Annotated in this window: 398 protein-coding genes, 11 tRNA genes, 1 other RNA gene, 4 pseudogenes and 1 riboswitch (2 of these 415 only partly in view); of the genes and pseudogenes, 194 read left to right on the top strand and 220 right to left on the bottom strand. The window is 72.8% G+C overall.

What is annotated here, in order from left to right; all coding sequences use genetic code 11:
• Positions 1-541 carry the final stretch of a pyruvate kinase gene (pyk, locus tag C1N80_RS11410; protein ID WP_137770872.1) on the top strand. 929 nt of this gene lie to the left of the window's left edge, so only the last 541 of its 1,470 coding nucleotides appear in the window; its start codon lies beyond the left edge, outside the window; it ends in the stop codon at positions 539-541.
• An 87-nt stretch (positions 542-628) separates the two neighbouring features.
• On the opposite strand, the gene C1N80_RS11405 is transcribed toward pyk, so the two are convergent.
• A tRNA-Leu gene (locus C1N80_RS11405) sits at positions 629-711 on the bottom strand.
• 150 nt (positions 712-861) lie between these two features.
• Between C1N80_RS11405 and C1N80_RS11400 the strand changes: the two genes are divergently transcribed.
• Both C1N80_RS11400 and C1N80_RS11395 read left to right on the top strand, forming a co-directional pair.
• On the top strand, positions 862-1,512 hold the full coding sequence (locus C1N80_RS11400) for an ANTAR domain-containing response regulator (protein ID WP_137770871.1): 651 nt from the start codon (positions 862-864) through the stop codon (positions 1,510-1,512).
• 85 nt (positions 1,513-1,597) lie between these two features.
• Positions 1,598-2,959 (top strand): ABC transporter substrate-binding protein, encoded by a 1,362-nt coding sequence (locus C1N80_RS11395; protein ID WP_137770870.1) that lies wholly within the window; start codon positions 1,598-1,600, stop codon positions 2,957-2,959.
• Between the two features lie 48 nt (positions 2,960-3,007).
• Here the strand turns inward: C1N80_RS11395 and C1N80_RS11390 are convergent, their stop codons facing one another.
• Entirely contained in the window at positions 3,008-3,487 is a 480-nt protein-coding gene (locus tag C1N80_RS11390) for a hotdog fold thioesterase (protein ID WP_137770869.1), read from the bottom strand.
• Between the two features lie 92 nt (positions 3,488-3,579).
• Here C1N80_RS11390 and polA point away from each other — a divergent pair, with 92 nt between their 5' ends.
• The 7 genes from polA to aroD all read left to right on the top strand — a co-directional run bounded on the left by polA (position 3,580) and on the right by aroD (position 12,804).
• Positions 3,580-6,315, top strand: a complete 2,736-nt coding sequence (gene polA / locus C1N80_RS11385) for a DNA polymerase I (RefSeq protein WP_137770868.1) — start codon at positions 3,580-3,582, stop codon at positions 6,313-6,315.
• A 247-nt stretch (positions 6,316-6,562) separates the two neighbouring features.
• Complete coding sequence (gene rpsA / locus C1N80_RS11380) at positions 6,563-8,053, top strand: 30S ribosomal protein S1 (protein WP_137770867.1); 1,491 nt, start codon at positions 6,563-6,565, stop codon at positions 8,051-8,053.
• A 131-nt stretch (positions 8,054-8,184) separates the two neighbouring features.
• On the top strand, positions 8,185-9,015 hold the full coding sequence (locus C1N80_RS11375; RefSeq protein WP_137770866.1) for an HAD-IIA family hydrolase: 831 nt from the start codon (positions 8,185-8,187) through the stop codon (positions 9,013-9,015).
• Between the two features lie 123 nt (positions 9,016-9,138).
• Positions 9,139-10,377 carry a chorismate synthase gene (aroC, locus tag C1N80_RS11370; RefSeq protein WP_137770865.1) on the top strand — a complete coding sequence of 413 codons (1,239 nt, stop codon included), beginning with the start codon at positions 9,139-9,141 and terminating at the stop codon, positions 10,375-10,377.
• Positions 10,374-10,928 (top strand): shikimate kinase, encoded by a 555-nt coding sequence (locus C1N80_RS11365; protein WP_240811111.1) that lies wholly within the window; start codon positions 10,374-10,376, stop codon positions 10,926-10,928. The genes aroC and C1N80_RS11365 overlap by 4 nt, the downstream gene beginning before the upstream one ends.
• Positions 10,925-12,007 (top strand): 3-dehydroquinate synthase, encoded by a 1,083-nt coding sequence (gene aroB / locus C1N80_RS11360; protein ID WP_137770864.1) that lies wholly within the window; start codon positions 10,925-10,927, stop codon positions 12,005-12,007. The genes C1N80_RS11365 and aroB overlap by 4 nt, the downstream gene beginning before the upstream one ends.
• A gap of 5 nt (positions 12,008-12,012) precedes the next feature.
• Positions 12,013-12,804, top strand: coding sequence for a type I 3-dehydroquinate dehydratase (gene aroD, locus C1N80_RS11355; RefSeq protein WP_137770863.1), 792 nt, complete (start codon positions 12,013-12,015; stop codon positions 12,802-12,804).
• A 33-nt stretch (positions 12,805-12,837) separates the two neighbouring features.
• Here the strand turns inward: aroD and C1N80_RS11350 are convergent, their stop codons facing one another.
• Entirely contained in the window at positions 12,838-13,716 is an 879-nt protein-coding gene (locus tag C1N80_RS11350; RefSeq protein ID WP_137770862.1) for a trimeric intracellular cation channel family protein, read from the bottom strand.
• A gap of 113 nt (positions 13,717-13,829) precedes the next feature.
• Here C1N80_RS11350 and coaE point away from each other — a divergent pair, with 113 nt between their 5' ends.
• The 3 genes from coaE to C1N80_RS11335 all read left to right on the top strand — a co-directional run bounded on the left by coaE (position 13,830) and on the right by C1N80_RS11335 (position 17,353).
• On the top strand, positions 13,830-14,483 hold the full coding sequence (coaE, locus tag C1N80_RS11345; protein WP_137770861.1) for a dephospho-CoA kinase: 654 nt from the start codon (positions 13,830-13,832) through the stop codon (positions 14,481-14,483).
• A gap of 96 nt (positions 14,484-14,579) precedes the next feature.
• Positions 14,580-16,685: an excinuclease ABC subunit UvrB gene (gene uvrB / locus C1N80_RS11340; RefSeq protein WP_137770860.1), complete on the top strand. Its 2,106-nt coding sequence runs from the start codon at positions 14,580-14,582 to the stop codon at positions 16,683-16,685.
• Positions 16,686-16,828: 143 nt separating this feature from the next.
• Positions 16,829-17,353, top strand: coding sequence for a hypothetical protein (locus C1N80_RS11335; RefSeq protein WP_137770859.1), 525 nt, complete (start codon positions 16,829-16,831; stop codon positions 17,351-17,353).
• An 18-nt stretch (positions 17,354-17,371) separates the two neighbouring features.
• On the opposite strand, the gene C1N80_RS11330 is transcribed toward C1N80_RS11335, so the two are convergent.
• Positions 17,372-18,100 (bottom strand): MBL fold metallo-hydrolase, encoded by a 729-nt coding sequence (locus C1N80_RS11330; protein WP_137770858.1) that lies wholly within the window; start codon positions 18,098-18,100, stop codon positions 17,372-17,374.
• 85 nt (positions 18,101-18,185) lie between these two features.
• Here C1N80_RS11330 and uvrA point away from each other — a divergent pair, with 85 nt between their 5' ends.
• From uvrA to secG, 9 genes are all read left to right on the top strand, one after another.
• Positions 18,186-21,044, top strand: a complete 2,859-nt coding sequence (gene uvrA / locus C1N80_RS11325) for an excinuclease ABC subunit UvrA (protein WP_137770857.1) — start codon at positions 18,186-18,188, stop codon at positions 21,042-21,044.
• 5 nt (positions 21,045-21,049) lie between these two features.
• On the top strand, positions 21,050-23,056 hold the full coding sequence (gene uvrC, locus C1N80_RS11320) for an excinuclease ABC subunit UvrC (RefSeq protein WP_137770856.1): 2,007 nt from the start codon (positions 21,050-21,052) through the stop codon (positions 23,054-23,056).
• 85 nt (positions 23,057-23,141) lie between these two features.
• The gene (rapZ, locus tag C1N80_RS11315; RefSeq protein ID WP_240811307.1) at positions 23,142-23,984 is read left to right on the top strand and encodes an RNase adapter RapZ; all 843 of its coding nucleotides are present in this window, start codon (positions 23,142-23,144) and stop codon (positions 23,982-23,984) included.
• A complete protein-coding gene (yvcK, locus tag C1N80_RS11310; RefSeq protein WP_137770854.1) occupies positions 23,981-25,078 on the top strand; it encodes a gluconeogenesis factor YvcK family protein in 1,098 nt (365 codons plus the stop codon). The genes rapZ and yvcK overlap by 4 nt, the downstream gene beginning before the upstream one ends.
• On the top strand, positions 25,062-26,060 hold the full coding sequence (gene whiA / locus C1N80_RS11305; protein ID WP_137770853.1) for a DNA-binding protein WhiA: 999 nt from the start codon (positions 25,062-25,064) through the stop codon (positions 26,058-26,060). The genes yvcK and whiA overlap by 17 nt, the downstream gene beginning before the upstream one ends.
• Before the next feature lie 260 nt (positions 26,061-26,320).
• Positions 26,321-27,325, top strand: a complete 1,005-nt coding sequence (gene gap / locus C1N80_RS11300) for a type I glyceraldehyde-3-phosphate dehydrogenase (protein WP_137770852.1) — start codon at positions 26,321-26,323, stop codon at positions 27,323-27,325.
• Positions 27,326-27,430: 105 nt separating this feature from the next.
• The gene (pgk, locus tag C1N80_RS11295) at positions 27,431-28,633 is read left to right on the top strand and encodes a phosphoglycerate kinase (RefSeq protein ID WP_137770851.1); all 1,203 of its coding nucleotides are present in this window, start codon (positions 27,431-27,433) and stop codon (positions 28,631-28,633) included.
• On the top strand, positions 28,630-29,406 hold the full coding sequence (tpiA, locus tag C1N80_RS11290; protein ID WP_137770850.1) for a triose-phosphate isomerase: 777 nt from the start codon (positions 28,630-28,632) through the stop codon (positions 29,404-29,406). The genes pgk and tpiA overlap by 4 nt, the downstream gene beginning before the upstream one ends.
• Positions 29,407-29,544: 138 nt before the next feature.
• Positions 29,545-29,793, top strand: coding sequence for a preprotein translocase subunit SecG (secG, locus tag C1N80_RS11285; RefSeq protein WP_137770849.1), 249 nt, complete (start codon positions 29,545-29,547; stop codon positions 29,791-29,793).
• A gap of 109 nt (positions 29,794-29,902) precedes the next feature.
• Here secG and pgl read toward each other — a convergent pair whose 3' ends face one another.
• From pgl to tkt, 4 genes are all read right to left on the bottom strand, one after another.
• A complete protein-coding gene (gene pgl, locus C1N80_RS11280; protein ID WP_137770848.1) occupies positions 29,903-31,612 on the bottom strand; it encodes a 6-phosphogluconolactonase in 1,710 nt (569 codons plus the stop codon).
• Entirely contained in the window at positions 31,609-33,171 is a 1,563-nt protein-coding gene (gene zwf / locus C1N80_RS11275; protein ID WP_137770847.1) for a glucose-6-phosphate dehydrogenase, read from the bottom strand. Before zwf ends, pgl begins: the two co-directional genes overlap by 4 nt.
• Before the next feature lie 91 nt (positions 33,172-33,262).
• The gene (gene tal, locus C1N80_RS11270) at positions 33,263-34,375 is read right to left on the bottom strand and encodes a transaldolase (RefSeq protein ID WP_137770846.1); all 1,113 of its coding nucleotides are present in this window, start codon (positions 34,373-34,375) and stop codon (positions 33,263-33,265) included.
• A 100-nt stretch (positions 34,376-34,475) separates the two neighbouring features.
• On the bottom strand, positions 34,476-36,575 hold the full coding sequence (tkt, locus tag C1N80_RS11265; protein ID WP_137770845.1) for a transketolase: 2,100 nt from the start codon (positions 36,573-36,575) through the stop codon (positions 34,476-34,478).
• Between the two features lie 379 nt (positions 36,576-36,954).
• Between tkt and C1N80_RS11260 the strand changes: the two genes are divergently transcribed.
• From C1N80_RS11260 to C1N80_RS11200, 13 genes are all read left to right on the top strand, one after another.
• Complete coding sequence (locus C1N80_RS11260; RefSeq protein WP_240811110.1) at positions 36,955-37,995, top strand: heme o synthase; 1,041 nt, start codon at positions 36,955-36,957, stop codon at positions 37,993-37,995.
• 11 nt (positions 37,996-38,006) lie between these two features.
• The gene (locus C1N80_RS11255) at positions 38,007-38,975 is read left to right on the top strand and encodes a site-specific tyrosine recombinase XerD (RefSeq protein ID WP_240811109.1); all 969 of its coding nucleotides are present in this window, start codon (positions 38,007-38,009) and stop codon (positions 38,973-38,975) included.
• A gap of 218 nt (positions 38,976-39,193) precedes the next feature.
• The gene (locus C1N80_RS11250; RefSeq protein WP_137771738.1) at positions 39,194-40,009 is read left to right on the top strand and encodes a ParA family protein; all 816 of its coding nucleotides are present in this window, start codon (positions 39,194-39,196) and stop codon (positions 40,007-40,009) included.
• Entirely contained in the window at positions 40,009-40,965 is a 957-nt protein-coding gene (locus tag C1N80_RS11245; protein ID WP_137770844.1) for a pseudouridine synthase, read from the top strand. Before C1N80_RS11250 ends, C1N80_RS11245 begins: the two co-directional genes overlap by 1 nt.
• Positions 40,962-42,077: a prephenate dehydrogenase gene (locus C1N80_RS11240; protein WP_137770843.1), complete on the top strand. Its 1,116-nt coding sequence runs from the start codon at positions 40,962-40,964 to the stop codon at positions 42,075-42,077. Before C1N80_RS11245 ends, C1N80_RS11240 begins: the two co-directional genes overlap by 4 nt.
• A 20-nt stretch (positions 42,078-42,097) precedes the next feature.
• Positions 42,098-44,308 carry a bifunctional cytidylate kinase/GTPase Der gene (gene der / locus C1N80_RS11235; RefSeq protein ID WP_137770842.1) on the top strand — a complete coding sequence of 737 codons (2,211 nt, stop codon included), beginning with the start codon at positions 42,098-42,100 and terminating at the stop codon, positions 44,306-44,308.
• Between the two features lie 355 nt (positions 44,309-44,663).
• Positions 44,664-44,921, top strand: a complete 258-nt coding sequence (locus tag C1N80_RS15665) for a TM2 domain-containing protein (protein WP_205750645.1) — start codon at positions 44,664-44,666, stop codon at positions 44,919-44,921.
• 28 nt (positions 44,922-44,949) lie between these two features.
• Positions 44,950-45,423 carry an NUDIX domain-containing protein gene (locus tag C1N80_RS11225; RefSeq protein ID WP_137770840.1) on the top strand — a complete coding sequence of 158 codons (474 nt, stop codon included), beginning with the start codon at positions 44,950-44,952 and terminating at the stop codon, positions 45,421-45,423.
• Complete coding sequence (locus C1N80_RS11220) at positions 45,420-46,028, top strand: hypothetical protein (RefSeq protein ID WP_137770839.1); 609 nt, start codon at positions 45,420-45,422, stop codon at positions 46,026-46,028. Before C1N80_RS11225 ends, C1N80_RS11220 begins: the two co-directional genes overlap by 4 nt.
• Positions 46,029-46,169: 141 nt before the next feature.
• A complete protein-coding gene (locus C1N80_RS11215) occupies positions 46,170-47,564 on the top strand; it encodes an extracellular solute-binding protein (protein ID WP_137770838.1) in 1,395 nt (464 codons plus the stop codon).
• Entirely contained in the window at positions 47,561-48,502 is a 942-nt protein-coding gene (locus C1N80_RS11210) for a carbohydrate ABC transporter permease (RefSeq protein WP_137770837.1), read from the top strand. Before C1N80_RS11215 ends, C1N80_RS11210 begins: the two co-directional genes overlap by 4 nt.
• On the top strand, positions 48,499-49,428 hold the full coding sequence (locus tag C1N80_RS11205) for a carbohydrate ABC transporter permease (protein WP_137770836.1): 930 nt from the start codon (positions 48,499-48,501) through the stop codon (positions 49,426-49,428). The genes C1N80_RS11210 and C1N80_RS11205 overlap by 4 nt, the downstream gene beginning before the upstream one ends.
• Before the next feature lie 199 nt (positions 49,429-49,627).
• Positions 49,628-50,557 (top strand): SDR family oxidoreductase, encoded by a 930-nt coding sequence (locus C1N80_RS11200; protein ID WP_137770835.1) that lies wholly within the window; start codon positions 49,628-49,630, stop codon positions 50,555-50,557.
• Positions 50,558-50,585: 28 nt separating this feature from the next.
• Here C1N80_RS11200 and C1N80_RS11195 read toward each other — a convergent pair whose 3' ends face one another.
• Positions 50,586-51,455 (bottom strand): formyltetrahydrofolate deformylase, encoded by an 870-nt coding sequence (locus C1N80_RS11195; RefSeq protein ID WP_137770834.1) that lies wholly within the window; start codon positions 51,453-51,455, stop codon positions 50,586-50,588.
• A gap of 402 nt (positions 51,456-51,857) precedes the next feature.
• A tRNA-Pro gene (locus C1N80_RS11185) sits at positions 51,858-51,931 on the bottom strand.
• Positions 51,932-52,135: 204 nt separating this feature from the next.
• On the opposite strand from C1N80_RS11185, the gene C1N80_RS11180 reads away from it, so the two are divergent.
• The 7 genes from C1N80_RS11180 to C1N80_RS11150 all read left to right on the top strand — a co-directional run bounded on the left by C1N80_RS11180 (position 52,136) and on the right by C1N80_RS11150 (position 57,379).
• Positions 52,136-53,206: an intradiol ring-cleavage dioxygenase gene (locus C1N80_RS11180; protein ID WP_137770832.1), complete on the top strand. Its 1,071-nt coding sequence runs from the start codon at positions 52,136-52,138 to the stop codon at positions 53,204-53,206.
• A gap of 120 nt (positions 53,207-53,326) precedes the next feature.
• A complete protein-coding gene (locus C1N80_RS11175) occupies positions 53,327-54,259 on the top strand; it encodes a DUF881 domain-containing protein (RefSeq protein WP_240811108.1) in 933 nt (310 codons plus the stop codon).
• Positions 54,256-54,588 carry a small basic family protein gene (locus C1N80_RS11170; protein WP_137770831.1) on the top strand — a complete coding sequence of 111 codons (333 nt, stop codon included), beginning with the start codon at positions 54,256-54,258 and terminating at the stop codon, positions 54,586-54,588. Before C1N80_RS11175 ends, C1N80_RS11170 begins: the two co-directional genes overlap by 4 nt.
• The gene (locus C1N80_RS11165) at positions 54,585-55,340 is read left to right on the top strand and encodes a DUF881 domain-containing protein (protein ID WP_137770830.1); all 756 of its coding nucleotides are present in this window, start codon (positions 54,585-54,587) and stop codon (positions 55,338-55,340) included. The genes C1N80_RS11170 and C1N80_RS11165 overlap by 4 nt, the downstream gene beginning before the upstream one ends.
• 137 nt (positions 55,341-55,477) lie before the next feature.
• A complete protein-coding gene (locus C1N80_RS11160; protein ID WP_205750644.1) occupies positions 55,478-55,924 on the top strand; it encodes an FHA domain-containing protein in 447 nt (148 codons plus the stop codon).
• 66 nt (positions 55,925-55,990) lie between these two features.
• Positions 55,991-56,626: a MerR family transcriptional regulator gene (locus C1N80_RS11155; RefSeq protein ID WP_240811107.1), complete on the top strand. Its 636-nt coding sequence runs from the start codon at positions 55,991-55,993 to the stop codon at positions 56,624-56,626.
• Between the two features lie 168 nt (positions 56,627-56,794).
• The gene (locus tag C1N80_RS11150) at positions 56,795-57,379 is read left to right on the top strand and encodes a MerR family transcriptional regulator (protein WP_137770827.1); all 585 of its coding nucleotides are present in this window, start codon (positions 56,795-56,797) and stop codon (positions 57,377-57,379) included.
• A 127-nt stretch (positions 57,380-57,506) separates the two neighbouring features.
• On the opposite strand, the gene C1N80_RS11145 is transcribed toward C1N80_RS11150, so the two are convergent.
• A complete protein-coding gene (locus C1N80_RS11145) occupies positions 57,507-58,298 on the bottom strand; it encodes a ParA family protein (protein WP_137770826.1) in 792 nt (263 codons plus the stop codon).
• 105 nt (positions 58,299-58,403) lie between these two features.
• Here C1N80_RS11145 and C1N80_RS11140 point away from each other — a divergent pair, with 105 nt between their 5' ends.
• On the top strand, positions 58,404-59,429 hold the full coding sequence (locus tag C1N80_RS11140) for a methyltransferase (RefSeq protein ID WP_137770825.1): 1,026 nt from the start codon (positions 58,404-58,406) through the stop codon (positions 59,427-59,429).
• 12 nt (positions 59,430-59,441) lie between these two features.
• On the opposite strand, the gene C1N80_RS11135 is transcribed toward C1N80_RS11140, so the two are convergent.
• From C1N80_RS11135 to C1N80_RS11125, 3 genes are all read right to left on the bottom strand, one after another.
• On the bottom strand, positions 59,442-60,110 hold the full coding sequence (locus C1N80_RS11135; RefSeq protein WP_137770824.1) for a TIGR03085 family metal-binding protein: 669 nt from the start codon (positions 60,108-60,110) through the stop codon (positions 59,442-59,444).
• Positions 60,111-60,219: 109 nt separating this feature from the next.
• Positions 60,220-61,221 (bottom strand): sugar phosphate isomerase/epimerase, encoded by a 1,002-nt coding sequence (locus tag C1N80_RS11130; protein WP_137770823.1) that lies wholly within the window; start codon positions 61,219-61,221, stop codon positions 60,220-60,222.
• Positions 61,222-61,308: 87 nt separating this feature from the next.
• On the bottom strand, positions 61,309-62,448 hold the full coding sequence (locus C1N80_RS11125; RefSeq protein ID WP_137770822.1) for a Gfo/Idh/MocA family protein: 1,140 nt from the start codon (positions 62,446-62,448) through the stop codon (positions 61,309-61,311).
• Positions 62,449-62,595: 147 nt separating this feature from the next.
• On the opposite strand from C1N80_RS11125, the gene C1N80_RS11120 reads away from it, so the two are divergent.
• Positions 62,596-63,393, top strand: a complete 798-nt coding sequence (locus C1N80_RS11120) for a transglutaminase-like domain-containing protein (RefSeq protein WP_343904908.1) — start codon at positions 62,596-62,598, stop codon at positions 63,391-63,393.
• An 18-nt stretch (positions 63,394-63,411) separates the two neighbouring features.
• On the opposite strand, the gene C1N80_RS11115 is transcribed toward C1N80_RS11120, so the two are convergent.
• Together C1N80_RS11115 and C1N80_RS11110 are read right to left on the bottom strand one after the other, a co-directional pair.
• Entirely contained in the window at positions 63,412-64,473 is a 1,062-nt protein-coding gene (locus C1N80_RS11115) for a PAC2 family protein (RefSeq protein ID WP_137770821.1), read from the bottom strand.
• An 83-nt stretch (positions 64,474-64,556) separates the two neighbouring features.
• The gene (locus C1N80_RS11110) at positions 64,557-65,360 is read right to left on the bottom strand and encodes a TSUP family transporter (RefSeq protein ID WP_137770820.1); all 804 of its coding nucleotides are present in this window, start codon (positions 65,358-65,360) and stop codon (positions 64,557-64,559) included.
• A 222-nt stretch (positions 65,361-65,582) separates the two neighbouring features.
• On the opposite strand from C1N80_RS11110, the gene C1N80_RS11105 reads away from it, so the two are divergent.
• The 8 genes from C1N80_RS11105 to C1N80_RS15570 all read left to right on the top strand — a co-directional run bounded on the left by C1N80_RS11105 (position 65,583) and on the right by C1N80_RS15570 (position 74,062).
• A complete protein-coding gene (locus tag C1N80_RS11105) occupies positions 65,583-66,605 on the top strand; it encodes a LacI family DNA-binding transcriptional regulator (protein WP_137770819.1) in 1,023 nt (340 codons plus the stop codon).
• 152 nt (positions 66,606-66,757) lie between these two features.
• Entirely contained in the window at positions 66,758-68,611 is a 1,854-nt protein-coding gene (locus C1N80_RS11100; protein ID WP_137770818.1) for an ABC transporter substrate-binding protein, read from the top strand.
• A gap of 62 nt (positions 68,612-68,673) precedes the next feature.
• A complete protein-coding gene (locus C1N80_RS11095; RefSeq protein WP_240811106.1) occupies positions 68,674-69,630 on the top strand; it encodes an ABC transporter permease in 957 nt (318 codons plus the stop codon).
• A 1-nt stretch (position 69,631) separates the two neighbouring features.
• A complete protein-coding gene (locus C1N80_RS11090) occupies positions 69,632-70,642 on the top strand; it encodes an ABC transporter permease (RefSeq protein WP_137770816.1) in 1,011 nt (336 codons plus the stop codon).
• A complete protein-coding gene (locus C1N80_RS11085; protein WP_137770815.1) occupies positions 70,639-71,574 on the top strand; it encodes an ABC transporter ATP-binding protein in 936 nt (311 codons plus the stop codon). Before C1N80_RS11090 ends, C1N80_RS11085 begins: the two co-directional genes overlap by 4 nt.
• Entirely contained in the window at positions 71,571-72,434 is an 864-nt protein-coding gene (locus C1N80_RS11080) for an ABC transporter ATP-binding protein (RefSeq protein WP_240811105.1), read from the top strand. The genes C1N80_RS11085 and C1N80_RS11080 overlap by 4 nt, the downstream gene beginning before the upstream one ends.
• Before the next feature lie 91 nt (positions 72,435-72,525).
• The gene (locus C1N80_RS15960; RefSeq protein ID WP_137770814.1) at positions 72,526-73,452 is read left to right on the top strand and encodes a transglutaminase-like domain-containing protein; all 927 of its coding nucleotides are present in this window, start codon (positions 72,526-72,528) and stop codon (positions 73,450-73,452) included.
• 31 nt (positions 73,453-73,483) lie between these two features.
• Complete coding sequence (locus C1N80_RS15570) at positions 73,484-74,062, top strand: hypothetical protein (protein ID WP_168198091.1); 579 nt, start codon at positions 73,484-73,486, stop codon at positions 74,060-74,062.
• Here C1N80_RS15570 and C1N80_RS15565 read toward each other — a convergent pair.
• Positions 74,032-74,595: pseudogene (locus tag C1N80_RS15565) on the bottom strand (DinB family protein); the annotation flags it as partial. The gene C1N80_RS15570 and the pseudogene C1N80_RS15565 overlap by 31 nt on opposite strands.
• Positions 74,596-74,970: 375 nt before the next feature.
• Between C1N80_RS15565 and C1N80_RS11065 the strand changes: the two are divergent.
• The 4 genes from C1N80_RS11065 (at position 74,971) to C1N80_RS11050 (ending at position 79,431) form a co-directional block, all read left to right on the top strand.
• Positions 74,971-75,897 (top strand): endonuclease/exonuclease/phosphatase family protein, encoded by a 927-nt coding sequence (locus C1N80_RS11065; protein ID WP_240811104.1) that lies wholly within the window; start codon positions 74,971-74,973, stop codon positions 75,895-75,897.
• Between the two features lie 236 nt (positions 75,898-76,133).
• Positions 76,134-77,060, top strand: a complete 927-nt coding sequence (locus C1N80_RS11060) for a carbohydrate ABC transporter permease (RefSeq protein WP_137770812.1) — start codon at positions 76,134-76,136, stop codon at positions 77,058-77,060.
• Positions 77,057-77,986, top strand: coding sequence for a carbohydrate ABC transporter permease (locus C1N80_RS11055; RefSeq protein WP_137770811.1), 930 nt, complete (start codon positions 77,057-77,059; stop codon positions 77,984-77,986). Before C1N80_RS11060 ends, C1N80_RS11055 begins: the two co-directional genes overlap by 4 nt.
• An 83-nt stretch (positions 77,987-78,069) precedes the next feature.
• Complete coding sequence (locus C1N80_RS11050; RefSeq protein WP_137770810.1) at positions 78,070-79,431, top strand: ABC transporter substrate-binding protein; 1,362 nt, start codon at positions 78,070-78,072, stop codon at positions 79,429-79,431.
• A 91-nt stretch (positions 79,432-79,522) separates the two neighbouring features.
• Here the strand turns inward: C1N80_RS11050 and C1N80_RS11045 are convergent, their stop codons facing one another.
• From C1N80_RS11045 to C1N80_RS11035, 3 genes are all read right to left on the bottom strand, one after another.
• On the bottom strand, positions 79,523-80,272 hold the full coding sequence (locus tag C1N80_RS11045; protein ID WP_137770809.1) for a queuosine precursor transporter: 750 nt from the start codon (positions 80,270-80,272) through the stop codon (positions 79,523-79,525).
• A gap of 34 nt (positions 80,273-80,306) precedes the next feature.
• On the bottom strand, positions 80,307-81,113 hold the full coding sequence (locus tag C1N80_RS11040) for a GH25 family lysozyme (protein ID WP_137770808.1): 807 nt from the start codon (positions 81,111-81,113) through the stop codon (positions 80,307-80,309).
• A gap of 217 nt (positions 81,114-81,330) precedes the next feature.
• A complete protein-coding gene (locus C1N80_RS11035; RefSeq protein WP_137770807.1) occupies positions 81,331-81,987 on the bottom strand; it encodes a TetR/AcrR family transcriptional regulator in 657 nt (218 codons plus the stop codon).
• Between the two features lie 184 nt (positions 81,988-82,171).
• On the opposite strand from C1N80_RS11035, the gene C1N80_RS11030 reads away from it, so the two are divergent.
• Both C1N80_RS11030 and C1N80_RS11025 read left to right on the top strand, forming a co-directional pair.
• Complete coding sequence (locus C1N80_RS11030; protein WP_137770806.1) at positions 82,172-84,991, top strand: MMPL family transporter; 2,820 nt, start codon at positions 82,172-82,174, stop codon at positions 84,989-84,991.
• Positions 84,988-88,188: a YhgE/Pip family protein gene (locus C1N80_RS11025; protein ID WP_137770805.1), complete on the top strand. Its 3,201-nt coding sequence runs from the start codon at positions 84,988-84,990 to the stop codon at positions 88,186-88,188. The genes C1N80_RS11030 and C1N80_RS11025 overlap by 4 nt, the downstream gene beginning before the upstream one ends.
• A gap of 13 nt (positions 88,189-88,201) precedes the next feature.
• Here the strand turns inward: C1N80_RS11025 and C1N80_RS11020 are convergent, their stop codons facing one another.
• From C1N80_RS11020 to C1N80_RS11010, 3 genes are read right to left on the bottom strand one after another with little or no spacing between them, the layout of a single operon-like run.
• Positions 88,202-91,648, bottom strand: a complete 3,447-nt coding sequence (locus tag C1N80_RS11020) for an error-prone DNA polymerase (protein ID WP_137770804.1) — start codon at positions 91,646-91,648, stop codon at positions 88,202-88,204.
• A 29-nt stretch (positions 91,649-91,677) separates the two neighbouring features.
• On the bottom strand, positions 91,678-93,384 hold the full coding sequence (locus C1N80_RS11015) for a DNA polymerase Y family protein (RefSeq protein ID WP_137770803.1): 1,707 nt from the start codon (positions 93,382-93,384) through the stop codon (positions 91,678-91,680).
• Complete coding sequence (locus C1N80_RS11010) at positions 93,384-94,460, bottom strand: hypothetical protein (RefSeq protein ID WP_240811103.1); 1,077 nt, start codon at positions 94,458-94,460, stop codon at positions 93,384-93,386. Before C1N80_RS11010 ends, C1N80_RS11015 begins: the two co-directional genes overlap by 1 nt.
• Positions 94,461-94,873: 413 nt before the next feature.
• Between C1N80_RS11010 and C1N80_RS11005 the strand changes: the two genes are divergently transcribed.
• Together C1N80_RS11005 and C1N80_RS11000 are read left to right on the top strand one after the other, a co-directional pair.
• Positions 94,874-95,617 (top strand): methyltransferase domain-containing protein, encoded by a 744-nt coding sequence (locus C1N80_RS11005; protein WP_137770802.1) that lies wholly within the window; start codon positions 94,874-94,876, stop codon positions 95,615-95,617.
• A gap of 1 nt (position 95,618) precedes the next feature.
• Positions 95,619-96,272 carry an HAD family hydrolase gene (locus tag C1N80_RS11000; RefSeq protein ID WP_168198090.1) on the top strand — a complete coding sequence of 218 codons (654 nt, stop codon included), beginning with the start codon at positions 95,619-95,621 and terminating at the stop codon, positions 96,270-96,272.
• A 110-nt stretch (positions 96,273-96,382) separates the two neighbouring features.
• On the opposite strand, the gene C1N80_RS10995 is transcribed toward C1N80_RS11000, so the two are convergent.
• Complete coding sequence (locus C1N80_RS10995; protein WP_137771733.1) at positions 96,383-97,180, bottom strand: RNA methyltransferase; 798 nt, start codon at positions 97,178-97,180, stop codon at positions 96,383-96,385.
• Positions 97,181-97,262: 82 nt separating this feature from the next.
• Positions 97,263-98,084 carry an ABC transporter ATP-binding protein gene (locus C1N80_RS10990; RefSeq protein ID WP_137770800.1) on the bottom strand — a complete coding sequence of 274 codons (822 nt, stop codon included), beginning with the start codon at positions 98,082-98,084 and terminating at the stop codon, positions 97,263-97,265.
• A 131-nt stretch (positions 98,085-98,215) separates the two neighbouring features.
• On the opposite strand from C1N80_RS10990, the gene C1N80_RS10985 reads away from it, so the two are divergent.
• Positions 98,216-99,700 (top strand): RNB domain-containing ribonuclease, encoded by a 1,485-nt coding sequence (locus tag C1N80_RS10985; RefSeq protein ID WP_137770799.1) that lies wholly within the window; start codon positions 98,216-98,218, stop codon positions 99,698-99,700.
• Positions 99,697-100,485, top strand: a complete 789-nt coding sequence (locus C1N80_RS10980) for a hypothetical protein (protein WP_137770798.1) — start codon at positions 99,697-99,699, stop codon at positions 100,483-100,485. The genes C1N80_RS10985 and C1N80_RS10980 overlap by 4 nt, the downstream gene beginning before the upstream one ends.
• A 14-nt stretch (positions 100,486-100,499) precedes the next feature.
• Here the strand turns inward: C1N80_RS10980 and glgA are convergent, their stop codons facing one another.
• Complete coding sequence (glgA, locus tag C1N80_RS10975; RefSeq protein WP_137770797.1) at positions 100,500-101,687, bottom strand: glycogen synthase; 1,188 nt, start codon at positions 101,685-101,687, stop codon at positions 100,500-100,502.
• Positions 101,688-101,782: 95 nt separating this feature from the next.
• Here glgA and glgC point away from each other — a divergent pair, with 95 nt between their 5' ends.
• Both glgC and serB read left to right on the top strand, forming a co-directional pair.
• Entirely contained in the window at positions 101,783-103,021 is a 1,239-nt protein-coding gene (glgC, locus tag C1N80_RS10970; RefSeq protein WP_137770796.1) for a glucose-1-phosphate adenylyltransferase, read from the top strand.
• On the top strand, positions 103,018-103,686 hold the full coding sequence (serB, locus tag C1N80_RS10965; RefSeq protein WP_137770795.1) for a phosphoserine phosphatase SerB: 669 nt from the start codon (positions 103,018-103,020) through the stop codon (positions 103,684-103,686). Before glgC ends, serB begins: the two co-directional genes overlap by 4 nt.
• A 77-nt stretch (positions 103,687-103,763) precedes the next feature.
• Here serB and C1N80_RS10960 read toward each other — a convergent pair whose 3' ends face one another.
• Together C1N80_RS10960 and fabG are read right to left on the bottom strand one after the other, a co-directional pair.
• Positions 103,764-104,291: a histidine phosphatase family protein gene (locus tag C1N80_RS10960; protein ID WP_137770794.1), complete on the bottom strand. Its 528-nt coding sequence runs from the start codon at positions 104,289-104,291 to the stop codon at positions 103,764-103,766.
• A 66-nt stretch (positions 104,292-104,357) separates the two neighbouring features.
• Positions 104,358-105,080, bottom strand: a complete 723-nt coding sequence (gene fabG / locus C1N80_RS10955) for a 3-oxoacyl-ACP reductase FabG (protein ID WP_137770793.1) — start codon at positions 105,078-105,080, stop codon at positions 104,358-104,360.
• A 146-nt stretch (positions 105,081-105,226) separates the two neighbouring features.
• Between fabG and C1N80_RS15660 the strand changes: the two genes are divergently transcribed.
• The 5 genes from C1N80_RS15660 to C1N80_RS10930 all read left to right on the top strand — a co-directional run bounded on the left by C1N80_RS15660 (position 105,227) and on the right by C1N80_RS10930 (position 109,890).
• Positions 105,227-107,002, top strand: a complete 1,776-nt coding sequence (locus tag C1N80_RS15660; protein WP_205750643.1) for a hypothetical protein — start codon at positions 105,227-105,229, stop codon at positions 107,000-107,002.
• The gene (locus C1N80_RS10945; RefSeq protein ID WP_137770792.1) at positions 106,999-107,490 is read left to right on the top strand and encodes a hypothetical protein; all 492 of its coding nucleotides are present in this window, start codon (positions 106,999-107,001) and stop codon (positions 107,488-107,490) included. Before C1N80_RS15660 ends, C1N80_RS10945 begins: the two co-directional genes overlap by 4 nt.
• Positions 107,487-108,521 carry an SURF1 family protein gene (locus C1N80_RS10940; RefSeq protein WP_137770791.1) on the top strand — a complete coding sequence of 345 codons (1,035 nt, stop codon included), beginning with the start codon at positions 107,487-107,489 and terminating at the stop codon, positions 108,519-108,521. The genes C1N80_RS10945 and C1N80_RS10940 overlap by 4 nt, the downstream gene beginning before the upstream one ends.
• A complete protein-coding gene (locus C1N80_RS10935) occupies positions 108,496-109,302 on the top strand; it encodes a glycerophosphodiester phosphodiesterase family protein (protein WP_137770790.1) in 807 nt (268 codons plus the stop codon). Before C1N80_RS10940 ends, C1N80_RS10935 begins: the two co-directional genes overlap by 26 nt.
• Before the next feature lie 237 nt (positions 109,303-109,539).
• Complete coding sequence (locus C1N80_RS10930; RefSeq protein ID WP_137770789.1) at positions 109,540-109,890, top strand: RNA polymerase-binding protein RbpA; 351 nt, start codon at positions 109,540-109,542, stop codon at positions 109,888-109,890.
• Between the two features lie 112 nt (positions 109,891-110,002).
• On the opposite strand, the gene C1N80_RS10925 is transcribed toward C1N80_RS10930, so the two are convergent.
• The 9 genes from C1N80_RS10925 to C1N80_RS10885 form a co-directional block, all read right to left on the bottom strand.
• Positions 110,003-110,575 (bottom strand): FxsA family protein, encoded by a 573-nt coding sequence (locus tag C1N80_RS10925; RefSeq protein ID WP_137770788.1) that lies wholly within the window; start codon positions 110,573-110,575, stop codon positions 110,003-110,005.
• Positions 110,576-110,614: 39 nt separating this feature from the next.
• The gene (locus C1N80_RS10920) at positions 110,615-111,370 is read right to left on the bottom strand and encodes a polyprenol monophosphomannose synthase (protein ID WP_137770787.1); all 756 of its coding nucleotides are present in this window, start codon (positions 111,368-111,370) and stop codon (positions 110,615-110,617) included.
• Position 111,371: 1 nt separating this feature from the next.
• The gene (gene lnt, locus C1N80_RS10915; protein WP_137770786.1) at positions 111,372-113,048 is read right to left on the bottom strand and encodes an apolipoprotein N-acyltransferase; all 1,677 of its coding nucleotides are present in this window, start codon (positions 113,046-113,048) and stop codon (positions 111,372-111,374) included.
• Positions 113,045-113,836, bottom strand: a complete 792-nt coding sequence (locus tag C1N80_RS10910) for a hypothetical protein (protein WP_240811102.1) — start codon at positions 113,834-113,836, stop codon at positions 113,045-113,047. Before C1N80_RS10910 ends, lnt begins: the two co-directional genes overlap by 4 nt.
• Positions 113,837-113,871: 35 nt before the next feature.
• Positions 113,872-116,814, bottom strand: a complete 2,943-nt coding sequence (locus C1N80_RS10905; RefSeq protein ID WP_137770785.1) for an RNA helicase — start codon at positions 116,812-116,814, stop codon at positions 113,872-113,874.
• A complete protein-coding gene (locus C1N80_RS10900; RefSeq protein WP_137770784.1) occupies positions 116,811-117,794 on the bottom strand; it encodes a diacylglycerol kinase family protein in 984 nt (327 codons plus the stop codon). The genes C1N80_RS10905 and C1N80_RS10900 overlap by 4 nt, the downstream gene beginning before the upstream one ends.
• Positions 117,791-118,663, bottom strand: a complete 873-nt coding sequence (gene tatC / locus C1N80_RS10895; protein ID WP_240811101.1) for a twin-arginine translocase subunit TatC — start codon at positions 118,661-118,663, stop codon at positions 117,791-117,793. Before tatC ends, C1N80_RS10900 begins: the two co-directional genes overlap by 4 nt.
• A gap of 77 nt (positions 118,664-118,740) precedes the next feature.
• Positions 118,741-119,052, bottom strand: coding sequence for a Sec-independent protein translocase subunit TatA (tatA, locus tag C1N80_RS10890; RefSeq protein WP_137770783.1), 312 nt, complete (start codon positions 119,050-119,052; stop codon positions 118,741-118,743).
• Positions 119,053-119,186: 134 nt separating this feature from the next.
• A complete protein-coding gene (locus C1N80_RS10885; protein ID WP_240811100.1) occupies positions 119,187-121,211 on the bottom strand; it encodes a WYL domain-containing protein in 2,025 nt (674 codons plus the stop codon).
• Positions 121,212-121,307: 96 nt separating this feature from the next.
• Here C1N80_RS10885 and C1N80_RS10880 point away from each other — a divergent pair, with 96 nt between their 5' ends.
• Complete coding sequence (locus C1N80_RS10880; RefSeq protein ID WP_137770781.1) at positions 121,308-122,438, top strand: DUF3866 family protein; 1,131 nt, start codon at positions 121,308-121,310, stop codon at positions 122,436-122,438.
• Between the two features lie 53 nt (positions 122,439-122,491).
• On the opposite strand, the gene C1N80_RS10875 is transcribed toward C1N80_RS10880, so the two are convergent.
• The 16 genes from C1N80_RS10875 to C1N80_RS10800 form a co-directional block, all read right to left on the bottom strand.
• On the bottom strand, positions 122,492-122,941 hold the full coding sequence (locus tag C1N80_RS10875) for a PH domain-containing protein (RefSeq protein WP_168198088.1): 450 nt from the start codon (positions 122,939-122,941) through the stop codon (positions 122,492-122,494).
• An 18-nt stretch (positions 122,942-122,959) separates the two neighbouring features.
• Positions 122,960-123,817, bottom strand: a complete 858-nt coding sequence (hisG, locus tag C1N80_RS10870) for an ATP phosphoribosyltransferase (RefSeq protein WP_137770780.1) — start codon at positions 123,815-123,817, stop codon at positions 122,960-122,962.
• Positions 123,818-123,913: 96 nt separating this feature from the next.
• Entirely contained in the window at positions 123,914-124,177 is a 264-nt protein-coding gene (locus C1N80_RS10865) for a phosphoribosyl-ATP diphosphatase (RefSeq protein WP_137770779.1), read from the bottom strand.
• A 99-nt stretch (positions 124,178-124,276) separates the two neighbouring features.
• Entirely contained in the window at positions 124,277-125,008 is a 732-nt protein-coding gene (gene pnuC / locus C1N80_RS10860) for a nicotinamide riboside transporter PnuC (protein ID WP_137770778.1), read from the bottom strand.
• Positions 125,009-125,103: 95 nt separating this feature from the next.
• Positions 125,104-125,221: riboswitch (FMN riboswitch) on the bottom strand.
• Between the two features lie 99 nt (positions 125,222-125,320).
• Positions 125,321-125,998, bottom strand: a complete 678-nt coding sequence (gene rpe, locus C1N80_RS10855; protein WP_137770777.1) for a ribulose-phosphate 3-epimerase — start codon at positions 125,996-125,998, stop codon at positions 125,321-125,323.
• On the bottom strand, positions 125,995-127,644 hold the full coding sequence (locus C1N80_RS10850) for an RsmB/NOP family class I SAM-dependent RNA methyltransferase (RefSeq protein ID WP_137770776.1): 1,650 nt from the start codon (positions 127,642-127,644) through the stop codon (positions 125,995-125,997). The genes rpe and C1N80_RS10850 overlap by 4 nt, the downstream gene beginning before the upstream one ends.
• The gene (fmt, locus tag C1N80_RS10845) at positions 127,641-128,591 is read right to left on the bottom strand and encodes a methionyl-tRNA formyltransferase (protein WP_137770775.1); all 951 of its coding nucleotides are present in this window, start codon (positions 128,589-128,591) and stop codon (positions 127,641-127,643) included. The genes C1N80_RS10850 and fmt overlap by 4 nt, the downstream gene beginning before the upstream one ends.
• Positions 128,592-128,620: 29 nt before the next feature.
• Positions 128,621-130,858, bottom strand: a complete 2,238-nt coding sequence (locus C1N80_RS10840; RefSeq protein ID WP_168198087.1) for a primosomal protein N' — start codon at positions 130,856-130,858, stop codon at positions 128,621-128,623.
• Positions 130,828-131,208, bottom strand: a complete 381-nt coding sequence (locus C1N80_RS10835; RefSeq protein ID WP_137770774.1) for an FKBP-type peptidyl-prolyl cis-trans isomerase — start codon at positions 131,206-131,208, stop codon at positions 130,828-130,830. The genes C1N80_RS10840 and C1N80_RS10835 overlap by 31 nt, the downstream gene beginning before the upstream one ends.
• 23 nt (positions 131,209-131,231) lie before the next feature.
• A complete protein-coding gene (locus C1N80_RS10830; RefSeq protein WP_137770773.1) occupies positions 131,232-132,179 on the bottom strand; it encodes an FKBP-type peptidyl-prolyl cis-trans isomerase in 948 nt (315 codons plus the stop codon).
• A gap of 106 nt (positions 132,180-132,285) precedes the next feature.
• A complete protein-coding gene (gene pafA, locus C1N80_RS10825) occupies positions 132,286-133,689 on the bottom strand; it encodes a Pup--protein ligase (RefSeq protein WP_137770772.1) in 1,404 nt (467 codons plus the stop codon).
• Positions 133,690-133,693: 4 nt separating this feature from the next.
• Complete coding sequence (locus C1N80_RS10820) at positions 133,694-133,882, bottom strand: ubiquitin-like protein Pup (RefSeq protein ID WP_137770771.1); 189 nt, start codon at positions 133,880-133,882, stop codon at positions 133,694-133,696.
• A gap of 46 nt (positions 133,883-133,928) precedes the next feature.
• The gene (gene dop / locus C1N80_RS10815; protein ID WP_137770770.1) at positions 133,929-135,599 is read right to left on the bottom strand and encodes a depupylase/deamidase Dop; all 1,671 of its coding nucleotides are present in this window, start codon (positions 135,597-135,599) and stop codon (positions 133,929-133,931) included.
• Positions 135,596-137,182, bottom strand: coding sequence for a proteasome ATPase (arc, locus tag C1N80_RS10810; protein ID WP_137770769.1), 1,587 nt, complete (start codon positions 137,180-137,182; stop codon positions 135,596-135,598). Before arc ends, dop begins: the two co-directional genes overlap by 4 nt.
• A gap of 37 nt (positions 137,183-137,219) precedes the next feature.
• A complete protein-coding gene (locus C1N80_RS10805) occupies positions 137,220-138,305 on the bottom strand; it encodes a tRNA (adenine-N1)-methyltransferase (protein ID WP_168198086.1) in 1,086 nt (361 codons plus the stop codon).
• Positions 138,306-138,348: 43 nt separating this feature from the next.
• The gene (locus C1N80_RS10800) at positions 138,349-139,473 is read right to left on the bottom strand and encodes a site-2 protease family protein (protein WP_137770767.1); all 1,125 of its coding nucleotides are present in this window, start codon (positions 139,471-139,473) and stop codon (positions 138,349-138,351) included.
• Between the two features lie 159 nt (positions 139,474-139,632).
• Between C1N80_RS10800 and C1N80_RS10795 the strand changes: the two genes are divergently transcribed.
• Complete coding sequence (locus C1N80_RS10795) at positions 139,633-140,439, top strand: PAC2 family protein (protein WP_137770766.1); 807 nt, start codon at positions 139,633-139,635, stop codon at positions 140,437-140,439.
• 58 nt (positions 140,440-140,497) lie between these two features.
• On the opposite strand, the gene mshC is transcribed toward C1N80_RS10795, so the two are convergent.
• From mshC to C1N80_RS10780, 3 genes are all read right to left on the bottom strand, one after another.
• The gene (gene mshC, locus C1N80_RS10790) at positions 140,498-141,760 is read right to left on the bottom strand and encodes a cysteine--1-D-myo-inosityl 2-amino-2-deoxy-alpha-D-glucopyranoside ligase (RefSeq protein ID WP_137770765.1); all 1,263 of its coding nucleotides are present in this window, start codon (positions 141,758-141,760) and stop codon (positions 140,498-140,500) included.
• Positions 141,761-141,794: 34 nt separating this feature from the next.
• Complete coding sequence (locus C1N80_RS10785; protein WP_137770764.1) at positions 141,795-142,667, bottom strand: undecaprenyl-diphosphate phosphatase; 873 nt, start codon at positions 142,665-142,667, stop codon at positions 141,795-141,797.
• A 201-nt stretch (positions 142,668-142,868) separates the two neighbouring features.
• The gene (locus C1N80_RS10780; protein WP_137770763.1) at positions 142,869-143,189 is read right to left on the bottom strand and encodes a DNA primase; all 321 of its coding nucleotides are present in this window, start codon (positions 143,187-143,189) and stop codon (positions 142,869-142,871) included.
• Positions 143,190-143,314: 125 nt separating this feature from the next.
• Between C1N80_RS10780 and C1N80_RS10775 the strand changes: the two genes are divergently transcribed.
• The gene (locus C1N80_RS10775; protein ID WP_137770762.1) at positions 143,315-143,611 is read left to right on the top strand and encodes a DUF5703 family protein; all 297 of its coding nucleotides are present in this window, start codon (positions 143,315-143,317) and stop codon (positions 143,609-143,611) included.
• 84 nt (positions 143,612-143,695) lie between these two features.
• Entirely contained in the window at positions 143,696-144,205 is a 510-nt protein-coding gene (locus C1N80_RS10770) for a hypothetical protein (protein WP_137770761.1), read from the top strand.
• Positions 144,206-144,239: 34 nt separating this feature from the next.
• On the opposite strand, the gene C1N80_RS10765 is transcribed toward C1N80_RS10770, so the two are convergent.
• From C1N80_RS10765 to C1N80_RS10705, 13 genes are all read right to left on the bottom strand, one after another.
• Positions 144,240-145,094 carry an RNA methyltransferase gene (locus tag C1N80_RS10765; RefSeq protein ID WP_137770760.1) on the bottom strand — a complete coding sequence of 285 codons (855 nt, stop codon included), beginning with the start codon at positions 145,092-145,094 and terminating at the stop codon, positions 144,240-144,242.
• Complete coding sequence (locus C1N80_RS10760) at positions 145,091-145,558, bottom strand: tRNA (cytidine(34)-2'-O)-methyltransferase (RefSeq protein WP_137771728.1); 468 nt, start codon at positions 145,556-145,558, stop codon at positions 145,091-145,093. The genes C1N80_RS10765 and C1N80_RS10760 overlap by 4 nt, the downstream gene beginning before the upstream one ends.
• Before the next feature lie 157 nt (positions 145,559-145,715).
• Positions 145,716-145,801: transfer RNA gene (locus C1N80_RS10755), tRNA-Leu, on the bottom strand.
• Between the two features lie 92 nt (positions 145,802-145,893).
• The gene (locus tag C1N80_RS10750; protein WP_137770759.1) at positions 145,894-146,214 is read right to left on the bottom strand and encodes a hypothetical protein; all 321 of its coding nucleotides are present in this window, start codon (positions 146,212-146,214) and stop codon (positions 145,894-145,896) included.
• Between the two features lie 120 nt (positions 146,215-146,334).
• The gene (locus C1N80_RS10745) at positions 146,335-147,165 is read right to left on the bottom strand and encodes a shikimate dehydrogenase (protein WP_137770758.1); all 831 of its coding nucleotides are present in this window, start codon (positions 147,163-147,165) and stop codon (positions 146,335-146,337) included.
• Between the two features lie 4 nt (positions 147,166-147,169).
• The gene (gene mltG, locus C1N80_RS10740) at positions 147,170-148,375 is read right to left on the bottom strand and encodes an endolytic transglycosylase MltG (protein ID WP_137770757.1); all 1,206 of its coding nucleotides are present in this window, start codon (positions 148,373-148,375) and stop codon (positions 147,170-147,172) included.
• On the bottom strand, positions 148,375-148,893 hold the full coding sequence (gene ruvX / locus C1N80_RS10735) for a Holliday junction resolvase RuvX (protein ID WP_137770756.1): 519 nt from the start codon (positions 148,891-148,893) through the stop codon (positions 148,375-148,377). The genes mltG and ruvX overlap by 1 nt, the downstream gene beginning before the upstream one ends.
• Entirely contained in the window at positions 148,890-151,598 is a 2,709-nt protein-coding gene (gene alaS, locus C1N80_RS10730) for an alanine--tRNA ligase (RefSeq protein WP_137770755.1), read from the bottom strand. The genes ruvX and alaS overlap by 4 nt, the downstream gene beginning before the upstream one ends.
• 160 nt (positions 151,599-151,758) lie before the next feature.
• Positions 151,759-152,385: a 30S ribosomal protein S4 gene (gene rpsD, locus C1N80_RS10725; protein WP_137770754.1), complete on the bottom strand. Its 627-nt coding sequence runs from the start codon at positions 152,383-152,385 to the stop codon at positions 151,759-151,761.
• 135 nt (positions 152,386-152,520) lie between these two features.
• Positions 152,521-153,930, bottom strand: a complete 1,410-nt coding sequence (locus C1N80_RS10720) for a replication-associated recombination protein A (RefSeq protein WP_137770753.1) — start codon at positions 153,928-153,930, stop codon at positions 152,521-152,523.
• A gap of 22 nt (positions 153,931-153,952) precedes the next feature.
• On the bottom strand, positions 153,953-155,086 hold the full coding sequence (locus C1N80_RS10715) for a quinone-dependent dihydroorotate dehydrogenase (protein ID WP_137770752.1): 1,134 nt from the start codon (positions 155,084-155,086) through the stop codon (positions 153,953-153,955).
• On the bottom strand, positions 155,083-155,517 hold the full coding sequence (locus C1N80_RS10710) for a hypothetical protein (RefSeq protein WP_205750642.1): 435 nt from the start codon (positions 155,515-155,517) through the stop codon (positions 155,083-155,085). The genes C1N80_RS10715 and C1N80_RS10710 overlap by 4 nt, the downstream gene beginning before the upstream one ends.
• Entirely contained in the window at positions 155,514-155,876 is a 363-nt protein-coding gene (locus tag C1N80_RS10705) for a hypothetical protein (protein ID WP_137770751.1), read from the bottom strand. The genes C1N80_RS10710 and C1N80_RS10705 overlap by 4 nt, the downstream gene beginning before the upstream one ends.
• 118 nt (positions 155,877-155,994) lie before the next feature.
• Here C1N80_RS10705 and C1N80_RS10700 point away from each other — a divergent pair, with 118 nt between their 5' ends.
• The 3 genes from C1N80_RS10700 to sucB all read left to right on the top strand — a co-directional run bounded on the left by C1N80_RS10700 (position 155,995) and on the right by sucB (position 160,901).
• Complete coding sequence (locus tag C1N80_RS10700; protein ID WP_137770750.1) at positions 155,995-157,452, top strand: leucyl aminopeptidase; 1,458 nt, start codon at positions 155,995-155,997, stop codon at positions 157,450-157,452.
• Positions 157,453-157,660: 208 nt separating this feature from the next.
• On the top strand, positions 157,661-159,064 hold the full coding sequence (lpdA, locus tag C1N80_RS10695) for a dihydrolipoyl dehydrogenase (RefSeq protein WP_137770749.1): 1,404 nt from the start codon (positions 157,661-157,663) through the stop codon (positions 159,062-159,064).
• A 28-nt stretch (positions 159,065-159,092) separates the two neighbouring features.
• Positions 159,093-160,901 (top strand): 2-oxoglutarate dehydrogenase, E2 component, dihydrolipoamide succinyltransferase, encoded by a 1,809-nt coding sequence (gene sucB / locus C1N80_RS10690; protein WP_137770748.1) that lies wholly within the window; start codon positions 159,093-159,095, stop codon positions 160,899-160,901.
• A gap of 90 nt (positions 160,902-160,991) precedes the next feature.
• Here the strand turns inward: sucB and C1N80_RS10685 are convergent, their stop codons facing one another.
• Positions 160,992-162,404: a hypothetical protein gene (locus C1N80_RS10685; RefSeq protein ID WP_137770747.1), complete on the bottom strand. Its 1,413-nt coding sequence runs from the start codon at positions 162,402-162,404 to the stop codon at positions 160,992-160,994.
• A gap of 81 nt (positions 162,405-162,485) precedes the next feature.
• Between C1N80_RS10685 and lipB the strand changes: the two genes are divergently transcribed.
• From lipB to C1N80_RS10670, 3 genes are all read left to right on the top strand, one after another.
• On the top strand, positions 162,486-163,184 hold the full coding sequence (gene lipB / locus C1N80_RS10680) for a lipoyl(octanoyl) transferase LipB (RefSeq protein ID WP_137770746.1): 699 nt from the start codon (positions 162,486-162,488) through the stop codon (positions 163,182-163,184).
• 63 nt (positions 163,185-163,247) lie between these two features.
• On the top strand, positions 163,248-164,270 hold the full coding sequence (lipA, locus tag C1N80_RS10675) for a lipoyl synthase (RefSeq protein WP_137770745.1): 1,023 nt from the start codon (positions 163,248-163,250) through the stop codon (positions 164,268-164,270).
• Between the two features lie 31 nt (positions 164,271-164,301).
• Positions 164,302-165,042, top strand: a complete 741-nt coding sequence (locus C1N80_RS10670; RefSeq protein WP_137770744.1) for a DUF4191 domain-containing protein — start codon at positions 164,302-164,304, stop codon at positions 165,040-165,042.
• 357 nt (positions 165,043-165,399) lie between these two features.
• On the opposite strand, the gene C1N80_RS10665 is transcribed toward C1N80_RS10670, so the two are convergent.
• Positions 165,400-165,834 (bottom strand): RDD family protein, encoded by a 435-nt coding sequence (locus tag C1N80_RS10665; protein ID WP_137770743.1) that lies wholly within the window; start codon positions 165,832-165,834, stop codon positions 165,400-165,402.
• A 239-nt stretch (positions 165,835-166,073) separates the two neighbouring features.
• Between C1N80_RS10665 and glnA the strand changes: the two genes are divergently transcribed.
• The 3 genes from glnA to C1N80_RS10650 all read left to right on the top strand — a co-directional run bounded on the left by glnA (position 166,074) and on the right by C1N80_RS10650 (position 169,624).
• The gene (gene glnA, locus C1N80_RS10660; RefSeq protein ID WP_137770742.1) at positions 166,074-167,504 is read left to right on the top strand and encodes a type I glutamate--ammonia ligase; all 1,431 of its coding nucleotides are present in this window, start codon (positions 166,074-166,076) and stop codon (positions 167,502-167,504) included.
• A gap of 138 nt (positions 167,505-167,642) precedes the next feature.
• Positions 167,643-168,962, top strand: a complete 1,320-nt coding sequence (locus C1N80_RS10655) for a sensor histidine kinase (RefSeq protein ID WP_137770741.1) — start codon at positions 167,643-167,645, stop codon at positions 168,960-168,962.
• The gene (locus C1N80_RS10650; protein ID WP_137770740.1) at positions 168,959-169,624 is read left to right on the top strand and encodes a response regulator transcription factor; all 666 of its coding nucleotides are present in this window, start codon (positions 168,959-168,961) and stop codon (positions 169,622-169,624) included. The genes C1N80_RS10655 and C1N80_RS10650 overlap by 4 nt, the downstream gene beginning before the upstream one ends.
• A 10-nt stretch (positions 169,625-169,634) precedes the next feature.
• Here C1N80_RS10650 and C1N80_RS10645 read toward each other — a convergent pair whose 3' ends face one another.
• From C1N80_RS10645 to C1N80_RS15560, 4 genes are all read right to left on the bottom strand, one after another.
• Positions 169,635-170,552, bottom strand: a complete 918-nt coding sequence (locus C1N80_RS10645; RefSeq protein ID WP_137770739.1) for a hypothetical protein — start codon at positions 170,550-170,552, stop codon at positions 169,635-169,637.
• A gap of 152 nt (positions 170,553-170,704) precedes the next feature.
• On the bottom strand, positions 170,705-173,821 hold the full coding sequence (locus tag C1N80_RS10640) for a bifunctional [glutamine synthetase] adenylyltransferase/[glutamine synthetase]-adenylyl-L-tyrosine phosphorylase (RefSeq protein ID WP_137770738.1): 3,117 nt from the start codon (positions 173,819-173,821) through the stop codon (positions 170,705-170,707).
• Between the two features lie 13 nt (positions 173,822-173,834).
• Entirely contained in the window at positions 173,835-175,172 is a 1,338-nt protein-coding gene (locus tag C1N80_RS10635; protein ID WP_137770737.1) for a glutamine synthetase family protein, read from the bottom strand.
• Between the two features lie 83 nt (positions 175,173-175,255).
• Positions 175,256-175,852: a hypothetical protein gene (locus C1N80_RS15560; protein WP_168198085.1), complete on the bottom strand. Its 597-nt coding sequence runs from the start codon at positions 175,850-175,852 to the stop codon at positions 175,256-175,258.
• A 161-nt stretch (positions 175,853-176,013) separates the two neighbouring features.
• Here C1N80_RS15560 and panB point away from each other — a divergent pair, with 161 nt between their 5' ends.
• On the top strand, positions 176,014-176,841 hold the full coding sequence (gene panB / locus C1N80_RS10625; RefSeq protein WP_137770736.1) for a 3-methyl-2-oxobutanoate hydroxymethyltransferase: 828 nt from the start codon (positions 176,014-176,016) through the stop codon (positions 176,839-176,841).
• A 30-nt stretch (positions 176,842-176,871) separates the two neighbouring features.
• On the opposite strand, the gene C1N80_RS10620 is transcribed toward panB, so the two are convergent.
• The gene (locus C1N80_RS10620) at positions 176,872-177,060 is read right to left on the bottom strand and encodes an SPOR domain-containing protein (RefSeq protein ID WP_137770735.1); all 189 of its coding nucleotides are present in this window, start codon (positions 177,058-177,060) and stop codon (positions 176,872-176,874) included.
• Positions 177,061-177,096: 36 nt separating this feature from the next.
• Here C1N80_RS10620 and map point away from each other — a divergent pair, with 36 nt between their 5' ends.
• Positions 177,097-177,984, top strand: a complete 888-nt coding sequence (gene map, locus C1N80_RS10615) for a type I methionyl aminopeptidase (protein ID WP_137770734.1) — start codon at positions 177,097-177,099, stop codon at positions 177,982-177,984.
• A gap of 113 nt (positions 177,985-178,097) precedes the next feature.
• Entirely contained in the window at positions 178,098-178,889 is a 792-nt protein-coding gene (gene ppgK / locus C1N80_RS10610; RefSeq protein WP_137770733.1) for a polyphosphate--glucose phosphotransferase, read from the top strand.
• A 64-nt stretch (positions 178,890-178,953) separates the two neighbouring features.
• Here the strand turns inward: ppgK and rnpB are convergent.
• Positions 178,954-179,310: RNase P RNA component class A (gene rnpB, locus C1N80_RS10605), an RNA gene on the bottom strand.
• Between the two features lie 56 nt (positions 179,311-179,366).
• Between rnpB and C1N80_RS10600 the strand changes: the two genes are divergently transcribed.
• On the top strand, positions 179,367-180,224 hold the full coding sequence (locus tag C1N80_RS10600; RefSeq protein WP_137770732.1) for a YaaA family protein: 858 nt from the start codon (positions 179,367-179,369) through the stop codon (positions 180,222-180,224).
• Here C1N80_RS10600 and C1N80_RS10595 read toward each other — a convergent pair.
• Genes C1N80_RS10595 through C1N80_RS10580 form a run of 4 tightly spaced genes read right to left on the bottom strand, consistent with a single transcriptional unit; the run spans position 180,194 to position 183,434 of the window.
• A complete protein-coding gene (locus C1N80_RS10595) occupies positions 180,194-180,808 on the bottom strand; it encodes an AAA family ATPase (protein ID WP_137770731.1) in 615 nt (204 codons plus the stop codon). The two genes, C1N80_RS10600 and C1N80_RS10595, sit on opposite strands and share 31 nt — an antisense overlap.
• A gap of 3 nt (positions 180,809-180,811) precedes the next feature.
• A complete protein-coding gene (locus C1N80_RS10590; protein ID WP_137770730.1) occupies positions 180,812-181,672 on the bottom strand; it encodes a Nif3-like dinuclear metal center hexameric protein in 861 nt (286 codons plus the stop codon).
• Positions 181,672-182,130 carry a Fe-S cluster assembly sulfur transfer protein SufU gene (gene sufU, locus C1N80_RS10585; RefSeq protein WP_137770729.1) on the bottom strand — a complete coding sequence of 153 codons (459 nt, stop codon included), beginning with the start codon at positions 182,128-182,130 and terminating at the stop codon, positions 181,672-181,674. Before sufU ends, C1N80_RS10590 begins: the two co-directional genes overlap by 1 nt.
• A gap of 11 nt (positions 182,131-182,141) precedes the next feature.
• Positions 182,142-183,434 carry an aminotransferase class V-fold PLP-dependent enzyme gene (locus C1N80_RS10580; protein WP_137770728.1) on the bottom strand — a complete coding sequence of 431 codons (1,293 nt, stop codon included), beginning with the start codon at positions 183,432-183,434 and terminating at the stop codon, positions 182,142-182,144.
• Positions 183,435-183,594: 160 nt separating this feature from the next.
• Between C1N80_RS10580 and C1N80_RS10575 the strand changes: the two genes are divergently transcribed.
• Both C1N80_RS10575 and C1N80_RS10570 read left to right on the top strand, forming a co-directional pair.
• Positions 183,595-183,813 carry a hypothetical protein gene (locus C1N80_RS10575; protein WP_137770727.1) on the top strand — a complete coding sequence of 73 codons (219 nt, stop codon included), beginning with the start codon at positions 183,595-183,597 and terminating at the stop codon, positions 183,811-183,813.
• On the top strand, positions 183,780-184,595 hold the full coding sequence (locus C1N80_RS10570) for a hypothetical protein (protein WP_137770726.1): 816 nt from the start codon (positions 183,780-183,782) through the stop codon (positions 184,593-184,595). Before C1N80_RS10575 ends, C1N80_RS10570 begins: the two co-directional genes overlap by 34 nt.
• Before the next feature lie 5 nt (positions 184,596-184,600).
• On the opposite strand, the gene C1N80_RS10565 is transcribed toward C1N80_RS10570, so the two are convergent.
• A tRNA-Val gene (locus C1N80_RS10565) sits at positions 184,601-184,673 on the bottom strand.
• A 51-nt stretch (positions 184,674-184,724) separates the two neighbouring features.
• A complete protein-coding gene (locus tag C1N80_RS10560) occupies positions 184,725-185,093 on the bottom strand; it encodes a DUF3052 domain-containing protein (protein WP_137771727.1) in 369 nt (122 codons plus the stop codon).
• Positions 185,094-185,477: 384 nt separating this feature from the next.
• Between C1N80_RS10560 and aceE the strand changes: the two genes are divergently transcribed.
• From aceE to C1N80_RS10535, 5 genes are all read left to right on the top strand, one after another.
• Positions 185,478-188,222, top strand: a complete 2,745-nt coding sequence (gene aceE, locus C1N80_RS10555; RefSeq protein ID WP_137770725.1) for a pyruvate dehydrogenase (acetyl-transferring), homodimeric type — start codon at positions 185,478-185,480, stop codon at positions 188,220-188,222.
• 114 nt (positions 188,223-188,336) lie between these two features.
• On the top strand, positions 188,337-189,320 hold the full coding sequence (locus C1N80_RS10550) for an ACP S-malonyltransferase (RefSeq protein WP_137770724.1): 984 nt from the start codon (positions 188,337-188,339) through the stop codon (positions 189,318-189,320).
• A gap of 2 nt (positions 189,321-189,322) precedes the next feature.
• Positions 189,323-190,324, top strand: a complete 1,002-nt coding sequence (locus C1N80_RS10545) for a beta-ketoacyl-ACP synthase III (RefSeq protein WP_137770723.1) — start codon at positions 189,323-189,325, stop codon at positions 190,322-190,324.
• 131 nt (positions 190,325-190,455) lie between these two features.
• Positions 190,456-190,704: an acyl carrier protein gene (locus C1N80_RS10540; protein ID WP_137770722.1), complete on the top strand. Its 249-nt coding sequence runs from the start codon at positions 190,456-190,458 to the stop codon at positions 190,702-190,704.
• A gap of 82 nt (positions 190,705-190,786) precedes the next feature.
• The gene (locus C1N80_RS10535) at positions 190,787-192,028 is read left to right on the top strand and encodes a beta-ketoacyl synthase (RefSeq protein ID WP_137770721.1); all 1,242 of its coding nucleotides are present in this window, start codon (positions 190,787-190,789) and stop codon (positions 192,026-192,028) included.
• Between the two features lie 139 nt (positions 192,029-192,167).
• Here C1N80_RS10535 and C1N80_RS10530 read toward each other — a convergent pair whose 3' ends face one another.
• From C1N80_RS10530 to C1N80_RS10515, 4 genes are all read right to left on the bottom strand, one after another.
• Positions 192,168-192,659 (bottom strand): DUF3145 domain-containing protein, encoded by a 492-nt coding sequence (locus C1N80_RS10530; protein WP_137770720.1) that lies wholly within the window; start codon positions 192,657-192,659, stop codon positions 192,168-192,170.
• Between the two features lie 99 nt (positions 192,660-192,758).
• Positions 192,759-193,253, bottom strand: a complete 495-nt coding sequence (locus C1N80_RS10525) for a peptide deformylase (RefSeq protein ID WP_137770719.1) — start codon at positions 193,251-193,253, stop codon at positions 192,759-192,761.
• A complete protein-coding gene (locus C1N80_RS10520) occupies positions 193,250-193,729 on the bottom strand; it encodes an OsmC family protein (protein ID WP_137770718.1) in 480 nt (159 codons plus the stop codon). Before C1N80_RS10520 ends, C1N80_RS10525 begins: the two co-directional genes overlap by 4 nt.
• Before the next feature lie 85 nt (positions 193,730-193,814).
• Positions 193,815-193,887 (bottom strand) — tRNA-Asn (locus tag C1N80_RS10515).
• Between the two features lie 264 nt (positions 193,888-194,151).
• Here C1N80_RS10515 and C1N80_RS10510 point away from each other — a divergent pair.
• Positions 194,152-194,225, top strand: a tRNA-Ile gene (locus C1N80_RS10510).
• Between the two features lie 198 nt (positions 194,226-194,423).
• On the opposite strand, the gene dnaG is transcribed toward C1N80_RS10510, so the two are convergent.
• The 3 genes from dnaG to dusB are packed head-to-tail and all read right to left on the bottom strand — an operon-like array spanning position 194,424 to position 199,029.
• Positions 194,424-196,391: a DNA primase gene (gene dnaG, locus C1N80_RS10505; protein WP_137770717.1), complete on the bottom strand. Its 1,968-nt coding sequence runs from the start codon at positions 196,389-196,391 to the stop codon at positions 194,424-194,426.
• 4 nt (positions 196,392-196,395) lie between these two features.
• The gene (locus C1N80_RS10500; protein ID WP_137770716.1) at positions 196,396-197,745 is read right to left on the bottom strand and encodes a deoxyguanosinetriphosphate triphosphohydrolase; all 1,350 of its coding nucleotides are present in this window, start codon (positions 197,743-197,745) and stop codon (positions 196,396-196,398) included.
• 3 nt (positions 197,746-197,748) lie between these two features.
• Complete coding sequence (gene dusB, locus C1N80_RS10495) at positions 197,749-199,029, bottom strand: tRNA dihydrouridine synthase DusB (protein ID WP_137770715.1); 1,281 nt, start codon at positions 199,027-199,029, stop codon at positions 197,749-197,751.
• 223 nt (positions 199,030-199,252) lie between these two features.
• Between dusB and C1N80_RS10490 the strand changes: the two genes are divergently transcribed.
• Positions 199,253-200,326: an LLM class flavin-dependent oxidoreductase gene (locus tag C1N80_RS10490; protein WP_137770714.1), complete on the top strand. Its 1,074-nt coding sequence runs from the start codon at positions 199,253-199,255 to the stop codon at positions 200,324-200,326.
• An 89-nt stretch (positions 200,327-200,415) separates the two neighbouring features.
• On the opposite strand, the gene C1N80_RS10485 is transcribed toward C1N80_RS10490, so the two are convergent.
• Positions 200,416-201,807 (bottom strand): glycine--tRNA ligase, encoded by a 1,392-nt coding sequence (locus C1N80_RS10485; protein WP_137770713.1) that lies wholly within the window; start codon positions 201,805-201,807, stop codon positions 200,416-200,418.
• 137 nt (positions 201,808-201,944) lie between these two features.
• Here C1N80_RS10485 and C1N80_RS10480 point away from each other — a divergent pair, with 137 nt between their 5' ends.
• The 5 genes from C1N80_RS10480 to C1N80_RS10460 are packed head-to-tail and all read left to right on the top strand — an operon-like array spanning position 201,945 to position 205,555.
• A complete protein-coding gene (locus C1N80_RS10480) occupies positions 201,945-202,901 on the top strand; it encodes a metal ABC transporter substrate-binding protein (RefSeq protein ID WP_168198084.1) in 957 nt (318 codons plus the stop codon).
• Positions 202,898-203,674, top strand: a complete 777-nt coding sequence (locus tag C1N80_RS10475) for a metal ABC transporter ATP-binding protein (RefSeq protein ID WP_137770711.1) — start codon at positions 202,898-202,900, stop codon at positions 203,672-203,674. Before C1N80_RS10480 ends, C1N80_RS10475 begins: the two co-directional genes overlap by 4 nt.
• On the top strand, positions 203,671-204,555 hold the full coding sequence (locus C1N80_RS10470) for a metal ABC transporter permease (protein WP_137770710.1): 885 nt from the start codon (positions 203,671-203,673) through the stop codon (positions 204,553-204,555). Before C1N80_RS10475 ends, C1N80_RS10470 begins: the two co-directional genes overlap by 4 nt.
• A gap of 56 nt (positions 204,556-204,611) precedes the next feature.
• A complete protein-coding gene (locus C1N80_RS10465) occupies positions 204,612-205,019 on the top strand; it encodes a Fur family transcriptional regulator (protein ID WP_137770709.1) in 408 nt (135 codons plus the stop codon).
• The gene (locus C1N80_RS10460) at positions 205,019-205,555 is read left to right on the top strand and encodes a DedA family protein (protein WP_240811304.1); all 537 of its coding nucleotides are present in this window, start codon (positions 205,019-205,021) and stop codon (positions 205,553-205,555) included. Before C1N80_RS10465 ends, C1N80_RS10460 begins: the two co-directional genes overlap by 1 nt.
• Here C1N80_RS10460 and C1N80_RS10455 read toward each other — a convergent pair.
• Positions 205,458-206,282, bottom strand: a complete 825-nt coding sequence (locus tag C1N80_RS10455; protein WP_137770707.1) for an isoprenyl transferase — start codon at positions 206,280-206,282, stop codon at positions 205,458-205,460. The genes C1N80_RS10460 and C1N80_RS10455 overlap by 98 nt on opposite strands.
• A gap of 198 nt (positions 206,283-206,480) precedes the next feature.
• Between C1N80_RS10455 and C1N80_RS10450 the strand changes: the two genes are divergently transcribed.
• The 3 genes from C1N80_RS10450 to C1N80_RS10440 all read left to right on the top strand — a co-directional run bounded on the left by C1N80_RS10450 (position 206,481) and on the right by C1N80_RS10440 (position 210,552).
• Positions 206,481-207,791 carry an acyl-CoA dehydrogenase family protein gene (locus C1N80_RS10450; protein WP_137770706.1) on the top strand — a complete coding sequence of 437 codons (1,311 nt, stop codon included), beginning with the start codon at positions 206,481-206,483 and terminating at the stop codon, positions 207,789-207,791.
• A complete protein-coding gene (locus C1N80_RS10445) occupies positions 207,788-209,116 on the top strand; it encodes an MFS transporter (RefSeq protein WP_137770705.1) in 1,329 nt (442 codons plus the stop codon). Before C1N80_RS10450 ends, C1N80_RS10445 begins: the two co-directional genes overlap by 4 nt.
• Before the next feature lie 62 nt (positions 209,117-209,178).
• On the top strand, positions 209,179-210,552 hold the full coding sequence (locus tag C1N80_RS10440) for an LLM class flavin-dependent oxidoreductase (protein WP_137770704.1): 1,374 nt from the start codon (positions 209,179-209,181) through the stop codon (positions 210,550-210,552).
• A gap of 60 nt (positions 210,553-210,612) precedes the next feature.
• Here C1N80_RS10440 and recO read toward each other — a convergent pair whose 3' ends face one another.
• On the bottom strand, positions 210,613-211,344 hold the full coding sequence (recO, locus tag C1N80_RS10435) for a DNA repair protein RecO (protein WP_137770703.1): 732 nt from the start codon (positions 211,342-211,344) through the stop codon (positions 210,613-210,615).
• 53 nt (positions 211,345-211,397) lie between these two features.
• Positions 211,398-212,162 (bottom strand): trans-aconitate 2-methyltransferase, encoded by a 765-nt coding sequence (locus tag C1N80_RS10430; protein WP_137770702.1) that lies wholly within the window; start codon positions 212,160-212,162, stop codon positions 211,398-211,400.
• A gap of 176 nt (positions 212,163-212,338) precedes the next feature.
• On the opposite strand from C1N80_RS10430, the gene C1N80_RS10425 reads away from it, so the two are divergent.
• Complete coding sequence (locus C1N80_RS10425) at positions 212,339-213,076, top strand: EcsC family protein (RefSeq protein WP_137770701.1); 738 nt, start codon at positions 212,339-212,341, stop codon at positions 213,074-213,076.
• A gap of 88 nt (positions 213,077-213,164) precedes the next feature.
• Here C1N80_RS10425 and C1N80_RS10420 read toward each other — a convergent pair whose 3' ends face one another.
• The gene (locus C1N80_RS10420; protein ID WP_137770700.1) at positions 213,165-214,091 is read right to left on the bottom strand and encodes a LysR family transcriptional regulator; all 927 of its coding nucleotides are present in this window, start codon (positions 214,089-214,091) and stop codon (positions 213,165-213,167) included.
• Positions 214,092-214,183: 92 nt separating this feature from the next.
• On the opposite strand from C1N80_RS10420, the gene C1N80_RS10415 reads away from it, so the two are divergent.
• The gene (locus C1N80_RS10415) at positions 214,184-215,218 is read left to right on the top strand and encodes a DMT family transporter (protein WP_240811097.1); all 1,035 of its coding nucleotides are present in this window, start codon (positions 214,184-214,186) and stop codon (positions 215,216-215,218) included.
• Positions 215,219-215,290: 72 nt separating this feature from the next.
• Here the strand turns inward: C1N80_RS10415 and leuA are convergent, their stop codons facing one another.
• From leuA to C1N80_RS10385, 6 genes are all read right to left on the bottom strand, one after another.
• A complete protein-coding gene (gene leuA, locus C1N80_RS10410; RefSeq protein WP_240811303.1) occupies positions 215,291-217,000 on the bottom strand; it encodes a 2-isopropylmalate synthase in 1,710 nt (569 codons plus the stop codon).
• A gap of 331 nt (positions 217,001-217,331) precedes the next feature.
• Positions 217,332-218,291, bottom strand: a complete 960-nt coding sequence (era, locus tag C1N80_RS10405; RefSeq protein ID WP_137770697.1) for a GTPase Era — start codon at positions 218,289-218,291, stop codon at positions 217,332-217,334.
• Positions 218,281-219,603 carry a hemolysin family protein gene (locus tag C1N80_RS10400; RefSeq protein ID WP_137770696.1) on the bottom strand — a complete coding sequence of 441 codons (1,323 nt, stop codon included), beginning with the start codon at positions 219,601-219,603 and terminating at the stop codon, positions 218,281-218,283. Before C1N80_RS10400 ends, era begins: the two co-directional genes overlap by 11 nt.
• A gap of 16 nt (positions 219,604-219,619) precedes the next feature.
• Entirely contained in the window at positions 219,620-220,081 is a 462-nt protein-coding gene (gene ybeY, locus C1N80_RS10395) for an rRNA maturation RNase YbeY (protein ID WP_137770695.1), read from the bottom strand.
• On the bottom strand, positions 220,078-221,139 hold the full coding sequence (locus tag C1N80_RS10390; RefSeq protein ID WP_137770694.1) for a PhoH family protein: 1,062 nt from the start codon (positions 221,137-221,139) through the stop codon (positions 220,078-220,080). The genes ybeY and C1N80_RS10390 overlap by 4 nt, the downstream gene beginning before the upstream one ends.
• Positions 221,136-221,510, bottom strand: coding sequence for a histidine triad nucleotide-binding protein (locus C1N80_RS10385; RefSeq protein WP_137770693.1), 375 nt, complete (start codon positions 221,508-221,510; stop codon positions 221,136-221,138). Before C1N80_RS10385 ends, C1N80_RS10390 begins: the two co-directional genes overlap by 4 nt.
• A 74-nt stretch (positions 221,511-221,584) precedes the next feature.
• On the opposite strand from C1N80_RS10385, the gene C1N80_RS10380 reads away from it, so the two are divergent.
• Complete coding sequence (locus C1N80_RS10380) at positions 221,585-222,130, top strand: NADPH-dependent FMN reductase (RefSeq protein WP_137770692.1); 546 nt, start codon at positions 221,585-221,587, stop codon at positions 222,128-222,130.
• Positions 222,131-222,335: 205 nt separating this feature from the next.
• Here the strand turns inward: C1N80_RS10380 and C1N80_RS10375 are convergent, their stop codons facing one another.
• From C1N80_RS10375 to hrcA, 3 genes are read right to left on the bottom strand one after another with little or no spacing between them, the layout of a single operon-like run.
• Positions 222,336-223,121 (bottom strand): 16S rRNA (uracil(1498)-N(3))-methyltransferase, encoded by a 786-nt coding sequence (locus C1N80_RS10375; RefSeq protein WP_137770691.1) that lies wholly within the window; start codon positions 223,119-223,121, stop codon positions 222,336-222,338.
• 44 nt (positions 223,122-223,165) lie between these two features.
• Positions 223,166-224,308 carry a molecular chaperone DnaJ gene (gene dnaJ, locus C1N80_RS10370; RefSeq protein WP_137770690.1) on the bottom strand — a complete coding sequence of 381 codons (1,143 nt, stop codon included), beginning with the start codon at positions 224,306-224,308 and terminating at the stop codon, positions 223,166-223,168.
• Between the two features lie 46 nt (positions 224,309-224,354).
• Positions 224,355-225,365 carry a heat-inducible transcriptional repressor HrcA gene (gene hrcA / locus C1N80_RS10365; protein ID WP_137770689.1) on the bottom strand — a complete coding sequence of 337 codons (1,011 nt, stop codon included), beginning with the start codon at positions 225,363-225,365 and terminating at the stop codon, positions 224,355-224,357.
• Between the two features lie 231 nt (positions 225,366-225,596).
• Here hrcA and C1N80_RS10360 point away from each other — a divergent pair, with 231 nt between their 5' ends.
• The 4 genes from C1N80_RS10360 (at position 225,597) to C1N80_RS10345 (ending at position 228,934) form a co-directional block, all read left to right on the top strand.
• Positions 225,597-226,109 (top strand): methylated-DNA--[protein]-cysteine S-methyltransferase, encoded by a 513-nt coding sequence (locus C1N80_RS10360; protein WP_137770688.1) that lies wholly within the window; start codon positions 225,597-225,599, stop codon positions 226,107-226,109.
• Positions 226,106-226,963: a DNA-3-methyladenine glycosylase 2 family protein gene (locus tag C1N80_RS10355; RefSeq protein ID WP_205750724.1), complete on the top strand. Its 858-nt coding sequence runs from the start codon at positions 226,106-226,108 to the stop codon at positions 226,961-226,963. The genes C1N80_RS10360 and C1N80_RS10355 overlap by 4 nt, the downstream gene beginning before the upstream one ends.
• Before the next feature lie 74 nt (positions 226,964-227,037).
• Entirely contained in the window at positions 227,038-227,931 is an 894-nt protein-coding gene (locus tag C1N80_RS10350; RefSeq protein WP_168198083.1) for a DUF3097 domain-containing protein, read from the top strand.
• 142 nt (positions 227,932-228,073) lie between these two features.
• Positions 228,074-228,934, top strand: a complete 861-nt coding sequence (locus C1N80_RS10345; RefSeq protein WP_137770685.1) for a DUF4870 domain-containing protein — start codon at positions 228,074-228,076, stop codon at positions 228,932-228,934.
• 96 nt (positions 228,935-229,030) lie between these two features.
• On the opposite strand, the gene hemW is transcribed toward C1N80_RS10345, so the two are convergent.
• The 5 genes from hemW to C1N80_RS10320 all read right to left on the bottom strand — a co-directional run bounded on the left by hemW (position 229,031) and on the right by C1N80_RS10320 (position 235,593).
• Positions 229,031-230,197: a radical SAM family heme chaperone HemW gene (gene hemW / locus C1N80_RS10340; RefSeq protein WP_137770684.1), complete on the bottom strand. Its 1,167-nt coding sequence runs from the start codon at positions 230,195-230,197 to the stop codon at positions 229,031-229,033.
• Positions 230,194-230,862, bottom strand: coding sequence for an MOSC domain-containing protein (locus tag C1N80_RS10335; protein WP_137770683.1), 669 nt, complete (start codon positions 230,860-230,862; stop codon positions 230,194-230,196). Before C1N80_RS10335 ends, hemW begins: the two co-directional genes overlap by 4 nt.
• Complete coding sequence (gene lepA / locus C1N80_RS10330) at positions 230,859-232,730, bottom strand: translation elongation factor 4 (RefSeq protein ID WP_137770682.1); 1,872 nt, start codon at positions 232,728-232,730, stop codon at positions 230,859-230,861. The genes C1N80_RS10335 and lepA overlap by 4 nt, the downstream gene beginning before the upstream one ends.
• A gap of 261 nt (positions 232,731-232,991) precedes the next feature.
• Positions 232,992-233,906 carry an alpha-E domain-containing protein gene (locus tag C1N80_RS10325; protein WP_137770681.1) on the bottom strand — a complete coding sequence of 305 codons (915 nt, stop codon included), beginning with the start codon at positions 233,904-233,906 and terminating at the stop codon, positions 232,992-232,994.
• A complete protein-coding gene (locus C1N80_RS10320) occupies positions 233,896-235,593 on the bottom strand; it encodes a circularly permuted type 2 ATP-grasp protein (protein ID WP_168198082.1) in 1,698 nt (565 codons plus the stop codon). Before C1N80_RS10320 ends, C1N80_RS10325 begins: the two co-directional genes overlap by 11 nt.
• A gap of 101 nt (positions 235,594-235,694) precedes the next feature.
• On the opposite strand from C1N80_RS10320, the gene C1N80_RS10315 reads away from it, so the two are divergent.
• A complete protein-coding gene (locus tag C1N80_RS10315) occupies positions 235,695-236,378 on the top strand; it encodes a type II toxin-antitoxin system PemK/MazF family toxin (RefSeq protein ID WP_137770679.1) in 684 nt (227 codons plus the stop codon).
• A gap of 326 nt (positions 236,379-236,704) precedes the next feature.
• Entirely contained in the window at positions 236,705-236,971 is a 267-nt protein-coding gene (gene rpsT / locus C1N80_RS10310; protein WP_137770678.1) for a 30S ribosomal protein S20, read from the top strand.
• Positions 236,972-237,132: 161 nt separating this feature from the next.
• Here rpsT and holA read toward each other — a convergent pair whose 3' ends face one another.
• The 8 genes from holA to C1N80_RS10270 form a co-directional block, all read right to left on the bottom strand.
• Positions 237,133-238,119, bottom strand: a complete 987-nt coding sequence (gene holA, locus C1N80_RS10305) for a DNA polymerase III subunit delta (protein ID WP_137770677.1) — start codon at positions 238,117-238,119, stop codon at positions 237,133-237,135.
• 35 nt (positions 238,120-238,154) lie between these two features.
• Entirely contained in the window at positions 238,155-240,530 is a 2,376-nt protein-coding gene (locus C1N80_RS10300; RefSeq protein ID WP_137770676.1) for a ComEC/Rec2 family competence protein, read from the bottom strand.
• A complete protein-coding gene (locus C1N80_RS10295; protein ID WP_137770675.1) occupies positions 240,530-241,480 on the bottom strand; it encodes a ComEA family DNA-binding protein in 951 nt (316 codons plus the stop codon). Before C1N80_RS10295 ends, C1N80_RS10300 begins: the two co-directional genes overlap by 1 nt.
• 81 nt (positions 241,481-241,561) lie before the next feature.
• Positions 241,562-242,269, bottom strand: a complete 708-nt coding sequence (locus C1N80_RS10290; RefSeq protein ID WP_137770674.1) for a vitamin K epoxide reductase family protein — start codon at positions 242,267-242,269, stop codon at positions 241,562-241,564.
• A 53-nt stretch (positions 242,270-242,322) separates the two neighbouring features.
• Positions 242,323-243,318 (bottom strand): NAD(P)-dependent oxidoreductase, encoded by a 996-nt coding sequence (locus tag C1N80_RS10285; protein WP_137770673.1) that lies wholly within the window; start codon positions 243,316-243,318, stop codon positions 242,323-242,325.
• Positions 243,315-245,981, bottom strand: coding sequence for an alpha/beta fold hydrolase (locus C1N80_RS10280; RefSeq protein WP_240811096.1), 2,667 nt, complete (start codon positions 245,979-245,981; stop codon positions 243,315-243,317). The genes C1N80_RS10285 and C1N80_RS10280 overlap by 4 nt, the downstream gene beginning before the upstream one ends.
• On the bottom strand, positions 245,978-247,009 hold the full coding sequence (locus C1N80_RS10275) for a 3-oxoacyl-ACP synthase III (protein ID WP_137770671.1): 1,032 nt from the start codon (positions 247,007-247,009) through the stop codon (positions 245,978-245,980). Before C1N80_RS10275 ends, C1N80_RS10280 begins: the two co-directional genes overlap by 4 nt.
• Positions 247,010-247,144: 135 nt before the next feature.
• The gene (locus C1N80_RS10270) at positions 247,145-248,101 is read right to left on the bottom strand and encodes a sugar phosphate isomerase/epimerase (protein ID WP_137770670.1); all 957 of its coding nucleotides are present in this window, start codon (positions 248,099-248,101) and stop codon (positions 247,145-247,147) included.
• A 90-nt stretch (positions 248,102-248,191) separates the two neighbouring features.
• Between C1N80_RS10270 and eis the strand changes: the two genes are divergently transcribed.
• Together eis and C1N80_RS10260 are read left to right on the top strand one after the other, a co-directional pair.
• Positions 248,192-249,424, top strand: coding sequence for an enhanced intracellular survival protein Eis (eis, locus tag C1N80_RS10265; protein ID WP_137770669.1), 1,233 nt, complete (start codon positions 248,192-248,194; stop codon positions 249,422-249,424).
• Positions 249,425-249,482: 58 nt separating this feature from the next.
• Positions 249,483-250,109 carry a thymidine kinase gene (locus C1N80_RS10260; RefSeq protein WP_137770668.1) on the top strand — a complete coding sequence of 209 codons (627 nt, stop codon included), beginning with the start codon at positions 249,483-249,485 and terminating at the stop codon, positions 250,107-250,109.
• Positions 250,110-250,236: 127 nt separating this feature from the next.
• On the opposite strand, the gene C1N80_RS10255 is transcribed toward C1N80_RS10260, so the two are convergent.
• On the bottom strand, positions 250,237-250,608 hold the full coding sequence (locus C1N80_RS10255) for a hypothetical protein (protein WP_137770667.1): 372 nt from the start codon (positions 250,606-250,608) through the stop codon (positions 250,237-250,239).
• Between the two features lie 241 nt (positions 250,609-250,849).
• On the opposite strand from C1N80_RS10255, the gene C1N80_RS10250 reads away from it, so the two are divergent.
• The 3 genes from C1N80_RS10250 (at position 250,850) to C1N80_RS10240 (ending at position 256,744) form a co-directional block, all read left to right on the top strand.
• Positions 250,850-254,311, top strand: coding sequence for a bifunctional proline dehydrogenase/L-glutamate gamma-semialdehyde dehydrogenase (locus C1N80_RS10250; protein WP_240811095.1), 3,462 nt, complete (start codon positions 250,850-250,852; stop codon positions 254,309-254,311).
• Positions 254,312-254,695: 384 nt separating this feature from the next.
• A complete protein-coding gene (locus C1N80_RS10245; protein WP_168198081.1) occupies positions 254,696-255,739 on the top strand; it encodes a glycoside hydrolase family 76 protein in 1,044 nt (347 codons plus the stop codon).
• A gap of 87 nt (positions 255,740-255,826) precedes the next feature.
• Positions 255,827-256,744, top strand: coding sequence for a helix-turn-helix transcriptional regulator (locus C1N80_RS10240; protein ID WP_137770664.1), 918 nt, complete (start codon positions 255,827-255,829; stop codon positions 256,742-256,744).
• Here the strand turns inward: C1N80_RS10240 and C1N80_RS10235 are convergent.
• Positions 256,705-257,610, bottom strand: coding sequence for an aldo/keto reductase (locus C1N80_RS10235; RefSeq protein ID WP_137770663.1), 906 nt, complete (start codon positions 257,608-257,610; stop codon positions 256,705-256,707). The two genes, C1N80_RS10240 and C1N80_RS10235, sit on opposite strands and share 40 nt — an antisense overlap.
• A gap of 176 nt (positions 257,611-257,786) precedes the next feature.
• Entirely contained in the window at positions 257,787-259,169 is a 1,383-nt protein-coding gene (locus tag C1N80_RS10230; RefSeq protein ID WP_137770662.1) for a UTP--glucose-1-phosphate uridylyltransferase, read from the bottom strand.
• A 361-nt stretch (positions 259,170-259,530) separates the two neighbouring features.
• Between C1N80_RS10230 and metG the strand changes: the two genes are divergently transcribed.
• The 3 genes from metG to C1N80_RS10215 all read left to right on the top strand — a co-directional run bounded on the left by metG (position 259,531) and on the right by C1N80_RS10215 (position 262,880).
• On the top strand, positions 259,531-261,321 hold the full coding sequence (gene metG, locus C1N80_RS10225) for a methionine--tRNA ligase (RefSeq protein ID WP_137770661.1): 1,791 nt from the start codon (positions 259,531-259,533) through the stop codon (positions 261,319-261,321).
• 487 nt (positions 261,322-261,808) lie between these two features.
• On the top strand, positions 261,809-262,621 hold the full coding sequence (locus C1N80_RS10220; protein WP_240811094.1) for a Fic family protein: 813 nt from the start codon (positions 261,809-261,811) through the stop codon (positions 262,619-262,621).
• A gap of 49 nt (positions 262,622-262,670) precedes the next feature.
• Entirely contained in the window at positions 262,671-262,880 is a 210-nt protein-coding gene (locus tag C1N80_RS10215) for a hypothetical protein (RefSeq protein ID WP_137770660.1), read from the top strand.
• 42 nt (positions 262,881-262,922) lie between these two features.
• Here the strand turns inward: C1N80_RS10215 and C1N80_RS10210 are convergent, their stop codons facing one another.
• The 7 genes from C1N80_RS10210 to C1N80_RS10180 all read right to left on the bottom strand — a co-directional run bounded on the left by C1N80_RS10210 (position 262,923) and on the right by C1N80_RS10180 (position 271,666).
• Entirely contained in the window at positions 262,923-263,837 is a 915-nt protein-coding gene (locus tag C1N80_RS10210) for a carbohydrate ABC transporter permease (RefSeq protein WP_137770659.1), read from the bottom strand.
• Positions 263,834-264,814, bottom strand: a complete 981-nt coding sequence (locus tag C1N80_RS10205) for a carbohydrate ABC transporter permease (RefSeq protein ID WP_137770658.1) — start codon at positions 264,812-264,814, stop codon at positions 263,834-263,836. The genes C1N80_RS10210 and C1N80_RS10205 overlap by 4 nt, the downstream gene beginning before the upstream one ends.
• Before the next feature lie 2 nt (positions 264,815-264,816).
• A complete protein-coding gene (locus C1N80_RS10200) occupies positions 264,817-266,136 on the bottom strand; it encodes an ABC transporter substrate-binding protein (protein WP_137770657.1) in 1,320 nt (439 codons plus the stop codon).
• Between the two features lie 204 nt (positions 266,137-266,340).
• Positions 266,341-267,843, bottom strand: coding sequence for an MDR family MFS transporter (locus C1N80_RS10195; protein ID WP_137770656.1), 1,503 nt, complete (start codon positions 267,841-267,843; stop codon positions 266,341-266,343).
• 168 nt (positions 267,844-268,011) lie between these two features.
• On the bottom strand, positions 268,012-269,244 hold the full coding sequence (locus C1N80_RS10190) for a SidA/IucD/PvdA family monooxygenase (RefSeq protein ID WP_137770655.1): 1,233 nt from the start codon (positions 269,242-269,244) through the stop codon (positions 268,012-268,014).
• A gap of 88 nt (positions 269,245-269,332) precedes the next feature.
• Positions 269,333-270,661: an O-acetylhomoserine aminocarboxypropyltransferase/cysteine synthase family protein gene (locus C1N80_RS10185; RefSeq protein ID WP_137770654.1), complete on the bottom strand. Its 1,329-nt coding sequence runs from the start codon at positions 270,659-270,661 to the stop codon at positions 269,333-269,335.
• A gap of 138 nt (positions 270,662-270,799) precedes the next feature.
• A complete protein-coding gene (locus tag C1N80_RS10180; RefSeq protein WP_137770653.1) occupies positions 270,800-271,666 on the bottom strand; it encodes a siderophore-interacting protein in 867 nt (288 codons plus the stop codon).
• Positions 271,667-271,774: 108 nt separating this feature from the next.
• Here C1N80_RS10180 and C1N80_RS10175 point away from each other — a divergent pair, with 108 nt between their 5' ends.
• The 7 genes from C1N80_RS10175 to C1N80_RS10140 all read left to right on the top strand — a co-directional run bounded on the left by C1N80_RS10175 (position 271,775) and on the right by C1N80_RS10140 (position 279,617).
• Positions 271,775-273,274, top strand: coding sequence for an NAD(P)/FAD-dependent oxidoreductase (locus C1N80_RS10175; RefSeq protein WP_137770652.1), 1,500 nt, complete (start codon positions 271,775-271,777; stop codon positions 273,272-273,274).
• Positions 273,275-273,427: 153 nt separating this feature from the next.
• Complete coding sequence (locus tag C1N80_RS10170) at positions 273,428-274,978, top strand: peptide MFS transporter (RefSeq protein ID WP_137770651.1); 1,551 nt, start codon at positions 273,428-273,430, stop codon at positions 274,976-274,978.
• A gap of 114 nt (positions 274,979-275,092) precedes the next feature.
• Positions 275,093-275,581, top strand: a complete 489-nt coding sequence (locus tag C1N80_RS10165) for a hypothetical protein (protein ID WP_137770650.1) — start codon at positions 275,093-275,095, stop codon at positions 275,579-275,581.
• Between the two features lie 232 nt (positions 275,582-275,813).
• Entirely contained in the window at positions 275,814-276,857 is a 1,044-nt protein-coding gene (locus tag C1N80_RS10155) for a LacI family DNA-binding transcriptional regulator (RefSeq protein WP_137770648.1), read from the top strand.
• An 83-nt stretch (positions 276,858-276,940) separates the two neighbouring features.
• Entirely contained in the window at positions 276,941-277,675 is a 735-nt protein-coding gene (locus C1N80_RS10150; protein ID WP_137770647.1) for a sugar phosphate isomerase/epimerase, read from the top strand.
• 23 nt (positions 277,676-277,698) lie between these two features.
• Entirely contained in the window at positions 277,699-278,811 is a 1,113-nt protein-coding gene (locus C1N80_RS10145; RefSeq protein WP_137770646.1) for a Gfo/Idh/MocA family protein, read from the top strand.
• Between the two features lie 227 nt (positions 278,812-279,038).
• Positions 279,039-279,617, top strand: coding sequence for an NADPH-dependent F420 reductase (locus C1N80_RS10140; RefSeq protein ID WP_137770645.1), 579 nt, complete (start codon positions 279,039-279,041; stop codon positions 279,615-279,617).
• Positions 279,618-279,730: 113 nt separating this feature from the next.
• On the opposite strand, the gene C1N80_RS16015 is transcribed toward C1N80_RS10140, so the two are convergent.
• Together C1N80_RS16015 and C1N80_RS16010 are read right to left on the bottom strand one after the other, a co-directional pair.
• Positions 279,731-280,198, bottom strand: coding sequence for a hypothetical protein (locus C1N80_RS16015; protein WP_370296970.1), 468 nt, complete (start codon positions 280,196-280,198; stop codon positions 279,731-279,733).
• 223 nt (positions 280,199-280,421) lie between these two features.
• Positions 280,422-280,676 (bottom strand): annotated as a pseudogene (locus C1N80_RS16010) (Gfo/Idh/MocA family oxidoreductase); the annotation flags it as partial.
• 238 nt (positions 280,677-280,914) lie between these two features.
• On the opposite strand from C1N80_RS16010, the gene C1N80_RS10130 reads away from it, so the two are divergent.
• On the top strand, positions 280,915-282,252 hold the full coding sequence (locus C1N80_RS10130) for a glycoside hydrolase family 125 protein (RefSeq protein ID WP_137770644.1): 1,338 nt from the start codon (positions 280,915-280,917) through the stop codon (positions 282,250-282,252).
• A gap of 36 nt (positions 282,253-282,288) precedes the next feature.
• Here C1N80_RS10130 and C1N80_RS10125 read toward each other — a convergent pair whose 3' ends face one another.
• On the bottom strand, positions 282,289-283,485 hold the full coding sequence (locus C1N80_RS10125; RefSeq protein WP_137770643.1) for an ROK family transcriptional regulator: 1,197 nt from the start codon (positions 283,483-283,485) through the stop codon (positions 282,289-282,291).
• Between the two features lie 120 nt (positions 283,486-283,605).
• Here C1N80_RS10125 and C1N80_RS10120 point away from each other — a divergent pair, with 120 nt between their 5' ends.
• From C1N80_RS10120 to C1N80_RS10095, 6 genes are all read left to right on the top strand, one after another.
• On the top strand, positions 283,606-284,886 hold the full coding sequence (locus C1N80_RS10120; RefSeq protein ID WP_137770642.1) for an ABC transporter substrate-binding protein: 1,281 nt from the start codon (positions 283,606-283,608) through the stop codon (positions 284,884-284,886).
• A 35-nt stretch (positions 284,887-284,921) separates the two neighbouring features.
• Positions 284,922-285,836, top strand: a complete 915-nt coding sequence (locus tag C1N80_RS10115) for a carbohydrate ABC transporter permease (protein ID WP_137770641.1) — start codon at positions 284,922-284,924, stop codon at positions 285,834-285,836.
• Positions 285,833-286,726 (top strand): carbohydrate ABC transporter permease, encoded by an 894-nt coding sequence (locus C1N80_RS10110; RefSeq protein WP_137770640.1) that lies wholly within the window; start codon positions 285,833-285,835, stop codon positions 286,724-286,726. Before C1N80_RS10115 ends, C1N80_RS10110 begins: the two co-directional genes overlap by 4 nt.
• A gap of 63 nt (positions 286,727-286,789) precedes the next feature.
• Entirely contained in the window at positions 286,790-288,484 is a 1,695-nt protein-coding gene (locus tag C1N80_RS10105) for a glycoside hydrolase family 13 protein (RefSeq protein WP_137770639.1), read from the top strand.
• 62 nt (positions 288,485-288,546) lie between these two features.
• Positions 288,547-289,341, top strand: coding sequence for a ThuA domain-containing protein (locus tag C1N80_RS10100; protein WP_137770638.1), 795 nt, complete (start codon positions 288,547-288,549; stop codon positions 289,339-289,341).
• Positions 289,338-290,381 (top strand): Gfo/Idh/MocA family protein, encoded by a 1,044-nt coding sequence (locus C1N80_RS10095; RefSeq protein ID WP_137770637.1) that lies wholly within the window; start codon positions 289,338-289,340, stop codon positions 290,379-290,381. The genes C1N80_RS10100 and C1N80_RS10095 overlap by 4 nt, the downstream gene beginning before the upstream one ends.
• 36 nt (positions 290,382-290,417) lie before the next feature.
• Here C1N80_RS10095 and C1N80_RS10090 read toward each other — a convergent pair whose 3' ends face one another.
• On the bottom strand, positions 290,418-290,588 hold the full coding sequence (locus C1N80_RS10090) for an HAD hydrolase family protein (RefSeq protein WP_137770636.1): 171 nt from the start codon (positions 290,586-290,588) through the stop codon (positions 290,418-290,420).
• A 243-nt stretch (positions 290,589-290,831) separates the two neighbouring features.
• Between C1N80_RS10090 and C1N80_RS15955 the strand changes: the two genes are divergently transcribed.
• Positions 290,832-291,071, top strand: a complete 240-nt coding sequence (locus C1N80_RS15955) for a hypothetical protein (protein ID WP_305038366.1) — start codon at positions 290,832-290,834, stop codon at positions 291,069-291,071.
• Here the strand turns inward: C1N80_RS15955 and C1N80_RS15950 are convergent.
• The gene (locus C1N80_RS15950; protein WP_305038360.1) at positions 291,068-291,436 is read right to left on the bottom strand and encodes a metallophosphoesterase; all 369 of its coding nucleotides are present in this window, start codon (positions 291,434-291,436) and stop codon (positions 291,068-291,070) included. The two genes, C1N80_RS15955 and C1N80_RS15950, sit on opposite strands and share 4 nt — an antisense overlap.
• 117 nt (positions 291,437-291,553) lie before the next feature.
• Between C1N80_RS15950 and C1N80_RS10080 the strand changes: the two genes are divergently transcribed.
• The 4 genes from C1N80_RS10080 (at position 291,554) to C1N80_RS10070 (ending at position 295,155) form a co-directional block, all read left to right on the top strand.
• A complete protein-coding gene (locus tag C1N80_RS10080) occupies positions 291,554-293,089 on the top strand; it encodes a UDP-N-acetylglucosamine 1-carboxyvinyltransferase (protein WP_137770635.1) in 1,536 nt (511 codons plus the stop codon).
• Between the two features lie 315 nt (positions 293,090-293,404).
• Positions 293,405-293,488: transfer RNA gene (locus tag C1N80_RS15555), tRNA-OTHER, on the top strand.
• Positions 293,489-293,624: 136 nt separating this feature from the next.
• A complete protein-coding gene (locus C1N80_RS10075; RefSeq protein ID WP_137770634.1) occupies positions 293,625-294,164 on the top strand; it encodes an HNH endonuclease in 540 nt (179 codons plus the stop codon).
• A 91-nt stretch (positions 294,165-294,255) separates the two neighbouring features.
• Positions 294,256-295,155, top strand: coding sequence for a hypothetical protein (locus C1N80_RS10070; RefSeq protein WP_137770633.1), 900 nt, complete (start codon positions 294,256-294,258; stop codon positions 295,153-295,155).
• 24 nt (positions 295,156-295,179) lie between these two features.
• Here the strand turns inward: C1N80_RS10070 and C1N80_RS10065 are convergent, their stop codons facing one another.
• The 8 genes from C1N80_RS10065 to C1N80_RS10035 all read right to left on the bottom strand — a co-directional run bounded on the left by C1N80_RS10065 (position 295,180) and on the right by C1N80_RS10035 (position 302,677).
• On the bottom strand, positions 295,180-295,941 hold the full coding sequence (locus C1N80_RS10065) for a sirohydrochlorin chelatase (protein WP_137770632.1): 762 nt from the start codon (positions 295,939-295,941) through the stop codon (positions 295,180-295,182).
• On the bottom strand, positions 295,938-296,825 hold the full coding sequence (locus C1N80_RS10060; RefSeq protein ID WP_240811093.1) for a uroporphyrinogen-III synthase: 888 nt from the start codon (positions 296,823-296,825) through the stop codon (positions 295,938-295,940). The genes C1N80_RS10065 and C1N80_RS10060 overlap by 4 nt, the downstream gene beginning before the upstream one ends.
• The gene (gene cobA, locus C1N80_RS10055; protein ID WP_137770631.1) at positions 296,822-298,111 is read right to left on the bottom strand and encodes a uroporphyrinogen-III C-methyltransferase; all 1,290 of its coding nucleotides are present in this window, start codon (positions 298,109-298,111) and stop codon (positions 296,822-296,824) included. The genes C1N80_RS10060 and cobA (C1N80_RS10055) overlap by 4 nt, the downstream gene beginning before the upstream one ends.
• Entirely contained in the window at positions 298,108-298,488 is a 381-nt protein-coding gene (gene nirD, locus C1N80_RS10050) for a nitrite reductase small subunit NirD (protein ID WP_137770630.1), read from the bottom strand. The genes cobA (C1N80_RS10055) and nirD overlap by 4 nt, the downstream gene beginning before the upstream one ends.
• A complete protein-coding gene (nirB, locus tag C1N80_RS10045; protein ID WP_137770629.1) occupies positions 298,485-301,043 on the bottom strand; it encodes a nitrite reductase large subunit NirB in 2,559 nt (852 codons plus the stop codon). The genes nirD and nirB (C1N80_RS10045) overlap by 4 nt, the downstream gene beginning before the upstream one ends.
• Positions 301,040-301,909: a formate/nitrite transporter family protein gene (locus tag C1N80_RS10040; RefSeq protein ID WP_137770628.1), complete on the bottom strand. Its 870-nt coding sequence runs from the start codon at positions 301,907-301,909 to the stop codon at positions 301,040-301,042. The genes nirB (C1N80_RS10045) and C1N80_RS10040 overlap by 4 nt, the downstream gene beginning before the upstream one ends.
• Before the next feature lie 160 nt (positions 301,910-302,069).
• Positions 302,070-302,234 carry a hypothetical protein gene (locus tag C1N80_RS15550; RefSeq protein WP_168198080.1) on the bottom strand — a complete coding sequence of 55 codons (165 nt, stop codon included), beginning with the start codon at positions 302,232-302,234 and terminating at the stop codon, positions 302,070-302,072.
• 128 nt (positions 302,235-302,362) lie between these two features.
• Complete coding sequence (locus C1N80_RS10035) at positions 302,363-302,677, bottom strand: 4a-hydroxytetrahydrobiopterin dehydratase (protein WP_137770627.1); 315 nt, start codon at positions 302,675-302,677, stop codon at positions 302,363-302,365.
• Between the two features lie 226 nt (positions 302,678-302,903).
• Between C1N80_RS10035 and C1N80_RS10030 the strand changes: the two genes are divergently transcribed.
• Complete coding sequence (locus C1N80_RS10030) at positions 302,904-303,563, top strand: (deoxy)nucleoside triphosphate pyrophosphohydrolase (RefSeq protein ID WP_240811092.1); 660 nt, start codon at positions 302,904-302,906, stop codon at positions 303,561-303,563.
• A gap of 51 nt (positions 303,564-303,614) precedes the next feature.
• On the opposite strand, the gene C1N80_RS10025 is transcribed toward C1N80_RS10030, so the two are convergent.
• The gene (locus tag C1N80_RS10025; protein WP_240811091.1) at positions 303,615-304,136 is read right to left on the bottom strand and encodes a DNA starvation/stationary phase protection protein; all 522 of its coding nucleotides are present in this window, start codon (positions 304,134-304,136) and stop codon (positions 303,615-303,617) included.
• A 160-nt stretch (positions 304,137-304,296) separates the two neighbouring features.
• Here C1N80_RS10025 and C1N80_RS10020 point away from each other — a divergent pair, with 160 nt between their 5' ends.
• The gene (locus C1N80_RS10020) at positions 304,297-305,466 is read left to right on the top strand and encodes a benzoate/H(+) symporter BenE family transporter (RefSeq protein WP_137770625.1); all 1,170 of its coding nucleotides are present in this window, start codon (positions 304,297-304,299) and stop codon (positions 305,464-305,466) included.
• Here the strand turns inward: C1N80_RS10020 and C1N80_RS10015 are convergent.
• Positions 305,393-306,589, bottom strand: coding sequence for an AI-2E family transporter (locus C1N80_RS10015; protein WP_137770624.1), 1,197 nt, complete (start codon positions 306,587-306,589; stop codon positions 305,393-305,395). The two genes, C1N80_RS10020 and C1N80_RS10015, sit on opposite strands and share 74 nt — an antisense overlap.
• Positions 306,586-307,728: a sulfatase/phosphatase domain-containing protein gene (locus tag C1N80_RS15905; protein ID WP_370296967.1), complete on the bottom strand. Its 1,143-nt coding sequence runs from the start codon at positions 307,726-307,728 to the stop codon at positions 306,586-306,588. Before C1N80_RS15905 ends, C1N80_RS10015 begins: the two co-directional genes overlap by 4 nt.
• Positions 307,729-307,870: 142 nt before the next feature.
• Here C1N80_RS15905 and C1N80_RS15545 point away from each other — a divergent pair, with 142 nt between their 5' ends.
• Positions 307,871-308,029: a hypothetical protein gene (locus C1N80_RS15545; RefSeq protein ID WP_168198079.1), complete on the top strand. Its 159-nt coding sequence runs from the start codon at positions 307,871-307,873 to the stop codon at positions 308,027-308,029.
• Between the two features lie 28 nt (positions 308,030-308,057).
• On the opposite strand, the gene C1N80_RS10005 is transcribed toward C1N80_RS15545, so the two are convergent.
• The 4 genes from C1N80_RS10005 to C1N80_RS09990 all read right to left on the bottom strand — a co-directional run bounded on the left by C1N80_RS10005 (position 308,058) and on the right by C1N80_RS09990 (position 313,333).
• The gene (locus tag C1N80_RS10005) at positions 308,058-309,581 is read right to left on the bottom strand and encodes a DUF4832 domain-containing protein (protein ID WP_137770623.1); all 1,524 of its coding nucleotides are present in this window, start codon (positions 309,579-309,581) and stop codon (positions 308,058-308,060) included.
• A 119-nt stretch (positions 309,582-309,700) separates the two neighbouring features.
• The gene (locus C1N80_RS10000) at positions 309,701-311,368 is read right to left on the bottom strand and encodes an extracellular solute-binding protein (protein WP_137770622.1); all 1,668 of its coding nucleotides are present in this window, start codon (positions 311,366-311,368) and stop codon (positions 309,701-309,703) included.
• 79 nt (positions 311,369-311,447) lie between these two features.
• The gene (locus C1N80_RS09995; RefSeq protein WP_137770621.1) at positions 311,448-312,332 is read right to left on the bottom strand and encodes a carbohydrate ABC transporter permease; all 885 of its coding nucleotides are present in this window, start codon (positions 312,330-312,332) and stop codon (positions 311,448-311,450) included.
• On the bottom strand, positions 312,329-313,333 hold the full coding sequence (locus C1N80_RS09990) for a sugar ABC transporter permease (RefSeq protein WP_137770620.1): 1,005 nt from the start codon (positions 313,331-313,333) through the stop codon (positions 312,329-312,331). Before C1N80_RS09990 ends, C1N80_RS09995 begins: the two co-directional genes overlap by 4 nt.
• A 172-nt stretch (positions 313,334-313,505) precedes the next feature.
• Here C1N80_RS09990 and C1N80_RS09985 point away from each other — a divergent pair, with 172 nt between their 5' ends.
• From C1N80_RS09985 to C1N80_RS09975, 3 genes are all read left to right on the top strand, one after another.
• Positions 313,506-314,603: a substrate-binding domain-containing protein gene (locus C1N80_RS09985; protein ID WP_137770619.1), complete on the top strand. Its 1,098-nt coding sequence runs from the start codon at positions 313,506-313,508 to the stop codon at positions 314,601-314,603.
• A 90-nt stretch (positions 314,604-314,693) separates the two neighbouring features.
• Positions 314,694-315,719: a hydroxyacid dehydrogenase gene (locus C1N80_RS09980; RefSeq protein ID WP_168198078.1), complete on the top strand. Its 1,026-nt coding sequence runs from the start codon at positions 314,694-314,696 to the stop codon at positions 315,717-315,719.
• An 11-nt stretch (positions 315,720-315,730) separates the two neighbouring features.
• Positions 315,731-317,626, top strand: coding sequence for a heparinase II/III family protein (locus tag C1N80_RS09975; protein ID WP_137770617.1), 1,896 nt, complete (start codon positions 315,731-315,733; stop codon positions 317,624-317,626).
• 64 nt (positions 317,627-317,690) lie between these two features.
• Here the strand turns inward: C1N80_RS09975 and C1N80_RS09970 are convergent, their stop codons facing one another.
• The 6 genes from C1N80_RS09970 to C1N80_RS09945 form a co-directional block, all read right to left on the bottom strand.
• On the bottom strand, positions 317,691-318,701 hold the full coding sequence (locus C1N80_RS09970) for a Gfo/Idh/MocA family protein (protein WP_137770616.1): 1,011 nt from the start codon (positions 318,699-318,701) through the stop codon (positions 317,691-317,693).
• Positions 318,702-318,719: 18 nt separating this feature from the next.
• The gene (locus tag C1N80_RS09965) at positions 318,720-319,673 is read right to left on the bottom strand and encodes a Gfo/Idh/MocA family protein (protein ID WP_137770615.1); all 954 of its coding nucleotides are present in this window, start codon (positions 319,671-319,673) and stop codon (positions 318,720-318,722) included.
• Positions 319,674-319,750: 77 nt separating this feature from the next.
• Complete coding sequence (locus C1N80_RS09960; protein ID WP_137770614.1) at positions 319,751-320,875, bottom strand: extracellular solute-binding protein; 1,125 nt, start codon at positions 320,873-320,875, stop codon at positions 319,751-319,753.
• Between the two features lie 61 nt (positions 320,876-320,936).
• A complete protein-coding gene (locus C1N80_RS09955; RefSeq protein ID WP_137770613.1) occupies positions 320,937-322,313 on the bottom strand; it encodes an extracellular solute-binding protein in 1,377 nt (458 codons plus the stop codon).
• Complete coding sequence (locus tag C1N80_RS09950) at positions 322,310-323,227, bottom strand: carbohydrate ABC transporter permease (RefSeq protein ID WP_137770612.1); 918 nt, start codon at positions 323,225-323,227, stop codon at positions 322,310-322,312. The genes C1N80_RS09955 and C1N80_RS09950 overlap by 4 nt, the downstream gene beginning before the upstream one ends.
• A complete protein-coding gene (locus tag C1N80_RS09945; RefSeq protein ID WP_240811090.1) occupies positions 323,227-324,225 on the bottom strand; it encodes a carbohydrate ABC transporter permease in 999 nt (332 codons plus the stop codon). Before C1N80_RS09945 ends, C1N80_RS09950 begins: the two co-directional genes overlap by 1 nt.
• A 209-nt stretch (positions 324,226-324,434) precedes the next feature.
• Between C1N80_RS09945 and C1N80_RS09940 the strand changes: the two genes are divergently transcribed.
• Complete coding sequence (locus C1N80_RS09940) at positions 324,435-325,652, top strand: ROK family transcriptional regulator (protein WP_137770611.1); 1,218 nt, start codon at positions 324,435-324,437, stop codon at positions 325,650-325,652.
• Positions 325,649-326,596: an SMP-30/gluconolactonase/LRE family protein gene (locus C1N80_RS09935; RefSeq protein WP_137770610.1), complete on the top strand. Its 948-nt coding sequence runs from the start codon at positions 325,649-325,651 to the stop codon at positions 326,594-326,596. The genes C1N80_RS09940 and C1N80_RS09935 overlap by 4 nt, the downstream gene beginning before the upstream one ends.
• A 7-nt stretch (positions 326,597-326,603) precedes the next feature.
• On the opposite strand, the gene C1N80_RS09930 is transcribed toward C1N80_RS09935, so the two are convergent.
• Both C1N80_RS09930 and C1N80_RS09925 read right to left on the bottom strand, forming a co-directional pair.
• Positions 326,604-327,611 (bottom strand): squalene cyclase, encoded by a 1,008-nt coding sequence (locus tag C1N80_RS09930; protein WP_137770609.1) that lies wholly within the window; start codon positions 327,609-327,611, stop codon positions 326,604-326,606.
• 56 nt (positions 327,612-327,667) lie between these two features.
• Positions 327,668-328,252 (bottom strand): DUF664 domain-containing protein, encoded by a 585-nt coding sequence (locus C1N80_RS09925; RefSeq protein WP_137770608.1) that lies wholly within the window; start codon positions 328,250-328,252, stop codon positions 327,668-327,670.
• Positions 328,253-328,496: 244 nt separating this feature from the next.
• On the opposite strand from C1N80_RS09925, the gene C1N80_RS09920 reads away from it, so the two are divergent.
• Positions 328,497-329,189 (top strand): hypothetical protein, encoded by a 693-nt coding sequence (locus C1N80_RS09920; protein WP_137770607.1) that lies wholly within the window; start codon positions 328,497-328,499, stop codon positions 329,187-329,189.
• A 9-nt stretch (positions 329,190-329,198) separates the two neighbouring features.
• Here C1N80_RS09920 and C1N80_RS09915 read toward each other — a convergent pair whose 3' ends face one another.
• Together C1N80_RS09915 and C1N80_RS09910 are read right to left on the bottom strand one after the other, a co-directional pair.
• On the bottom strand, positions 329,199-329,573 hold the full coding sequence (locus C1N80_RS09915; protein ID WP_137770606.1) for a DoxX family protein: 375 nt from the start codon (positions 329,571-329,573) through the stop codon (positions 329,199-329,201).
• A gap of 66 nt (positions 329,574-329,639) precedes the next feature.
• Positions 329,640-330,545 (bottom strand): LysR family transcriptional regulator, encoded by a 906-nt coding sequence (locus C1N80_RS09910; protein ID WP_137770605.1) that lies wholly within the window; start codon positions 330,543-330,545, stop codon positions 329,640-329,642.
• Positions 330,546-330,615: 70 nt separating this feature from the next.
• On the opposite strand from C1N80_RS09910, the gene C1N80_RS09905 reads away from it, so the two are divergent.
• The 7 genes from C1N80_RS09905 (at position 330,616) to C1N80_RS09875 (ending at position 336,615) form a co-directional block, all read left to right on the top strand.
• Positions 330,616-331,707: a YeiH family protein gene (locus tag C1N80_RS09905; protein WP_137770604.1), complete on the top strand. Its 1,092-nt coding sequence runs from the start codon at positions 330,616-330,618 to the stop codon at positions 331,705-331,707.
• 78 nt (positions 331,708-331,785) lie between these two features.
• Complete coding sequence (locus tag C1N80_RS09900) at positions 331,786-332,193, top strand: molybdopterin-binding protein (protein ID WP_240811089.1); 408 nt, start codon at positions 331,786-331,788, stop codon at positions 332,191-332,193.
• The gene (gene modA / locus C1N80_RS09895) at positions 332,190-332,975 is read left to right on the top strand and encodes a molybdate ABC transporter substrate-binding protein (protein ID WP_137770602.1); all 786 of its coding nucleotides are present in this window, start codon (positions 332,190-332,192) and stop codon (positions 332,973-332,975) included. Before C1N80_RS09900 ends, modA begins: the two co-directional genes overlap by 4 nt.
• Positions 332,972-333,751 carry an ABC transporter permease gene (locus C1N80_RS09890; protein ID WP_137770601.1) on the top strand — a complete coding sequence of 260 codons (780 nt, stop codon included), beginning with the start codon at positions 332,972-332,974 and terminating at the stop codon, positions 333,749-333,751. The genes modA and C1N80_RS09890 overlap by 4 nt, the downstream gene beginning before the upstream one ends.
• Complete coding sequence (locus C1N80_RS09885) at positions 333,748-334,878, top strand: sulfate/molybdate ABC transporter ATP-binding protein (RefSeq protein ID WP_137770600.1); 1,131 nt, start codon at positions 333,748-333,750, stop codon at positions 334,876-334,878. The genes C1N80_RS09890 and C1N80_RS09885 overlap by 4 nt, the downstream gene beginning before the upstream one ends.
• A 19-nt stretch (positions 334,879-334,897) precedes the next feature.
• Positions 334,898-335,926, top strand: coding sequence for a cation diffusion facilitator family transporter (locus C1N80_RS09880; RefSeq protein WP_137770599.1), 1,029 nt, complete (start codon positions 334,898-334,900; stop codon positions 335,924-335,926).
• A complete protein-coding gene (locus C1N80_RS09875) occupies positions 335,923-336,615 on the top strand; it encodes an endonuclease III (protein WP_137770598.1) in 693 nt (230 codons plus the stop codon). The genes C1N80_RS09880 and C1N80_RS09875 overlap by 4 nt, the downstream gene beginning before the upstream one ends.
• Here the strand turns inward: C1N80_RS09875 and C1N80_RS09870 are convergent.
• Positions 336,557-337,558 carry a LacI family DNA-binding transcriptional regulator gene (locus tag C1N80_RS09870; protein ID WP_137770597.1) on the bottom strand — a complete coding sequence of 334 codons (1,002 nt, stop codon included), beginning with the start codon at positions 337,556-337,558 and terminating at the stop codon, positions 336,557-336,559. The genes C1N80_RS09875 and C1N80_RS09870 overlap by 59 nt on opposite strands.
• Before the next feature lie 172 nt (positions 337,559-337,730).
• On the opposite strand from C1N80_RS09870, the gene C1N80_RS09865 reads away from it, so the two are divergent.
• The 6 genes from C1N80_RS09865 to C1N80_RS09840 all read left to right on the top strand — a co-directional run bounded on the left by C1N80_RS09865 (position 337,731) and on the right by C1N80_RS09840 (position 345,969).
• A complete protein-coding gene (locus C1N80_RS09865) occupies positions 337,731-339,623 on the top strand; it encodes a glycoside hydrolase family 127 protein (protein WP_137770596.1) in 1,893 nt (630 codons plus the stop codon).
• A 22-nt stretch (positions 339,624-339,645) separates the two neighbouring features.
• Positions 339,646-340,536, top strand: a complete 891-nt coding sequence (locus C1N80_RS09860; protein ID WP_137770595.1) for a RimK family alpha-L-glutamate ligase — start codon at positions 339,646-339,648, stop codon at positions 340,534-340,536.
• Between the two features lie 125 nt (positions 340,537-340,661).
• Positions 340,662-342,188 (top strand): APC family permease, encoded by a 1,527-nt coding sequence (locus tag C1N80_RS09855; protein ID WP_137770594.1) that lies wholly within the window; start codon positions 340,662-340,664, stop codon positions 342,186-342,188.
• Between the two features lie 82 nt (positions 342,189-342,270).
• The gene (locus C1N80_RS09850; protein ID WP_137770593.1) at positions 342,271-343,395 is read left to right on the top strand and encodes a nucleotidyl transferase AbiEii/AbiGii toxin family protein; all 1,125 of its coding nucleotides are present in this window, start codon (positions 342,271-342,273) and stop codon (positions 343,393-343,395) included.
• Positions 343,396-343,500: 105 nt separating this feature from the next.
• Positions 343,501-344,055 carry a DUF1990 family protein gene (locus C1N80_RS09845; RefSeq protein ID WP_137770592.1) on the top strand — a complete coding sequence of 185 codons (555 nt, stop codon included), beginning with the start codon at positions 343,501-343,503 and terminating at the stop codon, positions 344,053-344,055.
• Positions 344,056-344,064: 9 nt separating this feature from the next.
• A complete protein-coding gene (locus C1N80_RS09840; protein WP_137770591.1) occupies positions 344,065-345,969 on the top strand; it encodes a GMC oxidoreductase in 1,905 nt (634 codons plus the stop codon).
• Positions 345,970-346,485: 516 nt separating this feature from the next.
• Here C1N80_RS09840 and C1N80_RS15655 read toward each other — a convergent pair.
• The 3 genes and pseudogenes from C1N80_RS15655 to C1N80_RS15830 all read right to left on the bottom strand — a co-directional run bounded on the left by C1N80_RS15655 (position 346,486) and on the right by C1N80_RS15830 (position 348,452).
• Positions 346,486-346,962 (bottom strand): type IIL restriction-modification enzyme MmeI, encoded by a 477-nt coding sequence (locus C1N80_RS15655; protein ID WP_205750641.1) that lies wholly within the window; start codon positions 346,960-346,962, stop codon positions 346,486-346,488.
• Between the two features lie 922 nt (positions 346,963-347,884).
• Positions 347,885-347,983 carry a helix-turn-helix domain-containing protein gene (locus C1N80_RS16005; RefSeq protein ID WP_370297285.1) on the bottom strand — a complete coding sequence of 33 codons (99 nt, stop codon included), beginning with the start codon at positions 347,981-347,983 and terminating at the stop codon, positions 347,885-347,887.
• Between the two features lie 100 nt (positions 347,984-348,083).
• Positions 348,084-348,452, bottom strand: a pseudogene (locus tag C1N80_RS15830) (recombinase family protein).
• 411 nt (positions 348,453-348,863) lie between these two features.
• Between C1N80_RS15830 and C1N80_RS09825 the strand changes: the two are divergent.
• On the top strand, positions 348,864-349,274 hold the full coding sequence (locus C1N80_RS09825) for a hypothetical protein (protein WP_137770590.1): 411 nt from the start codon (positions 348,864-348,866) through the stop codon (positions 349,272-349,274).
• A gap of 2,138 nt (positions 349,275-351,412) precedes the next feature.
• On the opposite strand, the gene C1N80_RS09815 is transcribed toward C1N80_RS09825, so the two are convergent.
• Positions 351,413-358,087: a DNRLRE domain-containing protein gene (locus C1N80_RS09815; protein WP_137770588.1), complete on the bottom strand. Its 6,675-nt coding sequence runs from the start codon at positions 358,085-358,087 to the stop codon at positions 351,413-351,415.
• A gap of 495 nt (positions 358,088-358,582) precedes the next feature.
• On the opposite strand from C1N80_RS09815, the gene C1N80_RS09810 reads away from it, so the two are divergent.
• Together C1N80_RS09810 and C1N80_RS15825 are read left to right on the top strand one after the other, a co-directional pair.
• The gene (locus C1N80_RS09810) at positions 358,583-359,365 is read left to right on the top strand and encodes a hypothetical protein (RefSeq protein ID WP_137770587.1); all 783 of its coding nucleotides are present in this window, start codon (positions 358,583-358,585) and stop codon (positions 359,363-359,365) included.
• Positions 359,366-359,902: 537 nt separating this feature from the next.
• Positions 359,903-360,181: pseudogene (locus tag C1N80_RS15825) on the top strand (ISL3 family transposase); the annotation flags it as partial.
• Positions 360,182-360,202: 21 nt separating this feature from the next.
• On the opposite strand, the gene C1N80_RS09800 reads toward C1N80_RS15825, so the two are convergent.
• Together C1N80_RS09800 and C1N80_RS15635 are read right to left on the bottom strand one after the other, a co-directional pair.
• The gene (locus tag C1N80_RS09800; protein WP_137770586.1) at positions 360,203-360,658 is read right to left on the bottom strand and encodes a DUF4265 domain-containing protein; all 456 of its coding nucleotides are present in this window, start codon (positions 360,656-360,658) and stop codon (positions 360,203-360,205) included.
• A 69-nt stretch (positions 360,659-360,727) separates the two neighbouring features.
• Positions 360,728-362,329, bottom strand: a complete 1,602-nt coding sequence (locus tag C1N80_RS15635) for an HNH endonuclease (protein ID WP_137770585.1) — start codon at positions 362,327-362,329, stop codon at positions 360,728-360,730.
• 182 nt (positions 362,330-362,511) lie between these two features.
• Here C1N80_RS15635 and C1N80_RS09790 point away from each other — a divergent pair.
• Positions 362,512-363,737, top strand: a protein-coding gene (locus C1N80_RS09790; RefSeq protein WP_240811088.1) for an IS3 family transposase whose coding sequence is annotated in 2 segments (ribosomal slippage) — positions 362,512-362,797 and positions 362,797-363,737 — 1,227 coding nt in all. Because the reading frame shifts where the segments join, the coding sequence is not laid out codon by codon here.
• A 218-nt stretch (positions 363,738-363,955) separates the two neighbouring features.
• Positions 363,956-365,863 (top strand): DNA helicase RecQ, encoded by a 1,908-nt coding sequence (gene recQ, locus C1N80_RS09785; protein ID WP_137770584.1) that lies wholly within the window; start codon positions 363,956-363,958, stop codon positions 365,861-365,863.
• Positions 365,864-366,196: 333 nt separating this feature from the next.
• Here recQ and C1N80_RS09780 read toward each other — a convergent pair.
• From C1N80_RS09780 to C1N80_RS09755, 7 genes are all read right to left on the bottom strand, one after another.
• Positions 366,197-366,269, bottom strand: a tRNA-Ala gene (locus C1N80_RS09780).
• 79 nt (positions 366,270-366,348) lie between these two features.
• Positions 366,349-367,014, bottom strand: coding sequence for a histidine phosphatase family protein (locus tag C1N80_RS09775; protein ID WP_137770583.1), 666 nt, complete (start codon positions 367,012-367,014; stop codon positions 366,349-366,351).
• On the bottom strand, positions 367,011-367,394 hold the full coding sequence (rsfS, locus tag C1N80_RS09770; RefSeq protein WP_137770582.1) for a ribosome silencing factor: 384 nt from the start codon (positions 367,392-367,394) through the stop codon (positions 367,011-367,013). The genes C1N80_RS09775 and rsfS overlap by 4 nt, the downstream gene beginning before the upstream one ends.
• The gene (locus C1N80_RS15820; protein ID WP_240811087.1) at positions 367,391-368,338 is read right to left on the bottom strand and encodes a hypothetical protein; all 948 of its coding nucleotides are present in this window, start codon (positions 368,336-368,338) and stop codon (positions 367,391-367,393) included. The genes rsfS and C1N80_RS15820 overlap by 4 nt, the downstream gene beginning before the upstream one ends.
• Positions 368,331-368,909 (bottom strand): nicotinate-nucleotide adenylyltransferase, encoded by a 579-nt coding sequence (gene nadD, locus C1N80_RS09760; RefSeq protein WP_240811300.1) that lies wholly within the window; start codon positions 368,907-368,909, stop codon positions 368,331-368,333. Before nadD ends, C1N80_RS15820 begins: the two co-directional genes overlap by 8 nt.
• Positions 368,910-368,944: 35 nt before the next feature.
• Positions 368,945-369,121: a hypothetical protein gene (locus C1N80_RS15535; protein ID WP_168198077.1), complete on the bottom strand. Its 177-nt coding sequence runs from the start codon at positions 369,119-369,121 to the stop codon at positions 368,945-368,947.
• Between the two features lie 53 nt (positions 369,122-369,174).
• A complete protein-coding gene (locus tag C1N80_RS09755) occupies positions 369,175-370,464 on the bottom strand; it encodes a glutamate-5-semialdehyde dehydrogenase (protein ID WP_137770580.1) in 1,290 nt (429 codons plus the stop codon).
• Between the two features lie 43 nt (positions 370,465-370,507).
• Here C1N80_RS09755 and C1N80_RS09750 point away from each other — a divergent pair, with 43 nt between their 5' ends.
• Positions 370,508-371,455 (top strand): ribokinase, encoded by a 948-nt coding sequence (locus C1N80_RS09750; protein WP_137770579.1) that lies wholly within the window; start codon positions 370,508-370,510, stop codon positions 371,453-371,455.
• 56 nt (positions 371,456-371,511) lie between these two features.
• Here the strand turns inward: C1N80_RS09750 and proB are convergent, their stop codons facing one another.
• The 5 genes from proB to C1N80_RS09725 form a co-directional block, all read right to left on the bottom strand.
• Positions 371,512-372,666: a glutamate 5-kinase gene (gene proB, locus C1N80_RS09745; protein WP_137770578.1), complete on the bottom strand. Its 1,155-nt coding sequence runs from the start codon at positions 372,664-372,666 to the stop codon at positions 371,512-371,514.
• 2 nt (positions 372,667-372,668) lie between these two features.
• Entirely contained in the window at positions 372,669-374,204 is a 1,536-nt protein-coding gene (gene obgE, locus C1N80_RS09740; RefSeq protein ID WP_137770577.1) for a GTPase ObgE, read from the bottom strand.
• A gap of 100 nt (positions 374,205-374,304) precedes the next feature.
• Positions 374,305-374,559: a 50S ribosomal protein L27 gene (gene rpmA, locus C1N80_RS09735; protein ID WP_137770576.1), complete on the bottom strand. Its 255-nt coding sequence runs from the start codon at positions 374,557-374,559 to the stop codon at positions 374,305-374,307.
• A 42-nt stretch (positions 374,560-374,601) separates the two neighbouring features.
• Positions 374,602-374,910 (bottom strand): 50S ribosomal protein L21, encoded by a 309-nt coding sequence (rplU, locus tag C1N80_RS09730; RefSeq protein ID WP_137770575.1) that lies wholly within the window; start codon positions 374,908-374,910, stop codon positions 374,602-374,604.
• Positions 374,911-375,145: 235 nt separating this feature from the next.
• Positions 375,146-378,148, bottom strand: coding sequence for an Rne/Rng family ribonuclease (locus tag C1N80_RS09725; RefSeq protein ID WP_137770574.1), 3,003 nt, complete (start codon positions 378,146-378,148; stop codon positions 375,146-375,148).
• Positions 378,149-378,503: 355 nt separating this feature from the next.
• On the opposite strand from C1N80_RS09725, the gene C1N80_RS09720 reads away from it, so the two are divergent.
• The 5 genes from C1N80_RS09720 to C1N80_RS09700 are packed head-to-tail and all read left to right on the top strand — an operon-like array spanning position 378,504 to position 385,608.
• Positions 378,504-380,036, top strand: coding sequence for a cytochrome ubiquinol oxidase subunit I (locus C1N80_RS09720; RefSeq protein ID WP_137770573.1), 1,533 nt, complete (start codon positions 378,504-378,506; stop codon positions 380,034-380,036).
• Positions 380,037-380,055: 19 nt separating this feature from the next.
• Positions 380,056-381,138, top strand: coding sequence for a cytochrome d ubiquinol oxidase subunit II (gene cydB, locus C1N80_RS09715; RefSeq protein ID WP_137770572.1), 1,083 nt, complete (start codon positions 380,056-380,058; stop codon positions 381,136-381,138).
• A complete protein-coding gene (cydD, locus tag C1N80_RS09710; RefSeq protein WP_205750638.1) occupies positions 381,135-382,856 on the top strand; it encodes a thiol reductant ABC exporter subunit CydD in 1,722 nt (573 codons plus the stop codon). Before cydB ends, cydD begins: the two co-directional genes overlap by 4 nt.
• Positions 382,853-384,493 (top strand): thiol reductant ABC exporter subunit CydC, encoded by a 1,641-nt coding sequence (gene cydC / locus C1N80_RS09705; protein WP_137770571.1) that lies wholly within the window; start codon positions 382,853-382,855, stop codon positions 384,491-384,493. Before cydD ends, cydC begins: the two co-directional genes overlap by 4 nt.
• Positions 384,490-385,608, top strand: coding sequence for a sensor histidine kinase (locus tag C1N80_RS09700; RefSeq protein ID WP_137770570.1), 1,119 nt, complete (start codon positions 384,490-384,492; stop codon positions 385,606-385,608). The genes cydC and C1N80_RS09700 overlap by 4 nt, the downstream gene beginning before the upstream one ends.
• Before the next feature lie 26 nt (positions 385,609-385,634).
• Here the strand turns inward: C1N80_RS09700 and C1N80_RS09695 are convergent, their stop codons facing one another.
• From C1N80_RS09695 to C1N80_RS15815, 8 genes are read right to left on the bottom strand one after another with little or no spacing between them, the layout of a single operon-like run.
• Positions 385,635-386,255 carry a response regulator transcription factor gene (locus C1N80_RS09695; protein WP_137770569.1) on the bottom strand — a complete coding sequence of 207 codons (621 nt, stop codon included), beginning with the start codon at positions 386,253-386,255 and terminating at the stop codon, positions 385,635-385,637.
• Positions 386,252-387,265, bottom strand: coding sequence for a bifunctional DNA-formamidopyrimidine glycosylase/DNA-(apurinic or apyrimidinic site) lyase (gene mutM / locus C1N80_RS09690; protein WP_137770568.1), 1,014 nt, complete (start codon positions 387,263-387,265; stop codon positions 386,252-386,254). Before mutM ends, C1N80_RS09695 begins: the two co-directional genes overlap by 4 nt.
• Before the next feature lie 13 nt (positions 387,266-387,278).
• Positions 387,279-388,031, bottom strand: a complete 753-nt coding sequence (gene rnc, locus C1N80_RS09685; RefSeq protein ID WP_137770567.1) for a ribonuclease III — start codon at positions 388,029-388,031, stop codon at positions 387,279-387,281.
• A complete protein-coding gene (locus C1N80_RS09680; protein ID WP_137770566.1) occupies positions 388,028-388,603 on the bottom strand; it encodes a DUF177 domain-containing protein in 576 nt (191 codons plus the stop codon). Before C1N80_RS09680 ends, rnc begins: the two co-directional genes overlap by 4 nt.
• Before the next feature lie 5 nt (positions 388,604-388,608).
• Entirely contained in the window at positions 388,609-389,100 is a 492-nt protein-coding gene (gene coaD, locus C1N80_RS09675; RefSeq protein WP_137770565.1) for a pantetheine-phosphate adenylyltransferase, read from the bottom strand.
• 40 nt (positions 389,101-389,140) lie between these two features.
• Positions 389,141-389,551, bottom strand: a complete 411-nt coding sequence (locus C1N80_RS09670; protein ID WP_137770564.1) for a DUF3224 domain-containing protein — start codon at positions 389,549-389,551, stop codon at positions 389,141-389,143.
• Positions 389,548-390,186, bottom strand: a complete 639-nt coding sequence (locus tag C1N80_RS09665) for a GNAT family N-acetyltransferase (RefSeq protein WP_137770563.1) — start codon at positions 390,184-390,186, stop codon at positions 389,548-389,550. The genes C1N80_RS09670 and C1N80_RS09665 overlap by 4 nt, the downstream gene beginning before the upstream one ends.
• Positions 390,183-390,653 carry a class I SAM-dependent methyltransferase gene (locus C1N80_RS15815; protein WP_240811086.1) on the bottom strand — a complete coding sequence of 157 codons (471 nt, stop codon included), beginning with the start codon at positions 390,651-390,653 and terminating at the stop codon, positions 390,183-390,185. Before C1N80_RS15815 ends, C1N80_RS09665 begins: the two co-directional genes overlap by 4 nt.
• A gap of 224 nt (positions 390,654-390,877) precedes the next feature.
• Here C1N80_RS15815 and C1N80_RS15810 point away from each other — a divergent pair, with 224 nt between their 5' ends.
• On the top strand, positions 390,878-391,102 hold the full coding sequence (locus C1N80_RS15810; RefSeq protein WP_240811085.1) for a hypothetical protein: 225 nt from the start codon (positions 390,878-390,880) through the stop codon (positions 391,100-391,102).
• Positions 391,103-391,357: 255 nt separating this feature from the next.
• Here C1N80_RS15810 and C1N80_RS09655 read toward each other — a convergent pair whose 3' ends face one another.
• The gene (locus C1N80_RS09655; protein WP_137770561.1) at positions 391,358-392,038 is read right to left on the bottom strand and encodes an RsmD family RNA methyltransferase; all 681 of its coding nucleotides are present in this window, start codon (positions 392,036-392,038) and stop codon (positions 391,358-391,360) included.
• 1 nt (position 392,039) lies between these two features.
• On the bottom strand, positions 392,040-394,229 hold the full coding sequence (locus C1N80_RS09650) for an ATP-dependent DNA helicase RecG (protein WP_137770560.1): 2,190 nt from the start codon (positions 394,227-394,229) through the stop codon (positions 392,040-392,042).
• 274 nt (positions 394,230-394,503) lie between these two features.
• On the opposite strand from C1N80_RS09650, the gene rpmB reads away from it, so the two are divergent.
• Together rpmB and C1N80_RS09640 are read left to right on the top strand one after the other, a co-directional pair.
• Entirely contained in the window at positions 394,504-394,698 is a 195-nt protein-coding gene (gene rpmB, locus C1N80_RS09645) for a 50S ribosomal protein L28 (protein ID WP_137770559.1), read from the top strand.
• 182 nt (positions 394,699-394,880) lie between these two features.
• The gene (locus C1N80_RS09640) at positions 394,881-395,600 is read left to right on the top strand and encodes a peptidase E (RefSeq protein WP_137770558.1); all 720 of its coding nucleotides are present in this window, start codon (positions 394,881-394,883) and stop codon (positions 395,598-395,600) included.
• 84 nt (positions 395,601-395,684) lie between these two features.
• Here the strand turns inward: C1N80_RS09640 and C1N80_RS09635 are convergent, their stop codons facing one another.
• Both C1N80_RS09635 and thiL read right to left on the bottom strand, forming a co-directional pair.
• Complete coding sequence (locus C1N80_RS09635) at positions 395,685-396,767, bottom strand: NAD(P)-dependent alcohol dehydrogenase (RefSeq protein ID WP_137770557.1); 1,083 nt, start codon at positions 396,765-396,767, stop codon at positions 395,685-395,687.
• Between the two features lie 81 nt (positions 396,768-396,848).
• A complete protein-coding gene (thiL, locus tag C1N80_RS09630; protein ID WP_137770556.1) occupies positions 396,849-397,862 on the bottom strand; it encodes a thiamine-phosphate kinase in 1,014 nt (337 codons plus the stop codon).
• A 40-nt stretch (positions 397,863-397,902) separates the two neighbouring features.
• Between thiL and C1N80_RS09625 the strand changes: the two genes are divergently transcribed.
• The gene (locus C1N80_RS09625) at positions 397,903-398,391 is read left to right on the top strand and encodes a DUF3515 domain-containing protein (RefSeq protein WP_240811084.1); all 489 of its coding nucleotides are present in this window, start codon (positions 397,903-397,905) and stop codon (positions 398,389-398,391) included.
• A gap of 35 nt (positions 398,392-398,426) precedes the next feature.
• Here C1N80_RS09625 and C1N80_RS09620 read toward each other — a convergent pair whose 3' ends face one another.
• The 7 genes from C1N80_RS09620 to leuC all read right to left on the bottom strand — a co-directional run bounded on the left by C1N80_RS09620 (position 398,427) and on the right by leuC (position 405,529).
• Positions 398,427-399,545, bottom strand: a complete 1,119-nt coding sequence (locus C1N80_RS09620; RefSeq protein ID WP_137770554.1) for a D-alanine--D-alanine ligase family protein — start codon at positions 399,543-399,545, stop codon at positions 398,427-398,429.
• A gap of 14 nt (positions 399,546-399,559) precedes the next feature.
• Positions 399,560-400,552 carry an NAD(P)H-dependent glycerol-3-phosphate dehydrogenase gene (locus C1N80_RS09615; RefSeq protein ID WP_137770553.1) on the bottom strand — a complete coding sequence of 331 codons (993 nt, stop codon included), beginning with the start codon at positions 400,550-400,552 and terminating at the stop codon, positions 399,560-399,562.
• Positions 400,549-401,475, bottom strand: coding sequence for a 1-acyl-sn-glycerol-3-phosphate acyltransferase (locus C1N80_RS09610; protein WP_137770552.1), 927 nt, complete (start codon positions 401,473-401,475; stop codon positions 400,549-400,551). The genes C1N80_RS09615 and C1N80_RS09610 overlap by 4 nt, the downstream gene beginning before the upstream one ends.
• Before the next feature lies 1 nt (position 401,476).
• A complete protein-coding gene (locus C1N80_RS09605) occupies positions 401,477-402,037 on the bottom strand; it encodes a DUF2867 domain-containing protein (RefSeq protein ID WP_137770551.1) in 561 nt (186 codons plus the stop codon).
• Positions 402,038-402,041: 4 nt separating this feature from the next.
• Positions 402,042-403,358 (bottom strand): UDP-N-acetylglucosamine 1-carboxyvinyltransferase, encoded by a 1,317-nt coding sequence (gene murA / locus C1N80_RS09600; RefSeq protein ID WP_137770550.1) that lies wholly within the window; start codon positions 403,356-403,358, stop codon positions 402,042-402,044.
• A gap of 126 nt (positions 403,359-403,484) precedes the next feature.
• The gene (leuD, locus tag C1N80_RS09595) at positions 403,485-404,105 is read right to left on the bottom strand and encodes a 3-isopropylmalate dehydratase small subunit (RefSeq protein ID WP_137770549.1); all 621 of its coding nucleotides are present in this window, start codon (positions 404,103-404,105) and stop codon (positions 403,485-403,487) included.
• Positions 404,106-404,116: 11 nt separating this feature from the next.
• Positions 404,117-405,529, bottom strand: coding sequence for a 3-isopropylmalate dehydratase large subunit (gene leuC / locus C1N80_RS09590; RefSeq protein ID WP_137770548.1), 1,413 nt, complete (start codon positions 405,527-405,529; stop codon positions 404,117-404,119).
• A gap of 154 nt (positions 405,530-405,683) precedes the next feature.
• Between leuC and C1N80_RS09585 the strand changes: the two genes are divergently transcribed.
• Positions 405,684-406,421: an IclR family transcriptional regulator gene (locus tag C1N80_RS09585; protein WP_137770547.1), complete on the top strand. Its 738-nt coding sequence runs from the start codon at positions 405,684-405,686 to the stop codon at positions 406,419-406,421.
• Positions 406,422-406,531: 110 nt separating this feature from the next.
• Here C1N80_RS09585 and C1N80_RS09580 read toward each other — a convergent pair whose 3' ends face one another.
• The 6 genes from C1N80_RS09580 to C1N80_RS09555 form a co-directional block, all read right to left on the bottom strand.
• On the bottom strand, positions 406,532-407,350 hold the full coding sequence (locus C1N80_RS09580) for a universal stress protein (protein WP_137770546.1): 819 nt from the start codon (positions 407,348-407,350) through the stop codon (positions 406,532-406,534).
• Positions 407,351-407,440: 90 nt separating this feature from the next.
• Positions 407,441-407,513, bottom strand: a tRNA-Glu gene (locus tag C1N80_RS09575).
• Positions 407,514-407,560: 47 nt separating this feature from the next.
• A tRNA-Glu gene (locus C1N80_RS09570) sits at positions 407,561-407,633 on the bottom strand.
• Between the two features lie 29 nt (positions 407,634-407,662).
• Positions 407,663-407,734, bottom strand: a tRNA-Gln gene (locus C1N80_RS09565).
• 235 nt (positions 407,735-407,969) lie between these two features.
• The gene (gene gltX, locus C1N80_RS09560; protein WP_240811299.1) at positions 407,970-409,412 is read right to left on the bottom strand and encodes a glutamate--tRNA ligase; all 1,443 of its coding nucleotides are present in this window, start codon (positions 409,410-409,412) and stop codon (positions 407,970-407,972) included.
• A 92-nt stretch (positions 409,413-409,504) separates the two neighbouring features.
• Positions 409,505-410,290, bottom strand: coding sequence for a fumarylacetoacetate hydrolase family protein (locus tag C1N80_RS09555; protein ID WP_137770544.1), 786 nt, complete (start codon positions 410,288-410,290; stop codon positions 409,505-409,507).
• 131 nt (positions 410,291-410,421) lie between these two features.
• Here C1N80_RS09555 and C1N80_RS09550 point away from each other — a divergent pair, with 131 nt between their 5' ends.
• From C1N80_RS09550 to C1N80_RS09540, 3 genes are all read left to right on the top strand, one after another.
• Entirely contained in the window at positions 410,422-411,519 is a 1,098-nt protein-coding gene (locus tag C1N80_RS09550) for an LLM class flavin-dependent oxidoreductase (protein WP_137770543.1), read from the top strand.
• 121 nt (positions 411,520-411,640) lie between these two features.
• Positions 411,641-412,159: a PH domain-containing protein gene (locus C1N80_RS09545; RefSeq protein ID WP_137770542.1), complete on the top strand. Its 519-nt coding sequence runs from the start codon at positions 411,641-411,643 to the stop codon at positions 412,157-412,159.
• Positions 412,160-412,215: 56 nt separating this feature from the next.
• Positions 412,216-413,157 carry a 3-methyladenine DNA glycosylase gene (locus tag C1N80_RS09540; protein WP_137770541.1) on the top strand — a complete coding sequence of 314 codons (942 nt, stop codon included), beginning with the start codon at positions 412,216-412,218 and terminating at the stop codon, positions 413,155-413,157.
• Between the two features lie 59 nt (positions 413,158-413,216).
• Here the strand turns inward: C1N80_RS09540 and C1N80_RS09535 are convergent, their stop codons facing one another.
• Positions 413,217-414,158 carry a serine protease gene (locus C1N80_RS09535; RefSeq protein WP_137770540.1) on the bottom strand — a complete coding sequence of 314 codons (942 nt, stop codon included), beginning with the start codon at positions 414,156-414,158 and terminating at the stop codon, positions 413,217-413,219.
• A 487-nt stretch (positions 414,159-414,645) separates the two neighbouring features.
• Here C1N80_RS09535 and C1N80_RS09530 point away from each other — a divergent pair, with 487 nt between their 5' ends.
• Positions 414,646-417,201, top strand: coding sequence for an RNA helicase (locus tag C1N80_RS09530; RefSeq protein ID WP_137770539.1), 2,556 nt, complete (start codon positions 414,646-414,648; stop codon positions 417,199-417,201).
• A 1-nt stretch (position 417,202) separates the two neighbouring features.
• Here the strand turns inward: C1N80_RS09530 and C1N80_RS09525 are convergent, their stop codons facing one another.
• The 9 genes from C1N80_RS09525 to C1N80_RS09485 all read right to left on the bottom strand — a co-directional run bounded on the left by C1N80_RS09525 (position 417,203) and on the right by C1N80_RS09485 (position 428,437).
• Positions 417,203-418,492: a nitrate/nitrite transporter gene (locus C1N80_RS09525; protein WP_205750637.1), complete on the bottom strand. Its 1,290-nt coding sequence runs from the start codon at positions 418,490-418,492 to the stop codon at positions 417,203-417,205.
• 146 nt (positions 418,493-418,638) lie between these two features.
• The gene (locus tag C1N80_RS09520) at positions 418,639-419,172 is read right to left on the bottom strand and encodes a glycine cleavage system protein R (RefSeq protein WP_103384939.1); all 534 of its coding nucleotides are present in this window, start codon (positions 419,170-419,172) and stop codon (positions 418,639-418,641) included.
• A 95-nt stretch (positions 419,173-419,267) separates the two neighbouring features.
• Positions 419,268-420,920, bottom strand: coding sequence for a citramalate synthase (cimA, locus tag C1N80_RS09515; RefSeq protein ID WP_137770538.1), 1,653 nt, complete (start codon positions 420,918-420,920; stop codon positions 419,268-419,270).
• 7 nt (positions 420,921-420,927) lie between these two features.
• Complete coding sequence (locus tag C1N80_RS09510; protein WP_137770537.1) at positions 420,928-422,019, bottom strand: branched-chain amino acid aminotransferase; 1,092 nt, start codon at positions 422,017-422,019, stop codon at positions 420,928-420,930.
• A 40-nt stretch (positions 422,020-422,059) separates the two neighbouring features.
• Positions 422,060-423,109, bottom strand: coding sequence for a 3-isopropylmalate dehydrogenase (locus tag C1N80_RS09505; protein ID WP_137770536.1), 1,050 nt, complete (start codon positions 423,107-423,109; stop codon positions 422,060-422,062).
• 43 nt (positions 423,110-423,152) lie between these two features.
• Positions 423,153-424,760 (bottom strand): phosphoglycerate dehydrogenase, encoded by a 1,608-nt coding sequence (gene serA, locus C1N80_RS09500; protein ID WP_137770535.1) that lies wholly within the window; start codon positions 424,758-424,760, stop codon positions 423,153-423,155.
• Positions 424,761-424,971: 211 nt separating this feature from the next.
• Positions 424,972-426,003, bottom strand: a complete 1,032-nt coding sequence (gene ilvC / locus C1N80_RS09495; protein ID WP_137770534.1) for a ketol-acid reductoisomerase — start codon at positions 426,001-426,003, stop codon at positions 424,972-424,974.
• A 131-nt stretch (positions 426,004-426,134) separates the two neighbouring features.
• Positions 426,135-426,671, bottom strand: a complete 537-nt coding sequence (gene ilvN, locus C1N80_RS09490; protein WP_240811083.1) for an acetolactate synthase small subunit — start codon at positions 426,669-426,671, stop codon at positions 426,135-426,137.
• A 2-nt stretch (positions 426,672-426,673) separates the two neighbouring features.
• Positions 426,674-428,437, bottom strand: coding sequence for an acetolactate synthase large subunit (locus tag C1N80_RS09485; RefSeq protein WP_240811082.1), 1,764 nt, complete (start codon positions 428,435-428,437; stop codon positions 426,674-426,676).
• Positions 428,438-428,798: 361 nt separating this feature from the next.
• Here C1N80_RS09485 and C1N80_RS09480 point away from each other — a divergent pair, with 361 nt between their 5' ends.
• From C1N80_RS09480 to C1N80_RS09440, 9 genes are all read left to right on the top strand, one after another.
• The gene (locus C1N80_RS09480) at positions 428,799-430,544 is read left to right on the top strand and encodes a nitrite/sulfite reductase (protein ID WP_137770532.1); all 1,746 of its coding nucleotides are present in this window, start codon (positions 428,799-428,801) and stop codon (positions 430,542-430,544) included.
• Entirely contained in the window at positions 430,541-431,407 is an 867-nt protein-coding gene (locus tag C1N80_RS09475) for a phosphoadenylyl-sulfate reductase (protein WP_137770531.1), read from the top strand. Before C1N80_RS09480 ends, C1N80_RS09475 begins: the two co-directional genes overlap by 4 nt.
• Positions 431,404-432,333 (top strand): sulfate adenylyltransferase subunit CysD, encoded by a 930-nt coding sequence (gene cysD, locus C1N80_RS09470; RefSeq protein ID WP_137770530.1) that lies wholly within the window; start codon positions 431,404-431,406, stop codon positions 432,331-432,333. Before C1N80_RS09475 ends, cysD begins: the two co-directional genes overlap by 4 nt.
• Positions 432,333-433,658, top strand: a complete 1,326-nt coding sequence (locus C1N80_RS09465; protein WP_137770529.1) for a sulfate adenylyltransferase subunit 1 — start codon at positions 432,333-432,335, stop codon at positions 433,656-433,658. The genes cysD and C1N80_RS09465 overlap by 1 nt, the downstream gene beginning before the upstream one ends.
• 135 nt (positions 433,659-433,793) lie before the next feature.
• Positions 433,794-436,469 (top strand): nitrite reductase large subunit NirB, encoded by a 2,676-nt coding sequence (nirB, locus tag C1N80_RS09460; RefSeq protein WP_137770528.1) that lies wholly within the window; start codon positions 433,794-433,796, stop codon positions 436,467-436,469.
• The gene (locus C1N80_RS09455; protein WP_137770527.1) at positions 436,469-436,885 is read left to right on the top strand and encodes a nitrite reductase (NAD(P)H) small subunit; all 417 of its coding nucleotides are present in this window, start codon (positions 436,469-436,471) and stop codon (positions 436,883-436,885) included. The genes nirB (C1N80_RS09460) and C1N80_RS09455 overlap by 1 nt, the downstream gene beginning before the upstream one ends.
• Entirely contained in the window at positions 436,882-438,507 is a 1,626-nt protein-coding gene (gene cobA, locus C1N80_RS09450) for a uroporphyrinogen-III C-methyltransferase (protein WP_240811081.1), read from the top strand. The genes C1N80_RS09455 and cobA (C1N80_RS09450) overlap by 4 nt, the downstream gene beginning before the upstream one ends.
• A 336-nt stretch (positions 438,508-438,843) precedes the next feature.
• Entirely contained in the window at positions 438,844-439,032 is a 189-nt protein-coding gene (locus C1N80_RS09445) for a hypothetical protein (protein WP_137770526.1), read from the top strand.
• Positions 439,033-439,040: 8 nt separating this feature from the next.
• Complete coding sequence (locus C1N80_RS09440) at positions 439,041-439,412, top strand: hypothetical protein (RefSeq protein ID WP_137770525.1); 372 nt, start codon at positions 439,041-439,043, stop codon at positions 439,410-439,412.
• A gap of 68 nt (positions 439,413-439,480) precedes the next feature.
• On the opposite strand, the gene ilvD is transcribed toward C1N80_RS09440, so the two are convergent.
• On the bottom strand, positions 439,481-441,316 hold the full coding sequence (gene ilvD / locus C1N80_RS09435) for a dihydroxy-acid dehydratase (protein ID WP_137770524.1): 1,836 nt from the start codon (positions 441,314-441,316) through the stop codon (positions 439,481-439,483).
• A 162-nt stretch (positions 441,317-441,478) separates the two neighbouring features.
• Here ilvD and C1N80_RS09430 point away from each other — a divergent pair, with 162 nt between their 5' ends.
• On the top strand, positions 441,479-442,573 hold the full coding sequence (locus tag C1N80_RS09430; protein WP_137770523.1) for a hypothetical protein: 1,095 nt from the start codon (positions 441,479-441,481) through the stop codon (positions 442,571-442,573).
• A gap of 119 nt (positions 442,574-442,692) precedes the next feature.
• Positions 442,693-443,061, top strand: a complete 369-nt coding sequence (locus C1N80_RS09425; protein ID WP_137770522.1) for a hypothetical protein — start codon at positions 442,693-442,695, stop codon at positions 443,059-443,061.
• Positions 443,062-443,100: 39 nt separating this feature from the next.
• On the opposite strand, the gene C1N80_RS09420 is transcribed toward C1N80_RS09425, so the two are convergent.
• From C1N80_RS09420 to C1N80_RS09385, 8 genes are all read right to left on the bottom strand, one after another.
• On the bottom strand, positions 443,101-445,455 hold the full coding sequence (locus C1N80_RS09420) for a GNAT family N-acetyltransferase (RefSeq protein WP_137770521.1): 2,355 nt from the start codon (positions 445,453-445,455) through the stop codon (positions 443,101-443,103).
• Positions 445,456-445,499: 44 nt separating this feature from the next.
• Complete coding sequence (locus C1N80_RS09415) at positions 445,500-446,831, bottom strand: lysine N(6)-hydroxylase/L-ornithine N(5)-oxygenase family protein (RefSeq protein ID WP_137770520.1); 1,332 nt, start codon at positions 446,829-446,831, stop codon at positions 445,500-445,502.
• On the bottom strand, positions 446,828-448,381 hold the full coding sequence (locus tag C1N80_RS09410; protein ID WP_137770519.1) for a pyridoxal-dependent decarboxylase: 1,554 nt from the start codon (positions 448,379-448,381) through the stop codon (positions 446,828-446,830). Before C1N80_RS09410 ends, C1N80_RS09415 begins: the two co-directional genes overlap by 4 nt.
• 182 nt (positions 448,382-448,563) lie before the next feature.
• Positions 448,564-448,752 (bottom strand): DUF664 domain-containing protein, encoded by a 189-nt coding sequence (locus tag C1N80_RS09405; RefSeq protein WP_137770518.1) that lies wholly within the window; start codon positions 448,750-448,752, stop codon positions 448,564-448,566.
• A gap of 33 nt (positions 448,753-448,785) precedes the next feature.
• Positions 448,786-450,300: an Asp-tRNA(Asn)/Glu-tRNA(Gln) amidotransferase subunit GatB gene (gene gatB, locus C1N80_RS09400; protein ID WP_137770517.1), complete on the bottom strand. Its 1,515-nt coding sequence runs from the start codon at positions 450,298-450,300 to the stop codon at positions 448,786-448,788.
• A complete protein-coding gene (gatA, locus tag C1N80_RS09395) occupies positions 450,297-451,811 on the bottom strand; it encodes an Asp-tRNA(Asn)/Glu-tRNA(Gln) amidotransferase subunit GatA (RefSeq protein ID WP_137770516.1) in 1,515 nt (504 codons plus the stop codon). Before gatA ends, gatB begins: the two co-directional genes overlap by 4 nt.
• A gap of 2 nt (positions 451,812-451,813) precedes the next feature.
• Positions 451,814-452,110 carry an Asp-tRNA(Asn)/Glu-tRNA(Gln) amidotransferase subunit GatC gene (gene gatC / locus C1N80_RS09390; protein WP_137770515.1) on the bottom strand — a complete coding sequence of 99 codons (297 nt, stop codon included), beginning with the start codon at positions 452,108-452,110 and terminating at the stop codon, positions 451,814-451,816.
• A 46-nt stretch (positions 452,111-452,156) separates the two neighbouring features.
• Positions 452,157-452,984 (bottom strand): N-acetyltransferase, encoded by an 828-nt coding sequence (locus C1N80_RS09385; RefSeq protein WP_168198076.1) that lies wholly within the window; start codon positions 452,982-452,984, stop codon positions 452,157-452,159.
• 91 nt (positions 452,985-453,075) lie between these two features.
• Here C1N80_RS09385 and C1N80_RS09380 point away from each other — a divergent pair, with 91 nt between their 5' ends.
• Positions 453,076-453,330 (top strand): hypothetical protein, encoded by a 255-nt coding sequence (locus tag C1N80_RS09380; RefSeq protein WP_137770513.1) that lies wholly within the window; start codon positions 453,076-453,078, stop codon positions 453,328-453,330.
• 125 nt (positions 453,331-453,455) lie between these two features.
• Positions 453,456-453,511: the beginning of a RecQ family ATP-dependent DNA helicase gene (locus C1N80_RS09375; protein WP_137770512.1), read on the top strand. Its footprint extends 2,161 nt past the window's final position; only the first 56 of its 2,217 coding nucleotides appear in the window; the start codon lies at positions 453,456-453,458; its stop codon lies off the right edge, out of view.

The following is a 453,511-nucleotide window of genomic DNA, read 5'->3' as shown; positions in this document are numbered from 1 at the left end:
CGAGACCAGCGTCGGCAAGTACCCCTTCGAGGCGGTGCGGACCATGGCCCGCATCATCACGAACACCGAGGAGAACGGTGCGGACCGCATCCTCCCGCTCGGCACGATCCCGCACACCCGCGGCGGCGCCATCACCCGTGCGGCGGCGGAGATCGGCGACCAGCTCTCCGCGCAGTACCTGGTGACCTTCACGGAGTCCGGTGACACGGCCCGTCGTCTCGCGCGCCTGCGCCCGACGATCCCCCTCATCGCGCTGACCCCGTACCCCGAGGTCGCGCGTCAGCTCGAGCTGTCCTGGGGCACCGAGACGCACCTCGTCCCGATGCAGAAGGACACCGACGCGATGGTCTCCGTCGTGGACGAGCTGCTGCGCGAGCAGAAGGGCCTGCAGAAGAACGATCTCGTCATCGTCGCCGCCGGCTCGCCCCCCGGGGTCCACGGCTCGACGAACACGCTGCGCGTGCACCGCATCGGTGACCTCGACGGCACCGAGTCCGCCCGCATCGAGGCGGACCGCATCGCCTCCGGTCTGGACAACTGACACGGACGACGCCCCCGGAGGGCCCGCGAGGGCCCTCCGGGGGCGTCGTCGTGGCGTCCTCGGCGGGGCAGGCGCCCCTCGCCGCGGTACCGGATGCGGGACTCGAACCCGCACGCCCTCACGGACAGCGCATTTTGAGTGCGCCGCGTCTACCATTCCGCCAATCCGGCTCGTCCACCCCGGAAACGGGGCTGGACTAGGATAGCGCCGATGACCATCCGTCCCGTGCACCGCCGAGCGCGGCCGCGCGCTGCCGACGTGCAGCGCGGAGCACCGCTCCCGCGGCAGGTGCGGGACCCTTTCCCGAGACACAGGGTGACATGAACGACGACACCACCACGCTTCCCGACGACGCCCCGGAGCAGACCGGCACCGAGGACGCGGCCGCCCGCCGCACGGCGGTGGTCGCGGAGGACGAGAGCCTCATCCGCATGGACATCGTCGAGACCCTGACCGAGGCGGGCTTCGAGGTGCTGGCCGCCGTGGGCGACGGCGAGAGCGCCGTGGAGAAGACCCGCGAGCTGCGACCCGACGTCGTCGTCATGGACGTGAAGATGCCGCAGACCGACGGCGTCACCGCCGCGGCGAGGATCGGCGAGGAGAACCTCGCGCCGGTCGTCATGCTGACGGCCTTCTCCCAGACCGAGCTCGTCGAGCGGGCCCGTGACGCCGGCGCCATGGCCTACGTGGTCAAGCCCTTCACCCCGGCGGACCTGCTCCCGGCCGTGGAGATCGCGATCTCCCGCCACCAGCAGATCGTGCAGCTCGAGTCCGAGATCGCGGACCTCGGCGAGCGGTTCGAGACCCGCAAGCGCGTGGACCGCGCGAAGGGCCTGCTGCAGACCAACATGGGCCTCTCGGAGCCCGAGGCCTTCCGCTGGATCCAGAAGACGTCCATGGACCGTCGTCTCACGATGCGCGAGGTCGCCGACGCGGTCGTCGACCAGCTCGGCGGGCAGTCCAAGGAGTGACGCGAGGGCCGTCCGCGCCCTGAGGGCGGGACGGCCCTCCCGTCGTGCCGCGGGGGAGCGGCGCACCACGAGGAGCGGGGGGACCATGGCCATCTCACGTCGCCGCCTCATGCGCGGGCTCGGGATCGGGGCGCTCGGGGTCGGGGCGCTCTCCGCCTGCGACCAGCTGCCCTCCCGCGGTCGCGGTCGCCGGCAGGCGACCACCCCGCCGCCCACCGGTGTCGCCCTCGGCGAGCCGGAGACCCCGCTCGTGATCGCCTCGATCGGCGCCTCCCACGGACGCACCGCGCAGTGGGAGCGTCCGATCTCCCTCGCGGTGCAGGAGGCGCTCACGGACGTCGACGCCCGCTGGGACGGGCTCTTCGGCCAGGAGGTCACCGGTCCGGAGCGCCACGTCCAGGAGACGGCCGGCGAGGACCTCGCCGGGCTGGTCGCCGACTGGCAGGAGCAGGGTGTCACCGCCGTCGTCAGCTCGCTGGACGAGGACGCGCTCGTCGCCGCGATGCCCCTGTTCGCCGAGGCCGGGATGGTGGTCATCGACGTCGCGACGGCGGGGATGAGCGTGCGGGACGACGCGGTGCAGGACGCGGGCCTGCTGTTCCGCCTCGCACCGAGCACGCGGGCGATCGCCGCGCTCTACGCCGAGGAGGCGTGGTCCGGGTCGAGCGACCGCGGGGGCCGCCCCGGGACCGTCGCGATCGTCTCCGAGGACACCGCGCAGGGCCACAGCCTCCGCGACGAGATGAAGCTGATCCTCGACCCGATGTCCGGCTCGATCGTCCTGGAGTCCTTCCACGAGCCGGGGAAGCTCGGCGACGTGGGGAAGCTCGCGGGGCAGATCATCAAGAAGAAGCCCGCCCTGCTCGTGGTCCACGGCGGCCCGGAGTCCGGGGCGCTGCTCTCCGCCCTCCAGGACGCCACGACGGACGAGAACGGCCGCTCGGACCTCCAGCTGCCCGTGCGCCTCTCCCCGGGCGGCACCGTGGACCAGTCCGAGGCGGGGCTGGTCGCCGAGGCGATGACCCGCGCCACCGGCTACGAGCCCGGCGGCGATCTCACCGAGGTCCACGTGAACATGATGCTCAATGCGGACTCGACCCTCCAGAAGAGCGGCTACGCCTACTCCCAGCAGGCCTACGACGCGGTCGTGATCCTCTGCCTCGCCGCGTACCAGGCGCTGTCCGTGGAGGGCACGGCGATCGCCGCCCAGGTGCCCGTGGTGCTCACGGGCGCCGAGGAGTGCGAGGACTACGGGACGTGCCGCTCGGCGCTGCGCGACGCGCTGATCGCGGGCGGCACGACCACCGTCTCCTACCAGGGGCGGTCCGGCGCGATCGAGCTCGGGGCGGATCGTGACGCCCGCACGGGGCAGCTGCGCACGTACTCCTTCACCGGGACCGGGGCGCTCGAGGCGCCTTCCACGACGGGCTTCGAGATCCCTGCCTGAGCAGCGGTGACCATTGCCGGTGCCGGCGCCGGTGCCGGGGCCGTCGACTCAGCGGGGCGGCAGGAGCATGGTCTGCACGGTGATCGTGCTCAGGAGCGCACCGGCCTCGTCGTGCACGTCCACGAGGTAGCTGGCCGTCTGCCGGCCGGCGTGGCGCACGGTGCACACGGCACGCACCTCGCCCGACCTCCCCGAGCGGTGGTGGAGCGCGGAGACGGAGGTCCCCACGGCCTGCGCCCCCTCGCCGTGCACCTCGCGGGCCCGCAGGATCGCCGCGAACGACGCGACGGACTCCGCGAGCGCGATCGTCGCCCCGCCGTGGAGCAGGCCCGCGGGCTGGGTGTTCCCCGCGACCGGCATCGTCATGACGCCGCCGTCGGCGCCGAGCGAGACCAGGCGCATGCCCAGGCGTTCCACGAGCGTGCCTCGCGTGGACTCCTCGAGCTGGGTGCGGAGGGCCTCGGGGATCGCGGCGAGCGGGGTGCCGGGATCACGTTCGGCCACAGGGCGGGGGAGCTGTTCGTCCATGTCCCGAGCGTGCCACAACCGACCCGCCCGCGCGGGCGGAGCCTGCCGCGGCGGACGGGCGGATGTCGCCCGGGCGTGGGAGGATGCTCGCCATGAGCGCGAGCGACATCACCGACGTCCCCGGGACCACCGACCCCGAGGAGCGGCGCATCCTCCTCATCGACGGCCATGCGATGGCCTTCCGCGCCTTCTTCGCGCTGCCGGCGGACGGCTTCAGCGACGGCCGCGGGCAGGCGACGAACGCCGTCTACGGGTTCACGCGCATGATCTTCAACGTCGTCCAGTCGGAGCGGCCCACCCACGTGGTCGTGGCCTTCGACCTGCCCGGCGGCACCTTCCGCGACCGGATCTACGACCAGTACAAGGCCGGCCGCGACGAGACCCCACAGGAGTTCAAGGGGCAGATCGGCCTCATCCAGCAGGTGCTCGATGCGCTCGGCGTCGCCTGGCACACCGTGCCGGACTACGAGGCGGACGACATCATCGCCACCCTCGCCACGCGCAACGCCGCGGAGGGCATCGAGGTCTCGATCGTCTCGAGCGACCGCGACGCGATCCAGCTCGTGGGGGAGCGGGTCACCCTGCTCCAGCCCGTCAAGGGCGTGACCGAGATGAAGCGCATGACCCCGGCGGCGGTCGAGGAGAAGTACGGCATCCCGCCGGAGCGCTACCCGGACCTCGCCGCCCTCGTCGGCGAGCAGGCGGACAACCTCCCCGGGGTGCCGGGCGTGGGCCCCAAGACCGCGGCGAAGTGGATCGTGCAGTACGGCGACCTCCCGGGAATCCTCGCCCACGCCGAGGAGATCAAGGGCAAGGCGGGCCAGTCCCTGCGCGACCACGTCGAGGACGTCGAGCGCAACCGCCGGATGAACGCCGCCGTCACCGATCTCGACCTCCCCCCGCTCGAGGGCTGCGTGCTGGGCCGCGGCGACGCCGCGGCCGTGAGCGCCGTCTTCGACGAGCTCGCGTTCGGTCCGACCATCCGCAAGGACCTCCCGGCGGTGCTGCTCGACGCGAGCACCGCGGAGGACGCGGCCGCCGAGGCCGCGCGCGAGCTGCCGCCGATCTCCCGCCCCGGCTCCGAGGAGCTGCCCGCCCTGCTCGAGGGCGAGCTCGCCGGCGGCGCCGCGCTCGTCGTGGAGGGACGCTGGGAGCTCGGGGAGGGCGACGCGCACCAGCTGGCGCTCGCCACCGAGGAGTCGATCGCCGTGATCGACCTCGCCGGGCTGGACGACACCGCCGAGCGGGCACTCGCCGCTTGGCTCGCGGACGCCGGGATCCCGAAGTCCGCGCACGACACGAAGCTCGCGAACCATCAGCTGGCAGGGCGCGGGCTCGAGGTCGCCGGATGGGCGACGGACCTCGCGATCGCCGAGTTCCTGTGCCGTCCCGACCAGCGCCCCGTGGATGTGGCCGCGCTCGCGCTGCGCCACCTCCAGGAGGACCTCCAGGTCACGACCGCTGCAGCGCAGCAGGAGCTCGACCTCGGGGCGGGCGACGAGGACGCCGCCGCCCGCGGCGCCGAGCAGCTCGGCCGCACGGCGGACGCCGTGCGGCGGCTCGCGGAGCTGCTGCGGGCCGAGCTCGAGGAGCGCGGGGCGACCTCCCTGCACGACGACCTCGAGCTGCCGCTGTCCCAGGTGATCCGGGTCATGGAGGCCACCGGGATCGCGACCGAGGACGCGGTGCTCGCGGAGCTCGACGCCGAGCACGAGACCCGGCAGGCGGAGGTCGCCGAGTCGGCCTTCTCCCACCTCGACGGCGATCGCATCAACCTCGGCTCGCCCAAGCAGCTCCAGGAGGTGCTCTACGAGCGCCTGGGCCTGCCCAAGGGGCGGCGCACGAAGACGGGCTACAGCACGAACGCGGAGACCCTCGCGGACCTCCTCGACAAGACGCAGCACCCCTTCCTCGTGGACCTGCTCGCGCACCGTGACGTGACGAAGATGCGGCAGATCATCGACACCCTGCGGCGGTTCATCGCCGCGGACTCGCGCATCCACACGACCTTCCACCAGAACATCGCGGCGACCGGCCGGCTCTCCTCGAACAATCCGAACCTCCAGAACATCCCGGCCCGCACCGAGGAGGGACGCCGGATCCGCTCGGCCTTCCGCCGCTCCGACGGCTACGTCTCGCTCATGACGGCGGACTACTCGCAGATCGAGATGCGGATCATGGCGCACCTCTCCGAGGACGAGGGGCTCATCGAGGCCTTCAACTCGGGGGAGGATCTCCACCGCTTCGTCGCCTCGCGCGTGTTCTCCGTCGAGCCGGAGGAGGTCGACGGCGCCATGCGCTCGAAGACCAAGGCCGTGAGCTACGGCCTCGCCTACGGGCTCTCCGCCTTCGGGCTCTCCCGGCAGCTGCGCATCTCCCAGGGCGAGGCGACGGCGCTGCGCGACGGCTACTTCGAGCGCTTCGGCGGGGTGCGGGACTACCTCCGCGAGAGCGTCGAGAAGGCCCGCGCGACCGGCTACACCGAGACGATCCTCGGCCGCCGCCGCTACCTCCCGGACCTCACGAGCGACAACCGCCAGCGCCGCGAGAACGCCGAGCGGGTCGCGCTGAACTCCCCGATCCAGGGCAGCGCGGCGGACATCATCAAGCTCGCCATGCTGCGGGTGGACGCGCTGCTGCGCGAGCACGGCCTCACCTCACGGGTGCTGCTCCAGGTGCACGACGAGCTCGTGCTCGACGTCGCCGAGGGCGAGGAGCAGCGGCTGCGCGAGCTCGTCGCCGAGGGGATGGGCTCCGCGTACACGCTTTCGGTGCCGCTCGAGGTGGGCATCGGCGTGGGCGAGGACTGGCTCGCCGCCGCCCACTGATCCCGTGGGCGGCCCGGACCGAGTGCAGGAGGTCACAGTCCGCATCCTCGCAGGGGAGGGCTGCGTCCTCGCACGGAGCGGGCGCGGCTGGTAGGGTGACGGGGGTCTGTGCGCCTACGCGCATCGATCCGCCCCACGGATCACCCCCGAGCACGGCTCAGCCCGAGCACGGATCAGGGTGGTCCCGACCGGGCACTGCACGTCCACCGTACCTACTCATTCCTGTCCCGACGGAGTTCCTGACTACATGACCGAGACCACGACCCCCCAGATCGCCATCAACGACATCGGCGGCGCCGACGAGCTCATGGCCGCCATCGATGCCACCATCAAGTACTTCAACGATGGCGACATCGTCGAGGGCACCGTGGTGAAGGTCGATCACGACGAGGTCCTCCTGGACATCGGCTACAAGACCGAGGGCGTCATCCCCTCGCGCGAGCTGTCCATCAAGCACGACGTCGACCCCGGCGAGGTCGTCGGCGTCGGCGACGAGATCGAGGCCCTCGTCCTCCAGAAGGAGGACAAGGAAGGCCGGCTGATCCTGTCCAAGAAGCGCGCCCAGTACGAGCGCGCCTGGGGCACGATCGAGCAGATCAAGGAAGACGAGGGCGTCGTCACCGGTCGCGTCATCGAGGTCGTCAAGGGCGGCCTCATCGTCGACATCGGTCTGCGCGGCTTCCTCCCCGCCTCCCTCGTCGAGATGCGCCGCGTCCGCGACCTGCAGCCGTACGTCGGCCAGGAGATCGAGGCGAAGATCATCGAGCTCGACAAGAACCGCAACAACGTGGTCCTGTCGCGCCGCGCCTACCTGGAGGAGACCCAGTCCGCGGTCCGCTCCGACTTCCTGCAGACCCTCCAGAAGGGCCAGGTCCGCGAGGGCGCCGTGTCCTCGATCGTCAACTTCGGCGCGTTCGTCGACCTGGGCGGCGTGGACGGCCTCGTGCACGTCTCCGAGCTGTCCTGGAAGCACATCGACCACCCGTCCGAGGTCGTCGAGGTCGGTCAGAAGGTCAAGGTCGAGGTCCTGGACGTCGACATGGACCGCGAGCGCGTCTCCCTGTCGCTGAAGGCGACCCAGGAGGACCCCTGGCAGCTCTTCGCCCGCACCCACGCCATCGGCGAGGTCGTGCCCGGCAAGGTCACCAAGCTGGTCCCCTTCGGCGCGTTCGTCCGCGTCGAGGACGGCATCGAGGGCCTCGTGCACATCTCCGAGCTGGCCCAGCGCCACGTGGATCTGCCCGAGCAGGTCGTCACCGTCGACCAGGACGTCTTCGTCAAGGTCATCGACATCGACCTCGAGCGTCGCCGGATCTCGCTGTCCCTCAAGCAGGCCAACGAGGGTGTGGACCCGGAGGGCGACGACTCGACCTTCGATCCCGCGCTCTACGGCATGGCCGCCGAGTACGACGCCAACGGGGAGTACAAGTACCCCGACGGCTTCGACCCGGAGACCAACGAGTGGCTCGAGGGCTACGACGCCCAGCGCGAGGAGTGGGAGGCCCAGTACGCGGCCGCCTACGAGCGCTGGACCGCGCACAAGACCCAGGTCGCCGAGGCCATCAAGGCTGACGAGGAGTCCGCGAACGCCCCGGCGGCGAGCGCCTCGAGCTCCTCGTCCTCCTCGGCCCCCGCGGCCCCGGCGCAGGCGTCCTACCAGTCGGCGTCGTCGGACGAGGGCACCCTCGCCTCCGACGAGGCGCTGGCGGCGCTCCGCGCGAAGCTCACCGGCAACTGATCCCCTGATCAGCGCCCGCTCCGGCGGGTACGCCTGAGGAACGGCCCGATCCCCGGAGGGGGTCGGGCCGTTCCGCGTCCCGGGGGAGGGGCGGGTCGCCGCGAGTCCTCGCGGACGTGCACACTAGGGGCATGAACACCGGTTTCGACGAGTCCCCGATCCACAGCTGGCTCACCGACATGGACGGCGTGCTCGTCCACGAGCAGTCCGCCCTCCCCGGCGCGGCAGAGTTCATCGCCGAGCTCCAGCGATGCGGTCGGCCCTTCCTCGTGCTGACGAACAACTCGATCTTCACCCCGCGCGATCTCGCGGCGCGCCTCTCCCGCGCCGGCATCGAGCTGCCCGAGGAGTCGATCTGGACGAGCGCGCTGGCGACCGCCCGCTTCCTCGCGGAGCAGGAGCCCGGGGCGAGCGCCTACGTGATCGGCGAGGCCGGGCTCACGAGCGCCATGCACCAGGAGGGCTTCATCCTCTCCGACACCGACGTCGACTTCGTGGTGCTCGGCGAGACCCGCACCTACTCCTTCGAGGCGATCACCCGGGCGATCCGCCTCGTGGGCCAGGGCGCGAAGTTCATCGCCACGAACCCCGACGTGACCGGGCCGAGCGCCGAGGGCCCGCTGCCGGCCACCGGCTCCGTCGCCGCGATGATCACCGCCGCGACGGGGATCTCCCCGTACTACGTGGGCAAGCCGAACCCGCTCATGATGCGCACCGCGCTGAACCGGATCGGGGCGCACTCGGAGACCTCGGTGATGATCGGCGACAGGATGGACACCGATGTGAAGTCCGGCCTCGAGGCTGGCATGCGCTCGATCCTCGTGATGACGGGCTCGACGCGCGCGGACCAGATCGCGCAGTACCCCTACCGGCCCACCGTCGTGCTGGACGGCATCGCCGACGTCGTCCCGCTCGTCGAGCAGCTCACCCCCGGGATCTCCGAGGAGCTGGGGGAGGACTGACCCGGTCCGGGCCCGGCGCCGGGGAGACGGGCGCTCCCGGCGCTCCGGGGTCCGGCCGCCGGGCCGCCCCCGCGCTCTGGACGAGGGGGCCGGGGCCTGCGGCGACGTGAGAGAATCGGGGCCATGCTGCGCTGGCTCACGGCCGGGGAATCCCACGGCCCCTCCCTCATCTCCCTGCTCGACGGCGTCCCCGCCGGGATCGAGCTGACCGGCGACGACCTGCGGGCGGCGCTCGCACGGCGTCGCCTCGGCCACGGCCGCGGGAGCCGTCAGAAGTTCGAGCAGGACGTGCTCACGATCCACGGCGGTCTCCGCCACGGGCTCACGATCGGCTCCCCGCTCGCGATCGAGATCGCGAACTCCGAGTGGCCCAAGTGGGAGAAGGTCATGAGCGCGGACCCGGTGCCGCGCGAGGATCTCGTGGTGGACGCCGGCACCGGCGACGAGCGGGAGATCGCCCGGAACCGGCCGCTCACGCGCCCCCGCCCCGGTCACGCCGACCTCTCCGGCATGCTCAAGTACGGCTTCGAGGACGCCCGTCCCGTGCTCGAGCGCGCGAGCGCCCGCGAGACCGCCGCGCGCGTGGTCGCCGGCCGGGTCGCCGCCGCCCTCCTCGAGCAGGCCGCGGGCATCCGCCTCGTCTCCCACACGCTCTCCGTGGGCGCCGTGCGCGTCCCCGAGGACGCCCCGCTCCCCGCCCCCGAGGACGTCTCTCGCCTGGACGAGGACCCGCTGCGCTGCTTCCACGCGGAGACCTCCGCGGCGATGGTCGCGGAGGTCGACTCCGCGAAGGAGGACGGCGACACCCTGGGCGGCGTCGTCGAGGTCCTCGCCTACGGCGTGCCCGTCGGCCTCGGCTCGCACACGCAGTGGGACCGCAAGCTCGACGGCCGCCTCGCCCAGGCCGTCATGTCGATCCAGGCGATGAAGGGCGTGGAGATCGGCGACGGCTTCGCGACCGCCGCCCGCCGTGGCTCCGCCGCGCACGACGAGATCCTCGTCCCGCAGGAGGACGGCTTCGGCCGCGTCACGAACCGCGCCGGCGGTCTCGAGGGCGGCATGAGCAACGGCCAGGTGATCCGCGTGCGCGGCGCCCTCAAGCCGATCTCGACCGTCCCGCGCGCGCTGCGCACCGTCGACGTCGCCACCGGCGGCGAGGCCACCGCGAACCACCAGCGCTCGGACGTGTGCGCCGTCGCCCCCGCCGCCGTGATCGCCGAGGCCGTCGTCGCGCTGACCCTCGCCGACGCCCTCCTCGAGAAGGCCGGCGGTGACAGCGTCCAGGAGATCCGCGCGCACCTCGCGGGCACCGCGGAGCTGCAGGAGCACCTGAGCGCACGGCGCCCGGATCCGGCCTCGTGAGCGACGGGCCCGTGACCGGGCCGCTCGTCATCCTCATGGGGCCGATGGCGGCGGGGAAGACGAGCGTGGGGCGCTCCCTCGCCGCACGGCTCGGCGTCCCCTTCGCCGATCTCGACGAGCTGATCGTCGCCGCCGCCGGCCGCGGCATCCCGGAGATCTTCGAGGATCGTGGGGAGGAGGGGTTCCGCGCGCTCGAAGCGGAGGTCCTCGCCCGCGCCCTCGAGGAGCGGCCCGGGGTGCTCGCCCTGGGCGGCGGTGCTCCGCTCCGCCCGGAGTCCGGGGAGCGGCTCCGCGGCCGGCCCGTGGTGCTGCTCGAGATCGACGAGCAGGCGGCGGCGCGACGCCTGGGCCGCGGCGCGGGCCGGCCGATGCTCGCGGGGGACGACCCGCTCGAGCGCTGGCGGCGCCTCATGCAGGAGCGCGGCCCCGTGTACCGCGACCTCGCCGCGCACCGGGTCGACGCCGGCCGCGGCAGCCCCGGGCACGTGGCCCGCACGATCATCAGCACGCTGGGGCTGTCGGCTCCCGGCGCCGAGGAGGAGAACGCATGAGCACCACCACGATCCCCGTGACCACACCGACCGGCGGCTACGACGTGCTCGTGGGCCGCGGTCTCCTCGCCGAGATCCCGGCGCTCGTGCCCGAGGCGACCCGTCGCGTGCTCATCGTGCACCAGCCGCCGCTGCGGGAGGTCGCCGAGCAGATCCGCGAGAGCCTCGTCGGCTCCGGCCGGGAGGCCTTCGCCGCGGAGGTCCCCGACGGCGAGGAGGCGAAGACCGCCCAGGTCGCCGGGTTCCTGTGGGGCGTGTGCGGGCAGGCCGAGATCGGCCGCCAGGATCTCGTGATCGGTCTCGGCGGCGGCGCCGCGACGGACCTCGCGGGCTTCGTCGCCGCGTCCTGGCTGCGGGGCATCGCGGTGCTCCAGGTGCCCACCACGGTCGCCGCGATGGTCGACGCCGCCGTCGGCGGGAAGACCGGGATCAACACCTCCGAGGGCAAGAACCTCGTGGGCGCCTTCCACCCGCCGATCGCCGTCGTCGAGGACCTCGACGTGCTCGCGGGCCTCGGCGCGAACGACGTCGCCGCGGGGCTCGCTGAGGTGGTCAAGGGCGGCTTCATCGCCGACGAGCGGATCCTCGAGATCATCGAGGAGGACCCGCAGGCCGTCCTCGACGTCACCTCCGACGCCTTCCGGGAGGTCGTCGAGCGCAAGATCCGGATCAAGGCCCGCGTGGTCTCCGAGGACCTCACCGAGCAGGGGAACCGCGAGATCCTCAACTACGGCCACACCCTCGGCCATGCGATCGAGCGCAACGAGCGCTACCAGTGGCGCCACGGCGCCGCCGTCGCGGTCGGCATGATGTTCGCCGCGGAGCTCTCGCACCTCGCGGGGAAGCTCTCCGAGGCGGACGTGGACCGCCACCGCGCCGTGCTCACCTCCCTCGGACTGCCGACGACCTACCGCGACCGCCAGTGGCCGAAGCTCGAGGACGCCATGAAGCGGGACAAGAAGACCCGCGCGGGCGTGCTGCGCTTCGTGGTCCTGGACCGCATCGGGACCGTCAGCCGCCTCGAGGGACCGGACCCGGCCCTCCTGCTCGCCGCCTACGCGGCCGTCACCGCGGACTGACCGCCGTGGCCTCCCCGACCCTCACCGTCCGCGGCGTCGAGCTCGGCGCCGGTCGGCCCGAGATCATCGTGCCCGTCGCCGGGGACGACGAGGCCGCGCTGCACGGCCACCTCGCGGCCGCCCGGCGGGCGCCGGCGCGGATCGTCGAATGGCGCACCGACCGCTTCGCCCGTGGGGCCGGCACCGCCGAGCACCGGGCGGCCGTGCTCGCGGCGCTGCCCGGGGTGCGGGAGGCGCTGGGACAGGAGCGCGCGCTCCTGCTCACGCTGCGCACGAGCGCCGAGGGCGGGGACCGGGAGATCGCCGACGAGGATCTCGCGGCCCTGCTCATCGGCGCGATCCGTGCCTCCGCCCCGGACGGCGCGCCGCTCGTGGACCTCGTCGACGTGGAGACCGCGCGGGACGCGGGCGCCGTGCGCGCCGTGGCCGAGGCGGCCCGTGCGCGCGTGGTGGCCGTCGTCGGCTCCTTCCACGACTTCGCCGGCACCCCGGAGGAGGCGCGGATCGTCGAGATCCTGCGCGGTCAGCGGGCGCTCGGAGCGGACCTCCCCAAGGTCGCCGTGACCCCGCGCGATCCGCGGGACGTGCTCGCGCTGCTCGGGGCGAGCCTCACGGTCGCGGCCGACGCGGCGGGGCCGCACCTCGCGATCTCCATGGGGTCGCTCGGCGCGGTGAGCCGGGTCGCCGCGGAGACCTTCGGCAGCGCGGCGACCTTCGCGAGCGCGGGCGAGGCCTCGGCCCCCGGTCAGCTGGATGCCGAGGACGTCTCCCGTCTCCTGGACCTGCTGCGTCCCTGAGCCCCGGGTCCCGACGGGGGAGCGGGGACGGGATCAGCGCCGCTCGGGATCGGTGGAGTCCCGGAACGGGTTGATGCCGTCGAGGGCGACGTCCTGGCCGAGCACCCGGTCCTCGTACGCGGCGGCGTCGTCGTCGTCGATCGTGACGTCGTCCGCGAGGTCGTCGTGGCCGACGCCGACCACGGGGATCGTGCCGGTCTCCGCGGCGACGCGGGACCGCTCGCTGCGCCGCACCCGTCGCACGAACGCCTTCATCTGCGCCGCGGACATCGTCACCTGCCAGCCGCCGTGCGCGGGGAGCGTCCAGCGCCGCCAGGCGGCGAGCCCGGCGAGCAGGGCCCCTGCGGCGACCGCGACGAGCACCCACGCGGCCGGCACGTGCAGCGCCACGACGCCCCACGTGCCCACGGCGGTGAGCAGGGCGCCCGTCGCGTAGAGCGGGCCGCCGCCGAAGATCGCCGGGATCCGCCCCACGAGCACGTCCCGGATCACCCCGCCGCCCACCGCGCTCGTCACGCCGAGCAGGATCGCCGGCAGCGGGTCCAGGCCGTAGCCGATGGCCTTCGCGGTGCCGGTCGCGGCCCAGAGCGCCATCGCCATGATGTCCAGCACCGTCACGAGGTGCCGCCACCAGGCGCCCTCGGGGGAGAGCAGGAAGGTGACCGCGGAGCCCGCGAGAGCGCACGTGAGGTAGCCGGCACCGGAGAACGCCGCGGGCGTGCCGTAGTCCAGCACGAGGTCGCGCACGATCCCGCCGCCCAGGGCCGCGACGATCCCGATGATCGCGAAGCCCACGGCGTCGAAGTTCAGGCGCGCGGCGAGGGCGCCCGCCGCGACGCCCATGATGAACACGCCGAGCAGGTCCAGGGCGCGCAGGAGGTCGTTGGAGACCAGGAGCTGCAGAGGATCCACGGGCCCGACGGTAGTCGCCCGGGGGGCGGGCGCGCCCGTGGTCGTCGGTGAGAGGTGCCGGGCACCACTCCGCCGGTGGGACGGCGGGGGACGCGCCCCGTAGCATCGGGGCCATGGAGCGCACCGCCACCCGCGAGGGGTCCCCCGTCCGTCTCGGGCTCACGGGCGGCATCGGCGCCGGGAAGTCCACCGTCGCCGCGATCTGGCGGGAGCGGGGCCTGCGCGTGATCGACCTCGACGCGCACTCCCGGGCGGTGCTCGACGTGCCCGGCGCCGGGGTCGAGGAGGCGATCGCCCGCTTCGGCGAGGAGTACCGGCAGGACTCCGGGACCGTGGACCGTGCGGCGCTCGCCCGCCTCGTCTTCGCCGACCCCGACGCCCGCGCGGACCTCGAGGCGATCGTGCTGGGCCGCGTCGACGAGGCCGTCGCCGCGGAGGAGGAGCAGGCGCGCGAGGCGGGGGAGGGGGTCGTCGTGCACGACAGCCCGCTGCTGCTCGAGAAGCGTCACGACGCGGGGGACCGCTATGCCGCGGTGGTAGCCGTGCTCGCCCGCCGTGACGACCGCATCGACCGGGTGGTCAGGGACCGTGGTCGGGACCGCGCCTACGCCGAGTCGGTCATGGCGGCGCAGGTGAGCGACCTCGAGCGGATCCGCCGGGCGGACCGTCTGGTGCTGAACACGGGGGACGAGCAGGTGCTGCGAGGGCGGGCGCTGCACGCCCTCGCGACGGTGCTCGCGGAGCTCGGCCTGCAGCTCCCGAGCTGAGCCGCGCCCGCACCGGGCGCGGGACGGGCGTCCGCCGGCGGCGGAACACCGGCCTGCGGCCTGCCGTGCGTCGGCCCCGCGACGTAGGCTCGACCCATGCGTCCCGTCACCGATCTCGTCCGTTCCGAGCATCCCTTCGAGGTCGTCTCCGAGTACACGCCCTCCGGCGACCAGCCGGCCGCGATCGACGAGCTCGCGCGCCGCATCGAGAGCGGCGAGCAGGACGTCGTGCTGCTCGGCGCGACCGGCACCGGCAAGTCAGCGACGACCGCCTGGCTGATCGAGAAGCTCCAGCGGCCCACCCTGGTGATGGCGCACAACAAGACCCTCGCCGCGCAGCTCGCGAGCGAGTTCCGCGACCTGCTGCCGAACAACGCGGTCGAGTACTTCGTCTCGTACTACGACTACTACCAGCCGGAGGCGTACGTCCCGCAGTCGGACACCTACATCGAGAAGGACTCCTCGGTGAACGCGGAGGTCGAGCGGCTCCGGCACAGCGCGACCAACTCGCTGCTCACGCGCCGCGACGTGGTCGTGGTCTCCTCCGTCTCCTGCATCTACGGCCTGGGCACGCCGCAGGAGTACGTGGACCGGATGGTGCAGCTGAGCCGCGGTGACCAGGTGGACCGCGACGAGCTGCTGCGCCGCTTCGTGGACATGCAGTACGACCGCAACGACGTCGCCTTCGAGCGCGGCACCTTCCGCGTGCGCGGCGACACCGTCGAGATCATCCCGATGTACGAGGAGCTCGCGATCCGCATCGAGTTCTTCGGGGACGAGATCGACGCGCTCTACACGCTGCACCCGATGACCGGGGAGGTCATCCGCGAGGAGGACCACATCCACATCTTCCCCGCCTCCCACTACGTCGCCGGCCCGGAGCGCCTCGCCCGCGCGATCGGCACGATCGAGACCGAGCTCGAGGAGCGGCTCGAGGAGCTCGAGGGGCAGAACAAGCTGCTCGAGGCCCAGCGGCTGCGCATGCGCACGAGCCACGACCTCGAGATGCTGCGACAGACGGGCTCCACCAACGGCGTGGAGAACTACTCCCGGCACCTCGACGGGCGCGGTCCCGGCACCCCGCCGAACACCCTCATGGACTACTTCCCGGAGGACTTCCTGCTCGTCATCGACGAGTCGCACGTGACGGTCCCGCAGATCGGCGCGATGTACGAGGGAGACCGCTCCCGCAAGCGCACCCTGGTGGACTTCGGGTTCCGTCTGCCCTCCGCGCTCGACAACCGGCCGCTCACCTTCGGGGAGTTCACCGAGCGCACCGGGCAGACGGTCTACCTCTCGGCGACGCCCGCCCAGTACGAGCTCGACCGGTCCGACGGCGTCGTCGAGCAGATCATCCGCCCCACGGGCCTCGTGGACCCCGAGGTGATCGTCAAGCCGGTCAAGGGGCAGATCGACGACCTCCTCGAGCAGATCCACGAGCGGGTCGAGAAGGACGAGCGGGTGCTCGTCACGACCCTCACCAAGCGGATGGCGGAGGACCTCACCGACTACCTGCTCGAGAACGGCGTGAAGGTCCAGTACCTGCACTCCGACGTCGACACCCTGCGCCGCGTGGAGCTGCTGCGCTCGCTGCGCACGGGCGAGTTCGACGTGCTCGTGGGCATCAACCTGCTCCGCGAGGGACTGGACCTGCCGGAGGTCTCGCTCGTCGCGATCCTCGACGCGGACAAGGAGGGCTTCCTCCGCTCGCGCACCTCGCTCATCCAGACGATCGGCCGTGCGGCCCGCAACGTCTCCGGCCAGGTGCACATGTACGCGGACAGGATCACCGACTCCATGGAGGAGGCGATCGACGAGACCAACCGCCGCCGGGCGAAGCAGATCGCCTACAACGAGGAGCACGGGATCGACCCGACCCCGCTGCGCAAGCGGATCGCCGACGTCACCGACATGCTCGCCCGCGAGGACATCGACACCGAGACCCTGCTCGCGACCGACTACCGCTCCGGCAAGGAGCGCGTGCAGCGCGACCGCGCGAGGTCGCAGGCGGTCGATGCGGTCACGGCTCGCACGGTCGACCTCGGTGACGATCCCGTCGGCGCGCTGACGGCGATGATCGACGAGCTCACCGCCCAGATGCACCAGGCGGCGGAGTCGCTGCAGTTCGAGGTGGCGGCGAAGCTCCGCGACGAGGTGCAGGGGATGAAGAAGGAGCTCAAGGCGATCCAGCGCTCCTCCTGAGCCCCGGCGGACGCCGACGACCTGGGGCGCCCGGACGCCGACCATGGTCGGGGGCCGTGGGGGAGGGGCCCCGCCTAGCGTCGTGGGGGACCGGCCCGGTCCGCGCTCCGACCGTCCGGGCCCCTGACCCGGAAGGACCACTCATGACCCGGAACCGCCGCTCCCGACCCCGTGATCTCGCGGTCCAGGCCGTGGCCTCGGCCGCCCTCGGTACCCTTCCCCTGCATCGCGCGCCGCGCCCCCTCCGCGCGGCGATGGTCTGGGGTCCGGCCGTGCTGACGGCCGGGGTGATGGCGCGGGCGCTGCTGCGGGGCCCCGCGGAGACCGGCCCGGCCGACACCGATGTGGTCGCCGACGGCCGACCGGTCGAGGCGGAGGCAGACCCCGCGACGGGGGCTGCCGAGGAGCTCGAGGCGTGGACCCGCCCGCCGCTGGCGATGGTGGTGCTCATGCCGCTCGCGTTCGGCGGGCTCGTCGGCGCGGCGAGCGCCGCGGGGATCCGCGCGGACCGCTGGGTCGAGGAGACGCTGCGGCGCCGCGGGGCCCCCGCTCCCCGGCTGATCATCGGCGTGCTCTCGGGCGTCCTCATGACAGGGCTGACCCTGCTCGAGGACCGGTTCGAGGACGCCGACGGAGCCGACGAGCCGGGCCGCGCCGGGGGCGCCTGAGCGCCGCCGGGGGTCAGCTCACCAGCCGCGCTCGCGCCACTGCGGCAGCGAGGGACGCTCCACGCCCAGCGTGGTGCCGTCCCCGTGCCCGGGGTGCACCCGCGTGGCGTCGGGGAGCACGGCGAAGACCCGCTGCTCGACGTCGTCGATGAGCTGCCCGAAGCGCACCGGGTCGTGATCGGTGTTGCCGACGCCGCCCGGGAACAGGGAATCGCCCGTGAACAGGTGGTCGCCGTGCACGCCGCCGCGCCAGAGCAGCGCGATCGAGCCCGGGGTGTGCCCGCGCAGCGCGATCACCTCGAGCTCCGCCTCCCCGACCCGCACGCGGTCGCCGTGCGCGAGCTGCACGTCGATCGTTGTGCCCGTCTGCTCCCGGATCGCGTCGGCGTCCTCCGCCCCGGCGGCCGTGCGGGCGCCGGTCGCGCCGACGACCTCCGCGAGCGCCCCGATGTGATCGTGATGACGGTGCGTGGTGACCACCTGGTCGAGCCGTGGCCACGCGCCGCCCGCCGCGTCGCCGTCGGCCGCGCCGGCGCCCTCGGCGATCAGCGCCCGCAGCCGCTCCGGCTCGGCCGCGGCGTCGATCAGGAGCTGCTCCCCGGTCGCCGTGCAGGTGAGCAGGTAGGCGTTGTTGTCCATCGGGCCCACGGAGGCGGTGCGCAGGGTGAGCGTGCCCAGCCCATGGACCGCATCGGCGCCGCGGGGGAGAGGGGTCGAGGGGTCGTTGTTCTCGCTGCGGGTGGTCATGGGACCAGTGTCGCGCATGTCGACGCTGGTGATCCTCTCGACGAACAGTTGTTCGAAGTCGGGGGTGCGCTCGTAGGATGGGCGGGTGACTGATTCCCTCGTCGTCCGCGGTGCACGCGAGCACAACCTCAAGAACATCGACATCGAGATCCCCCGCGACAAGCTCGTGGTGTTCTCCGGCCTGTCCGGCTCCGGCAAGAGCTCCCTGGCCTTCGACACCATCTTCGCCGAGGGCCAGCGCCGCTACGTGGAGTCGCTCTCCGCCTACGCGCGCCAGTTCCTGGGCCAGATGGACAAGCCGAGCGTGGACCTCATCGAGGGCCTCTCCCCGGCGGTGTCGATCGACCAGAAGTCCACGAACCGCAACCCCCGCTCGACCGTCGGCACGATCACCGAGATCTACGACTACCTGCGCCTGCTGTTCTCCCGCACCGGCGTGCAGCACTGCCCGAAGTGCGGGGAGCGGGTCTCCTCGACCTCCGCCGAACAGATCGTGGACATCCTGCTCGAGCTCGAGCCCGGCACCCGTTTCCAGCTCATGGCGCCCGTCGTCCAGGGCCGCAAGGGGGAGCACGCGGATCTCCTCAGCTCGCTCCGCTCGCAGGGCTACGCCCGCGCCCGGATCGACGGCGAGGTGCGCCGTCTCGACGATGACCTCAGCCTCGACAAGAAGTACAAGCACACGATCGAGGTGATCGTGGACCGTCTCTCGGCGAAGCCCGACGCCCGGCGCCGGCTCACCGACTCCGTGGAGACCGCGCTGCGCCTCGCGGAGGGGCTGCTGCTCGCCGACTTCGTGGACCGCGACGAGGACGATCCCCAGCGCACCCGCAAGTTCTCCGAGAAGCGCGCGTGCCCCAACGGGCACCCGATCGAGATCGACGACATCGAGCCGCGCACCTTCTCCTTCAACGCCCCCTACGGCGCCTGCCCCGAGTGCACGGGCCTGGGCTCCCGTCTCGAGGTGGACCCCGAGCTCGTCATCCCCGACGAGGACCTCACCCTCGCCGAGGGCGCGATCGCCCCCTGGGCCATGGGCAGCAGCGACCACCACCAGGAGATGATGGCGGCGCTCGGCAAGGAGCTCTCCTTCTCCCTGGACACGCCCTGGCGCGCGCTCCCCGAGCGGGCCCGCGAGGCGCTCCTGCACGGCAAGGACTTCGAGGTCCACGTGCGCTACCGCAACCGCTTCGGCCGCGAGCGCACCTACTCCACCGGCTTCGAGGGCGTCATGCACTTCCTCGAGCGCCGCCACTCCGACACCGAGTCGGACTGGGCCAAGGACCGCTACGAGCAGTTCATGCGCGAGGTGCCCTGCCCCGCCTGCCACGGCACCCGCCTGCGCCCCGAGGTGCTCGCGGTCACCGTGGGCGGCCGCTCGATCGCCGAGGTCTGCGACCTGTCGATCCGCGAGGCCCTCGACTACGCGACGGGCCTCGAGCTGGGCGTGCGCGAGGCCGCCATCGCCGACGAGGTCCTCCGCGAGGTGCGCTCGCGGCTCGGCTTCCTGCTCGACGTGGGCCTGGACTACCTCTCGCTCTCCCGCGCGGCCGGCACCCTCTCGGGCGGCGAGGCCCAGCGCATCCGCCTCGCCACGCAGATCGGCTCGGGCCTCGTGGGCGTGCTCTACGTGCTCGACGAGCCCTCGATCGGCCTGCACCAGCGCGACAACGAGCGCCTCATCGGCACCCTGACGCGGCTGCGCGACCTCGGCAACACCCTCATCGTCGTCGAGCACGACGAGGACACCCTCAACGCGGCCGACTGGGTCGTCGACATCGGCCCGCTCGCGGGCGAGCACGGCGGCGAGGTCGTCCACTCCGGCACCGTCGAGGACCTGCGCAGCAACGCGCGCAGCCTCACCGGGCGCTACCTCTCCGGGGATCTCGAGATCCCGCTCCCGGAGAGCCGACGCCGGGTGGACAAGGGACGCATGCTGAAGGTCGTCGCCCCCGCGGCGAACAACCTGCGCGGCGAGGACGTCTCCTTCCCGCTCGGCGTGCTCACGGCCGTCACGGGCGTCTCCGGCTCGGGGAAGTCCTCCCTCGTCAACGACATCCTCTACTCGGTGCTCGCCAAGGAGCTCAACCGCGCCCGCGTGGTGCCCGGCAAGCACAAGCGCGTCACGGGCCTCGAGCACCTCGACAAGGTCGTGCACGTGGACCAGTCGCCGATCGGCCGCACGCCCCGCTCGAACCCCGCGACCTACACGGGCGTCTGGGACCGGGTGCGCACCCTCTTCGCGCAGACCGCCGAGGCGAAGGTGCGCGGCTACACGGCCGGGCGCTTCTCCTTCAACGTCAAGGGCGGCCGCTGCGAGGCCTGCTCGGGCGACGGCACGCTGAAGATCGAGATGAACTTCCTGCCGGATGTCTACGTCCAGTGCGAGGTCTGCCACGGCAAGCGCTACAACCGCGAGACCCTCGAGGTGCACTTCAAGGACAAGAACGTCGCCGAGGTGCTCGAGATGTCGATCGCCGAGGCGCTCGAGTTCTTCGACGCGGTGCCCGCGATCCGCCGCCAGATGCAGACCCTCGTGGACGTGGGCCTCGGCTACGTGCGTCTCGGCCAGAGCGCGACGACCCTCTCCGGCGGCGAGGCGCAGCGCGTGAAGCTGTCCTCGGAGCTGCACAAGCGCTCCAACGGCCGCTCGATCTACGTGCTCGACGAGCCCACGACGGGCCTCCACTTCGAGGACGTGCGCAAGCTGCTCGAGGTGCTGAACGGGCTCGTGGACAAGGGCAACACCGTCATCGTCATCGAGCACAACCTCGACGTCATCAAGAGCGCCGACCACATCATCGACCTGGGTCCCGAGGGCGGATCGGGCGGCGGCCGGATCGTCGCGACCGGCACTCCCGAGCAGGTCGCGAAGGTCGAGGGCTCCTGGACCGGGCACTTCCTCGCCCCGATGCTCGGGGCGGGCCGCGCGGGACGGGGCTGATCCGCGTGGCGGACCCCTCGACCTACCGTCCCCCGGCGGGGACCATCCCCACCTCGCCGGGGGTCTACCGCTTCCGCGACGCGGACGAGCGCGTGATCTACGTGGGCAAGGCGAAGAACCTCCGCCAGCGCCTGTCCAACTACTTCCAGGACCTCTCGGTGCTCCACGAGCGCACCCGGCGGATGGTCACGACGGCCGCGCGGGTCGAGTGGACCGTCGTCGGCACGGAGGTCGAGGCGCTCACCCTCGAGTACACCTGGATCAAGGAGTACGACCCGCGGTTCAACGTCAAGTTCCGCGACGACAAGTCCTACCCCTTCCTCGCCGTGACGATGGGGGAGAAGGTCCCCCGGGTGCACATCACGCGGCGCCCGCGCGCGAAGGGCGACCGGACCTTCGGGCCCTACCCGCAGGTGGGGGCGATCCGCGAGACGCTCGACCTCATGCTGCGGGTGTTCCCCGTGCGCTCCTGCAGCGCCGGCGTCTACCGCCGCGCCGAGCGCTCTGGCCGGCCCTGCCTGCTCGGATTCATCGGCAAGTGCTCGGCGCCCTGCGTGGGTGACATCTCGGAGGAGGACCATCGCCGGCTCGCCGCGCGCTTCTGCGACTTCATGGCCGGCAACACCGCCGCCTACACGAAGGACATCGAGCGGCGCATGCGGGAGGCCGCCGCCGCGATGGACTACGAGACCGCCGCGTCCCTGCGCGACGACCTGCAGGCGCTGAACAAGGTCATGGAGAAGAACTCCGTGGTCCTCTCCGACGCGACCGACGCGGACCTCCTGGGTCTCGTCCAGGACGAGCTCGAGGCCTCCGTCCAGGTGTTCCACGTGCGCGGGGGGCGGATCCGCGGCCAGCGCGGATGGACCGCGGAGATCCTCGACGAGTCCGAACCCGAGGACCTCATCGAGCGCGCGCTCACGACGCTCTACGCGGAGGGCTCCGCGCCCCGCGAGGTGCTCGTCCCCGTGCTCCCGCGGGACGTGGAGCAGGTGCGCGGCATGCTCGGCCCCGGCGTGGACCTGCGGGTCCCGCGCCGCGGGGAGAAGAAGGACCTGCTCGCGACGGTCACGAAGAACGCCGAGGAGGCGCTGCGCCTGCACCGGATGCGCCGCACCGGGGACCTCACCTCCCGCACCAAGGCGCTCGAGGACCTCGGCGAGGCGCTCGACCTCGCCGAGCCGCCGCTGCGCATCGAGTGCTACGACATCTCCCACTCGCAGGGCACCAACGTGGTGGGCTCGCAGGTCGTCTTCGAGGACGGCCTGCCCCGCAAGAGCGAGTACCGCCGCTACTCCGTCCACGGCGCCGCCGCCCGGGACGACACCGCGTCGATGTACGACGTCATCCTGCGCCGCATGAAGCACCATCTCGACCCGCCCGAGCCGGCGGTGGACGAGCAGGGCGCTCCCCGGCGCTTCGCCTACCCGCCCTCGCTGCTGCTCGTGGACGGCGGGCCGCCCCAGGTCGCCGCCGCGCAGCGCGCCCTCGACGATCTCGGCATCACGGACGTCGCCCTCGCCGGCATCGCGAAGCGCCTCGAGGAGATCTGGCTGCCGGGGGAGGAATACCCCGTGATCCTCCCGCGCACGAGCGAGGCGCTGTTCCTCGTGCAGCGGCTCCGCGACGAGGCGCACCGCTTCGCGATCACGTACCACCGCTCCAAGCGCGGCCGGGCCATGCAGGCGAGCGCCCTCGACGGGATCGCCGGGCTCGGCGCCGCACGCCGGCGGGCTCTGCTGGACCGCTTCGTCACCGTCTCCGCGATCCGCGAGGCGGAGCCCGAGCAGCTCGAGGAGGTCGACGGCATCGGGCCCGCGCTCGCCGCCAGGATCAGCGCCGCGCTACGATCCGATCAGGGGAGCGCGCCGGCGGAGGCCGACGGCGCCGCTGAACCCGAGGCCATCGGCCTCAGCATCGACATGGCCACCGGCGAGATCCTGGACCCCGGCCCCGGCGGGAACGAGCAGGATCCCCGCCCCGACCCCGAAGGAGCCCCCGGTGACCGCTGATCGTGCCGATCGCGCCGATGACGCCACCGCCGAGCCCGGCGCCCTCGACGAGCCCGCGGGACCCGCGTCCCGCGGCGACGTCGTCATCATCACCGGCCTCGCCGGATCCGGTCGCGAGACGGCCGCCCACGCCCTCGAGGACATGGGCTGGTACGTCGTCTACAACATCGTCCCGCAGCTGATCCCGCGCCTCGTGGAGCTGCATGCCTCGGCGGAGGGCCGCGACTACCGCGTGGCCGTGGTCGTCGACCCCCGCTCGGGCCCCTTCTTCGCGGAGCTCTCCGACGTCGTCGCCGAGCTGCGCCGGTCCCAGCACAGGCTGCGCCTGGTGTTCCTCACGGCGGACGAGGCCACCCTCGTGCGCCGCTTCGACTCGGTGCGCCGACCCCACCCCCTGCAGGGGGAGGAAGGTGTGCTCGAGGGCATCCGCCGGGAGCGGGAGATGCTCGCCGCCTATCGGCGCATGGCGGACCTGGTCATCGACACGTCGCCGCTGAACGTCCATCAGCTGACGATGAAGATGCGCTCCGCCTTCGGCACGAGCGCGGAGACGCGGCTCACGGTGACGATGCTGTCCTTCGGCTTCAAGTACGGCATCCCGCTCGAGGCGGACCATGTGAGCGACGTGCGCTTCATCCCCAACCCGTACTGGGTGCCCGAGCTGCGCGCCCTGCGCGGCACCGACCAGCCGGTCTCCGACTTCGTGCTGCGTGACGCCAACGCGGGCGAGTTCGTCGAGAAGTACCTCGAGATGATCACCCCGGCGCTGCGGGGGTACGTCTCGGAGAACAAGCACTTCACGACCCTCGCGATCGGCTGCACGGGCGGCAAGCACCGCTCCGTGGCCGTCGCCGAGCGGATCGGCGAGGAGCTGCGCCGTGCCGGCCACGCGGTGCGGATCCGGCACCGGGACCTGGGGCGCGAATGAGCATCGCGCACCGCTCCGGGGGCCGGCGCCCCACCGTCTCCTCGCGTGCCGCCTCCGCGCGCGCGGCCCGGCGCCGTCGCGGGGAGGGCGAGCCGCTGCGTGTGGTCGCCCTCGGCGGCGGGCACGGCCTCGCGGCGAACCTGCGGGCCCTGCGCCTGCTCGCCGACGACATCACCGCGATCGTCACCGTCGCGGACAACGGCGGCTCCTCGGGTCGTCTGCGCACGGAGATGCCCGTGCTGCCGCCCGGCGACCTCCGCATGGCCCTCGCGGCGCTGTGCGAGGACTCCGAGTGGGGATCGATCTGGGGCGAGGTCATCCAGCACCGCTTCTCGACGAGCGGCGACCTCGACGGCCATGCGCTCGGCAACCTGCTGATCGTCGCCCTGTGGCAGATCCTCGAGGACCCCATCGAGGGGCTCGACCAGATGGGGGAGCTCCTCGGCGCGCGCGGCCGGGTGCTCCCGATGGCCCTGGACCCGCTCCACATCGAGGCGGACGTCCGTGAGGCGGGCGGCGAGCTGCGCACGATCCGCGGGCAGTGGCAGGTCGCGACCGCGGAGGGGCGCGTGGAGCAGGTGCGGCTGGACCCGCCGCGCCCCCGCGTCCCCGCGGACGTCGTCGAGGCCATCGAGCGGGCCCACTGGGTGATCGTGGGGCCCGGCTCCTGGTACACCTCGGTGCTGCCGCACCTCATGATCCCCGAGATCGCCGAGGCGCTGCGCTCCACCTCCGCCCGGCTCTGCGTGACCACCAACCTCTCCGTGGGGCAGCAGGAATCGGAGGGCATGTCGAGCCTCGACATGCTCGACGTCCTGCTCCATCATGCGCCGGGCCTCCGGTTCGACGCCCTCGTCGCGGACCCGACCGCGCTCGAGGACGCCCTCGAGCTGGCCTCCGTCGCCGAGTCCCGGGGCATCCGCACGCTGCTGCGGCAGGTCTCCACCGGCGACGGCACCCCGCAGCACGATCCCGTCCGGCTCGCCGCTGCGTACCGTGACGTCTTCGCCGACGTCTACGGCGACGTCGACGGACCGTCCGATCACACCGGTCCCACCGATCCCGAGGAGCACGCCCATGGCGCTGACCGCTGACGCCAAGGAGGAGCTGAGCCACCTGGAGGTGACCCGGCCCTCGGCCCGCAAGGCGGAGGCCGCCGCGATGCTGCGCTTCGCGGGGGGACTGCACCTCGTCGGAGGTCAGGTGGTGGTCGAGGCGGAGCTGGACTCCGCAGCGGTCGCCCGCCGGCTGCACCGCACGATCGCGGAGATGTACGGCCACCGCGCCGAGCTGGGCGTGCTGCAGCCCTCGGGCATCCGACGCTCGATGCGCTACATCGTCCGCGTCGAGCGGGAGGGCGGTCAGCTGGCCCGCCAGACGGGTCTCATCGACGCCGGCGGTCGTCCCGTGCGGGGCATGCCGCCGACCGTCGTGGGCGGGGCCGCGGTGGACGCCGAGGCCGCCTGGCGCGGCGCCTTCCTCGCCCGCGGCACGCTCACCGAGCCGGGGCGGTCCTCCGCGCTCGAGCTGTCCTGCCCGGGCCCGGAGGTGGCGCTCGCGATGGTCGGCGCGGCCCGTCGCCTCGGCGTGGCCTCGAAGGCGCGGGAGGCGCGGGGCGCTGATCGGGTGGTGCTGCGCGACGGCGACGCGATCTCCGCGCTGCTCGCCCGGATGGGCGCCCAGCAGACGGTCGTCGTCTGGGAGGAGCGGCGCACCCGCCGCGAGGTGAAGGCGACGGCGCATCGGCTCGCGAACTTCGACGACGCGAACCTGCGGCGCTCCGCCCGGGCGGCAGTCGCCGCGGGGCAGCGGGTCCAGCGCGCGCTCGAGATCCTCGGCGACGACGTCCCCGAGCACCTGCGCACGGCGGGGGACCTGCGCCTGGAGCACCGGCAGGCGAGCCTCGAGGAGCTGGGACGGCTCGCGGAACCGCCGATGACGAAGGACGCCGTCGCCGGTCGCATCCGCCGTCTGCTCGCGATGGCGGACAAGCGCGCCGAGGACCTGGGGATCCCGGGCACCGAGGACGGCGTGGACGAGGAGCATCTGCCGCCCTCGCCCGACCAGGAGCGCTGAGCGTCCCGAGCCCGTCGCCCCGCGGCGCCGCCGCGGGCCGGGCGGCCCGGGACCGAGGTCCCGCGCCGGGTGCCCGGGCGCCGGTCCGTCCCACAGAGTGTGCACGCCGTCCCGCTCCTCGGACGGACAGTGATGTGGATGACCCTCCTCATTGATAGGATCACCGCGGTCGTCGGCCCAACCGGCGTCCTCTCGAGCGTACGACGGGGTGCGCGCCATCAGTCCACACCCGCAGACACCCTGCGGAACGAGGAGGAACCGTGACCATTAAGGTCGGAATCAACGGATTCGGTCGCATCGGGCGCAACTTCCTGCGCGCTGCTCTCAAGCAGGAGGCCGACATCCAGATCGTCGGCGTCAACGACCTCACCGACAACGCGACCCTCGCGAACCTCATCAAGTACGACTCCATCGGCGGCGTCCTGCCGTTCGACGTCTCGCACGACGAGGACTCCATCACCGTCGGTGACCTGACGTTCAAGGCGTACGCCGAGCGCGACCCGAAGAACATCCCCTGGGGCGAGATCGGCGCGGACGTCGTCATCGAGTCCACCGGCATCTTCACCGACGCCGAGAAGGCCAAGGCCCATCTCGAGGCCGGCGCCAAGAAGGTCATCATCTCCGCCCCGGCGAAGAACGAGGACGCGACCTTCGTCATCGGTGTGAACGAGGGCGACTACGACCCCGCCGCGCACACCATCGTCTCGAACGCCTCCTGCACCACCAACAGCCTCGCGCCGGTGGCGAAGGTGCTCAACGACGAGTTCGGCATCGTCAAGGGCCTCATGACGACCATCCACGCGTACACCTCGGACCAGGTCCTCCAGGACGGTCCCCACAAGGACCCGCGCCGTGCACGCGCCGCCGCCCTGAACATCGTCCCCACCACCACCGGTGCGGCCAAGGCCGTCGCCCTGGTGCTGCCGGAGCTCAAGGGCAAGCTGGACGGCTACTCCCTGCGCGTCCCGGTCCCCACCGGCTCGATCACCGACCTGACCTTCGAGGCGAGCCGCGAGGTCACCGCCGAGGAGATCAACGCCGCGATCAAGAAGGCCGCCGAGGGTCCCCTCAAGGGCATCCTGCGCTACACCGAGGACCCGATCGTCTCGAAGGACATCGAGGGCGACCCGCACTCGTCGATCTTCGACGCGCAGCTGACCAAGGTCAACGGCAACCTCGTCAAGGTCTTCACCTGGTACGACAACGAGTGGGGCTTCTCCAACCGCCTCGTCGAGCTCTCGCAGCTCGTCGGCAAGTCCCTCTGATCCTCCCCGGATCATCGACGGAGCCCGTCCGGAGCTGAGTCGCCCCCGGCGACCCGGCGTCCGGGCGGGCTCCGCCCTGTCCACCCCACCCTGCGAGGAGCTCTCGTGCTGAAGACCATCGATTCCCTCGGTGACCTGCGCGGCCAGCGCGTCATCGTGCGCGCCGACCTCAACGTGCCGCTGGACGGCACCACCATCACCGACGACGGCCGCATCCGTGCGGCGCTGCCGACCCTCACGCGCCTCGTCGAGGCCGGCGCGAAGGTCGTCGTCGTCTCCCACCTCGGCCGCCCCAAGGGCGCGCCGGAGGAGAAGTACTCCCTGCGACCGGTCGTCTCCCGCCTGGGCGAGCTGCTCGGCCAGGAGGTCGCCTTCGCCGAGGACACCGTGGGCGACGCGGCCACCGCGACCGTCGGCGCGCTCGAGGAGGGCCGCGTGGCCGTCCTCGAGAACCTGCGCTTCAACGCGGGCGAGACCGCGAAGGACGACGCCGAGCGCCTCGCCTTCGCGGAGAAGCTCGCGGCCCTCGGCGACGCCTTCGTCTCCGACGGGTTCGGCGTGGTCCACCGCAAGCAGGCCTCCGTCTACGAGCTCGCGACGCTGCTCCCGGCCGCGGCCGGCGAGCTCGTGCTCCGCGAGGTCGAGGCGCTGCGGAAGGTGACCGACGAGCCCGAGCGACCCTTCGTGGTCGTCCTCGGCGGCGCGAAGATCGCCGACAAGCTCGGCGTGATCGACAACCTGCTGGGCAAGGCCGACCGCATCCTCATCGGCGGCGGCATGGCCTACACCTTCCAGAAGGCCCAGGGCCTCGAGGTCGGCAAGTCGCTGCTGGACGAGTCGAAGGTCGAGGTGGTCAAGGAGTACCTCGATCGCGCGGCCGCGAACGGCGTCGAGCTGGTCCTCCCGGTGGACACCGTCGTGGCCCCCGAGTTCTCCGCGGACGCCACGCCGACGGTCGTCGCCGCGGACTCGATCCCCGCGGACGAGGAGGGCATGGACATCGGCCCGGAGACCGCGAAGCTGTTCGGGGACAAGATGGCGGACGCCGCCACCGTGTTCTGGAACGGCCCCATGGGCGTCTTCGAGTTCCCGTCCTTCGCGAAGGGCACCGCGGCGGTCGCGGAGTCCCTCGCCTCGGCCCCGGGGTACACCGTGGTCGGCGGCGGCGACTCCGCCGCGGCCGTGCGCACCCTCGGCGTGGCCGAGGACCGTTTCTCGCACATCTCCACCGGCGGCGGTGCGAGCCTCGAGCTCATCGAGGGCAAGGAGCTGCCGGGCATCGCGATCCTCGAGGAGGGCAAGGCATGACCACCCGCACCCCGCTCATGGCGGGCAACTGGAAGATGAACCTCGACTGGAAGCAGGGCCTCGCCCTCGTCGAGGACCTGGGCGACGCGCTCAAGGGCCTGGACACCTCGGCCGTCGAGGCCGTCGTGCTGCCGCCCGCGGTGGACCTGCGCACCGTGCAGACCGCCGTGGACGCCGGGAAGCTCCCGATCGGCTACGGCGCCCAGGACATCTCCGAGCACGAGTCCGGCGCCTACACCGGCGAGATCTCCGGTGCGATGCTGACCGCCCTCGGCGCGACCTACGTCGCCGTCGGCCACTCGGAGCGCCGCCAGTACCACGGCGAGACCGAGCAGGTCACGAACGCCAAGGTGAAGGCCGCCTTCGCGGCGGGCCTCACGCCGATCCTGTGCGTGGGCGAGGCGCTCGACGAGCGCAAGGCCGGCAAGCAGGTCGAGTTCTCCCTCGCACAGGTCGAGGGCGGCCTCGAGGGCCTCGACGCCGAGCAGGTCGCGAGGACCGTCATCGCCTACGAGCCCGTGTGGGCCATCGGCACCGGCGAGGTCGCCACCCCGGACGACGCGCAGGAGGTCTGCGCCGCGATCCGCGAGTGGGTCCGCACCGTCCACGGCGACACCGCGGCGGACGCCGTGCGCGTCCTCTACGGCGGCTCGGTGAAGTCCTCGAACGTCGCCGAGCTCATGCAGCGCCCGGATGTGGACGGCGCCCTCGTGGGCGGCGCCTCGCTCAAGGCGGACGAGTTCGCGAAGATCGTCCGGTTCCAGGACGCCTGAGCGATCGTTCCTTCGGTCGCCGGCGCCCCGGCGACCTCGACGCTGTGACGGGCCGGACCCCGCGGGGTCCGGCCCGTCCGCGCACCGTGCCGTATCCTTGACCGGTACGTCCGACCCCTGTGGAAGGTGCACTCCCTCGTGGATCTCAGCCTCATCAAGACCATCCTCCTGGTGCTGCTCGCCGTGACGAGCCTGCTCCTGGTGCTGCTCGTCCTCCTGCACAAGGGGCGCGGCGGCGGTCTCTCCGACATGTTCGGCGGCGGCGTCTCCTCCTCCGCGAGCGCCTCGGGCGTCGCGGAGCGCAACCTCAACCGCCTCACGGTGACCGTGGCGATCCTCTGGGGCGCGTGCTGCGTGGGCCTCGGCATCCTCGAGCGCATGCTCTGACCCGGCTGCCGGCGCCCGGCACCACCCGCCGCATGCGTCGCCGTACCGCAGACGAAGAGCCCGTCCCCCTGCTCGGCAGGAGGACGGGCTCTCTCGTGTCAGGAAGCGGTCAGAGCTTCCCGGCGGCCGCCTCGTCGAGGAACCAGGTCGTCGACTCGAGCCCGCGCACCGAGGACGCCGGCACCTGCAGCGGGTCGATGTCGCCATGGGCCTTCGCGACGGCCTCCGCCTTCTCCGCGCCGGCCACGAGCAGCGCCACATGGCGCGCCGAGTTCAGCACGGGCCAGGAGAGCGACACCCGCAGCGGCGGGGGCTTGGGGGAGTCCTCCACCGGGATCGCGCTCGCGCTCGTGACCCGCTGCGCCGGGTGGCCCGGGAACAGCGAGGCCACATGGGCGTCCGGACCGACCCCGAGCCACAGCACGTCGAAGAACGCGCGGCCGCGGGTGCGGAACGGCTCGTCGCCGCCCGCGGAGTCGAGCTGCTGGCCGTACCAGGCGGCGGCCTCCGCGAGGGACATGCCGTCCTGCGTGGAGGGCACGAGGTGCACGTTGCGCTCGGGCAGCCCCGCCGCCTCGAGCGGCTCGAGCAGGCCCTCGCGGACCTGCACCGCGTTGCGGTCGTCGTCGTCCGGGCCGACGAAGCGCTCGTCGCCCCACCACAGGTGGAGGGTCGAGAGGTCCACGCCCGCGGCCTCGAGCGCCGCGGGCAGGGCACCGGCGGCGCGCACGCCGACGGTCCCGCCCGTGACGACGAGATGCGCGACCCCGCGCTCGGTCTGCGCCTCGGCCAGACGCGCCGCGGCGGCGGTGGCAGCCTCGGTCGCGACGCCGGCGGCGTCCGCCGAGACGACGTCCGTGGGCGCGGGCTTGCCGGAGGCGAAGGTCGCCGCGTCGTCGACGCCCGTGAAGGCATGGGCGAGGACCTCGCCGTAGACCTCGTCGGGATCCAGGCGACGCAGCTCTTCCGCGAGCAGCTCGTACAGCGAGCGCTGCGGCATCGTCACGTGCTGGTCGGAGTCGTCGCCCGGGAGCGACAGCACCACGGTGTCCTCGCCGGTGCGACGCAGGGCGATCGTGCCGTCGGGACGCTCGAGGCTGAGCCCCTGCACGCCCTGGCCCGCGGCGTCCTGCTCCGGGGCGCGGAGGGTGACCTCCACGCCGAGCGCGTTCTCGAGCCATGCCTTCATGAGGACGACCGAGGGATCGTCCTCCTGGCCCGTGACCTCGACGGCCGAGGGGACGGCGACGGGCGTGATCTCGTACAGGCTCGCCACGAGACCGCGCCAGGTGGTCAGTCGCGACCAGGCGAGGTCCGAGTCGCCGCTCGTGTACCCGCGGCGGAGCCGCTTGAGCGTGCCCACCGGGTTCGAGCAGGCGGCCGCGTCGGTGATGCGACGCTGCGACATGGAGCCGAGGACGTCGTTCACCGGGGCGGACGGAGCCGCCTCCGGCCACCAGGTGACGATCGGGGCGTCCGGCAGCAGCAGCGGCATGACGAGCGTGTCCGGGGCGATCATCGTGTTCCCGCGGGCCCGCAGGATGATGATCTCGCCGGCGCCGGCGTCGCGGCCCACGCGGATCTCCGCGTCGAGGCCGGAGGTCTCCGCCTCCTGGTCCACGTCGACCACGATGACCCGCGCGGGGTGCTCGTGCGAGGCGTGGACGGCGGCCTCGAGGGGCTCGTCGATCGTCTCACCGGTCGCGACGATGATCAGCGTGAGGACCCGGCCGATGGTGTTCGCGCCGAAGGTCTCGCGCATCTCGGTCATCGTCTTCGCGACGGCCGAGGCGGTGGTGTCTTGCAGGGTGGTGATCACGGTCGCCTCCAGGTACGTCCGTCACGGGCGAGCATCTCGTGCGCGGTGTCCGGTCCCCAGGAGCCGGGGCGGTAGGGAGCGGGCCTCAGGTGCTCGGCCCAGTACGCGGTGATGGGGTCGAGGACCTTCCAGGACAGCTCGACCTCCTTCTGGCGCGGGAACAGCGGCGGATCGCCGAGCAGCGCGTCGAGGATGAGCCGCTCGTAGGCCTCGGGGGACTCCTCGGTGAAGTTCATGCCGTAGGCGAAGTCCATCGAGACGTCCCGCACCTCCATCTGGGTGCCGGGGACCTTGGAGCCGAAGCGCAGGGTCACGCCCTCGTCCGGCTGGACGCGGATGACGATCGCGTTCTGGCCGAGGTCCGCGGTGTCCGTGGAGCGGAAGGGCAGGAACGGCGCGCGCTTGAAGACGACGGCGATCTCGGTGACGCGGCGTCCCAGGCGCTTGCCGGCGCGCAGGTAGAACGGCACGCCCGCCCAGCGGCGGGTCGCGATGTCCAGGCGCATGGCGGCGAAGGTCTCGGTCGCGGAGTCGGCGGGGATGCCGTCCTCCTCGAGGTATGCCTTGACCTCCTCGCCGCCCTGCCAACCGCTCACGTACTGGCCGCGGGCGGTGTGCGCGGCGAGGTCCTCGGGCAGCTCGATGGCCGCGAGCACCTTCTCCTTCTCCGCGCGGAGGTCCTCGGCGCGGAAGGAGACGGGCTCCTCCATCGCGGTGAGGGCGAGCAGCTGGAGCAGGTGGTTCTGGATGACGTCGCGGGCGGTGCCGATGCCGTCGTAGTAGCCCGCGCGCGAGCCGATGCCGATGTCCTCGGCCATCGTGATCTGCACGTGGTCCACGTAGCTGGCGTTCCAGACCGGCTCGAAGAGCTGGTTGGCGAAGCGCAGCGCGAGGATGTTCTGCACCGTCTCCTTGCCGAGGTAGTGGTCGATGCGGAAGACGTCCTCGGGACGGAAGACCTTCTCGACCACGGCGTTGAGCTCGCGGGCGGACTCGAGATCGTGCCCGAAGGGCTTCTCGATGACGACGCGCCGCCAGGAGCCGTCGCGCGGCGTGTTCAGCCCGGAGTTCGCGAGCTGCTCGCACACCTGCGGGAAGGCGTCCGGCGGGATCGAGAGGTAGAAGGCGTGGTTGCCGCCGGTGCCGCGGGTGCGGTCCAGCTCGCCGACGACCTCGGTGAGGCGCTCGAAGGCGGCTGGGTCGTCGAAGGTGCCGGTCACGAAGCGCAGACCGCCGCGGAGCTGCTCGAAGACGCTCTCCGAGAAGCCCGTGCGGGAGTGCTCGGAGACGGACTTCTTCACGTACTCGGCGAAGTCGTCGTCGGACCAGTCGCGGCGGCCGTAGCCGACGAGCCCGAAGCTCGGGGGCAGCAGGCCGCGGTGGGTGAGGTCGTAGATGGCGGGCAGCAGCTTCTTGCGGGCGAGGTCGCCGGTGACGCCGAACATCACCATCGAGCTGGGCCCGGCGATGAGCGGGAGCCGCCGGTCACGCGTATCGCGCAGGGGGTTGAGGGCGTCCTGCGCGTCGCGCCCTGACGTGGGCGCACTGGAGTCGGTCACTGTGGTCCCTTCCTGGACACTGGACACGGAACCGTGCGCACGGCCCCTCCCCGGGCCGGGGTCGGGGGAGGGGCCGTGCGCACGGGCGGGATCAGGCGCGGGCGGCGTCGATCGAGGCGGAGACGGTCTCGAGCAGCTGGCCCCAGGCCTGCTCGAACTTCTCGACGCCCTCGGACTCGAGGACGGCGAAGACGTCGGCGAGGTCGACGCCGGCGGCGGCGACCTGGTCGAGGACGGCCTGGCCGGCCTGCGCGGCGGCCGCGTCGAGCGCGGGGGCCGGCGCGGAGTGGTCGGCCGCGGCGTCGAGGGTCTTCTCCGGCATGGTGTTCACGACGGGGGAGGCCACGAGCTGGTCGACGTACATGGTGTCGGAGTACTCGGGGTTCTTCACCCCGGTGGACGCCCACAGCGCGCGCTGCACGTTGGCGCCCTTGGCCTCGAGCGCGGCGAAGCGCTCGGAGCCGAAGGCGGCGAGGTAGATGCCGAAGGCGGCCTGCGCGTTGGCGACGCCGGCCTTGCCCTTGAGGGCCGCCGCGTCGCCGCCGATCTTCTCGAGGCGGGCGTCGATCTCGGTGTCGACGCGGGAGACGAAGAAGGACGCCACCGAGTGGATGGTGGAGAGGTCCTTGCCGGCCTCCGCGGCCTTCTCGAGGCCCGCGAGGTAGGCGTCGATGACCTGCTGGTAGCGGTCGCCCGAGAAGATCAGGGTCACGTTGACGCTGATGCCCTCGGCGATGACCGCGGTGATCGCCGGGAGGCCCTCGAGGGTCGCGGGGATCTTGATCATGACGTTCTCGCGGCCGACGATCTCGAAGAGGCGCTTGGCCTGCTCGATGGTCTTCTCGGTCTCGTGGGCGAGGCGGGGGTCCACCTCGATGGAGACGCGGCCGTCGAAGCCCTTGCTCGAGGCGTAGACGCCGGAGAAGAGGTCCGCCGCGGAGCGGACGTCGTCCGTCGTGAGCTTCTCGATGACGGCCTCGACGTCCTTGCCGTCCTTCGCGAGGGCGGCGATGTCCGCGTCGTAGTCCTCGGCGCCGGAGATGGCGGCCTGGAAGATCGAGGGGTTGGTGGTCACGCCGACGATGTTCTTCGTGTCGACGAGCTCCTGCAGGTTGCCGGAGCTGAGGCGGCCGCGGGAGAGGTCGTCGAGCCAGATGGAGACGCCGGCGTCGCTGAGGGCCTGGGTCTGGGGGTTCTGTGCCATGGGTGGCGATGTCCTTCCGGGCGCTCGTGGCGCCCCGTGCGAACGATGGGGATGGCGGGGTGAGGGGCGGGACCCCAGGGGTCCCCCCCCCTCGTGCGGATCAGGCGCCGGCGGCGGCCAGGGACTCCTTGGCGGCGGCGACGACGGCCTCCGCCGTGAAGCCGAACTCCGTGAACAGCGTCTTGGCGTCGGCCGAGGCGCCGTAGTGCTCGAGGGAGACCGCGCGGCCGGCGGTGCCCAGGAAGCGGTACCACGGCATCGCGATGCCGGCCTCGACGGTCACGCGGGCGGTGACCGAGGAGGGGAGCACGGACTCCTTGTACTCGTCGGACTGCTCGTCGAACCACTCGACGGACGGCATGGAGACCAGGCGGGTGGGCGTGCCCTCCGCCTCGAGCTGCTTCTGCGCCTCGACGGCGTACTGCACCTCGGAGCCGGTGGCGATGAGGATGACCTCGGGGGCGCCGTTCGAGGCGTCCTTGAGGACGTAGCCGCCCTGGGCGAGGCCCTCGGCGCCCGCGTACTCGCTGCGGTCCAGCGTGGGCAGCGCCTGGCGGGAGAGGATCAGGCCGACGGGGCCGTTGTCGCGCTCGAGCAGGGCCTTCCAGGCCTGGGCGGTCTCGTTGGCGTCCGCCGGGCGCACGATCGAGAGGTTCGGGATCGCGCGATAGGCGGCCAGGTGCTCGACCGGCTGGTGGGTCGGGCCGTCCTCGCCGAGGCCGATCGAGTCGTGGGTCCACACGTAGGTCGCGGGGACCTTCATGAGGGACGCGAGGCGCACGGCGCCGCGCATGTAGTCCGCGAACTGGAAGAACGTGCCGCCGTAGGGACGCGTCAGGCCGTGCAGCGAGATGCCGGAGAGGATCGCGCCCATCGCGTGCTCGCGGATGCCGAAGTGCAGCGTGCGGCCGTACTCGTCACCGGCGAACTCGGAGGAGGAGTACTCCGCGGGGATGAAGGACGGCTCACCCTTCATCGTGGTGTTGTTCGAACCGGCGAGGTCGGCGGAGCCGCCCCACAGCTCGGGGAGCACCGGGGCGAGCTTCTCGAGGACCGTGCCGGAGGCGGCGCGGGTCGCGACGCCCTTGGCGTCGGCCTCGAAGGTCGGGAACGCCTCGGCGAAGCCCTCGGGGAGCTCGCGCGCCTGGAGGCGGTCCAGGAGGGCCGCCTTCTCCGCGTTCGCGGAGCGCCACGCCTGGTAGCCCTTGTCCCACTCGGCCTTCTGCTCGGCCGCGCGGTCCGCGAGGGCGCGGGTGTGGGCGATGACCTCGTCAGAGACCTCGAAGGTCTTCTCGGGGTCGAAGCCGAGCTCCTTCTTCAGGCCGGCGACGGCCTCGTCGCCCAGGGCGGAGCCGTGGACGGAGTGGCTGCCGGCCTTGCCCGGGGTGGGCCAGCCGATGACGGTGCGCAGACGGATGAAGGTCGGCTTGTCGGTGACGCCCTGCGCCTCGACGATGGCCTGCTTGAGCGCCGCGACGTCCTCGACGTACTCGGTGCCGCCGTTGGTCCAGTCGACGGTGCGCACGTCCCAGCCGTAGGCCTCGTAGCGCGCGGCGGTGTCCTCGGTGAACGCGATCGAGGTGTCGCCCTCGATGGAGATCTCGTTGTCGTCCCACAGGACGATGAGGTTGCCGAGCTTCTGGGTGCCCGCCAGGGAGCTGGCCTCGCTCGAGACGCCCTCCTCGAGGTCGCCGTCGGAGGCGATGACGTAGGTGAAGTGGTCGAAGGGGCTCTCGCCCGCGGCCGCCTCGGGATCGAGCAGGCCGCGCTCGCGGCGCTGCGCCATCGCCATGCCCACGGCGGAGGAGATGCCCTGGCCGAGGGGGCCGGTGGTGATCTCCACGCCCTTCGTGTGGAAATTCTCGGGGTGGCCAGGGGTCTTGGAGCCCCAGGTGCGCAGCGCCTCGATGTCCTCGAGCTCGAGCCCGAAGCCGCCGAGGTACAGCTGGATGTACTGGGTCAGGCTCGAGTGGCCCGCGGAGAGGACGAAGCGGTCGCGGCCCAGCCACGACGGGTCCTTCGGGTCGTGACGCATGACGTCCTGGTAGAGCAGGTACGCGGCGGGGGCGAGGCTCACGGCGGTGCCGGGGTGGCCGTTGCCCACCTTCTGCACGGCGTCCGCGGCGAGCACGCGCACGGTGTCCACGGCGCGCTTGTCGAGCTCGGTCCAGCCCTCGGGGGCCTTGAAGGTGTCGGTCACGGGGAGTGCTTCCTTTCGCCGGGTGACGGCCTGTGCCGTCGGGATCACAGGCTCTGCGTCCCGCAGGAAGCGACGTCGGCGCTCGGTGCGGGACGCGGAGCGACGGGGTCCACCTTAGTGCGCACGAGGGGTGGTGAGGCGAGCCGTCCCGTCCCACGGGCCCCTGGTTCGCCGAGGGCGGAGCGTCTGCGGGCGTGGGGGACGGCGCCGCCGGGGCCCGGGAGTGAGCTGACAGACACCTGGATGTCGGCGCGCCGTCCGTGCCCGGACTCACCCGACTCACCCCTCGTGCACCGCCCACCTGGGCCTCGTCGGCACCTACACTGGGACCCGTCTGCATGCGGCGGGACCGTCGCGACCTCAGGAAGGACGGTGGGCGGTGACCGCCACCCCGGGAATGCCCTCGCAGGGCACCGACCAGCACGAGCAGCGCGTCCAGCGGCAGGATCATGAGGGTGCGGGGGCGGAGAGCTCCGCGGCCGCGCCGTCGGATCCCGCGTCGACGCCGGCCCTTGCGGCGAGCCCCTGGCGCCGTGTGCTCGCCGTGCTCAAGCCCTACGTGGCGCTGACGAAGCCGCGGATCATCGAGCTCCTGCTCATCACGACGATCCCCACCATGTTCCTCGCCGCGGGCGGCTTCCCGAACCCATGGCTGATCGCCTGGACGCTCATCGGCGGCTACCTCGCCGCAGGCGGCGCGAACACCCTGAACATGTACCTCGACCGCGACATCGACGCGAAGATGAAGCGGACGAAGAACCGTCCGATCGTCACCGGCGAGGTCTCCCCGCGGGCCGCGCTCGTCTTCGGCATCGCGCTCTCCGTGGTCTCCGCGCTGTGGCTCGGGGCCCTGGTCAACGTGATGTCCGCCGTGCTCGCGGTCGCCGCGATCCTGCTGTACGTCGTCTTCTACACGATGATCCTCAAGCGACGCACGAGCCAGAACATCGTCTGGGGCGGCGTCGCCGGCTGCATGCCCGTGCTCATCGGATGGTCGGCCGTGACCGGCACCGTGTCCTGGACCGCGGTGCTGCTCTTCCTCGTCATCTTCTTCTGGACGCCGCCGCACTACTGGCCGCTCGCCGAGAAGTTCTCCCGCGACTACGAGACCGCGGGCGTGCCGATGCTGCCCGTCGTCGCCTCCCGCTCCTCCGTGGCGCGGCAGATGATCCTGCACACCACGCTCATGATCGCCTCGAGCCTCGCGATCATCCCGCTGGGCCACACCGGGATCGTCTACACCGTCGCCGCCCTCGGCTCCGGCGCCTGGTTCGGCTTCCTCGTGGGCCGCTACGCGCTGCGCACCCGGAAGGGCCTCACCGGGAAGAAGCTCGACCCGATGGTCGTCTTCCACGGCTCGATCACGTACCTCACCGTGCTCTTCGTGGCCCTCGCGGTCGATCCCTTCGTGCACCTGTGAGCGGGCCGGCGGTGATACCGGACGCGGACGACCTGCGCCCGGCCCACCGCCGCCTGCTCGAGCAGTACCTGAGCCACCTGCGCATCGAGCGCGGACTCTCCGAGAACACCCTCGCCGCCTACCGGCGGGACCTGCTGCGCTACCTCGGTCACCTGGACCGCACCGGCACCGAGGCCGCCGCGGTCAGCACGGAGGACGCCGCCGCCTGGGTGCGCGCGCTGCGCACCGGGGAGGACGGCGGCGCCCCCCTCGCCGCCGCCTCCGCCGCCCGCGCCCTCGCCGCCGTCCGCGGTCTCCACGCCTTCCTCGACGCCGAGCGCGCATCGGAGACCGGGGACCCGACCCGGCTCGTGCCCGGCCCTGCGCTGCCCTCGCGGCTGCCGCACCCGCTGCCCGTGGACCAGGTGCTCGAGCTCATCGAGGCCGCGGGCCGGCCCGGCACCGGCGCGCTCCCCGCAGAGCGCGCGCTGCGCGACCGGGCCCTGCTCGAGGTGCTCTACGGCCTCGGCGCCCGGATCTCTGAGGCGATCGGACTGGACGTGGACGACGTGGACCGTGAGCAGCGGGCGGCACTGCTGCACGGCAAGGGCGACAAGCAGCGCACGGTGCCCGTCGGCTCCTTCGCCCTCGACGCCCTCGACGCCTACCTGACCCGTGCCCGGCCCGCCCTCGCCGCTCGCGGCCCCGGCACCCCGGCGATCTTCCTGGGCTCGCGGGGGACGCGGCTCACGCGGCAGGCCGCCTGGCAGGTGGTGCGGCGCGCCGCGGAGGACGCCGGTCTCGCCGAGGCGGTGAGCCCGCACACGCTGCGCCATTCGTACGCGACGCACCTGCTCCAGGGCGGGGCGGACGTCCGCAGCGTGCAGGAGCTGCTCGGGCACGCCTCGGTCACCACGACCCAGCTCTACACGCAGGTGACCGTGGACTCGCTGCGCGAGATCCACGCGAGCGCCCATCCGCGGTCCGGAGCGGGGGCTTAGACTTGGGCGGCCGGATCGCCCCCGGGCAGGGGAGCGAGGGCACACCACTGCCGGGCGGCTGTCCTCAGCCGTCCCTCCCGGGGCTGGGGCCGCTCGTCGGCCCCCTCGGCGCCTCCGCCACGGCGGCGCGCCCCGCACGACCACGACGCCGACGACAGGACTCCTCCGTGAACGCGAACCAGCAGCTGGACATCGACCTCGGCCCCACGGGACGGCCGATGCCCGAGCTGCCGGAGCCCGCGCCCCTCGACGGGCACGGACCGGCGCGGATCATCTCGATGGTCAACCAGAAGGGCGGGGTCGGGAAGACGACCTCCGTCATCAACCTCGGCGCGGCCCTCGCGGAGATCGGCCGCAAGGTGCTGCTCGTGGACCTCGACCCGCAGGGCGCGCTGAGCGCCGGCACCGGGGTGAACCCCTACGAGCTCGACGTCACGGTCTACAACCTGCTCATGGACCGCAAGCACGACGTGCGCGACGTGATCCAGGAGACCGGCACCGAGAACCTCGACGTGCTGCCCGCGAACATCGACCTCTCCGCGGCGGAGGTCCAGCTCGTCAACGAGGTCGCCCGTGAGATGGCGCTCGCCCGCGTGCTGCGGCCCGTCGCGGACGACTACGACGTCATCATCATCGACTGCCAGCCGTCGCTGGGCCTGCTCACCGTCAACGCCCTCGCAGCGAGCCACGGCGTGGTGATCCCGCTCGAGGCGGAGTACTTCGCCCTGCGCGGCGTGGCCCTGCTCGTCGAGACGATCGAGAAGGTGCAGGACCGCATCAACCCGCGCCTCGAGATCGACGGGATCCTCATCACGATGTTCGACCCGCGCACGCTGCACGCCCGCGAGGTGTGCCAGCGCGTCGTGCAGGCCTTCCCGGACAAGGTCTTCCACACGACGATCAACCGCACGGTGAAGTTCCCCGACGCCTCCGTCGCGGCGGAGCCGATCATCTCCTTCGCCTCGTCGAACAAGGGCGCGGACGCCTACCGCCAGCTGGCCCGCGAGCTGATCTCGCGCGGCGGCGCGGCCTGATGGCCGGCCCGCGGGGCCAGGGCGCCGGCGGCGACGGCCGGAAGGACGCCTCCGGCGAGGGACGGGGACGCCGGGGCGGTCACCGCGGGGCGCGCACCGGGACGTCGCGGCAGCGCCGACGCAGCGCGTTCACCCCGCCGCGCACGGTCACGCTGCGTGACGACGAGGGCCGGAAGGGGACGACGCCCGCCGCCGCGGGATCCGAGCCGGGAGACCATCACCAGGAGGGTGGCGAGCGCCTCCAGAAGGTGCTCGCCCGCGCCGGCTTCGGCTCGCGCCGCGCCTGCGAGGCGCTCATCGCCCAGGGGCGCGTGAGCGTGGACGGCGAGATCGTCACCGAGCAGGGCCTGCGGATCGATGCCGCCACGCAGGCGGTGCACGTGGACGGGCGCCGGCTGCAGCTGGACGAGAAGAAGCTCACCGTGGTCCTCAACAAGCCGCGGCACGTGGTCTCCGCGATGCACGATCCTGAGGGTCGCCGCGATCTCACGGAGTTCACCGAGCGCTACGACCAGCGGCTCTACCACGTGGGTCGCCTCGACTACGAGACCGAGGGCCTGCTGCTGCTCACGAACGACGGTGAGCTCGCGCACCGCCTGACCCATCCCTCCTTCGCTGTGGAGAAGACGTACGTGTGCCGCTTCGACGCGCCCGGCGGCCCGCCCCGCGGTCTCGTCAAGGCCCTGCGCGACGGCGTCGAGCTCGAGGACGGCCCCGCGCGCGCCGACCGCGCCCGGGTGCTCGCCCAGGACGGCCGCGAGGCCGTCGTCGAGGTGAGCCTGCACGAGGGCCGCAACCGGATCGTCCGCCGCATGTTCGCCTCCCAGGGCTTCGAGCTGACCGGCCTCATGCGCACGCGGATCGGGCCGGTCCTGCTGGGCGACCTCGCCCCCGGCGCGACCCGCGAGCTGACGGGCCGCGAGCTCGGCACGCTCATGGCGGAGCTGGGGCTGTGAGCGCCGACGCGCTCGTGCCCTCCCCGGTGCGGATCATCGGGACCGGGCTGATCGGCGGCTCCCTGGGCCTCGCGCTGGGCCGCGCGGGCGCCCGGGTCCAGGTCGAGGACGTCTCCCCGGGGACCACGGCCCTGGCCGTCGAGCTCGGCGTGGGGGAGCGGCCCGTCGAGGGCGGTCCCGAACCGCGGCTCGTCGTCGTCGCCGCGCCGCCCGACGTCGCCGCGACGCTCGTCGCCGACGCCCTCGCCCGCTTCCCCGAGGCGCTCGTGACCGACGTCGCGAGCGTCAAGGGCACCGTGCTCGAGGGCGTGCGCGCCCTCGCCGCCCCCGCCGACCTCCCGCGCTACATCGGCGCCCACCCGATGGCGGGCCGCGAGGTCTCCGGCGTCATCTCCTCGCGCAGCGACCTCTTCCAGGGCCGGCCCTTCGTCGTGGTCCCGCACCCCGCGACCCGCGATGGCGCCGCGAGCGTGCTCCGGGGCCTCGCGACGGAGATCGGCGCCGTGCCGGTGGTCATGGACGCCGCGGCGCACGACGACGCGGTCGCCCACGTCTCCCACGTGCCGCAGGTGCTCTCGAGCCTGCTCGCGACGAGCCTGCTCGAGCCGACGGAGCAGGCCCTCGGCCTCGCCGGCCAGGGACTGCGGGACACGACCCGCATCGCGGACTCCGACGCCCGGCTCTGGGTCGAGATCCTCGGCGCGAACGCGGCCGCCGTGGGCGGTGTGCTGCAGGGGCTGCGCGAGCGGCTCGACGACGTCATCGCGGCGCTCGGCACCCTCGAGGGCGATCCGCGCCCGGAGCTCGGGTCCCGGCGCGCGATCGCGGACCTCGTCGCCGACGGCAACCGCGGGGTGCGGCGCATCCCCGGCAAGCACGGCGGGGCCACCGACTCCTTCGCGACGGTCGTCGTGCTCGTCCCGGACAGCCCGGGCGAGCTGGGCCGCCTGCTGACCGAGATGGGCGAGATCGGCGTGAACCTCGAGGACCTCCGTCTCGAGCACACGCTCGGGCAGCCGGTGGGCCTCGCGCACATCGCCGTGGACGTCCGCGCCGAGAACCTGCTCACGAGATCGCTCACCGAGCGCGGCTGGACGGTGGCCGACGCCTGAGCGCCCCGTATCCTTGACGGATGCACACCAGCGCTCCCTCGACCGCCCCCGGCGGCGTGACCATCGCGATCGACGGCCCCGCCGGCTCCGGCAAGTCCACCGTCTCCCGCCTCGTCGCGGAGGCGCTGGACGGCGGCATGCTCGACACCGGCGCCATGTACCGGGCGGTGACCTGGTGGTGCCTCGAGAACGACGTGGCCCTCACCGACCAGGAGACCGTGGCGCGCGTCGCCGAGGCCCTCGACCTCGAGCTGGGGACCGACCCGGCCGGGGCGAGCGTCGTCGTCGACGGCGAGGACGTGACCGGGGAGATCCGCAGCGAGCGTATCTCCCAGCAGGTCAGCGCCGTCGCCACCAACACCCTGGTGCGGCCCGTGCTCCAGCGCCGGCAGCGGGAGCTGCTGTTCGCGACCGCCGCCGAGCGCGGCAGCTGCGTCGCCGAGGGCCGTGACATCACGACCGTCGTCGCCCCCGACGCCGCCGTGCGGGTGCTGCTCACCGCGAGCCCCGAGGAGCGCATGCGCCGCCGCGCGCAGGAGCTGGGGCTCCCCGACTCGGAGGAGTCCCGCGAGCGCATGGAGGACCAGGTGCTGCGCCGCGACCGCGACGACGCGACCGTCTCCGAGTTCGCGACCGCGGCCGACGGCGTCCACGAGGTCGACACGACGGGCCGCGGCGTGACCGAGGTCGTCGCCGCCGTGCTCGAGCTCGTCGAGCAGGCCCGCACCGCCTCCGCCACCGCCCCCGCCGCCGGCGGCACTGCCCCTGCCGCCGCCGGCGCGGGACTCGACACGAGCGACGACGACGCGGTCGAGGCCGCCCTGCGCGCCGGCCTCGAGGACTTCGACCTCGACGCCGACGACCTCGCCCTCCTGGACGCGGACGACCTCGAGGACCTCGGCTACGGGGACCCGGCGCCGAACCTGCCGGTCGTCGCCGTCGTCGGCCGCCCCAACGTCGGCAAGTCGACCCTGGTCAACCGCATCCTCGGCCGCCGCGAGGCCGTCGTCGAGGACGTCCCCGGCGTGACCCGCGACCGCGTGTTCTACGAAGCCGAGTGGGCCGGGAAGGACTTCTGGCTCGTCGACACCGGCGGCTGGGAGGAGAAGGTCGACGGCATCGCCTACCGCGTCGCCGAGCAGGCGGAGGTCGCGGTCGAGCTCGCGGACGTCGTCATGTTCGTGGTCGACGCGAACGTCGGCATCACGACCACCGACGAGCAGCTGCTGAAGGTGCTGCGCCGCTCGCAGCGCCCGATCGTGCTCGTCGCCAACAAGGTCGACGACCAGCGCGGCGAGCTCGAGGCCGCCGCCCTGTGGAACCTGGGGCTGGGGGAGCCGTTCCCGGTCTCCGCGCTCCATGGCCGCGGCTCCGGCGACCTGCTCGACGCCGTGCTCGCCGTGCTCCCCGAGGAGGGCCGCGGCGACGCCGTGGACCACGGGCCGCGGCGCATCGCCCTCGTGGGCCGGCCGAACGTCGGCAAGTCCTCGCTGCTGAACCGGCTCGCGGGGGAGCGGCGCGTCGTCGTCGACGACCTCGCGGGCACCACGCGTGACCCGGTCGACGAGAAGATCACCCTCGGCGGCAAGGAGTGGACCTTCGTGGACACGGCCGGCATCCGCCGCCGCGTGCTGCAGTCCTCCGGCGCGGACTACTACGCCTCGCTGCGCACCCGCTCCGCCCTGGACCGGGCCGAGGTCGCCGTCGTCCTCATCGAGGCGAACGAGCCGATCTCCACCCAGGACCTCAAGATCATCGACATGGTCCTGGAATCCGGGCGCGCGCTCGTGCTCGCCTTCAACAAGTGGGACCTCCTGGACGAGGAGCGCCGCCACCAGCTCGAGTTCGAGATTGAGAAGGACCTCGGCCACGTCTCCTGGGCGCCGCGCGTGAACCTCTCCGCCAAGACGGGACGTCACGCGGAGAAGCTCGTGCCGGCGCTCGAGCAGGCCCTCGAGTCCTGGGACCAGCGCATCCCGACCGGGCGCCTCAACGCCTTCCTCGGCACGCTCGTCGCGGCGCACCCGCATCCGCTGCGCGGCGGCAAGCAGTCGCGGATCCTCTTCGCGACCCAGGCCCGCACGCGCCCGCCGCGCTTCGTCATCTTCGCGACCGGCTTCCTCGAGCACGGCTACCGCCGCTTCATCGAGCGCCGCCTCCGCGAGGATTTCGAGTTCACCGGCTCACCCGTCGTGATCGGCGTCCGGATCCGCGAGAAGCGCAAGCGCTGAGCGGCGCCGGGTCGCCGGTACTGTGGTGCCCATGAGCTCCACGGACCCGCAGCGACCCGGTGACCACCCCGTCGACCCCTACGGAGCGCCCCAGCCCGGGGGCCGGGACCCGTACGGCGCGGGGTCGGGTGACCTGTCCTCCGGAGGACCCCAGGACCCGTGGGCCGCGCCCCCGCAGTCCGTCGGGTCGGCCGCACCGGCCGACCATGACCCGTGGGCGGCACCGCGCGCGGAGCCCTCCTGGCACCCGGCCCCGGCGGATCCCTACGGCGACGGTATCCCCTCGGCGGGCGCACCCTCGGCAGGGGCCCCGTACGGCGGATCGCCCTACGGCGCCGCACCGCAGGGAGGGGCCGTGCCCGCGCCCCTCCACGGGGCACCCGGCCAGATCGGCACGAGCAGGCTTCTCGCGGGGCTGATGGGGATCTTCCTCGGCGGCTTCGGCGTGCACCGCTTCCTGCTGGGGTACACCGCGATCGGCGTCGTCCAGATCATCGTCACGATCCTCACCTGCGGCGCCGGCCACCTGTGGGGCCTCATCGAGGGCATCATGATCCTCGCCAAGGCGGAGCCCTTCACCCGCGATGCGCAGGGCCGCCCGCTGACCGACTGACCACCCCCGGCACTTCCCGAGGAGCACCATGGCCACGCCCGAGTTCGTGCTCGCCCTGCGCGAGCGGATCGGCCACGCCCCGCTGTGGATGAGCGGTGTCACCGCGATCGTGCTCGACGCGGATCGCCGCCGGATGCTCGCCGTGCGCCGCGCCGACAACGGCGCCTGGACCCCCGTCACCGGCATCATCGACCCGGGGGAGGAGCCGGCCGTCGCCGCCGAGCGCGAGGTGCTCGAGGAGGCCGGCGTGCGCTGCCGGGCGCTGCGCCTGATCGACGTGAGGACCGTCGGCCCCGTCACCTACCCCAACGGCGACGTCGCCGAGTACCTCGACCTGTGCTTCCTGTGCGAGCACGAGGACGGGGACCCCCATCCCGCGGACGGCGAGAACACCGAGGCCCGGTGGTTCCCGATCGACGCCCCGCCCCCGATGAACGAGAGGTTCACCGAGATGCTGACCATCGCCCTCGCAGGCCGCCCCGAGGCGAGGTTCCGCCGATGAGGGACCCGCTGCCCGGCACCCAGGTGGCGATCGCCCTGACCGAGGACCCGCGGGACACGGCCGAGGTGCGCGTGCTGGCCGCGCCGCGCCGCGACCTCGCGCGCGACGGTGTGCTCTCCGCCCCGCTCGGCCCCTTCGCGGACGCCCTGCTCGTGGACGTCCACCGGGAGGGCCGCCTCGTGCTGCCCGGCGCCTGGGTGCAGCCCGAGGTGCTCGAGCGGGGGACCCCGCTCGCCCCGCGGCCCGTGCGCGCGAGCGACCTGCGCCTGCCCGCTGTGATCCGCGGCAAGGGCGCCGGCGCGGAGCTGCACTGGGGCGAGACGATCTGGCCCCTCGCCCTGGACGGCCACCTCGCGGTGCCGCCCGCCTCCCGGCCCTCGCCGCACCCCTACTCGCGGCTGCGCCGGCTCCTGCTCGTCGCGACCGGCCGCCGGGAGGAGGTCGCCCTGACGCTCTGGCAGAGCCCCTCATTCGAGGTGCCCTGGCACGACGTGCGGCTGCTCCCGCGCGCCGAGCGCTGGTTCGAGCTCGCCCAGGTCCCCGCCGGCATGCGCTACGCGGACGCTGAGCAGGCCCAGGGCGTCGGGCGGGCCGCGCGCCGCTGAGCCCTGCGCGCGGCGGCGCCTCCCCGCGGGCGGCGCCGCCACGCCGTCTCCTCCCTGATCATGTGATCCGCGCCATGGTCTGTGTAAGGTCGACGCGCGGTCCCGGACCCGGGCCGCCGTCACCGTCGACGAGGAGGACCCGTGCCCGCCGGTACCCCGATCCGCCCCCGCCCCGCGCGGCGCAGCTTCCTGCGCTGGACCGCGGGCGTGGCCACGGTGCTGCCGCTGGGGGCCCTGGCCGGCTGCTCCGGCAGCAGCCGCGACCCCAGCACCCTGCGCATCGCCTACCAGCAGTTCGGTTCGAACACGATCAAGGAGAAGTGGATCCAGGGGGCCGCGAAGGAGTTCTCCGCGCAGAACCCCGACCTCGTCGTGGACCTCGTGCCGATCGTGGCCGCGGAGAACGACTACTTCACGAAGAACGAGCTGCTCATGAGCTCGCCCCGCACGAGCCCCGACCTCGTCTACGAGGACTCCTTCATCCTCCTGTCCGACGTCGGCGCCGGGTACCTGCAGCCGATCACGGACCTCGTCGAGGGCTGGGACCACTGGAAGGACATCGCCGACGCCTCCAAGCTCGCCGTCACCGGTGAGGACGGCGAGGTCTACGGCGTCCCGATCACGACGGACACCCGTGCCATCTGGTTCCACCGTGGCGTGTTCGAGGAGGCAGGGCTCCCCGCGCACTGGCAGCCCACCAGCTGGGAGGACATCCTCGAGGCGGCCCGCGCGATCAAGGAGTCCGACTCCGAGGCGACCCCGTTCTTCCTGTTCGCCGGCACGCCGCAGGGCGAGAAGGCCTCGATGCAGGGCTTCGAGATGCTGCTCTACGGCACCGGCGACGGCACTGGCCTCTACGACGACGAGACCAAGAAGTGGGTGCTCGGCTCGGCGGGCTTCGTGGACGCGCTGACCTTCCTGCAGACGATCGTCCAGGAGGAGCTCACGCTCCCGCTCGGCCAGCTGCTGGACCCCAACATCTCCGAGCAGATCTACACGCAGCTGCTGCCGGACGGGAAGCTCGGCATGCTCGTGGACGGCTCCTGGATCTCCCAGAACTGGACAGAGTCCGCCGGCCGTCCGTGGCCCGAGTGGCCCGACGAGGTGGGCCTCGCGGACATGCCCACCCAGGACGGCGGCGGCACCGGCACGGTGACCCTCGCCGGCGGCTGGGGCCTGTCGATCCCGGGCCACGTCACCGACCGCGAGACCGCCTTCGCGTTCCTCGAGGTGCTCGTCTCCACCGAGACGCTCGTGCAGTACGCGATCGCGGACAACCACATCACCGTGCGCTCCGACGTCGCCGAGGTGAAGGAGTACCTCGAGTACTCCCCGGCCGTCGAGTACTACACGAACCTGCTCGAGACCGCGTACTACCGGCCCGCCCTGCCCGCCTACCCGGAGGTGTCCTCCGCGATCCAGGAGGCGATGGAGGCGGTGCTGACCGGCAGCGACCCGGCCTCCGCGGCCGCCGCGTACGACTCCACGGTGACGGACATCGTCGGTCCCGAGAACGTCCAGGAGGCGAACGGATGACCACCGCGACACCCACCACCACTGCGGGCGCGCAGGTCCCCACGCCGCGTCGCCGCTCCCGGCTCGGGGACCGGCTGACGGCCGTCCGCGCCGTGCCCATGCTCCCGGCAGGGATCCTCCTGGTCGTGTTCATGCTCGGCCCGATCCTCTACTCGCTGTACCTCGCCTTCACCGACAGCGCGATCCGCGGCGAGGGCGCCTCGGACACGAGCTTCGTGGGCTTCACGAACTTCACCGACGCCTTCACCGACGCGGACTTCTGGAACTCCGTCGTGCTGACGCTGGTGTTCACGCTGATCTCCGCGGTGATCGGCCAGAACGTGCTCGGCATGCTCCTGGCCCTGCTCATGGAGCGCGCGAACCGGCTCATGACCTTCACGGTCACCTCGATCGTCATCGCCGCCTGGATCCTGCCCGAAGTGGTCGCCGGGTACCTGCTCTACACCTTCTTCGCCGACGGCGGCAGCCTGAACACGCTGCTCACCTCCGTCGGCCTGCCCGGCCAGGACCTCCTGTTCAGCGCGCCGATCATCGCGGTGTCCTTCGCGAACATCTGGCGCGGCGCGGCCTTCTCGATGCTCGTCTACTCCGCGGCGCTGAGCTCGGTGCCCGGCGACGTGTACGAGTCCGCGGCGCTCGACGGCGCCGGCCCGGTGCGGCGCTTCGTGTCCGTGACGATCCCGCTGCTGCGGCCCGCGATCGCCACCAACCTCATGCTCACCACCCTGCAGACCCTCTCCGTCTTCGGCCTGATCTTCATCATGACCGGCGGCGGTCCCGCCCGGCAGAGCCAGACCCTGCCCCTGTACATGTACGAGCAGGCGTTCTCGTACGGGCAGCTCGGCTACGGCACCGCCGTGGCCCTGCTGCTCCTGCTGATCGGGGCGCTTGCCTCCGTCGCCTACCTGCGCCTGCTGCCGGAGGAGGACAAGCGATGACCGCCGCCGACCCGACCGCCACCGCCCCCGCCGCGGGCCTCCGGGACGCAGCGCCCACCACCACGACCGCGCGCCGGGATCCCGGACCCCGCCGCCGGAAGGCCACCCGCGCCGCCGGCACCTCCCTCGCGAGCACCATCGCGATGGTCGTCATCGGCATCGTGTTCCTGGTGCCGCTGCTGTGGGTGGTGCTCGCCTCCTTCGACACGGAGGCCTCGCTCTCCGTGGGCTGGCCGAAGCGTTGGAGCCTAGGCAACTACGCCGCCATCTGGAACACGGAGACGACGTTCCGCCCGCTCGCGAACTCGCTCGTGCTGTGCGGCGGGGCCACGATCCTCACGATGGTGACCGCGGTGCTGTGCGCCTACCCGCTCTCCCGCTACCGCTTCCGGGCCAAGCGCCCGCTGCTGCTGACGATCATCTTCTCCACGGGCCTGCCGATCACGGCGATCATGATCCCCGTGTACTCGATGTTCGTGCAGGTGAACCTCATCGACTCGATGGGCGGGGCGATCCTGTTCCTCGGGGCGAGCTCGCTCCCGTACGCCATCTTCCTCACGAAGGGGTTCATGGACGGGGTGCCGCTCGAGATCGAGGAGTCCGCCTGGACGGAGGGCGCCGGTGTCTACCGCACCCTGTGGTCCGTGGTGCTGCCGCTCATGCGCTCAGGTCTCTCGGTCGCGACGATCTTCACCTTCGTCTCCATGTGGGGCAACTTCTTCGTGCCGTTCATGCTGCTGCTGAGCCCGGACAAGCTGCCCGCCGCGGTCACCCTGTACACCTTCTCCTCGCAGTACGGGCAGGTCGCCTACGGCCAGCTCGCGGCCTTCTCGATCTTCTACTCGCTGCCCGTCGTGGTGCTGTACCTGTTCCTGGGCCGCAACCTGGGCCAGGGCTTCGCCGCCGCCGGCGGCGTGAAGGGCTGACGGGACCTCCGACCGCATCCGTCGAGGTGCGCTGGGGCGGCGTCCGCGCAACGAGAGCGGTCCTCGCGCGCTCCCGGATGGTCTCGCTCCCCGGGGCACCCACCGACCGGTCGACCGGGGCGCGGGACGCGGAGGGGGTGCACGGCATAGCGTGGCGGCGCACGCCCTGGATGCACCCGCCCTCGATGAAGGAGCCGTGATGACCGAGAAGAACAGCACCCTGGAACCGCAGGTGGCCCGCCGCGCGCAGGAGCTCTCCACCCGCGACGGCGAGCCGTCGTTCCCCGCGCAGGACCAGCAGCCGCCCGGACTCACCGCGCCCATGACCCCGGTCCCCGACCACGGCGAGGAGAGCTACGTGGGCCACGGCCGCCTCGCGGGGCTCTCCGCGCTCATCACCGGCGGCGACTCCGGGATCGGCCGCGCCGTCGCGATCGCCTATGCCCGCGAGGGCGCCGACGTCGCGATCTCCTACCTCCCCGAGGAGCAGGAGGACGCCGAGGAGACGGCCCGCTGGATCCGCGACGCCGGCCGCCGCGCACTCCTGCTGCCCGGCGACATCCGCGAGGAGGAGATGGCGCGGTCGCTCGTGACCCGCACGGTGCAGGAGCACGGCGGCCTCGACGTGCTCGTGAACAACGCCGCGTTCCAGTGGGGCCGCGCGGAGCCCCGCGGCCTCGCGGGCATCGATTCCGCGCGCCTGCACCGGACCCTGACCACGAACCTCGAGGCGCTGTTCTGGATCACGCAGGAGGCCGCGCCGCACCTGCGCGCGGGGTCCTCGGTGATCAACTGCTCCTCGATCCAGTCCTACGATCCCTCGGTGCCGCTCATGGACTACGCGGCGACGAAGGCCGCGATCAATAACGTCACCGTGAACCTCGCCGCGGACCTCGGCCCGCAGGGGATCCGCGTGAACGCGGTCGCCCCAGGACCGATCTGGACCCCGCTCAACGTCGCCACGCGCGTCAGCGACGACTACGTCGCCTTCGGCGGGAACACGCCGCTGGGGCGCGCGGGCCAGCCCGCGGAGGTCGCGGGGGCCTTCGTGTTCCTCGCGAGCCCGACGGAGGCGAGCTACGTCTCCGGCACCGTGCTCGGCGTGACCGGCGGGCGACCGGTGTTCTGAGACCTCTCGGCCGCCCTCGGCATATCGATCAGCGGAAGATGACCGTCCGCGTGCCGTCGAGGAGGACGCGCGACTGCGAGAACCAGGTGACCGCCTGGCGCAGCGTGCGCACCTCGGCGTCCTGGCCGATCGCCATGAGCTCCTGCGGCGAGCGCGTGTGGTCCACCCGGATGACGTCCTGCTCGATGATCGGGCCCTCGTCGAGGTCGCTCGTGACGAAGTGCGCCGTCGCACCGATCTGCTTGACCCCGCGGGCGTGCGCCTGGCGGTAGGGGTTCGCGCCCTTGAATCCCGGCAGGAACGAGTGGTGGATGTTGATGCAGCGCCCCTCGAGCTCCTCGCACAGCTCGGGGGAGAGGATCTGCATGTAGCGCGCGAGGACCACGAGCTCCACGTCGTGCTCGACCACGGCCTCCCGCACCCGGTCCTCGAAGGCGGCCTTGGCACCCTCACCCTTGGTGGGCAGGTGCTCGAAGGGCACCCCGTAGAACGTCGCGAGCGGCTCGAGCGTGGGGTGGTTGGCGAGGATGAGCGGCACCTCGATCGGCAGGTGGCCCGCGTCGATCTGGAACAGCAGGTCGTTCACGCAGTGCTTCGCGGTGGAGCCGAGGATCAGCGTGCGCACCGGGCGGGCGACCTCGTCGAGCCGGTGCTCGATCCCGAAGCGCTCCACGACGGGTGCGAGCGCCGCGGCGATCTCCGCAGGGGATGCCGAGGTGGCCAGCTGGAGCCGCATGTAGAAGCGCTGGGTGGCGCCGCTCTCGAACTGGCGGCTCTCCGTGATGTTGCCGCCCACCTCGACGATCGCACCGGTGACGGCGTGGACGATGCCGGGCCTGTCCTCGCACACGACGGTGAGGACGTACTCGACGGTGGGGGAGGCGGTGGGGCTGCTCATGCCCGGAAGTCTAGAAGGGTGGCCGCCTCGCGAGGACGGACGCCGCGGGGTGGACGTCGTGAGTGGGGTCGAGGTCACGACGGGCGGGGGCCTGCCGGACGTTCCGATCGCCGATGGGGCGCGGGGGATCCGGCGAACCCCGGGATGACCGTCGGGGCGAAGGGGGCCGTGGACCAAGGTCGCCGTGAACGGGATCGTGACGTCGGATCCGCGCCTGCCCTGCGGCGGGATCACGTGCTCCGGCCACGGCCACGGCTACGAGCCGGGCCCGCTCGGCATCTGCGCCCTCGCCGACGCCCAGCAGGTGCGGATGGGCGCCGTGCGCACCCGAGGTGGACGGCCCCGGAATGAGAACAGGCAGGTCCGGGCTTCCGGACCTGCCTGTTCCTGCAATCTTCTCGGTCGGGCTGACAGGATTTGAACCTGCGACCCCTTGACCCCCAGTCAAGTGCGCTACCAAGCTGCGCCACAGCCCGAGAGGGCGAGCCCCGAAGGGCCGAGAGAAACGATACCCCGCCGGGGGCCGTGCCCGCGAATCGGGAGGCACGTGACCTGCGGCACCCTCCGTTCGGGCGTCCACGACGCGTCGCACAGCAGGGGCACAGGAGCGCCGAAGCCGCGGCATAAACGGGCTCCGTAGCGTCGCTGTCATCATCACCGAGACGAAGGACGTGACCCGCATGACCGACCAGGACCCCCGCCTCCAGCGCGACGCCGACGGCACTTTGCATTACGAGGGCCGACGCCTCGCCCACCAGGACGAGCCGCTCGCGGACCAGGGCCTCGGCTTCGACATCACCACGATGGTCACCCGTCGCCGGGCCCTCGGCGCCCTGGGAGCCGGTGCCGCGGTCGCCGGTCTCGCCGCGTGCAGCACGTCGAGCTCCTCGGACTCGAGCACCTCGGCCGCCTCCGACGGCGGCTCCGACTCGACCACCTCCGACGGCGAGATCCCCGAGGAGACCAACGGCCCCTACCCGGCGGACGGCACCAACGGTGTCAACGTCCTCACCGAGTCCGGGATCGTCCGCTCCGACATCACCGCGAGCTTCGGCGACTCCACGACGGCCGTCTCCGGCGTCCCGATGACGCTCACCCTCACCCTCACGAACATGGAGGAGGACAACGCCCCCTACGCCGGGGTCGCGGTCTACGTCTGGCACTGCACGGGCGACGGTCTCTACTCCCTGTACTCCGAGGGGCTCGAGAACGAGAACTTCCTGCGCGGCGTGCAGGTCGCCGATGAGAACGGCCAGGTCACCTTCACCAGCATCATGCCGGGCTGCTATGCAGGCCGCTGGCCGCACATCCACTTCGAGGTCTACCCGGACGAGGCCTCGATCACGAGCACCGACAACCTGCTCGCGACCTCCCAGGTCGCGATCCCGCAGGACGTGGCGGAGACCGTCTACGCGGAGGACGGCTACGACGGCTCCACCGAGAACCTCGCGAACATCACGCTGGACTCCGACAACGTCTTCGGGGACGACGGCGGCGAGCTGCAGCTCGCGACCGTCGACGGCGACGTCACCTCCGGCTTCACGGTGACGCTCCCGGTCGCGATCGATCCGTCCACGGAGCCGGGCGTGAGCGGCGGCGACATGGGCGGGACCCCGCCCTCGGGCGGCGGTCCGTCCGACGGCGGCGGCATGGGCGGCACCCCGCCCGAGGGGGGCACCCCGCCGTCCGGCGCCTCCGACGGCGGCGGCGAGAGCAGCCTCGTGGGAAACAACCTCGTCGGCTCCCGCTGATCCTCCGGGGCCCGCCCGTCACGGGCGGGCCCCGTCCCGCGCCCGCCCGGTGCGCCGCCGCCCGGCGCGCCGGGCGGTCATGCGTCCGCCCCGCCTTCGCCTCCCGATATCGTGGCGGCCATGCCGGAGCCGTCCCGCGAGACACCTCATGGCGAGACCCCGTACTCGCCGATGTCGCTGCTGCGCGCCCTGACCTCGAGCCCGCTCGACGTCGACGAGCTGCGCGGCACCGAGGAGGACTCCGAGGCGGACTCCCACCCCGACACGCCCGCGAGCCGCGTCGTCACCCTCGCCATCGCGATCCTGCTGGGGCTCGCCGTCGCCGTCGCCGTGACGAACCTCCGCGCGGACGCCGTCTCCGAGGACTCCCCGCGCGCCGCCCTCGAGCAGGAGGTGCGGGACTCCCGCGAGCACGCCGTCGGCCTCGAGCAGCGCCAGGAGGAGCTCCAGTCGGAGATCAGCGCGCTCCAGGAGGACGTGCTGCAGTCCTCCGACTCCGCCGCGGCGGCCCGCCTGTCCACCTACGAGACCGCGACGGCCTCGACCGCCCTGAGCGGGCCGGGCGTCGTGCTGCAGGTCGAGGACTCCGCCCCGCTGCCGGCCTCGCCGGGTGTCGCCGAAGGCACCGTGAACCGCGCGACCGACGAGGACCTCCAGATCGCCGTCAACGGCCTCTGGGCCGCGGGCGCCGAGGCGATCGCCGTCAACGGGCAGCGGATCTCCGCCTCGAGCGCCATCCGCACCGCGGGATCGGCCGTGCTCGTGGACCTCCGCCCGATATCGCCGCCCTACCGCATCGTCGCGCTCGGCGACGGGGCCGCGATCGAGCAGGCCGTCCAGGGCGAGGCGACCGGGGAGTACCTCTCCGAGATCTCCTCCCGGTTCGGGATCGTCCTGTCGTGGGAGACCTCCGAGGACCTCTCCGTCCCGGCCCGCGCTCCCGCCGCCCTCCGCGAGGCCTCCTCGACGCCGCCGGGGGAGGCCGGCGCCGACGCCTCGCCCACCGACCCCGACACCGACCCCGGTGCCACCGACAAGGAGACCACCCCATGATCGCGATCCTCGGCCTGCTGATCGGCATCGCCGTGGGGCTGTTCCTCCAGCCGGACGTCCCCGCGGTGCTGCAGCCCTACCTGCCCATCGCCGTGGTCGCGGCGCTGGACACCCTCGCGGGCGGCCTCCGCGCCGTCCTCGACGGCGTCTTCAACGCCCACGTCTTCATCACCTCCTTCCTCTTCAACGTCCTGATCGCGGCGCTGCTGGTGTTCCTCGGCGACCAGCTCGGCGTGGGAGCCCAGCTCTCCACCGCCGTGATCGTCGTGCTGGGCATCCGGATCTTCTCCAACGCGGCCGCGATCCGTCGCCGCCTCTTCCGCTCATGAGCGACGGCTCCCGGATCCCCGAGTCCCGCCAGGAGCAGCGGGAGGTGCTGCGGCGCCTGCGCGAGACGCTGCGCCCCCATGCGAGCGCGCAGCAGGTCATCGTCGGCGTGCTCTGCTTCCTGCTCGGCATCACGATCGTCGTGCAGGTGCGCGCCCAGGACGAGGACGCCCTGCAGGGCGCGACCCAGGAGGACCTCGTGCGGCTGCTCGACGAGTCCGACCGCCACGTGAGCGACCTCGAGCAGGAGAACGAGGACCTCGACGGATCCCTCGCGACCCTGCAGGCCGGCCACGAGGACGACGTCGCCGCGCAGAACGCCGCGCAGCAGCGGCTCGAGGACCTCGAGATCGTCGCCGGGACCGCGCCCGCCTATGGTCGCGGGATCTCCGCCCGGGTCACGGAGAGCACCGGCACCGTCCGAGCGCGCACCGTCCTCGGCGTCGTGCAGGAGCTGCGCAACGCCGGCGCCGAGGTGATCCAGGTGGGCGACGTCCGGGTCGTCGCCTCGACGTCGTTCACGACCGCGGAGGACGGCACGCTGCTCGTGGACGGGACGCGCGTGCCCGCCCCGTTCGACGTCCTCGCGATCGGCGACCCGACCGTCATGGAGCCGGCGCTGAGCATCCCCGGCGGCGCGGTGGACTCCGTCACCGCGGACGGCGGGAGCCTCGAGGTGAGCGCGGAGGAGCAGGTCGCGATCGAGGCGCTCGCGACGGTCCGCGAGCCCGAGTACTCGCGGGTGGTCAAGTGAAGGTCAAATCCTGACAGGACCTGGGGCCGATGGTCCCCAGCGGGCTCTCGGCGGGCTCTCGACGTGCGAGGATGTCTCCGCCGTATCCTGTCGGACCAGAAGACAGGACGCGCCGCAGGTCCGGGAAGGGGTGCACGGTGTCCACGACGAACCACCAGTGGAACGACGACAATCTCGATCACACGTCGAAGCTGAGCGCGATCTCGCCCAGCGACCCGGTCGAGGAGGCCGAGCCCGGCCTCACCGCCCAGGACCGCCGGGCGATCGAGAACCTGCCGCGCGGCAGCGCGCTGCTGGTCGTGCGCAAGGGGCCGAACCTCGGCGCCCGCTTCCTGCTGGACGCCGACACCACGGTCGCCGGTCGCCACCCCGGCTGCGAGATCTTCCTCGACGACGTCACCGTCTCCCGCCGCCACGCCGCCTTCGTGCGGGACGGGGACTCCTTCCTCGTGCGTGACCTCGGGTCGCTCAACGGCACCTACCTCGGCAAGGAGCGGGTCGACGAGGCCGTCCTCCAGGCCGGGCAGGACGTCCAGATCGGCAAGTACCGCCTCACCTTCCATCCCTTCGTCGGGACGGACTGAGGCATGCCGGCCTCCGCATCGCGCAGGCCGGGGAGCTCGCCGTCCGCGCGGATGAGCATCGGGCAGGTGCTCGAGCTGCTCCGGGACGAGTTCCCCGATCTCGCGCACTCCAAGCTCCACTACCTCGAGGCGGAGGGGCTCATCACCCCCGAGCGCACGGCGGCCGGGTACCGCAAGTACTCCCGCTCCGACGTGGATCGGCTCCGCTTCGTGCTGCGCGCGCAGCGGGACCGGTTCTGGCCGCTCAAGGTCATCAAGGAGCACCTCCTCGAGCACGGGGTCGAGGGCGACGGGGAGATCACCTCGATCGCCTCCCGGCCCGGTCCCTCGGCGACGATGCACGCCGTGCGGCTGGACCGCAGCGGCCTCTGCTCCCGCGCCGCGGTGGACGACGCCTTCCTCGTCGAGCTCGAGCAGTACGGGATGCTCCCCGAGGGTCAGCTCTTCTACGGCGCGACGGAGCTCGAGATCACGACCGCCGCCCGCGACCTCGCGGCGGAGGGTCTGCACCCGCGGCACCTCGTCATGCTGCGCACCTCCGCCGAGCGCGAGGCGCACATGATCCGCTCGGTCGCCTCGCCGCGCTCGCGGCCCGCGGATCCCGCCTCGCGGGGTGAGGCCGAGGACTACGCGCGGGATCTCGGCGAGTCCATGATCACCCTGCACAGCTCCCTCCTCCGGTTGCGGCTGCGGGGCAGCTGACCAGCGGATCCTCGGTTCGACGCCCCTTCGTCGGGGCGTTGGCGGGGCGGGACCGTGACCGGTCCGTGACCCGATCGCGGCGCGTTGCTTCCGGCGCGCCGCCCCTTCGCGCTACGCTGAGCCGGAGCTCCCATCTTCCCCGTCGGGAGCCGGAACCCGGAGGCAGCTGTGAACGCCACTCGCGGCGATGATCGACAGGCGCAGTCCACTGTGCCCGCGGAACCCCAGCAGGGAGTGCTCTTCGACGAGGTCGTCGACACTCCCGGAGAGCTCGGGTACCGCGGTCCTGCCGCGTGCAAGGCCGCCGGCATCACCTACCGCCAGCTGGACTACTGGGCCCGCACCGGCCTGGTCGAGCCCGGCGTGCGCGCCGCCTCGGGCTCCGGCAGCCAGCGCCTCTACGGCTTCCGCGACATCCTCGTGCTGAAGGTCGTCAAGCGCCTCCTCGACACGGGCGTCTCCCTGCAGCAGATCCGGGTCGCCGTCGGCGCCCTGCGCGAGCGCGGTATCGACGACCTCGCCGAGATCACCCTCATGAGCGACGGCGCCTCCGTCTACGAGTGCACCTCCGCCCAGGACGTCTTCGACCTCGTCCAGGGCGGCCAGGGCGTCTTCGGCATCGCCGTGGGCCGCGTGTGGCGCGAGGTCGAGAGCGAGCTCTCGGTCCTGCCCGGCGTCAATCCGGCCGACGACGCCGAGCTCGCCCTGCACGACGAGCTCGCCGCCCGTCGCCGCAGCCGCGCCGCCGGCTGAGACCGCATCGCCGGCCGCGGCCGGCACCTGCAGGCCGCACACGAACGGCGGGCCCCCGGGGGAGGGGGCCCGCCGTTCGTGCGCGGGAGCCGCATGCCCGGCGCCGCGGGTGCGCGGGGCGGCGGGCTCAGGAGTGCTGTCGGGAGTCGAGCACGCGGCGCAGCAGCGCGTCGAAGTCCTCGGTGAGGCGCTTGCCGGAGGCGCCCTCGTAGCGGTGCAGCGGCACGGCACCGCCCTGCGCCTGCTGCAGTCCCACGCGCTCCTCGATGACCGGCTCGAGCACGAGGTCGCCGAAGAGGTCGCGCAGCTCCGCGAGACGGTACTGGTGCTCGACCGAGCGGGGCCGGTAGCGGTTCACGGCGAGGCCCAGCGGCATGAGCCGGGGCGCGATGCCGTCCTCACGCATCTCCGAGGCGAGCTTGAGCGCGCGATCGGCGGCGGTGACGGCGAAGAAGCCCGGCTCGGAGACCACGAGGGCGCGGTCCGAGGCGGCGAGGGCCGTCTGCGTGAGGCCGTTGAGCGACGGCGGGCAGTCCACGAGCACGAGGTCGTACTGGTGGGTGCGCTTGTCCAGCGCCTCCCGCAGCCGGCGCACGTCCTTCGCGGCAGGGGCCGGGGAGTCCAGGAGCGCGGAGCGCCCCGTGCCCGGGATCAGGTCGAGATGGGAGGACTCACCCTCCGACCACGGCACCGGCACGATGGAGCGGTCCACCGTCTCCGTGCGCGGGGAGGAGAGCACCTCCGCGATGTCGAGACCCGTCGCGGGCTCGCCCAGCAGCCCGAGGGTCGAGTCGCCCTGCGGGTCCAGGTCGATCACCAGGGTGTTGATCCCCTGGTGGAGAGCGGCCGAGGCCAGCCCGAGGGTCACGGACGTCTTGCCGACGCCGCCCTTCAGCGAACACACACTCACGATGAACACCCGGGCAGTCTACCGATCCGCGGCCCGCGAGCCCGGTAGCCTTCCCGAGGGCCGCACCACAGATCGCAGATCAGGCGGCCGTCGGACCCCGCAGGACGGAGCAGGATGTCGCAGATCACGCACGAGCTGGTGCTCGAGGTGCTCGAGGGCTGTGCTCCCTCCGCCCTCGCGGAGGCGCGGCGGCTGGGCCCGGCGGCGGTGCGCACCCCCACCGAGCTCACCCTGCGCACCGCCGACCTCGACGCCGTGCGCGACCTCCGCCGCGTGGTCGCGGCCTCGACGACGCTCACCGCCGCGGCGCGCCGTCCCCGGGAGCTGCTCGAGACCTCGCTCCAGCAGCGGATCGCGGCCCTCCTCGAGGACATGGCCCGCCAGCGCCCCCGGCAGGTGTTCCACGGGCTCCGGCTCGAGGCCGCCGGTGCGGACTCGACGGACATGCGCCGGCTCGCCGAGGCCCTCGCCGACGCCGCCGGACTCCCCGTGGACGACGCCGACGGCGATCTCGTGGCCCGGGTGCGGCGCACCCCGAGCGGCGAGGCCGGCTGGCAGGTGCTCCTGCGCACCACACCCCGGCCGCTCGCGACGCGCGCCTGGCGGACCGTGAACTACCCCGGAGCCGTCAACGGGACGATCGCGGCGACCGTGCTCGACCTCCTCGGCGTGCGCGCCGAGGACTCCCTGCTGGACATGACCTGCGGCTCCGGCACCTTCCTCGTCGAGCAGCTGCACGTGGCCGCCCCCGCGCGGGCCGTGGGCGTCGACCTCGACCCCGCCGCGATCGCCGCGGCCACCGCCCATCAGCGCGCAGCACGGCGCCGCGGCCGGATCGAGTGGATCACGGGGGACGTGCGGGACGCGCCGATCGAGGGCGGCTTCACCCGCATCCTCACCAACCCGCCCTGGGGCACCCTCCACGGGGAGCACGAGAGCAACGAGCAGCTGCTCGCCGACCTCCTGGACCGCGCGGCGGCACTCGCGGCACCCGGGGCACGGCTCGGCGTGCTCACCCACGAGATCCGGCGTATGCACGCCGTCCTCGAGCGGCCCGGCACCGCCTGGGCGCTGCGGGACGAGCACCGCTTCTTCCAGAAGGGGCATCACCCGCGGCTGTTCCTGCTCACGTCACGCTGAGGGGCGCGCGGGTCAGATGCCGCGGCGACCCTCGCGGAGCGCCGCGAGCCCGGCCTCGTCCCCCTGGATCTGGACGCGGGCGACCTCGTCGCGTCCTGTCACCCACAGGAGCAGCTCGAGCACCTCGCCGTGCACGCGCAGGCTGCCCTCCGCGCGGCGCGGTCCCACCTGCTTGCCGCCGCGCGGCGAGACCAGCGTGACCCGGGCGTCGACCCGCAGGGAGAGCCGCGCGAAGACGCCGATGCCGCGCCAGGCCGCACGCTCGACCTCCGGGGTGATCCGGCGCGGGCGCCAGCCGTCCTGCGCGCGGCGCAGGTCCTCGTGGTGGATGAGCTGCTCGAGGTCGCCGGTGAGCGCATCGGCGCGGCCGGCGGGGGAGAGACGCCCGGGGCCCTCGCGCAGGAGCGCGACCTTCTGCTCCCAGGGGAGGTCGAGCGCCGCCTCCTTGCGCTGCGTGAGCGCCGTCCCTGCGGGGCCCGGGAGCGCGCCGCCGAGCTGCAGCGTCCAGAAGCGCTCGCGCAGCAGCAGGTGGTCGAGCAGCTCGCGCGCGTCCCATCCCGGCAGGATCGTGGGCGCGGCCGGGCCCAGCTGCGCGAAGGCATCGGCGATCTGGGCGCGCTCGGACCGGGGATCCGGGCCGGCGGCGCCGTCGGCGGGGCGGGGGTCGCTGGAGGGCGTCATGCCTGCATCCTAGGAGCGGGTCGCCGGGACGGTCACGGGGAGCGCACAGGGTGCGCGGGCGCGCACGGCGCCGAGGCGGCCGGCCGTGGCAGGCCGCCCCGGCGGGCCGTCAGGCGGGTGAGCTGAAGGCCGCGTCGAAGGAGGTCTCCGAGGTCGGGTAGTCGAAGCGGCGCAGCACCTCGATGGCCTCCGCGGCGCCGTGCAGACGGTCCATGCCCGCGTCCTCCCACTCGATGGAGATCGGGCCCTCGTAGCCGATCGAGCGCAGGGCGCGGAAGGCCGCGTCCCACGGCACGTCCCCGCGGCCGAAGGAGACGAAGTCCCAGCCGCGGCGCGGATCTCCCCAGGGCAGGTGCGAGCTCAGGCGCGTGTTGCGCCCCGTGATGCGCACCCGGATGTCCTTGCAGTCCACGTGGTAGATGCGGTCCGCGAAGTCCGTGATGAAGGAGACTGGGTCGATCTCCTGCCACAGGAAGTGCGAGGGGTCCCAGTTCAGACCGAAGGACTCCCGGTGCCCGATCGCCTCGAGGGTGCGCTGCGTGGTCCAGTAGTCGTAGGCGATCTCCGAGGGGTGGACCTCGTGGGCGAAGCGCACCCCGCACTCCTCGAAGACGTCGAGGATCGGGTTCCAGCGGTCCGCGAAGTCCTGGTAGCCCTGGTCGATGACGTCCTGCGGGACTGGCGGGAACATCGCCACGTACTTCCAGATGCTCGAGCCCGTGAACCCGACGACGGTGTCCACCCCGAGCTTCTGGGCGAGCCGGGCGGTGTTCTTCATGTCCTCCGCGGCCCGCTGCCGGACGCCCTCGGGGTCGCCGTCGCCCCAGACGGCGGGGCCGACGATCGCCTCGTGGCGGAAGTCGATCGGGTCGTCGCAGATCGCCTGGCCCTTGAGGTGGTTGGAGATCGTCCAGACCTTCAGCCCGTGCTTCTCGAGGATCCCGAGGCGGTCGGCGACGTACTCCTCGTCGTCCCAGCGGCTCGCGTCCAGGTGCTCGCCGGAGACGGCGATCTCGAGGCCGTCGTAGCCCCAGCCGGCCGCGAGCTCCGCGACCTCGTCGAGGGTGAGATCGGCCCACTGGCCGGTGAAGAGGGTGTGGGGGTGCGCCATACTGCAGTGCTCCTTCGCAGGGTGGTCGATGGCAGGACAGGGGGAGGACGAGCGAGGGGCCCGCCCCGGGGGAGCCGGGCTCCCGGGTCAGAGGGTGACGGTGCGGCCGCCGTCGGCGTCGGAGGCGATGACCGCGTCGAGCACGCGCTGGAGGGCGAGGCCGTCGGCGAAGTCAGGGGCGTAGGCCTCGCCGCCGGCGATCGCGGCGAGCAGGTCGTGGGCCTGGTTCGTGAAGGCGTTCTCCCAGCCCAGGATGTGGCCCTGAGGCCACCAGCCCTCGAGATAGGGGTGCTCGGGCTCGGTCACGAGGATCCGGGAGAACCCCTGCTCGGTCACGGGCACCGTGGTGTCCAGGAACCACAGCTCGTCGAGGGACTCGAGGTCGAAGCGCAGCGCCCCGCGGGTCCCGTACAGCTCGAGGGTGAGCGCGTTCTTGCGGCCCGTGGCCATACGGCTCGCCTCGACGGAGGCGATCGCCCCGCCGTCGAGCTCGAGGGTCGCCCAGGCCGCGTCGTCGACCGTGACCTGCTCCGGCCCGTCCGCGCCGGGCCGCTCGGGGACCATCGTCGCGAGGCGGCCGCGCACGGCGCTCACGCGCTGCCCGGTGAGGAACTGGACCTGGTCGATCGCGTGGGATCCGATGTCGCCCAGGGCGCCCGAGCCCGCGGTCTCCGCGCGCAGGCGCCAGCTCATCGGCGCCTGCTCGTCGACGAGCCAGTCCTGGAGGTAGGAGGCGCGCACCTGGCGGATCTCGCCGAGGCGCCCCTGCGCCACGAGGTCACGGGCGTGGGCGAGGGCCGGGACGCGCCGGTAGGTGTGGCCGAGCGCCGCGACCTGCCCGCGGGCCCGGGCGGCCTCCGCGGCGGCGACCATGCGCTCGGCCGAGGCGGTGTCGTTGGCGAGCGGCTTCTCGCACAGCACGTGCTTTCCCGCCTCGAGCGCGGCGATCGCGATCTCGGCGTGCAGGTGGCCGGGCGTGCAGACGTCGACGACGTCCACGTCCTCCCGCTCGAGCACGGCGCGCCAGTCCGTCGCGTGCTCCTCCCAGCCGAGCCGCGTGGCCGCCTCGCCGACGGCCTCCTCGTCCCGGCCCACCAGGACCTTGCGCGCCACGGGCGGGCCGTCGAAGGCGGCGCCGACGGTGCGCCAGGCCTGGGAGTGGGCTCGGCCCATGAAGGCGTAGCCGACGAGGGCGACGCCGAGGGGACGATCGGCGGGGAGGGGCATGGAGCTGCTCCTTGCGACGGTGGAGGGGGCGGCGCGACGGGACATCGCGGCAGGGCCTCCACACTATGCCGCGGATCACTCCTGACCAAGGGCGGCCCGCGCCCCGGCGCGTTCCCTCCCGCGGCGCCCGTGCCGCACACTGGGACGGTGAAGCGGAACGTGCGGGCATGGATGAGGGCCGAGGTCGTCGAGGGGACCGAGGTGGCGCTGCTGGTCGCCGTCTCCCGGGCGCCGATCGCCGAGGAGGAGCTCACGGTGACCGCGGGCGGCAAGCCGGCGAGCGTCGTCGAGAGCCGCGACCCGGCCGGGAACCGGCTGCACGTGCTGGGCCCGCTGCCCGCGGGGACGCTCGAGATCACCTACACGGCGACGGGAGTGGGGCCGGCGCCCGTGCCGGAGCCCGAGCCCGTCGACGCGGTGGTGCACCTGCGGCCGTCGCGCTACTGCGAGGTGGACGAGTTCGGTCGCATCGCCCCGGAGGTGGTGGGGGAGCGGACCGGCCTCGGCGCCGCCCGCGCCGTCGTGGACTGGGTCCACGGCCACCTCGACTACGTGCCCGGCTCCAGCACGATCTCCGACTCCGCGCGCAGCACCTACATGTCCCGGAAGGGGGTGTGCCGCGACTACGCCCATCTCACCGCGACGCTGCTGCGGGCGAGCGGGATCCCGGCGCGCTGCACCTCCGTCTACGCGCCGGGGCTCTCGCCGATGGACTTCCACCTCGTGGTCGAGGCGCTCGTCGAGGGCTCGTGGCGCGTGCTCGACGCGACGCATCTCGCGCCGCGCGCCTCGATGGTGGCGATCGCGAGCGGCCAGGACGCCGCGGAGACCGCCTTCATGACGACGCTCACCGGGGACGTGCAGCTCACCGCGATGCAGGTATCCGCGGTCGTGGACCCGGAGCTCCCCGTCGAGCGCTGGGACGAGCCGGTCGTCCTGCGCTGACGGACCCCGCGGCCGGGATCAGGCGGGGGAGTGCCCCTCGTCGTCCTCGGGAGCCCGGTGCTCCTCGGCGGCCGTGCCCTCGTCGGTCTCCGGCAGCTCCTCCGTGGTCGGGCGCGGCTCGGTGGCCGGACCCTCCGCGGAGCCGAAGGGCCCCTGGGGGCCGTCGGTCGCGTCGGCGCCGTCTGCCGGGACGTCCGATGCGTCCTCGTCGAGCCCCGCGAGGTACTGCTCGACCTCCGCGGCGATGTCCTCCGCCGAGGGGACCTCCGCGGTGACGCCGGCGGTGATCATCCGGTCGTACCGCTGCTCGAGGCCGTGCACCATCTCCTGGAGCTGCTCCTGCTCCTCGACCTGGGAGGCGATCGCCTCGCGCACGGGGATCGCCTGGGACTCGAGCGCGCCGACCGGCAGCTCCGGGCCCTTCTCCTCGCGCACCGCGCGCAGCAGCGCGATCGCGGCATCGGGGTAGGTCGCGTCGTGGAGGTACTGCGGCACGTGCGCGACCAGGCCCACCACGTCGTGACCGGACTCCGCGAGGCGCAGCGTCAGCAGCGCCGTGAACGGCGCGCGCAGGCGGAAGGTGCCCGGCATCGTGCGCCGCACGGAGATCGAGTCCGGCCTGCCGGCGAAACGGGTCACCGGGAGCTCGCGGGTATGGGGGACCGGCGCGGGGAAGCCCTGCAGCAGGAGCGTGCGCTCGATGCCGAGCTGATCGACCACGATCCGCAGCGCGCTCGCGACGCGCTCCCACTGGAAGGACGGCTCGGGCCCGGTGAGCAGGAAGAAGGGCTCGCCATCGGGGTCGATGACCTCGTGCAGCAGGATCTCCGGGCGCTCGTAGTCCGCGAAGTGGTCGAGCTCGAGGGTCACCTCGGGGCGGCGCCCCGCGTAGTCGTGCACCTGGTCCATGTCCAGGCGGCCCACGACCCGGCTCGAGAGCGAGTTCAGGAGGTGGTCGTCGACGAGGTCCTGCACGGAACCGGCGTCGGAGAACGCCCCGAGCGTCACGAGCAGCGTGCGCCCGCGCAGGGACCGGGAGTCGACATGGCTCTCGTAGCTGAACAGGGTCGTGGCATCCATGATGACCTCCTCGAGGACAGGTGAAGACGTCTCCTGCAACGAGACCTCACTGCGGCGTATTCCCCCTGTGACGCCCTCGGTGCTCAGGTGAGCAGGGCCACGGTGTCCGCTCCGAGACGGATCGCGAGCGCGCCGGTCACGCCGAGGAACACGATCCGCACGAAGCGCGATCCGAAGCGCAGCGCGAGCCGCGCGCCGAGGTAGCCGCCCGTGAGGTTCGCGACCGCGAGCACGGCCCCCAGCAGCCACCACACCTGACCCTGCAGCCCGAAGACGAGCAGCGCGCCGATGTTCGTGGTGAGGTTCGCGATCTTCGCGTGCACGCTCGCCTCGAGGAACCCGTAGCCGAGCCACGCGACCATCGCGATGATGAAGAACGAGCCGGTGCCGGGTCCCAGCACCCCGTCGTACAGACCCACGCCGCCGCCGATCGCCCCGGCCCGCAGCACGTGCCCGCGCCCCTCGTGCCGCGGGCGGTGCACGAGCCCCATCGTCGGGCGCAGGAGGGTGTAGGCGCCCACCGCGAGGATCGCGACGAGCACGATCGGCGTCATCCAGGCCCGGGGGATGAACGAGGCGAGACCGGCGCCCGCGGCGCTCCCGGCGAGCGCGAACACCACGAGCGGCAGCACGGTCGCGAGCACCGGCGTCACCCGGCGCACATAGGTGAGCGCCGAGGTCGCCGTGCCCGCCGCGCTCGCGACTTTGTTCGTGCCGAGCACCGTCGCGGTCGAGGTGTCCGCCGGGAGGCCGGTCAGCAGCGCCGGCAGCTGGACGAGGCCGCCTCCGCCCACGACCGCGTCCACCCACCCCGCGACGAAGGCCGCCGCGATCAGCAGGACGAGGGTCAGGGTGCCGAGGTCGGCGAGCTGGTCGAGGAGGGGCACCCGTGCACAGTAAGGGATCCTCGGCAGGGGAGCGGCCATGATCCAGGTACCGCTGTCCCCTGGCAGGACCGGCGCCCACCTGGTGCGATGATCAGCAGACCCGGCATGCGGCGGGGCCCGCGGCGCCGGGAGCGTCCGGGAACACCGCGCGCCGCATGCCCCGGTCGCCTACCGTGACCCCACCATCGGAGATCCGACGTCACCTCGGAGAGGAGCGCCACCGTGCCCAGCCCCACGCTCGCCGACGTCGCCCGCGAGGCCGGCGTGTCCAAGGGGACCGCCTCGAAGGCGCTCAACGGCGTCACCGGGGTCTCGGCGGGGACCCGCGAGCGGGTGGCGGCGGCCGCCGCGGCGCTGGGATGGACGCCCTCCTATGCGGCGCGGGCGCTGTCGCGGGCGTCGACCGGGGTGTTCGGCCTCGCGCTCGCGCGCAGCTCGGAGACCGTGGGCACGGAGAGCTTCTTCATGGCCATGGTCGCGGGGCTCGAGGAGGAGCTCGCGCTCACGGACCGCGCCCTGCTGATCCAGCTCGTGCCGGACGTCGAGGCGGAGTCGGAGCTGCTCGCGCGCTGGGCGGCGGAGCGGCGGGTGGACGGGGTGGTCCTGCTCGACGCCCGCTCCGAGGACCCCCGGGCCGCGGTGATCGAGCACACCGGTCTCGCCGCGGCGGCGATGGCGAGCTCCCCGCTCTCGCCGATGATCTCGCGCCTCGCCGTGGACGAGGACGAGCGGATGGACCTCGTGCTGGATCGGCTGATGACGGTGGTCGACGACAAGCCCGCCGGTGCCGGTCGGCACCTGCTGTACCTCGGCGGGCTGCCCCAGTTCCAGCACGTCATGGCGCGGGAGCGCCGGTTCCGTGAGCGCTGCGGCGCAGCGGGGATGGGCGCCTCGGTGCTGCACTCGGACTACCAGCAGCACGACGTGTCCCGGTGGACGCGGGAGCTGCTCGCGCTGCACCGTGAGGCGGGGTGCCGCGGAGTGGTCGTCGACAACGACCTGCTCGCCGCGCAGCTGCTGGTGGAGCTCGGGAGGGACGGGGTGCGGGTGCCCGAGGATCTCGCGATCGTGGCGCTCGAGGACTCGATCCTCTGCACGGTGACGAGTCCGGCGATCACGGCGCTGCACCGCGACACGCGGGAGGCGGGCCGGCTGCTCGCGCGGCTGCTCGTGCGCCACATCGAGGAGGGAACGCTCACGGAGGACATCGGCCCCGGTGGGATGGTGGTGCGGGGGAGCGGGTGACCGAGCGGTCACCGAAACCGGTTGCGATCGTGACCCGTTCGTGACCCGTGTCACGGGCGTTTATTCGTCGCCAAGGCCTATTTTCTCTGCAACGGATCAAGGTCGATCCGCGGCTCCAACGGCGGAGCCCACCCAGAGAGGCAGTGGCCATCATGACCCATCGCGGCACGCTCGGCAGTTCCCCTTCTTCTTCCCGTCTCCTCCCGCAGCTGCCCTCCACGCGGCGCGGATTCCTCGCGGTCACCGGCGCCGTGGGCGGCGCGGCCGCCCTCGCGGCCTGCGGCGGCGCGACCGGCGGCGGTGCCGGCGGCGGCTCCGACGACGGCGGCGACCTCCAGGGCGTCGGCAACAACGGCCAGGCCGGCAGCGGCCGCAAGGGCGACGCGGCGGACCAGCTCTACATCGCCGGCTTCCAGTGGAGCCCGCCCACCAACTTCAACACCTTCGCCGGCGCCCCCGCCTGGCCCGCCTCGAGCAACGTCGCCCAGTACGTCTACGAGACCCTGCTGCGCTTCGACATCGTCACCGGCGAGCTGCTCCCGGGCCTCGCGAAGGAGTACAAGACCGAGGGAACCGACTCCGTCTCCCTCACCCTCCAGGACGGCATCACCTGGAGCGACGGCACCGAGTTCACCGCGGACGACGTCCTCTACACCTTCGAGCTCGGCAAGATCGACCCGAGCCTCGGCATCGCCTCCTTCTGGATCGAGGCGGACGAGATCACGGCGGACGGCTCCACGATCAACATCGCGATCAACCAGGACCGCAAGAACGTGGGCAGCGTCCTCACCCAGCTCGCCCAGCAGTTCATCGTCCCCAAGGCCGTGTTCGAGAAGGCCGCCGAGGAGACCGGCAACAAGCTCGCCACCTGGGAGACCACCGAGCTGCTCGGCACCGGCCCCTTCACCCTCGAGCTCGCCGACCAGACCCAGATCATCCTCGCCCGCAACGACAACTACTGGGGCAAGGACTTCTACGGCGGCCTCCCGCCGATGACGAAGATCATCCACCCGATCTTCAAGTCCAACGAGGACGGCAACCTCAAGTTCCAGAACGGTGAGCTCGACGTCATGCAGCAGTTCGTCCCGCAGCTGTGGAAGATGTGGGAGGGCGGCAAGCCCGTGGGCACCTACCTCCAGGACAAGCCCTACTTCACGCCCGGCTCGATGCCGATGCTGCTCATCAACACCACCAAGCCCGGGCTCGACGACCCCGCCGTGCGCAAGGCCCTCGCGCACGCCGTGGACTACGGCTCGATCGCCGAGACCGCCATGTCCGGCTACTCCGCGGAGGTCCAGGCCTCGCTCGTCATCCCGGGCGGCGCGGAGGACGCCTTCCTCGACGCCGAGAAGGCGAAGGCGGACGGCTGGAGCTTCGACGCGGCGAAGGCCGAGCAGCTGCTCCAGGACGCCGGCTACGCGAAGGGCTCAGACGGCTTCTACGCCAAGGACGGCGTGAAGCTCGGGCCCTGGAAGCTCATCACCCCGCAGGGCTGGACCGACTGGAACGCGGCGCTCGAGATCGTCGCGAAGAACCTCCAGACGATCGGCGTGGACGCGGCGACGAACTTCCCGCAGCAGGCCCAGGTCACGACCTCCATCCAGAACGGCGACTTCGATCTCGCCTGCTGGTACGTGGCCGGCACCAACCCCTCCACGCCCTGGCAGCGCTTCAGCGACGTCATGAGCAACGTCGACATGGTCGAGCTCGGCCAGACCGCCTACCGCAACTACGGTCGCTGGGAGAACGGCGAGGTCAACGACCTGCTGCAGGCCGCGGCCGCCGCGGCCGACGACGCCGCCAAGAAGGAGGCCATCGGCGCGCTCGATGACCTGTACCGCAAGGAGGTCCCGGCCTTCCCGCTCATGTACCGGCCGGACGAGTTCTTCGAGTTCAACGCCACCAACTGGTCGAACTTCCCGACCGAGGAGAACGACTACGCGCCGCCGATGTTCCGCGGCGCCGGCAACGGCTGGATCTTCAAGCTCAAGAAGATCGGCGGCTGAGGGCACCCGTGAACCTCGGCCGTTACATCCTTCAGAAGACGGGGTGGTACCTGGTCGCGCTGGTGGCAGCAGTGGGTCTGAACTTCCTGCTGCCCCGGCTCGTCCCGGGCAACCCCGTGGACGTCATCGTCTCGAACCTGACCCGCGGCGGCTCCATCACCGGCGAGCAGCAGCAGCAGATCTACGAGACCTACGTGGCGGAGTTCGGGCTCGACAAGCCGCTCTGGGAGCAGTTCTTCACGTACCTCGGGAAGGTGTTCACGGGCGACCTCGGCACCTCCTTCGCGAACTACCCCGCCTCCGTCAACGACCTCGTCGGCCAGGCCCTGCCCTGGTCCGTCGCGGTCCAGCTGCCCGCGATCCTCATCGGCTGGGTGCTGGGCAACCTCGTCGGCGCGATCGCGGCGTTCCGCGGCGGGAACTGGGACCGGAGCGTGTTCACCAGCTCGCTGTTCCTGTCCTCCATGCCGTACTACTGCCTCTCGATCCTGCTGCTGTACGTGCTCGCCGTGGTCGCCGGGGTGTTCCCGGTGGGCGGGGCGTATTCGCTGGGCCTCACCCCGGAGCTGAGCGCGGAGTTCCTCTGGGACGCCGTGAGCTACTACTGGCTGCCGTTCCTGTCCCTCGTGATCGTCTTCATCGGCGGTCAGGCCGTGGGCATGCGCTCCATGGCGATCTACGAGCTGGGCGGCGACTACGTGAACTACGCCCGGGCCATGGGCATCCGCGACAACACGATCACGAAGTACATCTTCCGCAACGCGATGCTCCCGCAGATCACGGGGCTCGCGCTGTCGATCGGCACCCTCGTGGGCGGCGCGCTCATCACCGAGCTCGTCTTCAACTACCCCGGGGTGGGCACGCTGCTGTTCAACGCGATCTCGCAGAACGACTACCCGGTGATCCAGGCCATCACGCTGATCATCACGGTGGCGGTGCTGCTGGCCAACTTCGTCGTGGAGATCGTCTACGGCTTCGTCGACCCGCGGATCCGCGCGGCCAAGTCCGGGGAGAAGTGACATGTCGACTCCGAACGCACCGGTGACCGACGAGAAGTCGGCACCTCGCAGCAACCCGTTCCGCAGCTTCAACTTCTCCACCCGGTTCTGGGTCTCGCTGGTGATCGTCGTCGCCGTCGTCGTGCTCGGCCTGGCCGGCCTCCTCTACCCCACGGGGTCGGGGGAGAAGGTCGGCTCGCTGTACGACGCCCCCGGCGGCGGGCTCCCGCTCGGCACGGACAACTTCGGGCACGACGTGCTCGCCGTGCTCATGGCGGGCACCCGCACCTCGCTGATCATCGGCCTCGTCGCCGGGACCATCGCGACCGCGATCGGCGTCGCCGTCGGCCTGGTCGCCGGCTTCGTCGGCGGCTGGCTCGAGGAGGTCCTCATGGGCATCACCAACGTGGTGCTCGCGATCCCCTCGATCATCGTGCTGATCCTCATCTCGATCTCGCTGCCGCAGAGCAGCATCTGGTCGCTCGCGGTCGTCATCGGGATCACCGCCTGGCCCTGGACGGCACGCGCCGTGCGCGCCCAGGCCTCCTCGGTCGCCACCCGCGAGCACATCGACGTGGCCCGGCTCTCCGGCGCGCGGCTGCCCAGCATCCTGCTGGTGGACGTGCTGCCCTACATCCTGTCCTACGCGGTGATGGCCTTCGTGCTGCAGGTCTCCGGCGCGATCCTCGCCGAGTCGGCGCTGTCGATGCTGGGCCTCGGCCCCTCGGGGACGGACTCGCTGGGCACCCAGCTGCACTGGGCGCTCGCCTTCCAGGCGGTCGCCACGGGCGCATGGTGGGCCTTCCTGCCGCCCACGATCGTGCTCACCCTCGTCTCCTTCGGCTTCCTGCTGCTGCAGGCGAGCCTCGACGAGGTCTTCAACCCCCGCCTGCGGCGCGGCAAGAAGAAGCAGATGAAACAGGCCGCGGCCCGCCGTGCGAAGGAGGCCGCCGCGCTCGCCGCCGGCGAGCAGGCCCCCGCCGCCGGCGCCGATCCCCGGCCCGTCCCCACCAGCGCAGGAGGAGCGGCATGAGCCACGCCACCACCCCGCCCGCCCCCGCATCGGCAGGGACCAAGGACCGGTCGGGCCTGCTCGCCCGGGTCACCGACGTCCGCTCCGTGTACGGCGGCGGCGAGCAGGACTTCACCGCCGTCGACGGGGTCTCCCTCGAGCTCGGCGAGGGGGAGATCCTGGGCCTCGCCGGCGAGTCCGGCTGCGGCAAGACGACGCTGGGCAACACTCTCGCGATGATCGCGACCCCGCCGCTGTACGTGCTCTCCGGCACGCTCGAGATCGACGACGAGGTCATCGACCTCTCGACGCTCTCCCCGGCGGACGTCAAGCGCCACCGCCCCTACCGCGGCAGCACCGTCTCGATGCTGCCGCAGGGCGCGATGAACGCGATCAGCCCGACGGTGCGGATCCGCAGCCTCGTCCACGACGTCATGAGGGCCCACCGCACGGGCGTCTCGAAGGACGAGGCGCTGGACCGGGCCCGGGACCGGCTGAAGATGCTCGAGATGCCGGTGCGCGTGCTCGACTCCTACGCCCACCAGCTCTCCGGCGGCATGAAGCAGCGCGTCATCACCGTGATCTCGACGCTGCTGGACCCCCGGCTGCTGATCGCGGACGAACCCACCTCAGCCCTCGACGTCTCCAGCCAGCGCATGCTCGTGGAGATGCTGCTGGCGATGGTGGAGCAGCGGATCATGTCCGGCGTCGTCTTCGTGACGCACGACCTCCCCGTCCTCTCGCAGGTCTCGGACAAGCTCGCGATCATGAACGCCGGCTCCATCGTCGAGATGGGGCCTACGCGCCAGCTCGTCGAGGACCCGCAGCACCCGTACACCAAGAAGCTGCTCTCCTCGGTGCTGGACCCGACTGCGGAGACCCGGGAGCGCGGTCGCGACCGCGCCCAGGGCGGGGCGCCCGCCCCGGCACCGAGCACGGAGGAGGCACGATGACCGAGAGCGCCACCGGACCCGCCGCGGCCCCGGTCGACGACGGCGGCGGGATGATCACCCGCTCCGAGGCGGGGACCCCGCTGCTGTCCTGCCGCGACCTGACGAAGACGTTCAGCGTCGCGGGCGGCAGCATCACGGCGGTGGACTCCGTGAGCCTCGACTTCCCCGCCTCGAGCGTGCTCGCGGTGGTGGGGGAGTCCGGCTCCGGCAAATCGACCCTCGCGCGGATGCTGCTGCGGCTCATGCCCGCGACCTCCGGCACGATCACCTTCCGCGACCAGGACGTCACGAGGATCAAGGGCCAGGAGCTGCGCTCCTACTGGTCCGAGGTCCAGGCCGTCTTCCAGGACCCCTTCGCCTCCTTCAACCAGTTCTTCACCGTGGGCTCGCTGCTGCGCCGCAGCCTCAAGCTCGCGGGCGTGGAGAAGGAGGAGGGCGACCACCTCATCGAGGAGTGCCTGGGGTACGTGGGCCTCACGCCCAAGGAGGCGCTGCACAAGTTCCCGCACCAGATGTCCGGCGGGCAGCGGCAGCGCGTCATGGTCGCCCGCGCGCTCATGATGCGGCCGACGGTCCTCCTCGCGGACGAGGCGACGAGCATGCTCGACGCGTCGCTGCGCGTGAACGTCCTCAACGTGCTCCACGACCTGCGTCACGAGCTGGGCCTGACGGTCCTGTTCATCACCCACGACATCGGCCAGGCCTGCTACCTCGCGGACCGCGTCGCGGTGATGGAGCACGGCGTCGTCGTCGAGCGCGGCAGCACCGAGGAGGTCATCTTCGCGCCGCAGGCGGAGTACACCAAGCGCCTGCTCGCGGACGTCCCGGACCTCCGGGGCAGCCTCAAGCACCACGCCTGAGCGACAGGCACGACCGGCCCGGTGGCCGTGGGGGAGACCCCGCGCCCACCGGGCTCTGTCGTGCCCGCGGGACGGGGCGCATACTGCCCCCATGGCGATGACGCTGAGCGATCCTCCCGTCCCTGCGGACTGGGCGCGGCACACCCCCACCTCCGACCCGGGGCCCTGGGCGAGGCTGCTCGACGCGGTACCGCCGCGACCCGCCGAGATCGGGCAGGTCGTGCGGAACCTCGGCGCCCACTACCGGGGTCAGGAGGCCGACCTGCCACCCGCGACCCGCGGCGACGTCGACCTGCGCTGGGTCACCGACATGCTCGCCACCGACCAGCGCCGCCACGACGGCCTCCCGCTGCGCGCGGAGCGGCCGGTGGGGGAGCGGCTCCAGGGCTGCTGCCGTGACCACTCCCTGCTCGCCGTCGCGATCCTGCGCCACCACGGCGTCCCGGCGCGCTGCCGGGTGGGCTTCGCCGACTACTTCGTGTCTGGGTGGCACGCGGACCACGTCGTCGCCGAGTGGCACGACGGCACCCGCTGGCGACGCTTCGACCCCGAGGTCGACCCGGCCTGGGGGCTGCTGCCGGACCCCCTGGACCTCGACACGGAGGTCGTCCTGCACGGGGGCCCGGGCTTCGTGACCGCGCGGGAGACCTTCCGCCTGGTGCGGGAGGGCCGCCTGGACCCGTCGGCCCACGGGGTCGCGCCGGGGATCCCGGAGCTGGCAGGCCAGGGCTTCGTGCTCGCGGAGCTCCTCTGGGAGCTCACGCGCCGCTACGGGGACGAGCTGCTGCTGTGGGACTCCTGGGGCGGTGTGCCCGGGCCGGGCGAGGCGATGGACCCGGCGCTGCTCGACGTGCTCGACCGCGCCGCCGCGCTGCTCGCCGCCGCCGACGCCGGGAGCGAGCAGGCGGAGGCGGAGCTCCATGCCCTCTACGTCTCCGACGCCCGGCTCCACCCGGGGCACGAGGTGGTCCGCCACTCTCCCGTCACCGACGACGCCGTGACGGTGCGCCTGCGGTGACGACCCGCCGCGCGCCCCGTACCGTGGGGGCATGGCGATCATCCATCGGGCCGATCTGAGCCCCACCAAGCCCGAGATCCTGCACGCCTTCCTCTCCGACCGCAGCTGGGGCGACGGCGGCGAGATCACCGTGCTGGGCGCCTACCGCTTCGACGACCCGGCCGGCGAGGTGGGCGTCGAGTGCCACCTCGTGCAGGCCGGGGACTCGGTGTTCCACCTGCCGCTCACCTACCGCGCCGCGCCCCTGGAGGACGGGGAGGACGCCTTCGTGGGCACCATGAAGCATTCGGTGCTGGGGGAGCGGTTCGTCTACGACGGCCTCGGCGACGAGATCGCGATCGACTGCTTCGCCCGCGCGCTCGCCGGGGAGCAGGAGCAGGCCGAGCTCGACGTGTACGACGGCGAGACCCTCGTCGAGCGCCGGCCCCAGTCCGTGCTGCTGCACCTCGAGACCGACGAGGGCGAGGAGGCACCGAGCCTCGCCGCGCTCATGGAGGACGGCGAGCCCTTCACCGTGGCGCGCACGGTGGGCGGCCTCGACGGCGCGGTCCGGCTGGTCGCCACCTGGGGCGGCGAGCACGCCGGCAGCGGCGTCGTCGCCTCCTGCTGAGACCGGGCATTCCCGGCCCGTGCAGCCGGCGGAGCGAGGTCAGGCCAGGAGCGCGAGGGCGCGCCGCCCGTGAAGAGCAGGCCGATCGTGTGGAACGGCTGCTCCTCGCCGTGGATCCCGCCGCCCAGCCAGACGTCGGTGGCGAGGATCAGATGCCGCAGGTTCTGGGCGAGGGACCATTCGTCCGGGACGTGCGCGTCCACGAGCTCCGGGGGAGTGGCCTCGAGCGTCGCCTGCCAGGCGTCCTTCACCGCGGCCCAGCCCTCGCGCAGCCCGTCCGGCGTGCGGGAGCGGGACAGGTCGCGACCGGGGAACAGCCGGTCCAGCTCCGCCTCGACGAAGGGCACGACGTCGACGCCGTTGACGAGCAGCGTGCCGAAGGCGAGGTCGTGGCTGTCGAGGTCGAGCCCGTTCAGCTCGCTGCCGCGCACGGTGATCTCGCTGATGTCGCACTGGCGGAGCGTCGCCCCGCGGAAGCTCGTGCGGAGGAATCGCGCGCCCGCGAACTCACGGCTGTTCTCGATGGTGCTCATGGGGCCGCCTCGGGTCGTGCCGCTCAGGATCCTGCGCGGTCGCGCCCAGCCTCGTCACGTGCCACGGGACGGTCAAGGGACGGAGCATGATCTGTCGAGCTGCCATCGGCCGAGCGACGAGGGGCCCCCCCTTCCCTCAACTTTACATAACGTACATTATCGGCGTTGTGTACGGAGGTAAGGAAGGGGCGAGCGGGCTGCGACGGCGCGCGGGTCGCCCCGGCTCCTTACGCCGGATCCTGCGGAACCCGCCGTCCCGTCGTCCCACGTGGGACATGAACGGTGCACGCCCCGTTCACCCCGGTTCGCCACGGTCGTGGGGTTCGCCGTCCCGACCCGACGGAACCCCTGACCTCACGACATCGGAGACCAAGGATGACCACCCTCATGCGCCGCACCCTTCTCACCACCGCGACCGCCGCCGGCCTCGCCGCCGTCGCCGTCCCCGCCGAGGCCGCGCCGTCGGCCTCCGGCAAGGCGCTGATCGGCAAGGCCCGCAAGGATCAGCTCCACGTGATGACCTTCAACATCCGCATGGACAACTCCACGAACACCCAGCCGGGCGACGCCGACCACTGGCCCGAGCGCCGGCCGCTGCTCGTGGAGCTCCTCGAGCGCGAGCAGCCCACCCTGCTCGGCGTCCAGGAGGCGAAGTACTCCCAGCTCGGCGCGCTCGAGGAGGCGCTGCCGAAGCACCGGATGATCGGCTACGGCCGCCAGGGCGGCAGCCGCGACGAGTACTCCGCGATCCTCTACGACGCCACGCGTCTCGAGGTGCTCGCCTGGGACCAGTTCTGGCTCTCGGACACGCCGGACGTCATCGGCTCCGCCACCTGGGGCAACACCGTGACCCGCATCGTCACCTGGGCGCACCTGCGCGATCTGCGCAGCGGCACCGAGCTCGTCCACGTCAACACCCACTTCGACCACCGCTCCGAGGAGGCCCGGATCCGCAGCGGCGAGGCGATCGCGGCGCTGCTGGAGGACGAGGAGCTCGCCGGGCTCCCGCTGATCCTCACGGGCGACTTCAACTCCCCCGCCCCGAACTCCGGCGCGTACACAACCCTCGTGACCGACGGCCCGCTGCTGGACACCTGGGACAGCGCCGAGGAGCGGCTCACCCCGGCCTGGGGCACGTTCCCCGGCTACGAGGACCCGGTCGAGGGCAACGACCGCATCGACTGGATCTGCACGAGCGAGGGCGTACGCGCCCTGCGCACGGCGATCAACGTGTGGCGGGACGCCGACGGCCGCTACCCCTCCGACCACGCGCCCGTGCAGACGCTGATCGCCCTCCCCTGATCCTCGGCCGCCTCTCCCCCTGTCCGCCGTGACCTGTCCGTGACCTGCAATTTCTCAGACACCCGCCCTCGAAGCGGGGCATGGTGTCAGACTCCTCACAGGTGGACGGCGCGGTTCATCGGACGTTCCCGTCCCGGTCTCTTCCCGGTCGGCGGGCCGTCCCGATCCGGTCATTCCCGTCACCTGTGATGGCGAACGGCCGCCGATCGGGCGGCCCCGGACGGAACGAGGAGCGGATGTCGAGCACGACCACCGGGCAGGGGGCGCCCCCGCGGCGCCGCCGGCTCTCGGGCAGAGGGCGCCGCGACGCGATCTGGTTCCTCGCCCTCGCCCTGCCCAACATCGTCCTCATCGCGCTGTTCACGTACCGGCCGCTGCTGACCAACGTGTACTACTCGACGCTGGACTGGACGCTCGGATCGGCGAGCGCGACCTTCATCGGGCTGGGCAACTACGTCGAGTTCTTCACCTCGACGGCGGGCCACGAGAGCATCCGCATCACCGTGGTCTTCACGCTCGTCACCGTGGGCGGGTCGATGGTGCTCGGCCTGCTGCTGGCCCTCGCGCTGAACGCACGGATCCCCGGCACCGCGATCGCCCGCTCCGCGGCCTTCGCGCCCTACGTGCTCTCCGGGGTGGGCGTGGGCCTGGTGTGGCTGTTCATCTTCGATCCCGACTTCGGCGTGCTCGCGTGGTTCCTCCGCCAGCTCGGCCTCAGCAGCCCCGAATGGATGAACGATCCGACGATGGCCCTGGTCATGGTCATGGTCGTGTACATCTGGAAGAACCTCGGCTACTGCGCGATCGTCTACCTCGGCGGTCTGCAGTCGCTCCCGCAGGACGTCCTCCAGGCCGCCGCGCTCGACGGTGCCGGCCCGCTGCGACGGTTCTGGTCGATCAGCCTGCCGCTGCTCTCCCCCACGACCTTCTTCCTGCTCATCACGACGATGCTCAGCAGCCTCCAGGCCTTCGACATCCTCCGGATCATGACGCCTACGGGACGCGGCACCAACGCCCTCATCTTCGAGAGCTACCTGCAGGCCTTCGGCGGCTACTCGCGCGCCGGGTACTCCGCGGCGATCTCGGTGGTCCTGTTCCTCATGCTCATCGTCATCACGGTGGTGCAGGTCCGGTTCGTCGAGAAGAAGGTGCACTACGCATGAGCGCCCCCGCCGCCACCTCCCTCGGCCCCGTGACCCCGCCCGTCGGCGAGACGCCGCCCCCGCCGATCCGCCGGCGCGGCGGCCCGTTCTCCCGCGAGAACCTCGCCGCGACGATCCTCACCGGCTACGTCCCGCTGATCATCGCGACCGCCGTGGTGGTGCTGCCGCTGCTGTGGATGATGATCAGCTCGTTCAAATCGCCGTCGGAGATCCTCACGACGGACCTCGTGGTGCTCCCCTCGGATCCGACGCTGCACAACTACCGGGTCGCGATGACCTCCGTGCCGATCCCGCGGTTCTTCCTGAACTCCGTGATCGTCACCGTGATCGGCGCGACCCTCAAGGTCACCCTCGCGATCATGACCGCCTATGCGCTCGTGTTCGTGCGCTTTCCCGCCAAGCGCATCATCTTCGTGGGCATCCTCGTGGCGCTCATGGTGCCGCCGCAGGTCGCGATCCTGCCCAACTATGTGCTCATCGCCGGCTGGGGCGGCGTCAACACCTACTGGGGCATCATCCTCCCGGGCCTCGGCACCGCCTTCGGCACCTTCCTGCTGCGCCAGCACTTCCTCACGATCCCGCCCTCGATCCTCGAGGCCGCAAGCCTGGACGGCGCCGGCCACTGGGGCAGCATCTGGCGGATCGTCGTGCCGATCTCCCTGCCCTCGATCGCGACGGTCGCCCTCGTGACCGTCGTCAGCGAGTGGAACGACTACATCTGGCCGCTGATCATCACCACCGACTCCTCGATGATGACGCTCCCCGTGGGCCTCACGGCCCTGCAGAACTCCGAGGGGAACACGGGATCCGGCTGGGGGATCCTCATGGCCGGCACCGTCGTCGTCATCATCCCCGTGCTGCTCGTCTTCGCCGCGCTCCAGCGCTACATCGTCTCGGGGCTCACCCAGGGCAGCGTCACCGGCTGACCGCCGCTACGCCCCCTCTCGCACGTCTCCCTCCGCCGTCACCCCTGCAGGTCACCACCTCCCGTCCCGAAAGGACACCCGCCATGACCGGACTCCCCCGCCCCCTCACCGCCTCCACGACCCGGCGCTCCCTGATCGGGCTCGGCGCCGCCGGCGCCGGCGCCCTCGCCCTCGCCGCCTGCGGCGGGCCCTCCGTGGGCGGCGGCTCCGGGGGCAGCGACGGCGGCTCGGCCGCCGAGGAGACCGACTTCTCCTCCGTCGAGCCCGCGACGGAGATCGCCTTCTGGACCAGCCACCCCGGCGGCTCCAAGGACGTCGAGGCCGAGCTCATCACGAAGTTCACCGAGGAGACGGGTATCACCGTCAAGCACGTGACGGCCGGCTCGAACTACGAGGAGATCGCGCAGCGCTTCCAGACGGCCCAGGCCGCCAAGGACGATCTCCCCGCCGTCGTCGTGCTCTCCGACGTGTGGTGGTTCCGCTACTTCCTCGAGGGCAACATCGCCGCCCTGGACCCGATGATCGAGAAGCTCGGCATCGACATCGCGGACTACCGCGACTCCCTCGTCGCCGACTACCAGTACGAGGACAAGCAGTGGGCGCTCCCCTACGGCCGCTCCACGCCGCTCTTCTACTACAACAAGGACCACTTCGCCGCCGCGGGCCTGCCCGACCGCGCCCCGAAGACCTGGCAGGAGTTCGAGGAGTGGGCCCCGAAGCTCACCCAGGGCGACGTCGCCTACATGTACCCCGACCTCGCGGGCTACGCCGGCTGGACCCTCCAGAACGTGCTCTGGGGCAAGGGCACCGCGTGGTCCGACGACTGGACCCTGAAGGTCTCCGACCCCAAGACGATCGAGGCCATGACCTGGGTGCAGGACACGGTCCACTCCGCGGGCTGGGCGCAGGTCGCCTCGAGCGACTCGGCGGACACCTTCGCCGCGGGCGTCTGCTCGACGACGATCGCCTCGACGGGCTCGCTCGTGGGCGTGCTCGAGGCCGCGAGCTTCGACGTGGGCGTCGGCTTCCTCCCCGCCGGCCCGGTCGACGGGCCCGTGTGCCCGACGGGCGGTGCGGGTCTCGGCGTCCCCTCCGCGATCACGCCCGAGCAGCAGCTCGCCGGTGCGATGCTCATCGAGTTCATGGGCCGCCCGGAGTCCACCGTCGCGTTCTCCGGCGCGACCGGCTACATGCCGATCCGCAAGAGCGCCGACGTCTCCGCCCTGCTCGAGAAGACCCCGCAGATCCAGACCGCGATCGACCAGCTCGAGGTCACCCGCACCCAGGACTACGCCCGCGTGTTCCTCCCCGGTGCGGATCAGGAGATGGCGACCGCGGTGGGCTCGATCCTCACCGAGGAGGGCGACGTCGAGAAGGCCATGACGGACCTCCAGACGAAGCTCCAGGACATCTACACCAAGCAGGTCGAGCCGAAGCTCTCCTGACCTCCCGCCCGCCGCGAGCGGCGGCACCGCGCGAGCAGGGACGGCGTCCCCGGCCACGGCCGGGGGCGCCGTCGAGTCATGTGTGGGGCACTCAGGCCGCGGCGGCCTCGCGCAGGCGCGCCTGGTAGGTGGGGTCGGTGCGCTTGAGCCAGCGGATCACCGCGGAGGTCACCGGGATCATCGCGTACTGGACGAGCACCTTGTAGAGGAAGCCGAGCACCGTGTACTGGGCCCACTGCTCGATGGTCGTGATGCCGATCGCCGCGGAGGCGATCGTGCAGAAGATGATCGTGTCCACGAGCTCGCCGAGCCCGGAGGAGGTGAAGAGCCGGCCGATCAGCCCGCGCTCGCCGAGGCGCTGCTTCATGCGGCCCACCACGAAGGAGTTCAGGCTCTGCCCGCAGGCGAAGCCGGCCAGACCGGCGAGGACGACGATCCACACCGGGCCGAGCGCGAGCTCGAGGGCCTCCTGCTTCGCCAGGCCGTAGTCGTCGGGGAACGGCGGCAGGGCGATGATCGCCCAGTAGCTGAGGGAGGCGAGGATGCTCGCGGCGAAGGAGACGATGATCGCGCGGCGCGCGGTGCGGGGGCCGTACAGCTCGGTGACGATGTCGCCGAGCACGTAGGCGAGGGGGAAGAGGATGAACCCGCCGTCGGTGATGATCTCGAGCCCGGTCCCCGGGACCGTGCCGAAGCTGACCCCCTTGGCGGCGCCGATGCCGGAGAGGATCACCACCGCCACCATGGCGGCGAGGAGGATGTCGAAGTGGGAGGACCCCCGGTCGGCGTAGACGGCGCCGGCCGGGCGTCCAGTGGTCGTTGATGCGTCTGTCGTGGTCACCGGGGAAGGCTACACAGCCCTCTCCCCCGCGACGTCAGATGCCGCGCGCCGTGTAGTCGACGTCGCTCACGAACGACTCGAAGGAGCTCTCTCCCCCGTGCCACTTCACGGAGTCGCCCGCGAAGGGGCCGGACTCGGAGTACTGCCACAGCTCCCACGCCCACCAGTTGCCGGGCAGGTTCGTCGGCTCGGAGGACTGGTAGGCGGCGAGGAAGAGCGGCGTGTTCGACGGGGTCCAGGTGCCCACGTTGTCGTCCCACCAGTGGGCGTTGGTGTAGATGACGGGGCGGCGGCCGACGGCGTCCTTGTAGGCGCTGAGGAAGCCGATGATCCACTGCCGCAGCTCCTGCTGGCCGAGCCCGTAGTCCGAGGGGAGCCCGGCGTAGCCCTCGAAGTCGACCATGCCGGGCAGAGTGATGCCGTCGTCGGTCCAGCCGCCGCCGGCGCCGAGGAAGTTCTCGACCTGCTTCTCCGGACCGCTGCGGTCCGGTCGGGCGAAGTGGTACCCGCCGCGCACGAGCCCGGCGCGGCCGGCGCCGGTGTACTGCTCGTTGAAGGTCGAGCTGCGGTAGGTGACGCCCTCGGAGGCCTTGACATAGGCGAAGCGGGAGCCGGCGGAGGCCTGCGCCTCCCAGTCCACGGAGGACTGCCAGCCGGAGACGTCCTGTCCGTAGATGCCGGCGGCCTGGGCGGCGGGGGCGGTGAGGGCGGTCGCGCCGACACCGAGGGCGGCGGCGCCGACGACGCCCCCTCGGAGGAGCGACCGTCGTCCGGCATCGGCGCCGGAGGAGGCGGCGGGCGGTGCGGGGGCGGCGAGGTGCTTGGGGCGGTAGGGAGCCATCGGTGTCTCCTGGGGAAGCGGGGACGCGGGGGAAGGGAGGATGCGACATGCGTCGCACCTGGGGCCGACCCTAGGGGCCGCTCGCTCGCCGCGCGTGCCTCTGGGACCCGTCACGGCGTGTCGGTACCGGATCTCCGGGACGTTCGGGGCGAACCGGGCGGGCTCGTCCCTTCGCTCCCGGCCCGCCTCCGGGACCGCCTCGCTGTGCGCTCCGGCCTCAGGAGGGCTCGAGGAAGGCGTGCAGCGTGCCGAGGATCGTCGTCGCGGCGAGCTCGGTGACGTCCTCCCGGCCGTCGAGCAGCTCCCGCAGCATGAGGTCCAGGAAGATGCCCACGAGGAGCTGCGCGAGATCCGGCAGCGGGAGCCGGCTGCGCTCGCCGTTCTGCTCCATCCCGAGCGAGAGCAGGCGCGCCACGGCGTCGCGCAGCCGGCCCAGCTCCGAGGACAGCGCGGCGCGCATCTCCGCCTCACGGAGGGAATGCGTCACCGCGTCGGTGTAGAGGAGGTACCACTGGCGCGAGTACGGGCGCAGCGCCTCGAAGGCGGCGATGAGGACGGTCGCGTCGGGGTCCTCGCAGGGGCTCAGGTCGGGGGCGGTGACGGGGAGCGCCCCCTCGACCTCGGTGCGCAGGATCGTGAGGAGCTCGTCCGTGACCGAGGAGAACAGGGCGAGGAAGACCTCCTCCTTGTTGGAGAAGTTCGAGTAGAACGCCCCACGGGTGAAGCCGGCCGCCTTGACGATGTCGTCGACCGTGACGCCGTCCACGCCCTTGTCGACGAAGACGTCGAGGGAGGCCTGGACCAGGCGCTGACGGGTGTTCTCCTTCCGGCGCGTGCCCGCGGAGCTGGGCAGCGGCTCGAAGAGGTCGGTCATGGGGGCGGGGGCTCCTCGCGGGGAAGGCCCCTCGACGTCGAGGAGGCCGGTGATCGTGTTCCTCCGCAGTCTAGACCACCGATACACGTCTGTATCGAATGTGCGTACACTCGTGCATCGAGTGTGCCGTCGGCCTCGCCGGGAGGTGCCCGCGCCCATCGCCCTGCCCCGCCCCGGAGGTCCCGTGTCCTCGTCGCTCTACCGCCTCGGCCGCGCCATGGCCACCGCCCGCTGGAAGGTCGCGGCCGTCTGGGCCGTCCTCCTCATCGCCGTGGGCGGGCTCGCCGTCGGCCTCGGCGGCGCCTTCTCCACCGAGTTCCAGATCCCCGGCACCGACGCCCAGCGCGGCATCGACCAGCTCTCCACCCGGTTCCCCGAGATGAGCGGCACCGCCGGGGAGGTCGTCTTCGTCACCGAGGACGGCACCACGGTCGACGACCATGAGGCCCGCATCCAGCGCGTCATGGAGCAGATCGGCGACGTCGAGGGGGTCGAGGTCTCCTCCGATCCCTTCGACGAGGACGCCCCCGGCACCCGCAACGACGACGACACCGCGCTCATGGCCCAGTTCCAGATGGAGGGCCAGGTCGGTGAGTACCCCGAGTCCTCCGTCGAGCAGATCACCGACATCGTCGCGGACGGCGGCGATACCGGGCTCGAGGCGCATGTGGGCGGGCAGTTCCTCCAGAGCTCGGAGATCCCCTTCGGCGCCGGAGAGATCATCGGGCTCGTCATCGCGCTGATCATCCTTGCGGTCGTGTTCCGCTCCCTCGTGCCCGCCGTCATCCCCATCGTCACCGCGATCACCGGGGTCGGCATCTCGATGATGGCCGTCATGGCGCTCGCCGCGGGCATCGACATCCCCTCGGTCACGACCTCCCTCGGCGCGATGCTCGGCCTCGCCGTCGGCATCGACTACGCCCTGTTCATCCTCTCCCGCCATCGCGACCAGCTCTCCCGCGGCGACGACGTGCGCGAGTCCGTGGGCGCCGCGATCGCGACCTCCGGCAGCGCCGTGATCTTCGCGGGGCTCACCGTCATCGTCGCCCTCGTGGGGCTCTTCGTCACCGGGATCCCCTTCCTCACCGTCATGGGCATCGCCGCCGCCGGCACCGTCGCCCTGAGCGTCGTCGTCGCCCTGACCCTGCTGCCCGCGATCATGGGCATCCTCGGAGAGCGGCTCCGGCCGCGCCGCGTGCGCCGCCTCATGGCGGAGAACGGCGGCGTGCTGCCCGAGGAGGAGATCGCCCGGCACGACGCGCCCAAGCGCGGGATCGGACTCGCCTGGGTGCGCCTGGTGACCCGCGTCCCCGCCCTCACGATCATCGTCGTCGTGCTCGGGATCGGCGCCGTCGCCATCCCCGCGAAGGATCTCGCGCTCGCCCTGCCGGACCTCGGCACCGAGCAGCCCGGCACCGACGCCCGCGACACCTACGACCTCGTCTCGGAGACCTTCGGCCCCGGCTACAACGGCCCGCTGCTCGTCACCGCCGACATCATCAACACCTCCGACCCGCTCGCCGCCGTGGACTCCCTCGAGAAGGACATCCAGGCCCTCCCCCACGTCGAGGCGATCCAGATCGCGACCCCCAACCGCGGCGCCGATCTCGCCGTCGTCGCGGTCATCCCCGAGGGCGGGCCGACGGACGACAGCACCAAGGAGCTCGTCGCGGACCTGCGCGACCACGCCGCCGGCTGGGAGGACGAGCTCGGCGTCTCCGACGTCATCGTCACCGGCGCGACCGCCGTCGGCATCGACATCACCGCGAAGCTCTCCGGGGCCCTGATCCCCTTCGCGATCTTCGTCGTCGGCTTCTCGCTGATCCTGCTCGCGCTCGTGTTCCGCTCCGTGTGGGTGCCGATCAAGGCGTCGCTGGGCTACCTGCTCTCCGTGGGCGCGGCCTTCGGCGTGACCGCGATGGTCTTCGAGTACGGCTGGTTCAACGGGCCGCTGAACGTCTCCGTCAACGGCCCCGTCGTCGCCTTCATGCCGATCATGGTGATGGGCGTGCTGTTCGGCCTCGCCATGGACTACGAGATGTTCCTCGTGACCCGGATGCGCGAGGAGTTCGTGCACTCCGGCGACGCCCGCCGCTCGATCGAGCGGGGCTTCACCGGCAGCGCCCCCGTCGTCGTCGCGGCCGCGCTCATCATGACCGCCGTGTTCGCGGGCTTCGTGACCGCGGGCTGGTTCATGCTGCAGCCCATCGCGATCGGCCTCGCCGTGGGCGTTCTCGTGGACGCCTTCGTGGTGCGCATGACCCTCGTCCCCGCCGTGCTCGCCCTGCTGGGCCGCCACGCCTGGTGGCTGCCGCGCTGGCTGGACCGGATCCTGCCCACGGTCGACGTCGAGGGCGAGGGCCTCGCGTCCGTCCTCGAGCACCGCCGCTGGACCGCGGAGCACGGCGAGGCCGCCCTCCGCCTCCAGGACGCCGTCGCCCCGCTCCTCGGTGCGCGCGGCGAGCTGGGCCCGCTCACCGGCTCCGTGCTCCCCGGCCGGGTGCTCGTGGTGCGCTCCGCCGGCGCCCCCGCCCGCGACACCTTCCTCGCGCTCGCCGCCGGTCGCGCCGTGCCGAGCACCGGCGTCCTCGCCGTGCACGACCGCCTCGCCCCGGACGACCTCGGCGCGATCCAGTCCCGCGTCCACCACCTCGCCGCAGGCGCCGATGTCGTCTCCCGCCTCGGAGAGGTCTCCGGCCGCCACCTCGACCAGCGGCTCGTGGTCCTCGAGGACGCGACCGACCTCGAGCGGGCCCTCGACCGTGACCCCGATGCCGTCGCGGCCCGGATCGACGCGCTGCTCGACGCGGGCGTGACGATCCTCGTGGGCGCCGAGGGCGAGGACGCGGTGCCGATCGAGCACCACCTCCACGACATGCTCCGCGACCCCGGCCGGCTGCTCGCCCTCACCGTCCGCCCCGCCGACGCCTCGGCACCGACCACCGACACCGGCACCCACCGACCCGACGCCTCCGCCCCCGCCGCCGAAGGAGCCCTCGCATGAACCGGCTGCGCCACCCCCGCACCCTCATCGTGATCCTGCTGCTGCCCGTGCTCGTCGCGGGCGTGGGCCTGTGGGCCCTCAGCGGTCGCGTGGACCGCATCGACACCGTCCCCGCCGCCGTCGTCAACCTCGACGAGGGCGCCGAGATGACCGTCGACGGGAAGACACAGACCGTGCCGCTCGGGCGCTCCCTCGCCGGGGCGCTCACCCAGCCCGACACCGCGCAGAGCGACGATGACGCGGCCTCCTCCGGGCTCGGCACCACCGGCTTCGACTGGCAGCTCACCGACGCCGACGACGCCGAGGCCGGCCTGCGCTCGGGCGAGTACGCGGCCGTGATCACCCTCCCGAAGGACTTCTCGAAGAAGCTCACCTCGATCGGCACCACCGACGCGGTCCCCGCGATCGTCGAGGTCACCACCAACGATGCGAACACCGCGCTGAACTCGCTCATCGCGACCGCCGTCTCCTCCGCCGCCGCGAGCTCCCTGGGCGGCGAGATGACGAGCCAGTACCTCGACGGCCTCTATGTGGGCTTCGGCGACCTCAAGAGCGGCTTCCAGGACTCCGCAGACGGCGCCTCCGAGCTCTCCGACGGCGCCTCCCAGCTCGACGACGGCGTGCAGCAGACCGCCGACGGCACCCGGCAGCTCGCCGACGGCGCGCAGCAGGCGGCGGACGGCTCCCAGCAGTTCGCGGGCGGCGTGTGGAGCCTCGCCGACGGCGCCCGGCAGGCCGCCGACGGCAACGCGCAGCTCGCGACCGGCCTCGACCAGCTCGCCACCGGCGCGGACGGCGCCGCCCAGGGCGGCTCCGAGCTCGCGGTGGGCCTGGACCAGCTCGCGACCGGCAGCGCCGGCGTCGCCGACGGCAGCTCGGACCTCGCGACCGGCCTCGGCAGCCTGGCCGACGGCAGCGACGGCGTCGCGACCGGCACCTCGGACCTCGCGACCGGGCTGGATCAGCTCGCCGACGGCAGCGATGGCGTCGCCGACGGCACCTCCGACCTCGCCACGGGCCTCGACCAGCTCGCCACCGGCAGCAGCGACCTCTCCGACGGCGCCGCCGCGCTCAAGGCCGGCATGCACGGCACGGACGAGACCCCCGGCCTGCTCGACGGCGCCGACCAGCTCGCCGCCGGCGTCACGGGCGACGGCACCGCCGAGAACCCCGGCCTCGCCGCCGGCGCGGACCAGCTCGCGACCGGCCTCGAGGACTACGCGGACGGCGTGAAGAAGGCCGAGGGCGCCCTCACGGGTGACGGCAGCGACGCGAACCCGGGCCTGTCCACCACCGCGCAGGGCGTCGCCGACGGCGCCCAGGAGCTCGGCCAGGGCGCCCAGGACCTCGCCGACGGCGTCACCGGCTCCGGCGACGAGCCCGGGCTCGTCGACGGCTCCGACCAGGTCGCGGACGGCGCCGAGCAGGTCGCCGACGGCGCCTCGCAGCTCTCCGCCTCGATCGGCGGCGGCGACGGCACCCCCGGCATGGTCGAGAACGCCCAGGCGCTCCGCGACGCGGTGTGCGAGGGCGATCAGGTCGACCAGACGCTGTGCGCGCAGGCCGAGGGGAACCTCGCCTATGCGCAGGGCGTGGACCAGGGCCTGAACGGCGGCGACGGGGAGGACGGCATCGTCGACGGCACCGCCCAGGTCGCCGAGGGCGCCCGCGGCGTCTCCGACGGCACCACCGGCCTCGCCGACGGTGCGCAGCAGCTCGCCGACGGCCTCACCGGCACCGACGAGCAGCCCGGCCTCGTGCAGGGCGCCGAGGGCGTCCAGCAGTACGCCGACGGCCTCGCCACCGCCTTCGACGGCGACGGGACGCAGGAGAACCCGGGCCTCGTCGCCGGCGCCGACTCCCTCGCCGAGGGTGCTCGCGCGAGCGCGGACGGCGCCACCCAGCTCGAGGACGGCGTCACCTCCCTCGCCTCCGGCCTGCACGACTACGCGGACGGCGTGGACCAGCTCGCCGGCGGCGCCTCCGATCTCGCCGACGGCACCCGGCAGTCCGCCGACGGCGCCTCCGACCTCGCCGACGGCGCCTCCCAGGTGGCCGACGGCACCCGCTCGAGCGCCGACGGCGCGACCCAGCTCGCCGACGGCTCCTCGCAGCTCGCCGACGGCGCCCGCTCGAGCGCGGACGGCGCGACCCAGCTCGCCGACGGCACCACCCAGCTGGCCGACGGCACCCGGCAGTCCGCCGACGGCGCCGGCCAGCTCTCCGGCGGCCTCACCCAGCTCGCCGACGGCACCCGGTCCAGCGCGGACGGCGCGACCCAGCTCGCCGACGGCTCCTCGCAGCTGGCCGACGGCGCGACCGAGCTCGGGACCGGCGCGGACCAGCTCGCCGACGGCTCCTCCCAGCTGGCCGACGGCACGGGGGACCTCGCCGAGGGCACCGATCAGCTCGCCGACGGCTCCTCCCAGCTCGCGGACGGCACCTCGCAGCTCGCCGACGGCCTCCAGGAGGGCGCCGACAACGTGCCCTCCTACACCCAGGCGGAGCGGGACCGGATGAGCGCCCAGGGCGCGGAGCCGGTCACCACGGACGTGACCCGCTGGAACGAGGCGGACGGCGCGGAGACCGCGATCTTCCCCTTCGTCGTGGCGCTCGCGCTGTGGCTCGGCGCCTTCGCGGCCTTCCTGCTCCTGCCCGCGCTGCAGAAGCGCCTGCTGGACCGGGCGATGCCCATGTGGCGGGTGGCCCTGCGCTCCCTCGCCCCGGCCGTCGCCCTCGGCGTCGCCCAGGCGGTCGCCGTGCTCGCGGTGCTCACCGCGATCGGCATCGCCCCGGTCTCCCCGCTCGCCGTGGGGCTCGTGGCGCTCGGCGCGGCGGTCATGTTCGCCGCCCTGCACCAGGCGCTGCTGACGCTGCTCGGGGACCGCATGGGGCGCATCGTCTCGGTGCTGCTGCTCGTGCTGCAGGTCGTCGCGCTCGTGGGGATCCTGCCGCTGCAGACCGCTCCCCCGCTGCTGCAGGCCGTCAGCGGCGGCATGCCGATGACGATCGTCGCGCAGGGCCTCGTGCACGCGGCGCTCGGCGGGTCGCTCGTCTCGACCACGGGCACCCTGGGCCTGATCCTCGTGGTGACCGCGGCGAGCTTCGTGGTGACCCTGCTCGCCTCGCGCGGCGCCCGCCGTGCGGACGGCCGCCACCCGCGCGAGGTGGTGGGCGCCGAGCCGCTCCCCGCCTGAGCGGCCGGCCCGCTCAGCGGAAGTCGCGGGAGGCGGTCGCCGCGGCGACCTCCAGCGGCGCGGCGTCGTCGGCCACGAGGTTGACGGCGCCGCTCGCGTTCTCGACGATGCCGCGCAGCACGACCGCGCGGGAGCTGCGCAGCAGCGCCCGGTGGCGGGTCCAGAACCCCACCGAGCAGACGACGTTGAGGATCCCGGTCTCGTCCTCGAGGCTGAGGAAGGTGACGCCGCTCGCGGTCATCGGGCGCTGCTTGTGGGTGATGACGCCGCCCACCCGGATGCGGCTGGCGTCGGCCGCGTCCCGGGTCCCGCGGATCGTGAGCACCCCCGCCTCCTCGAGGCCCGCGCGCACGAGCGCCATCGGATGCTCCCCCGGCGTGATGCCGGTGGCCCAGGCGTCCGCCGCGGCGAGCTCCGCGTCGCTCATCCCCGGCAGCATCGGCGCCTCCGCGCCCACCGCGAGGTGCGGCAGCGTGCCCGGCGTCTCCTGGGCGGCGGCGCCCGCCGCCCACAGCGCCTGCCGGCGGGACGGGGCGAGGCCGTCGAGCGCCCCGGCCGTCGCGAGCGCCTCGAGCTGCCGGGCCGTGAGCCGCACCCGCCGGGCGAGGTCCGGGACGGAGGTGAAGCGCCCGCCCTGCTCCCGCGCCTCGACGATCCGCTGGGCCGTCGTGGTGGAGATCGTGCGCACCTGGTCCAGGCCCAGGCGGATCGCCGGACCCTGCGCCGCGGCCTCCCCCTGCACCTGCGGGCGGGCCGCCCCGGCGGCGACCTCCTCGTCCGAGGGGACGCGGTAGCCATGATGCCCCTCCCCCGTCTCCAGGTCGGTGAGGGCGCCGGAGACCTGCACGTCCGGGCCGAGCGTGAGCACGCCGTGGCGGCGGGCGTCGGCGACGAGCGACTGCGGGGAGTAGAAGCCCATCGGCTGGGAGCGCAGCAGCGCCGCCGTGAACGCCGCCGGGTAGTGGCACTTGAGGTAGCAGCTCGCGTAGACGAGGTACGCGAAGGAGTAGGCGTGTGACTCCGGGAAGCCGTAGTTCGCGAAGGCGAGCAGCTTGCGCTGCACGGCGTCCGCGTCCTCCCCCGTGATGCCGTGGCGGGCCATGCCGGCGTACAGGGCGTCGGAGAGCTCCATCATCCTCTGCGTGGAGCGCTTGGAGCCCATGGCGCGGCGCAGCTGGTCCGCCTGGGCGGGGGTGAAGTCCGCGACGTCGACGACCATCTGCATCAGCTGCTCCTGGAACAGGGGGATGCCGAGGGTGCGCCCGAGCGACTTCTCCAGCAGCGGGTGCAGGAAGGTGACCTCCTCCTCCCCGGTGCGGCGGCGCAGGTAGGGGTGGACGCTGCCGCCCTGGATGGGGCCGGGCCGGATCAGCGCGACCTCGACGACGAGGTCGTAGAACTCGCGCGGCCGTAGCCGCGGCAGGGTCGAGATCTGGGCGCGGGACTCGACCTGGAAGACGCCCACGCTGTCCCCCGCGCACAGCATGTCGTAGACGGCCGGATCCTCCTGCGGCAGGGTGCGCAGCTCGAAGTGCTGGTCGTGGTGCTCGGCGACGATCCTCAGGGCGTGGTCGATCGCGGTGAGCATGCCGAGGCCCAGCAGGTCGAACTTCACGAGCCCGGCGTCGGCGCAGTCGTCCTTGTCCCACTGCAGCACCGAGCGGTCCGCCATCGCCGCCCACTGCACGGGGCACACCTCGATCACCGGCCGGTCGCACAGGACCATGCCGCCGGAGTGGATGCCGAGGTGGCGGGGCGCGTCCCGCAGCTGCTGGGCGAGGGAGACGACGTCCTCGGGGATCTCCGCCTCCGCGAGGGAGGAGAAGGAGCGCTCGATGCGGCGCGCGAAGGCGTCCTGCGCGCCGGGATCGTGGCCGAGCGCCCGCGCCGCGTCCCGCACCGCGAGCTTCGCCCGGTAGGTGATGACGTTGGCGACCTGGGCGGCGTTCTCCCGGCCGTAGCGGCCGTAGACGTACTGGATGACCTCCTCGCGGCGGTCCGAGGCGATGTCGATGTCGATGTCCGGCGGGCCGTCCCGCTCGGGCGCGAGGAACCGCTCGAACAGCAGGTGGTGGCCGACGGGCTCGACCGCCGTGATCCCGAGCGCGTAGCAGACGGCGCTGTTCGCGGCGGAGCCGCGGCCCTGGCAGAGGATCCCCTCGCGCCGGCAGAAGGCGACGAGGTCGTGGACGATGAGGAAGTAGCCGGGGAAGGCGAGGTCGGTGATGACCTTCAGCTCGTGGTCGATCTGCGCCCACGCGCCGGGCACCCGCTCGGGGCGGCCCTCGGCGGGGCGCGGTCCGTACCGCTCGCGGCCCTCCTGCTCCACGAGCTCCACGAGCCAGCTCGCCTCGTCGTGCCCCGCGGGCACCGGGAACGGCGGCAGCGAGGGGGCGATCAGCCGCAGGTCCAGCGCCTGGTCCCGGCCGATCCGTGCGGCCGCCTCGATCGCGCTGGGGTAGCGGGGCAGCAGCTGCGCCATCTCCTCGCCGCTGCGCAGGTGGCGCAGGTGCCCGGGGAGGTGCGGATCCGCGCGGGACAGCGGCACCGCGGCGCGCAGGGCGGCGTGGGCGTCGGCGAGACGCTTGCCCGACGGGGTCGCGTAGTGCGCGTTCGAGGTCGCCACGAGCGGCAGGCTCACCGTGTCCAGGCCGTGGGACTCGCGGACCATCCTCGCGCCCTGGGCGAGCGCGTCGTGCAGCTCGTCCGCCTCTCCCCCGCCGCCCGCCACGAGCTCGACGGCGACGTTCCCCGCGCCGAAGAGGTCCACGAGCCGGCCGATCCCGTCCGCGGCGGCGTGCGCGGCCGCCTCGAGGTCCCCGGCCGCGAGGTGCGGGGCGACGGCGCGCGTCACGGCGCCCTTGCGGCAGCCGGTGAGGATCAGCCAGTGCCCCTCCCGGCCGGTGCGGGAGAGGTCATCGAGGCGGTAGCGGGGCACGCCCTTCTCCCCCGAGTCGAGGTGGGCGCGGGCGATCGCCGCGGAGAGCTGTGCGTAGCCCTCCGCGTCCCGCACGAGCACGAGCAGGTGCTCGCCGTCCGGGTCCTGCACCCCGGTGCGCGGCGCCGAGCGCACAGGGGTGGCCGTGGCGACCTCCGCCCCGGGCTCGAGGCCGAGGGTCAGCTCCGCGCCGATCACGGTCGCCACGCCCTCCTCCGCGGCGGCCTTCGCGAACCGGACCACCCCGTAGAGGCCGTCGTGGTCCACGAGCCCGATCGCCTCGAGGCCGAGCGCCGCGGCGTGGCGCGCCATGTCCTCCGGCGCGGAGGCGCCGTCGAGGAAGCTGAAGTGCGAGTGGGCGTGCAGCTCCGCGTAGGGGACGATCGTCGCCGGCCGTTGCGGCGTGCTGCGCCTGCCCGTGTGCTCCACGGTGATCGGTGGGGACACCACCGACGCGGGGCGGTCCGAGAGGATCGCCTCGAGGTCCTTCCATGCGGGAGGTCCCAGGAACCATCGCGCCATCGGAGCCCTCCTCCCTGATCGTTCTGCTGCTAGTCGTAGATGCCCTCGACGCCCCACTCCCCCGTGCGGGACAGGGTGAGCAGGGCCGTCTCCTCGTCCTCCGCGCCGCGCACCACGAGCGGCAGGCGGGCGGCGCGGTCGCCGTCGGCCGCCCACCAGCGCTCGTCGAGCACCGTCGGTGCGCCGTGGGCGAGCACCGTGAGCGCCGTCCCCGCCCGCAGCCCCATCCGGTCCAGGGCGGGCACGCCGGGCGCGACCACCCGCAGCTGCGCGGGGGCGCCGCTGAGCAGTCCGCGCGCGGTGACGACGACGGGCGCGCCGTCGGCGTCCAGCAGCGCCACCGGCGGCGGGTGGCGGAACACGGTCGCCGGCACCGGGCGCGGCAGGGCCCCGGGCCACGGACCGGGCTGCGGGTCGGGGCGCTCGCTGCGCCAGGGCACCGCGGTCAGCTCGCGGGCCAGCAGGCGCCCGCCCGCGGGGGCCGGCACGAGCACCGCGTCCTCCCCCGCGAGGCCCTGGGCGCGGGCCAGCGCCCGGGCCGCCCGCTGCGCGGACTCCCCTGCGCCGCCCCACAGCGCCGGGGCGCTCTCCCCCGCCGGGGCGAGCTGCGCGGGGTGCAGGCCGATCCTCACGATCGCGCCGGTCGCGGGGCCGCCCAGGCGGGCCCGGGTGATCCAGCCGTCGCACTGCCAGCGGATGCGGTCCACGACGTCCGCGACGCTGAGCGCGCCGTCGTGCCGCCAGGTGCGCTCCATCTCCTCGCCGCCCTCGGTGCGGGCCACGATCCGCAGGCGCGTGCACACCAGCCCGCGGCTCACGAGCTGCTCGTGCAGCTGCTCGGCGAGCGGGCGGGCGACGAAGGCCGCCTGGTCGGTGCGCACCAGCGGCGGGTCCAGCACCGTCTCGGCGAGCACCGGCTGGGTGGGATGGTGCGCCGCCGGGGGTGCGGGCTCCTCGCCGCGGGCCAGCAGGTGCAGCTCCGCGACGTCGGGGCCGAACCTGTCCGCCACGGAGGCGGAGGGCAGCGCGGCGAGGTCGCCGAGGGTCGCGATGCCCAGGCGCTGGAGCAGGTCCACCGTCTCGGCGAGGTCGAGCTTCTTCTCGGGGCGGGTCGCGGAGGGCTGACCGCGGTGCCCCCAGCCGGGGCCGACGGGGGCGTGGCGGAGCGCGGCGACCGGGTGCGGGGCGAGGTAGTCGGCGCTGCGTCCGGGGCGCACGATCCGTCCGGCCCCGGCGGCGAGCAGGGCCGCGAAGGGGCCGTCGGCCACGCCCACGGCGGCCTCCCAGCCGGTGTGGTCCGCGACCGCGTCGAGGATCCGCTCGGCGAGCTGCTCCTCCCCGCCGTGGTGGCGGGCCGGGCCGCGGGCGGCCATGAGCAGCGTGCCCGGGCGCAGCACGTCCACGCCCGCGGCGACCGTGTCCACGGCGGCGGCGACGAGCTCGAACAGGCCGGACTCGCTCTCGCGGTCGGCCTCGAGCACGAGCGCCTCGGGGCAGGCGGCGCGGGCCGCGCGGCGGGTCTGGCCGGGCCGGGCCCCTGCCTGCAGGGCGGCGGCGGTGACCTCGACGACGCGGTGGTTCTCCAGCAGCAGCACCGGGTCCTGCAGCGGGTCCACGGGGGCGGGGGGCTCCTCGCCCCGGGCGTCGGCCTCCGCGCGCCGCTGGTGGCGGTCCAGTGCGGCCATGAGCGGCCACTGCGGGACGCGGACGGCGACGGTGCGGGTGGGCGCACCCATCAGCCGGCCCTCCGCGCGGCGTGCAGCGGCCGGGGCGCGGGCGCCTCCGTCGGGGGCGCTGCCGTCGCGGGCACAGCCGCCGTGGGCGCCGCGGTGGCGGCGACCTCCGCGGGGACGGTGACCGTCCTGGGGGCGGCCTGCTCCCGGCGGGCCGGCGGGGCCACGCCGATCATCCCGCCCACCTCCGGCAGCAGCACCTCGACGCGATGCTCCCCCGCGAGCCCCCGTCCGGCGGAGGTCACCGTGAGGCGCCGCCGGCGCAGGCGCCCGGTGCCGGCGCCGAGGCCCTGCCAGCCGAGCGTCGTGGCGGTGAGGGCGAGATCGGCGCGGCCCGGTGGGCGGCCCGCGAGCACGAGCGTGTCCGCCGCCCGGGCGCGGCCCAGGAGGCTCCGCCAGAGGGCCGGGGCGAGGGCGAGGTCGGGGCCCAGCACGAGCACCCCGACCCCGTCGGCCAGGGCGGAGAGCACCTGCGGGGCCTGCTCGCCGGGAGCCGGGGCGAGGGCGAGGCGGGCGGGGTCCAGGCCGGCGTCGATCGCGGCGCGCAGGCCGAGGTCCGGCATGCCGGCGATCGCGCACCAGGCGTCCTGGCCGGCCGCGGCGACCGCGAGGGAGAGCAGGAGCGAGGTCGTCGCCGCGCCGTCCACCGCGACCGCGCTGCCGGCGCGCAGGCCGGTGCGGGGGAACAGGCCCGCGAGCGGGGCCGGGACCGGGAGGCGGGTGCCGTCGGCGAGCGGCTCGAGGGCCGGCTCCGTGGCGAGGGCGGAGGTGGGGGCGGTCCGGTCCGGATCCGCGGTGCGCTCCGGGCCGGCGGGCACGGCTCGCATGCGCGGGGCGCCGGCGGGGTCGCCGCCGATGCTGCGCAGGGCCGTGCGGTCCAGCCGGCCGCCCCAGCGGGCGGCGCTGCGCTCGGCCGCGCCGAGGGCCGCGCGGGCCCGGGCCAGCCGGTCCTCGTGCGGGGTGCCGGCATCGCGCTCGGCCTCCGCCGCGCGCTCCGTGCCGAGCTCCGCGCCGGACGCCGATCCGGAGACTGCGCCGGACACCGTGCCGGACGCCGAGCGCCGGACCACCAGGGACATGACCACCTCCGTCTCCTGCCTTCCTCTCGGCGCCGACCACGACGCGACTCGAACTGATGTTCGAACGATACGCGCGTCGGGTGGGGGTCTCAAGGTGTGCAGGGTGATGCTTCGAACAACCGTGCGAAGCCTCGCAGGAGGGTGCGACGGACGGAGCGAGGAGGTGCGGAGCCCACGGGCAGGTGGGCAGAGCCGACGGACGGGCAACCGGGCAGCCGGGCAGTCGGGCACTGATGCTGTTCAGAAAACGGCGCACATCATGTACATGATGTCCCGAGAAATTCGCACAGGCCCTTCGCCTCGAGCGGTCTCAGCCCTCGCGGTGAGCGCGCGGAGGGCGGCCGTATCCCGCCCCCACCCCGTGACGCGGAAACCCGCTCGCGCCGGCTCGCGGCATGGACGAGGATCAGGGCATGAGCACGTACGAGGACACCCGCCGCGCCTGGGAGCAGGCCTCGCAGAAGCATGTGCGGGAGTACGAGGAGCTCCTCGACGAGGCCCGCACCGCGCGCCTGCTGCCGCTCGAGGAGGGGCTGCTCGCGCCCCTCGTGGACGGTGCCCGCGTGCTGCACCCGCAGAGCGGCCACGGCATCGACGACCACGGCCTCGTCGCGCTCGGCGCGCAGGAGGTGCTGGGCCTGGACTACAGCCCCACGGCGGTCTCCGCGGCGCGCCGACGGGCGGAGGAGCTGGGCCGGCCCTGCCGCTACGAGGAGGTCGAGCTGCCGGCCACCGAGCTCGCGGAGGGCACGCAGGACCTCGTCTACACCGGCAAGGGCGCGCTCATCTGGATCGAGGACCTCGCCGCCTGGGCCTCCGAGATGCACCGGGTGCTGCGGCCCGGCGGGCACCTCTTCGTCTACGAGGCGCACCCGCTGGTGCCGCTGTGGGAGTGGGATGCCCACGATGCCCGCGTGCGACGCGACCGCGGCTACTTCGCCCGCAGCCACGTCAACGACAGCTTCCCCGCCCTCGGCGCGACCGAGCACCAGCGCACCCTCGCCGAGCTCGTCATGACGATCACCGGGGCCGGCTTCGAGCTGCTGCACCTCGCCGAGCATCCCGAGCCGTTCTGGACGCCGCAGGACGAGGAGCCCGCCGCCGCCTGGGACGGTCGCCTGCCCAACGCGATCAGCCTGCTCGCCCGGCGCCGCTGACGTGCACCTGCTGCTCGACCTCGACAACACCCTCGTGGACCGCGAGCGGGCCTTCGCCCGCTGGGCGGAGGGGCTGGTCGCCCAGGTCGGCGGCGGCCCCGCGGACCTCGCCTGGCTGCTCAGCGCCGACGCCGACGGCCTCACCCCGCGCCGCGAGCTCGCCACGCGGATCGCGGAGCGCCTGCTCCCCCGCGCCGCACCGGACCACCTCGAGCAGCGCCTCCTCATGGAGCACGTCGAGCACGTGACCTGCGACCCCACGGTGCTCGCCCACCTACGACGACTGCGGGGACAGGGAGCGCGGCTGACCGTGCTCACCAACGGGACCGGACCGCAGCAGCGGGCGAAGCTCGAACGCACCGGGCTCGCGGTGCTGCTCGACGCGGTCGTGATCTCCGAGGAGGTCGGAGCGTCGAAACCGGACCCGGCGATCTTCGCCGCCGCGCTCGCGCAGGCGCCGTCGGACCCCGACACCTGGATGATCGGCGACCACCCCGAGGCCGACATCCGCGGGGGCGCCGCGGCGGGGCTGCGCACCGGATGGGTGAGCCGCGGCCGCCCCTGGCCGTACGCGGAGCCGCCCACCCTCCAGGCGCCGACCCTCGGCGCGCTGCTCGACCTGCTACCGCCGTCGGGTCACTCCCCGGCTCGATGAGCAACGCCCGGCATCGGCGTGACGTCGCGGAGGAGCACCGCGAGCAGGACCGCCGCGTCGAGCTCGAGCGGGGCTCCGAGGTGCTGCACCTGCCCGAGAGGAACAGACGCTCAGCCCGCGCCGAGCATCGCCCGTCGCTGCCAGAGCACCACGGCGCTCGCCGCGGCGACGTTCAGGGAGTCCACTCCCCCGGCCATCGGGATGATGACGTGCTCATCGACGGCGGCGAGGGTCGAGGGCTGCAGGCCGTGCCCCTCGGTGCCGAACACGAAGGCGACCTTGCGGTCCGGGCCGAGATCCACCTCGTCCAGCGGCACCGCCTGATCGGTCAGCGCGAGGGCGAGCACCTCGAAGCCGGCCTCGTGCAGCAGGTCCACGCCGGCCACGGGGGCGGGCTCGCCCGGCGGGTGCGGGGCGTGCGGCCAGGCCTCGAGCCGGGTCCACGGGACCTGGAAGACGGTGCCCATGGAGACGCGGATCGAGCGGCGGTACAGGGGGTCCGCGCAGCGCGGGGTCACGAGCACGGCGTCGACGCCGAGCGCGGCCGCGGAGCGGAACATGGCACCCACGTTCGTGTGGTCCACGATGTCCTCGAGCACCGCGACTGTGCGCGCGCCCTCCAGCAGCTCCGCCGCGGCGGGCAGCACGGGCCGCTGCATGGCGGCGAGGGCCCCGCGGTGCAGATGGAAGCCGGTGAGCTGCTCGATCAGCGGCTCCTCCCCCACGAACACCGGGACGTCGGGGAAGCGCGCGTACAGCGGGGCGAAGCGCTCGATCCACTTCTCGCTCATGAGGAAGGAGCGGGGCACGGCGCCGGCGTCGAGCGCCCGGGAGATGACCTCGAAGCTCTCGGCCATGAACAGGCCGCGCTCGACCTCGACGCGGGAGCGCAGGCGCACGTCCGTCATCCGCACGTAGTCCTCGAGGGCGGGGTCCTCGAGATCGGTGATCGTGACGAGCTGCGCGGCGGCGCCGTCGGGCGTCACGCGCTCAGCCCAGGGCCAGGGAGCGCGCGAAGTAGCGCTCGCCCACCCGGTCCACGACGAGCGGCAGGCCGAAGGTCGCGGTGAGGTTCTGGGAGGTGAGGGTCTGCTCGATGGGCCCGGCGGCGACGACGCCGCCCTTGCGCAGCAGCAGCACGTGCGTGTAGCCCGGCGGGATCTCCTCGACGTGGTGGGTGACGAGCACGGTCACCGGGGTCGCGGGGTCCTTCGCGAGCCGGCCCAGGGTGCGCACGAGCGCCTCGCGGCCGCCGAGGTCCAGGCCCGCGGCGGGCTCGTCGAGCAGGAGCAGCTCGGGGTCCGTCATGAGGGCGCGGGCGGCGAGCACGCGCTTGCGCTCGCCGGTCGACAGGGTGCCGAAGTGCGCCTTCTGGAGATGGCCCACGCCGAAGGCGGCGAGCAGCGTCGAGGCGCGCTCGAGGTCGAGGTCGTCGTACTCCTCGCGCCAGCGGCCCACCACGGAGTAGCCGGCGGTCACGACGACGTCCAGGGCGGTCTCGTCGGCGGGGATCGTGTCCGCGAGCTCCTGGGAGGCGAGGCCGATCAGGGTGCGCAGCTCGAACACGTCGACCCGGCCCAGGCGCTCGCCGAGGATGTCGACGGTGCCGGAGGTGGGGTGCAGGCGCGTCGAGAGCAGGCGGATCATCGTGGACTTGCCGGCGCCGTTGGGCCCGAGTACCGCCCAGCGGTCCCCCTCGGAGATCTGCAGGGACACGTCGTCGAGGATGTTGCGCCCCGCCCGGCGGACGACGACGTCCGTGAACGCGGCGGCGGTGGCGGTGTCGGCTGTGTCAGCGGAGGGGAAAGCCATGGCCGCAAGCCTATCGCCCGGTGGTGCACCGTCGGCCCACGACCCGCCCGCGCCGGGCGCCCGCCTCACCCTGCTCCCCGCCCGCCCCGCCATAGACTGGCGCGGCCCGGAACCGACCCCGAGGAGTCCCCGTGCCGCACCGACCGCTCACCCTTCGCGCCCCGCGCGGCTCCGTCGCCGCCGAGGAGATCCGCGCGGGCCTCGACGCCCTGCTCGCCGACGCCGCCGACGACCTCCCCCTCGCGTTCCCGCCCGAGGTCCTCGCCGCCGCGGAGGCCGCCGCTGCCCGGGCCGACGGCGGCGACCGCGCGGACCGTACCGACGTGCCCTTCGTGACGCTCGACCCCGCGTCCTCCACGGACCTGGACCAGGCGATGCACCTCAGCCGCGAGGGCGAGGGCTTCCGCGTGCTCTACGCGATCGCCGACGTCCCCTGGTTCGTCGAGCTCGACGGCCCGATCGACCACGAGGCCCGCCGGCGCGGGGCGACCGTCTACCTCCCGGACCGTCGGATCCCCCTGCACCCCGAGGTGCTCTCCGAGGGGGCGGCGTCCCTGCTGCCCGGGCAGACGACCCCGGCGTTCGTGTGGACCCTCGACCTCGACGCGAGCGGCGCCGTCACCGGCGTGGACCTCGAGCGGGCGCTCGTGCGCTCCACCGAGAAGCTCGACTACGCGGGCGTGCAGGAGCAGCTCGACGCCGGCACGGGCCACCCGCAGATGCTGCTGCTCCAGGAGATCGGAGCGCTGCGCGCCCGCCAGGAGCTCGAGCGCGGCGGCGCGAGCCTGAATGTGCCCGAGCAGGAGATCGTCGAGGACGGCGACCAGGTGCGGCTCGTGTGGCGACGCCCCGCCCCGATCGAGGATGCCAACGCCCAGATCTCGCTGATGACCGGCATGGCCGCCGCCGATCTCATGCTGCGCGGCGGATCCGGGATCCTGCGCACGATGCCGCCCGCGGAGCCGGCCGCGGTGGAGCGCTTCCGGCGTCAGGCGGCGGCGCTCGGCGTGCCCTGGGAGGAGGGCGTGACCTACGGGGCCTTCCTGCGCACGCTGGACTGGCAGGAGGGTCGGCACCTGGCCCTGCTGAACCAGGCGACGGCCCTGTTCCGCGGCGCCTCCTACGCGGCCTTCACGAGCGCCGCGGAGGTCCCCGAGGACCCGGCGCAGGCCGCGATCGCCGCCCCCTACGCCCACACCACCGCGCCCCTGCGCCGCCTGGTGGACCGCTTCGTGCTGCTCGTGTGCCACGCCCACGCCCGCGGCGAGGCGCCCGCCCCGGAGCTGCTCGCCGCTCTCGGCGAGATCCCCGAGGCGATGCGCAGCGCCGGCGGCCGCGCCGGGGACCTCGAGCGGCGCGGCATCGCGCTCGTCGAGAGCGCCGCCCTGCGCGCCTGGGTCGGTGAGGAGCTCGAGGCGACCGTGATCGACAGCCGCGGGGCCTCCCCCGCGAAGGACGGCAACGAGGGCACGCCCGCCCGGGTCGAGGTCCAGCTCCTCGACCCGCCGGTCACCGCCTGGGTCCCGGCCCAGGCCGAGGTCGGCTCCAGCCTGCGCGTGCGGATCGTCTCCGCGGATGCGGCCGACGGCCCGGTGCTCGAGGCGGTGCAGGGATGACCGACTCCCCGCTCGCGGGCAGGGACCTGCTCGCCCTCCCCCGCGGCGCCGTGCTCATGCTCTGGACGGCGGCGTACCTGCGCGGCGACGTCGGTCCCGATGACGCCGCGGAGCTCGCCCACGGCGCCTCCGGCGGCACCGCGGTCCCCGGCGGCGAGGACCTCTTCGCCTGGCTCACCGGGCTGCGACGGCTCCCGCTCGCGCAGCTGCGGCTCGTGCTGCCCGTCCCCGGTCGCCTCGCCGGTCTCGTGGGTCCGCCGCCGGCGATCGCGGCGGCGCTCGCCGCGGAGCAGGCCGTCGTCGTCACGGCCGCCGGCATCGCCGACCACACGCTCGTGCCGGGCATCGACGTGGACCGCGCCGAGGGACCGCGCGGGCCCCGGGTGACCTGGCAGCGCTTCGCGGCGCCCCTGGGCGCGCAGGTCCCGCCGCCGGCGAGCTCGGGCCGCGCCCGCACGGAGCTGCTCACCGCCCTGCAGGAGGCGGCGCGCAGCACGGTCGACCTCGACATCGTGCCGGACGAGCCCGTCCCCCCGGACCGCATCCCCGCGGGTTGGACGGCGACCGGTCTGCCGCGGCACCTCGAGGGGCCGCAGGCGCACCTGCTCGTCCTCGCCGGTCGCACGCTGCTGCTCGCGCAGGGCGAGCTCGCCGATCCAGATCCGGGGGCGCGCCAGCTCTCCGACGCCCTCGCGCGGCGCGAGATCCTCGCCCACCTGCAGGAGACCGCGCGCGCCGCGCTCGTCGAGACCGTCGAGCGGGTCGTCCACACCGAGATGGGCTGATCCGGCGGTCCGCCTCAGCCCTCGAGGACCGCCCGGTACACGTCCAGCGTGCGCTCCGCGATCGAGGTCCACGCGAAGTGCTCCGCGGCGCGGCGCCGCGAGGCCTCGCCCATCGCCCGGGCGCGCTCCGGGTCGGAGACCATCCGCTCGAGGGCGGCGGCGAGGTCCGCGACGAACTCCTCGGGCCGCAGCGGGGTGCCGGTGCCGTCCTCGGCCTGGTCGAGCGGGACCAGGTAGCCGGTCTCGTCGTCCACGACGACCTCGGGGATACCGCCGGTCGCGGAGGCGACGACGGGGATACCGCAGGCCATCGCCTCGAGGTTCACGATGCCGAGCGGCTCGTAGATGCTGGGGCACACGAAGGTCGTCGCATGCGTGAGGATCTGCGTGAGCTCGTGGCGCGGCAGCATCTCGCTGATGAGGTGCACGTTGCCGCGCTCCGCGGCGAGCTCCTCGACGAGGCCGGAGACCTCGGCGGCGATCTCGGGGGTGTCCGGGGCGCCGGCGCACAGCACGAGCTGGATCTCGCGGGGCAGCTCGCGCACGGCCCGCAGGAAGTAGGGCAGGCCCTTCTGCCGGGTGATCCGGCCGACGAACACGATCGTCGGCGCCGCCGGGTCGATCCCCCGCGAGGTGAGCGCCGAGGTCTCCGGGTTCGGGGACCAGGTGTCGATGTCGATGCCGTTGTGCACGACGTGCACGCGGGCCGGGTCGACCGAGGGGTAGGCCCGCAGGATGTCGGCGCGCATCCCGCCGGAGACCGCGATGATCCCGGCGGCCGCCTCGTAGGCGGTGCGCTCGGCAAAGGAGCTCAGGCGGTAGCCGCCGCCGAGCTGCTCCGCCTTCCACGGCCGCAGCGGCTCCAGGGAGTGGGCGGAGAGCACGTGCGGCATGCCGTGCAGCAACGACGCGAGGTGGCCGGCGAAGTTCGCGTACCAGGTGTGGGAGTGCACGAGGTCCGCACCCTCGCAGTCCTGCGCGATCAGCAGGTCCGTGCCCATCGTGGAGAGCGCGGCGTTGGCCCGGGCGAGCTCCGCGGGGGCGCGGTAGGAGTGGGTGCCGGGCTCGTCCCGGTCCTCCCCGAAGGCGCGCACCTGCACGTCGATCCGGGGCCGGAGCACCCGGGTCAGCTCGGCGACGTGCACACCGGCGCCGCCGTAGATCTCCGGCGGGTACTCCTTGGTCAGCAGATCCACGCGCACGGGGTCCTCCTTCTTCCGCTTCCTACGCTTCTGATTCTCGTCCGGGTGACGACCGATCGGCGTGATCGGGCCCACTCCTGCATTATCCTCGCAGCATGTCCACGAAGGTCCTCGCGATCGTCCTCGCCGGTGGCGAGGGGAAGCGCCTCATGCCCCTCACGCTCGACCGCGCCAAGCCGGCCGTTCCCTTCGGGGGGATCTACCGGCTCATCGACTTCGCGCTGTCGAACATCGTCAACTCGGGCTACCTGCGGGTGGTCGTGCTGACCCAGTACAAGTCCCACTCCCTCGACAAGCACATCGCCCAGACCTGGCGGATGAGCTCGCTGCTGGGCAACTACGTCGCGCCGGTCCCGGCGCAGCAGCGCCTGGGCAAGCACTGGTTCCGCGGCTCGGCGGACGCCATCGCCCAGTCCCTCAACCTCATCCGCGACGAGAAGCCCGACCACGTGCTCGTCGTCGGCGCGGACAACATCTACCGCATGGACTTCTCCCAGATGCTCGACGCGCACATCGCGTCCGGGAAGTCCTGCACGGTCGCCGCGATCCGGCAGCCGATCGAGCTCTCCGACCAGTTCGGCGTGATCGAGACGGACCCGTCGGACCCGACGACCATCCAGGCCTTCGTCGAGAAGCCGAAGCAGACCGAGGGGCTCGCCGACGACCCCACGCAGATCCTCGCCTCGATGGGCAACTACATCTTCGACGCGGATGCCCTCGTCGAGGCCGTCACCCGCGACGCCGAGGACGACGACTCCGCGCACGACATGGGCGGCAACATCGTCCCGGAGTTCGTGGACAAGGGCGACGCCGCCGTCTACGACTTCATCCGCAACGACGTCCCGGGCTCGACCGACCGTGACCGCGACTACTGGCGGGACGTCGGCACGCTCGACGCGTTCTACGACGCGCACATGGACCTCATCGCGGTCCATCCCGTCTTCAACCTCTACAACAACGACTGGCCCACCTTCACCGGCCATCGCAACGAGGCGCCGGCGAAGTTCGTGCACGCGGGCCCCGGCCGCGTGGGCACCGCGGTGGACTCCGTCATCTCCCCCGGCGTCGTCATCTCCGGCGCGCAGGTCTCCAACTCGGTGCTCTCGCCCGGGGTGCGCCTGAACTCGTGGTCGACCGTCTCCGACTCGGTGCTGATGGACAACGTGACGGTGGGCCGGCACTGCCAGATCCACCGCGCGATCATCGACAAGGACGTCGTAGTCCCGCCGCGCACCCAGATCGGCCTGGACCGGGAGACGGACCTCGCCCGCGGCTGGGTCGTCACCGAGTCCGGCATCACCGTGATCGGCAAGGGCACGGTCATCGAGCCGTGAGCGTCGACGCTCCCGCCCGCGGCCTGCTCGTCTCCGACGTCGACTCGACCTTCCTCACGCAGGAGGTGATCGAGCTCGTCGCGGAGCACGCCGGGGTCCGCGACCGCGTCGAGGAGATCACCACCGCCGCCATGCGCGGCGAGCTCGACTTCGCGGGCTCCCTGCGCGCCCGCGTCGCACTGCTGGCGGGGCTCGACGCCTCCGTGCTCGCCGCGGTGCGCGAGGTGCTCGTCCCGACCGACGGCGCGATCGAGCTCATGCGGCGCGCGCATGACGCGGGCTGGGTCACCGCCCTCGTCTCGGGCGGCTTCCACGAGGTCATCGACCCGCTCGCCGCGGAGGTCGGCATCGACCACGTCGTCGCGAACCGCTTCGCGGTGCAGGACGGAAAGCTGACCGGCGAGGTCTCCGGCCCGATCATCGACGGCGAGGCGAAGCGGGCGACCCTCGAGGAGCTCGCGGAGCGCCACGGCGTGGACCGGGCGCGCACGGTCGCCGTGGGCGACGGCGCGAACGACGCCGCCATGGTGCGCGCGGCGGGCACGGGCGTCGCGTTCCGTGCGAAGCCGGCGCTGCGGGAGGTCGCCGACGTCGTCCTCGACGGGCCCTCGCTGCTGGACCTCTGGCCGCACCTGGAGGGGGCGCCGGTCGCCGGACCCGCCTGACACTGACACGACCGAGACGACGAACGGGCCCGGGACCTCGCCGCGCGAGGTGCCGGGCCCGTTCGGGTGCCGCCCGCTCAGGGGCGGACGATGGTGTGCAGCGTGAGGCTCTCCTCGCCGAGCTCCGCCCAGGTGGGCAGCTCGCCGGAGAGGACGGCCGTGCCGCCGGTCGGCATGCCGATCCGGGCCTGCGCGGCGGAGGCGGGGTCGGAGTCGTCGTCCGCGAGGCCGGTGACCAGGTGGGCCATCGTCGGCTCGTGGCCCACCACGAGCACCACGGCGTGCTTCGCCTTCACGTCGCGGATCAGCTCGAGCACCTCACCGGTGCCGCCGGAGTAGATCTCCTCGTGGAAGGTGACCTTGCCGTCGAAGCCGGGCATCGACGCCTTCACACCCTCCCAGGTCTGCCGGGTGCGCTCGGCGTCGGAGACGAGGACCCGCGTGGGCCGCACGCCCTGCGACTCGAGGTACTCGCCCACGAGACGGGCCTGCGCCCATCCCTTCTCGACGAGGGTGCGCTCCTGATCGGGCTGACCGCCGCCGCTCTCCGCCTTGCCGTGGCGCATGATGAGGAGGAGGCGACTGTCGGGGTCGGAAGCTGACATGGGGGCGCGATCACACCTTGTCGTGGTCGAGGGCTGCGGGTGGGCGGGATCGCCCGGTGTCGGTCCTCAGTGTCCCATGCCGAGGCCGCCGTCGACGGGGATCACGGCACCGGAGATGTAGGCCGCGTCGTCGCTCGCGAGGAAGCTCACCACACGGGCGACCTCGACCGGGTCCGCGAAGCGCCCGGCGGGGATCGCCGCGCGGTAGGAGGCCTGGACATCCCCGGGCAGGGCAGCGGTCATCTCGGTGTCGATGTAGCCGGGGGCGACGACGTTCGCGGTGATGCCGCGGGAGCCGAGCTCGCGGGTGAGCGCGCGGGCGATGCCGATGAGGCCGGACTTCGAGGCGGCGTAGTTGACCTGGCCGGGCGAGCCGTAGAGGCCCACGACGGAGGAGATCAGGACGATGCGGCCCTTCTTCTTGCGCATCATCGACCTGATGACCCGCTTGACGGTGCGGAAGGAGCCGGTGAGGTTCGTGTCGAGCACGGACTCGAAGGAGTCGTCGCTCATGCGCAGCAGGAGCTGGTCGTCGGTGATGCCGGCGTTGGCGACGAGCACCTCGATCGGGCCGTGCGCCTCCTCCGCGGCGGCGATCGCCGCGTCGAGCGAGGCGCCGTCGGTGACGTCCGCGGCGAGGGTGAGGGCGCCCTCGGGCCCGCCCTGACCGGAGCGGCTGGTCACGGCGACCGCGTCGCCGCGCCGCAGGAACTCCTCGGCGATGGCGCGGCCGATGCCGCGGTTGCCGCCCGTGACGAGGACGCTGCGGGGGGTGGTGGGCTCGGTCATGCGTGCTCCTCGGAGGATCGGGGCGCGACCCGCTGTGACGGACGCCGCGCCGTGGTGTGGCGGTGCACTACGATACGTGGCGGAACAGTGTCGGGATCCTCGGGGGAAACTCGACGTCGACTCACCTCTGGAAGGTGCTCCTCCTCATGGCATACCGCTTCAACCCGCCGCCGAACTGGCCCGTCGAGGATGCCGATTGGACGCCTCCGCCCGGCTGGCAGCCGGATCCCTCGTGGGGCCCCGCGCCCGAGGGCTGGAACTTCTGGGTCGAGGGCGACGCCGCTCCGGCCGCTCCGGTCCCCGGCGACTCCGCGCCGTCCGATCAGGCTGCTGCCGCGTCCTCGCAGGGTGATCTCGGTGCGCAGCAGGACGCGCCCGCCGAGCAGCAGGCTCCCGCCGACGCGCCGGTCCCCTCGGACGAGCCGACGGTGCTCGGATCCGCCTCCGACGTCGCCGCGCCCGCCGATGGCGCGGTGACCTCCGATGACGCGGTGACCTCCGATGACGCGGTGACCTCCGATGACGCCGTGCCCTCCGAGGCGCCCGCCACCGGCCACAGCCACCTCGACAGCGACGCCACCCACGTCGCGAGCAGCGATCAGCGCGCCGCCCTCGGCGAGGACCGCTCGGCCGAGCTCGACGCCGACGCGACCCACGTCGCCGGCAGCGCCGAGCGCGATGCCCTCGACGGCGCCGAGGCGACCGACACGAGCTCCGAGACGGCCGAGTACACCGGGCCCGATCGTGAGGCCGGGCTCGCCGAGCGCGCTCCGTACGAGGAGGGCGCCGATGCCGCTCCCGCCGCGGAGCCCGCTGCCGATCAGGACTTCGGCGCCTCCGCTCCGATCGCCGGCGCCGCCGGTGCAGGAGCCGCCGGCGCCGCTGCCGGAGCCTCCGGTGCGCACGCTGCCGATCAGGGCGCCGCCGCTGATCAGGCTCCGGCCGCTCCGGCGTACGGTCAGCAGGATCAGGGCCAGGGCTACGGCCAGGCGTCCCCCGCCGGCTACGGCCAGGACTCGGCGGCTCCGGCCTACGGTCAGCAGGATCAGGCGCAGGGCTACGGCCAGGCGTCCCCCGCCGGCTACGGCCAGGACTCGGCGGCTCCGGCCTACGGCCAGCAGGATCAGGGCCAGGGCTACGGGCAGGGATACGGCCAGGCCTCCCCCGCCTACGGACAGTCCTCGCCCGCCCCGGGCTTCGGGACCTCCTCCGCCTCCGACGGCGCCGCCTGGACCGCCTCCACCGGCGCCGGCGAGCCCCCGAAGAAGGGCATCGTCGCGCGGTTCTGGTGGATCGGCTGCATCGCCCTGTTCCTCGTCGCCGCGCTCATCGCCGCGATCATCGCGGTCGTCGTGATCACCTCGAACAACGGCGACGACCAGGCCGGCGGTGACCCCACCACCGAGGTCGCCACCACGGACGAGGCGACCCCGACCGAGGAGGAGACCACCGACGAGGCCTCCGACGGCGGCGACGAGACCATCACGCCGTCCGTGCTGCCCACTCTCGGCGCGGACCCGCAGTCCCAGGACGTCGTGTCCTCCGATGGCAGCGGCAAGATCACCGTCACTCAGGAGTGGATCGCCCCGGACAAGCTCGAGAGCACCTACGGCGGCACCGTCACCCCGGGCGAGCAGGGGGACGAGTACCTCGTCGTCACCGCCCAGGTCGAGGTCACCGAGGGCACGCTCATGCTGGCCTCGTACAACTTCAACCTCACCACCCCCTACGGCGGTGACATCTCGCCGGCGACCGCGACCTACGAGCTCAAGGACGCGGGCCTGGACTACCAGGCGCCGGACGAGTTCACGAAGGGCGAGACGTACACGATCCGCGTGCTCTTCGACGCGAAGAAGGCCAAGGGCATCAAGCTCGTCTACGACACCTTCTCCGACCAGTACACCTGGGACGTCCCTGCGTGACCGACCGCTTCAACCCTCCGCCGAGCTGGCCGGAGCCGCCCCAGGACGGGTGGCTGCCGCCGGACGGCTTCCGGCCGGGCCCCGCATGGGGCCCGGTCCCGGCGGGGTGGCGTCTCTGGGTCGCCGGCACGGATGAGGCGACCGCCGAGGACGCCCCGCTGCAGCGCTCCGAGGACGTCCCCGCGAGCGGGGTCCGGCCCCGTCCGCGGGTGGAGACCTACCCGGTCTCCGTGCTGAACCCCGGGATGTGGTCCCAGAACCACCTCGAGGACGAGGACTACGGCTTCCCGCCCGCAGCGCCCGTGAAGCGCCGGCCCGGGCGGCGGCTCGCCGCGCACATCACCGTCACCGCCCTCGGCTTCGTGATCGCGGCGCTCGTCGCGATCGGCTTCGTGCGGCTCACCGATTTCGCGGTGGAGGACCTGCCCGGCATGCTCAGCTCCTCCGGGAACCTGGGGGACGCGAGCTCCCCCGGGGGCGAGGCATGAGCGGCCGTTCCCTCCGCTCCCGGATCATCCTCAGCCGCGACACCCTGGTGGGCCTGCTGATCGTGCTCCTCTGCGCGGCGATCTGCGTGGGGCTCGGCCTGTGGCAGTACGGCCGCTTCGAGACCAAGCGGGACACGGCCGCGGTGATCGCGGAGAACTACTCGGCCGATCCCGTCCCGCTCGCCGAGGCGCTGCCGGATCCCGCCCAGCCGCTCGCCGCGAACGAGCGCTGGCGCGTCGTGGAGATGACCGGCAGCTACTGCACCGACCCCGGATGCGTGCTGTACGTGCGCAACCGGCCCCTGAACAGCCAGGTCGGCTTCTGGCAGCTCGCCCCCTTCACCGCCGAGGACGGCACCACCCTGCTCGTGGTGCGCGGCTGGGTGCCGGCGCAGGAGACCGCCTCCCAGCCCCTGGACCCGCCCGCCGTCCCCACCGGAACGACCACGGTGACCGTCCGCATGCGCCCCGCGGAGGGGACCGTCGACCGGCAGGACCCGCCCGGGCAGGTGCAGACCGTCACGCCCGAGGCGATCGCCGCGAAGCTCCCCGCCGGCGTCGCGGACTCGCTCGTGACCGGTGCCTACGGCGAGCTGGCCGCGGAGGATCCGGAGGCGGCGAGGCCCCAGGCGCTCGAGTCCCCGGACACCTCCCTCGGCCCCCATCTCTCCTACGCCTTCCAGTGGTGGATCTTCGCGCTGTTCTTCCCGGCCGCGCTCGTGTACCGCACCCGCAAGCTGATCCAGGACGCGGAGGCGGAGCAGGCGGTCGCCGCCGACACCGCCCCGGCAAGGAGCAGGGGCGCGCACGAGGGCGAGGGCGGCGACCGTGCCGAGCCCGCCGCACCGCAGGACGGGCCCGACGGCAGCGCCGGGAGCTCGGACACCGCCGGGAAGGCCGGCTCCCCTGCTCCCCCGTCCTCACGCCGGGAGCACCGGCCGGTCACCGCGGAGCACGACCGTCGCCGGCGGGCACGCCGGCGCAGCCACGACGAGGAGGAAGAGGATGCCCTCATCGACCAGCAGCGCTGACCGCGCACGCTTCCTGCCCGGACCCAGGCCGCGGCGCATCGCGCACCGTGGCCTGGCCACGGACGGCGCCGAGAACACGATGCGGGCCTTCGCCGATGCCCTCGCCGCCGGCGCGACGATGCTCGAGACGGACACCCGCGCGACGCGGGACGGGCTCGCCCTCGCCGTCCACGACGAGGACCTCTCGCGGATCGCGGGTGACCCCCGCCGGATCGACGCGATCGACGCCGCCGCGGCCGGTGCCGTGCGCCTCGCGGGCGGCGAGCGGCTCGCCCTGCTCGAGGACGTGCTCGACACCTTCCGGGACGTGCCCGTGAACATCGACGTCAAGAGTGCGGACGCCGTCCTCCCCGCCGTCACCGCGATCGCGCGCACCCGCAGCGCGGACCGTGTGTGCATCGCCGGGTTCGACGGTCTCGTCGCCCGCAGCGCGGCCAACGGCGTGCGCCGGGCGACCAACCGGCTCCCGAAGCGCAGCCCGTCCCGCGGGGTGATCGCCGCCTTCCTCGCGGCGCGGGCCGTCGAGGCGCCGGACGCCGTGATCCGACGGATCCTGCGGCCCTACGGCGCGCTCCAGGTCCCCGAGCGCGTCGACGGGATCCCGGTCGTCACCGCGGCGAACGTGGCGGCCGCCCACCGCGCGGGGTGCGAGGTGCACGTGTGGACGATCGACGACCCTGCGACCATGGCGGATCTTCTCTCGAAGGGCGTGGATGGTATCATCACCAATCGCGTCGATCTGCTGTCAGCACTGCTCGAGACCGGCCGCGGTCGTCACTGACCGAGGCCTTTCCCGTCGGGCCCCGGCACCTCTGAGGTGTCCGGCGGCGATCCCGCACCATCCGTCCCATCCGTCTCATCCGTTCGAGGATCCCTCCCCTCGACGTCCCCGGCGCGCCACGCGCCTCCCGATCGTCCGTGACCGGGAATGACCTCGCCCTCCGGGGCGTTGACCCCGGGGCAGAACTCCGGGCGTGCCGCCGCCCGCACCGAAAAACCGGCAGGAAGCGAGAACCGCATGAGCAGCCGAAGCCTGCGAGGCACCCGCCTCGGATCCCTCTCCATGGAGACCGACGAGGGCGTGCTCGCCGCCCCGCGCCAGGAGACCGTCTACGACTGCCCGAACGGGCACACGATCGTGCTGCCCTTCTCCGTCGAGGCCGACGTCCCGGCCGTGTGGGAGTGCCGCTGCGGCGCGACCGCCGTGCGCCGTGACCACGAGAAGCCCGACGAGAAGCCGGGCAAGCCCCAGCGCACCCACTGGGACATGCTGCTGGAGCGCCGCAGCGAGGAGGAGCTGCAGGTCCTGCTGGACCAGCGGCTCGCTCTGCTCCGCGCCGGCAAGCTGCACCAGCGCCGCAACCTCTGATCCCGACTGGATCAGCACGAGGCCCCCGCACCGGGAACGGTGCGGGGGCCTCCTCGCGTACGGGGTCCGTCCTTCCTGCGCCGGTCACCGGGCGCAGGAAGGGCTCAGGGCGTCACTGCTGGATCGTGGGCGGGGTGCGCTCCTCACCCTGCGGGGGCGTGCGGGCGTCGATGACGATCTCGCCGTCCACGACCCCGCCGCCACTGCGCCGGTAGAGCACGCGGCGCGCGGAGGGCGACCCGCCGGAGAGCCCCATCGCCCGCACGGTGCGCTTCTGCACCGGCGTCACGAGGAGCACGAGCCCGATCACGTCGGTGATGAGACCCGGGAAGAAGAAGAGCAGCGCCGCGATGACGGTGAACGCGGGCCGCGAGAGATGGTCCTTCACGTCCCCGCTCCCCCGCAGCGCCCGCACGAGCGAGCGGAGGCGCACGAAGGACTGCTGGCCGGCGGCGACGAGCAGGGCGACGCCCACGACCCAGCCGATCACGACGATCAGCACGGACCACCACAGGCTCGTCTGCACACCGATGAGGACGAGGATCGCGATCTCCAGCACGCCGAGCACGACGATGCCCACGGGGATCAGCGAGGCGAGGCGTCCCCTGCGCTCGCCCGGGGCGCCCTGACCTCCGGCTCGCGGAGCGGCGCCGGAGCGCGGGGTCGGATGGGGGGTGGAGCTCATGGCGGGTCCTTCCCGGGAGTCCTCGTGACCCCCGCCAGCCTAGCGGAGCAGCCCGAGGAGCTGCTGGGTGCGGTGCGAGAGTCCCCAGAGCGTCACCTTCACGAGCGCCTCGCGCACGATGCCGGAGCTCATCTTGCTCACGCCCTCGGCGCGCTCGTCGAAGTCGATGGGCACCTCGGCGATCGCGGCGCCGGCCGCCCGGGCCCGGCGCGTCATGTCCACCTGGAAGCAATAGCCCTGGGAGGCGACGTCCCCCCGGACGAGCGTCGTCAGGAGCTCCGCGCGGTAGGCCCGGAACCCCGCCGTCGCGTCGGCGACGCCCAGGCCCAGCACGGCGCGCACGTACAGGTTCGCGCCGCGGGAGAGCAGCAGCCGTCGCAGCGGCCAGTCGTGGACGCTCCCGCCGGGCACCCAGCGGGAGCCGATCGCGAGGTCCGCCCCGCGGCGCACGGCCTCGAGCAGCCCCGGCAGCTGCTCCGGGCGGTGGGAGGCGTCGGCGTCCATCTCGCAGAGCACCTCGTAGCCCTCACCGAGACCCCAGGCGAAGCCCGCGAGATAGGCCGGGCCGAGACCCTCCTTGCCGGCACGGTGCAGCACGTGCACGTGCGGGTCCTGCGCGGCGTGCTCCTCCGCCCAGGCGCCGGTGCCGTCGGGCGAGTTGTCGTCGACCACGAGGACGTGCGCGGCGGGCACCGCGGACCGGAGGCGGGCGAGGGTCCCCGGGAGCGCCGCCCGCTCGTCGTAGGTGGGGACGACGACGAGGGCCGGCGGGGCCGGGGCGTTCGAGGCGGTCACGTCAGCTCCTGGTGCGGGGTCGTTCGCGGTCGCGGCGGCGAGGGGTGGGCAGGGCGCTGCGGCGCGTGCCGAGCGCACCGAGCAGTCCGATCAGCCCGATCGCGGAGATGCCGATGCCGATCCAGGGACCGGCGGCGACGGCGGGCGTGATGCCGGTGCGCAGGGGCACCTCGGCGAGCAGCGCGCCCTGCTCCCAATGGCCCACGGAGGAGAGCCGGCGGCCCTCGGGGCTGAAGATCGCCGACTCCCCCACCGTGGCCACGTGGACCACGCTGCGGCCGGAGACGACGGCCATCACCTTCGCCTGGGCGAGCTGCTGGATCGACTCGTCGGAGTCGCCGAAGAGCGCGGTGTTGGACTGCACGACGATCACCTCGGCGCCGTCACGCACCGTGTCCTGGACGAGGTTGTCGTAGGCGATCTCGAAGCAGATGAGCACGCCGACCTTCGCGGAGTCCTCGTCACCGGTGATGCTCGCGAGGTCCATGACGCCGACTTCCTGGCCAGGCAGCATGTCGTAGCCGACCAGGTCCACCTTGTCGGTGAGGGTGCGGAAGAAGGACCGTGCGGGGATGTACTCGCCGAAGGGCACGGGATGGCGCTTGGCGTAGGTGTAGGGCACGTCGCCGTCCGCGGAGTCCGCCGTGTACAGCAGGGAGTTGTTCAGCCGCTCGTGGTCGCCGACGAGGGTCTGGGTGCCCACGAGGAGCGGGGCGCCGGCGTCCGCGGAGGCCTGGGCGAGCTGCGCGGAGCGCACCGGGTCCTGCCGGGGGTCGTACTCGGTGGAGTCCTCGGGCCAGACCACGAGCTCGAGCTGCTCACCCTTCTCCTCGGTCGTGGTGATCGTGTCCCGCGTGACCTGGAGGTGGTTCTCGTAGACGCCGTCGGGCATGGTGAGCGTCGCGGGGTCGATCGGGTCCATGTTCCCCTGGATCCCGGCGATCGTCATGCTCGAGCGGCCCTCCGGCGCGCGGTTCTGGGGCAGCGGCACCACGACGGTGACGAGCACGAGGCCGACGGCCAGCGACAGCGGCCAGACCCCGGCGACCCCGCGGAGCCCGCGCCGCGTGCGGCCCGTGAGGGCGAGCACGCCGTGCAGGAGGAGCATCCCGAGGATCCCGACGACGAGGGCGAGCCCGGCGGTCCCGATCCAGGGTCCGAGGTTCAGCAGGGGCGACTCGGAGAGGGCGTAGGCGCTCGTCCCCCACGGCAGGCCGCCCCACGGGGCGTGGCTGCGCAGCAGCTCGACGCCCGTCCACAGTGCGGCGACGACGAGGCAGCTCGAGGCCCGCAGTCCCCGGCGCACGATGACCGTGCGGGCGAGGAGCCCGAAGAGCACCGCGGAGAGCGACTCGAAGATCCCGAGCGCGATCCACGGCATCGCCCCCGCATAGGTGTTCGCCCAGACGGTCAGCGGGACGAAGAAGGCGAGTCCCCAGAGCAGGGACACGAGCACAGCCAGCACCGCCGAGCGCACCATCACGCCGGCGACGAGCAGGGCGACGGAGACGGGCAGCAGCGGCCAGAGACCGTACGGCGGGAAGGCGACGAGGCAGGCGACGCCGCCCGCGACGCCGCACAGCAGCGCGATCGGCCACGGGGTCGGGACGAGCTCGGCGGCATGCTCCGCGTCGCGTCGGCGCGCCGGGGACCGCGCGCCGCTCCGGGTGGCCGTCATGCGCCGCTCTGCGGCAGGGCGTCGTGGACGATCGCACCGCCGATCACGGTGCGCAGCGCCCGGGGCGCGCCCTGTTCGAGGTCGGGCAGCAGCGGGGTCCGCGAGCGGGGGTCCGTGGACCAGGTCTCGATGAGGTCCCCGTGGCCCCGCACGGTGAGGTCCCACGGCTCCCAGACCACGAAGGTGGCCTCGATGCCGGTGCGCAGGGAGCCGGGATGGCGACGTCCCGCGACCCGCTGCCCGCCCCGGCTCGCGGCGAGGAAGGCGGCGCGGTCGCTGATGCGCTGGGAGGGCTCGCCCTGCTGGGCGGCGGCCCGGACCCAGCTCCACGGGTCCGCGGCGCCCTCCTCCCCCGCGGAGGCGAGGGCGAGCGGGGTGCCGTCGGCGACGAGGTCGAGGTACGGGGCGCTCTCGGTGACCGGCGCGACGACGCGGACCCCCTCGCGCGTGCCCGTCGGTCCGGGGAGCCGCAGCACGATGCCGGCGGCGGCCGCCGCGGCGTCGCCGGCAGGATCCGGCGCGGAGCCGTCGGCGGTCGCGGCGGCGTCGACGAAGCCGGGGGTGATCAGGCATCCGGTGACGTCCACGCGCCGGGCGTCCGGGTGCAGGACGGCCGCGGAGTCCTCCGTGCCGACCCAGGCGATGAGGCCGTCCGCGACGAGCATCGCGGTCGCCTCGGGCTCGTCCGTGCTGTACAGGACCATGCCCGTGTACAGGGTGGGGAGGCGGTCGTCGTGGGGCGCGGGAGCGTCGGTGCTCGAGGAGGGCGCTGAGGGTGCGGTGGGCATGGGCTGTAGGCTCTCCTGCCCGCCTGGGAGAACGCTCATCGATCGATCTCCTGGGCGACGAGTCCCCGGCGCACGGCGAGGATCGCGGAGCGCGCCACGGCGCCGAGCTGCTCGTCGACGGTGAGCTGGTCGAGCAGGTCGATCACCTGGCGGCAGTGCCGCACGAAGTCGCCCGCCGGCATGCCGGTGCCCTCGAGGGCCCCGGCGAGGTGCACGCCGCGCGCCCAGCGGTGCACGGTCGCGGCGACGGCCGGGTCCGGCGGCGGCGTCGCGTCGATGCCGTGGCGCGTCTGCGCGGCCTGCAGCTGCTGCGCCGTCCGCGCCGTGGCCTCGAGCGCGGCGTCCACGGCGGCGTCGATGATGATCTCCGGGGCACCGCCGTCGTCCCGCCGTGACTCGTGCACCGCCGCGGAGACCACGGCCGCGAGACCGGCGGCGTCCAGCCCGGTCCAGGCGCCGTGCTCGATGCACTCGGCGATCATGAGGTCGCGGTCGGAGAAGATCCGGCGCAGGCGCAGCCCGCGCTCCGTGGGGACGAGCTGTCCGTGCTGCCCCTCGAGGTAGCCGAGCTCCTCGAGCAGCGCCGTGAGGCGGTCGAGCTCGCGGGCGAGGGAGCTCGTGCGGCCCTCGATGCGGCGGTGCACGGAGGCGAGCTCCTTGCGGGTGCTCTCGTAGCGGTGCACCCAGCGCAGGTGCGCCTCGAGATCCGGGCACTGCGCGCACGGGTGCTCGGCGAGCTCCGCCTTCAGCGCGAGCAGCGTCGTATCCGTCGCGGCGGTCGACGGCACCCGGCCGGCCCGCCGGCGCACGTCCGCCCGGGCGTCGTCGTGGCCGGCGAGGTGCTGGCGCAGCGCGGCGGCGGTGTCCCGCCGCACCTTCGCCGCGGAGAGGGTCTCCGCCCGCGGCAGCTTCATCGCGTCGATGACGGCCGGGGAGGAGGGGAGGTCCGACGGGCGGATCGTGCGACGGCGGCCCTCGGTGTCGAGCAGCTGCACCTGGGGCCCGCCGAGCACGGCGGTGTCCACGTCGAGCACGACCGCGTAGCCGCGCCGCTTCCCGCCGGGCAGCGCGAGGATCTCGCCGCGGCGCAGGCCCTTCAGGATGCCCGCGGTCCGGTCGCGGTCCCGCTCGGCGCGGTGGCGGGAGAGCACCTTCTCGCGGTCCGCGATGCGGTCGCGCAGCGCGGCATAGCCGAGCAGGTCGCCGCGGTCGCAGTCGAGCGCCTCGCGGTAGGAGGCGGCGGTGTCCTCGAGCTCGCGGGCGCGCCGGGCGAGACCCACGACGGAGCGGTCCGCCTGGAACTGCGCGAAGCTCGTCTCGAGGGTCTCCCGGGCGCGGGAGAGGTCGAAGCGCTCGAGCAGGTTCACGGCCATGTTCGCGGTGGGCCGGAAGGCCGAGCGCAGCGGGTAGGTGCGCCGGGAGGCGAGGGCGGCGACCCCGGCGGCGTCGAAGTGCGGCCCGGCGAGAACGACCGCATGGCCCTCGGTGTCGATGCCGCGGCGGCCCGCGCGCCCCGTCAGCTGGGTGTACTCCCCCGGGGTGAGATCCGCGTGCTCGACGCCGTTGAACTTCACGAGCTTCTCGAGCACCACGGAGCGGGCGGGCATGTTGATGCCCAGCGCGAGGGTCTCCGTCGCGAAGACCACCTTCACGAGACCGGCGGCGAAGAGCTCCTCGACGACGGTCTTCAGGAGCGGGAGGATCCCGGCGTGGTGGGCGGCGTAGCCGTCGAGGGCCGCACGACGGAAGGCATGGATGCCCAGCACCTCCTCGTCCTCGATCCCGATCGTGGAGAGTCGCTCGTCGAGCACGCGGCGGATCCGCAGCCGTTCGTCCTCGCTCGTCAGGCGAAGCCGTCCCTGGGCGCACTGCCGCACGGCGGCCTCGCAGCCGGCGCGGGAGAAGATGAAGACGATCGCGGGGAGCAGGGCGGCGTCGTCGAGCATCGAGATGACCTCGGTGCGGCGCGCGGGGCGCGGCAGACTCCCGCGATGGTCGCGAGGGTCCCTGCCCTCCCTGCTGTCCCTGTCGCGATCGCCGCCGCGGTGGTCACCGCCGCGATGCTCGCTCCCCCGGTGGCCGCCGTGACCGCCCCGGCCGGCACCGCGACCCCGGCCGCCGCCGTGCCGCTGTCCGCTGCCGCGCGGGCGATGGCGACCGCTCGTGCGGCGACGGCCCGCGTAGCCGCGTCCGCCGCCGTCGGCCGGGAGGGAGACGGAGGCGATCTGCTGGATCTGCGGGTTCACGAGCCGATCGCTGCGCGCCCCCGGACCGTGGGAGACGACCGGGGCCCCCGCGTCGTCGACGAAGAGGTCCAGGAGCTCGTCGCCGACGACGACGTGCTGCCACAGCGGCACGGGCCGCGTCTCGGAGACCACGATCCCGGTGTCGCCGCGGACCTCCTGCAGCCAGGCGCCGAACTCCTCCGCGTTGGAGACCGTCGCGGAGAGCGCCACGAGCTGCACGGCGCGGTCGAGGTGGATGATGACCTCCTCCCAGACCGGCCCGCGGAGGCGGTCGGCGAGGTAGTGCACCTCGTCCATGACAACGAAGCCGAGGCCCTCGAGCAGCGGGGAGTCCGCGTAGAGCATGTTGCGCAGCACCTCGGTGGTCATGACGACCACCTCGGCGTCCGGCCGCACGGAGGTGTCCCCCGTCAGCAGTCCCACGCGCTCCGCGCCGAGCCATTCGGCCAGCTCGCCGTGCTTCTGGTTGGAGAGCGCCTTGATGGGCGCCGTGTAGAAGACCTTGCGGCCCTGGGCGAGCGCGAGGTGCACGGCGAACTCCCCCACGACCGTCTTGCCGGCGCCCGTCGGCGCGGCGACGAGAACGGAGCGGCCGGACTCGAGCTCCCGGCAGCCCTCGAGCTGGAACGGGTCCAGCGCGAAGGGGAAGCGGCCGGTGAACCTCCCGAGCTCGGAGGCGTCGAGACGTCGCTGCGCGGCCCAGGCCGCGTACTGCTCGGACGGGGAGGTCATGCCTGCTCCTTGCGGTCGGGCCCCTCCGGTGCGGCGGCTTCGGCGGGGCGCAGGGCGCCGGGATCCACGAGCAGCCGGACGGCGCCGGGCAGCACGCGGACCGTGAGCGGGAGCTGCGCGGCGGCCTCGCCGTCGGCGAAGGCCCGCTGGGCCTCCCCCGTGCGCAGCCCGACGGTCACCTCGTGGACGGGGCGCACGGCGAAGCCGGGCACGCCCGTGTGGGTGCCGCGGAACACCCGCGGGAAGAAGCGCAGCAGCTTCGCCCGGCCGACGCCGGTGAGCGTGACGAGATCCGCCGCGCCGTCGTCCATCCGGGCGCTCGGCACGAGGTGCATGCCGCCGCCGTACCAGCCGGTCGAGCAGATCGAGAGCAGGGACGTCTCGATCTCCTCGCGGGGGCCGCCGTCCACCTCGATCCAGAAGGAACGGTCGTGCAGGGTGAGCAGCTCGCGCAGGACGGCCGCGGTGTAGCGGGTCGAGCGACCGCGGCGGTAACTGTTCGCCCGCGCGTTCACCTGGGCGTCGAAGCCGATGTTCACCGTGCCGAGCGCGACGGAGCGGTGATGGGGCACCTGGTCCCCGGCGGAGACCACCTCGAGCGCGTCGACGCTCACCGCGGGGCGCGAGAGGGCGTGGAGCAGGGCGCGCGTCGAGGCCTCCGGATCGTCCACCGGGAGGTCCAGCGCGCGGGCGATGTCGTTGCCGCTGCCCGCGGGGACGATGCCGAGGCGCACGGGGGTCCCGGCGACGATCTCCGCCCCGAGGGCGACGGTGCCGTCACCGCCCACGACGACGAGCGCGGTGAGCGAGTCGCGCACCTCGAGCGCGCGGGCCCGGGCGACGTGCATCGTGGGGCCGGAGAGGTCCACCACGGACACGCCGGCGAGCCGGAGCAGCTGGCCCACCTGGCGACCGACGCGGTGGGAGGCGCCGAAGGCGGCGGCGGGATTGGCGAGCAGGCCGACCCGGAGACGGCTCACCGGCCCTCACCGTCGTCGTCGAGGTCCGAGGGACCGTCGATGCGGCTCGCGGTCTCGTCGTCCAGCTCCTCGTCCTCGACCCGGGGGTGTCGACGGTCGTGGAGCAGCGCGATGCCGACTGCGGCGAAGAAGAGCGAGGAGATCGCGAGGGACATGCCGATGAGGGTGATGGGCTCCGGGGTGGGCACCATGACCGCGGTGAAGGCGAAGCAGACGAAGACCACCCAGCGCCAGGCGCGCAGCATGGTCTTGCCGCGGAGGACGCCGAGGAAGTTCAGCAGCACGAGCACGACCGGCATGACGAAGGCGATGCCGAAGGCGAGCATGGTCTTCACGAGCAGGGCGAGGTACTCGTCGTACTTGATGTACTGGGTGACGGTGTCGCTGACGGGTGTGAAGCTCAGCATCACGGGGACCAGCTGGTTCACGGCCCAGTAGCCGGCGACGCAGCCCAGGAAGAAGAGCGGGATCGCGCTGCCGAAGAAGCCGATCGCGTACTTGCGCTCGTTCTTGTGCAGGCCGGGCATGACGAACAGCCAGATCTGCAGCATGAGCATGGGGCTCGACAGGATGATGCCCACGTACGCGGACATCTGGAGCCGCACGTTCAGACCCGTGCCCACGCCCTGGAAGTTGAGGTCCGCCTGCATGCCCTGGGCGGCTGCCTGCGTGAAGGGACGCTGGAGCGCGTCGAAGACCCACGGATAGACGAGCCATCCCACGATCGAGAGCAGCACGATCGTGACCGCGGAGATCACGAGGCGGTTGCGCAGCTCGATGAGGTGCTCGCCGAGGGACATGCGTCCCTCGGGATCCTTGGGGCGGCGACCCTTCTTGGGGGTCCCCTGGGCCTGGGTGTCACTGGCCACGGACGTGCTTCCTCCCGGCAGTCGCGGTCCGGGCCGTCACCGGCCCGGACCCCTGACCTCGTCGGGCGACGAGGTGATCAGTCGCGGCGGTACGAGTCGTCCTCGTCGCGCGGGGCGCGGACGGGGGTCGTCTCGTCGGCGGTGTCGCGGGGGTCGTACTCGCGGCCGCGCTCGGAGGTGCGCTCCGTGCTGCGTCGCACGGGGCGGTCGTCCTCGTCGTCCTCGTCGGAGGACCTGTCGTCGCCGCGCATCTCCTCGACCTCGCTCTTGAAGATGCGCATCGACTTGCCGACGTTGCGCGCGAGGCTCGGCAGCTTGCCGGCGCCGAAGAGCAGGACGACCAGGATCAGAAGCACCACGATCGCGACCGGGCTCTTGAAGAAGCTCATGGGGGTTACCTTTCAACATCGCCGTGGTCGTCACGGCTCGGGCCATGGTCCCACATCGGACCGGGTGCAGCCCGGGAGGCTCCGGAGGGGCTCCGCCCACCGCTCGGTGGGCGGTCCCAGGGTAGTCCCTGGACCTAGGAATGGTGTGCCATGGCGGTGCGCGCCACGGTCACGATCGTGTCTCTCAGCGACGGGGGCGAGAGCACCGTCGCCGCGCCCGCGGTCTCGAGCACCGCGTCCACGAGCGGAGCGCGCAACGGGGCGTCGAGCCGGGCGTAGACCACGGCTCCTTCACCGTCCCGCAGCGCGGTGGCCTCGAAGGACTCCGCGATCCAGCGGGCCGGCGGCTCGAGCCGCAGCCAGGTCCCCTCGAGCTCGCTCATGGGGTCGCTCCCCACCACGCCCTGCAGATCCGCGGCGTCCTCGCCCGGCAGCGCCGGGTGCTGCTCCGTCCCCGGTGCGGGGAGCTCGACGATCCTGTCCAGGCGGAATCGCCGCTCCGCGCCCGCGAGCTCGCACTCGGCGAGCAGGTAGGACCGGGCTCCGTCCGTCTCGAGCCGCAGCGGGCGGATGCGCCGGACGCTCGTCCCGGGGCGGTCGGAGGCCGAGTAGCGGATCATCAGCCGGGAGGCGGGGTCGTCGTCGGCCGCCCGCAGCGCGGACTGCACCGCGGCGAGCACGGCGTCGGCGCGATGGGCGGTCCGCTCCTCGGGGCGCTCACGGGGTTCGTCGTGCGACGGCGGCTCGGTGCCCGTGCCCCCGGTCCCCGGGGCGTCCGCGTCCTCCGACGGGGCCCCGCCCCCTGTGGGCGCCGCGACGGCAGGACGGTCCAGGCCTGCCGCGGCGAGCAGCGTGGCGCGGGCGGAGGCGATCGCCTCGGCCGCCTCCCCCGCCGTGGCCTCGAGCGCGGCGAGGCCCGCGAGCAGCGCCGTGACCTCGACCGCGCTCAGGCGCAGGGCGCGACGCAGCGGCTCCGCGTTGCGCACACGCACCACCCCGTGCTCCCACTCCGCCTCGATCAGGTCCTCCCAGCCCGTGCCGAGGTCGCCGCACAGGAAGAGCACCTGCAGATCGGCGGTCACCTGCTTCTCGGTGACCCCGAGCGCCTCGGCGAGCTCGACGAGCTCCACCTCGCCGCGCTGCATGACGTAGGAGGCCACCGCGATGAGGCGGGAGACGTCGTCGTTGCTCGAGCTCGAGACCCGGATCCGGGAGGCCGTGCGCTCGGGGGCGGCCTCGAGGGGAGCGAGATCGGCCGGACCCTCGTGCGCGGCGGCGATCTGGGCGAGCACCTCGTGGATCTCCTGGCGCCACTCCGGCGGCGCGGTGACCTCTGTCCAGCGGATCTCGCCCAGCAGCAGTCGGCGCGCGGCGGCGCGGGGCAGCTCGGGCAGGGTGAGCTCGGGGGCGGCGAGATCCGCGCCCGCGCGATCGCGCAGGGCGAGCGCCTTGAAGGGCTCGGCGCGCAGCACGGCGCGGTCGCGGTCGTCGCCCGTGTGCATGCGGGAGAGGACCTCCTCGAGGTCCACCTGCTCCGGTCGCGGGCGGGCGGCCTCACCGGCCGCGCGGGGGAAGGACTCGATGCGGGAGGCGCGGAACATGCGGACGTCCTCGCGGCCGGTGTCCCAGCCGTAGACGTACCAGTGGCCGTCGTGCACGCCCACCACCCAGGGCTCGACGGTGCGCTCGGCGACGGAGCCCGTCGCGGCGCGGTAGGAGAAGCGCACGCGGGTGCCGTCGGTGACGGCCTCGAGCAGCGGGCTCAGCACGGGGAGGGACTCGACGGCGCCGCGGGGCGTGCGACGCAGCAGATCAGGATCGGCGTCGTGGCCGAGGCTCAGGAGCTTCGCCCGCACCCGCCGGGCCGCGCCGCCGGCGGCGGCCTGGTCCCAGGCCCGGCTCGCGGCGAGCAGCACGGTGTACTCCGCGGTGCTGAGGTCCAGCACGGCGTCCTCGCGCGGCGAGGCGATGCGGTAGTAGACGGTGTTGTCGTCCAGGACGTCCGACTCGGTGACGAGCGGGAGCCCGAGCTCGAGGATCGCGGCCTTGTCGCGCTCGAACATGCGCTCCGCCGCCTGGTCGCTCACCGCCTCCTTGTACTCGGGGATGACGGCGAACAGCTTCGCGCGGTCGATCCGACGGCGCGAGCCGATCGTCATGATGACGTTGAGCAGTCTTTCCACACCTCGTGCAGCCACCCGTCCAGGATAGTGGTCGCTGGAGCCCGCCCTGCGGATCTCCGTAGGATGGCGCGCATGCTGCGCTGGGAACGAGGAACCGTCGTCACGATCCTCCCCGCCTGGTCGGGAGTCGTGCGCTGCGAGGTGCAGCTCGAGGGCGGCGAGCGGGTGCCGGCGCTCGCCTACCCGGAGCTCACGGGCGCCCCCTCCCCCGGTGAGCTGGTCCTCCTGAACACCAATGCGCTGCGGCGCGGCCTCGGCACCGGCGGGCAGGCCTTCGTCGTCGCCCGTCCCGACGCCGTCGCCACGACGGGCGGGTCCGCTGCCCAGCCGGATCCGGCCGGGCACATGGTGAAGGCCCGCTACACCCCGATGCAGACGGTGCTCGACGCGATCGACGACCCCGCGAGCCCTCACCATGCGCAGCTCCAGGACGTCGAGGACCTCGGTGGCATGCCCGTGGTCGTCACGGACCTCCACTCCGCGCTGCCCGCCGTGGTCGCCGGCATCCGGGAGACGGACCCGGACGCCCGGATCGTGCACGTGCACACCGATGCCGCGGCCCTGCCCGCGGCGTTCTCCCGCACCGCCGCCGAGCTCCGGGAGCGGGAGCTCGTGCAGGGGGTCATCAGCTCCGGGCAGGCCTTCGGCGGCGAGCACGAGGCGGTGACCGTCCACTCGGCTCTGCTGGGCGCGCGGCACGTGCTGGACGCCGACGTCGTGATCGCGGTCCAGGGGCCGGGCACGCTCGGCTCGGGCACGCCGTGGGGGTTCTCGGGCCTCCAGCTGGTGGAGTCCCTGCATGCCGCCCATGTGCTGGGCGGCACGGTCGTCGCCGCGCTGCGGGTCTCCGAGGGGGACGCGCGCGACCGCCACCACGGGCTGTCCCATCACGCGTCGACGACCCTCGGCCGCGCGGCCCTCGCCCCGGCGCTGCTGCCGCTGCTCTCCCCCGCGGATCCCGAGTACAGCGCATTCCATGCGTCGGTCGCGGAACAGGTGGATTCCATGATCATCGACCGGGCGCGGATGCGCGGGGTCGAGCACCGGAGCGTCGAGGTGCCCGGGGACGGGCTGCGGGCGGCGCTCGAGCGGATGCCGGTGCGGCTCTCGACGATGGGGCGGTCTCTCGACGAGGATCCCGCAGCCTTCCTCTTCGGCGCCCTCGCGGGGCGCGCCGCGGCGCAGCGGATCACCCGCGGCTGAGCGCGGCCCTGCAGTGAGCGGCGCCGCACCGTCTCCGACGGTGACGCGCCGGATCAGCCCAGGGTGCCGGGGCGGGCCTCGCCGCGCTCGCGCACGAGCGCCGCGAGCCGGTGCGCGGCGGCGACGGCGCGACGGCCGTCCGCGCGCTGCAGCGCCATGGTGTCCAGCGTGGTGCCGTCGGCGAGGTCGAGGTGGGCCCAGGGATCGCCCATCGGGAAGCTCACGCCCACCACCTCCGCCCAGTCCACGGTGCGGGTGCGCAGGTGGTTGACGACGACGAGCGTGTCCGGGCGGGCGATCAGCCGCACCCGCGCCTCGAGATGGCAGATGGCGAGCGCGACCACGCCGGCGCCCATCAGCACGGCGCGGCCGCCCGGGGTGAAGCCGGGGATGACGAGGGCCCAGAAGACGACGCCGGCGAGGGTGAGCAGCCCCGTCGCGTAGCCCGCGACCCGCACCAGGCGGGGTCGCAGGACGATCGTCGGCAGCTCCTCATCGGTCATCGTGACCGCCCGGCCTCCTCAGATGCGGCAGGACTGGATCGCCGTCGCGAGGATCGCCCGCGCGCCGACGTCGTACAGCTCGTCCATCATGCGATGGGCGCCGCTCTTGTCCACCATGACACGGACGGCGGACCACTCGCCGCCGTGCAGCGGCGAGACCGTGGGCGACTGGAATCCCGGCGAGACCGCGACGGCCCGCTCGAGCTGCGCGGTGGGGATGTCGTAGTCGAGCATGACGTAGCGGTGCGCGACGAGCACGCCTCGGATGCGCCGCTCGAGCACCTCGAGGGAGCGCGCGGCGGCGTCCTCGAGCTCGAGCTCCGGGCGGGAGAAGAGCACCGCCTGGCTCGTCATGATCGGGTCGCCGAAGGGCTCCAGGCCCGCCTGGCGCAGGGTCGTGCCGGTCTCGACGACGTCCGCGATCACGTCGGCGACGCCGAGCCGGATCGAGGACTCGACGGCCCCGTCGAGGTGGACGACCTCGGCGTGCACGCCGTGCTCGGCGAGGTGGTCCTCGACGAGGTTCTCGTAGCTCGTGGCGATCCGCAGGCCCTCGAGCTCGGCGACCTGCGAGCGGGTGCCGCTCGGCGCGGCGAAGCGGAAGGTCGAGCGGGCGAAGCCCAGGTCGAGGATCTCGCGGGCCGGGGTGCGGGAGTCCAGGAGCATGTCCTGGCCGGTGATGCCCACGTCCACGGTCCCCGAGCCCACGTACACGGCGATGTCGCGGGGGCGCAAGTAGAAGAACTCGACGTCGTTCTCGTGGTCGACGACGACGAGCTCCTTGGCGGTGCCGCGACGGCGGTACCCCGCCTCCTGCAGGAGGTCGGCGGCGGGCTCGGACAGGGCGCCCTTGTTGGGCACGGCGATGCGCAGCATGGAAGCTCCTCCGCCGCCGGGAGCGGCGGCGTGCTGGGTCGGGGGACGGAGGGGGGACGGTCCGGGCGGGGCCCGCAGCAGCTGCGGGCCCAACGCTCAGAGCTTGCGGTAGACGTCCTCGAGGGTGAGGCCCTTCGCGACCATCATGACCTGGACGTGGTACAGCAGCTGGCTGATCTCCAGGGCGGCGTCGTCGTCGGTCTCGTGCTCGCAGGCCATCCAGACCTCCGCCGCCTCCTCCACGATCTTCTTGCCGATCTGATGGACGCCGCCGTCCAGCTCGCGGACGGTGCCGGAGCCCTCCGGTCGGGTCCGGGCCTTCTCGATGAGCTCGGCGTACAGCGCCTCGAAATCCTTCACGGGTCCAGGGTACCGATCCCCGGCGCCCGCCCGCGCCCGCGCCCGCCCACCGGGCGCGGGCGGGGCGCGGGACGCGGCGCCGGGACGACCGGCAGGGGGTCAGCTGCTGCGGCGTCGGCCGTGGCCGCCTCGGCCCACGGTGGGGTCCAGGTGCGCGGTCTCGACCGTCACTCCCCCGCCCTCGGCATCCTGGCGACGGCGCACGCGCCACCACACGAAGAACCCGGTCAGCGTGAAGGCGCCGTAGAAGACGTACATGAGGGCGCTCGCCCAGTAGCCCGCGCTGATCAGCAGCGGCACGCCGACGATGTCGACGGCCACCCAGATCAGCCAGAACTCGACCCAGCCCTTGGCCATGCCGAAGGTCGCGAGCAGGGAGCCCATGAAGATCCAGGCATCCGCCCACACCGGCTCGTAGGAGCCGAGGGCGCGGAACAGCGGGGTGAGCGCGGCCGTGCCGCCGACGAGGGCGACGAGCAGCAGCGCGCGGGTGCCCCAGGAGGCCCAGGTGGGCTCGACGGCGGTGCCGCCGGAGCCCTTCGCCTGCTTCCAGCGGACCCAGCCGTAGACGCTCGTGACGATGAACATGACCTGGCGACCCGCCTGGCCCAGCAGGTCCACGGCCTGCGGATCGCCGAAGAGGGTGCCCATGAACACCGTGAGCAGGAGCAGGTTGCCGAGGATGCCGATCGGCCAGGCCCAGACCTTGCGGCGCATGCCGCCGAGGGCGCTGAGGAGTCCGAAGACGTTGCCGAGCACCTCGCGCCAGAGCAGGAACTGTCCGTTCCCGAAATCGAGGCGGGCGGTGAAGAGCCACTGCAGAAGATCCATGTCGGTGCCTTTCTCCCGTCGGATGCAGTGACTCCGGGGGACAAAGCTGTGCCGACACGGGAGGACGGATGCGCGGAGGCGCCCGACCGCGTGCGGACGTGCGCCTCTCTTCCAGGCTGTACTGTCGGTGCCGGAATCCCACCGGCTCCACCGCCGAAGCGGGTCGCGGACTGTCACCGCCGGCTCGGACTTCCACCGACCCCGGAGCACGTCACGTTGCGTGACAGGGGAACTCTAGACCAGCCCGACAGGGACGACGACGCCCGTCCGCCGAGGGCGGACGGGCGACGGACGAGTCACTCCTCGCGGGGATCAGTGCCCGGCGGCGAGCTCCCGCAGCACGGCGATCTCCTCCGCGGCGTCGCGAGCCTTGTAGATCGCGGAGCCGGCGACGAAGACGTTCGCCCCCGCCTCGGCGCAGCGCTCGATCGTCTCGCGCGAGACGCCGCCGTCCACCTGGATGGAGACCTGCAGGTTCGCCTCGCTGATCGCGCGGCGCGCGCGGCGGATCTTCGGGAGCATGCTCTCCAGGAAGCTCTGCCCGCCGAAGCCCGGCTCGACCGTCATGAGCAGCAGCATGTCGAACTCGCCGATGACGTCGAGCAGCGGCTCGACCGGCGTCGCCGGACGCAGCGCCACCCCGACGGCCGCGTTCTTGCGACGCAGCTCACGGGCGAGGCGCACCGGCGCCGCCGCCGCCTCGAGGTGGAAGGTGACCGAGGACGCCCCCGCCTCGGCGTAGACCGGCGCCTCGCGGTCCGCGTCGGCGATCATCAGATGCGCGTCCACGGGGATCGGGCTGCGCTCGACGATCTGCTCGACCATGCTCGCGCCGAAGGTGAGGTTCGGGACGAAGTGGTTGTCCATGACGTCGACGTGGACGCTGTCCGCGGTGGAGATCTTGTCGAGCTCCGCGCCGATGCTCATGAAGTCGGCGTTGAGGATGCTGGGGTGGATGTAGCGGCCGTCGGTCGCGTAGGCGGAGTTCATGAGGCCTTCGGTCCTTCCTCGGAGGGGGTCCTGCGCAGCAGGGCGATGAACATGGCGTCGGTCCCGTGCACATGGGGCCACAGCTGCACGGAGGGTCCCTCGCCGAGCTCGGCGGCCTCCTGCTCCTCGGGCAGGATGCCGGCGCGCACGGCGGGGCGGGCGTCGAGCTGCTCGACGTCGTCGCGGCGACGCAGGACGTCCGCCACGACGAGCCGGGTCTCCGCGAGGTGCGGCGAGCAGGTCACGTAGGCGACGACGCCGCCGGGGGCGGTCGCGTCGAGGGCGGAGCCCAGCAGGTCCCGCTGGAGCGCGCCGAGGTGGCCGATGTCGCCCGGGCTGCGGCGCCACCGCGACTCCGGGCGCCGGCGCAACGCACCGAGGCCCGAGCAGGGGACGTCCGCGAGGACGCGGGAGAAGCGGCCGGGCATCTGAGCGCCGATCGCGGTGCCGTCGCCGGTGCGCGTCTCGATCTCGCACCCCGCCTCGCGGAGCGTCGCGACGGCGCGGTCGACGAGCTCGGTGCGGTGGGGCTGCAGCTCGAGGGCGAGCAGGTCCGCGTCGTGGTCCACGGTGAGGCCGCCCAGCAGCGCGGTCTTGCCGCCAGGCCCTGAGCAGAGGTCCAGCCAGTGGGCGTCGTCCGCGGTGACGAGGTCGTCGGCGCCGAGGGCGAGGGCGAGCGCCATGAGCTGGCTGCCCTCGTCCTGGACGGCGGCGCGTCCCTGCTTGACGACGTCCATGCCGCCCGGGTCCCCCGAGGGCCAGGCCGCGCCGAACACGGAGAGGTGCCCGCCGGAGGCGCCCTCGTCGATCAGCTCATCGAGGTCGGTGAGACCCGGTCGCATGACGAGGGAGACGGCGGGGGCGGCGTTCTGGGCGGCGAGCAGGGCATCGATCTCGGACCGGTCGCGGCCGTGGCCGGCGAGGGCGTCGGAGAGCGCACGGACCACCCAGCGGGGATGCGAGTGCCGCACCGCGAGATGTCCGGTCTCGTCGCTCGCGCGATCCGGGGCCACCTCCTCGAGCCACTCCTCGAGCGTCCGCTCCCCCACCCGTCGCAGCACGGCGTTCGCGAAGCTCGCGGCCCCCGCGCCGACCTCCTGCCGGGCCAGCGCCACGGTCTCCGAGGTCGCGGCGTGCGGGGCGACCGCCATGTCCAGCAGCTGATAGGCGCCGAGCCGCATGACGTCCAGGAGATCCGGGTCGACGTCCTCGAGGTCGCGGTCGATGCAGGCGGCGAGCACGGCGTCGAGACGGCCCTGCGCGCGCAGGGAGCCGTAGAACAGCTCGGTCGTGAAGGCGGCGTCCCGGCCGGGGAGGCGGTGTCGGCGCAGCAGCTGCGGGAGCACGAGGTTCGCGTACGCGTCGTCCTCGCGCACCGTGCGCAGCCCCTCGAAGGCCACGAGCCGGGAGCCGGTGGTGCGACCACGGCGCTCGGAGGGCCGCTGCTGCGACCACCCGCGGCGCGGGCCGCCGCTGCCCCGGGAGCCGGAGCGCTCGTGGCCGTGCTGGTCCCGGCCGCGGCCCTGGCCGCCACGGCCCTGTCCGTCCCGGCCGTTCCCGCTGCGGCCCTGACCCCCGCGGCCCTGACCGCCGTGGCGGTCCCCGCCCGGGACGCCGGAGCGGCGCTGTCCGTCCTCGCGGCTCATGCGCGGTCCTCCTCGTTCTCGAAGCTGGTGCCGGGCTCGAGGCCGGCTCCCCGCGCCCAGTCCGCGGCGCGCATGGCCCGCTTCCCGGCGGGGGCGACGACCGACAGGGCGATCGGCACGGTGCCGGTGCCCACGAGCAGCTGCCGACGGGTCGCGACGAGCTCGCCGGGAGCGGCGGTGACGGAGTGCTCCGGTGCGGGCTCCTCGGTGCCGAGGGCCTTGAACCGCTCCCCCCGCAGCAGGGTCCAGGCGCCCGGGTCCGGGCTCATGCCGCGCACGTGCGCGTCGACCTCCTCGGCGGGGCGCGTCCAGTCGATGCGGGCCTCCGCGGTGGTGAGCTTCGCGGCGTGGGTCGCGGCGTCATGGTCCTGGACGGTGAAGGAGGCCGTGCCGGCCTCGAGCGCGTCGAGGGCCTGCAGCAGGAGGCCCGCACCGTCGTGGGACATGCGCTCGAGCAGCTCGCCGGCCGTCTCGTGCGGGCCGATGGCCGTGGGCGCCGAGGCGATGACGTCGCCGGTGTCCAGGCCCTCCTCGAGACGGAAGACGCTCATGCCGGTCTCCCGCTGGCCCGTGAGCACGGCCCGCTGCGCGGGGGCGGCGCCGCGCCACGCGGGCAGCAGGGAGAAGTGCAGGTTGACCCAGCCGTGGGCGGGGATCGAGAGCGCGGCGGCGGGGACGAGGTTGCCGTAGGCGACGACCGGGGCGGCGTCCGGCGCGAGCGCGCGGATCTCCTCCTGCACAGCGGCGTCGCGGAGGGTGCGCGGCGTGAGCACGGGCACGCCCGCCTCGAGGGCGAGCTCCTTGACGGGGCTCGGGTGGAGGCGGCGACCGCGGCCGCGGGGGGCGTCGGCGCGTGTGAGGACCCCGACCACCTCGTGGGGGGAGTCGAGCAGGGCGCGCAGGGACGGGAGGGCGGCCTCGGGGGTGCCGGCGAAGAGCAGACGCATGATGGCTCGATTCTACGGGGACGGCAGGGTCAGAAGACGTCGGGCGGGTCGAGCCGCACCCGCAGCGAGCCCCGCTCCTTGCGGGCGGAGCGGCCCGCGACGCCCGAGCGCAGCGCGGTCGTCAGCTCCCGGGAGCGCGAGGGGGTGATCCTGACCACCGCGCGCGCCGTGCCCGCCTGGCCCGGACCGTCGAGGTCCACGGGGCCGAAGCGGTCCGTTCCGTCCGGGAGCTCGACGTTCTCCAGGAAGCGGCGGCAGGCGTCCCGGTCCCCGACGATCTCCGCGAGCCGGCTCGCGGGAGGCAGGTCCAGCTCGGCGCGGTCGGCGAGCACCCGGTCCAGGAACACCGAGGAGCGGTGGGCGACGAGGTCGCGGATCGCGGGGAGCGTCGAGGTGCCGACGACGAGCACCTCCCCGCCGTGCTCGGCGGTGCGCACGAGGGCGATCGCGTTGCGCCAGCGGCGCACCGCCTCGACGTCCGCGTCGTAGGCGGCGCGGGCGAGCATCGCGTCGGCGTCCAGCAGGAGGCCCGCGGCGAAGCCGCCCACGGGAGCGGGCTCCGCCCCGGGGGTCGCGACGACGATCCCGGCGGGGTCGACGTCGGCGTCCTCGAGCGGTCCGTGGGCGCCGCCGGCGACCTGGAGGCGTGCGGACGGGAAGGCGCGGGAGAGCTCCTCCGCGGTGCGCGTGGAGCCGACGACCATCGCCCGCACCTCGGTGCGATGGCACTCGGGGCAGCGGTAGCCGTCCTCCCGGCGACCGCAGACCCGGCAGTGCAGCGGGCCGGAGCGGCCCGTGAGTGAGAGCGGGGCGGAGCACTCGGGGCAGTGGCAGCGGGTGCCGCAGAAGGTGCAGGCGATCGCGGGGACGTAGCCCGATCGCGGCACCTGCACGAGCACGGGCCCCCGGGTGAGGCCCTCGCGGATGACCCGCAGCGCCTCGCGCGGCATCCGGGAGCGGCCGGAGGCGCCCTCGCGGTCGCGCAGGTACTGGTCCATCGCGGTGATCCGGGGCCGCACGGCCGTCACCGGCGCGGGCAGCGGCTCGAGCCGGCGGAGGTAGCCGGCGGTCTCGAGGGCGCGCAGCGGCACGGACTCGCTCGAGGCGAGGAAGAGCAGCGCGCAGCGCTCCTCGGCAGAGCGCGCCTGCAGCACCGTGCGCACATGCGGATAGGGGGCGCGCGGCTCGGTGAGGAGGTCGTCGGAGGCGTCGTAGCAGATCACGAGGGCGAGATCGCGGACGGGGGCGAAGGCCGCGGAGCGGTTGCCGAGCACCACGCGGGTCGCGCCGCGCAGCACCCGCCGGAAGGTGCGGTACCGCTTCTCCGGACCCTCGGTGCCGGCGAGCACCTCGTGCTCGATGCCGCGCTCCGTGAGCACGCGGGACAGCCGTGCCACGTCGCGCTGGTCCGGGGCGATGACGAGGGCGCCGCGGTCGGGGCCGAGGTCCTCGAGGGCTCCGGCGGTCACGGCGGTCCAGGGGTCGCCCGCGTCGAGGGTGAGGCTCGCGCGGGGCACGGGCCCCTCGGCACCGCCCGCGCGGGTCAGGAGGGCCGCGAGCCCCGGGTAGCGGTCGCCGGGGCGGGGCGGCGTCGGCGCGGCATCCGCTGCGGGAGCATCCTCGGTGTCGGTGTCGGTGTCGGTGTCGGTGTCGGTGTCGATCTCGGCATCGGCGGAGGCAGCCGCTTCCGCTTCCGCGGCCGACGCGCGGGCCGCGGCGGCGTCCCGCTCCGCGGCCGCCATCTCCCGATCGCGCTTCTCGGCGCGGGCGTGGCGCGGCGGCAGCGCGAGCCGGAGCACGTCGCCGACGGTGCCCGCGCAGCGATCGGCGACGTCCTCGCACACGCGCATCAGGGCGGACGGCACGACGACGTCCTCGGAGACGAGACGGACGAGCGGGGCGAGCGCGCGGTTCGTCGTCGGCGCGTCCCGCCGCTCGAGGACGATGCCCTCGGTGTCCTTGCCGGAGAAGCGGACCCGGACCCGCATGCCCGCCTCGGCTGCGGAGGTCTCGGCGGTGACCGCGTACTCGAAGGGGCGGTCCAGGTGCGGCAGCACCCCGATCAGCCGCACGGAGGCGACCGGCCGCTCCGGCGCGAGGGCGAAGCCGGCGGTGGTGCGCAGACCACCGACCCGGCCCGCGGAGTCGCGGGCCGGGTCGGTCGGGGCGGGCGCGGCGGGGGCAGGGGCCTCGAACAGGCCCTGCTGCTCCCCGCCCGTCGCGTGGGCGGAGGGGCTCAGCGCTTGTGCACCGCCACCAGGTCGCACACGAAGATGAGGGTCTCGCCCGGGGCGATGACCGGCGGCGCGCCGTGGTCGCCGTAGGCCAGGTGCGCGGGGATGTCGAGGCGGCGGCGGCCGCCGACCTTCATGCCCTGCACGCCCTGGTCCCAGCCGGTGATGACCTGGCCCACGCCGAGCTGGAAGCGCAGCGGCTCGCCGCGGTCCCAGGAGGCGTCGAACTGCTCACCGGTCGAGTGCGAGACGCCGACGTAGTGCACGTCGACGACGTCGCCGCGGCCGGCCTCCTCGCCGTCGCCGACCGTCTCGTCGACGATCACGAGCTCGGTGGGCGCGGGGCCCTCGGGGGCGTCGATCTCGGGCTTGCTGCGGTTCATCGTTCCTCCGATGTTGGGGGTGGTCAGGCGTTGGTGTGGGCGGCGTCAAGGACGTCGACCACGAAGATCAGGGTCTGGCCCGCGAGCTCGGACCCCGAATCGGCAGGATAGGCCTCGTCACCGGGGATCACGAGCATGACCTGGCTGCCGACCTTGAGGTCCAGCAGGTTGTCGTCCCAGCCCGTGATGACCTGGCCCTGGCCCTGCACGAAGCTGAACGGGGCGCCGCGCTCCCACGAGGAGTCGAACTGCTCGCCCGTCTCCCAGGCCCAGCCGGTGTAGTGCATCGTCAGGTAGTCGCCCTTGCGGGTGGTGTCGCCGGTGCCCTCGATGAGCGCCTCGCGGACGGTCTTCGCGGGGGCGTCGCCCGAGCCGGGACCGTCGATCGCCGGGGCGCCGTCCTTGCCGAGCGTGACCTTCGGGTAGGAGCCCGAGGGCTTCTGCTCGGCGCCCTCGGCGCGCAGCGGGGAGACGACGCGGTCCACGTCGCCCACCTGGACGAGCGAGACGGCGTTGCCGCTGCTGTCCTGCTGCCAGCCGGCCATCGCGAAGCGGGAGCCCACCGTGACCGTCTGGAAGAAGGCGAAGGCCTCCGCCCCGAGGCCGTCGGAGGTGACCTGCAGGCCACCCGCGGGAGCGCCCTGCCACCACGACTGGAGGGTCTCCCCCGTGCTCGCGTCGACGTACATGCTGCGCATGATCACGGTGTCGCCCTCGGCGAGGGTCGCACCGTCGCCGGCCGCGATCACCCGGGCGTCCGCGGCATCGATGCTCAGCGGCGTGGTGAAGGAGACCGTCGGCTCGGAGCCGAGGTCGTCGCTCACGTCCACGCCGGAGAGCGCGGCGGCGCCGCCGCCGTCGGACCCGCCGTCGGAGGCGCTCGAGCCGCTGTCGTCCTTCGAGCAGGCGGCGAGGCCGATGGCGGCCGTCGCGGCCAGGGCGGTGGACAGCAGGGTGCGGCGACGGATCACGGAGGACCTTTCGGATCATGGGCCCCGGGGTGGGACACGAGGACCAGGGTACGGGGGCGCGCCGGGAGGGTTCACGCGGAAGCTGGGAAGCGGCGGCCGATGCGGCTCAGACGGCGCCGGGGGTCGGGGCACCGCCGCCGCGGATCCGCGCCAGGAGCGCGTCCACCTCGTCGCTGCGGGTCTGGAACGGGTCCAGGATCTGCACCGGCGCGGAGCCCGAGCGGGTCAGCCGCAGCGTGGTCCAGTCCACGACATGGTCCACCCCGTGCTCGAGCGCGGCCGTCACGACCTGCCCGCGCAGGTGGGCGCGGGTGCTCGCGGGCGCCGTCGTGACCGCCGCGGCGATCCGCTCCTCGTCGAGCACCGCCGGGGCGAGCCCGCGCCGGCACAGCGAGGCGAAGACCGAGCCGCTCGGGTCGATGTCGTGGTAGCCGAGGTCGAGGCGCTCGATCACCGAGTCGTCGAGCGCGACGCCGCGCCTCTCGACGACCTGGGAGACCAGACGCTCCTTGATGGCCCAGTCGAGGTGCTGCGCGGCCCAGGAGCGGTCCCCCGTGCGCACCGCGTCGAGCGCCTTCTGCCAGGTCTCGAGCACCCCCTGCTCGGCGGGCTCGGCGACGGTCGAGGCGAGGTCGAGCCAGCGCTGCTGCACCTCGAGCGCGGTCGTGGTGCCCCCGGCGGCGAGCTCGAGCGGCTCCGCACCCGTGAGATCGCGGGCGACGACCCGGATCGCGGCGATGTCGTCCGCGAGCGCGAGCTCGGGGAGGGTGCGCCCGGACTCGATGAGCCGCAGCACGAGGTCCGTGGTCGCGAAGCGCAGGTGGGTGGAGACCTCGCTGCGCGTGGAGTCGCCGACGATCACGTGAAGGCGCCGGAACCGCGTGGGGTCGCCGTGCGGCTCGTCGCGGGTGTTGATGATCGGACGGGTGCGCGTGGTCGCGGAGGAGACCGCCTCCCACATGTGGTCGCTGCGGCGCGAGAACACGAAGCGGGGGGTGCCGGGGGCGGTGGGCTCCCCGAGCGGCCGGTCCACGACGACGCCGCCCGCGCCGGTGACGATCTGGCGCGTCACGAGGAAGGGCAGCAGGTAGCGCGGCAGCCGCGTGAACTCCCCGCGGCGGTCCACGAGGTAGTTCTCGTGCGAGCCGAAGGCGTTGCCCTGGGAGTCGACGTTGTTCTTGAGCAGGTGGATGCGGGCGTCCTGGCCGTCCTCGGCCAGGCGCGCGTTCGCCGAGCCGACGAGCTCGGCGAGGATCCGTTCCCCCGCGGCGTCCTGGGCCACGAGGTCCCACCAGTCGTCGCACTCGGCGGTCGCGTACTCGGGGTGCGAGCCCACGTCGAGGTACAGCCGGGCGGCGTTGCGCAGGAAGACGTTCGAGGAGCGCCCCTGGGCCACGACCGGTCGGAACAGCTCCCGGGCGGCGGCCTCCGGCTCGAGGGCGCGCGTGCCGTCCGCACGGACGCACACGAGCCCGAACTCGGTCTCCAGCCCTCCCACGCGGCGCCTCATCGGCTCACTCGCCGCCCTTCTGGACGAAGGAGCGCACGAACGTCTCGGCGTTCTCCTCGAGCACGGCGTCGATCTCGTCGAGGAGATCGTCGGCGCCCTGCGCGGAGGCGAAGGTCTGGCCGCCGGTCACGGCGTCGGACGCGTTCTCCTCGTCGTCGCCGGGACGCGGGGCGTTGATGCTCTGCTGGGACATGGTGGCCTTCTTCCGTCGGGAGGGATGGGTGGGGTCGGGGGCGGGGTCAGCGGTCGCCGACGGCGCGGTGCAGGGCGGTGAGCAGCGTGTCGAGGTCCGCGACGGGGTCGACGCCGTGCTGCTCGCACCAGGCGGCGGATCCCTGCCGCGGATCGGCGAGGCGCAGGCGGTGGCCCTCCTCCTCGCCGGCGAGGGTGATGACGTCCCAGCCGGCCGAGGGCACGGCGCCCGGATGATGGGTGATGAGCTGCCCGCGCAGGTGGGCGCGGGTGCTCGCGGGCGGGGTGGTCACCGCTTCGGCGACCTCCTCCTCGGTGACGAGGGTGCGCACCTGCCCGGCGGCCCGGAGCTTCCCGAACAGCCCGCGCCCGGGGCGGAGGTCGGAGAACTGCAGGTCGATCGCGAGCAGGCGGGGGTCCGCCCAGTCGAGATCCCCGTGGCGCCGCCGGTACTGCTCGAGCAGGCGCAGCTTGGCGACCCACTCGACGCGGTCCGCGGCGAGCATCGGGTCCTCGGCGAGCAGGTCGAGCAGCTCGCCCCAGCTCGTGAGCACCTGATCGGTCTCCGCGTCGGTGCGATCGGCGACGGCGGCGACCGCGTCGAGGATCTCCCGCTGGATCTGCAGGGCGGTGAGGGAGCGGCCGTCGGCGAGCTCGACCGTGGTGCGCAGGCTCGGGTCGTGGCTGATCGCGCGGACCGCCGCGACCGGGTCGGCGAGGCGCAGCTCCGGCAGGATCTCCGCACCGGTGCGGTGCTGCGCCTCGAGCGCCGCGAGCACGAGGGAGGTCGTGCCGAGCTTGAGGAAGGTGGACTCCTCGAGGAGGTTCGCGTCCCCGATGATCACGTGGAGCCGGCGGAAGCGGCTCGCATCGGCGTGGGGCTCGTCGCGGGTGTTGACGATGGGGCGGTTCAGGGTGGTCTCGAGGCCCACCTCGGCCTCCATGAAGTCCGCCCGCGAGGAGATCTGGAAGCCGGGCTCGGAGCCGCGGGCCCCGCGACCCACCCGGCCGGCGCCCACGAGGACCTGCCGCGTGGTGAGGAAGGGCAGCAGCACCGCGACGACGTCCTCGAAGGGCACCGAGCGGTCCAGCAGGTAGTTCTCGTGCGTGCCGTAGGAGGCGCCCTTGCCGTCGGTGTTGTTCTTGTAGAGCGCGACGTCGGGGATGCCCTCGGCGCGCTCGACGATCGCCATCGCCTCGCGGGCGACGAGCTCGCCGGCGCGGTCCGCGACCACCGCCTCACGGGCGCGCAGCACCTCGGGCGCCGAGTACTCAGGATGGGCATGGTCCACGTACCAGCGGGCGCCGCTGCGCAGCACGGAGTTGCCGATCGAGCGGTGCACCGCCCAGGCGAGCACCTCGTCGTCGGTCCCCTCCGGGGCGACGTCGGATCCCCGGACGGGTCCGTCGAGCTCGACGCTCGGCAGGTGCGCGTCCTTGACCTCGTCGGTCAGCTGGGTGGGGTGCGCCGCGGCGCGCTGCAGCTCGAAGCCGCGCGCGTCCCGCAGCGGGGACTCGTCCCCGTAGTCCCAGCGGACCCGGCGCCCGCGCTCCCCCTCCGCGGGGGCGAGCAGCGCGTAGGCCGCGACCGTGAGGTGACTCAGCAGGATCGCGCTGCCGGCCCCGGCGCGCGTGCGCTCCTCGAGGTCGACGTGGAGCACGCCGAACTCGGTCTCGATGCCCATGGGGCGCTCGGTGGTGAGACCGCCGCCGCTCATCGCCGCTCCTCCTGCCCGGTCTCCTGCGCCTCGTCCTGCCCGGCGCCCGCATCGGGGCGCCGGAGCGGGACGATCGCCTCGACGCGCGCCCCGCGGTGCCCGGAGATCCGCGCCCACTCCTCGGGGTGCGCGGCGGAGGGCATGTCCTCGTTCTCGGAGAACTCGTCGGCCACGGCGTCCAGCAGGTGCTTCTCGCTCACCCCGGCGACGCCCGTGGTGAGCTGGTCCTTGACCGCGTTCTTCTTCGCGCGGTCCACGATGTTGCGCAGCGTCGCCCCGGAGACCACGTCACGGAAGTGCAGCACCGCGTCGCTCCCGTCGGAGTAGTCGATCCGCACGAAGGCGGAGGCCGGGGAGTCGTCGTAGATGCGGGCGACGGCCGCGTCGAGCAGCGCCTCCCGGTTACCGCGCAACGGGACGTCCTCGTCGAGGTAGAGGCCCAGGATCTCGCGCCCCGCGGCGGCGTCGGGTCGCTGCACGCGGATCTTCACGTCGAGCCGGCCCGGGCGCAGGATCGCCGGGTCGATCATGTCCTCGCGGTTGGAGGCGCCGATGACGATCACGTTGTCCAGGCCCTCGACGCCGTCGATCTCCGCGAGAAGCTGCGGCACGATCGTGGTCTCGACGTCGCTCGAGAGCCCCGTGCCGCGCGTGCGGAACAGCGCCTCCATCTCGTCGAAGAAGATGACGACCGGGTGGTGGGCGCTCGCCTTCTCGCGGGCCCGCTCGAAGACGAGCCGGATGGAGCGCTCGGTCTCCCCCACGTACTTGTTCAGCAGCTCCGGTCCCTTGACGTTGAGGAAGGCGGAGTTCTCGAGCGCCTCGGCGACGCTCACGCCGCGCACCTCCGCGGAGCGGAGCACGAGCTCGTGCGCGACCGCCTTCGCGATCATCGTCTTGCCGCAGCCGGGAGGGCCGTAGAGCAGCACGCCCTTGGGAGGTCGCAGGCCGTAGGTGCGGTACAGGTCCTGCTGCAGGAAGGGCAGCTCGACCGCGTCGCGGATCGTCTCGATCTGGCCGGAGAGCCCGCCGATCGACTCGAAGGCGACATCCGGGACCTGCTCGAGGACGAGATCGGTGATCTCCGCGCGGTCGATGCGCTCGAGCACGAGCTGCGCCTTGAGGTCGACGAGCACGCTGTCCCCCGGATGCAGCAGCTCGTCCTCGAGCTCGCCCGAGCGGCGCAGCACGCGCGTGTCGTCCGGGGCGACGGCGACGAGCACCCGCGAGTCGGCGAGCGGCTCGACGACGGCGACGACGTTCCCGGCGTCGCCGGGGGTGATCGTCTCGACGGCGGCGAGGGACTCGTTCAGCCGGAGCTCCATGCCGGGGCGCAGCGCCTCGAGGTCCACCTCGGCGGAGGTCGCGACGCGCAGGCGCCGGCCGTTGTGCAGCACGTCGACGGTGGTGCCGTCGGTGCGTCGCAGGAAGGTCGCATAGGAGTTCGGCGGGTCGCCGATCCGCTCGAGATCCGCCTTGAGCTCGAGGATCTGCCCGCGGGCCGCGCGCAGCGCCGCGGTGAGCCGGTCGTTGCGCTCCGCGAGCTGCTCGAGCTCAGAGCTCATCTCCGCGTAGGTCTTCATGGCGCTCCTTCCGAGGGGGTGAGGGGGTGCGGGCGGGTCAGCGGTCCCGGCCCTGGCGGATGTCCCGCAGCGCGCGCTTGATCTTGCGCGGGGCGACGCCGCGCTCGCCCACGTCCTGCGCGGTCCAGTCGCCGGTGCCTCCGCCGAAGCCCTCGTTGTCGGGGTGGTTCAGCTCCTCCTCGTCCCGGGAGCCCGGGGCCGGACGGGTCACGCGGCTGAGCGCGCGCGTGCCGTGGGCGGTGCGGCGCGCCGTGATGAGGAAGCCGGTGTGCGCGTTCATCCGGTGCTCGGGGCGCACGGCGAGTCCCTCGAGGTGCCAGGGCCGCACGAAGCACTCCCAGGCGTCCGGCTCGGTGAACTCCCCGTGGTCCCGCAGCGCCTCGGCGGTGCGGGAGAGCTGGGTGACCGTCGCGACGTAGGCGAGGAAGACGCCGCCGGAGACGAGCACGTCCCCGGCCGCCTCGACGCACTCCCAGGGGGCGAGCATGTCGAGCACGACGCGGTCCACGGCGGACTCCCCGAGGGTCGGGGCGACGTCCTGGAAGTCGCCGATCGTGAGGTCCCACCAGGGGTGGTCCTCGCCCTCGGCGACGCCGAAGAAGGTGTCGACGTTCTCCTTCGCGACGGTCGCGAAGTCCTCACGGCGCTCGATCGAGTGGACGGCGCCCTCCGGGCCCACGGCGCGCAGCAGCGCGGTGGTGAGGCCGCCGGAGCCGACCCCCGCCTCGAGCACCCGCGCGCCGGGGAAGATGTCGCCCCACATGAGGATCTGCGCGGAGTCCTTGGGGTAGATGATCGCGGCGCCGCGCGGCATGGAGAGCATGTAGTCGGCGTAGAGCGGGCGCAGCGCCTGGTACGGGGTGCCGTGGTTGTCCTCGACGACGACGCCGTCCTCCGCGCCGATGAGCTGCTCGTGGCGCAGCACGCCGCGGTGGCTGTGGAACTCGCCTCCCTCGCGGAGGGTGATCGTGTGCAAGCGACCCTTGGCGTCGGCGAGCTGCACCTTGTCGCCGAGGGTGAGGGGGCCGGTGCGGTCCAGGCCCGGGCGGGCCGCGCGGGGGGCGGGCCCCGCGGCGGGGGCGGGGGCCGGGACGCCGGCGTCCGGGGAGGGGGTCGAGGTCATGCCCGCCAGCATAGGCGGAGGTCCGCTCCCGGTCCGGGCCCGTTCACCGTCCCCGCAGGCGCGCCGCGACCTCGGAGCCGATGATCACACCGATCGCGGTGCCGTCGTCCTCCCGGACCAGGTACACGGGATGCGGCCTCGTCATCATCGCCTCGACCAGGTGGTCGCCGGCCAGCCCCGCCGGGAGCTCCCCGAGCTCGCCCAGCGGTGCCGCGACCGCGGTGACCGGGACGGAGGGGCGGCTCGCCGCGGGGACGCCCCGGGCGGCGTCCACGTCGATCCGCAGCACCCGCGGCGCGCCTCCCCCGGGGGCCGGGGCGAGGACGAGGGCGCGCGCGAGCGCGTCCGGGTCGTGCCAGAGCGCGCCCGGGAGCTCGCCGAGGAGCGTCTGCGGCGCCAGCAGCGGCACGCGGCGAGCGAGGCCCCGGGCGGTGAGCTGGTCGATCCGCTCCTGGAGGCTCGCCCCGCGCAGCGCCGCGGAGGCGCCCTGCCAGAGCATCGACGCGATGATCACGGCCCACAGCAGCGTGAGCATCAGGCCGGTGCCCGCTCCCCCGGCGCGCATCATCCGGTAGAGCGGGACGAGCACGACGAGCACCGCGATGGCCATCCCGAGCACGGCCGTGATCCGGGTGCCGAGCGCCCGGCGGCGGAGCACCGCGCCGAGGGCCGTCTCGAGGGCGCGGCCGCCGTCCATGGGCAGCCCCGGCAGCAGGTTGAAGACCGCGAGGGCCACGTTCAGCGTCGCCGTCAGCCCCACGACCTGCGCCGGAGCGGTCCCGACGGGGAGCAGCGCGGCCGCCCCGGCGGCGAGACCCGCGAGCACGAGGTTCGCAGCGGGGCCCGCCAGGGAGACCAGCAGCGAGCCCAGCGTGCCGACCTTCTCGCCGTGGTACTGCGTGTGGCCCCCGGCGAAGGTGAGCGCGATGTGGTCCACCCGGCCGCCGAAGGCACGGGCCACGAGGGCGTGCGCAATCTCGTGGCCCAGCACGGAGAGGATCAGCGCGAGCGCCGTCAGCACGGCGAGCAGCACCGCGACCCCCGTCGGCCGGTCCGGGGCGGAGAGCAGGGGCAGCACGAACGCGGCGAGCACGACGACCGTGAGCAGGGTGCTGGTGCGGATCTCGAGCCGCGGGAGACCGGGCAGCCGGAGCGAGGGTGAGGGCATGGGCTCCGGTTCCTCCGTGTCAGCGGGACGGCGGGACAGCAGGTCGACGGGCGGCCGGTGGAGCCGCCCCGCCCGAGCGTATCCGGGCTTCCTGGCCCGCCCCTGGTGACGGGTCACGCGCCACCGCCAGGCGCAGCGGCGCGGTCCTATGATGAAGGGATGAGTCGCATCGCCCTCACCGCCTTCAGCGGATGGAACGACGCCGGGGAGGCCGCCACCGGAGTCCTCGAGCACCTGCTCGAGATCTGGCCCTCCCGCCCGGCCGGAGCGGTGGACGCCGAGGCCTTCATCGACTTCCAGGTGAACCGTCCCGAGATCCGCACCACCGAGGAGGGGCTCCGGGTCCTGGACTGGCCGGACACGGAGCTGCGCATCCTGCAGCCGCCGCAGGGTCCGGAAATCGTCACCGTCATGGGCCCCGAGCCCTCGCTGCACTGGAAGCGCTTCTGCGACGAGGTGCTCGAGCAGCTCCAGGTGCTCGACGTGAGCTCCGTGATCTCCCTCGGCGCCCTGCTCGCCGACGCCCCGCACTCCCGGCCGCTCCCGGTGAGCGTGGGGATCGAGCCCGGCGCGGCGGAGAAGGTCGATCCGGTGGGCCAGTACGAGGGGCCCGTCGGGGTGCCGACGATCCTCGCCCGCCGCACCACGAGCGCGGGCCTGCGCACCACGAGCATCTGGGTGCAGGTGCCGCACTACGTGGCGCAGAACCCCTCCCCCAAGGCGACCCTCGCGCTGCTGCGGGCCGTGCAGGACTCGATCAGCGCGCCGATCCCGATGGAGGAGCTCGTCGAGGACGCCGAGGCCTGGGAGCGCGGCGTGGACGACCTCGCCCGCACCGACGAGGACGTGGCCGACTACGTGCGCCGGCTCGAGCGCGCCCAGGACGCCGCGGAGCTCCCCGAGGCGAGCGGGGACGCGATCGCCCGCGAGTTCGAGAAGTTCCTGCGCCGGCGCGACGGCGAATGATCCACACCTGAGCGGGCGGTCGCGATTCCCCGCGACCGCCCGCTCGTGGCGTCGGTGATCAGCCCGCCAGGGAGATGCCGAACAGCGCATCCACGGCCTGGGCGGTGTCCGACGGGGCACCCGCCGGGAGCTCCGACGTCTCCGCGCCGTCCCCGTGCGGGGCCGCGGCCCAGGCGTCGAGCGCCGCGAGCGCCCGCGGGGTGTCGAGGTCGTCGCGCAGGGCGGAGCGCAGCTCCTCGACGACGTCGGCGCGCGGTGCGCCCGCCGCCGCGGCGGCGCGATAGGCGCTCAGCCGCTCCTGGGCCTGCTCGAGCTCGGCGTCCGTCCACTCCCAGTCGGAGCGGTAGTGGTGGGCCATGAGCACGAGGCGGATCGCCGCCGGCTCGATCCCGTCGCGCACGAGACGGTGCACGAACACGAGGTTGCCGAGCGACTTGCTCATCTTCGTGCCCTCGTAGGCGACCATCCCGGTGTGCGGGTAGAGCGCGGCGAAGGGGTATCCGAGCCCGGCGGCGTGCGCGGCGCTCATGTCGTGGTGGGGGAAGACGAGGTCGCTGCCGCCGGTCTGCACGTCGAAGGGCAGGCCCAGGCCGCGCTCCGCGATGGACAGGCACTCGACGTGCCATCCCGGGCGGCCGCGGCCCAGCTCGCCGGCGTCCCAGGCGGGCTCGCCCGCGCGCTCGGCGCGCCAGAGCAGCGGGTCGAAGCGGCCGCGCTTGCCGGCGCGGTCGGGGTCCCCGCCGCGCTCGGCGAACACCTCGAGCATCGCCGCCTCGTCCCAGCCCGAGACGTCGCCGAGGGCGCCGTCGATCGAGAGGTCCTGGTACCAGTCGGGGCCCGCGGCCTCGTCGCCGTTGTCGACGGGATAGGCGCGACCGCGCGCGCGCAGGGCCTCGACGGTCGCGATGATCTCGTCCATCGCCTCGCTCACCGAGAGGTAGGTCTCCGGGGCGATGATCCGCAGCGCCTCCATGTCCTCGGCGAAGAGCTCGACCTGGGAGGCGGCGAGGTCCTGCCAGTCGACGCCGTCACGCTCGGCCCGCTCGAGCAGCGGGTCGTCGACGTCGGTGACGTTCTGCGCGAGCTCGACCTCGTGGCCGGTGTCACGCAGCGCGCGCCGCATGAGGTCCGCCGCGTGATAGGTCGCCGCATGGCCCAGGTGGGTCGCGTCGTACGGCGTGATCCCGCAGACGTACACCCGGGCGGTGCCGGGGGTCTGCGGGATCACGGGGGTCATCCGGCCGAGCCGGTCGTCGTGGAGACGCAGCGGGCGGCCCGACGCCGGGAGGGGGGTGAGGGAGGGGGAGGTCCAGGAACGCACCGCACGATCATACGGGCGCGCCCCCGCCGGTGGTTCAGGAGCCCGCGAGGGGGTCCAGCACGCCCACCAGCAGCAGGACCAGCAGGAGCACGCCCGCGGCGACGCGGTAGACCACGAACGGTAGGTACGAGCGGTTCTCGATGAGCTTCATGAACCAGACGATGACGACGTAGCCGACGCCGAAGGCGACGATCGTCGCGATGACGATCGCGAGCAGCGAGGGCTGGCCGGCGGCGACCGCGGCGGCCTGCCCGTCCGAGCTCAGCAGGGTCGGGATCTCCTTCGCGGCCTTGTACAGGCCCGAGGCGAAGACGGCCGGGACCGCCAGCAGGAACGCGTAGCGGGCGGCGGCCTTGCGGGAGTAGCCGAGCAGCAGGCCGGCGGTGATCGTGCCGCCGGAGCGGGAGACACCCGGGATCAGCGCGAGCGCCTGGGCGAGGCCGAACAGCACGCCGTCGCGCACGGTCATGTCCGAGAGCTCCTTGCGCTGCGGCGCGATCCTGTCCGCGAGGCCCAGCAGGAGGCCGAAGAGGATCAGCATCGTCGCGGTGATGTAGAGGTTCCGCAGCGCGTGGTCGATGGGGTTCTCGAAGAGCAGCCCGAGCACGCCGATCGGGATCGAGCCGAGGATCACGAACCAGCCCAGCCGCACGTCCGGGTCGGACTGCGGGACCCTGCCCGCGAGCGCCCGGAACCAACGGCCGATGATCCGCGTGATGTCCTTCCAGAAGTACAGGAGGACAGCCGTCTCCGTGCCGAGCTGCACGATCGCGGTGAAGGCGGAGCCCGGGTCCTGGCCCGGCATGAGCAGCTCGCCGATGATGCGCAGATGGGCGCTGGAGGAGATCGGCAGGAACTCGGTCAGCCCCTGGACGATGCCCAGGATGATCGCGTCGAGGACGGACAAGGAGGCTCCTTCTCGGTGCTCCGCTCAAGCGGTGCACCCAGGTCGGGACGGGGCGGGCGCCCACGTCGACGGTCGGGCCGCATCGCGGCCGGAGACAGACTACGCGGCGCCGGGCACAGGGCCCGGCGCCGCGTAGGCACCGTCGGTGAAGAGTCGGTGGAGGTCCTGCGTGGAGTGCCGGAGGGCGCTCGTCAGCGCCGATCAGCGCTCCTCGGCGTCGCCCTCCTCCTCGTCGTCGAAGTCGTCGTCATCGTCGTCCTCGTCGTCGAGGTCGTCCAGATCGTCGAAGTCGTCGAAGTCGTCATCGTCGTCGTCCTCGTCGCCGTCGAAGACGATGAGGGGCGTCGCGATGTCGTAGGCCTCGAAGAGGGCATCGTCATAGGTGTCGAACGCGCTGGTGAGCTGCTCGGTGGCGGCCTCCAGCGCGGGATCGTCGTCACCGCGGGAGGCGGCGGCCGCCTCATAGTGACGTTCCAGGGCAGCGATCAGCGCGGCGAGAGCGGAGCGAGGATCCGTGTTCATGCTTGGACGGTACCCCGTCCGGCGGCAGAATGGACAGCACGGACGACCGGAGAATCCTGGGAGACCTGCAGGACCCTCGGCCCGGCGCCCGCCCGCCGACCACCCACGTCCCGGAGGCCCCGCCCGTGCCCTCGCCGTCCCGTCCGCCGCTCGGCCGCATCGTCCACGTCCGCGACCCCCGAGGGGTGCCGGACCTCCCCGTGGAACAGGGCAGACGCCCCGAGGACTACGAGTTCCAGATCATCACGGTCCCTCCCCGCACCTCCGTGGGCCAGGTGCGGGCGCACCTCACCGAGGAGGCCGAGTACGGCCGCTGGGAGCTCGCCCGCACCCGGAGGTACCTCGGCGGCGGGAAGAAGGTGTGGATGCGCCGGCGCATCATCCGCGTCCGCTCGACGCTCGGGGACCCGAGCGGCCTCTGACCCATCGTCGCCGGGGCCGACGGCCCCGTCCACAATCAGGGCCGCAGCGGAGCGCCGGAGCGGACGCTCTGCTGGAATGGGCCGATGCCGACCCCGGACCCGACCACGCTGCTCCCGCAGCTGGTGCTCGTCCTCGCCTATCTCCCGCTCGCGATGCGGCTGTCCTGGTGGGACGCTCGGGAGCACCGGCTCCCCAACCCTCTCGTGGGGGCGCTCACGGCGGTCACCCTCCTCGGCCTCGGACTGAGCGCGCTGGTCGAGCCGGCGCTGCGCTCACCGCTGCGGGTCGCGCTCGTGCTCGCCGCGGTCATCGGCACCGGTGCGGTGCTGCTGGCCCTCCTCACCCCGCCGCTGCTCGGCATGGGGGACGCGAAGACCCTCCCCGTCGTCGTGCTCATGACGAGCATGCTCGGCGGCGGCGCCGTCGTGGCCGGGGCCTGCGGTGCCCTGCTGCTCGCCGGGATCGCCGGCGCCGTGACGCTCGTGCGCACGGGGACCGGGAGGGCCCGCTTCGCCCTGGGACCGGTGCTGCTCTCCACCCCGTTCCTGGGGCTGCTCAGCGTCCCGCTGCTGGGCCCCGCGCTCGGAGGCTGAGCCCGCCCCGGTTCGGCAGGGAGGTCCGGTCGGGTCAGCCCAGCTGTCGGCGACGCTCGTAGAGGGCGATCGAGCCGGCGACGGAGGCGTTCAGGGAGGACGCGCTGCCGCCCATGGGGATCTCCGCGACCTCGTCGCAGGCCTCGCGCCACGGGGCGCTCATCCCGGTCGTCTCGTTGCCGACCACCAGCACCGTCGGCCCCGTGAGGTCCACCTGGTCGAGGGTACGACCGCCCGCCTCGTCCAGACCCACGATCGTCCACCCCTCCCCCGCCGCCCGCCGCGCGTCCAACACCGCGAGCAGGTCCCGCGGCGCAGCGAGGCGGAGCACGGGCAGCGCCATGAGCGACCCGGTGCTCGCCCGGATCGCGGCGGGGTCCCAGGCGTCGGCGCTGTGGCCGGTCGTCACGAGCGCGCTCGCGCCGAGGGCGTCGGCGGTGCGGGCGAGGGAGCCGATGTTCCCGGGGCTCGACGGGCGGTCGAAGGCGACGATCACCGGCGCCCCGCCGGCGTCGTCCAGCACCGGCCCGAGGCGCGCGGGATCGTCCTGCGGCACGGCGACCACGGCGAGCAGCTCGGGCGGTCCGCCCTCCCGCTCCCCCAGCTCGGCCATGAGATCGGGGGCGAGCTCGACCACCGGGCAGGGCGCGGCGGCGAGCAGCTCGGCCGCCCAGCGGGAGTGCCGCTCCCGACCGTCGGTGAGCAGCGCCCGCAGCTCCATGCCGTGGGCGACGGCCTGGCTGATCGGGCGGACGCCCTGCAGGATCATCTCGCCGCTGCGGGTGCGCTTCGTGCGCGAGCGCAGGAGGGACTCCCACTGCTGGAACCGGGCGTTGCGACGCTCGATGCGCGAGGGGAGGGCCGGTCCGCCCCGTGAGGAGCCGCTCATGCCCCGGCCCCGTCGAAGCCGAGCTGCCGCCAGGCCTCGTAGACCGCGATCGAGGCGGAGTTCGCGAGGTTGAGCGAGCGGCGCGCGGGGAGCATGGGGATCCGCACCCGGTCGCTCACCCGTGGGTGCGTCATCGCCTCCTCGGGCAGCCCCGTGGGCTCGGTGCCGAAGAGCAGCACGTCCTCACGCCGGTACTCGACCCGTTCGAAGCTGGTGCTCGCGCGGGCGGTGAAGGCGAACACGCGGGAGTCCGGGACGGCGGCGAGGGCGGTCTCGAGATCCGGGTGGATCCGGACCTCGGCGAGGTCGTGGTAGTCCAGCCCGGCCCGGCGCAGCTTCGCGTCCTCGAGGTCGAAGCCGAGCGGCTCGATGAGATGGAGGCGGGCACCGGTCACGGCCGCGAGGCGGATCGCGTTGCCGGTGTTCCCGGCGATCACCGGGTTGTGGAAGAAGACGTGCACCATGGTGGCGATCATGGCATGCGCGCCGGGGCCTGCGGGAACCGGGGCGGGCACGAGGATCGCGGACCATCGAGAGCTGTCACGGGACATCGAGGACCGTCGACGGCCATCCGGGAACGCCGAAGGCCCCGGCTCAGGGAGCCGGGGCCTTCGAGAAACGTGTCCGAGGGGGGACTTGAACCCCCACGACCTAATACGGTCACTAGCACCTCAAGCTAGCGCGTCTACCAATTCCGCCACCCGGACGAGTGGTCGTTGCGACGACTCCTGAACAGTAGCACGGGACTGACCCCACTCCTGCACCGAAAGGGTCCCTGCCAGCAGTTTCGTGGCGACGATCACGCTCTGACGGACAGCGGCCCCGCGGGGATCTGCCCTGTCAGCACTCCGAGCGCGTCCGCGACCCGCGCGGCGAGCACGGTGGCCGTCCCCGGGATCCTGTCCGCGAGGTCGAGCAGGGCCGCGGCGCACAGGGCGAGCATCGTCGGATCGGGATCGTCGAGGCGGGAGCCGGACCAGGAGATGATCTCGTCGAGGACCTCGGAGAGCTCGTCGGCCGCGCGGTGGCGATGCTCGGAGAGCAGCTCGACGCGGGCCATCGTGGCCAGTGCCGTGCATCGTCGCAGCAGCGGGGTGGTGACGTCCGGCGTCAGGTCCATGGTGACTCCTCAGCCCCCGGCGGACGGGCCGGGGATCGACGGTCACTTTACGTTCCCTTGACCGAGCGCGGCAAGGATTCCGGACGGTTGCCGGGCCACGTCCCGGGGCAGGCGGTCCGATCAGCGGCGCAGCTGCTCCCGCGCGGCGTCGAGCATCGCCGCGACGGGGGCGGAGGGCGCGCCGACCATCGACCGGATCTGCATGTCGGCCTGGTGCACGAGCATCTCCAGCCCGTTCGCCACCTCGGTGCCCCGCTCGCCCAGCAGACCGGCCAGCGGCGCCGGCCACGGGTCGTAGAGCACGTCGAGCAGGAGCGGGACGACGGGGAGGTCGGGGCGGGCACGCCACTCCTCGGCGACCGCGCGGGCACCCGCGGCGACGAGGGCGCTGACGACGACCTCGGTGCCGAGCAGCTCGGCGGCATCGTCCCAGGGGACGATCCGTGCGTCGGCGCCCTGCGTGGTGACGAGGTCGACGACGGGGGCGAGCCTCTCCGGGCGGCGCGCGCTCAGCAGGATCTCCTGCGCCCCCATCCGGCACAGCGCCAGCGCCGCGCTGAGCGCCGTGGCCCCCGAGCCGAGCACGCCCGCGCGGCGCACGGTCCCGGCGCCGTGGTCGCGGAGCGCGGCGACGATCCCGTGCACGTCGTGGTTCTCCGCGCGCCAGGATCCGTCCCTGCGTCGCACGAGCGTGTTGGCGACGCCGAGGGCGGCGGCGGTGCCGTCGTGCTCGGCCGCGAGGACGAACGCCTCCGGCTTGCCCGGCATCGTGACGGAGAGCCCCTGCAGCCCCGCGCCGTCCCCGGTCAGGAAGCCGGCGAGCTCACCCGCGCCCACCTCGTGGCGCTCGTAGACGGCGTCCTCGATGCCCAGCTCGCGATACGCGACGGCATGCAGCAGCGGGGAGAGGGAGTGCTCGATCGGTGAGCCGACCACGGCGAAGCGGCGCACGGGATCAGCCGCCCTGCTTCGCGTCGTACCAGTCACGCCACTCCTGCACGTTCTTCTCGTGCTCGGAGTAGGTCGCCGCGAACTTCGTCTCGCCCGTGTCGGTGTTGACCGTGACCCAGTACAGCCAGTCGCCCTCCGGCGGGTCGATCGCCGCCTGGATCGTCGCCTTGCCGGGATTGGAGATCGGCCCGACGGGCAGCCCCTCGTGGAGGTACGTGTTGTACGGGCTGTCCTGCTTGCGCTGCGCGGGGGTGGTGGAGATCGTGTCGCTGCCCGTGAAATAGGCGACGGTCGAGTCCAGCTGGAGCTTCATCGGCTTCCCCTTCGCCTCGCCCACGCCCTCGAGGCGGTTCTCGAGGGTGCGCACCACCCGGCCGTAGTCGTCCGGGTCGCGCGCCTCCTTCTCGGCGATCGAGGCGAGCGTGAGCACGCGGTGCTCGTCCTCCGGGGCGACGCCGAGCTTCTCGAGCTCCGTCTGCATGCGGTCCGTCATCATCGAGATGACCTCGCCGGCGGTGGCGTCCTCCGGGACGTCGTAGCGGCCCGGCCACAGGTAGCCCTCGAGGGATTTCGCGTCGTTCTCGGGCACGCCGAAGGAGGTGTAGTCCTTCGCGGCGGCCTCGAAGTCCTCGACGGGGATGTCGGTCGCCTCGCTGAGCACGGCCCAGATCTTCTCCGCCCGCAGCCCCTCGGGGACGATCACGCGGTGGCCCGCCACGTTGGCCGGGTCCAGGATCATCGTGAGCGCGTCGGAGGAGGTCATCCCCTTCTTCAGCCGGTACAGGCCAGGCTCGATGCCGGAGGCGTCCGGGGAGTTCGAGAACTGGGTGATGAAGGGCCCGGTGGTCTTGATGACGCCGGCATCGACGAGGGTCTTGGCGATGTCGGTGCCGGTGTCGCCCTCGGCGACCTGGACGAGCGCCTCGCCGCTGCCCGGCCCGGGGAAGTCCGGGTCCTCCTGCTCGAGGCTCACGTTGGAGGTGAGCCACTGGTAGCCGTAGACGCCGCCCACGCCGAGACCTCCGAGCACGAGCAGGACGAGCAGCACCGGCAGCGCCCGGCGCAGCGGGCCCCGTCGTCGCCGTCGGCGCACCGGGCCGGCGGCGCGCCGACGGCCGTGGCCGGTCGAGGCGTCCTCGTCCCGCGCGTTCTGCGACTCGGCGAGCTCGTCGAAGCTGACGGAATCGTCCTCGCCCTGGCCCTCGCTCATCAGCCGTCCTCCTGCTCGGGTCCCCCGGCGGCGCCGGGCTCGGAATCCGCCGCGGCCACGAGCTCGCCGGCGCGACGGCCGGCGCTGCGCTCGAGGTCCAGCGCCTGCTGCAGGATCATCACGGCAGCGACCTGGTCCACGACCTGGCGGTGCTTCCGCCCCTTGCGGCCGGACGCGTGGAGCGCCTGGTGCGCGGAGACCGTCGTGAGCCGCTCGTCGACCATCCGCACCTCGGCGGGGTCGGGATCGCCGGCGAGCTCGGCGACGAGCTCCTCGGCGACCTGCCGCGCCTTCTCCGCGGCGGGGCCCTCGGCACCGCTCAGGGTGCGGGGAAGCCCGACCATGATGGCACGCGCGTCGGTCTCCCGGGCGCAGGCGGCGATGGCCGCGACCGCCGTGTCCCGGGGCACCGTCTCGACCGGGGTGGCGAGCATGCCGTCCGGGTCGCTGCGGGCCAGGCCGACGCGGACGTCGCCGACGTCCACCCCGAGCCTGACCCCGCGCCGGAGCTCGCTCATGCGGCCGCGATCGCCGACACGGCCCCGCGGACGGCCTCGAGGGCCTCCCCCGTGCGCGCCGGCTCGCCGCCGCCGCCCTGGGCCATGTCGTCCTTGCCGCCTCCGCGGCCGCCCATGGCCTCCGCACCGATGCGCAGGAGCGCGCCGGCCTTCAGGCCCGCCTCACGGGCGGCGGCGTTGGTGGTGACGACGAGCGCCGCACGACCGTCCTCGTGGCCGGCGACGGCCACGACGGCGGCGGAGTCCTCGCCGAGGCGCGCACGGAGATCCTGAGCGAGGGTGCGCAGGTCGCCCGCGGCGATGCCCTCGCCCGCGTCGTGCACGAGCAGCCGCACGCCGCCCGCGTCCACCACGTGCTCGAGCAGCTGCCCGGCCTGCGCCTGGAGCTGTGCCCCGCGCAGGGTCGCGAGCTGCTTCTCCATGTCCTTGAGCCGCTGGGTCAGGGAGCGCACGCGCTCGGGGATGTCCTCCGCGGTGCCGACCTTCAGCAGGTCGGTGAGCTGGGAGACGAGCGCGCGCTCCTTCGCCTGCCGGCGGTAGGCCGAGAGGCCGACGAGCGCGTCGACGCGGCGCACGCCGGAGCCGATCGAGGACTCGCCCATGAGCTGCACGGAGCCGATCGCGCCGGTCGAGCCCACGTGGGTTCCGCCGCACAGCTCACGGGACCAGTCACCGCCGATCGAGACCACACGGACCACGTCCCCGTACTTCTCGCCGAACAGCGCCTGGGCGCCGAGCGCCCGCGCCTCGTCGATCGGCATCTGCCGGTCGGTGACCTCGAGCTCCTCCTGGAGCAGCGTGTTCACGCGCCCCTCGACCTGCTCGAGGCTCGAGTGCGGCACCGCCTGACCGTAGCGGAAATCGAAGCGCATGCGGCCCGGTGAGTTCTCCGAGCCGGCCTGGGTCGCGCCGTCGCCGAGCTCCTCGCGCAGCGCCTGGTGCACCATGTGGGTCGCGGTGTGCGCGCGGGCGATCGCGCCGCGACGCTCGAGGTCGATGCTCGCGACCGCTCCCGCACCGGGATGGACCTCGCCCTCGACGAGCCGGCCGCGATGCACGGGAAGGCCCTTCACGGGCGCCTGGACGTCGTCCACCTCGACGATGCCGCCGGAGGCGAGGGCGATGCGGCCCTGATCGGCGAGCTGGCCGCCCATCTCCGCGTAGAACGGGGTCGCCGCGAGGACGATCTCGACGTCCGCCGGGGCGGTGACCGTGTCGACGAGCGCGCCGTCCACGAGCACCGACTCGACGGTCGTGGCGACCGTCGACTCGGTGTAGCCGAGGAAGGGCACGGCCTCGCCGCGCTGGCCGAGCAGGCGGTTGTAGAGCGCGGTGTCGGTGTGGCCGGTCTTCTTCGCCGCGGCGTCGGCGCGGGCACGCTCGCGCTGCTCCTGCATGGCGGTGCGGAAGCCGGTCTCGTCGACGGAGAGCCCCACCTCCTGCGCCATCTCGAGCGTGAGGTCGATCGGGAAGCCGTAGGTGTCGTGCAGGCGGAACGCGGCGTCGCCGGGGACGGCGCGGCCGCCGTCCTGCTTCACCTCGCCCACCATCTGGTCGAAGATCGTGGTGCCCGTCGCGAGGGTGCGCCGGAACGCCTCCTCCTCGCCGAGGATGAGGTCCCTGATGCGCCCGCGATCGGTCTCGAGCTGCGGGTAGGACTCCTTCATGACCTCGAGCGAGGCGGGGAGCAGATGCGGCATCGACGGCTCGGCGTAGCCCAGCAGGCGCATGGAGCGGACCGCGCGGCGGATCAGCCGGCGCATCACGTAGCCGCGGCCCTCGTTGCCGGGGCGGACGCCGTCGGAGGCGAGCATCATCGCGCTGCGCACGTGGTCGGCGACGACGCGCATCCGCACGTCGTCCTCCGCGTCGGCCCCGTACTCGCGGCCGGTGAGCTGCTGCGCGACCTCGATCACCGGGAAGACCTGGTCGATCTCGTACATGTTCTGCTTGCCCTGCAGCAGGAACGCGAGGCGCTCCACGCCGAGGCCCGTGTCGATCGCCTTCTGGTCGAGCTCGCCGAGCAGCTCGTAGTCCTTGCCCTTGCCGGGTCCGCGCAGGAACTGGTCGAACACGAGGTTCCAGATCTCGAGGTAGCGGTCCTCCGCACGCTCGTCCCCGGGCCACTCCGGCAGGCGCCCGGTGGGGGCGTCCGGGCCGTACTCGGGGCCGCGGTCGTAGTACCACTCCCCCGTGGAGCCCGCGGGGCCGGGCTGGCCGGTGTCCCAGCAGCTCTCCTCCCAGGGCAGCTGCACGATGCGCGCGGGGTCCAGACCGATGACCTCGGTGAGGTGGGTGAAGGACTCCTGGTCCTCCTCCCACAGCGTGATCCAGAGCCGCTCGGGGTCGAGGCCGTAGCCGCCGTCCTCGACGGAGGAGGTCAGGAGCTCCCAGGAGAAGTCGATCGCGCCGGTCTTGAAGTAGTCGCCGAAGGAGAAGTTGCCGGCCATCTGGAAGAAGGTGCCGTGGCGGGTCGTGCGGCCCACGTTCTCGATGTCATTGGTGCGGATGCACTTCTGCACGCTCACCGCACGGTCGTAGGGCGCCTTCTCGGTGCCCACGATGTACGGGATGAAGGGGACCATGCCGGCGATCGTGAAGAGGATCGAGGGGTCGGCGGAGACCAGGGAGGCGCTGGGCACGACCGTGTGCCGCTTCTTCTCGAAGTGGGCGAGGAAGCGCCGATGGATCTCGGAGGTGCGCATGGTCGTGGGGGTCCTTCCGGGCACGAGGGGCAGGGAGGCCGCACGGACCGGGGCCGGATGGCGGTGCGGTCGTGGGGCCGAGGAGGCAGATGGGGACGCGAAGGCCCCGGTCAGCGTACCGGAGCACGCCAGCCGGGGCCTTCGCCGTGATCCCGGGGGATCAGCGGGCGTAGTACTCCACGACCATCTGCACGTCGCAGGTCACGGGGACCTCGGCGCGCTTGGGACGGGAGACCAGCTGAGACTTGAGCTCGGACAGCTCGACCGAGAGGTAGCTCGGCACGGAGGCGAGCACGTCGGAGTTGCCGCCCTCGGCAGCGACCTGGAAGGGCTCCATGGCCTGCGACTTGGGCTTGATCTGGATGGTCTGGCCCGGCTTCACGCGGAAGGAGGGACGGTCCACCAGCTTGCCGTCGACCAGGACGTGGCGGTGCACGACGGCCTGACGGGCCTGGAGGATGGTGCGGGTGAAGCCGGAGCGGAGCACGAGCGCGTCCAGGCGCATCTCGAGGAGCTCGACCATGCTCTCGCCGGTCAGGCCCGGCTGCTTCTTGGCGTCCAGGTAGGCGCGGTGCATCTGCTTCTCGCGCAGGGCGTACTGCGCGCGCAGACGCTGCTTCTCGCGGAGGCGCACGGCGTAGTCGGACTCGGTGCGGCGGCGGGCGCGGCCGTGCTCGCCGGGCGGGTACGGACGCTTCTCGAAGTACTTGACGGACTTCGGGGTCAGCGGGAGCCCGAGTGCTCGGGACAGACGCGCCTGGCGGCGCGCGCGGGTGACGTTGGTCACGAGGTCTACCTCTTGTTGTCGACGGGGGTTGAATCCAATGAAGCAGCCGCGGATTCAGCGACCCAGACTAGCGCAGCCCCGCTCGCGGCTCAACGGCTCGCGGTGCAGGTCGCACCGCGCTTCCTGTGGAGTGCCTCACGCCGTGCCGCCGTCCCCGCCCCCACCGCCGCCGTTCGCGCCGTCGCCACCTCGCACGATCCGCCGCAGGGCCTGCACGCGCTGGGCCACGCGACCCTCGGGACCGGACTCCCGCGGACGGTAGTAGTCCGTCCCGACGAGCTCGTCCGGGGCGTACTGCTGCGGGACCACGCCGTGCGGCGAGTCGTGCGCGTAGCGGTACTCCGCGCCGTGACCGAGGCTCTTCGCCCCGGAGTAGTGGGCGTCGCGCAGATGCGGGGGGACCACCCCGGCGCGGCCGGAGCGGACGTCGGCGATCGCCTCGTCGAGCGCCTTGTACGCGGCGTTGGACTTCGGGGCCGTCGCGATGTGCACGACCGCCTGGGCGAGCGGGATCCTCCCCTCGGGCATGCCCAGCATCTGCACGGCCTGCATGGCGGCGACGGCGACCTGGAGCGCGGTGGGATCGGCCATGCCGACCTCCTCGCTCGCCGCGATGACGACGCGGCGGGCGATGAAGCGCGGGTCCTCCCCCGCCTCGATCATCCGGGCCAGGTAGTGCAGCGACGCGTCCACGTCGCTGCCACGCATCGACTTGATGAAGGCGCTCGTGACGTCGTAGTGCTGGTCCCCGGCGCGGTCGTAGCGCAGCGCGGCGCGGTTCACGGCCTGTGCGAGCACCTCCGCGTCGACGACGGGCGGGTCCTTGGTGAGCGCGGCGGCGGCGGCCGCCTCGAGCGAGGTGAGGATCTTGCGCGCGTCCCCGCCGCCCAGGCGGAGGAGCGCCTCCCGGGCGTCGTCGGTGAGCTCGACCGCCCCGCCCAGACCCTTCTCCTCGGCGAGGGCGCGGTCCACGAGGGTGTCGAGGTCGGTCCGCTCGAGCGGCTCGAGGGTGAGCACGATAGAGCGGGACAGCAGCGGGGAGATGACGGAGAAGTGCGGGTTCTCCGTCGTCGCGGCGATGAGGGTGACCCAGCGGTTCTCGACGCTCGGCAGGAGGGCGTCCTGCTGGGACTTCGAGAAGCGGTGCACCTCGTCCACGAAGAGCACGGTCTCCTTGCCCGTGGTGCGCAGGCGACGACGTGCCGCGTCGACGACGTCACGGATGTCCTTGACGCCGGCGAGCACCGCGGAGACCTCCACGAACTCCCGGTCCCCGGAGCTCGCGACGACGTACGCGAGGGTCGTCTTCCCGGTCCCGGGCGGACCCCAGAGGATGACCGAGGACGGCGCGGTGCGGGAGTCGTCGGCTGCGACCAGGCGTCGCAGCGGGCTGCCGGGGTCGAGCACCTGGTGCTGCCCCACGACCTCGTCGAGGGACGCCGGGCGCATGCGCACGGCGAGCGGCGCCCGGTGGTCCCGGTTGCCCTCGCTCAGGGTGCGCGGCGCGGGGGCGTCCCCGCCCAGCGAGAAGAGGTCCTCGTCCATGCTCTCCAGGGTAGGCGCGGTCTCAGACGATGCCGCGGGCGGCGAGCGCGCGCGCGATCCGTCCGGGCCAGCCGGGGCCCTCGTAGATCAGGGCCGTGTAGCCCTGGACGAGATCCGCGCCGGACTCGAGCCGCTCGGCGACGTCCGCGGCGGTGGTCACGCCGCCGCAGCTGATGACGACGGTCTCCGCCGGCAGCTCGCGGCGCAGCAGGCGCAGCACCTCGAGGGAGCGGCGAGCGAGCACCGGACCGGAGAGGCCGCCCGCGCCGATCGACTCGACGAGGCCGCGGTCGCTGCGGAGGTCCGCCGGGCGGTCGATCGTCGTGTTGGTCGCGATGACTCCGGCGAGGCCGACGTCCGTGGCGAGCCGCGCGACGGCGACGACGTCCTCGTCGTGGAGGTCGGGGGCGATCTTCACGAGCACCGGGACGTCCCGGCGCAGGCGCCGCTCCGCGGAGCGCGCCTCCTCGAGGACGGCGGCGAGCACCGGGCGCAGCGCGTCCACGGACTGCAGGTCGCGCAGGCCCGGGGTGTTCGGGCTCGAGACGTTGATCGCGAGGTAGCTCGCATACGGGGCGAGCAGGCGCGCCGAGGAGCGGTAGTCGTCCGCCGCGTCGTCGAGGGCCGTCGCCTTGTTCTTGCCGATGTTCACGCCGATCACGGCGCGCTGGCCGCGCTCGGTGCGACGGGCCCTGGCGAGGCTCTTCGCGAGGGCCCGGGCCCCCTCGTTGTTGAAGCCCATGCGGTTGATGAGGGCGCGGTCCGGGATCAGGCGGAAGCTCCGCTTGCGCGGGTTCCCGGGCTGCGGCCGCGCGGTGACGGTCCCCACCTCGACGTGGCCGAAGCCGAGGTCCAGCAGGGCCAGCGGCACGATGCCGTCCTTGTCGAACCCGGCAGCGAGACCGAGGGGGGAGGCGTGCTCGGCGCCCAGCACGGTGCGCGTCGGCCGCGGGTCGCGCGCCGGGTGCGGGGTGCCGAAGAGGGTGCGCAGGAGAGCGTGGCCCCCGGGCAGGGACTGCGCGAGGCGCAGGGCGTCGATCGTCAGATGATGGGCGCGCTCCGGGTCGATCCGTCGAAGGACGTGCTGGAACAGCGCCTCGTAGGCGGTGCTCGAGGAGTAGTCGGCGGTGGTCACGGCCCTACCGTACGCGGTCATCGGCCCTCCGCCGCGGTCGGTCCGACGTCCTGGCCGCGGCTGGCGCGGCGCCTGCTGCGCGCGATGTGCGCGAGCGCGGCGAGCGGGAGCACGAGCGGGACGAAGCCGTACCCGATCCCGAAGTCGGACCACACCGTGGGCTCGGGGAACAGCGCCGGGTCCGCGAGGGTGAGCGTCCCCACGGCGATCACGCCCACGAGCTCGACGATCACGAGCGCGAGGGCGAGCGGCGAGCGCGGTCCGCGCAGCGCGAAGGTCAGCGTGACGGCGATGTAGGTGAGCGCGGCCACGAGCGAGAGCGTGTACGCGACGGGCGCGCGGTCGAACTCGCGGAGGATCTGCACGAGGGAGCGGGCGGTCGCGGAGAGCGCGAACAGTCCGTACACGAAGACGAGGAGGGTCGTGAGACCGCGGGAGGGGCGCGCGCTCATGCGAAGCCCCCCGCCCAGATCTGCGGGAGCCGCATCATGAGCACCATCTCGGTCACGGCCGCGGCGCCGATCACGAGGCTCCCCCAGCGCGTGCGCTCCCAGAGGCCCGCCCATCCTCCCGCGAGCGGGAGCACGAGGCCGGTCAGGAGGTAGCCGTAGAGCGTCACGGGATCGTCGACGCTCCCGCCGCCCAGGTCGCGGGCCAGCAGCGCGCCCCCCATCACCGCCCACACCACGAGCGTCAGGGCGCTCGCCCCGAGCAGCACGAGATCCGCGCTCAGATCCCGCACCGTGTAGTAGACGGCGAGCAGCGCCGTCAGCGCGCCCACCACGTAGACCAGGGTGCTGAGCACCGCCATGTCCGGTCCGTCCTCGTCCTGCCGCCGTGCCGAAGTCCGGGTGCTCCCCGGCGGCGGGATGCCCGGGCCCGGGACGTGCCGCCCCGAGGGCGCCGGACCGGTGCCTACGATAGATGCCATGCCTTCGATCACCGTTTCCGATGCCAGTGTGACCTCCGTCGACACGGACGTCCTGGTCCTCCCCCTGCTCCGCGGCGCCGACGGCGCTCCGTCCGTCGTGCCCGGTGAGGACGCCGTCACCGCGGCCATCGCCGCCCTCTCCCCCTCCGCCGGACGCGGCGAGACCCACCGCCTCCCCGCCGGCGACCTGACCTCCGCGGGCAGCCTGCTGCTCGTCGGTCTCGGCGCCGAGGAGCTCGCGGACGTCTCCGACCAGGACGTGCGTCTCGCCTACGGCGCGGCCGCCCGGTCCCTCGCGGGCGTCGGCTCCGCCGCGATCGCGCTCCCGGGCGCCACGGGCGAGCAGCTCGCCGCCGCCGTCGAGGGTGCGGCGCTCGGCGCCTACGCCTTCATCGCCCACAAGTCCGAGGCCGCGGGCGCCAAGCCGGCCCTCGGCGCGATCTCCGTGCTCGGCGACCTCGCCCCGGCCGCCGTCGAGCGGGCGGAGATCCTCGCGGACGCCGTCGCCGCCGTGCGCGACCTCGTCAACACCCCGCCGAACCTGCTGTACCCGGCGGCCTTCGCCGAGCGCGTCCAGGAGCTCGCCGCGGATCTCCCGCTCACCGTGACCGTGCTGGACGAGGAGCAGCTCGTCGCGGGCGGCTACGGCGGCATCGTCGGCGTGGGGCAGGGGTCGGCGCGGCCGCCGCGCCTGGTGAAGGTCGAGTACGCCCCCACGGGCGCGGTCTCCTCCGTCGCCCTCGTCGGCAAGGGGATCACCTTCGACACCGGCGGCATCTCGCTCAAGCCGCCGGCCGGCATGGAGGAGATGACCTCCGACATGGCCGGCGCCGCGACCGTGCTCGGCGCGACCCTCGCCGCCGCGCGCCTGGGCCTCCCCGTCGCCGTGACGACCTACCTCGCCCTGGCCGAGAACATGCCCGGCGGCGGCGCCCAGCGCCCCGGGGACGTCGTCACGATGCGCAACGGCCGCACGGTCGAGGTGCTCAACACCGACGCCGAGGGCCGCATGGTCATGGCCGACGCCCTCGTGGACGCCGCGGCCGGCGAGCCCGACCTCGTCATGGACGTGGCGACGCTCACGGGTGCGGCCGTCGTCGCGCTCGGCAAGCGCACCGCCGCGGTGATGGGCACCGAGTCCGCTCGTGACGAGGTGCTCGGCGCCTCCGCCGCGACCGGTGAGCCCTTCTGGCCGCTCCCCTTCCCCGAGGAGCTGCGCCCCGCGCTCGACGGCCTCGTCGCGGATCTGCGCAACATGGGTGCCGGCCGCTGGGGCGGCGCCCTCACCGCGGGCGTGTTCCTCCAGGAGTTCGTGGGCGACGTCCCGTGGGCCCACCTCGACATCGCCGGCCCCGCCTACGCGGACGCGCCCTTCGGCTACATGGGCAAGGGCGCGACGGGCATGAGCATGCGCACCGTGCTCTCCGTGCTCGAGCAGCGCGCAGCCCGCGCCTGAGCCGACCGCTCGACGCACCCTGCGGGCCGGACCGACCATCGGGTCCGGCCCGCACGGCGCGGACGCCGCTCAGGTCACTCCCGAGGAGGCCCCGACTGGGCCTCATGAGCCGCTGACGTGGCCTAGCATGGACCCCGCAAGCGGCAGCGTCGGCCACGGGGCCGGCGGCCGTGCCGCATGATCCCCCTACGCACCGAGGAGCACACAGGTGGCGGATACAACCACTGACCAGTACGACGTCGTGATCCTGGGCGGTGGCAGCGGCGGGTACGCGACCGCGCTGCGCGGCGCCCAGCTCGGCCTCAGCATCGCCCTCGTCGAGAAGGACAAGGTCGGCGGCACCTGCCTGCACCGCGGCTGCGTCCCCACGAAGGCCCTGCTGCACGTCGGCGAGATCGCCGGCGCCCCCGCCGAGGGCTCCGCCCTGGGCCTGGACATCACCCTGAACTCGGTGGACTACTCGAAGGTCCTGGGCTTCAAGGACAAGATCATCGGCCGCCTGTACAAGGGCCTCCAGGGCCTCGTGAAGTCCGCGAAGGTCGAGTACGTCGAGGGCTACGGCAAGCTCACCGGCACGAACACCGTCACCGTCGAGACCGAGGGCGGCACCCGCACCCTCACCGGCAAGAGCGTCGTGCTCGCCTCCGGCTCCTTCTCCAAGACGCTCCCCGGCCTCGAGCTGGGCGGCCGCATCATCGACTCCGAGGCCGCTCTGCAGCTCACGGACATGCCGAAGAACCCGATCATCCTGGGCGGCGGCGTCATCGGCGTCGAGTTCGCCTCGGTGTGGAAGTCGCTCGGCGCGGAGTCGGTGACCATCGTCGAGGGCCTGCCCCATCTGGTCGCCAACGAGGACGAGTCGCTCTCCAAGGCTCTCGAGCGCGCGTACAAGAAGCGCGGCATCGCCTTCTCGCTCGGCGTCTTCTTCGAGAAGGCCGAGCAGACCGCCGACGGCGTCAAGGTCACCCTCGCCGACGGCACCGTCTACGAGGGCGACTACCTCCTCGTCGCCGTGGGCCGCGGACCGAACACGAAGGGCCTCGGCTACGAGGAGCAGGGCATCGAGATGGACCGCGGCTTCGTGCTCGCGGACAAGCAGACCCTCGAGACGAACGTCCCTGGCGTCTACGCCGTCGGCGACATCGTCCCCGGCCTCCAGCTCGCCCACCGCGGCTTCGCCCAGGGCATCTTCGTCGCGGAGCGGATCGCCGGTCTGAACCCCGCGCCGATCGTCGAGTCCGGCATCGAGCGCATCACCTACTGCGAGCCGGAGCTCGGCTCCGTGGGCCTCACCGAGAAGCAGGCCAAGGAGCAGTTCGGCGAGGAGGGCGTGCAGTCCTACGAGTACAACCTCGGCGGCAACGGCAAGTCCCAGATCCTCAACACCACCGGCTTCATCAAGCTCGTGCGCGAGAAGGACGGCCCGATCGTCGGCGTCCACATGATCGGCACGCGCGTCTCGGAGCTCATGGGTGAGGCCCTGCTCATGGTCAACTGGGAGGCGTACCCGGAGGACGTCGCCTCGCTGATCCACGGTCACCCCTCGCAGCACGAGGCCATGGGCGAGGCCGCCCTCGCGCTCGCCGGCAAGCCCCTCCACGCCCACGCCTGAGCCTGACGACTCCCGAAGGAGACACCTGATGTCCGAAACCGTCAAGATGCCCGCACTGGGCGAGTCCGTCACCGAGGGCACGGTCACCCGCTGGCTGAAGAGCGTCGGCGACACCGTCGAGGTCGACGAGCCCCTGCTCGAGGTCTCGACCGACAAGGTCGACACCGAGATCCCCTCCCCCGTCGCCGGCACCATCGAGCAGATCCTGGTGCAGGAGGACGAGGACGCCGAGGTCGGCGCCGATCTCGTCGTGATCGGGGACGGCTCCGGCTCCGGCGCCGCCGATTCCGGCGACTCCGGTGCCGAGGCCCCGGCGCAGGAGGCTCCCGCGGAGGAGCCCGCCGCCGAGCCCTCCCAGGGCGAGGACCTCGCGTCCGACGAGACCGCCGCCCCCTCGACCGACACCCCTGCCTCCGAGGAGAAGCCGGCCACCGGCGGCTCCGGTGAGGGCCAGGAGGTGACGATGCCCGCGCTCGGCGAGTCCGTCACCGAGGGCACGGTCACCCGCTGGCTGAAGAGCGTCGGCGACACCGTCGAGGTCGACGAGCCCCTGCTCGAGGTCTCGACCGACAAGGTCGACACCGAGATCCCCTCGCCCGTCGCCGGCACCGTGATCGAGATCCGCGTCCAGGAGGACGAGGACGCCGAGGTCGGCGCCGTGCTCGCGATCGTCGGCGACTCCTCCGGCTCCGCCCCCGCGGCGGCCCCGGCCGCCCCGGCGCCCGAGGCGAAGGCCGAGGAGAAGGCTCCGGAGCCCGCGGCCGAGGAGAAGTCGGCCGCGGCCCCTGCCCCGGAGAAGGCCCCGGCCCCGGCCGCGGCTCCTGCCCCGGAGAAGGCCCCCGCCGCTCCGGCGGCGCCCGCCGCTCCCGCCCCGCAGGCCGATGCCTCGGTCTCCGGTGCGGAGTCCTCCGGCTACGTGACCCCGCTCGTGCGGAAGATGGCGGCCGAGGCCGGGATCGACCTCTCGACGGTCTCCGGCACCGGGCTCGGCGGCCGCATCCGCAAGCAGGACGTCCAGAAGGCGATCGACGCGCAGGCGCAGCAGCAGGCGGCCCCGGCCGCCTCGGCTCCCGCCGGCGCCCCCGCCGCCGCTCCCGCTGCTCCGGTCGAGGTCTCCCCGCTGCGCGGCACCGAGGAGAAGATGACCCGCATCCGCAAGGTCACCGCCAAGCGGATGATGGAGTCGCTGCACTCCATGGCCCAGCTGACCACTGCGGTCGAGGTCGACATGACCCGCGTCGCGAAGCTCCGCGGCCGGGCCAAGGACTCCTTCGCCCAGCGTGAGGGCGCCAAGCTCACCTTCCTGCCGTTCATCATGCAGGCGGCGGTCGAGGCGCTGAAGACCTACCCGAAGCTCAACGCCACGATCGACGGCGAGACGATCCGCTACGGCGCGTCGGAGAACATCGGCATGGCGGCGGACACCGAGCGCGGCCTCGTGGTCCCCGTCATCAAGAACTCCGGCGACCTCAACCTGGCGGGCCTCGCCCGGCAGATCGGTGACCTGGGCGCCCGGGCGAAGGCCAACAAGCTCACCCCGGACGATCTCCAGGGCGCGACCTTCACGATCACGAACACCGGTTCCGGCGGCGCCCTCTGGGACACCCCGATCGTCCCGGATCCGCAGGTCGGCATCCTGGGCTGCGGCACCATCGTGAAGCGCCCGGCGGTCGTGCAGAACGCGGAGGGGGACGACTCCATCGCGATCCGCTCGATGATGTACCTGTTCCTCTCGTACGACCACCGTCTGGTGGACGGCGGCGACGCCGCCCGCTTCCTCACCCACATGAAGAAGCGGCTCGAGGAGGGCGCCTTCGAGTCCGATCTCGGGCTCTGAGCCTGATCGACGCCCGGCCCGCTCCCCCGCGGGCCTGAGCGAGCACCGGTGGCCCGGCATCCTGCCCAGGATGCCGGGCCACCGGCTTTCCTACACGGCCTCGGTGGAGGCGATGCGCCAGCGGGTGCCGGTCCACTCGAGGTGCAGCACGACGGCCGACGGCGCCGTCGCCTCGACGGCGCGCACCGTGCCGTCCTCCTCCTGCACCTCGTGGGCGGGGGTCGAGGTCACCACGCGCAGCGATGCCGTGCCGGGGCCCTCCTCGACCGCGAGCAGCTCCGCGGCCTCGACGACCGGCTCCCCGCCGCGCACCTCGCTGCCGGCGTAGGCGGCGCGCAGCGCGTCGTCCTCCGCCGCGGCGTCGCTGCCCGGGACGGCCACCGAGGTGCCCGAGGCGCCGGTGACGTAGGCGTGGCGTGCCGTGCCCAGCTCCGTGGCGAGCTCGAGGGCGTCGGTGATCTCGGCGGCGGCCGGCGCCTGGACGGCGGGGGCGTCGGCGGTGACCTCGCCCGCGGTGCCGGTCCCGGCGAGACGCGCCCCCACGACGACTCCTCCGCCGATCAGGACGGCACCGGCGAGCACCGCGGCGAGGAGGGCCCGGGGGCGTCGTCGGACCGTCCGGCGGACCCGGTCCGCGGTGCGACGGCGCAGACCGGAGCGGGATCGAGCCCGTGTGCGGTGCTCCTCGCCGGCGGCGCGGGGAGCCGGGAGCGGGAGGGCGGTCGACGGGACGGGCCCGTGCCATGGCAGGGACGCCGCCGGTGCGGCCCCCGGTACGGCCTCCGGTGCCGGGACCTCGGGCGGCACCTCATGGTCATGGTCCGCCGAAGGTCCCGCGTCGCCGGCGTCTCCGGTGGCGCTCCCGCCCTCGAGGTCCGTCCAGCTCCGCGAGGGGGCGCGGCGTCGGAGGGTCCGGTCGCCGTCCTCGAGCACCGAGTCCGCCCAGAGCCGGTCGAGCTGCCGGTCGCCGACGCTTCCCGAACGCCGGAGCCCGTCGAGCCGGATCGGCGCGACGCCCCCGGAGGCCCGTCGGCCGAGGCCCGTGCCCGGCGGCGCCCCGAGCACCCACCCGCGATCGTGGAGAGCGGCGAGCAGCTCGTCGAGATCCTCCCGCGCCGCCACCAGCGCCTCGCGCTCCCCGGTGTGCGGGGCGCCGGCGGGGTCGCTGCGGCGCCCGGTCCCGGCGCGCACCGGCGCGAGGAGCTCACGCAGGTAGCCCTCCTCCTCGACGGCGAGCACGGCCGGCGCCGCGCGCACCCCGGCCAGCTCGAGCTCGGCGAGCAGCTGCATCTCCTCGCGCACCCGGAGCTCCCCCGCAGCGGTGAGCGGTCGCACGCGCACGCCCTGCCGGCCGTCCTCGAGCAGCGTCTCCTCCCGATCCTCCTGCGTCGTGAGGGAGCGGGGAGCGCGTGCTCCGTCGCCGCGTCGGCGTCCGTGCCCCCGTACCCCGGCTTCGTGCCCCGCCGGGGTCGGTGCGGGGGCGGCGTCGTCCGATGGCTGCATGGCGGCAGTGTCGTCCACCGTGCGCGTCGGACCCGCTGGTCGTCCACAGTGCGCAGGTCGTGGCCGGAGTAAGGTGGCCGGGTGCTCGACGTGATCCGCCTCGGCCTCAGCGACCCCCGTCCCGGGGAGGACCGCCATGAGGAGTTCGACCTTCCCCCCGGTCCCCTCGAGTACCGGGCCGCGTGGGACCTGCAGCGCAGGATCCATGCCGAGGTCGTCGCCGGCGAGCGGCCGAACACCGTCCTCCTCCTCGAGCACCAGCCCGTCTACACGGCCGGGAAGCTCACGGCGGAGGCCGAACGGCCGCAGGACGGCGCACCGGTCGTCGACATCGACCGCGGCGGCAAGATCACCTGGCACGGACCCCAGCAGCTCGTCGGCTACCCCATCGTCACGCTGCCCGCCCCGATCGACGTGGTGGGCTTCGTCCGTGCCCTCGAGCGCGCGATCATCGACGTGTGCGACGAGATCGGACTCCCCACGCGACCGGTCGAGGGCCGCAGCGGGGTGTGGGTGGTGCGCGACGGCGAGGAGGACCGCAAGGTCTGCGCGATCGGCATGCGCGTCTCCAAGCGCACCACGATGCACGGCTTCGCCCTGAACTGTGCGAACGATCTCTCGTGGGCGCAGAACGTCATCCCCTGCGGCATCGACGATGCGGGCGTGACGAGCCTCAGCCGGGAGCTGGGGCGCCGCGTGCCCGTCTCCGCGGTGATCGACGTCGCGGAGGAGCGGCTGCGCGAGCTCGTGGCGGAGCGCACTGCCCCGCGGGCGCGCTGAGCCGCCGCCCACCCTCCATGCTCGATAGACTGCCGTGACAGTCGACTCCGAGGAGGCACGAGGGTGACCATCGCTCCCGAAGGACGGCGCCTGCTGCGCGTCGAGAAGCGCAACGCCGAGGTCCCGATCGAGCGCAAGCCCGAATGGATCAAGACCCGTGCCGTGATGGGCCCCGAGTACAGCGCCATGAAGAAGCGCGTGCACGGGCAGGGTCTGCACACCGTCTGCGAGGAGGCAGGCTGTCCCAACGTCTTCGAGTGCTGGGAGGATCGCGAGGCGACCTTCCTCATCGGCGGTGACACCTGCACCCGCCGCTGCGACTTCTGCGACATCGCCACCGGCAAGCCGATGGCCGTGGATCCGATGGAGCCGTTCAAGGTCGCGCAGTCCGTCAAGGAGATGGGACTGCGCTACTCCACGATCACGGGTGTGGCCCGCGACGACCTGCCCGACGGCGCCGCCGGGCTCTTCGCACAGACCTGCCGCCAGATCCACGCGATGAACCCCGGCACCGGCGTCGAGCTCCTCATCGACGACATCAAGGGCAACGGCGAGGCGCTCGCCCAGGTCTTCGAGTCCCGCCCCGAGGTGTTCGCCCACAACCTGGAGACGGTCCCGCGGATCTTCAAGCAGATCCGCCCCGCCTTCCGCTACGACCGCTCCCTCTCGGTGATCCGCCTCGCCAAGGACAACGGCATGATCACCAAGTCGAACCTCATCCTGGGGATGGGCGAGACCACCGAGGAGATCGTCGACTCCCTCCAGCAGCTGCACGACGCGGGCTGCGACATCATCACCATCACCCAGTACCTGCGACCGTCGAAGCTGCACCACCCCATCGACCGCTGGGTCAAGCCCGAGGAGTTCCTCGAGCTGTCCCGGGCGGCCGAGGAGATGGGCTTCCTCGGCGTCATGGCCGGTCCGATGGTCCGCTCCTCCTACCGTGCCGGCAAGCTCTGGGCACAGGCCATGCGCAAGCTCGGCCGTGAGATCCCGGAGAACCTGCGGCACCTGGACGTGGACCAGCCGGCACGTCAGGAGGCGGCGAGCGTCGTCGCCCGCCAGCAGCAGGTCGCAGCGGGCTGACGCCCGACCACCGAGAGGACCGAGTACCACCATGGCCCGCAAGAGCGAGTCCACCGCGCCCCGGGGCGCCGCCGCCGAGAAGCCGAAGAAGGAGCCCGGCCGGCTCAAGCAGATGCTCGAGGTGTTCAAGTACACCCAGAGCGTCGACAAGGCCACCGCGCCGCTGATGATCGGGGCGATCGTGCTCTCGATCGTCGTGTTCGTCCTGCTGAGCTGGCTCGTCTTCGACAGCCCCTGGTACGGCGTGTTCCTGGGTCTGGCCGTGGGCGTGCTGCTCGCGATGATCATCCTCGCCCGCCGCGCGGAGCGCGCCGCCTTCGAGCGGATCAAGGACCAGCCCGGTGCCGCTCTCGCGGCCATGCAGTCGATCCGTCGCGGCTGGAACGTCTCCGAGGAGCCGGTGCAGATCGATCCGCGCAGCCAGAAGATGCTCTTCCGCGCCTCCGGGCGCCCGGGCATCGTGATCGTCGCCGAGGACGCCTCGAACCTGTCGCTGAAGCTCATCGAGAAGGAGCGCCGGGCGATCGGGCGTGTGCTGCCCCATGACGAGGTGCCCATCCACCAGATCGTCGTGGGCGACGGGGAGGGCCAGGTGCCGCTGCACAAGCTGCCCTCGCACATGACGCGTCTGAAGAGGACGCTCACGAAGGACGAGGCGGCGCAGGTGACCAAGCGTCTCGCGGCTCTCCAGCGCTCGATCCGCCAGGCCGTGCCGAAGGGTGTCGACCCGATGCGCGCACGCCCGAACCGCAAGGCGATGCGCGGCCGCTGAGCCTCGGATCGTCTCAGCATACGGAACCCCGTCGGCTCCTGCCGGCGGGGTTCTGTGCTGTCCGGCCTCTCTCCGGCGACACCGGACGGACCGATGGTGGACGCCCGTGAGACGGCGTTACCTTTTCGTTACCTTCGTTATCGGAACGTTATCGTACTGAACATGCAGGTCAGCGGTCACATTCGGGTGGTCCTGGAGTGCCGATCGCGGCGCCGTCGGCAGCGCGTCGGCGGGGCGACGGGGCGGGCGGGGACGCGCCGCATGCGCAGGCTCGCGGGCCGCAGTCGCGTCCAGCGGGCGGTCAACGGCCTCTCGGCACGGCGTCTGCGCCGACGGTCGCTGGACGTGCGCGGGGGCTCAGGCGCGCACGACGGCGGTCCCGGCGACCGCGTCGTGGAGGGGCTGCCGGTCGCGGTTCCAGATGACCGCGGGCAGGACGAGCAGCAGCAGGAGCGTGCGGATCAGCGCGCGTAGCACCATCGGCGAGCGGCCGCTCACCGGGGTCACCCGCAGGCGCAGCAGGAACTGCCCGGGCGTCGCACCGAAGAACGTGATGAGCAGGACGTTCATCGTCGCGAAGAGGGCGAGGGTCGCCACGGACCCGTAGTCGAACACGAGGGCGGAGACGACCGAGGCGAGCGCCCAGTCGACGAGCAGCGTGGCGAAGCGGCGGCTTGCCGGGGCGACCGCGCCGGGGCCGTCGGCCGGCAGTCCCCAGGTCGACCCGGGGACGTGCCCGGCCTCGCTCGGGGCGCCGTCCATCCAGCTGCCCAGGTCCTTGCGCTCGATCACGCGCCCAGCCTAGCCATGGGCGCGGAGCGGTCCCTGGGACCCGCCCCGCTCCCGCGCGAGAGCGGGTCCGGGGCGCCGCGACCGGTCCGCGGGAGCGCAGGGCGACCGGCATCCCCACGGTCTACGCTGGGCGCACCCGCGAACGGCGCTCATGCTCGGGCGCCGGGACGTCCGGGGGCACGAGATGGCCCCGGGGTGAGACAGCACAAGACGCACCGCCCGGTGCGGATGGAGGAGATGTGTTCAACAATCCCAGCGAGGTCGTGAAGTTCATCGAGGAGGAGGGCGTCGAGTTCATCGACATCCGCTTCTGCGACCTTCCCGGCGTCATGCAGCACTTCAACCTGCCGGCCAGCTCCTTCGACGAGGAGGCCATGGAGACGGGGCAGCTGTTCGACGGCTCCTCCATCCGCGGCTTCCAGGCGATCCACGAGTCCGACATGAAGCTCGTCCCGGATCTGGACACGGCATACCTGGACCCGTTCCGTGAGCGCAAGACGCTCATCATCAACTTCTCGATCGTGGACCCGTTCACGGACGAGCCCTACTCCCGCGATCCGCGCACCGTCGCCTCCAAGGCGCAGGAGTACCTCACTTCGACCGGCATCGCGGACACCGCGTTCTTCGCCGCCGAGGCCGAGTTCTACATCTTCGACGACGTCCGCTTCAAGACCGGGATCAACTCCGGCTTCTACGCGATCGACTCCGACGAGGCCTCCTGGAACACGGACCGGGACGAGTCCGAGTTCGGCGGCAACCAGGGCTACAAGACCCGCGTCAAGGGCGGCTACTTCCCCGTCCCGCCGAACGACCAGATGGCCGATCTGCGCGACGAGATCTGCGCGATCCTCGGCGACACCGGCCTCGAGGTCGAGCGCGCGCACCACGAGGTGGGCACCGCCGGCCAGCAGGAGATCAACTACCGCTTCAACACGCTGCTCAACGCGGCGGACGACGTCATGAAGTTCAAGTACGTCGTGAAGAACACCGTGTGGGACGCCGGCAAGACCGCGACCTTCATGCCGAAGCCCCTCTTCGGCGACAATGGCTCGGGCATGCACACCCACCAGTCGCTCTGGAAGGACGGCGAGCCGCTGTTCTTCGACGAGCGCGGCTACGGCGGCCTCTCCGACCTCGCCCGCTGGTACATCGGCGGCCTGATCGAGCACGCCCCCTCGCTGACGGCCTTCACCAACCCCACGGTGAACTCCTTCAAGCGCCTCGTGCCCGGCTTCGAGGCCCCGGTCAACATGGTCTACTCGGCCCGCAACCGCTCCGCCGCGATCCGCATCCCGGTCACCGGCTCCTCCCCGAAGGCCAAGCGCATCGAGTTCCGTGCGCCCGACCCCTCGGCGAACCCGTACCTGTCCTTCGCGGCGCAGCTCATGGCCGGCATCGACGGCATCCGCAACCGCATCGAGCCGCCCGAGCCGATCGACAAGGACCTCTACGAGCTGCCCCCCGAGGAGCACCAGCTCATCAAGCAGCTCCCGGCCTCCCTCGGCGAGGCGCTCGACGCGCTCGAGGCGGACCACGACTACCTCACCGAGGGCGACGTGTTCCCCGAGGACCTCATCTCGACCTGGATCGAGCTCAAGCGCACCACGGAGATCGATCCGTTCCGCTTCCGCCCGCACCCCCACGAGTTCGAGCTGTACTACGACATCTGAGCCGATCTCGGTGTCCCGACGGGCCCCGGTCCTGCATCCGTGCAGGGTCGGGGCCCGTCCCCCGTTCCGGGGGCCGAACCATCGGCTCGCACCGATCTCGTTCCCGGGGGCCCCGGGACCCGCGGATAGGCTCGCACCATGTCCCACCCGCGCCACGAGCCCGTCGCCTCGACCCCGGACCCCGTTTCCCCGGCCGTGCCGTCGCAGGACCTGACGGTGGACCTGGTGGGCACGCCCTTCGCCGCGGCGCTGCGCTGGGCGGTGCACGCGCTGGTCTACCTGCTGATCGCGCTCGCGGCGGGCCTCGCGCTCGCCCCGCCCTCGACCTCGGCGGATCTCCTGCTCGTCGCCCTGCTGGTGGTGCTGGCCTCCGTGTACTCGATCGGTGCGCGCCGGGCGCTGCGCCACTCCCCCTCGCCCCACGGGAGCTGGTGGGCGCTCGGCTACCTCGCCCCCACGGTCCTGGTCTGGGCGGTGACGCTCGTCCTCGACCCGGGCACCGTGTGGATCGCCTTCGGGCTCGACTTCGCCGTGCTGTACGCCCTGCCCACCGTGGGCGGCGTGGTCGCGCTGATCGTCGTGACCGCCCTCGCCGTCCTCGGCTACGGCGGGCGGGACGGCAGCCCGAGCGCCGGGGAGATCGTCGGCCCCGTGGTGGGGGCCCTCGTCGCCCTCGCCGTCGTGCTCACGGTGCGCGCCCTCCAGCACGAGGTGGACCGGCGCACCCGCCTCGCCCGGGAGCTCGCCGAGGCCCGGGACCTCATCGCCGAGCAGACCCGTACCGCCGCGACCGCCGCGGAGCGGGACCGCATCGCCCGCGAGCTGCACGACACCGTCGCGCAGTCCTCGTTGTCCATCCAGCTCCTGCTCGATGCGGCCGACGGCGCGCTGCACCGCGAGGACGCTGGGGAGGCCGGCCGCCTGCTCGCCGAGGCCCGTGCAGCGGCCCGACGCACCTCGGTGCAGACCAGGCGCTTCGTGGACGACGCGGAGCCCGAGCTTCCCACCCCCGCCGCCCTCCACACGGAGCTCGAGCGGATCGTCGCGCGCGGCGCGGCGGAGGGCGACCTGGACCTCCGGCTCCGGGACGAGCTGCTCACCGACCCGGCGTGCCCGATGCTCCCCCGCAGCCTCTCGCGCGCCCTCGCCCGGCTCACCGAGAACCTCGTCGCGAACGTGGTGCGGCATGCCGATGCCCGGCAGGCCGTCGTGACCGTCTCCCTGCAGGGGAACGCGGTGCTGCTCGACGTCGTCGATCACGGCCGCGGATTCGACCTCGCGGCGGAGGGGTTCGGGCTGCGCTCAGCCCGCGCCCGCGCCGCCTCGGTGGGCGGGACGCTGCTCGTGGAGTCCGCTCCCGGCGAGGGCACGGCCGTCCAGGTCTCGCTCCCGCTCCCGGAGGACACCCCGGTCCCCGGTGCCCCCACCGGCCCCGCCGACCCCCAGGAGGCCCGATGACCTGCCGTGTGCTGCTCGCCGACGACCATGCGATCGTGCGCCGCGGCCTGCTCGCGGTGCTCGCCGCGGAGGACGGCATCGAGGTGGTGGGCGAGGCGGGGACCGCGGAGGCCGCCCTCGACCTCGCCCGGCGGGTCTCCCCCGACGTCGTCCTGCTCGACCTGCAGTTCGGCGCCGGCACCCGCGGCACCGCCGTGATCGGCCCGCTGCGTGCGCTCGACCCGCCGCCGGCGGTGCTGGTCCTCACGACCTACGACAACGACCAGGACGTGCTCGCGGCGATGGACGCCGGCGCCGCGGGCTACCTCCTGAAGGACTCCCCGGCGGAGGAGCTCGCGGCGGCCGTGCGCCGCGCCGGGCGGGGCGCCGGGTCGCCCGGTGCCGCGAGCGCGTCAGATGCCGTCGGGGCGCAGCTGGACCCGCGGATCGCGCGCCGGCTCCGGGACCGGGACTCGCCGACGGCGCTGAGCGCACGTGAGCTCGAGGTGCTCGCCCTCGTCGCCGCCGGGCGCAGCAACTCCGCGATCGCGAGCGAGCTGTTCCTGTCCCAGGCGACGGTGAAGACGCACCTGGTGCACGTCTTCGACAAGCTCGCGGTGACGAGCCGCACGGAGGCCGTCGCCGCGGCCCGGGAGCGGGGGATGCTGCGCCCGGAGCACTGAGCCCGGCGGCTCAACCCAGGTCGTCCAGGCCGCCCTTGGCGCGCAGCAGCGACAGCAGCAGCTCCTTCGGCGATCCCGCCGCGGGGAGGGCGCAGTCCTCGGGGACGAACGACCAGGCGGCGCGCAGCGCGCGGAACACCTCGAACTCGGCGTCCCCGGTGCGCAGCGGCACCGCGGCGAAGCCGCCGCCCTCGGGCAGGTGGATGACGAAGGCGCCCATGAGCTCGGGCATGTCCCGGATGGTGCCGTCGTCGTCGAGCAGGTGCTCGGCGCGGGTGACCGCGACGCCCTGCAGCGCGTAGTCGCCGCGCACCTTCTTCGAGGTCTTGATGTCCGCGCTGAGCACGGTGTTGCCGATCCTCACGATCGCATCGGTCGTGCCCGCGTAGCCCACGGTGTGGTTGACGACGGTCTGCTCGACCTCGACGAACTCCGGCTGGTAGGCCTCGAGGAAGGCGCCGTACCCGTCGAGGCGCTCGTCCGCGCGGGTGAGCAGCGTGTCGAGGTCCTTCTCCGTGGCGAAGGCGCCGCTCGCGGAGCGCATCTCGGCGACGATCTCCCCCACCTGCGCCCGCGCCGGGCGCGCGCCGTCGCGACCCCAGACCTCGCAGGCCGCGTGGACGAGCGTGCCGAAGTCCGCCGCGCCGCGGGTGTGCTCCTCGGCGGCGGCGGCGATCTTCTTCTGCGAGCCCCAGCGGTCACGTGTGACGCGGGAGATCTCCGCCCCGGCGCGGTCGGGGTTCCGGGCGAGCCAGCTGTACATCTCGAGCGCGCGCTTGGAGGCCATCGTGGCGTACCAGCCCTGGAGGTGGTCCTTCGCGCGCATCCCGGAGACCGTCGTGATCGAGGGATAGACGAGCGGACCGTCCGGCTCGAGGCGGTACATGCGTCCGCGCGGAGTGTCGGCGCTCAGTCGGGGCGTGGTCATGGCACCTCAGGGTGGTGGAGGGACGGATCGAGGGTGGGGGGCGGCGATGCCGGAGGGAGGAACGGTGGCGGGAGCCCGGCCCAGGCTACGCCGGGCCCGGCCTGCGGTGCGGGAGGCCGTCCCGTGCGCACCGGGGCGAGGTGGCGCGCCCCTCAGCGGTCGGACTTCCCCGAGCTGTCGCCGAAGAGGATCTCCTCCGCGATCGTCCGGGAGCGGCGGGTGAGCCGCAGGTACCGCTCCTCGAGGTCCGCGGCGGAGTCCTCCTCGCCGTCCACCAGCCGGGCGAGGGCGCGGAGGTCCCAGCGGTCCGTCGGCAGCAGGTCCCCCTCGCGTCCCTTCCACAGGAACAGGCAGCGGCGGATCTGCCAGCACAGCGCCCAGGCGTCCGTGAGCTCGCGGACCTCGCGGGCATCGAGCAGCTCCGCCTCCGCCGCGGCCTCGAGGGTCGCGAGGGTGGACGGTGTGCGCAGCTCCTCGTGGTCGTGGGCGTGCTCGAGGGCGACGAGCTGGGCGCACCACTCGACGTCGGTCATCGCTCCCCTGCCGAGCTTCACGTGGCGGGCGGGATCGGCGCCGCGGGGCAGCCGCTCCGACTCGATCCGTGCCTTCATGCGCGTGATCTCCCGCCGGGCATCGCGATCGAGGCCGCCGGTCGGATAGCGGTGGCGGTCCATCTCCGTGGTGATCTCCTCGGCGAGGGACTGCGAGGCGACGACGGGCCGCGCGCGGAGCAGCGCCTGCTTCTCCCAGGTGAGGGCGTCGCGTCGGTAGTAGTCGACCCATGCGGGCAGGGTGCGGGCGAGCAGGCCGTTGCGTCCCTCGGGGCGGAGGTCCGCGCTGACCCTCATGTCGGTCCCGGAGGCGGGGGCGTTGAGAATGTGCTGGACCTGCGTCGCGACGGCCACGCCGATCTCCCCGCTCGCCGCGCCGGCGCCGCGGTCCAGGACCAGGAACTGGACGTCCGCATCGGAGGAGTAGCCCATCTCCCGGGCGCCGAAGCTGCCCATCGCGATGATCGCCATCTCGATGCCGAGGGCGCGGGCGGGGTCGGAGCGTCGCTCCCGCAGCTGCGGCGCGGTGTGCTCGTCCACGGCGTCGACCTCGGGCAGCGGCACCGAGTCGACCGCCACGACCTTCCGCTCCCGCGCGACGGCGTGGTACGCGACGAGCAGCCCGGCCTCGAGCACCGCCTCCGCGAGATCGGTGAGCGCGTGCGCCACCTCGCGCGGGGCGGCGAGGCCGGTGAGGTGGGCGAGCGCGATGCGGAGCAGCTCGCGGTTGCGGGTGCGTCGCAGCACGTCCCGTGCCGCCTCGACGGTCTCGACGCGGCGGATGACGGCGAGGAACTCGCGGCTCAGGTGCTCCCGGCCGAGCGGGCGGAGGTCCTCGTCGCGGGACAGCCAGCGCACGGCGCCGGGGATCTGCTCGAGCTGCTCCCCCACGAAGCGGCTCGTGGAGAGCACCGCGGTGAGACGGCGGGCGGCGGTGCCGGAGTCCCGCAGGAGCCCCAGGTACCAGTGCTCGGAGCCGATGACGTCGGAGAGCCGCCGGAACATGAGCAGGCCGAGGTCCGGGTCCGTGCCCTCGGAGAACCATTCGAGCAGCGCGGGCAGGAGCTGGCGCTGGATGGCGGCGCGGCGCGAGAGCCCGTCCGTGAGGGCCTTGATGTGGGTCAGGGCGCGTGCCCCGTCCCGGTAGCCGATCGCGGAGAGCCGCACGGCGGCGCCCTCGGGGCTCAGCGCGATCTGGTCGTCGGAGAGCTTCGCGGAGGTGACGAGCAGCGGTCGGTAGTAGATCTCCTCGTGGAGCTGCCGCACGCGCCGACGGGTGCGCTGGTAGCGGCGTCGGAACTCCTCAGGGCCCAGCCGCAGCGAGCGGGCGAGACGGCGCAGGTCTCCCTCGGCCGTCGGCAGGACCTGGGTGCGGCGCATGCGGTGCAGCTGCAGCCGGTGCTCGGTGGCGCGCAGGAAGCGATAGGCCTCGTCCATCTCCTCGACCTGGGAGCGGGCGATGTAGCCGCCCTCCCCCAGCCGCGCGAGCGCCTCGAGGGTCGTGCGGGCGTGGAGCTGCTCGTCGGTGCGGCCGTGGACCATCTGCAGCAGCTGGACGGTGAACTCGACGTCGCGCAGTCCGCCCGGACCCAGCTTGAGGTTCCTGTCCGCCTCGCCGGCCTTGATGTGCGCGATCACCCGGCGGCGCATGGCGCGGGTGTCCTCGACGAAGCCGTCGCGGGTCGAGGCCTTCCAGATCCAGGGCTCGACCATCGCCTCGAAGTCGCGGCCCAGCTCCCGGTCGCCGGCCGCGGCGCGCGCCTTCAGCAGCGCCTGGAACTCCCACGACTTCGCCCAGGTCGTGTAGTAGCGCCGGAACGAGTCCGGGGTGCGCACGAGCGGGCCGTCCTTGCCCTCGGGGCGGAGGTTCGCGTCGACCTGCCACAGGGAGCCCTCGGCCGTGCGGTCCGAGCAGACCCGCGCGAGCTCGCGCGCGAGGGCGGATCCGCGCGCGACGAGCTCGTCCTCGTCGATGTCCGCGCCGTCGGCCACCGCGACGACGTGCATGACGTCGACGTCGGAGAGGTAGTTGAGCTCCCGGGCGCCCGTCTTCCCCATGGCGATGACGCTCCAGCGCACCGCCTCGTGCCCGTCCACGGCGCCGCGGGCCACGGCGGCCGCGGTCTCGAGGGCCGCGTCGGCGAGGTCGGCGATCGCGGCGGAGACCTGCGGCTGCAGCGGCACCGGCTCCTCGGCGACGACGTCCGCCGCGGCGATCTGCAGCAGGCGCTCGTGATAGGCGACGCGGAGGGCGTCCCGCGCCTCACGGCCGGTGAGCGCGGCGAGGGGGACGTCGGCGGCGGGGTCGGCGCCCACGGCGCGCAGCAGGTCCTTGCGCACGGCGTCCCGGGGCCGGGTCAGCCCGTCGTCACCGCGGCGCAGCACCTCGAGCAGCTCGGGGTGGCGGGTGAGCACGTCGCCGAGCGCGACGGAGGTCCCCAGCAGCCGGATCAGCCGGTGCCCGGGCTTCCCGGGCGTGGAGACGTCCCCGAGGAACTCCTGGAGCAGGGTCCGGTGCCCCGCCTCGATCGCGGACTCCGCGAGGCGGAGCAGACCGAGGACTGCCTCGTCGCCGTCCGGGGTCGCGCCGAGCGCGGCCGCCGCGCCCTTCTCGAGCCCGGCCAGCGCCGGCTCGGTGAGGAAGCGGCGCACCCGCTCGGTGCTCGTGAAGCCCAGTCGTGCGAGGGCACCGGTGGTGGTGGGCGGCTCGGGGGTCACGGGATCCCCTCCCTCACACGCGCCCGAAGGTCGCGTCGAGCTCGTAGTCCGTGACCTGCTCGCGGTAGCGGGACCACTCGTTGCGCTTGTCGCGCAGGAAGAACTCGAAGACCTGCTCGCCGAGGGTGCGGGCCATGAGCTCGGAGCTCTCGAAGATCTCGAGGGCGCGGAAGAGGTCCGTGGGTAGCGGCTCGATGCCCATCGCCTGGCGCTCGCGCTCGGTGAGGTCCCACACGGCGTCCTCGGAGCCCTCGGGCAGCTCGTACTCCTGCTCGATGCCCTCGAGCCCCGCCGCCAGCAGCACCGCGAAGGCGAGGTACGGGTTGGAGGCGGAGTCCAGGCCCCGGAACTCCACGCGTGAGCTGGTGCCCTTGGTGGGCTTGTGGAAGGGCACCCGCACGAGCGCTGAACGGTTGTTGTGCCCCCAGCAGACGTAGCTCGGGGCCTCCTGCGCGCCCCACAGGCGCTTGTAGGAGTTCACCCACTGGTTCGTCACCGCGCAGTACTCCCCCGCGTGACGCAGCAGGCCGGCGATGAACTGCCGGCCCATGCGGGAGAGGCCGTACTCGGCGCCGGGCTCGTGGAAGGCGTTGCGCCCGCCCTGGAAGAGCGAGAGGTGGGTGTGCATGCCGGAGCCGGGGTGCTCGATCATCGGCTTCGGCATGAAGGTCGCCACCTGGTCCATGCCGAGCGCGACCTCCTTGACGACGGTGCGCAGCGTGATGATGTTGTCCGCCGTGGTGAGCGCGTCCGCGTAGCGCAGGTCGATCTCGTTCTGGCCGGGGCCGTTCTCGTGGTGGGAGAACTCCACCTGGATGTTCATGCCCTCGAGGTGCTCGATCGCGGCGCGGCGGAAGTCCTGGCCGTTGCCGCGGTGCACGTGGTCGAAGTAGCCGGCGTGGTCGATCGGCTGGAGCGCGCGCCCGGTCCGGTAGGGCTCCTGGAAGAGGTAGAACTCGATCTCGGGGTGCGTGTAGAAGTCCAGGCCCTTCTGCTCCACGCGGGCGAGCATGTCCTTGAGGACACGGCGCGGGTCCGAGGCGGCGGGCTCGCCGTCCGGCGTGAGCACGTCGCACATCATGCGGGCGGTCGCGTTGCTCGTGCCGCGCCAGGTGAGCAGCTCGAAGGTGCGCGGGTCCGGCCGCAGCAGCATGTCGGACTCGTAACTGCGGGTGAGCCCCTCGATCGTGGAGCCGTCGATGCCGACGCCCTCGGTGAAGGCGGTCTCGAGATCCGCGGGTGAGATCGCGATGGACTTCAACGTCCCCACGATGTCGCAGAACCACAGGCGGATGAACCGCACGTCGTGATCGGTGACCCGGCGGATGACGTCGTCCTGCAGCTGATCCATGCCCTTAGTGTGCACGACTCGACCCGCCCCCGGGATGCTGTCCCGGGGGCGGGTCGGGTGTGCGTGGTGTGCGCTGGTCGGGCTCAGCCGGCGGAGATGCCGGCGTCGATCAGCCAGTCGCCGGACTTCCCCTTGACGATCGAGAAGCTCGGCATCTCCTGCTCCATGAAGACGATCTTCGCGGTCCCGTCGCCGTTGTCCTCGGCCTTGACGTTCTCCTCGGTGAACATGCTCTTCATCGAGGGGTCGACGGAATCGCCGAGCTGCTTCTCGAGAGTGCTGCCACAGGCCTCGAGAGCCTGTCCGGACACCGCGTCGCCGGTGGTCGGATCGACCATGAGCGCGCAGGCACCCTCGCCGTCGCCGTCGGCCGCCTTGCTCATGAAGTCGATGAACGTCGTGCTCGCGGCCGAGAGGTCCTCCTCGGACAGCGGGCCGGAGGCGGCGGCGTCGTCACCGGCGTCCTCGCTCGCGGCGCCGCCCTCGTCGGAGGCGCTGTCCTCGGCGGCGGCCGCGTCGTCCCCGGCCTCCTCGGCGGCGCTGGCGGCCTCGGTGGTCTTCTCCTCCGGCGCGGCGGCGTCGTCGGAGCTGCCGCCGCACGCGGCGGCGCCGAGCACCACGGCCAGGCTTCCGAGCACGACGGCCCCGCGGCGGGCGTTCCTGCGGATCATGGTGGTCATCGGTGTTCCCTCTTCCCCGGAGGGACCCACCTTCTGTGCGTCCCCTGTGAGCATCACCCTGCCACAGCCCTGCGGGCGGTGACCATGGGGAGAGGTCCCCACGTACCGCCCTGCGCGGGCACAATGGGAGCCGTCCGTCACCGACCCGCCCAGGAGACCCCGTGAGCAGCGCCCCGACACCCCCGACCTCCGGCCCGGCCAAGATCCGCCTGCGCCACCTGCTGGACGCGAAGGAGCGCGGTCGCCCGTTCACGATGCTCACCGCGTACGACCAGGTCTCCGCGCAGGTCTTCGAGGCCGCCGGCATCGACGTGCTGCTCGTGGGCGACTCGGTGGGCACCGCCGTTCTCGGGTACAGCTCGACCACGTCGACCACCCACCAGGACATGCTGACCTTCACGGGCGCGGTCGCCCGCAGCGTGCACCGCCCGCTCGTCGTCGCCGACCTCGCCTTCGGCACCTACCAGACCGGCCCCGAGGACGCCGTGCGCCACGGCGTCGAGCTGATCCGGGCGGGCGCCGAGGCCGTGAAGCTCGAGGGCGGCCACGAGATCGTGCCGCAGGTGCGGGCGCTCGTCGCCGCGGGGATCCCCGTCATCGGCCACCTGGGCTTCACGCCGCAGTCCGTGAACGCCCTCTCCGGGCATCGCGTCCAGGGCCGGGAGACCGCCGGGGCCGATCAGCTCGCCGACGACGCCATCGCCCTCCAGGAGGCCGGGGTCTCCGCGATCGTGCTCGAGCTCGTGCCCGCCGCGGTCGCCGCCCGCATCACCGAGGTGGTCGCGGTGCCGACGATCGGGATCGGCGCCGGCCCCGACTGCGACGGCCAGGTGCTCGTGTGGCAGGACATGGCCGGCCTCTCCGGCTTCGAGGGCCGTTTCGTGCGCACCTTCGCGCACCTGCGCGGTCAGCTGCAGACCGCGGCGGAGGACTACCGCGCCGCGGTCACCTCCCGCGCCTACCCGGGCCCGGAGCACTCCTTCGAGTGACCCCGGGCCGGGAGGGCTGATCCGCGGAGGTCAGTCCTCCGCGTCCCAGGCCGCGTCGTCGCGGTCCCAGGACTCGTTGCGCGCGGCGGCCTTCTCGAGCGCGTGCTGCGCCTCCTCGCGGGAGGCGTAGGGACCCATCAGCTGGCTCCCCGGGGACTGGTGCCCCTCCTCGACCTGCTTCGTGTCCAGGTTGTAGTAGAACGGCGTGGGCTCGCTCACGGTGTGCTCCTTCCCAGAGCTGAGAGGATGGTGCCCATGACTGTAGAGCAGGAATGGATCCGTCCGGAGGGACGCGCGGAGCTGGTGCCCGGCGAGCTCTCCCCCCGTCGCAGCGTGCCCGCGAGCATCGAGCGCCCCGAGTACGTCGGCAAGGACGAGGCGGTCTCCGACTCCGGTCCCTACGTCCAGACGCCCGACGTCATCGCCCGCGTCCGCGAGGCCTCCCGCGTCGCCGCCCTCGCCCTGCAGGCCGCCGGCGAGGCCGCGCGCCCCGGGGTGACGACCGACGCGATCGACGCGGTCGTCCACGAGGTGCTCCTCTCCGAGGGCGCGTACCCCTCGACCCTCGGCTACCTCGGCTTCGAGAAGTCCTGCTGCACGAGCCTCAACGAGGTCATCTGCCACGGCATCCCCGACTCGACGGTCATGGAGGAGGGCGACATCCTCAACGTCGACGTCACCGCCTTCCTGCACGGCGTGCACGGCGACACCAACGCCACCTTCCGGGTGGGCGAGGTCGACCCGCGCGTCGACGAGCTCGTCACCCGCTCCGAGGAGGCGATGATGCGCGGCATCCGCGCCGCGAAGCCCGGCCGCGAGGTCAACGTCATCGGCCGGGTCGTCGAGAAGTACGTGCGCCGCTTCGGCTATGAGTCCGTGCACGACTACACCGGTCACGGCGTCGCGGAGGGCTTCCACAACGGGCTGGTCATCCCCCACTACGACTCGGCCCCCATGTTCGACGACGTCATCGCCGAGGGCATGACGCTCACGGTCGAGCCGATGGTCACGCTCGGCTCGCAGGCGTGGGAGCAGTGGGACGACGGCTGGACCGTCGTCACCCGCGACCGCGGCTTCACCGCGCAGTTCGAGCACACCCTCGTGATCAACGAGGACGGGCCGGAGCTGCTCACGGTCGTCTGAGCGGGCCGACGGGCAGGACGGGGTCCGTGCCGTGAGGAGATCTTCGGCATACTGTCCCTCGCGGCCGCCCGTCGGACGGCCCCGGACCCGGCGGACCGGGACGAGGACCCATCGTGAGCTCTGACAAGCAGAAGACGGCCTTCGGCATCGACATCGGCGGCAGCGGCATCAAGGGCGCCCCCGTCGATCTGCGCAAGGGGAAGCTCGCCGCGGACCGCGTGCGCATCCCGACCCCCCAGCCGTCCCTCCCCGATGCCGTCGCGGACACCGTCCGCGACCTCCTGGACTCCTTCGACGTCCCCGCCGGCATGCCGGTGGGCGTCACCTTCCCGGCGGTCATCCAGCACGGGATCGCCCGCACCGCGGCGAACGTGGACGACTCCTGGATCGGCACGGACGCCGACGCCCTGTTCACCGAGCGCACCGGCCACGACGTGTTCGTGGTCAACGACGCGGACGCCGCCGGCATCGCCGAGGCCGAGTTCGGCGCGGCCCGCAAGCAGAAGGGCGTCGTCATCGTGACCACGCTCGGCACCGGCGTGGGCAGCGCGGTGTTCAACGACGGCGAGCTCGTGCCCAACACGGAGCTCGGGCACGTGCTGCTCCACGACATGGACGCCGAGAAGTACATGGCGGACTCCGCCCGGGACCGCGAGGACCTCGACTGGACGACCTGGGCGGCGCGCCTGCAGGAGTACTACGCGCACATCGAGTTCCTCTTCAGCCCCGACCTGTTCGTCGTGGGCGGCGGCGTCTCCAAGCACCACGAGAAGTACCTGCCGCTGCTGGATCTGAAGACCCCGATCGTGCCCGCGAAGCTGCGCAACGAGGCCGGGATCATCGGCGCCGCGGCGCTGGCCCGCAAGGAGGCCAAGCGGGCGAAGAAGGCGGCGTCCTCGGACTGAGGACCGCCCCCGCCGACGAGGAACGGGCCCGGACGCTCTCGCGTCCGGGCCCGTCCATGTCGAGCGGACCAGCCGGCCTGTAAGCCGGGTTCTGTGTTCGACAGTCATCCCTCTCGGATCGCCGTTGCCGACGACCTCCAGCGGTCCACCCGGACGCTCGGGCTGGCACCCTCGAACGCGTCCTGTCCGACCTTGCTCCCGGTGGGGTTTACCGTGCCGGCCTCGTCACCGAGACCGCGGTGGTCTCTTGCACCACCCTTTCACCCTTACCGCCCCGCCCGAGGGCGGGGAGGCGGTCTGCTCTCTGTGGCACTGTCCCGCGGATCACTCCGGGTGGGCGTTACCCACCACCGTGCCAGACGGAGCCCGGACTTTCCTCGGCCCCGCACGAGTGCGGGGACGCGACTGCCCGGCCGACTGGTCCGCCCAGGATCCTACGCCCGCGAGTCCTTGCCCTGCGCCGGGCCCGGTCGCGGCGTGCGCAAGCTCTCCGCCCCGCCTGCCGGCCCCGACGCCGCGGCCCGGGACAATGGACGGGTGCTGATGCTGCTGCCGCCCTCCGAGACGAAGACCCGCCCCGCCGACGGGAGCGCACCGCTGGATCCGTCGACGCTCACCCACCCGGAGCTGGCGCGGGCGCGGGAGACGATGCTGAGGGCGGCGCGGCGCACCGCCGAGGGGCGCGACGGCGGGGAGCGCCTCGGCGTGCCCGCCTCCTCCCCCGAGCTCGTGGCGCGGATGGCCGCGATCCACGAGGAGCCCGCGGGGCCGGCCCTCTCCGTCTACTCCGGGGTGCTCTACGACCAGCTCTCCGCCGGCGCGGTGATCCCCGAGGACCGACGGGTGCTCGTCATGAGCGCCCTTCTCGGCGTCGTCGACGCCGCCGGGGACCACGTGCCCGCCTACCGGCTCTCCGCCGGGTCCCGCGTGCAGCGGCTCGGAGCGGCCGGGCCTTGGTGGTCCGACCACCTGAAGCCGCTGCGCACGCGCCTGCTCGAGGAGACAGGGGCGGGGCCCTCGCCGCTCGTGGTCGACTCCCGCTCGGGGGCGTACCGCTCGATGCTCCCGCTGCGCAGCGGGCACGGGGCGCGGGTTCTGCAGGTCGCGCCCGTGCAGGAGCGGGGAGGCGTGCGGAAAGTGATCTCGCACGATGCGAAGCGCTACCGCGGGATCGTCACCCGGGAGCTGATCGCCGCCCCGGAGCTGCCCGGCGACGCGGACGCCCTCGTGGACCTGCTGCGCGAGCGTCTCGCCGCGGTGCCGGGTGTCGCCGGTGCGCCGCTCGGTGTCGAGCTCGACGGGGATCAGCTCGTGGTCGTCGACCCGGTGGGCTGAGGCCCCTCCGCGCCGCCGTCGTCCTCCGTGACATAGTCGGCGGACTCCGCCGCGAGGATCGCGGCGCGAAGTCGCTCCCGCACCTCTGCGATCCCGCCCCGGGCGTCGATCCGCCGCGCCCGCGGGCGGATCTCCTCGATCCTCTCGAGCGAGGCGATCAGCTGCGGCGCGTCCGACGGCGGCGTGAGGGCGGTGTTCACCGCATGCTCGGGTCGGTCCGGTCGCTCACCCCGAGCGGCGAGCCGGGCCGCGAGGGTGGAGGCGTCGAGATCGAGCACGAGCTCGTGGAACCGTGCGCCGCGGCGGCGGGCCGCCTCCTCGAGCGCCGCGGGGAACTCGGGCCGGGCGAGGTACTGCCCGAGCACCGCATCGGCGCCGGCGGCGAGCTGCGCCTCGAGAAGCGCGAGGGCGAGCTCCCGTGCCCGGAGCCCGGCCCGCTGCGGGTCGCCGGGCCACGAGCCGAGGCCGTGCTTGATCTGGTCGACGTCGATCGCGAGGGCATCGGGGTCGCCCGCGACGAGCTCACGCGCGAGCGTCGACTTCCCGCTGCCGGGCGCGCCGTTGAGGAGGACCAGACGGGCCACGGCTCAGCCCGCGCGCCCGGTCCAGGGATCGGTGGGGCGCGCGGAGACGGCCACCTCGAGACCGGGAAGGGCCGCGGTCAGCAGCTCCTGGGCGAGCGGGAGCCACAGGGCCTCGCTCGCGGCATGCGGCACGTCCACAAGCGCCGGCACCGCGAGCGGATCCGCCGCGGACTCCACGTGCTCGAGGGCCGGATGGTGGCGGAGGTCCGAGGTCACGTAGGCGTCCGCCCCCGCCGCGGCGGCGTCGGAGAGGAAGGAGTCCCCCGCGCCGGGGCAGACGGCGAGCGTGCGGACGACGCGGCCCGGATCGCCGGTGCGGAGGATCCCGCGGGCCGTCGCGGGGACGATCCCGGCGATCCGCTCGCTCAGCGCGGCGACGGTCATCGGTGCAGGGAGCGTGCCCACGGCGCCCAGGCCGAAGCGGGCGGAGCCGTGGGCGGCGCTCTCGCGGGCACCCGTGTCCCGTCCCTCGCCGCCACCCAGCGGTCGTGCGTCCTGCAGGTCGAGCGCCCGGATCCAGGCGCCGACGGTGCCGAGGGTGGAGCGGTCCACGTTGGTGTGCCCGCACCACAGGCCCACGCCGGCGCGCAGGAGGGCGGTGACGACCGCGCCCTTGCCGTCCTCGGCGGGCAGGAAGCTCGCGCCGCGCAGCAGCAGCGGGTGGTGGGTGACGAGCAGCTGGTGGCCGCCGTCGATCGCCTCGCGGGCCACGTGAAGGGTCGGGTCGACGGCGAGCAGCACGGAGCGCACCGGGGCCTGCCGCTCCCCCAGGACGAGGCCGGCGCGGTCCCAGTCCTCCGCCCAGGAGAGCGGGTAGGCCTCCTCGAGGACGCCGACGACGTCGTCGAGCACCGGGGCACCCATCAGGCGCCCAGCACGCGGGTCTCGACGAGCGCGGCCTGGAACGCCTTCCAGGACATGAGCACGCACTTCACCCGGTTGGGGAACTTCGCGGCGCCCACCAGCGCGATGCCGTCGCCGATGATCTCCTCGTCCCCGGCCTGCTTGCCGCGGGCGTGCATGACCTGGTCCATGTGGGCGGCGATCGGCTCGATCTCGGCGAGGGTGCGCCCGATGAGCAGGTCGCTCATGATCGAGGCGGAGGAGCGGCTCATCGCGCAGCCCGTCGCGTCGTAGGAGACGTCCTCGACGCGCACGGCGCCGTCCTCCCCGGTGGCGAGGTGCACGCGCAGGGTGATCTCGTCGCCGCAGGTGGGGTTCACATGGTGGACCTCGGCGTCGAAGGGCTCGCGCAGCCCCGCGTGGAGAGGGCGCTTGTCGTGCTCGAAGATGATGTCGGTGTACAGAGAGGTGAGATCCATGGGGTCTCCGATCACTCGAAGCGGGCGAAGAAGTCGATGACGGCGCCCATGCCCTCGACGAGCGCATCGACCTCCTCCGGGGTGGTGTACACGGAGAAGGTGGCGCGCGTGGTGCCGGGCACGCCGTAGCGGCGGTGCAGGGGCCACGCGCAGTGATGGCCCACCCGCACCTCGACGCCGCGGGAGTCGAGCACCTGGCCGACGTCGTGGGGGTGGCGCCCCTCGAGGACGAAGGACACGGCGCCCACCCGGTCCGGACCGGGGCCAGGGCCCAGGATCCGCACCCCGGGGAGGGCGGCGAGGCCCCGCACGGCGCGGTCGGTGAGCTCGCGCTCGTGGGCGGCGACCGCGTCCATGCCGAGCGAGGAGAGGTAGTCGCAGGCGGCGGCGAGGCCGACGGCCTGGGAGATCATCGGGGTGCCCGCCTCGAAACGGGCCGGCGGCTCGGCGTAGGTCGTGCGCTCCATGGTCACGGTCTCGATCATGGATCCGCCGGTGATGAAGGGCGGCAGCTGCTCGAGGATCTCGTGGCGTCCCCAGAGCGCGCCGATCCCCGTCGGCCCCAGCATCTTGTGCCCGGAGAACGCGGCGAGGTCCACGCCGAGGCCCGGCAGGTCCACGCTCATGTGAGGCACGGACTGGCACGCGTCGAGCACCACGAGCGCGCCCACGGCGTGGGCGGCCTCGGCGAGCTCGGCGACCGGGTTCACGGTGCCCAGCACGTTGGACTGGTGGGTCAGGGCGAGCACCTTGGTGCGCTCGGTCAGGAGGGAGCCCAGGTCGGAGAGGTCGAGGTGGAAGTCGTCGCCGAGCGGGATCCAGCGCAGCGTGGCGCCGGTGCGCCGCGCGAGCTCCTGCCAGGGCACGAGGTTCGCGTGGTGCTCCATCTGGGTCACGAGGATCTCGTCGCCCTCGCGCACCCGCAGCCGCTCCGGCGTCGAGGCGTCCCCGTTGCCCAGCGAGTAGGCGACGAGGTTCAGCGCCTCGGTCGCGTTCTTGGTGAACGCGATCTCCTCGGGTCGCGCGGCACCGACGAAGCCGGCGACGGTCTCCCGCGCGGTCTCGTAGGCGTCGGTCGCGGCCTCGGCGAGGCGATGGGCCCCGCGCTTGACGGCGGCGTTGTCGTGACGGAGGAAGGCGACCTCGGCGTCGATGACCTGCTGGGGGCGTTGGGCGGTCGCTCCGGAGTCCAGGTAGATCAGCGGGGTCGTCTCGTCGAGCCGGCGGCCGAGGATCGGGAAGTCCTCCCGGATCCGGGCCACGTCGAGCGGGGACGGGACGGTGGACGCCTGCGGCGCGGTCATGCGGTGCCTTCCCATAGGGGGCCTTGGGGGGTCTCCCAGTATAGGAACGGGAGGCGTCGGTGGCGGGGTCGAGGTCAGGCATGCCACCTCACCTCCGTTCACCGAGGGGTGGTGCCGGGTCGGAGGACACGATCACGGCGGGGATGCCAGACTGGGGTCCGTGGGCACCGTCATCCTCATCGTCTTCGCGATCGCCATCGTCACCACACTGGTGGTGATGATCCCTCGCACCGTACGCGCCCTGCGCGCCGATGCGGCGCGACCCCGATCGGAGCGCGAGCGTGAGCGCGACTCCCGCTCCGCCGTCATCTGGCTGCTCGTGGTCGTGATCGTCGTCGGAGCGCTGTGCCTGGCCTACCTGCTGACGCGCAGCGCCTGAGCGCGAGCGCCCTCACGGCGCGGCTGCGCGCCTCCGGCAGCGTCTTCGCCGAGGAGGAGGCGCAGCTGCTCTTCTCCCGGGCCCGCTCCGCCGAGGAGCTCGAGGAGCTCACCGCGCACCGGATCGCCGGGGCCATGCTCGAGCACGTGGTGGGCGAGGTGGAGTTCTGCGGGCTCCACCTTCCGCTTGGCCCCGGCTGCTTCGTGCCCCGGCGCCGCACGCGCCTGCTCGCCCGGCTCGCGGTCGCCGCCCTGCGCGGTCACCCCGCCTCGCCTCGCGGCCCACGGTTCGTCGAGGCCTGCTGCGGCATCGCCCCGATCGCCGCGGTCGTGCACCGCGCGCTGCCCTCGGTCTCCCTGGATGTGGCGGACGTGGACCCGGTCCCGCTCGACCACGCACGCCGCCACCTGCCGCCCACGGCGGGCGTGCACCGCGGGGACCTGCTCGATGCGCTCCCGGCGTCGCTGCGCGGCGCGGTCGACGTGATCGCGGCGGTCACCCCCTACGTCCCGACCACGGCGCTGCCGCTCCTCCCCCGCGAGGTGCGCGAGCACGAGAGCGAGCTCGCGGTGCACGGCGGGGAGGACGGGCTGGACCTCGCGCGGCGGCTCGTGACCGAGGCGCCGACCTGGCTCGCCCCGGGCGGGATGCTGCTGCTCGAGCTGCACCGCGAGCAGGCCGCCCTGCTCGCACGGGAGGCATCGGATCCGGCGCTCACGGCCCGGTTCCACGGCGCGCTCGACGGACGCACCGGAGTGCTCGCCCTGCGTCGAGGGTGCTGATCGGGTGGGTCGTGAGGGGTTCGAACCCCCGACATCCACGGTGTAAACGTGGCGCTCTACCGGCTGAGCTAACGACCCCGTCGGGGCGGGGCCCCGTGGGCGCCGCCCCGGGAGGGCGGCGCCGGTGGATCACTGACGGGAGGCGAGGCGGGTGCCGGTCCAGTCCGCAGCGAGGCTCACGGTGCTCATGACGCGCAGGCCCGCGGTGCCCGCGGCCTCCTGGACCTCGCCCGGGGTGACGTGGCCGTCACGGCCGGCCTTGGGCAGCAGCAGCCAGATCGGACCGCCCGCGGTGAGGGTGGTCAAGGTGTCGACGAGGGCATCGGTGAGGTCGCCGTCCTCCTCGCGCCACCACATGATGACGGCGTCGACGATCTCCTGGCAGTCCTCGTCCTCGAGCTCCTCGCCGATGGCGTCCTCGATCGCGTCCCGCAGATCGAGGTCGACGTCGTCGTCGTACCCGAACTCCTGCACGATCTGCCCCGTCGAGAGGGCCATCACCTCTACGGGCGAGCTGGTGGCATTGACGTCGGACGACGGTGACAAGAACGGACTCCTCACGGGACGGGGATGACGGACGGCGCACGAGCGGCGCCGGATGCGGAGCGGACGAACGGAGACGGAGGCCCCGAGGCACTGCTGCTCGCAGGTCGATGCTATCCCACGGCCCGTCGGCACGCACCGGCGGGGGCGGGATCCTCGGCCCACCCGCCCTCCTCCACCCGCGGCGCGTGTCGGGTCTCTCACGGTCCCAGGGGCCGACAGGAACCTCGGGAGCGGTGCGCACGACGGTAGGCTGACGGGCACCATGGCCGAAGGTCCGGGCGCACCGTCGCACCATCCGTCGGCTGGTCCGACGCCTCCCGTAGAGAGAAGGACAGTGTGAGTTCGTTCGAGACGCCTCGTCCCATCGGTATCAACCTGCCCAGCCATGCGCAGGATCCTGATCCCGAGGAGACGCGGGAGTGGCTGGACTCCTTCGACGGCCTCGTGGAGCAGCGCGGCGAGGACCGCGCCTCCGAGATCGTCCAGAACCTCATCCAGCATGCCCGCCACCAGGATCTCCACCTGCCCGATTCGCTGACGACGGACTACGTCAACACGATCCCGGCGGATCAGCAGCCCGAGTACCCCGGTGACCTCCGCCTCGAGCGCGAGATCCGCGACATCAACCGCTGGAACGCGGCGATGATCGTCCATCGCGCCCAGCGCCCCGGCGTCTCCGTCGGCGGCCACCTCTCGAGCTACGCCTCGATCGCGACGATGTACGAGGTGGGCTTCAACCACTTCTTCCGCGGCCGTGACCACGAGGGCGGCGGCGACCACGTCTTCTTCCAGGGCCACGCCTCCCCCGGCATCTACGCCCGCGCCTTCCTCCAGGGCCGCCTCACCCAGGAGCAGCTCGACGGGTTCCGCCAGGAGAAGTCCAGCCCCGTCGGCATGCCGTCCTACCCGCACCCGCGGGCGATGCAGGACTTCTGGGAGTTCCCGACGGTCTCGATGGGCATCGGCCCGGTCAACGCGATCGAGCAGGCCTCGTTCGACAAGTACCTCCACAACCGCGGGCTCAAGGACACCTCCCAGCAGCACACCTGGGCGTTCCTCGGCGACGGCGAGATGGACGAGGTCGAGTCCCGCGGCGCGCTGCACATCGCCGCCAAGGAGCACCTGGACAACCTCACCTTCGTCGTGAACTGCAACCTGCAGCGCCTCGACGGCCCGGTGCGCGGCAACGGCAAGATCATCCAGGAGCTCGAGGCGCAGTTCCGCGGTGCGGGCTGGAACGTCATCAAGGTGATCTGGGGCGCGGGCTGGGACCCGCTGCTCGAGGCCTCCGACGACGGCGCCCTCATCGACCTCATGAACTCCACCCCGGACGGCGACTTCCAGACCTACCGGGCGGAGAACGGCGGCTTCATCCGCGACAACTTCTTCGGGCGCGACCCGCGCACGAAGGCGCTCGTCGAGGACATGTCCGACGACGACATCTGGTGGAAGCTCAACCGCGGCGGCCACGACACCCGGAAGATCCACGCCGCCTTCCAGGCCGCGATGGACCACAAGGGCCAGCCCACGGTGATCCTCGCGCACACCATCAAGGGCTACCGCCTGGGCAAGAGCTTCGCGGGCCGCAACGCGACCCACCAGATGAAGAAGTTCACGCTCGAGGACCTCAAGGCCCTTCGCGACACCCTGAACATCCCCTTCACCGACGAGCAGCTCGAGTCCGGCAGCGTCTACGACGCCCCGCTCTACGTGCCCGAGCCCGACTCCGAGGTCATGCGCTACTTCGAGTCCCGTCGCGCCGAGCTCGGCGCGGTGCCCTCGCGCCGCACCGAGCACACCCCGCTGCCGATGCCCGAGGAGAAGGTCTGGGAGGTCGCCAAGCGCGGCTCCGGCAAGCAGGAGATCGCCACGACCATGGCGCTCGTGCGACTGCTCAAGGACCTGCTGCGCGACAAGCAGAGCGGCAAGCGCTGGGTGCCGATCATCCCCGACGAGGCGCGCACCTTCGGCATGGACTCGCTGTTCCCGACGGCGAAGATCTACAACCCCGACGGCCAGAACTACCTCTCGGTGGACCGCGACCTGCTCCTGGCCTACAAGGAGTCGGTGCAGGGCCAGATCAAGCACATGGGCATCAACGAGATCAGCTCGACCTCCGCGTTCACCGCGGCGGGCACCTCGTACTCCACCCATGACCTGCCGATGATCCCGCTCTACATCTTCTACTCGATGTTCGGGTTCCAGCGCACCGGCGACTTCTTCTGGGCCGCCGGGGACCAGATGGCGAAGGGCTTCGTCATCGGCGCGACCGCCGGCAAGACGACCCTTGCCGGCGAGGGCCTCCAGCACATGGACGGCCACTCCCCGATCCTCGCCTACACGAACCCGGGCGCGGTCATCTACGACCCGGCGTACGGCTACGAGATCGGGCACATCCTGCGCGACGGCCTGCAGCGCATGTACGGGGAGGACGAGACCCGCCTCCAGGAGGTCTTCTACTACCTCACCGTCTACAACGAGCCGATCGTGCAGCCGGCCGAGCCCGAGGGGCTCGACATCGAGGGCCTGCTCAAGGGCATGTACCTGCTCGAGGGCGCCGCGGAGGGCGAGGGCCCCGAGGTCCAGCTGCTCTCCTCCGGCGTCGGTGTGCCGTGGGCCCGCCACGCCCGCGAGATCCTCGCCGATGACTGGGGCGTGCGTGCGAGCGTGTGGTCCGTGACCTCGTGGACGGAGCTGCGCAAGGACGCCCTCGAGGCGGAGAAGCACAACCTGCTCCACCCCGAGGACCAGCGCACCCCGTGGATCTCCTCCCGCCTGCAGGGCGTGACCGGGCCGTTCGTCGCCTCGAGCGACTACGACTTCCTGGTCCCGGACCTCATCCGCGAGTGGGTCCCGGGCAGCTACGGCGTGCTCGGCGCCGACGGCTGGGGCTTCTCCGACACCCGCCCCGCCGCGCGCCGGTTCCTCAAGATCGACGCCCACTCGATGGTCGTCAAGGCGCTCCAGCTGCTGGCCCGCGAGGGCACGATCGATCCGTCCCTGGTGCGCCAGGCGATCGACAAGTACGACCTCACCGACGTGAACGCCGGCCAGTCCGGGTCGTTCGGCGGCGAGTCCTGATCCACGCACCGGGCCGTCCGTCCTCCGGGACGGGCGGCCCGGTGCCGTCTCCCCTCACCCCCGCGGGTCCCGCCGTCCGGTCGGCCCGCCCCGTCCACTCCCTTGGAGGTCCCCGTGCTCGCGATCGTCTGCCCCGGACAGGGGGCGCAGAAGCCCGGCTTCCTCGCCCCGTGGCTCGAGCTGCCCGGCGTCGAGGCGTCCCTCTCCGGGCTCTCCGAGGCCGCGGGCGTCGACCTTCTCCGCCACGGCACCGAGTCCGATGCGGATACCATCCGCGACACCGCGGTGGCCCAGCCGCTGCTGGTCGCCGCGGGTCTGACCGCCGCGGACTGCCTCACCGAAGGGGACGGCTTCGCGGCCGGCGCGCAGGCGGATCTGCTCGCCGGTCATAGCGTGGGCGAGGTGACCGCCGCGGCCCTCTCCGGTGTTCTCACGGCCGAGGACGCGATGCGACTGGTCGCCGTGCGCTCCCGGGCCATGGCGACCGCCGCCGCGGCCGAGCCGACCTCGATGGCCGCGGTCGTAGGCGGAGTGCGCGACGAGGTCATCGCAGCGATCCGCGAGCACGATCTGGCGCCGGCGAACCTGAACTCCGCCGCCCAGGTGGTCGCCGCGGGCACCGCCGCGCAGATCCAGGCCCTCGTGGAGAACCCTCCGGCTCGTGCCCGCGTCATCCCGCTGCAGGTCGCGGGGGCCTTCCACACCGCCTTCATGGCCGGGGCCCGGGAGGAGCTCGCCGCCTTCGCCCCCGGCCTGACGGTCTCGGACCCCCTGGCTCAGTGCCCGCTGGTGTCCAACGCGGGCGGCGAGATCGTGACCACGGGCTCCCGCTACCTCGAGCTGATCGTCGACCAGGTCTCCGCTCCGGTGGACTGGGAGTCCTGCATGGGGGTCTTCGCGCAGAGGCAGGTGACCGGGATCCTCGAGGTGGCCCCCGCGGGGACGCTCACCGGCCTCGCCAAGCGGGAGCTGAAGGGCGTCGCTCTGATGAACCTCAACACCCCCGACGATCTCGAGGCCGCACGGGTCTTCGTCGCCGAGCACGGACTGTTCTCCTCGGGCTCCGACGACCGCTCCAGTGCGCACCAGGAGGACTGACCATGGCACCCGCGCTGAAGACCCAGCCCGTCGTCGCCGGCTCCCGGGTGCTCGCCTACGGCGCCGCCCGCGGCGACCTGGTGGTCCCCAACGACGACCTCGTGGGCCCCATCGACTCCTCCGACGAGTGGATCCGCCAGCGCACCGGCATCATCACGCGGCGCCGCGCGAGCGCCGAGCTCGGGGTGAGGGACCTCGCCCTCACCGCGGGTCGCGAGGCGCTCGAGCGCTCCGGCATCGCGATCGACGAGCTCGACGCGATCATCGTCTCCACGATCTCCTTCCCGTACCCCACGCCCTCCCTCGCGACCTGGCTCGCGGGGCAGCTCGGGCGTCCCGACGTCATCGCCTACGACATCTCCGCCGCGTGCGCGGGCTTCGCCTACGGCATCGGCCAGGCGGACGCGCTGATCCGCTCGGGCAGCGCCCGGAACGTGCTGGTCATCGGCGCGGAGAAGCTCTCGGACTTCGTCTCCCCCACCGATCGCTCGATCTCGTTCCTGCTCGGCGACGGCGCGGGCGCGGCCGTGGTCGGCGCGAGCGACGAGCCGCTGATCGGCCCGACCGTGTGGGGCTCCGACGGCGACAACTGGAGCACGATCCGGATGACCGGGTCGATGATCGACTACCGCGACGGCACCGCCGAGTGGCCCACCCTCGAGCAGGACGGCCGCACCGTGTTCCGCTGGGCCGTGTGGCACACCGCGGAGAAGATCCGCGAGATGCTCGAGCTGTCCGGCCTGACCGTCGACGACATCGACGTGTTCGTGCCGCACCAGGCGAACATGCGCATCATCGACGAGCTCGCCAAGCAGCTGAAGCTGCCCGAGCGCGTCGTCATCGGGCGGGACATCGCGGAGACCGGGAACACCTCGGCCGCGTCGATCCCGCTCGCGACCCATCGTCTGCTCGAGGAGGGCGCCGCGAGCAGCGGTGACGTCCTCGTGCAGTTCGGCTTCGGCGCGGGCCTCGCCTACGCCGGCCAGGTGATCGTGCTCCCCTGAGCACCCGCCACCCGGTGCGGCATGTCGTGACCGTCACGCCGCGCCGGACCAGGACGGACCATCACCGCTCGGACTCCGTCCGTCGCGGGTAGTCTGTCCCCGCCAGAGAAACCGACCCACAAGGAGCACCCATGGCCAGCACCGAGAACGAGATCCTCGAGGGCCTCGCCGAGATCGTCAACGAGGAGACCGGTGTCGCCACGGAGGACGTCAAGCTCGACAAGTCCTTCACCGACGACCTCGACATCGACTCCATCTCGATGATGACCATCGTCGTCAACGCCGAGGAGAAGTTCGACGTCCGCATCCCCGACGAAGAGGTCAAGAACCTCGTCACCGTCGGCGACGCCGTCACCTACATCGCGGGCGCCCAGTCCTGACCCGCTCCTGGCGCCCGGGGCCCCAGGTCCCGGGCGTCGCTGCACCTCGCCCCTTCCCGTCCCCGTCGTTCCGGAGGTCCAGATGACCGCTCCTCGCCCCCGTGTCGCCGTCACCGGTCTCGGCACCGTCAACCCCCTCGGCGGCGATATCGCCACCACCTGGGAGAACGCGCTCAAGGGCACGTCGACGGCCCATACCCTCGACAACGACTGGAAGGAGCGCTACGGCCTCGCCGTGGACTTCGCGTGCGAGGTCACGATCGACCCGTTCGACGTGCTCGCCCGTCCCGAGGCGAAGAAGCTCGACCCCTCCGGCCAGTTCGCCCTCATCGCCGCGCGCGAGGCGTGGTCCGACGCCGGCACCCCCGAGGTCCCCGGTGAGCGCCTCGGCGTCGTCATCGGCACCGGCATCGGCGGCGTCTGGACGATCCTGAACCAGTGGGACGTGGTCCGTGAGCGCGGCGCCCGCCGCGTGAACCCCTTCACCGTCCCGATGCTCATGGCGAACTCCTCGAGCGCGCACATCGAGATCGAGCTCGGCGCGAAGGCCGGGGCGCACACGCCCGTCTCCGCGTGCGCCTCCGGCGCGGAGGCCGTCGCCCAGGGCTTCGACATGATCCGCTCCGGCCGCGCCGACGTGGTCGTCGTGGGCGGCACCGAGTCCTGCGTGCACCCGCTGCCGCTCGCCGGCTTCGCGAACATCCGCGCGCTGTCGACCCGCACGGGCGACCCCGAGCACGCCTCCCGCCCCTACGACACCGATCGCGACGGCTTCGTCCTCGGTGAGGGCGCCGCCGTGCTCGTGCTCGAGTCCGAGGAGCACGCCGCCGCCCGCGGGGCGAGCGTCTACGCCTACGTGGCCGGCCGCGGCATGGCCTCGGACGCGCACCACATCTCCGCCCCCTCCACGGAGGGCCAGGCCCGCGCGGTGCGCGAGGCGCTCGAGGACGCCGGTCTGGAGGCGGCGGACGTCAAGCACGTCAACGCCCACGGCACCTCGACCCCGCTCGGCGACATCGGCGAGCTGAACGCCGTCTCGCAGGCCCTCGGCGGCGTCACCGACCAGCTCGTCGTCACCTCGACGAAGTCGATGACCGGTCACCTGCTGGGCGGCGCGGGCGCGCTCGAGTCGGTCTTCTCCGTGCTCGCGGCGCACCACCGCATCGCCCCGCCGACGATCAACATCGAGAACCTCGACCCCGAGACCCCGATGCGGATCGCGCAGAATGCGCCGGCGGAGCTCCCCTCGGGTGATCTCGCGGTCCTGAACAACGCCTTCGGGTTCGGCGGTCACGACGTGGCCGTCATGTTCACCAGCGCCTGACACGACCCGTCACGCGCGGAGCGCCCCGTCCCGGGTCCACCGGGGCGGGGCGCTCCGCGCGTGAGAGGCATGAGCCCGTCCGACGGTCGGAAGGACGTGGCGAGGCCCAGAGTGAGGCGAGCGGTGACCGGTGGGCGGTTCAGCCCACGCGGTGGAGCCAGCGCATCGGTGCGCCCTCGGCGCCGTGCCGGTAGATCTCGAGCTCCTCGTCCCAGGGCTCGCCGAGCGCGATGCCGAGCTCGCGGTGCAGGGCCGTGGGATCCGCGCCCGCCCGTTCCATCGCTCCGCGCACCTGGTCCTCACCGAGGACCGTGTTGCCGGCGCGATCGGTCATGGCGTAGTGGATGCCGAGGTCGGGGGTGCAGCTCCAGCGGGAGCCGTCCTGCTGGGTGGTGGCCTCCTGGGTCACCTCGAAGCGCACCTCGTGCATGCCGCGCAGGGCGCTCACGAGGCGGGCGCCGGTGTCCTCCCGGCCGCGCCAGGTCATCTCGCCGCGGAGCATCCCGCGGTGGGCCGGCTGCTCCTCCCAGCGGATGCGGCACGGCATGCCGAGAACTCCGCTCGCGGCCCACTCGATGTGAGGGGTGAGGGCGCGCGGGGCGGAGTGGATGTGGACAACACCCTGGGTCATCGCGTTCCTTCCGGTCTCCGAGACGTCTTCCCCACGAATCGGCGGACAGGATGCAGGCTGCGATGGACTGCAGGTGGCGGGCCGGGGCCCGGGGACAGACTAAAGGGTCTCGCGGATGGCGCGCAACGCCTGCTTGCGCACGGAGCGCTCGAGGCCGTCGATGTACAGCGCCCCGTCGAGGTGGCCCACCTCGTGCTGGATGAGGCGCGCGATGATCCCCTCCCCCTCGAGCTCGATCTCCTGCCCCTCGACGTCCATGCCGACGCAGCGCGCGTAGGCGGAGCGGGTGCGCGGGAACCAGAGGTTCGGGACGGAGAGGCAGCCCTCGTCCCCATCCTGCAGCTCGTCCGAGAGCTCGACGATGACGGGGTTGAGGATGCAGCCCAGCGGCTGGTCGAGGTCCGGGAGGTTCCAGGAGAAGGCGCGCACGGAGACGCCGATCTGGTTCGCGGCGACCCCCGCGCGGCCCTCGTCGTCGACGGTGTCCACGAGGTCCGTCACGAGGCGGCGCGTGGAGTCCGTGATCTCGCGGACGGGATCGCAGGGGGTGCGCAGCACGGGATCGCCGACGATCCGGATGGGGCGGATGGTCATCGGGCGTCCTCCTCCGTGACGGTCTCGCCCTCGGCGCCGAGGATCCGGTGCGTGACCTCGACCCCCGGGACGATGCTGCGCTCGACGGTGCAGGCGGCGGCGACCGCACGGCCGAACACCTTCACGACCGCGGCGATCTCCTTCTCGTCCAGGCCCTCGAGCGGCAGCTGGATCTCCTCGCCGATGCGGAGGTAGCGGTCCTGCTCGGCGTCGGACTCGTCGTGCGCCCACAGTCGCATCGGGAAGTCCTCGCCGAGGCGGCGCGCGAGGGTGCGGTCCGAGCTCATGCCCGCGCAGCCGAGCAGCGCGATCTTCAGCAGCTCGCCGGGGTTGACCTGCCCCTCACCGGAGCCGATGGGGATCTCGACGCCGCGCTGGTTGCGGCCCACAAGGGACCGCTCGCCCACGCGGTCCACCCAGACGCTCGCCTCGGTGACGCCCTCGGGGAGGGGGAAGCTGTCGTGCGGCAGGACCATGGGATCTCCCGGGTGACGGAGGGGCGGGGGCAGGGGAACGAGAACAGCCCCGGCGCTGGGCCGGGGCTGTTCTCGGTGATGCTCGCTCCCGCGACTGGACTTGAACCAGTAACCGTTCGATTAACAGTCGAATGCTCTGCCGATTGAGCTACGCGGGATCGACCTGGACAACTCTAGCAAGCCTCCGGCCCCCTCGCATCCCGAATCGGCCTCCGACCGGTGACTATGCCCTAGATCACGGCTCCACCGGGCGCAGAGGACGCCCATCGTGCGCTTCGGGGCGGAGAGGATCGACGGAGGCCCGCGCGAGCAGCTCGGGCTCGACCCCCCGGGACGAGAAGGCGCCCGAGCGGCGGGCCGCCCGGTGCGACGAGGGCCTGCAGGCCGGTGATAGATTCAGCGCGGCCCTCCTGCAGGGCCGCGGCCCAGTAGCTCAGCCGGTCAGAGCAGCGGACTCATAATCCGTCGGTCGAGGGTTCAAGCCCCTCCTGGGCTACTCCGCTCCGGCGCACCCCGAGCTCGTCGTCCGGCCCGTGCCGAGGAGAGCGAGGAGGGTCTCCTCACCTACGCTCGACCTGGTCGACGCGCGGAGACGGTCCGGGCCTGCCGCCTTCGGCCCCCGCACCCCCTCGAGGGTGCCGGCGAGGCGGAGGCCGCGCCCGGGCATCGGGGGCCGGAGGGGCCGAGGGCGACGTCAGTCGCCCGCGCCCCGCAGCGAGCGACGACGCTCCTGCACCTGGGCGAGACGGCCGAGGATCTCCTGATAGCGCTCGCCGTCCGAGGGATCCGTCCGCTGCAGGCGCTGCTTGAGCACCGAGTACTCACGCGTGATCGACAGCTCCGTGAGCCGGTCCATGAGCGAGTCGCCGAGCTTCTCGAGGGCCGGCTCGGTGCGCGCGGGCAGCTCGAGGTTCGCGATCTCCACGATGAGCGGGCGCACCGTCTCCCCCGCGATCTCGAGGACCTGCTCGAGGTAGCGGGCAGAGTGCAGGGCACCGGTGACCGCGTCGAGCAGGGTGCCGGCGGCGAGCATGACGTCCCACACGCCCTGCAGGGAGAGGACGTGGAAGGCGTCGTCCGGGAGGGCGGCGACCTTCGCCTCGTCGAGCAGCTGCGGGGCCTGGAGCATGACGGCGAGGGACTGCACCTCGACCTGACCGACCGGGTCGCGGCGGCTGACGACGTCCGCGAGGCGCGGCACCGGCAGTGCGGGGGCCTCGTCCCCCTCGGGAGGGCGGGTCCCCGAGGGCGGCTCGACCGTCTCGGCGTGGCGGCCACCGCTGCGCCCCTCGGAGCGGGCGGCGTCGTGCACGGCGCGCAGCACCGTCCGCTCGTCCATGCCGAGCCAGCCGGCGAGCCGCCGTGCGTACTCGGGGCGCATCGCCCGGTCCCGGATCCCGGCGACGACCGGCGCCGCCATGCGCAGCGCCGTCACCTGTCCCTCGACGGTGTCGAGGTCCACCTGCGCGATCGTGCTTCGGATCGCGAACTCGAACAGCGGCCGACGGGACTCCACGAGGTCCACGACGGCCTGGTCGCCCTGGGCGATGCGCAGCTCGCAGGGGTCCATGCCGCTCGGCTCGACGGCCACGTAGGTCTGGGCGACGAAGCGCTGGTCCTCCTCGAAGGCACGCAGCGCGGCCTTCTGCCCGGCGGCGTCGCCGTCGAAGGTGAAGACGACCTCGCCGGCGAGGCCGCGGCCGTCGGTGTTCAGCCGCAGGCCGGCCGAGGGGTTCGAGTCGCCCATGACGCGGCGCACGATCTTCACGTGGTCCGCGCCGAAGGCGGTGCCGCACGAGGCGACGGCGGTGGTGACGCCCGCGAGGTGCGCGGCCATGACGTCGGTGTAGCCCTCGACGACGACGACCCGGTGCTGGGTCGCGATCTCCTTGCGGGCGAGATCCAGCCCGTAGAGCACGCTGGACTTGTGGTAGATCGCCGTCTCCGGCGTGTTCAGGTACTTGGGGCCCTTGTCCTGCTCGAGCAGGCGACGGGCGCCGAAGCCGATCGTGTTGCCGGTGATGTCGCGGATCGGCCAGACGAGCCTCCCGCGGAAGCGGTCGTAGACCCCGCGCTGGCCCGCGGAGACGAGGCCGCTCGCGGTGAGCTCCGCCTCGGTGAAGCCGCGGCCCCGGAGCACGTTGGTGATCGAGTCCCAGCCCTCGGGGGCGAAGCCGACGCCGAAGCGCTCGGCCGCCTCGCGGTCGAAGCCGCGCTCGGTCAGGAAGCGCCGGCCGATCTCCGCGGCCTCGGTGCCGAGCTGCTCGCGGTAGTACTCCTCCGCGATCGCGTGCGCGTCCAAGAGACGGCGGCGGGTGCCGAAATCGGGACGGTCGCCGCCGCCCTTGCCGCTCTCCTCGTACTGGATCTGCACGCCGTACTTCGCGGCGAGCATCTCGACGGCCTCGACGAAGCTCAGGTGGTCGATCTTCTGGACGAAGGCGATGACGTCCCCGCCCTCGCCGCAGCCGAAGCAGTGCCAGTGGCCCAGCTGGGGCCGGATGTGGAAGCTCGGGGTCTTCTCGTCGTGGAAGGGGCACAGGCCCTTCATCGAGCCGATGCCGGCGCCGCGCAGGGTGACGTGCTCCCCCACCACCTCGTCGAGCCGTGCGCGCTCCCGCACGAGCTCCACGTCGGAGCGTCGGATCAGTCCCTGGGCCACGGGCTCAGAGCTCCGCGCCGAGGCCGGGCAGCGGGGTGTCCGCCGCGGTGACGTGCGTGGCGCCGCGGTCGAAGAGCCGCTCGTGGAGGCGCCCGGCGGTGACGTCGGTGTAGGAGGCGATCTGGTCCACGATCACGCGGCGGCGGGCGTCGTCGTCCTCCGCGGCCTCCCACAGCTCGGCGAAGAGCGGGCTGAGGTGCGTGGTGCCGGTGTTCCACAGCTGCGCGTAGAGGTCGCGGATGATCTCCTCCTGCCGCTCGTAGACGGGCTGCTGCGAGGCGGAGGACATGACGTACGCGGCCGCGAGGCCCTTGAGCACGGCGATCTCGAGGCGGGACTCCTCGGGCAGCTCCGCCTGGCCGCGGTAACGGGCGAGCGGGGCGTCGCCGTGCCGCTCCCGGGTGGTCGTCACGACGGCCCGGGTGAAACGGCCGATGAGCTGGCTGGCCATGTCCTTGAGCGCGGCGGCGGAGCGCATGTCGCCGGTGAAGTCGAGCACCCACCACGGCTCCGCCTCGAGCCGGCCGAGCGCCTCGTCGAGCGCGGCGATCGACTCGCCGGGCACGTACCAGTCCTGGACGACGTACAGCGCCGCCGCCCGCTCCATGGGGTCGCGCAGGCGTCGCAGGTCCAGGGTTCCGCCCGTCACCGCGTCCTCGACGTCGTGGACGGAGTAGGCGATGTCGTCGGCGAGGTCCATGACCTGCGCCTCGAAGCACTTGCGCCCCGGGATCGCGCCCTCGCGCGCCCAGGTGTAGACGTCGAGGTCGTCCGCGTAGGCGCCGAACTTCGGGGAGGCCGGGTCCGGTCCCTCGGCGCGGGCCCAGGGGTACTTGATCGCGGCGTCCACCCCGGCGCGGGTGAGGTTCAGGCCGTAGGGACGGTCCTCGCCGATGACCTTGGGCTCGAGCCGGGTGAGCAGGCGGAGGGTCTGCGCGTTGCCCTCGAAGCCGCCGAAGTCCTCGGCGATCGCGTCGAGGACCTTCTCCCCGTTGTGACCGAAGGGCGGGTGGCCGAGATCGTGGGAGAGGCAGGCGGCGTCGACGACGTCGGGGTCGCAGCCGAGCTCGGCGCCGATGTCGCGGCCCACCTGGGCCACCTCGAGCGAGTGGGTGAGGCGGGTGCGGACGAAGTCGTCGGAGCCGGCGCCGAGGACCTGCGTCTTCGCGCCGAGGCGGCGCAGCGCGGAGGAGTGCAGGACCCGCGCCCGGTCGCGCTGGAAGGGCGTGCGGGCCTCGGACTTGGGCTCCTCGGGGGCCCAGCGCTCGAGGTCGGGCTCCGTGTAGCCGACGGGGACCCGGGACGCGCGCGCGGGGGCCGCGGCGGAGGTCGAGGAGGCGGCGGTGGTGCTCATCGCTCAGCCCCCCGAGACGTCGAGCTCGGCCTCGTGGAGGCTCTCCCGGTGGTCGGCGCTGAGGGAGCGGCTGTCCATCCAGCCCTGGGGCACGACGGCGTTGCGGGCGTGCCCGCTGCGCCCCCGTGGGCCCTCGACGGCCTCGCCGGGGTACGGCGCGTCCAGGTCGAGGTCGGCGAGCTTCTCGTCGAGGTCCGCGAGGGACTCCATGGTGGTCAGGCGGCGGCGCATGTCCCCGCCGACGGGGTAGCCCTTGAAGTACCAGGCGACGTGCTTGCGCAGGTCGCGGACGCCGCGGCCCTCGTCCTCGTAGAACTCGGCGAGCAGCTCCGCGTGGCGGCGCACGATCGCCGCGACGTCGCCGAGACCCGGGCGCACGCGCTCGTCGCTGCCGGAGAACCCGGCGGCGAGATCGGCGAAGAGCCACGGCCGGCCCTGGCAGCCGCGGCCGACGACGACGCCGTCGGCTCCGGTCTCGTCCATCATCCGCAGGGCGTCCTCGGCGGACCACACGTCGCCGTTGCCGAGCACGGGGATCTCGGTGACGGTCTGCTTGAGGTCGGCGATCGAGGTCCAGTCGGCGGTGCCGGAGTACTGCTCCTTGACGGTGCGGCCGTGCAGGGTGATCGCGGCCGCGCCGACCTCCTGGGCGATGAGGCCCGCGTCGCGGTACGTGAGGTGGGCGTCGTCCACGCCCTTGCGGGTCTTGAGGGTGATGGGGACGCCCCCGGCGGCATCGACCGCGGCGCGGAGGATGCGGGTGAACAGCTCGTCCTTCCAGGGCAGCACACCGCCGCCTCCGCGACGGGTCACCTTGGGCACGGGGCAGCCGAAGTTGAGGTCGATGTGATCCGCAGCGTCCCGCTCGAGGATCATCTCGATGCTGCGGGCGACGACGGTCGGGTCGACCCCGTAGAGCTGCACGGAGCGCGGGCGCTCGCGATCGGCCATCCGCAGCAGGCGCCAGGACTCGGTGTGGTCCTCGATGAGGGCGCGCGTGGTGACCATCTCGGTGGGGAACAGGCCGCCGTCGTCGACGCTGTGCCGGGCACCGAACTCGCGGCAGAGCACGCGGAAGGCCATGTTCGTGACGCCGGCCATCGGCGCGAGCATGACGGGGGTGTCGACGGTGAGCGGGCCGATCGTCAGCGGCCGTCGCTCGCGGGAGCCCTGCGCCGGGGCGGGCACGGATCCGGCGGGGGCTGCCGACCTCGCGTCAGCGCTCGCGGCGGTGCCGGGCGCGGAGCCGTCCGGTGAGGTGGGGGCGTCGTGGAGAAGGGTCATCGTCTGCTGATTGTCCCACCCGGGCCCGTCGCGCGGGAGGCGCCGCAGGGGTGATGTGCATCCGGCTGTCCTGGGGAGGGCCGGCCGTTCTCGGCGACACGAGGGCCGATGACGCCCGAGGACACCCGATGACCCGGGGGTGCGGCCCCGGCGGCGGGGACCTAGGCTGTTCTTGACCCTTCAATCACCCTGGTCGGCATGCGCCCGGCCATGAGGAGCAGCCATGACCTCCCCCGCCGACTCCCCCGCCCCCGCGGCAGGACCCCTCGCCCATCTCGGCATGGGGTTCCTGGCCTTCGTCGACCACACCGGCATCGACGCCGCCGGCGGCCGCTCCCACGGGCTCGACGACGGCCTGGACCTCTTCGCGCGGGCGGAGAGCATGGGCCTGGACAACGGCTACGTGCGGCACCGCCACCTGCAGGACTACCTCTCCTCCCCGCTGCCCTTCCTCGCCGTCGCCGGCCAGCGCACCTCGACCCTGACCCTCGGCACCGCGCTCATCCCGCTGCGCTTCGAGAACGCGGGACGGCTCGCCGAGGACCTCGCGACGACGGACCTCCTGGTGGGCGGCCGCCTGCGGATCGGCGTCGGCTCCGGCTACGCGAAGCAGGACCACGTCAACGAGCGTGCCTTCGGCCCCGTGCCCGAGGGGGTCCGCCCGCGCGTGGACGCCGTGCTCCACGACCTCCTGGACTTCGTGGGCGGCGAGCAGGTCTCCACCGCGGACGAATACTTCGAGACCGAGGCGGAGGGCACGCCGCTGCGGATCCGCCCGCAGGTGGCCTCGCTGCGCTCCCGGATCGCCTACGGTGCGGGATCGGTGGCGAGCGCCGAGCGCGCCGGGAAGCTCGGCATCGGCCTGCAGGTCTCCACGCTCCAGCCCGGAGAGGCGGGCCGCTCCTTCGAGGAGCTCCAGCTCGCGGTCATCGAGGCGTACCGCGCCGCGAGCCGCGCAGCCGGTCACGGCGAGGGGCACGTCTCCGCGAGCCGGCAGATGCTCCCGGTCGCCGACCCCGCGGACCTCGAGGCCTTCGCGGACCTCATCGAGCGCGACCGCTCCCGCCAGCAGGCGATGCGCGAGGGCGGCGCGGGGATCGGCGGCATGGCCGTCGCCTTCGGTCGCGTGGTGGCCGACTCGCCCGAGGCCGTCGCGGCCTTCCTCGCCGAGGACCCGGCGCTCGCCGCCGCGGACGAGCTCGTCCTCGCCCTTCCCTTCGGCCATCCCTACCCCGTCGTGCGGAAGATCCTCACCACCTGGGCCGAGCAGGTCGTCCCGCTGCTGCGCGGGGCCTGACGCGACCGGCCACCACGGCCGGGAGCGGACCGCGGACGGGCGAGGCCCCCGCCCCGCTGCTGCGGGACGGGGGCCTCGGGCCGCGCGGCTCAGGCGCCGAGCAGTCGCGCCGCGAGGTAGGACTCGACCTGGTCGAGGGCGACGCGCTCCTGCGCCATGGTGTCGCGCTCGCGGATCGTCACCGCCTGGTCGGTCGCGGTGTCGAAGTCGACGGTGATGCAGAACGGGGTCCCGATCTCGTCCTGGCGGCGGTAGCGGCGACCGATCGCCTGGGAGACGTCCATGTCGACGTTCCAGTGCTTGCGGAGCTTCGTGGCGAGCTCCTCGGCGCGGGGCACGAGGTCCTCGCTCTTGGACAGCGGCAGCACCGCGGCCTTGACGGGCGCGAGGCGCGGGTCGAGCTTGAGCACGGTGCGCACGTCGACGCCGCCCTTGGTGTTGGGCGCCTCGTCCTCGGCGTAGGCGTCCACGAGGAAGGCCATCATCGCGCGGGTGAGGCCGAAGCTGGGCTCGATGACGTACGGCGTGTAGCGCTCGTTCGCGGCCTGGTCGAAGTACTGCATCTTCGTGCCCGAGCCCTCGGTGTGGCTCGAGAGGTCGAAGTCGGTGCGGTTGGCGATGCCCATGAGCTCGCCCCACTCGCTGCCGGAGAAGCCGAAGCGGTACTCGAGGTCGATCGTGCCGGCGCTGTAGTGCGCGCGCTCGTCCTCGGGGACGTCGAAGCGGCGGAGGTTCTCCTCCTTGATGCCGAGGTCGATGTACCAGTCCCAGCAGGCCTCGACCCACTCCTTGAAGTGCTGGTCGGCCTCCGCCGGCGGCGTGAAGAACTCGATCTCCATCTGCTCGAACTCGCGCGTGCGGAAGATGAAGTTGCCGGGGGTGATCTCGTTGCGGAAGGACTTGCCGACCTGGCCGATGCCGAAGGGGGGCTTCATGCGGGAGGCGGTGACCACGTTGAGGAAGTTCACGAAGATGCCCTGCGCGGTCTCGGGGCGCAGGTACGCCAGGCCGGCCTCGTTCTCGACCGCGCCGAGGTAGGTCTTCATGAGCCCGGAGAACTGCTGGGGCTCGGTGAACTCGCCGCGCACGCCGCAGTGGGGGCACGGGATCTCGGCGAGCCCGCCCTCGGGCTTGCGGCCCTTCTTCGCCTCGAACTCCTCGAGCAGGTGGTCCTCGCGGAAGCGGTTGTGGCAGCTGCGGCACTCGACGAGCGGGTCGGTGAAGGTCGCGACGTGGCCGGAGGCCTCCCACACCTTCGAGGGCAGGATGATCGAGGAGTCCAGGCCCACCATGTCGCCGCGGGACTGCACGAAGGTGCGCCACCACTGCTTCTTGATGTTCTCCTTGAGCTCCACGCCCAGGGGGCCGTAGTCCCATGCGGAGCGCGTACCGCCGTAGATCTCACCGGCCGGGAACACGAAGCCGCGCTTCTTGGCGAGTGCGATGACGTTGTCCAGCGTGCTGGCGGGGGCCTTGGCCACGGGGGTGCTCCTGGTGACGGGTGGGACGGACGGTGTCCCAGCATAGCCAGCCCCGCGGCTGTGACGGTGCCCACGAATGCCGCATCTCACCGCGATGCCGCTTGCCGTCGGCCGCACTGCTCGTGAGAATGATTGTCATGTCGTTCGCACCCAGCCGCCGCCACCTCCTCGCCCTCCTCGGCGCCGCCTCCGGCTCCGCGGTCCTCGCCGCCTGCGGGGAGGGCGGATCCGGCTCCGGCGGGAAGCCCACCGTGGTCGCCGCCTGCTACCCCATGGAGTACCTCGCGACCCGCGTGGCCGGTGACCACATCGACATGATCCAGCTCGCGACGCCGGGCGCCGACGCCCACGGCCTCGAGCTCTCCGTCAAGCAGACCCTCGAGATCCGGAAGGCCGCCCTGGTGCTCCAGATCCCGGGCCTCACCACCGCCCTCGACGACGCGATCGCGAGCGAGGGCACCGACAACGTGCTCGACGTCTCGAGCGTCGTCACCCTGCTCGCGAGCTCCGGCGAGGACGAGCACGAGCACGAGCACGAGGACGGGACGTCCGACGAGGGCGGCGAGGAGCACGACCTCGCCGGCGACGACCCCCACCTGTGGCACGACCCGCAGCGCATGGCGGACATCGGCGACGCGATCGCGAAGCGCCTCGGTGAGCAGCTGCCGGACGTCGCCGAGGAGCTCACCGCCAACGCGGCGACCCTCCGCTCGGACCTCGAGGCCCTCGACACCGAGCTCGAGGAGGACTTCTCCTCGGTGAGCGGGAACCGCACCTTCATCACGAGCCACACCGCCTTCGCCTACCTCGCGGACCGCTACGACCTCCACCAGGTCGGGATCAGCGGCGTGGACCCCGAGACCGAGCCGTCCCCCCAGCGTCTCCTCCAGCTCGAGCAGGTCGTGAAGGACGAGGAGGTCACGACGATCTTCTTCGAGACCACGGCCTCCCCCAAGGTCGCCCAGACGCTCGCGGAGAACGTCGGCGTCACCGCCGCCGAGCTCGACAACCTCGAGACCCAGCTCTCCGAGGACCAGGACTACCCTGCGGTCATGCGCAGCAACGCGAAGGCCCTGATGGCGAGCTGGTCATGAGCCGCCCCTCTTCCGATCCCGTGCTCGAGGCGCGCGACCTCCGCGTGAGCCTCGGCGGCACCCCCGTGCTCGACGGCGTGGACCTCCGGATCGCGCCGGGCGAGATGGTCGCCCTGCTCGGCGCGAACGGCTCCGGCAAGTCCACCCTGCTGCGGGCGCTGCTGGGCCTGCTGCCCCTCGAGAGCGGCGAGGTGGCCCTGCTCGGCTCCCCCGCCCGTCGCCGCGCCGGGCACTCGCGCCTGGGCTACGTGCCCCAGGACAGCTCGAGCGGCGGCTCGATCCCCGCCACCGCCCGCGAGGCCGTCGCCGCCGGGCTGCTGGGACCGCGCACCTGGACCGTGCGCCGCAGCGACCGCCGCGTGCAGGAGGCGCTCGAGGCCGTGGGCCTCGGCGACCTCGCCGGCCGCCCCGTCACCCGCATGTCCGGCGGTCAGCGGCGCCGTGTGATGATCGCGCGCGCCCTCGTGCGCCGCCCCGAGCTGCTCGTGCTCGACGAGCCCTTCGCCGGCATCGACCTGCCCACCCAGGAGCTCATCGCCGGCCTGTTCCGGGACCTCTCCGCGAGCGGCACCACGATCCTCGTCGTCCTCCACGAGACCGGCGCGCTCGCCGAGCACCTCAGCCGCGCCGTCGTCCTCGACCACGGCCGCATCGTGCACGACGGCCCCGTCGCGGCCCTGCCCGCGCAGTCCCACGGCGACGACCACGACGACCACAGCGGCCCCGCGGGGCACATCGACGACTGCCTCGGACAGGAGATCCACCCCGCATGATCTCGCCCCTCGACCTCCTCACCTCCGACGTCCTGCGCTACCCGCTGATCATCGCCGTGCTCATCGGTCTCACCGCGCCCGTCGTGGGCACCTTCCTCGTCCAGAAGAAGCTCTCCCTGCTCGGCGACGGGCTGGGCCACGTGGCCCTCACGGGCGTGGCCGTCGGCTGGCTCGTGGGCGCCTGGCTCGCCGCGAGCCCCGCGGACCTCCTCGCGATCCCCGGCGCGCTCGTCGCCTCGATGATCGGCGCGATCGCGATCGAGTACGTCCGCGAGATCGGGCACACGAGCAGGGACGTCGCCCTCGCGATCCTCTTCTACGGCGGCATCGCCGGCGGCGTCGTCATCATCAAGCTCGCGGGCGGCACCTCCCAGTCGCTCATGGGCTACCTCTTCGGCTCCCTCTCGACCGTGACCGGGCCCGACGTCGTCATCGCGGTGGTGCTGGCGGTCGTGGTGCTCGGGATCGGCCTCGGCCTGAACGGGCTGCTCGCCGCCGTCACGAGCGACGAGGAGTTCGCGCGCGCCTCGGGCCTGCCCGTGCGCGCCGTCAACGTGCTCATCGCGATGATGGCCGCGCTCACCGTCACCCTCTCCATGCGGATCGTGGGCGCGCTCATGGTCTCCGCGCTCATGATCGTCCCCGTCGCCGCCGCCCAGACCCTCGTGGTGGGCTTCGCGCGGACCATGCGCACGGCCATGGTCATCGCGGTCGTGTGCGCCGTGGCGGGGCTCGTCATCACCGCGAGCGTGGACCTCCCGCCCGGCGGCGTCATCGTCCTCCTCACGATCGGCGTCTACGTGCTCGGCCTCGTCGTCAAGGCGGTGCGACCCACGCCCTCGCGGCGCCCCGCGGCCGAGCCGTCACGGGCCCGGGCATGACGCGGCACGGGTCACCCGGGATGGAGGTCCCGACCCCCATGAGGGAGAATCGGGGCATGCAACGGAACACCCGCCAGCGCTCCGCGATCCTCGAGGCGCTCTCCCGGCAGGACGACTTCCGCAGCGCCCAGCAGATCCACGAGCAGATGCGGGCCGACGGCGAGACCGTCGGCCTCGCGACCGTCTACCGCAACCTCCAGGCGCTCGCCCAGTCCGACCGCCTCGACGTGCTCGTGGGCGACGACGGCGAGACCCGCTACCGCCAGTGCGAGGCGACCGGCCACCACCACCACCTCGTCTGCCGCGAGTGCGGGCGGACCGTCGAGTTCCTCGCCCCCGAGCTCGAGGCCGCCATGTCCCGCATCGCGCGCGAGCAGGGCTACACCGACCTCGACCACACCCTCGAGGTGTTCGGCCTGTGCACCGGGTGCGAGGCCGCCCGGGCGGAGGCCACCGCGCGATGATGGAGTGGGTGCGGTCGCTGCCCCTGCTGCCGGCGGTCGGCGTGCTCTACGTCGTCATCCTCTGCCGCGCCGGGGCCACCTACGCGATCGCCCGCGGCACCCGCTCCGTCGCCGATCGCGGCCGGGTCGCGGAGCTGCTCGCCTCCCCGCGCGTGCGCCGCGCCACCGGGATCGTCAACTCCTGGGGCGCGCCGGTCGTCGCGCTGAGCTTCCTCACCGTGGGCTTCCAGACCGCCGCCAACGCCGCCGCGGGCCTCACCGGGATGCCGCTGCGCCGGTACCTGCCGGCGCTCGCGATCGGCGGCCTCGCCTGGGCGGTCGTCTACGCGACGATCGGGCTCGTGGCCCTCGCCGCCTGGTTCGAGCTGTTCCTCCGCTCGCCCTGGGCGGCCGTCGCGGTGCTCGCGCTGATCGTCGTGCTGGTCGTCGTGGTCGTGCTCAGCCGTCGGTCCCGGGCGCATCGTCGCGCTCAGGATCCGACCCCGGCAGATCCACGGCCCCGCCGTAGCGACGATCCCTCCGCGCGTATTCCGTGATCGCGCGCCACAGCACCACGCGGTCCACGTCGGGCCACAGCTCCGGCACGAAGACCAGCTCCGCGTAGGCGGCCTGCCACAGCAGGAAGTTCGAGGTCCGCTGCTCCCCGCTTGTGCGGAGGAACAGGTCGACGTCGGGCATCGTCGGATCGGTGAGGTGCCGGGCGAAGCTCTTCTCGGTGATGCCGCGGCCGCGCAGCCGCCCGGCGCGCGCCTGCTCCGCGATCTCCCGCACCGCGTCGACGATCTCGGCGCGGCCCCCGTAGTTCACGCACATGTAGAGGGTCATGCGGGTGTTGCGACGGGTGAGCTCCTCGGCCTCCTTCAGCTCGGAGATCACCGATCCCCACAGCCGCTGCTCCCGACCGATCCACACGATCCGCACGCCCCAGCTGTTCAGCGTGTCGCGCTGGCGACGCAGCACGGAGCGCGAGAAGCCCATGAGGAAGCGCACCTCGTCCGGGGAGCGCTTCCAGTTCTCGGTGGAGAAGGCGTACGCGGAGAGGTGCGTGACGCCGATCTGGAGGGCGCCCGCGACCACGTCCAGCAGCGCCGCCTCCCCCGCCTCGTGGCCGGCCGTGCGCGGCAGGCCCCGACGGTTCGCCCAGCGGCCGTTGCCGTCCATGACCACCGCGACGTGCCCCGGCACCAGCTCGGGCGGCAGCTGCGGGGCGCGGGCGCCGCTCGGGTGCTCGAAGGGCTCGGCGTACGGGGCGTCGGCGGGCATGGGAGGGCCTCCGGGGCAGGACGGGGACGGACTCGCTGATCGTATCCGCGAACATGACGGCGGATGACACGGCGCTTGGGGGCGGGACTCCCCCGCCCGTAGCGTGCCGCGGGGCCGTGCCTCGTGATCAGCTCCCCGCTGCGCCGCCGGCCCCCGCCGCGCACCGCGGCTCCTGTGTCACCGCTCGAAAGGCCCCCCATGCCCCGCACCCTCACCGCCCCTCCCGCGCTGGGCACCGACCTCGCCGCGCTGCGCGCGCACTTCGCCCCGCTCCTGGAGCGCATCCGGGCCGGCGCCGTGGACCGGGAGATCGGCCGGGTCCTCCCCCACGAGGAGATCCGCGCACTCGACGAGGCGGGCTTCGGCACGCTGCGCGTCCCCGCGGAGCACGGCGGTCCCGGCGTGAGCATCGCGACCTTCACCGCGCTGCTCGTGGACCTCGCCGCCGCGGACTCCAACGTGGCCCACCAGTACCGCAGCCACGCGGGCTTCCTCGAGTCGCTGCGCTTCCAGCCCGCCGCCGTGCAGGAGCACTGGTACCCGCGGGTCCTCGCCGGCGCGACCGTCGGCAACGCGTCCACCGAGCGCGGCGGCAACCGTCTCGGCACCCTGAGCACGACCCTCACCGCGGGGGCCGACGGCACGACGCGGCTGAACGGCACGAAGTACTACTCCACCGGCACGATCTTCGCGGACTACACGCGGGTCTCCGCGGCACTCGAAGGGCAGGACGGGCGGCGCTTCGCCGTCGTCGCGACCGACGCACCGGGCGCGCGGATCGAGGACGACTGGGACGGCTTCGGCCAGAAGCTCACCGGCACCGGCACGACCGTCCTCGAGGACGTCGAGGTGGAGGACCTGGCCGTGCTCGAGCGCGAGCCGCGCGGCCTCGAGGCGACCCATGAGGCCGCCTTCTTCCAGCATGTGCTCCTCGCGGTGCTCGCCGGCATCGCCCGAGCGGCGCGCGACGACGCCGCCGCCCTCGTCGCCTCCCGGGCGCGCACCTTCAACACCGGCAGCGGGGTGCCCTTCCGCGAGGACCCGCTCATCCTCGAGGCCGTCGGCCGGATCGCCGCGAAGGCGCACAGCGCCGAGGCGATCGTCGAGCGCACCGCGCGCGCCCTCGACGCGGGCATCGCGGCCGCCACCGATCCCGCCTCCGGGGACCCCGCCACCGGGGAGAGCGGGCTGCGCGGCGTGGACCGGGCGGAGCTCGAGGTGGAGCAGGCGCAGATCAGCGTCCCCGAGCTCGCCCTCGGCGCCGCCCAGGACCTCTTGCTCACCGTCGGCGCCTCCGCGACCTCCCGCACGAAGGCCTACGACCGGCACTGGCGCAACGCCCAGACCGTCGCGACCCACAACCCGATCGCCTTCCGCGCCCGGGCGATCGGCGACCACCTCGTCAACGGCACGGTCCCCGAGGGGCTCAACGCGATCGGCGACGCCACCTCCGGATCCGCCGCGTCCGCCACCGCGGTGGCCGGCCAGGGGCAAGGGGCCCGCGCATGACCGCCGCCCTCGAGCAGGCGCCGCCCGCGCCGGAGCTCGCGAGCCCGCGCGAGCAGCGCCGGGTGCTCGCCTCTGCCTTCGCGGGCACCACGATCGAGTGGTACGACTTCTACCTCTACGGCACCGCGAGCGCCCTGATCTTCACGACCCAGTTCTTCCCGAGCAGCAGCCCGCTCGCGAGCACGGTCGCCTCCTTCGCCTCCCTCGCGATCGGCTTCCTCATGCGGCCGCTCGGCGGGATCGTCGCCGGTCACCTCGGCGACCGGATCGGGCGGAAGTCGCTGCTCGTGGGCTCCCTGCTGCTCATGGGCACCGGCTCCCTGCTCATCGGCCTGCTGCCGACCTTCCAGGCGATCGGCCCGTGGGCCGCCGTCGCGCTCGTCGCCCTGCGCATGGTGCAGGGCCTCGCGGCGGGTGCCGAATGGGGCGGCTCCGCGCTGCTCTCCGTCGAGCACGCCCCGCCCGCCCGGCGCGGCCTGTTCGGCTCCTTCACGCAGGTGGGCTCATCCGCGGGCATGCTGCTCGCGACCGGCGCCTTCGTGATCGTGCGGGCGGCGACCACCGAGGAGCAGTTCGCCGCCTACGGATGGCGGCTCCCCTTCCTCGCCTCCGCGGTGCTCGTGGGCCTCGCCCTGTGGATCCGCCTCGGGGTGAAGGACGCGCCGGAGTTCACGGCCGTGCAGGAGGAGGGCCGCACCTCCCGCGCCCCCGTGCTCGAGGTCCTCCGGCACCACCGGCACCCGCTGCTCATCACGATCGCCCAGCGCGTCGCGCAGAACAGCATCTACTTCCTCATCACGGTGTACCTGCTGAGCTACCTCTCCACCGCCCGCGGCGACGACGAGGCGGGCGTGACCGCCGTGATGATCGCCTCGGCGGTCGGCATCGTGACGACCCCGCTGTGGGGGCTGCTCTCGGACAAGGTGGGCCGGCGCCCCGTCGCCGTCTTCGGCTACGTCGCGATCGGCGGCTTCGTCTGGGTGCTGTTCCTCTTCCTGGACTCCGGACCGCTCTCGCTGCTGCCGCTCGTGATCATCGCCGGCATGAACGTGGCCCACGACGCGGTCTACGGCCCGCAGGCGGCCTGGTTCGCCGAGCAGTTCCCGGTCGAGGTGCGCTACTCGGGCGTGAACATGGGCTACCAGCTGGGATCGGTGATCGGCGGCGGCATCATGCCGATGGTCGCCGCGCTGCTCTTCGCCGCCGGCGGGGACACGCCCTGGCTCATCTGCGCCTACGTCACCGCGATCTCGGTGCTCTCGCTCACCGCCTCGCTGCTCGCGAAGGACCCGCTCGGCAGCGCGCTGCGCGCCGCCCGCCGCTGACCTCCCCTCACCCGGCGGCCGGGCCCCGCGCCCGGTCGCCCCTCCCTCCGAGAAGGAGACCCATGACCTCGCGCCCGATCCTCCTGAACGCCTTCGACATGCTCACCCCGGTGCACCAGTCCCCCGGCCTGTGGCGCCACCCCGAGTCGCGCAGCGGCGACTTCCAGCGCCTCGGCCACTGGACGGAGCTCGCCCGCACCCTCGAGGAGGGCGGCTTCGCCTCGCTGTTCCTCGCCGACATCGTGGGCGTCTACGACGTCTACGGCGGCGGGGCCGACGCGACCTCCCGCGGCGGCGTCCAGTTCCCGCTGCTGGACCCGCTCGTGGCGGTGCCGGCGATGGCGGCCGTGACCGAGCACCTCGGCTTCGGCGTCACCGCCTCCGTCTCCTACGAGGAGCCGTACCTGCTGGCCCGCACCCTCAGCACCCTGGACCACTTCACCGACGGCCGCGTCGCCTGGAACATCGTCACGAGCTACCAGGACTCCGCCGCCCGCAACCTGGGGCGCAGCGCGCAGATCCCCCACGACGAGCGCTACGACCGCGCGGACGAGTACCTCGAGGTCATGTACGAGCTCTTCGAGGGCTCCTTCGCCCCGGACGCCCTCCGCCTGGACCCCGAGGCCGACGTCGTCGTGGATCCGGCGAAGGTGCGGGACGTGGAGCACCACGGCCGCTACTTCGACGTGCCCGGCCGCGCGCTCTCCGCCCCCGGTCCCCAGCGCACACCCTTCCTCTTCCAGGCCGGCGCGTCCTCGCGGGGCCTGCGCTTCGCCCAGGAGCACGCGGAGGCGATCTTCTTCTCAGGCCCCACCCCGGGCCATGTGCGGCGCTGGGTCGACGCGGTGCGCGACGGCCTGGAGAGCGCCGGCCGCGGCCGTGACGCCGCCCGGATCTTCTCCCTCGCCACCGTCGTCGTCGACGAGACCGACGAGGCGGCGCAGGAGCGCCTGGACGGCTACCGGCAGTACGTGGACACCGAGTCCGCGCTCGCGCTGTTCGGCGGCTGGACCGGCGTGGACCTCGCGGGTGCCCGACCCGAGGACCCGATCGAGCACGTGCGCACCGAGGCGAACCAGTCCGCGCTCGCCTCCTTCACGACCCTCTCCCCGGACCGCACCTGGACCGTGGGCGACCTCGCGGAGTTCGTCGCGATCGGCGGCCGCGGCCCCGTGATCGTCGGCTCGCCGCAGACGGTCGCCGACGAGCTCGAGCGCTGGATCGAGGAAGCGGGGGTCGACGGCTTCAACATCTCCGCCGCCGTGCGGCCCGCGGATCTCGAGCGCTTCGCGCGCTTCGTGACCCCGGAGCTGCGCCGGCGCGGACTGCTGCCCGAGGCGGGCGATGCCCCGGTCACCCTGCGGGAGCGGATCGGCGGGGCCGGGCCTCACCTGCCCGCGACGCATCCGGGCGCCCGGCACCGCTGGGACGGCTGAGCGCGGGACGGCCTGCTCGGAGGATCCGGGCGGGCCGCCGTCCGCGGAGCGCGGGCCTGCTCAGCGCTCGACGTAGCTGAGCGAGCGCACGGAGCGCTCGAGGTGCCAGGTGATCGTGTCCGCGATGATCCGCCCTGCCTCGTGCACGACGGACTCCTCGGCGGTGACGGCGTTCTCCCAGTCGCCCGCGAGCAGGAAGATCATGTGCTCGACGGCGGCCTGGCGCACGGCCCGTGCGCCGGGCTTCCGGCAGGCGGTGCACACGAGCCCGCCCACGCGGATGTCGAGGGCGTGGTGGGGACCGTGGGCGCCGCAGGAGGCGCAGACGCTCAGCTCCGGCGCCCAGCCGGAGAGGGCGAGGGTGCGCAGCAGGAACGAGTCGAGCACGAGCGGCGGTGGGATGCGGCCCGCGGCCATGGTGCGCAGGGCGCCCACGAGCAGCAGGAACCCGCGCTGGGAGGGGTCGACGACCTCGTCGGTCAGCCGGTCCGTGGTCTCGAGCATCGCGCTCGCAGCGGTGAAGCGCGCGTAGTCCGCGCTGATCGGACCGGCGAAGGCCTCGATCGTCACGACCTGGTTGACGGTGTGCAGGCCGCGGCCCGCGTGGAGCTGGACGTCGACGAGGGTGAAGGGCTCGAGGCGGGCGCCGAAGCGGCTCGCGGTGCGGCGCACGCCCTTGGCGACGGCGCGCACCTTCCCGTGGGTGCGGGTGAGCAGCGTGATGATGCGATCGGCCTCGCCCAGCGGGTGGGTGCGCAGGACGATCGCATGGTCACGGTAGAGCTTCTGCATGGTCCCTCGAATCTACCGCCGCACGGGGACGCACGGCGGCAGGCGGGCCGGGCTCAGGGCCTCCGCGCGACGGCGAACACACGCCGGAAGGGCAGGACGACGTCGGTGCCGGTCTCCGGGTAGGCCTCCCGCAGCCGCGCGCCGAGCTCGGCCTCGAAGCGGGCGCGCAGGTCCTCGGGAAGGGCGAGCAGGGTGGGCCGGGCGCCGGTGCCCTTGACCCACTCGAGCACCGGGTCCTCGCCGTGGAGGAGGTGGAGGTAGGTGGTCTCCCACGCGTCGACCTCGCAGCCCAGCTCCTGCAGGGCACGCAGGTAGACCGCGGGGTCGTGGGAGGCGGGGTGGTCCACCCCGGCCGTGTGCGCGGCGAAGGGCTCCTGGGCGGCGAGCTCGCGGCGCAGGGTGTGGCTGGGCTCCTCGAAGTTCCCCGGCACCTGGAGGACCAGCCATCCGCCGGGGGCGAGATGGTCGATCAGCCGGGGCAGCAGCGCGAGGTGGTCCGGCACCCACTGCAGGGAGGCGTTCGCGACGATCACGTCCACGGGTGAGTCGGGTCGCCAGCTGCGCAGGTCGGCGTGCTGGACCCCGATGCCCTCGATCGCGCTCGCGCGCTCGATCATCTCGGCGCTCGAGTCGACGGCGGTGACCTGTGCCTCGGGCCAGCGCTCGTGGAGCAGGGCGGTGAGCGTGCCGGGCCCGGCGCCGAGGTCGACCACGGTGCGCGGCGCCTCGGCGCGGATCCTCGCGGTGAGCTCGAGGAAGGGGCGGGCGCGCTCGTCCGCATAGGCGAGGTAGGTGTCGGGGTCCCAGCGCATGGCCATCGGTGTCCTCTCCGTCGGGCCGGGGGTCCGACCCACATTTATCTTGACGTCAAGATATCACCGGAGGGCGCTCCGTCGACCGGAAGGTCCGCCGACGAGGCGACGTCGGCCCCGAGTCACGGCATGATGAGGGCGGGCGGCGTCGTCGCCCCGCGAGCACCGACCGAGGAGGGGCCATGGGGATCAGGCAGATCCTGCGCCAGGACGAGAACGCCCGCAGCACCACCCGCGCGGCGATGAAGGCCGCCCGCCGCGACCGCGGCCGCGGCGACGAGGAGCACATCCATGCCGAGCGCGGCGCCCTCGCCCGCACCGTCGAGACGATCCGGGACATCGGGCTGGACGGCCGCCTCACCTACTCCTCCGCCGCGGCCGTCGCCGAGCGCGCGCGCCGGGGCCGCGGCCGGCACCACCCCGAGGTCGCGATCCGGCGCCTCGTGCGCAGCCACCGGCGCGGCGTGACCGTGGGCGGCTTCCTCACGGGGCTCGGCGGCTTCATCACCCTCCCGGTCCTGCTGCCCACCAACGTGCTCGAGTTCTACGTGCAGGCGACCCGCATGGTCGGGGCGATCGCCGTGGTGAGAGGGTACGACCTCGACGACGAAGAGATCCGCACCCGCGTGCTCGCGAGCCTCGTGGGCGAGGACTCCCAGGACCTGCTCAAGGGCCTCGGCCTCGGCCCGGTGGCGGGCGCGGCCGCGCGCGTCGCGACCCAGCGCATGCAGCGCACCCCGCAGTCCGACGTCGCCGCCGCGATCGCGAGCCGCGCGCTCTCCCGCTTCGGCATGCGCTCGGTGCGGCTGTTCGGCAAGGCGATCCCCGGGCTCGGCGCCGTCATCGGCGCGTTCTCCGACCGTCGGCAGCTCTCCCGCATCCTCGCCGCGGCGCTCGCGCAGTTCCCGGACCGGGGCTGAGGCGCGACGGGCGACGCGGGCATCGGACCACGGCGCCGATCTGCACGCGAGGCTGCATGAGGGCGACGTCCTCCCCTCCGGGAAGCGCTCAGCCGCCGATCCGGTCCAGACCGGCGAGGTCGCGCGGGGCGGCGCCGGCCTCGAGCAGCGCGGCCCGGAAGGCCAGCAGCGCGGGGTGGCCCGCCGCTCCGGCCCGGGCGGCCGTGTAGAGCGAGCGCTGGGGGTCACCCGGCAGCCGCACCGGACGGGTCCCGCCGAGGTGCTCGGAGGCGATGATGCCAGGGACGAAGGCCACGGCGTGGCCGGAGCGCACGAGGTGCACCTGCAGCAACGGGTCCGGGGTGTCGAAGCGGATCCTCGGCTCGATGCCGGCGGAGCGCAGGTAGGTGCGCTCCCAGTCGCCGGTGCGGGTGTCCTCCGGGTCCAGCGCCCACGGCGCCTCCGCGAGGTCCGCGAGGGTCGCCGGGGCGGACCACGTTCCGGTGCTCGGAAGCACGAGCAGCAGCGGGTCGTCCAGCAGCCCCTCACGGTCGGTGCCGCGCCGCACGACGCGACGCCCGCCCGGGTAGTCCTCCCCGAGGATCACCTCGAAGCGGTGGGCGAGCAGCCCCTCGTAGGCCTCGTCCACCTCGCGCTGGGCGAGCTCGATCCGGAGGTCCGGATGGCTCTGCTCGAGGATGCTCACCGTCGCGGGGGCCAGGGCGATCATCGGCGTCTGGAAGGAGGCGACGCGCAGCACCCCGCTCGCCTCGCCCTGGGCGAGGGCGAGCTCGGCCTCGGCGGACTCGATGAGCCCGAGCATCTCCTCGGCGCGGCGTGCGAGCTGCATGCCGGCGTCCGTGAGGATGACGCGCCGTCCCGCCTGCTCGAACAGGGTGACCCTGGTCTCCCGCTCCAGGTGGGAGAGCTGCTGGGAGACCGCGGAGGGCGAGAGCGAATGCGTCGCCGCGACCGCGGACATGGTCTCCAGCCTGCGCAGTTCGTGCAGCAGGAACAGTCGGTGCAGGTTCAGCACGGCAGGCCCTCTCGTCCATGAAGCATCGCTTCACGGTACACGTCGGGAACATGCGCTGGACCGAAAGGGAGACGGGGCCTCAGAGTGGACCCGTGACGACCTCCTCCCCCGCTCCCACCACCGCCCTCGGGACGACCCGCGGCGGCTCCGGCATGCCCTTGACGCCGGTGCTGTTCATCCTCGGCTCCTGCACCTCCCTCCAGTTCGGCGCCGCGCTCGCGACCCGGCTCTTCCCGGAGCTCGGCTCCTGGGGCACGACCGCCCTGCGCCTCGGCATCGCCGCCGTGGTGCTGCTCGTGATCGTGCGCCCGAAGCTGCACCGCTTCACCCGGGAGCAGTGGATCGCCGTGCTCCTGTTCGGCGGGGCGATCGGCGGGATGAACGGCGCCTTCTACGTCTCGATCGCGCGCATCCCGCTCGGCACCGCCGTCGCGATCGAGTTCCTCGGGCCGCTCGCGGTCTCCGCCGTGCTCTCCACGCGGCGCACCGACCTGCTCTGGGTCGTGCTCGCGCTGGGCGGCGTGAGCCTGTTCGGCCTCGAGTCCGCCACCGGCGACACCGCCCTGAACGGGATCGGTGTGCTCTTCGCCCTGATCGCCGCCGTGTTCTGGGGCCTGTACGTGCTCGCGAGCGCACGGGTGGGTCGGCTCGTCCCGGGCCAGGACGGCCTCGCCGTCGCGATGGCCGTCGGCGCGCTCGTGGTGCTGCCCCTCGGGGCGCCCGGGGCGGTCGCGGGCCTCACGGACCTGCACCTGCTCACGCTCGGCATCGGCACCGCCCTGCTCGCCTCGGTGCTGCCCTACACGCTCGAGCTCGCGGCGCTGCGCCGTCTCCCCCGCCACGTGTTCGGGATCCTGCTGAGCCTCGAGCCCGTCATCGCCCTGATCGCCGGGGTCCTGCTGATCGGCCAGGGCGCGACACCTCTGCGCATCGCCGCGGCGCTGCTCGTGGTCGGGGCGAGCGTGGGCATCACGCTCACCGCGCGCGGCGCGGCCCCGGACCAGCCGCAGCCGGCCGACGAGCAGCCCGGCTGGGAGCTCCCCACCCCCACCCACGCGACCCTCACCGGGGAGATGCCCGTGGTGCTCCCGGACGCGGAGCTCGCGGAGGACGCCGAGCGGCGCTGAGCAGCAGGACGGCCGCCCGGCCGGCGGCGGAGGGGACTCCGTGCCGGCCGGGCGGCCGTCCGCTCACCGGGCTCAGACGCGGGCGCGGTGCTCGCGGTTCAGCGCGGAGACGATCGCCTCGAGGGAGGCGCGGGTGATCGAGCCGTCGATGCCGACGCCCCAGAAGATCCGGTCGCCGATCTCGCACTCGATGTAGGACGCGGCGAGCGAATCGTCGCCCTCGGTGAGCGCGTGCTCGGCGTAGTCGAGGATCCGCACCGGGATGTGACGCTCCGCGAGCGCCTTCGTGAAGGCGTCGAGCGGGCCGTTGCCGATCCCGGTGATCTCGTGCTCCTCGCCGTCCACGAGCAGGGTCACGGTGAGGCGGTCCTCGCCGTCCCCCGTGGACTCCTGCTGCACGCCGCGGAAGCCGAAGCGGCCCCAGCGACGGTCCGGATCCGTGGCCGGCAGGTACTCGTCGGTGAACGCGTCCCAGAGCGCCTCGGAGGAGACCTCGCCGCCCTCGGAGTCGGTGCGCTGCTGCACGATCCCGGAGAACTCGATCTGCAGGCGGCGCGGCAGGTCCAGCCCGTGCTCGGTGCGCAGCAGATAGGCCATGCCGCCCTTGCCGGACTGCGAGTTCACGCGGATCACGGCCTCGTAGGAGCGGCCCAGGTCCTTGGGGTCCACGGGCAGGTACGGGACCCGCCACTCGGACTCCTCGAGGGTGCGGCCCGCCGCGTCGGCGTCCGCCTCCATGCGGTCCAGGCCCTTCTTGATCGCGTCCTGGTGGGAGCCGGAGAACGCCGTGAACACGAGGTCGCCGCCGTAGGGGCTGCGCTCGGGCACGGGCATCTGGTTGCAGTGCTCGACGGTGCGTCGCACCTCGTCGAGGTGCGAGAAGTCGATCTGCGGGTCGATGCCCTGGCTGAACAGGTTCAGGCCCAGGGTCACGAGGTCCACGTTGCCGGTGCGCTCACCGTTGCCGAACAGGCAGCCCTCGATGCGGTCCGCGCCCGCGAGATAGCCGAGCTCCGCCGCCGCGACGCCGGTGCCGCGGTCGTTGTGCGGGTGCAGGGACAGCACGATCGAGTCCCGGCGGTCCAGGTGGCGGTGCATCCACTCGATCGAGTCGGCGTAGACGTTCGGGGTCGCCATCTCGACGGTCGCCGGGAGGTTGATGATCATCTTGTCCTCGGGCGTGGGCTTCACGACCTCGATGACCGCGTTGCACACGCGCACGGCGTACTCGAGCTCGGTGCCCGTGTAGGACTCCGGGGAGTACTCGTAGGTGATCTCGGTGTCCGGGATCGTCTCCTCGTACTTCTTGCACAGCAGGGCGCCCTGCACCGCGATGTCGAGGATGCCGTCCTCGTCGGCACGGAAGACGACGTCCCGCTGCACGATCGAGGTCGAGTTGTACAGGTGCACCACGGCGCGGCGCGCCCCCGCGAGCGCCTGGTAGGTGCGCTCGATGAGGTGCTCGCGGGACTGGGTGAGCACCTGGATGGAGACGTCCTCCGGGATGCGGTCCTCCTCGATGAGGGTGCGCACGAAGTCGAAGTCGGTCTGGCTCGCGGAGGGGAAGCCGACCTCGATCTCCTTGTAGCCCATCTGCACGAGCAGCTCGAACATCCGCAGCTTGCGCTGGGCGTTCATGGGATCGATGAGGGCCTGGTTGCCGTCGCGCAGGTCCACGGCGCACCAGCGGGGCGCGCGCGTGATGCGGCGGGAGGGCCAGGTGCGGTCCGGGAGGTCCACGGCGATCTGCTCGTGGAACGGCCGGTAGCGGTGCACGGGCATGCCGGAGGGCTGCTGGGGGGCGTCGCCGCGGGGGCCGACGACGGGGACCGAGGGGTCCAGGGTCGCGGGCACGTCGGCGACGACGGGGGCGGTGGTGGAGCTGGGGGTGGTCATCGATGATCCTTCACGAGACGGGGAGCCGAACGCCGGGGCACGACATCAGCCACGGCGGGGTTCCGGCCGTCAGGCCCCGTCGCGGCGGAGAAGCAGGAGCATCGATCCACGCACGCGGTCACCGTAGCACCGCCGCCGCGGTGCCCCGCCCGCGGTCGCGATGCGAGACGGCGCGAGCCCGGGCGGACCGCCGGCGCGGCGTGGATCGCACCGCGGATCAGAAGCCGAGCCGGCCGAGCTGCTTGGGGTCGCGCTGCCACTCCTTGGCGACCTTGACCCGCAGGTCGAGGTGCACCTTGCGGCCCAGCAGGCGGTTGATCTCCCCGCGGGCCGTCGAGCCGACCTCCTTGAGCCGCGATCCGCCGCGCCCGATGATGATGCCCTTCTGGCTGTCGCGCTCGACGAAGAGGCTCGCCCGCACCACGAGCCGCCCCTCCCCCGGGGCGACCTCGGCGAAGGGGTCGTCGGGGTCGGTCTCCACGACCTCCTCGACGACGACGGCGATCGAGTGCGGGAGCTCGTCGCGCACGCCCTCGAGCGCCGCCTCGCGGATCAGCTCGGAGATGCGGTCGTCGCGGGACTCCTCGGTGAGCTGGTCGTCGGGGTAGAGCTGCGGTCCCTCCGGGAGCAGCCCGGCGATCACCTGCAGCAGCAGGTCCACCTGCTCGCCGGTGACGGCGCTGATCGGGACGATCTCGTCGACGTCGAGCAGGGAGTCCACGGCGAGCAGGTGCTCGGCGAGCTGGTCGCGGGTCACGAGGTCCGTCTTCGTGACGACGGCGACGACCTTCGGCCCGCGCCGGCCCGAGCGCATCTCGGCGAGGTCCTCCGCGATGAAGCGGTCGCCGGGACCGATCCTCTGGTCGGCGGGGAGGCAGAAGCCCACGACGTCCACCTCGCCGAGCGTCTCGCGGACGAGGTCGTTCAGCCGCTCGCCGAGGAGCGTGCGGGGACGGTGCACCCCGGGGGTGTCCACGAGGATGATCTGCGCATCCTCGCGCGTGACGATGCCGCGGATCGCGCGGCGCGTGGTCTGCGGCTTCGAGGAGGTGATCGCGACCTTCTCGCCCACGAGCGCGTTCGTGAGCGTCGATTTGCCGACGTTCGGCCGGCCGACGAGGGCGACGAAGCCCGCGCGGTGCTCGGCGGGATCGGAGGCGGGGGTCTCAGCGGTCATCGGGATCCTCCGGAGGGGACGGGTGGTGGTCGTCGCCGGGGCGCGGGGCCCGCGAGACGAGAAGGGTGGAGAGGCGCTTGCGGCGCCCGGAGGTGGCCTCCGCCTCGAGCCGCAGGCCGTGGGCCTCGCCCGAGGAGCCGACGATCGGGACCTGGCCGAGGACCTTGCCGAGCAGGCCGCCGACGCTGTCGACGTCCTCGTCGTCGATGTCGAGGCCGAAGATCTCGCCGACCTCGCCGACGCCGGCGCGGGCCGGGACCCGGAACGTGCCGGGCTCGACCTCCTCGATCTCGGGCTCGACGCGGTCGTGCTCGTCGGCGATCTCGCCCACGATCTCCTCGACGATATCCTCGATCGTGACGATCCCGGAGACTCCGCCGTACTCGTCGACGACGATCGAGATGTGCACGCGGCTCGCCTGCATCTGCCGCAGGACCTCGTCCGCGGGGACGAACTCGGGCACGAAGCGGGCCGGTCGCATGATCTCGGAGACGGGCCGGCCGGGCCGGGGGTCGCGCGGCGCGTGGATCGTGCGCATGACGTCCTTGACGTAGAGCATGCCGCGCAGGTCGTCGACGTCGTCCCCCACGACGGGGACGCGGGAGAAGCCGGAGCGCACGAACAGCCGCATGGCGGCCTCCGCCGTGCCGTCCGCCGGGACGGTGACCATGTCCGTGCGCGGCACCATGAGCTCACGCACCATGGTCCCGCCGAGCTCGAAGACGCCGTGGATCATCGAGCGCTCGTCGGAGCGGAGGTGCTCGTTCTCGAGCGCGCGGTCCACACCGCGGCGGGCCGCGGCGGCGGCCTCGTACGGGTCCTCGGCGACGCCCGGGGTCACGGTCGCCCCGATCCGCAGCAGCGCCCCGGCGACCGGCCAGAGCAGCACGCGGGCGGCGGCGGTCGCGTGACGGGTCGAGACGATGACCCGGGCGGAGCGGCGACGGCCCACGGTGCGGCCCGCGACGGACGCGGCGCAGAACAGCACGAGCGCGCTGCCGAGCACCCCGATGATCAGCGGGAGCACCCAGCCCTCGAGCACGAGTACGAGCGCCGCGGTCGCCGCGCCCGTCGCGAGCGTCTCGCCGAGCACGGTGCCGATGCCCACCGAGGCGAGGGTGCGCCCGGCGTCCTCGTACTGCCGCCGCACCTGCGCCGCGGCCTCGTCGGGCTGCTCCTCGAGGACGCCGGTGACGTCCTGCCGGGTGACGGAGCGGTGCGCGGAGTCCGCGGCGGCGAGCACCGCGGCGACGACGGCGCCGAGGACCGCCAGGGCGGCGAGGGCGAGCGGGGTGAGGAGGTCCGCGGTCATGGGGTGGGCGGGGTCCTCAGGATCCGGGCCGCGAGGCGAGGAAGGTGAGCAGCAGGGTGCGCTGCAGGTCGAACATGACCTTGCGCTCCTCCGCCTCCATGTGGTCGTAGCCCAGCAGGTGGAGGATCGAGTGCACGGTGAGCAGCAGCAGCTCCTCGACGGTGCTGTGGCCGGCCTCCGCCGCCTGCTTCGCGGCGACCGAGGGGCACAGCACGACGTCGCCGAGCAGACCCTCGGGCGCGGGATGCTCGGCGGAGCCGGGGGTGAGCTCGTCCATCGGGAAGCTCATGACGTCCGTGGGGCCGGGAAGATCCAGCCACTGCACGTGGAGGCGCTCCATGGCCTGCTCGTCGATGAGGATGATCGACAGCTCGGTCGCCGGGTGCAGGTGCATCGACTCGAAGACGAAGCGGGCGAGCTCGACGAACTCGGTCTCCTCGACGACGGCGGTGGTCTCGTTGCGCACCTCGATGCTCATCGCTGACCGCCCTTCCCGCCGCGGTGGCGGGAGTCGCGGTTCCCGCCCGGGCCGATCTCCCAGCGCCCGTAGGCCTCGACGATGTCGCTCACGAGACGGTGGCGCACCACGTCCCGCGGCGAGAGGTGGCAGAAGGAGATGTCCTCGACGCCCTGGAGCACCTGCTCGACCACCCGCAGACCGGACTTGTGGCCGCTCGGCAGGTCCACCTGGGTGACGTCGCCGGTGACGACCATGGTCGAGTTGAAGCCGAGGCGAGTGAGGAACATCTTCATCTGCTCGGGCGTCGTGTTCTGCGCCTCGTCGAGGATGATGAAGGCATCGTTCAGGGTGCGACCACGCATGTACGCGAGCGGGGCGACCTCGATCGTGCCGGCGCCCATGAGCCGCGGGATCGACTCGGGATCGAGCATGTCGTGCAGGGCGTCGTACAGCGGCCGCAGGTACGGGTCGATCTTCTCGTTGAGCCCACCGGGCAGGAAGCCCAGCCGCTCCCCCGCCTCGACCGCGGGGCGGGTGAGGATGATCCGCTGCACGCGCTGCGAGAGCAGCTGCTGGACCGCCATCGCCACGGCGAGGTAGGTCTTGCCCGTGCCCGCGGGACCGATGCCGAAGGTGATCGTCGAGGTGTCGATCGCCTCGATGTACTCGCGCTGGCCGAGGGTCTTGGGTCGGATGCTCTTGCCGCGCGAGGAGAGGATCGTGCGGGAGAGGACCCGCTCGAGCTGCTCGCCCTGGGCCCGCTCGTCGCCGTAGAGCGCGGCGGCGCGCTGGACGGCCTCGGCGGTGACGGCCTGGCCGGTCGCGGCGAGCTCGATGAGGCTGCGCATGATGTGCTCGCTGCGGCGCAGGGCGTCGCCGGTGCCGCGCAGGGTCACCTGGTGGCCGCGCACGTGGACGTCGGTCCCGGGGACGGCGTCCTCGAGGGCGGCGAGGGCCTGGTCGTTCTCGCCCAGCACCTGGAAGGGGCTGAGGTGGTCGGGGATCGCGAGCCGCCGCTCCTGCACCTCGGGGGTGGTGCCGGGAGGCGGGGTGAGTCCATCGGTCGAGCTGGTCACATCGCTCCTTCTGCGAGCGTCCCGCCCGCGAGGACGTGCGCGTGCACGTGGAAGACGGTCTGGCCGGCGTTCTCGCCGGTGTTGAAGATCAGGCGGAAGTCGCCGTCGTCGGTGTGCTCGGCGGCGACGCGGCCGGCGACCTCGGCGACATGGGCGAGCAGGGCGGGTTCCGCGGCGAGCTCGCGGACGTCGCGGGAATGCGCGCGCGGCACGACGAGCACGTGCAGGGGCGCCTGGGGGCTCAGGTCGCGGAAGGCGATCACGGCGTCGTCCTCGTGGACGCGGTCCGCGGGGATCTCGCCGGCGACGATCCGGCAGAAGACGCAGTCCGGGTCGGCGTGCGGGGCGGCACCGGGGGTCGTGGAGCTCATGCCTCGAGTCTACGCGTGACGCAGCTCGCGCCGGATCCGGGAACAGATGAGGCCGCCGCGGAGTTCTGGTCACCATGACAAAGCTCGGAATCCTCGTCTCCAGCGCCCGCCCGAACCGCGTCTCCGACTCCGTCACCCAGTGGGTGCGCGAGTCCGTCCCGACCGACGTCGAGATCGACCTCATCGATCTCGCCGCCGAGGTGCTCCCCGCCTTCGACGAACCCCACGCCCCGAAGTCCGGTGCCCGCCCCACGACCGCCCACGGTCAGGCCTGGGCCGAGCGGATCGGCGCCCTCGACGCGATCGTGATCGTGACCCCGCAGTACAACGGCTCCTACACCGGCGCGCTCAAGAACGCCGTGGACTGGCTGTACACCGAGTGGGCCGAGCTGCCCACCGTGATCGTCGGCTACGGCTGGATGGACGCCGCCGAGGTGCTCGGCCACCTGGGCGCCCTCATGCGCCGCGTGGGTGCGGACGTCGTCGCCGAGATCGGCCTCGGCTTCGGCGAGGACCTCTCCGTGGAGGGCGAGATCACCGCCCGCGAGGAGAAGGCCGCCGCGCTCACCGCCGGCCTCGAGGCCGCGACCGCGAAGGCCCTGCAGGCCGCCGCCGTCTGACCGCGACTCCCTCATCACTCAGGACCCCGTCGGCCACGAGCCGGCGGGGTCCTGGGCGCTCCGTGGCCGGGGCGCGTGCCATGTGCTGGGAGAGGCGGGTGAAGACGACGACGCCGAGCACCAGCAGGAGCGGACGGGAGTGCGGCGAGCAACCACGCGATGGCCCCTCCGGCCGTCGCTCTCCCGATTCCCGCCGAGTGCGGGATCAGCCCCAGCGACCCACGAGCGTGCTCAGCACCGCGAGCGCGGCGGGTCCGGCGGTCGACGAGCGCAGCACCTCGGGTCCCAGCAGCACGGAGCGGGCGCCCGCAGAGCGGAGCCGGTCGAGCTCAGCGGGGGCGATGCCGCCCTCGGGGCCCACCACCACGACGATCTCGGGCACAGCTCCCCCGGCATGGCGGAGCTCGGCGACGAGCGACATGAGCCCCACCGACTCCTGCTCGTGCAGGACGAGCACGATCCCGCCCGAGGCGGTCGTCGCGGCGACCTGCTCGGCGAGGGCGGCGGTGGCGACGGGCTCGTCGACCTCGGGGATGCCCGGTCGCCGGCACTGCTTGACCGCCGCGCGGACGGTGCCCTGCCAGCGGGCACGGCCCTTGCGCAGCTTCTCCCCGCGCCACACGGAGACGGAGCGCTCCGCGATCCACGGCACGATGCGATCCGCGCCGAGCTCGGTCGCGGACTCGACCGCCTGCTCGTCGCGCCCGCCCGTCGCGAGCGCCTGCACGAGGGCGAGCCGCGGGAGCCGCGGGGCCGGGGCGCTCGGATCGCCGAGCAGGCGCAGCCTGAGCTGCTCCTTGGCCGCGGCGGTGACCTCGGCGAGGACCTGGCGGCCCGGGCCGTCGGTGAGGAGCACCTGCTCCCCCACGCCGATCCGGGCGACCTTCGCGGCGTGGCGACCCTCCTCGCCGTCGAGGGTGAGCGCATCACCCTCCGCGGCGCCCTCGAGGGCGTCGTCGAGGATCAGGAATCCGGGGGGCGTGGTGGGCATGTCCGCTCCAGGTGCCGGGATCGGGGGTCAGCGCGCTGCGCGGCTCAGAGGTCGCGCAGGCGCTCGCGGAGCTTCGCGAACGGGCCGTGCGCACGCGGGCTGGGGCGGTCCGCCTCGTCGCCGCGCAGCGCCGCGAACTGCTCGAGCAGGTCACGCTGCTCGTCCGTGAGCGAGGAGGGCACATCGACGTCGAGCACGACGCGGATGTCACCACGGCGCTCGCGACGCAGCGGCGTGACGCCGAGGCCCTTGAGCACGAACTCCTCGCCGGGCTGGGAGCCGGCGCGGATCTCCACCTGCTGGACGCCGTCGAAGGTCTCGAGCGGGATCGTCGCGCCGAGCGCCGCGGAGGTCATCGGGACCGCGAGGGTCGTGACGAGGTCGTCGCCCGAGCGTGCGAAGGTCTCGTGGTCGTTGACCGAGAGCTCGACGAAGAGGTCGCCGGCGGGGCCCCCGGCCTCGCCCACCTCGCCCTCGCCGCGCAGCTGGATCCGGGTGCCGGTCTCGACGCCCGAGGGGATGCGGACGGTGACCTCGCGCTGCTGGGAGATCCGGCCGTGGCCGGAGCAGGCCGTGCAGGGCGACTCGATGACGTCGCCGTGGCCCTCGCAGGTGGGGCAGGGCGCCATGGTCACCATCTGGCCGAGGAGCGACTGGGCGACGCGCTGCACGTGGCCGGAGCCGTTGCAGGCGGTGCAGCGGGTGGGGCTCGTGCCCGGCTCGCTGCAGGAGCCGTCGCAGCGCTCGCAGAGCACGGCGGTGCGGTAGGAGACCTTCTGCTCGGAGCCGAAGACCACGTCGCGGAGGTCGATCGTGGCGCGGCGCAGCACGTCACCGCCCCGGCGGCGGCGCGGGATCGGGCCCTGGCCGCGACCGCGGCCGCCCATGCCCGCGGCCCCGGCGAACATGTCGAAGATGTCGCCCATGTCGAAGCCGCCCGCGCCGCCGAAGCCGCCGAACCCGGCGCCGCCCATGCCCGGGCCGCCGCCCATGTCGTACTGGCGGCGCTTGTCCTCGTGGGAGAGCGTCTCGTAGGCCTGGGAGACCTTCTTGAACTTCTCGGCGGCCTCCGGGTCCGGGTTGACGTCCGGGTGGAGGGAGCGGGCGAGCTTCCGGTACGCCTTCTTGATCTCCTCGGTGGTGGCGTCCTTCGAGACGCCGAGGAGCTCGTAGTAGTCGTCGTTCACCTGGTGGGTCCTTGCGTGGTCGGGAGGGGTGCGTTCAGGAGGAGGGTCATGCGAGGAAGCGGGAGACGTAGCGGGCGATCGCCTGCACGGTTGAGATCCCGGTGACGTAGTCCATGCGGGAGGGGCCCAGGATCGCGACGTGCGATCCCGCCCCGTAGCCGGCGCCCACGACCGCGGCCTGGTTCAGCGCCTGGTCGCGCAGCTCGGAGCCGATGCGCACCTCGACCGCGCCCGGGGAGGCGTGCATCTCGGTGAACAGCCGCAGCAGCACGAGCTGCTCCTCGAGCACGTCGAGCAGCGGCTCGACGTCCCGGGAGAAGTCCTCGGCGGAGCGCGCCAGGTTGGCGGTGCCGGCCATCATGATCCGGCCCTCGGCGCGGCTCGCCGCGAGCGCGACCAGCGCCTCGGAGACCTCCACGACCGCCGGACGGTCGATCGGCGGCACGGTCTCGAGCAGCTCCCCGAGCGGGGCGGCGAGATCGGTGACCTCACGGCCCGCGACCGCCCGGTTCAGCGCATCGCGCATGCCCGCGTAGTGCTCCGCGGAGCGCCCCGGGGTGACGGGGATCGTGCGCTGGTCCACGCGGCCGGACTCGGTGATGAGCACGACCAGCAGCAGGGACTCGGCGACCTTCACGAGCTCCACGTGGCGGATGCGGGCCTGCCGGCGGGCCGGGTACTGGACCATGGCGACCTGCTGGGTGAGCTGGGCGAGCAGCCGCACCGTGCGGGCGAGCAGCTCCTCGACGTCGCCGGAGTCCTCGAGCAGCGCACGGATCGCGCGGCGCTCGGGGGTGGAGAGCGGCTTGATCGCCGCGACGTGGTCGACGAAGGCGCGGTAGCCCTTGTCCGTGGGGACGCGGCCGGCGGAGGTGTGGGGCTGCGTGATGAGCCCCTCCTCCTCGAGGGCGGACATGTCGTTGCGCACGGTCGCGGCGGAGACGCCGAGCTCGTGCCGTTCGAGCAGGGACTTCGAGCCGACGGGCTCGCGGGTCGCGACGTAGTCCTCGACGATCGCGCCGAGGATCTGCAGCTTGCGGGGATCCGTCCCTCTCACCTCCCTGGTCCGTGTGCGGTGGTGCCGTGATGCGGCCGTGCTGCGGGGCGCCGGCGGGACGCTGGCACCCGGGGCCACCGAGTGCCAATCTTACGCGTCCCCGGGACCCCTCCCCGGGAGGCGTTCGCCACGGGCGTGCACCACGGCGGGCGACCGCCTCACGTGCCCGCCTCACACGACGGCGCCGGCAGGCGACTACCGTGCATGACGACGGAGATCCAGGAGGTCCCGATGACCGCACGCCATGCCGTCCTGCCGAGCACCCTCGGCCCGCTCACGACCCTCGCCGAGGGTGACGCGCTCGTGGGCCTCTACTTCCCGGGCCACACCTACCCCTTCGCCCCCGGCAGCGAGGGCCCCGAGGTCGCCGCGGGCGAGGATCCCGTGCTCTCCGCGGTCGCGATCCAGATCGGCGAGTACCTCGACGGGGAGCGCACGGACTTCGACGTGCCCGTGCGCACCGCCGGCGGCGAGTTCTCCGAACGGGTCTGGGCCCGGCTGCGCGAGATCCCCTACGGGACGACCATCACCTACGGCGAGATCGCCCGCGAGCTGGGCGGGCCGGGCCTCGCCCAGCGCGTCGGCCAGGCCGTCGGCCACAACCCGATCAGCATCATCGTCCCCTGCCACCGCGTCGTGGGGGCCGACGGCTCCCTCACCGGCTACGCGGGTGGTCTCGAGCGCAAGCGGGCCCTGCTCGCCCTCGAGGAGCCCTCCGCGGAGGACGGGGCGCGGCTGTTCTGAGCACCGAGATCCTCGTCCCCTGCCGCGGGCCCCTCGACGCCGTCGCGGCGCGGGGCTCCCTCGCGGCGCACACGATCACGGGCCTGGACCATCTCGATCCGGAGGCCGGCGCCCTGACCCGCCTCCTCACCGGCCCAGCCGGCCCCGTGCCCGTCACGCTCACCCCGCGGCCGGACGGCATCACCTTGCGCACCCCCGCCGAGGACCCGGCCGTGCTCGAGGACCTGCAGGCCCAGGTGCGCCGCTGGTTCGACCTCGACGCGGACCTCGCGCCGATCGACGCTCACCTCTCCCGCTCCCCCGTGCTCGCCGCGCAGGTCGCGGCGCGGCCCGGGCTGCGCATCACCCGGTACCCGGATCCGTTCGAGGCGGTGGTCCTCATCGTCCTCGGTCAGCAGGTCTCCCTCGCGGCCGGCCGCCTGTTCGGCTCCCGGCTGCTCGCGGCGCACGGCGAGGGGACGGCGGCGACGCCCGTCGGCCCGCTGCGCCGGTTCCCTCGCCCCGGAGCGCTCGCCCGGGTCGATCCCGATCGGCTGCGCGACGAGCTCGGGCTCACGCGGTCCCGCACCCGCACGGTGCTCGGGACAGCCGCGCTGTTCGCGGATCTCCCGGACCGGGCGCCGACCTCGGAGGAGCTCGCCGCGGTGCCCGGTATCGGACCCTGGACCCTCGCCTGCGCGGCGATCCGCGCGGGCAGCGATCCGGACGCCTTCCCCGCCTCCGACGCCGTCCTGAAGCGGGCGATGGTCGCCGCCGGTGCGGGTGAGGACCCCGCGGTGGTGGAGAGCTGGCGGCCGTGGCGCAGCTATGCGGCGGTGCGGCTGTGGGCCGGGTCCGGAGCGCATCCAGCCTGAGACGGCCGCCGTCCTGGCCGCCGTTCCGGCTGCCCCAGCGTGGTGCCCCGGAACGGCGCCGATGCCGGTGTACGGTGCCGGGCGTGCCTGCCCCGACCTCGCGATTCCCCGACCGCTACAGCCGAGACGTGCTCGCCTCCGGCCCGCCGTCCCACCACCGCAGCCGTCCCGCCTCCCGGGAGGTGCCGGCCCAGCGCGGCCTCGTCGTCGAGGAGGCCTCGACCGGCTTCACCGGCGCGATCCTGCGGGTCGAGAAGATCGCCGGGGAGACGGTCGTCGAGCTCGAGGACGGCCGCGGCAGGGTCCGCTCCTTCCCGCTGGGCCCCGGCTACATGATCGACGGCAAGCCCGTCGTCCTCACCCGGGCCGTCGCGATGCAGGCCCCCGCGGGTCCCAAGCGCTCCGCGAGCGGCTCCGTCTACGTCGAGGGCGCCCGCGCCCGCACCGCCCGGGCGTCCCGCATCTGGGTCGAGGGCAAGCACGACGCCGAGCTCGTCCAGAAGGTCTGGGGCCACGACCTGCGCATCGAGGGCGTCGTCGTCGAGCTGCTCGACGGCGCGGACAACCTCGTGGAGCGCATCCGCGAGTTCGGCCCCTCCCCGACCCGCCGCATCGGCGTGCTCGTCGACCACCTCGTGACGGGCTCCAAGGAGACCCGGATCGCGCAGGAGGCGCTCGCGCAGCCCGGGGCCCGCGGCAACGTCCTCGTGCTCGGGCATCCGTACATCGACGTGTGGCAGGCCGTGAAGCCGGCCCGCGTGGGCATCCCCGCCTGGCCGCACGTGCCGCGCGGCACCGACATCAAGGTCGGCACGCTCGCCGCGCTCGGCTGGCCCCACGAGGACCAGGCGGACATCGCCCGCGGCTGGCAGCGCATCCTCGCCACCGTCCGCTCGTACGCGGACGTCGAGCCGACGCTCTCGGGCCGCATCGAGGAGCTCATCGACTTCGTGACCGTCGACGCCTGACCCCCGGCGGTCCCCCGCGCCTGGGGGATGTCCCCCGGGCGCCACGGCGGCTCGCCACGGTGACGCGTGCGCCCGCGCTCCGTAGGCTGGACCCTGTCCACGAGATCGCCGGTCCCGCCGGCGCCGTTCCCGAGGAGGGGCCATGAGCCAGAACGAGTACCCGCACGATCCCTTCGGCGGTCGTCCCGCGACCGATCCTTACCAGAGCGCCCCGCAGAGCTCGGGAGCCGAGAAGGCCGCGTCGGAGCCGGCGCCCGGCACCGGCCAGGCCCCGGGCTCCCAGCCCGCTGCCGCCCCGGAGGGCGCCGCCGCGTCCTCCCCGTACGCGGCGCCGCAGTCGCCCTACGGGGCGCCGTCCTCCGCCGGCACCGGCTCGCCGTACGGCGCGCCCTCGCCCCACCAGGCTCCCGCCGCGGATGGCGCGGCCTCCGCCGGCCCCGCTCCGTCGGGCCAGCAGCCGGGCGCCCAGCACCAGCCCTACGGCGCCGGTCAGCCCGGCGCGGGTCAGGCCCCGTACGGTGCGCCCCAGGGCGGCCCCCAGGGCTACACCGGCGACGCGCACCCGTCGGCCGCGCCGCTTCCCCCCGGCTTCTCGGGCGCCTACGACGGGCCGCTCTCGGGGCAGCCCGTGAGCCCCTCCGACTCCCGCATGTGGTCGATGTTCGCGCAGCTCTCCGCCGTGCTCGGCTACGTCATCGGCGCGGGCTTCCTGGGCTGGGTCGGTCCGCTGATCATCTTCCTGGTCTACAAGGACCGTGACCGCTACGTGCGCTACAACGCCGCGGAGTCGCTCAACGCCGCGATCGCCACCGTGATCGCGGAGGTCGTGCTCTCCATCGTGATCACGATCCTCGCGGTGGTCACCCTCGGCATCGGCTCGATCCTCTTCCCGCTCGTGTGGGTCCCGGCGCTGCTGCACGTCATCTTCGCCATCATCGGCGCGGTCAAGGCCAACCAGGGCATCTGGTGGAACTACCCGCTGAACATCCGCCTGGTGAAGTGAGCCCCGCGGCCGCGGGCCGCACCACCCACCCGGCACGGAGCCCCCGCCGGTCCTCGGACCGACGGGGGCTCCGTCACGTGGGGCGCGGGCCTCCGCTCAGGGCACGAGGTCGCGGACGACGGCGTCGGCGAGCAGCCGCCCGTTCCGCGTCAGCACCAGCCGGCCCGCCTCGAGGGCCGCCGGGTCCAGGTGACCGCGCGCAGTGTGCACGGCGATCTGGTCGCGGGTCTGCTCCGGCACCGCCTCGACGGGCAGGCCGTCGGCGATCCGCAGCTCGAGCAGGATCCGCTCGGTGGCCCGGGTGGCCGCATCGAGCGTCTCCGACTCCTGCACGGGCAGCTCCCCCTCCGCGAGACGGGCGGCGTAGCGGCTGGGGTGCTTGACGTTCCACGAGCGCAGCCCGTCGCGATGGCGGTGCGCCCCGGGGCCGATCCCCCACCAGTCGCCGCCGCGCCAGTAGGCGAGGTTGTGCCGGGAGCGGTGCGCGGGAGTGCGCGCCCAGTTCGAGACCTCGTACCAGGACAGGCCAGCCGCGCTCGCGAGGTCGTCGACGAGCTCGTACTTGTCCGCCATGTCGTCGCCGTCGGGCTCCGCGATCTCGCCCTTGCGCAGCTGCCGCGCCATGGCCGTGTTGCCCTCGATGATGAGGGAGTACGCGGAGAGATGGTCGACCTCGCAGGCCAGGGCCGCCCGCACGGAGGTCTCGACGTCCGCGAGGGTCTCCCCCGGGGTGCCGTAGATGAGGTCGAGGCTCACGGCGAGCCCGGCGTCCTTCGCCCACTGCACGACCTGCGGCACGCGCTCGGGGTCGTGGGTGCGGTCCAGGGTCGCGAGCACGGAGCGCACGGCGGACTGCATGCCGAAGGAGACGCGGGTGATGCCGCCGTCGGCGAGGACCCGCAGCGACTCCGGGGTGACGGAGTCGGGGTTCGCCTCGGTCGTGACCTCCGCGCCCGGGGCGAGGGGGATCCGGCCCCGGAGGTGGTCGAGCATCGAGACGAGGTCCGGGGCGGGCAGCAGCGTGGGAGTGCCGCCGCCGAAGAACACGGTGGAGACCTGCTCGTACTCGTATCCGGCGGCGCGGTCGTCGGCGAGGACGAGGTCCATCTCGCGCCGCGCGTTGTCGGGGTACTCGCGCTGCGAGCCGCCGCCGCCGAGCTCCGTCGCGGTGTACGTGTTGAAGTCGCAATAGCCGCAGCGCACCGCGCAGAACGGCACGTGGATGTAGACGGAGAGGTCCCGGCTGCTGCCCGCGGCGCTCACCGCTCGTCCTTCAGATGACGCTGCGCGCGGGCCTCGAGCTCGCGGTGCAGGGCGAAGCCGGCGCCGTCGGCCCAGCGGACGAGGCTGCGGGTGAGATCGCGGTCGCGGGCGCCCGCGTAGACCGCGGCGACCGTCGCGCCGTGCCCGGGCACGGACTCCACGAGGAGCTCGTCCCCGGCGCGCACCTCGCCGCGCTCGAGCACCCGGAAGTAGACGCCCGTGCGGCCGCGCTCGTGGTAGCGGGCGCGGAAGTCGTCCGTGCCCATCCACCGCTGGAAGGTCAAGCACGGGGTGCGCGGCGCGGTCACCTCGAGCAGCGCCGAGCCCGCCCGCACGCGCGCCCCGATCTCGAGGTCGTCGACAGCGAGGCCGCCCACGCGCAGGTTCTCGCCGAGGCCACCCGCAGGAATCGGGCGCCCCAGCTGCGCGGACCAGTGCTCGGCCTCCGCGGCGTCGATCGCGTAGACGGCCTGGTCCGGCCCGCCGTGGTGGGCGCGGTCCGCCTGGACGTCCGCGTACAGTCCCAGCTCGCCGATCGCGACGGGGCCGTCCACCGGGCGCTTGTCGATCGCCGTGGTGCCGACGCTGCCGGCATCGGGGCGCAGGGCGCCGACGACGCACACCGCCTCGACCGCGCCGCGCGAGCCCGCCGCGAGGGCGCTCACTTCTTCTTCCCATCCTTGGGCTCGGCGGCGTCGGAGGAGAGCGCGGCGATGAAGGCCTCCTGGGGCACCTCGACGGAGCCGATGTTCTTCATGCGCTTCTTGCCCTCCTTCTGCTTCTCGAGCAGCTTGCGCTTGCGGGAGATGTCGCCGCCGTAGCACTTGGAGAGCACGTCCTTGCGCATCGCGCGGATGTTCTCGCGGGCGATGATCCGGGCGCCGATCGCGGCCTGGATCGGCACCTCGAACTGCTGGCGCGGGATGAGGTTCTTGAGCTTCCCCGCCATCTCGACGCCGTAGTGGTACGCCTTGTCGCGGTGCACGATCGCGCTGAACGCGTCGACGGGCTCACCCTGCAGCAGCATGTCGACCTTGACGAGGTCCGCCGTCTGCGAGCCGGAGACGTCGTAGTCGAGGGAGGCGTAGCCCTTGGTGCGGGACTTCAGCTGGTCGAAGAAGTCGAAGACGATCTCCGCGAGCGGGAGCGTGTAACGCAGCTCGACACGGTCCTCGCTGAGGTAGTCCATGCCGCCGAGGGTGCCGCGCTTGGACTGGCACAGCTCCATGACCGCGCCGATGAACTCGGCCGGGACCAGGATCGTCGCCTTCGTGATCGGCTCGTGGATCTCCGCGACCTTGCCGGTCGGGAAGTCCGAGGGGTTCATGACCTCGACCTGCGTGCCGTCCTCCATCCGCACCTGGTAGACGACGCTCGGCGCCGTCGAGATGAGGTCGAGGTCGAACTCGCGCTCGAGGCGCTCGCGGATGATCTCGAGGTGCAGCAGGCCCAGGAAGCCCACGCGGAATCCGAAGCCGAGCGCCGTCGACGTCTCCGGCTCGTAGTTCAGCGCGGCGTCGTTGAGCTTGAGCTTGTCCAGCGCGTCGCGCAGGTTCGGGTAGTCCGAGCCGTCGATCGGGAAGAGGCCCGCGAACACCATCGGCTTGGGGTCGGAGTAGCCGGCGAGCGGCTCCGTCGCGCCGCGCACCGAGGTGGTGATCGTGTCGCCCACCTTGGACTGGCGCACGTCCTTCACGCCGGTGATGAGGTAGCCGACCTCGCCGGGTCCCACGCCGTTCGTCGCATGCGGCTCCGGGGAGCTCACCCCGATCTCGAGGAGCTCGTGGTGCGCGCCCGTGGACATCATGTCGATGCGGTCGCGCGAGCGGAGGTAGCCGTCGACCACGCGGATGTAGGTGACCACGCCGCGGTAGGTGTCGTAGACGGAGTCGAAGATCATCGCCCGGCAGGGGGCGTCGGGGTCGCCCAGGGGCTGCGGGAGCGTGCGCACGAGGTGGTCGAGCAGCTCGGGCACGCCCTGGCCGGTCTTGCCGGAGACGCGCAGGACGTCCTCGGGGTCCACGCCGACGAGCTGGCCGATCTCCGCCGCGTACTTCTCGGGATCCGCGCCCGGCAGGTCGATCTTGTTGAGCACGGGGATGATGGTGAGGTCGTTCTCCATCGCGAGGTACAGGTTCGCGAGGGTCTGAGCCTCGATGCCCTGCGCGGCGTCGACCAGCAGGATCGCGCCCTCGCAGGCGGCGAGCGAGCGGGAGACCTCGTAGGTGAAGTCGACGTGCCCGGGGGTGTCGATCATGTTCAGCGCGTAGTTCGTGCCGTCGACCTGCCAGGGCATGCGCACGGCCTGGCTCTTCACGGTGATGCCGCGCTCGCGCTCGATGTCCATGCGGTCGAGGTACTGGGCGCGCATGGAGCGGTCGTCGACCACCCCGGTGATCTGCAGCATGCGATCGGCCAGGGTGGACTTCCCGTGGTCGATGTGCGCGATGATGCAGAAGTTGCGGATGCGCTCCTGGGGGGTGGACGCGGGCTGGATGTCCCGTGCCTCGTCGGCAGCGATCCTGGGGGTCACCGGCGGTGGTCCTCTCTGTGGTGGGGACGGGCCCGGGGCGCGCGGAGGCGCCGCCCGGACGGCGTGTCGCCCCATGCTCTCACGCGGCGCCGCGCAGGGCCCGCCACGGCGCACGGAGCCCGGGGCAGGTCACAGGCCGCGTGCGAGGCCGCCCTCCGGCGGGATACCGCCGGGCAGGATGATGCGCACCACCCGCGAGCCTCCGATGAGGGAGGGGCGCAGCCCAGCGAGGACGGTCCCCGATGGGGCGGCACGGTCCTCTCAGTGCGCCGGGTGGAAGTAGGTCGAGCCGAGCGTGCGGGTCACCGCACCGGTGACCTGCTGGAGCTGCTCCATCTCCGCATCGAAGTCCGAGGTGAGCTCCTCGAGCGAGCGGTAGCGCAGGCTCGCCACGGCCCGGCCGACGATCCGCCGGCCGGGATCCGCGGTGCCCAGGCGGTCCGGTCCCGCGCCGTGCATCCGCGCGAGCACCTCGAGCGCCTCGTCGATCTCGAGCAGGCAGTGCGCGGCGGACCGCGGGAAGATCGAGTCCAGGAGCAGGAAGGAGATCGCGGCGGAGGCGTCCACGCGACCCCGGTAGGAGCGGATGTAGGCCTCGTGGGCGCTGCAGGTGCGCAGCAGCAGCACCGTCGCCTGGTCCGAGGAGTCCTCGAGGTCATGGGCCTGGAGTATGCGCGCGCCCATGTCCACCCGCTCCACGAGCTGGCCGAGCCTCCAGAACAGCCACGCCTCGTCGCGGGTCATCGAGCCGTCGACGAGCCCGTTCACGACCGCGCAGCGGTCCTTCGCGTACTGGAAGACGCTGTGCATCCGCGCCGGGCGCACGCCGCGGGGCATGCCGAGCGTGGTCGTGTTCAGCGACTCCCAGACCTCGGTCGAGAGCACCTCGCGGGCGCCGCGGGCGTTCTCGCGGGCGGTCTGCAGGGAGCCCGCGATCGAGGACGGGTTCGACCGGTCGGTGACGAGGCGGTCGAGGACCTTCTGCACGGACTGCTCGGCACCCTCGGGCGCGGGGCTGCCGAAGATCTCGTGCACCGCGGCGCAGGCGGGGGCCACGTCCCCGCTGACGTCCTCGGTGATCGACTGCAGCCTCACGTCGAGCACGCGGGCCGTCTGGTCCGCCCGCTCCACGTAGCGGCCGATCCAGAACATGGCGTCGGCGATCCTACTGAGCATCGTGCGCCTCCTCGGTCGTGCGCCCGTCATCGGTCCGGTCCTCGTGCTCCTCGGCGAGGTCGTCGGCGTCGAGCATCGGGATGGCGGCGGTGATCGGCATCGGCTCGAGGGCCCGGTCGGGCTCGCGCTCGGCGGCGTCCGCGACGAAGGACTCGTCCACGCCGGTCTCGAGCGGGGCGTCGGCCGCGTCCTCCTCGACCACCCGCACCGTGCCGGCGGAGGTCGGGACCTCGACCCGGGAGGGCCTGGTCCCGGCGAGCACCCAGGTGTCCTTGGAGCCGCCGCCGCGGGAGGAGTTCACGATCATCTCCCCCTCCGGCAGGGCCACGCGGGTGAGGCCGCCGGGCAGCACCCACACGTCCTCGCCGCTGTTCAGGGCGAAGGGGCGGAGGTCCACGTGCCGGGGCCGCAGGCCGTCCTCGACGAGGGTCGGGATCGTGGAGAGCTGGACGACGGGCTGGGCGATCCAGCCGCGGGGATCGGCCTGCAGGCGACGCCGGAGCTCGTCGAGCTCGTCCCGCGACGCGGCCGGGCCGATGACGATGCCCTTGCCGCCGGAGCCGTCCACGGGCTTGACGACGAGCTCGGCGAGGCGGTCCAGCACCTCCTCGCGGGCCTCCGGCTCCTCGAGCCGCCAGGTGTCCACGTTGCGCAGGATCGGCTCCTCGTGGAGGTAGTAGCGCACGAGGTCCGGCACGTAGGTGTAGGTGAGCTTGTCGTCGGCGATGCCGTTGCCGATGCCGTTGGCGACGACCACGTTGCCGGCGAGGACGGCCCGCACGAGCCCGGGCACGCCGAGCATCGAGTCGGGGCGGAACACCTCGGGGTCGATGAAGTCGTCGTCGGTGCGCTTGTAGATGACGTCCACGCGGCGCAGGCCCGCGGTGGTGCGCATGTAGACGCGGTTGTTCCGCTCGACGAGGTCCGACGCCTCGACGAGCTCGACGCCCATGGTGCGGGCGAGCAGCGAGTGCTCGAAGTAGGCGCTGTTGTAGCGGCCGGGGGTGAGCACGACGACCGTCGGCTCGTCGCCGCCGACGTCCGGCGAGGCGGCGCGCAGGGCCGCGAGCAGCCGACCGGGGTACTCGCCGACGCTGCGCACGGGCCTGTGGGCGAAGAGCTCCGGGAAGGTCTGCACCATCGCGCGGCGGTTGGAGAGCACGTAGCTCACGCCGGAGGGGGTGCGGACGTTGTCCTCGAGCACCCGGAAGCCGCCCGATCCGTCCCGCACGAGGTCGATGCCGGCGATGTGCAGGCGCACCCCGTTGGGCGGGACGTAGCCGCGCATCGCGTCGACGATGTAGGTGGAGGAGTCCACGAGCTCCCGCGGGATCACGCCGTCCGCGACCGCGCGGGAGTCGGTGTAGAGGTCCTCGAGGAAGGCCTCGAGCGCGCGGACGCGCTGGGCGATGCCCTCGCTGACCTCGGCCCACTCCTCCGCGGCGATCAGCCGCGGGATCGCGTCGATCGGGAAGGGACGCTCCTCCCCCGCGTAGTCGAAGGTGACGCCCTGGTCCAGGTAGGAGCGGGCGAGGGATTCCGAGCGCGATCGGAACTCCTCCTCACCCAGCTGCACGAGCGCGTCGTGGAGCGGTGCGTAGGTGGGACGGAGCCCGCCGTCCGCGGCGAACATCTCGTCGCCGTCGGTCCCGGGCCCGGTGCCGTCGAAGAGGGAGCGGTCGGACATGGCTACCATTCAACACCGTCTCCCGTCGGGGACCGTGCCCCGCCCTCGGGCGTGACCCGCTCGAGACCCGGCGTCCGTGCCCGTCCCCAGGAAGGTCCCCCATGCCCTTCGGCTCCCGACTGTCCTCCGTGCTGCGCTCCGTCCTCCGCTCCCCGGCCGCGAGGCGCGCGGCCCGTGACCTCGGCCGCTCGGCGATCGACGCCCTCCAGGACTCCCGCCGCGGCGGCGGCTCGGGCGGGGATACCGGGAGCACCGGGCGGTCCTCGACCACCACCCGGCGCGAGGGCGGAGAGTCCGCCGACGGTCGCGCCGGCAGCGGTGCCGGTGGGAACGCCGACGTGCTCGCGGACCGCAGCACCTCCTCGCCGGTGACGATGACCTACGCCCCGCACCCCGACGACGTGCCCGACCCCGGCGAGGTCGTCTGGGCCTGGGTGCACTACGAGGAGTCCCTCGAGCAGGGCAAGGACCGGCCGGTGCTCGTCATCGCCCTCGAGGACGCGGCCGACGGCGGCGCGGACGGCTCGGGCCCCACCCTCGTGGCGCTCATGCTCACCTCGAAGGACCGCGTGGGCTCCGGCGACACGTCCCGGGACGAGCACGGCAACCTATGGGTGGACGTGGGCACCGGCGACTGGGACTCCCAGGGCCGCGCCTCCGAGGTGCGGGCGGATCGCCTGCTGCGGATCGCCCCCGCAGCGGTGCGGCGGGCCGACGGCCGCCTGCCCGCCGAGGCCTTCGAGCGGGTCGCCGCCGCGGTGCGCTCGGCCCACGGCTGGGGCTGACCCCGGGCCGCCGACGCCCTCCGGACCTGCTGTTCCGCGGGAGCGGGCGGGCGCGGATGGGATGCAGGACACGCCGCGTGCATCGTGACCGGGGCGTTCGCCCTCTGCTAATGTCTCTCCTTGTATGTGTGACATACCGCGAGGTGTGCGCATCTCGGCGACCCGCCGTGTCAGGGTCCGCCGGTCGGTGCGACCTGAGCGAGTACCCGTGGCAGCGACCCGGGTCCGACGTCTCCCGGCGAATCCCCACCGCCCGTCCCCGTCGGATCCGATCCTCAGCCGCTGCGGACGACCCATCACAGCAGCAGCACAAGAGAAGAGTCTTCGTGGCAAACATCAAGTCCCAGATCAAGCGGATCGGCACCAACGAGAAGGCGCGCCTGCGCAACCGTGCGGTCAAGTCCGAGCTCAAGACCTACACCCGCAAGGTCCGCACCGCGGTGACCTCCGGTGACGCCGAGGCGGCGGGCGAGGCGCTGAAGCTCGCCTCCCGCAAGCTCGACAAGGCCGTCTCCAAGGGCGTCATCCACAAGAACCAGGCCGCGAACCGCAAGTCCGGTCTCGCGAAGCTCGTCGCCGGCGTCTCCGCCTGATCGCTGATCTCCTGATCATCTGATCGGCGGGCCCCCGGGTCCAGCAGCCACGGAGCCTCGTGCACCTCGGTGCACGGGGCTCCGTGCTGTCCGGGGCCCTTCGCCCGGCAATCCGAGAGGTCAAGGATCCGGGAGGTGACGACTGCCCGGCGGCGCGTCGTTCAGCGGGACCGGCGGGCCCGGCAGATCTCCATCACCATGCGCTGGACGGACCAGCGGGGATCCCGGCCGGCGCCCTTGACCTCGTGATCGGCGCGCGCGACGGCCTCGATCGCGCGGGCCAGGGAGCGGTCGTTCCAGGCGCGGGCCTCCCGGGAGAGGTTCCGGATCATCCAGTCCGGCATGCCGAGGGTCCGCGCGCTCGCCCCGGGTGAGGTGATCTTCGCGAGCTGGCGCATCTTCATCGCGACCGCCGCGACGATCGGCACCGGGTCCGCCCCGGCGAGCTGCGCCTGGGCGAGGAGCTGGAGGGCCTCCTGCTCGCGGCCGGCGATGGCGGCGTCCGCGACGGCGAAGGCGGTGGACTCGACGCGTCCCGCCGTGAGGGCGTGGACGTCCTGCGCGGTGATCGGTGCGGGCTGCTCCCCCGGCTCGGGGGTGGTGTCCTCGATGAGCTGGCGGCTGATCGCGGCGAGCTCGGCGAGATCGGTGCCGAAGGCGTCGACGAGGGCGGTGATCGCCTCGGGCTGCGCGCGACGGTCGGCGCGCGCGAACTCCGCGGCGATGAAGGCCTGCTTGTCCGCGGGGCGCTTGACGGGGCTCGCGTCCACGCGCGGGACGCCGGCCTTCTTGAGCGCGTCCAGGAGCTTCTTGCCGCGGTTGCCGCCGCGGTGGACGAGCACGAGGGAGACGTCCTCCTCGGGGCGGGGCAGGTAGTCGAGGAGCTCGAGGATCAGTGCCTCGGGCGCGGCCTGCAGCTCGGGGACGACCACGAACCGCGGCTCGCCGAAGAGCGAGGGGCTCGCGACCTGGGTGAGGGCGCCGGCGGTGAGCGCCTCCCCCGAGAGGTCGTGGATCGCCACGCCCGGGTCCTGCTCGCGCGCGAGGCCTCGCAGCCGCTGGACGGCGCGGTCGGCGATCAGCGTCTCGGTGCCCTGGATCAGCACGATCGGGGCGGGCGTGACGCTGTGCCACTCGACGTCGCTCACAGTGCTCCTTCTCATCGACGGGGACCGGATCGATCCTAGCGGCCGGGACCGACGCTCCGCGGCGCGAGGGGGTCCTCTGCGGGAAGCACCACGGTCCCGTGGAGGTCGGTGCGGGCGACGTCGGCGCCTCCGCCCGCGAGCATGTCGAGGGTCCGGGTCGTGGGGTGGCCGAAGGTGTTCTCCTTCCCCACCGTGACCAGCGCGAGCTCCGGGTCGAGCTGCGCGTACAGCTCCTCGTCCTGGTATCGCGAGCCGTGATGGGCGACCTTGACGATGTCGGCCCGCCCGGGCGAGAGCGCCGCGAGCTCGGCCTGGGCGGCGGGCTCGAGGTCCCCGAGCGCCACGAGCCGCGTGCCGCCGCCGTCGGCCGCGTCGGTGCCGAGGCGGGCGTCGACGGCGAGCGAGCAGTCGTTCTCCGCTCCCTCCTCCCCGCCGTCCTCCCGCGCGGCGGCGTCCTCCGCGGCCTCCGCGCTCGGCGGCCACAGGACGCTCAGCGCCAGGCCCTCCTGCTCCCATGCCGTTCCGGTGATCGCCCCGGTCACCGGCACGCCGGGGACGATCGCGGAGCGCGCGGAGGGCAGCGGGCAGATCCACTGCTGCGCGGGCGCCCGGTCCCCGGTGAGCGCGGCGAGACCGCCCACGTGATCGGCATGGGGGTGGGTGAGGACGAGCAGGTCCAGTCGATCCACCTGGAGCCGGTCCAGGCACTCCTTGAGCGCGCTCGAGTCCGGCCCGGTGTCCACGAGCACGGTCACCGGGTCGGCGCCCGTGCCCCGCAGCAGCAGCGCATCGCCCTGGCCGACGGCGCAGGCGGCGACCACCCAGGAGGGGGCGCGCTGCCCCGGCAGCCAGCGCGCCGCCCCCGGAGCGAGGACGACCACGAGCACCGCGGCGACGACCCAGCGCGTGAGCGGATGCCGCCGCATCGCGACCGCGACGGCGAGGCCGATGATCACGGCGATCGCGCCGAGCACCCCGGGCGCGCCCTCGGGGACCGCGATCCTCGATCCGGGCAGGGCATCCGCGGTGCGCGCCACGAGCAGCACGAGATGCGCGCCGCCTGCGGCGAGCGTGCTCAGCGCGCTGCCGGCCGGCGGCCAGAGCATGCCGACCAGGAGCGCGAGCAGGCCGATCACGGTGCTGGGCCCGACGAGCGGCCCGACCACCATGTTGACGGGGACCGCCCAGATCGAGATCTCGGGGGCGAGCAGGATCAGCACGGGGGTGCAGGCGAGCTGGGCGACGAGGGGCACAGCGAGGACGAGCGCCGCCGTGCGGCCCACGCGGCCGCCGCTCATTCCCGAGATCGCCGCGGCCAGCGGCGGTGAGGCGAGCAGGATCGCGGCCGTGGCGAGGGCCGAGAGCAGGAAGCCGATGGAGGCGGCGGTCACGGGGTCCAGCACGGACCACAGGGCCACGGTCATCGCGAGCGCGGCGACCGGGGAGGCGCGCACCCCGGCGAAGCGGGCCGCGAGCAGCGGGGCGGCCATCGTCGCGGCGCGCTGCACGCTGGGCTCGTCCCCCACGAGCCACACGTAGGAGGCCATCGCGAGGGCCGCGAGCGCGATCCGGCGCCGGCGGCGCACGCCGAGCAGCAGCAGCGGGCCGAGCACGGCCGCGATCACGAGGGCGATGTTCGCCCCGGAGACGGCGACGAGGTGCGAGATGCCGGCGCGACGCATGATCTCCTCGCTCGTCTCGGAGAGACCGCGGGTGTCGCCGGTGGTCATCCCGCGCACGAGCGCGGCCTCGTCCGGCGGGAGATGGGCCGTCGCACGGCGGTTCTGCTCCCGCAGGGCGTGGCGGGCGTCCTCGAAGGCGCCGCGCACGCCGCCGGCCGGCACGACGCGGACCTCGCGGGCGCGGAGCACGACCAGTCCGCCGTCCGCCCGGACGGTGCCGCGCACGGCGATCACGCTCCCGTCCCTCGCGCCGCGCAGCTGCTCGGCCGGCTCCGTGCCCTGCGCCCGCACCAGGAGCGGGACGGAGGCCGGGAGGAGCTCCTGCTCCGTGCGGAGGCGCACGGGACCCCTCACCGTGCGTGCCATCGCCCCGACGCCCTCACGGGCCCAGACGGGACCGGTGCTCGGGGCCTCCGGATCCGCGCCGAGGCGCACCTCCAGCTCGACCACGAGACCTCGCGCCGCGGCGTCCTCGAGCAGCTCCGTCGCGGTCTCGGCGCGGTGAAGGGCGGGGAGCAGGAGCGCGGCGGCGAGCACCCCGAGCCCCAGGTGGGCGAGGAGGCGGTGCGCGAGGCTCCGGCCGCGCCACCAGAGCACGGCGGCGAGGACCAGGGCGGTGAGCAGGGCGCCGCCGCCGATCGCCGCGGCGGTGCCCGCACTCATGCCGAGCACCGCGAGGGCCCAGGCGGCGGTCGCCGCGGGCAGCAGGCGCAGGTCACCGCGGCGCATCAGACGGTCGCCCGCGGCCGGATCTCCTCGAGGGTCGCCGGGCCGATCCCGGAGACCTCCTCGAGCTGGTCGACGGAGGTGAAGGGGCCATTGGCCTCGCGGTGCTCGACGATGCGCTGCGCGATCGCGGGCCCCACCCCGGGCAGCGCGTCGAGCTCCTCGACGCTCGCGGTGTTGAGGTCGACCGTGCCTCCCTCTCCCCCGCCCGCACCGGCGTCGCCACCGCTCGCACCGCCGGTGCCTCCCGCGCCGCCGCCTGCGGCCTCTGCACCTCCTCCAGCGGGGATCTCCTCCCCGGGCGCGGGCACGTGGATCTGCTCGCCGTCGGTGAGGGGGCGTGCGAGGTTCACGGCCGCGAGATCGGCATCGTCGGTGGCGCCGCCGGCGGCCTCGAGGGCATCGGCGACGCGGGATCCGGCGGGCAGCTCGACGACGCCCGGGCTGGCCACCTGCCCGGAGACGTGCACGACCACGGGAGCGCCGTCCGCCGGCTCTCCCCCGCCCGACGCCGGCGCCGCCTCCTCCGTCGCGACCGGCGCGGAGGACGCCGGGCCCGCCGGGGATGCTCCACCGGAGGCCGAGGCACCGGCGTCGTCCTCCCCGCTGGAGGCCGTGCCGCTCGCGGCGATCGCGACGGTGCCCTCGCCCTCGGTGAGCGGGACTGCGGACCCGGAGGTGGAGAGGTGGACGACGCCGACGGCGAGCAGCACGAGCACACCGATCCCGAGCAGCGAGGCGGCCGAGGGCGCGGGGAGGCCGCGGCGCGGGGGTCGCAGCGGCTCGTGGTGGATCTCCTCGACGAGCGGCTCCGGGCCCGTCCGGCCCCGGCGACCTCCCCGGCCGCCGTCCCTGTGCCCTCCACGGCCGCCGGCCGTCTGCCCTCCCCGGCCGCCCACCCGGTGCCGTCCCGGTCGTGGGGCGATGTCCCGACTCCTGCTGCGTGCTCCCATGCCCCGAACCGTAGGGACCGGCAGGGGGACGCACGACGCCCCGCCGTCCGGTGGGGACGACGGGGCGGTGGGGAGGAACGATCAGGCGATGCCGAAGGTCGCGAGCCACTGGTTCCAGAAGGCCACGGCGATCACGAGCACCACGAGGACGTACCAGGCGATCGTCAGCAGCACCCAGCGCCGCAGCACGGCGGCGAGCGGTGCCGGGACGCGCAGGTCCCCGGACTCGACGGTGTGCGCGAAGGTCGCGAAGAACATCGGCGCCGTCACCGTCCACACGACCATGCACCAGGGGCACAGCGCTCGGATCACGAAGATCGCGGAGACGGCGAGGAAGTGCACGAAGGCGAAGGCGAAGGTCATCCCGCCGAGGCGCGCCCACCGGAACCACCTCGGCAGCGCCGCCCCGGAGAGCATGAGCGCACCGATCGCCCCCATGATCGCGAAGCCGCCCAGGCCGATCGCCATGTTGGGGATGCCGAGCGCGCTCGCCTGCCAGGTCATCATGACCGTGCCGCAGGAGATGAACGGGTTGATGTCGCAGCCGAGGCTCGCGCCGGGGTTCTCGAGCAGGAAGATCTTGTCCATGAACAGCGCGAGCGCGGCGATCCAGCCCGCGAGGCCGCCCACGAGCAGCACGGCGCCGACGGTCCGGGAGCCCGCCCGGGGACGGGCGGCGCGCTCCGCCGCGAGCTCGGCGTCGATCTCGGCGAGCAGCGCGGCGTCCTGATCGGACGCACCGCTCCCGCTGTCCCGGTGACGGTCGCCCTCGGCAGGGGTCGGAGTCATGGCGGTTCTCCCTCGGTCTCGAGCTCGGGCTCGGTGTCGGTCCTGCAGCAGTCTCAGGCGGTGACGGGGTGCTCGCGGAACCAGGCGGCGAGGCGGTCGAAGCCCTCGTCCACGCTCACCGCGGGGGTCCAGGCGAGGCGCTCCTGCGTGGCCCGCTGGTCGAACCAGTGCGCGGTGGACATCTGCTCGGCGAGGAACTCGGTCATCGGCGGCTCGTCCTCCCCCGGTCGCACCGCCCAGACCGCCTCGACGAGACGACCGGCGAGACGGCCCACGGCGCCGGGGACGCGGAGCGTCGGCCGCGGCACCCCCGCCGCGTCGCAGAAGCCGCCGAACACGTCGCGCACGGTGCGCGGCTCGCCGTTGGTGACGACGAAGCTCTCGCCGTGGACGTCCTCGACGCGGTCCAGGGCCGCGACGATCGCGTCGGCCGCGTTGTCGACGTAGGTCGTGTCGATGAGCGCCATGCCGTCGTCCAGCAGCGGGAGCCGGCCGGCGGCGGCCCGCTGGACGATGCGGCCCACGAGCTGCGTGTCGCCGGGGCCCCACACGATATGGGGGCGCACCGAGGTGACGAGCAGGCCGTCGTGGCCGTCCGCGGCCATGGCGAGCTGCTCCGCGGCGGCCTTGGTGCGCGCGTAGGGGCCGCGGGCGTGCGCGGGATCCGCCGGGGTCGCCCCGAGGCCCACGATCGCGGTGCCGAGGTGGGCGACGGACGGCGAGGAGACGTTGACCAGGGCGCCGCCGCCGCGCTCGCGCAGGGCGTCCACGACGTTCCCGGTGCCGCCGATGTTGATCGCGCGGTACTCCTCCTCCGGTCCGGAGATGGAGACCTTCGCGGCGAGGTGCACGACCGCGTCGACGCCGTCCACGGCGCGCCGGACGTCCTCCGCGCTCGTGAGCGAGCCCTGCACGTCGGCGACGCCGGGGATGCCGGCGGGTCGCCGCTGGAAGGCGCGGACCGAGTCGCCGCGGTCCCGCAGCCGCTCGGCGACGGCGCCGCCGAGCATGCCCGAGGCGCCGGTGACGAGGACGCTGCGGGCGCTCACAGGGCGTCCGCGCGCTCGCCGCGGAGCGTCTGCTCCGCCCAGCGGGACAGTGCGGCCCGGTCGATCTTCGAGTTGTGGCGGATGTCCGTGGGCAGCGAGCGCGTCGTGAACACGGCGACGACGCCCACCCCGGCGGCCTCGCGGACGCCGCGGCGCACCGCCTCCTGGAGCGCGGGCGACGCCGGACGCGGCCGGGTCGCACGCCCGGGACGGTGGTCGTCCTCCGTCTCGAGCACGACCACCACCTGCTGGGTGCCGCGGGGGCCGACGACCGCGGCGCCGGCCCGGCGCACGGTCGGGACGGCCTCGGCGGCCTCCTCGATCCGGACCGGGGTGAACAGGCCCTCGGCGGTCGCGAGCACATGGGTGGTGCGCCCCTCGACCCAGAGCCGGCCGTCCTCGTCGAGGTGACCGGCGTCGCCGGTGGCGTACCAGCCCTCGAAGCGCCGGGAGGTGCGTGTCGTGCCCCAGAGCATGAGGTAGCGGTCCCGCACGTGCGGGGCCCGGACGAGGATCTCGCCGGTCACGCCCGGCTCCTGGGTGATCTCGGCGGTGGTCCTGCCCTCGGCGTCCAGCGGCGCGAGGGCCACCTCGACGCGCGGGACGGGGGTGCCGACGCACACACCGGAGCCCTCGCCGGCCGCCTCGATCCCCTCGAGGGAGATCGCGGTGACGGCCAGGCACTCGGTCATGCCGTACGGCGTGAGCGCGCTCGCGGCCGGCATGAGGTCCTTCAGCCGGCGCAGCAGGTGCGCGGGGATCGGGGCGCCGGCGGAGAAGAAGCTCGGCACCCGGGCGAGGGCCGCGCGGCCGCGGTCGTCGAGCGACGCGGCGGTGTCGAGGATGTTGCGCAGCGCCGCGGGGGCGGTGAACACGGCGGGCGAGCCGAGGGCGTCGACCGCGTCGGCGAGGGCCTGCGCGGTGAGCTCTCCGGGCCGGGTGACGTCCATGTCGGGGACGACGCTCGGCGCGCCGAGCGCCGGGCCGAGCAGCGCGAAGGGCGCGAAGCCGGCGACCAGGCCGCGGGACGGGTCCAGCCGGAGCGTGTCGCCGACGGCCGCGAACATGGCGCCGAGCTGGGCGTGCGTGTACACCGCGCCCTTGGCGGGACCGGTCGAGCCGGAGGTGAAGAGCACGGCGGCGTCGGCGCCCGGCGCGGGGTGCGGGGCGTCGAGCGGGGCGCCGAGGTCCCGCATGCGGGCGCCCTCCGCGGCGAGCTGCGCGATCGAGGTGTCGACCCCGAGGGCACGGCGGTCGACCGTCGGCAGCTGCTCGACGCTGATCCGGCGACCCGGCCAGCCGAGCGCGCGGGCGCCGACCAGCGCCTTCGGGATGCCGATGATCCAGTCCGGGTGCGAGCCGATCACGGCGCGCGTGAGGCCGTCGACGCCGAGTCCGGCGTCGGCGATGACGGCGACCGCGCCGATGCGCAGGCACGCGTAGAGCACGACCGTGAGATCCGCGCCGGGGGTGATGAGCACGCTGACCCGGTCCCCGGGGCGCACCCCGTGGGCGAGCAGGCCGCAGGCGACGTCCTCGACGCGGCGGTGCAGCAGCGACCAGGAGATCTCGCGGCCGGCGCTGCCGTGCCCCACGATCTCGACGACGGCCGGCCCGTGGGCGTGCGCGGGATCCGCAGCGAGGCGGGCGATCGGCGCGCCGACGGGCTCCGCGGGCGCCTGCTCGGCGTAGGTGGAGACCGCGGCCGGCGCCGGCGCGGGCGGTGCGGACGCGTCCTCGCCGAAGGTGTCCGCGAGCCAGGTGGCGACGAGACCGGCGACGTCGGCGTCCTCCCACACGAGGTGCGAGGCGCCCTCGAAGCGGTGCACGGCGGCGTGCGGGACCCGCGCGATGAGATCGCGCAGGTAGCGGTCGGAGAAGGTGATGTCCTTCGGGCCCCAGGCGAACAGGGTGGGCACCTGCATCTCGCGGATGCCCTCGGCGAGCCGCTCGAGCGTGGCGCGGGAGGGGTGGTCCTCCGCGGCGGGGATGTCCGCGACGAAGGTCTCGATGCCGCGGCGACGCGAGCGCCCCCGGTAGGGCGCGAGGTACGCGTCCTGGACCTCGCGCGGGAGCGCGGGCTTGGACAGGGCGAGCGTCGTGCGCAGGAAGGCGTCGGTGATCGACGTCGTCGCGGGGAGCACCGCGGGGGTCGTCGCGAGCTGCAGCGCCCTGGGCAGCTGCTCGCCGATCCGCTGGTGGATGCCCGTGTTCGTGAGGACCATGCCGACCACGTCGTGGCGGTTGTCCAGCGCCCATCCCACCGAGACGATGCCGCCCCAGTCGTGGCCCACGGTGACGACAGGGCCGCGCAGGTCCAGGGCATCGGTGAGCAGGGAGAGGTCCGTGATGCGGTCCTGCAGGCGACGGGTGGTGCCCGTGCGCTCGGACCAGCCCATCTCGAGCTGGTCCACGGCGATCACGCGCCACGGGATGTCCTCCCGCACGAGCGAGCGGTAGAGGAAGGAGTACGTGGGGTTGCCGTGCACCGCGAGCAGCGTGCCCCGCGGGGTGACGCCGCGCTCAGCGAGCAGCGGGGCGGAGTCCAGGAGGTGCCAGCGGCGCTCCTCCCCTGCGTGGTCGCGCACCTCGAGGGTGCGCTGGATGCGCGGGTCGACGCCGGGCAGGGCGGGGGGCTCGGGCTGCGGGCGGCGGGTGCTCACCACTCGACCTCCATCATCGCGGTGTTGAGTCCGGAGCCCACGCCGAGCAGCAGCACGCGCTCGCCCCGGGCGATGTTCTCCTGGTGGTGGGCGAGGGTCATCGGCACGGCCTCTGCGGCGATGTTGCCCCAGTCCGGGAAGGTCACGGGGATGCGGTCCATCGAGACGCCGGTGATCTTCGAGAAGTTGCGGGTGTACACCATCGAGACCTGGTGCGGGATGATGTGCTCGATCGAGCGGAAGTCGTGGCCCGCGTCGTTCGCGTCCTTCCAGGTGTCCAGGATCAGCGAGATCCCGTTCTCGAGGAGGCCCGCGGAGTCGGTGCGCATGTCGTGCATGTCGCCGATGCAGAGCTCGTGGTGCTGGGTGCCGGCCCGGGCCTGCGTGACCTTCAGCCGGTGGCCCTCGGGGTGCTCGTCCGCCGGGCCGATGACGGCGGCGGCGGCGCCCGAGCCGAGGGTCAGCGAGGCGAACTGGTTGTTGAAGTCGTCGCGCACGGCGGTCTTCGAGTTCAGGCGCTCGATCGTGCCGCGCTGGGCGCGCTCGACGTCCTCCGCGCCGACGATCAGCGCGTAGCGGACCTGCCCCGAGTCGATGAGGCCCGCGGCCATGGTCATCGCGTTGACGAAGCCGAGGCACGCGTTGGTGATGTCGAAGTTCATGGCGCTCGTGGGCAGGCCCAGCGAGTGGTGGACCGTCGTCGCGACCGCGGGCTCGAGGTGCTGGCGGGAGACCGAGGCGTTGATGATGAGGTCGACCTGGTCGCGCATGATGCCGGCCTTGGCCATCGCGCGCTCGGCGGCGAGCACGACGCCCTGCTTCCAGCCGTTCTCGCGGTCACGCCACCAGCGGCGCTCGTAGACGCCCGCGACGCGCTGGAGCACGCCCTTGGGCAGGCGCAGCCGCTTGCGCGCCGGGGCGAGCATCTCGTCGATCTCGTCGGACGTGACGGTGACCTGCGGGAGGCTCATCTCCACGGCGAGCAGCGCCGCGTTCCTGTGCACGAATCCCGTGTTCGCATTCCCCATGTACGTGCGCTACCTCGTCTGTCGTCGTCGGACTCGGCGCCGGACCCCCGCTGGATGCACGGGTGGATCGGGCGCAGATGGCCCCTATCCTCCCACCGGCACCTGGCAGTGGGCCGTGGGGTGTCGGATCCCACGTCAGGGAGCGGTGGTCTCCCCCGGCTCGTCGAGGTGGTGGCCCAGGTGGTGACGTGCGAAGGAGAGGCACTGGCGGAGGATCCGCTCGCGGCCCTCGGCCCCGCCCGCCCCACGGGTGTTGACCTCGAGCAGCACGGAGCCGCCCCAGCCCGTGTTCGCGAGCCGTCGCAGCACCTCGGCGCAGGGCTGGTTGCCCTCCCCCGGCGGCAGGTGCTCGTCCTTCGTGGTGGAGCCGGAGCCGTCCGCGAGGTGGAGGTGGGTGAGCCGGTCGCCGAGGCGGTCGATCATCGCCAGGGCGTCGTCCCCCGCGGTCGCGGCGTGCGAGAGGTCCACCGTGACGTGCTCGTAGTCCTCGTCCGTGGGGTCGTGGTCGGGGAGGTAGGTGAGCACCTCGCGCACCCCGAGCCGCCACGGGTACATGTTCTCCACGGCGATCGCGACGCCGTAGCGCTCCTCGAGCTCGGCGACGCCGTCGACGAAGCCGTGGGCGTACTTCCCCTGCCAGCGGAACGGCGGGTGCGCGACGACCGTGGGGACCTCGAGGTCGACGGCCATCTGCACCGTGCGCTCGATCTTCACCCACGGGTCCCGGCCCCACAGGCCCTGCAGGAAGAACAGGGTGGGCGCATGGAGGGACATGATCGGCTGCTCGTAGAGGCGCGAGTAGCCGCGCAGCTCGGCGACGTCCTGGCTGTCCTTGGGGTAGGAGACCATCACCTCGACGCCGTCGTACCCGATGAGCTGGCCGAGCCGGAAGGCCTCCTCGACCCCGGAGGGGAAGACGCACGAGGTCGACAGGCCCACGGGGATCCGGCGCGCGGGATCCTGGTCGCTGCGCGGGTCACCGGCGGAGAGCCGACGGTGCAGGGCCTCGCGTCCCGAGCGGTGCGCGGTGCTCGGGCGGGTGATGGGCTTGCGGGGCGCGGGGCGCGACCCCTGCTCGCTGCGCTGGTTCACGGGACCTCCTCCTGGCCGGGCACGAGCGCGGCCGCGACAAGTATGCAACGGCTCCCCTGGGCGCAGCGGGAGCCCACCTAGACTCGCACCATGCCCGTTCGAGAGCTCACGACCTCCGACGCCGCCGCCTACCGCCGTCTCAGCGCGCTCGCCTTCGGCGGGAGCGCCGGGGAGGACCCGGGCAGGCCCTTCTCCCCCGGGCTCATCCCGCTGGGCATCGACTCGACGTCCCTGCCCGGCGGCGCCGAGGGCGTGCTCGCCGCGGGCGCGCAGATCCGCGAGGACCGCGTGACCCTCGCCGGCGGCACGGTCGCCTGCGGCGGGATCGGTGGGGTCGCCGTCCACCCGGCGCATCGGGCGGGAGGCCTTTTCCGGGAGCTCATGACCGCGGTGCTCGCGCGCTGCACGCATGAGGGCATGGCCTTCTCGATGCTCTACCCGGCGAACGTCGCGATCTACCGGGCCCTCGGCTATCAGGTCGTCACCGAGGTGGGGTTCCTGCGCGTGCCCCTGCTGGACCTCCAGCGGCTGCGCCCGGTCCCGGACCGTCGCACGGTGCCCGTCACCGCCGGGTCCTTCGAGCGGGTGCGTGCCCTGTACCGGGAGCTCACCGCCGGGGACAACGGCATGCTCACGCGGGAGGGGCCGCTGTTCGGGACCGAGCTCCCCGCCGAGCCCTGGCACGCGCTTCTGCTCGAGGACGGGGCGGGCACCGCCCACGGCTACGTCTCCTTCACCCGCACGGGTGGGGATGACGGCGTGGGGCTCGAGGTGCATGAGCTGCTGGGTCGCAGCCGCGAGGACCGTCGCGAGCTGCTGCGCTCGCTCGGCACCTGGTCCACGGTCACCGAGACGCTGCGGCTGCGCCTCCGCGTGGAGGACCCGGTGCTCGACGCCCTCCCCGGGGGCCGCGCCCGCCACGACCCGCAGGTGATGCCGCTGGTCATGGTGCGCGTGACGGACACGGCCGCCGCGCTCACCGCGCGGCCCGCCCCGGCGGGGCTGCAGGGCGCGCTGCGCCTCGAGGTGGACGATGCCGCGCTGCCTGCGGGCACGACGGCCGCGGCCGGTGCGTGGCGCGTGGAGATCGCGGACGGCGCCGTGCGACCGGTCCCGCTCCCGGACTCCGGTGCGACCGACGGCGCGCAGGACCTCCCCGCGGTGCGCCTGGACGTCCATGCGGCGTCGCTCCTGCTGATCGGCGGCCGCTCCCTGGCCGACGCCGAGCGGCTGGGCCTCGGCGTGCAGGCGGACCCGGCGGCCCGTACCCTGCTCGATGCGCTGCTCGCCGGGCCCCGGCCCGCGGTCATGGACCAGTTCTGAGCGCCGCCCCCTCACGGAGCCCCTTTCCGACACCCCGACACCGGAGCGACCACCCCGCATGGCGAAGCTGCACTTCAAGTACGGAGCGATGAACTCCGGGAAGTCCGACACCCTCATCAAGACCGCCTACAACTACGACGAGCGCGGCCTCGCCACGATCACCGTGAAGCCCGCGCTCGACACCAAGGGCGAGGACTGGGTGGTCGCGCGCGGCGGCGCGAAGCGCCGGGTCGACGTCCTCGCCACCCCCGGCGAGGACCTGCGCCGGCACATCCTCGACGCGGCGGACGCCCTGGACCGTCGGCCGCTGCACGCCGTCCTCGTCGACGAGTCGCAGTTCCTCGAGCCCGCGCAGATCGACCAGCTGCTGCGCCTCGCGAAGGCGGAGTCGATCTCGGTGATCTGCTACGGGCTGCGCACCGACTTCCGCACCGCCGCGTTCCCCGGTGCCCAGCGGCTGCTCGAGCTCGCCGACAACGTCGAGAAGCTGCCGACCATGTGCCGCTGCGGCTCCCAGGCCGAGTTCAACACCCGCACCGTGGACGGCCGCTTCGTCTTCGAGGGCGAGCAGGTCGCCATCGACGAGGGCGCCGACGGCGCGACCGGGGCGGTCACCTACGTGTCGCTGTGCGGGCCCTGCTTCATGGAGGAGCAGGAGCGGGCCGGGGTGCACGTCCTGGGCTGAGCGCTCCGCACCGTCGAGCGGGACGACGGCAGCAGATGGCCCCCGTCCCTCAGGGACGGGGGCCATCTGCTCACCGCTGCGAGGAGCGAGGACGCTCAGGGCCGCACCACCTCGCGAGCACGTGCGATCAGGAGCTCAGCGGACGGTCCTCGCCGACCTCGGCGTCGCCGCCGGCGGCCGCGGTGGAGTCCTCGGCGACGGTGGCGTCGGCCGCGTCGTCGGAGGAGCCGGAGACCTTCTCCTTCGCGGCGCTCGCGGCACCGGAGACGGCGCCGCTCGCGGCCGAGGCCACCTCGGGCGCCTTGGCCTTGACGGTCTCCGCGGCGTCGTGCGCGACCTTGCCCGCGGCCTCCTTGGCCTGACCGGCCCGGCGCTGCACCTCGGGATCCCCGGCGACCTGCTTCGCGGTGCGCTCGAGGGACTCGTAGGGACCGCGGCCCAGGCGGGAGCCGACCACCACGCCGATCGCGAGACCGGCCAGGAACACGAACTTCTTCACGATGATCTCCTTCGTCGGACGGCACGCCGGATGCGACGTGGGACACGTCGAGCATGCCGGAATCCGGTCACCGTGTCACGTTCCGACCAACGCGGACCCGTCGCCGACCGGTCGGTCGCGCAGGGCAGCAGGATCGTCGATGCGGTCCTGCCCGAGGCCCTACGATGCAAGAGGCGGGGCAGCGTCGCCCCGCGGCCCACCACCCCCGCCGGGGATCCGGCGACCCAAGGAGCAGTGCACGTTGTCCTCGTCCTCCCCTCAGCGCGAGACCCCCCGTCCCACCAGCCTCACCCCGCAGGAGGTCACCGCCCAGGTCAGGGCCTGGGTCTCCGAGGCCGCGACACGGCCCGTGCCTTCCTCCTCGCAGCTCCTCACGGGGCTGCTGCGGGACCCGAAGGGCCTGGACTTCACGCTCGCCTTCGTGGACCGCGTGATCCGCCCCGAGGATCCCCGCGCCGCCGCCGTGGAGCTGCGGCGTCTCGCCCAGGACCCGCCGCGCTTCCTGCCCGCGCCGCTGCGGCGCGTGCTCGGCCTCGGCGGCGCGGCCTCGCGGCTCGCTCCGCAGCTCGTCGTCCCCACCGCACAGCGGGTCATGCGCCAGATGGTCTCCCATCTCATCCTCGACGCCCGGCCCGCCCCGCTCACCGCCTCGATCGCCCGTCTCACCGCGGACGGCACGACGCTGAACATCAACCTCCTCGGCGAGGCCGTGCTCGGCGCCCAGGAGGCCGCGCGCCGGCTCGCCGGGGTGCACGAGCTCGTCGCCCGCCCCGACGTGGACTACGTGTCCATCAAGGTCTCCTCGATCGTCGACCACCTGCCCCTGTGGGCCGCCGCGGAGACCGTCGACCACATCGTCGAGACGTTGCTCCCGCTGTACCTCGAGTCCGCCCGCTCCGAGCACCCCACCTTCCTCAACATGGACATGGAGGAGTACCGCGACCTCGAGCTGACCCTGCAGGTCTTCGAGAAGCTGCTGGACCGGCCCGAGCTCGCCCACCTCCCCGCCGGGATCGTCCTCCAGGCCTACCTGCCGGACGCTCCGCGCGCCATGGAGCGGCTGCGCGTCTTCGCCCGCCGCCGGGTCGCCGCCGGGGGCGAGCCGATCAAGGTGCGCCTGGTCAAGGGCGCCAACCTCGCCATGGAGAAGGTCGAGGCGTCCCTCCACGGCTGGCAGCAGGCGCCCCTGCTCACCAAGGAGGAGACCGACGCCCAGTACGTGCGGATGCTGCTGGACTGCCTGCGCCCCGAGGAGCTCGCGGCGGTGCGGCTCGGCGTCGCCGGCCACAACCTCTTCGACATCGCGCTGGCCCACCTGCTCATGACCGAGCGCGGCATCCCCGGCGGCGGCGAGGGCGGCGTCGAGTTCGAGATGCTCGCGGGCATGGCCCCCGGCCACCAGGCCGTCGTCGGCGAGGCGGTGGGCAGCATGCGGCTGTACGTCCCCGTCGTCCACCCCCAGCACTTCGACGTCGCCGTCTCCTACCTCGTGCGCCGGCTCGAGGAGAACGCCGCCCCCGAGAACTTCATGTCCGCCCTCTTCGAGCTGGACCGCTCCGAGGAGCTGTACGCGCGCGAGGAGGAGCGCTTCTCCCGCTCGCTCGAGCGGGCGCTGCGCGAGGTCTCCGTCGACTCCCACCGCACCCAGGACCGCCGCGAGGAGCCGCTCGACGGCGGCCCCGAGCTGGGCGACCCCGCCCTGCCCACGGTGCCGGGACGCTTCCGCAACACCCCCGACACCGACGTCTCCGTGCGCGCCAATCACCTGTGGGCCGGCCAGATCACCCACCGGATCCGCTGCTCGACCCTGGGGACCGACGAGGCCGAGGCGGCGCGCGTGGACACCCTCGAGGGCGTGGACGCGGCGATCACCGCGGCGCTCGAGGCGCAGCGGTCCTGGGCCGCCCTCGGCACCGAGAAGCGGGCGCTGCTGCTGCGGCGCGTCGCCCGCGTGCTCGCCGCCCACCGCGCCGAGCTGCTCGAGGTGATGGCCTCGGAGACCGGCAAGACCCTCGCCCAGGGCGACGCAGAGGTGAGCGAGGCGATCGACTTCGCCCTCTACTACGCCGAGCAGGCGGAGCGCCTCGAGCGCCACGGCGAGCTGTCCCTCGCCCCGCGCCCGCTGACCCTCGTCACACCGCCCTGGAACTTCCCGCTCGCGATCCCGACCGGCGGCACCCTCGCCGCCCTCGTCACCGGCAGCGCCGTGATCATGAAGCCCGCCCCGCAGGCACGGCGCACCGGCGCCCTGATCGCGGCGCTGCTCCACCAGGCCGGGATCCCCGAGCACGTGCTCACCCTGATCGACGTCCCGGAGGACGAGGTGGGCCGCGCGCTCATCACGGATCCCCGGATCGACCAGCTGATCCTCACCGGCGCCTACGACACGGCGAGCCTGTTCTCCTCGTGGCGCCCGTCGCTCCGGGTGCTCGCGGAGACGAGCGGCAAGAACGCGATCATCGTGACGCCGCAGGCGGATCTCGATCTCGCCGCGAAGGACGTCGCCGACTCCGCCTTCGGACACGCGGGCCAGAAGTGCTCCGCGGCGAGCCTCGTGATCACCGTCGGCTCCGTCTCCCGCTCGCGGCGCTTCAACGCGCAGCTCGCCGACGCCGTGCTCTCCCTGCACGTGGGCGAGCCGCTCGACCCCACCGTGCAGATGGGACCGATCATCGAGCCGCCCGGCGAGAAGCTGCTCTCCGGCCTCACCGAGCTCGGCGAGGGCGAGTCCTGGCTCGCGGAACCCCGGCAGCTGGACGACTCCGGCCGGCTCTGGTCCCCGGGCGTGCGCGTCGGCGTCCGGGAGGGCTCCGCCTTCCACCTCACGGAGTACTTCGGCCCCGTGCTGGGCGTCATCCACGCCGACACCCTCGAGGACGCCGTCCGCATCCAGAACGGCACCGACTACGGCCTCACCGCGGGCCTGCACTCCCTGGACCCCGCGGAGATCGCCTGGTGGACCGAGCACGTCGAGGCCGGGAACCTCTACATCAACCGCGGCATCACGGGCGCGATCGTGCAGCGCCAGCCCTTCGGCGGGTGGAAGCGCTCGGCGATCGGCCAGACCTCGAAGGCCGGTGGCCCGCACTACCTCGTCCATCTCCAGGACCTCGCCGACTCCCCCGCCGTGCCCTCGCGGGAGCAGGACCCGGCGGCCTGGCTCGAGGCGGCGAAGGCCTCGGACCGCGATCACCTCGCCGGGCTGCTCGCCCCGCGGGACGTGCAGGACCTCCACGGGGAGATCAACGTGCTGCGCCACCTGCCGCTGCCGGTGCTCGTGCGCGGAGCCGCGGGGACGAGCGCGGCGGAGCTCGAGCGGGTGCTGCACGCGGCCGCGACGGCGGGCGCCCCGGTCGAGGTCTCCCTCGCGGACCCGGCGCTCCTCGCGGTCGCCGTCGCCGCCGGGCAGGAGCCCGGGGCGGTGCGCGTCGAGGACGCGGCCGCGTTCGCGGGCCGGATCGCCATGCTGGATCAGCACCGGGTGCGGGTCATCGGCGAGGTCGACGACGCGCTGCGCGCGGCGCACGCCGAGCGGGTCGAGGTGGGCCTGTTCACCGGCCCCGTGCTCGCGAGCGGCCGCGTCGAGCTGCTGCCCTTCCTGCGCGAGCAGGCGATCAGCGCGACGGCCCACCGCTACGGCAACCCGCTGCCGCATCCGCTGGACCTCACGGGCGGCCGGGGCTGGGAGCGCGGCGAGCTGTAGGCCCGCCTCCCCCGGTGGGGCGGCGCCGGGGTGCACGGTCCCTCCGGGGAGCCGGATCCCCGGTTCCCGGGACGTGGCGGGAGGACGCGGGTAGGGTTCCGGGACCTGTCCTCGGTCGCACATCGAGGTGCCACCACGTCCCTGCAGGTCCCCCTCCGCCCCACGGCGCTCCCCCTGTCCACCGACGCCGCCGGACGAGCTCCCGGCCCGGCCCGGCGCCCGCTCCTGCTCGCCGCGGCGGCGGGCGCCGTCGCGGCGCCCGTCCTCGGCTCCGCCGCGATCGCCCACGCGGCGCCGTCCCCCGGCCCCGCGGAGCGTCGACGCCGCGCCCTCGCCGTGACCGACGCGATGCTCAGCGCCTTCCGCGCCGAGAGCGATCCCGACATGCTCCAGGAACGCGTGCCCCGGCAGCCCGAGGACCCGGAGTTCAGCTACGTCTGGCCGCTGTCCCAGGCCCGCGCCGCCGTGACCGAGCTGCTCGCCGGGCTCGACGCAGGCGGCCCGGACGCCGGCGACGCGAGCGCCGTCGAGGAGGCCCACGCGGCGCTGATCCGCGCCCAGGAGCACTACTGGTACCCCGAGGGCGGCAGCACCGGAGTGCCCGGGTACACGGCCGCGACGAACTCCGAGCAGGGTGCGAACGGCGACTTCTTCGACGACGACAACGACTGGATCGCGCTGCTGGAGATCGAGCAGCACCTGCTCACCGACGGCGCCGCGGGCGACCTCGAACGAGCGGTGGAGCTGCTCGAGCTGCTCCGCTCCGGGGAGGCGACCGACCCGGGTCTCCCCTCGCCAGGAGGGATCTGGTGGACCCAGGCCGACTGGAACGACGACCGCAACACCGTCTCCACGGTCCCCGCCGCGAAGCTGGCCCTGCGGGTGCACCAGCTGACCGGGGACGCCGCGGCGCTCGAGGACGCCCTGCGCTGGCTCGACTGGACGCGCGGGGCGCTGCTCTCCCCCGAGGGTCTGTTCTGGGACAACGTGAAGCTCGACGGCACGATCGACCGCACCTTCTGGGCCTACAACCAGGGCGTGCCGCTCGCGACGGAGGCCCTCGCCCACGAGATCACCGGGGACCGGGTCCACCGCGACCGCGCGCTCGATCTCGTCGCCGCGATCGAGGAGCACTTCTCCCCGCTCGAGGAGGGCGGCCCGCTCGACGAGCAGCCGCTCCAGTTCACCGCGATCCTGCTCGCCGGCATGCTCCACGCGGAGGCCCTGCTCGGCGCCCGGGTGGGCGGTCGCCGCACCGTGCAGGCCGTCGCGGAGCGGCTCTGGCGCACGCGCCGCGACCCGGCGACGGATCTCGTCACCGGCTCCCGGGAGACGGACGTGGGCACGCACCTCCTCGACCAGGCGGGTCTCGCGCGCATCCTCGCGCTCGCCACGCTGCCCCGGAGGGCCTGGCGACACCTGAGCTGATCCGCCCCGGGGCCCCGGGTGGTGCCGCTGCCCGGGTGGTACCGCCGGAACCTCCCGGATCGCCGCAGGCGCACCTACGCTCGTGGGATGAGCCTGCAGTCCGACGTCCGCGACTTCCTCACCTCGCGCCGCGCCCGCCTCACCCCGGACCGGGCCGGTCTGCCCGCGTACGGCGGCCATCGGCGGGTGCCCGGGCTGCGCCGCGAGGAGGTGGCGATGCTCGCGGGGATGAGCGTGGACTACTACATCCGCCTCGAGCGGGGGAACCTCTCGGGTGCCTCCGGCTCGGTGCTCGAGGCGCTCGCCCGCGCGCTGCAGCTCGACGAGGCGGAGCACGACCACCTGCTGGACCTCGCACGGCGCGCCGACGTCGGCACGCGCCCGCCCCGCTCGACCTCCTCCGCGCGCTGTGTTCCCGCGGTGGTCCAGCAGGTGCTCGACGCGATCACCGACGCCCCCGCGTGGGTGCGCAACGCCCGCCACGACGTGCTCGCGGCGAACGCGCTGGGACACGCCCTCTACGCGCCGCTCATGGAGAGCCCCGTCCGTCCCCTCAACACGGCCCGCTTCCTGTTCCTGGACCCCGCCTCCCGCACGTTCTTCCGGGACTGGGAGCGCTCCGCGGACGACGTCACCGGCATGCTCCGCATCGAGGCGGGGCGCCACCCCGGCGACCGGGACCTCAGCGACCTGATCGGCGAGCTCTCCACTCGCAGCACGGAGTTCTCGGTGCGCTGGGCGCGGCACGACGTCCGCTTCCACCGGGCGGGCTCCAAGCGCCTGCACCATCCGGTGGTCGGCGACCTGGACCTCGACTACCTCGCGATGGATCTCGCGGAGCAGGACGACCTGCGGCTCCTGGTCTACACCGCGGCGCCGGGATCGCCCTCCGCGGACGGCCTGCGCGTGCTCGCGGCGTGGGCCGCCCGCGGTCCGGAGGCCGCAGGAGGCCCGACGGCGGGGGCTCAGGCCTCCGGGCCCTCGGGGATCACCATGTCGAAGTAGGCGTCGCTCGGGGTCTCGGGGTCGGGGCCCCCGCGCACGCCGGTCTCGAGGGCGTCGAGGCGGGCCAGCTCCTGCTCGTCGAGCTCGACATCGAGCGCTTCGAGGTTCTCGCGGATCCGCGAGGGCGTGACGGACTTGGGGATCGCCGAGCGGCCCTGCTGGAGGTGCCAGCGGAGCATGACCTGCGCCGGGGTCGCCCCGTGCGCGGCGGCGATCTCCCCGATCGTGGGGTCCTCGAGCACGCTGCGGCGGGCCTCGCCCCAGCCCGGGTAGAAGGTGATCCCGCCGATCGGCGACCAGGCCTGGGTGAGCACGCCGTGCTCGGCGTCCTTCGCCTGCACGTCCGCCTGCTGGAAGTAGGGGTGCAGCTCGACCTGGTTGACGGCCGGGACGACGGAGGCCTGCTCGAGCAGGGCGTCGAGGTGGCCGGGCATGAAGTTGCTGACGCCGATCGCGCGCACCTTGCCGTCGGCGAGCAGTATCTCGAGCGCCCGGTACGCCTCACGGGTGCGCTCGAAGCGGGTGGGGATCGGCTGGTGGAGGATCAGCAGGTCGAGGGTCTCGACGCCGAGCTTGCCCGTCGCCTTGTCGAAGGCGTGGAGGGTCTGGTCGTAGCCGTAGTCGCTCACCCACACCTTGGTCTCGAGGAACACGTCCTCGCGGGCCACGCCCGAGCGGCGCAGGCCCTCGCCCACCTCGCGCTCGTTGCCGTAGGCGGCGGCGGTGTCGATGTGGCGGTAGCCGGCGCGCAGCGCCGTGTCGACCGCGGCGGCGGTCTCCTCGGGCGGGCTCTGGAAGACGCCCAGTCCGATCGGCGGCATGGTCACGCCGTTGTTCAGGACGAGATCGGGGATCGGTGCGGTCATGTGCTGCTCCTTCGTCGGTGGTCGGATCCCATCCGACCACCCCCCGGGAGCGCGTGGGAGTCCCTGGCGTTCCGGGGACCGGCAGTACCTGTCACACGGGGGCAGGACGCGGAGCGGGCCCCGGTCCTCGAGGAGACCGGGGCCCGCTGTCCAGCAGCAGAGGGAGGCGGAAGGGATCAGCCCTCGGTGCCCACGCGGGCGCCCTCGGGGACGGTCCCGCCCTCCTCGCCGAGCACGGCCGCCCCCACGACGGAGACGTCGGCGCCGAAGGTCCAGTCGCCCTGCACGTCGAGGCTCGTCGCCTCCTTGAGGGAGGGGACGCCCTGGGGGAAGCGCAGCTCGAAGTCGCCGATGAGCTTGTACGGCTCGGAGGTCAGCGACACCCCGGGGACCGTGTCGACCTTCTGCACGAGCGCGCGGCGCTCGTCGAGGTCGTAGACGTCAGAGCGCACGAGCAGCAGGTCGCTCGTCGCCTTCACGGGGAGGAAGCGGTCGCGGCCCACGACGATCGCGGTCGCCCCGTCGAACACCTCGATCGCGGCGCCCATCGCCGACTCGATCTGGTAGACGGGCGTCGAGGTCTTGTCGCCGGGGTCGACGGTCTTCTCGTTGCGGATGAGCGGGAGGCCCATGACGCCGCCGCGCTCCTTGAGGATCGCGTCGAGCTTCTCGAGGTCCCACCACAGGTTGTTCGTGTGGAAGAACGGGTGGCGGTGCTCGTCGGTGAAGTAGTCCATCTCCTCCGGCGGGGTCTGCGCCGTGTCGCGCAGGATGAGCCGGCCGTCGGAGCGGCGCACGGCGAGGTGGCCGCCCTTGCGGTCCGCGGGGGTGCGGCGGCACAGCTCGGCGGCGTACGGGGCGCCGGTCGAGGCGAACCAGCCGGCGAGGACCGGGCTCGGGACGGTGCCGAGGTTGTCGGAGTTGGAGACGGAGGCGTACTTGAAGCCGGCGTCGAGCAGCTGCTGGAGCAGGCCGGAGGTCTGCAGGGCGGTGTAGATGTCGCCGTGGCCGGGCGGGCACCACTCGAGATCGGGATCGGCGTCCCAGGTGACGGGCTGGAGGCCGTCCACCGTCAGCTTGGGCTCCTTGTTCTGCAGGAAGTCCAGCGGCAGGTCGCCCACGGGGAGGTCGGGGTGCTTCGCGAGCACCTCGAGGGTGTCCTCGCGGGTGCGGAAGGAGTTCATGAACACGAGCGGCAGGCGGGAGCCGGTGGCGCGGCGGGCCGCGAGGACCTGCTCGACGATGAGGTCGAGGAAGCTCTTCCCGTCCCGCACGGGCAGCAGGGACTTCGCGCGGTCCATGCCCATCGAGGTGCCGAGGCCGCCGTTGAGGTTGATGACGACGAGCTGGTCGAAGGCGCTCTTCGCCTGCGCCGGGTCGATGGTCACGTCCTCGAGGCGGGGCGGGTCGAGGTAGGGCTCGATGGTGTCCTCGGGGATCGACCCGGTGACGCCCTCCTCGAGCTGACCGTAGTAGTGGGAGAAGACGTCGATCGCCGTCTGCGCCACGCCGGCGTCGGCCATCTTCCGCTGTGCGGCCTGGAGTCCTTCGTTGCTCATGCGCACCAGCGTATCCGGAGGGGGCCCGCTCCTCCTCCCCCGACCCGCGCCCGGTGCGCGACGGGGCCCGGAGCCCGGCGGGAGTCCGCCCGCGGGCGCTGCTCGAGGAGGAGCGATGACCGCCACTGATCCGGCCCCCACCGCAGCCGGCCGCCCGCCCGTCGTGGACGAGGCCGCGGGGGTCAAGATCGCGGATCCGACCCCCGCGCGGCTGATCCTCACGCGCCACGGCCCGTGCGAGGCCGGGGACCCTCCCGCACAGGAGCCGGTGGGGACCGGCGCAGATCCGGGGGAGGAGCTGGGGGGCTCCTGCGCGGCCGGGGGCGCCCGGCGCCTCCGCCCTCCCCTAGAATCGGTCCCCATGAGCACAGTCCTGTCCGCGGTCGCCTGGCCGTACGCCAACGGTCCCCGCCACATCGGCCACGTCGCCGGCTTCGGCGTCCCCTCCGACGTCTTCTCGCGCTACATGCGGATGGCCGGCCACGACGTGCTCATGGTCTCCGGCACGGACGAGCACGGGACCCCGATCCTCGTCGCGGCGGACGCCGAGGGCGTCACCGCCCGCGAGCTCGCGGACCGCAACAACCGCGTGATCGTCGAGGACCTCGTCGCGCTGGGCCTGTCCTACGACCTCTTCACCCGCACCACGACCCGGAACCACTACCAGGTGGTCCAGGACATGTTCGTGAGCGTGCGGGACAACGGCTACATGATCGAGCAGACGGGCCACGGCGCGATCTCGCCGTCGACCGGGCGCACGCTGCCGGACCGCTACATCGAGGGCACCTGCCCGATCTGCGGGGCGCCGGGCGCGCGCGGCGACCAGTGCGACACCTGCGGCAACCAGCTCGACCCGACGGATCTCATCGACCCCGTCTCCCGCATCAACGGCGAGACCCCGGAGTTCGTGGAGACCACGCACTGGTACCTCGACCTGCCCGCCCTCGCCGGCGAGCTGGGCCGCTGGCTCGACGAGCGGGAGGCGACCGGGCTGTGGCGCCCCAACGTCATCCGCTTCAGCCAGAACATCCTCAAGGACATCCGCCCCCGCGCGATGACCCGCGACATCGACTGGGGCATCCCGGTCCCGGGCTGGGAGGACCAGCCCACCAAGCGCCTGTACGTCTGGTTCGACGCCGTGATCGGCTACCTCTCCGCCTCCATCGAGTGGGCGCGGCGCAGCGGCGACGCCGACGCGTGGCGGAAGTGGTGGAACGATCCCGAGGCGCTCACCTACTACTTCATGGGCAAGGACAACATCGTCTTCCACTCCCAGATCTGGCCGGCGGAGATGCTCGCCCAGAACGGGAAGGGCGATCGCGGAGGCGAGCCGGGCCGGTTCGGCGAGCTGAACCTGCCCACCGAGGTGGTCTCCTCCGAGTTCCTCACGATGGAGGGCCGGAAGTTCTCGAGCTCGAAGAACATCGTCATCTACGTGCGCGACGTGCTCTCCCGCTACCAGCCCGACGCGCTGCGCTACTTCATCTCCGCCGCCGGCCCCGAGAACCAGGACGCGGACTTCACCTGGTCCGAGTTCGTCTCGCGCACGAACAACGAGCTCGTCGCCGGCTGGGGCAACCTCGTGAACCGCACCGCGGCGATGATCGCCAAGAACGTGGGCGAGATCCCGGAGGCCGGGGAGCTCGAGGAGATCGACCGCGCGCTGCTCGAGCAGATCGAGACGGGCTTCGAGACGGTGGGCTCGCTCATCGCCGCGCACCGCCAGCGGGCCGCGATCGCCGAGGCCATGCGCCTGGTGGGCGAGGCGAACCGCTACGTCTCCGAGACGGAGCCCTTCAAGCTCAAGGCCGAGGAGCAGCGCCCGCGCCTGCTCACGGTCCTGCACGTGCTCGCGCAGGCCGTCACGGACCTCAACACGATGCTCGCGCCGTTCCTGCCCTTCTCCGCGAACGCGGTGGAGCGGGCGCTGGGCGGGGAGCTGGAGATCGCGCCGCTGCCGCAGCTGCAGGAGGTCGAGGACCTCGACGGCGGCCCGGCGTACCCCATCATCACGGGCGACTACACGGGCGTCCCCGCGTGGGGGCACCGCGAGGTCGTCACCGGCCGGCCGGTCGCGAAGCCCACGCCGATCTTCACGAAGCTCGACCCGAAGATCGTGGACGAGGAGCTCGACCGCCTCGGCACCGACTGATAGGTCCTCCGACCCCTCCTGGACCGCCGACGGCTCCTTGCTTACACTTTCCGAGAAACGGTAAGCAAGGAGCCGTCGTGGTTGCACTTCCGCCGCTCGCGGTCCCCCCGCTGGGCCACCGCGAGGGACGCTGGGCCGTCCCGGACTCCGGCCTGCTCTCCCGCCGTGCCCGCGCGGCCGGCACCGGCACCTACCGTGCCGCGCTGCCGGCCCCGATCGCCTCGCTCCCCCTCCCCCTCCCGGCGGATCTCGCGGCCGACGTCGCCGACGCCGAGGCCGCGCTCGTCGGCCTGGACCGCGAGACCGCGGCCGCGCTCGGCGAGGACGCGCCCGTGCTCGGCCCCATGGGCGCGATCCTGCTGCGCACGGAATCCGCCTCGAGCTCCCAGATCGAGGACCTCACCGTCGGCGCCCGGCAGCTGGCGCTCGCGGAGCTGCGGAGTCCTCGAGCGCGAACGCCGCCCTCGTCGTCGCGAACATGCGCGCGATGGAGGCCGCGCTCGCCCTGGCCGACCGCCTCGACCTCGCGGCGGTGCTCGACATGCACCGCGCCCTGCTGGGCGACGACGCCGTCCACGGCCGGGGCGCCGGCCGCCTGCGCGAGCAGCTCGTCTGGGTGGGACGCAGCGCGAGCTCACCGGTCGGGGCGGGCTTTGTCGCCCCCGAGGCCGAGGACGTGCCCGCGGCGATGGAGGACCTGCTCGACTTCGTCGCCCGCACGGACCTGCCTCCCCTGCTGCACGCGGCCCTCGCCCATGCCCAGTTCGAGACGATCCACCCGTTCACCGACGGCAACGGCCGCACCGGGCGGGCGCTCGTGCACGCCATGCTGCGCGGGAGCGGCCTCCTGCGCACCGTGACCGCGCCGGTCTCCGCGGGGCTGCTGCGGGACGTGACCGGCTACACCGCGGCGCTCGCGGCCTTTCGCGAAGGAGACGCCCGGCCGGTGGTCGAGGCGTTCACGGGCGCCGCCCGGTACGCGGCGACGACCGGAGGGGTGCTCGTGCGCGATCTGCGCGCCGAGCTCGCCCGCTCCCGGGAGGCGCTGCGGGGCCTGCGCCGCCAGGCGACCGGGCACCGCCTCCTGCCGCTGCTCGTGGGCCAGCCGGTGATCGACGCCGCCTACGTGCGCGGCGCCCTCGGCGTCGCGGACCCGACGGCGCACCGCGCGATCACCCAGCTGGTCGAGGCCGGGGTGCTCGTGGAGCGCACCGGCGCCCGCCGCAACCGGGTGTGGCAGCATCCGGGCATCCTCGCCGTGCTCGACGACTATGCCGACGCCCTCCGCCGCGAGGGCTGAGCAGGATCCGCGACTCGCCCCGGGCCCGGCGCCGTGGGACGATCGCCCCATGAGCCAGCGATGCGATCAGTGCCGGAGCAAGATCCGCGGGACCCCGCACCGCACCTACACGGGCAGGATCCTCTGCGAGCGCTGCAACGACCGCCTCACCGGCGCGACGGCCGGCGCGATCATGGGCGGCGGCCTGCCGAACATGATCTCCACCGCCGGCTGGTACCAGCGGGCGAAGAAGGCCATGCGCCCGAGGAGCCGCGGCTGACCTGTCCCCGGTGGAGCGCGCTGCCCCGCCGGGGACGGCCCCTCACTTGACGCTGCCCGCCGCGAGGCCGCCGATGATCCGGCGCTGGAAGGCGAGCACCATGATGATCAGCGGCACCGTGACGATCACACCGGCGGCCATCTTCGTGCCGTAGGGGGTGTCGAACTGCGAGATGCCCGTGAACTTCGAGATCGCCACGTTCGCCGTCTGCATCTCGGGGCGGTTCACCATCGTCAGCGCGATGAGGAACTCGTTCCAGGCGGCGATGAAGGTGATGATCGCCGTGGTGAACATGCCCGGTGCGGCGAGCGGCAGGATCACCCGCACGAAGGCCCCGAACCGCGTCGTGCCGTCCACCATGGCCGCCTGCTCGAGCTCGACGGGCAGCTGCCGGAAGAAGGCGTTGAGGTTCCACACCGCGAGCGGCAGCGCGAAGGAGATCGACGGCAGGATCATCGCCTGGTAGGTGTTGATCCAGCTCCAGGGCCACCAGTCGAAGCCGCCCGTGAAGAGCTTCAGCAGCGGCACCACCAGGATGATGACGGGGAACATCGACGTCGCGACCACGAGGAACATGACGAGCACCTTCCCGCGGAAGCTCAGCCGGGCCAGCGCATAGGCGCCGAGGGTCGCGAGGAGCAGCACGAGCACGGTCGTGCCCCCGGCGACGACGAGCGAGTTCCCGAGCGCCCTGCCGAAGTGGTTCGCGGGGTCGAAGACTGCCCGGTAGTTCTCCACGCTGATCGGCCACGGGATCAGCGCGGTCGAGCGGCCGTCGCTCGGCCGCCGCAGCGAGGAGATCAGCATCCAGACGAACGGGGCGAGGCAGTACACGAGGATCAGCGCCATGCCGATCCCCACCACGATCGCGCCGAGGCGTCGGCCCCGCCGCGCCGCGCTCGCCCTGTCGGCCCCGACCGGGACCTGGTCGCGCGGGGAGGTCGTCGTCGTGCTCATGGCAGGTCTCCTTCGGCGGTCGTGCGCAGGCGGCGCGGTCGTGCCCGACGGGCGCGCCCGTCGGCGTCCCCGATGACGTCCGCCCCGAGGCCGCGGACGAAGATCACCGCGACGAGGCAGATGTAGAGGAAGAGGACGACGGCGTAGGCGGAGGCCATGCCGAAGTCGGTCTTCGAGGCGGCGTCCGCCGCGAGCATCGAGAGGGTCTGCCCCGAGCGGAGCCTCCCCAGCAGCACGTACGGCAGGTCGAACATGCGCATCGCGTCGAGCAGGCGGAACAGCACGGCCACCATGAGCACGGGGCGCACGAGCGGCAGCGTGATCCGCCAGAAGGTCTGCCAGCGGTTCGCCCCGTCCACCTTCGCGGCCTCGTAGACCTGCTCGTCGATGGTCTGCAGACCGGCGAGGGTGAGCAGGCCGATGTAGGGCGCCGTCTTCCAGATGTCCGCGATGAGCACGGCGGCCTTCGCCTGGAGTCCCTCGGTGGTCCACAGGATCTGCTGCCCGATGATCTCGTTGGCGATGCCGTTCGCGTCGAAGATCAGCTGCCACATCAGGGCGGAGACCACGGTCGGGATCGCCCAGGGCACGAGGATCGAGGCGCGGATCAGTCCGGTCGCCCGGAGCGCGCGGGCCATGATCAGCGCCATCGCGACACCGAGCACCGTCTCGATCGCGACGCCCACCACGGTGAAGAGGGTCGTGTTCCAGAAGGCGTTCCAGAATCCCGCCCCCGCCCCGGAGGAGGTGAAGGCGTCGAGGTAGTTCTGCAGGCCCACGAAGGTGTCGCCCTGCTGGATGATCCCGGTGGTCGGGTCGATCTCGTCCCCGCCCTGGAACAGCGACTGCCGCACGGACAGCACGAGGGGGAAGCCGACGACGAGGGCGAGCAGCAGGAGCGTCGGGGAGAGCAGGAGACCTGCGAGGCCCTCCTGGCCGTCGCCCCGTGCCCGGCGCCGGTGCGCGAGCGTGCTCATGCTCAGCTCTCGACGAGACCCGTGAGCTGCTCCTGCAGCTGGGCGAGGGCGTCGGCGGCCTCCGCCTCACCGGAGATGCAGGAGTACGCCGCCTCCTGGATGGCCTGGGTGACGTCGCCGTACTTGACCACCTGGGGGCGGCTGACGCCCTTGTCGATCGCGCTCTTGAGCGTGTCGAGGAACTCGAAGGTCTTCGCGACCTCGGCGTCCTCGTAGACGGCGGCCGTGGCCGTGGGCGTCGCGGTCTCGATCATCCAGGCCTTCTGCTGCTCGAGCGCGGTCATGAAGGCGATGAAGTCCACCGCGGTGCCCTTGTTCTTCGCGAACGCGCTGATCGCGTAGTTCGCGCCGCCGATCGTCGAGGTCCCCTCCCCGGCGACCGCCGGCACGAGCGAGACCTGGACCTTGTCGACGACCTGGGAGGAGCCGTCGTCGTTCTGGAAGTGGTCCCACACGTACGGCCAGTTCTGGAGGAAGATCAGCTTCCCGTCCTGGAAGGCCTGCCGGGACTCCTCCTCCTTGTAGGTGAGCGCCTCCTGGGGGATGTGGCCCTGGTCGAACCCGTCGCGAAGGGTCTGCAGGGCGGTGGTGGCCTCGGCGGAGTCGGCGTGCGGGGCGCCCTCGGCGTCGAAGATCTCGCCGCCCGCGGAGGCGACGACGTCGGTCAGCTGGCAGGTGAGGCCCTCGTACTTCGCGTACTGGGAGCCGAAGCCGTTGATCTCGGGATGCTTCTCCTGGACCTTCGCGACGATCTCCCACATCTCCTCGAAGGTCGCGGGCGGCTGGTCGTACCCCGCCTCCTCGAGCAGGTCTTTCCGCGAGAACAGGAGCTGGGCGTTGGTGGTGAAGGGGACCGCATAGAGCTTGTCGAAGTAGGTGCCGGTGGTGACGGTCGCGGGGATGAGGGCGTCGAGGTCGAACGTGTCCTCGGGCAGGGCCACGACCCATTGGTTCGCCGCGAACTCCGCCGTCCACACGACGTCGAGGCCGAGCACGGTGTAGGAGTCCGACTTCGCCTGGGCGTTGGAGATGAACTGGGAGCGCTGGTCGTCCGCGCTCTCGGGCAGCTCGATGAGGGTGACCTGCTCGTCGGGATGGTCGTCGTTCCAACGGCTGAGGAAGTCCGCGAGCGCGCCGGTGGTGTCCTTCCCACGGGCGAGCGTGATGGGGCCGCGCTCCTCGAGGTCGATGCTCGTGCCGCCGCCGTCGGAGGAGCCGGAGTCCCCGCCGCTGCTGCAGGCGGCGAGTCCGGCCGCGGCGGCGGCGAGACCGCCGACGGCGAGGGCCGAACGGCGGGTGGTGAGCGGGAGGGACCTGGTCATGGGGACTCCTTCGTCGCAGTCGTCCGCGGGTGCACGGGAGCGCCCGGGTCTGGCGAGAGTATGTCGTGAGTCACATCACGGGAGGTTGGTCCGTCGGCGGTGACCTATTCGTGACCTCTGACCGGAGAAGCACGACGGCCGCGCACCCGGAGGGGTGCGCGGCCGTCGAGGGACCGGGGCGGAAGCCCGGTCGGGAGGTGAGGCTCAGTGCCCGTGGCCCCCGGCGGGCATGTCCTCGGTCTCCTCCGGCTTGCGGACCAACCAGGCGAGGACCACCGGGAGCAGCGCGATGAAGGCGGCCACGAGGAACGCGGCGCGCGCTCCGGGGGCGCCGGCCGCGGCGGTCACCAGGGCGTCCTGCTCCCCCGTGTGGAGGATGCTCGAGTACAGGCCGATGAGCACGGCGACGCCGGCGGCGCCGCCCACCTGCTGCAGCGTGTTCAGCGCGGCGGAGCCGTGCGAGTACAGCCGCGGCACGAGCGAGCCGAGCGAGGCGGAGAACAGCGGCGTGAAGGACATCGCGAGGCCCACGCTCATGACCGACTGCACGATCATCAGCACCGGCCACGGGGTCGTCTCCGACACCGTCGCGTAGTAGAAGAGCGATCCCGCGATCATGATCGTGCCGGGCACGAGCAGCGTGCGCGGCCCGCGCGCGTCGTAGATGCGTCCCATGACGGGGCCCAGCAGGCCCATGAGGATCGAGCCCGGCATGAGGATCAGCCCGGACAGCAGCGCGTCGAGCCCGGCGACGTTCTGCAGGTACTGCGGCAGCAGGGTCAGCGTGCCGAACATGGCCATCGCGATGACCGCCATGATGACCACGGAGATCGTGAAGTTCCGCGAGAGGAACACGCGCAGGTCCAGGAGCGCCGCGTCCTTGCGCTGCAGGGTGAGCTGGCGCCAGGCGAAGCCCGCGAGGATCACGATGCCGAGGGCCAGCAGGATCCCGCCGGAGGTCTGCGCCGTGGTGCCCGGGATGACCCCGGTCGCGGAGCCCTCCGCGGAGTGGGAGCCGAACAGGCTCAGGCCGTACACGATGCCGCCGAAGCCGCCGGCGGAGAGCACGATGGAGAGCACGTCGATCGGGGCCTTCGTGGTCTCGCCGAGGTTCGTCATCCACTTCGCGCCGAGCAGGAGGGCGATGATCGCGATCGGCAGGACGATGCCGAACAGCCAGCGCCAGCCGAGCGTGTCCAGCACGAGGCCGGAGAGCGAGGGGCCGATTGCCGGGGCGAGCGAGATGACCATGCCCACGCGGCCCATCATGCGGCCGCGCATGTGCGCGGGCACGACGTTCATCATGGTCGTCATCAGCAGCGGCATCATGACGCCGGTGCCGACGGCCTGGATCACGCGCCCGCCGAGCAGCATCGGGAAGCCCGTCGCGAGCAGGCTCACGAGGGTGCCGAGCGTGAACGCGCTGATCGCGGCGAGGAACACCTGGCGCGTGGTGAAGCGCACCAGGAGGAAGCCGGTGGTCGGGATGACCACGGCCATCGTGAGCATGAAGGCGCTCGTGAGCCACTGGCCGAGCTCCGGCGGCAGGCCCAGATCCGCGTTGAGGTGCGGGATCGCGATGCCCATCGTGGTCTCGTTGAGGATCGCCACGAACGCGGCGACCAGCAGCAGCCAGATGACGCGCATGCCCTGCGGGTCGATCTCCGGCTGCGCGGCGCGCGCGGCGGTGGTGTCGGTGGTGGTCATGCGTCTCCTGCATGGGAACGGACGGCCGTCAGCGGGTGACGGCCGCTCGAGGCGGACGGGAAGGGGGGCGGCCACCGGGGAGGAGGCGGGCACGGGTGCGGCCGGGCGATCGGGGCTGACCGCGGCCGGGGACGGCTACGGGAGATCGCAACGACGCCCCGCAAAGGACTATTCCCGGGACGGGGCCTTTCCGCCAGGTTTTTTGTGCGCGTCGCCGGCGAGGGTGACCAGCAGCTCGGTGACCGCCGCGCGCCCGGCGCGGTTCGCACCGATCGTCGACGCGCTCGGACCGTAGCCGAGGAGGTGGATGCGGGGATCAGCGGCGACCGCGGTCCCCTGCATCCGGATCCCGCCGGCGGGGCCGTGGAAGTGGAGGGGTCGCAGGTGGCGCAGCTCGTGGCGGAAGCCGGTCGCCCAGAGGATGACGTCGACGGCGCGCCGTCGACCCTCGGCCTCGAGGACGCCGTCGGGGAGGATCCGGGTGAACATCTCGTGGCGGTGCAGCAGGCCGCGGTCGGCGGCGGCGCGCAGGGCGGGTGTCCAGGCGAGGCCGGTCGCCGAGACGACGCTGCGCACGGGGAGCCCGGCCTCGACCCGCTCGGCCACGCCGGCGACGGCGAGCCGGCCCGCCTCCTCGGTGAAGGGCTCGTCGCGGAACACGGGCTCCCGCCGCGTGTACCAGGTGGTCTCCGCGACGCCTTCGAGGTCCAGCAGGAAGCCGAGCGCGCTGATCCCACCCCCGACCACCGCGACGCGGAGGCCGGCGAGGTCCTCGGCGCGGGTGTACTCGGCCGTGTGGAGGGTGCGGCCGCGGAAGTCGCGCGCCCCGGGCACGGCGGGGACGAAGGGACGGGTCCAGGTGCCGGTCGCGTTCAGCACCGCGCGGGTGCGCAGCGGCGCGGGGGCCGGCCCGCCGTCGGTCCGCTCGGCGTGGACGCGCAGCAGCGGCAGTCCGGTCGCCGGATCGGGGGGTGAGGTGCGGTCGTCCTCGACGCGGGTGACGCGGACGGGGCGCAGGATCGGCAGCGGGTTCCGCCCTTCGAAGCGGGCGAAGTAGTCGGGGACGGCGCGGCTCGCGGGCTCCTCGGGGACGGGCTCGACGGGCGGCATGCCCGGCAGCTCGCGGATCCCGTTGACCGTCGCCATGGTGAGCGCGTCCCAGCGGTGGCGCCAGGCTCCGCCGGGACCCTCCTCGGCGTCGAGGACCACGACGCCCGGTCCCCCGGGCGGCGCCCCCTCGATCGGTGACGGCGCTCCCGGGGCGTGGGCGCCGCGGCGCAGGAGGTGGTGCACCGCGGAGAGCCCGGCCTGGCCCGCCCCGATCACGACGGCGTCGACGACCCCGACCGCGTCGACGACGCGGGCCTCGCCCGGGCGGGCGGTGCTGGCGGGAGCGCTCATGACGCGGTCAACCGGCGTCGGCCCGATCGTGTTCCCCGGGGCGACGGGGCTCACGCCGGCCGGCGCGCCGACGGACCGGCGGGAGCGCTCAGACGGCGGCGGTCTCGGTCGCGGCGGACGCGGCAGCGGTGACCTCGGGGGCGAGGCGGCGCACCGCGGCGAGGCCCCGCTGCAGATCCGTCCAGAGGTCCTCGAGGTCCTCGAGCCCGGCGCTCAGGCGCACGGTGCCCGGGGTGACGCCGCAGATGCCCCGCTGGGCCTCGGTGAGGTGGGAGTGCGTGGTGGTGCCCGGATGGCACACGAGCGAGCGGACGTCGCCGATGTTCACGGCGATGGTCCACAGCTCGAGAGCGTCGGTGAAGGCGCGGGCGCCCGCCTCCCCCGCCGGCAGGTCTACGGAGAACACACCCGCGGTCCCGAGCGGGAAGTCGCGCTCGGCGATCGCACGGTCCTCGCGGTGGGGCAGCTGCGGGTGGTTGACGCGGAGCACGCCCGGCTCGGCGTCGAGCCGCTCGGCGAGGGTGCGCGCGGTGCTGCTGATCGCCCGCATGCGCAGGTCGAGGGTCTCGATGCCGAGCAGCACCTGCTGGGCGCTCGAGGCGGGCAGGGTCGCCCCGAAGTCGGTCATGTACTTGGCGCGGGCGAAGGCGAGGAGCCCGGAGCGTCCGTGCTCGTACTCGCGGGCGAAGGTCACGCCGAAGCGTGCGTTGCGGGTGGTCAGGCGCGGCCAGCGCTCCGGACATCGGCGCGGGTCGAACCGGCCCGTGTCGACGATCAGCCCGGCGAGCGTGGTGCCGTGCCCTGCGAGGTACTTCGTGGCGGAGTGGACGACGACGTCGGCCCTGTGGTCGCCGGGCCGGTACAGGGCGGGGCTCGCGAGCGTCGAGTCGACGACGACGGGGACGTCCCGCTCGTGGGCGATCCGCGCGATCGCGGGGAGGTCGACGAGCTCGCCCCCGGGGTTGGCGATCGACTCCACGAGCACCGCGCGGGTGTCCTCCTCGATCGCCCCGGCGAGGGCGTCGAGGTCCCACGGGTCCACGACGGTCGTGCGCACACCGAGATCGGCGAGCGTGTCGTCGAGGAACTCGGTGGTGCCTCCGTACAGGCGCTGCGAGGCGACGACGTGGGTGCCGGGGGCGAGCAGCGCGCACAGCGCGATCGTCACCGCCGCCTGGCCGCTCGCCACCGCGATCGCGTCGGTGCCGCCCTCGAGGGCGGAGATCCGCTCCTCGAGCACGGCCGTCGTCGGGTTGCCGGAGCGGGAGTAGGCGTAGCCCTCGGTGCGGCGGGCGAAGAGGTCCTTGAGCGAGTCGTGGTCGGGGTGCGCGTAGGCGCTCGTCGCGTAGATGGGCGGGTTGACGGCGCGGTGCGCGTCCTCGGCTCGCCACCCGGCGTGGATCGCGGCTGTGCTCATGGTGTCCTCCCGTGCTTCGCTGTGGGTCCACCGTGGCGCACGGGAGGGGCAGGGGTGAAGGTTCGTGAAGAACTGTTTCGCCACCTGCCGGTGCGGTCCTCCCAGCCGCGGTCGCCGCGGGAGGGAGGACCGTGGGGCTCAGGAGTCGATCGCGCCGATCGGCTCGCGCTTCTCCGCCTGGAACTGGTCCTCCACCCGTCCCAGCGCCCAGTACGCGGAGATCGAGAGCTGCTCCTTGGGGACGCCCCGCTCGGACACGAGCAGGCGACGCAGCGACTTCGTGAGGCCCCGCTCGGCGTGGCAGAACACCTGCAGGCCGCTGACGTCGGAGAGGTCGAGGGTGGCGGCCTCGGAGAGCAGCTGCTCGCGCTCCCCCACCACCCAGCGCAGCTCGACGCCGGCGGGGTGCGGGATGTCCAGCGCGTCGTCGGCGTGGTCGAGGTGCACCAGGGCGGTGCCCGTCGCGTGCGCCGGCAGCGACTCGAGGGCGGCGGCGACGGCGGGGAGCGCCGCGTGGTCCCCGAGGAGGAGGTGGCGGGCGGCATCGGGGTCGGGCGTGTAGGCGCCGCCTGCCCCGCTGAGGGCGATGCGGTCCCCGGGCAGCGCCTCGTCCGCCCAGCGCGCGGCGACGCCGGCGATCCGGGTGCCGCCGTCGGCGTCCTCCTCGGCGTGGAGGACGACGTCGAGGTCGAGGGCCTGCTCGGCATCGTGCCAGCGGCGCACCGTGTAGGTGCGGCGCACGGGGAGCTTCTCCGGGGCGGCCTCGCGGATCGCGTCGAGGTCGTAGGGCGGGGTCAGCCCGGAGGAGGGATCAGCGAGCAGCAGCTTCACGTAGGAGTCGGTGTGCTCGTTGCGACGCAGGAGCCCGAACTGCTCTCCGCCGAGGCGGATCCGCAGGAGTCGCGGGGAGATCCTGGTCTTGGCCTGCACCTCGAGCACCGCCTGCACCCGCTGGGGGCGCTTCTGCGGGGCGGGGGCGGCGGTCGCGGTGCTCGTTCTGTCCATGCCCGCCAGATTACGCGCAGATCCTGTGACGAAAAACACCTGTCCAGCAGACGGTGCCGTGGGACCGCCGTCCCCGCACGGCGCGCCGACCCCGGATACCGTGGGCCCATGAGCGCCGCGCCCCGTCCGCACGAGCACGACGTCGTCGTCGTCGGCAGCGGGCCCAACGGCCTCGCCGCCGCCGTCACCCTCGCCCGCGCCGGGCTGGAGGTGCTCGTCCTCGAGGCGACCTCCACCCTCGGCGGCGGGTCCCGCACCGAGGACCTCGGTCTCGCACCGGGCATCCGCCACGACCTCTGCTCCGCCGTGCACCCGCTCGCCCTCGCGAGCCCCTTCCTGCAGCGCTTCGACCTCCCCGCGCGCGGCGTGGACCTGCGCGTCCCCGAGGCCTCCTACGCCCAGGTGATCGGGACGGAGCGCTCGGCCGTCGCCTGGCACGACCTCGACCGCACCGTCGAGGGGCTCGGGGCGGACGGCCCCGCCTGGGGCAGGAGCGTCGGCGCGCTGGCCGCCCACGCAGGGACCGTCGTCGATCTCGCGCTCGGGGACAAGCGCTCCGTCCCGCCCTCCCTGCTCTCCCCCGGCGGCGTGGTCACGGCGGCCCGGTTCGGCGCGCTCCTCGGGCTCCAGGGCACCCCGCTCTGGGACCGGCCGCTGCGCACCGAGCGCGGCCGGGCCCTCCTCGCCGGGGTCGCCGCCCACGCGATCGGGCCGCTGCCCGGTCTCGCCCCTGCCGCGACCTCCCTCCTGCTCGCCTCGCTGGGCCACGCGGGCGGCTGGCCCGTCCCCGTGGGCGGCTCCCAGGCCATCGCCGACGCTTTGCTCGCGGACCTGCGCGCGCACGGCGGGCAGGTGCGGACCGGCGAGCGGGTGCGCACCTGGAGGGACGTGCCGCCCGCGCGAGCGGTGCTGCTGGACACGACGGCGCCCGCCGCGGCCGGGATCCTCGCGAACCGCCTGCCCGGCCGGCTCGAGCGCTCCCTGCGACGGTTCCGGCACGGGGACGCCGCCGCGAAGGTGGACCTCGTGCTCTCCGGGCCGATCCCCTGGCGCGATCCCGAGGTGGGGCGCGCCGGGACCCAGCACGTGGGCGGCACCCGCGCCCAGATGGCGCGCGCCGAGACGCAGGTCGCCGCGGGCCGCATGCCCGAGGAGCCGATGGTGCTCGTGAGCGACCCCGCCGTCGCGGATCCCTCCCGGGCCGTGGGCGGGCTGCGCCCCGTCTGGGCCTACGCCCACGTGCCGCACGGGGACCCGACCGATCCCACCGAGCTGGTGCTGCGCCGGCTCGAGACGATGGCGCCCGGGGTGCGCGACCTCGTCGTCGCCGCGCGCGGCGTCCCGGCCTCGGAGATAGCCGCGCACAACCCGTCCCTCGTGGGCGGGGACATCGCGCTGGGCGCCGTGACGATGCGCTCGATGATCGCGCGGCCCACCGCGACCGCGGACCCGTACCGCCTGGGCGCCGACGGCTGGTACCTGTGCTCCGCGGCGACGCCTCCCGGTCCCGGGGTGCACGGGATGAGCGGCTGGCACGCCGCGCGACGCGTGCTGCGCGATCGCTTCGGGATCCGCGACCTCCCGGAGCTCGCGCCGCTCCCCCGCTGAGGCCGGTCAGGGCCCGTCGCCCCAGGCCAGGGTGACGCAGGGCACCCGTGGCCGCACCCGACGATGCACAGTCATGCACGCGGCTGCATGCAGGGGAACGGGTCACATCGAGGGTTCTCACGTTGATCCGTGAACTTATGCGGCGCAGGATGGATGATCGTGAATTCCACCGGACCCCAGAATCCCCCGCGCCCGCAGGACGCCGTGCCCGCGGGCGCCACCGCCGGCGGCACCGTCGCCACGGCGGGCACCGGCGCCCAGGACCCCCACAACCCCACCGGGAAGACCTTCTTCGGTCACCCGCGTGCGCTCGCGAACCTGTTCAGCGTCGAGATGTGGGAGCGCTTCAGCTTCTACGGCATGCAGGGCATCCTCGCGATCTACATGTACTTCGCGGCGACCCAGGGCGGCCTCGGCATCGACGAGACCACCGCGCTCGGGATCGTCGGCGCCTACGGCGGCTCCGTCTACATCTTCTCGATCCTCGGCGCCCTCGTCTCCGACCGCCTGCTCGGCCCGGAGAAGACCCTCTTCTCCTCCGCCGTGATGATCATGCTCGGCCACATCGCGCTCTCGCTGCTGCCGGGCGTGCCGGGCCTCGTCATCGGCCTCATGCTCGTCGCCGTCGGCTCCGGCGGCCTGAAGTCCACCGCCGCGACGCTCGTCGGCTCGCTCTACGAGGTCAACGACCCCCGCCGCGACGCCGGCTTCTCGCTCTACTACATGGGCGTGAACATCGGCGGCCTCTTCGGCCCGCTCGTCACCGGCCTCGCCCAGGACCTCTGGGGCTTCCACCTCGGCTTCGGCCTCGCCGCGATCGGCATGGCGATCGGCCTGGTCCAGTACGTGCTCACCCGCAAGGGGCTGCCCGAGTCCGTGCACAGCGTCCCCGACCCGCTGCCCCGCTCGCAGTACCCGGTCTGGGCGGCCACCGCGCTCGTCGTCGTGGTCGCGATCATCGTGCTCGTCGCGACGGGCCTCGTGAACCCGGGGAACCTCGCCACGATCGTCTCCGCGCTCGCGGTGATCGGCGCGGTCGTCATCTTCGCCCTGCTGCTGCGCAGCCGGAAGCTGGACGCCGACGAGCGCTCCCGCGTGGTCGCCTTCATCCCGCTGTTCATCGGCACCGCCGCGTTCTTCGCGCTCTTCCAGCAGCAGTTCACCGTCATCACCCTGTACTCGGACACGCGGCTGAACCGCTCCGTGCTGGGCTGGGAGATGCCGATCTCCTGGGTGCAGTCCTTCAACCCGTTCTTCATCATCGTGCTCGCCCCGGTCTTCGCAGCGCTGTGGACGAAGCTCGGCAGCCGCAACCCGATCACGCCCACCAAGTTCGGCGTGGGCATCATCCTCATGGGCTCCGCCTTCGTGCTCTTCCTGCCGATGGCGGCGATCACCTCGGTGCCGGTGCTGTGGATCGCGCTGATCATGCTCGTCGCGACCCTGGGCGAGCTGTGGATCTCCCCCGTGGGCCTCTCGCTCGCGACGAAGCTCGCGCCGCGCTCCTACCCGGTGATGATGATGGCGCTGTACAACCTCGCCGTCGCGCTCGGCACGTCGCTCTCCGGCTCGCTCGCGACCTTCTACTCCGCGGATGCCGAGGTCGGCTACTTCGGTGTGCTCGGCGCGGTGACGATCGGCATCGGCGTCATCATGCTGCTCATCGCCCGCCCCGTCTCCCGGGGGATGCGCGGGGTGCGCTGATCCCCTCCTGAGCCCTCGCGGCCGGGTCCCGACGGGCCCGGAGCCGCGAAGGTCACACCACGGCCCGCCGGGACGATGTCGCTCATCGTCCGGCGGGCCGTTAGCGTGGAACGCATGCTCACTCTCGATGAACTCGGGCTGAACGCGGCTTCCGGCACCTGGGAGCTCGACGCCTTCCACGGCGACGGGGAGGGCGTGCTCACGTCCGATGCGCGCCTGGCCCGGTCCTGGACCCGCTCGCCCGCGGAGGATCTCCCCCCGCTGTCCCCGGCGAGCGGTCTGACCCTGCACATCTCCGACGACGGCCACCTCGACGAGGAGGCCGCCGCCGGCGCCGACGAGCAGGTCGACATCTTCGCCTCCGATGGCGTGCTCGGCACGACGGCCGACGCCTTCCCGGGCCGCGTGCTGTGCGAGGGCGGCCGGCTCTTCGTGCTCTCCGACGACGAGGAGCCCTGCGGCATGCGCCGCCTCTCCGACGGCGACACCGAGATCCTCGACGAGCTGCGCCCCGCGGGCGACCAGCTGCTGCGGATCGTCTCCGTGGTCACCGACGACTCGACGCTGCACCGCTTCGTCTACCGCTACTCGCGCGCGGACTGACCCGCCTGCGCGTCCCCGCCCCGCTCAGGGACGCAGCACGACGAGATCCGCGGTGGCCCGCGTCATCGCGACGTAGCGGGAGACGGCACCGGCGACGCCCTCCCCGAGGCCGTCCGGGTCCGCGAGCTCCCCCCCCCACCTGGGCGTATCCTGCTCACGGCGGACGGATCGGGGGAGCCTCCGCGCCGCATCCGTGTCCTCCCCCTCCTCACGCACCGGAGCGCACTGCACCATGCCGCGGCCCTCGGCCCGCCCCACCATCGCGACGATCGCCCGTGACCTCGGCATCTCCCCCGCGACGGTCAGCTACGCCCTGAACGCGAAGCCCGGGGTCAGCGCCGCCACCCGCGATCGCGTGCTCGCGCACGCCGCGACCGTCGGATGGACGCCGCACTCCGGTGCCCGCGCCCTGCGGCAGGGGCGCAGCGGCAACGTCGGCCTCGTGCTCGCGCGTGACCCGCGCGAGGTCTCGCACGAGCCGTTCTTCGCCGCGCTCACCGCGGGCATCCAGTCCGCCGCGAGCGACGCCGGACGGGAGCTGCTGCTGCGCTTCGTCGCGGGCGGCGCCGAGGAGGAGATGACGGTGTTCCGCTCGTGGACGGAGCAGCGCCGGGTGGACGGCGTACTGCTGCTGGACCTCCATATCGAGGACCCTCGGCCGGCGCTCCTCGCCGAGCTGGGCCTGCCCTTCGTGGTCCTCGGCGCATGGGAGGGCAGCGGCCCCGGGGTGCGCCTGGCGGGGGCCGAGGCGGCCGACGCGGCGACGCTCGTCGAGCACCTGCGCACCACCGGGAGGGACGCCTGTCTGCAGCTCACGGGACCGCTGGTCTACGAGCACGAGCACCGGCGCACGGAGCTCGTGGCCGGGCTCTGCGCCCGTGCCGGCATCGCGCACGCGGCGGTCTCCGCGCCGTACACGCGCTCCGGCGGCGAGGAGGGGCTGCGACGCCTGCCGCTCGACCTCGGGGAGCGCCCGGCGGTCGTCGCCTCGAGCGACCTGCTCGCGCTCGGGGCCCAGCGGGCGCTGCTCGCCGACGGCCGTGCCGTGCCCGGGGACGTCGCGGTGCTGAGCTGGGACGACTCGGCCATAGCGGAGAACGTCGATCCGCCGATCACCGCCCTCGCGCGTCGCCCGTACGAACAGGGCCAGGAGGCGGGATCACTGCTGCTGGGACTGCTCGACGGCGGCGCGACCGCGGGCACCGTGCGCCGCTCCGCGCCGTCGCGGCTGATCGTGCGCGCCTCGAGCGTCGATCCGGGGGCGGGACCGCGTTGACACCGTCCTCGGCACCCGGGAATACTTCCGTTCGAATCGATTAAGCGACGGCCTGCCGCCGTCCACCGTGCGAAGGAGCACCCGTGCAGATCTCCGTCCAGATGTACAGCGTCCGCGACGCCCTCGCCGAGGACTACCAGGGGACCGTGGGCCGTCTGGTCGAGCTCGGGTTCGCCGTCGCCGAGCCCTTCGCCCTGCTCGAGCGCCGCGACGAGCTCGTGAAGGCTCGCGACTCCTTCGAGATCGCCTTCCCGAGCGCGCACCAGTCCTTCCTCGGGGACGACGACTTCACCCCGGTGCTCGAGGCCGCGAAGGCCGTGGGCGTCACCTACCTCGTGGACCCCTTCTGGAACCCCGAGGACTGGAAGGACGAGGCGGGCGTCGCCTCGATCGCCCAGCGCCTGAACCAGCGCGCCCAGCAGGCCGCCGCCGAGGGGATCCGCGTGGGCTACCACAACCACGCCTTCGAGGTCTCCTCCCGGATCGGCGACCGCAGCGCGCTCGAGGTGCTCGCCGAGCAGCTCGACCCTGAGGTCGTGCTCGAGGTGGACACCTACTGGGCCGCCGTCGGCGGTGCGGACGTCCCCGCCCTGCTCTCGGCCCTCGGCGACCGCGTGCGCCTCGTCCACCTCAAGGACGGCGACCTCGCCGAAGACCCCGCCGGCCAGCTCCCGCTCGGTGAGGGCCGCATGCCCCTGCCCGGCACCCTCGCCGCCAGCGCCGGGGTCGACTACGGCGTCATCGAGTTCGACCAGTACGCCGGCGACATGTTCGACGGCATCGCCACCTCGCTCACCTACCTGCGCGACCGCGCCTGAAGCCCCTACGGAGAGAGAACCTCATGACCAGCACCTCCACCGGACCCGTCGGCGTCGGCATCATCGGCGCCGGCGTCATCTCCGAGCAGTACCTCACGCACCTCACCTCCTTCCCGGACGTCGCCGTGCTCGCGATCGGCGACATCGTCCCCGAGGCGGCCGCCTCGCGCGCCGGGGAGTACGGCATCGAGCTGCACGGCGGCCCCGAGGTCGTCCTGGACCACCCGGGCATCGAGATCGTCGTGAACCTGACGATCCCCACCGCCCACTTCGACGTCTCCCGCCGGATCGTCGAGGCCGGGAAGCACGTGTGGACCGAGAAGCCGATCACCACCGCCTCCGAGGACGCGGCCGCGCTGCTCGCGCTCGCGGCGGAGAAGGGCGTGCGCGTGGGCGGCGCCCCGGACACCGTCCTCGGCGCCGGCATCCAGACCGCGCTGCGCACCCTCCGCGAGGGCACCATCGGCACCCCCGCGAGCGCGCTGACCCTGTTCCAGACCCCCGGCCCGGAGGACTGGCACCCGAACCCCGCCTTCCTCTTCCAGGAGGGCGCGGGCCCGCTGTTCGACATCGCGCCCTACTACGTGACGACCCTCGTCCTGGCCCTCGGCCCGGTCCAGAGCGTCTCCGCGGCGGGCTCCAAGGCCCGCGAGCAGCGCACGATCGGCTCCGGCCCCAAGGCCGGCGAGGTCTTCGACGTCACGGTCCCCACCCAGGTCACGTCGATCCTGCGCTTCGAGTCCGGCCAGAACGCGACGACCCTGCTGAGCTTCGACAACCCCAACTCGCGCGCGGGCTTCGTCGAGGTCTACGGCACCGAGGCGACGCTCTCGTTCCCGGACCCCAACGTGTTCGACGGCGACTCGGAGCTCACGGTGTACCGCGGCAAGGAGGCGACCGCGATCCCGGCCGCCGGCCCCGTCACGGGTCGTGGCCTGGGAGTGCTCGAGATGGCCCGCGCGATCCGCGCCGGCGTCCCGCACCGCGGCCAGGGCGAGATCGCGGCGCACGTCCTCGACGTGATGCTCGCGATCGAGGCCTCGATCGGCTCGGGCGAGACCGTCGAGGTCACCTCGACCTTCACCCCGGTCGAGCCCATGCCCGCGGACTTCGATCCCTTCGCGACCACCCTGTGATCCCGGCGCCCCGCACGGGGCGCCCGATCACCTCCCGTCGCGGGACGCTCCGGCCACGACCTCTCCCCCGAGGTCGTGGCCGGAGCCGTTCCGGGCACGCCACCCCCGGGGCGTGACGGACAGGACAGCCCGATAGTTGCATTCTCAACCATCGAGGTCTAAAGTTGCCTCATCAACCACTTCCGGGGGTGCGCGACAGCGGGCCCCGAACCCAGGAGGACAACCCCATGACCACCGTCTCGATCTTCGGCACCGGATCCATGGCCACCGCGATCGCCGGCGTGCTCGCGAAGGGCGGCGCCGACATCCAGCACGTCGCCCACGCCGATGCCGCCTCCGCGACGCTCGCCGGCGACATCGTCGTGCTCGCCGTCCCGCACCCGGCCGTCGCGGAGATCCTCGACGCCCACGCCGAGCAGCTCGCCGGCAAGGTCGTCGTGGACATCACGAACCCGCTGGACTTCTCCACCTTCGACTCCCTCGTCGTTCCCGCGGACTCCTCCGCGGCCGCGCAGATCCAGTCCGCCCTGCCCACCGCGAAGGTGCTCAAGGCCTTCAACACGAACTTCGCCGCGACCCTCGCGAGCGGCACCGTGGGCGCACTGACCACCACGGTGCTCGTGGCCGGGGACGACGACGCCGCCAAGCAGACCCTCCTGGGCCTCGTCCGCGAGGGCGGCCTCGAGGCCGCCGACGCGGGCGCCCTCTCCCGCGCCCGTGAGCTCGAGGCCGTCGGCTTCCTCCAGCTCACCCTCGCCGCCGGCGAGAAGATCTCCTGGACCGGCGGGTTCGGCCTGGCCCGCTGAGGTCATCCCCTCGCAGCAGGGAACAGGCGGGGACGGGGCGAGCACGCCCCGTCCCCGCCCGTCCGTCGTCGGAGGACGCCCCGGTCAGCGCAGGACCGACACGACCTGCCCGCTCACGGCGCTCTCCCGCGCGGCGTCGAGCACGGCGAGCACCGCGACACCCTCGTGCGCGGGGGACGGTGCGGCCCCTCCCCCGCGCAGGCCCGCGCGAACTGCTCGTAGAAGGCGGCGTAGTCGCCCTGGACAGAGGGCACCCGCTCCTCCCCCGCGGCGGTGCGGAGCAGTCCGGCGCGGGAGGGGTCGTCGAACCCCCAGCCCGCCCGTTCCTCCGCCGGATGACGTCCCGCGGCGACCGCCTCGGCCTGGACGTCGGCGCTCGTGACCACGTAGGAGCCCGCGGAGCCGTAGGCCCGGAGCGTCCTCTCGCGCAGGTGGGTGAGCTTGGTGGAGCTCACGCAGGAGGTCACGCCGGAGTCGTGGCGCAGCGAGAGGACGAAGGCGGCATCGGTGCGCCCTGCGGGGAGCTCGACCTCGTCCCACTGGGCGTGCACGCTCGAGACGGGGCCCAGCAGCCACATCATCTGGTCCACCAGATGGGTGCCGAGGTCCCGCAGCAGCCCCCCCGTCGGGCCCGGCCTCGGGCTGGTCGAGGTCGAAGCGCGAGTGCACCCGCCAGATCTCGCCCAGCCTCCCGCTCCCGAGGACGCCGCGCAGCGTGAGCAGGTCGGCGTCGAAGCGGCGGTTGTGGAACACCGACAGGACCCTCCCCGCCTCCTGTGCGGCATCAGCGAGCTCCTGCCCCGCCGCAGCGGTGGGGGCGAAGGGCTTGTCCGCGACGACATGCACGCCGGCGGCGAGGGCCTCGAGCACGAGATCCCGCCGCGTCGCGGGCGGCGTCGTGATCGTGTCGGCGTCGACTCCCGCGGCGAGGAGCTCGGTGAGCGAGCCGTGGATCGGCACCCCCCGGGAGATCCGCCGCCACGGCCTCCCGGGTGCGAGGGGCGCGGGCGACGACGCCCGCGATCTCCACCCCCTGCGCCGCCTCGATGAAGGGCGCATGAAAGAGCCGCCCGCCGTTCCCGTATCCCACCAGTCCCAGTAGCACGGCGTCCTCCTCGACAGCTCCATCGGTCTCTTGTCCGCACATAACCCATCCCATGTCCCGACACGAGGCATGCTCGCCGGGAAGTGCGAGGACGGCGCCCACCGCACCGCTCCGCAGGACCGCCCGCGAGCGAGCAGGGAGAATCCCTGGATCGACGCCCGGGAAGCGCTCGCCCTCACCTAGGCTGAGCCGGTGACGTTCACCGTGGAGCCCCCGATCAGCGCCGTCCTCACCGCCGCCGCCCAGCGCGTGCGCGAGCAGCTCGGCGACCGCGCAGGCCTCCTCGTCGAGCAGGCCCTGCTGCGCACCCTCACCGACACCATCACCGCACCGGGCGACGGCACCGCCTTCGTCATCACCGGGGACATCCCCGCGATGTGGCTGCGGGACTCGACCACGCAGATGCTCCCCTACCTGCGGTTCGTCGGCGAGAGCCCCGAGCTCGCGGAGCTCCTCGCGGCCGTCGTGCGGCGGCAGCTGCGCTGCATCGTCCACGACCCCTACGCGAACTCGTTCAACCTCACGGGGAACGGCGCCCACCACGACGACCGCGACCTCTGCGAGGACCCGTACGTCTGGGAGCAGAAGTACGAGGTGGACTCCCTCGCCTACCCGGTGATCCTCACCCACCGCCTGCTGCGCCTCGCCGGGAGCGAGGAGCTGCGCCGCGGCGTCCTGGACGACACGGCGCATCGCGCCCTGCGCACCGTCGTGGACCATTGGCGGCTCGAGACGGACCACGAAGCCCGCAGCAGCTACCGTTTCGTGCGGGACATCGGCATCCCGACCGAGACCCTCGAGCGCGACGGCCGCGGCACGCCCGTGGGCGTCACCGGCATGACCTGGTCCGGCTTCCGCCCCTCGGACGACGCCTGCACCTTCGGCTACAACATCCCCGCGAACCTGCTCGCCGCCCAGGCGCTGCTCGCGATCGCGGACCTCGCCCGCACGGACCTCGAGGACGAGGCCCTCGCCGCGGACGCCGACGCCCTGCGCGAGCAGCTGCTCGAGGGCGTGCGCCGCCACGGCGTGCTCGAGGAGGGCGGACGCTTTGTCTACGCCTACGAGGTCGACGGCCTGGGCGGCACGCTCGTCATGGACGACGCGAACATGCCGTCCCTGCTCTCCCTGCCGCTGGACGCCGCCTCTGTCCATGACCAGGCGATCACCGCGGCGACCCGCGACCTCGTGCTGAGCGAGCGGAACCCCTTCTACTTCAGCGGCTCCGTGGCCTGCGGGGTGGGCAGCCCGCACACGCTGCCCGAGCACGTCTGGCCGATCGCCTTCGCGGTCGAGGGGCTCACCGGGACCCGGGAGCGGGCCCTCGAGATCCTCGACCTGCTGCTGCGCAGCGACGCGGGGACGGACCGCATGCACGAGTCCTTCCACGTCGACGACCCGACGAGCTTCTCCCGCCCCTGGTTCTCCTGGGCGGACTCGATGCTCTGCGAGCTCGCCCTGCACCTCGTGGACGGACCGCACCCCGCGCTCGCCGCCGAGCGCGCGCTCTCCGAGGCCCTCACGGCCTGAGGCGAGCCCTCGCGAACGCCCCGCCGTGGGCCTGCGTCAGCCCTCGTCGAGCAGGGCGAGGGGGTCCTCGCGGAGCCGGTCCAGCGCGAGCGCGACCGCACCGCGCAGGACGACCTCCCGTCCCAGCGTGCTCGCGGTGAGCTCGGGCCACGGAGGGGAGAACTGCTCCTCGAGCACGGTCCGGGCCTCGTCGAGCACCGGGCCGATGCCCGTGACGTCGGCGCCGCAGAGCACGATCTCCTCGACGTCGAGGAGGCTCTCGATCACGGCGACGAGCCGGGCGAGTCGCTCCCCGAGCCTGCGCAGCACGCCGAGCGCGAGCACGTCCCCGTCCGCCGCGGCGGCGAGCACCTCGGCGATGCCGAGCACCTCGGGGTCCACGGACCGCAGCGAGGAGGATCCGTCGTCGCGGGCGAGCGCGCCGAGCGCCCAGCGCCTCGCGAGGGCACCGAGGCCGTCGGTGGTGCCCGCATCCGGGTCGCTGCCCACGAGGAGCTCGAGCATGCGCATCTCGCCCGCACCGCCGCGGCGTCCGCGCAGGAGCCGACCGTCCACGACGAGACCCGCGCCGAAGCGCTCCCCCGTGAGCAGGGCGGCCATGTGGGCGACCTGCCGATGAGCGTGCTCGGCGAGGACGGCGAGGTTCGCGTCGTTCTCGACGAGCACGCGGGCGCCGGGGGTGTCCGCGAAGCCGGGGTTCATGGCCGCCCAGAAGGGCGGGTCGTCCGTGGGTGAGGCGCCGTCGGCGTCGACCGGGGCGGGGACGCCGATGACCGTCAGGAGGGAGGGCGCGCCGCCCACGGCGGGCTCGGCGAGGACCTCGGCGACGGTGCGCGAGACCAGCTCGCGGCGCGCGGGACCGTCCCGCGTGGGGCCCTCGAGCTCCAGCGTGCGCTCCGCGAGCCGCCGCCCGCGCAGGGAGCACACCTCCACCCGGAGCACGGCCTCGTCGGCGTCGACGCCGACGAGCACGCCGACCTGCTCGCGCAGCCGGTAGCGACGAGCCGGGCGGCCGCGCTGGGTCAGCCCCGCCTCACGGGAGTCCGCGAGCTCCTCGAGCCAGCCGGCGGCCACGAGATCCGTGCACACGCCGAGCACGGTCGCGCGCGTGAGGCCGCTCGCGGCCATCGCCTCCCCCGCTGTGAACTCCTCGGTGTCCAGGGCGAAGCGGAGCAGTGCGGCGGAGTTCATCCGCCGCAGCAGCCGAGGGGATCGTGCCGTGCCGTGGACCATGGCTTGACGGTAGCGGACGGGCGGGTCTATTTTCTCCACTATCTAAATCTAGACCCTAGATTTATCTGGATCCCCGGCCCCGTGGACGCCCCGCCGTCCTCGCCCGACAAGGAGACGCCGTTGTCACCTGCTCGCCCCGCCCACCCCTCCGCGACCGCGCGGCCCGGCCGCCGCGCCCTGCTCGCCGGCGGCGCCGCGCTCACCGCGGGACTGCTCGCCGGATGCTCCGGCGGCAGCCGCCCCACCGTCACGCTCTACCAGTCCAAGCCCGAGGCCATCCCCTTCTTCCGCGACCTCGTCGGCGAGGCGAACGGCGCGCAGTCCGCCTACCGCTACATCCACGACGTCGCCACCAACCTCTCGGCGAGCTTCGTCCGCACCTCCCCGCCGGACATCGCCTGCCAGAACTACAACCTCGAGATGGCCCGCTTCATGGAGCGCGGCGCGCTCAGCGACCTCTCCGACATGCCCGAGGCCGCGACCATCCGCGAGGACGTGCTGGCGCTCGCGGACTGGTACCCCGGCTACGAGGGCCGCACGAGCGTCATCCCCTACTCGGTCACCGCGGCCTCGGTCATCTACAACAAGCGGATCTTCGCCGACCACGGCCTCGAGGTCCCCGTGACCTGGGACGAGCTGCTGGAAGTCTGCCGCACGCTGCAGGACGCCGACGTCACCCCGATCTACGCGACCCTCGCGGACACCTGGACGATCACCCAGGGCCTGTTCGACTACACCGTCGGCGGCATGGTCGACGTCCGCTCCTTCTACGAGACCATGAATGCCCAGGGCACGGACATCGGCCCGGACTCCGAGGTCTCCTTCCAGCGCACGCTCCTGGAGCCCATGCGACGCATGGTCGAGCTGCTGCAGTTCCTCAACCCCGACGCCTCGAGCCGCGCCTACGGCGACGGCAACACCGCCATGGCCAACGGCGAGGCCGCGATGTACTTCCAAGGTCCCTGGGCGCTCGCGGAGATCGACAAGGCCGGGACCGACGTCGAGCTCGGGACCTTCCCGCTGCCCATGACGGACTCCGCCGAGGACCTGAGGATCCGTGTGAACATCGACCTCTCGCTGTGGATCCCCGAGGAGGCGGACCAGCCCGAGGGCGCCCGCGAGCTGCTCACCCGCTTCATGGAGCCCGCCGTGCAGGACGAGTACAACGCGTCCTTCCTCGCGTTCGGCACCACGAAGGACGCGCCGCCCGTGAGCGACCCCCGCATCGCCCCCATGCAGGAGTACTACGACCGCGGCGCATTCACCATGGGCGCCTCGCAGTTCATCCCGCTGACGATCCCCTTCGAGAACTACGTCCAGTCCATCGCGTTCGGTGCGGACCCGGAGACCGTGCTGCGCCGCATCGACTCCGACTGGGCCCGCCTCGCCTACCGCCAGTGACCACCCCGCCGCCCACCACCGAAGGAGTCCGCAGCATGTCGACGACGACACCCGGATCCGCGACCGGCACGGCGCCCCGCTCACGCCGGCGCCGCACCGATCCCGTGTACTACCTGTTCCTCTTCCCCGCGCTGATCCTGTTCACGCTCGCGATCACCCTGCCCGCCCTGCTCGGCTTCGGCTACAGCTTCACCAACTCCATGGGCTTCGGCGACTGGGACCTCGTGGGCGTGCGCAACTACATCGCCCTGTTCCGCGACGAGGGCGTGGTGAGCGCGTACCTGTTCACCCTCGGCTTCGCCCTCGTCACCGTCGTCGTGGTCAACGCGATCGGCTTCGCCCTCGCGCTCGGCCTGACCTCACGGATCCGCCTGCAGTCGCTGCTGCGCACGATCTTCGTGCTGCCGATGGTCATCTCCGGCATCATCATCGCCTTCGTCTTCCAGTTCCTGTTCTCGAACTCGCTCCCGGCGATCGGGCAGGCCCTCGGGATCGACGTGCTCTCCTCCTCGATCCTCGCGAACGAGGACCTCGCCTGGATCGCGATCGTCGTCGTCACGGCGTGGTCCACGATCCCCTCGACGATGCTGATCTACATCGCGGGCCTCGTCACGATCCCCGCCGAGGTCTACGAGGCGGGCGCCATCGACGGCGCCACCGGCCTCCAGCAGCTGTGGCGGCTCACCCTGCCGCTCGTCTCCGGATACGTCGTCATCAACACGATCCTGGGCTTCAAGAACTACCTCAACGCCTACGACATCATCGTCGGCCTCACCGACGGCGGACCCGGCACCGCGACCCGCAGCGTCGCCATGTCGATCTTCAAGGGCTTCAGCGGCGGCGACTACGGCTACCAGATGGCCAACGCCGCGGTCTTCTTCGTCATCAGCATCATCATCGCCGTGGTGCAGCTGCGCATCACGCGCGGGAAGGCGAGCTTCGGCGCATGAGCACCTCGACCACTCTCCCCCGTCCCGGCGTCGCGAGCGACGCCTCCCCCGCCCCGCGCACGCCGAGGCGCCGCCCGCGTCGCGGCACCGTTCTCACGGTGATCCTGCTGGTCTGCTCCCTCAGCGTCATCGTGCCGCTGCTGGTGACCGTCTCGATGGCCTTCAAGACCGGCGCCCAGGCGGTGGACGGGAAGGCCTTCAGCCTCCCCTCCCCGTGGAGCCTCGAGGGCTTCGTCGAGGCCTGGGATCTCACCGACTTCCCGCGTGCCTTCGCGGTCTCCGTCTTCGTCACCGCCGTCTCCGTGGCCGGGGAGATCATCATCTCCGCGCTCGCGGCCTACGCGATCGTGCGCAACTGGGACCGGCGCCTGTTCCGCTGGTCGTTCTTCTACCTGCTCGCGGCGATGTTCATCCCCTTCCCCGTGGTCGCGCTGCCGCAGGTGCGGCTCACGGGCATCGTGGGGCTCGACAACCCGCTCGGCGTCGCGATCCTGCACATCGTCTTCGCGCTCGCCTTCAACACGATGCTCTTCACGGCTTTCCTGCGCTCGATCCCGATCGAGCTCGAGGAGTCGATGCGCATGGACGGCGCGAGCACCACGAAGGTGTTCTGGCGGCTGATCCTGCCGCTGCTGGGCCCCATGGCCGCGACCGTCGGCATCTTCGCTTTCCTGGGCTCGTGGAACGACTTCATGATGCCGAGCCTCATCACCTCGAACCCCGAGCTGCAGACGATCCCCGTGCTCCAGCAGATGTTCCAGACGCAGTTCTCCAACAGCTACAACGTCGCCTTCGCGAGCTACCTCATGGCGATGGCCCCGGCGGTCGTCGTCTTCGCGATCACGCAGCGCTGGGTCATCTCCGGCCTCACCCAGGGCGCCGTGAAGTGACTCGGCCCCGCCGCTGACGTCCCCACCCCGACCACCCGACACCGATCCGAGGAGCCCCCTCCCATGACCCTCCCCGCCACCGGCCCCTCCGCCCCGGCCACCGACCCCACCTGGTGGCGCCAGGCCGCCGTCTACCAGATCTACCCCCGCTCCTTCGCCGACGCGAACGGCGACGGCATCGGCGACCTGCGCGGCGTGACCTCCCGCGTGCCCTACCTGAGCGCGCTCGGCGTCGACGCCGTGTGGCTGAGCCCGTTCTACCCCTCGGCGCTGGCCGACGGCGGCTACGACGTGGACGACCCCCGCGGCGTGGACCCGCGGATCGGGACCCTCGAGGACTTCGACGCCATGGTCGCCGCGCTCCACGAGTCCGGGATCCGCGTCGTCGTGGACATCGTTCCCAACCACTCCTCGGACCGTCACGCCTGGTTCCGGGCGGCGCTCGCGGCGGGGCCCGGCTCCCCGGAGCGGGAGCGGTACATCTTCCGCGACGGCCTCGGCGAGCACGGCGAGCTGCCGCCCGCGGACTGGACGAGCGCCTTCGGCGGCCCCGCCTGGACCCGCGTCGAGGACGGCCAGTGGTACCTCCACACCTTCGCCACCGAGCAGCCCGACTACAACTGGGCGCACCCCGAGGTGCGCGAGGACTTCCTGACCACCCTCCGCTTCTGGGCGGATCGCGGCGTGGACGGATTCCGCGTGGACGTCGCGAACTCCCTCGCCAAGGACCTCCCCGAGGTGCTCCCCTCCGCCGCGGAGCTCTCCGCGATGCCCAAGGACGGCACCCACCCGCTGTGGGACCGCGACGAGGTCCACGAGATCTACGCCGAGTGGCGGCGCGTGTTCGACGAGTACGATCCGCCCCGCACCGCCGTCGCCGAGGCCTGGGTGGACTCCCCCGAGCGCCGCGCACGCTACGCGAGCCCCGAGGGTCTCGGGCAGGCCTTCAACTTCGACCTGCTCGTCGCCGACCCCGAGGCGGGCGCCTTCCGCCGCATCATCACCGCGAACCTCGAGCAGTCCGCCCTCTCCGGATCCTCGAGCACCTGGGTGCTCTCGAACCACGACGTGGTGCGCCACGCGACCCGCTACGGCCTGCCGCCTCTCGAGGGCCGCCGCGAGAAGCAGGGCACCGCCTGGCTCGCCGAGGGCGGCCCCGAGAAGGGCATCGACCGCGAGCGCGGGCTGCGGCTCGCCCGCGCGGCGACGCTCGTGGAGCTCGCCCTGCCCGGCAGCGCCTATCTCTTCCAGGGTGAGGAGCTGGGCCTGCACGAGGTCGCGGAGATCCCCGACGCCGACCGGCAGGACCCGGCGTTCTTCCGCACCACGCCGGAGGACCGCGGCTTCGACGGCGTGGGCCGCGACGGCTGCCGCGTGCCGCTGCCGTGGACCCGCGAGGGCTCCTCCTTCGGCTTCGGCGAGGGCGGCGCGCACCTCCCCCAGCCCGCCTGGTTCGGCGGCTCCTCCGTGCAGGCGGAGGACGGCGTCCCCGGCTCGACCCTCGAGCTGTACCGGGAGGCGCTGCGCCTGCGCCGCGAGCTCCAGGGCGCCGAGGAGCTCAGCTGGGCCGAGGGCATCGACGGCGGCGACGTGCTCGCCTTCGAGCGACCCGGCGGATGGCTCACCGTCGCGAACCTCGGCGCCGCGGGCACGACGCTCCCCGCCGGCGAGCTGCTCCTCGCGAGCGGCCCGCTCGAGGCGGCGGCCGACGGCGCCGCCGTGCTCCCCGCGGGCACGACGGCCTGGATCCGGCGCTGAGCCGGGCCCCGGGACCGGCCACGCAGAACGACAACGACAACGCCAACAGGAGCATCCGCGACATGACCACCCGCGTCCTCGTCTGGAACGAGAACATCCACGAATCCACCCAGGAGGAGATCCGCGCGATCTACCCCTCCGGCATCCACGGCGCGATCGCCGAAGGCCTCGCCGAGCTGCTCGGCGACGAGGTCGAGGTCGCCACCGCGACCCTCGCCGATCCCGAGCACGGTCTCACCGCCGAGGTGCTCGAGCGCACCGACGTCATCCTCTGGTGGGGCCACATCGGCCACGACCGGGTCGACGACGCCGTCGTCGCCCGCGTCCAGGAGGCCGTCCTCGGCGGGACGGGGCTGATCGTCCTGCACTCGGGTCACTTCTCGAAGATCTTCACCCGCCTGCTGGGCACCACCTGCTCGCTGTCCTGGCGCAACGAGGGCGAGCTGGAGATCGTGTGGACCACCTCCCCCGGCCACCCGATCGCCGCGGGCGTCGAGCAGCCCTTCGTCATCGACAAGCAGGAGATGTACGGCGAGCACTTCGACATCCCCGAGCCCGAGAACCAGGTGTTCATCAGCTCCTTCGAGGGCGGCGAGGTGTTCCGCTCCGGCGTGACCTTCACCCGCGGCCGCGGGCGCATCTTCTACTTCAGCCCCGGCGACCAGGAGTACCCCGTCTACTTCCACCCGCAGGTGCGGCGCGTCCTCGCGAACGCCGTGCAGTGGGCGGCGCCGGCCTCGGAGGACCGCGCGACCCCGGCGGTCTCGAACCCCGCCCGCCGCGACTGGGCCGCCCTCGCGGGCGCCGCCGCATCCACCGCCGAGACCGCCACCACCACCGAGGAGGCCACCCGATGACGCTCCGGCTCATCCACGTGGGCCTCGGCGGCTGGGGCGGCGACTGGGCGCGCACCGCGATCCCCGCGGTCGACGCCGTCGAGGTCGTCGCGATCGCCGACCCGAGCGAGCCGACCCTCCGCGCCGTCCAGGAGCACCTGGGCCTGCGCGAGGACCAGGCCTTCCCTAACCTCACCGCCGCCCTCGCGGGCGTCGAGGCCGACGCCGTCGTCATCACGGCGCCGGCCGTCACCCATGCCCCGCTCGCCCTCGAGGCGCTCGAGGCCGGCAAGCACGTGATCGTCGAGAAGCCCTTCGCCACGAGCGTCGAGGACGCCGCGACGGTCTCCCGCCGCGCCGCGGAGCTGGGCCTCGTGGTGCAGGTCAGCCAGAACTACCGCAACTACCCGGCCCCGCGGGAGGCGCAGCGGCTGCTCGCCGAGGGCGCCGTCGGCGAGCTCGCCGGGATCAGCATCGACTTCCGCCAGTGGGACAACGACCGGCCCTTCGCCGACCACCCCCACTACCGGTTCCCGCACCCGCTGATCCACGACATGGCGATCCACCACTTCGACCTGCTCCGCAAGGTCACCGGTCAGGAGGCCGTGCGGGTCTACACGAAGGTCAAGGACCCCTCGTACAGCAAGTACGTCGAGGAGGCCTCCGCCCTCATGACGATCGAGATGGCCGACGGCCTGCTCGTCTCATACCGCGGCAGCTGGCTGAGCCGCGGCGAGCCCACCCCGTGGGCGGGCGAGTGGCGGATCACCGGCGAGGACGGCGAGCTGTCCTTCACGAGCCGCGGCGGCGGCCACCTCCCCCACCCGGCGGACGAGGACCGCGTCTCCCTGCGCGGCGCCGACGGCACCGTCGAGGAGATCGCCCTGCCCGAGCAGGAGCTCTACGGCCGCTCCGCGGGGCTCGCCCTGTTCGCCGAGGCGATCGCGGACGGCACCGCCCCGGAGACCGCCGGCGCGGCGAACCTCGGCAGCCTCGCCCTCATGGAGGCGGCGACCCGCTCCGCCGCCTCCGGGCAGGTCGAGGAGGTGCGCCTGCCCTGACCGGCGCAGGAGCCCCGCACCGGACCCCGTCGCAGCTCAGGGCGCGGCGGGGTCCCGTCGTGCCCGGGGACGCGCGATCAGCCCGTGCCGGGCGAAGACCTCCGCGAGACCGTCCTCGTGCACGGCCCCGGTGATCTCGTCCGCCGCGGCGAGGGCCTCGGCGGTCGCATTGCCCATGGCGATGCCCACCCCGCACGCCGCGAGCATCTCGAGGTCGTTGTTGTTGTCGCCGATCCCGATCGCCCGGGACGGGGGATGTACAGGCCCTGCTCGGCGAGCATCCGCGCGGTGGTAGGGCCGTCGACGTGCCGGCCCACGGTCTCCCCGCCTCCTCGCGGCACCACCGAGTGCATGATCGTGTCCTCGTGGACGTGCACGAGGTTGAACGCCGGCGACGTGTCCCGGCCGCGGGTGCCGCGGTCCGGGGTCTGGAGGTCCTGCGTGTAGCAGGTGGCGGACGCGACGGAGACGGGGATCCCCGCGAAGCTCGCGAAGGTCGAGCAGTGGAAGTGGCCGCCGATGATCGCCCGCACGTCCGTGCCCTCGAGCACCTTCGCGAAGGGGCCCTGGTCGCGCAGCTCGACCGTGACGGCGAGGTCCTGGACGCACGGGATCGGCGGATGGTGCAGGGCGAGGACCGTCCCCTCCGGGGCCGGGGTCGCGAGCACCTCGCGCAGCCAGGCGTGCTAGGCCGGGCGGATCTCGCCGTGGGCGCGGCTGGGCACGGTCGTGTCCAGGACGATGATCCGCAGCCCGCTGAGCTGGACGACGCGGTCGTACGGGGAGTCGTTTGCCGGGAGGTCCAGCAGCTCGGTGCGCATCGTGGAGCGGTGGTCGTGGTTGCCCATCACCCAGATCAGCTCGGCGCCGAGGCGCTCGGCCACGGGCTCGACGAGGCCGCGCAGGTCCCGGTAGGCGAGCGCCTCGCCGGCGTCCGCGAGGTCGCCCGTGACGACGAGCGCCTCGGGACGGAGGTTCGTGGCGACGAGGTCCTCGAGCAGCGCGATCGCCTCGTCGAACCTGTCCGCACCCGGTCGGTACACGAGGCGGTGCACGGTCGCCCCGCTCTCCTCGAGCGCCCGGGCGCAACGGATCCGCGGGGGTGTCGAGGCTCACCCGGGACACCCACACCATCCTCACTCCCTATCTCATATCTGAGATACGCTCCCCGCATGACGACGACCGAGGACTACCGCTCCCGCATCGGATCCCTCATCCGCGACGCACGGCAGCACGCCGGGCTCACCCAGAGCGAGCTCGCCACCGAGCTCGCCACGAGCCAGAGCGCCGTGCACCGCATGGAACAGGGCCAGCAGAACATGACGCTCGACACCCTCGCGAAGATCGGTCGCGTGCTCGACTCCGGCTTCGTCGGCATCGGCACCTCCGGCCCCACCCACCTGCGCGTCGAGGGCGGCCGCACCCTGAGCGGCGCGATCGATGTGAAGACCTCGAAGAACGCGGGCGTCGCACTCCTGTGCGCCTCGCTCCTGAACCGCGGCACGACCGTGCTGCGCCGCGTGGCGCGCATCGAGGAGGTCAACCGCCTGCTCGAGGTGCTCACCTCCATCGGCGTGCGCACCCGCTGGCTCAACGAGGACAACGACCTCGAGATCATGGTCCCCGAGCAGCTCGACCTCGAGGCCATCGACGCCGACGCCGCCCGCCGCACGCGCTCGATCATCATGTTCATGGGCCCGCTCATGCACCGTGCCGAGCAGTTCCAGCTCCCCTACGCCGGCGGCTGCGACCTCGGCACCCGCACCGTCGAGCCGCACATGACGGCGCTGCGTCCCTTCGGCCTGCAGGTCGTCGCGACCGAGGGCCACTACCAGGCGACCCTCGACCCGGGCACCTCCCCCGCCAAGCCGATCGTCCTCACCGAGCGCGGCGACACCGTCACCGAGAACGCGCTCCTGGCCGCCGCCCGCCGCGAGACGGAGACGGTGATCCGCAACGCGAGCCCCAACTACATGGTCCAGGACCTCTGCTTCTTCCTCGAGAAGCTCGGCGTCCGCATCGACGGGATCGGCACGACGACCCTGCGCGTGCGCGGCGTCGCGGAGATCAGCACCGACGTGGACTACGCGCCCAGCGAGGACCCGATCGAGGCCATGAGCCTCATCGCCGCCGCGATCGTCACCTCCTCCGAGATCACGGTGCGCCGCGTGCCGATCGAGTTCATGGAGATCGAGCTCGCCGTCCTCGAGGACATGGGCTTCTGGTACGACCGCTCCGAGGAGTACCTCGCCGCGAACGGCCGCACCCGCCTGGTGGACATCACGACCCACCCCTCGGAGCTCACCGCCCCGATCGACAAGATCCACCCCATGCCGTTCCCGGGGCTGAACATCGACAACCTGCCGTTCTTCGCCGTCATCGCGGCGACCGCGCAGGGCCGCACCCAGCTGCACGACTGGGTCTACGAGAACCGAGCCATCTACCTCACCGACCTCACGAAGCTCGGCGGCCGGGTGCAGCTCATGGACCCGCACCGCGTGCTCATCGAGGGCCCCACCCGCTGGAGCGGCGCGGAGCTCGTGTGCCCGCCCGCTCTGCGGCCCGCCGTCGTGATCCTGCTGGCCATGCTCGCCGCCAAGGGCACGAGCGTGCTGCGCAACGTCTACGTCATCAACCGCGGCTACGAGGACCTCGCCGAGCGCCTCAACGCCCTGGGCGCGAAGATCACCACCTTCCGCGACATCTGATGCACCTCCGCTCCGGCCGACGCCCGCTCCCCTCACCCGGGGTGCGGGCGTCTCCCGTCCCTGCCGCGCCCGGGGCCTCCTGCCCGGGCCACCGAGCATTCATCCCCTGTTCCGGATAAATCGGTTGCCACCCGCCCCGCCCTGCGGCAGTCTGGACGAGGTTGCGGGCGCTGTGCCCGCGACGACCAGCAGCATCAGGGGAAGGAGGAGCCATGGAGCCGATGCGCACGCAGCATCACGAGCACCGACGAACGGCCGATGCGTCGGCCGGCATGCTCCTCCTGCCGATGCCCGCGGTCTGAGCACCGCGGCGAAGGGAGGGCAGCGACATGGCACGTCGCACCGCTCCCTGCCTCACGGCGAGAGCGCCCTTCGCGGGTTCGATCCCCGCCCCTCCCACGGGTCCCCTGGCACCGGGACATCCAGAGCCGCTCCCGCGCCTGCGCGCGGCGATGCGGAGAGTGCTGAACGACGAGTCGTTCGCTCCGGCCCCGATGCCGGGGCGGCGACTCATGCTCCGTGGAGGTGGTCGGTGATGGGCCAGGTCAGAGTCTTCAACAAGGGGTACGACCCCTTCACCGGCATCGGCGAGATGCTCCACACCACGAGCGTGCGCCATGCCTCCGGCATGATCCGGCGCGGCGTCGCGGAGCCCGTCGAGCTCGCGATCGTCGAGGACCGCATCGTGCCGACGGTGCTCGCCCTGACACGTGAGCTCAGCGGCGCCTGGGTGGAGGGCATCGGCCAGCGCTCGATCGGCTTCTCCTACCGGGCCGTGCACGAGCGCGATCACTGGAGCTGCGCCTACTGCGGCCGCAGCGTCTCCCGCACGCCCGCGTGCGACGCCCTGCTCGCGACCGTCGACCATGTGCTGCCCAGCTCCCGCGGCGGCGAGTCCTCCTGGCTGAACCTCGTGTGCGCCTGCAAGGAGTGCAACAACCGCAAGGCGGACCGGACTCCCGAGGAGGCGGGGATGGCGCTGCGCTTCGATCCCTACGACCCCTCCCGCGCCTACCGCGCGGCGGGCGGGCACATGGAGCTGATCATCGTGGGCACGGACCGCATCGCCGGCTGATCCGCCTCCCGGGCCCGCGAGCCTTGTGGTCGTCGCCTGGGGCGGGTGGAATGAGTCGCCCCAGGTCCGATCGACGACGAGGAGCCGTCCCGTGCCCCGCTCATCCGCCCCGTCCGTGCGCGCCGCACTCCTCCGTCGCCGTCTCCTCACGCTGCTCGCGGCGCTGCCGCTGCTCCTGCTGGGTGTCACCGCGTGCGGCGGTGCGGCGGAGGAGCAGCCCTCCGCCTCGACGAGCGGCGCCGAGGAGTCCGCGACGCCCACGGAGGAGGCCACCGGGGAGGACTCCGCGAGCCCCACGTCGGAGTCGACCTCCGAGGCCCCCACGGAGAGCACCTCCCCCATGTCGATCGAGGCCACCCGCGCCGGGGACGACGCCGAGACCGGGGATCCGACCGAGCCCGAGGACGGCGGCGAGGACGGCACGGCGGAGGAGGACACCTCGCCCGCGCCTGGCGACGCCCCCGCTCCCGGCTCCACCGAGCTCACGACGCTCTGGGTGGACGACTCCTGGACGATCGAGGAGCGCGAGGACGACCCGTGCTCCTTCGGCGGCCCGACGGTCTCGCCCTACTCCGAGCAGGACGACGTGTTCACCTGCGGGGCGACCGCGGACAGCCTCCTCGCCTGCATGATCGAGGACGGCGACACCGCAGTGTGCATCACGAACCCGCTCGAGCGCACGGCCATGCGCTTCGACTCCCTTACCGCTCGCGACGCCCTGGACGCGGGGCTCGAGGTCGAGGGGGAGCCGATCCCGATGACGGTGGAGCTCGCGGACGGTGCGCTCTGCGCGACGGTCTCCCACGACCACGACACGCACTGGGACGGGAAGTTCAGCTGGTACCGCTGCGAGGACGGCTCGGAGCTGCTCACGGACGAGGACATCACCCACACCTTCGACGAGGGTGATCCCTGGACGGTCCAGCGCTCCGTGGACACGGGCGCCCCGGAGGAGACCGCCGTGGCGGTCGTGGCCTTCGCGGGGGTCTGATGGGGCGGGGCGGGACCGGGCCGGTCAGACCGCGGCGAGCGGCCCCGCGGTGATCGAGGCGGCGGCGCGGCGGCGCTCGACGAGCACGTCGACGACGGCCGGGTGCGCGCCGAGCGGTGCCGTCGTGAGGTCCGCGCCGGCGGCGGTGACGAGGTTCGCGAAGTGCCCGGGGGCGAGCACGTAGCTCACGGCGATCACGCGCCGCGCACCGGAGGAGCGTGCGCAGTCCACGGCGTCCGGGATCGACGGCGCGGCGCCGGCCCCGTAGCCGATGGTCACCGGGCAGGGCAGCCAGCGGGCGAGCAGGTCCCGCATCTGGCGGACGGCCACGGCGGCGGCGGGGTCCGAGGAGCCGGCGGCCGCGAGGACCACATGGTCGCCGGGCCGGTGGCCGGCGTCGTTCCCGGAGAGGTCCGCGATGCGGTCGCGGAGGGCGAGGACGAGCCGCGGGTGCGGCCCGATGGGGGCGGCGGCGACGGCCTCGGGCCACGGCTCGACAGATCCCGCGATGTCGACGCCGGTGTGGAACCCGGTGGAGAGCAGCAGGGGCACGACGACCACCTCGGCGCTGCGGGCGGTGTCGTCCTCGGATGCCGGGGCGGACTCGCGCGCGGTGGCGACGGCGCGGGCGACGACGTCGGCGACCTCGGGCTGCTCGACGTCGACGAAGGCCTCGAGGACCGTGTCTCCGGGGAGCGCGGCGGCGAGGGCCTCGCGCACGCGGGCGATCTCGGCGCGGCCCTCGGCGAAGCGCGTGCCGTGGGAGCAGGCGATGACGATGCTCATGACGGGTTCCCTCCTCGGGGACCGGCGGGGTCGGCGGGGGCGTCGGCGACGTCGGACGTGTAGTGCTGGACGACGGCGCGCACGAGCGCCCCCATGCGGCTGCGCTCGGGGAGCAGGGCGGGCAGGCCGCGATCCACGAGCGGCCCGGCGGTGAGCGGGCCGACGGCGGCGAACAGCAGGTCACCGGCCTCCGCGTGCTCCGTGATGCCGGGCATGACACCGGCGGCCTCCGCGGCCTGCAGCCAGTTCTCGGTGCCGGGGGCGGCGGTGAAGAGCACGGCGTCGACCTCGCCGCGGCTCGCCTCGAGCACGGAGCGGTGCACGGCGGCGGGGTCGCGCGGCGGTCCCCAGCGGTAGACGGTGAGGTTCACGACCTCGGCGCCGAGCGCGGCGAGGTGCTCGTCGAGGCCGTCGGCCCCGGAGCCGTGGTGCTGGACGGCGACCCGCCCACCCTGGAGGTCGAGGGTGGACAGGTGCTCGGCGATCTCGGCGGAGGTGCCGTTCTCCGCGACCCAGTCGACGGCGAGCCCGGCCTGCTGGGCGGCACCGCGCGCCTTGGGCCCGCGCGCGATGACGCTCGCCCCGGCGAGGGCCTCCCGCAGCCGCTCGTCGACGTCCGCGGACTCCGCCGCCTCGAACCAGCCCCGCAGGCCCACCCCCGTCGTCACCACGAGCATCGACGGCGGATCGGCGAGCAGCTCACGGGTCGTGGCGAGCAGCTGCGGATCGTCGACGTGCGGGATCATGCTCAGCGCCGGGGCGTGGTGGATCTCGGCGCCGTGCCGCTCGAGGGCGGCGGCGAGGTCCTCGGCCCGCCGGTCCAGGGCGAGCACGATGCGACGGCCGCGGAGGGTCGTCGAGAGCATGGCGGGGGCGGTGGTCACGTGATGAGCTCCCTGGGGGTGGTCGGGCCCGGCGTCGCCGTGCCGGCGGCGGGGGCGGTGAGGGGGACGGGCAGCAGCAGGCCCTCGCGGGCGACCTCGCCGATGACGACGACGGCCGGGCTGCGCACCCCGGCCTCGCGCACGGCGCGCTCCGCCTCGCCGAGGGTGGTGCGGGTGGTGCGCTGCTGCGGGGTGTGACCGTTCTCGACGACGGCGACGGGCCGTGCGGCGGGCACCCCGTGCTCGAGGGCCGCTCCGACGAGACCGGGCAGCGCGGCGACGCCCATGAGCACGATCGTCGTGACGGCGGGGTCGGCGAGGGCGGCGAGGGTCGCCGGGCTCGCGCCGAGCGGGCCGAGGGCGTCGTGCCCGCTCACCACGTGCAGGGCGGTCGCGGTGCCGCGCTGGGTGACGGGGATGCCGGCGGCCTGGGGGACGGCGATCGCGCTCGTGATCCCGGGGACCACGTCGACCGCGATCCCGGCGGCGAGGCAGGCGGTGTACTCCTCCCCGCCGCGGCCCAGCACGAACGGGTCCCCGCCCTTGAGGCGCACCACGCGGTGTCCCGCGCTCGCCTCCTCGACGAGGATCCGGTTGATCTCCGCCTGCGGCACGGGGTGGTGACCGGGATGCTTGCCCACCGGGATGATCCGGGTGCGGGCGCCGAGGATCTCCGCGACGGCCTCGCCCGGGCCGAGCCGGTCCGCGACGACGACGTCGGCCTCGGCGAGCAGGCGTCGGGCGCGGACGGTCAGGAGGTCGAGCGGGCCGGGCCCGCCGCCCACGAGGGCGACGCTCCCGCTCGCGGCGGGCCGGCGGGGCTGCAGGGGCAGCGCGCCCTCCGCGAGGAGCAGGGAGATCCCGTCGCGCACGGCCATCGAGCGGCGGGGGTCGGCGCCGACGGCGGAGACGACGCCGACGGCCACGTCCCCGGCGGTGGTCTGCGCGGCGAGTCGCGCGGTGCCGTGTCCCGCCTGGGAGGCGTTCGTGCAGAGGAGGCGGCGTCGCTCGCAGTCCGCGGCGACCTGACGGTCCACGGCGGGGCGGCCGGTCGCCGCGTGCACGAGCCAGGCGCCGCGCAGGTCACGGCGCCGGTAGGTGCGCGGGGTCCACGTGATCCGGCCGCGCGCGGCCAGGTCGGCGAGCACCGGGTCGAGCCGCGGGGCGACGACCCGCACCCGGGCGCCCTCGTCGAGGAGCCGTCGGGCGCGGCGCCCCGCGACCTCTCCCCCGCCCACGAGGAGCACCGTGCGCCCCCCGAGGGCGACGCCGAGCAGCAGGGTCATCGCGCGCCGCCGCGCAGCAGGTAGACCTCGCCGCCGCGGTCCTCGATCGGCCACACGTGCAGGCGCCGGTGCTCCTTGCCGCGGGGGTCCACGCAAGTGCCCGAGCGGAGGTCGAAGACCTGCTTGTACATGGGCGAGGCGACGGTGGCCCGGCTGCCGCGCGTGCCGACGATCCCGCGGGAGATGACGTTCGCCCCGCTGTAGGGGTCGTGGTTGTCGAGGGCATGGAGGCTTCCGTCGGGCAGGAGGAACAGGGCCACCTGGTCGCCGTCCACGAGGGCGGCGCGGCCGCGCTCCACCTCGAGGTCGCCGAGCGCGCACACGCGCGTCCACTCGGTGCTCGAGCGGGTGGCCGGGGAGAGGGTCTGCGTGCTCATCGTCGTACCTCCAGGGTAGTGCCGGCGATGAGGACCTCGCCGGATCGTCGTTCATCGGGACGTGCGGGGCGCACCTGGCCGCGCTCGGGGACGTAGGCCAGGGACGGGTCGGGGGTGGTCGGGGCGTTCACGAAGGAGCTGAAGCGGGCGAGCTTCGCGGGGTCGGCGAGGGTCGCCGCCCACTCGTCCTCGTAGTGCTCGACGTGGCGGTCCATCGCCGCGTCGAGGTCCGCGCAGATGCCGAGCGAGTCCTCCATGACGACCTCGCGGAGGCCGTCGATGCCGCCGTCGAGGGCCTCGAGCCAGGGCGCGGTGCGCTGGAGCTTGTCCGCGGTGCGGATGTAGTACATGAAGTACCGGTCCAGGGTGCGGATGAGGGTGTCGTCGTCCAGCCCCTCGGCGAGCAGCTCGGCGTGCCGCGGGGTCGCACCGCCGTTGCCGCCCACGTACAGGTTCCAGCCCTGGGCGGTCGCGATGATGCCCGCGTCCTTGCCGCGTGCCTCGGCGCATTCGCGCGCGCAGCCGGAGACGCCGAGCTTGAACTTGTGCGGCGCCCGCAGGCCCCGGTACCGCAGCTCGAGCCGGACGGCCATGCCGGTGGAGTCGAGCACGCCGTAGCGGCACCAGGCGGAGCCCACGCAGGACTTCACGGTGCGCAGGGACTTGCCGTAGGCGTGGCCGGACTCGAAGCCGGCGTCGACGAGCCGCTGCCAGATCAGCGGCAGCTCCTCGAGCCGCGCGCCGAACATGTCCACCCGCTGGCCGCCGGTGATCTTCGTGTACAGGCCGAAGTCCCGGGCGACCTCGCCGACGACGATGAGCCCCTCCGGGGTGACCTCGCCGCCGGGCATCCGCGGGACCACCGAGTAGGTGCCGTCCTTCTGCATGTTCGCCATGACGTGGTCGTTGGTGTCCTGGAGGGTCGCGTTCTCGCCGTCGAGCACGTGGCTCGGGGTGAGGACCGCGAGGATGCTCGCGAGGACCGGCTTGCAGATGTCGCAGCCGCGACCCCGGCCGAACCGCTCGATGACGGCGCTGAAGGTGGTCAGCTCCGAGACGCGGACGGCGTCGAAGAGCTGGCGGCGGGAGAGCTCGAAGTGCTCGCACAGGGCCGTGGAGACCGTGCGGCCCATGCGGGTGAGCTCGGTGCCGACGAGGCTCTTCACCATGACCAGGCACGAGCCGCAGGTGGCGCCGGCCTTCGTGCAGGCGGTGACCTCGGCGGGGTCCGTGCAGCCGTCGACGCGGACGGCGTCGCGGATCGTCCCGGCGGTCACCGAGGAGCACGAGCAGACCACGGCCTCGTCGGGCAGCTCGGCCGTGGGGGCGGCGGCGTCGGCGGGCAGGAGATAGGCGGCGGGGTCGGCGCCGAGCGCGCTGCCCACGAGCGGGCGCAGCGCGCCGTAGGCGGAGGCGTCGCCCACGAGCATGCCGCCCAGCAGGGTCTTCGCGTCGTCGGAGAGCACGAGCTTCTTGTGCACGCCGCCCACGGGGTCGGTGTAGACGACGTCGAGGGCGCCGGGGGTCGTCGCGAAGGCGTCGCCGAAGCTCGCGACCTCCACACCGGAGAGCTTGAGCTTCGCGGAGAGGTCGTAGCCGCCGAAGGTCGCCTCCCCGCCGAGGATGCGGTCACAGGCGACCTCCGCCATCGCGTAGCCGGGGGCGACGAGGCCCACGCACTGCCCGTCGAAGGAGGCGACCTCGCCGATCGCGAGGACCGCGGGATCCGAGGTCACGCAGCCGGCGTCGATGGTGACGCCGCCGCGCTCGTGGCAGTCCAGACCGGCGGCGCGGGCGAGCTCGTCGCGGGGGCGGACGCCGACGGTGAGGACGACGACGTCGGCCTCGACCTCGGAGCCGTCCGCGAAGGCGACCGCGCGCACCTCGCCGTCCTCCCCCGCGAGCACCGCGGAGGTGCGCGAGCGGGTGCGCACGGCGATGCCGCGCTGCTCGATGAGCCGCTGGAGGACGCCGCCCGCGGGCAGGTCCAGCTGGGCGGACATCAGCCGGTCGCCGGACTGTACGACGGTCGCCTCGGCGTCCATGCCCTGCAGGGCGCCGGCGGCCTCGAGGCCCAGGAGCCCGCCGCCGATGACGACGCCGCGCGCGGGCCGGCTGAGCTCCGCGGAGCGCCGGGCGACGTGGGCGCGCAGCCCCTCGACGTCGCCGAGGGTGCGGTAGACGAAGCAGCCGTCGAGCTCGGCGCCCTGGACCGGCGGCCGGGCCGCGTAGGAGCCCGTGGCGAGGACCAGATGGTCGTAGGGGTGGACCGTGCCGGCGGCCGTGGTGACCGTGCGCGCCTCGCGGTCGATCGCGGTCGCGGCGTCGCCGCTGTGGAGGGTGATGCGCGGGTCCTCGAAGATCGTCGCGGGAAGGGTGAGGTCCTCCGCCGTGGCGCCGTCGAAGAAGCGGGTGAGCCCGACGCGGTCGTAGGGGTGGCAGGACTCGTCGCCGAGGACGGTCACCTCGAGCTTCTCCTCCGCGCGGGTGACGAGGGAGTCGACGAACCGGTGCGCCACCATGCCGGCGCCGATGACGACGATGCGGGCGCTCATCGGGTGGCCCCCACGAGCTCGGACTGCGGGGCGAGGGCCACGCTGCCGGGGGCGGCCTCCGCCGCCTTCGCGGCCGAGCGGCGGCCGTGGGCGAGGTACAGGGGGACGGCCACGAAGGTCACGCCGCCCACGAGGTTGCCGAGCACGGTCGGGATCTCGTTCCACACGAGGTAGTCGGTGAGGGTGAAGTCGGCGCCGAGGAGCAGGCCCGAGGGGAACAGGAACATGTTGACGATCGAGTGCTCGAAGCCCATGTAGAAGAAGAGCATGATCGGCATCCACATCGCGATGATCCGGCCCAGGAGGTCCTTGCTGAGGAAGGCGACGACGACGCCGGTGGAGACCATCCAGTTGCACAGCACGCCGCGCACGAACAGGGTCAGCATGCCGGCGGCGCCGTGGTCGGCGTAGCCGACGGTCCGCCCGTGGCCGATCTCGCCGATCGCCTCGCCGACGGGGCTCGGCGGTGCGGAGAAGCCGTAGGTGAAGTAGATCGCCATGAGCACGGCGACGGTGATCGCCCCGCCGAGGTTGCCGAGGAACACGAGGCCCCAGGTGCGGAGCATCGCGCCCCAGGTGACCTCCTTGCGCCGCATCATCATCGCGAGCGGGAGGAGCGTGAACACCCCCGTGAGCAGGTCGTACCCGAGCAGGTACAGGAGGATGAAGCCGACGGGGAAGAGCAGCGCGCCCAGCAGCGGCTGACCGGTCTGGGTCGAGACGGTGACCGCGAACGCGGCGCCGAGGGTGAGGATCGCGGCCCCCATGTAGGAGCGCACCAGGGTCTGCGTGCGGGTGTAGGAGACCTTGGAGGCGCCGACGGCGGCGAGGCGGTCGACGAGCTCGGCGGGCGAGAGGGAGGACATGGCAGCTCCTCAGCGAGAAGGGGAGTGTTCACATGTCCCGTGCGCCTGCAACGGGGTGCGGCCATCGTGGGCTCTGGTCCCGGGGACACGAAGCCCGGGAGGGCGCCGTGACCTTCTCGTGATCTGGGGTCTCAGTCCTGGATGCCGCGCGGCGCCGCACTCAGCAGGTCTCGCGGAGGTGGCCGTGCTCCCCTTCAGGGGCGAGGTCCCGGTCGCGGAGCACCATGAGCGGGGCGCGGTCGGTGCGCGCGCAGGCATCGGCGGAGGTCAGCCCGGCCTCGTCGATCTTCGGGAAGCGGGCGAAGGCGTCGAGGTTGCCGACCACGGCGGCGTCCGTCGGGGAGGCGCCGCCCAGCTGGTCGTCGGGCCGCCGGTGGTGGGCGGGAGCGCGATGTCGCCCCTGCCGCCGTCGGAGGTGAGGCCCCGGGGCGCGGGCGGGTCGCCCGGCGCCGCTCACCCGTGGGCCGGTGAGACCCCGAGCGTCGCGGCGTGCTGGGCGACGATCTCCGCGAGGTCGAGGTCGCGCCGGGTCACCCCGCCGACGTCGTGGCTCGTGAGCGTCACGGTCACGGAGGGATAGGTGAGGGTGAGGTCGGGATGGTGCGCCGCGGCCTCCGCGGCCGCGCCGATGCGGTTCACGAGGTCGAGACCGGTGGCGAAGTCACCGGTGTCGTAGCCGGCGGTGATGCTCTCGCCGCTCTGCGTCCAGCCGCTGGGCAGGGACGCGGCGATCTCGGTGGAGGTGAGGGTCTGTTCTGCGTCAGCCATGGGGCCATCGTGCCGCAGTTCGGCTCCCGGTGCCTCGGGCAGGCGTCTCGGTGCTCGCGGTGCGCGAGCGAGTGCGGCTGCTGCGGGAGGCGGGCGCGGAGCCCCGCACGACGCTGCTGCCCCCCGCAGCGGGCAGAGGCCGTCGGCGCTGCCCGGACCTGCTGACGCCGCCGACCCCGATCGGCGGCGCCCACCGGGTGTCCCACCCCTGCGCGAGACTGTCCCCATGAACGCGACCGATCCTGCCTGGCACCGCGGCACCTGCCCCCGCTGCGAGAGCCCGGAGGTGCTGCTGCACGTGATCGGCCTCCCGCTCGCCGGCGTCATGGAGTCCTCCCCGCACTGGGTGCGCTGGGACGGATGCCTCGGGCTCGGCCCCGATCGTGAGTGCACCTCCTGCGGCTGGACCTGGTGGGAGCACGACCACGGCCACGCGGAGCGGGAGGAGTTCGATCCCGACGACGCCGAGGAGGAACCGGCGGCGCCGCTGCGCGTGGTGGGCGCGGTGCTCGTGGACGCGCAGGACCGGGTCCTCGCGGCGCGGCGGCGCGCCGGCCTGCGCGAGGCCGGGCGCTGGGAGTTCCCGGGCGGCAAGATTGAGCCGGGCGAGTCCCCGCAGGAGGCGCTACGGAGGGAGCTGCGCGAGGAGCTCGGCGTCGAGACCCGGGTGGGGTGGCTGATCGGCCGCGGCACCACGGGCGCGGGCGGGCGCGAGCTGCACCTGGACTGCTACTGGGCGCGCGTGCTCGGCGCCCGCCCCGCGGGCTCCACCGATCACGACGAGCTCGCATGGCTGGATCGTGACGCGCTCGCGGAGCGGGACTGGCCCGAGGCGGATCAGCCGATCGTGGATCTGCTCGTCGAGGGTGCGCTCCCCCGCTTCTGATCGCCGCGACACACCGGCCCGGCGAACGGCCGGGGTCCGGTCACGGAGGAGTCAGCTCGCGGGCTTCCGGGTCTCCGCGGAGAGGAACCAGGCCTGCTGCTCGAGCTTCTCGATGATGCCGTGGAGGATGTCCGCGCTCGTCGGATCCGCCTCGTCGACCTCGTCGTGCACGGTGCGCATCGTGCGCACCGTCTGCTCGACGGCGGCGGTCATGAGGTCGATCGCGTCATGGGTGAGCACCTCCCCGGCGGGGAACTCGGCGAGCGAGGTCTGCTCGGCGACCACGTCGGGGCGGCCGTCGGGCGTGGCATGGAGGGCGCGCATGCGCTCGGCGACGTCGTCGGAGCTGTCCCGGGCGATCGCGACGACCTCGTCGAGGTTCAGGTGCAGGTCCCGGAAGTTGGGGCCGACGATGTTCCAGTGCGCCTGCTTGCCCGCGAGGTGCAGGGCGGTGAGGTCCACGAGGACCGCCTGGAGGTTCTTGGCGAGCGCGTCGTCCGCCAGGAACCCGCTCTCGGCGTTCTCGGTGGGGGTGGTCTTCGCTGACGCCTTCGAGGATGAGCTGGTGGACATCATGACGATCCTTCCGTCGGTGGAGCGTAATGCCTGACCCCGTCGACGGTACTCGGATCCTCGCGGATTGTCCCGACCTCGTCGCAGTTCGGGTCACAGGACCGTCACCTGCGCGGACTCGCCCCGCCGCGGCCCCTCCTCCCCCGCTATCGTCGCGCCCATGCCCTCCGGTCACGCCGCCCCGCTCAGCGCCGGAGCGATCTCCGCCCTCGTCGCCTTCACGAGCTCCTTCGTCGTCGTCCTCACCGGCCTCGAGGCCGTGGGCGCGAGTCCCGCGCAGGCAGCGAGCGGGCTCACCGCGGTGAGCGTGCTCATGGGTCTTGGCTCGATCGTGCTCTCGCTCATGACACGGCTGCCGATCACGGTCGCCTGGTCCACCCCCGGCGCCGCGCTGCTCGCCGCGACCGGCACCGTCGAGGGCGGCTGGCCCGCCGCGGTGGGCGCCTTCGCGCTCGTCGCCGTGCTCATCGTGCTCACCGGGCTGGTGCCCGCCCTCGCGGACCTCATGGCGCGGATCCCGCCGGCGCTCGCGCAGGCGATGCTCGCCGGGGTGCTCCTCCAGCTGTGCCTCGAGCCGGTGCTGGGCCTCGCGGCGAACCCGCTCGAGGTCGCGCCCGTCGTGATCGTGTGGCTGCTCGCGCTGCGGCTCGCGCCCCGCTGGGCCTCCCCGATCGCCTTCGCCGCGGCGGCCGTCGTCATCGTGGTGCATCTCGTGTCGACGGGCGGGTCCCTGCCGGCCGGCGCCCCCGCCGGTCATCTCGAGCTCACCGCGCCGCGGCTCACCCCGGGCGCCGTGATCGGCATCGCGCTGCCGCTGTACCTGGTCACCATGGCCTCGCAGAACGTGCCGGGCGTCGCGGTGCTGCGCAGCCTCGGCTACGAGGTCCCGTGGCGACCCGCCATGCTCGTCACGGGCGGGGGCTCCCTGCTGGGGGCGCCGCTCGGCGGGCACGGCATCAACCTCGCCGCGATCAGCGCGGCCCTCGCGGCCGGGCCGGGAGCCGGGGAGGACCGTTCGCGCCGCTGGATCGCGAGCCTCACCTCGGGGATCGTCATGGTCGTCCTCGGCGTGCTCGCCTCGGCGGCCGCGCAGCTCGTGGCCCTCGCCCCGGAGGGCGTCGTCCCCGCCGTCGCGGGGCTCGCGCTGCTGGGCACCTTCGTCGCTGCGGTGAAGGGGGCGCTCGCGCGCGAGGAGGAGCAGCTGCCCGCGGGGATCACCCTGCTCGTCGCCGCCTCCGGCATCGCGGTCGCCGGGATCAGCGCGGCGTTCTGGGCGCTGCTGGCGGGGCTGGTGGCGCGCTCGCTGCTGCGGGCGCGTCCGCGTCGCTGACGCCCTCCCCGGTGGGGCCGTCGGCGGCTGTGCCGTCGGCGGGCTCGTCGGCCCGCTCCCCGATCCGCTCGCTCGGCGACTCGACCGCCGCGCGCGGCGTGTCCGCGACGAAGGCGTTCAGCCAGCGGGCCGACGGGTCCGCGTCGAGGAACAGCTCCTTCACGAGCAGGGTCATCGGCACCGAGAGCAGCGCCCCGGCCGCCCCGAGCACCCAGGACCAGAAGAGCACCGAGAGGAACGAGATGCTCGGCGCGAGCCCCACCGCGCGGCCCGTGACGCGCGGCTGCACGAGGCCCTGCAGGAGCATCGCGACGACGACGCACACGGCGACCACGAGCGCCGCCGTCCACGGGCCCTGCGCGAGCAGCGCCATGAGCGTGGGCGGCACCATCGCGATGAGGAAGCCGATGTTGGGGATGTAGTTGCACACGAACAGCAGCACCGCCCACACCGCGGGCAGGGGCACCCCGAGCGCCCACAGGGCGAGGCCGTCGATCACGGCGACGACGACGCCGAACACGGTCGTCACGATCCAGTAGGTGCGCACGGCCCGGGAGAAGTCCACGAGGGCGTGGGCGAAGCGCGGGTGCGTGCGCTCGACGACCGCCATCCGCTCCGGCAGACCGGCCGCGTCCATGCCGAAGAAGATGATCGTCGCGACGGCCGCGGCGACGAGGGCGCCGATCGCGCTCACCGAGGACAGCGCCTGGTTGAGCAGGCCGAACAGGCTCGAGAAGTTGAACTGCGCGAGCCAGGTGCTGATCTGGTCCTGGCTCACGCCCACCCCGGCGAGCGCGTCGAGCGAGCTCTGCAGCAGCGCGTCGAAGGAGTCCGAGTAGCCGGGGAGCTCGAGCACGAGGGTGCGCACCGCCCACGTGATCGAGAGGAAGAACGCGGCGAGGGCGAGCAGCACCGCGAGCATCGCCGCGATCGATCCGAGCACCCGTGGCGCCCCCGCCCGTTCGATCACCGCCGCGAGCGGGTGCGCCGCGATCATGAGGTTCAGCGCGAGGAAGACCGGCACGACGAGGGAGGCCAGCTCCTGGAGCCCCGCGAGGACCAGCCAGGCCGCGGCGAGGCCGATCAGCAGGAGGATGCCGCGCGGGAGGACGGGGTTGCTCATGCGGCGATCGTAGAGCCCTCGCACGGGCAGGTCAGCGGGGCCACTCCAGGGGTGCCGGGCCCGTCGTTGTAGTAATGGACGTAGGTGTGGGTGCGGGTGCGCACCCCGTAGTAGGCGGGGGCGTGGTGCTCGGGGTCGTCGTGCTCCCAGTAGCGGTAGTAGCCGGCCTCGGGCCAGTCCTCGACGCGCTCGCCCCGCAGCAGCGGCAGGAAGCTGCGCCCCTGCTGCTCCGGGAGCGCGGTGGGTGAGATGCCGGCGGCCTCGAGCAGGGTCGCGGCGACATCGACGTTGGTGACCATCTCCTCGACCCGGGTGCCCGCCGGGATCCCGTCCGGCCACCGCACCACGAAGGGCATGGTGAACGACTCGTCGAACATGGGCCGCTTGTCGAACCAGCCGTGGTCGCCGAGGAGGAACCCCTGGCCGGAGGTGTAGATGACCAGGGTGTTCTCGGCGAGGTCGTGCTCGTCGAGGTAGTCGAGCAGCTCGCCCACGGAGTCCTCGACCGCCTGCACGCAGCGGAGGTGGTCGCGCATGTACCGCTGGTACTTCCAGGAGGAGCGCTCGGCGCAGCGCTCCTCCCCCTCGAGCTCGGGCGGCACCGGCTCCTTGACGTCGGTGAGGGTGAGGTCGTCCAGGCGCATCGCGACGCGCCGCACCGATGCGCTGCGGCCGGCGTGGTCGTCGGCAATGGTCTCCGGCTCGGGGATCGTGCCCTCCGTGTAGCGCCCCTCGTAGCGGGGGTCCGGGATCCAGGGGCGGTGGGGTGCCTTGTGGTGGACGAGGAGGCAGAAGGGCCGCTCGGGATCGCGACGGTCCAGGAAGTCGATGCTGCGGGAGGTGACCTGTCCGTCGCGTAGCCCGGGACCGTCTCCTCCCCCGCGGGGCCGATCATCACGGGATCGACGTAGGCGCCCTGGTCCGGGAAGATCGACCAGTCGTCCATGCTGCGGGGCAGCGAGGCCTCGGAGGTCCCCAGGTGCCACTTGCCGTGGACGGCCGTCTGGTAGCCCGCGTCGTGGAGCACCTCGGGGAAGGTCCCCACCCCGTGGTCGAACTGGGAGTAGATCGAGCAGGCCCGGTTCACGTGGCTGTAGGTGCCGGTGAGGACCGACGAGCAGGATGTTGGGCCGGGGCATCGCGCCGTCCTCCCCCCCCGACCGTGCCCGCGGTCACAGCGACGCGGCCGCGGAGGCCCTCTCCGACCGCCCGGCAGGGCCCCTTCATCACGGTGTGATCACACGGGGGTCGATTGTCCGGGCAAGGATAGAGAATCGTGCCATGACCTCACAGCAGGATGAGCCCACCCCCGAGTCGACGGGCGATCGGGGCAGCGGCACGCCTCCCTCCCAGGCGACCCCGCACCGGCTCCGGCGGCGGCGCCGGGGCATCACCCCGGCACCGCCGCCCTGCGCCGGCTGGCGCCCGGCCCGCGGCTGATCCTCCGCCCTCCACGAGCCTTCTCCTCTCAGTCCCCGGTGAGCAGCAGCCACCCGTCGTCGGTGACCTCCCCCTGCGAGGCGATGGCGATCGCCGGGGCACCGTCCTTCGTGGTGTCCACGATCGCGACCGCCCAGACCCTCCGCTCGCCCGCACCGGGCTCGAGCGTGACCGCGAGATCGTGGTCGGCGTGGTCCCCGCGCAGCCAGTCCGACGGCTCCGCCTCCTCGTCCACATAGGTGCGCAGCACCCGGTGGTCCGCGGCGTCCAGCAGGGCGAAGGCGACCCGGTACCGGTGCCCCCACTGCGGGAGGTCGTTGGGGAACATGCCCCAGCCGAGGTTCGTCCAGCGGTGCCGTATCGTGCAGCGGCCGGCGCGCTCGGCCGGCGGCAGGACGACCTGCTCGAGCTGCAGGCGGTAGCCGCCCTGGGACTCGAAGTCCGCGACGAGGTCGGGGACGTCCCGGAACCAGGACTCGGTCTTCCCCATCCGGAAGTCGAGCATGTTCACGTGGGCCTCGACGGCGTCCTCGTACTCGCCGCGGCGCACGTCCTCGACGGTCTCGTAGCCGCGAGGATCCACCGAGAAGTCGTGCTGCTTGGTGACCCAGCCGCCCTCGAAGACGATCGGCCGCCGGCCGATCCACTCCGCGGCGAGGTCCCGCTCCCACTGCCCGTAGTAGACGCTCATGCCGAAGGCGTCGTGGCGCAGCATGCACCCCTTCTCGAAGGCGTACTCGAGCAGGCCCCGGGAGTCGGGATCCGCGGGCCCCCAGTCGCCGGCCGCGCCGATCATGCGGTGGTAGTTGATCGCGAGCGGGACGTGGTCGAAGAGCCGGTGGTACAGGTCGATGTTCCAGTGGAAGACGTCCGCCCGGTTCGCGGGGTCGAGGTAGCGCATCGAATGCCCCTCTCCCCATTTGCCCAGGCCGTAGGCGTCGATGAAGGCGACCTCGTCGGGGTCGTCGAAGCGCGCGGCGAAGGCCTCGAGGAAGGTCTCGTAGCTCGACCGGAACACCGGGTCGTCCGGGTAGGGGGTCCACACGGTCCTCGAACCGGTCTGGGTCTCGTAGCCCTCGGCGCCGGCCGCGCGCACCCAGGCGGGGGTGAAGTCGCTGGACTTGTCGCGGCTGTCGACGACCACCCGGAAGGCGAGGCGGAGGTCCCGCTCGCGGGCGCCCTGGATCATGCTGCGCAGGCCCTCGTGCACGTCCCAGCCGTAGACGCCCTCCTCGGGGTTCAGCACGGTCCAGCTGAGGCGCATGTAGAGGGTCTGGGCGTGGTCGGCGACGCGCACGGGCTCGTCCCGCCCCTCGATCTCGAGGGCGTCGTAGGTCGTCCAGTAGTCGGCCGACGGGGACCCGGTGCCGTACAGCACCCATCCGGTGAGGGGGTTGCGCAGGATGCTGGTGGTGTCCGCCGCGAGGGCGAGGGTGCGGCCGGGCGGGGCGGCGTGGGCGGCGGGGGCGGCGAGCAGTCCGGCGCCGGCGGTGGCCGCGGCGGCGCCCATGCCGAGCATGCTGCGACGGGGGATGCGGGATGCGCTGGTCATGGTTCTCTCCTTCGAGAACACCCCGGAGGGTCCGGGGAGCGGATCAGGGGACGGGACAGGGATCGAGGTGTCGGTCGGGAGTGGGGCCGAGCGGCGGGAACGGCAGGAGCAGGGAGAGCTCAGAGCTGCTCCTCGTACTCCGCGCGGATCGTGTCGCCGCTCTGGGTGGTCCAGGTCGAGGTCGCCTCCTTCACCGCGTCGAGGGAGCCGCGGCCCAGGATGTACTCGTCCAGCGCGGTCATCACGGCACCCGCGGCGGAGGAGTTCTTGGCGGCCGTCGGCGAGTAGAGGCCCGCGACCGCGCTCTTGAGCAGCATCGGGGAGGAGTCCTCCTGCCAGGCGTGGGAGCGGCGCAGCTGGTCGTCGATCCGCACGGCGGAGGTGAGGATCTGCGGCGGCGCGGAGATCCTGTTCAGCGAGGTCGGGCCGATCTGGGCGGTGCCGGCGTCGGTCACCGAGATCGAGCCGTCGCCCGCGCGCTCGAAGTGCTCGCCCTTCTTCCCGTACTGGAGGAAGAAGCCCTCCTCGCTGCCGTAGGGCGCGGCGAGGTAGTTGAGGACCTTGAGCTGCTCGAGGATGCGGCCCTCCTCCGCCTTCTTGAGCGCGGTGAAGGAGAACAGCGAGCTGCCCTGGTAGATGATCCCGGCGCCACCGTCGGCCGCGAAGGGGACGATCGCGCCGGTCGCGGTTCCCTCGGGGAGCGAGGTGTCCAGCAGCGCGGAGATCCCGTCGAGGTGCATGAGCACGCTCCCGTTCGCGATGTTGGTCTTCGCCTGTGAGCCGGACATGCTCGGGGTGTCGGGGTGGTAGTACCCGGCGTCGTGCATCTCCTTGATGTACGACGCCATCTCGAGGTAGCCCTCGTGCTCGAACTTGTGGACGAGCTTCCCGTCCACGAGGCCCCAGCCGTTGGGCACGCCGAACATCGCGGCCATGAAGTCGTAGCCCCAGTCCACGCTGTCGCCGGCGGTCTGCCCGCACAGCGCCCAGCGACCGGCCTTCGCGTCGGTCACCGCGTCCAGGAGGGCGGTGAACTCGTCCTTCGAGGAGGGGGCGGGCGCCTCGCCGGTGAGCTGCTCGACGAGGTCGGTGCGGGTGACGAGGATGCTGCCGAACGGCGGCCGGTGCACGGGGGTGCCGTAGATGCGGCCGTTGACCCGGCAGTTCTCCCACGAGGAGCTGGGGATGTTGGCGAGGTTCGGGTAGTCCGCGATCGCGTCCCCGCCGAGCAGCTCGGAGAGGTCCGTGAACTGGGCGTCCAGGAGCTGCGGCGCGTTGGTGGGCATGTCGAAGGCGATGAACTCGACCATGTCGGGGATGTCGCCGCCGGCCATGACGGTCGCGAACTTGGCGCTGAAGTTCTCCGAGGAGACGATCTGCACCTCGAGGTCGGTGTCCAGCCGCTTCCGGGCCTCCTCGAGGTAGCTGTTGGAGGAGGGCGCCGGCGGGGCGTAGGAGATGACGAAGGCGGAGACGGGGTCCGTGGTGTGCGGCAGCTGCGCGTCGGTGACCGAGGTGAAGAGGTCCGCCTCCTGGGGCGCCTCGAAGTAGACGGGCTGGACGTTCTCGTCGCCGGGGAGGTCCGGGGTGGGGCCGCCGGTGACGGGCGTGTAGGTGGGGACGGCGGCGAGCTCGGTGGCGATCTCCTCGGTCGCGGCGGAGCCGCCGCAGCCGGCGAGGGCCCCGGCACCGGCGATGCCGGCGATGCCGACGGCGGCCCCGGTGAGGGCACGGCGCCGGGTGAACGCGCGGAGGGGACGGTCGGACGCGTGCAGGGATGCGGACATGGTGATCTCCTGTGATCGGGTGGCGGGATGGTAGAGCGGTGGGGTCTGCGGGGACGACGGGCGGGGGCGCGCGGTGGTGTCAGCCCTTGACGGCGCCGGTGAGCACGCCCTTGGTGAGGTGGCGCTGGACAAGCGGGTAGGCGCACAGGATCGGGATGATCGCGATCATCACGACGGCCATCTGGATCGACTGGGCGGGCGGTGTCACGGAGTCCGTGCTCGCCTCGACGAGGGAGGAGCCCTGCAGCACGTAGGTGCGCAGCACCAGCTGGAGCGTCCACTTCGAGGTGTCGTCGATGTAGAGCATCGCGTTGAAGAAGGAGTTCCAGTAGCCGACGGCGTAGAACAGGGCGACCACGGCGATCACGGCGCGGGAGAGCGGGAGGATGATCCGCAGCAGGATCCGCAGCTCGCCGGCGCCGTCGATCTTGGCGCTGTCCACGAGCTCCTGCGGGATGCCCATCATGAAGCCGCGCACGACGATCATGTTGAAGACGCTGAACGCCGAGGGCAGGATCAGCGACCACAGGCTGTCCAGCAGTCCGAGCTGCTTGACCATGAGGTACAGCGGGATCATGCCCGGGGAGAACAGGAACGTCAGCAGCACGAACATCAGCACGGGCCGCTGGAAGAACGAGGGCCGGCTGAGCGCCCAGGCGGCGAGCACCGTCGAGGCGACGCTGATCGTGGTGCCGACCGCGGTGACGGCGGCGGTCACGAGGATCGCCCGGGTGACGAGACCCCCGGAGAGGATCTGCTCATAGGCCTCGAAGGTCACCGAGCGGGGCCAAAGCACGTAGCCGCCGGCGGCGGTGACGTCCGCTGCGCTGGACAGGCTCGTGGAGATGACCATGAGGAACGGGAAGAGCACGACGGTGAGGGCGACGAGGATCGCGAGCGCCTTCAGCAGGAGGACGACGGGCTGGGGTTTTCCGGCCCACACGGGCCGCACGACGGTGCTCATGACTTCGCATACACTCCTTGCTCGCCGAGCATGTGGGCGGCCTTGTTGGCCGCGAGGATCAGCACGAGGCCGACGAGTCCCTTGATGAGTCCGGCGGCGATGCCGGTGGACCAGTTCCCGTCGATCACGCCGTGGTAGTAGACGTAGGTGTCCAGGACCTCCGCGGCGCCCGGTCCGACGGCGCTGCGCTGGAGGATGATCTGCTCGAAGCCGACGCTCAGCGCGTCGCCGAGCCGGAGGATCAGCAGCAGCACGATGATCGGGCGGATGCCCGGGAGCGTCACGTGCCAGAACCGGCCCCAGGCGCCGGCGCCGTCGATCGCGGCGGCCTCGTAGAGGGAGTCGTCGATCGCGGCGAGCGCGGCGAGGAAGATGATCGTGCCCCAGCCGGCGTCCTTCCAGATGACCTGCGCGGAGAGCAGGAGCTTGAAGGTGGAGGGCTCCGCGAGGATGTTGATCGTGTGGATGTCCAGCTCGCGCAGCCAGCGGTTGATGATGCCGGCGGAGCCCAGGCTCTGCTGGAAGAACCCCACGACGATCACCCACGAGAGGAAGTGCGGGAGGTAGAGCACCGACTGCACGACCGCGCGCAGCCACGGCCACACGAGCGAGTGGATGAGCAGCGCGAGCGCGATCGGCACCGGGAAGAAGAGCACGAGCTGGATCGCTGTGATCTCGAGGGTGTTGACGACCGCGGCCCAGAAGGCGGCGTCGGTGAACAGGGCGGTGAAGTTGGACAGCCCCGCCCACGGGCTCTGCAGGATCGGGATGTAGGGCTGGTAGTCCATGAACGCGATGACATTGCCCAGCAGCGGCACGTACACGAACAGCAGCAGCAGGATCACCGCGGGGGCGACCATGAGCGCGAGCGGGTAGTCGCGGCGCAGCCGCTGCGCCCACGGCACGGTGCGCCGCGGGATCGCGGCGCCGGTGTCGCGGCGTGCGGCGGCGCGCCGGAGCACGCCGGTGCCCGGCGGCCTTGTCGGTGTCCTGACGGTCATGTGGCTCCCTCGCTCACGGGACGGTTCTGTCCTGACCTGGGGAGCGGCCACTCGGCCGTCCCGCTCGGGCGCGCCTCTTCGCGGTGGCCCGGGTGCTGGACAGTGAACGCAACCGTTACGATCACGGTCAATCACCTTCGATCACTCGCACAGAACTCGAACAGGAGTTGTCATGAACGTCCCGGGGCGCCAGGAGCGCATCCTCATGGAGCTGCGGATGCACGGCACCGTCTCCGTCGCGGACTTCGCCGCGCGCATGGGGATCTCCCCCATGACCGTGCGCCGCGACCTCCGTGAGCTCGCCGACGCCGGCGCCCTGCGACGGATCCACGGCGGCGCCGAGGCGATCGAGGTGCCGCCCTCCACGACCGTCCGTCACCGGCCCTCGGCGCGCCGCGGCCCGGATGCGGATCCCGAGGGCGGGGCGCTGTTCACGCTCGGTGTGCTGAGCCCCGACCCCAGCTACTACTTCCCCACCGTCGTGGACGGCGCCCTCGAGCGCACCCGTGAGCTCGGCGGCCGGATGATGCTCGGCGTCTCCCGCTACGACCCCGACCGCGAGCGCGTCCAGCTCGAGCGCCTGATCGCCGGCGGCGCCGATGCCCTGCTCGTGACCAGCGCCTCCGCCGACGACCCGGCGCTGCGCGAGCGCCTCGTCGACTGCGGCCTGCCGGTCGTCATGGTCGAGCGCGGCGTCGCCGAGGAGGCCGAGGGCGCCGTGCTCGAGTCGGTGCGCACGGACCACGCCGCGGGCGCCGCCCTCGCCGTCGGCCACCTCGTCGAGCTCGGCCACGAGCGGATCGGCATGTTCACCTACGACACCCCCACCGCCGGAGCGCTGCGCCCGGGCTTCGCACGGGCGCTCGAGCGCCGGGGCCTTCCCGGCGACGCCCCCGTGATCGTCATCGAGGAGGGTGAGGACACGGCCGCGCAGTCCCGACGCTGCCTGGACCGGGCGCTCGAGGCCGGGGTCACGGCGCTGCTCGTGCACTCCGACCACTACGCGGCGGACTTCCTCGGCACGGCGCTCGAGACCGGGCTCGAGATCCCCGGGGACCTGTCGCTGATCTCCTACGACGACGAGATCGCGGAGCTCGCCGCGGTGCCGCTCACCGCGGTCTCCCCGCCGCGCCGGGACGTGGGCCGGATCGCGGTGGGGCTCGTGTTCGATCGGCTCTCGAGCGGCGCCCAGGCCGGTCTCGCCGCACGTCACGTGGCCGTGCGCCCCTCGCTCGCGGTCCGCGCCTCGACGGCCGCACCCCGCCGGTGATCGGTATCTGTTCGATCGCACGGTGATGGTTGACGTGGTCGTTCGGGAGCCGGTGAGATGACGGGGCCACCGAACGAGGAGACACACCCCATGACCGATCACGCCTCCGCATCCCGTCGCAGCGTCGGGATGCTCCTTCCCGAGGAGACGTTCCGACGGGTCTTCGGGCAGGTCGACCTGCAGCGGCTCGAGTCCCATCCCGCCCTGCGCCTGCTCGCGGACCGTCCCCTGCGCATCGATGCGCAGGACGCCGCGCTCCTCTCCGAGGTCGAGATCCTCGTGACCGGCTGGGGCTCCCCCGTGCTCGACGCGGCGCTCCTGGACGAGATGCCCGCCCTGCGCGCGATCGCCCACTCCGCCGGCACCGTGCGCACCCTCGTCACGGACGAGGTCTACCGCCGCGGCATCGCGGTGAGCTCGAGCGCGAGCGTCAACGCGATCCCCGTCGCCGAGTTCACCGTGGCGCTGATCGTGCTCGGCGCGAAGCGCGCCTTCTGGGCCGCGCAGCGACTGCGCGAGGGCGCCGCGGAGATCGACCTCGAGGGCAGCTGGCCCGCCGTCGGTATCCGCTCCCGCACCGTCGGCATCATCGGCGCCTCGAGCGTGGGCCGGCTCGTCATCGAGCGCCTGCGCGCCTTCGACCTCGACGTCGTCCTCGCCGATCCCACGCTCACCCCCGCCCAGGCCCGGGAGCTCGGTGTGGCCCTCGTGCCCCTCCCCGAGCTCATGGAGCGCAGCGACATCATCTCCCTGCACGCCCCGCTGCTGCCCTCGACCTCCCGCATGATCGACCGCGAGCTGCTGCGTCGCATGCGGCCGGGGACCACCTTCGTCAACACCGCCCGTGGCGAGCTCGTGGACCAGGACGCCCTCGCCGACCGCCTCGACGACGGGGACGTGACCGCGCTGCTCGACGTCGCCGAGGAGGAGCCTCTCCCCCTGGGCTCACGTCTTCGCACGCACCCCCACGCGTTCCTCACCCCGCACATCGCCGGGTCCGTGGGCACGGAGCTGGGCCGTCTCTCCGCCCATGCGGTGGACGAGGTCATCTCCTTCGCCACGACCGGCACCTTCGCCGAGGAGATCTCCGCCTCGACCTTCTCCCTGCGCGCCTGAGGAGGCCCCCGATGACCGTCCCCTCCCGCCTCTCGGACCTCCTCACCCCTCCCGTCCTCGCCGCCCTCCGCCCCGGCGCCTGGCGCGCCGCCCCGCCCGTCGCGGACCGCGCCGCCTGGGAGCACGTGCCCGCCGCGCACCGCGGGAGGGTGCTCGAGGCGGCGGAGGCCTGGCAGCGCGACTCGCGCGAGACCCCGCCCAGCCTCGAGCTGTGGAATCACTACCACCGCACCGGGGAGCGGCTGCCCTACGACACCGCGCAGCGGCTGCTGCTGAACGCGACCGCCTCCGCCGCCCTCGCGCTCGCGCTCACCGGCGAGGACCGCTGGCGGCGCGACCTCGCGGACGACGTCTGGCGGCTGTGCGAGCTCTCCGCCTGGTGCCTGCCCTCCCACTACGCGCTCCCCGAGGACGGCTCCCGGCCGCCGCTCCCCCAGCCCGGGCGGGACGTGCTCGACCTCGCCTGCGGCTACGCGGGCGGGATGCTCGCCGCCGTCGACTCCTTCGCCGGTGAGGCGCTCGAGGAGGAGTACCCCGGGATCCGGGCGCGCATGCACCACGAGATCCGCACCCGGGTGCTGCGCCCGTGGCGCGAGGAGGTCTACTTCTGGCACGGGATCGAGGAGACCCCCAACAACTGGGCGCCGTGGATCGTCTCGAACGCCCTGCTCTGCGCGGCGGCCCTCGAGGAGGACCCGGCCGTGCTCGCCGAGGACTCCCGCCGGGCGCTCGCGATCCTCGACCGCTTCCGCGCGGGCTATGCGGCCGATGGCAGCTGCGACGAGGGCGCCACCTACTGGTGGTGGGCCGGGGCGACGCTCTTCGAGGCGCTCGACCTGCTCGAGGAGATCACCGACGGCGCCCTCGACGGCTTCGTCGTCGAGCCGGTCGCGGCGATGGCCGCCTTCCCCATGCGCATGCAGATCAGCGCCGACTCCCAGGTCAACTACTCCGACGGCGCCGCCTCCCTGCCGCCGAACGCCTCCTGGCACCTGCTCGCCCGCTTCGGCGAGCGGGTGCAGGACGAGGCGGTCGCCGCGCACGCCCGCTGGATGGGCGGGCTGCACCCGCTGCGCCTGCCCGAGCAGCTCGCACCCCAGTTCCTGCGCACGCTCCACGAGCTGCGCGATCCCGCCTGGCGCGAGGCGGGGCCCGAGGCGCCCGGCATGCCGCGCTCCTGGTACGCCCCCGGCACCGAGATCGCCGTGATGCGCGAGGAGGAGGGCGAGGTGCGCGGCTGGTTCCTCGCCGCGAAGGGCGGCCACAACGACGTCAGCCACAACCACGACGACGTGGGCGGCGTGATCGCCTCGCTCGACGGCCTGCCCGTGCTCATCGACGCCGGCGTGGGCGACTACCGGCGCGAGACCTTCCTGCCCGAGACCCGCTACACGATCTGGACGATGCGCAGCAGCTTCCACAGCTGCCCGCTGCCCGGCGAGCTCGAGCAGCCACCCGGGATCGGCTTCCGCGCTGCGGGCACCGTCTTCTCCGACGACGGCGACCGCGCCGCGCTCTCCGCGGACCTCGCCGGGGCGTACCCGGAGGAGGCAGGGCTGCGGCGCTGCGACCGTACCGCGACCCTGGACCGACGGTGCCGGGAGGTGCGGATCGAGGACGACTGGGAGGCCGCCTCGCCGCTCGTGATGGAGCAGGTGCTCATGACCCTGGACCGGCCCGAGCCGCTCGGCGAGGGGCGGCTGCGCATCGGCCCCGCCGAGCTGCGGCTGGATCCCCCGGACCTCGCGGTGCGCATCGAGGAGATCCCGCTGACGGACGTGCGGCTGCGCGGGACCTGGGGTGAGCGCGTGCATCGCACGGTGCTCACCCCGGGGACGGCGACGGCCCGCGGCCGGAGCTCGTTCGTGCTCCGCCGGGGGCCGGGTGCCGGCGGGGCCACCGCCTGAGCGGGGGCCTCCGGACGGCCGTCGGCCCCGCCCCGCAGGACATGCGGGGCGGGGCCGAGGTGTCTCACACGGTGGGGACGGGCTCCGCCTTGCCGGAGCGGGAGCTCTCGTACGCCGCGAGGATGATGCCGAGCACCGCGATGCCCTCCTCCTCGGTGTTGATCGGGCGACGGCCCGTCTCGAGGCAGGTGACGAAGTCCGCGATCTCAGCGGCGAAGGTGTCGATCGGCTCCGCCGCGTACACCTGCTCCTCCTCCTCGGCGCGCAGCTTCACACGCAGGGTCGAGCCGTCGGAGCTCAGCGAGCCCTTCTCGCCCACGACGGAGAAGCGGTCCGTGCCCGGCGCGGCCTGGTAGGCCCACGAGGTCACGAGCTGGCCCACCGAGCCGTTGTCGAAGCGCACGAGCACCTGGGCGGAGTCCTCGCCCTCCATGAAGGTGAGGCGGTGCGTGGACATCATGGAGAACGCCTCGACCGGCTTGCCGCCGGAGAGGTGCATGAGCAGGTAGGTCGGGTGGTAGCCGGTGTCGATGTACTCGCCGCCGCCGGAGGTCGCGGCCTTCGCGCGCCAGCCCATGGACTCCGGGTCGAAGTCGTTGAAGAACGAGTCCGTCGTGCGCACCTCGTAGACGGTGCCGAGGGCGCCGGAGTCGATGACCTCCTTGGCCTTCGCGACGGCGGGCATGAACAGCTGGTTGTGGGCGCACATGAGGGTGACGCCCGCCTTCTGCACGGCGTCGCGCACCTCGCGCGCCTCCTCGGCGGTGAGGCACAGCGGCTTCTCGCAGAGGATGTGCTTGCCGGCCTCCGCCGCGGCGATGATCGCGGGCTTGTGGAGGTGGTGGGGCAGGCAGATGTCGACCGCGTCGACGTCCGGGTCCGTCACGAGCTCGGTGAAGTCGCTGTAGCCGGTCGCGCCGAGCTGCTCGACGCGCTGGGCGAGGGTCTCGGGGACGGCGTCGGCCACGGCGGTGACCTTCACGCGGTCGGGGATGGTGGCGTAGCCGGCGAGGTGGGCATTGGCGATGCCGCCGCCGCCGATGAGGCCGATGCGGACGGGAAGGGTGAGGGTCATGGTGTCTCTCCTGAGGGGTCAGGCCGCGGCGTTCGCGGCGACGACGAGCTGGGTGAGCGCGCGGGCGCGCTCGAGGTTCTCGGTGGCGGGGGTGCCGGTGCGGATCGCGGTGACCCACTGGGCGAAGGGGGCGTCGATGTCGGCGGGGACCTCGAGGTCCTTCCACCCCTCGGCGGTGCCGAGCTGCATGCGGCCCTCGTCGAACCCGTACAGCAGGGTCCCCTCGGTGCCCTGCACCTCGATGGTGAAGGGGCTGAAGGGGGTCACGAAGCCGGTCTCGATGACGCCGATCGCGCCGTCCGGCGTGGTGATCGTGACGACCGCGTTGTCCTCGACGCCGCGGCCGGTCATGTCGGTGTACGCGGCGCGCACGCTCGAGGACTCGGCGCCCAGGATCAGCTGGGTGAGGTACACGGGGTGCGCGGCGAGGTCGCTGAACGCGCCGCCGATCGCCTCGGCCGGGTCGTAGAAGCGGGCGGGCAGCCAGTCGCCGGTCGAGCCGTTGTGGGCCAGGCGCACGCGCGAGTAGCTGATGCGGCCCAGGGTCCCGGCCTCGAGCACCTCGCGCAGGGCGACGGTGTACCCGTGCGAGAGCCGCGGCAAGGACACGGTGATCTGCACGCCGGCGGCGCTCGCCGCGGAGGTCAGGGCGTCGCAGCCCTCGACGGTGGGCGAGAGCAGCTTCTCGGTGAAGACGTGCTTCCCGCTCGCGATCACCTTCCCGAGGATCTCGTCGTGGTCGGTGGTCGCGGTCGTGTTCGTGACGCCGTCGAGGTCCTCGCGGGCGAGGAGCGCGTCGAGGTCCGCCTCGAAGGGCACCCCGAGGGTCGCGGCCAGGGCGGCGCCGCGCTCGGCGTCGTCGTCCCAGACGGCCACGAGCTCCGTGTCCGGGTGGTCGAGGGCGGCGCGCCCGTACTCCTCGGCGTGCACGTGCCATGCGGAAAGCACGGCGATGCGCAGGGGGTGGGTCATGGGGAGGGTTTCCTTCTTCTCTTCTCGTGGGTGGGGTCCTGTCCGGCCCGTGCGGCCGGTGGTTGTGGGGGCGGCGCTCAGGCCGCCTCGATCTCCTGTCGCTCCCCGTAGGTCTCCGGCATGCGGAACCCGGGGAAGAGATCCATCTTGGGGACGACCATCGCCTGGGTCTCCTCGAGGACCTGCTGAGGGGTCTTCGAGCCGAGGGCGACGGAGGTCTTCGCGCGGTCCATCGCGTCGGAGGCGACGGAGCCGACGGGCAGCGGCGGGCGCGAGGTCGATCCGGGCAGCATCTGCCGGAACAGCTCCGCGGTCGGGTCGTACGCCTTCTCCTCGATCGCGTGCAGGTGGGTGGGCAGGCTGCCGAGCTCGGGCACGTAGCTGCGCTGACCGTCGAGCCCGGTGTGGAACGTCATGAAGTCCCAGGCGGCCTTCGACATGCTCGACCCCTTGGGCATCACCAGGGAGAAGCCGCCGGACCACGTGTACGTGGGGTCGCCCTCCTCGGCGACCGGCAGCCAGGTCCAGGTCAGCGGGAGGTCCGGGGCGTACTTCCTGTTCCCCGAGTTCTGCCAGGGGCCGGTCGCCGTGATGGCGAGGCGCTGGCTGAACAGGGCGATCCGGGAGGGCGGAGCGTTCGGCGGCTGGTAGGTCGCGTAGAACGCGTCCACACGGGAGAAGGGGAACTCCTCGCCGGCGCCCTGGAGGACGTCCTGGTTGCACAGCAGGCCGCGGGCGTCGGTCGAGGTGGGCAGGCCGTAGACGCTGCCCTCGTAGGTGAGCTCGTCGATCGCGAACTGGAGCCACTGCGAGGTGAACTCCTCCACGGAGACGCCCTCGTACTCCTCGATGAGGTCGTCGAGCGGCTCAAGCAGCCCGATCGAGGCGTTCAGGACCGCGTTGAAGCGGTCCATCCACCACAGGTCCGGGGCGGTCCCGCCGCGCACCGCGGTGATGATCTGGGACATGTCCGCGGCGCCGCTCGAGGGCACCTGGTCGATGTGGATCTCGACGCCGCGGCCGGCGTCGGTGGCGAGGAAGGCGGCTTTGACCGCCTCGTCCTTGTCCTTGACCGCCGCGCCCATCCCCCAGTAGCGCACCGTGCTGGCGTCGCTGTCGGGGGTGCGGGCGCAGGCGCCGCCGCCGAGGGCCGCGACGGCCGCGAGGCCGGTGCCCTGGAGCAGGTGTCGTCTGTCGATCATGGTGGAGCGCCTTCGCTCGTCGGGTGGTGCGGCAGGGGGACTCGCCCCCTGCCGCACCGGGTCAGCTGCCGGGGACGGGACTGGGCTTCCCGTAGGTCTCCGGCATCTTGTAGTCGGGGAACAGCGCCATCTTCGGCTCGATCATCTGCTGGTTGGAGGCGACGGCCTCCTCCGGGGTCGATGATCCCAGCGCCACCGAGGACTTGGTGCGGGTGAGCGTGTCCCACATCGCCGAGCCCACCGGCAGCGGGGGCCGCGAGGTGGAGTTCGGGAGCATCGTGCGGAACAGCTCGGCCTTGGGGTTGTACTTCCCCTCCTCGATGGCCTGCAGGTTCGTGGGGAGGTTGCCGTACTGCGGCACCACCCTCGACTGCCCCTCGTAGCCGGCGTAGAACTTCAGGAACTCCCAGAGGGTCTTCGTGATGTTCGCGCCGCGCGGGATGACGAGGCACTGGCCGCCCGACCACGTGTAGGTGGGGTCGCCCTCCTTCGCCACGGGGAGGTAGGTGAACTTCAGCGGGAGGTCCGGCGCGTACTTCTCGTTGCCGGAGATCTGCCAGGGACCGGTGGTGTCGATCCCGAGGCGTCCGCTGAACATGGCGGTCTGCGTGGGCGGGGCGTTCGGCGGCTGGTAGGTCGCGAAGAACGCGTCCACCGAGGCGTAGGGGAACCGCTCGGCCCAGTCCGCGTAGAGCTCGTACACCGACTGCCACTCGGGCGAGTCGAGGGTGACGGTGCCAGTCGCGTTGTCGTAGGCCGACGCGCCGAGGCCGAAGCCCCATGTGTAGGGCCAGCCCTCGGAGAGCCAGGGAGCGAAGCCGAACCGCGTGTAGTTGCCGCGCTTGTCCTGCTGCACGATCTTCTCGACCGCGTCGTCCATCTCGTCCCAGGTGATGGTGTGCTGGGAGGGGTCGAACAGGTCCAGGTCCACGCCGGCGTCCTTGAGGACGTCCTCGTTGTACATGAGCCCGCGAGCGTCGGTCGTGCAGGGCAGCCCGTAGAGGCGGCCGTCGTAGGTCAGCTCGTCCACGGCGAACTGGATCCACTGCGACTTGAACTCCTCCGGGGAGACGTCCTCGTACTTCTCGATGAGGTCGTCGAGCGGCTCGAGCAGCCCGATCGATGCGTTCTGCACCGCGTTGAAGCGGTCCATCCACCACAGGTCCGGAGCGGTCCCGCCGCGTACCGCGGTGATGATCTGGGACATGTCCGCCACGCCGGAGGAGGGCACCTGATCGATGTAGATCTGGGCGTCCTTCCCGGCGTCGGTCATGAGGAACGCATCGCGGACCTGCTCGTCCTTGTCCTTGTCCGCTGCGCCCACACCCCAGTAGCTGATGGTGTTGGGCCCTGAGGCGGGACGGGAGGCGCAGGCGCCGAGGCCCAGCGCGAGACCGGCGGCGGAGGTGCCGGTGAGGAAGGAACGCCTCGAGATCACTTGAAGCCTCCGATCGTGATGCCGCGGATGAAGTACCGCTGGAAGACGAAGAACAGGACCAGCAGCGGGAGGATCACGAGGAACGAGGCCGCCATGAGCTGGTTGAAGGTGACGTCCTGCGCGTTCACGGAGCGGAAGGTCTGCAGACCGATCGAGAGGGTCTGGACCTTCGAGTCCTGCAGGTAGATCAGCGGGCCCATGAAGTCGTTCCACGAGCCGACGGCCGCGAAGATCGCGACGGTGGTCAGCGCCGGCATCGAGGTGGGCAGCGCGATCTTCCACAGGATCATCCACTCGCTCGCACCGTCCACGCGGGCCGCGTCGAGCATCGCCCGCGGGATCTGCAGCAGGAACTGGCGCAGCAGGAACACGTAGAACGCCGAGCCGAACGCCGCCGGGATGATGAGCGGGAAGAGCGTGTTGACGAGTCCGAGCCGCGCCCACATGTCGAACATCGGGATGAGGGTCACCGGGAAGGGCAGGAACAGCGTCGCGATGACGACGTAGAAGATCTTGTCCCGGCCCGGCCAATCGATGCACGAGAACCCGTAGGCGATGACGAAGTTCGAGATCACCGAGAGGATCACGACGCTGATCGTGATGATCGCGGAGTTCGCGAAGAACTGCAGGAACGGCATCGCCGTGACGGCCTTGACGAAGTTCCCGAACTCGGGGACGTGGGGCCACAGCGTGGGCGGGAACTTCGCGAGCTCCTGGTCGGACTTCAGCGCCGAGGCGATCATCCAGTACAGGGGCAGCAGGAAGAGGATGCTCAGCGCGATCATGACGACGCGCGCGATCACGGTGGAGTACCAGGGGCGACGGGTGCCGTCGGCCCGGCGGTTGTAGAGCTCGGCGTCGGACTTCTTGCGTCGGACGACGTTCTCGGTATCGGTCTGGATCATGCTGCTCATCAGCCGGCCTCCACGTCGTAGTTCACGAACCGGCGCGAGAGCCAGAAGATCAGCAGGGCCAGGGCGAGGCCTGCGAGGAACAGCAGCACGGCGAGGGCGGAGGCGTAGCCGAGCTCCGCGAAGCCGAAGGCGTTCTTGTAGAGGTACATCATGTAGAAGAGCGCGCCGGCGTCGGGGTCGCCGGTGCCGTTGGTGACGATGAAGGCCTCGGTGAACACCTGGAGGGCGCCGGAGACGCCGGTGATGAGGTTGAAAAGCAGCACCGGGGTGAGCAGCGGGAAGGTGATCGAGAAGAACTGCCGGATCGGGCCGGCACCGTCCACGCGGGCTGCCTCGTACACGGTGCGCGGGACGTTGCGCAGGCCCGCGAGGAAGATCAGGGCCGCGTTGCCCGCTCCCAGCTGTGCCATGAGGATGATCGCGATCTTCACACCCGTGGGGTCGCCCAGGAGGTTGACGTTCGCGCCGCCGAACAGGTTCAGCACCTGGTTGAAGACGCCGAACTGGGGATTCAGGAACACGATGAAGATGAAGGACATCGCGAAGGCGGGGATGAGCGAGGGCGCGTAGAAGATCGTCCGGTAGAGGGCGACCTCGCGCACGTTCTGGTTCATCGCGATCGCGAGCGAGAGGGCGACGATCAGTCCCAGCGGCACCGCGATGATCGCGTAGAAGATCGTGTTGCTCGCGGCCTTGGCGACGAGGGGGTCCGTCACGGCGGTGACGTAGTTCTGGATGCCCACCCAGGTGGGCGCCTCCATGCCGGAGTACCGCGTGAAGCTCAGCGAGATCGAGTAGATCACCGGGTACAGGATGAAGACGACCACGCCGATGATCCAGGGCGAGATGAACAGCAGGCCCGTGCGCAGCTTGCGCCGCTGGCCGGAGTTCATCCGCCGGGGTAGGTCCGGTGGTCGGGCGGCCGCCCGGTCCGAAGCCGCGGCGCGCTGCACGCCGGGTTCCGTGACCTGGGGGCCGACGGTGTCGGGGACACTCATCGTGCTTCCTTCCTCCGCGACGTTGCGGAGTGGAGAGGGGCGGGGATCGGGTCCGTGACGGCGCCGCCGTCGGCGTCGTGCTGTGTCTCGGGGCCGTGGTGGTCCCGCTCGAGCATCGGATCCGGGGTGGGACGACCTGCGGCCGTCCGGGACGTGTCGTACATTACTCACACTGTTGGACTAAAGGCAATGAGGGCGGAAGGACGGTCATGCGCGGCTCCTCGATGGTGGACATCGGCGCACGCAACGAGCTCGTGGTGCTCGATGCGATCCGCAGCGATCCCGACGGCAGCTCCCAGTCCGAGGTGATCCGGCGCAGCGGTCTCTCGCGTCAGGCGGTCTCGCTCATCACGCGCCGCCTGCTCGAGCGCGGCATCGTGGAGACGGCCGGGACGCTGGGCGGCGCCCGCGGCAAGCCCCGCACGCTGCTCAAGGTCGTGCCCACGGCGCTGCTCGCCGCCGGCGTGCACCTGGACCCCTCGGGCATCGCGATCGCGATCGTGGACCTCGAGGCGCGGGTGGTCGCGGAGGAGACGCTCCCCGCCCCCACCACCGACCCGGAGGCCGACGTCGCCCGCATCGCGGCGGGCCTCGACGCGGTCCTCGACCGTCTCGAGCGGGAGGGCTGGCGCGCACCGGACGGCGGCACCCCCGCCGAGACGCTGCTCGGGATCGGCGTCGCCTCCCCCGGCAGCCTCGACGCCCGCAGGGGTCTCGTCGAGAGCCCGCCGTGGCTGCCCGGCTGGCGGGACGTCCCCCTCACCGAGCTCCTCGGCGCGGCCACGGGTCGCCCCGTCATGCTGGACAAGGACACCAACGCCGCGCTCACCGCGGAGCTCTGGTACGGCCGGCGCACCGTCGAGGGCACCGTGCTGTACCTGTACGTCGGCGCGGGCGTCGGCTCCGCGGTCGCCTCCGGAGGGAGGGTCCGCGCCGGCGCGACCACGCAGGCCGGCGAGATCGGCCACCTCCCCACGGGCCTGCCGGGGACGCGCTGCGGCTGCGGCCGTCTCGCCTGCCTGTCGATGTTCACCGACGTCGCTGGGATGCTCGAGCGCACCGCGCAGGGCGTGCCCCTCTCCGGCGGCGCGCCCACCTCCGCGCACGTCGCCGCGCTCGTCGCCCGGGCGGACGCCGGCGAGGAGGGCCCGCTCGCCGAGGTGCGCGGTCACGGCACGGCGCTCGGCGAGGCCCTGCGCACCCTCATCAGCGTCCACGACCCGTCCCTCGTGATCATCGGCGGCCCCTACTGGGAGCTGCTCTCCCCGCATGCCCTCCCGGGACTGCTGGAGCGGGCCCGCTCCACCGATCGCGGCGCCCCCGAGGTCGAGATCCGCTCCTCGGTGTTCGGTGACGACGTCGGCGCGATCGGCGCGGCGACCCTCCAGATGGGGCGGGCCCTCTCCCCCGCTACGCTTCCCGCATGAGCGAGCAGAGCAGCGTCCAGGGCACGTCGGGGCACGGGACCTCCCGGGACGAGGGCACGGCGTCGTCGCTGCTCGAGCCCGGGGCGGCCGTCGAGAAGGTCGCGAGCGGCGCCACCTGGGCCGAGGGGCCGCTCTGGCTCCCCCGCCGCCGGGCGCTCCGCTTCAGCGACATCCCCGGGGACCGGATCCTCGAGTTCTCCGAGGAGACCGGGGAGCTGAGCGTCTTCGCGGAGGGTGTCGAGTTCACCAACGGCCGCACCCTGGACCTCGAGGGGCGCGTCGTGGAGTGCTCCCACGGCCGCCGCGCCGTGCAGCGCGACGACTCCGCCGGCCCCGGAGACGCGCACCGACCCGAGGTGCTCGTGGACCGCCTGGGGCCGGTGCGGCTGAACTCCCCGAACGACGTCGTCGTCGCACCCGACGGCGCCATCTGGTTCACCGATCCGTCTTACGGCATCCAGAAGCCCGAGGAGGGCCACCTGGGCGAGGAGGAGTACGGCGACCGCTGGGTGCTGCGCCTCGACCCCGCGACGGGCGAGCTGCGCCCCGTGGTCACGGACATGGAGGCACCCAACGGGCTCGCCTTCTCCCCGGACGCCTCGCTGCTCTACGTCGCCGACTCCGCCGGCCCGGAGCGCGGTCACACGATCCGCGTCTACGACGTGATCGGCGGGGACCGCGCCCGCTACGGGCGCCCCTTCGTCGAGGTCTCCCCGGGCGTGCCCGACGGGATCCGCGTGGACACGGCCGGCAACGTGTGGAGCTCGAGCGCCTCGGGCGTGCAGGTCTTCTCCCCCGACGGCCGGCCGCTGCTGGACCTGCCCGTCCCGGAGACCGTCTCGAACCTGTGCTTCGGCGGGGACGACGGCCGCACCCTCTACATGACGGCGACGACGAGCCTGTATCGCGTGCGCACGACCGCGCAGGACGCCGCCGCCCGCTGAACGCGGCTCAGGAGAAGGGCAGCGCCGCGGGCCCGCTCGCGCCGGTCCCCTCGTCGTACCAGCGCAGCACGCGCAGGGCGATCATCGTGACCCATGGCGAGGGCTCGCCCTCGGGGACGTCGAGCGGGAACCACACCTCACCCGGCAGCACCCGGCCCTGGTGCCAGGTGCCGTCGCTCTCCCGGGACTCGCGGATCATCTCGATCGCCTCGCGCATGCGCGGATCCGGCGGGGTGCCCTCGTGCAGGGAGGCGCGGCGCATGTGGTCCGCGCTGTTCAGGGCGCTCGCGATGTGTCGGAAGGGGTAGCCGAACCACGGGATGAAGCTGCCGACGACCTCGTGGGTCGAGGCGCGGCGCATGAGGCCGCGCGAGAGCAGGTACTCCTCGCCCCGGCGGCGCGCGAGACGCGTGGCGGGCGTGCCGCGGGTCGCGATCTCGTGGTCGAGCAGACCCTTGAGGGCGTTGAGCGTCGAGTGGAAGCTGCCGCGGGTGGAGCCCTCGACCCACTCGCAGTTCCAGCCGCCGTCCCGCATCTGGTGCTCGACGAACCAGGCGGCGTTCGCCTCCATGTCGCGGCCCAGCCAGAGGCCGTTGGCGAGGGTCATCGCGTTGATGCAGCAGTCCACCTCGCCGTCCCAGTAGGGCAGGCCGTCGTACTCCCAGCGCGCGTTCCGCTCGAGCTTGCCGGCGGTGTCGTTCGCGATCAGCGGCGCGGGGTCCATGCCGTCCTCGCGCATCGTCGTGAGGGTCCAGGTGGTCGCGGTCCAGGGCTGACCGGGCAGCTGCTGGTTCGCGGGGTCGTCGAGGAAGCCGCCCGGGAAGAAGGAGCCGCCGGCCCAGCGGCCGTCCTCGTCCTGGAGGGAGAGGAAGCGGGCCCCGCGCCCCTCGGTGGCGATCCGTGCCCGGGTCGCGAGCCACACGTGCTCGGGGGCGTCGAGCAGGTCGCGCTCCACCTGCCAGCGCAGGGCGGGGTCGGTGTCCAGGAGCCAGGTCCGGAGGTCGGCGTCGATCATGGCTCGATCCTGCCACCTCCGGACCGGCCCGGCACTCGGGCCGTGACCTCGGGCGCTCAGCCCTGCGCCCACTCGGCGGGCCAGGGCTCGCCGTCGGAGCGCGCGTTGAGCTCGTAGGTGCCCTTGCCGTCGAGGCTCTCGCGCAGGATGTCCGCGTGCCCGGCGTGGCGGGCGAGCTCCTCGACGAGGTGCAGGGCCACCCAGCGCACGGTCCACTCCCCCTCGGTCGGGAACCAGGGGGCCTGCGGGATCGGCACGCTCGTCGCCGGGTCCGCCGTGAGCAGAGCGGCCCCGAGCGCGGCGCCGGCCTCCCGCAGCGCCGTGCCGAGGGACTCCGCCGTGTCCTCCTCGCGCAGGGCGGAGGGGTCGATCGCCCCCTCGGCCGCCGCCTGCTCGGGGGTGCGCGGAGCGGGGGCGGAGGCCTCCGGGGCGGCCTGCACGCGCAGCACGGTGCCCTCGATCATGAGCAGCGCGTGCCGGGCCAGGGCGCCGAGGGTCATCGCGGACGCGCTCGCGGCGCGGCCGAGGTCCTCGTGGGAGAGCCCGTACAGGCTCGTGGCGATCTGATCGGCCTGCTGCTCGACGAAGACCGCGAGCAGCTCGCGCTCCCCGGTGACGTCGTGGCGGGTGAGGAAGGACATCGGGACTCCGTCCGGTGGGGCGGGGCCGCTCCCCGCCGTCAGGGACCAGTCTTCGACGTCGGGAGGACAGGTCCTGTCCGCGGACCACGGCCGACGGCGGCACGACGGACGGCAGGATCTCCGGCGCGTGCCCCGCCGCGGGGCGCACAGGTTCCGCTGGGCCGCACCACAGCGCCCTCCCCGGTGCGCGCGATGGACTGGGTCCCGCGTCGCAGCCGGCGGCGCCCGAGGACCGGAGGCCACCATGAGCACGTTCGACCGCCTGACCGGGAAGCTGCGCCGGGTGCTCGGCGCGAGCACCCCGAGCGCCGTCCCCGCCACACGCGGCGGCACCGACCGCGCCGCCGCACCCGCCGCGCCCGCCGCGCCCGCCGGTTCCGTCCCGGCGACGGGCGCCCCCACCTCCGCCGGGGCCTCCACGGGCACCTGGCAGAGCTCCTTCACCGCGCACTCCGCCGCGCTCACCGAGCAGGACCATGAGGCGATCGCGCAGTACGAGCGGATCGTCCGCGTGGCGAGCCCCGAGCAGCTCGAGGCCGTGCACCGCGAGGCGCTCGAGCGCCTCACGCCGCTCCAGCGGCAGGAGGTCGAGGCCCGGCTCCGCGCGGAGCTGCCCGAGGAGGAGCGTCCCCGCTCCTCCCGCGTCGAGGACCTCGCCGGCTCGCTCACCGCGGGCGCCGCGACCCTCGGCGGCGGCGGCCTGCTCGGCGCGGGCGGGCTGCTCGCCGCCGTGGCGGGAGGGGTCGTCGTCTCGTCGGCCGCCTCCTCGCTCCTGCACGGGGCGGTCTCCCCTGGTCACGACCTGCCCGGCGCGCCCGTCGGCCCACCGGGCGGCGAGGACTTCTGGGCGCAGGGCGACACCGACCTGCTCGGGGACGCAGGGCTGCTCGGCGGCCTGCTGGGAGGGTTCGACCTCGAGGACCTCCTGGGACGCTGAGGCCCCCGCTCAGAGCGGGTACGGCCCGAAGCGGCCCCAGGCGAGGAGCGTGGAGAGCACCAGCAGGACGATCGCGGGGAGCGTCTGGGCGAGCTGGTCGCCGCGGCGGATGTGGGTGAGGAAGGCGAGGGCCATCGTGATCGCGAGGCCCGCGGCGGCGAGCGGGACCAGCACCGGCGCGATGCCGAGCAGCCCGGGGAGCAGCAGCCCTGCGGCGCCGAGCACCTCGACCACGCCGATCGCGAGCACCACGGAGTGCGGGAGATCCGCCGCGTAGGGCGTGCGCTCGATGAGCTTCTCGCGCGGGACGGTGAGCTTCATGATCCCGGAGGCCGCGAAGACGGCGGCGAGGGCGAACGCGAGCACCCAGAGGACGACGTTCATGGGAGCACCTCCTCCCCGCGGCACGGGCGGCCGGGCCTGCCAGTATGCGCCGCCCGGCGGGAGATGTCAGCGGTTCGCGGGGGCGTCGCGTCGGGCGAGGGCGACGAGCTCCGCCGCCGCCCCGGAGAGGCGGCGCGGCCCGCCCCAGACGGCGGTGAGCGGCCGGCGGAGTGGCTCTCCGGCGAGCCCCACCTCGAGCAGGTCTCCCCCGCTCAGCGCGGAGCGCACGGCGAGACGGCTGAGCACCGCCGGTCCCGCCCCGCCCGCGACGGCGACGCGCACGGCCGCGTTGCTGCCGAGGACCTGCACGGGCTCGGTCCCCGCGGCGGCGGGCACGAGCTGCTCGAAGGCCTCCCGCGTGCCGGAGCCGCCCTCGCGCACCACGAGCGGCGTCGCGGCGAGCTCGTCGCGGGAGAGGTCCGTGCGTCCTGCCCAGGGATGGCCCGGGGCAACGACCACGACGAGCTCGTCCTCGCCGACCGTCAGCGCATGGAGCCCCGCGGGGAGGTGCGGGGTCTCGATGAAGCCGAGCCGCAGCGTGCCCTCGCGCACCTGGGAGACCACGCCGGTCGAGTTCAGCACGTGCGGGGTGACGCGCACGGCGGGCGCCACGGAGCGCAGCGCGGTGAGCCAGGCGGGCACCAGGTGCTCGGCGACCGTCATGCTCGCCCCGACCTCCAGGAGCGTGGCCTCCTCCTCGGTGCTGTGCTCGATCCAGTCGGTGAAGGCGGCGGCGGCCTCGAGCAGCTCCCGCGCATGGGCCGCGAGCACGAGACCGGCGGAGGTGGGCCGGGCACCGCGCGGGCTGCGCTCGAGCAGGGCCTGCCCGGCCTGCGCCTCGAGCCGGGCGATCATGCGGCTCGCGTTGGGCTGGGCCATGCCCTGCCGTCGGGCGCCGGCGCCGAGGCCGCCCTCGTCGATCACGGCGACGAAGAGGGCGAGGGCAGGGAGGTTCGGCAGCGACGACGTCATATCAGCAGGATATGCCCCCGTGCCGGATCGGGGTCTACTGCATGGCGGCGCAGCGGGCCAGGGTGGATCCATGCTCCAAGCCCGCGGCCACACCCCCCTCAGCACCCCCACCTCGGGCCCCGCTCCCCGCCCCGCCGGCCCGGGCCGCGGCGCGCGCCTCGCCGCCGCGCTCCCCGGGATCGGGGTGTGCCTCGCCGTCGCCGTCGCCGCCCAGCTCCTCACGGCGCCGCTGCCCCTGCTGAGCCCGCTGCTGCTCGCGATCGTCGCCGGGGTGGTGACCGCGAACCTGCTCCCGCCGCTCCCCGCGCTCACCCCGGGCATCGGCGTGGCCACCAAGCTGCTGCTGCGCCTCGGGATCGTGCTCCTGGGGCTCCAGCTCGCCCTCGGGGACGTGCTCGCCCTCGGTGCCGGGATGATCCTCGTCGTCGTCGCGGTCGTGGGGATCGGCGTGGGCGGGACGCTTCTGCTGGGCCGGCTGCTGCGGGTCGATCCGCGCCTCACCCTGCTCGTCGCGTGCGGGTTCTCGATCTGCGGTGCGGCGGCGGTCGCCGCGGCGGCCGACGTCACCGACCCCGACGGCGAGCACGAGACGCCCACCGCGACGGCGATCGCGCTCGTGGTCGTGTGCGGGACGGCGATGATCCTGATCCTGCCCGCCGCCGTGACGCTGCTGGACCTCGGGACCGCGACCGGCGGGCTCTGGGCCGGCGCGGCGATCCACGAGGTCGCGCAGGTGGTCGCCGCCGGAGGGCTGATCGGCGGCGGGGCCCTCGCCCTCGCGGTGGTCGTGAAGCTCGCCCGCGTGCTCATGCTCGCCCCCGTGATGACGGTCCTCGCACTGCGCGAGCGGGCGCGGACGCGTCGGTCGCCCGTCCCGGAGGCCGGGGCGACCGCACCGCGGCTCCCCCCGATCGTGCCCTGGTTCGTCGCGGGCTTCCTCGCGCTGGTGCTCGTGCGCACCGGGCTCCCGGTGCCGACGGCGGTCCTCGACACCGCCCACCTGCTGCAGACCACGCTGCTCGCCGCGGCCATGTTCGCGCTGGGCTCCGGGGTGCGGGTGCGGGAGCTGCTCGGCGTGGGCGTGAGGCCGCTGCTGCTCGCACTCTGCTCGACGGTGCTCGTGGCGCTCGTGGCGCTCGGCGGGGTCCTGCTCGCCTCCTGAGCCTCCAGCCACCTCGACCCGCACTCGCGCATGGAAGCGGCTCAGCAAGGCGCATCTGCGCGGCTAGAATGCCTGACCATGACGCAGCTGCGGGTGAGAGAAGCCGCCGACCTCCTGGGGGTCAGCGAGGACACGGTGCGACGGTGGATCGAGCGGGGGACGCTCACGGCCGGCACCGACGAGAGCGGCCGCAAGGTCCTCGACGGCGCGGAGGTCGCCCGCGCGGCACGCGAGCACGCGCGCACGCCGAGCGGCCGCCACGCCCGCACCTCCGCCCGCAACCGCTTCACCGGCCTCGTCACGGCCGTCACGACGGACACGGTCATGGCGCAGGTCGAGCTCCAGTGCGGCCCCTTCCGCGTGGTCTCGCTCATGAGCACGGAGGCGGTCCAGGAGCTGGGCCTCGCCCCCGGCAGCGTCGCGACCGCCGTCGTCAAGGCCACCACCGTCCTCGTCGAGGCCGAATCGATCGGAGTCCCCGCATGAGCCGCCGCACCGTCCCCGCCCTCGCCGCAGCGCTCGCGGGCGCCCTGCTGCTCGGAGGCTGCTCGGGCTCCTCCTCCGACACCGCCGGGGCGAGCGACGCCGGTGGCTCCACGACCCTCACCGTCTTCGCGGCGGCGAGCCTGAAGAGCTCCTTCGAGGAGATCGCCACCGACTTCGAGGCCGACCATCCCGGGGTCGACGTCCAGCTCTCCTTCGCCGGCTCCTCCGACCTCGTCACCCAGATCGGACAGGGCGCCCCGGCGGACGTCCTCGCCACCGCGGACACCGCCACCATGGACCAGGCCGTCGAGCAGGAGCTCGTCACGGGGACCCCGCAGGACTTCGCGACGAACACCCTGACGATCGCCGTGCCCGCCGGGAACCCCGCCGGGATCACCGATCTCGCCTCGCTCGCCGAACCGGGCGTCCAGCTCGTGCTCTGCGCACCCCAGGTGCCGTGCGGACGCGCCGCGGAGAAGGTCGAGGAGTCCGCCGGCGTGACGCTCTCCCCCGTCAGCGAGGAGCAGAGCGTGACCGACGTGCTCGGCAAGGTCACCTCCGGCGAGGCCGACGCCGGCCTCGTCTACGTGACCGACGCCGCCTCCGCCGGGGACGCCGTCGAGCAGATCGACCTCCCCGAGGCGAAGGCCGCCGTGAACACGTACCCGCTCGCCGTCGTCGCCGGGACCTCGCAGGAGGAGCTCGCGACGGAGTTCACCCAGGAGGTGCTCGGGGAGCGCGGTCAGGAGGTGCTCGCGGCGCAGGGCTTCCAGGCGCCGTGACGAGCACGCTGCCCCGCTGGGCCTGGCCGCCCGCCCTGTTCGGCGCGCTCTTCGTGCTGCTGCCCCTCGCGGCGGTGCTCGTGCGCGTCGACCCCTCGACGTTCCTGGCCCTGATCAGCGCGCCGTCCTCGCTCTCCGCCCTGCGCCTGAGCCTGGTCACCGCCGCCTGCAGCACCGTGCTGTGCCTCCTGCTCGGGGTACCGCTCGCCCTCGTGCTGTCCCGCTCACGGATCCCCGGACCGGCGCTGTCCCTGCTCCGGGCGCTGCTGCTGATCCCGCTCGTGCTCCCGCCCGTCGTCGGCGGTCTCGCGCTGCTCTTCACCGTGGGCCGCCAGGGGCTGCTGGGCGGGCCGCTCCAGGCGCTCGGGCTCCAGGTCGCGTTCTCCACCGCCGCCGTCGTCCTCGCCCAGACCTTCGTCGCCCTGCCCTTCCTCGTCCTCACCCTCGAGGGGGCGCTGCGCAGCACGGGCGGGGGCGCGGAGCGCGCGGCCGCCGCGCTCGGCGCACGGCCCACCCGCGTGCTGCTCGGGGTGACCCTGCCCGGGGTGCTGCCGGCGCTCGCCTCGGGGACGGTGCTCTCCTTCGCCCGCGCGCTCGGCGAGTTCGGTGCGACGATCACCGTCGCCGGCTCCCTCGAGGGGACCACGCGCACGCTGCCGCTCGAGATCTACCTGCTGCGGGAGACGGACCCCGACGCCGCGGTGGCCCTGTCGCTGCTGCTCGTGCTCGTCGCGCTCGTCGTCATCCTGCTGGCGCACCGGAGGGCGCGGGGATGAGCCTGCACGTCGAGGCGCAGGTGCCCGAGCGGGGGCTGGACCTGGCGCTGGACCTCCCTGCCGGCCGCACCCTCGCGCTCGTCGGCCCCAACGGCGCCGGCAAGTCGAGCCTGCTCGCGCTGCTCGGCGGCGACCTCCGGCCCGCCCGCGGGGAGGTCGTGCTCGGAGGGCGCGTGCTGACGTCCGTGCGCCCGGGCGGCCGGACCGTGCAGGTCCCCGCGCATGCGCGGCGTGTGGCCACGCTCGGCCAGGAGGCGCACCTGATCCCCCATCTCACGGCGCTCGGCAACGTCGCCTTCCCGCTGCGCGCCCGGGGGGTCCCGCGCCGCGACGCCCGGGCCCGGGCGCACGAGCTGCTCGCGGAGGTGGGCGCCGCAGACCTCGCCGAGCGCCGCCCGGGCCGGCTCTCCGGGGGCCAGCAGCAGCGCGTCGCGATCGCCCGCGCGCTCGCCGCGGATCCCGAGCTGCTGCTGCTGGACGAGCCGATGTCCACCCTCGACGTGGACGCCGCCGCGGAGATCCGTGCCCTGCTCCCCCGCTTCCTCGAGGGCCGCTCCGCCGTGGTCGTCACCCACGACGTGCTCGACGCGATCACGATGGCGCACGACGTGCTCGTGCTCGAGGGCGGGGAGGTCCAGGACCGCGGGCCGACGGCGGATCTGCTCGCCCGCCCCCGCACGGCCTTCGCCGCGCGCTTCGCGGGCCTGGCACTTCTGCACGGCCGCGCCGGCGCCGCCCCGACGGCGGGCGGGGTCGCCGAGGGGGCGGGGGCCGTCGACCCGACAGGGGTTCCCGGCACCGACCAGGACGCCGCGCTGCGCTTGCCCACGGGGGAGCTGATCCAAGGCCGCCGCAGCGGCGACCTCCGCGAGGGCGACCCCGCCCTCGCCGCGCTGCGACCCGCCGCCGTGACGCTCGCCCCCTCCACGGGCGACCGGACCGCCGGGACCGTCCTCGCCCGGACCGTCACGGGCCTCGAGCCCCGCGGCGACCTCGTGCGGGTGCGCACGGCGGATCTCGAGGCGGACCTCGCGCCCGAGGCGGTCGCGGCCGGGACCCTGCGACCGGGTTCCGACGTGCGCCTGCTCGTGCCGCGGGACGCCGTGACGATCTACCCTGCGAGGTGAACCAGGAGAGCAGGGGCAGATGGACGAGCGAGCAGCGAGCACGGCACGGCCGGCAGGCACAGGGAACGGGATCGACGCGGCGCAGCAGGAGGGGAAGGACTCCGGTGGCGGGAGCTCGCTGACGGTGCTCCTCGCCTTCGGGGCGAACCTGCTCGTCGCGATCGCGAAGACGGTGGTCGCAGGGCTCACGGGCTCCGCCTCGCTGCTCGCGGAGGCCACCCACTCCTGGGCGGACACCGGCAACGAGGTCTTCCTGCTCGTGGGCGAGCGGCGGGCACGGCGCTCCCCGGACTCCTCCCACCCGCTCGGGTACGGCCGCGTCGGCTACGTCTACGCGATGTTCGCCGCGATCGGGCTGTTCGCCGTCGGCGCCGGCGTCTCCGTGTGGCACGGCATCCAGTCCCTCGGCGAGACGGGCACCGAGGAGGCCGGCTACGGCTGGGGCTACCTCGTGCTCGCGATCGCCTTCGTGCTCGAGGGGATCAGCTTCCTGCAGGCGTTCCGGCAGTCCCGCTCGGGCGCCCGTGACCGTCGCATGCCGCTGCTGCACTACGTGGGCCGCACCTCGGACCCGATGCTCCGCGCGGTCTTCGCGGAGGACGCCTGCGCACTGATCGGCCTCGTCATCGCCGCCGCGGGCATGGGCCTGCACCAGATCACCGGACAGGCCGTGTGGGACGCGATCGGCTCGATCCTCGTGGGCGTGCTGCTCGGCATCGTCGCGATCATCCTCGTGGGACGCAACGCCGCGTTCCTCAGCGGCGAGGGCGGCTCCCCCGCGCTGCGCGACCACCTGCTGCAGATCATCGCGGGGCACGCGGACGTCGAGCAGGTGACCTTCCTGCACACGGAGTGGGTGGGCGCGGACCAGCTGTTCGTCGTCGCCTCCGTGGACCTCGTGGGGGACGTCCGCGAGTCGGTGCTGCAGGAGAAGGTGCAGGCGATCGAGGACCTCCTCGAGCGCGAGCCCTCCGTCTCCCGGGCCGTGCTCACCCTGCGCAACCCCGCGGACGACTCCCGCCTGCTGCCGGAGCACCCCGGCGCGTGAATCCCGACCTGCGCGCCCTGTACACGGAGCTGCTCCGGGCGCACGGCCCGCAGGGGTGGTGGTGGCCCGGGGAGGCTCCTTTCGAGATCGCCGTCGGCGCGATCCTCGTCCAGCGCTCCCGCTGGGAGCAGGCCGACGTCGCCGTCACGGCGCTGCGCGCGCGGGGGCTGCTCGAGGCGGCCGCCCTCGCGGCGACGCCCGAGGAGGAGGTGCGCGAGCTCGTGCGCGCGGCGGGTTTCCCCTCGCAGAAGCCGCGTCGGCTGCGCGCCCTCGCTGCCTGGTGGGCGGAGCGCGCCCCGCAGGTGCCGGGGCTGACGGACGCCGAGCTGCGCTCGGAGCTGCGCGGGGTCGACGGCGTGGGCGAGGAGACGGCGGACGCGATCTCCCTGTACTGCTTCGGTCGCCCGGCGTTCCTGTGCGACGAGTACGCGCGGCGCGCGCTGGCCGAGCGCGGTCACGCGGTGCCGCGCTCCTACACGGCCTTCGCCCGGTGGATCGCGCCCTCCCTCGAGGAGGCGGCATTCACGGTGGCGGAGCTCGCCGAGCTGCACGGCCTCATCGTCGAGGAGGGCAAGGCCGCCGCTCTCGCGCGGTCGCGCCCCGCCGTACAGGGCCGCGCGCCGTCGGGCCTCAGACCGTCGAGCCGCGCACCTCGAGCCGCGGCGGCACGACCACCCGCTGCTCGCTGAGCTCACGGCCCTCGACGAGGTCCAGCAGCATCTCGCCGGAGCGGCGGCCGATCTCCGCGAGGCAGAGATCCGCGGTGGTGAGCGCGGGGCGGGCGGCGAGCGCCATGACGTCCCAGTTGTCCACGCCCGTCACGGCGACGTCGGCCGGCACGGACAGCCCCCGCTCGCGGAGCCGGTCCAGCACCCCCCGGGCGATCTGGTCGGAGCCCGCGCAGACCGCGTCGAACTCGAGGCCGGAGGCGAGGGCGAGGTCGATCGCCCGCAGGCCCCATTCCTCGCTCCAGGCGCCGAACATGGGCTCGCCCACGAGCGCCTCCCCCGCGACGCGGCGCACCTCCTCGGCGCGCACGCGCGAGGAGCGGTGCCGCTCGGGGCCGGTGACGTGGAGGATCCGCCGCCGCCCGATCGCGAGCAGGTGCTCGACGACGAGCCGCGCCGCCCCGGCCTCGTCGGTGAGCACGGCGGGGGCGGAGTCGTCGTTCGAGGGGGCGAAGGCGTGGACGACGGGGATGTCGACGTCGAGCGGGTCGCGGGCGTCGGTCGTGCGCCCGGTGACGATGAGCCCGTCGACGCGCCGGGAGCGCAGCGAGCGCAGGAGGTGCTGCTCGCGGGCGTGGTCGTCGCGGGTGTCCGCGAGGATCACGGCGATCTGCCCCACGGAGAGGGCGTCCTCCGCCCCCATGAGGATCGGGAGCATGAAGCGGCCGAAGCTGTCCGTCGTGAGGAAGCCGACCGTGTAGGTGCGACCGGCGACGAGGCCGCGGGCGCGGGCGTCGGCCACGAAGCCGAGCCGCTCGGCGGTCTCGCGGACGTGCCGCCGGGTCTCCTCGCGGAGGCTCCCGGTGCCGTTGAGCGCCTTGGAGACCGTCCCCACGGAAACTCCTGCGGCGCGCGCGACGTCACCGATCCTGACGGTGGTGGAGGACGGCCGCTGCGGTGACATGCAGGAACAGTACTGCGAACCCTTGCGATCCGCATCCGTCGGCGCTCATACTGATCCGGACAGGCAATCGTTTGCGTACCTTTCCGGTGGCGGCTCAGCTTCCGCCGCCGGCCCAGGTTCCGCTGCCGGCGGAAGCTGCATCCGACCGGCACGCTCACAGGAGAGCTCCCCCATGACGACGACGTCCGTCCTCGCCCCTCCCGTCGCCCCCACCGCCTCCGCCCGCACCGCCCTGCGGCCGCTCGCCCCGGGCGCGGCCCGGATCACCGGCGGGTTCTGGGCCCTGCGTCAGGAGCGCAACCGCCGCGACGCGCTGCGCGCGGGCCACCGCCAGCTCGAGGAGTCCGGGACCCTCGCGAACTTCCGCATCGCCGCCGGCCTCGAGCAGGGCGAGGCGCGCGGCATGATCTTCCAGGACTCCGACGCCTACAAGTGGCTCGAGGCCGTGGGTCACGAGCTGGGCCGCGGGGACGATCCCGAGCTGCGGGCCCTGCTCGCGGAGGTGACCGCCGCGGTCGCCGGCGCGCAGCAGGAGGACGGCTACCTCAACGCCGTCCACCAGCTGCGCCACACCCGCGAGGAGCGCTACACCGACCTCGCCTGGAACCACGAGCTCTACTGCTACGGGCACCTCATGCAGGCCGCCGTCGCCACCTCCCGCTCCGCCGGGGACGACGCGCTGCTCGAGGTGGTGCTGCGGATCCTCGACCACCTCGTCGAGGTGTTCCTGCGCGGCGGCCACCCCGGTGTGCCCGGCCACCCCGAGATCGAGATGGCCCTCGTGGAGCTGCACCGCCTCACCGGCCGCGCCGACGCCCTCGACCTCGCCCGCCACTTCCTCGATGCCCGCGGGCACAACGCGAACGGGAAGGACAACCCCGGCTACTTCTCCGACCGCGTGCCCGTGCGGGAGGCGAGCACCGTCGAGGGCCACGCCGTGCGCGCCCTCTACCTCGCCGCCGGCGCGACGGACCTCGCGATCGAGGACGGCGACGCCGCGCTCCTGGAGCAGCAGCGCGCGCTCTTCGCGACGACCCTCGCCACCAAGACCTACGTCACCGGCGGCATGGGCGCGCGCTGGGACTGGGAGGCCTTCGGCGACCCCTTCGAGCTCTCCACGGACCGCGGCTACGCGGAGACCTGCGCGGGCATCGCGGCCGTGCAGTGGGCGTGGCGGCTGCTGCTCGCGACCGGCGACCCTGCCTACGCGGACGAGATCGACCGCCTCCTGCACAACGCCGTCCTCCCGGGCGTCTCGCTCGCGGGCACCGAGTTCTTCTACGTCAACTCCCTGCAGCTGCGCGACGGCGCGATCGCGGACGAGGGCCGGTCGATCGTCCACGGCCGCCGCGGCTGGTTCGACTGCGCGTGCTGCCCGCCCAATGTCATGCGGACCCTCTCCTCCCTCGACCAGTACATGGCCACCGCCACCGAGGACGGACTCCAGCTGCACCTCTACGCGAGCGGCACCTGGAGCGGCGGCGGCCTGACCGTCGAGGTCGAGACCGCCTACCCCCACGACGGGCAGGTCGCCGTGCGGATCCTCGAGGCGCCGCAGGGAGAGGCGGCGCTCAGCCTGCGCGTCCCCGCCTGGGCCGCGGGCGCCACGCTCACCGAGGGCGGCACGAGCACCGAGGTCTCCCCCGGCGCGCACACGATCCGCCGTGTCCTCACCCCGGGTGAGGAGATCCTGCTCGAGCTGCCCATGACGCCGCGCTTCGTGCGCGCCCCGCATCGTGTGGACGCCTCCCGCGGCGCCGTGGCCCTGCTGCGTGGCCCGCTCGTCTACGCCCTCGAGCAGGCGGACCAGGAGGGCCGGGGCACCGTGGACGACGCCCTGATCGACCCGTCGTCCCCCGTCACGGAGCACCGGATCGACGCGCTCGACGGGGTCGTCGCCCTCGACCTCGACGGCGCGATCAGCCCTGCTCCCGCGGGCGACGGCTACCTGCCCTGGGACGCCCCGGCGCCCGAGCCCGCACCGCACACCTGGCGCGCCGTGCCCTACTACGCGTGGGCGAACCGCGAGATCGGTCCGATGCGCGTGTGGCTGCCGCTGCGATGACCGGCTGACCTACGATTCTGCGATGACCTCGCGCATCGCCGTCGTCGGCACCGACCCGTCCTTCTACTCCGAGCTCGACGCGGACGTCGACTCCCCGCTCCTGGTCGAGGCGCTGCGCCTCCGCGGGGTGGAGGCCGAGGCGGTCAGCTGGCACGACGACTCCGTGGACTGGTCCGGCGTCGACCTCGCGGTGCTGCGCAGCCCCTGGGACTACCCCCTGGACCCGGAGGGCTTCTCGCGCTGGCTCGCGAGGGTCGGGGAGGCGACGACGGTGCTGAACCCGCCCGCGCTCGTGCGCTGGAACATGGACAAGCGCCACCTCGCCCAGCTCGCCCTCGCGGGCGTCCCCGTCGTCCCCACGACCTACCACGAGGACGAGGCCTCCCTGCAGGAGGCCCTCGGGGCGGCCGACGCGGAGCACGTCGTCGTCAAGCCCGCCGTGGGCGCGGGCTCCCTGCACACGGGTCTCTTCGCCCGGGAGGACCCCGCGCTGCTCGGGCCCGCGCGCGCGATCCTCGGCGGCGGCGGGACCGTGCTGCTGCAGCCGGAGGTCCCCGAGCTCTCCGAGGGCGTGGAGAAGGCCGTGTACCTCGTCGACGGCCGCGTCACCCACGCGATCTCCAAGGGCGCCCTGCTCGCCCGCGGCGGCGGCCTGCGCGGCGGGGTCTACCAGGAGCACCCGGAGCTCGTGGAGGTGAGCGCCGCGGAGGCCGCCCTCGCGGAGCAGGTGGTCGCCGCCACCGGTGCGGTCACGGGCGCGCCGCTGCCGCTGTACGCCCGGATCGACATGGTGGACTCCGCCGCCTTCGGGCTCGTGCTGCTCGAGGCGGAGCTCTTCGAGCCGACCTTCAACCTGCACCTCGTGCCGGAGGTCGTCGAGATCCTCGCCGAGGCGGTGCTCGCCCGCGCCTGACCAGCCGCGCACGGCACCGCCGGGCACCGGGGAGGGACAGCTTCGCGCGGAATGCAGCCGGAGCGCTACCCTGCCCGAGGGCCGCCGTCGGCCCCACCCCTCCCCGATCCGAGAAGAGCTCCCGCATGCCCACGCCCCGGTCCTCCGGCACCACCCGTTTCGCGCAGAAGCAGAACGAGGTGCTGCATCGGACCTTGGGCCGCTTCGACATCGTCTTCATCGTCGTCTCCGCCGTGGTGGGCCTCGAGATGCTCGGCTCGGTCTCCTCGCAGGGCCCGGAGACCTTCACCTGGCTCGTCGTCCTGATCCTCGTGTTCCTCGTGCCCTACGCGCTGATCTTCGCGGAGACCGGCAGCGCCTTCGTGGGCGAGGGCGGCGTGTACCTGTGGGTGCGGGAGGCGTTCGGCCGGCCCGCCGCGGCGGTCGCCTCCGCGTTCACCTGGATCACCCAGCCGGTCTGGGTGGGCGGGTCCATGGCCTTCCTCAGCACCGAGGCGGTGCGCGAGCACCTCGTGGCCTTCGAGGCCGGCTCCGTCGCCGACTACGCCGTCAAGCTCGTCATCATCTGGGCGACCGTGCTCGCCGCGGTGCTGTCGCTGCGCCGGGCGAAGTGGATCCCCTCGATGGGCGCCGTCTGCAAGATCGTGTTCCTCGGGATCTTCATCGTCACGGCCGTCGTCTACGCCGCGGAGCACGGGGTGCAGGGCCTCGCCCTTGGGGACTTCTCCCCCACCGTCTCCGGCTTCATCACCCTCACCCCGCTGCTGCTGTTCGCGTTCCTGGGCTTCGAGTCCGGCTCGAGCGCCTCGGGCGAGATGAAGGACGCCTCGAAGGACGTCTCCTTCGCGGTGCTGCGCTCCTCCGCCCTCGCCGGGGTCCTCTACCTCGTCCCGGTGCTGACGATCCTGCTGGTCATCCCGCACCAGGACATCGACGGCCTCACGGGCCTCATCACCGCCGTCGCGACGGTGTTCGACGTCTACGGCCCGGCCGCACCGGCCATGCTCACCCTCGCGGTGGTGCTCTTCCTGCTCGCGAACGTGGGCCAGGGGGCGGCGTGGATGATCATGTCCGACCGCATGCAGGCGATCGCCGCGGCCGACGGCTCCTTCTTCGGCGGCTTCTTCGGGAAGTTCCACGCGACCCTCGGCACCCCGATCCGCGTGAACCTGCTCTCCGGCACGATCTCGACGGTGTTCATGCTCGCCGCGATGCAGCTGACGGGCACCTCCGCGGCCCTGTTCGACGTGGTGCTCTCCGTCGCGATCACGACCTATCTCTTCAGCTACCTCATCGTCATCCCGGCGGCGATCCGCCTGCGCTTCTCCCGTCCCGACCAGCCGCGGCCCTTCACGGTGCCCGGCGGGAACGGCGTCATGCTCGCCTTCGGGATCGTGACCACGGGCTTCGTCGCGCTCGGCTCGTGGGTCTCCGTCTTCCCCGGCACCCTCGAGACGCTGCTGGGCCTGGACTACGACTTCTCCGAGGCGATGGGCGTGCCCTATGCGGCGTTCGAGGCGCTGACCCTCGGCACGATCGGCGTGATCGTCGCGATCGCGCTCGTGGGATACGTGGCCGGGGCACCGCTGCGCCGCGACATGGTCGAGGCGGACCTCACCGGCGGCTCGGACCGGTCAGCGCTCACGTCCTGATCCGGACGACCACGCGCGTCCGAGACCACTGCTCCCCCGTTTCACCGTGCGGGAATCTACGCCGAACGTAGACCGGTGCACGATGAAGCGAGGTGAGTTCAGGGACCGATTCGAGCTGATCAGGGCTACCGCCCGCGCACCGATGCGCACGGTGCGCCATCGGAGCATCCGTGATGCGAGGGGCAACACCTGGCGTCAGCTGGATGAGCTGTCGCAGCAGGGCGTGCTCGTGCGCCTGGCCCATGGCGTCTGCACCGCTCCTCCGGACGGCCGGGACGGCCGGGACGGCAGGACACGGACTCCCGGTCTCGAAGCATCAGGACCGGCCCTCGCGACACCCCGGTATGGTGATCGCCGCGTCGCGCTCATGGGGATCGGGGCCGCGCGATTCCACGGTGCGATACCGCGCGCCCTCGGCTCGACGACCGCCGCCGTTCCGCTGCAGGGGATCCGACCGGTCCGGCTGGCCACCGGAACAGCGCACTTCGTCGGTCGGGAGATGGAGCGCCTCGACGTCACCCCCGAGAGCACCGAGCTCGGGACCGGTTTCGTCACAACACCCGAGCAGACCGTCGTCGATCTGCTCCAGCGTCCCGGCCAGGGCGAAGCCGAGGACGAGGCGCTCCGGGCAGTGCCCAGCTGTCCTCGAGCGTCGATCCCGAGGTGCTCGCGGCCATCGTCGACGACGCCCCGCGTGTACGTCGGGAGACCCGCCGAGCTCTCGATTAGCTGGGTGGTGTTCTTCGGAGGCACCGCACTGTCACGCACGTATCTGACCGATCTTCGGCTCTCCGAGGACGTCGGTCTGATCTGCACGTCAGACAGGGCGTCGACGGCGGCTCGGATCGAGGAGGCGATACTGCGTGGACTGCGACGCTCGATCGGACGGACGACGTTCACCCCGTCGCTGACCGAGCTTCGACGTGCCGACCACAGCGTTCTCGACGTCGGCGGCGTCCGCATCCAGCTCCAGCTGCTGTGCGCCGTCGGACATCCCTCGTGGCCGACCGCGACCAGCACTCGGCACCGACGCTATGCGGACGCGCCCGCGGCCAGTCTCCGCACCCTCATCGGGAGTGCGTTCGTCGCCACGGACCGCACACACGCGTCACCGACACCGACGTCGCGCGGCAGGTCACCCAGGATCTCCGGATGTCGTCCCTCGGTGACCAGTGCCGCCCTCGCATCTCCGCCGAGGAGGCCCTGAAGGTCGTCGAGTCGGCGTGGCGATCCGCGGCGCACGAATGATCGGTGCCATGCCACGGGCGGAGGGGCTCGTCCGAGCCGGCGAACGCACCGCTACCGTGACCCCATGCAGCTGCTGACCTCGGACGACCCGCAGCGCCGCACTCTCGAGGCGCTCCCGCGGCGCACGGGCGGCGTCACGGCGGTCGACGTCGACCCTCCGCGGGGCATGGAGCGGATGGAGATCGGGGCCGCACTGCCCGGCCGGTCCCTCGCGGACCTCGGCGAGGAGCTGCTGACCGGCCGGGTCCAGGAACGAGCCGGGCTCCACGTGGCCTCCACGACCGCGCGCCTCGAGGTCGGCACCCGCCTGCTCATGACGCTGCGGCTCGGGCCGCTGCGCATCGACGTCCCCTGCGAGGTGGTCGAGGTCCGTGAGGCGCAGGACCTCGCGAGCTTCACCTATGCGACCCTCGCGGGGCATCCGGAGCAGGCTCTCGAGCGCTTCACGGTCTTCGCCTCCCCTGGCTCCGAGCCGGAGCTGAGGATCACCGCGGTCTCCGCCCCGGCGCTGTGGTGGTCACGGCTCGGCAGCCCCGTCACCCGCCTGTTCCAGCGGCGGATCACCGCCCGCTATCTCGACGCGCTGCGCACGCGCACCCCGGAGCCTCCGCGCCGCTAGCGTGGGCGCATGGTCGCCGATGATCCCCTCCTCGCCCGCGTCGCCGCGGCGCTCGACCCGCAGCTGAGCTCCCCGGAGCTCGCCGCGCAGCTCACGGCGCGGATCCGGGCGCTGGATGCGACGGCGCCCATCGGCTGGGAGCAGCAGGTCCTCACCGGCGCCCCGGGGACGGCGGAGGCCATCGTCACGGACGCGCTGTACGAGCACGGGCTGCAGCACGGCAGGGTGGGGCCGGACCTCGCCCCGCACGTCGACGCCTGGTCACCCCCGCCCGCCGGGCAGCGCCTGCCCACCCTGCTGGGCCCGGACTCCTTCCTCGACCCGGCCGCCCTCCAAGAGCGCTACGACGCGGTCGTCATCGGCTCCGGGGCGGGCGGCGGCATGGCGGCGCAGGTCCTCGCCGAGGCCGGATGGTCGGTGCTCGTGCTCGAACGGGGCGCCTGGCCGCAGCGCGACCGCCTCCTCGAGGACCACCTCACGACCCCGCGGGCCACCCTGGGCCTGCCGCCCAGCTCCGGTCCCGCAGCGGACGCCGAGCCCCGCCTCACGGCCACCGGGGAGGTCCCGCCCAGCTCCCCCGCCTGGGGCAACAACGCGATGACCGTGGGCGGCGGCACCCGCATGTACGGGGCGCAGGCCTGGCGCTTCGTTGCCGAGGACTTCACGATGGCGAGCACCTACGGCGTGCCCGACGGCAGCTCCCTCGCCGACTGGCCGCTCACCGCCGCGGAGCTCGCCCCGTTCTATGCGCGGGTCGAGGACATGCTCGGCGTGAGCGGCGGCGGGGACCTGCCCATGCCGCCGCTGGACCCCTCGCCGCTCGGCGGGCGCCTCGCCGCGGCGGGCGAGCGGCTGGGGCTCGCGACCCGGCCGGTGCCGCTGCTGATCAACACCGTCGCGCGGCGCGGCCGGGCGGCGTGCGTGCGGTGCTCGCAGTGCGTCGGCTTCGACTGCCCCGTCGGCGCCCGCGCGGGCAGCCACACGACGACCCTCCCGGCGGCGCTCGCCACCGGCCGCGCGCACCTCCTGCCGGGCGCCGTCGCCACCCGGATCCTCACCGGCGCCGGGGGCCGGGCGACGGGGGTGGAGATCGTCCTCACCGGCCCCGGCGGCGCGCAGGACCGTCGCACGGTCCTGACCGAGCAGGTGGTGCTCTCCGCCGGCGCGATCGAGTCCGCGCGGCTCGTGCTGGACAGCGGGCTCGGCGGGGACGAGGTGGGCCGGCACCTGCAGGGCCACGCCTACGGCGGCGCGACGGCCCTGTTCGAGGATCCGGTGGTGGACCTGCGCGGGCCGGGCCCGGACGTGTCCACCGAGCGCTTCCGCCACGGCAACGCCGGGATCATCGGCGGCGGCATCCTCGCCGACGAGTTCGTCCCCACCCCCGCGGCCACCCAGCGCTACCTGCGGGAGGCGGGGCTGGTCCCCGCCGGGGCACGTGCCGGGTCGCCGGAGCTCGAGCGGGCCATGCTGCGGCTGGGGAGGGTCGTCGGCCCGGTCCAGGAGGTGACGACCGCGAGCGCCCGCGTGCGCCTGGACCGCCGCCGCGACCGGCTCGGGCGCTCCCTCGTGCGCCTCGAGGGGCACCTGCACGCGGAGGACCTGCGGGGCCGGGACCTGCTCTCCGCGCGCGCCGCGGAGTGGCTCGCGGAGGCCGGCGCCCGCCGCGTGGTGCCCGCCGCCCCGCTCATGGGGACGATCGCCGTGAGCAACGGCCAGCACCAGGCCGGGACGCTGCGCATGGGGACGGATCCGTCGGCCTCCGCGACCGATCCCCACGGGCGGCTCTGGGGGCACCCGAACGTGCTCGTGGCCGACGCCTCCGTGCACGTCACCAACGGCGGCGCGAACCCGGTGCTGACCGTGCTGGCCCTCGCCCTGCGCCACACCGAGCAGCTCGTCGCGAGCGCCTAGGCTGAGAGTTCGTCCTGCATCGAGGATGGCTGTCGACGGTGGATACCCGGGGGCTTGGCTGCGTCACGGAAAGGGGATCGCGCATGCGTGCATCAATGAAGCTCGTCCTGGCTGTGCTTGTGGCGGGCTTGGTGGTTCAGATTCTTGGCTGGGCTGGGGTTTTAGGTAACACGTTCACAGCCGTGGTGACAGCTACCTGCATGCTTCTAGCGCTCCCATTCTTCATCAGGGCTGCGTGGAACCGAGGCCGAAGTAGCTAGGGCCTGACCCATGTCAGGCAGCTCGAGACACCCCAGCAACTCCCGCCGGCGGCACTCCCGGCACTCCCACGTCCGATGCCCAGGACCGAGCGTGTCTGCGCGACACGAGCACGCCATCCACCCCACCAGGAAGCGCCGGCTCCCGCACGCGCACTCCCGCGGGCGCTGCTCAGCCCAGCCCTCGGCGGAGCGCACCAACGGCGGGATCAGCCGCATCCCCCCGTACGCCTCGATCACCTTCTCCACGGCGTGGACCCTAGATCTCGCGGCAGACATCCCGCCCGCCCGTGGTCAGGGAAGAACCGGGGGCTGGGCGCGTGCCTGCCGTACCCGACTCGGCGGCAGGTTGTCCCAACATCACGGCGGGACCCAGCGACCGGGGGACCGTGGTCCAGCCGCGAGCGTCCTGACTAGGCGTTGGCTCCAGTGAGCTCGGCGTAGCGCTTGGAAGAGCCTGCGCGACTGCGGCCTCGAGGTCCTTGCCCGTCGACTTCATCTCGATGGCGCACAGGCCGGGCACGAGAGCGTCGATGTACCCGCGTCCGCCGGTTGAGGACCGCTTGGCTCGCTTCTCGTAGAGCGCCGCCTTGGTTGCCGTGATGTCGTAGACCTGTAGCAGGTCACGAATGAAGGACTGCTCGCTCTGGCGCTCGTCGCCGGGGCTGTCTCGCCACTCGATGGCGAACTGCGCACTGCGTCGTCGGATCTCGTTCAGTGACAGCGACTTGGCCACGCATCCCCCTCATACCGGCCAGATGGGATGAGCGTACTGGGCAACGGCTGGCGCTCATGGCGGTCCGCCAGCGGACGGCTGATGAGACACTCTCCGCAACAGACAAAGCGAGGTCATCATGAGTCGCCAGCAGCCCACTCAGCTCGAGACCGATGACGACCACGCGATGCGTCTGCGCCGCGCCGTCGAGCGATCCCGAATAGCACTGACATGCTCGCTCGCGCAAAGCCCGTCAGCACCAGCCCTCGGCACCAGGCTGCATGTCACCTTCTCGCGCAGTGAAGAGACGGGCGAGTTCTTACCCTCGGGGATCCGCCACGATCAGGTCGATCGCGAACAACTGGAAGTGGCCGCCACGCGGGCTCGAGTCTTCACACTCTGGAAGGATGGACTACACGGCACCGAGGTCGCCAAATCGATCGCACACTTCGCTACGGATCCGGATCATGTCCAGATGTGCGAGACGCTGACTGGATGGTGGCGAGCCGGGAGATTCAACCGGGCCACCGTGATGGCATCGCAGGACGGCAGAGCACTTACGCCCCCGGGTGGGGTGGGGTCGGCGATGGTGGCTAGGAGCGTCCTGTACTCCGAGCTATGGCATGCCGACGACGTCTCGGAGGTCCTTAACGGGGTCGACTCAGAGTTCCAGCTTTGGAGCGTTGCAGGCCTGGTCGGAGACTGGTTGGCCGTGATTTCTTACCAGGAGTCTCTCATCATGTCGGTGCGCCCCGACCTCTGCGCCTCGCTGACGCTTTGGGGAGGCACTCCAACCACGATCCTGAGGCGCTTGGACGTTAAGGCTGGCGGGAGCACAGACGCCACGCCGCCCACATAGAGGGACACCCCTCTCCTCGTGTACCCAGATCTTCCGCCGCAGTCTTCGTGCACACCGCGTTCTACTCACTCGACTAACAGGCGACTATGAGGGGTTCAGGTACCGGTACAGCGTGGATCGGCTGATTCCATGCTCACGTGCGATACGTGCTTTCGGAATGCCTTGAGCTGCCTGGTCGCGCATGGCCTGGATCGCAGTGTCATCGTGGGCTCGAGCCCTACCCTTGTAGATGCCTCGAGCTTTGGCGATCGCGATGCCTTCGGACTGGCGCTCGCGGATCATCTCATGCTCGGACCGGGCCACCGCGGTGGTGATGTGCAAGATCAGGCGCGTGGTGAGGTCGCACGTCGGGCCGGATCGTGAGGCCCTGGGATACGAACTCGACGCTGACGCCCTTCTGCTCGAGCTCCTCCATGATCTCGAGCATGTCGCGCAGGGAGCGGGCGAGCCTGTCTATCGAGGCGACCGCAAGGATTTCTCCCTAGCGCACGTAGTCCAGTGCCTCGCGGAGCTGCGGGCGTGCGGAGGCAATCGCGGTGGACTGGTACTCGCGACAGGTCTTGTCCGCGTAACCGATTGCCTCGAGCTGCCGGTCGAGGTTCTGGCCTGCGGAGGAGACTCGGACGTAGGCGACGCGCTGCGTGGTGGGCATGAGGCGATCGTGTCGCAGTGAGGTGGAAAACCTACGGAGCGCTACAGAAGTGTTGCAAAACCGTCTCCGCGCACCCTATTGGTAACCGTGGCTGGAGCTCGCTCCGGGTGTCGCACTGGGGTATACCCCAAAGGTACTTGTTCGCGCAGACTAGGGGCCTTCTGCGGTCAACACTTCGCGCGAGGCTGTCGACAATTTCATGCTCCGCTTCGAACATTAGTCTCCGTCCGTAGAGCAACGTCCACTTCAAGTAGATGGCCGGGGTGTTGGCTGAGCGCGGCCACTGCGACAGTCGGGTTGACAGTCATGTAGTTGAGTACATGTTGCATCCTTGTCGAGATCGAACACTCGTGCGACACTGAGTGTGCGACAGCCTCGTCCGAGTCTGCCGAAGCACAAGGGAGGAACGTCATGGGTTTCGAGGTGTTCGACAAGCGCCAAGCTCCGATGCGGGGCACTCCGAGTGTCACTGTGCAGAAGCGGGGCATCATCTCGATCAGTGGTGCAGCCCATGCGTTCATCGACCGTGCGAGGGTGGTGGAGCTGCTGTTCGACCGGGAGCGAAAGGTGATGGCGCTTCGTCCGTCGGAGCCATCCGCGCAGTCTTATGAGCTACGCGAACCCGCAAAGTCGGGCCAGACGCTGCTGTCAGCTATGGCGTTCACGCAGGCCTACGACATCGACACGTCCGTCAGCCGGCGGTTTGAACCGTTCGTTGAGGACGGGATGCTGTGCGTGGCGGTCGAGGGGCCCTCCACGATCGTGCGAAGCAACCGCACCAAGAACAACTCTGCCGACTCCAGTAGTGATGAGGCGGAGTAGAGACGAAGCCTGGACCCGCTGCAACGGGTCCAGGCTTCACACCACTAGGGCCTCGAGCATCGTCGTGATGCCTCTCGAGGATACTTCCTACCTCCCTGGTGGCGGAAAGGAGACCTCGTGTCTCGTGCAGAGAAGTCACTGAAGCCCGGGCAGGCCACGCCGGCCTCGGGGCAGTACCAGATCGTGGGACCGCGCGGCGGTTCCACGGGTGAGGAGCGGACGAGCGTGTATGGCTCTCCGCTTCCGCCGACACCGCGGCCGGGCCAGAGCTACGTGCTCACTGACCGGACGCGCAACGGCGACGGTCGCCGGAAGTGACCAGCAGCCGGGGTCGTCTCGCGTGAGGCGGCCCCGGCTCGCGTCAGAGAGGATTCCGATGAGGGCATGGGTCGACGAGAGTGCGCGCAAAGATGGTGTTGCCCTTCGGATGTATCTTCTCGGCGCTTCGCTCTCCGATGTCGACGCCGAGCGGGAGGCGTCCGAGATGTTGCGGGCCCTCGCGCCGCGCGGTCGCTAGCTTCACTGGCGGGAACTCGGCGATCGCGGCCAAGCAAAAGATGCTGACCTCCTTCCGACTCTCGGCATCCGGCACGTCGTGGTGATCGCTGCCCCCCTTCGGCCAGATGTGAAGCAGGAGCGGGCACTGCGAGGGCCAGGAGCATCACGGCGAGGGCAACCTCGCTCACGGGCCCGCCTACGACACGATGAGCTGCCTGCCGGGCGTGAAGGTCTCGTTGCTGCGCACTAATGCGCCCCGGCCGCGAAGGGCGATCCCGGTCCAGGGGGCGCCCACCGGCTACGTCAGCAGTAGATCTACTCAAACAGGGCGACGATCGCGATTCGAAGCTCCCCCAGGCCTTCTCGTACTGCCGGCCGAACATCACCGTCCTGGTCGTCGGGAAAGCAGAGCTTCCTGGGCTGGATCCGCCCAAAATTCAGTAGCACCTCCGGCCTGATCTTCAATTGGGCCGCAAGTCAACTAATGGTCAAGCACGTAGAATGGTACGCGAAAGACACTTCTGAAAATCTACGAATAAGGCATTGAAAACGGTTGTGGCGCCTTGAGATATGCGGAGTCTATCCTACCTAGACATCCCCCCGGAAAAGTCTGCGCACCATTTTCGATCATGCACAAATTGTTCAATGTTCACTTTGCGACCATCTTGAAGATAGGCGCTTCCTGACTCTGGGATCGGCCGCTCATTAATCGCCGGAAGCCGCAAGAACACAAATGAATACAGTGTGGTGTCCAGGGTTACATCGACCTCCCTCTTGGCGATGTCGGCACTCCCGTACTCAACCCTAAACCCTGCCATCTCCGGGGCTACTGTACCAAGCATCAATTTGGATGGCGATCCGAGCCTCCAAATACTCTCGGAGTCAACAGATGCCACATCCTGCAGCGTCATCCCAACAACATATCCGTAGCATTCGGGAACCGCGAATGACAAGTTGCCGTCACGGTAGAAGTACGCAATGGGAGGATCGCTGTCTAACGCTTCTTCGCTCGCTGGCTTGATCTTAGCGGTGTCGCACGCGATACATGCCACCGATATCACGCATGCGGCTACTAGAACAGGGAGCCGTCGCCAAAGCTGCATGTATAACCCCCCTCTGCTATCAATTTGGCTGAGAATACGTCTCCGGCCCCATTGACGAATTCGTCACTCTCTTTTGGGTAGACCGATTCATCGGTTCCAAGCCAGAAAATATTTCGGGATACTCGATCTGACCTCACCGCGATGTACATGCTTTGAGACGGGTCGTATGAGCCGCTGGATTCGTCGAAGCTATCTTTGCTCAGGGTTGCGATACTTACATTCACATTCGCAACCTTCAGTCCCCACCAACTATTCGTAATGTAGGCGGTGCTCGACTGGATCGCACGACGAGTCGAGGTGAACCAGATGTCCCCATCGCACTCAGGAATGCAGACTGATAGGACTCCGTCATCGACTCTGGCCCCGCAGAGCTTCTCGGATTCAAGCAGGTCGCGCGTCCTTGCTACGGGGCGCGAGATCCCATCCGCTCCTTGCTCACCACCGCAGGCCGTCAAGAGACTGGCGGTCGGGATTGCGAACAGGCGCAGGGCATCTCTCCGGCGCAGCGGCTTCATTCATCTTCCTCATTCAATCGAGTCACAGAAGTCCCTTGAGGTTGTTTCGGAATTTATTCCAAGTGCTCCATGCTTGCGCCATGTAGGCAGCGCGACCATTGATGTTCATTCCGGCGGCCCACGCGAGACTGCCGAACTTTACCTCTCCGTGGGTACGCAGCCAAAGATTTCCGTTGGACTTATAAAGCTTGAAGTTGATATATGAAGTACCGACAGGCGAATAGTCTGGATGGCCCTTCAGGACACCAAATGTCCATCCCACGGTATACATTCGGGTAACCTTAACGGGGAATGGAATTATCGCAACCTTGAGAGGCATGACGGCCCCCAGATAGAGGCGCTTCCCTGCGCCTTTGATTGGGAAGTACTTGGAAAAACTCGCCCGGAGGGCGGAGAATATTGCACTCGACGACTTGCGGGTCTTCCCGACCTTGAAATTGTATGTATACCCCCAGGTGCCCTCTGTGTCATAGCTATTAACGGGGTCGGTGGGATACCCGTAAGACGTGCTATTTCCGCCATTTACCGGGTCCTTACCGGTGAAGTTCCCTGTAGCGGCGTTGTAGAGTCGCGCGCCCATGAGAGTCAGGCCGGCGGTCTCGGTGGTGGTGGAGCGTTCCTTGGCTCCGAGCCAGCCGTAGCCGGCGCTCGTGCCGACATTTGCGGTTTGGGCGGGGTCGATGGGGGTGCCGTATTCGGTGTAGCTGGACCAGCCGGCGATCGTCGTCGCCGCAGTCGTGCCCGGGGTGCCGCTCGGGATGGGGATGGTGGTGACGGTGTCGCCGTGGATGTTGGGCAGCATCAGCGACGTGCCACCGTCGGTCGCGATCGACGCGCCGAGGTCCCCGCTGATCGAGCTCGTGTACCGAAGCGTCTCGCTCGTCCCGTCCGGGCGGGCCGTCTCGATCCAGGCGGGATTGTCCGAGCCGTCCGTGTAATGCCGTGTGGTGGTCGTGGTCTTCGCGCCGGTCACGGAGGACTGCACGAGCCGCCGCTGCGCGACGTCCAGGGTGAACGACGTGACCGTCCCACCCTGCGTCACCTTCGCCGGGAGGTCACTGTCGAAGTACCCAAGCGTGATGTCCCCACCCGCCGTGTTCGGGGCGTGCGCGGCCGGGACCGTGGTCTGCCGACCCAGCAGGTCATACACATACCCACCGGTCAGGCGATCCGCCGTGTCGTAGGTGAGGGACTGGTTGACCCCCGTGGTCGCGGCCCCCGTCGTGGTGCCGTCCGCGCGGATCGTCTCCTTCGCCGTCTTGCGGGCGCCGTTGGTGGTGAACGTGTACTCCCGCACCGTGTACGGGCTCACCTCACTGCCGCCGACGGGAAGGCCGGTGAGGTCCTCGACCTTGGTGAGGTTCCCTCCCTTGTCATAGGTGTAGCGGTGGTCGAAGTCCAGCGGGTCCTCCACCGCGCTCTCCGCATCAGCCTCGACGCCGGCGGCCGCCGCGATCTGCGAGGCGAAGGTCGCGGAGTCGGTGCGGACCCGGCCGAGAATGTCGTTGGTCTGGGACCAGGCCAGCCACGCCCCCGTGCTCACCTCACCGGTTTCCGGGTCGGTGAGCTGGCCCGCATAGGTCAGCCCCACCTCCTCGCCTGCCTCGTCCACGAGGTGGGTGGCGGTGATGGCGCCGGGGAGTTTCTCCGTGGTCATCGCGCCGTCGGCGTCGTAGGCCGCGGCATAGGTGAGGACATCGCTGCCGGTGCGAGTGACGGTCTGAGTAGTGACCAGGCTGCGCCGCTCGGCCTTGCCGTTCGCGTCGTTGCCGTCATAGGTGAAGGTGGTGGTGCCCTTGGGGTCGGTCACCTTCACCACCCGCGCTGCGGTGTCGTAGGCGGTGGTGGTCTTGTCGCCGAGCTGGTTGGTGTAGCTGGTCTCCTTGCCCCACAGGTCGTACGTGTAGGAGTCCTTGACCGTCCCGATGCCGGTGTTCATCGCATTGGAGACACCGACCGCGTCGACCAGGCCCGTGGTCTGGTTGTACTGGGTGAAGATCGCGTCCTGCGCGACTGATCCCGTGACCCCGCTGGTGGAGGTCTTCGTCCAGATCGCCCGCCCTGCCGCGTCGTAGGTGACCTGACTGGTGCGCGACGCGGACCCGGACGTCTCGACCGTGGTGGTCGGGGCGAGCCAGAAGTCATAGCCGGTGACCTTCGTCGAGGGCAGGGTCGGGCCGCTGCTCGGCGCCGCAGCCGGGAACGTCCGGCAGATCTCGCCGGCCCACGCCTTCGCCTGGTCACTCGCCCCGCACGAGGCGTCCTCACTGTTGGCGGCGGCGGTGTAGTAGATCGTCTTCGTCGTCCCCGCGTCCGTCCCGTTCGAGGCGGGCATGCGCGACTCGACCAGCTTCCCGCGGTCGTCGAAGCGCTGTTTCGTGGTGCGCCCGAGACTGTCCTTCACCGTGGTCGGGACGCCGAGGACCCATCCGGAGGTCGGGTCATCCACGCCCTTCCCGTCGATCGGGGTGTAGGTGTTCGTGGTCGTGGAGACCTGCTCGAGGGCGGTGATGTTCCCCGGCGTGCTGTCCGTGGTGACCGCGTCCATGGTGACGGTGGTCGGCAGGGCGTAGGCCTGACCGGTCGCCGGATTCACGCCGCTGTTCGGCGCGCCCTGGTCGTAAACGGTCGCGGTGTGCGGGCGCAGTCGCGCCGTGGTGCTCCCATCGGCCAGGAGCACGTCCCGCGCCGGCCCGAACTCGTCGGTGACCACCGACCCCGCCGGCAGCACCACGACATCACCGTTCTTCTGTTCGGTGTTGTAGAAGGTCTGCGTGGACAGGGCATCCACCCCCGGGCCGTCAAGATCCGGGGTCGCGATCGCCGTAGCGACCGCCCCCGCATCAAGCTCGCGGATCACGTTGCCCTGCTCGTCGTAGCGGGCGGCGGTGATCTGCCAGGCCCCTGCCCCGTAGGAGGCGGAGTTGATGGTGTACGCCTCGGCGTTGATGTACTGCAGATCCGCGTACTGCAGATCCGCCGCCGTCAGGGACTTCCCCACCAGTGCGGTGACCGGGTGATCCGAGGAGAACACCGCGTACCCGTTCACGGGCTTCTGTCCCGCGTATTCCGCAGAATCCTTCTCGTCCTTCACCCAGGCGCTGATCCCCGTCTCGGAGAGGTTCGGCAGGCCCGTCCCGGAGACCGGGACGTCGTAGACGATCGAGGCGATCTGCACCGCCGCGCCGCCACTGGTCTGCGCGCCGCGCTGGACGTTCTTGACGACCTGCGTGGGGATCGAGGTGTCAGGGTTCGCGGCGTAGGTCACCGTGTACCCGGCCAGACCCGAGGGGGTGATCGTCTTGATCCGCGTCGTGGATCCGTCCCACGTGTACGTGGTGGAGAGGTTCGAGCGGACGTCCGTCACCTTCGACAGGCGCGTGAGCGCGTCGTAGGTGTAGGTGGTCACCGGCTTCGACTCGACCTGCTTCGTCGCCGGGTTGTACATCACCGCCGCGACGCTCGACAGGCGCTGCGCCTGCTTCCCGTTCGGATCGGTGACGGTGGTGTAGGTCAGGTCGATCGCCCGGCACCCCGGAGCAAGCGTCCCACTCGTCGGACACGCCGTGCCGGTGAGCCCGTCGGGCAGCGGCGCGACGATCCGCGTCACGGCGCCCGTCGTCGCATCGTGACCGAAGGTCGTCGCACCGGCCTGGCCCGGCTCCGCGATCGATGCCGGATGCCAGACGAGGTTCTTGCTCGCACCGCCCGTCACCGGGGTGAACGTCGTGATCGTGCCGTCGTCCTCGGTCACCAGCAGCTTCGGCGCCGCCGCGGTGCCGGTGATCTGCGCGGTGGTACCGGAGAGTTCGGTGTCCTCCGTGCCGGGCAGCAGGGCACCGGTCACGGTGCCGACCTTCCCGGTGGGGTTCACGAACACCAGCGGCTCACCCTCGTCATCGACCAGGGCGATCGTCCCATCGCTCATCCGCTGATCGAGCACGTCCATCCCGGCGAGGCCGGTCGCGTCATCACCCTCGAGGTTCGCGGTGAACCCGGGGCCGAACACCCCGGTTACCCCATCGAGGGGCCAGTCCTTCACGTCCCCGGTCCCGGTGTAGGAGAGGTGGGAGCGCTCGAGGGAGATGTTCGACCCGTACCCCGGCACGGACACATCCGTCGCCGTCGTCTGGAACTCCCCCGTGTACAGGGCGACCTGCCCCGCCTCCACGTCCGTGGTCGGGTAGCCACCACCGAAGGCGTGCGGGACCCGGACCAGGGTGGTGGGCCGGGTCTGATCCGTGCACAGCGGCGTGATCGAGGGGTAGGTGAAGCAGATCCGGAACTCCAACCGCACCGGACCACGGGACGTGTTCCCCGCACTCGCCAGCGCCGTGGACGCATCGAACGTCCCCTTGTACGGGAGGGGCTTGCCGACCGTGCCGCTGAGCGTCGCCGCGCTCCCCGCGTTCGTCCACGCCGCGGTCGTCCCGGCCAAGCGCCACTGCTGCTGCGCCGTCACCGACTGCCCGCTCGACGTCACCGGCGGTGCCGACGCCTCCACCGCGAAGCTGCCGTTGCTCGCCGCCAGCGGCGCCGGCCGGATCACCGACGGACCACCCCACCCCGTCTGGAACGACACCGGCGCAGACGCCATCGTCGACGCCGTGGAGACCCGCACCGTCAGCTTGTGCGCACCCTCGGTGAACGCGATCGCCGGCAGCGCCACGGTCCGCGGCCCCGGATCGATCCGCATGACCGTCTCCGCCGTGGCACCGTCGACCATGTAACGGACGTTGATCGGGGAATTGTTCGACAGCCCCTGCGTGATCACCACCGAACAGGACAGGCTCGCAGACGGCTTCGTCTGCGACCACGACCCGTTCGCGACATTGCAGGTGATCCCCGGGGCGGACGGCGCAGTCTGCGCCGTCTTCACCGTCTTCCAGCCCGACCACAACCCGGCGACACCGATCTCATCGGTCGCCTTCGCACGCACATACAGCGTCGTGTTGTCGGGGAAGTCGAACCCCGGCGTGCACGAGAGCGTCTGCCCCGACGTCCCCGTCGCCGTGTAACAGCGGCCCAGCAGCGTGCTTGCATTCCCGGCGGTCGAGGTGTGCACCTGGATCTCGGCGGAGACGGTGTTGCCATCCGGGTCCGTGGCGGTCGTGGACAGGAGTGGCCGCTTCTTCCACGCGTACGACGTGCTCTCGTACGTCCCCGTGTTCCCGACGACCGGCACCGTCGCCTGGTTCGGCTTGCGGTCGTAGGTGAAGGTGATCGACGGCGGCGTCGTCGACTCCATCGACCCGAACCGCTTCCACCCCACCGTGTCCGTCTCCGACCCGGCCTTCAGACCCAGCGATACCGAGGTCGCGCTGCTCGTGGACCACGTCTTCGCGAGGTTCGTGATCGACAGGTTCACCCAGCCCGCCGCGCAGGAGCTGTTCGCGCCCTTCGCGACATTCACCGACGTCTGCTTCGCGGCCATCGCCGGCTGGTTCGTCCACCGCACCGAGGAATCCACCGCCGGCCCGACCGACCAGACCTCCAGCGCAGATGCCGTGCACGAATACGACCACGTCTCATACAGGTTCAGCGTTGCGGACTGGATCTGCAGGCCCTTGAACGAGGAGTTCGCGAAGGTGAGGAACGAGCGGGCCTTGTTCGTCCCGTCGTACGTGCCGACCTTCAGCTCCTGCTCGCTGGAACGATCCGAGGAGTAGTTGGTCTGCACGAACGCATCGAACGTCGGCTTCGCCGTCGCCTTCGCATACACCGGGTCCACCGTCACCGGGAACACCCGAGCACCATCGAGCAGCCACCCCCGGTCCACACCCAGCCGCAGCGTGACCAGACCGTTCTTCCGCTCGAGAACCTCGACGCTCACCTCCGAGCGGGCAAGATGCTCCCGCGAGGCCTTGTCCACGCTCGCATCCCACGCCAGCGGCACCTCGAACGTCGAGACGACCTTGTCGTCCTGATCGACGAACTCGACCCGCTCACCCTTGACCTCACGGACCGTCAACGAGTCATCGACCTGCAGCGGCACATCCCACGTCACCGGTCCCGTCCCCGCGGCGGGTGCATCGCCACCACCGTCGCTCGGCGCAGGCTGACCGCCGCCGCCATCACTCGCAGCAGACGACTCACCCGCGTAGTCCAGCAGCGCCTCGCGGTCCGCAATCACGAAGGACTGCTCAAAACCGTCACGTGTCGCATGCACAACCAGATCGATGCCCGGCCATGCCCCCTGGTAGGTCGCCACCGACCCCTTCACCACCGGATCAGCGAGGGAGTCCTCCCACGCCAGCGCCACGGAACCATCCTTGCCGGCGTCGACCGACGCGACCTCCGCGGGCTTCTTCTCCGTCCCCTCGACCTCACCGGCGAGCACCACCCCATCGGGCACGGCCTTCGGGGAGATCGACCCGTCCTCCTGCTCGACCAGGGTCGTGTCGTACTCGCGCCACGCCCCCTCATCGTCCTGGAACCGGACCGGCGCGGCGTACTGCGTCGTCGTCACCGTCCCGTCAGGGTTCGCCCACGTCGTCGAGGACTCCCCCCGCTCCGCCGTGGCCTCCACCCGCTCACCGGTCGCCCGGGCCTGCACCACCGCCGACGGGAAGTCCAGCTCCTCCGGCGACACCGGCGCAGACACCTGCGGCGCCGGCTCCACCGGCGGGTCCTCCGCCCGCGCCGACCCCATCGGCAACCCCGAGACGACCAGGCCCGCGATGCTCAGCGACGCCACCGACAACAATGCACGGCGATACCACCGGCTCGACACACGACCACCCAACGCAGGCTCCTACCCACTCGCAGCAACCCCGCTGCTCCACCCCTCCGAAGCCGAAGATTGAAGCCATCATCCAGCCCACACCCAGACATTCACGTCACGAGTCCATAACGGACCAAACACCCCAGGGGGCACCACCTGGACGAGCGACCAGGACAGCCAGGACAGGCCCCCCGCCGAGCAGTACCACGACGCACCCCAACGCGACACGGGGACTGCTGCACGAACTGGAGGCACCTCAACCAGACACATCTGCCAGTTTGAGCACCACCCTGCGTGACACCTACGGCGCCGTAGGCTCACCCGTCCCACAGGGTCGAAACCCGCAGTTTCGTGACACTTCTGCACCGTGGGGTATACCCCATCGGGGCATCCATGGACCCGGTGGCGCGGGACTGGAAGGACTCTTGATGCGCTCCCACCTACCGCGAAAGCTATGCTCATCTCCTTATGGCTCAACATCGCGGCTTGTTAGGTGACATCGAGAACGATCTGCTGTCAGATCAACCTATCGCGAGCGTCCTCCGCAAGGTTGTCATCCTCGGCGGACGGGCAGGATCGGCGGAACTGCGGGAATGGGCATCACAAGAGTTGAAGGGGTTCTCCGGGGTCGAAGCGGAGGAGCTGCCGCCGTACCGACGCATCATGGCGCCGATGTTGATGGACGCGGTTACCGGTCCCACGATGGTCGAACGGCAGCCCCTGCCCTACTCAATGCTTCCGGACTTCGTTCGTGAAGAGATGCCGGAGGAACTGCCAATCCGAGTCGGCGTTGGAGAGCTCGAAGCCTGGGCAAAGAGTGAGAAGCCCATCTCGATCGCCGTCCCCGGGGCCGAGATCATCGGACACCACTTCGATCGAGAATCAGGCAACCCATTCCAGAAGATTCAACGCATCTACTGGTCCGTCTCGCCAGCGGTGATCATCGGCATCCTGGATCAGGTCAAGACGGCTCTGGCAGAGCTGATCGGTGAGCTGATCGCGGGAACTCCAAGCTCTCAAGACACCCCAACTGCAGATCAGGCCGCCCAGGCCGTTAACGTGGCGATCAGCGGCTCAAAGGGGGCTCGAGTCACAGTCACGACTCAGCAGAGCGGGGAATCCTCATCGCTGGCGACACAACCGGAGGACACCGAACCCACGTGGTGGACCCGCGGCCGCAAGATTGGCGCTGCCGTAGTTGGCCTCTCCACGATCATCGGCGCGATTGCAGCCGTGGTGGTTCTGCTCTAGATGGTCATCAAGACGGGCAGGTCCCCCGAGTCGGCTGCACAGTGGGTGCACTTGGCTATCTCCCCGCGCACTGGCCGATAGTGCCAGTTATCGGATACTCGAGAGATGATGACCCGTCTCGTCCGAGTTAGCCGGTTCGCGGGGGGGGCTTAGCTGGTTGCTCTGAGCGGGGCTCCAGCGCGCACATGGACGTGCAGGTGCTTGGAGTCTTGATAAGTACCGAGATGCGTCATGATGCCGGCTCTCCCCTCGCGGGCGGTCACGTCAGCGGCGACGTCCTGGACTACTCGGAGGAGTTGCAAAGCAACGTCCCGGGCGGCGAGCGACAACAGCGAGTCCACGTGACGCTTGGTCACGACGACGATGGGGGTTGGCCAGGAAGGTCACGTGCGGTGGAACGCGAGCACCTCGTCATCCTCGTGGACCACCTCGATCGGCTCACGTCGCGGGATCGCGATGTCGCAGTAGAAATCCCCACCGTCAAAGCCCGTCACCGGGACACCCTAGGAACCGCACGCGAGCAGCGAGAACCCGAGAGTCGAAGCGACCTGCGGCATCTACCAGCGCGTCGCCGCCGCCTACCGCGACCCCAACCGCGCTAGCGAGAAGAGGGCTCTCCGGACCGTCATCGACGACCTCACCGACGGCGTACCCAAAGAGCTCAAAGAGCTGGCCACCCTCGGCCGGACCTTGGACGTGCTGGCCTACTTCGACCATCCCGACACAAGCAACGGACCTACGCGCAACCTCACCCACTACGTCATCCGCGCACAGCTGGACACCGGAGGATTCAGAACCGAGCTATACCCTCATCTGCGAAGAGCCCGTCAAAGAACACTATTCGAGCCAAGTCACTTTGTTTGTGACCATGAATTCAATCTCGTTTGCAATCTGCAGAGAGTCTAGCTCCCCCACCAGGCACTTCGCTTCCTTAGACTCCTCCAAATCGACCGCCAGGCGAGGGATGAAATCTTCATACTCGCAGTAAAACCCGCGATCGCCGAGTGACTTCGCCATACCTTCAAGGTGTGCGCGCGCCGCGCTCTTTTCGCTCGAAAGAGATTGGATCCAGACGTTCGCATGACCTCCAAACGTTTCGGTATCCGCAGCCCACAGAAGATCTCCTTCCATATTCACCGTGACACAGTCGCCCACTGCAAGCCCTGTGAAATACATTGGCGTGTTGTCTATCGAGTACACGCCATCGCCCACCCGCCTGGCCCATAGGCCCTCGCTCGCAACTTCCGCATCCTCATGAAGATGGAAGTTCACTTTAATATGCTGGCCATCCATACTTTTGCCTTTCGGTTCACAAACCGCCAATATTGCCTCTTCGGGGCAGATTAAGGCGATTCGGGCATGCTATCTGAAGCTCTTCAAGTAGGGCTTCCCGCCACCAAAGCCTCCTGCTGCTGCAAATCCTCCCCTGCCGCCACCTCCGCCGGGCCCCGAGCGGGCCCCCTTAGAGAGGTTGCAGGGAGAGCACGTTCTCTGCAAGTTCCTGGGTGTCGAGTTACCGCCGTTAACTCTAGGCACGATATGATCTCCATGCCCCTCGCCCGCTTTTAGATGCTTCTGGCAGTACGCGCATCGCCCTGCACTCCTTTTGAGCTTACGCAGTTGCTTGCGGGAGAACTTCTTTCCTGCCGATGGGCCTCCAGCGGATCCGCGCTTATTCCCCCAACGCACCCTCTGCACCGGATCGCTTTTCTTCCAATGACGGTCGGCACGATGATTCGATCGCCTTTTATTTCTCGGTTTCTCGCCATCAAGATCATACAGTCCGACCGGATTAGTTGGGTAATTGTATGCGGTATTATTTGCGCCAACAATGTTATCAGTGCTGGTAAATGCTCCTGTAACTCTATTGTAGATCCGCACGCCCATGAGGGTGAGGCCGACGGTTCCTGCGGCGGTGGAGCGTTCCTTGGCTCCGAGCCAGCCGTAGCCGGCGCTGGTGCCGACAACGGCGGTCTGGGCGGGGTCGATGGGTGTGCCGTATTCGGTGTAGCTGGACCAGCCGGCGATCGTCGTCGCCGCCGCAGTGGCGGGGGTGCCGCTGGGGATGGGGATGGTGGTGGCAGTGTCACCGTGGATGTTCGACAGCATCAGCGACGTCCCACCGTCGGTCGCGATCGACGCGCCGAGGTCCCCGCTGATCGAGCTCGTGTACCGAAGCGTCTCGCTCGTCCCGTCCGGGCGGGCCGTCTCGATCCAGGAAGGGTTGTCCGAGCCGTCCGTGTAATGCCGTGTGGTGGTCGTGGTCTTCGCCGCGGTCACGGAGGACTGCACGAGCCGCCGCTGCGCGACGTCCAGGGTGAACGACGTCGCCGTCCCACCCTGCGTCACCTTCGCCGGGAGGTCACTGTCGAAGTACGCCAGCGTGATGTCCCCGCCCGCCGTGTTCGGGGCGTGCGCGGCCGGGACCGTGGTCTGCCGACCCAGCAGGTCATACACATACCCACCGGTCAGGCGATCCGCCGTGTCGTAGGTGAGGGACTGGTTGACCCCCGTGGTCGCGGCCCCCGTCGTGGTGCCGTCCGCGCGGATCGTCTCCTTCGCCGTCTTGCGGGCGCCGTTGGTGGTGAACGTGTACTCCCGCACCGTGTACGGGCTCACCTCACTGCCGCCGACGGGTAGGCCGGTGAGGTCCTCGACCTTGGTGAGGTTCCCTCCCTTGTCATAGGTGTAGCGGTGGTCGAAGTCCAGCGGATCCTCCACCGCGCTCTCCGCATCAGCCTCGATCCCGGCGGCCGCCGCGATCTGCGAGGCGAAGGTAGTGGAGTCGGTGCGGACCCGGCCGAGAATGTCGTTGGTCTGGGACCAGGCGAGCCACGCCCCCATGCTCACCTCACCGGTGTCCGGGTCGGTGAGCTGCCCCGCATAGGTCAGCCCCACCTCCCCGCCCGCCTCGTCCACGAGGTGGGTGGCGGTGATGGCGCCGGGGAGTTTCTCCGTGGTCATCGCGCCGTCGGCGTCATAGGCCGCGACATAGGTGAGGACATCGCTGCCGGCGCGAGTGACGGTCTGAGTAGTGACCAGGCTGCGCCGCTCGGCCTTGCCGTTCGCGTCGTTGCCGTCATAGGTGAAGGTGGTGGTGAAGCGCCCTGGGTTTCGTTCCGAGTCTCACGGAGAAGAATCGGAGCATGCTCAAGAAGTTCAGTCCCGAGTTGCGCGAACGAGCGGTCCGCATGGTGTACGACCGGCACTCGCTCGAGGGTGGTCCCAGTTCTGAGTCAATCCGAGCGGTCGCACCCCAGCTCGGAGTCGGTACGGAGACCCTGCGGATCTGGTGCAACCGTTACGGCCCCACCGAGCCCACGGTGGCTCATGGGGAGTCGCTCGAGGAGGAGAATCGTCGGCTCAGGCGCGAGCTCGCCGAGTCCCGGCGGGCCAACGAGATCTTGAAGGCCGCCTCGGTGTTTTTCGCCAAGGAGCTCGACCAGCCCACGACGAAATGATCGCTTTCATCGACGAACAGCGTGATCGCTTCGGGGTCGAGTGCATCTGCCGCATCCTGGGAGCGACAGAGCGTGGGTTCATCACCTCCCGCGGCTACCGTGCTGCGAAGCAGCGTCCGCCGTCGAAGAGGGCCGTCCGCGACGATACCTTGACCAGCGAGATCCGCCGGATCCACGCGAAGAACTACAGCGTCTACGGTTACCGGAAGATGCATCGCGCGATGCGCCGCGCCGGCTGGGACATGGGGCGCGATCAGACCAAGCGGCTGATGAAAGCTGCTGGTCTGTGCGGGATTCGCAGGGGCCGAAAGGTGTTCACGACGATCTCTTCGCAGGGGCCGGATCGTCGCCCGGATCTTGTCGAACGGGCCTTCACTGCCGCCAAACCGAATCAGCTGTGGGTCGCGGACATCACCTACTTCCGCATCCCGACGGGGTTCTGCTACACCGCGTTCATCACCGACGTCTGCACCCGGCGGATCGTGGGCTGGTCGGCCGCTACGAGCCTCCACACCGAGGCGCTGCCGCTGCAGGCTCTGGAGCAGGCTCTCCAGACGACGCCGGCGGAAGCATCTCGGGGCGGGCTGGTCCACCACAGCGACAGGGGCAGCAACTATGTCTCGCTGGCCTATTCCGATGCCCTCCTGGCCGCTGGAGTCCAGGCCTCGGTCGGATCGGTCGGGGACAGTTACGACAACGCCCTGGCTGAGACGGTCAACGGTCTCTACAAGGCTGAACTCATCCACAGGCGCCGAACCTGGCCAACGGCGACGGCGGTCGAGATCGCGACCCTTGACTGGGTGACCTGGTGGAACACTAAACGCCTCCATCAGGCCCTCGACTACCGCACCCCCGCGGAAGTCGAGTCGTCCTACACTCACCCCACGACGACCGCGCCCGCGACCGTCTAACCACGGAACGAAACCCAGGGCGCTTCACTTGCGAGCCTCTAGCAAACCCGGGGCGATTCAGAGTGGCGTCAGCGCGGCATGACGGTGGGTCATGGAACGGGTCCCCTCCCGCGAGATCGCTGTCTCGACGCCACCCTTCGTGCCGGTCAGGGACCCGTTCCTTTGTCCCTAACGCGGTGACCACAACGTCATGACCCGCAACACCTAGGCTGGAGGGCATGCCTCCCGCCTCGCCGTCCGACGCCCCTGCCCCCTCCGACGGCTCCGTGCCCTCCGACGGCCCCGTGCCCTCCCCCGCCCCGGCGGGCGGCGACGCGCTGCAGATCCTCTCGACCGTCTTCGGCTACGACGCGTTCCGCGGCGAGCAGGCGCAGATCATCGACCAGATCGCCGGCGGCGGGGACGCCGTCGTCCTCATGCCCACCGGCGGCGGCAAGTCGCTGTGCTACCAGATCCCCTCGCTGCTGCGGGAGGGCACGGGGATCGTCGTCTCCCCGCTCATCGCGCTCATGGCGGACCAGGTCGCGGCGCTCGGCGCCGTCGGCATCCGCGCCGCGTTCCTCAACTCGACCCTCGATCCGCATGAGGCGCAGGCTGTCGAGCAGCAGCTGATCGCCGGTGAGCTGGACCTCCTCTACATGGCGCCCGAGCGGCTCGTGCTCCCCCGCACCGTGCAGCTGCTGCAGCGGGCGAAGCTGGCCCTGTTCGCGATCGACGAGGCGCACTGCGTGTCCCAGTGGGGGCACGACTTCCGTCCCGACTACCTGGGCCTGTCGATGCTCGCCGAGGCGTTCCCCGGGGTGCCGCGGGTGGCGCTGACGGCGACCGCGACGGAGGCGACGCACCGGGAGATCACCGAGCGTCTGCAGCTGCAGGGAGCGCGGCACTTCGTGGCGAGCTTCGACCGCCCCAACATCCAGTACCGGATCGGCCCCAAGGACCGGGCCCGCGAGCAGCTGCTGCGGCTCATCCGCACCGAGCACGCGGGGGACGCGGGCATCGTCTACTGCCTCTCGCGGCGCAGTGTGGAGCAGACGGCGCAGTTCCTCGCCGACCAGGGCGTGCCGGCCCTGCCGTACCACGCGGGGCTCGACGCCCGGATGCGGCAGGACCACCAGGAGCGGTTCCTGCGCGAGGAGGGGCTCGTCATCGTCGCGACGATCGCCTTCGGCATGGGCATCGACAAGCCGGACGTCCGCTTCGTGGCGCACCTGGACCTGCCCAAGTCCATCGAGGGGTACTACCAGGAGACGGGCCGCGCCGGCCGTGACGGGCTCCCCTCGACGGCCTGGATGGCCTACGGCCTCGCCGACGTCGTGAACCAGCGGCGCTTCATCGACGAGAGCGAGGGCGGCGAGCAGTTCAAGCGCAATGCCCGCGCGCACCTCGACGCGATGCTCGCGCTGTGCGAGACGGTCGGCTGCCGGCGGGTGCAGCTGCTGCGGTACTTCGGCCAGGAGGCGGGCGAGCCCTGCGGGAACTGCGACACCTGCCTGTCCCCGCCGGAGACCTGGGACGCGACGACGGCCGCGCAGAAGCTGCTCTCCGCGCTGATCCGGCTCGACCGGGAGCGTGACCAGCGCTTCGGCTCCGGCCAGGTGATCGACGTGCTGCTGGGCAAGGAGTCGGACCGTTCCCGGCAGTCCCGTCACCACGAGCTGAGCGTGTGGGGCATCGGCACGGAGCTGACCGAGCGCGAGTGGCGCACGGCCCTGCGCCAGCTGCTGGCCCGCGGGATCGTCGAGGCGGTGGGCGACTACGGCGTGCTCGTCCCGGGGCGTGCGGCGGGGCCGGTGCTGCGCGGCGAGGAGACGGTCGAGCTCGCGGTGGACCGCACGCCGGCGAAGGTGCGCGGCGGGGCCGGTCGACGGCGCGGCGGCGGGGCGGCGGAGTCGCTCGAGCCCGCGCAGCGCGAGGTGTTCGAGGCGCTCCGGGCCTGGCGGACGGGCGTGGCGAAGGAGAAGCAGATCGCGCCGTACATGGTGTTCTCCGACGCGACCCTCGTGGGCATCATCCAGCAGCGGCCCGGAACCGTCGCGGAGCTCGGCGGGGTGAGCGGGGTGGGCGCGAAGAAGCTCGCGGAGTACGGCGAGCACGTGCTCGCGACGCTCGAGCAGGCGAGCTGAGCCGTCGCGCGACCCCTCGACGTCCAGCGCGACCCCGGCGAGGACCAGGCGCACGCGGGGAAGATGTACCCGCCTCGTGGTGCCGCCACACCGCTGGCTCACGATCGACAGCCACGGCGATCCGACCACCACCCCGCACTCACGGGACGCCTTGCAGACGCTGCACCCGTTCAGATACGCCCTGAAGGCTGTGTGCCGAGAGGAGCCGGCCCGCGCACCGCGGACCGGGTACCCGGAGCGGGGGCGGGGCCCGATCATGCCCGGAGCACGACGAAGGGCCCCACCTCGCGGTGGGGCCCTTCGGACGAGTCACTGTCTCAAGAGTTTCTCGAGTGGAGCTAGGGAGATTCGAACTCCCGACCTCTTCCATGCCATGGAAGCGCGCTACCAACTGCGCCATAGCCCCGTAGGGTGCCGCCCTCACGGTCCGGATCATCTCGCGATTCTCCGTCCCCGCTCCGTGGCGACTCCACTAGATTACATGGTCAGGGGGCTCCCGTGAAATCCGGAGGGAGGTTGTGTGACAGCAACCTCATCGCCTGCCCCGAGGGGTCCGAGACGAGCGGCTCGAGCACGCTGCGGTGGCAGTTCTCGAGCCCGCCGAGGCCCCGGAAGGTCTCCGGGTCCTCGCCCAGCAGGGCCGAGATCCCGAGAGTGATCGCGGCGCCGTGCGCGACGACCATGACCGTGCCGCCGGTGTTCTCCGCGATCAGCGAGCGTGCCGCGGCCGCGACCCGCTCCCCCACCGCGAGCCGTTCCTCGATGTCGAGCCCCGGCACCGGCCGGTGCGCGCGCCAGGCGGCGTGCTCCTGCGGCCAGCGGCCGCGGATCTCCTCGCCGCGCAGACCCTCCCACGCGCCGAAGCTGCGCTCGAGGAAGGCGGCGTCCGTGGTCACCGCGACCCCGCAGGCCGCACCGATGATCCGGGCGGTCTCGTGGGCGCGATCCAGCGGGGAGGCGACGATGAGGTCCGGCGGGTTCTGCGCGATGCTCGCGGCGGCGCGCGCGGCCTGCTTCCGGCCCGTCGCGTTCAGCGGGATGTCGACCTGGCCCTGGAGCCGGCCGTCACGGTTGTGGTCCGTCTGCCCGTGGCGCACCAGGACGAGACGGGTGTGCACCGGATGGTGCACCCCGGCATGACTGGTGCTCACGCGGTGGCGTCCCGGTCCACGTCGATGTCGAGATCCAGCACGGGGGCGTCGCGCCACAGGCGCTCGAGCGCATAGAAGGCACGGTCCTCGGCGTGCTGCACGTGGACGACGACGTCGCCGTAGTCCAGGAGGACCCAGCGCGAGTCCCGCTCGCCCTCGCGGCGCAGGGTCTTGCGGCGGCGCTGCTTGAGCAGCTCCTCCTCCACGGCACCCACGATCGCGGAGACCTGCCGCTCGGACTCGCCGGAGCAGACCAGGAAGACGTCGGTGATGACGATCTGCTCGGAGACGTCGAGACCGATCACCTCCTGGGCGAGCTTGTCCGCCGCGGCCTGGGCGGCGACGCGGGCGATGTCGAGGGCTTCGTCGGATGCGGTCACGCGGGGAGCTCCTGGATGCTCGAGGGGAGGGAGGCCGCCGGGGAGCCGGGGCCGGAAATGCTGGACAGGCTGGCGAGGTGGGCGTCGAGGGCCGGGGCGAGCGCCGAGGCGCTGCCCGAGCCGCCGAGCACACCGGTGATCAGCAGCACGACGAGCACGACGATCGCGAGGGCGATGAGCCCCCACACGACCCACAGCAGCGGGCGGCCGCCCGAGCGCTCGGGGCGGTGGAGGACGCGGCCGTCGAACCGCGGCGCGGGCCGGGGGTCGGGGGCCTGCGTGACGGAGAGCTCGCCGAGCTCCACGCCGTCGGCGTCCCGCTCGATCGTGGCGGTCGCGGCCGGCGTGCCCGTGGGCCGCGCGGCAGAGGCCGTCGCCGCGGCGCCGGCGGTCGCGGGCGCTGCGCCGTCGGCGGTCGGCGTGGACTCGGACGACGCCGTGCCGGACCGGGCGGTATCGGACGGGGCGGTGCCGGACGGCGCGGCCTCGGAGGACGACGCGTCACCGGTCGTGGCTGTTCCCGTGCCTCCCGTGCCGCTCGCCGCGCCGGTGGTGCCCGAGGTCAGCGCCGCCCCGGTGGAGACGGTGCCGGCGCCCGCCGCGCTGCCCGGTCGGGGCGCGGCCGGGGCTGCGGGCTCCTCGGCGGCGACCGCAGGGGATGCCGCGTCCGGTGCGCCGTCGGCCGACGGCTGCGCGGAGGGCTGCCCCGCCTGCTCGGGCGGCTCCTCCGTGAGCTCGATGATCCGCGCGCGCTTGCCGAACTTGCGCAGCGCGGGCGTCGGGGCGTCCGCGCCGGGGGCCGCGACCGCGCCGCGCACCGCGGGCGCGGCGGGCTGGTCGCCCCCGGCCTCCGCCACGGGGTGCGGGGCGAGGGCGGCGGCCTCCTCCTCGCTGAGCCGACGGGCGCGACGGCCGTGCCGGGGAGCCGCGGTGGACTCACTCATGAGCGTCTCCTCCTGTGTAGAGGGCGTACTTGCTGATGTATTGGACGACGCCGTCGGGCACCAGGTACCAGACGGGGGCCCCGGCGGCCACGCGGGTGCGGCAGTCCGTCGAGCTGATCGCCATGGCCGGCACCTCGATGAGGGTGACGCCGTCGGCCGGGAGACCGGAGGTGTCGAGCTCGTGCCCCGGCCGGGTGACCCCGACGAAGTGCGCGAGCTCGAAGATCTCCTCGTTGTCCTTCCAGGTCAGGATGTTCTGGAGGGCGTCAGCGCCGGTGATGAAGAAGAGGTCGGCGTCGTCGTGCTGGGCGTGGAGATCGCGGAGGGTGTCGATCGTGTAGGTGTCCCCGGGCCGGTCCACGTCCACCCGCGAGACGGTGAAGACGGGGTTCGCGGCCGTCGCGACGACGGTCATGAGGTAGCGGTGCTCCGGATCGGAGATCTCCCGCTCGGACTTCTGCCATGGGCGGCCGGTGGGCACGAACACCACCTCGTCCAGGGCGAAGACGCTCTGCACCTCACTCGCGGCGACCAGGTGGCCGTGGTGGATCGGGTCGAACGTCCCGCCCATCACGCCGATCCGTCGCCGCTGCTGCTCCATGGGGCTCAGTGATCGGTGTGGTGCTCGGAGTCCTCGTCACGCTGGTGGCTGCCGCCGACGAGGCTCGCGATGCCGAGCAGGATGAGCATCGTGATGAACGCCCCGATGCCGATGTACTGCGGCGGCACGCCCTCGGTGGCCTCGTGGCCGGCCTCGGCGAGGATGATGAGCTGATCGATCATGACTGGAAGCGCCTTTCCTGGGTGACCGCGTCATCATCCCACAGCACCCGGGGTCAGGGGCGCACGTGCCCCTGGCCCACGACGATCCATTTCGTGGCGGTGATCTCGGTCAGGCCCATCGGCCCGCGGGCGTGGAGCTTCTGGGTCGAGATGCCGATCTCCGCGCCGAAGCCGAACTCGCCGCCGTCGGAGAACCGGGTCGAGGCGTTCGCCATGACGACGGCCGAGTCGACCTCGGCGAGGAACCGCTGCTGCGAGGGGAGGTGGGTGGTGAGGATCGACTCGGTGTGCCCCGTGGACCAGGTGCGGATGTGCTCGAGCGCGGCGTCGAGGTCCTCGACCACGCGCACCGCGATCTCGAGGGCCAGGTACTCCGTGTCCCAGTCCTCCTCGGTGGCGGGCTCGCTCGCCACCCCGGCCTCGGCGAGGATCTCCCCCGCGCGCTCGTCGGCGTGGATCCGCACCCCGGCCTCGACGAGGCCCGGGGCGATCGCGGGGAGCGCCCGCTCGGCGACGTCCGCGTGGACGAGCAGCGTCTCGAGGGAGTTGCAGACCCCGATGCGCTGGGTCTTCGCGTTGTGGACGATCGCCGCGGCCTGCTCGAGGTCCGCGCTCGCGTCGACGAAGACGTGCGTGTTGCCGGTGCCGGTCTCGATGACGGGCACCAGGGAGTTCTCCACGACGCGCCGGATGAGGCCGGCGCCGCCGCGCGGGATGAGCAGGTCCACGAGGCCACGGGCGCGCATGAGCACGTCCACGCCGTCCCGACCGTGCTCGTCGATGCCGATGACGAGGTCCTCGGGCAGGCCCTGCGCGGCGAGCACGGAGCGGAGGACGGCGATGAGCGCGGTGTTGGAGTGCAGGGCGGCGGAGCCGCCGCGCAGCACGACGGCGCTGCCCGCCTTGAGGGAGAGGCCGGCGGCGTCGACCGTGACGTTGGGCCGGGCCTCGTAGACCATGCCGATCACGCCCATGGGCACGCGCACCTGGCGCAGCTCGAGGCCGTTGTCGAGCAGCCCGCCGCGCACCACCTCGCCCACCGGGTCCGGGAGGGCGGCGGCGTCGCGCAGCTGCTGGGCGATCGCGGCGACGCGCTCCTCGCTCAGCGCGAGGCGGTCCCGCAGGCCCGCCTCCATGCCGGAGGCGTCCGCGGCGGCGAGGTCGTGGGCGTTCGCCTCCACGATCTCCGTGCTGCGCTCGACGAGGGCGTCCGCCATGGCCAGCAGCAGGGCGTCCTTCTGGGAGCGGTGCAGCCGGGCGAGGGCGGGCTGGGCCTCCTTCGCGGCGCGGGCGGCCGCCAGGACGGCGGTCTCGACGTCGGTGTGCTCGCGGGTGACAGTCATGCGCTCCAGCGTACGCGGGGCGCGGCGAGGCACGATGGAGTGCATGAGTGATGAGATCGTCGTCGTGGTGGGCTCCCTGAACGTGGACCTCGCCCTCACCGTGGACCGCCACCCCTCCCCCGGGGAGACGCTGATCGCGGGCGGCGGTGGCCGCTCCCCCGGCGGCAAGGGGGCGAACCAGGCCCTCGCCGCCTCGCGCGCCGGCGCCGCGGTGCACATGGTGGGTGCCGTCGGGGACGACCCCGACGCCGAGGTCGCCCTCGGGCTCCTGCGCGAGGACGGCGTGGACCTCTCCGCCGTGGCGGTCGTCCCCCGGCCGACGGGCCTCGCCGTCGTCACGGTCGCGGCGGACGGCGAGAACGCCATCCTCGTGGTGCCCGGAGCGAACGCCTCCGTGGACGCGGCCGCCGTGGACCGGCACGCCGACCTCCTCGCCCGGGCCGCGGTGCTCGTGCTGCAGGGCGAGATCCCGCGCGAGGGCATCGAGGCGGCGGCGCGGGCGGCCCGCGCGGCGGGCGTCCGGGTGGTGCTCAACCCCGCCCCGGTGCTCGCCCTGGACCCCGCGGTGATGCGTGCCGCGGACCCGCTCGTCGTCAACGAGCACGAGGCGGCGGCGGTGCTCGAGCAGCTCCAGGGTGCAGGCACGGGCGCGACCACGGACGCGGGCGGGGACCGGGATCCGCAGGAGCTCGTCGCCGCCCTGCGGGGCGCGGGGGTGCGCTCCGTCGTGCTGACCCTCGGCGCCCGCGGGGCCGTCGTCGCGGGCCCCGCCCTCGATGCGGGCGACAGGACGGAGGTCGACGAGCCCGCGGTGATCCCGGCGGCGCAGGTCGAGGTCGTCGACACGACGGGGGCCGGGGACGCGTTCATCGGCGCGCTCGCCGCCCACCTCGCCGCGGGTGAGGGACTCGTGCGGGCCGCCGAGCGGGCGACTGCCTTCGCGGGGAGATCCGTCACCGCCCGCGGGGCCCAGTCGAGCTACCCGCGCTGAGCACCGGTGCCGCCGGGCGGGGGACCCCGCCCGTGCGGGCGCGGACCCCGTGGGGCTCAGCCCAGCATCACCATCGCGTCGCGGTGCACGACCGAGCGGCCGTAGTGGTCGCCGATGCGCTCGCGGAGCTCCGCGGTGGTGAGACCCGCCATGGCGCGGAGGTCCTCGCTCGAGTAGGCGACGAGGCCGCGGGCGATGACGGTGCCGTCGGGATCGGCGATGTCCACGGGGACCCCGGCGGAGAACGCCCCGGTCACCTCCGTGATGCCGACGGCCAGCAGGGAGCGGCGGCGGGAGCGGATCGCCGCCGCGGCGCCCTCGTCCAGGCGCAGCGTGCCCGCGCCGCGCGTCGCGTAGCGCAGCCACACGAGCCGGGAGCGGCGACGGCCCGTCTGCGCGGGGAAGAACGTGCCGACGTCCTCCCCGCGCACGGCGGCGCCGAAGCGGTCAGCACGGGTGAGGATCGTGGCCGTGCCGGTCGTCGAGGCGTGGTGGGCGGCGTCGAGCTTGGTGACCATGCCGCCCGTGCCGACCTTCGAGCCGACCGAGCCGACCTTCACGTCCACGAGCGCCGCGAAGTCGTCGACCACGCTGATCCGCTCGGCATCGGGCTCCGCCGGGTTCTTCGTGTACAGGCCGTCGACGTCCGTCAGCAGGACGAGGAGATCCGCGCCCAGGAGCTGCGCCACGAGCGCGGCGAGGCGGTCGTTGTCGCCGAAGCGGATCTCGTGGGTCGCCGTCGTGTCGTTCTCGTTGATCACGGGGATGACGCCCACGGCGAGCATCGCCTCGAGGGCCGAGCGCACGTTGCGGTAGGTGTCCGGGCGGATGACGTCCGCCTCGGTCAGCAGCAGCTGACCGGAGATCCGGCCGTGGGCGCCGAAGGCGGCGGCCCAGGCCGTGGCCAGCAGCGACTGGCCCACGGCCGCGCACGCCTGCTGGGTGGGCACGTCGCTCGGGCGCTCGTCCAGGCCCAGCGGGCCCAGCGCCGCGGCGATCGCACCGGAGGAGACCAGCACGACGTCCCAGCCGCCGTGCAGGAGCTCGGCGACCTGGTCTGCGATGAGCCGCAGTCCGGTCTCGTCGAGGTGGCCGTCGGCGCGGGTGAGGCTCGAGGAGCCGATCTTGACCACCGCCCGCCGCGGTCCGGGGATGTCGGTGCGTGCGAGCAGCCTCGCCGGCTGATGCGGTTCGGCGGGGACGGTGACCATGCTCAGTTCTCCTCGTCGCTGATCGTCGGATCGGCCCAGTGGCCGGCGCGTCGCTCCTTCTCCATCGCCTCGATCCGCTGCATCCGGGACGCCGTGCGCTCCCGCTGCTCCTCACGCTTCTGCTCACGCGTGGGGCGGTGGTGGTCCTCGAGGCGGCGATCCGCGCCGCGCGCGCCGAGCAGGAGCTCGGCGCCGCCCACCATTGTGGGCTCCCAGTCGAAGACCACGGCGTCCTGTCCAGGACCGATGATCACGGTCGAGCCCGCGACGGCCCCTGCCTTGTACAGCGCCTCCTCCACGCCCACCTTCGCGAGGCGGTCCGCGAGATAGCCCACGGCCTCGTCGTTCGCGAAGTCGGTCTGCTTGACCCAGCGCTCGGGCTTGTCACCCACGACGCGGAAGGCGTTGTCGCCCTCGAACTGCTCCTTGACCACCTCGAACTCGCGGCCGCCGCGCGCACGCGGCGTGAGCACGATGGGTGCCTCCTCGGGCTCGGGCAGCGAGGCCCGCGCCTCCTCGACGAGGCCCGCGAGGACGAAGGACAGCTCGCGCAGGCCCTTGTGGGACACGGCGGAGATATCGAGGATCGGCACGCCGCGGTCGCCCAGGCGCTCACGGACGAGGTCCGCCATGTCGGCGCCGTCGGGCACGTCCGTCTTGTTCAGGACGATGACGGTGGGGCGCTCCATGAGCGGCACGCGGTCGCCGGCGCCCTCGTCGAGGCCCGCGGCGTAGGTCGCGAGCTCGTTCTCGATGGTCTCGAGATCGGAGACCGGGTCGCGGTCCGACTCGAGGGCGGCCGTGTCCAGCACGTGCACGATGACGTGGCAGCGCTCGATGTGGCGCAGGAACTCCAGTCCCAGTCCCTTGCCCTGGCTCGCGCCGGGGATCAGGCCGGGGACGTCGGCGATCGTGTACCGGTGCTCGCCGGCCTCGACGACGCCGAGGTTCGGCACGAGCGTGGTGAAGGGGTAGTCGGCGATCTTGGGCCGGGCGGAGCTCATCGCGGCGATGAGCGAGCTCTTGCCGGCGCTCGGGTAGCCCACGAGCGCGACGTCGGCGACGGTCTTCAGCTCGAGGACCAGGTCGCGCTCCTCCCCCGGCTCACCGAGCAGCGCGAAGCCCGGGGCCTTGCGCTGGCGGGAGGACAGGGCCGCGTTGCCGAGGCCGCCCTGGCCGCCCTGGGCGGCGACGAAGCGGGTGCCGACGCCCACGAGGTCCGCGAGCACCTGGCCGTCGGCGGTCGCGACGACGGTGCCGTCGGGCACGGGGAGGATCAGGTCCTCGCCGCGCGCCCCGGCGCGCATGTCGCCCTTGCCGAAGCCGCCCGAGGTGGCCTTGCGGTGGGGCTTGTGGTGGTAGGCGAGCAGGGTCGTGGTGGACGGGTCCACCTCGAGGATCACGTCGCCGCCGCGGCCGCCGTCGGCGCCGTCGGGCCCGGCGAGGGGCTTGAACTTCTCGCGGCGGATCGAGGCGGCGCCGTTCCCGCCGGCACCGGCGATGACGTGGAGCTGGACGCGGTCGACGAACGTGGCCATGGGTGCCCTCCCGAGGGCTCTGGAGCGGATATGCATCGAGGGGCGGAGCAGCGGCTCCGCCCCTCGAGAGGCTGGGTTCCCGGACGGGCCGGGAGCGGGATCAGGCAGTCTCGACGACGCTGACCACGCGACGGTCGCGCTTGCGGCCGAACTCGACGGTGCCCGCGGTGAGCGCGAACAGCGTGTCGTCGTTGCCGCGGCCGACGCCGTCGCCCGGGTGGATGGAGGTGCCGCGCTGGCGGACGATGATCTCGCCCGCGCCGACAACCTGGCCGCCGAAGCGCTTCACGCCGAGGCGCTGCGCGTTCGAGTCGCGACCGTTCTTGGAGGAGCTTGCGCCCTTCTTATGTGCCATGAGGAGTGACCTTCTCTCGAGTCTTCGACGTCGCTAGGACGATCAGGCGATGCCGGTGATCTTGAGGCGCGTGAGCTCCTGGCGGTGGCCCTGGCGCTTCTTGTAGCCGGTCTTGTTCTTGTACTTGAGGATCCGGATCTTCGGACCGCGGAGGTCCTCGACCTTCTCCGCCGTGACCTTGACCTTGCCGAGGTCGGCCTGCGTCGAGGTGATCTTGTCACCGTCGACCAGCAGGACGGGGGCGAGCTCCACGGAGTCGCCCGCCTCGCCGGCCACGCGGTTGATCACGATGGTGTCGCCGACCGACACCTTCTCCTGACGGCCGCCTGCGCGGACGATTGCGTACACCACGTCACTGCTCCATCTCGATGAGTACTGCTGCTTCTGCTGAGGGGCGCCGTTCCCCGGGTCGAACCGCCGACCTGCGACCGTCGACCGGTCCCGCGGACGGGAGGGAGGCTGCGGCCAGGCGGACCCGGAGGGGAAGGGCATCGGCGCGCTGAGCGCCACGGGACAGCCTACGATCCCCACACCCTGCGGTCAACCACGGTGTGCGCCGCGACCTGCAGGAATGCTGTGGAACGCGTCACGCCTCGGAGTTCAGGGCGCTCTGGTCCTCCCCCTGACTCTCCTCCTGGCTCTTCGCCTGGGTGTCATCCGCGGGCGCGGCCTCGACGTGCGCCGGAGCAGGCTCCTCGCCCTCCGTCACCGCCACGACCTCGCCGTCCACGACGACCTCCGGGTGCGGGTGCGAGGTGGTCGCCGCCGCGATGGAGGCGATCGTCGCGCGCGCCAGGGCCCGCGTGTCGTCGTTGCCCAGGCGGTGCACGTCGCCCGAGTCCTCGGCGTGCTCGCCGGCGCTCTCGCCGCCGTTCTCGGCGCTCTTCTCCGCCTCACCGCCCTCGGAGTCCTTGCCGCGACCGCGGCCGCGGCGGCGCTTGCCCGAGCGGGAGGAGCCGGAGGAGGACTGCTCGTCCGGTCCGTCGATGCGGGCGCCTCCGCCGTCGCCGTGCTGGTGCGCCTCGCCGTCGATGTCCACGAGGACGCCGCGGCCGTTGCAGTGCTCGCAGGTGGTGGAGAAGGTCTCCACGAGGCCCTGGCCCACGCGCTTGCGGGTCATCTGCACGAGGCCCAGCGAGGTGACCTCGGCGACCTGGTGCTTGGTGCGGTCACGGCCCAGGCACTCGACCAGGCGCCGCAGCACGAGGTCGCGGTTGGACTCGAGCACCATGTCGATGAAGTCGATGACGATGATGCCGCCGATGTCGCGCAGCCGCAGCTGGCGCACGATCTCCTCGGCGGACTCGAGGTTGTTGCGGGTCACCGTCTCCTCGAGGGAGCCGCCGGAGCCGGTGAACTTGCCGGTGTTGACGTCGATGACCGTCATCGCCTCGGTGCGGTCGATGACGAGGGAGCCGCCGGAGGGCAGGTAGACCTTGCGGTCCATGGCCTTGAGCAGCTGCTCGTCCACGCGGTGCTTCGCGAAGGAGTCCTTCGGGCCGACGTGCGCGGTGACGCGCTCGAGGAGGTCCGGGGCCACGTCCTTGACGTACTCGTGGACGGCCTCGTAGGTCGAGGAGCCCTCGACGATCAGCGAGGTGAAGTCCTCGTTGAAGACGTCGCGGACCACCTTGATCGCGAGGTCGGGCTCCTGGGAGAGGGCGATCGGCGCGGAGCGCGCCTTCTGCGCCTTCTGGATCTTCTCCCACTGGGCGCGCAGGCGCTCGACGTCGTGGGTCAGCTCCTCCTCGCTCGCCCCCTCGGCGGCGGTGCGCACGATGACGCCCGCGTCCTCGGGGATGAGCTGGCGCATGATCTTCTTCAGGCGGTTGCGCTCGGTGTCCGGGAGCTTCCGGGAGATGCCCGTCATCGAGCCACCGGGCACGAAGACGACGTAGCGGCCGGGGAGCGAGATCTGGCTCGTGAGCCGTGCGCCCTTGTGGCCGATCGGGTCCTTGGTGACCTGGACCAGCACCGGGTCGCCGCTCTTGAGGGCGAGCTCGATGCGGCGCGGCTGGCCCTCGAGGCCCACGGCGTCCCAGTTGACCTCACCGGCATAGAGCACGGCGTTGCGGCCCTTGCCGATGTCCACGAACGCGGCCTCCATGGAGGGCAGCACGTTCTGGACCTTGCCCAGGTACACGTTGCCGACCATCGAGGTGTGCGACTTCGCGGCGACGTAGTGCTCGACGAGCACGTCGTCCTCGAGCACGGCGATCTGCGTGCGGCCCGGGCGCTCGCGCACGATCATCGAGCGCTTCACGGACTCACGGCGGGCGAGGAACTCCGCCTCGGTGATGACGTTGCGACGACGACCGTTGTCACGGCCCTCGCGGCGGCGCTGCTTCTTGGCCTCGAGGCGCGTGGAGCCCTTGACGGCCTTCACCTCGTCGCGGGCCTCGCGGACCTTGACGACGGTGTTGGGCGGATCGTCGGGGGAGGTCGACTCGCCGTCCCCCGCGTCGGAGCGGCGACGGCGGCGACGCCGGCGCGAGCTCGAGGAGGAGCCGGCCTGGTCCTGGTCGTCGGGACCGGAGTCCTCGGAGCCGGAGCCCTCGGTCCCGGCGTCCTCCGCCGAGCCCTCGGGGGCGCTGTCGCCCTCGGCGGGCTCCTCGGAGCGGGCGCCCGCGCCGCGACCGCGGCCCCGGCGGCGACCGGAGCGCGAGCGCGAGGAGCGACCCTCGCCCTCGGCACGCTGCTCGGCGTCGTCCTGGGGGTCCTCGTCCTGCGGGGTGTCGGCTTCGGCGTCGTCGGCGTCACCGGCGGCATCGCCCCGGTCGTCCTCGCCCTGCTCCTCGTCGCGGGCGTCGTCCTCGCCGCGACCGCGGCCGCGGCGACCGCGGCCACCGCGGCGGCGACGGCGGCGGGAGGCGCCGGAGCGCTGCTCGTCGTCATCGTCGGAGCCCTGGGCGTCGCGCTCGTCCCGGTCGCGGTCGTCCGCGTCGGTCCCGTCGGCGTCCTCGCGGTCCTCCGCGCTGTCGGGGGTCTCGTCGTCCTCGTCCTCGGCGAACACGGGCAGACCGGGGCCGACGGTGGTCCGGGGCTGCACGGGCGCCGGCGCCTGGAACAGGAGCGAGGCGAAGTCGAGCTGGGCGCGCTCGCGGCGCTCCCGACCGTCCTCGTCGGCGCGGTCGCCGCTGCCGCGGGCATCGGCGAGGGCGCGGAGATCCGCGACGACGCTCGAGGTGTCGTGGTCGTCCTCGGCGGGACGCTCGCGCTCGGCGCGGGCGGCGGGCTCGGGCGCCGCAGGGGTGTCCTGCTCGACGTCGGCCTCCGGCGCGGGGGCCGGGGCCTCCTCGACCTCGGGCTCGGACTCGGGAGCGGGATCGGTGGCCGCGCGGAACACGGGGGCACCGGCCGGGGCGCCGGCCGCGCGGCGGCGGGTTCGCTTCGGAGCGGCGGGCTCGGCAGACGCCGCGGCCTGCTCGGGCACCGAGGTGCGGGGCGCCGTGGCGGTCTCGGAGGACTCCGCGGCGGACGTCTCGACGACGGACGGCGCCGGGGCGCCGGCGGGGGCTCCCGCCGCGCGGCGGCGGGTGCGACGGGGTGCGGGATCCGCAGGATCGGGGGTGGTGGTGCTGTCAGCCATGAGGCCGTCTCCTTCGAAAGGATCCAGCGCACCCTGGGTCCACGTGGTCATCGTCCTGGGGGACGGAAGTCTCCGGCCCTCGCCAGGCGCTGCTCCCGAGGGGAGCGCAGCGTGTCGATGGAGGAGCCGACTCGGTCGCGACGGACGCGTCACCGGTGCTCCGGCGCATCGACGCCGGGAGGTTCCCCCACCCGGTACGGAGCAGGAGAGTGCCGCGGTCAGTATGGCACAGCGGAACCCTCGGAACGGGGTGCGTGTCACGCGGTCAGGAAGGACCATGGTCCTCGTGGGCGCGCCGCGGTGCGCCGTACGGTCGTCATGGCGTCCCCGTCGCCCCCCTCGACTTGGAGCATTCATGGAAGCCCTCGATCTCGCCCGGTGGCAGTTCGGCATCACCACCGTCTACCACTTCCTCTTCGTCCCGCTCACGATCGGCCTCTCGCTGCTCGTCGCGGTCATGCAGACCTTCTCCGTGTTCGCGAAGGACCCGGACCGCAAGGACGCCTGGACCCGTATGACGAAGTTCTTCGGCTCCCTGCTCGTGCTGAACTTCGCGATCGGCATCGCGACGGGCATCGTCCAGGAGTTCCAGTTCGGTCTGAACTGGTCGGAGTACGCGCGCTACGTCGGGGACGTGTTCGGCGCGCCGCTCGCCCTCGAGGGGCTCATCGCCTTCTTCCTCGAGTCGGTGTTCCTGGGGCTGTGGATCTTCGGCTGGAACAAGCTGCCCGAGAAGATCCACCTGCTGACGATCTGGGCGGTCGCCCTGGGCACCACCTGCTCGGCCTATTTCATCGTCGCCGCGAACTCCTTCATGCAGCACCCCGTGGGCGCGACCCTGAACCCGGAGACCGGCCGCGCGGAGCTCGACTCGCTCTGGGCGGTGCTCACCAACGTCACGACGCTCGCCGCCTTCCCCCACGTGATCGCGGGCGCCTGGCTCGTCGCCGCCGCCTTCGTCACCGGCATCGCCTCCTGGCACATGGTCAAGCACCACCGCGCCGCGGACGACGTGGGCCGGGACACCGAGGAGGGCTCGCGCCAGCACGAGCTCGCCCGCGGCCTCTACCGGCCCACGGTGCGCTTCGGCGTGCTCGCCATGGTCCTGGCCGCGATCGCCCTGGTGGTCTCCGGTGACCAGCAGGCGCAGATCATGTTCAAGCAGCAGCCGATGAAGATGGCCTCGGCCGAGGCGCTGTGCGAGACCGAGACCGGCGCCTCCTTCTCGATCCTCACCGTGGGCGGGCCCGACGCCTTCGCCCAGGACTGCTCGAGCATCACCCACCTCATCGAGGTCCCCTACGTGACCTCCTTCCTGGCCACCCACACCTTCGACGCGACCCTCCAGGGCGTCGACGAGCTCAACGCCCAGGCGCAGGAGGAGTTCGGCTCGACGGTGACGGACATCCACGGGAACCAGGTCACCGCGGAGTACCGCCCCAACCTCTTCGTCACCTACTGGTCCTTCCGCCTGATGATGGGTCTCGCGGCGTTCAGCGGCGTCGTCGCGCTGTGGGCCCTGTGGGCCACGAGGAAGGGCCGCACCACCGGCTCGCGCGCCTTCCAGTGGTTCACCGTGCTCGCGATCCCCATGCCGTTCTTCGCGAACTCCGCCGGCTGGGTGTTCACCGAGATGGGACGCCAGCCCTGGGTGGTGCACCCCAACCCCGACGACCCGACCGTGCGGCTCATGACGCTCCAGGGGGTCTCGAGCCATCCCGCGGGCTGGGTGGTGGCGAGCCTGATCGCCTTCACGCTCGTCTACGGCGTCCTCGCGGTCGTGTGGTTCCTGCTCATCCGGCGCACCGCGCTCCAGGGCGCCCCGCTGCCCCACCGCGACCCGGACACGGGGCAGCTGGACACGCCCATGCTCTCCTTCGACTACTGAGAACGGAAGGACGACCACCATGGACCCCCTCCTCGCCCCCACCGGCCTCCAGATCGCCTGGTTCGCGCTCATCGCGCTCCTGTTCGGCGTGTACTTCGTGCTCGAGGGCTTCGACTTCGGCGTGCAGATGAACGTGGGCACCCTCGCCCGCGACGACCACGAGCGCCACACCCTGCTGAGCACCATCCACCCCGTCTGGGACGGCAACCAGGTGTGGATCATCACCGGCGCCGCCGCGATCTTCGCGGCCTTCCCCGAGTGGTACGCCACGCTCTTCTCCGGCTTCTACCCCGTGCTGCTGCTCCTGCTGTTCTCACTGATCGTGCGCGTGGTCGCTTTCACCTATCGCGACGCGCGACCCGGCGACGCGTGGCGCCGCGCCTGGGACGGGATCCACGTCGCGACCGGCTTCCTGCCGCCGTTCCTCTGGGGCATCGTGCTCGGCGACGTCGTCGCGGGCGTCGAGATCGACCAGAACCGCTGGGTCGTGACCTCCGCCGCCGGGCTCCTGCAGCCCTTCGCGCTCCTCGCCGGGGTGGTGCTCGTGCTGCTGTTCTGGCTGCACGGCTCTCACTACCTCACGCTCAAGCTCCAGGGCGACCTGCGGGAGCGGGCCCGCCGCCGGGCACGACTGCTCATGCTCCCCGCCCTCCTGGGCGGCGCCGCGCTGCTGCTCTGGTACCAGCTGGCGTACTCGCACCAGTCGTGGACCTGGGCGCCGCTGCTCGTGGCGGCCCTCGCCCTCGTGGGGACTCTTCTCGCCCAGCGCGGCCGGCGCGAAGGGCTCACCCTCGTGGGGACAGGCGTCGCGATCCTCGCCGCGGCGGCGACGCTGTTCGGCGGACTGTTCCCCTACGTCATGCCGTCCACGGGCCTCGAGGGCACCGGGCTGACGGTCGCGGGCTCCTCCTCGACCCCGCACACGCTGACCATCATGCTCGTCGTGACCTGCATCCTCGTGCCGGTGATCCTCGTCTATCAGAGCTGGGCGTACTGGGTGTTCCGCCATCGTCTGAACGAGGACGGCTCCACCCGGGCCACCGTGAAGCCCCTCGCCGCCCGCCTCGCCGAGGGCCACCGTCGGGCGTTCGAGGCGGAGTGACCGCCCCCGCCGAGACCCCCGTCGGCAGCCGGGTCGACGCCCCGGCGGCGCCCGCCCGCCGCAGCCGCGCGCCCCTGGACCCGCGCCTCGTGCGGGAGGTGCGGGCCGCCCGGGGCCACGTGCTGCGCACCGTGCTGCTGGGGCTCGTGCAGGCGGGCTGCGCGATCACCGTCGCGCTCGGGCTCGCGCGGCTCGGCACGGCGCTGCTGCAGGACGGCACCCTGCCGACGGCCCTGCCGGGGACGCTCGCCGCCGTCCTCCTCGCCCTCGGCGTGAGGGCGCTCGCGGCAGGGATCACCGAGCGCTACGGCCACCGCTCCGCGACGGCCACGATCGCGGACCTCCGGCTGCGCCTGGTCTCCCACACGGCGGAGCTCGGCCCCCGGGCCGGAGCGGGGCGCGGGGCGGACGTCGCTTCGCTCGCGACGAGCGGGCTGGAGAAGCTGCGGCCCTATCTCGTGGGTTACGTCCCCCAGCTCCTGCTCGCCGCGACCGTCACCCCGCTGTGCCTCCTCGTGATCGCCCTGCTGGACCCGCTGAGCGCCGTCATCACCCTCGTGACCCTGCCGCTGATCCCGCTATTCATGATCCTCGTGGGCTCCCTCACCGTGGGCCGCTCCGCCCGGCTCATCGAGGACATGCGCTCGCTGTGGGCGCAGCTGCTGGACCTCGTGGACGGGCTGCCCACCCTGCGCGCCCTGGGCCGCGAGCACGGGCCCGAGCGCACCGTGCGCGCGCTCGGCGACCGCCACCGCGCCTCCGCCCTCGGCTCGCTGCGCTACGCCTTCCTCTCCTCGATGGTGCTCGAGTTCCTCTCGACCCTGTGCGTCGCCCTCGTCGCGGTGAGCATCGGTCTCCGGCTCGTCGCCGGGGAGATGGAGCTCGCCCCGGCGCTCGCGGTGCTCGTGCTCGCCCCCGAGGTGCACCTGCCGCTGCGGAGCGTCGGCGCCCGCTACCACGCCTCGACCGATGGCCTCGCGGCGCTCGACGCGACCTTCACCGTGCTCGCGGAGCCCCTGTCCTCAGCGGGAACGCTGCCCGCGCCGGACCTGCGCCGCTCGACCCTCGCCCTGCGGGACATCGCCGTGGCCTCCCGCCATGGTCTCGCCCCGGACGGCGCCGAGCTCACCCTGCGCCCGGGCCGCGTGCTCGCGCTCACCGGCGCCTCCGGGACCGGCAAGACCACCGCCGTGCAGGTGCTGCTGGGCCTGCTCGACCCCGACCGCGGACGCGCCGAGGTGATCGGGCCCGACGGCGCCGTGACCGACGTCCGCGACCTGGACCGGCGCAGCTACTGGGACCAGCTGACCCTGCTCCCCCAGCGCCCGGTGCTCCCACCGGGCACGCTCCGCGAGGTGCTCGCCGCCGCCCGTCCCGATGCCGGCGCGGAGGAGCTCGAGGAGGCGGCGCGGCTCACGGGGCTCGCCCCGGTCATCGCGGCCCGCGGCTGGGACGCCGACCTCGGCCGCGGCGGTCGCGGCCTGTCCCTCGGCGAGCGGCAGCGCCTCTCCCTCGCTCGGGCGCTCCTGTCCCCCGCCCCGCTCGTGGTCCTCGACGAGCCGACGGCCCACCTCGACGGCGGCACGGAGCAGATCGTCCTGGACCTCGTGGACCGCCTGCGCGAGCAGGGACGCACCGTCCTCGTCGTCGCGCATCGTGAGACCCTCCTCGGACGGGCGGACGACGTCGTGTCCCTCGGGACGGAGGTGACCCGATGATCGCGCTGCGCACGGCGGAGCGGGCCCTCGCGCTCCCGCGGGGTCGGCTGCTCGCCGCCGTCCTCGCCGCCGCCGCGACCGCCGGGGCGGCCTTCGCCCTCGCCGCGGTCTCCGCCTATCTCGTCACCCGCGCCTGGACGATGCCGCCCGTGCTCGACCTGACGGTCGCGGTGGTCGCCGTGCGCGCCCTCGGAGTCTCCCGGGCGGTGCTGCGCTGGCTGGACCGGATGCTCGCGCACGACGTCGCCCTGCGCGGCGTCGTCTCCCTGCGCGCCACCCTGTACACGGCGCTCGCCTCCCGTCGCGACGACGCGCTGACCCGCCTGCGCCGCGGCGACCTGCTCACCCGGCTCGGGGACGACGCCCAGGAGCTCGGCGACCACGTCGTCTCCGCGATCGTCCCCGCGCTCGTCGCGGCCGTGATGGCCGTGGTCGCCGTCGTCACGATCGCGCCGATCTCGCCGCTCGGCGCGGCGGCGATGCTACTGGGACAGCTCGTCGCCGCTCTCCTCGCCCCCGCCGCCGCGCACCGCGCGGCCCGGGTGCGGGAGGAGGCGGTGGTCGAGGGCCGCGCGGGGGTGGGCACGAGCCTGCTCGAGATCCTCGACGACGCGACCTCCCTGCGGCTCGAGGGCCGGCTCGAGGACTCCCTGACCGGTCTCGCCGCCTCCCAGCGGCGCCAGGACCGCGCCCTGGACCGCGCCGCCCTGCCTTCCGCCCTCGCGACGGCCGCCGTGCCGCTCGCGATCGCCCTGACCGTGCTCGGGTCCCTGATCGCGGCGGGCGCCGCGTGGTCCGCCGGCGCCGCGACCGCCGGGCAGATCGGCGTCCTCGTGCTCCTGCCGCTCTCCGCCTTCGAGGCCGCGACCGCGCTGCCCGCCGCGGCCGCCCAGCACGCCCGCTCCCGCTCCGCCGCCGCCCGCCTCGAGGCCGCGGCCGGTGAGCGCTGGGACGCGGCCCGACCGGAGCCCTCCCGCACCGCCGAGCGCGCGATCACCGCGCCGCTGCGCGCCCAGGGGCTCACCGCGGGCTGGTCGGCCGGGGCGCCGGTCGTCCGGGACCTCGACCTCGACCTGCCCGCCGGGTCGCGGCTCGCGGTGCTCGGTCCCTCCGGCAGCGGGAAGACCACGCTGCTGCTCACGCTCGCCGGGCTGCTCGACCCGCTCGCGGGCACCGTCGACGCCGCGGGCCAGGACCCTCGCCAGCAGGTCACGGCCTTCCCCGAGGACTCGCACGTCTTCGCGACGACGCTGCGGGAGAACCTGCGCGTGGTGCGCGGGGACCTCGCGGACAAGGAGGCGCTCTCAGCGCTCGGGGCCGTCGGCCTCGCGGCATGGGTGGGCACCCTCCCGGCGGGGCTCGACACCCTGCTCGGACCGGACGGCACCACCGTCTCCGGCGGCGAGCGGCGTCGCCTGCTGCTCGCGCGCGCCGTGGTGCGCCGCGGCCCGGTGCTCCTGCTCGACGAGCCCACCGAGCACCTCGACGCCGCCCGCGGCGACGCGCTGCTGCGCGCCCTGCTCACCCCCGGGGACGAGTCCCTCGTGCCGGCGACGAGCACGGTCGTGGTCGTCACCCATCGGGAGTCGGCGATCCCGCCCGGCACCCCCGTGCTCAGGATCGAGGAGCTCCGATGACCCGCACCCGGATCCAGGACCTCACGAGCGCCGTGCTCGCGGGCGCGGAGCCCGAGGAGCTGCTCGAGCTGCTCGTCCGCTCGGCGCGCACGGACCTCGGGGCGGAGAACGCCCTGCTCGTGCTCGCCGACGGCGCCGGCGGCTGGATCGTCGAGCTCGCGGACGGCCCCTCCTCCTCCCGTCTGCTCGGCGCCCCCGTCCCGGCGGCGTCGGGTCTCGGCACCGCGCTGCGCACCGGTTCGGCGGAGGGCGTCGAGTCGATCGCGACGGTGGACCTCGGCTCCGGGATGCTCGCGGTGGACGCCGCGGTGGTCGATGCCGGGGAGCACGGGACCGGCGCCCTGCTGGTGCTCGGCCCGCCGACGACGACCGGTCCCTCACGCGCCGGCACCGGCAGCCGGGAGCGGCTCGACGCGCTCGCCGCGCTCGTGGCGCTCACGCTGCGCCTCCCGGACCTCGGCGACGCGGGCGAGCTCGACGACGAGCGCGGGCGCATCGCCCGCGACCTCCACGACCTCGCGATCCAGGAGCTCTTCGCGGTGGGGATGGAGCTCGAGGCCCTCGCCCAGTCGCTCTCCTCCACCGGCGAGCCGCCCAGCAACGCGCGGATCCGCTCGGCGGTCGCCGCCGGCGTCGAGGGCGTCGAGAACGCGGTGGCGCAGATCCGTCAGATCGTGCAGTCCCTGCGCCGCGAGCGCAGCGAGGCGACGCTCGCGGAGCGGCTGCGCCACGAGGTGGGCCTCGCCACCAGCGGGCTCGGCTTCGTGCCGACCCTGCGTATGCCCGCGGACCCCTCGGAGCTCGACCGCATGCTCCCCCGGGAGATCGCCGAGGACGTGGTCGCCGTGGTGCGCGAGTGCCTCGCCAACGCCGCCCGGCATGCCCATGCGAGCGCGGTCGCCGTCTCGGTCAGCGTGATCGAGGAGGGGGTGGACCGGGTGGTCCAGGTCGACGTCTCGGACAACGGCCGCGGGATCGACCCGTCGGTGCGCCGCCGCAGCGGTCTCGCGAACATGTCCTCGCGGGCGCGGCGGCACTCCGGCTGGGTCGACGCGATCAGCCTCGAGCCCGGCACGATGATCTCGTGGCGGGTGACGCTGCCCCCGGAGGACTGAGGAGGACTGGAACCGCTCCGTCGGGCTCAGCGCCAGCCGGCGCGACGCCGGGCCGCGACCATGGCGACGACCTGGGTGCGGCGCTGCATGCCGAGGGTCTGCAGGATCACCGTGATCCGGTTCTTCACCGTCTTCTCCGCGATCCCCAGCTGCTCGGCGATCTCCCGGTTCGAGTGGCCGTCGCCGATGAGCTCGACGATCCGGGCGTCCGACGGCGACAGCTCCGGCTCCTCGCTCTCATGGCCGGCGGGCCAGATGCTCCCCCCGCCGTGCACCGCGAGGATCGCGTCGACGATCTCCTGGGAGCGGGCGGACTTCAGCACGAGCCCCGCCGCGCCGCTCTCACGGGACTCCCGCACGGCTGCGTCGTCGTCGAAGCTCGTGAGCACGAGAATCGTCTGCTCGGGCTCGACCTCCCGGGCGCGGCGCATGACGTCGAGCCCGGTGCCGTCGGGCAGCTGGAGGTCCACCACGAGCACCTCGGGGCGGATCGCGGGCAGGCGACGGTTCGCCTCGGCGACCGTGGACGCCTCCCCCACCACCTCGAGCCGGGGATGGGAGGAGATGACGGTGACGATGCCGCGGCGCACCACCTCGTGATCGTCCACGAGCATGACGCGGATCGGGGGCGGGGTCTGGTCGCTCATCGCGAAGGTCCTTCCGTCGGGCGGGATCGGGGTGGTCGCGGGGCCCGCTGGCAGCGCGGGCAGAAGTGGCTCGAGCGGCCGGCGAAGGCACGGCGGCGGATCGGCGTCCCGCAGCGCGGGCACGGCTCCCCCTCCTTGCCGTAGGCGGCGAGGGAGCGGGCGAAGTAGCCGCTGCGGCCGTCGACGTTCACGTACAGCGCGTCGAAGCTCGTGCCGCCCACCGCGAGGGCGCGGCGCATGACGGCGGCGGTCTCCCGCAGCAGGGCGTGGGCGGTGCGCTGGGAGAGCGCCGCGCCGGGGGTGTCGTCGCGCACGCGGGCGGCCCAGAGGCCCTCGTCCGCGTAGATGTTGCCGATCCCGGAGACGAGCGCCTGGTCCAGCAGCAGCGCCTTCACCGGTGCGCGACGGGTGCGCATCCGGCGGGCCACCTCGGGGAGGTCGATCGCGGGGTCGAGGAGGTCGCGGGCCACGTGCGCGGCGGCCTCGGGCAGCAGGGCGTCCGGGCTGCCCTCGCCGGCGGGGAGACCGTCCGGGGCGGGGACGAGCGGGCTCGCCCAGAGCCCTCCGAAGAGCCGCTGATCCACGAGGTCGATGCGGGAGCCGTCGTCGAGCCAGAGCGAGACCCGGCGGTGGCGGAGCGGATCGGAGGCCGGCCCCTCGGACGCCTCGCGCGCCGGGTCCGGGGTCTCCCCCGTCGTGAGGCGGAGCTGGCCGCTCATGCCGAGGTGCGCCATGAGCGCCTCGCCGGTCTCCGCGCCGTCCGACCCCCCGCCGTCCGACACCGCACCGTCGGCCGTCGGCCCGTCGGCCAGGCGCAGCCACAGGAACTTCCCGCGGCGCACGACGGCGCTGATCCGAGCGCCCAGCAGCACAGCGCGCAGGCGGTCCTCCCCGCCGCTCTGGCGGCGCAGGCTGCGGGCGTCGAGCACCTCGAGCCCCGTGATCGTGCGGCCCACGGCGCGCGCGGCGAGACCGCGACGCACCACCTCGACCTCGGGCAGCTCCGGCATGCGCGGTCCCGGCTCAGCCGCGCGGGATGAGCGTCTCGCCGCGCTCGGCGAGGATCGCCCGCACCGCGTTCTGGGCGGCCGCGAGCTCGGCGTCCTTCTTCGAATGCCCCTCGCCGCTCGCGGAGACCACGCCCTCGACGCTCACCTGCGCGGTGAAGGTCTTGTCGTGCTCGAGGCCGGTCTCGGTGATCCGGTAGACCGGGGTGAGCCCGGAGGCCGCGGCGATCTCCTGGAGACGGGACTTGAAGTCGTAGCTGGACTCGAGGAACTCGTCGGAGTCCAGCAGCGGCGACATGAGGTCCAGCACGAAGCGGCGCGAGACGTCCTGCCCGCAGGCGAGGTGCACGGAGCCGATGACGGCCTCGGTGGTGTCCGCGAGGATCGAGACCTTCGCACGGCCGCCGGAGAGGTCCTCCCCGCGGCCCAGCTTCACGTACTCCCCCAGGCGCAGCCGGCTCGCGATCACGGCGAGCGCGCGGGCGCTCACGGTCGCGGCGCGGCGCCGGGCGAGATCACCCTCGGGCAGGCTCGGATGGTCCGCGTAGAGCTTCTCGGTGACGGCGAGCTGGAGCACGGCGTCGCCGAGGAACTCGAGGCGCTCGTTGTGCGGGATGCCGTCGTTCTCGTAGGAGTAGGAGCGGTGGGTGAGCGCGAGGTCCAGCAGGCCGGACTCGCGCAGATCCGCCGCCTGGCCGCCGTCGAGCGGGAGCACGTCGATCAGGCCCTGGGGGTCGGCGGCCTCGGTGGAGCGTCGCCGACGGCTCATCGCTCGTCGTCCTCGAAGAAGCCCTCGAGGGCGGCGAAGCGGTCGTCGATCACCTCGTGGTGGTGCTCGGGGTCGTCCTCCATGCGGAAGCCGCAGGTGGGGCACAGCCCCGGGCAGTCGGGACGGCACAGGGGGCGCTCGTCGGCGTCGACGGCGAGCGCGTCGCGCACGAGCGGGTTGAGGTCCGCGGTGTCGTCGTCGGCGAGCAGCACGGAGTCCTCGCGGTCCGCGGCCTTGACCTTCTGCGGGTAGAGGAACAGCTCGTCGAGGCGGGAGGAGAACTCCTGCTCGACGGGGTCCAGGCAGCGGGAGCACTCCCCCACGAGGTGGGCGCCGACGGTGCCGTGGGCGTAGATCCCCTCGACGACGGACTCGAGCTCCACGTCGATGAGCAGGTCCGCGCCCTCCTCGGGCTGCATGGCGGGGCCCAGGTCGTCGCGCGCGGGAGCGGGCACGGTGCGCTCCACGTGGCGGTGGGAGCCGGTGCGGCCCACGAGGTCGACGGCGTCCAGGCGCAGTCCGGGCGCGAACTCGGGCTCGCGTGCGTCAGGGGTGGCAGGCGTGGTGGGCATGGGATTCAGGATACGCGGGAGGCGGCGACGAGTGCGTCGAGAGCGGGCGCCGGGAGCATGTCGGAGACGTCACCGCCGAGGGCGTGCACCTCCCGCACGAGGCTCGAGGAGATGTGCGCGAGATCCGCGGCGGTGAGCAGGAAGACGGTGTCCACCTCCGCGAGGTGGCGGTTCATCCGCGCCATCGGCTCCTCGTAGGCGAGGTCGATCTGGGAGCGGAGCCCGCGCACCACGGCGTGGGCCCCCGCCTCGCGGCAGAAGTCGACGAGCAGCCCGCGGCCCAGGGTCCTCACCTCGCAGCGCTCGGTGAGCCCCTCCGCCGCGAGGGTCTCGCGGATGACCTGCTGGCGGGTCTCGAGGTCCAGGACGTTCTTCTTGCCGGGGTTGTGGCTCACGGCGATCACGACGGAGTCCGCGAGGGCGGCCGCGCGGCGCGCGAGGTCCAGGTGGCCCAGCGTGAAGGGGTCGAAGGATCCGGGGAGGACGACCGTGCTCATGGCCCCCACTCTAGGGGCCGGAGCGGCCGGGGACCGTCGGTCAGGCCGGGGTGAGGGCGGCGTGGTGGGTGCCGTCCTCGGCGATGCCCTCGATCGTGATCTCCCCGCGCAGCCCGGCGAGCGCGCCGCTGCCGCCGCCGGGCACGATCCGGTACGTGAGGCCCACGTCCTCGCCCTCCATCGTCCCGGACTGCTGGAGCGTGAGGGTGCCGGCGTGGCCGCCGACGGCGCCCTCGAACACCTCGAGCGCCACGTAGCCGGCGCTGCCCGCCTCGGGGTCCCCCGCGGTGAGCATGACGCCGCGGCTGGTCCCCTCGATGCCGCCGTGCCAGGTCTTCTCGAGGTCGAAGCGGCCGGTGCCCTCGAGCACCGTGTCACCGGGGACCATGGAGACGGTGAAGGTCGCCGTGACGGGCACGGCGGGCTCGACGGGGCTGACGCTGGTGCTCATCGGGTCTCCTGGTGGGAGGCGGTCTCGTCGGACCCGGTCATCCTCTCACCGGCGGCGCGCTCGGAGGCGAGGATCGCGTAGGTCGCACCGTCCATCCAGTGGCCGGAGCGGTGCAGGGAGTCCTCGCGGTGCACGGCCTCCAGGCGCATGCCGATCTTCTCCATCACGCGGCGGGAGGCGGTGTTGACGGCGAAGCACTCGGCGACGACGCGGCGGATCCCGAGGCCGTCGATCGCGACGTCGAGCAGGGCCGCGGCGAGCTCGGTGCCGATCCCCTCGACCTGCCGGCCCGGGTCGACGGTCCAGCCGAGCTCGGCGAGGGTCCCGCGGGCCTGCTCGACCACGTCGGACTGGCCCCAGGCGTCCTGGACCTTGATCATTCCGGTCGCGACGATCACCCCGTCCCGCTCGGCGACGACGGTGCTCGCGAGGCGGCTCGGCTCGTCCCACCACTCCTGCATCGCCGCGAGGTCACCGGGGTGGGTGGTCGTGTACTCCTGCACGTCCTCGTGCCCGTACCAGGGCCAGATCGCGGCGGCGTCCTCGGGGCGCGCGGGGCGCAGGGCGAGGTGGGCGGTGCGCAGGGGCCAGTCGAGGTCGGCGAGGACGGGGTGGGCTGGAGGCGTGTCGGTCACCGGCTCAGGGTAGGACCGGAACCGCCGTGAGCCGGCATCGACCGAGGTGACGCCCCCTCGCCGCCGGGGCCGGCGACCGCCTCGATCGCGAGATGAGGGCGGCTCCCGGGGTCGGTGCGGCGTACCACGTCGACGGGCTCGAGCCCCGCCGCCCGCAGCAGGGCGACGACGACGGACACCGGCCAGCGGTGCGCGGTGACCACCGCATGCTCGAAGGGCTCAGGCCCTGGCGCGTCGCCGCCGTCGAACAGTCCCAGCAGCAGCCGGCCGCAGGGTCGCAGCGCCCCACGGATCCTGGCGAGCGCCCCGGGCAGCGCCGCGGGGTCGAGGTGGATCAGCGAGTACCAGGCGAGGATCCCGCCGTACCCGCCGTCGGGCCCGGGCACGCCCGGGAGGTCGTCGACACCGCCGAGGCGCACGTCGACGTCCGGCCGGCGAGCCCGCGCGATCTCCACGAAGGCCGGCACCGGGTCGATCCCGCGCACCTCGTGACCGCGGTCGACCGCTCAGTGGCGCGCCGGTGACGGGGTCAGGCGAGCGGGGGGGTTCAGCCGCGCCTCGGCCTCCTCGTAGCTGCCGCGCACCTCCGCGAGGCGCAGCGGCTCCACGTGCCGCACGAGGATCTTGCGCGAGACGCGAGGATCCGCGGGCTCCGTCGCGAGCTTTCGCCCAGCTGTGGGAGCGGCAGGAGGTGGGGCACCGCTTCGAGGACCGCAGGACCGTCGTGCACCCGCAGATCGGGGAGATCGACGTGGACTCCCAGGCCCTGTTCACCGCGGGCGAGTCCCAGGTGCTGCTCGTGCTCACCGCGCCGCCCCGTTCCGAGGCCGCGAGCCGGCTCGCGCTGCTCGCGGTGATCGGCAGCGAGGATCCGATCACGGCGGAGCCCGGTGTGCGCCGGTCCACGGGATCGTAGGCTCGGCGCAGGGACGACGTCGCGCCGATCGACGCCGCTGGAGCGTCGTCCACCACCGGGCCGTTGCTGCGGGAGCTCGTCGGCGCGGTGCGTCCTTCCCGCGGATGGTTCGATTCCGTTCCATATCGGTGCCGCGGTGGGAACGGAATCGGACCATCCGCGGGGGGGGGAGCGCGGGCGGGTCGGCGGGGGGCGCGTCAGGACGCGGGCGGGGGCAGGTGAGCGCGGCGGGGACCGTTCCGGCCGTGGGTCTGCTCAGGAGGGGCCGCCGTACTGGAGCACGGTCTCGCCGTAGCTCTTGGTGCCGTCGTCCGCCCAGCCCTCGGGCCAGGTGATCGGGCGGGTGCGGCTGCTGCGTTCGATCACCACGAGGGCGTCGTCGGCGAGCGCGGGCCGCAGGGTCACCAGCAGCGCCTCGAGGGTCTCCGTCGGGACGTCGTAGGGCGGGTCGAGGAACACGAGCGTCCACGGCTCACGGGAGCCGGCCGCCTCACCGGAACCGGCCGCCCCGCGGGAAGCAACCGCCCCGCCGGAACCGGCCGCCCCGGACGGTGCCCGCGACACCGCGCCCTCTCCCACCTCCGCGCCCGCCCCCGCCTCCGCGGCGAGCTGGGCGGCGACGGTCTCGGCGCGGCCGGCGCGCACGGTGCAGCGATCGGCGAGGCCCAGCTCCCTCGCGGCCGCGCCCAGCGAGCGGGCGCTCGGCGCGTGCAGCTCGACGAGCAGGGCGTGTGCGGCGCCGCGGGAGAGGGACTCGAAGGCGAGGGCGCCGGTGCCGGCGTACAGGTCGAGCACGCGCGCGCCGGTGAGGGCGTCCCAGCCGTCCAGCCGGGAGAAGAGCGCCTCGCGCACCCGGTCCGAGGTGGGCCGGGTGCCCTTGGAGACGATGCCGGGGATGGTGCGGCCCCCGAGGCTGCCGGAGACGATGCGGGGCACGTCAGCTCCTCTCCACGTCGGCGTCCGCCAGACGGGTCTCGATCGCCGCGGCGAGCACCGGATGGTCGGCGAGATCCGGGTCCGCGGCGACGAGCGGGAAGGCGTCCTCGCGGGCCCGGGCGATGACCTCGCCGTCGCGGATGACGTCGAGGTGCTGGAGCGTGCGGCCCAGGCCGGACTGCAGCTCCCCCACGAGGTCGCCGGCGCCGCGGCGGTGGAGGTCGAGCTCGGCGAGGGCGAAGCCGTCGGTCGCCTCCGCGACGGACTGCAGGTGCCGGGAGGAGACGGAGCCCTGCTCGACCCGGGTGTCGAGGAACGCGATGCCGGGGGCCTCGCCGCGCCCCACGCGCCCGCGCAGCTGGTGCAGCTGGGACACGCCGAAGCGCTCCGCATCCAGCACGATCATGGTCGAGGCGTTGGGGACGTCGACGCCCACCTCGATCACGGTGGTCGCGACGAGCACGTCGATCCTCCCTGCGACGACGTCCTCCATGACCTGCTGCTTCTCCTCGGTGGAGAGGCGGCCGTGGAGCACGCCCACGCGGGCGCCCGCGAGCTCGGGGCGGGAGGCGAGGCGGGCGGCGGTCTCGGTGACGCCGCGCGCGGGCGGCAGCGGCTCGCTCCCCTCCGGGTCCGGTGGGGCGGCGTCGTCCTCGTCGATGCGCGGGCAGACCACGAACACCTGCCGGCCCGCGGCGACCTCCTCCCCGGCGCGCGCCCACATCCGCTGCTCCCAGCGCGGGAGCGACTCGTGGACGACGAAGCTCGTGACGCCGGCGCGGCGCCCGGGGCTCTCGCGGAGGGTGAGCACGTCGAGGTCGCCCACCTCGGCGAGCGCGGCGGTGCGCGGGATAGGTGTCGCGGTCATGACGACGACGTGCGGGCTCATGCCGCCCGGCCCCTTGGAGCGGAGGCGGCGGCGGTGGTCCACGCCGAAGCGGTGCTGCTCGTCGATGACGACGAGGCCCAGCGAGGCGAACTCGACGGACTCGGTGAGCAGGGCGTGGGTGCCGATGACGATGCCCGCCTCGCCGGAGGTGACGTCGAGGAGGGTGCGCCGCCGCTCGGCGGTGCGCTGGGAGCCGGTGAGCAAGCGCACGGAGGTCGCGTCGGCGTGTCCGTCGAGGCGACCCGCGGCGGCGAGATCGCCGAGCAGGCCCGTGATCGTGCGGTGGTGCTGCTCGGCGAGGACCTCGGTGGGCGCGAGCAGTGCCGCCTGGTGCCCGGAGTCGACCGCCCTGAGCATGGCCCGCAGCGCAATGACGGTCTTGCCGGAGCCGACGTCCCCCTGGAGCAGCACCGAGGTGGGGTGCTCGCGGGCGAGACGCTCCTCGAGGGCCGCCCCCACCTCGAGCTGCCCGTCGGTGAGGGTGAAGGGCAGGCGTGCGTCGAGGGCGGGGCGCAGCGGGCCGTCGCCGCGCAGGGCTGGCGCGGGGGTGCGCTCGTCCTGGGCGCGGCGCTGGGCGAAGATCGCCTGCAGCACGAAGGCCTCCTCGAACACCAGGTGCGCCCGGCCCGCGAGCGTGTCCTCGACGGTCAGCGGGTGGTGGAGGGCGCGGGCGGCGTCGGCCAGCGACAGCAGGCCGCGCCGGCGGACCACCGCGTCCGGGAGGATCCGCTGGAGGCCGTCGGCGAACTCGAGCCCCCGCTCGGTCGCGTCCCGCATCGTCTTCTGGGCGACGTTCTTCTTCAGCGGGTACACGGGCAGGGGCCGCTCGGCCCGGGCGCGCCCCTCCGGGGTGTCCTCGTACTCCTCGTAGCGCGGATGGGTGAGCTGGGGGGTGCCGGTGCGCGAGTCGCGCCCCGCGATCCCGTAGACGGTGTACCGCTCCCCCACGCGCAGGTGGGACCGGTGCCACGCCACCTGGTGCTCCTTGGCGAGGAAGAAGACCAGCTCGAGGGCGGAGTCACCGTCGGTCACGTCGACGATGAGCAGGGTGCCGCGCCGGTTGCGCATGCTGCGCGCGGTCAGCCCGGTCACGGTGACGACCGCGGCCATCTCCTCCCCCTCGGCGACCTCGTGGATCGAGCGGAGGGCGGCGGGCACGGTGTAGCGGCGCGGGGCGAAGCGGAGCATGTCGTCGAGGGTGTGCACGTCGAATCCGTGCATCGCCTTGAGCTCCTTGGACTCGAGGACCTCCTCGAGCGGCAGGGAGCCGGTGCCCCGTGCCGGGGTTCGCGTCCGCGCCACCGCAGCCTCCTGTCCTGTGCAGTCGCCGAGTCCATCGTGCCATCCCCGCAGGGTGCTGTGGCGGAGTCCACAGGGCGCGACGGGTGCTGTGCACTTCTGGTCCGGGGTCGCTCTGGGATATGGTGTCGGGGTTGCCCTGACCACCCGGGGGCCGTGCGTCCCCATCGCGCTGTCCAGGTCACCGAATCTCGTGCGGCGCGGATCCCATGGTCCGCGAGCCGGCCAGGTTCGGGCGGGCACCAGGTACAGCATTTCGACCCTTCAGGAGACGACAGTGGCTTCCACGTGTGACATCTGCGCCAAGGGCCCGAGCTTCGGCAAGAGCGTGTCCCACTCGCACCGCCGCACCTCGCGCCGCTGGAACCCGAACATCCAGACCGTGCGCACCGTGATCAAGGGCACGCCCACGCGCCTGAACGTCTGCACCTCCTGCCTCAAGGCCGGCAAGGTGCAGAAGCTCAGCGCCTGAGCGCCTCTGCTTCACCGCGTTGAAGGGCCCTCGCCGGGAACGGCGGGGGCCCTTCTGCATGTCCGGGGACGGGTCCGACGGCGGTTCCGCGGGCGGTTCCGACGGCATCCCGGCCGACGGGCCCCGCGCGGGGTACCCGTAGGCTGGCCGCTCCCGCCGCCCGATCCTGCTGAAGGAGCGCCATGACGGCCTCTGCCCCCACGATCCTCGCCACGAGCGCGGGCCTGCGCCCGCACCCTCGGCTCCGCTTCGGCTTCGGCCCGATGATGGCGCTCGCCACCGAGCTCGCCCAGGGCGACCGGATCTGCGTGATCGGCACCGCCTCCGGGGACGACAAGGGCTTCCAGCGGGACATGGAGGAGGCGGCGCGCGAGGCCGGCTATCGCCTGCACCACCTGAGCCTGTTCTCCATGCCCAACGTGTCCGATGTGGAGTCTTACCTGCGGGGCTTCGACGTCATCTGGGTGAACGGCGGCTCGGTCGTGAACCTGCTCGCGGTGTGGCGGGCGCACGGGCTGCCGGAGATCCTGCACCAGCTGTGGCAGGAGGGTGTCGTCCTCGCGGGGATCTCCGCCGGGTCGATCTGCTGGTTCGAGGGCGGGGTCACGGACTCCTTCGGCCCTGATCTCGCGCCGGTGACGAACGGACTGGGCTTCCTGCCCGGCGCGAACGGCGTCCACATGGACTCCGAGGCCGCTCGGCGCCCGCTGATCCGCCGCCTGGTCGCCGAGGGGGTGCTCGGCCCGGCCCTGTGCACGGACGACGGCGCCGGGCTGCTGTTCCGCGGCACCGACCTCGAGCGGGCCGTGACCGAGGTCCCGGGGGCCCGGGTCACGCGGATCGAGTCCGACGGCGCCGGCGGCGCGGTCGAGACGGACCTGCCGGTCGAGCTCCTGGCATGAGCGTGCCCGCGCTCTGCACGGGGCAGGGCGCGGGCACGATCGGGACCGGCACGGGGCCGGGGACGGCCTCGGACGGGGACCGTCTCAGACGGCGACGGGCGCGTCCTCGAAGGTCGCGGTGTCGATGACGGCGCGGAAGAACACCTCGCCGGCGACGACGCGCTCGTAGGCCGCGTCGACCTCGTCGACGGAGACGACCTCGACTTCGGCGCCGAAGCCGTGCTCGGCGCAGAAGTCCAGCATCTCCTGGGTCTCGGGGATGCCGCCGATGTTCGAGCCGGCGAGCACCTTGCCGCCGCCGATGATGGAGGCGAAGCTCAGCGACTGCGCGGCCGGCGGGAGGCCCACGACGGCCATGACGCCGCGCGGGGTGAGCAGGCGCAGGTACGCGTCGACGTCGATGTCCGCGCTGATCGTGTTGAGGATCAGGTCGAACTCGCCGCGGTGCGCGGTGAAGAAGTCGTCCTCGGTGGTCGCGAGCACCCGGCTGGCGCCGAGGTCCATCGCGAGCTGCTCCTTCTTGAGCGAGCGGGAGAGCACGGTGACCTCGGCGCCCATGGCCGCCGCGATCTTCACGCCCATGTGGCCGAGGCCGCCCATGCCGAGCACGGCGACCCTCTTGGCGGAGCCGTCGGCCCGCTTCTCGGCGGCGCCCCAGCGGGCGAGCGGCGAGTAGGTGGTGATGCCGGCGCACAGCAGGGGCGCCGCCTGCTCGAAGGAGAGGGCGTCGGGGATGCGGCACACGAAGCGCTGCTCGACGGTGACCTTCTGGGCGTAGCCGCCCTGGGTGATCGTGCCGTCGACGTCCTTCGCGTTGTAGGTGCCGACGCTGCCGTTGAGGCAGTTGTTCTCGAAGCCGGCGAGGCACTGCTCGCACTCGCCGCAGGAGTTCACGAGGCAGCCGACGCCCACGCGGTCGCCGACCTTCCAGTCGGTGACGGCGGAGCCGACGGCGGAGACGACGCCGGCGATCTCGTGGCCGACGGTGAGCGGGAAGTGCGCCTCGCCCCACTCGTTGCGGATGGTGTGGATGTCGCTGTGGCAGATGCCCGCGGCCTTGATGTCGATGACGACGTCGGTCTCGCGGGGATCGCGACGCTCGATCTCGACGACGCGGTAGGGCTGGTCGGGCCCGGTCTTCTGCAGGGCCTTCACGGTGATGGACACAGGGGTCTCCTCGGTGTCGGGATGTTCGGGCAACCTCCTCAGACTAGACCCGTCGGGGCCTTCCCGGGAGGCGGACCGGTCTCAGGAGAAGTGGTCGAATCCCACTCCGGACACGGGGGCGCCGCCGAGCGTGACGAGGCCCTCCGGCCCGGGGGTGAACCTGCCCACGGCGCGGAACCCCGCAGGCACCGCCTCGGCGGCGGCGAGCATGAGGTGCTCCTCACCGCCGTGGAGCACCCAGTCCAGAGGCTCCGCGCCGAGCACGCTCGCGAGCGGACGCAGCGTCTCGACGTCGGCGGCGAGCAGCGCGGGGTCGAGGTCCACGGCCAGGCCGCTCGCCGCGGCGAGCCGGGCGCCGTCCCGCACGAGACCGTCGGAGAGGTCCATCTGGGCGCTGACCGCTCCCCCGCTCCCCCAGCCGAGGGCGAGGTCCGGGTCCGGGGCATCGTGCCATTCGAGCAGCACGGCGGCATCGGTCGCGGCGAGCTCCGGGTCCAGGCGGGCGGGGCCGTCGGCCGGGTCGTCGAAGGCCAGCGCGGCGCGGCCCGAGAGCGCGACGGCGAGGCCGGCGGCGGAGCGGCCGAGACGCGGCCCGCCGATGACGAGCAGGTCGCCGGCGCGGGCCCCGTCGCGCCGGATCGGCGGCTCCTCCCCCGGCAGGGAGCCCACCGCGGTGATCGTCACGGAGAGCTGCTCGGCGCCGCCGAGGTCCCCGCCGACGACGCTCGCGCCCCAGGCCGCGGCCCGCTCGGCGATCCCCGCGGTGATCTGCTCGAAGGTCGAAGGCGGCTCGTCCGACGGGGCGGAGATCGCGACGACCAGCGCCTGGGGCCGGGCGCCCATCGCGGCGACGTCGGCGAGGTTCTGGACCGCTGCCTTGCGGCCCACCCGCCGGGCGCTCGTCGTGGTGCGCAGGAAGTCGTGGCCCTCGACGAGGGAGTCGGTGGTGATGACCAGGCGCGGGGAGTCCAGCCGCAGCACGGCGGCGTCGTCCCCCGGGCCCACCTCGGTGCGCGGGTCGACGGGGAGCTGCGGGAGCATCCGGGCGAGCAGCCCGGCCTCGCCGATCTGCGCGTGCCGCGCGTGGGGAGCCATGCTCCCAGTGTGCCGGATCGTCGGCACGTACCCTGGTGGAGTGCGTGCTCCTCGACCTCTGACCGCCGCCGTGATCGGCGGGATCGCCCTGGGCCTCGCGGGCTGCGGGACGGTGAGGGTCCCCGCCGGCCCCGAGGCCGGGGATCCCACCTGCGCCGGCGTGGTGCTCGGCGCCCCGGACGAGCTGCTGGGGCTGCCGCGTGCGGAGACCTCGAGCCAGGGCACGATCGCCTGGGGCTCCGGGGAGGACACGATCGTGCTGCGCTGCGGGGTCACCCCGCCCGGGCCGACGACGGATCTGTGCACGCGCCTCGAGGACTCGAGCGGCGTGCAGGTCGACTGGATCGTGCGTGAGCAGGACGATCTGGTCTTCTACACGACCTACGGCCGCTCCCCCGCGATCGACGTCTCGGTGCCGCGGGCCGTGGCCCCGGACCAGCCCTCCGCCGCCGCCCTGGACCTGGGGCAGCTCGTCACGACGAACGTGGACGCGACCGATCACTGCGTGGGCGCGGAGGACGTCTCCTGACCCCTGCCCCGCGGGCTCGGCCGTCCGCCGTGGTGTCAGCGGGAGCCGAGGGGGCGCGCGAGCGCCTGCTCGAGCAGGTCGGTGATCAGCGCCGTGTACTCCACGCCCATGTTCCTCCAGAGCACGGGGAACATCGAGTAGGGCGTGAACCCAGGCATCGTGTTGACCTCGTTGACGACGACCTCGCCGGCCTCCGTGACGAACACGTCCACGCGCGCGAGCCCCTCGAGGCCCAGGGCGGTGAACGCGCGGGCGGCGACCTCGCGCACCTCCTCGAGGGCGGCGTCCGGGAGCGCGGCGGGCACGTCGATCTCGACGGTGCCCTTGCCGAAGTACTTCGCCTCGTAGTCGTAGAAGGCGAGGTCCTCGCCGATCCGCACCTCACCGGGGACGGTCGTGCGCACCTCGCCGCCGTCCCGCGGGCCGAGCACGCCGCACTCGACCTCGCGGCCGGTGACGCCCTCCTCGACGAGGACCTTCGGGTCCTCCGCGAAGGCGGTCTTCATGGCGTGCTCGAGCTCTTCCGGGCGGGTCACCTTGGACACGCCGAGGCTCGACCCGGCGCGGGCGGGCTTCACGAACCACGGCAGCGCGTGGTGCTTCTCGAGGTGGGCGAGCACGGCGTCCGCCTCCTGGGCCCAGTGGTCCTCGCGGACCACGATGCCCGGGGCGCAGGGCAGGCCCGCGGCACGCAGCGCCTGCTTCGTCGCGGCCTTGTCCATGCAGGAGGCGGAGGCGAGCACGCCGGAGCCGACATAGGGCACGTCGAGGAGCTCGAGCATGCCCTGGAGCGTGCCGTCCTCGCCGTAGGGCCCGTGCAGCAGCGGGAGGACCACGTCGACGTCCGCGAGCGGCACCACGCGGCCGGATGCGTCGACCGTGCGCAGCGTGATCGGCTCGCCGGGACGGTGACGGGTCGAGGGCAGGAGCACCTCGGGGCCGTCGTCGCCGACGGTCGGCGCCTGCCCGGAGACGAGGGTCCAGTCCGCGGGGTCGTCGGAGGCCTGCACCCAGCGGCCCTCGGGCGTGATGCCGACGGCGACGACGTCGAAGCGCTCGCGGTCGATCGCCCCGAGGATGCCGCCGGCGGTGACGCAGGAGATCCCGTGCTCGCCGCTGCGTCCGCCGAACAGGAGTGCCACTGTGGTTCTCATAGGGGGAACCCTAGTCACTCCGGGCGCACCGACCGTGACAGCAGGGCCGCTGTGACCTGGTCGATCCTCGCGCCGTCGTCGACGACGGCGACGACGGACCGGGTGATCGGCATGTCCACGCCCAGGCGCTCGGCGAGGGAGGCGACGGCGCGGGCAGTCGCGACGCCCTCCGCCGTCGAGCCCACGCGCTCGGCGGCGGCCTCGACGTCGAGCCCCTGGCCGAGGGCGAGGCCCAGTCGGTGGTTCCGTGAGAGCGGCGAGGAGCAGGTGGCGACGAGATCGCCCATGCCCGCGAGACCGGCGAAGGTCTCGCGGTGCCCGCCGAGCGCGACGCCGAGCCGGGTGATCTCGGCGAGGCCGCGGGTGATGAGGGAGGCGGTCGTGTTGTGCCCGTGCCCGAGACCCGTCGCCGCTCCCACGGCGATCGCGATGACATTCTTCACGGCTCCCGCGATCTCGACGCCCGTGACATCGGTCGAGGTGTAGGCGCGCAGGTACGGGGCGGCGCAGGCCTCGGCGACGGCCGCGGCGCGCGCGGCGTCGGGGAAGGCGATGACGCTGCCGCAGGGGCGGCGCTGCAGGATCTCCGCGGAGAGGTTGGGGCCGGAGAGGACGCCCACGAGCGCCGGGTCAACGCGGCCCGCCTCCGCGATGATCTCGCTGACCCGTGCGTCGGTCCCCCGCTCGATCCCCTTGACCAGGGAGAGCTGCGGGACCGCCGGCAGGGGCAAGGCGAAGGAGCCCAGGGTCGCGCGGAGCTGCTGGGCGGGGACGGCGACCGCGACCGCGTCGGCCCCCTCGAGCGCCTCCTCGGGACGTGAGGTGGCGGTGACGGAACGGGGCAGCTCGTGCTCGCCGAGGTAGTCCGGGTTGCGGTGCTCCGCGGCGATCCGATCGGCGATCTCCTCGCGGCGGGCCCAGACGGTGACCTGGGCGTCGGAGTCCGCCAGGACCTGCGCGAAGGTCGTGCCCCAGGCGCCCGCTCCGAGCACGGCCCAGCGGGTCATCGGCCGGCCCCCGTCGTGTGCGCGGTGCGGGCCTGCTCGAGCACCTCGGTGCGCAGGCTCGCGGCGGCCGCCGCGTCCCGCAGCACGGCGCGGTCCTCGGCGTCGAGCCGGTGACCGGCCTCGGGGCGCACGGGGTCGCGACGCGGGTCGTGGAGCACGGCGGGCGGCTCCTCCCCGCGCGTCTCGCCGAGGAGCGCGGCGATCGCGGCCATGAGCTGCTCGGTGAGCCGCTGGGCGGCGGCGTGCTCGGTCTCCCCCGGGCCGCGGAGCGCCGGGATCGGGGCGCCGATCCGCATGGTCAGGGTGCGCCGGGGCACGGGGCGCGGCAGCGCGCGGCCCACGGGCCAGGCGCGGCGCGAGCCCCAGGCGGCGACGGGGACGAGCGGGGCCCCGGTCGAGAGCGCGAGCCGGGCGGCACCGGTGCGGGCCTGCATGGGCCATTCCCCCGGGTCCCGCGTATAGGTCCCCTCGGGGAAGACCATCATGATCTCGCCGCGCTCGAGGGACTCACGGGCGCTCGCGAGGGCGTCGCGCCCGTCGCGGCTGCCGCGATGCACGGGCACCTGGCCGCTCGCGCGCAGCAGCGCACCCAGCACGGGCACGTCGAACAGGGATCCCTTGGCGAGGAAGCGCGGGGCGATGCCGGAGGCCTGCAGCAGGTGGCCGTAGGCGAGCGCGTCGAAGGGACCCGTGTGGTTGCCCGCGAGGATCGCCCCGCCGCGCTCGGGCAGGTGCTCACGGCCGATCCACACGGGCCGCGCGATCGCCGTGACGAGCGGCCGCAGCGGGATCTGCGCGAGGCGGATGACCGCCGGGGAGCGGCGCTCGGGCAGCCGCGCGGAGCCCACGTCCCAGCTGCGACGCCGGCTGATCCCCGGGCGAGCAGTCCTCGCAGGACGTCCGACAGGCTCGCGTCGCGTCATCTCAGGAGTCGAGGGCGCGCCGGTCGCGGCCGCGACCCAGGCTCCGCCGCGACGGGCCCGTCGCGAGCGCGCCGCGACGCCGCAGGGTGGCAGGCGCGCGGCGGGCGAGGGTGTTCACGGCCGCCGCGTGCATGAGCCGGCGCGGGGCGTACGCGAGGCGGCCGCGGATCGAGCGGTACTTCACGGCGGTCGTCACCTGCAGCAGCTGCCCGCCGGGCAGGAGCGCCACGCCGATCCGCACGCGCAGGTTCTCGTCGTCGTCCTTGATGAGCGCCTCGGAGCCCACGATCTCGTCGGCCACGTACTCCTTCTCGGGCGGCGGCACCATGTCCATGAGCCGCACGGCCTCGTCCCGCAGGGCGAGCAGGCCGCGGCGGGACAGCGGCGTGTTCTCGTGGGAGAAGATCGCCTCCGCCCACACCCGCGGATCCGTCTCGTCGACCCCGCGCGTGGGGACGATGACCACGTCGCAGTAGTCCGGGACGGGGATGTCCCGCAGGGCGAGCGAGCTCGCCGGCGAGGGGACCTGCTCCCCCGCCCGGGGGCCGACGGCGTCGCTCATCTGCTCAGTCCTCCCAGAAATCCGCGCCGAGCGCGGTCAGCTTGTCGCGGAACTGCTCGTAGCCGCGGTCGATCAGGTCGATGCCGTGGATCGAGGAGACGCCCTCCGCGCCGAGCGCGGCGACGAGGTAGGAGAAACCGCCGCGGAGGTCGGGGACGGTGATCTCGGCGCCGTGCAGGGGCTTGGGGCCCGAGATCACGGCGGAGTGGTTGTAGTTGCGGCGGCCGAACCGGCACGAGGAGCCGCCGAGGCACTCGCGGTACACCTGGATGTGGGCACCCATGTCGTTGAGCGCGGAGGTGAAGCCGAGCCGGTTCTCGTAGACGGTCTCGTGGACGATCGAGATGCCGTCGGCCTGGGTGAGGGCGACGACGAGCGGCTGCTGCCAGTCCGTCATGAGACCGGGGTGGACGTCGGTCTCGACGGCGATCGCGCGCAGCGGGGTGCCCGGGTGGTAGAAGCGGATCCCCGCCTCGGTGATGTCCATCCCGCCGCCGATCTTCCGGAAGGTGTTCAGGAAGGTCGACATCGGCTTCTGCTGGGCGCCGCGCACGAGCACGCTGCCCTTGGTGGCGAGGGCCGCGCAGGCCCAGGAGCCGGCCTCGATGCGGTCCGGGAGGGCCACGTGCTCGTAGCCGCCCAGGCGGTCGACGCCCTCGATGATGATCGTGCGGTCCGTCTGCACGGTGATGAGCGCGCCCATCTTCTGCAGCACGGAGATGAGGTCCTCGATCTCCGGCTCGACGGCCGCGTTGGACAGCACGGTCACACCCTGCGCGCGGACGGCGGTGAGCAGCACCTGCTCCGTCGCGCCGACGCTCGGGTACTCGAGCGCGATCGTCGTGCCCTGGAGGCCGGACGGCGCGGTGATGTAGATGCCCATCTCGCGCTTGTCCACGACGGCGCCGAAGCTGCGCAGCACGTCGAGGTGGTAGTTGATGGGGCGGTCGCCGATCCGGCAGCCGCCGAGGTCCGGGATGATCGCCTCGCCGAGGCGGTGCAGCAGCGGGCCGCAGAAGAGGATCGGGATGCGGGAGCTGCCCGCATGGGCGTCGATCTCCGTGGCATGGGCGCGCTCGACGTTCGAGGGGTCCATCCGGATCGCGCCGCCGACGACGTCCCGCTCGACCTTCACGCCGTGGATCGCGAGCAGGTCGGAGACGATCTGCACGTCACGGATGTCGGGGACGGAGTGGAGCACGCTGGGCTCCTCGCCCAGCAGCGCCGCGACCATGGCCTTCGAGACCAGGTTCTTCGCTCCGCGGACGGTGATCTCGCCGTCGAGGGGCCGTCCTCCGCGCACATGGAAAGTCGAGCTCATGGTGTCCTTGCTTCGCTGGACAGGCGCCCGGGCGCCTGGTGACTGACCGGCACACCCTACCGGAGGGGGGTGGGGGCTCCCCGCGACGCGGGTCACTCCCCACCCCCTCCGATGGTCGTGGACCTCTCAGGCGTCCTCGGCGATGCGGGCCGGGAGCGTCTTCGGCATCCAGGAGGGACGCGTCGCCTCGAAGGCGGTGATGTCCTCCTCGTGGCGCAGGGTGAGGCCGATGTCGTCGAGCCCCTCCATGATCCGCCAGCGGGTGTAGTCGTCGATCTCGAAGGGGAACACGGCGCCCGTGTCCCCGGCGTGGACCTGGCGCTCGACGAGGTCCACGGTCACCTCGGTGCCCGGGTTCTCCTCGAGGATCTTCCAGAGCTGCTCGATGTCGTCCTGCGTGAGCTGGGCGGCGACGAGGCCCTGCTTGCCCGCGTTGCCGCGGAAGATGTCCGCGAAGCGGCTCGAGAGCACGGCCTTGAAGCCGTAGTCCCGCAGCGCCCACACGGCGTGCTCGCGGGAGGAGCCGGTGCCGAAGTCGGAGCCGGCGACGAGCACGCTGCCGCGCGAGTACGGCTCGCGGTTCAGCACGAAGTCGGGGTCGTTCGCGCGCCAGGCGTTGAACAGGCCGTCGTCGAAGCCGGTCTTGGTGACCCGCTTGAGGTAGACGGCGGGGATGATCTGGTCGGTGTCGACGTTGCTGCGGCGCAGCGGGACGCCGATGCCGGTGTGCGTGGTGAAGGCTTCCATGGTGGTGCTCCTCAGGCGGTGGGCTGGAGGTCCGACGGGGAGGACAGGGTGCCGCGGATCGCGGTCGCCGCGGCCACCACCGGGGAGACCAGGTGGGTGCGACCACCCTTGCCCTGGCGGCCCTCGAAGTTGCGGTTGGAGGTGGAGGCGGCGCGCTCGCCCGGCTTCAGCTGGTCCGGGTTCATGCCCAGGCACATCGAGCAGCCGGCCTGGCGCCACTCGGCGCCGAAGGCGAGGAAGACCTCGTGCAGGCCCTCCTGCTCGGCCTGGACCCGCACGCGGGCGGAGCCCGGGACGACCATGACCCGCACGTCGGGATGCTTCTCGCGGCCCTTGACGGTCTCGGCGAAGGCCCGGAGGTCCTCGATGCGGCCGTTGGTGCACGAGCCCATGAAGACCGTGTCGACCTTGATGTCCTTGAGCGGGGTGCCGGGGACGAGGTCCATGTAGGCCAGTGCGTTCTCGGCGGCGGTGCGCGAGGTGTCGTCGGTGAAGTCCTCGGGGGCGGGGACGCTCGCGGAGAGCGGGAGGCCCTGGCCGGGGTTCGTGCCCCAGGTGACGAAGGGCTCGAGCTCGTCGGCGTCGATGTGCACCTCGGCGTCGAAGACGGCGTCGTCGTCGCTGCGCAGCGTGCGCCAGTAGGCGACGGCCTCGTCCCAGTCCGCGCCCTTCGGCGCGTGGGGGCGACCCTTCACGTACTCGAAGGTGGTCTCGTCCGGGGCGATCATGCCGGCGCGCGCGCCCGCCTCGATGGACATGTTGCACACGGTCATGCGCCCCTCCATGGAGAGGGAGCGGATCGCCTCGCCGCGGTACTCGAGCACGTAGCCCGCGCCGCCGCCGGTGCCGATCTTCGCGATGACGGCGAGGATGACGTCCTTCGCGGTGACGCCCGGCTTGAGCGTGCCGTCCACGGTGATCGCCATGGTCTTGAAGGGCTTGAGCGACAGCGTCTGGGTGGCGAGCACGTGCTCGACCTCGGAGGTGCCGATGCCGAAGGCGAGCGCGCCGAAGGCGCCGTGGGTCGAGGTGTGCGAGTCGCCGCAGACCACGGTGATGCCCGGCATGGTCAGGCCCAGCTGGGGTCCCACCACGTGGACGATGCCCTGGTCCTTGTCGCCGAGGGAGTGGATGCGCACGCCGAACTCCTCGGCGTTGCGGCGCAGGGTGTCGATCTGGGTGCGCGAGGTGAGGTCCGCGATCGGCTTGTCGATATCGATCGTGGGGGTGTTGTGGTCCTCGGTGGCGAGCTGCTGGTCGACGCGGCGGGGCTGGCGCCCCTCCTGCCGGAGGCCGTCGAAGGCCTGGGGGCTGGTCACCTCGTGGAGGAGCTGGAGGTCGATGTAGAGCAGGTCCGGTTCGCCGTTCTCACCGCGGCGGACGACGTGGTCCTGCCAGACCTTCTCCGCGAGCGTGCTCGCCATGTCTTTCCCTCCTCGCGCCCGGGGTGCGGGCACTGAATCTCGGCGCCGCGAGGGTCCGCGACGGCCACGTCCGGGATCGGACGCAGGACAAGTCTTGGGCGGTGCCCGACACGTCGCACTTGCGTCTCACCAAATAAGACGGCAGTATCGGAGCATGGACAACACCCCGTCGGAGGAGAACGGCAGCGGCGTCGGCGTGCTCGACAAGGCCGCGATCGTGCTCGGAGCCCTCGAGGCCGGCCCCGCCACCCTCGCCCAGCTCGTCCAGTCCACCGGACTGGCCCGCCCCACCGCGCACCGCCTCGCCGTGGCGCTCGAGTACCACCACCTGGTCTCGCGCGACATGCAGGGCCGCTTCGTGCTCGGCCCGCGCCTGGGCGAGCTCGCGGCCGCCGCCGGCGAGGACCGCCTGCTCGCGGCCGCCGGCCCCGTGCTCGCCGCCCTCCGCGACCACACCGGGGAGTCCGCCCAGCTCTACCGCCGCCAGGGCGACCACCGCATCTGCGTCGCCGCGGCCGAGCGCCCGATCGGCCTGCGGGACTCCGTGCCGCTCGGCGCCGCGCTCACGATGAAGGCCGGCTCCGCCGCGCAGATCCTCCTGGCCTGGGAGGAGCCGGACAGGCTCCACCGCGGCCTGCTCGGGGCCCGCTTCACCGCGACCCAGCTCTCCGCCGTGCGCCGTCGCGGCTGGGCGCAGTCCATCGGGGAGCGCGAACCCGGCGTGGGCTCCGTCTCCGCGCCGGTGCGCGGTCCCAACGGGCGTGTCGTCGCCGCGCTCAGCATCTCCGGCCCGATCGAGCGCATCACGCGCCAGCCGGGCCGCCTCCACGCGGCCTCCGTGATGAGCTCCGCGAACCACCTCACCGAGACGCTCCGCCGCGCCGGCGCCTGACCCCGCCGAGCCCCGCCCCGCCAGTCGTCCTCCCCCGCACAGGAGCCCCCGTCCCCGCCATCAGGCGAGGGCGGGGGCTGCGTCGTCAGGTGAGCGCGGGGGCTGCGTCGTCAGGAGCGCTCGATCCAGACGGGTGTGTTCGCGTAGCGCAGCACGGTCACCAGCTGGCGCGGAGCGTGGATGCGGGACGCATCCTTGGCGGACCGCTCCCCCGCGACGACCATGAGGCTCGCCCCCTCGCTCGCGTGCACGAGCTCGCGGGCCGTCTCCGCGGAGGCGATGACCACGTCCCGCACGTAGACCTGCGGATGGGTGCGACCGAGCCGGTCCCGCACCGCGCCGAGCACGTGCTGCGCCTCGTCCGGCGAGGTCATCGCGCGCACGATGAGGACCAGGTCGCGACCCCAGGCCGCGGCGAGATCCGCGGCGAGCTGCTCGTTCGCATGATCCTCGCCGTGGTCCACGAGCCCGATCGGGCCGTCACCGTCGATGTCGCCGCGCACCACGACGACCGGGCAGCGGGACTTCGCCGCGAGCGCGAGGGACTTCGAGCCGACCACGAGCGTGAGCAGCCGGCCCAGACCGCGGCCGCCGACGACCATGAGATCGGACTCGCCGCTCGCCCCGACGAGCACGGGCACGGCGTTGCCGTCGACGATCTGCGAGGTGATCGGGACGTCCGGGGCGATCTCGCGCGCGATCCTCACGGCTTCGACGATGAGGGCATTCGCGGCGGAGCGGATGCCGGATCCGGAGAGACCCGGCACGGGGTCGGTGTTGACGTCCAGCTCGGTCCACACGAAGGCGTGGAGGAGATGGAGGGTGCCGCCGGTGTGCTGCGCGTGCCGGGCGGCCCAGCGGACGGCGTCGTCCGCCTCGGGGGCGTCGAAGACGCCGACGGTGATCCTCGGAGCTGTGGCCTGCGTCATATCCTGACGATACGCCCGGTTCGACGCCCTGGCCAGGGTCACTGCCCCGGGAACGGAAGAAGCCGGTGTCCGTAGACACCGGCTCAGCCGTACCCCGTACCGGATTTGAACCGGTGTTACCGCCGTGAGAGGGCGACGTCCTAGGCCGCTAGACGAACGGGGCGTTCGGGAACCCGAGGGCTCCTCACGGATCGCGAACGATCCGTGTCGTACCCCGTACCGGATTTGAACCGGTGTTACCGCCGTGAGAGGGCGACGTCCTAGGCCGCTAGACGAACGGGGCGCGGGCCATGCAGCCGAAGCTGCGAAGCGCTGGGGTACCAGGACTCGAACCTAGAATGACGGTACCAGAAACCGTTGTGTTGCCGATTACACCATACCCCATGGTGAGAGCACGTTTCCGAAGCTTCCCGTGCCGTCCGAGCCTCTGGTGTGGCTCTTCCGATCCGGTCTGCCGCGGGGGCCGTACCGAGAGACAACATTAGCGGGTCCGAGCCGGATGGACAAAGCGAGAGGGCCGTTTCGGGCTGTGAGCCTCGGCACCCCGGCTGGTCACGCGCCGTTCACCCGCCTGCGGATGAACGGCGCGCGGCCCGTCAGGCGCCTGCCCAGAGCCTGCTCAGGCCTCCGCGGCGGCCGCGAGGCGGTCGCGGAGCGCGCGCAGCCGTGCGAGGCTCGAGGGGCGCCCCAGGAGCTCCATGGACTCGAACAGCGGCGGGGAGATGCGGCGGCCCGAGATCGCGCTGCGCAGCGGCCCGAAGGCGAGCCGCGGCTTGATCCCCATGTCCTCGACGATCGCGGCGCGCAGCACCTCCTCGAGGGTCGCGGCGGCGAAGGCGTCCGCCGGCACCGTCTCGACCTCGGTGATCGCGCGGTCGAGCACGGCGACCGGGTCGTCGCCGAGCTTCTTCAGGGCGTCGTCCTCGACGACGAGGTCGGCATCGGCCACGAAGAGGAAGCGCAGCATGTCCGGCGCCTCCCCCAGCAGGTTCATGCGGGGCTGGACGAGCGGCGTCGCCGCCACGAGCAGCGCGTGCTGCTCCGAGGTGACCGGGTCGGAGACGACGCCCGCCTCCTGGAGGTGGGGCACCATGCGCTCGGTGAACTCCGCGGGGTCCAGCAGTCGCATGTGGTCCGCGTTGATCGCGGTGGCCTTCTTAAAGTCCACGCGGGCGGGGTTGGGGTTGACGTCGGACGCGTCGAAGCGCTCGACCATCTCCTCGCGGGAGAAGACGTCCTGGTCCGCGCTGTAGCCCCAGCCGAGCAGGGCGAGGTAGTTGACCATGCCCTCGGGCAGGAAGCCCTGCTCGCGGTAGAGGAAGAGGTTGGACTCGGGGTCGCGCTTGGAGAGCTTCTTGCTGCCCTCGCCGAGCACGTACGGGAGGTGCCCGAACCGCGGGATCACGTCGGTCACGCCCACGGAGATGAGCGCCCGGTACAGGGCGATCTGCCGCGGGGTCGAGGAGAGGAGGTCCTCGCCGCGCAGCACGTGGGTGATGCCCATGAGGGCGTCGTCGACCGGGTTCACGAGCGTGTAGAGCGGCTGGCCGTTCGCGCGGACCACGACGAAGTCCGGGGTGGCGCCGGCCTTGAAGGTGATCTCGCCGCGCACCATGTCCTCGAAGGTGATGTCCTCGTCGGGCATGCGCAGGCGCCACACGGGCTCGCGGCCCTCCGCGCGGAAGGCGGCCTTCTGCTCCTCGGTGAGGTCGCGGTCGGAGCCGTCGTAGCCGAGCTGCGGGTCGCGGCCCGCGGCGCGATGGCGCTCGGCGATCTCCTCCGCGGTGGAGTAGGACTCGTAGATGTGGCCGCCCTCACGGAGCTTCGCGATGACGTCCTGGTAGATGTCGCCGCGCTGGGACTGGCGGTAGGGGCCGTGCGGGCCGCCCACCTCGACGCCCTCGTCCCAGTCGATGCCGAGCCAGCGCATGGCGTCGAGCAGCTGGTGGTAGGACTCCTCGCTGTCGCGCGCGGCGTCGGTGTCCTCGATGCGGAAGATCAGCTTGCCGCCGTGATGGCGGGCGTGGGCCCAGTTGAACAGGGCCGTGCGGACCATGCCCATGTGCGGGGTGCCGGTGGGGCTGGGGCAGAACCGCACGCGGATGTCCGCGCCGGTGGCCTCGGTGACGGGGGCGGGCGCGGGGGCGGTGGGGGTCACAGGGATGTCCTCCTGAGGACGGGGTTGGTCAGGGTGCCGATGCCCTGGATGGTCACGTCGATGCTCGAGCCGGCCTCGACGGAGCGGACGCCGGCCGGGGTGCCGGTGAGGACGACGTCGCCGGGGAGCAGGGTGACGACGCGGGAGATCTCCGCGATGAGCTCGGGAACGGAGCGGAGCATGTCCGCGGTGGTGCCGTCCTGGGCGGTCTCGCCGTCCACGCTCGAGGAGATCGCGAGGGCGGCGGGGTCGAGGTCGGTCTCGACCCAGGGGCCGATCGGGCACGAGGTGTCCCAGGCCTTGGCCCGGAACCACTGGTTCTCCCCGCGCTGGGTGTCCCGCGCGGTGAGGTCGTTCGCGCAGGTGTAGCCGAGGATCACGTCCTCCACCTGCTCGGGCTCGAGATCCTTGGCCATCCGTTGGATGACCACGGCGAGCTCCGCCTCGAGGCTCACCTCCTCGCTGTAGGCGGGCAGCACGATCGGGTCGCCGGGGCCGACGACGGCGGTGTTGGGCTTGAGGAAGTACAGGGCCTGGTCGGGCACCACGTTGCCGAGCTCGGCGGCGTGCGCCGCGTAGTTGCGGCCGACGCACACCACCTTCGAGCGCGGGATGACGGGTGCCAGCAGGCGGACGTCCTCGAGCGGATGGATCTTCCCGGTGGGGCGGATCTCGGTGTACAGGGGATCGCCGGTGATGCCGTAGACCATGTCACGGCCGTCCTTCTCCTGGACGATCCCGTACATCGGGTCCTCACCGGTGGTGAATCGAGCGATGCGCATGGGCGCCAGTCTAGGCCCGGGCGGATCAGCCCCTCCTGCGGCCGGGGCTGTGAGCCGGCAGTCGCGAGCCTGGACAGCCCACGAGACCGGGCCTATGCTTGAATTATCAACGAGATTGCGCGAGGAGCCCGATGAGCACCGCACCCACCCCATCCGTCCCCCGGCCTGTCAGCTTCGGCTTGGACACCTTCGGCGACGTGACCGTCGACGCCGATCGCCGCAGCGTCGGCCACGCGCAGACCCTGCGGGACGTGGTCGCCCAGGCCGAGCTCGCCGACCGCGTCGGCATCGACCACTTCTCCGTCGGCGAGCACCACCGGCCCGACTTCGCCGTGAGCGCGCCGGACATGGTCCTCGCCGCGATCGCGAGCCGCACCGAACGGATCACCCTCGGCACCGCCGTGATCGTGCTCAGCTCCGACGACCCGCTGCGCCTCTACGAGCGCTTCTCGACCCTCGACGCCCTCTCCGGCGGGCGCGCCGAGCTCACGGTGGGCCGCGGCTCCTTCACCGAGTCCTTCCCCCTGTTCGGCCACTCCCTCCAGGACTACGAGACCCTCTTCGAGGAGAAGCTCGACCTGCTCGCCACCGCCCTGCGCGAGCGCCCCCTCAGCTGGTCCGGGAGCATCCGCCCGCCGCTGAAGGACCAGGAGCTGTTCCCGCCGCTCGAGCGCGAGCTGCCCACCTGGGTCGCCGTCGGCGGCAGCCCGAACTCGGTGGTGCGCGCCGCCCGGCACGGCCTGCCCCTCATGCTCGCGATCATCGGCGGCTCCCACGAGCGCTTCGCGCCCTACGTCGAGCTGTTCCGCGAGGCGAGCGGCCAGCTGGGCACCGGCGCACTGCCCGTGGGCGTCCACTCCCCTGGGCACGTCGCTGCGACCGACGCGGAGGCCCGCGAGCAGCTGCTCGAGCACTGGATCGCCCAGCGCAACCAGATCGGCGCCGAGCGCGGCTGGGGTCCGACGGGCCCCGCGGAGTTCGACGCCGAGATGCAGCACGGCGCCCTCTACGCCGGCTCCCCGGAGACCGTGGCGCGCAAGATCGCCCGCACCGTGCAGGACCTCGGCCTGGACCGCTTCGACCTCAAGTACGCGAACGGACCCGTGCCCCACGAGCAGCTCATGACCTCGATCGAGCTGTACGGCACGGAGGTCATCCCGCGGGTGCGTGAGCTGCTCGCGCAGGGAGCCTCCGACGCCGCGATGCCGCGCCGCTCCCCCGGTCTCTGACCTCCGCGGGATCGGCCCGCCCCGCCCGGCGTCGGGCATCCCTCCGGGGTGGGACCTATCCTTGCGTCCCTCCCGCGCCACGTCCGTGACGGCGAGCACCCCGCCTCGAAGGAGCGCCACGATGCGCGACCCTGCGCCGCACGTCGGGCCGCGGCTCGTCTACCGCGCGGGGCCCGGCATCCTCTACCGGGTCGCCGTGGGCGTCCTGCTCGCGGGCCTCGCCGTCGCGTTCCTCGGCGGTGCATCGATGTCGCTCCTCAGGCCGGAGCGACCTCGCGTGCTCCTGGCGACCCTCCTGGTCGCCGCGTTCCTCCTTCTCGGCACAGGCGTCGCGCTGCTCCTGCGCCCCGCGTTCATCGTCACCACCGAAGGCATCACGGTGCGCGGCTACGTGCGCACGCGGCGAATGGCCTGGGCCTCGATCGCGCACGTGGAGGTGGACAGGTCCTTCTTCGACCGAGGAGCGACCGTGGTCGTGCTCCGGGACGGCCGACGCGTGCGGTGCGCGCTCACCGGCTCACGGTTCGCCCTGCACCGCGGGGAGAGCATGTTCGACCACGGCTCCGACCTCCTGCAGCCCGCGCGTCCCACCCGGGCGGCGATCGACGCCCATCGACGGTGGCTGCGGGGCGGGCGCTGAGCGCGGTCGGTCACGCGCAGGAGCCGGGACCGGCGGGCCGCTGGCACACTGCTGGGATGACCGCCCCTCCCCCGCTCCGACGGATCCCCGCCGACGAGGCGCGCGAGCAGCGCCGCGCCCACGAGGAGCGGGCGGATGCGCTGACCGCCGGCCACCGGGAACGCCGGCGCCGCGGGGAGAAGCATCCGGTCGAGGACTTCCTGTTCACCTACTACCCGTTCTCCGCCGCGCGCCTACGCCGCTGGCACCCGGGGGCCGGCGTCGCGTACGACGCCGCCGCGGATCGCGACGAGCACGGGGAGAGCGTGATCGCGGATCTCACCGAGGACGGCTCCCGCTCCTGGTACGTCGACGTGGCCGACGGCCCCACGACCTGGCGGCACGCGGACGTCGAGCGCTTCCGCACCGAGCGCGCGAGCGCCCTGGGTTTCATCCAGCGCCTGCTCTCCTCCTCGACGCTCACCGCGCGGCGCCCCGAGTTCGGGTGCTTCGGCCTGCACGAGTGGGCGATGGTCCACGGACTGCGTCCCGGGCGGCAGCGTCACGAGGACCTCCCGCTGCGGCTCGGCCAGGAGGAGACCGACGCGGTCGTCGAGCGGGAGCAGCTCGTGTGCTCCCACCTCGACGCGTACCGCTTCTTCACCCCGAGCGCCGCTCCGCGCAACGCGATCACCCCGAGCCGCGAGCGGCAGGTGGAGCTCGACAACCCCGCCTGCCTGCACGTGGGGATGGACCTGTACAAGTGGGCGATGAAGCTGGGCCCGCTCGTGGACTCCGCGCTCGTGCTCGACTGCTTCGAGCACGCCCGCGCCACGCGGGTGCTGGACATGGAGGCGAGCCCGTACGACGTGCGCCCGCTGGGCTACGGGGTGGTCCCGATCGAGACGCCCGGCGGGAAGGCGGAGTACGTGCGCCGCCAGCGGGAGCTCGCCACCGGTGCGGACGCCCTGCGGGCGCGGCTGCTGGAGCAGCTCGCGCCGCTCACCGCCGACGCCTGAGACGCCGAGGGCCGGCATCTCCAGGGGATGCCGGCCCTCGATCAGGAGGAGGGACGTGCTCAGAGCGCGCCGGCCTCCGCGTACGCGGACTGCGCGTCGGCGCCGAAGTACGGGCCGTACATGACGTTCTTCTGGGTGTTGTAGCCGAAGCTGTTCACCGAGTTCTGGGCCCCGTCGCCGAGGAACCAGGGGCCGCCGGAGGAGCCGCCGGTCATGTCGCAGGAGATGCCCTGGGACTGGGTGTCGCCGATCGTGTCGTCGCTCGCGGTGCCGGAGCAGGACTCGAGGGACTCGCCGTCGAAGGGCGCGGCGGCCGGGTAGCCGTAGGACGTGTACGACGCGCCGCGGGCCTGGTTGAAGGCGATCGCGGTGGTGCCGACGGTGGACTCGAGGGTCGCGGTGCCGCTCTCCGGCTCGACCTTCGCGAAGGCGACGTCGTAGCTGATGTCCTCTTCGGAGACCCACTGGTCGGTCGAGACGAGGTCCGTCGCGGCCCAGGTGCCGTAGGGGGCGTCGCCGTGGTCGTAACCGGGCACGAAGACCCAGTTGGTGGCCCAGGTGCCGGCGTCGTTCACGCAGTGCCCGGCGGTCGCCACGGTCGAGCCGTTGCCGGAGGCGACGGCGTTGCCGGAGCAGACGTAGTCCACGCCGCCCTGGGTGAAGAAGACCTTGCCCACGGTGTCCTTGGCCGCGGCGGCGGCCTGGGGCTTCTTGCCCTTCTCCGCGCTCCTGCCGGCGACGGTCTGGGGCTTGCCCTTCTCGACGGCGTCGGTGACCGGAGAGTCCTCGGGGGCGAGGTCCTCCGCGGGGACGGCGGACTCCATGCGGGAGGCGGTCCAGTACTCGTGGGCGTCGGACTGCGCGCTCGAGGAGAGCGTGGTGCGCTCGCTGTCCGGGCCGTCGGCGGCGGCGATGCCGGCGCCGCCCACGGCGAGTCCGGCGACCAGGGCGGCGCCGCCCAGGAGTCGGGAGCAGCGGCGGAGGAGGGGGCGTTGCGTCACGGTGGTGCCTTTCGACAGGTTCCTGGGGAGGGATGACGACCTCGGGAGGCCGTGGCGGCAACCTACGTCACGTGATGGAGGTCACCCGCCCGTTCGTTCCGGCTCCTCCCGGTCCGCCCGGATCGCCTCCACCACCCGTCGACTACTCCTCGGTAGCCAAGCCTTCGCCCGAGCCCTCCGAGCGCCCGTCGCCATCACTGCAGGTCGCTCCGCACTCCGTCGCACAGTCATCCGAGGGGCTCTCGACCCCCGAGCCATTTTGATCACGATCAGGTAACGATCGCCCGAACGGGACGGGTCGCGCGGCGGCCCGTCGCTCCTCGTCCCAGTGCTCGACCGCGCCCTCCCCCGCTCTCTGCTCGTCGGTGAGCGAGGGGTCCTCGGATCGTCGTGCCGGCATCGTCGTCCTTCCGTCGCAGGAGGCACCGCAGTGCCCGGGCGCTCGAGGGTAGCCGCCCGGGCGCCCCGGCCCTGGCAGACTGGACCCATGCCTGCGCTGACCCCGTTCCTGCCCCCCGACCTCGACGGAGACGGTCAGGACGCGATCGTCGACGGCTTCATCGCCGCGCAGGAGTCGCAGGGCCGCACCCTCTACCCGCACCAGGAGGAGGCCCTGCTCGCGATCGCGGCCGGCGACCACGTCATCGCCGCGACCCCCACCGGCTCCGGCAAGACCACGATCGCCTACGCCGCGATCTTCGCCGCCCTCGCCCGCGGGGAGCGCGCCTACTACACGGCCCCCATCAAGGCCCTGGTCTCGGAGAAGTTCTTCGACCTCGTCGCCCAGTTCGGCGCCGAGCGCGTCGGCATGATGACGGGCGACTCGAGCGTCAACCACGACGCCGAGATCATCGTCTGCACGGCCGAGATCTTCGCCAACCACGCCCTGCGCGACGGCCCCTCCTCCGACGTGGGCCTCGCCGTCATGGACGAGTTCCACTACTACGGCGACCCCCAGCGCGGATGGGCCTGGCAGGTGCCTCTCGTCGAGCTCCCCCGCTGCCAGTTCGTGCTCATGAGCGCGACCCTCGGTGACGTGACCTTCTTCGAGGTGGATCTCCTGGAGCGCACCGGCCGCGAGGTCACCACGATCGCCGACGCGCCCCGACCCGTGCCCCTCGACTTCCGCTGGGCCCTCGAGCCGCTGCCGGACACGATCGCGACGATCCTGCAGGACCGCGACGCCCCCGTGTACATCGTCCACTTCACCCAGAAGGACGCGCTCGAGCAGGCGCAGGCGCTGCTGGGCCAGAAGATCCTCTCCCCCGAGGAGAAGCAGCAGGTCCGCGACATCATCGGCGATTTCCGCTTCGCCAAGGGCTTCGGGCAGGTGCTCTCCAAGCTCGTGCGCGAGGGCATCGGCGTCCACCACGCCGGCATGCTCCCGAAGTACCGCCGGCTCGTGGAGAAGCTCGCGCAGTCCGGCCTGCTGAAGATCATCTGCGGCACCGACACGCTCGGCGTCGGTATCAACGTCCCGATCCGCACCGTGCTCCTCACCGGCCTCGCGAAGTTCGACGGCAAGCGCATGCGGCTGCTGAACTCCCGCGAGTTCCACCAGATCGCCGGCCGCGCGGGCCGCGCCGGCTACGACACCGTCGGGCACGTGGTCGTCCAGGCGCCCACCTGGACGATCGAGTTCGAGCGCGAGCGGGCCAAGCAGCGCGCCCGGGAGGAGGCCGGGAAGGCCCCCAACAGCGCGAAGAAGCGCAAGAAGGAGCCCAAGCCCCGGATTCCCGAGGGCGCCGTCTCGTGGTCCGAGGAGAACCTCACCAAGCTCGTCGAGAACGCCCCGGAGCCCCTGCGCCCGCACCTGCGGATCACCCCGTCGATGGAGCTCGCGCTCATCGCCCGCCCCGGGAACGCCGTGAGCGCCGCCCGGCACCTCATCATGACCAGCCACCAGACGACGCGGCAGAAGCTCGCCCTGGTCAAGCAGGCCGCCGAGATCTTCCGCGGGCTCAAGGACGCCGAGATCGTCCAGCTGCTGCCGGAGGCGGACCACCTGGGACGGCGGCTCGCGCTCGTCGAGGACCTCCAGCTCGACTTCACGATGAACCAGCCGCTCGCGCCCTTCGCGATCGCGATGATCGACTCCCTCGACGAGGAGTCGCCGACCCTCGCCATGGACACCGTCACGATCATCGAGTCCGTCCTCGAGGATCCCCGGCAGATCCTGCTCGCCCAGCAGAGCGCCGCCAAGGGCGAGCTGCTCGCCGAGCTCAAGGCCGACGGCGTCGAGTACACCGAGCGGATGGCGCGGCTGGACGAGGTCACCTGGCCGAAGCCGATGGCGGAGGAGCTCGAGGCCGCCCTCGAGATCTACCGCCGCACCCGGCCCTGGGTGCGCGCCGAGGACCTCTCCCCCAAGTCCGTGGTGCGCGAGATCCACGAGACCGGGCAGACCTTCAGCGAGTTCGTCCAGCGCTACGGGCTGCAGCGCTCCGAGGGCATCGTGCTGCGGTACCTCTCCGACGCCTACCAGGCCATGCGCCGCACGATCCCCCAGGACCTGCGCACCGAGGAGCTCGAGGACACGATCGAGTGGCTCGGCGTGCTCGTGCGCGGCATCGACTCCTCGCTCCTGGACGAGTGGGAGGCGCTCACCCACCCCGAGGACGGCCCCGGCGCCGAGGAGGAGGTGCGGCCCAGCTCGCCGCGCGGCCTCTCCGCCCAGACCAAGGTGCTGCGCACCATGGTGCGGGCCGCGATGTGGCAGCGGGTCGAGCACTTCGCCTTCGAGCGCGAGGAGCGCCTCGCCCAGCTCGACGGCGCCGCCGGCTGGGACCGCCGCGCCTGGGCGGACGCCATGGACGCCTACTACGACGCCTACGACGAGGTCGGCATCGACGGCCCCGCCCGCTCACCCCAGCTGCTGCAGATCGCCGAGGAGTCGAAGGTGTGGCGGATCCGCCAGGTCCTCGACGACCCCGACGGGAACCACGACTGGGCGATCGAGGCGGAGCTCGACCTCGAGGCGACCGACGAGGCCGGCGAGCCGGTGCTCTCGATCACCCACGTGGGGGACATGGCCTCCCGCTGAGTCACCGGCGGCTCATGCGCACGGTGAGGACCATCGCCCCGACCGCCGCGAGGAGCAGCAGCGCGAGCGCCGGGGCGTAGCTGCCGAGGCCCTGCATCGTCGCGGCCATGAGCAGCGGCGGGACGAACCCGCCGAGCCCGCCCGCGGCACCGACCACGCCCGTCACGGCGCCGATCTCCCCGGCCGGGGCCACCCGCGCGACGAGCGCGAACACCGCGCCGGCGCCGAGGCCCAGCGCCCCGGCGGCGAGCAGGAGCGCGAGCGTGCCCGTGGGGGCGAGCGGCGGGTGCAGCGCGAGGACGGCGGCCGCGACGGTCAGCGCCGCGTAGGAGACCAGGAGCGTGCGGGCGGCGGTGAAGCGGTCCGAGAGCACCCCGCCGAGCGGGCGCAGCAGCACCGCCATGACCACGAAGCCGGCCGTGCACAGCGCCGCCTCCCCCGGCTCGAGGCCGTACCAGCGCACGAGCAGCGTGGGCAGGAAGACGGAGAACGCGACGTACCCGCCGAAGGACAGCGCGTACAGCGCGCTCGCCTGCCAGGTCACGGCCAGGCGGAGGGCCGCGGCCGTCGCCCGCACGGGATCGCCGACGGCCGGGCGCCAGGTCGGGGCGGTGCGCATCGACGTCGCCGCGACCACGGCGAAGGCGACGAGCGCGGTGGCGGCCACGAGGAAGGGCGCCGCCTCTCCCCCGGCCCGCACGAGCGGCACGGTGGTGAAGGCGGCGATCGCCGTGCCGCCCATGCTCGCGCCGTAGATGCCCGTCGCCATCCCGCGCCGCGAGGGCGGGAACCACGAGTTCACGTACGGGATGCCGATCGCGAAGGCCGTGCCCGCGATGCCGAGCAGCAGCCCGCCGAGGAGGAGACCGGCGAGCGAGTCCTGGCCGACCAGGCCGAGCAGCAGCACCGGCACGACGGCGGCGAGCGAGACGGCGGTGAACATGACCCGGCCGCCGAGCCGGTCCGTGAGGGCGCCGATCGGGACCCGGCCGAGCGCGCCGACGAGCACGGGCACGGCCACCACGAGGGAGGCGTCGGTGATCGTGCCGCGCTCCACGAGCACCGGCCCGAGCGGGCTCAGCAGCGCCCAGGCCCAGGAGCTCACGCCGAAGCCGAGCGTGGCGAGCACGAGAGCCCGCACCGCCCCGGCGGGCAGGGTGACGGCAGTCGGGGCGGCGCCGGCGGTGGGGGCGGCGCCGACCTGTGGGGCGAGGTCGACGGACGCGGAGGGATCGACCGCGAGGGCGGGATCGACGGGAGGGGCGGGCGGGGCGAGCGGCGACGAGGTCACGGGGACTCAGCTCTCACGGGACGACGGGTGAGACCTCAGCCTGGGAGCGCCCGCGCTCCCGGACCAGCACCCCGGTCACCGGCAAGACCGTCGATCACGGTTCGGTCACGGAGCCCTCGAGGGCTCCGTGAACACGCCGCCCGGGGTCAGGCTGTCGCGTCGAGGTCCAGGTCCACCATGAGCTCGGCGGCGATCGCCTCGAGGGCCTCGCGCACCTCCGACTCATCGGCCCCCTCGGGGAGGCGCACCACGGCCTCCGCCTCGAAGAGCATGCCTCCGCCCTCGGGCGCCTCGCGCGTGAGCGAGCGGAGGGAGTCGATGGTCGCGCCCTGGGAGTGCAGCGCCTCGGTCACCTCACGCACCATGCCCGTGCGGTCCTGGCCCAGCAGGGAGAGCACGAGGCCCGTGCCCGCGGGAGCACCGTCGGCGGCATCCTCCGGGTGCGCGGGCGCGGCCTCGACCTGGAGACCCACGCCCGCCGCGAGCCCGGGCAGGGCGTCGAGGAAGCCGGCCGCCCGCTCCTCGGGGAGGTCCACGCGGACGATGCCCGCGAACTTCCCGGCGAGGAGGGCGAGCTGGCTGTCCACCCAGCTCCCGCCGTGGTCGTCCACGGCCGCGGCGAGGGTGGACACGAGGCCGGGGCGATCATCGCCGATCGCGGTCAGCACATAGGTCAGCATGCTCCCAGGGTAGCGCCCGGCACGCCCCGGGAGGCGGGTTCCCGGACGTCCCGGGCCGCAGGCCGGCGCCCCGCACGAGCGAGCAGGAGGTGAGCTCAGATGCCGAGCTTGTGGAACGCGTAGGTGTACGCGTCCACGATCGCCTCCCAGGCGGCGTCGATGATGTTCGTGCCCACGCCCACCGTGTGGAACTCGAGGCCCGCGCCGCCCGTGCGCACGAGCACCCGGGTCGTCGCATCGGTGCCGTGGTGGGAGTCGAGGATGCGCACCTTGAAGTCCTGCAGCTCGAGCTCGTCGATCTGCGGATAGGTCTCCAGGAGCCCGCGCCGCAGCGCCGTGTCCAGGGCGTTGACCGGTCCGTTGCCCTCGGCGATGGTGACCGAGCGCGAGCTCGGGTCGTCCGCCCGGGCGAGCAGGCGAACCGTCGCCTCGGTCTCGAGGGAGCCGTCGCGCAGCAGGTGCGAGGTCGCCCTCCAGGACTCGACCGAGAAGAACCGCGGCACGCGCCCCATCTCGTCGAGCAGGAGCAGCTCGAAGGAGGCGTCGGCCGCCTCGTAGGAGTACCCGGCTGCCTCGCGCTGCTTGACCGTGGTCGCGAGCCGCGCGAGCAGGTTCTTCTCCCCCGTGAGGTCGAAGCCCAGCTCGCGCCCCTTGAGCTCGATCGAGGCGCGACCGGCCATGTCGGAGATGATCATGCGCATGTCGTTGCCGACCTCGCGCGGATCGATGTGCTGGTACAGGTCCGGGTCCACCCGGATCGCGCTCGCGTGCAGGCCCGCCTTGTGGGCGAAGGCGCTCTGGCCCACGTAGGGGCTGCGCGGGGAGACCGGCATGTTGACGATCTCCCCGATCGCGTGGGCGATCCGGGTGGAGTCCTCGAGCGCGGCCTCCGGCACGAGCTCGAGGCCCATCTTCAGCTGGAGGTCAGCGAGCATCGTGACGAGGTCGGCGTTGCCGGTGCGCTCCCCGTAGCCGTTGACGCAGCCCTGCACGTGGTCGATGCCGGCGCGCACCGCGGTGAGGGCGTTGGCGACCGCGCAGCCGGAGTCGTTGTGCGTGTGCACGCCGAGTCGCACCGGCGCGTCGCCGACGGCGCTCCCCGCGTCCAGGCGCGCCCGGAGGTCCTCGACGATCTCGGTGACCTGGTGCGGGACCATGCCGCCGTTCGTGTCGCACAGCACCACGGCGCGGGCCCCGGCTGCGTGGGCCGCCGCGACCACGGAGGTCGTGTAGGCGGGGTCGTGGAGGAAGCCGTCGAAGAAGTGCTCCGCGTCCACGAACACCTCGCGCCCGAGCGCCACCAGGTGCTCGACCGTGTCCCGGACCATCGCGAGGTTCTCCTCGGCGGTGGTGCGCAGCGCGCCGGTCACGTGGCGCAGGTCCGACTTCGCGACGAGGGTGATCGTCGGCGCGCCGGAGTCCACGAGGGCCTGCACCTGCGGGTCCTCGGCGACCGCGACGCCGGCCTTGCGGGTCGCCCCGAAGGCCGCGAGGCGGGCGTGCCGCAGCTCGAGCTCGCCGGCGGCGCGGGCGAAGAACTCGGTGTCCCGCGGGACCGCGCCCGGCCAGCCGCCCTCGATGTAGGTCACGCCCAGCTCGTCGAGCAGGCGCGCCACGGCGAGCTTGTCCGCGACGGAGAGCGTGAGGCCCTCCTGCTGGGAGCCGTCGCGCAGCGTCGTGTCGTAGAGGTGGAAGCCCGGGATCGCCGCGGGCGCCGAGGTCTCGGGAAGCGCAGGGGTCGTCGTCATGGGGGCCTCAGACCAGGCGGGTGAGCCAGCCGTGACGGTCCGGGACCCGGCCGTACTGGATCCCGGTGAGCTCCTCGCGCAGGGACAGGGTGGTCTCGCCGGAGCCGCCGTCGGCCACGGTCCACGAGCCGCCGTGGGCGCGCAGCTCCCCGATCGGCGTGATCACCGCGGCGGTGCCCGCCGCGAACATCTCGGTGATCTCGCCGGCCGCGATCTGCGAGGTGAGCTCGGCGAAGTCCAGCCGCTGCTCGACGGGCTCGAGGCCGCGGTCCTCCGCGAGGCGCAGGATCGAGTTGCGCGTGACGCCCTCGAGGATCGACCCGGTGAGCGAGGGGGTGAGGATCCGGCCGTCCTTCGTGATCGCGAAGACGTTCATGCCGGAGAGCTCGTCGACGAAGGTGTGCGACTCGGAGTCCAGGAACATGACCTCGTCCGCGCCCTGGGCGGCGGCCTGCTTCTTCGCGAGCAGCGAGGAGGCGTAGTTGCCGCCGCACTTCGCGTCGCCGGTGCCGCCGGCGCCCGCCCGCGCGTACTCGTCCGTCACCCACACCACGAGCGGCTGCACGCCGCGCGGGAAGTAGGCGCCGGCCGGGGAGGCGATGAGGTAGTAGTCCGCGATCGCGGAGGAGTTCACGCCGAGGAACTCCTCGTTGGCGAACATGAAGGGGCGCAGGTACAGGGAGGTCTCCCCCTCCGGCTGCGGGACCCACGGCTCGTCGGCCGCGACGAGCGCGCGCAGCGAGGCCACGAAGTCCTCCACGGGGAGGTGCGGCAGCGCGAGGCGGTCCGCGGAGTGCTGGAAGCGCTCGGCGTTGCGCTCGGGGCGGAAGGTCCAGATGGAGCCGTCCGCGTGGCGGAAGGCCTTGAGCCCCTCGAAGATCTCCTGGCCGTAGTGGAGCACGGCGGAGGCCGGCGAGATCTCGAAAGGGCCGTAGGGAAGGATCTCGGCCTCGCCCCAGCCGCCCTCGGCGGTCCAGCGGGCACGGGCCATGAAGTCCGTGAAGTGCCGGCCGAAACCGGGGGCGGCGAGGATGCGGGCGCGCTCGTCGTCGCCCACGCGACGGGTGGTGGTGGTCGAGGTGAAGGTGAGCGCGCTCATCGGAGGCTCCTGGTACGGGACGGGACGGAAGGGGTGGGGGTCAGTGATCGGTCACGGCGGCGACGAGGGCGTCGCCGATCGCGACGGTGCCACGGGCACCCAGGGAGGCGCGCTCGGCGAGATCGGCCTCGACGGCGCCGCGGACCTTCTGGGCGGGACCCGCGTGGCCGAGGTGGTCCAGCAGCAGGGCCACCGAGAGCACCGTCGCGGTCGGGTCGGCGAGGTCCTTCCCGGCGATGTCCGGCGCGGAGCCGTGCACCGGCTCGAACATCGAGGGGAAGGCGCCCGTGGGGTTGATGTTGCCGCTCGCGGCGAGGCCGATGCCGCCGCCGATCGCGCCCGCGAGGTCCGTGACGATGTCGCCGAAGAGGTTGTCGGTGACGATGACGTCGAAGCGGGCGGGGTCCTGGACCAGGTAGATCATCATGGCGTCGACGTGCGCGTAGTCCACGCTCACGCCCGGGAACTCCGCGCCCACCTCGTCGACGACCCGGCGCCACAGGTGCCCGGCGTGGACGAGCACGTTGTGCTTGTGCACGAGGGTGAGCTTCCCGCGGCGCGCGGCGGCCTGCTCGAAGGCGTAGCGGACCACGCGCTCGACGCCGACGGCCGTGTTGAGGGACACCTCGGTCGCGACCTCGAGCGGGGTGCCCGTGCGCATCGATCCGCCGTTGCCCACGTACGGGCCCTCGGTGCCCTCGCGGACCACGAGGAAGTCGACCTCCCCCGGCTCCGCGAGCGGCGTGGAGACGCCGGGCACGAGCCGGGTGGGGCGCAGGTTCACGAAGTGGTCGAAGCCGAAGCGGAGCTTGAGCAGCAGCCCGCGCTCGAGCACGCCCGAGGGGACCTCCGGGTCGCCCACGGCGCCCAGCAGGATCGCGTCGTGCTCGGCGAGGCGGCTCATGTCCTCGTCCGTCAGGGTCTCCCCGGTGCGGTGCCAGCGGCCCGCGCCCAGGTCGAAGGGCGTCGTCTCGACGGCGACGCCCGCCGGCTCGAGGGCCGCGCGGAGCACGCGCAGGCCCTGGGGCACGACCTCCTGGCCGATGCCGTCGCCCTCGATGACGGCGAGGCGGAGGGTCGAGTCGTTCATCTGCTGCTCCTGGAGAGGTGTCGGTCGGAGTGGTGGGCGGGGATCAGTAGACGAGATCGGCGGCGTGCACGGAGTGCGCACCGATCTCGCGACCGATCTCCTCGGCGAGCTCGCGCGGGGCGGACTCGTCGAGGTCGAGGACGACGAGCGCCTCGGAGCCCTGGGTGGTGCCGGCGCGGGAGACCTGCATGCCGGCGATGTTCACGCCCGCGGCGCCCAGCCGCGCGCCGTACTGGCCGATCATGCCGGGTCCGTCGACGTAGCGGATGACCAGGAGGTGGTCCGAGAGCGGGACCTCGAGCTCGTGGCCGCCGATCTCGACGAGCTTGTGCTCCTGGCGGGCGCCGCTGAGGGTGCCGGCGACGGAGACGACGGAGCCGTCGCGGAGGGTGCCGCGCAGCGCGACGACGTTGCGGAAGCGCTCGCTCTCCTCCTCGGTCTCGAGCTTCACGGAGATGCCGCGCTCCTCGGCCATGACGGGGGCGTTGACGTAGGAGACCTGCTCGGTGACCGTGCCGCGGAACATGCCGCGCAGCGCGGAGAGCTTGAGGGCGGTGACGTCGTGGGTCGCGATCTCGCCGCGCACGACGATCTCGAGCACCTCGGGGGACTCGGCGGCCAGCGCGGTGAACAGCTGGCCCAGGCGGTCGGCGAGGGCGACGCCGGGGCGCACGAGGTCGTCGAGCGCACCGCCCGCGACGTTCACGGCGTCCGGCACGAGCTCACCGGCGAGGGCGAGGCGCACGGAGCGGGCGACGGCGACGCCGGCCTTCTCCTGGGCCTCGGCGGTCGAGGCGCCGAGGTGGGGCGTGAGGGTGATGTTCTCGAGCTCGAGGAGCTTCGCGGCGGTCTCGCTCTTCGCCGGCGGCTCGGAGCTGTAGACGTCCAGCGCGGCGCCGGCGATCTGGCCGGTGGTCAGCGCCGTGTAGAGCGCCTCCTCGTCGATGAGCCCGCCGCGGGCGGCGTTGACGACGTGGAGGTTCGGCTTCGCGATCGCGAACTGCTCGGCGCCCAGCAGGCCGGTGGTCTCCGGGGTCTTGGGCATGTGGACGGTGATGACGTCGCTCTCGCGCATGATCTCGTCGAGCTCGACGACCCGTGCGCCGAGCTCGGCCGCGCGGGCGTGGCTCACGTACGGGTCGTAGGCGAGCAGGGTGACGCCGAAGGGGGCGAGGCGCTCGGCGACCAGCTGCCCGATCCGGCCGAAGCCGACGACGCCGACGGTCTTGCCCAGCAGCTCGACGCCGGTGAGCTGCTTGCGCTCCCACTTCCCGGCCTTGACGGAGGCGTCGGCCCGCGCGAGGTTGCGCAGCGAGGCGAGGATGAGGGCCACCGCGAGCTCCGCGGCGGAGGTGATGTTCGAGGTCGGCGCGTTGATGACCATCGCGCCGGCGACGGTCGCGGCGGGGACGTCCACGTTGTCCAGGCCCACGCCCGCACGGGCGACGACCTTGAGGTTCGGCGCGGCCGCGAAGACCTCGGCGTCGACCTGGGTCGCGGAGCGCACCAGGAGGGCGTCGGCGTCGACGACGGCGGCGAGCAGGGCGGCGCGGTCGGCGCCGTCGACGTGGCGGACCTCCACGTCGGGACCGAGCACCTCGACGGTGGCGGGCGACAGCTCTTCGGCGATGAGGACGACGGGACTCGTCACGGAATCTCCTCCGGTACAGACGGCGATCGTCGCACTCATCCTCGGGGCGACGCGTATGAGCACAGCGTAATCCGCTGTCCGCCATGCGGTCGCCATGATCACGATCCGAGAAGGTGCTCAAGGGGCTCGCTGAGGACGCCGGACGAGGGACGGGGCGGGCACCCGATCCTGCGATCGGATGCCCGCCCCGCCGTGAGGGGACGCCTCGGGATCAGCGCGCGGCGCTGCCCTCGGTGTAGTCCGCGTCGACGCTCGTGGTGGACCACGAGAACATCTTGCGCAGGTCGCGGCCGACGGTCTCGATCGGGTGCGTCGCCTCCTTGGCGCGCAGCTCCTGGAACTCGGTCGCGCCGTTGTCCTGGTCGTCGATGAAGCGCTTCGCGAAGGCGCCGGACTGGATGTCGGCGAGGATCGCCTTCATGTTCGCCTTGGTCTCGTCGGTCACGACGCGCGGGCCGGAGACGTAGTCGCCGAACTCGGCGGTGTCGGAGATCGACCAGCGCTGCTTGGCGATGCCGCCCTCCCACATGAGGTCGACGATGAGCTTGAGCTCGTGGAGGACCTCGAAGTAGGCGATCTCGGGCTGGTAGCCGGCCTCGGAGAGGGTCTCGAAGCCCGCCTGCACGAGGTGGCTCATGCCGCCGCAGAGCACGGCCTGCTCGCCGAAGAGATCCGTCTCGGTCTCCTCGGTGAAGGTGGTCTTGATGACGCCGGCGCGGGTGCCGCCGATGCCCTTGGCGTAGGCGAGCGCGAGGTCCCAGGCGGAGCCGGTCGCGTCCTGCTCGACGGCGACGATGTCCGGGATGCCGCGGCCCGCGACGAACTCGCGGCGCACCGTGTGGCCGGGGGCCTTGGGGGCGATGAGCAGCACGTCGACGCCCGCGGGGACCTCGATGTAGCCGAAGCGGATGTTGAAGCCGTGCGCGAAGGCGAGCGCCTTGCCCTCGGTGAGGTGCGGCTGGATCGACTCGGAGAAGACCTTCCGCTGGTCCTGGTCCGGGGTGAGGATCATGATGAGATCCGCCCACTCGGCGACCTCGGCGACGGAGCCCGTCGTCAGGCCCTCCTCCTGCGCCTTCGCGGCCGACTTCGAGCCCTCGCGCAGGCCGACGCGGACCTCGACGCCGCTGTCGCGGAGGTTCAGCGCGTGGGCGTGGCCCTGCGAGCCGAAGCCGATGACGCCGACCTTCTTGCCCTGGATGATCGAGAGGTCTGCGTTGTCGTCGTAGAAGATCTCCGCCACGATGTGCTCCTTTGTGTGTGGTTGTGTCCGCGCCGGGGCGGGGTTCGCACCCTCGGCGCCGGCGACAGGTCGATCCTATCGCCGTCCGTCTTACGTTGTGAGAGGCCGTCTCAGCCCGTGACCCTCGCGGGTCAGCCGAGGAGACTGCGGTCGGTGATCGCGCGGCCGCCGCGGCCGATCGCGACCTCGCCGGACTTCACGATCTCGCGGATCCCGAAGGGCTCGAGCATTCCCAACAGGGCGTCGAGCTTGTCCTGGGTGCCCGTGGCCTCGATGGTCACGGCGTCGGTGGCCGCGTCGACCACCTTCGCACGGAACATCTGGACCACCTCGAGGACCGAGGTGCGCGAGGCGTTGTCCGCGCCCACCTTGATGAGGATGAGCTCGCGCTGGATCGTCTGGCGAGGGTCGAGCTGGACGATCTTGAGCACGTTGACCAGCTTGTTGAGCTGCTTGGTGATCTGCTCGAGGGGGTGCTGGTCCACGTCGACGACCACGGTGATCCGGGAGATCTCCGGGTGCTCGGTGGGGCCCACCGCGAGCGAGGCGATGTTGTAGCCGCGGCGCGCGAACAGCGCGGAGACGCGGGTGAGCACGCCGGGCTTGTTCTCGACGAGGACGGACAGGGTCTGGGTGTTCGGTCGCATCACGGAATCGGTGGAGTTCATGCTCAGATGTCCCTCTCCCACTCGGGGCTCATGCCCTGGGCGATCTGGATCTCGTCGTTGGAGACGCCGGCGGGGACCATCGGCCACACCATCGCGTCGGCGCTCACGGTGAAGTCCACGACGACCGGGCGGTCGTTGATCGCCATCGCCGCCTCGATGGTCGCGTCGATGTCCTCGTCCCGCTCGCAGCGCAGCCCCGCCGCGCCGTACGCGTCGGCGAGCTTCACGAAGTCCGGGATGCGGCGCGAGCCGTGACCGGTGTTGAGCTCGGTGTTCGAGTAGCGCTGGTCGTAGAACAGGTTCTGCCACTGGCGCACCATGCCGAGGCTCGAGTTGTTGATGACCGCGACCTTGATCGGGATGTCGTTGATGACGCAGGTCGCGAGCTCCTGGTTCGTCATCTGGAAGCAGCCGTCGCCGTCGATCGCCCACACCGGGACGTCCGGGCGGCCCACCTTGGCGCCCATGGCCGCGGGGACCGAGTAGCCCATCGTGCCGAGGCCGCCGGAGTTGATCCAGCTGCGCGGGTTCTCGTAGGAGATGAACTGGCTCGACCACATCTGGTGCTGGCCGACGCCGGCGACGAACACCGAGTCCGGGCCGCTGATCGCGCCGATCCGGGAGATGACCTTCTGCGGCGCCGTGAAGCCGTCGGCCGTCTCGGTCCAACCCAGCGGGTAGGAGCTGCGCAGCGTGTCGAGCATCTGCCACCACGCGGCGTAGTCGCGCGGGTCCTGCTCCGCCGCATCGAGGCGGGAGCGCAGCTCCGCGGTGAGGGCCGTCGCGACCTCCCCGGCCTGCCCGACGATCGGGACGTCGGCGGTGCGGTTCTTGGAGATCTCCGCGGGGTCGATGTCCGCGTGGACGATCGCCGCGTCCGGGGCGAAGGAGTCCAGGCGCCCGGTCACGCGGTCGTCGAAGCGAGCGCCGATCGCGATGATGAGATCCGCCCGCTGGAGGGCCGAGACCGCCGCGACCGTGCCGTGCATGCCGGGCATGCCGAGCTGCTGGGGGTGGGAGTCCGGGAGCGCACCGCGGCCCATGAGGGTCGTGACGAAGGGGGCGCCGGAGAGGTCCACGAGCTCGCGCACCTCGGCCGAGGCGTTCCCGCGCAGCACGCCGCCACCCAGGAGGAAGACGGGCCGCTTCGCGGAGAGCAGCAGCGAGGCCGCCTCGCGGATCTGCTTGAGGTGGGGCCGGGCCTCGGGGTGGTAGCCGGGGAGGTCGAGGTCCTCGGGCCACACGAACGGGGCGGTCGCCTGCTGGGCGTCCTTCGTGACGTCCACGAGGACGACGCCGGGGCGGCCGGTCGAGGCGATGTGGAAGGCCTGCTTGATGGTGCGCGGGATGTCCGCGGCGTCCTTCACGAGGAAGTTGTGCTTGGTGACCGGCATCGTCATCCCGACGATGTCCGCCTCCTGGAAGGCGTCGGTGCCGATGAAGGAGGAGCCCACCTGGCCGGTGATCGCGACCATCGGGATCGAGTCCATCTGGGCGTCCGCGATCGCGGTGATGAGGTTCGTCGCGCCCGGGCCGGAGGTCGCGAGGCACACGCCGACCTTGCCGGTCGCGTGGGCGTAGCCGCTCGCCGCGTGGCCCGCGCCCTGCTCGTGGCGGACGAGAACGTGGCGGAGCTTCTTGGCGTCCAGGAGCGGATCGTAGGTGGGGAGGATCGCGCCGCCGGGCAGGCCGAAGACGACCTCGGCCCCGGCATGCTCGAGGGACTCGACCAGCGCCTGCGCGCCGGTCATCTGCTGCGGGGACATCGTTGCTCCTTCGGATCGCGGACGGGGGACCAGGGGCGGCCGTGCCATGTTCCCCTCCCCCTCTCGGGTCCGTGCCCGCGGATCACGCTGAACACGAAAAAGCCCCTCGGCCTGGGGCTCTGGAGGGGCGCGGAGGACGTCTCGTAGGGACGAACGGGCGTCAGCCGCGCTCGATGACTACGAGAAGGATCTTCTGCATGGGCACACCATAGCCCGCCCGGCCTCGCCCTCCGCCGCGTCCGTCCAGGATGCGGACCCGCACGGGACGGCGACCGGTCGACACCTCGGGGGCCGGCCATGCGGCGACACAATTCGACCCAAGCATTTGTTCGAGGCCGCATAACGCGTCACTATGGATCGCATGGACAGCCCTGACACCGACCTGCGCACCCCGGCCCCGAGCGCCGCCGGCGCCGCGCCCGCGCGTGTGCGCCCCTCCCGCTCCGGGAAGCCCCAGGGTCAGTGGAAGGTCGACGGCCCCACGCCCCTGAACTCCAACGAGGAGGTCAAGGCCGCCGGCAACGGGCTCGACGTGCGCCGACGCATCGAGGAGACCTACGCCCGCGAGGGCTTCGACTCGATCGACGGCGACGACCTCCACGGCCGCTTCCGCTGGTGGGGCCTCTACACCCAGCGCAAGCCCGGGATCGACGGCGGCCGCACCGCCCAGCTCGAGCCGCACGAGCTCGAGGACCGCTACTTCATGCTGCGCGTGCGCAGCGACGGCGCCCTGCTGCCCCCGCGCGCTCTGCGCGTGCTCGGCTCGATCGCGACCGACTTCGCCCGCGGCACCGCGGACATCACCGACCGTCAGAACGTCCAGTACCACTGGATCGGCATCGAGGACGTCCCGGAGATCTGGCGGCGCCTGGACACCGTCGGCCTCGAGACGACGACCGCGTGCGGCGACACCCCGCGCGGTTTCCTCGGCAGCCCGGTCGCGGGCATCGCGGCGGACGAGATCATCGACCCCACCCCCGTGATCGCGGAGATCAAGCGCCGCTTCATCGGGGACCCCGAGCTCGCGAACCTCCCCCGCAAGTTCAAGACCGCGATCACCGGCCACCCGAGCCTCGACGTCGCGCACGAGATCAACGACGTCTCGCTCGTGGGCGTCGTGCACCCCGAGCTGGGCCCCGGCTACGACCTCTGGGTGGGCGGCGCGCTGTCGACCACGCCGCGCCTCGCGGAGCGCCTGGGCGCCTTCGTCACGGAGGAGCAGGCGGCGGACGTCTGGCACGGCGTCATCCGGATCTTCCGCGACTACGGCTTCCGGCGCCTGCGCAACAAGGCGCGCCTCAAGTTCCTCCTCGCCGACTGGGGCACCGAGCGCTTCCGGGAGGTGCTCGAGACCGAGTACCTCGGCTACGCCCTCGCGGACGGCCCCGCCCCGGCGCCCGCCACCGGACCCGGTGACCACGTCGGCGTGCACCCTCAGAAGGACGGCCGCTCCTACATCGGCGCCGCGCCGACCGTCGGCCGCATCGGCGGGGACCTGCTCACCCGCCTCGCGGACCTCGTCGAGGAGGTCGGCGCCGAGGGCGTGCGCCTGACCGCCTTCCAGAAGCTCGTCGTGCTCGGCGTCCCCGCCGACCGCGTCGAGGACGCGGTCGCCGGCCTCGAGGGGCTCGGCCTGCGCACCCGGCCCGGCGCCCTGCGCCGCTCCTCCATGGCCTGCACCGGCCTGGAGTTCTGCAAGCTCGCGATCGTCGACACGAAGGACACCGCCGAGCGCACGATCGACGAGCTCGAGACGCGTCTCGCCGACGTCGAGGACCAGCTCGAGGCGCCGATCAGCATGCACGTGAACGGCTGCCCGAACTCGTGCGCCCGCATCCAGACCGCGGACATCGGCCTCAAGGGCCAGATCATCACGACCGACGCCGGCGAGCAGGTCCCCGGGTTCCAGGTCCATCTGGGAGGATCGCTGGGACGCCACGATCTCGAGGTGCCGCAGCTGGGACGCACGCTGCGGCAGCACAAGGTCGCGGCGACCGAGCTGGGCGAGTACGTGGAGAGGGTCGTGCGCCGTTACGTCGCAGGTCGCGACAGCGGGGAGACCTTCGCCGCGTGGACGCACCGCGCCGAGGACGAGGAGCTGCGATGACCGAGAACCGACCTTCCACCGCCGCCGACACCACGGGCGAGTCCCCCGAGCAGCGCACCGCGCGGCTCCGCGCGATCGCCGAGGAGGCCTCCGCGCGCTTCGCCGAGCTCGAGAAGGAGCTCGGGCCCGAGGAGCTCGCGAGCGCGGTCTCCGCGTGGGCCGCCGAGCAGTTCGGCCCCTCCCTCGCCGTCGCCTGCTCGATGGCCGACGCCGTCCTCCCGCAGGTCGTCGCCGCGCAGCGACCCGGCGTCGACGTGCTCTTCCTCGACACCGGCTACCACTTCCCCGAGACGCTCGCGACGCGCGACCGGGTCGAGCAGGAGCTCGACGTGACGATCGTGGACGTGCTCCCCGAGCACACCGTCGCGGAGCAGGACGCCGAGCACGGGCCCCGCCTGCACGACCGCGACCCGGGCGCCTGCTGCGGCATGCGCAAGGTCGCCCCGCTGAAGCGCGTGCTCGCCGGCTACGACGCCTGGGTGACCGGCGTGCGCCGCGAGGAGGGCCCCACCCGCGCCGCGACCCCCGTCGTCACCTGGGACGAGGGCTTCGGGCTGGTGAAGATCAACCCCCTCGTGACCTGGAGCTACGACCGGCTCATGGCGTACTCCTCCGAGCACGGCCTGCCCGAGAACCCGCTGCTGCACCAGGGCTACCCGAGCATCGGCTGCCTGCCCTGCACGCGCGCCGTCGCTCCCGGCGAGGACCCCCGTGCGGGCCGCTGGGCCGGCAAGGAGAAGACCGAGTGCGGGCTGCACCCGTCCGAGGGCGGCACCGGCACCGAGCAGGACGCCCAGGGCGCCCCGATCGCGGCCGTGCCCCTGCAGCTGATCACCGTGAACACCGCCGAGGAGGACCGATGACCACCGTCGCCCGCCCCCCGCAGGAGCTCGGCGCGCCGACCTCCCTGCTCGACGCCCTCGAGAGCGAGGGCATCCACATCATCCGTGAGGTGGTCGCGGAGCTCGAGCGCCCCGTCATGCTCTTCTCCGGCGGCAAGGACTCGGTGGTCATGCTCCACCTCGCGGTGAAGGCCTTCTGGCCGGCGCCCGTGCCCTTCCCCGTGCTCCACGTCGACACCGGCCACAACTTCCCGGAGGTCCTCGAGTTCCGCGACCGCACGGTCGAGCGCCTCGGGGTCGAGCTCAAGGTCGCGCGGGTCCAGGACTACCTTGACGACGGCCGGCTCGAGGAGCGGGCCGACGGCACCCGCAACCCGCTCCAGACCCTCCCCCTCCTCGACGGCATCGAGGACGGCCGCCACGACGCGGTGTTCGGCGGCGGCCGTCGCGACGAGGACAAGGCCCGCGCCAAGGAGCGCGTGGTGAGCCTGCGCAACTCCTTCGGGCACTGGGACCCCAAGAACCAGCGTCCCGAGCTGTGGCACCTCTACAACACGCGCCACCGCCCCGGGGAGCACGTGCGCGTCTTCCCGCTGTCGAACTGGACCGAGCTCGACGTGTGGCGGTACATCGCCCGCGAGGGCATCGAGCTGCCGTCCCTGTACTACGCGCACGAGCGCGAGGTCGTCGAGCGCGACGGCATGCTCCTCTCCCCCGGCGAGATCGTGCCGCTGCGCGAGGGCGAGGCCACCTCCGTGCGCACCGTGCGCTACCGCACCGTTGGCGACGTGTCCTGCACCGGCGCCGTCCCCTCCGAGGCCCGGGACGTCGAGGCCGTCCTCGCCGAGGTCGCGGCGACCACCGTCTCGGAGCGCGGCGCGACCCGCGCGGACGACCGCATCTCCGAGGCCGCCATGGAGGACCGCAAGAAGGAGGGCTACTTCTGATGAGCACCGCATCACTGCTCCTGGATCCCACGGGATCCGCCGAGGGCGGCTCCGGCCCCACCCTCCTGCGCATCGCGACCGCCGGCAGCGTGGACGACGGCAAGTCGACCCTGATCGGCCGGCTCCTGCACGACACGAAGTCCGTCCTCGCGGACCAGCTCGCCTCCGTCGAGGCGGCGAGCCGTCAGCGCGGCTGGAAGGGCGAGCTCGCCGATCTCGCGCTGCTCACCGACGGCCTCCGCGCCGAGCGCGAGCAGGGCATCACGATCGACGTCGCCTACCGCTACTTCGCGACGGCGACCCGCTCCTACGTGCTCGCCGACACCCCCGGCCACGTGCAGTACACGCGCAACACCGTCACCGGCGCCTCCACGGCGGACGTCGTCACGGTCCTCGTCGACGCCCGCAACGGCGTCGTCGAGCAGACGCGCCGGCACCTCGCGATCGCGGGCCTGCTGCGTGTCCCCCACCTGGTCGTCGCCCTGAACAAGATCGACCTCGTCGAGAACCCCCAGCAGGTGCACGAGGAGGTCGTCTCCCAGCTCGAGGAGATCGCGAGGACCCTCTCGATCGCCGACCTGCGCGTGGTGCCCGTCTCCGCGCTGCACGGCGACAACGTCGTGACCCCGTCGGAGAAGACGCCCTGGTACACGGGGCCCACCCTCCTGGACCTGCTCGAGTCCTTCCCGGGCGGCCAGGACCTGCGCGAGGGGCCCTTCCGCCTGCCCGTGCAGCTCGTGATCCGCCCCCAGCAGGGCGCCGTGGACCCCGCGCACGTGGACTACCGCGGCTACGCGGGCCTCATCACCTCCGGCTCGATCGCCGTGGGCGACGAGGTGGGCGTGGCGGGCTCCGGCCGGAGGACGCGGGTTGTCGGCATCGACCGCGGTCCCGAGTCCGTGGACCGCGCGGAGGCCGGCATCGCCGTGACCCTGCGCCTGGCCGACGATCTCGACGCCTCGCGCGGTGACCTCATCGCCGGGGGCGACCTGCCCGTCACGGCGGAGTCCACGACCGCGGTGCTCTGCTGGCTCGCGGAGAAGCCGCTCGTCCCGGGGGCCCGGGTGCTCGTCAAGCACGGCACCAGCACCGTCCAGGCGCGCGTCACCGCGCTCCTCGAGAAGCTCGACATCGCGGCACTCGAGCGGGTGCCCGCGGAGCAGGGCGAGCTCAACGACCTCGTCCGGGTCGAGCTGGCCTTCGCCCAGCCCCTCCCCCTCGAGCCCTACGGCGCGAGCCGCGAAGGCGGCTCGTTCATCGTGATCGACCCGCAGAGCGGCACCACGCTCGCCGCGGGCATGGTCGGCGCCGAGCTGCGCGCCTGAGCCGCTCGCCCGTCGGACCGACCGGTCCGACGGGCGAGCGTTCACGGAGAACAGGGCCGGAAGTCCTGCGGTGCGGCCCCGGGGGGAGTCCACAATGGCGGCAGCACCTCGCCGACCCGCCAGGAGAACGTCATCATGACCGTCCCCGCTCCCTCGCCCCTCGTCCCCGTCCGTGCGCGCTCACCGCTGGACGGCACCCGCCTCCTCGTCCTCGGCGGCGGCATGACCGGCCACCGCCTCGCAGCGCGGCTGCGCGCCGAGGACCCGGACGGCGACTGGTCCCTCACCGTGATCGGCGAGGAGCCGCAGCGGCCGTACGACCGCGTGCACCTGTCGGACTGGTTCGATCATCACCACGAGGACCTCCTGTCCCTCGAGACCGGCGTGTGGGACGACCCCCGCATCACGCTCGTCACCGGCGACAAGGCCGAGTCCCTGGACCGCTCCGCGCACACCGTCACCTGCGCCTCCGGCACCGTCCACGAGTACGACCGGCTCGTGCTCGCGACCGGCTCCTGGGCCTGGGCGCCGCGCGCCGAGGGCAAGGACCTGCCCGGCTCGTTCAGCTACCGCACGGTCGCGGATGTCGAGTCCCTCGCCGCCTGGGTCGCCGAGCGCGGCGAGACGCTGGGCCGCGAGGTCCGCGGCGTCGTCGTCGGCGGCGGCGTGCTCGGCCTCGAGGCCGCGGCCGCGCTGCAGGGCCTCGGCGCCCACTCGACCGTGGTCGAGTTCGCGGACCGCCTCATGGCCGTCCAGCTCGACGACGGCGGCGGCGAGATGCTGCGCCTGCTGATCCAGGACAAGGGCATCGACGTGCGCACCGGCGTCGGCGCGACCGCGTTCCGCCCCGCCGCGGACGGCGCGATCGGCACCGCCGAGCTGACCGACGGCAGCGAGCTGCCCGCGGACGTCGTCGTCTTCTCGACCGGAATCCGCCCCCGCGACCGGATCGGGCGCGAGGCGGGCCTGGCGGTCGGCGAGCGGGGCGGGATCGTGGTCGGCGAGAGCTGCCAGACCTCCGACCCGGACATCTGGGCGATCGGCGAGTGCGCCTCGTTCGAGGGCGTGTGCGCGGGACTCATCGCCCCCGGCAACGACATGGCCGACGTCGTCGTGGACCGCTTCCTCGGCGGCACCCGCACCCATAGCCGCGGCGAGGGCGGCACGAAGCTCAAGGGCGTCGGCGTCGACGCGGCGGCCTTCGGCGACGTCAACGCGATGACCCCGGACGCGCTCGAGGTGTCCTTCGTCGACCCCGTGCACCGCCAGTACCGCAAGCTCGTCCTGAGCGACGACGCGACGACGCTGCTCGGCGGCGTGTTCGTCGGCGACATCTCCCTGTACTCGCAGCTGCGGCCGCTGACCGGGCGCGCCCTCGGGGCGGACCCGTCGGCCGTGATCGCCCCCGAGGGCGGCGGCGACGCGCTCGCGGGCGCCGAGCTGCCGGACGACGCCGTCGTCTGCTCGTGCAACAACATCGCCGCGGGTGCCGTGCGCCACTCGGTCAACGAGCAGGGCTGCCACACCGTCGGCGCGATCAAGGAGTGCACGACCGCCGGCACCGTCTGCGGCTCGTGCGTCCCCACCCTCACGAAGATCCTGAACCAGGAGCTCGCGAAGAGCGGCATCGAGGTCTCCCGCGCCCTGTGCGAGCACTTCGACCACTCCCGCGCCGAGCTGTACAAGCTCGTCGAGGAGGGCGGCCAGGAGACGTTCACCGAGGTCGTCGCCGCGCACGGCACCGGGGCGGGGCGCGGCTGCGCGGTGTGCCGCCCGACGGTCGCCTCGATCCTGTCCTCGCTCGGCGCGCTCGCGGGCAAGCGGCACAACCCCGTCGGCCGCCAGCTCGGCTCGCTCCAGGACACGAACGACCACGTCATGGCGAACATTCAGAAGGACGGCACATACTCGGTCATCCCCGCGATGCCCGCCGGCGAGGTCACCCCGGAGAAGCTGCTCGTCTTCGCGCAGGTCGCGAAGGACTACGGCCTGTACGTGAAGGTCAACGGCGCCCAGCGGATCGGCATGTTCGGGGCGCGCCTCGAGCAGCTGCCCGAGATCTGGGAGCGCCTCGTCGCAGCCGGGTTCCAGTCCGGCCACGCCTACGGCAAGTCGCTGCGCATGGTGAAGTCGTGCCTCGGCACGAACTGGTGCCGCTTCGGCGTCGGAGACTCGACCGCGATGGCCGCCCGCCTCGAAGCCCGCTACCGCGGCCTGCGCTCCCCGCACAAGCTGAAGATCGGCGTCTCCGGCTGCGCCCGCGAATGCGCCGAGGCCCAGGCGAAGGACGTCGGCGTGATCGCGACGCACCGCGGCTGGAACCTGTACGTCGGCGGCAACGGAGGCGCCCAGCCCGCGCACGCCCAGCTGCTCGTCGAGGATCTCGACGACGAGACGCTGCAGCGCTGCATCGACCGCTTCCTGATCCTCTACATCCGCGAGGCGGACAAGCTCCAGCGGACCGCCCGCTGGGTCGAGGAGTACCCGGGCGGCATCGCCGAGCTGCGACGCGTGGTCGTCGAGGACTCCCTCGGCATCGGCGAGGAGCTCGAGGCCGCGATGCAGCGCCACGCCGACTCGTACGTCGACGAGTGGGCCGAGGCGGTCAACGACCCGGAGCGCCGCGCCAAGTTCGTGTCGTTCATCAACGCCCCGGACCTGCACGACAAGAGCCTGCGCTACGTGATCGAGCGCGAGCAGATCCGCCCGGCGCGCTCCGAGGACGATCCGGCCGACACCTTCCCGACGCCGCTCGCGGCGAAGGAGCACGCCCTCGCGGGCGCCGCCCAACTCTCGCAGGAGGACCAGTGATGACCGCCCCCGCCGACTCCCTCGTGGCGATCTGCCCGCTCGAGGCCCTGACCCCGGAGCGGGGCTCGGCCGCGCTGCTGCCGGACGGCACCCAGATCGCGGTGTTCCTGCTGGACGACGGCAGCGTGCACGCCGTCCAGCAGCACGACCCCTACTCGGGATCGAACGTCCTCTCCCGCGGCCTGGTCGGCACCCACCGGCTCACGGCCGAGGGCGAGGACGCGGAGAGGCTCGTCCCCACCCTGTCCTCCCCCATGTACAAGCAGACCTGGGACCTCTCGACGGGGGCCGTCATCGATGCCGGCGGCGGTGCGAAGAAGCCGATCCGGGTGTTCGACGTCGAGGTCCGCGACGGTCAGGTGCACGTCGCCACCGCCCCGCGCCCGGGCACAGGGTCGCAGGACGACGAGGCGTGAGCGGGCAGCCCGCGTCCCGCCCTGCTGAGGGCCCACAGGTCGAGGCCCGCCTGGTCGAGGCCCGCCTCGAGCCCGGGACCGTCGCCCTCGTGGGCGGCGGCCCCGGCGCGTGGGACCTGATCACGGTGCGTGGCCTGACGCTGCTGCGCCAGGCCGACGTGGTGGTCGCCGACCGGCTCGGCCCGCGCTCCCTGCTCGATGAGCTCGCGGACGACGTCGAGGTGATCGACGTCGGCAAGCGGCCCGGCGCGCACCCCCTCTCCCAGGAGGCGATCGGGGCGCTGCTCGTGCGGCTCGCACAGGACGGGCGCCGCGTGGTGCGCCTCAAGGGCGGGGATCCGTTCGTTCTGGGCCGCGGCGGCGAGGAGGTCCTCGCCTGCCGCGCCGCCGGGATCGACGTGATGGTCGTGCCGGGCGTGACCTCGGCCCTGGCCGGCCCCGCCGCCGGCGACGTGCCCGTCACCCAGCGGGGCACCGCCGTCGCCGTGCACATCGTCAACGCCCACGGCGACCTCGGCCCCGCGGACCTCGCGGCCCTCGCCGATCCCGGCACCACGACCGTGCTGATGATGGGCGTCGGGTGGCTGCCGCGGCTCGTCGCCCAGGCGCTGCTGAACGGCATCTCCCCCGCGACACCGGTCGCCGTGGTGCAAGAGGCGACCCTCCCGACCCAGCGGACGGTGCGCGGCACCCTCGCCGACATCGAGCAGGTCGTCGCGGACGCCGGCATCGGGCATCCCGCGGTGATCGTGGTGGGGCGCACCGCCGCGGACGGCTTCCTGCACCCGGAGGAACTCGCCGCCGCGGCCGACGTCCCGGCGCACGGCGCGGGGCGCGAGGCCCTCGCGGAGGGTGCGGAGATCGCCGAAGGCCTGACCGCCGACGGTCTCCCGGCCCCCGCCGCTCCCGGCACGGCGCCGGTGCTGATCGGCTGCTCCCACGGCACGCGCTCCCGTGAGGGCCGCGACGTGCTGCGCGCCCTGCTGACCCGGATCGCCGCACAGGCCCCGGGTCCCGTGCGTGAGGCGTTCGTGGACGTGCAGGCCCCCGACGTCCCGGCCGTGGTCGCCGCCCATGCGGAGCTCGCCGAGATGCGCACCCGAGAGGCGGAGACGGTGCAGGCCGTGGTCGTGCCGCTGCTGCTCTCCGTCGGCTATCACGTGAAGGACGACATCGGCGGGGCGGTCGCGGGGCGCGCCGCGACGGCCGCCGGACCGCTCGGCCCCGACCCTCGGCTCGCCGAGGTGATGGCGCAGCGTCTCGACGAGGCAGGTCTGCGCGACGGCGACGCCGTCGTGATGGCCGGGTCCGGCACGCGGGATCCCGAGGGGGTCGCGCAGGTCGAGGAGATGGCGCGCCTGCTCTCAGCGAGGCTCGGCCGAGAGGCCACCGTCGGGTTCGCGTATGCGGCGACGCCGTCGGTCCCAGCTGCCGTGGCCGCGGCGCGCGAGGGGCTGCCGAAGGGCGGCCGGGTCGTCGTCGCGAGCTACGTGCTCGCCCCCGGTCACTTCCATGACCTGGTCTCCGGCGCCGGGGCCGACGTCGTCGCCGCGCCCCTCGGCGACCACGAGCTCGTCGCCGAGATCGCGCTCGAGCGCTACGAGGCCGCACTCGGGGCGTGAGCGGGAGTCCTCGCAGCGTCTGATCGACTGGTCTGCCGGCCCAGCGGATCGCCGTGCCGGAGGGAGGAATCGACGGCGCAGGCTGTAGACCCTGACGAGCTCTCACCGCAGGCGGACCTCTATTGCACGACGTACTCCGTCGTCAACAAGTCCACCCTGAGCATCAATTGGACGAACATGTCCCAGATCGTCGGCAGTTGCGAAGTCTCCACGTCCGGCTCCACGTGCTCGATCACCAGTGGAAAGTCTGCCACTGTGACACTGTCCACCTCACTGGGCGCCACTCAGAAGTTCGTCTCCGGCCAACTCGGAATATCGGCTGGGAAGACTGCCACGATGACCACCAGCTGCACGTCACCCAAGATGTCCGCGGGTTCCGAGTACCGCGCGGCCGCGGTGGGCACCAGATACCGCTACAAGGTCAAGAAGGACACCCGTATGGACGGCCGGGTCGTGTCCAGCACGACGAGTGGATGGCTATACGCCTTCAACCCGAACCCCACCAGAATCCACTGCGGGGTGTGATGCGACGCGTGCACCTCGCCGTTGTCCTCGCAGCGATTCTCGTCCTCACGGTCTCTTGTACGGCTGGTCCTCGCGACAAGGTCGATCTCGACGACCTTGCGGGACGGCCGCTCGACGTCGCCCTCATGGAGTTCTCCGAGGACGATCGTGTCAACGTCATCGATGCCTCCGGCGCCTTCAGCATCACCAGCACGTACAACGGCGATCCCGGTCTCGACGCCGCATGGATCGCGGGAGCGGCGTGCTCCACCTACAGCGAGGTCGAAGACGACGACATCGTGGAGCTTGCGGTGATTCCGCGGGAGGAATGGGAGAAGCAGACTCCATCGAATGAGCTGAAGAAGGAGATTCAGGCGTATCTCACCTGCGGAGACGCCTGATCACGGAAAACGGCCGCCTGCCCCGTACAGGGTCGACGGCCGTTCTCGGCATCCGGTGTGTTCGCGGATCAGTCCAGCGGGCGGCGGGTCGCGCCGTAGGTCGCCGAGCGCACGAGGTGCGCGTAGACCTTGAGCGCCTGGGAGACCTCGCGCTCGCGGTGCTCGGGGCGCCACGGCAGCGCACCCTTCGCGGTGCGGCGGCGCTCGATCTCCTCGTCCGGGACCTGCAGCTCGAGCAGGCGCTTGTCGACGTCGAGCACGATCCTGTCGCCGTCCTCGACGAGGCCGATCAGCCCGCCCTCGGCCGCCTCCGGGGAGATGTGGCCGATGGAGACGCCGCTCGTGCCGCCGGAGAAGCGGCCGTCGGTGATGAGCGCGCAGGCCTTGCCGAGGCCGCGGCCCTTGAGGAAGGAGGTCGGGTAGAGCATCTCCTGCATGCCCGGGCCGCCCTGGGGGCCTTCGTAGCGGATGACCACGATGTCCCCCTCCTTGACGGTCTTGTCGAGGATCTTCTGGACGGCCTCCTCCTGCGAGTCGCAGACGACGGCGGTGCCCTCGAAGTGGAAGAGGTCCTCGGTGATGCCGGCCGTCTTGATGACGGCGCCCTCGGTGGCGAGGTTCCCCTTGAGGACGCAGAGCCCGCCGTCCTTCGTGTAGGCGTGGGCGACCGCGCGGATCGCGCCGGACTCGCCGTCGCGGTCGAGGTCCTCCCAGACGGCGGACTGCGAGAACGCCTGCGTGGTGCGCACGCGGCCGGGGGCGGCGTGGAAGAAGGCCTCGGCCTCCGCGGTGGTGCTCCCCGAGCGGATGTCCCAGTCGCCGAGCCAGGTGTCGAGGTCCGGCGAGTGCACGGAGTGCACGGAGTGGTCGAGCAGGCCCGCGCGGCTCAGCTCGCCGAGGATCGCGGGGATGCCGCCCGCCCGGTGGACGTCCTCGATGTGGTACTTCTGGCTGTTCGGGGCGACCTTCGCGAGGCACGGCACGGAGCGGGAGAGGCGGTCGATGTCCTCGAGGCCGAAGTCGACCTCGCCCTCGATCGCGGCGGCGAGGATGTGCAGCACGGTGTTGGTGGAGCCGCCCATCGCGACGTCCAGGCTCATGGCGTTGGAGAACGCGGCCTTGGTGGCGATGTTGCGCGGGAGCACGGAGTCGTCGTCCTCGCCGTAGTAGCGGCGGCACAGGTCCATGATCGTGCGACCCGCGCGGAGGAACAGCTCCTTGCGGAAGGCGTGGGTGGCGAGGGTGGTGCCGTTGCCGGGGAGCGACAGGCCCAGCGCCTCGGTGAGGCAGTTCATGGAGTTCGCGGTGAACATGCCGGAGCAGGAGCCGCAGGTGGGGCAGGCGTTCTCCTCGATCTCGGCGAGCTGGACGTCGGTGATCGTCTCGTCCGCGGAGAGCGAGATCGCGTCGACGAGGTCGAGACGGTGGTCGACGACGCCCTCGACGGGCTTGCCGGACTCCATCGGGCCGCCGGAGACGAAGACGACCGGGATGTTCAGCCGCATCGCGGCCATGAGCATGCCCGGGGTGATCTTGTCGCAGTTGGAGATGCACACGAGCGCGTCGGCGCAGTGCGCGTTGACCATGTACTCCACGCTGTCGGCGATGACATCGCGGGAGGGCAGGGAGTAGAGCATGCCGCCGTGACCCATGGCGATGCCGTCGTCCACGGCGATGGTGTTGAACTCCCGGGCGGTGCCGCCCGCCTCCTTGATCGCGCCGGCGACGAGGTCGCCGAGGTTCTTGAGGTGGACGTGGCCGGGCACGAACTGGGTGTACGAGTTCGCGATCGCGATGATCGGCTTGCCGAAGTCGGAGGTCTCCATGCCGGTGGCGCGCCACAGGGCGCGGGCGCCGGCCATGTTGCGGCCGTGGGTCGAGGTGCGGGAGCGGAGCTGAGGCATACCCCCCACTGTACGCCGGTATGCGAGATCATGGTTCCAGCATCCGGACAGTAAAAACCAGTTCGAGCAGCACCATTCCAGCGCTGGGCAGAACTCCCCATCGACAGCGCGGGAGCCTGTTGGCATCCTCAACCGGGACGACACGAGAGACGGAGCACAGCGATGGCATTCTTGGGAGGCGACCCGGAGACGCTGCGTGCCTTCGCGCGGGCGGTGCGGGAGAGCACGCTTGCTCTGGAGTCGGCCCGAGCCTCGATCTCTCGAGCGGTGGCGAGCGAGGGTATCTGGTGCGGCCAGGACGCGAATGCCTTCCGCTCCTTCGCCTCGGCGGGCGTCCTCCCGACGTTCGACGCCCTCAGCCATTCCCTCACCTCCTTTGCAGTCACGGCCGAGTCCGACGCCGATCAGCAGGATTTTGCCTCGGCGCCGGACAGCGCGAGCCCGCTCAACCTCCTCCCGGCACCTACCGGCGTGCCGCGTCCGGAGACCATCCCTCGGGCGGGAAGGGAAGCGGGGCGACGCACTGATGGAACCGGTTCCGATCCCGACGAGGGCCCACTCGGCAACGGTCTCCCCGATGGTCTCGGCGAACCAGTCGAAGGAACCTCCGTGACGGACCCGGGAATGCCCGAGTGGCATCCGGTGGACGAGGGGGCCGGCGACTGGGGGAGCGAGGACCCGACACGCGGCGATCACGCCAATCACGAGGCCGCCACACTGATGGCATCACTGATGGCCGCGCTGTGGCCGGACGCCTCCGAGAACCTCTTGCACTTTCTCGGCAACTCGGGCGCGGACAAGGAGATGGACCTCGACTCCTACCTCGGGGATGAGCCTGCCGTCCGCGGACAGATCGAAGAACAGGAACGCGGCATCGGCCAGGCAGCGCTGGATCGTGCACGGCAGTCCGGCGCAGACGGCCCAGTGACCTTCCCCGTCCAGACGGGATGGCCGGGAGTAACCGCCTCCGACAAGAACTGGTTCTACGCCACCGGCTCCGGCAACTACTCAATGAACGGGCAGGTCACCGTGTATCCACCGGATGAGACGCATCCAGACTGGAGATACGAGATGGACACCACCCTGAACTATCGTGACCAGTACAACTGGGACGGGAGCAAGTCGACGTCGATCGACCTGCCCGGCCCTTTCGACCCCACGATCACGGACGAGCAGCTGGCCGAGCTCCACCGATCAGGCCTGGCGAAGGAGTTCACACTCCACGGCTCATCAGAGAGGCGGACCACCGGCCCATGATGTTCATGATCAGGACCGGGCGCAGGGGCGCGATCCTCGCCACAAGCATGCTTCTCACGTCGTCGATCTTCACGGTCGCCGGATGCAGCACTGCCCGCAGATCCCAGGAGGACCCCACGATGAACGCAGACTCCCCCACCGCCGAGGAGGCCCTCGAGCTCGTCGGCCTCCCCGCCCCGGACGCCGAGCTCTCGGTCAGCGAGGGGATCATCGTCTCCGATCTGGACGAGTGGAGCGTGCGCGTCTCCTTCACCGCGCCCGCCGACGAGGTGGATGCCTGGCGGCAGGACGCCTTCGACGGGGCCGACGGGCTTCCGGTGACTCGCGACGGTGCCACGATCTCCCAGCGGTTCGCCGGCGAGGAGGTCAGAGAGGGCGCCCGATACATCGACGGCTCGAACCCCGAGGATCCGGCCGCCGTCTACACCGTGCTGGTCTCCCCCGAGGGGACCGACGTGGTCGTCGCCGCGGCGCGCACCTCGCGCTGAGGGCCGCCCGGGTCCGGCACCCCGGCCCGGGCGGCCGGCTCACGCGGGGACGGCGAGCCGCGCGACGGGGTTCTCCATGCGCCCCGCATAGAGCAGCGACGAGGCCTGGTCGCCGAGGTCGACCATCTGCAGCGTGTTGCGCAGCTGGAGCCGGTTCAGGCACGAGTGGGCGAAGCTCCCGGCGCGCAGGTCCACGTCCCCGCCGATGCCTCGGGCGAGGTCCGGATGATCCGCCTCGTACTCGTCGAGCACCTGGCCGACGAGCCCCCAGAACTCCTCCGCGCCCAGCAGGCCGTCGGCGTCGAGGATCCCGGAGAGGTGGCGCAGCACGCCGTCGAACACGTCGGTGAAGATCGACAGCGCCTTCTCCTCCCCGCCCACGAGGGCGCGGATCCGCTCGACGTCCCGGGGCAGCTCCCGCTCCCCCAGCACGGCCATCTCCTCGCCGATGTCCTTGAGGAAGGCGCCGACCACCTGCTGGACGCGCACGCGCAGGATGATGTTCTCCCCGTGCGGCATGACGACCGTGTCGTGGGCGAGCAGCAGGTGCGCGAGCGGCCGCAGGTAGGCGCGCAGGTAGCCCGTGACCCAGTCGGCCGGGGTGAGGCCGGAGGCGAGGATCAGGGCGCCCGCGTAGGAGCGGCCCTCGTGGTCGCGGTGCAGCAGTGCGGCCATGGTGAAGGCGCGCTCACCGTCCTCCAGCAGCGGCAGCGGGCTCTCCCGCCAGAGCGCGGCGAGCATCTTGCGGTGCGGGTTGCTGCTCGCTGTGCGGTGGTAGGCGTCCCCCATGTAGCCGATCGCGGCGCGCTCCCGCAGCACGGTCACGCCGCAGCGGGCGAACTCCGCGTCCTCGGCGACGAGGCGGGCGAGCCAGTCGTTGATCGCGGGGGTGTCCCGCATGTACGCCGGGGACAGCCCGCGCAGGAAGCCCATGTTCTGGATCGCGAGCGCCGTCTTCACGTACGGGGCGCCGGGGCGCGTGCGGTCCAGGAAGGTGCGCAGGGACTGCTGGGGCTGGAGCTCCGCCCCGCCCTCCCCGAGCGGTACGAGGTCCCCGCGGGCGACGTCGGCGGCGAAGGTGATCGCGAGGCGGTGATCGGCCTGCCAGGGATGCAGGGGGAGGTAGTGGTAGCCCACCGGGTCCAGGCCCCGGGAGCGCAGGCGCGCGGCGAACACCTCCCGCTCCTCCGGCGAGAGGGCGGCGTCGAGGTGGGACTGCTCGTCCAGTCCCTCGCCGAGGGCGAGGTGGCCGAGCTCGCGGCGCAGGGCGACCCACTGCAGGCGGGTGCGGCGTCCCTGCTCGGGGGCGTAGGTGCGGTAGTCGGCGAGGCCGTAGCCGATCCGTCCGTTGGTCGCGACGAAGCCGGGGTGCCCCTCGGTCATCGCCGCCTCGATCTCCTCAAGGCCCGCCGAGAGCAGCTCGGCGCTCGTGGGGCGGCCGCCCCCGAGGGCCTCGGTGAGCGTCGCGCAGCGGGCGGCGAAGGTCGAGGAGAGCTCCTCGAGGTAGGTGGAGGCGAGCTCCTCGGGCAGCCCGAGCTGCTCCTGGAGGTCGAGGACGAGGTCCAGCACGTCCAGCCGCGTCTCCTCGCCGTCCTCGTGGCGCCGGATCGAGACCGGGTCCACGAGCCAGTGCTCGAGCGGCAGCTCTCGGGCGGTGAAGGTCCAGCGCACGGCGCCGTCGCGGGCGGTGATCCGGTAGGCCCCCTCGGCGCCCCCGTCCGGCTCCGGGGTGAGCATGCGCTCATGGCTGAACTCGGCGATGGCCTTGGCGAGCAGCTGGCGGTGCACCCGCTCCCCCACCTCCGCCCCGAGGTGCGCGAGCGGGTCCGCTCCCTCGCCGAGGAGGGCGGCGGCATGATCGGCGCGCGTGCAGACGCTGAGCGCCGCGCGCTTCGCCTCCGCGCCGCTGCCGAGCTCCACCGTGCGCAGCACCCGGAAGCCGGCGGCGGCGTTCTTCGCGAGCACCGCCGTGTTGCGCTCGTCGGGCTCGACGACGATCCGCGCGGCGCCGCGCCCGTGCAGGCACCAGCGCACCACGGCGCCCATGACGGCCGTGGTGAGCCCGTGCTCGGGCTCGCCCTCCGGCGGGGCGACGAGCAGGTGCATGCCGAGGTCCCCGGGCTCCGGCTCGAGCACCCCGGCGGGGAGCAGCAGCGCGGGGTCGTAGGTCTCGACGTAGACGAGGGGCTCGCCACCGCGCATGCCGATCCACCCCTGCTCGTGCGCGGAGCAGGCGATCTGGTCGAGGTAGGTGCGCACCTGCGCGGGCGTGTGCTCGGTCATCATCCAGAAGCGGGCGCGGGGCATGCTCAGCCAGCGGTGCAGGAGGGTCGCGTCCGCGGCCGGGTCGAGCGGGCGGAAGCTGAGGTCGAGGGGACGTGTCGTGAGGTCCATGGCGGTTCCTGGGTGGCGTGGGTGGGTGGAGGGGAGGGCGGTCATCAGCGCTCACCCTCCGGCCCGAAGCTCTGGAAGGCGATGCGGCGCTCGATCGGGTACGGCTCGCGGCCGGTGATCGCCGCGAGCACCACGGAGGCGCGCCAGGCGCCGAAGCCGAGGTCCGGGGCGGTGACGCCGTGGGTGTGCTCCTCGGTGCCGAGCACGTGGAGGCGGCCGTCGGCGTCGAGGGTGTAGTCGCGGCGGGGCGCGGGGTGGCCGTGCTCGTCACGCAGCACCCGCTCCCCCAGGGCGTCCAGCAGCTGCGGCTCGCGCGGCGCGTAGCCGGTCGCGGCGACGACGGCGCCGGTGCGGTGGGTGCGGCCGGTCCCGGTGAGCTCGTGCTCGAGGTCCAGGACGATCTGCTCGCCCTCGCGGCGGGCCGCGGTGACAGCGGTGCCGGCGCGCAGGGTGCTCGGCACCTCGGCGCCCCCTGCGGAGAGCCGGTAGAGCAGCTCGTGGATCTCGTCGATGAGCGGGGCGCTGATCCCCTTGTGCAGCTGGCGCTGCTCGCGGGAGAGCCGGTCCCGCACCTCCCCGGGCAGGGAGCGGTGCAGATCGGTGTACTCCGGGGAGGTCATCTCGAGGGTGAGCTTCGTGTACTCCATGGGGAAGAACCGCGGGGAGCGGGTCACCCAGTCCACGCGGGTGCCGCGCCCCTCGCTCGCCTCGAGCAGGTCGCGGTAGACCTCCGCGGCGGACTGCCCGCTGCCGACGACGGTCACCGAGTCGCGGGACAGCAGCTCCTCGCGGCGGTCGAGGTACCCGGCGCTGTGAAGCACGGGCGCGCCGTCGGCCGACTGCTCGGCGAGGGCGGCGAGCGGCCCGGGCAGGTGCGGGGCGGTGCCGAGCGCGAGGGCGAGGTGCCGGGTGCGCAGGTGCTCCACGCCCCGGGCACGGCCGTCCTCGCCGAGCACCTCGACGGTGACGAGCAGGTGCTCGCCCTCCTCGACCACCTCGACCGCGCGGCGCCGCCAGCGCAGCGAGTCCAGCTGCTCGGCGACCCAGCGGCAGTAGGCGTCGTACTCGGCGCGCAGCGGGTAGAACGACTCGCGGATGTAGAAGGGGTAGAGCCTGCCGGTCGCCTTGAGGAAGTTGAGGAACGAGTAGCGGGAGGTGGGGTCCGCCATCGTCACGAGATCGGCGAGAAAGGGCACCTGCAGGGTGGTCCCCTCGATGAGCAGGCCGGGGTGCCAGGAGAAGCCGGCGGCCTGGTCGAGGAACACCGCGTCGACGTCCTCCAGGGGATCGGCGAGGGCGGCGAGGCCCAGGCCGAAGGGTCCGATGCCGATGCCGATGAGGTCGTGGACGTGGGGACTCGTGGTGCCCGTGCTCATCGCGTCGCCTCCGTCCCCGCGAGCAGCTGCTCGCCGGTCGCACGGACGTGCTCGAGCACGGCGGCGACGTCGGCCACGGTCGTCTCGGGGTTCAGGAGCGTGAGCTTGAGGCAGGGCACACCGTCGATCGTGGTGCGGGCGACCATCGCGCGGCCCGAGCGGAACAGGTCGCGGCGGATCCGCGCCTGCAGGTCGTCGGCCACGGCGTCGGGCACGCCGGGCGGCTGGAAGCGGAGGATCACGGTGCTGAGGTCCGTGGTGCCCTGCACGTGGAGGTCCGGGTCCTCCTCGAGGTCCGCGCGCACGGCGATCGCGAGGTCGCAGATCGCGTCGACCATGCTCCCGATGTGCTCGGGGCCGAGCGCCCGCAGCGTGGTCCAGAGCTTGAGCGCGTCGAAGCGGCGGGTGGTCTGCAGGGAGCGGTCCACCTGGTTGGGCTCGGCGTCCTCGGAGGCGGCCTCGGCGGCGGGGTTGAGGTAATCGGCATGGTGGGCGGCGGCGGCGAGGTCCGCGGGGTCGCGGACCACGAGCGCGCTCGAGGAGACGGGCTGGAACCAGGTCTTGTGGTAGTCCACGGTCACGGAGTCCGCGTGCTCGATGCCGTCCAGGAGATGCCGGCGGCGCGGGGAGACGAGGAGCCCGCCCCCGTAGGCCGCATCGACGTGGAGCCACACGCCGGCGGCACTCGTGACCTCGGCGATCGGGGCGATCGGGTCCACGAGACCGCGGTCGGTGGTGCCGGCGGTCGCGACGACGGCCATGACCGTGTCCCCGGCGGCGTGGAGGTGGGCGAGGAGGGTGCGCAGGGCGCGGGGGTCCATGCGCCCGTCGGCATCCGTGGCGACCGTGCGCACGGCGTCCTCGTCCAGGCCCAGCAGCGCGGCGGAGCGGGAGACGGAGAAGTGGGCGGCGTCGGTGCTGAGCACCCGCAGCCGGGGCAGCAGGGAGGAGCGGGGCTCGCCGCTCGTGCGCTCGGCGCGGGTGCGGGCGAGGAAGAGCGCCTGCAGGTTGGACTGGGTGCCGCCGGAGGTGAAGACGCCGTCGCCGCCGGTGAACCCGATCCGCTCCGCGGTCCAGGCCACGAGCCGCTGCTCCATGAGGGTGCCGACGAGGGACTGGTCGTAGGTGTCCACCGAGGTGTTGATCGCGCCGAGCATCGCCTCCGCGGCGACGGCGGGCACGGCGACGGGGCAGTTGAGGTGGGCGAGATAGGCGGGGTGGTGGAACCACACGGCGTTGCGCGCATAGAGGGAGTCCGCCTCGGCGAGGGCGGCGCCCGATCCGACGCCGGGGCCGTCGAGGTCGGCGGCGCCGACGAGGTGGCGGAGGCGCTCGAGGTCCGGGCCGGCGCTCGGGGCGTCGACGCTCGCGAAGCGGTCGGCGAGGCGGTCCACGGTACGGTGCAGGAGCGCCGCGTAGTCCTCGGAGGTGCGGGCGGTGAGCAGCCCGGAGGGTGCCGGTCCGGTGGGGCTCTGCGGCGGGTCGACGACGGTCGCGGTCTGCCGGCGGGCGGCGGTCGACGGGGCGGGAGCGGTGGCGAGGACGGCCATGGGCGGGACCTCCGGGTGAGGCGGGCACGGAGCCCGGCGCGACTAAGGGTTGGCTACCCTAAATATGCAACCGTCGACGCGCGCAACTCTGCCCCGCCTGGCGCATGACATGTCCCACGATCCCTGAGGATCGGACATAAGACCTGGACAGAGCGCTGTTCCGGTGCTGCTGCACCGAATGGTCACGGCGGGTCGTCGCCCACCAGACCGTCGATCGCCTCGCGCACGGTCGACGCCTGCCCCGGGTGCAGGAGGTTCTCCTCGAGGATGTCGACGAGCCGTCCGCGCCGGGTGAGCCGATCGGCTCGGGCGCGGCGGCGAGCTGGTCCGTCCGCGTCACCCCGGGGACGACGGAGCGCCGCACCCCTCATGGGTGCGGCGCTCCGGTGCGCGGTGGCGGGCTCTCAGCCCTGCACGCCGAGCTTCTCCATGATGATCTCGCGCACGCGGCCGGCGTCGGCCTGACCGCGGGTGGCCTTCATGATCGGGCCGATCAGCGCGCCGATCGCCTGGACCTTGCCGCCCTGGATCTTCGCGACCACGTCGGGGTTGTCCGCGATGGCCTGGTCGACGGCGGCCGTGAGCACCGAGTCGTCGGAGACGACGGCGAGGCCCTCGGCCTCCACGATCGCGGCCGGGTCGCCCTCGCCCTCGAGCACGGAGCCGAGGACCTTCCGGGCGATCTTGTCGTTGATCTTCTTGCCGTCGACGAGGCCCTGCAGCTCCGCGATCTGCGCCGGGGTGACGGTGAGCTCCTCGAGCTCGACCTCCTGCTCGCGGGCCACCCGGGCCAGCTCGCCCATCCACCACTTGCGGGCGGACTGCGCGGAGGCGCCCGCGGCGACGGTCTGCTCGATGAGGTCGAGCGCGCCGGCGTTCTGCACGTCCCGCATCTCGAGGTCGCTGAAGCCCCACTCGCCGAGCAGGCGGCGACGGCGCGCGGCCGGCAGCTCCGGCAGCGCGTTGCGGATCTCCTCGACCCACTCGCGGCTCGGCGCGACGGGGACGAGGTCCGGCTCCGGGAAGTAGCGGTAGTCCTCGGCGTCGGACTTCACGCGGCCCGAGGAGGTCGAGCCGGTGTCCTCGTGGAAGTGCCGGGTCTCCTGGATGACCGTGCCGCCCGCGTCGAGGATGCCCGCCTGGCGGGAGATCTCGAAGTGCACGGTGCGGTCGATCGCCCGGAACGAGTTGACGTTCTTGGTCTCGGTGCGGGTGCCGAGCGGGGACTCGGGCGTGGGCCGCAGGGAGACGTTGACGTCCGCACGCACGTTGCCGCGCTCCATGCGGGCCTCGGAGACGTCGAGGGTCCGGAAGATGTCCCGCAGGGTGCGCACGTAAGCGGCGGCGACCTCGGGGGCCCGCTTGCCGGTGCCCTCGATGGGACGCGTGACGATCTCGACGAGCGGCACGCCGGCACGGTTGTAGTCGACGAGGGAGTGCGTGGCGCCCTGGATGCGACCGGTCGCGCCGCCCACGTGGGTGTTCTTGCCGGCGTCCTCCTCCATGTGCGCGCGCTCGATCTCGACGCGCACGATCTCCCCGTCCTCCAGCTCGACGTCGACCCAGCCGTCGAAGGCGATGGGCTCGTCGTACTGCGAGGTCTGGAAGTTCTTCGTGAGGTCCGGGTAGAAGTACTGCTTCCGGGCGAAGCGGCAGGTCTCCGCGATCGAGCAGTTCAGCGCGAGGCCGATCCGGATCGCGTACTCGACGGCCGTGCCGTTGACGACCGGCAGCGAGCCGGGCAGCCCGAGGGAGACCGGGGTGATCGCCGTGTTGGGCTCCGCGGCGAAGATGTTCGGCGCACCGTCGAACATCTTGGTGGCGGTGCCGAGCTCCACGTGGACCTCGATGCCGAGCACCGGGTCGTAGCGGTCCGTCGCGTCGTCGTAGTCGACCAGCTCGGTCGTGGTGGTGGTCATCGGTCCGCACCTCCGGCGAGATCGGGGGCCCGGTCCAGCAGCGGACCGCCCCAGGAGTCCTCGAGCAGCGCCTCGAGAGCGCCGCCCACCTGGTAGAGACGCTCGTCCCCGCGGGCGGGGGCGAGGAACTGGATGCCGGCGGGCAGGCCGTCCTCGGCGAGGCCGCTGGGCAGCGAGATGCCGGGGACGCCCGCGAGGTTCGCCGGGATCGTGGCGATGTCGTTGGCGTACATCGCCAGCGGGTCGTCGACCTTCTCGCCGAGGCGGAAGGCGACCGTGGGCGCGGTGGGCGAGGCGAGCACGTCGACCTTCTCGAAGGCGGACGCGAAGTCCCGCTGCACGAGCGTGCGGACCTTCTGGGCGCTGCCGTAGTAGGCGTCGTAGTAGCCCGCGGAGAGCGCGTAGGTGCCCAGCAGGATGCGTCGCTTGACCTCGTCGCCGAAGCCCTGGCCGCGGGTCGCCTTCATGACGGACTCCGCCGTCGGGCTCTCCTCCGGGACCACCCGCAGGCCGAAGCGCATGCCGTCGAACTTCGCGAGGTTCGAGGACGCCTCCGACGGCATGATCAGGTAATAAGCGCCGAGCGCGTAGCCGAAGTTCGGGCAGGAGACGCGCACGATCTCCGCGCCGGCCTGCTCGAGCAGGCTGAGCGACTCGGTGAAGCGGGCGCTGACCTCGGGGGCGAAGGCCTCGCCCTCGAGCTGCTCGATCACGCCGATCCGCAGGCCCTTGACGTCCTTGCGGCCGGCCGCGGCGGCGTAGGCGCCGACGGGGTCGGTGAGCGAGGTCGAGTCGCGGGCGTCGTGCCCGGCGATGAGCTCGTGCAGCAGCGCTGCGTCGGCCACCGTGCGGGTGACGGGGCCGGCCTGGTCCAGGGAGCTCGCCATGGCGATGAGGCCGTAGCGGGACACCGAACCGTAGGTGGGCTTGACGCCCACGGTGCCGGTGACGGAGGCGGGCTGGCGGATCGAGCCGCCCGTGTCCGTGCCGATCGCGAGCGGGGCCTCGAAGGCGCCCACCGCCGCGGCGCTGCCGCCGCCCGAGCCTCCCGGGATCCGCTCGCGGTCCCACGGGTTGCGGGTCAGGCCGAAGGCGCTGTTCTCCGTGGAGGAGCCCATGGCGAACTCGTCCATGTTGGTCTTGCCGAGGATCGGCAGGCCGGCGGCGCGGAGCTTCTCGACGAGGGTCGCGTCGTACGGCGGGACCCAGCCCTCGAGGATCTTCGAGGCGGCCGTGGTGGGGATGCCCTCGGTGACGACGACGTCCTTGACGGCGACGGGCACGCCCGCGAGCGGGTGCAGCTCCTCCCCCGCGGCACGGCGGGTGTCGACGTCACGGGCGGTGGTCAGGGCCTCGTCGCGGCTCACGTGGAGGAAGGCGTGCAGGTCGCCGTCCACGGCGTCGATGCGGTCCAGGTGGGCGGCGGTGAGCTCGGCGGAGGAGATCTCCCCGGCGGCGAGCGCGGCGGCCTGCGAGGCCGCGGAGGTGCGCAGGATGTCGGTGCTGGTCATGGTCACTCCTCCCCCAGGATCTGCGGCACGGCGAAACGGCCGTCCTCCGCCTGGGGCGCGGCGGCGAGGGCCTGCTCCTGCGTGAGGGTGTCCGTGACGACGTCCTCGCGGTACACGTTCGTCATGGGGATGGGGTGGCTGGTTGCGGGGACGTCGGCCGTGGCGACCTCGGACACGGAGGCGACAGCGTCCATGATGGCGTCGAACTCGCCGGACAGGCGGTCGACCTCCTCATCGGTGAGCTGGATCCGTGCGAGGTCGGCGAGGCGTGCGACGTCGTCTCGTCCGATCGAAGGCATGGGGACAGTCTAGGCCGCGACGCCCGCGCAGCCGGACCGTCGCCGTTCAGGCGCGGCGGAGGTAGTGGTACTCGCCGCCCGCGTGGAAACAGGCGCCCCGGTAGAGGGCGCGGGCGGCGGCGTTGCGCTCCTCGACCTCGAGCAGGGCGTGGCCGGCGCCCTGGACGGCCGCGAGCGCGAGCAGGGAGCCGACGACGGCGCGGCCCAGCCCGTGGCGGCGGTGGGCGGGGTCCACGGCGATCGCGTCGAGCACCGCGACGGTGCGTCGGCCCTGGGTGACGAGGGCGGCGCGGCCGACGGCGGCGTCCGCCGCGCCATCGGCCGAGGGCAGGGAGACGTAGACGGCGGGCGTGCCGGCCATGAGGTCGCGCGTGGTCTCCCGGGCGCCCTCCTCGGGCCGCGGGGAGAGGCGCCAGGAGGCGGCGAGCCAGTCCTCGTCCGGGGCGCCCACGAGGATCCGGGCGCCGGGGTGCGGCGCGGTCCCGGCGGCTGGGAGCTCGCGCTGCTGGACGAGCGTGTGCCCCTCGGGGACGTAGCCGCGGGCCAGGAGCAGCTCCCACAGCGGGCCGTGCTCGAGGCGCGGAGCCGTGAACAGGCGGAAGGTGGGGGTCTGCCCGGCGGCCTCGGCGAGGCCCTCGAGCCGCTCGACGGCGGCGGCGAGAGCGGCGGGCTCCGCGGGCGGGTCGATCGGCACGATGCTGTTCGCACGGCGGGTGACCCCGCGCGAGCGCAGCAGCGCGAAGCCGTCCACGTCGAGGCGGGCGAGCGCGCGCCAGCCGCCCAGCAGGGACTCCACGAGGGCGGAGCCGTCGATGTCGGAATACGAGGAGGACGGAGAGGACCGGGAGGTGGGGCGGCGGGAGCGCTTCGGCATGATCACGACCCTACGCGGCGCCCGCCGACTAGACTCACCGTCCAGCCTGCGCAGCGACGCGCGGGACCGCCCGATGCCGAAGGTGGAGGACATGTCCGTCGATCCCCATGTGGACTACCACTCGCACGACCCGAAGGACGAGGAGCCGCTCTCCGACAACCCCGCGATCCGGGAGGCGCAGCTGCACGAGCGGCGCATGCGCCGGGCGCTGGCCTCGAAGGAGGACCCGATGCACGACGACGAGTCCACCGTCGAGCGGATGCGCCGCCAGGCCGCGGAGGACGAGGAGGCCGAGCGCACGCGCGAGGAGACCGAGCGGGACGCGGGCCCCGGCTACGACATCTGAGAGGACCGTCCCGGCCGACGGACGGCCGCCCGCGCCGGTGAACAGCCGTTCCTCCCCACACCGCCGGCGTCCACCGAGGGGTCCTGCCGCCGCCGCACGTCGGGGAGGACCGGCACACTGGGGGCATGTCTGCACCGTCCTCCCCCGCCGTCCGCGATGACCATGACGCTCTGCACGAGGA

It is taken from the genome of Brachybacterium sp. SGAir0954 (assembly GCF_005490785.1).
In the GTDB taxonomy this organism is placed as follows: domain Bacteria; phylum Actinomycetota; class Actinomycetes; order Actinomycetales; family Dermabacteraceae; genus Brachybacterium; species Brachybacterium rhamnosum.
This window is presented reverse-complemented; position numbering and strand designations above follow the sequence as displayed.

Excerpts from the sequence above, each read along its gene's own strand:
- C1N80_RS10095 (WP_137770637.1), top strand. The coding sequence starts at position 289,338 with ATGACGCTCCGGCTCATCCACGTGGGCCTCGGCGGCTGGGGCGGCGAC.
- cydC (WP_137770571.1), top strand. The coding sequence starts at position 382,853 with ATGATCGCGCTGCGCACGGCGGAGCGGGCCCTCGCGCTCCCGCGGGGT.
- C1N80_RS11130 (WP_137770823.1), bottom strand. The coding sequence starts at position 61,221 with ATGGCGCACCCCCACACCCTCTTCACCGGCCAGTGGGCCGATCTCACC.
- C1N80_RS10185 (WP_137770654.1), bottom strand. The coding sequence starts at position 270,661 with ATGAGCACAGCCGCGATCCACGCCGGGTGGCGAGCCGAGGACGCGCAC.
- C1N80_RS09695 (WP_137770569.1), bottom strand. The coding sequence starts at position 386,255 with ATGAGCGACCAGACCCCGCCCCCGATCCGCGTCATGCTCGTGGACGAT.
- C1N80_RS15635 (WP_137770585.1), bottom strand. The coding sequence starts at position 362,329 with ATGACCACGGAGAAACTCCCCGGCGCCATCACCGCCACCCACCTCGTG.
- C1N80_RS10165 (WP_137770650.1), top strand. The coding sequence starts at position 275,093 with ATGCTCACTCTCGATGAACTCGGGCTGAACGCGGCTTCCGGCACCTGG.
- pafA (WP_137770772.1), bottom strand. The coding sequence starts at position 133,689 with ATGAGGCGCCGCGTGGGAGGGCTGGAGACCGAGTTCGGGCTCGTGTGC.
- C1N80_RS09425 (WP_137770522.1), top strand. The coding sequence starts at position 442,693 with ATGAACGCAGACTCCCCCACCGCCGAGGAGGCCCTCGAGCTCGTCGGC.
- C1N80_RS15960 (WP_137770814.1), top strand. The coding sequence starts at position 72,526 with ATGGCGATGACGCTGAGCGATCCTCCCGTCCCTGCGGACTGGGCGCGG.
- gltX (WP_240811299.1), bottom strand. The coding sequence starts at position 409,412 with ATGGGCATGGTCCGCACGGCCCTGTTCAACTGGGCCCACGCCCGCCAT.
- C1N80_RS11040 (WP_137770808.1), bottom strand. The coding sequence starts at position 81,113 with ATGGCTCCCTACCGCCCCAAGCACCTCGCCGCCCCCGCACCGCCCGCC.
- aroC (WP_137770865.1), top strand. The coding sequence starts at position 9,139 with ATGCTGCGCTGGCTCACGGCCGGGGAATCCCACGGCCCCTCCCTCATC.
- C1N80_RS09545 (WP_137770542.1), top strand. The coding sequence starts at position 411,641 with ATGCGCGACCCTGCGCCGCACGTCGGGCCGCGGCTCGTCTACCGCGCG.
- C1N80_RS11020 (WP_137770804.1), bottom strand. The coding sequence starts at position 91,648 with ATGGCGCGATGGTTCCTGGGACCTCCCGCATGGAAGGACCTCGAGGCG.
- C1N80_RS09410 (WP_137770519.1), bottom strand. The coding sequence starts at position 448,381 with ATGGCCGTCCTCGCCACCGCTCCCGCCCCGTCGACCGCCGCCCGCCGG.
- C1N80_RS10470 (WP_137770710.1), top strand. The coding sequence starts at position 203,671 with ATGATCTCGCCCCTCGACCTCCTCACCTCCGACGTCCTGCGCTACCCG.
- C1N80_RS10780 (WP_137770763.1), bottom strand. The coding sequence starts at position 143,189 with ATGAACACGGATCCTCGCTCCGCTCTCGCCGCGCTGATCGCTGCCCTG.
- C1N80_RS09415 (WP_137770520.1), bottom strand. The coding sequence starts at position 446,831 with ATGAGCACGGGCACCACGAGTCCCCACGTCCACGACCTCATCGGCATC.
- ilvD (WP_137770524.1), bottom strand. The coding sequence starts at position 441,316 with ATGCCTCAGCTCCGCTCCCGCACCTCGACCCACGGCCGCAACATGGCC.
- C1N80_RS09970 (WP_137770616.1), bottom strand. The coding sequence starts at position 318,701 with ATGACCCTCACCCTTCCCGTCCGCATCGGCCTCATCGGCGGCGGCGGC.
- modA (WP_137770602.1), top strand. The coding sequence starts at position 332,190 with ATGAGCCGCCGCACCGTCCCCGCCCTCGCCGCAGCGCTCGCGGGCGCC.
- C1N80_RS11010 (WP_240811103.1), bottom strand. The coding sequence starts at position 94,460 with ATGTCCCTGGTGGTCCGGCGCTCGGCGTCCGGCACGGTGTCCGGCGCA.
- C1N80_RS15820 (WP_240811087.1), bottom strand. The coding sequence starts at position 368,338 with ATGAGTGAGTCCACCGCGGCTCCCCGGCACGGCCGTCGCGCCCGTCGG.
- gatB (WP_137770517.1), bottom strand. The coding sequence starts at position 450,300 with ATGACCACCACCACGACCGAGCTGGTCGACTACGACGACGCGACGGAC.
- C1N80_RS11395 (WP_137770870.1), top strand. The coding sequence starts at position 1,598 with ATGGCCATCTCACGTCGCCGCCTCATGCGCGGGCTCGGGATCGGGGCG.
- C1N80_RS10235 (WP_137770663.1), bottom strand. The coding sequence starts at position 257,610 with ATGACCGCACCGATCCCCGATCTCGTCCTGAACAACGGCGTGACCATG.
- C1N80_RS10460 (WP_240811304.1), top strand. The coding sequence starts at position 205,019 with ATGGAGTGGGTGCGGTCGCTGCCCCTGCTGCCGGCGGTCGGCGTGCTC.
- C1N80_RS10670 (WP_137770744.1), top strand. The coding sequence starts at position 164,302 with ATGGCCCGCAAGAGCGAGTCCACCGCGCCCCGGGGCGCCGCCGCCGAG.
- cimA (WP_137770538.1), bottom strand. The coding sequence starts at position 420,920 with ATGACGACGACCCCTGCGCTTCCCGAGACCTCGGCGCCCGCGGCGATC.
- C1N80_RS16005 (WP_370297285.1), bottom strand. The coding sequence starts at position 347,983 with ATGCGCGACCAGGCAGCTCAAGGCATTCCGAAAGCACGTATCGCACGT.
- C1N80_RS09850 (WP_137770593.1), top strand. The coding sequence starts at position 342,271 with ATGAAGCGAGGTGAGTTCAGGGACCGATTCGAGCTGATCAGGGCTACC.
- C1N80_RS10205 (WP_137770658.1), bottom strand. The coding sequence starts at position 264,814 with ATGAGCACGCTCGCGCACCGGCGCCGGGCACGGGGCGACGGCCAGGAG.
- C1N80_RS11200 (WP_137770835.1), top strand. The coding sequence starts at position 49,628 with ATGACCGAGAAGAACAGCACCCTGGAACCGCAGGTGGCCCGCCGCGCG.
- C1N80_RS10445 (WP_137770705.1), top strand. The coding sequence starts at position 207,788 with ATGACCGCCGCCCTCGAGCAGGCGCCGCCCGCGCCGGAGCTCGCGAGC.
- C1N80_RS10110 (WP_137770640.1), top strand. The coding sequence starts at position 285,833 with ATGAGCACCTCGACCACTCTCCCCCGTCCCGGCGTCGCGAGCGACGCC.
- C1N80_RS10525 (WP_137770719.1), bottom strand. The coding sequence starts at position 193,253 with ATGACCATCCGCCCCATCCGGATCGTCGGCGATCCCGTGCTGCGCACC.
- C1N80_RS10835 (WP_137770774.1), bottom strand. The coding sequence starts at position 131,208 with ATGAACCGCAGCAAGCCCGAGATCGACGCCCCCGAGGGCCCCGCGCCC.
- C1N80_RS09750 (WP_137770579.1), top strand. The coding sequence starts at position 370,508 with ATGAGTGATGAGATCGTCGTCGTGGTGGGCTCCCTGAACGTGGACCTC.
- C1N80_RS10065 (WP_137770632.1), bottom strand. The coding sequence starts at position 295,941 with ATGAGCATCGTCATCGCCTGCTCCCACGGCACGCGCTTCGCCGAGGGC.
- C1N80_RS10685 (WP_137770747.1), bottom strand. The coding sequence starts at position 162,404 with ATGCAGCCATCGGACGACGCCGCCCCCGCACCGACCCCGGCGGGGCAC.
- C1N80_RS10020 (WP_137770625.1), top strand. The coding sequence starts at position 304,297 with ATGCCCTCCGGTCACGCCGCCCCGCTCAGCGCCGGAGCGATCTCCGCC.
- eis (WP_137770669.1), top strand. The coding sequence starts at position 248,192 with ATGCCCGTTCGAGAGCTCACGACCTCCGACGCCGCCGCCTACCGCCGT.
- obgE (WP_137770577.1), bottom strand. The coding sequence starts at position 374,204 with ATGGCCACGTTCGTCGACCGCGTCCAGCTCCACGTCATCGCCGGTGCC.
- ybeY (WP_137770695.1), bottom strand. The coding sequence starts at position 220,081 with ATGAGCATCGAGGTGCGCAACGAGACCACCGCCGTCGTCGAGGAGACC.
- C1N80_RS09605 (WP_137770551.1), bottom strand. The coding sequence starts at position 402,037 with ATGAGCGACGCCGTCGGCCCCCGGGCGGGGGAGCAGGTCCCCTCGCCG.
- C1N80_RS10475 (WP_137770711.1), top strand. The coding sequence starts at position 202,898 with ATGAGCCGCCCCTCTTCCGATCCCGTGCTCGAGGCGCGCGACCTCCGC.
- C1N80_RS10580 (WP_137770728.1), bottom strand. The coding sequence starts at position 183,434 with ATGACCGCGCCGCAGGCGTCCACCGTCCCGTCCCCGCTCGACGTGGCC.
- C1N80_RS10650 (WP_137770740.1), top strand. The coding sequence starts at position 168,959 with ATGACCTGCCGTGTGCTGCTCGCCGACGACCATGCGATCGTGCGCCGC.
- C1N80_RS10645 (WP_137770739.1), bottom strand. The coding sequence starts at position 170,552 with ATGACCACGCCCCGACTGAGCGCCGACACTCCGCGCGGACGCATGTAC.
- C1N80_RS11180 (WP_137770832.1), top strand. The coding sequence starts at position 52,136 with ATGACCGACCAGGACCCCCGCCTCCAGCGCGACGCCGACGGCACTTTG.
- C1N80_RS10245 (WP_168198081.1), top strand. The coding sequence starts at position 254,696 with ATGCTCCAGGAACGCGTGCCCCGGCAGCCCGAGGACCCGGAGTTCAGC.
- C1N80_RS11050 (WP_137770810.1), top strand. The coding sequence starts at position 78,070 with ATGACCGGACTCCCCCGCCCCCTCACCGCCTCCACGACCCGGCGCTCC.
- C1N80_RS09530 (WP_137770539.1), top strand. The coding sequence starts at position 414,646 with ATGCCTGCGCTGACCCCGTTCCTGCCCCCCGACCTCGACGGAGACGGT.
- C1N80_RS11375 (WP_137770866.1), top strand. The coding sequence starts at position 8,185 with ATGAACACCGGTTTCGACGAGTCCCCGATCCACAGCTGGCTCACCGAC.
- C1N80_RS11090 (WP_137770816.1), top strand. The coding sequence starts at position 69,632 with ATGTCGACTCCGAACGCACCGGTGACCGACGAGAAGTCGGCACCTCGC.
- C1N80_RS09960 (WP_137770614.1), bottom strand. The coding sequence starts at position 320,875 with ATGATCGACAGACGACACCTGCTCCAGGGCACCGGCCTCGCGGCCGTC.
- fmt (WP_137770775.1), bottom strand. The coding sequence starts at position 128,591 with ATGCGTCTGCTCTTCGCCGGCACCCCCGAGGCCGCCCTCCCGTCCCTG.
- C1N80_RS10720 (WP_137770753.1), bottom strand. The coding sequence starts at position 153,930 with ATGGACGAGGACCTCTTCTCGCTGGGCGGGGACGCCCCCGCGCCGCGC.
- C1N80_RS10380 (WP_137770692.1), top strand. The coding sequence starts at position 221,585 with ATGACAAAGCTCGGAATCCTCGTCTCCAGCGCCCGCCCGAACCGCGTC.
- C1N80_RS09975 (WP_137770617.1), top strand. The coding sequence starts at position 315,731 with ATGACCGTCCCCTCCCGCCTCTCGGACCTCCTCACCCCTCCCGTCCTC.
- C1N80_RS10450 (WP_137770706.1), top strand. The coding sequence starts at position 206,481 with ATGCCCCGCACCCTCACCGCCCCTCCCGCGCTGGGCACCGACCTCGCC.
- C1N80_RS09985 (WP_137770619.1), top strand. The coding sequence starts at position 313,506 with ATGAACGTCCCGGGGCGCCAGGAGCGCATCCTCATGGAGCTGCGGATG.
- alaS (WP_137770755.1), bottom strand. The coding sequence starts at position 151,598 with ATGCGCACCTCCGAGATCCATCGGCGCTTCCTCGCCCACTTCGAGAAG.
- C1N80_RS15570 (WP_168198091.1), top strand. The coding sequence starts at position 73,484 with ATGGCGATCATCCATCGGGCCGATCTGAGCCCCACCAAGCCCGAGATC.
- C1N80_RS10015 (WP_137770624.1), bottom strand. The coding sequence starts at position 306,589 with ATGAGCAACCCCGTCCTCCCGCGCGGCATCCTCCTGCTGATCGGCCTC.
- C1N80_RS10530 (WP_137770720.1), bottom strand. The coding sequence starts at position 192,659 with ATGACCCAGGGTGTTGTCCACATCCACTCCGCCCCGCGCGCCCTCACC.
- tpiA (WP_137770850.1), top strand. The coding sequence starts at position 28,630 with ATGACCACCCGCACCCCGCTCATGGCGGGCAACTGGAAGATGAACCTC.
- C1N80_RS10325 (WP_137770681.1), bottom strand. The coding sequence starts at position 233,906 with ATGCTCAGTAGGATCGCCGACGCCATGTTCTGGATCGGCCGCTACGTG.
- C1N80_RS10105 (WP_137770639.1), top strand. The coding sequence starts at position 286,790 with ATGACCCTCCCCGCCACCGGCCCCTCCGCCCCGGCCACCGACCCCACC.
- C1N80_RS10195 (WP_137770656.1), bottom strand. The coding sequence starts at position 267,843 with ATGACCACCACCGACACCACCGCCGCGCGCGCCGCGCAGCCGGAGATC.
- C1N80_RS09555 (WP_137770544.1), bottom strand. The coding sequence starts at position 410,290 with ATGCGCATCGCTCGATTCACCACCGGTGAGGACCCGATGTACGGGATC.
- C1N80_RS09980 (WP_168198078.1), top strand. The coding sequence starts at position 314,694 with ATGACCGATCACGCCTCCGCATCCCGTCGCAGCGTCGGGATGCTCCTT.
- C1N80_RS09915 (WP_137770606.1), bottom strand. The coding sequence starts at position 329,573 with ATGAACGTCGTCCTCTGGGTGCTCGCGTTCGCCCTCGCCGCCGTCTTC.
- C1N80_RS10030 (WP_240811092.1), top strand. The coding sequence starts at position 302,904 with ATGAACGCGACCGATCCTGCCTGGCACCGCGGCACCTGCCCCCGCTGC.
- C1N80_RS10145 (WP_137770646.1), top strand. The coding sequence starts at position 277,699 with ATGACCAGCACCTCCACCGGACCCGTCGGCGTCGGCATCATCGGCGCC.
- C1N80_RS09620 (WP_137770554.1), bottom strand. The coding sequence starts at position 399,545 with ATGAGAACCACAGTGGCACTCCTGTTCGGCGGACGCAGCGGCGAGCAC.
- C1N80_RS10000 (WP_137770622.1), bottom strand. The coding sequence starts at position 311,368 with ATGTCCGCATCCCTGCACGCGTCCGACCGTCCCCTCCGCGCGTTCACC.
- cydB (WP_137770572.1), top strand. The coding sequence starts at position 380,056 with ATGGACCCCCTCCTCGCCCCCACCGGCCTCCAGATCGCCTGGTTCGCG.
- C1N80_RS10715 (WP_137770752.1), bottom strand. The coding sequence starts at position 155,086 with ATGACCGCGTACGGTAGGGCCGTGACCACCGCCGACTACTCCTCGAGC.
- yvcK (WP_137770854.1), top strand. The coding sequence starts at position 23,981 with ATGAGCATCGCGCACCGCTCCGGGGGCCGGCGCCCCACCGTCTCCTCG.
- C1N80_RS09485 (WP_240811082.1), bottom strand. The coding sequence starts at position 428,437 with ATGTCCCCGCAGCAGATGACCGGCGCGCAGGCGCTGGTCGAGTCCCTC.
- C1N80_RS09510 (WP_137770537.1), bottom strand. The coding sequence starts at position 422,019 with ATGAGCGCGCTCACCTTCACCTCGACCACCACCACCCGTCGCGTGGGC.
- C1N80_RS10930 (WP_137770789.1), top strand. The coding sequence starts at position 109,540 with ATGAGCAGCCGAAGCCTGCGAGGCACCCGCCTCGGATCCCTCTCCATG.
- C1N80_RS10560 (WP_137771727.1), bottom strand. The coding sequence starts at position 185,093 with ATGGCCCTCTCGACGGGGCAGATCGTGCAGGAGTTCGGGTACGACGAC.
- C1N80_RS11140 (WP_137770825.1), top strand. The coding sequence starts at position 58,404 with ATGTCGCAGATCACGCACGAGCTGGTGCTCGAGGTGCTCGAGGGCTGT.
- C1N80_RS09430 (WP_137770523.1), top strand. The coding sequence starts at position 441,479 with ATGGCATTCTTGGGAGGCGACCCGGAGACGCTGCGTGCCTTCGCGCGG.
- C1N80_RS10400 (WP_137770696.1), bottom strand. The coding sequence starts at position 219,603 with ATGACCGCGGACCTCCTCACCCCGCTCGCCCTCGCCGCCCTGGCGGTC.
- C1N80_RS10545 (WP_137770723.1), top strand. The coding sequence starts at position 189,323 with ATGGCACCCGCGCTGAAGACCCAGCCCGTCGTCGCCGGCTCCCGGGTG.
- C1N80_RS09385 (WP_168198076.1), bottom strand. The coding sequence starts at position 452,984 with ATGCCGAAGCGCTCCCGCCGCCCCACCTCCCGGTCCTCTCCGTCCTCC.
- C1N80_RS10210 (WP_137770659.1), bottom strand. The coding sequence starts at position 263,837 with ATGAGCACGACGACGACCTCCCCGCGCGACCAGGTCCCGGTCGGGGCC.
- polA (WP_137770868.1), top strand. The coding sequence starts at position 3,580 with ATGAGCGCGAGCGACATCACCGACGTCCCCGGGACCACCGACCCCGAG.
- arc (WP_137770769.1), bottom strand. The coding sequence starts at position 137,182 with ATGAAGACCTACGCGGAGATGAGCTCTGAGCTCGAGCAGCTCGCGGAG.
- C1N80_RS09900 (WP_240811089.1), top strand. The coding sequence starts at position 331,786 with ATGACGCAGCTGCGGGTGAGAGAAGCCGCCGACCTCCTGGGGGTCAGC.
- C1N80_RS10140 (WP_137770645.1), top strand. The coding sequence starts at position 279,039 with ATGACCACCGTCTCGATCTTCGGCACCGGATCCATGGCCACCGCGATC.
- C1N80_RS11210 (WP_137770837.1), top strand. The coding sequence starts at position 47,561 with ATGACCACCGCGACACCCACCACCACTGCGGGCGCGCAGGTCCCCACG.
- C1N80_RS11165 (WP_137770830.1), top strand. The coding sequence starts at position 54,585 with ATGAGCGACGGCTCCCGGATCCCCGAGTCCCGCCAGGAGCAGCGGGAG.
- leuC (WP_137770548.1), bottom strand. The coding sequence starts at position 405,529 with ATGGCGAGCACGCTCGCGGAGAAGGTCTGGCAGGACCACGTCGTCCGC.
- mltG (WP_137770757.1), bottom strand. The coding sequence starts at position 148,375 with ATGAGCGAGGGCCAGGGCGAGGACGATTCCGTCAGCTTCGACGAGCTC.
- C1N80_RS10275 (WP_137770671.1), bottom strand. The coding sequence starts at position 247,009 with ATGGGGAATGCGAACACGGGATTCGTGCACAGGAACGCGGCGCTGCTC.
- C1N80_RS10750 (WP_137770759.1), bottom strand. The coding sequence starts at position 146,214 with ATGGACCTGACGCCGGACGTCACCACCCCGCTGCTGCGACGATGCACG.
- C1N80_RS10940 (WP_137770791.1), top strand. The coding sequence starts at position 107,487 with ATGAGCGGCCGTTCCCTCCGCTCCCGGATCATCCTCAGCCGCGACACC.
- C1N80_RS10480 (WP_168198084.1), top strand. The coding sequence starts at position 201,945 with ATGTCGTTCGCACCCAGCCGCCGCCACCTCCTCGCCCTCCTCGGCGCC.
- recO (WP_137770703.1), bottom strand. The coding sequence starts at position 211,344 with ATGCAGAAGCTCTACCGTGACCATGCGATCGTCCTGCGCACCCACCCG.
- rpsA (WP_137770867.1), top strand. The coding sequence starts at position 6,563 with ATGACCGAGACCACGACCCCCCAGATCGCCATCAACGACATCGGCGGC.
- C1N80_RS10385 (WP_137770693.1), bottom strand. The coding sequence starts at position 221,510 with ATGAGCTCCACGACCCCCGGTGCCGCCCCGCACGCCGACCCGGACTGC.
- gatA (WP_137770516.1), bottom strand. The coding sequence starts at position 451,811 with ATGACCAGCACCGACATCCTGCGCACCTCCGCGGCCTCGCAGGCCGCC.
- C1N80_RS09640 (WP_137770558.1), top strand. The coding sequence starts at position 394,881 with ATGACGGCCTCTGCCCCCACGATCCTCGCCACGAGCGCGGGCCTGCGC.
- C1N80_RS09800 (WP_137770586.1), bottom strand. The coding sequence starts at position 360,658 with ATGGATGGCCAGCATATTAAAGTGAACTTCCATCTTCATGAGGATGCG.
- nirB (WP_137770528.1), top strand. The coding sequence starts at position 433,794 with ATGACCGTCCCCGCTCCCTCGCCCCTCGTCCCCGTCCGTGCGCGCTCA.
- C1N80_RS11250 (WP_137771738.1), top strand. The coding sequence starts at position 39,194 with ATGCCCGAGCTGCCGGAGCCCGCGCCCCTCGACGGGCACGGACCGGCG.
- C1N80_RS10375 (WP_137770691.1), bottom strand. The coding sequence starts at position 223,121 with ATGCCCACCACGCCCCCCGGATTCCTGATCCTCGACGACGCCCTCGAG.
- C1N80_RS10100 (WP_137770638.1), top strand. The coding sequence starts at position 288,547 with ATGACCACCCGCGTCCTCGTCTGGAACGAGAACATCCACGAATCCACC.
- C1N80_RS15545 (WP_168198079.1), top strand. The coding sequence starts at position 307,871 with ATGACCTCACAGCAGGATGAGCCCACCCCCGAGTCGACGGGCGATCGG.
- C1N80_RS10080 (WP_137770635.1), top strand. The coding sequence starts at position 291,554 with ATGACGACGACCGAGGACTACCGCTCCCGCATCGGATCCCTCATCCGC.
- C1N80_RS10760 (WP_137771728.1), bottom strand. The coding sequence starts at position 145,558 with ATGGTGCACGTCTTCTTCCACAACCCGGTGATCGCCGGGAACACCGGC.
- mutM (WP_137770568.1), bottom strand. The coding sequence starts at position 387,265 with ATGCCGGAGCTGCCCGAGGTCGAGGTGGTGCGTCGCGGTCTCGCCGCG.
- C1N80_RS10710 (WP_205750642.1), bottom strand. The coding sequence starts at position 155,517 with ATGAGCGCGCGCCCCTCCCGCGGTCTCACGACCCTCCTCGTCTTCGTG.
- C1N80_RS09480 (WP_137770532.1), top strand. The coding sequence starts at position 428,799 with ATGGACAGCCCTGACACCGACCTGCGCACCCCGGCCCCGAGCGCCGCC.
- C1N80_RS10590 (WP_137770730.1), bottom strand. The coding sequence starts at position 181,672 with ATGGGTGCCCCGGTGCTCGACGACGTCGTCGGCGTCCTCGAGGAGGCC.
- C1N80_RS10125 (WP_137770643.1), bottom strand. The coding sequence starts at position 283,485 with ATGGTCCACGGCACGGCACGATCCCCTCGGCTGCTGCGGCGGATGAAC.
- C1N80_RS09840 (WP_137770591.1), top strand. The coding sequence starts at position 344,065 with ATGGTCGCCGATGATCCCCTCCTCGCCCGCGTCGCCGCGGCGCTCGAC.
- C1N80_RS10800 (WP_137770767.1), bottom strand. The coding sequence starts at position 139,473 with ATGCCCTCACCCTCGCTCCGGCTGCCCGGTCTCCCGCGGCTCGAGATC.
- metG (WP_137770661.1), top strand. The coding sequence starts at position 259,531 with ATGAGCACAGTCCTGTCCGCGGTCGCCTGGCCGTACGCCAACGGTCCC.
- C1N80_RS09700 (WP_137770570.1), top strand. The coding sequence starts at position 384,490 with ATGACCCGCACCCGGATCCAGGACCTCACGAGCGCCGTGCTCGCGGGC.
- C1N80_RS09520 (WP_103384939.1), bottom strand. The coding sequence starts at position 419,172 with ATGCTGACCTATGTGCTGACCGCGATCGGCGATGATCGCCCCGGCCTC.
- C1N80_RS10155 (WP_137770648.1), top strand. The coding sequence starts at position 275,814 with ATGCCGCGGCCCTCGGCCCGCCCCACCATCGCGACGATCGCCCGTGAC.
- C1N80_RS10090 (WP_137770636.1), bottom strand. The coding sequence starts at position 290,588 with ATGCTCGCGGCGTGCGGGGTGGGCATCGCCATGGGCAATGCGACCGCC.
- C1N80_RS09925 (WP_137770608.1), bottom strand. The coding sequence starts at position 328,252 with ATGTCCTTCCTCACCCGCCACGACGTCACCGGGGAGCGCGAGCTGCTC.
- C1N80_RS11225 (WP_137770840.1), top strand. The coding sequence starts at position 44,950 with ATGGCCACGCCCGAGTTCGTGCTCGCCCTGCGCGAGCGGATCGGCCAC.
- C1N80_RS10820 (WP_137770771.1), bottom strand. The coding sequence starts at position 133,882 with ATGTCCCAGCAGAGCATCAACGCCCCGCGTCCCGGCGACGACGAGGAG.
- C1N80_RS11115 (WP_137770821.1), bottom strand. The coding sequence starts at position 64,473 with ATGGATGCCACGACCCTGTTCAGCTACGAGAGCCATGTCGACTCCCGG.
- pnuC (WP_137770778.1), bottom strand. The coding sequence starts at position 125,008 with ATGGATCTTCTGCAGTGGCTCTTCACCGCCCGCCTCGATTTCGGGAAC.
- C1N80_RS10880 (WP_137770781.1), top strand. The coding sequence starts at position 121,308 with ATGCTGCGCTGGGAACGAGGAACCGTCGTCACGATCCTCCCCGCCTGG.
- gatC (WP_137770515.1), bottom strand. The coding sequence starts at position 452,110 with ATGCCTTCGATCGGACGAGACGACGTCGCACGCCTCGCCGACCTCGCA.
- C1N80_RS10345 (WP_137770685.1), top strand. The coding sequence starts at position 228,074 with ATGAGCCAGAACGAGTACCCGCACGATCCCTTCGGCGGTCGTCCCGCG.
- C1N80_RS11205 (WP_137770836.1), top strand. The coding sequence starts at position 48,499 with ATGACCGCCGCCGACCCGACCGCCACCGCCCCCGCCGCGGGCCTCCGG.
- C1N80_RS11135 (WP_137770824.1), bottom strand. The coding sequence starts at position 60,110 with ATGACGCCCTCCAGCGACCCCCGCCCCGCCGACGGCGCCGCCGGCCCG.
- C1N80_RS11005 (WP_137770802.1), top strand. The coding sequence starts at position 94,874 with ATGAGCACGTACGAGGACACCCGCCGCGCCTGGGAGCAGGCCTCGCAG.
- C1N80_RS10170 (WP_137770651.1), top strand. The coding sequence starts at position 273,428 with ATGATCGTGAATTCCACCGGACCCCAGAATCCCCCGCGCCCGCAGGAC.
- C1N80_RS09855 (WP_137770594.1), top strand. The coding sequence starts at position 340,662 with ATGCCCACGCCCCGGTCCTCCGGCACCACCCGTTTCGCGCAGAAGCAG.
- leuA (WP_240811303.1), bottom strand. The coding sequence starts at position 217,000 with ATGCCCGTGCACCGCTACCGGCCGTTCCACGAGCAGATCGCCGTGGAC.
- C1N80_RS10240 (WP_137770664.1), top strand. The coding sequence starts at position 255,827 with ATGAGCCTGCAGTCCGACGTCCGCGACTTCCTCACCTCGCGCCGCGCC.
- C1N80_RS11065 (WP_240811104.1), top strand. The coding sequence starts at position 74,971 with ATGACCACCCTCATGCGCCGCACCCTTCTCACCACCGCGACCGCCGCC.
- C1N80_RS10455 (WP_137770707.1), bottom strand. The coding sequence starts at position 206,282 with ATGCCCGCCGACGCCCCGTACGCCGAGCCCTTCGAGCACCCGAGCGGC.
- C1N80_RS10290 (WP_137770674.1), bottom strand. The coding sequence starts at position 242,269 with ATGACTCCGACCCCTGCCGAGGGCGACCGTCACCGGGACAGCGGGAGC.
- C1N80_RS10190 (WP_137770655.1), bottom strand. The coding sequence starts at position 269,244 with ATGAGCGCTCCCGCCAGCACCGCCCGCCCGGGCGAGGCCCGCGTCGTC.
- C1N80_RS11390 (WP_137770869.1), bottom strand. The coding sequence starts at position 3,487 with ATGGACGAACAGCTCCCCCGCCCTGTGGCCGAACGTGATCCCGGCACC.
- C1N80_RS09725 (WP_137770574.1), bottom strand. The coding sequence starts at position 378,148 with ATGGCTGACAGCACCACCACCCCCGATCCTGCGGATCCCGCACCCCGT.
- cobA (WP_137770631.1), bottom strand. The coding sequence starts at position 298,111 with ATGACCCTGCTGCTCGGCGTCGCCCTCGGGGGGCGCACGGTGCTCCTC.
- C1N80_RS10520 (WP_137770718.1), bottom strand. The coding sequence starts at position 193,729 with ATGGTCCTGCCGCACGACAGCTTCCCCCTCCCCGAGGGCGTCACCGAG.
- C1N80_RS09990 (WP_137770620.1), bottom strand. The coding sequence starts at position 313,333 with ATGACCGTCAGGACACCGACAAGGCCGCCGGGCACCGGCGTGCTCCGG.
- C1N80_RS09755 (WP_137770580.1), bottom strand. The coding sequence starts at position 370,464 with ATGACTGTCACCCGCGAGCACACCGACGTCGAGACCGCCGTCCTGGCG.
- C1N80_RS10805 (WP_168198086.1), bottom strand. The coding sequence starts at position 138,305 with ATGACCTCGACCCCCTCCCCGGACGCCGGCGTCCCGGCCCCCGCCCCC.
- C1N80_RS10115 (WP_137770641.1), top strand. The coding sequence starts at position 284,922 with ATGTCGACGACGACACCCGGATCCGCGACCGGCACGGCGCCCCGCTCA.
- thiL (WP_137770556.1), bottom strand. The coding sequence starts at position 397,862 with ATGGCTCCCCACGCGCGGCACGCGCAGATCGGCGAGGCCGGGCTGCTC.
- C1N80_RS09995 (WP_137770621.1), bottom strand. The coding sequence starts at position 312,332 with ATGAGCACCGTCGTGCGGCCCGTGTGGGCCGGAAAACCCCAGCCCGTC.
- C1N80_RS11035 (WP_137770807.1), bottom strand. The coding sequence starts at position 81,987 with ATGACCGACCTCTTCGAGCCGCTGCCCAGCTCCGCGGGCACGCGCCGG.
- nadD (WP_240811300.1), bottom strand. The coding sequence starts at position 368,909 with ATGGGCGGGACGTTCGACCCGATCCACCACGGCCACCTGGTCGCCGCG.
- cysD (WP_137770530.1), top strand. The coding sequence starts at position 431,404 with ATGACCACCGTCGCCCGCCCCCCGCAGGAGCTCGGCGCGCCGACCTCC.
- C1N80_RS11015 (WP_137770803.1), bottom strand. The coding sequence starts at position 93,384 with ATGGGTGCGCCCACCCGCACCGTCGCCGTCCGCGTCCCGCAGTGGCCG.
- nirB (WP_137770629.1), bottom strand. The coding sequence starts at position 301,043 with ATGAGCGCCCGCATCGTCGTCATCGGCGCCGGCATGGTGGCGCACCGG.
- C1N80_RS15535 (WP_168198077.1), bottom strand. The coding sequence starts at position 369,121 with ATGATCGATCAGCTCATCATCCTCGCCGAGGCCGGCCACGAGGCCACC.
- C1N80_RS10850 (WP_137770776.1), bottom strand. The coding sequence starts at position 127,644 with ATGAGCCGCGAGGACGGACAGCGCCGCTCCGGCGTCCCGGGCGGGGAC.
- C1N80_RS10175 (WP_137770652.1), top strand. The coding sequence starts at position 271,775 with ATGAGCGCCGCGCCCCGTCCGCACGAGCACGACGTCGTCGTCGTCGGC.
- C1N80_RS10200 (WP_137770657.1), bottom strand. The coding sequence starts at position 266,136 with ATGACCAGGTCCCTCCCGCTCACCACCCGCCGTTCGGCCCTCGCCGTC.
- C1N80_RS09940 (WP_137770611.1), top strand. The coding sequence starts at position 324,435 with ATGCGCGGCTCCTCGATGGTGGACATCGGCGCACGCAACGAGCTCGTG.
- C1N80_RS09910 (WP_137770605.1), bottom strand. The coding sequence starts at position 330,545 with ATGACGTCGTCGCTGCCGAACCTCCCTGCCCTCGCCCTCTTCGTCGCC.
- C1N80_RS09540 (WP_137770541.1), top strand. The coding sequence starts at position 412,216 with ATGACCGCCCCTCCCCCGCTCCGACGGATCCCCGCCGACGAGGCGCGC.
- C1N80_RS09810 (WP_137770587.1), top strand. The coding sequence starts at position 358,583 with ATGGCTCAACATCGCGGCTTGTTAGGTGACATCGAGAACGATCTGCTG.
- C1N80_RS09965 (WP_137770615.1), bottom strand. The coding sequence starts at position 319,673 with ATGACCCACCCCCTGCGCATCGCCGTGCTTTCCGCATGGCACGTGCAC.
- C1N80_RS11335 (WP_137770859.1), top strand. The coding sequence starts at position 16,829 with ATGACCCGGAACCGCCGCTCCCGACCCCGTGATCTCGCGGTCCAGGCC.
- C1N80_RS10635 (WP_137770737.1), bottom strand. The coding sequence starts at position 175,172 with ATGGATCAGCTGCAGGACGACGTCATCCGCCGGGTCACCGATCACGAC.
- C1N80_RS10315 (WP_137770679.1), top strand. The coding sequence starts at position 235,695 with ATGCCCTTCGGCTCCCGACTGTCCTCCGTGCTGCGCTCCGTCCTCCGC.
- C1N80_RS10425 (WP_137770701.1), top strand. The coding sequence starts at position 212,339 with ATGGGGATCAGGCAGATCCTGCGCCAGGACGAGAACGCCCGCAGCACC.
- C1N80_RS15905 (WP_370296967.1), bottom strand. The coding sequence starts at position 307,728 with ATGCCCCGGCCCAACATCCTGCTCGTCGGTCCTCACCGGCACCTACAG.
- C1N80_RS10705 (WP_137770751.1), bottom strand. The coding sequence starts at position 155,876 with ATGGCGGTGCTCAGCACCCTGGTCTACGTGGTGGGCGCGCTGACGGCG.
- glgC (WP_137770796.1), top strand. The coding sequence starts at position 101,783 with ATGTCCACGAAGGTCCTCGCGATCGTCCTCGCCGGTGGCGAGGGGAAG.
- C1N80_RS09825 (WP_137770590.1), top strand. The coding sequence starts at position 348,864 with ATGGGTTTCGAGGTGTTCGACAAGCGCCAAGCTCCGATGCGGGGCACT.
- C1N80_RS10700 (WP_137770750.1), top strand. The coding sequence starts at position 155,995 with ATGCCTTCGATCACCGTTTCCGATGCCAGTGTGACCTCCGTCGACACG.
- C1N80_RS16015 (WP_370296970.1), bottom strand. The coding sequence starts at position 280,198 with ATGATGTGGCTGCTGGGCCCCGTCTCGAGCGTGCACGCCCAGTGGGAC.
- C1N80_RS10075 (WP_137770634.1), top strand. The coding sequence starts at position 293,625 with ATGGGCCAGGTCAGAGTCTTCAACAAGGGGTACGACCCCTTCACCGGC.
- C1N80_RS09445 (WP_137770526.1), top strand. The coding sequence starts at position 438,844 with ATGACCACCAGCTGCACGTCACCCAAGATGTCCGCGGGTTCCGAGTAC.
- ruvX (WP_137770756.1), bottom strand. The coding sequence starts at position 148,893 with ATGAGCGAGCTCCGGCGCGGGGTCAGGCTCGGGGTGGACGTCGGCGAC.
- map (WP_137770734.1), top strand. The coding sequence starts at position 177,097 with ATGACTGTAGAGCAGGAATGGATCCGTCCGGAGGGACGCGCGGAGCTG.
- C1N80_RS10430 (WP_137770702.1), bottom strand. The coding sequence starts at position 212,162 with ATGGCCATGCGCTGGGACCCCGACACCTACCTCGCCTATGCGGACGAG.
- C1N80_RS09670 (WP_137770564.1), bottom strand. The coding sequence starts at position 389,551 with ATGAGCACCAGCGTCAGCCCCGTCGAGCCCGCCGTGCCCGTCACGGCG.
- C1N80_RS11080 (WP_240811105.1), top strand. The coding sequence starts at position 71,571 with ATGACCGAGAGCGCCACCGGACCCGCCGCGGCCCCGGTCGACGACGGC.
- murA (WP_137770550.1), bottom strand. The coding sequence starts at position 403,358 with ATGAGCTCGACTTTCCATGTGCGCGGAGGACGGCCCCTCGACGGCGAG.
- C1N80_RS10995 (WP_137771733.1), bottom strand. The coding sequence starts at position 97,180 with ATGACGGACGTGCGCCTGCGCTCCCGCGTCGAGGTCGAGCGCGGCCTG.
- C1N80_RS11400 (WP_137770871.1), top strand. The coding sequence starts at position 862 with ATGAACGACGACACCACCACGCTTCCCGACGACGCCCCGGAGCAGACC.
- C1N80_RS10180 (WP_137770653.1), bottom strand. The coding sequence starts at position 271,666 with ATGGACAGAACGAGCACCGCGACCGCCGCCCCCGCCCCGCAGAAGCGC.
- C1N80_RS10875 (WP_168198088.1), bottom strand. The coding sequence starts at position 122,941 with ATGACCGATGAGGAGCTGCCGACGATCGTCCTGCGACCCCGCCTGGTG.
- C1N80_RS10440 (WP_137770704.1), top strand. The coding sequence starts at position 209,179 with ATGACCTCGCGCCCGATCCTCCTGAACGCCTTCGACATGCTCACCCCG.
- C1N80_RS10035 (WP_137770627.1), bottom strand. The coding sequence starts at position 302,677 with ATGGCTGACGCAGAACAGACCCTCACCTCCACCGAGATCGCCGCGTCC.
- C1N80_RS09405 (WP_137770518.1), bottom strand. The coding sequence starts at position 448,752 with ATGAGGGGTGCGGCGCTCCGTCGTCCCCGGGGTGACGCGGACGGACCA.
- sufU (WP_137770729.1), bottom strand. The coding sequence starts at position 182,130 with ATGGATCTCACCTCTCTGTACACCGACATCATCTTCGAGCACGACAAG.
- C1N80_RS09935 (WP_137770610.1), top strand. The coding sequence starts at position 325,649 with ATGAGCGAGCAGAGCAGCGTCCAGGGCACGTCGGGGCACGGGACCTCC.
- coaD (WP_137770565.1), bottom strand. The coding sequence starts at position 389,100 with ATGAGCACGGTCGTCCTCCCCGGATCCTTCGACCCCTTCACGCTGGGC.
- C1N80_RS10535 (WP_137770721.1), top strand. The coding sequence starts at position 190,787 with ATGACCGCTCCTCGCCCCCGTGTCGCCGTCACCGGTCTCGGCACCGTC.
- C1N80_RS09610 (WP_137770552.1), bottom strand. The coding sequence starts at position 401,475 with ATGACGCGACGCGAGCCTGTCGGACGTCCTGCGAGGACTGCTCGCCCG.
- hisG (WP_137770780.1), bottom strand. The coding sequence starts at position 123,817 with ATGCTGCGCATCGCCGTGCCCAACAAGGGCGCCCTGTCCGAGCCCGCC.
- C1N80_RS09880 (WP_137770599.1), top strand. The coding sequence starts at position 334,898 with ATGGACGAGCGAGCAGCGAGCACGGCACGGCCGGCAGGCACAGGGAAC.
- C1N80_RS09720 (WP_137770573.1), top strand. The coding sequence starts at position 378,504 with ATGGAAGCCCTCGATCTCGCCCGGTGGCAGTTCGGCATCACCACCGTC.
- C1N80_RS10765 (WP_137770760.1), bottom strand. The coding sequence starts at position 145,094 with ATGAGCGGCTCCTCACGGGGCGGACCGGCCCTCCCCTCGCGCATCGAG.
- C1N80_RS11175 (WP_240811108.1), top strand. The coding sequence starts at position 53,327 with ATGCCGGAGCCGTCCCGCGAGACACCTCATGGCGAGACCCCGTACTCG.
- C1N80_RS10540 (WP_137770722.1), top strand. The coding sequence starts at position 190,456 with ATGGCCAGCACCGAGAACGAGATCCTCGAGGGCCTCGCCGAGATCGTC.
- C1N80_RS11085 (WP_137770815.1), top strand. The coding sequence starts at position 70,639 with ATGAGCCACGCCACCACCCCGCCCGCCCCCGCATCGGCAGGGACCAAG.
- C1N80_RS11055 (WP_137770811.1), top strand. The coding sequence starts at position 77,057 with ATGAGCGCCCCCGCCGCCACCTCCCTCGGCCCCGTGACCCCGCCCGTC.
- C1N80_RS10905 (WP_137770785.1), bottom strand. The coding sequence starts at position 116,814 with ATGACCTCCCCGTCCGAGCAGTACGCGGCCTGGGCCGCGCAGCGACGT.
- rpe (WP_137770777.1), bottom strand. The coding sequence starts at position 125,998 with ATGAACTCCGCCTACGCGACCGACGGCCGCTACATCCACCCCAGCATC.
- C1N80_RS10770 (WP_137770761.1), top strand. The coding sequence starts at position 143,696 with ATGCCGACCCCGGACCCGACCACGCTGCTCCCGCAGCTGGTGCTCGTC.
- C1N80_RS09455 (WP_137770527.1), top strand. The coding sequence starts at position 436,469 with ATGACCGCCCCCGCCGACTCCCTCGTGGCGATCTGCCCGCTCGAGGCC.
- C1N80_RS09950 (WP_137770612.1), bottom strand. The coding sequence starts at position 323,227 with ATGAGCAGCATGATCCAGACCGATACCGAGAACGTCGTCCGACGCAAG.
- era (WP_137770697.1), bottom strand. The coding sequence starts at position 218,291 with ATGACCGCTGAGACCCCCGCCTCCGATCCCGCCGAGCACCGCGCGGGC.
- C1N80_RS10490 (WP_137770714.1), top strand. The coding sequence starts at position 199,253 with ATGACCTCCCCCGCCGACTCCCCCGCCCCCGCGGCAGGACCCCTCGCC.
- C1N80_RS09585 (WP_137770547.1), top strand. The coding sequence starts at position 405,684 with ATGGACAACACCCCGTCGGAGGAGAACGGCAGCGGCGTCGGCGTGCTC.
- recQ (WP_137770584.1), top strand. The coding sequence starts at position 363,956 with ATGCCTCCCGCCTCGCCGTCCGACGCCCCTGCCCCCTCCGACGGCTCC.
- C1N80_RS11125 (WP_137770822.1), bottom strand. The coding sequence starts at position 62,448 with ATGCCCCTCCCCGCCGATCGTCCCCTCGGCGTCGCCCTCGTCGGCTAC.
- der (WP_137770842.1), top strand. The coding sequence starts at position 42,098 with ATGCACACCAGCGCTCCCTCGACCGCCCCCGGCGGCGTGACCATCGCG.
- C1N80_RS11100 (WP_137770818.1), top strand. The coding sequence starts at position 66,758 with ATGACCCATCGCGGCACGCTCGGCAGTTCCCCTTCTTCTTCCCGTCTC.
- C1N80_RS09885 (WP_137770600.1), top strand. The coding sequence starts at position 333,748 with ATGAGCCTGCACGTCGAGGCGCAGGTGCCCGAGCGGGGGCTGGACCTG.
- C1N80_RS10500 (WP_137770716.1), bottom strand. The coding sequence starts at position 197,745 with ATGAGCACCACCGCCGCCTCCTCGACCTCCGCCGCGGCCCCCGCGCGC.
- C1N80_RS10295 (WP_137770675.1), bottom strand. The coding sequence starts at position 241,480 with ATGGGAGCACGCAGCAGGAGTCGGGACATCGCCCCACGACCGGGACGG.
- C1N80_RS11025 (WP_137770805.1), top strand. The coding sequence starts at position 84,988 with ATGAACCGGCTGCGCCACCCCCGCACCCTCATCGTGATCCTGCTGCTG.
- C1N80_RS10005 (WP_137770623.1), bottom strand. The coding sequence starts at position 309,581 with ATGACCAGCGCATCCCGCATCCCCCGTCGCAGCATGCTCGGCATGGGC.
- C1N80_RS11220 (WP_137770839.1), top strand. The coding sequence starts at position 45,420 with ATGAGGGACCCGCTGCCCGGCACCCAGGTGGCGATCGCCCTGACCGAG.
- C1N80_RS09550 (WP_137770543.1), top strand. The coding sequence starts at position 410,422 with ATGAGCACCGCACCCACCCCATCCGTCCCCCGGCCTGTCAGCTTCGGC.
- aroB (WP_137770864.1), top strand. The coding sequence starts at position 10,925 with ATGAGCACCACCACGATCCCCGTGACCACACCGACCGGCGGCTACGAC.
- ilvN (WP_240811083.1), bottom strand. The coding sequence starts at position 426,671 with ATGAACTCCACCGATTCCGTGATGCGACCGAACACCCAGACCCTGTCC.
- C1N80_RS09920 (WP_137770607.1), top strand. The coding sequence starts at position 328,497 with ATGAGCACGTTCGACCGCCTGACCGGGAAGCTGCGCCGGGTGCTCGGC.
- C1N80_RS15660 (WP_205750643.1), top strand. The coding sequence starts at position 105,227 with ATGGCATACCGCTTCAACCCGCCGCCGAACTGGCCCGTCGAGGATGCC.
- C1N80_RS10925 (WP_137770788.1), bottom strand. The coding sequence starts at position 110,575 with ATGAGCTCCACCCCCCATCCGACCCCGCGCTCCGGCGCCGCTCCGCGA.
- C1N80_RS10360 (WP_137770688.1), top strand. The coding sequence starts at position 225,597 with ATGACCGCACGCCATGCCGTCCTGCCGAGCACCCTCGGCCCGCTCACG.
- fabG (WP_137770793.1), bottom strand. The coding sequence starts at position 105,080 with ATGACCGAGCCCACCACCCCCCGCAGCGTCCTCGTCACGGGCGGCAAC.
- C1N80_RS11060 (WP_137770812.1), top strand. The coding sequence starts at position 76,134 with ATGTCGAGCACGACCACCGGGCAGGGGGCGCCCCCGCGGCGCCGCCGG.
- C1N80_RS09905 (WP_137770604.1), top strand. The coding sequence starts at position 330,616 with ATGCTCCAAGCCCGCGGCCACACCCCCCTCAGCACCCCCACCTCGGGC.
- C1N80_RS10935 (WP_137770790.1), top strand. The coding sequence starts at position 108,496 with ATGCCCTCATCGACCAGCAGCGCTGACCGCGCACGCTTCCTGCCCGGA.
- rnc (WP_137770567.1), bottom strand. The coding sequence starts at position 388,031 with ATGAGCCGTCGGCGACGCTCCACCGAGGCCGCCGACCCCCAGGGCCTG.
- tal (WP_137770846.1), bottom strand. The coding sequence starts at position 34,375 with ATGGCACAGAACCCCCAGACCCAGGCCCTCAGCGACGCCGGCGTCTCC.
- sucB (WP_137770748.1), top strand. The coding sequence starts at position 159,093 with ATGTCCGAAACCGTCAAGATGCCCGCACTGGGCGAGTCCGTCACCGAG.
- C1N80_RS11330 (WP_137770858.1), bottom strand. The coding sequence starts at position 18,100 with ATGACCACCCGCAGCGAGAACAACGACCCCTCGACCCCTCTCCCCCGC.
- C1N80_RS09930 (WP_137770609.1), bottom strand. The coding sequence starts at position 327,611 with ATGATCGACGCCGACCTCCGGACCTGGCTCCTGGACACCGACCCCGCC.
- C1N80_RS09380 (WP_137770513.1), top strand. The coding sequence starts at position 453,076 with ATGTCCGTCGATCCCCATGTGGACTACCACTCGCACGACCCGAAGGAC.
- C1N80_RS11170 (WP_137770831.1), top strand. The coding sequence starts at position 54,256 with ATGATCGCGATCCTCGGCCTGCTGATCGGCATCGCCGTGGGGCTGTTC.
- leuD (WP_137770549.1), bottom strand. The coding sequence starts at position 404,105 with ATGGAAGCCTTCACCACGCACACCGGCATCGGCGTCCCGCTGCGCCGC.
- C1N80_RS10300 (WP_137770676.1), bottom strand. The coding sequence starts at position 240,530 with ATGCGCCGCGGTGACCTGCGCCTGCTGCCCGCGGCGACCGCCGCCTGG.
- C1N80_RS09615 (WP_137770553.1), bottom strand. The coding sequence starts at position 400,552 with ATGACCCGCTGGGCCGTGCTCGGAGCGGGCGCCTGGGGCACGACCTTC.
- proB (WP_137770578.1), bottom strand. The coding sequence starts at position 372,666 with ATGGTCACCGTCCCCGCCGAACCGCATCAGCCGGCGAGGCTGCTCGCA.
- C1N80_RS09420 (WP_137770521.1), bottom strand. The coding sequence starts at position 445,455 with ATGGACCTCACGACACGTCCCCTCGACCTCAGCTTCCGCCCGCTCGAC.
- C1N80_RS10655 (WP_137770741.1), top strand. The coding sequence starts at position 167,643 with ATGTCCCACCCGCGCCACGAGCCCGTCGCCTCGACCCCGGACCCCGTT.
- dusB (WP_137770715.1), bottom strand. The coding sequence starts at position 199,029 with ATGACCCTTCTCCACGACGCCCCCACCTCACCGGACGGCTCCGCGCCC.
- C1N80_RS10960 (WP_137770794.1), bottom strand. The coding sequence starts at position 104,291 with ATGTCAGCTTCCGACCCCGACAGTCGCCTCCTCCTCATCATGCGCCAC.
- nirD (WP_137770630.1), bottom strand. The coding sequence starts at position 298,488 with ATGAGCACGCAGACCCTCTCCCCGGCCACCCGCTCGAGCACCGAGTGG.
- C1N80_RS10230 (WP_137770662.1), bottom strand. The coding sequence starts at position 259,169 with ATGAGCAACGAAGGACTCCAGGCCGCACAGCGGAAGATGGCCGACGCC.
- C1N80_RS15560 (WP_168198085.1), bottom strand. The coding sequence starts at position 175,852 with ATGACCACCATGATCCGCAGGAACGCCCGCCGCGGGGCCGTCGTGCTC.
- C1N80_RS10025 (WP_240811091.1), bottom strand. The coding sequence starts at position 304,136 with ATGTCCACCAGCTCATCCTCGAAGGCGTCAGCGAAGACCACCCCCACC.
- C1N80_RS10040 (WP_137770628.1), bottom strand. The coding sequence starts at position 301,909 with ATGTCCTCCCTCTCGCCCGCCGAGCTCGTCGACCGCCTCGCCGCCGTC.
- tatA (WP_137770783.1), bottom strand. The coding sequence starts at position 119,052 with ATGAGCTTCTTCAAGAGCCCGGTCGCGATCGTGGTGCTTCTGATCCTG.
- C1N80_RS09580 (WP_137770546.1), bottom strand. The coding sequence starts at position 407,350 with ATGACGCAGGCCACAGCTCCGAGGATCACCGTCGGCGTCTTCGACGCC.
- dop (WP_137770770.1), bottom strand. The coding sequence starts at position 135,599 with ATGAGCGGCGGCGGTCTCACCACCGAGCGCCCCATGGGCATCGAGACC.
- C1N80_RS09475 (WP_137770531.1), top strand. The coding sequence starts at position 430,541 with ATGACCGAGAACCGACCTTCCACCGCCGCCGACACCACGGGCGAGTCC.
- whiA (WP_137770853.1), top strand. The coding sequence starts at position 25,062 with ATGGCGCTGACCGCTGACGCCAAGGAGGAGCTGAGCCACCTGGAGGTG.
- C1N80_RS10885 (WP_240811100.1), bottom strand. The coding sequence starts at position 121,211 with ATGACGATCGGCTCGCGCCGTCGGATCGACCGCGCGAAGCTGTTCGCC.
- C1N80_RS09465 (WP_137770529.1), top strand. The coding sequence starts at position 432,333 with ATGAGCACCGCATCACTGCTCCTGGATCCCACGGGATCCGCCGAGGGC.
- uvrB (WP_137770860.1), top strand. The coding sequence starts at position 14,580 with ATGCGTCCCGTCACCGATCTCGTCCGTTCCGAGCATCCCTTCGAGGTC.
- C1N80_RS11195 (WP_137770834.1), bottom strand. The coding sequence starts at position 51,455 with ATGAGCAGCCCCACCGCCTCCCCCACCGTCGAGTACGTCCTCACCGTC.
- coaE (WP_137770861.1), top strand. The coding sequence starts at position 13,830 with ATGGAGCGCACCGCCACCCGCGAGGGGTCCCCCGTCCGTCTCGGGCTC.
- C1N80_RS10465 (WP_137770709.1), top strand. The coding sequence starts at position 204,612 with ATGCAACGGAACACCCGCCAGCGCTCCGCGATCCTCGAGGCGCTCTCC.
- C1N80_RS11245 (WP_137770844.1), top strand. The coding sequence starts at position 40,009 with ATGGCCGGCCCGCGGGGCCAGGGCGCCGGCGGCGACGGCCGGAAGGAC.
- rpmA (WP_137770576.1), bottom strand. The coding sequence starts at position 374,559 with ATGGCACATAAGAAGGGCGCAAGCTCCTCCAAGAACGGTCGCGACTCG.
- C1N80_RS10910 (WP_240811102.1), bottom strand. The coding sequence starts at position 113,836 with ATGCCCACCGCACCCTCAGCGCCCTCCTCGAGCACCGACGCTCCCGCG.
- C1N80_RS09680 (WP_137770566.1), bottom strand. The coding sequence starts at position 388,603 with ATGCCCACCACGCCTGCCACCCCTGACGCACGCGAGCCCGAGTTCGCG.
- C1N80_RS10980 (WP_137770798.1), top strand. The coding sequence starts at position 99,697 with ATGACCGACTCCCCGCTCGCGGGCAGGGACCTGCTCGCCCTCCCCCGC.
- C1N80_RS09865 (WP_137770596.1), top strand. The coding sequence starts at position 337,731 with ATGACGACGACGTCCGTCCTCGCCCCTCCCGTCGCCCCCACCGCCTCC.
- C1N80_RS10220 (WP_240811094.1), top strand. The coding sequence starts at position 261,809 with ATGGAGGCCGCGCTCGCCCTGGCCGACCGCCTCGACCTCGCGGCGGTG.
- C1N80_RS09870 (WP_137770597.1), bottom strand. The coding sequence starts at position 337,558 with ATGTCACCGCAGCGGCCGTCCTCCACCACCGTCAGGATCGGTGACGTC.
- C1N80_RS09845 (WP_137770592.1), top strand. The coding sequence starts at position 343,501 with ATGCAGCTGCTGACCTCGGACGACCCGCAGCGCCGCACTCTCGAGGCG.
- C1N80_RS10215 (WP_137770660.1), top strand. The coding sequence starts at position 262,671 with ATGAGCCAGCGATGCGATCAGTGCCGGAGCAAGATCCGCGGGACCCCG.
- C1N80_RS10260 (WP_137770668.1), top strand. The coding sequence starts at position 249,483 with ATGGCGAAGCTGCACTTCAAGTACGGAGCGATGAACTCCGGGAAGTCC.
- lnt (WP_137770786.1), bottom strand. The coding sequence starts at position 113,048 with ATGACGGCCACCCGGAGCGGCGCGCGGTCCCCGGCGCGCCGACGCGAC.
- C1N80_RS09860 (WP_137770595.1), top strand. The coding sequence starts at position 339,646 with ATGACCTCGCGCATCGCCGTCGTCGGCACCGACCCGTCCTTCTACTCC.
- C1N80_RS09945 (WP_240811090.1), bottom strand. The coding sequence starts at position 324,225 with ATGAGTGTCCCCGACACCGTCGGCCCCCAGGTCACGGAACCCGGCGTG.
- C1N80_RS10320 (WP_168198082.1), bottom strand. The coding sequence starts at position 235,593 with ATGTCCGACCGCTCCCTCTTCGACGGCACCGGGCCCGGGACCGACGGC.
- C1N80_RS09505 (WP_137770536.1), bottom strand. The coding sequence starts at position 423,109 with ATGAACGACTCGACCCTCCGCCTCGCCGTCATCGAGGGCGACGGCATC.
- C1N80_RS10795 (WP_137770766.1), top strand. The coding sequence starts at position 139,633 with ATGAGTCGCATCGCCCTCACCGCCTTCAGCGGATGGAACGACGCCGGG.
- C1N80_RS10990 (WP_137770800.1), bottom strand. The coding sequence starts at position 98,084 with ATGGCTTTCCCCTCCGCTGACACAGCCGACACCGCCACCGCCGCCGCG.